The organism is Cellulomonas sp. NPDC058312 (genome assembly GCF_042880135.1).
GTDB lineage: Bacteria > Actinomycetota > Actinomycetes > Actinomycetales > Cellulomonadaceae > Cellulomonas.
Genome location: NZ_JBHVZE010000001.1, coordinates 632,369 through 979,539 on the forward strand (window position 1 = coordinate 632,369; position 347,171 = coordinate 979,539).

General features: G+C 75.6%; 293 protein-coding genes and 1 pseudogene. 219 read left to right on the top strand and 75 right to left on the bottom strand.

All coding sequences use genetic code 11. The features are described 5' to 3' along the window. The first annotated feature begins 227 nt into the window (after positions 1-227). Entirely contained in the window at positions 228-524 is a 297-nt protein-coding gene (locus ACFVXN_RS02900; protein ID WP_389226959.1) for a DUF1905 domain-containing protein, read from the top strand. A 52-nt stretch (positions 525-576) separates the two neighbouring features. On the opposite strand, the gene ACFVXN_RS02905 is transcribed toward ACFVXN_RS02900, so the two are convergent. Next, the gene (locus tag ACFVXN_RS02905) at positions 577-936 is read right to left on the bottom strand and encodes a hypothetical protein (RefSeq protein WP_389226962.1); all 360 of its coding nucleotides are present in this window, start codon (positions 934-936) and stop codon (positions 577-579) included. Between the two features lie 154 nt (positions 937-1,090). Between ACFVXN_RS02905 and ACFVXN_RS02910 the strand changes: the two genes are divergently transcribed. The 3 genes from ACFVXN_RS02910 (at position 1,091) to ACFVXN_RS02920 (ending at position 3,307) form a co-directional block, all read left to right on the top strand. After that, positions 1,091-1,993, top strand: a complete 903-nt coding sequence (locus tag ACFVXN_RS02910; protein ID WP_389226965.1) for a LysR family transcriptional regulator — start codon at positions 1,091-1,093, stop codon at positions 1,991-1,993. A gap of 66 nt (positions 1,994-2,059) precedes the next feature. After that, the gene (locus ACFVXN_RS02915; protein ID WP_389226968.1) at positions 2,060-2,395 is read left to right on the top strand and encodes an FAD-dependent oxidoreductase; all 336 of its coding nucleotides are present in this window, start codon (positions 2,060-2,062) and stop codon (positions 2,393-2,395) included. Between the two features lie 117 nt (positions 2,396-2,512). Then, entirely contained in the window at positions 2,513-3,307 is a 795-nt protein-coding gene (locus tag ACFVXN_RS02920) for an FAD-dependent oxidoreductase (RefSeq protein ID WP_389226972.1), read from the top strand. Between the two features lie 16 nt (positions 3,308-3,323). On the opposite strand, the gene ACFVXN_RS02925 is transcribed toward ACFVXN_RS02920, so the two are convergent. Genes ACFVXN_RS02925 through ACFVXN_RS02935 form a run of 3 tightly spaced genes read right to left on the bottom strand, consistent with a single transcriptional unit; the run spans position 3,324 to position 6,027 of the window. Continuing rightward, positions 3,324-3,941 (bottom strand): GNAT family N-acetyltransferase, encoded by a 618-nt coding sequence (locus ACFVXN_RS02925; protein ID WP_389226975.1) that lies wholly within the window; start codon positions 3,939-3,941, stop codon positions 3,324-3,326. Further along, complete coding sequence (locus ACFVXN_RS02930) at positions 3,898-5,016, bottom strand: glycosyltransferase (RefSeq protein ID WP_389226978.1); 1,119 nt, start codon at positions 5,014-5,016, stop codon at positions 3,898-3,900. Before ACFVXN_RS02930 ends, ACFVXN_RS02925 begins: the two co-directional genes overlap by 44 nt. A 3-nt stretch (positions 5,017-5,019) precedes the next feature. Beyond that, positions 5,020-6,027, bottom strand: coding sequence for a phosphodiester glycosidase family protein (locus ACFVXN_RS02935; RefSeq protein ID WP_389226981.1), 1,008 nt, complete (start codon positions 6,025-6,027; stop codon positions 5,020-5,022). Between the two features lie 156 nt (positions 6,028-6,183). Here ACFVXN_RS02935 and ACFVXN_RS02940 point away from each other — a divergent pair, with 156 nt between their 5' ends. From ACFVXN_RS02940 to ACFVXN_RS02960, 5 genes are all read left to right on the top strand, one after another. After that, the gene (locus tag ACFVXN_RS02940; protein ID WP_389226984.1) at positions 6,184-7,041 is read left to right on the top strand and encodes a class I SAM-dependent methyltransferase; all 858 of its coding nucleotides are present in this window, start codon (positions 6,184-6,186) and stop codon (positions 7,039-7,041) included. Between the two features lie 67 nt (positions 7,042-7,108). Continuing rightward, positions 7,109-7,531, top strand: coding sequence for a VOC family protein (locus ACFVXN_RS02945; RefSeq protein ID WP_389226987.1), 423 nt, complete (start codon positions 7,109-7,111; stop codon positions 7,529-7,531). Between the two features lie 49 nt (positions 7,532-7,580). Then, a complete protein-coding gene (locus tag ACFVXN_RS02950) occupies positions 7,581-9,410 on the top strand; it encodes a BTAD domain-containing putative transcriptional regulator (protein ID WP_389226990.1) in 1,830 nt (609 codons plus the stop codon). A gap of 205 nt (positions 9,411-9,615) precedes the next feature. After that, positions 9,616-9,915 carry a hypothetical protein gene (locus ACFVXN_RS02955; protein ID WP_389226993.1) on the top strand — a complete coding sequence of 100 codons (300 nt, stop codon included), beginning with the start codon at positions 9,616-9,618 and terminating at the stop codon, positions 9,913-9,915. Beyond that, positions 9,912-10,220 carry a hypothetical protein gene (locus tag ACFVXN_RS02960; protein WP_389226996.1) on the top strand — a complete coding sequence of 103 codons (309 nt, stop codon included), beginning with the start codon at positions 9,912-9,914 and terminating at the stop codon, positions 10,218-10,220. Before ACFVXN_RS02955 ends, ACFVXN_RS02960 begins: the two co-directional genes overlap by 4 nt. A gap of 103 nt (positions 10,221-10,323) precedes the next feature. On the opposite strand, the gene ACFVXN_RS02965 is transcribed toward ACFVXN_RS02960, so the two are convergent. Further along, the gene (locus tag ACFVXN_RS02965; protein WP_389226999.1) at positions 10,324-11,142 is read right to left on the bottom strand and encodes a matrixin family metalloprotease; all 819 of its coding nucleotides are present in this window, start codon (positions 11,140-11,142) and stop codon (positions 10,324-10,326) included. 80 nt (positions 11,143-11,222) lie between these two features. Then, positions 11,223-12,620 carry an NYN domain-containing protein gene (locus tag ACFVXN_RS02970; RefSeq protein ID WP_389227002.1) on the bottom strand — a complete coding sequence of 466 codons (1,398 nt, stop codon included), beginning with the start codon at positions 12,618-12,620 and terminating at the stop codon, positions 11,223-11,225. 100 nt (positions 12,621-12,720) lie between these two features. Between ACFVXN_RS02970 and ACFVXN_RS02975 the strand changes: the two genes are divergently transcribed. Then, positions 12,721-14,280 carry a PucR family transcriptional regulator gene (locus ACFVXN_RS02975; protein ID WP_389227005.1) on the top strand — a complete coding sequence of 520 codons (1,560 nt, stop codon included), beginning with the start codon at positions 12,721-12,723 and terminating at the stop codon, positions 14,278-14,280. A gap of 1 nt (position 14,281) precedes the next feature. On the opposite strand, the gene ACFVXN_RS02980 is transcribed toward ACFVXN_RS02975, so the two are convergent. After that, positions 14,282-14,740, bottom strand: a complete 459-nt coding sequence (locus tag ACFVXN_RS02980; protein WP_389227008.1) for a PPC domain-containing DNA-binding protein — start codon at positions 14,738-14,740, stop codon at positions 14,282-14,284. Position 14,741: 1 nt separating this feature from the next. After that, positions 14,742-15,764, bottom strand: a complete 1,023-nt coding sequence (gene add, locus ACFVXN_RS02985) for an adenosine deaminase (RefSeq protein WP_389227011.1) — start codon at positions 15,762-15,764, stop codon at positions 14,742-14,744. A gap of 385 nt (positions 15,765-16,149) precedes the next feature. On the opposite strand from add, the gene ACFVXN_RS02990 reads away from it, so the two are divergent. The 13 genes from ACFVXN_RS02990 to ACFVXN_RS03050 all read left to right on the top strand — a co-directional run bounded on the left by ACFVXN_RS02990 (position 16,150) and on the right by ACFVXN_RS03050 (position 29,929). Further along, positions 16,150-17,223, top strand: a complete 1,074-nt coding sequence (locus ACFVXN_RS02990) for an ABC transporter substrate-binding protein (protein ID WP_389227014.1) — start codon at positions 16,150-16,152, stop codon at positions 17,221-17,223. Positions 17,224-17,282: 59 nt separating this feature from the next. After that, a complete protein-coding gene (locus ACFVXN_RS02995) occupies positions 17,283-18,074 on the top strand; it encodes an ABC transporter ATP-binding protein (RefSeq protein WP_389227017.1) in 792 nt (263 codons plus the stop codon). After that, the gene (locus ACFVXN_RS03000; RefSeq protein WP_389227020.1) at positions 18,071-18,844 is read left to right on the top strand and encodes an ABC transporter permease; all 774 of its coding nucleotides are present in this window, start codon (positions 18,071-18,073) and stop codon (positions 18,842-18,844) included. Before ACFVXN_RS02995 ends, ACFVXN_RS03000 begins: the two co-directional genes overlap by 4 nt. Then, a complete protein-coding gene (locus tag ACFVXN_RS03005) occupies positions 18,841-19,632 on the top strand; it encodes an ABC transporter permease (RefSeq protein ID WP_389227023.1) in 792 nt (263 codons plus the stop codon). Before ACFVXN_RS03000 ends, ACFVXN_RS03005 begins: the two co-directional genes overlap by 4 nt. Beyond that, the gene (locus ACFVXN_RS03010; protein WP_389227026.1) at positions 19,629-21,209 is read left to right on the top strand and encodes an amidohydrolase family protein; all 1,581 of its coding nucleotides are present in this window, start codon (positions 19,629-19,631) and stop codon (positions 21,207-21,209) included. Before ACFVXN_RS03005 ends, ACFVXN_RS03010 begins: the two co-directional genes overlap by 4 nt. Continuing rightward, a complete protein-coding gene (locus tag ACFVXN_RS03015; RefSeq protein ID WP_389227029.1) occupies positions 21,206-22,408 on the top strand; it encodes a hypothetical protein in 1,203 nt (400 codons plus the stop codon). The genes ACFVXN_RS03010 and ACFVXN_RS03015 overlap by 4 nt, the downstream gene beginning before the upstream one ends. 97 nt (positions 22,409-22,505) lie before the next feature. After that, positions 22,506-23,714, top strand: a complete 1,209-nt coding sequence (locus ACFVXN_RS03020) for an amidohydrolase family protein (protein WP_389227032.1) — start codon at positions 22,506-22,508, stop codon at positions 23,712-23,714. 55 nt (positions 23,715-23,769) lie between these two features. Next, positions 23,770-24,534: a hypothetical protein gene (locus ACFVXN_RS03025; protein ID WP_389227035.1), complete on the top strand. Its 765-nt coding sequence runs from the start codon at positions 23,770-23,772 to the stop codon at positions 24,532-24,534. 91 nt (positions 24,535-24,625) lie between these two features. Continuing rightward, positions 24,626-25,819 (top strand): NAD(P)/FAD-dependent oxidoreductase, encoded by a 1,194-nt coding sequence (locus tag ACFVXN_RS03030; RefSeq protein WP_389227038.1) that lies wholly within the window; start codon positions 24,626-24,628, stop codon positions 25,817-25,819. A 112-nt stretch (positions 25,820-25,931) separates the two neighbouring features. Continuing rightward, entirely contained in the window at positions 25,932-26,753 is an 822-nt protein-coding gene (locus ACFVXN_RS03035; RefSeq protein WP_389227041.1) for a PP2C family protein-serine/threonine phosphatase, read from the top strand. A 121-nt stretch (positions 26,754-26,874) separates the two neighbouring features. Continuing rightward, entirely contained in the window at positions 26,875-27,768 is an 894-nt protein-coding gene (locus ACFVXN_RS03040; RefSeq protein WP_389227044.1) for an LLM class F420-dependent oxidoreductase, read from the top strand. Positions 27,769-27,841: 73 nt separating this feature from the next. Continuing rightward, complete coding sequence (locus tag ACFVXN_RS03045; RefSeq protein ID WP_389227047.1) at positions 27,842-28,222, top strand: VOC family protein; 381 nt, start codon at positions 27,842-27,844, stop codon at positions 28,220-28,222. A 48-nt stretch (positions 28,223-28,270) separates the two neighbouring features. Then, positions 28,271-29,929: a SpoIIE family protein phosphatase gene (locus ACFVXN_RS03050; RefSeq protein WP_389227050.1), complete on the top strand. Its 1,659-nt coding sequence runs from the start codon at positions 28,271-28,273 to the stop codon at positions 29,927-29,929. A gap of 15 nt (positions 29,930-29,944) precedes the next feature. Here the strand turns inward: ACFVXN_RS03050 and ACFVXN_RS03055 are convergent, their stop codons facing one another. After that, positions 29,945-31,570, bottom strand: a complete 1,626-nt coding sequence (locus tag ACFVXN_RS03055) for an endo-1,4-beta-xylanase (protein ID WP_389227053.1) — start codon at positions 31,568-31,570, stop codon at positions 29,945-29,947. Between the two features lie 127 nt (positions 31,571-31,697). Between ACFVXN_RS03055 and ACFVXN_RS03060 the strand changes: the two genes are divergently transcribed. Continuing rightward, positions 31,698-32,537 carry a M15 family metallopeptidase gene (locus ACFVXN_RS03060; RefSeq protein WP_389227056.1) on the top strand — a complete coding sequence of 280 codons (840 nt, stop codon included), beginning with the start codon at positions 31,698-31,700 and terminating at the stop codon, positions 32,535-32,537. Between the two features lie 70 nt (positions 32,538-32,607). After that, positions 32,608-33,486, top strand: coding sequence for a universal stress protein (locus tag ACFVXN_RS03065; protein ID WP_389227059.1), 879 nt, complete (start codon positions 32,608-32,610; stop codon positions 33,484-33,486). Between the two features lie 15 nt (positions 33,487-33,501). On the opposite strand, the gene ACFVXN_RS03070 is transcribed toward ACFVXN_RS03065, so the two are convergent. Next, positions 33,502-34,104, bottom strand: a complete 603-nt coding sequence (locus ACFVXN_RS03070) for a sugar O-acetyltransferase (protein ID WP_389227062.1) — start codon at positions 34,102-34,104, stop codon at positions 33,502-33,504. A 25-nt stretch (positions 34,105-34,129) separates the two neighbouring features. After that, the gene (locus ACFVXN_RS03075) at positions 34,130-35,170 is read right to left on the bottom strand and encodes a LacI family DNA-binding transcriptional regulator (protein ID WP_389227066.1); all 1,041 of its coding nucleotides are present in this window, start codon (positions 35,168-35,170) and stop codon (positions 34,130-34,132) included. A gap of 260 nt (positions 35,171-35,430) precedes the next feature. On the opposite strand from ACFVXN_RS03075, the gene ACFVXN_RS03080 reads away from it, so the two are divergent. From ACFVXN_RS03080 to ACFVXN_RS03100, 5 genes are all read left to right on the top strand, one after another. After that, entirely contained in the window at positions 35,431-36,360 is a 930-nt protein-coding gene (locus ACFVXN_RS03080) for a carbohydrate ABC transporter permease (RefSeq protein ID WP_389227069.1), read from the top strand. 4 nt (positions 36,361-36,364) lie between these two features. Beyond that, positions 36,365-37,294, top strand: a complete 930-nt coding sequence (locus ACFVXN_RS03085) for a carbohydrate ABC transporter permease (protein WP_389227072.1) — start codon at positions 36,365-36,367, stop codon at positions 37,292-37,294. Between the two features lie 47 nt (positions 37,295-37,341). Beyond that, positions 37,342-38,652 (top strand): ABC transporter substrate-binding protein, encoded by a 1,311-nt coding sequence (locus tag ACFVXN_RS03090; RefSeq protein ID WP_389227075.1) that lies wholly within the window; start codon positions 37,342-37,344, stop codon positions 38,650-38,652. An 81-nt stretch (positions 38,653-38,733) separates the two neighbouring features. Beyond that, positions 38,734-40,500 (top strand): beta-galactosidase family protein, encoded by a 1,767-nt coding sequence (locus ACFVXN_RS03095; protein ID WP_389227078.1) that lies wholly within the window; start codon positions 38,734-38,736, stop codon positions 40,498-40,500. 123 nt (positions 40,501-40,623) lie between these two features. After that, entirely contained in the window at positions 40,624-42,234 is a 1,611-nt protein-coding gene (locus ACFVXN_RS03100) for a PAS domain S-box protein (RefSeq protein ID WP_389227081.1), read from the top strand. Between the two features lie 311 nt (positions 42,235-42,545). On the opposite strand, the gene mtnN is transcribed toward ACFVXN_RS03100, so the two are convergent. From mtnN to ACFVXN_RS03120, 4 genes are all read right to left on the bottom strand, one after another. After that, complete coding sequence (mtnN, locus tag ACFVXN_RS03105) at positions 42,546-43,283, bottom strand: 5'-methylthioadenosine/S-adenosylhomocysteine nucleosidase (protein WP_389227084.1); 738 nt, start codon at positions 43,281-43,283, stop codon at positions 42,546-42,548. Next, on the bottom strand, positions 43,280-43,732 hold the full coding sequence (locus ACFVXN_RS03110) for an S-ribosylhomocysteine lyase (protein ID WP_389227847.1): 453 nt from the start codon (positions 43,730-43,732) through the stop codon (positions 43,280-43,282). The genes mtnN and ACFVXN_RS03110 overlap by 4 nt, the downstream gene beginning before the upstream one ends. A gap of 112 nt (positions 43,733-43,844) precedes the next feature. Further along, positions 43,845-44,807: a DNA-3-methyladenine glycosylase family protein gene (locus tag ACFVXN_RS03115; protein ID WP_389227087.1), complete on the bottom strand. Its 963-nt coding sequence runs from the start codon at positions 44,805-44,807 to the stop codon at positions 43,845-43,847. Between the two features lie 71 nt (positions 44,808-44,878). Then, complete coding sequence (locus ACFVXN_RS03120) at positions 44,879-45,712, bottom strand: alpha/beta fold hydrolase (protein WP_389227090.1); 834 nt, start codon at positions 45,710-45,712, stop codon at positions 44,879-44,881. 115 nt (positions 45,713-45,827) lie between these two features. Here ACFVXN_RS03120 and ACFVXN_RS03125 point away from each other — a divergent pair, with 115 nt between their 5' ends. Next, a complete protein-coding gene (locus ACFVXN_RS03125) occupies positions 45,828-46,418 on the top strand; it encodes a TetR/AcrR family transcriptional regulator (RefSeq protein ID WP_389227093.1) in 591 nt (196 codons plus the stop codon). A gap of 79 nt (positions 46,419-46,497) precedes the next feature. Here ACFVXN_RS03125 and ACFVXN_RS03130 read toward each other — a convergent pair whose 3' ends face one another. Together ACFVXN_RS03130 and ACFVXN_RS03135 are read right to left on the bottom strand one after the other, a co-directional pair. After that, positions 46,498-47,475 carry an alpha/beta hydrolase gene (locus tag ACFVXN_RS03130; RefSeq protein WP_389227096.1) on the bottom strand — a complete coding sequence of 326 codons (978 nt, stop codon included), beginning with the start codon at positions 47,473-47,475 and terminating at the stop codon, positions 46,498-46,500. Beyond that, positions 47,472-48,890 (bottom strand): MFS transporter, encoded by a 1,419-nt coding sequence (locus ACFVXN_RS03135; RefSeq protein WP_389227099.1) that lies wholly within the window; start codon positions 48,888-48,890, stop codon positions 47,472-47,474. The genes ACFVXN_RS03130 and ACFVXN_RS03135 overlap by 4 nt, the downstream gene beginning before the upstream one ends. A gap of 98 nt (positions 48,891-48,988) precedes the next feature. Here ACFVXN_RS03135 and ACFVXN_RS03140 point away from each other — a divergent pair, with 98 nt between their 5' ends. Continuing rightward, positions 48,989-49,879 carry a DUF72 domain-containing protein gene (locus ACFVXN_RS03140; RefSeq protein ID WP_389227101.1) on the top strand — a complete coding sequence of 297 codons (891 nt, stop codon included), beginning with the start codon at positions 48,989-48,991 and terminating at the stop codon, positions 49,877-49,879. A 4-nt stretch (positions 49,880-49,883) separates the two neighbouring features. Here ACFVXN_RS03140 and ACFVXN_RS03145 read toward each other — a convergent pair whose 3' ends face one another. Then, a complete protein-coding gene (locus tag ACFVXN_RS03145; protein ID WP_389227851.1) occupies positions 49,884-50,264 on the bottom strand; it encodes an RNA-binding S4 domain-containing protein in 381 nt (126 codons plus the stop codon). 77 nt (positions 50,265-50,341) lie between these two features. Further along, positions 50,342-51,346: a ketopantoate reductase family protein gene (locus tag ACFVXN_RS03150; RefSeq protein ID WP_389227104.1), complete on the bottom strand. Its 1,005-nt coding sequence runs from the start codon at positions 51,344-51,346 to the stop codon at positions 50,342-50,344. A 60-nt stretch (positions 51,347-51,406) separates the two neighbouring features. Between ACFVXN_RS03150 and ACFVXN_RS03155 the strand changes: the two genes are divergently transcribed. The 6 genes from ACFVXN_RS03155 (at position 51,407) to ACFVXN_RS03180 (ending at position 59,879) form a co-directional block, all read left to right on the top strand. Next, positions 51,407-52,633 carry an amidohydrolase gene (locus ACFVXN_RS03155; protein WP_389227107.1) on the top strand — a complete coding sequence of 409 codons (1,227 nt, stop codon included), beginning with the start codon at positions 51,407-51,409 and terminating at the stop codon, positions 52,631-52,633. A 118-nt stretch (positions 52,634-52,751) separates the two neighbouring features. Continuing rightward, the gene (locus ACFVXN_RS03160; protein WP_389227110.1) at positions 52,752-54,047 is read left to right on the top strand and encodes a S1C family serine protease; all 1,296 of its coding nucleotides are present in this window, start codon (positions 52,752-52,754) and stop codon (positions 54,045-54,047) included. 118 nt (positions 54,048-54,165) lie between these two features. Continuing rightward, positions 54,166-55,170 carry a LacI family DNA-binding transcriptional regulator gene (locus ACFVXN_RS03165; RefSeq protein WP_389227113.1) on the top strand — a complete coding sequence of 335 codons (1,005 nt, stop codon included), beginning with the start codon at positions 54,166-54,168 and terminating at the stop codon, positions 55,168-55,170. Continuing rightward, the gene (locus tag ACFVXN_RS03170) at positions 55,167-56,204 is read left to right on the top strand and encodes a LacI family DNA-binding transcriptional regulator (RefSeq protein WP_389227116.1); all 1,038 of its coding nucleotides are present in this window, start codon (positions 55,167-55,169) and stop codon (positions 56,202-56,204) included. The genes ACFVXN_RS03165 and ACFVXN_RS03170 overlap by 4 nt, the downstream gene beginning before the upstream one ends. A gap of 146 nt (positions 56,205-56,350) precedes the next feature. Next, the gene (locus tag ACFVXN_RS03175; protein WP_389227119.1) at positions 56,351-58,282 is read left to right on the top strand and encodes a glycoside hydrolase family 127 protein; all 1,932 of its coding nucleotides are present in this window, start codon (positions 56,351-56,353) and stop codon (positions 58,280-58,282) included. An 85-nt stretch (positions 58,283-58,367) separates the two neighbouring features. Beyond that, positions 58,368-59,879, top strand: coding sequence for an alpha-N-arabinofuranosidase (locus ACFVXN_RS03180; RefSeq protein WP_389227122.1), 1,512 nt, complete (start codon positions 58,368-58,370; stop codon positions 59,877-59,879). A gap of 188 nt (positions 59,880-60,067) precedes the next feature. Here ACFVXN_RS03180 and ppdK read toward each other — a convergent pair whose 3' ends face one another. Beyond that, positions 60,068-62,779, bottom strand: a complete 2,712-nt coding sequence (gene ppdK / locus ACFVXN_RS03185; RefSeq protein WP_389227125.1) for a pyruvate, phosphate dikinase — start codon at positions 62,777-62,779, stop codon at positions 60,068-60,070. A gap of 297 nt (positions 62,780-63,076) precedes the next feature. Between ppdK and ACFVXN_RS03190 the strand changes: the two genes are divergently transcribed. The 18 genes from ACFVXN_RS03190 (at position 63,077) to ACFVXN_RS03275 (ending at position 90,097) form a co-directional block, all read left to right on the top strand. Then, the gene (locus ACFVXN_RS03190; protein WP_389227128.1) at positions 63,077-64,087 is read left to right on the top strand and encodes a PhoH family protein; all 1,011 of its coding nucleotides are present in this window, start codon (positions 63,077-63,079) and stop codon (positions 64,085-64,087) included. Then, positions 64,084-64,536, top strand: coding sequence for an rRNA maturation RNase YbeY (gene ybeY, locus ACFVXN_RS03195; protein WP_389227131.1), 453 nt, complete (start codon positions 64,084-64,086; stop codon positions 64,534-64,536). Before ACFVXN_RS03190 ends, ybeY begins: the two co-directional genes overlap by 4 nt. Then, positions 64,533-65,900, top strand: a complete 1,368-nt coding sequence (locus ACFVXN_RS03200; protein ID WP_389227134.1) for a hemolysin family protein — start codon at positions 64,533-64,535, stop codon at positions 65,898-65,900. Before ybeY ends, ACFVXN_RS03200 begins: the two co-directional genes overlap by 4 nt. 11 nt (positions 65,901-65,911) lie before the next feature. After that, complete coding sequence (era, locus tag ACFVXN_RS03205; RefSeq protein WP_389227137.1) at positions 65,912-66,814, top strand: GTPase Era; 903 nt, start codon at positions 65,912-65,914, stop codon at positions 66,812-66,814. An 80-nt stretch (positions 66,815-66,894) separates the two neighbouring features. Further along, positions 66,895-68,391 carry an alpha/beta hydrolase family protein gene (locus ACFVXN_RS03210; RefSeq protein ID WP_389227140.1) on the top strand — a complete coding sequence of 499 codons (1,497 nt, stop codon included), beginning with the start codon at positions 66,895-66,897 and terminating at the stop codon, positions 68,389-68,391. An 86-nt stretch (positions 68,392-68,477) separates the two neighbouring features. Continuing rightward, entirely contained in the window at positions 68,478-69,308 is an 831-nt protein-coding gene (locus ACFVXN_RS03215; protein WP_389227143.1) for a PP2C family protein-serine/threonine phosphatase, read from the top strand. After that, a complete protein-coding gene (locus ACFVXN_RS03220; protein WP_389227146.1) occupies positions 69,305-70,768 on the top strand; it encodes an FHA domain-containing protein in 1,464 nt (487 codons plus the stop codon). The genes ACFVXN_RS03215 and ACFVXN_RS03220 overlap by 4 nt, the downstream gene beginning before the upstream one ends. Further along, positions 70,765-72,318: a protein kinase gene (locus tag ACFVXN_RS03225; RefSeq protein WP_389227149.1), complete on the top strand. Its 1,554-nt coding sequence runs from the start codon at positions 70,765-70,767 to the stop codon at positions 72,316-72,318. Before ACFVXN_RS03220 ends, ACFVXN_RS03225 begins: the two co-directional genes overlap by 4 nt. Then, entirely contained in the window at positions 72,315-78,185 is a 5,871-nt protein-coding gene (locus ACFVXN_RS03230) for an Ig-like domain-containing protein (protein WP_389227152.1), read from the top strand. Before ACFVXN_RS03225 ends, ACFVXN_RS03230 begins: the two co-directional genes overlap by 4 nt. 85 nt (positions 78,186-78,270) lie before the next feature. Further along, positions 78,271-79,224, top strand: coding sequence for an AAA family ATPase (locus ACFVXN_RS03235; RefSeq protein WP_389227155.1), 954 nt, complete (start codon positions 78,271-78,273; stop codon positions 79,222-79,224). A 37-nt stretch (positions 79,225-79,261) separates the two neighbouring features. Further along, positions 79,262-80,431, top strand: coding sequence for a DUF58 domain-containing protein (locus tag ACFVXN_RS03240; RefSeq protein ID WP_389227158.1), 1,170 nt, complete (start codon positions 79,262-79,264; stop codon positions 80,429-80,431). Continuing rightward, positions 80,428-82,953 (top strand): transglutaminase family protein, encoded by a 2,526-nt coding sequence (locus tag ACFVXN_RS03245; RefSeq protein ID WP_389227161.1) that lies wholly within the window; start codon positions 80,428-80,430, stop codon positions 82,951-82,953. Before ACFVXN_RS03240 ends, ACFVXN_RS03245 begins: the two co-directional genes overlap by 4 nt. After that, the gene (locus ACFVXN_RS03250) at positions 82,950-84,548 is read left to right on the top strand and encodes an RDD family protein (RefSeq protein ID WP_389227164.1); all 1,599 of its coding nucleotides are present in this window, start codon (positions 82,950-82,952) and stop codon (positions 84,546-84,548) included. Before ACFVXN_RS03245 ends, ACFVXN_RS03250 begins: the two co-directional genes overlap by 4 nt. 35 nt (positions 84,549-84,583) lie before the next feature. Next, complete coding sequence (locus tag ACFVXN_RS03255) at positions 84,584-86,002, top strand: PQQ-binding-like beta-propeller repeat protein (protein ID WP_389227167.1); 1,419 nt, start codon at positions 84,584-84,586, stop codon at positions 86,000-86,002. Positions 86,003-86,203: 201 nt separating this feature from the next. Then, entirely contained in the window at positions 86,204-87,979 is a 1,776-nt protein-coding gene (gene leuA, locus ACFVXN_RS03260) for a 2-isopropylmalate synthase (RefSeq protein ID WP_389227170.1), read from the top strand. 192 nt (positions 87,980-88,171) lie between these two features. Next, entirely contained in the window at positions 88,172-88,903 is a 732-nt protein-coding gene (recO, locus tag ACFVXN_RS03265; protein WP_389227173.1) for a DNA repair protein RecO, read from the top strand. Next, positions 88,903-89,694: an isoprenyl transferase gene (locus tag ACFVXN_RS03270; RefSeq protein ID WP_389227176.1), complete on the top strand. Its 792-nt coding sequence runs from the start codon at positions 88,903-88,905 to the stop codon at positions 89,692-89,694. Before recO ends, ACFVXN_RS03270 begins: the two co-directional genes overlap by 1 nt. Positions 89,695-89,743: 49 nt before the next feature. After that, positions 89,744-90,097 carry a VOC family protein gene (locus ACFVXN_RS03275; protein ID WP_389227179.1) on the top strand — a complete coding sequence of 118 codons (354 nt, stop codon included), beginning with the start codon at positions 89,744-89,746 and terminating at the stop codon, positions 90,095-90,097. A 51-nt stretch (positions 90,098-90,148) separates the two neighbouring features. Here the strand turns inward: ACFVXN_RS03275 and ACFVXN_RS03280 are convergent, their stop codons facing one another. Next, positions 90,149-90,757 (bottom strand): DedA family protein, encoded by a 609-nt coding sequence (locus ACFVXN_RS03280; protein WP_389227182.1) that lies wholly within the window; start codon positions 90,755-90,757, stop codon positions 90,149-90,151. 241 nt (positions 90,758-90,998) lie between these two features. Between ACFVXN_RS03280 and ACFVXN_RS03285 the strand changes: the two genes are divergently transcribed. Together ACFVXN_RS03285 and ACFVXN_RS03290 are read left to right on the top strand one after the other, a co-directional pair. After that, positions 90,999-93,059, top strand: a complete 2,061-nt coding sequence (locus ACFVXN_RS03285) for a glucose PTS transporter subunit IIA (protein WP_389227184.1) — start codon at positions 90,999-91,001, stop codon at positions 93,057-93,059. Positions 93,060-93,171: 112 nt separating this feature from the next. Further along, entirely contained in the window at positions 93,172-94,038 is an 867-nt protein-coding gene (locus ACFVXN_RS03290) for a PRD domain-containing protein (RefSeq protein ID WP_389227188.1), read from the top strand. A gap of 57 nt (positions 94,039-94,095) precedes the next feature. On the opposite strand, the gene ACFVXN_RS03295 is transcribed toward ACFVXN_RS03290, so the two are convergent. The 4 genes from ACFVXN_RS03295 to ACFVXN_RS03310 form a co-directional block, all read right to left on the bottom strand. Further along, positions 94,096-95,970 carry a M15 family metallopeptidase gene (locus ACFVXN_RS03295; RefSeq protein WP_389227191.1) on the bottom strand — a complete coding sequence of 625 codons (1,875 nt, stop codon included), beginning with the start codon at positions 95,968-95,970 and terminating at the stop codon, positions 94,096-94,098. A gap of 177 nt (positions 95,971-96,147) precedes the next feature. After that, positions 96,148-97,044 carry a metal ABC transporter permease gene (locus tag ACFVXN_RS03300; RefSeq protein ID WP_389227854.1) on the bottom strand — a complete coding sequence of 299 codons (897 nt, stop codon included), beginning with the start codon at positions 97,042-97,044 and terminating at the stop codon, positions 96,148-96,150. A 23-nt stretch (positions 97,045-97,067) separates the two neighbouring features. Beyond that, a complete protein-coding gene (locus ACFVXN_RS03305; RefSeq protein ID WP_389227194.1) occupies positions 97,068-97,889 on the bottom strand; it encodes a metal ABC transporter ATP-binding protein in 822 nt (273 codons plus the stop codon). After that, positions 97,886-98,851 carry a metal ABC transporter substrate-binding protein gene (locus ACFVXN_RS03310; RefSeq protein WP_389227197.1) on the bottom strand — a complete coding sequence of 322 codons (966 nt, stop codon included), beginning with the start codon at positions 98,849-98,851 and terminating at the stop codon, positions 97,886-97,888. Before ACFVXN_RS03310 ends, ACFVXN_RS03305 begins: the two co-directional genes overlap by 4 nt. 136 nt (positions 98,852-98,987) lie before the next feature. On the opposite strand from ACFVXN_RS03310, the gene ACFVXN_RS03315 reads away from it, so the two are divergent. Together ACFVXN_RS03315 and ACFVXN_RS03320 are read left to right on the top strand one after the other, a co-directional pair. After that, on the top strand, positions 98,988-100,373 hold the full coding sequence (locus ACFVXN_RS03315; RefSeq protein ID WP_389227200.1) for a glycine--tRNA ligase: 1,386 nt from the start codon (positions 98,988-98,990) through the stop codon (positions 100,371-100,373). 74 nt (positions 100,374-100,447) lie between these two features. Then, complete coding sequence (locus tag ACFVXN_RS03320) at positions 100,448-101,563, top strand: YibE/F family protein (RefSeq protein ID WP_389227203.1); 1,116 nt, start codon at positions 100,448-100,450, stop codon at positions 101,561-101,563. Between the two features lie 61 nt (positions 101,564-101,624). Here ACFVXN_RS03320 and ACFVXN_RS03325 read toward each other — a convergent pair whose 3' ends face one another. After that, positions 101,625-102,851, bottom strand: coding sequence for a YibE/F family protein (locus ACFVXN_RS03325; protein WP_389227206.1), 1,227 nt, complete (start codon positions 102,849-102,851; stop codon positions 101,625-101,627). Between the two features lie 86 nt (positions 102,852-102,937). Here ACFVXN_RS03325 and dusB point away from each other — a divergent pair, with 86 nt between their 5' ends. Further along, on the top strand, positions 102,938-104,119 hold the full coding sequence (dusB, locus tag ACFVXN_RS03330; protein WP_389227209.1) for a tRNA dihydrouridine synthase DusB: 1,182 nt from the start codon (positions 102,938-102,940) through the stop codon (positions 104,117-104,119). 85 nt (positions 104,120-104,204) lie between these two features. On the opposite strand, the gene ACFVXN_RS03335 is transcribed toward dusB, so the two are convergent. Next, positions 104,205-105,950: a glycoside hydrolase family 13 protein gene (locus tag ACFVXN_RS03335; RefSeq protein ID WP_389227212.1), complete on the bottom strand. Its 1,746-nt coding sequence runs from the start codon at positions 105,948-105,950 to the stop codon at positions 104,205-104,207. Beyond that, complete coding sequence (locus tag ACFVXN_RS03340; protein ID WP_389227215.1) at positions 105,947-106,975, bottom strand: LacI family DNA-binding transcriptional regulator; 1,029 nt, start codon at positions 106,973-106,975, stop codon at positions 105,947-105,949. The genes ACFVXN_RS03335 and ACFVXN_RS03340 overlap by 4 nt, the downstream gene beginning before the upstream one ends. A gap of 214 nt (positions 106,976-107,189) precedes the next feature. Between ACFVXN_RS03340 and ACFVXN_RS03345 the strand changes: the two genes are divergently transcribed. The 4 genes from ACFVXN_RS03345 to ACFVXN_RS03360 all read left to right on the top strand — a co-directional run bounded on the left by ACFVXN_RS03345 (position 107,190) and on the right by ACFVXN_RS03360 (position 113,019). Beyond that, the gene (locus tag ACFVXN_RS03345; RefSeq protein WP_389227218.1) at positions 107,190-108,422 is read left to right on the top strand and encodes an extracellular solute-binding protein; all 1,233 of its coding nucleotides are present in this window, start codon (positions 107,190-107,192) and stop codon (positions 108,420-108,422) included. A gap of 166 nt (positions 108,423-108,588) precedes the next feature. After that, entirely contained in the window at positions 108,589-110,214 is a 1,626-nt protein-coding gene (locus ACFVXN_RS03350) for an ABC transporter permease subunit (RefSeq protein WP_389227221.1), read from the top strand. Positions 110,215-110,300: 86 nt separating this feature from the next. After that, on the top strand, positions 110,301-111,149 hold the full coding sequence (locus ACFVXN_RS03355; RefSeq protein ID WP_389227857.1) for a sugar ABC transporter permease: 849 nt from the start codon (positions 110,301-110,303) through the stop codon (positions 111,147-111,149). A gap of 1 nt (position 111,150) precedes the next feature. Then, complete coding sequence (locus tag ACFVXN_RS03360) at positions 111,151-113,019, top strand: glycoside hydrolase family 13 protein (RefSeq protein ID WP_389227224.1); 1,869 nt, start codon at positions 111,151-111,153, stop codon at positions 113,017-113,019. A gap of 49 nt (positions 113,020-113,068) precedes the next feature. Here ACFVXN_RS03360 and ACFVXN_RS03365 read toward each other — a convergent pair whose 3' ends face one another. Together ACFVXN_RS03365 and ACFVXN_RS03370 are read right to left on the bottom strand one after the other, a co-directional pair. Further along, positions 113,069-113,464, bottom strand: a complete 396-nt coding sequence (locus tag ACFVXN_RS03365; protein WP_389227227.1) for a type II toxin-antitoxin system VapC family toxin — start codon at positions 113,462-113,464, stop codon at positions 113,069-113,071. Next, positions 113,461-113,709: a hypothetical protein gene (locus tag ACFVXN_RS03370; RefSeq protein ID WP_389227230.1), complete on the bottom strand. Its 249-nt coding sequence runs from the start codon at positions 113,707-113,709 to the stop codon at positions 113,461-113,463. The genes ACFVXN_RS03365 and ACFVXN_RS03370 overlap by 4 nt, the downstream gene beginning before the upstream one ends. 54 nt (positions 113,710-113,763) lie before the next feature. Here ACFVXN_RS03370 and ACFVXN_RS03375 point away from each other — a divergent pair, with 54 nt between their 5' ends. From ACFVXN_RS03375 to ACFVXN_RS03385, 3 genes are all read left to right on the top strand, one after another. Continuing rightward, positions 113,764-115,035: a deoxyguanosinetriphosphate triphosphohydrolase gene (locus ACFVXN_RS03375; protein WP_389227233.1), complete on the top strand. Its 1,272-nt coding sequence runs from the start codon at positions 113,764-113,766 to the stop codon at positions 115,033-115,035. A 158-nt stretch (positions 115,036-115,193) separates the two neighbouring features. Next, positions 115,194-117,443, top strand: coding sequence for a DNA primase (gene dnaG / locus ACFVXN_RS03380; protein WP_389227236.1), 2,250 nt, complete (start codon positions 115,194-115,196; stop codon positions 117,441-117,443). A 132-nt stretch (positions 117,444-117,575) separates the two neighbouring features. Then, a complete protein-coding gene (locus ACFVXN_RS03385) occupies positions 117,576-118,082 on the top strand; it encodes a phosphoribosyltransferase (RefSeq protein ID WP_389227239.1) in 507 nt (168 codons plus the stop codon). A gap of 34 nt (positions 118,083-118,116) precedes the next feature. Here the strand turns inward: ACFVXN_RS03385 and ACFVXN_RS03390 are convergent, their stop codons facing one another. The 3 genes from ACFVXN_RS03390 to ACFVXN_RS03400 all read right to left on the bottom strand — a co-directional run bounded on the left by ACFVXN_RS03390 (position 118,117) and on the right by ACFVXN_RS03400 (position 121,620). Then, positions 118,117-118,767: a response regulator gene (locus ACFVXN_RS03390; protein WP_389227242.1), complete on the bottom strand. Its 651-nt coding sequence runs from the start codon at positions 118,765-118,767 to the stop codon at positions 118,117-118,119. Then, complete coding sequence (locus ACFVXN_RS03395; RefSeq protein ID WP_389227245.1) at positions 118,764-120,812, bottom strand: sensor histidine kinase; 2,049 nt, start codon at positions 120,810-120,812, stop codon at positions 118,764-118,766. The genes ACFVXN_RS03390 and ACFVXN_RS03395 overlap by 4 nt, the downstream gene beginning before the upstream one ends. 79 nt (positions 120,813-120,891) lie before the next feature. Next, on the bottom strand, positions 120,892-121,620 hold the full coding sequence (locus ACFVXN_RS03400) for a hypothetical protein (RefSeq protein WP_389227248.1): 729 nt from the start codon (positions 121,618-121,620) through the stop codon (positions 120,892-120,894). 469 nt (positions 121,621-122,089) lie between these two features. Between ACFVXN_RS03400 and ileS the strand changes: the two genes are divergently transcribed. The 31 genes from ileS (at position 122,090) to whiG (ending at position 158,252) form a co-directional block, all read left to right on the top strand. Continuing rightward, positions 122,090-125,404 (top strand): isoleucine--tRNA ligase, encoded by a 3,315-nt coding sequence (gene ileS, locus ACFVXN_RS03405; RefSeq protein ID WP_389227251.1) that lies wholly within the window; start codon positions 122,090-122,092, stop codon positions 125,402-125,404. 170 nt (positions 125,405-125,574) lie between these two features. Further along, positions 125,575-126,930 carry a bifunctional folylpolyglutamate synthase/dihydrofolate synthase gene (locus ACFVXN_RS03410; protein WP_389227860.1) on the top strand — a complete coding sequence of 452 codons (1,356 nt, stop codon included), beginning with the start codon at positions 125,575-125,577 and terminating at the stop codon, positions 126,928-126,930. Between the two features lie 139 nt (positions 126,931-127,069). Further along, entirely contained in the window at positions 127,070-128,065 is a 996-nt protein-coding gene (gene dhaK, locus ACFVXN_RS03415) for a dihydroxyacetone kinase subunit DhaK (protein ID WP_389227254.1), read from the top strand. Positions 128,066-128,128: 63 nt separating this feature from the next. Beyond that, positions 128,129-128,779 (top strand): dihydroxyacetone kinase subunit DhaL, encoded by a 651-nt coding sequence (dhaL, locus tag ACFVXN_RS03420; protein WP_389227257.1) that lies wholly within the window; start codon positions 128,129-128,131, stop codon positions 128,777-128,779. Next, a complete protein-coding gene (gene dhaM / locus ACFVXN_RS03425; protein ID WP_389227260.1) occupies positions 128,776-129,552 on the top strand; it encodes a dihydroxyacetone kinase phosphoryl donor subunit DhaM in 777 nt (258 codons plus the stop codon). The genes dhaL and dhaM overlap by 4 nt, the downstream gene beginning before the upstream one ends. 188 nt (positions 129,553-129,740) lie before the next feature. Further along, on the top strand, positions 129,741-130,355 hold the full coding sequence (locus ACFVXN_RS03430) for a TetR/AcrR family transcriptional regulator (protein WP_389227263.1): 615 nt from the start codon (positions 129,741-129,743) through the stop codon (positions 130,353-130,355). 151 nt (positions 130,356-130,506) lie between these two features. After that, positions 130,507-132,111, top strand: coding sequence for an MDR family MFS transporter (locus tag ACFVXN_RS03435; RefSeq protein WP_389227266.1), 1,605 nt, complete (start codon positions 130,507-130,509; stop codon positions 132,109-132,111). Between the two features lie 15 nt (positions 132,112-132,126). Beyond that, the gene (locus tag ACFVXN_RS03440) at positions 132,127-132,597 is read left to right on the top strand and encodes a DUF4233 domain-containing protein (protein WP_389227863.1); all 471 of its coding nucleotides are present in this window, start codon (positions 132,127-132,129) and stop codon (positions 132,595-132,597) included. Positions 132,598-132,607: 10 nt separating this feature from the next. After that, positions 132,608-133,039 carry a nucleoside-diphosphate kinase gene (ndk, locus tag ACFVXN_RS03445; protein WP_389227269.1) on the top strand — a complete coding sequence of 144 codons (432 nt, stop codon included), beginning with the start codon at positions 132,608-132,610 and terminating at the stop codon, positions 133,037-133,039. A gap of 48 nt (positions 133,040-133,087) precedes the next feature. Further along, on the top strand, positions 133,088-136,675 hold the full coding sequence (smc, locus tag ACFVXN_RS03450) for a chromosome segregation protein SMC (protein WP_389227272.1): 3,588 nt from the start codon (positions 133,088-133,090) through the stop codon (positions 136,673-136,675). 144 nt (positions 136,676-136,819) lie between these two features. Then, positions 136,820-137,359, top strand: coding sequence for a hypothetical protein (locus ACFVXN_RS03455; protein ID WP_389227275.1), 540 nt, complete (start codon positions 136,820-136,822; stop codon positions 137,357-137,359). A gap of 22 nt (positions 137,360-137,381) precedes the next feature. Continuing rightward, a complete protein-coding gene (gene ftsY / locus ACFVXN_RS03460) occupies positions 137,382-138,590 on the top strand; it encodes a signal recognition particle-docking protein FtsY (RefSeq protein WP_389227277.1) in 1,209 nt (402 codons plus the stop codon). Positions 138,591-138,758: 168 nt separating this feature from the next. Further along, positions 138,759-140,072: an ammonium transporter gene (locus ACFVXN_RS03465; RefSeq protein ID WP_389227279.1), complete on the top strand. Its 1,314-nt coding sequence runs from the start codon at positions 138,759-138,761 to the stop codon at positions 140,070-140,072. Continuing rightward, positions 140,072-140,413, top strand: a complete 342-nt coding sequence (locus ACFVXN_RS03470; RefSeq protein WP_389227282.1) for a P-II family nitrogen regulator — start codon at positions 140,072-140,074, stop codon at positions 140,411-140,413. The genes ACFVXN_RS03465 and ACFVXN_RS03470 overlap by 1 nt, the downstream gene beginning before the upstream one ends. An 18-nt stretch (positions 140,414-140,431) precedes the next feature. After that, positions 140,432-142,198: a [protein-PII] uridylyltransferase gene (locus tag ACFVXN_RS03475; RefSeq protein ID WP_389227285.1), complete on the top strand. Its 1,767-nt coding sequence runs from the start codon at positions 140,432-140,434 to the stop codon at positions 142,196-142,198. A 27-nt stretch (positions 142,199-142,225) separates the two neighbouring features. Further along, entirely contained in the window at positions 142,226-143,833 is a 1,608-nt protein-coding gene (ffh, locus tag ACFVXN_RS03480; RefSeq protein ID WP_389227289.1) for a signal recognition particle protein, read from the top strand. A gap of 17 nt (positions 143,834-143,850) precedes the next feature. Next, positions 143,851-144,942, top strand: coding sequence for an amidohydrolase family protein (locus ACFVXN_RS03485; protein ID WP_389227292.1), 1,092 nt, complete (start codon positions 143,851-143,853; stop codon positions 144,940-144,942). Positions 144,943-145,312: 370 nt separating this feature from the next. Then, the gene (locus ACFVXN_RS03490) at positions 145,313-147,211 is read left to right on the top strand and encodes a DUF222 domain-containing protein (RefSeq protein ID WP_389227295.1); all 1,899 of its coding nucleotides are present in this window, start codon (positions 145,313-145,315) and stop codon (positions 147,209-147,211) included. 251 nt (positions 147,212-147,462) lie between these two features. Beyond that, positions 147,463-147,894 (top strand): 30S ribosomal protein S16, encoded by a 432-nt coding sequence (rpsP, locus tag ACFVXN_RS03495; RefSeq protein ID WP_389227298.1) that lies wholly within the window; start codon positions 147,463-147,465, stop codon positions 147,892-147,894. Then, positions 147,894-148,133 (top strand): RNA-binding protein, encoded by a 240-nt coding sequence (locus ACFVXN_RS03500; protein WP_389227301.1) that lies wholly within the window; start codon positions 147,894-147,896, stop codon positions 148,131-148,133. Before rpsP ends, ACFVXN_RS03500 begins: the two co-directional genes overlap by 1 nt. Before the next feature lie 176 nt (positions 148,134-148,309). Then, entirely contained in the window at positions 148,310-148,885 is a 576-nt protein-coding gene (rimM, locus tag ACFVXN_RS03505; protein WP_389227304.1) for a ribosome maturation factor RimM, read from the top strand. Position 148,886: 1 nt separating this feature from the next. Next, complete coding sequence (gene trmD / locus ACFVXN_RS03510) at positions 148,887-149,672, top strand: tRNA (guanosine(37)-N1)-methyltransferase TrmD (protein WP_389227307.1); 786 nt, start codon at positions 148,887-148,889, stop codon at positions 149,670-149,672. Positions 149,673-149,889: 217 nt separating this feature from the next. Further along, positions 149,890-150,258, top strand: coding sequence for a 50S ribosomal protein L19 (gene rplS, locus ACFVXN_RS03515; protein WP_389227310.1), 369 nt, complete (start codon positions 149,890-149,892; stop codon positions 150,256-150,258). A 134-nt stretch (positions 150,259-150,392) separates the two neighbouring features. Beyond that, positions 150,393-151,130 (top strand): signal peptidase I, encoded by a 738-nt coding sequence (gene lepB / locus ACFVXN_RS03520; RefSeq protein ID WP_389227313.1) that lies wholly within the window; start codon positions 150,393-150,395, stop codon positions 151,128-151,130. Continuing rightward, positions 151,127-152,089 carry a ribonuclease HII gene (locus ACFVXN_RS03525; RefSeq protein WP_389227316.1) on the top strand — a complete coding sequence of 321 codons (963 nt, stop codon included), beginning with the start codon at positions 151,127-151,129 and terminating at the stop codon, positions 152,087-152,089. Before lepB ends, ACFVXN_RS03525 begins: the two co-directional genes overlap by 4 nt. A gap of 79 nt (positions 152,090-152,168) precedes the next feature. Beyond that, complete coding sequence (locus ACFVXN_RS03530) at positions 152,169-152,492, top strand: DUF2469 domain-containing protein (protein ID WP_389227319.1); 324 nt, start codon at positions 152,169-152,171, stop codon at positions 152,490-152,492. A 154-nt stretch (positions 152,493-152,646) separates the two neighbouring features. After that, positions 152,647-153,006, top strand: a complete 360-nt coding sequence (locus ACFVXN_RS03535) for a YraN family protein (protein WP_389227322.1) — start codon at positions 152,647-152,649, stop codon at positions 153,004-153,006. After that, positions 153,006-154,541, top strand: coding sequence for a YifB family Mg chelatase-like AAA ATPase (locus ACFVXN_RS03540; RefSeq protein WP_389227325.1), 1,536 nt, complete (start codon positions 153,006-153,008; stop codon positions 154,539-154,541). The genes ACFVXN_RS03535 and ACFVXN_RS03540 overlap by 1 nt, the downstream gene beginning before the upstream one ends. Before the next feature lie 170 nt (positions 154,542-154,711). Then, the gene (dprA, locus tag ACFVXN_RS03545) at positions 154,712-156,052 is read left to right on the top strand and encodes a DNA-processing protein DprA (RefSeq protein WP_389227328.1); all 1,341 of its coding nucleotides are present in this window, start codon (positions 154,712-154,714) and stop codon (positions 156,050-156,052) included. A 230-nt stretch (positions 156,053-156,282) separates the two neighbouring features. Beyond that, the gene (locus tag ACFVXN_RS03550; protein WP_389227331.1) at positions 156,283-157,215 is read left to right on the top strand and encodes a tyrosine recombinase XerC; all 933 of its coding nucleotides are present in this window, start codon (positions 156,283-156,285) and stop codon (positions 157,213-157,215) included. 20 nt (positions 157,216-157,235) lie between these two features. Next, positions 157,236-158,252 carry an RNA polymerase sigma factor WhiG gene (gene whiG, locus ACFVXN_RS03555; protein WP_389227334.1) on the top strand — a complete coding sequence of 339 codons (1,017 nt, stop codon included), beginning with the start codon at positions 157,236-157,238 and terminating at the stop codon, positions 158,250-158,252. An 87-nt stretch (positions 158,253-158,339) separates the two neighbouring features. On the opposite strand, the pseudogene ACFVXN_RS03560 reads toward whiG, so the two are convergent. Further along, positions 158,340-159,101 (bottom strand): annotated as a pseudogene (locus ACFVXN_RS03560) (peptidoglycan DD-metalloendopeptidase family protein); the annotation flags it as partial. Between the two features lie 224 nt (positions 159,102-159,325). Here ACFVXN_RS03560 and rpsB point away from each other — a divergent pair. From rpsB to ACFVXN_RS03625, 13 genes are all read left to right on the top strand, one after another. Then, the gene (rpsB, locus tag ACFVXN_RS03565) at positions 159,326-160,249 is read left to right on the top strand and encodes a 30S ribosomal protein S2 (RefSeq protein WP_389227337.1); all 924 of its coding nucleotides are present in this window, start codon (positions 159,326-159,328) and stop codon (positions 160,247-160,249) included. Positions 160,250-160,295: 46 nt separating this feature from the next. Continuing rightward, positions 160,296-161,135 carry a translation elongation factor Ts gene (tsf, locus tag ACFVXN_RS03570; RefSeq protein WP_389227341.1) on the top strand — a complete coding sequence of 280 codons (840 nt, stop codon included), beginning with the start codon at positions 160,296-160,298 and terminating at the stop codon, positions 161,133-161,135. 94 nt (positions 161,136-161,229) lie between these two features. Next, positions 161,230-161,952: a UMP kinase gene (gene pyrH / locus ACFVXN_RS03575; RefSeq protein ID WP_389227343.1), complete on the top strand. Its 723-nt coding sequence runs from the start codon at positions 161,230-161,232 to the stop codon at positions 161,950-161,952. Positions 161,953-161,992: 40 nt separating this feature from the next. Continuing rightward, a complete protein-coding gene (gene frr / locus ACFVXN_RS03580; RefSeq protein ID WP_389227346.1) occupies positions 161,993-162,550 on the top strand; it encodes a ribosome recycling factor in 558 nt (185 codons plus the stop codon). Further along, positions 162,550-163,404, top strand: a complete 855-nt coding sequence (locus ACFVXN_RS03585) for a phosphatidate cytidylyltransferase (RefSeq protein WP_389227349.1) — start codon at positions 162,550-162,552, stop codon at positions 163,402-163,404. Before frr ends, ACFVXN_RS03585 begins: the two co-directional genes overlap by 1 nt. Before the next feature lie 55 nt (positions 163,405-163,459). Continuing rightward, the gene (gene rlmN / locus ACFVXN_RS03590) at positions 163,460-164,587 is read left to right on the top strand and encodes a 23S rRNA (adenine(2503)-C(2))-methyltransferase RlmN (RefSeq protein ID WP_389227352.1); all 1,128 of its coding nucleotides are present in this window, start codon (positions 163,460-163,462) and stop codon (positions 164,585-164,587) included. After that, the gene (locus tag ACFVXN_RS03595) at positions 164,584-165,141 is read left to right on the top strand and encodes a DivIVA domain-containing protein (protein WP_389227355.1); all 558 of its coding nucleotides are present in this window, start codon (positions 164,584-164,586) and stop codon (positions 165,139-165,141) included. Before rlmN ends, ACFVXN_RS03595 begins: the two co-directional genes overlap by 4 nt. Positions 165,142-165,166: 25 nt before the next feature. Then, positions 165,167-166,351 (top strand): 1-deoxy-D-xylulose-5-phosphate reductoisomerase, encoded by a 1,185-nt coding sequence (gene dxr, locus ACFVXN_RS03600; protein ID WP_389227357.1) that lies wholly within the window; start codon positions 165,167-165,169, stop codon positions 166,349-166,351. Positions 166,352-166,612: 261 nt separating this feature from the next. Continuing rightward, positions 166,613-167,959 carry a GGDEF domain-containing protein gene (locus tag ACFVXN_RS03605; RefSeq protein ID WP_389227359.1) on the top strand — a complete coding sequence of 449 codons (1,347 nt, stop codon included), beginning with the start codon at positions 166,613-166,615 and terminating at the stop codon, positions 167,957-167,959. 43 nt (positions 167,960-168,002) lie between these two features. Continuing rightward, positions 168,003-169,319: a M50 family metallopeptidase gene (locus tag ACFVXN_RS03610; RefSeq protein WP_389227361.1), complete on the top strand. Its 1,317-nt coding sequence runs from the start codon at positions 168,003-168,005 to the stop codon at positions 169,317-169,319. Between the two features lie 36 nt (positions 169,320-169,355). Beyond that, positions 169,356-170,519 (top strand): flavodoxin-dependent (E)-4-hydroxy-3-methylbut-2-enyl-diphosphate synthase, encoded by a 1,164-nt coding sequence (gene ispG, locus ACFVXN_RS03615; RefSeq protein ID WP_389227363.1) that lies wholly within the window; start codon positions 169,356-169,358, stop codon positions 170,517-170,519. Between the two features lie 6 nt (positions 170,520-170,525). After that, positions 170,526-171,431 (top strand): DUF4081 domain-containing protein, encoded by a 906-nt coding sequence (locus ACFVXN_RS03620; RefSeq protein WP_389227365.1) that lies wholly within the window; start codon positions 170,526-170,528, stop codon positions 171,429-171,431. 98 nt (positions 171,432-171,529) lie between these two features. Next, a complete protein-coding gene (locus ACFVXN_RS03625) occupies positions 171,530-172,489 on the top strand; it encodes a GGDEF domain-containing protein (protein WP_389227368.1) in 960 nt (319 codons plus the stop codon). A gap of 1 nt (position 172,490) precedes the next feature. Here the strand turns inward: ACFVXN_RS03625 and ACFVXN_RS03630 are convergent, their stop codons facing one another. After that, complete coding sequence (locus tag ACFVXN_RS03630; RefSeq protein WP_389227371.1) at positions 172,491-173,654, bottom strand: LCP family protein; 1,164 nt, start codon at positions 173,652-173,654, stop codon at positions 172,491-172,493. 94 nt (positions 173,655-173,748) lie between these two features. Further along, positions 173,749-174,642 (bottom strand): Fpg/Nei family DNA glycosylase, encoded by an 894-nt coding sequence (locus tag ACFVXN_RS03635; RefSeq protein ID WP_389227374.1) that lies wholly within the window; start codon positions 174,640-174,642, stop codon positions 173,749-173,751. A gap of 84 nt (positions 174,643-174,726) precedes the next feature. Here ACFVXN_RS03635 and ACFVXN_RS03640 point away from each other — a divergent pair, with 84 nt between their 5' ends. Then, a complete protein-coding gene (locus ACFVXN_RS03640) occupies positions 174,727-176,538 on the top strand; it encodes a proline--tRNA ligase (RefSeq protein WP_389227377.1) in 1,812 nt (603 codons plus the stop codon). 70 nt (positions 176,539-176,608) lie between these two features. Here the strand turns inward: ACFVXN_RS03640 and ACFVXN_RS03645 are convergent, their stop codons facing one another. Continuing rightward, positions 176,609-177,670, bottom strand: coding sequence for a DUF4439 domain-containing protein (locus ACFVXN_RS03645; RefSeq protein ID WP_389227380.1), 1,062 nt, complete (start codon positions 177,668-177,670; stop codon positions 176,609-176,611). A gap of 217 nt (positions 177,671-177,887) precedes the next feature. Here ACFVXN_RS03645 and rimP point away from each other — a divergent pair, with 217 nt between their 5' ends. From rimP to rbfA, 5 genes are all read left to right on the top strand, one after another. Beyond that, entirely contained in the window at positions 177,888-178,481 is a 594-nt protein-coding gene (gene rimP, locus ACFVXN_RS03650) for a ribosome maturation factor RimP (protein ID WP_389227383.1), read from the top strand. 1 nt (position 178,482) lies between these two features. After that, positions 178,483-179,580 (top strand): transcription termination factor NusA, encoded by a 1,098-nt coding sequence (nusA, locus tag ACFVXN_RS03655; RefSeq protein WP_389227386.1) that lies wholly within the window; start codon positions 178,483-178,485, stop codon positions 179,578-179,580. 170 nt (positions 179,581-179,750) lie between these two features. After that, positions 179,751-179,948 carry a YlxR family protein gene (locus ACFVXN_RS03660; RefSeq protein ID WP_389227389.1) on the top strand — a complete coding sequence of 66 codons (198 nt, stop codon included), beginning with the start codon at positions 179,751-179,753 and terminating at the stop codon, positions 179,946-179,948. Between the two features lie 171 nt (positions 179,949-180,119). Continuing rightward, positions 180,120-183,002 carry a translation initiation factor IF-2 gene (gene infB / locus ACFVXN_RS03665; RefSeq protein WP_389227392.1) on the top strand — a complete coding sequence of 961 codons (2,883 nt, stop codon included), beginning with the start codon at positions 180,120-180,122 and terminating at the stop codon, positions 183,000-183,002. Positions 183,003-183,101: 99 nt separating this feature from the next. Further along, complete coding sequence (rbfA, locus tag ACFVXN_RS03670) at positions 183,102-183,551, top strand: 30S ribosome-binding factor RbfA (protein ID WP_389227395.1); 450 nt, start codon at positions 183,102-183,104, stop codon at positions 183,549-183,551. A gap of 66 nt (positions 183,552-183,617) precedes the next feature. Here rbfA and ACFVXN_RS03675 read toward each other — a convergent pair whose 3' ends face one another. Then, the gene (locus ACFVXN_RS03675; RefSeq protein WP_389227398.1) at positions 183,618-185,093 is read right to left on the bottom strand and encodes a DHA2 family efflux MFS transporter permease subunit; all 1,476 of its coding nucleotides are present in this window, start codon (positions 185,091-185,093) and stop codon (positions 183,618-183,620) included. A 67-nt stretch (positions 185,094-185,160) separates the two neighbouring features. Between ACFVXN_RS03675 and ACFVXN_RS03680 the strand changes: the two genes are divergently transcribed. The 11 genes from ACFVXN_RS03680 (at position 185,161) to ACFVXN_RS03730 (ending at position 195,901) form a co-directional block, all read left to right on the top strand. Continuing rightward, positions 185,161-185,781 (top strand): TetR/AcrR family transcriptional regulator, encoded by a 621-nt coding sequence (locus ACFVXN_RS03680; RefSeq protein ID WP_389227401.1) that lies wholly within the window; start codon positions 185,161-185,163, stop codon positions 185,779-185,781. Positions 185,782-185,903: 122 nt separating this feature from the next. Beyond that, on the top strand, positions 185,904-186,794 hold the full coding sequence (gene truB / locus ACFVXN_RS03685; RefSeq protein ID WP_389227865.1) for a tRNA pseudouridine(55) synthase TruB: 891 nt from the start codon (positions 185,904-185,906) through the stop codon (positions 186,792-186,794). Positions 186,795-186,914: 120 nt separating this feature from the next. Beyond that, entirely contained in the window at positions 186,915-187,910 is a 996-nt protein-coding gene (locus tag ACFVXN_RS03690; RefSeq protein WP_389227404.1) for a bifunctional riboflavin kinase/FAD synthetase, read from the top strand. Positions 187,911-188,021: 111 nt separating this feature from the next. Beyond that, positions 188,022-188,291 carry a 30S ribosomal protein S15 gene (gene rpsO / locus ACFVXN_RS03695; protein ID WP_389227407.1) on the top strand — a complete coding sequence of 90 codons (270 nt, stop codon included), beginning with the start codon at positions 188,022-188,024 and terminating at the stop codon, positions 188,289-188,291. A gap of 231 nt (positions 188,292-188,522) precedes the next feature. Further along, a complete protein-coding gene (locus ACFVXN_RS03700) occupies positions 188,523-190,754 on the top strand; it encodes a polyribonucleotide nucleotidyltransferase (protein ID WP_389227410.1) in 2,232 nt (743 codons plus the stop codon). A gap of 1 nt (position 190,755) precedes the next feature. Then, entirely contained in the window at positions 190,756-192,084 is a 1,329-nt protein-coding gene (locus tag ACFVXN_RS03705; RefSeq protein WP_389227414.1) for a M16 family metallopeptidase, read from the top strand. Positions 192,085-192,227: 143 nt separating this feature from the next. Continuing rightward, the gene (locus ACFVXN_RS03710) at positions 192,228-192,857 is read left to right on the top strand and encodes a TetR/AcrR family transcriptional regulator (protein WP_389227417.1); all 630 of its coding nucleotides are present in this window, start codon (positions 192,228-192,230) and stop codon (positions 192,855-192,857) included. Next, positions 192,854-193,663, top strand: coding sequence for an NAD(P)H-dependent oxidoreductase (locus ACFVXN_RS03715; RefSeq protein WP_389227420.1), 810 nt, complete (start codon positions 192,854-192,856; stop codon positions 193,661-193,663). Before ACFVXN_RS03710 ends, ACFVXN_RS03715 begins: the two co-directional genes overlap by 4 nt. Before the next feature lie 81 nt (positions 193,664-193,744). After that, positions 193,745-194,644, top strand: a complete 900-nt coding sequence (locus tag ACFVXN_RS03720; RefSeq protein ID WP_389227423.1) for a hypothetical protein — start codon at positions 193,745-193,747, stop codon at positions 194,642-194,644. A gap of 10 nt (positions 194,645-194,654) precedes the next feature. Then, a complete protein-coding gene (gene dapB / locus ACFVXN_RS03725) occupies positions 194,655-195,410 on the top strand; it encodes a 4-hydroxy-tetrahydrodipicolinate reductase (RefSeq protein WP_389227426.1) in 756 nt (251 codons plus the stop codon). A gap of 5 nt (positions 195,411-195,415) precedes the next feature. Then, complete coding sequence (locus ACFVXN_RS03730) at positions 195,416-195,901, top strand: hypothetical protein (protein WP_389227429.1); 486 nt, start codon at positions 195,416-195,418, stop codon at positions 195,899-195,901. A gap of 59 nt (positions 195,902-195,960) precedes the next feature. Here ACFVXN_RS03730 and ACFVXN_RS03735 read toward each other — a convergent pair whose 3' ends face one another. The 3 genes from ACFVXN_RS03735 to ACFVXN_RS03745 all read right to left on the bottom strand — a co-directional run bounded on the left by ACFVXN_RS03735 (position 195,961) and on the right by ACFVXN_RS03745 (position 200,145). Beyond that, complete coding sequence (locus ACFVXN_RS03735) at positions 195,961-197,760, bottom strand: EAL domain-containing protein (RefSeq protein WP_389227432.1); 1,800 nt, start codon at positions 197,758-197,760, stop codon at positions 195,961-195,963. Positions 197,761-198,112: 352 nt separating this feature from the next. Continuing rightward, complete coding sequence (locus ACFVXN_RS03740) at positions 198,113-198,670, bottom strand: GNAT family N-acetyltransferase (RefSeq protein WP_389227435.1); 558 nt, start codon at positions 198,668-198,670, stop codon at positions 198,113-198,115. Positions 198,671-198,675: 5 nt separating this feature from the next. Further along, entirely contained in the window at positions 198,676-200,145 is a 1,470-nt protein-coding gene (locus ACFVXN_RS03745; RefSeq protein WP_389227438.1) for an NAD-dependent succinate-semialdehyde dehydrogenase, read from the bottom strand. A gap of 76 nt (positions 200,146-200,221) precedes the next feature. Here ACFVXN_RS03745 and ACFVXN_RS03750 point away from each other — a divergent pair, with 76 nt between their 5' ends. Beyond that, a complete protein-coding gene (locus tag ACFVXN_RS03750; RefSeq protein ID WP_389227441.1) occupies positions 200,222-201,034 on the top strand; it encodes a thymidylate synthase in 813 nt (270 codons plus the stop codon). 22 nt (positions 201,035-201,056) lie between these two features. Here the strand turns inward: ACFVXN_RS03750 and ACFVXN_RS03755 are convergent, their stop codons facing one another. Both ACFVXN_RS03755 and ACFVXN_RS03760 read right to left on the bottom strand, forming a co-directional pair. Then, positions 201,057-201,377, bottom strand: a complete 321-nt coding sequence (locus tag ACFVXN_RS03755; protein WP_389227444.1) for an AzlD domain-containing protein — start codon at positions 201,375-201,377, stop codon at positions 201,057-201,059. Continuing rightward, a complete protein-coding gene (locus ACFVXN_RS03760) occupies positions 201,374-202,135 on the bottom strand; it encodes an AzlC family ABC transporter permease (RefSeq protein WP_389227447.1) in 762 nt (253 codons plus the stop codon). Before ACFVXN_RS03760 ends, ACFVXN_RS03755 begins: the two co-directional genes overlap by 4 nt. A 236-nt stretch (positions 202,136-202,371) precedes the next feature. Here ACFVXN_RS03760 and ACFVXN_RS03765 point away from each other — a divergent pair, with 236 nt between their 5' ends. The 10 genes from ACFVXN_RS03765 to ACFVXN_RS03810 all read left to right on the top strand — a co-directional run bounded on the left by ACFVXN_RS03765 (position 202,372) and on the right by ACFVXN_RS03810 (position 214,059). Further along, on the top strand, positions 202,372-203,331 hold the full coding sequence (locus ACFVXN_RS03765; protein ID WP_389227450.1) for a carbohydrate ABC transporter permease: 960 nt from the start codon (positions 202,372-202,374) through the stop codon (positions 203,329-203,331). Then, entirely contained in the window at positions 203,328-204,254 is a 927-nt protein-coding gene (locus ACFVXN_RS03770) for a carbohydrate ABC transporter permease (protein ID WP_389227453.1), read from the top strand. Before ACFVXN_RS03765 ends, ACFVXN_RS03770 begins: the two co-directional genes overlap by 4 nt. Positions 204,255-204,374: 120 nt before the next feature. Beyond that, positions 204,375-205,736, top strand: coding sequence for an ABC transporter substrate-binding protein (locus ACFVXN_RS03775; RefSeq protein ID WP_389227456.1), 1,362 nt, complete (start codon positions 204,375-204,377; stop codon positions 205,734-205,736). Beyond that, positions 205,733-206,482: a glycerophosphodiester phosphodiesterase gene (locus ACFVXN_RS03780; RefSeq protein ID WP_389227459.1), complete on the top strand. Its 750-nt coding sequence runs from the start codon at positions 205,733-205,735 to the stop codon at positions 206,480-206,482. Before ACFVXN_RS03775 ends, ACFVXN_RS03780 begins: the two co-directional genes overlap by 4 nt. A 204-nt stretch (positions 206,483-206,686) precedes the next feature. Continuing rightward, positions 206,687-207,601 (top strand): 4-hydroxy-tetrahydrodipicolinate synthase, encoded by a 915-nt coding sequence (gene dapA, locus ACFVXN_RS03785; RefSeq protein WP_389227462.1) that lies wholly within the window; start codon positions 206,687-206,689, stop codon positions 207,599-207,601. A gap of 12 nt (positions 207,602-207,613) precedes the next feature. Then, complete coding sequence (locus ACFVXN_RS03790; protein WP_389227465.1) at positions 207,614-209,299, top strand: ribonuclease J; 1,686 nt, start codon at positions 207,614-207,616, stop codon at positions 209,297-209,299. Between the two features lie 142 nt (positions 209,300-209,441). Then, positions 209,442-212,201, top strand: coding sequence for a DNA translocase FtsK 4TM domain-containing protein (locus ACFVXN_RS03795; RefSeq protein WP_389227468.1), 2,760 nt, complete (start codon positions 209,442-209,444; stop codon positions 212,199-212,201). A 66-nt stretch (positions 212,202-212,267) separates the two neighbouring features. Beyond that, positions 212,268-212,975, top strand: a complete 708-nt coding sequence (pgsA, locus tag ACFVXN_RS03800) for a CDP-diacylglycerol--glycerol-3-phosphate 3-phosphatidyltransferase (protein ID WP_389227471.1) — start codon at positions 212,268-212,270, stop codon at positions 212,973-212,975. Further along, on the top strand, positions 212,972-213,550 hold the full coding sequence (locus tag ACFVXN_RS03805; RefSeq protein WP_389227474.1) for a CinA family protein: 579 nt from the start codon (positions 212,972-212,974) through the stop codon (positions 213,548-213,550). Before pgsA ends, ACFVXN_RS03805 begins: the two co-directional genes overlap by 4 nt. Before the next feature lie 170 nt (positions 213,551-213,720). Then, positions 213,721-214,059, top strand: coding sequence for a helix-turn-helix domain-containing protein (locus ACFVXN_RS03810; RefSeq protein WP_389227477.1), 339 nt, complete (start codon positions 213,721-213,723; stop codon positions 214,057-214,059). Positions 214,060-214,219: 160 nt separating this feature from the next. Here the strand turns inward: ACFVXN_RS03810 and ACFVXN_RS03815 are convergent, their stop codons facing one another. Together ACFVXN_RS03815 and ACFVXN_RS03820 are read right to left on the bottom strand one after the other, a co-directional pair. After that, complete coding sequence (locus tag ACFVXN_RS03815) at positions 214,220-215,020, bottom strand: Fpg/Nei family DNA glycosylase (protein WP_389227480.1); 801 nt, start codon at positions 215,018-215,020, stop codon at positions 214,220-214,222. Positions 215,021-215,062: 42 nt separating this feature from the next. After that, positions 215,063-220,099, bottom strand: coding sequence for an ATP-dependent helicase (locus tag ACFVXN_RS03820; protein ID WP_389227483.1), 5,037 nt, complete (start codon positions 220,097-220,099; stop codon positions 215,063-215,065). 66 nt (positions 220,100-220,165) lie between these two features. On the opposite strand from ACFVXN_RS03820, the gene ACFVXN_RS03825 reads away from it, so the two are divergent. The 7 genes from ACFVXN_RS03825 to rny all read left to right on the top strand — a co-directional run bounded on the left by ACFVXN_RS03825 (position 220,166) and on the right by rny (position 228,456). Then, the gene (locus tag ACFVXN_RS03825; RefSeq protein ID WP_389227486.1) at positions 220,166-220,633 is read left to right on the top strand and encodes a hypothetical protein; all 468 of its coding nucleotides are present in this window, start codon (positions 220,166-220,168) and stop codon (positions 220,631-220,633) included. Positions 220,634-220,708: 75 nt separating this feature from the next. Beyond that, on the top strand, positions 220,709-220,945 hold the full coding sequence (locus ACFVXN_RS03830; protein ID WP_389227488.1) for a DUF3046 domain-containing protein: 237 nt from the start codon (positions 220,709-220,711) through the stop codon (positions 220,943-220,945). 76 nt (positions 220,946-221,021) lie between these two features. Next, positions 221,022-223,187 (top strand): alkaline phosphatase family protein, encoded by a 2,166-nt coding sequence (locus tag ACFVXN_RS03835; protein WP_389227491.1) that lies wholly within the window; start codon positions 221,022-221,024, stop codon positions 223,185-223,187. After that, positions 223,184-224,005, top strand: coding sequence for an MBL fold metallo-hydrolase (locus tag ACFVXN_RS03840; protein WP_389227494.1), 822 nt, complete (start codon positions 223,184-223,186; stop codon positions 224,003-224,005). Before ACFVXN_RS03835 ends, ACFVXN_RS03840 begins: the two co-directional genes overlap by 4 nt. 257 nt (positions 224,006-224,262) lie before the next feature. Further along, positions 224,263-225,303, top strand: coding sequence for a recombinase RecA (gene recA, locus ACFVXN_RS03845; RefSeq protein WP_389227496.1), 1,041 nt, complete (start codon positions 224,263-224,265; stop codon positions 225,301-225,303). Then, a complete protein-coding gene (locus ACFVXN_RS03850) occupies positions 225,303-226,778 on the top strand; it encodes a regulatory protein RecX (RefSeq protein WP_389227499.1) in 1,476 nt (491 codons plus the stop codon). Before recA ends, ACFVXN_RS03850 begins: the two co-directional genes overlap by 1 nt. A gap of 151 nt (positions 226,779-226,929) precedes the next feature. Further along, complete coding sequence (gene rny, locus ACFVXN_RS03855) at positions 226,930-228,456, top strand: ribonuclease Y (RefSeq protein WP_389227502.1); 1,527 nt, start codon at positions 226,930-226,932, stop codon at positions 228,454-228,456. Positions 228,457-228,540: 84 nt separating this feature from the next. Here rny and ACFVXN_RS03860 read toward each other — a convergent pair whose 3' ends face one another. From ACFVXN_RS03860 to ACFVXN_RS03875, 4 genes are all read right to left on the bottom strand, one after another. Next, on the bottom strand, positions 228,541-229,425 hold the full coding sequence (locus tag ACFVXN_RS03860) for an amino acid ABC transporter permease (RefSeq protein ID WP_389227505.1): 885 nt from the start codon (positions 229,423-229,425) through the stop codon (positions 228,541-228,543). Then, the gene (locus ACFVXN_RS03865; protein WP_389227508.1) at positions 229,422-230,072 is read right to left on the bottom strand and encodes an amino acid ABC transporter permease; all 651 of its coding nucleotides are present in this window, start codon (positions 230,070-230,072) and stop codon (positions 229,422-229,424) included. Before ACFVXN_RS03865 ends, ACFVXN_RS03860 begins: the two co-directional genes overlap by 4 nt. Before the next feature lie 72 nt (positions 230,073-230,144). Continuing rightward, on the bottom strand, positions 230,145-231,020 hold the full coding sequence (locus ACFVXN_RS03870) for a glutamate ABC transporter substrate-binding protein (RefSeq protein ID WP_389227511.1): 876 nt from the start codon (positions 231,018-231,020) through the stop codon (positions 230,145-230,147). Positions 231,021-231,078: 58 nt separating this feature from the next. Continuing rightward, positions 231,079-231,873, bottom strand: coding sequence for an amino acid ABC transporter ATP-binding protein (locus tag ACFVXN_RS03875; RefSeq protein WP_389227514.1), 795 nt, complete (start codon positions 231,871-231,873; stop codon positions 231,079-231,081). Positions 231,874-232,006: 133 nt separating this feature from the next. On the opposite strand from ACFVXN_RS03875, the gene miaB reads away from it, so the two are divergent. Further along, positions 232,007-233,611: a tRNA (N6-isopentenyl adenosine(37)-C2)-methylthiotransferase MiaB gene (miaB, locus tag ACFVXN_RS03880; RefSeq protein WP_389227517.1), complete on the top strand. Its 1,605-nt coding sequence runs from the start codon at positions 232,007-232,009 to the stop codon at positions 233,609-233,611. 29 nt (positions 233,612-233,640) lie between these two features. Here miaB and ACFVXN_RS03885 read toward each other — a convergent pair whose 3' ends face one another. After that, the gene (locus ACFVXN_RS03885) at positions 233,641-234,150 is read right to left on the bottom strand and encodes a YbjN domain-containing protein (RefSeq protein WP_389227520.1); all 510 of its coding nucleotides are present in this window, start codon (positions 234,148-234,150) and stop codon (positions 233,641-233,643) included. Next, on the bottom strand, positions 234,147-234,731 hold the full coding sequence (locus ACFVXN_RS03890) for a YbjN domain-containing protein (protein ID WP_389227523.1): 585 nt from the start codon (positions 234,729-234,731) through the stop codon (positions 234,147-234,149). Before ACFVXN_RS03890 ends, ACFVXN_RS03885 begins: the two co-directional genes overlap by 4 nt. Before the next feature lie 193 nt (positions 234,732-234,924). Between ACFVXN_RS03890 and ACFVXN_RS03895 the strand changes: the two genes are divergently transcribed. The 7 genes from ACFVXN_RS03895 (at position 234,925) to ACFVXN_RS03925 (ending at position 242,603) form a co-directional block, all read left to right on the top strand. Next, on the top strand, positions 234,925-235,413 hold the full coding sequence (locus ACFVXN_RS03895) for a YbjN domain-containing protein (protein ID WP_389227526.1): 489 nt from the start codon (positions 234,925-234,927) through the stop codon (positions 235,411-235,413). 10 nt (positions 235,414-235,423) lie between these two features. Then, positions 235,424-237,322: an HSP90 family protein gene (locus ACFVXN_RS03900; protein WP_389227529.1), complete on the top strand. Its 1,899-nt coding sequence runs from the start codon at positions 235,424-235,426 to the stop codon at positions 237,320-237,322. After that, a complete protein-coding gene (locus tag ACFVXN_RS03905) occupies positions 237,319-239,319 on the top strand; it encodes a hypothetical protein (protein ID WP_389227532.1) in 2,001 nt (666 codons plus the stop codon). The genes ACFVXN_RS03900 and ACFVXN_RS03905 overlap by 4 nt, the downstream gene beginning before the upstream one ends. A gap of 161 nt (positions 239,320-239,480) precedes the next feature. Then, positions 239,481-240,212 carry a hypothetical protein gene (locus ACFVXN_RS03910; RefSeq protein ID WP_389227535.1) on the top strand — a complete coding sequence of 244 codons (732 nt, stop codon included), beginning with the start codon at positions 239,481-239,483 and terminating at the stop codon, positions 240,210-240,212. Next, complete coding sequence (gene miaA, locus ACFVXN_RS03915; protein WP_389227537.1) at positions 240,209-241,171, top strand: tRNA (adenosine(37)-N6)-dimethylallyltransferase MiaA; 963 nt, start codon at positions 240,209-240,211, stop codon at positions 241,169-241,171. Before ACFVXN_RS03910 ends, miaA begins: the two co-directional genes overlap by 4 nt. Further along, positions 241,168-242,190 (top strand): diaminopimelate epimerase, encoded by a 1,023-nt coding sequence (gene dapF, locus ACFVXN_RS03920; RefSeq protein WP_389227540.1) that lies wholly within the window; start codon positions 241,168-241,170, stop codon positions 242,188-242,190. The genes miaA and dapF overlap by 4 nt, the downstream gene beginning before the upstream one ends. A gap of 50 nt (positions 242,191-242,240) precedes the next feature. Beyond that, positions 242,241-242,603 carry a thioredoxin family protein gene (locus ACFVXN_RS03925; protein WP_389227543.1) on the top strand — a complete coding sequence of 121 codons (363 nt, stop codon included), beginning with the start codon at positions 242,241-242,243 and terminating at the stop codon, positions 242,601-242,603. A 93-nt stretch (positions 242,604-242,696) separates the two neighbouring features. Here the strand turns inward: ACFVXN_RS03925 and ACFVXN_RS03930 are convergent, their stop codons facing one another. Further along, complete coding sequence (locus ACFVXN_RS03930; RefSeq protein WP_389227546.1) at positions 242,697-243,308, bottom strand: class I SAM-dependent methyltransferase; 612 nt, start codon at positions 243,306-243,308, stop codon at positions 242,697-242,699. A 178-nt stretch (positions 243,309-243,486) separates the two neighbouring features. On the opposite strand from ACFVXN_RS03930, the gene hflX reads away from it, so the two are divergent. From hflX to ACFVXN_RS03945, 3 genes are all read left to right on the top strand, one after another. After that, the gene (gene hflX / locus ACFVXN_RS03935; protein ID WP_389227868.1) at positions 243,487-244,986 is read left to right on the top strand and encodes a GTPase HflX; all 1,500 of its coding nucleotides are present in this window, start codon (positions 243,487-243,489) and stop codon (positions 244,984-244,986) included. Positions 244,987-245,014: 28 nt separating this feature from the next. Beyond that, positions 245,015-247,192 (top strand): ATP-dependent DNA helicase, encoded by a 2,178-nt coding sequence (locus tag ACFVXN_RS03940; RefSeq protein WP_389227549.1) that lies wholly within the window; start codon positions 245,015-245,017, stop codon positions 247,190-247,192. Positions 247,193-247,274: 82 nt separating this feature from the next. Next, positions 247,275-248,246 carry an L-lactate dehydrogenase gene (locus ACFVXN_RS03945; protein ID WP_389227872.1) on the top strand — a complete coding sequence of 324 codons (972 nt, stop codon included), beginning with the start codon at positions 247,275-247,277 and terminating at the stop codon, positions 248,244-248,246. A 7-nt stretch (positions 248,247-248,253) separates the two neighbouring features. Here the strand turns inward: ACFVXN_RS03945 and ACFVXN_RS03950 are convergent, their stop codons facing one another. Next, complete coding sequence (locus ACFVXN_RS03950; protein WP_389227553.1) at positions 248,254-249,228, bottom strand: LysR family transcriptional regulator; 975 nt, start codon at positions 249,226-249,228, stop codon at positions 248,254-248,256. A gap of 81 nt (positions 249,229-249,309) precedes the next feature. On the opposite strand from ACFVXN_RS03950, the gene ACFVXN_RS03955 reads away from it, so the two are divergent. From ACFVXN_RS03955 to ACFVXN_RS03975, 5 genes are all read left to right on the top strand, one after another. Continuing rightward, complete coding sequence (locus tag ACFVXN_RS03955) at positions 249,310-250,413, top strand: aminotransferase class V-fold PLP-dependent enzyme (RefSeq protein ID WP_389227556.1); 1,104 nt, start codon at positions 249,310-249,312, stop codon at positions 250,411-250,413. 10 nt (positions 250,414-250,423) lie between these two features. Then, positions 250,424-251,386: an NAD-dependent epimerase/dehydratase family protein gene (locus tag ACFVXN_RS03960; RefSeq protein WP_389227559.1), complete on the top strand. Its 963-nt coding sequence runs from the start codon at positions 250,424-250,426 to the stop codon at positions 251,384-251,386. After that, positions 251,373-252,503, top strand: coding sequence for a glycosyltransferase (locus ACFVXN_RS03965; RefSeq protein WP_389227562.1), 1,131 nt, complete (start codon positions 251,373-251,375; stop codon positions 252,501-252,503). Before ACFVXN_RS03960 ends, ACFVXN_RS03965 begins: the two co-directional genes overlap by 14 nt. Positions 252,504-252,603: 100 nt before the next feature. Continuing rightward, positions 252,604-253,248, top strand: a complete 645-nt coding sequence (locus ACFVXN_RS03970) for a hypothetical protein (protein ID WP_389227565.1) — start codon at positions 252,604-252,606, stop codon at positions 253,246-253,248. Continuing rightward, complete coding sequence (locus ACFVXN_RS03975; RefSeq protein WP_389227568.1) at positions 253,245-254,549, top strand: glycosyltransferase; 1,305 nt, start codon at positions 253,245-253,247, stop codon at positions 254,547-254,549. Before ACFVXN_RS03970 ends, ACFVXN_RS03975 begins: the two co-directional genes overlap by 4 nt. Here the strand turns inward: ACFVXN_RS03975 and ACFVXN_RS03980 are convergent. Genes ACFVXN_RS03980 through lexA form a run of 4 tightly spaced genes read right to left on the bottom strand, consistent with a single transcriptional unit; the run spans position 254,473 to position 258,488 of the window. Beyond that, entirely contained in the window at positions 254,473-255,777 is a 1,305-nt protein-coding gene (locus tag ACFVXN_RS03980; protein ID WP_389227571.1) for a F390 synthetase-related protein, read from the bottom strand. The two genes, ACFVXN_RS03975 and ACFVXN_RS03980, sit on opposite strands and share 77 nt — an antisense overlap. Next, a complete protein-coding gene (locus ACFVXN_RS03985) occupies positions 255,774-256,604 on the bottom strand; it encodes an MBL fold metallo-hydrolase (protein ID WP_389227574.1) in 831 nt (276 codons plus the stop codon). The genes ACFVXN_RS03980 and ACFVXN_RS03985 overlap by 4 nt, the downstream gene beginning before the upstream one ends. Positions 256,605-256,606: 2 nt before the next feature. Then, on the bottom strand, positions 256,607-257,677 hold the full coding sequence (locus ACFVXN_RS03990) for a 3-oxoacyl-ACP synthase III family protein (RefSeq protein ID WP_389227577.1): 1,071 nt from the start codon (positions 257,675-257,677) through the stop codon (positions 256,607-256,609). 52 nt (positions 257,678-257,729) lie between these two features. Then, a complete protein-coding gene (gene lexA / locus ACFVXN_RS03995; protein ID WP_389227580.1) occupies positions 257,730-258,488 on the bottom strand; it encodes a transcriptional repressor LexA in 759 nt (252 codons plus the stop codon). 315 nt (positions 258,489-258,803) lie between these two features. On the opposite strand from lexA, the gene ACFVXN_RS04000 reads away from it, so the two are divergent. The 3 genes from ACFVXN_RS04000 to ACFVXN_RS04010 all read left to right on the top strand — a co-directional run bounded on the left by ACFVXN_RS04000 (position 258,804) and on the right by ACFVXN_RS04010 (position 262,359). Further along, the gene (locus tag ACFVXN_RS04000; protein ID WP_389227584.1) at positions 258,804-259,325 is read left to right on the top strand and encodes a LysM peptidoglycan-binding domain-containing protein; all 522 of its coding nucleotides are present in this window, start codon (positions 258,804-258,806) and stop codon (positions 259,323-259,325) included. Between the two features lie 460 nt (positions 259,326-259,785). Beyond that, on the top strand, positions 259,786-260,289 hold the full coding sequence (nrdR, locus tag ACFVXN_RS04005; protein WP_389227587.1) for a transcriptional regulator NrdR: 504 nt from the start codon (positions 259,786-259,788) through the stop codon (positions 260,287-260,289). A gap of 42 nt (positions 260,290-260,331) precedes the next feature. Further along, on the top strand, positions 260,332-262,359 hold the full coding sequence (locus tag ACFVXN_RS04010; RefSeq protein WP_389227590.1) for a S9 family peptidase: 2,028 nt from the start codon (positions 260,332-260,334) through the stop codon (positions 262,357-262,359). Between the two features lie 116 nt (positions 262,360-262,475). Here ACFVXN_RS04010 and ACFVXN_RS04015 read toward each other — a convergent pair whose 3' ends face one another. The 4 genes from ACFVXN_RS04015 to ACFVXN_RS04030 all read right to left on the bottom strand — a co-directional run bounded on the left by ACFVXN_RS04015 (position 262,476) and on the right by ACFVXN_RS04030 (position 268,887). Next, positions 262,476-264,185 carry an AMP-binding protein gene (locus ACFVXN_RS04015; protein ID WP_389227593.1) on the bottom strand — a complete coding sequence of 570 codons (1,710 nt, stop codon included), beginning with the start codon at positions 264,183-264,185 and terminating at the stop codon, positions 262,476-262,478. Between the two features lie 121 nt (positions 264,186-264,306). Beyond that, on the bottom strand, positions 264,307-265,356 hold the full coding sequence (locus ACFVXN_RS04020) for an aldo/keto reductase (RefSeq protein ID WP_389227596.1): 1,050 nt from the start codon (positions 265,354-265,356) through the stop codon (positions 264,307-264,309). Between the two features lie 34 nt (positions 265,357-265,390). Then, positions 265,391-266,587, bottom strand: coding sequence for a phosphoglycerate dehydrogenase (gene serA, locus ACFVXN_RS04025; RefSeq protein ID WP_389227599.1), 1,197 nt, complete (start codon positions 266,585-266,587; stop codon positions 265,391-265,393). A gap of 62 nt (positions 266,588-266,649) precedes the next feature. After that, positions 266,650-268,887, bottom strand: coding sequence for a HelD family protein (locus ACFVXN_RS04030; protein WP_389227602.1), 2,238 nt, complete (start codon positions 268,885-268,887; stop codon positions 266,650-266,652). A gap of 233 nt (positions 268,888-269,120) precedes the next feature. Here ACFVXN_RS04030 and ACFVXN_RS04035 point away from each other — a divergent pair, with 233 nt between their 5' ends. From ACFVXN_RS04035 to ACFVXN_RS04045, 3 genes are all read left to right on the top strand, one after another. After that, entirely contained in the window at positions 269,121-270,056 is a 936-nt protein-coding gene (locus tag ACFVXN_RS04035) for a proteasome assembly chaperone family protein (RefSeq protein ID WP_389227604.1), read from the top strand. A 97-nt stretch (positions 270,057-270,153) separates the two neighbouring features. Beyond that, complete coding sequence (locus tag ACFVXN_RS04040) at positions 270,154-271,464, top strand: nitrate/nitrite transporter (RefSeq protein ID WP_389227607.1); 1,311 nt, start codon at positions 270,154-270,156, stop codon at positions 271,462-271,464. Positions 271,465-271,778: 314 nt separating this feature from the next. Next, entirely contained in the window at positions 271,779-271,982 is a 204-nt protein-coding gene (locus ACFVXN_RS04045; RefSeq protein WP_389227610.1) for a cold-shock protein, read from the top strand. An 85-nt stretch (positions 271,983-272,067) separates the two neighbouring features. Here ACFVXN_RS04045 and ACFVXN_RS04050 read toward each other — a convergent pair whose 3' ends face one another. After that, the gene (locus ACFVXN_RS04050) at positions 272,068-272,910 is read right to left on the bottom strand and encodes a spermidine synthase (protein ID WP_389227612.1); all 843 of its coding nucleotides are present in this window, start codon (positions 272,908-272,910) and stop codon (positions 272,068-272,070) included. Positions 272,911-273,111: 201 nt separating this feature from the next. Here ACFVXN_RS04050 and ACFVXN_RS04055 point away from each other — a divergent pair, with 201 nt between their 5' ends. From ACFVXN_RS04055 to ACFVXN_RS04065, 3 genes are read left to right on the top strand one after another with little or no spacing between them, the layout of a single operon-like run. Beyond that, the gene (locus tag ACFVXN_RS04055) at positions 273,112-273,570 is read left to right on the top strand and encodes an SAV_6107 family HEPN domain-containing protein (RefSeq protein WP_389227614.1); all 459 of its coding nucleotides are present in this window, start codon (positions 273,112-273,114) and stop codon (positions 273,568-273,570) included. Further along, positions 273,567-275,030, top strand: coding sequence for a DNA polymerase IV (locus ACFVXN_RS04060; RefSeq protein ID WP_389227617.1), 1,464 nt, complete (start codon positions 273,567-273,569; stop codon positions 275,028-275,030). The genes ACFVXN_RS04055 and ACFVXN_RS04060 overlap by 4 nt, the downstream gene beginning before the upstream one ends. A 38-nt stretch (positions 275,031-275,068) precedes the next feature. Beyond that, positions 275,069-275,452: a DUF3040 domain-containing protein gene (locus ACFVXN_RS04065; RefSeq protein WP_389227620.1), complete on the top strand. Its 384-nt coding sequence runs from the start codon at positions 275,069-275,071 to the stop codon at positions 275,450-275,452. Between the two features lie 507 nt (positions 275,453-275,959). Here the strand turns inward: ACFVXN_RS04065 and ACFVXN_RS04070 are convergent. From ACFVXN_RS04070 to ACFVXN_RS04080, 3 genes are read right to left on the bottom strand one after another with little or no spacing between them, the layout of a single operon-like run. Beyond that, positions 275,960-278,206, bottom strand: coding sequence for a transglutaminaseTgpA domain-containing protein (locus tag ACFVXN_RS04070; protein ID WP_389227623.1), 2,247 nt, complete (start codon positions 278,204-278,206; stop codon positions 275,960-275,962). After that, positions 278,203-279,423 (bottom strand): DUF58 domain-containing protein, encoded by a 1,221-nt coding sequence (locus ACFVXN_RS04075; protein WP_389227626.1) that lies wholly within the window; start codon positions 279,421-279,423, stop codon positions 278,203-278,205. The genes ACFVXN_RS04070 and ACFVXN_RS04075 overlap by 4 nt, the downstream gene beginning before the upstream one ends. Beyond that, on the bottom strand, positions 279,423-280,445 hold the full coding sequence (locus tag ACFVXN_RS04080) for an AAA family ATPase (protein WP_389227630.1): 1,023 nt from the start codon (positions 280,443-280,445) through the stop codon (positions 279,423-279,425). The genes ACFVXN_RS04075 and ACFVXN_RS04080 overlap by 1 nt, the downstream gene beginning before the upstream one ends. 437 nt (positions 280,446-280,882) lie before the next feature. Between ACFVXN_RS04080 and mraZ the strand changes: the two genes are divergently transcribed. The 20 genes from mraZ (at position 280,883) to dnaE (ending at position 305,689) form a co-directional block, all read left to right on the top strand. Then, positions 280,883-281,317: a division/cell wall cluster transcriptional repressor MraZ gene (gene mraZ, locus ACFVXN_RS04085; RefSeq protein WP_389227875.1), complete on the top strand. Its 435-nt coding sequence runs from the start codon at positions 280,883-280,885 to the stop codon at positions 281,315-281,317. Positions 281,318-281,577: 260 nt separating this feature from the next. Further along, on the top strand, positions 281,578-282,648 hold the full coding sequence (gene rsmH / locus ACFVXN_RS04090) for a 16S rRNA (cytosine(1402)-N(4))-methyltransferase RsmH (RefSeq protein ID WP_389227633.1): 1,071 nt from the start codon (positions 281,578-281,580) through the stop codon (positions 282,646-282,648). After that, on the top strand, positions 282,645-283,064 hold the full coding sequence (locus ACFVXN_RS04095) for a hypothetical protein (protein WP_389227636.1): 420 nt from the start codon (positions 282,645-282,647) through the stop codon (positions 283,062-283,064). The genes rsmH and ACFVXN_RS04095 overlap by 4 nt, the downstream gene beginning before the upstream one ends. Next, positions 283,061-284,923, top strand: a complete 1,863-nt coding sequence (locus tag ACFVXN_RS04100; protein WP_389227639.1) for a peptidoglycan D,D-transpeptidase FtsI family protein — start codon at positions 283,061-283,063, stop codon at positions 284,921-284,923. Before ACFVXN_RS04095 ends, ACFVXN_RS04100 begins: the two co-directional genes overlap by 4 nt. Before the next feature lie 97 nt (positions 284,924-285,020). Continuing rightward, positions 285,021-286,628: a UDP-N-acetylmuramoyl-L-alanyl-D-glutamate--2,6-diaminopimelate ligase gene (locus ACFVXN_RS04105; RefSeq protein ID WP_389227642.1), complete on the top strand. Its 1,608-nt coding sequence runs from the start codon at positions 285,021-285,023 to the stop codon at positions 286,626-286,628. Further along, positions 286,625-288,118, top strand: coding sequence for a UDP-N-acetylmuramoyl-tripeptide--D-alanyl-D-alanine ligase (murF, locus tag ACFVXN_RS04110; RefSeq protein ID WP_389227645.1), 1,494 nt, complete (start codon positions 286,625-286,627; stop codon positions 288,116-288,118). The genes ACFVXN_RS04105 and murF overlap by 4 nt, the downstream gene beginning before the upstream one ends. Next, entirely contained in the window at positions 288,115-289,191 is a 1,077-nt protein-coding gene (mraY, locus tag ACFVXN_RS04115) for a phospho-N-acetylmuramoyl-pentapeptide-transferase (RefSeq protein ID WP_389227648.1), read from the top strand. The genes murF and mraY overlap by 4 nt, the downstream gene beginning before the upstream one ends. Next, positions 289,188-290,660, top strand: coding sequence for a UDP-N-acetylmuramoyl-L-alanine--D-glutamate ligase (gene murD / locus ACFVXN_RS04120; protein WP_389227878.1), 1,473 nt, complete (start codon positions 289,188-289,190; stop codon positions 290,658-290,660). The genes mraY and murD overlap by 4 nt, the downstream gene beginning before the upstream one ends. Positions 290,661-290,671: 11 nt before the next feature. Next, complete coding sequence (gene ftsW, locus ACFVXN_RS04125) at positions 290,672-291,904, top strand: putative lipid II flippase FtsW (RefSeq protein WP_389227651.1); 1,233 nt, start codon at positions 290,672-290,674, stop codon at positions 291,902-291,904. 78 nt (positions 291,905-291,982) lie between these two features. Further along, complete coding sequence (murC, locus tag ACFVXN_RS04130) at positions 291,983-294,865, top strand: UDP-N-acetylmuramate--L-alanine ligase (RefSeq protein WP_389227653.1); 2,883 nt, start codon at positions 291,983-291,985, stop codon at positions 294,863-294,865. Between the two features lie 59 nt (positions 294,866-294,924). Next, positions 294,925-295,911: a cell division protein FtsQ/DivIB gene (locus ACFVXN_RS04135; RefSeq protein WP_389227656.1), complete on the top strand. Its 987-nt coding sequence runs from the start codon at positions 294,925-294,927 to the stop codon at positions 295,909-295,911. A 149-nt stretch (positions 295,912-296,060) separates the two neighbouring features. After that, positions 296,061-297,305, top strand: coding sequence for a cell division protein FtsZ (gene ftsZ, locus ACFVXN_RS04140; protein WP_389227659.1), 1,245 nt, complete (start codon positions 296,061-296,063; stop codon positions 297,303-297,305). A 4-nt stretch (positions 297,306-297,309) separates the two neighbouring features. Beyond that, positions 297,310-298,062 carry a peptidoglycan editing factor PgeF gene (pgeF, locus tag ACFVXN_RS04145; protein ID WP_389227662.1) on the top strand — a complete coding sequence of 251 codons (753 nt, stop codon included), beginning with the start codon at positions 297,310-297,312 and terminating at the stop codon, positions 298,060-298,062. A 124-nt stretch (positions 298,063-298,186) separates the two neighbouring features. Beyond that, positions 298,187-298,675, top strand: a complete 489-nt coding sequence (locus ACFVXN_RS04150; protein WP_389227665.1) for a cell division protein SepF — start codon at positions 298,187-298,189, stop codon at positions 298,673-298,675. Between the two features lie 27 nt (positions 298,676-298,702). Continuing rightward, positions 298,703-298,993 carry a YggT family protein gene (locus ACFVXN_RS04155; protein WP_389227668.1) on the top strand — a complete coding sequence of 97 codons (291 nt, stop codon included), beginning with the start codon at positions 298,703-298,705 and terminating at the stop codon, positions 298,991-298,993. 157 nt (positions 298,994-299,150) lie between these two features. Beyond that, positions 299,151-299,822 (top strand): DivIVA domain-containing protein, encoded by a 672-nt coding sequence (locus ACFVXN_RS04160; RefSeq protein ID WP_389227671.1) that lies wholly within the window; start codon positions 299,151-299,153, stop codon positions 299,820-299,822. A gap of 112 nt (positions 299,823-299,934) precedes the next feature. Next, the gene (locus tag ACFVXN_RS04165; protein WP_389227674.1) at positions 299,935-300,411 is read left to right on the top strand and encodes a TraR/DksA family transcriptional regulator; all 477 of its coding nucleotides are present in this window, start codon (positions 299,935-299,937) and stop codon (positions 300,409-300,411) included. A gap of 86 nt (positions 300,412-300,497) precedes the next feature. Further along, the gene (locus ACFVXN_RS04170; protein ID WP_389227677.1) at positions 300,498-301,112 is read left to right on the top strand and encodes a signal peptidase II; all 615 of its coding nucleotides are present in this window, start codon (positions 300,498-300,500) and stop codon (positions 301,110-301,112) included. Then, complete coding sequence (locus tag ACFVXN_RS04175) at positions 301,105-302,040, top strand: RluA family pseudouridine synthase (RefSeq protein WP_389227680.1); 936 nt, start codon at positions 301,105-301,107, stop codon at positions 302,038-302,040. Before ACFVXN_RS04170 ends, ACFVXN_RS04175 begins: the two co-directional genes overlap by 8 nt. Positions 302,041-302,116: 76 nt before the next feature. Then, positions 302,117-305,689, top strand: a complete 3,573-nt coding sequence (dnaE, locus tag ACFVXN_RS04180; protein WP_389227683.1) for a DNA polymerase III subunit alpha — start codon at positions 302,117-302,119, stop codon at positions 305,687-305,689. Positions 305,690-305,950: 261 nt separating this feature from the next. On the opposite strand, the gene ACFVXN_RS04185 is transcribed toward dnaE, so the two are convergent. Then, positions 305,951-306,169 carry an RNA-binding S4 domain-containing protein gene (locus tag ACFVXN_RS04185; RefSeq protein WP_389227686.1) on the bottom strand — a complete coding sequence of 73 codons (219 nt, stop codon included), beginning with the start codon at positions 306,167-306,169 and terminating at the stop codon, positions 305,951-305,953. A gap of 78 nt (positions 306,170-306,247) precedes the next feature. Here ACFVXN_RS04185 and hisD point away from each other — a divergent pair, with 78 nt between their 5' ends. Continuing rightward, positions 306,248-307,570 (top strand): histidinol dehydrogenase, encoded by a 1,323-nt coding sequence (gene hisD / locus ACFVXN_RS04190; protein ID WP_389227689.1) that lies wholly within the window; start codon positions 306,248-306,250, stop codon positions 307,568-307,570. Between the two features lie 83 nt (positions 307,571-307,653). On the opposite strand, the gene ACFVXN_RS04195 is transcribed toward hisD, so the two are convergent. Continuing rightward, positions 307,654-309,822, bottom strand: a complete 2,169-nt coding sequence (locus ACFVXN_RS04195) for a RecQ family ATP-dependent DNA helicase (RefSeq protein ID WP_389227692.1) — start codon at positions 309,820-309,822, stop codon at positions 307,654-307,656. A 178-nt stretch (positions 309,823-310,000) separates the two neighbouring features. On the opposite strand from ACFVXN_RS04195, the gene ACFVXN_RS04200 reads away from it, so the two are divergent. Genes ACFVXN_RS04200 through ACFVXN_RS04225 form a run of 6 tightly spaced genes read left to right on the top strand, consistent with a single transcriptional unit; the run spans position 310,001 to position 314,584 of the window. Next, complete coding sequence (locus tag ACFVXN_RS04200) at positions 310,001-311,089, top strand: histidinol-phosphate transaminase (protein WP_389227882.1); 1,089 nt, start codon at positions 310,001-310,003, stop codon at positions 311,087-311,089. Continuing rightward, on the top strand, positions 311,086-311,700 hold the full coding sequence (hisB, locus tag ACFVXN_RS04205) for an imidazoleglycerol-phosphate dehydratase HisB (protein ID WP_389227695.1): 615 nt from the start codon (positions 311,086-311,088) through the stop codon (positions 311,698-311,700). The genes ACFVXN_RS04200 and hisB overlap by 4 nt, the downstream gene beginning before the upstream one ends. Next, on the top strand, positions 311,697-312,311 hold the full coding sequence (locus tag ACFVXN_RS04210; RefSeq protein WP_389227698.1) for a hypothetical protein: 615 nt from the start codon (positions 311,697-311,699) through the stop codon (positions 312,309-312,311). Before hisB ends, ACFVXN_RS04210 begins: the two co-directional genes overlap by 4 nt. A 9-nt stretch (positions 312,312-312,320) precedes the next feature. Next, positions 312,321-312,968, top strand: a complete 648-nt coding sequence (gene hisH / locus ACFVXN_RS04215) for an imidazole glycerol phosphate synthase subunit HisH (protein ID WP_389227701.1) — start codon at positions 312,321-312,323, stop codon at positions 312,966-312,968. Between the two features lie 57 nt (positions 312,969-313,025). Next, complete coding sequence (gene priA / locus ACFVXN_RS04220; protein WP_389227704.1) at positions 313,026-313,766, top strand: bifunctional 1-(5-phosphoribosyl)-5-((5-phosphoribosylamino)methylideneamino)imidazole-4-carboxamide isomerase/phosphoribosylanthranilate isomerase PriA; 741 nt, start codon at positions 313,026-313,028, stop codon at positions 313,764-313,766. After that, on the top strand, positions 313,763-314,584 hold the full coding sequence (locus ACFVXN_RS04225) for an SseB family protein (RefSeq protein ID WP_389227707.1): 822 nt from the start codon (positions 313,763-313,765) through the stop codon (positions 314,582-314,584). Before priA ends, ACFVXN_RS04225 begins: the two co-directional genes overlap by 4 nt. Before the next feature lie 22 nt (positions 314,585-314,606). On the opposite strand, the gene ACFVXN_RS04230 is transcribed toward ACFVXN_RS04225, so the two are convergent. From ACFVXN_RS04230 to ACFVXN_RS04240, 3 genes are all read right to left on the bottom strand, one after another. Then, positions 314,607-315,128 carry a hypothetical protein gene (locus tag ACFVXN_RS04230; protein ID WP_389227710.1) on the bottom strand — a complete coding sequence of 174 codons (522 nt, stop codon included), beginning with the start codon at positions 315,126-315,128 and terminating at the stop codon, positions 314,607-314,609. 117 nt (positions 315,129-315,245) lie between these two features. Continuing rightward, positions 315,246-315,977: a S1C family serine protease gene (locus ACFVXN_RS04235; protein ID WP_389227713.1), complete on the bottom strand. Its 732-nt coding sequence runs from the start codon at positions 315,975-315,977 to the stop codon at positions 315,246-315,248. After that, on the bottom strand, positions 315,974-316,651 hold the full coding sequence (locus tag ACFVXN_RS04240; RefSeq protein ID WP_389227716.1) for a hypothetical protein: 678 nt from the start codon (positions 316,649-316,651) through the stop codon (positions 315,974-315,976). The genes ACFVXN_RS04235 and ACFVXN_RS04240 overlap by 4 nt, the downstream gene beginning before the upstream one ends. Positions 316,652-316,763: 112 nt before the next feature. Between ACFVXN_RS04240 and ACFVXN_RS04245 the strand changes: the two genes are divergently transcribed. Next, a complete protein-coding gene (locus ACFVXN_RS04245; RefSeq protein WP_389227719.1) occupies positions 316,764-318,134 on the top strand; it encodes an MFS transporter in 1,371 nt (456 codons plus the stop codon). A 100-nt stretch (positions 318,135-318,234) separates the two neighbouring features. Here ACFVXN_RS04245 and ACFVXN_RS04250 read toward each other — a convergent pair whose 3' ends face one another. The 3 genes from ACFVXN_RS04250 to ACFVXN_RS04260 all read right to left on the bottom strand — a co-directional run bounded on the left by ACFVXN_RS04250 (position 318,235) and on the right by ACFVXN_RS04260 (position 320,808). Next, on the bottom strand, positions 318,235-318,591 hold the full coding sequence (locus ACFVXN_RS04250) for a DUF1844 domain-containing protein (RefSeq protein WP_389227722.1): 357 nt from the start codon (positions 318,589-318,591) through the stop codon (positions 318,235-318,237). A gap of 112 nt (positions 318,592-318,703) precedes the next feature. Then, positions 318,704-320,209, bottom strand: a complete 1,506-nt coding sequence (locus ACFVXN_RS04255) for a catalase (RefSeq protein ID WP_389227725.1) — start codon at positions 320,207-320,209, stop codon at positions 318,704-318,706. A 110-nt stretch (positions 320,210-320,319) separates the two neighbouring features. After that, positions 320,320-320,808, bottom strand: a complete 489-nt coding sequence (locus ACFVXN_RS04260) for a Fur family transcriptional regulator (RefSeq protein ID WP_389227728.1) — start codon at positions 320,806-320,808, stop codon at positions 320,320-320,322. Between the two features lie 288 nt (positions 320,809-321,096). On the opposite strand from ACFVXN_RS04260, the gene infC reads away from it, so the two are divergent. The 8 genes from infC to ACFVXN_RS04300 all read left to right on the top strand — a co-directional run bounded on the left by infC (position 321,097) and on the right by ACFVXN_RS04300 (position 333,152). Continuing rightward, entirely contained in the window at positions 321,097-322,200 is a 1,104-nt protein-coding gene (infC, locus tag ACFVXN_RS04265) for a translation initiation factor IF-3 (protein ID WP_389227731.1), read from the top strand. Positions 322,201-322,286: 86 nt separating this feature from the next. Continuing rightward, complete coding sequence (gene rpmI, locus ACFVXN_RS04270; protein ID WP_389227734.1) at positions 322,287-322,481, top strand: 50S ribosomal protein L35; 195 nt, start codon at positions 322,287-322,289, stop codon at positions 322,479-322,481. A gap of 61 nt (positions 322,482-322,542) precedes the next feature. Further along, positions 322,543-322,929 (top strand): 50S ribosomal protein L20, encoded by a 387-nt coding sequence (gene rplT, locus ACFVXN_RS04275; RefSeq protein WP_389227737.1) that lies wholly within the window; start codon positions 322,543-322,545, stop codon positions 322,927-322,929. Positions 322,930-323,093: 164 nt separating this feature from the next. Further along, positions 323,094-324,008: a TrmH family RNA methyltransferase gene (locus ACFVXN_RS04280; protein WP_389227741.1), complete on the top strand. Its 915-nt coding sequence runs from the start codon at positions 323,094-323,096 to the stop codon at positions 324,006-324,008. A gap of 144 nt (positions 324,009-324,152) precedes the next feature. After that, positions 324,153-324,827, top strand: a complete 675-nt coding sequence (gene thpR, locus ACFVXN_RS04285) for an RNA 2',3'-cyclic phosphodiesterase (protein WP_389227744.1) — start codon at positions 324,153-324,155, stop codon at positions 324,825-324,827. 275 nt (positions 324,828-325,102) lie between these two features. Beyond that, a complete protein-coding gene (pheS, locus tag ACFVXN_RS04290; RefSeq protein ID WP_389227747.1) occupies positions 325,103-326,167 on the top strand; it encodes a phenylalanine--tRNA ligase subunit alpha in 1,065 nt (354 codons plus the stop codon). Beyond that, positions 326,167-328,749 carry a phenylalanine--tRNA ligase subunit beta gene (gene pheT / locus ACFVXN_RS04295; protein WP_389227750.1) on the top strand — a complete coding sequence of 861 codons (2,583 nt, stop codon included), beginning with the start codon at positions 326,167-326,169 and terminating at the stop codon, positions 328,747-328,749. The genes pheS and pheT overlap by 1 nt, the downstream gene beginning before the upstream one ends. Positions 328,750-329,015: 266 nt before the next feature. Beyond that, the gene (locus ACFVXN_RS04300) at positions 329,016-333,152 is read left to right on the top strand and encodes an ExeM/NucH family extracellular endonuclease (RefSeq protein ID WP_389227885.1); all 4,137 of its coding nucleotides are present in this window, start codon (positions 329,016-329,018) and stop codon (positions 333,150-333,152) included. Positions 333,153-333,221: 69 nt separating this feature from the next. On the opposite strand, the gene ACFVXN_RS04305 is transcribed toward ACFVXN_RS04300, so the two are convergent. Further along, on the bottom strand, positions 333,222-333,953 hold the full coding sequence (locus tag ACFVXN_RS04305; protein ID WP_389227753.1) for a DsbA family oxidoreductase: 732 nt from the start codon (positions 333,951-333,953) through the stop codon (positions 333,222-333,224). After that, positions 333,950-334,933: a quinone oxidoreductase family protein gene (locus tag ACFVXN_RS04310; protein WP_389227756.1), complete on the bottom strand. Its 984-nt coding sequence runs from the start codon at positions 334,931-334,933 to the stop codon at positions 333,950-333,952. The genes ACFVXN_RS04305 and ACFVXN_RS04310 overlap by 4 nt, the downstream gene beginning before the upstream one ends. A gap of 93 nt (positions 334,934-335,026) precedes the next feature. Between ACFVXN_RS04310 and argC the strand changes: the two genes are divergently transcribed. The 11 genes from argC (at position 335,027) to tyrS (ending at position 346,453) form a co-directional block, all read left to right on the top strand. Continuing rightward, the gene (gene argC, locus ACFVXN_RS04315; protein WP_389227759.1) at positions 335,027-336,097 is read left to right on the top strand and encodes an N-acetyl-gamma-glutamyl-phosphate reductase; all 1,071 of its coding nucleotides are present in this window, start codon (positions 335,027-335,029) and stop codon (positions 336,095-336,097) included. Next, complete coding sequence (gene argJ, locus ACFVXN_RS04320) at positions 336,094-337,257, top strand: bifunctional glutamate N-acetyltransferase/amino-acid acetyltransferase ArgJ (RefSeq protein ID WP_389227762.1); 1,164 nt, start codon at positions 336,094-336,096, stop codon at positions 337,255-337,257. Before argC ends, argJ begins: the two co-directional genes overlap by 4 nt. Further along, complete coding sequence (gene argB / locus ACFVXN_RS04325; RefSeq protein ID WP_389227765.1) at positions 337,254-338,273, top strand: acetylglutamate kinase; 1,020 nt, start codon at positions 337,254-337,256, stop codon at positions 338,271-338,273. The genes argJ and argB overlap by 4 nt, the downstream gene beginning before the upstream one ends. Continuing rightward, entirely contained in the window at positions 338,274-339,569 is a 1,296-nt protein-coding gene (locus tag ACFVXN_RS04330; RefSeq protein WP_389227768.1) for an acetylornithine transaminase, read from the top strand. Continuing rightward, entirely contained in the window at positions 339,566-340,498 is a 933-nt protein-coding gene (argF, locus tag ACFVXN_RS04335; RefSeq protein WP_389227771.1) for an ornithine carbamoyltransferase, read from the top strand. The genes ACFVXN_RS04330 and argF overlap by 4 nt, the downstream gene beginning before the upstream one ends. Next, complete coding sequence (locus ACFVXN_RS04340) at positions 340,495-341,043, top strand: arginine repressor (protein WP_389227774.1); 549 nt, start codon at positions 340,495-340,497, stop codon at positions 341,041-341,043. The genes argF and ACFVXN_RS04340 overlap by 4 nt, the downstream gene beginning before the upstream one ends. 58 nt (positions 341,044-341,101) lie before the next feature. Continuing rightward, entirely contained in the window at positions 341,102-342,364 is a 1,263-nt protein-coding gene (locus ACFVXN_RS04345) for an argininosuccinate synthase (RefSeq protein WP_389227777.1), read from the top strand. Then, the gene (argH, locus tag ACFVXN_RS04350; RefSeq protein ID WP_389227780.1) at positions 342,357-343,772 is read left to right on the top strand and encodes an argininosuccinate lyase; all 1,416 of its coding nucleotides are present in this window, start codon (positions 342,357-342,359) and stop codon (positions 343,770-343,772) included. The genes ACFVXN_RS04345 and argH overlap by 8 nt, the downstream gene beginning before the upstream one ends. Before the next feature lie 11 nt (positions 343,773-343,783). Further along, positions 343,784-344,371, top strand: coding sequence for a uridine kinase (locus ACFVXN_RS04355; protein WP_389227783.1), 588 nt, complete (start codon positions 343,784-343,786; stop codon positions 344,369-344,371). A 74-nt stretch (positions 344,372-344,445) separates the two neighbouring features. Beyond that, positions 344,446-345,138: a DNA-3-methyladenine glycosylase gene (locus tag ACFVXN_RS04360; RefSeq protein ID WP_389227888.1), complete on the top strand. Its 693-nt coding sequence runs from the start codon at positions 344,446-344,448 to the stop codon at positions 345,136-345,138. A 52-nt stretch (positions 345,139-345,190) separates the two neighbouring features. Beyond that, the gene (tyrS, locus tag ACFVXN_RS04365) at positions 345,191-346,453 is read left to right on the top strand and encodes a tyrosine--tRNA ligase (protein ID WP_389227786.1); all 1,263 of its coding nucleotides are present in this window, start codon (positions 345,191-345,193) and stop codon (positions 346,451-346,453) included. Positions 346,454-347,171 lie beyond the last annotated feature (718 nt).

The following is a 347,171-nucleotide window of genomic DNA, read 5'->3' on the forward strand; positions in this document are numbered from 1 at the left end:
GGGCGGGGGGGGGGGGGGGGGGGGGGGGGGGGGGGGGGGGGGGGGGCGCGGGGGGGGGCCGGGGGGGGGGGGCGGGGGGGGGGGGGGGGGGGGGGCCCCCCCCCCCCCCCCCCGACTCGGGTGGTCGCGGGCCGCTCCCCTCAGCATGCCGTCGCGGGTCGAGCACGCAGATCGCTGGACGTCGACCGACGCTTCCTGCTCCCGCCGGGATGCGGCAGCATCAGGGCATGATCGTCGACTTCGAGGCTCCGCTCTGGGAGTGGGACGCGCGCCGGACGGAGCACTGGACGTTCGTGAGCGTGCCGGAGGACGTGTCGGACGAGATCCTGGAGCGCGCGGGGGCGTTCGCCCGCGGGTTCGGGTCCCTGCGGGTGGAGGTCACCGTCGGCGGCACGACCTGGCGGACGTCGGTGTTCCCGTCGAAGACCGCGTACTGGCTGCCGGTGAAGAAGGCGGTCCGGTCGGCCGAGGGGTTGACGGTCGGCGACGCGGTGCGGGTGCGCCTGCGGGTCCTGGACGTCTGAGCGTCGCCGAGCCGAGCCGAGCCGGGCCGAGCCGGGCCGGGCCGGGCCGGGCTCAGGCGGCCAGGTCGACGACGCCGGCCGGCAGCGGCTCGACCGGAGCGGCCGCGATCTGCGGGACGTCGACCTCGGCCGTGCCGACTCCGGCGGCCGCGGCGTCGCGGGCGCGCTGCCGTCGGGCGCGCAGCACCGTCGCCACGGCGTGCACGCCGACGACCGCCCACACCGCGTTCGTGACCACCGACGGCCACACGCCGCTGCTCGCCGCGACCATGCCCATGAAGAGGCCGGACACCACGTTGGCGAGCTGGTAGCGGCCCGAGGTGGGAGCCCACTTCCCGCGGGTGACGAAGACGTAGGCGACGAGGCACGTGACCGCGCCGACCCAGCCGAGCGCGGTGACGAATGCGGACACGGGCGTGCTCCAGGTAGGACAGGGGGGTGGGTGGAGGAGTGCCGGGCTCCCGGGAGGGGATGCGCCGACAGCAGAATTCTGGGGCCGATCCGGGTTCAGCACAATCGAATGATGTTCCGACCGGGGTTCACCAGAACTGAATTAGGATGAATCGGTGCCCACCGATCCACGCCGCCTCGCCGTCCTCCTGGCCGTCCACCGTGCTGGGGGCGTCCTCGCCGCCGCCGACGTGCTGCACGTCACACCGTCGGCGGTGTCCCAGCAGATCACCCGGTTGGAAGCCGAGGAGGGGGTCGCCGTCCTCGACCGGGGACCCCGCGGCGCCACGCTGACCGCTGCCGGCCGCATCCTCGCGGAGGCTGCGGAGCGTATCGAGTCCGAGCTCGTCGAGGCCCGGAAGTCGCTCGCGGAGCTCGGCGGCGAGCTGTCGGGACGGGTCACGCTCGCAGGGTTCCAGACGGCGATCCGCGCGGTGGTCGCGCCGACCTTCGCCGTGGTCGCGGAGCACCACCCGGGCATCGAGCTGGTCGTCGAGGAGCGCGAGCCGGGGGAGTCGATGCGCCGGCTCCGCGAGGGCGACGCCGACATCGTGCTGCTGGAGCGGGACGAGGACTCCGACACCCACGTGCCCCGCGGGCAGCGTGACGTGGTGCTGCTCGAGGAGCCGTGGCGGCTCGTCCTGCCGAGCGCCGTCGCGACGCCTACGCAGCTGTCCGACCTCGAGGGCGTGACCTGGCTCGCGGCCGAGAAGAACACCGCCGCGGCGCGCGCGATGGGCCGGGTCACCGCGGCGCTCGGTCCGGTGACGGCCCGGCACGTCTACTACGACTTCGACGTCGCGCTCGCGCTGATCGCCGCGGGACAGGGTGTCGGTCTGCTGCCGGCGCTCGCGCTCCAGGGCGAGCTGCCCGAGGCGGTCACCGTCGCGACCGTGCCCGGGCTCGGGTCGCGGCGCCTCGTGGCCCGCCACCGTGCCACGCGCCGGGAGCCCGGCCCCGCGGTCGTCGCGGTGATCGAGGAGCTGCTGGGCGTCGCCTCGGGGCTCGACCTGGTCTGAGAGGGACGGGTCGGACCCTCCGTCCTGCCCGCGCCGCGCCGGACCGCCGCCCCTAGGCTCGCGGGCATGGACAGCGACGTGGTGGTGGTCGGCGCGGGCGTCGCGGGTCTGACGTGCGCCCGGGCGCTGCGGCGGCGCGGTCTGGACGTACGGGTCCTGGAGTCCGGGGACGTCGTCGGCGGCCGGGTGCGCAGCGAGCGGGTCGACGGCTTCACGCTCGACCGGGGTTTCCAGCTGCTCAACCCGGCCTACCCGGCGCTGCGCGACGTCGTGGACCTCGGTGCGCTGCGGCTGCAGCCGTTCCTCGCCGGGGTGGCCGTGCGGCGGGACGACGGGCTCGCGCTGCTGGCCGACCCGCGCCGCGCGCCGGCCCGGCTGCGGGAGACGCTCGGCAGCGGGTAACTGCGACCGGGCGAGCTGGTCGCGCTGGCGCGCTGGGCGGCGCCGGCGCTCGGTCCGGTCGAGGCGCTCGAGTCGGGGCCCGACGCGACGCTCGGTGCGTCGCTCACCGCCGCGGGGGTGCACGGGCGCATCCGGCACGAGGTGCTCGAGCCGTTCCTCGCCGGGGTGCTCGGCGACGAGTCGCAGACCACCTCGGCGGCGTTCGTCCGGCTGCTGGTCCGGTCGTTCCTGCGCGGGACACCGGGACTGCCGGTCGGCGGGATGGCGGCGCTGCCCGCTCGGCTCGCCGACGGGGTCGACGTGACGACCGGGGCCCGGGTGCAGGCGGTCACGGCGGTGCCGGGCGGGCAGGAGGTGCACGTCGACGGGTCCGTGCTGCGCGCCAGGGCGGTGGTCGTGGCGGCCGACCCGGTGACGGCGGCGCTGCTCACGGGGCTCGAGCCGCCGCGGATGCGAGGACTGGTCACGACGTGGTGGGCGGCCCAGGGCGTCGCGCGGACCGACGCGGTGGTCGTGGACGGCCGACGCCGGGGGCCGGTGGTGAACGCGGCGCTGGTCTCCGCGGTCGCGCCGTCGTACGCGCCGGCCGGTGCGCAGCTGGTCCAGGCGACGTGCGTGCTGCCGCCGTCCGGCGCTGCGGGGCCCGATGCGTCCGAGGTGCGTCGGCAGGCGGGCGAGATGCTCGGCGCCGACCCGCGCGGCTGGCTCGAGCTGGCGACGCACGAGGTGCGCGAGGCGCTGCCCGCGACCCCGCCACCGCTGCGGGTGCGCCGACCCGTCGACCTGGGCGACGGCCGCTACGTGTGCGGCGACCACCGGGACACGCCGTCGTTGCAGGGTGCGGTGGTCTCCGGCCGCCGGACCGCCGCGGCGGTGGCGCGCCGGCTGCTCGGCGACGGTCCGCGGGCGTGACCGGCGCGCCGGGACCTCACCCCGCCGGCACCCCGCGCACCGGCACCCCGCGCACCGGCAGCAGGTGCACGTCGGGCGGGGGGTCGGTCCGCAGCCGGGCGTGGGTCTCGACGTCGTACCGCCGGTCGCCGTAGCGCAGCCGCGCGCGTTCGACGCCCTCGGGCAGGAACCCGGCGCGGGCGGCGACGCGGCAGGACGCGGGGTTGTCGGTGCGGTGGCCGAGCTCGAGCCGGAACAGGTCGAGCCGTCCGAGCGCGAGGTCGGCGGCGGTGGCGAGCGCCCGGGTGGCGAGGCCCTGGCCGCGGACCCCGGTGCTCAGCCAGTACGACAGCCAGGCGGTCCCGTGGTGGGGCTCGACCGACCCGATGCCGACGCTGCCCACGACGCGCCCGGCGACCTCGACCGCGAGGTGGTGGTCGCGCGGCCCCCAGGCGGCGAGGGCGCCGGCGACCTCCGCGCAGCCGTCGAGGTCCCGCAGCGCCGCGGGGGGCAGCTGGCGGTCCAGGTCGGGGGAGGCCCGGACGGCGGTGAGCAGGTCCGCGGCGTCGGCCGGGCGCCAGGGCCGCAGCAGTGCCGTCGTGAGGGCGGCGTCAGGGGAGCGGGGCGGGCCGGCGGTGCGGGGAGCGGGTGGCACGCCCCGACGGTAGGGGCTGCGCGACGGCGGTGCCGGGTCGGTCCACCGGACGGGTGAACACGAACCGCCGCTGCGCCCCGAACCCCACGAGGTAGACGGTGGCCTCGGTGAGCACCTTCGCGGCGAGCAGCCCGACGCCGAGGCCGGTGAGCGCGCGGAGCAGCACGTAGCCCGCCGCGAGCAGCACCGTCGCGAGCAGGGCGTACCGGGTCGCCGACCGGCCGAACGGGGGCCGGTCGCGCCCCCGGCCGAACACCACCCGCCGGTTGACGGCGAAGTTCGTGGCGGCGCTGACCACCCGGGCGCCGACCACCGACCCCAGCAGCGACCCGGTGGCCGCGTGCAGGGCGAGCAGGACGAGGGTGTCCACGGCGAACGCCGCCAGCGACGACAGCGCGTACAGCAGCAGCGGGGTCAGCACCCGGACCGAGTCGGCGAGGGGCCGGAAGTGCGACGAGGCGTTGTGGTCCAGGTAGATCGTCGCGATCTCGACCTCCTCGACCGGCAGGCCCTGCGCGGCGGCGCGCAGCAGCAGGTTCAGCTCGTACTCGAACCGCTCGCCGCGCACCGACCGCAGCCAGGGCAGCAGCGCCGCGGGGTAGCCGCGCAGGCCGGTCTGCGTGTCGCGCAGCCGCAGCCCGGTCGTCAGGTGGAACGCCCGGGCGGTGACCCGGTTGCCGAGGACCGACCGGGCCGGGACGTCGCCCCGGAACGACCGCCAGCCGAGCACGGTCGCCGGCCGGTCGGCGGGCTGGGCGTCGAGCGCCGCGGCGACCCGCAGCACGTCGGCCACGGAGTGCTGGCCGTCGCTGTCGGCGCAGACGACGGCTTCCCCGGGGTGCTGCCGCTGCACGTAGGCGAACCCGGTCTTGAGCGCGCAGCCCTTGCCCCGGTTGCCCGGGTAGGTGAGCACCGTGCACCCGGGGCCGCGCACCCGGTCGAGCAGCGGGCGGTACGCGGGGCCGCTGCCGTCGTCGACGACCACGACGTGCACGTCCGGGGCCGAGGCGCGCAAGTCACCGACCAGGCGCACGAGGCGCTCGTCGGGCTCGTAGGCGGGGATGAGCACGATCACGGCTCAGCCCGCCACGTAGAGGATGTCGGAGGTCGCCCGCTCGGCGCCCTCGCCCAGCGGGTCGTTGACGAGCTCCCCGTCGAAGTACATCGTCGAGGAGCCGCCGCCGTCGAGGTTGTACGCGGTGGTCGCGCCGAGCGACTGCATGATCCCCGCGAGCTCGGTGAGGTCGACGCCCGCGCTGTACCCCGGGGACCGGCCGTCGACGACGACGAACACGAGGTGGTTCGCGTCGACGACGCCGACGGCGGTGCGGGGCTGGTCGCCCTGGATGGAGTGGTTGCCGACGTTGGTGTCGACCTCGACGTCCTCGATCCCGTCGACCACCTCGCCGTCGGTGACGATCGCCGGCCCGAACGACAGCGTGTTCCACACCCCGGCCGCCACGAGCTCGTCGGCGGTCGTCGTGGTCTCGTCGAAGACCTCCACGGTGCCGTCCCGGTAGAACGCCAGGCCCTCGCGCGCCCCCTCGTCGCGGTAGACGACGCCGTTGCGGATCACGATGCCCGTGTCGCGGAACCCGTAGTAGTCGCCGTTGACCGCGAACACCGCGTCGTTGGCCTGGGCGATCGCGGACGTCGTCGCGGTGATGTTCGTGCCGAACTGGTTGTTCGCGAACGCCGACCGCAGCACGGTGGCGTCGGACAGCGTCACGTCGGCGACGTAGTACGTGACCTGGTCGTCCCCGCTGCCGGTCACGACCGTGGAGATGCTGATCGTGGCGTCGTCGGAGGTGGCGGTCGTGCCCGAGACGGTTGCGCTCGTCGTCCCGTCCGTGCCCGCGTCCGTGCCCGTGTCGGCGGTGCCGGACTGCGCGGCCTCGTACGCCTGCACGTCGGCGATCTCCACGTGGTCGACGACGAACCGGTCGAGCGCCCAGGCGGTCCCGCCGCCGAGGGCGAGCACGAGCACGAGGGCGGCGGACAGCACGGCGCGGCGGACGCGGCGCGGGGGCCGGTGGTCGCGCGGGCGCCGGGCGGGACGAGGCTGGGAGCGGGGTCGGCGGGTCATGCCGACGAGCGTCGGACGCGGCCCCAGGGCGCACCCGTGCCCCGGCTGTGCGGCGGGTGTGAGGCGTCACACGCCCGCGCACACGGCGCCGGTGTTCCGTCGTGGGCACGAGGCCGGCGGACCAGCCGCGGGCCGACGCACGACGAGGTGGACGAGATGATGACAGTGATCGGCGGGGTCGACGCCGACCGCCTGCTCAAGGACAGGCACCGAGCCATGTGGGCGCTCGGGGACTACCCGGCGCTCGCCGCGGAGGTGATCGCCGGGCTCGGGCCGGCGCTGGTCGACGCCGTGGGCGTCCACCCCGGGGAGCACGTGCTCGACGTCGCCGCCGGGTCGGGGAACGCGGCGGTGCCCGCGGCGCTCGCGGGCGGTCGGGTGGTGGCCGCGGACCTGACGCCCGCGCTGCTCGAGGCGGGTCGCCGGGTCGCCGCGGACCGGGGGGTCGCGGTCGACTGGCAGGAGGCCGATGCGGAGGCGCTGCCGTTCGCGGACGGGGCGTTCGACGTGGTGATGTCGTGCGTCGGCGTGATGTTCGCGCCGCACCACGCGACGGCCGCGGCGGAGCTCGTCCGGGTCGCGCGGCCGGGCGGGCGCGTCGGGCTGCTGTCCTGGACGCCGGGCGGGTTCATCGGGCAGATGTTCGCGACGATGAAGCCGTACGCGCCCCCGCCCCCGCCCGGGGCGCAGCCGCCGCCGTTGTGGGGCGACGAGGACCACGTGCGTGGGCTGCTCGGCGACGCCGTGACCGACGTGCGCGTGGAGCGGCGGACCCTGACCGTCGACGCGTTCGCGACGCCCGAGGCGTTCCGGGACTACTTCGCGTCCCACTACGGCCCGACGATCGCCGTCCGCGGGGCGGTGTCGGGGGAGCCGGAGCGGGCGGCCGCGCTCGACGCCGACCTGGTGGACCTGGCGCGTCGTGCCGACCGCGGGCCGGTCGGCGGGCCGACGGTGCTCGACTGGGAGTACCTGCTCGTGACGGCGCGGGTGGCGGGCGGGTCGACGGCTTGACGCACGGGACCGGCGGGCGGCAGTGTGAGGTGGGTCACACTGTCGCCCGCGCCGCCCGGAGGTCGTCATGCCCACCCGACTGAACCCGTACCTCGGCTTCCGGGACGACGCCCGGCAGGCGATGGAGTTCTACCGCTCGGTGTTCGGCGGCGAGCTGACCCTGAGCACGTTCGGCGAGCTGCAGGCGAGCGACGACCCGGCGGAGCGGGACAAGATCATGCACGCGCAGCTCGAGACGCCCGGCGGTCTGGTCCTGATGGCCGCCGACACCCCGAACCGGATGCCCTACACGCCGGGCGACAACTTCTCGGTCTCGCTCAGCGGCGGCCCGGACTCGGACGCGGAGCTGCGCGGCTACTGGGCGGGACTGGTCGAGGGCGGCACCGTCGTCGAGGACCTCGCGGTCGCGCCCTGGGGTGACGCGTTCGGCATGGTCAAGGACCGGTTCGGCACCCTGTGGCTCGTCAACATCGCCGGAGCCGCAGCCTGAGCCGACGGGCCGGGCCGGGGCGGGCGCCCGCCAGGACGGTGACCGTGCCGTGGCCGCCGGGATCACGCTGCTCGGACCTCCCGCGGTGCGGGGGGCCGGGGACGCGCCCGGGGTCGGCGGCGCACCCGGTCCGCGGGGCACCAAGGCGTGGCTGCTGCTCGCCTACCTGGTGCTCGCCGAGCGGCCGGTGCCGCGCGCCCGGCTCGCGCGGCTGCTGGTCGACGACGCCGACGACCCCGGTGCCGCGCTGCGCTGGAACCTCTCGCAGCTCCGCCGGACGCTCGCGGGCGTGGCGGACGTCGGCGGGGACCCGGTGGCCCTGGACCTGCGGCCCGGGGCCGTCGTCGACGTCCGCGTGCTCGCGCACGGGCCGGTGGAGCGGGCGCTCGCGCTGCCCGGGTTCGGGGGCGCCCTGCTGGAGGGGGTGGTTCCGCGCGGGAGCGCCGCGCTCGAGCTGTGGCTGGCGGGGGAGCGCGAGCGCGTCGCCGGTCTGACGGCGGGCGTCCTGCACGAGGCCGCCCACGCGCGCCTCGCCCGCGGGGACGCCGCCGGCGCCGTGGCGCTGGCCGCCCGCCTGGTCGAGGCCGAGCCGCTCGCCGAGCGCGGGCACGAGCTGTGGGTGCGGGCGCTGCTGGCCGCCGGAGACCGGGCCGGTGCCGAGCGGCGCGCGGCCCGCAGCGCTGAGCTGCTGCGGCGCGAGCTCGGGGTCGAGCCCTCGCCCGGCCTGACCGCGGCGCTGGGACCCGCGCCCGCGCCCGCGCCGTCGCCCGCGGCGGTGGACGCCGCGGTCGAGGGCGGCGACGGCGCGGCGACGGCGGGGGCGTACGAGCGGGCGATCGAGCTGCTCCGCGCGGCGCTCGCCGGGGCGCGGGCGCTGGACGACCCGGCGCGCGTCGCCCGGGCGTCCGGTGCGCTCGGGCGGGTGCTGGTGCACGGGGTGCGGGGCAGCGACGAGGAGGCCGTAGCGGTGCTGCACGGCGCGCTGCTGGCCGCCCGTCGCGCCGACGACCCGCGGGTCGCCGCGCGCGCCGCCCTGGAGCTCGGGCACGTCGAGCTGCTGCGCGGTCGGTACCCGCGGGCGGCGTCCTGGTTCGACCGCGCGCTGCGGCTCGACGGCGCCGACCCCCGGCTGCGGGCCTGGGTGGGGGTGTTCGCGGGGATGGCGCTGAGCGACCGCGCGGAGTACCCGGCGGCCGCCACGACGCTCGGTGCGGCGGTCGACGACGCCCGGGCGGCCCGGGCCCCGCGGGCCGAGGCGTACGCGCTGACGGCGCTCGGCCGGGGTCACGTGCTGCTCGACGAGCGCGACGAGGCGCGCCGCCGGCTCGATGAGGCGTGCGAGGTGGCGCAGGAGGCGGGCGCCACGTCGTTCCTGCCGTTCCCGCGCGCCCTGCGGGCCGAGGTGCTGCTGCGCGACGGCGACCTCGACGGCGCCGGTGCGGGGCTCGAGGGTGCGTACGCGCTCGCCTGCCAGGTCGGCGACCCGTGCTGGGAGGCCTACGCGCTGCGTGGTCGCGGGCTGCTCGCCGCGGCGCGGGGTGACGGCGCGACCGCGCTGGCGCTGCTCGCCGAGGCGCCCGCGGCATGCCGCCGGCAGCGCGACGCCCACGACTGGGTGCAGGCGCACGCGCTCGACGCCCTGTGCGGGTACGCCGTCCCGCACGGCGTGCCGGGCGCGCCCGGCTGGGTCGACGAGCTGGAGGCGTTCGCGGCGCGGCGGGGGATGACCGAGCTCGTCGCGCGTGCGGCCCTGCACCGGGCCGCGCTCGGGCAGGCGGGCGCCGCCGAGCACGCCGCGGCGCTGGTCGCCGGGGTGGCGAACCCGTGGCTCGCGCGCACCGCGGCGGGGGTGGTGGCGCGGGCGGCCGCGCGGGGGTGAGGCGCGGGCGGTGCCGTGGGGTGAGGCGCGGGCGGTGCCGTGGGGTGAGTCGCGCAGGGGCGCCGCAGGATCCGCCTCGCGTCACGAGCGGTCGCCCAGCCCTCCACAGGACGTCCGGGTGCGCGTCGTCCCCAGATGAGGGCGTCGTGGGCCCCGAGGTCCTGCTCGCCTTCGTAGCGTCGGAACCGCGGAAGAAGGGAGCGCGATGCGTGACAGGGTGCGTTACATTTTCTGGGAGGCGGTCGAGCTGATCTGGTCCGAGGAGTCCGAGGACCACATCGCGCGGCACGCCGTCACGCCGGAGGAGGTGCACGAGGTGGTCGCCGAACGCTACGCGCGGGTGCGGGGGCGTGCCGGGGTGAGCCTGGTGTACGGCCGGACCCGCGGAGGCCGCCCGCTCCTGGTCGTCCTGGCGCCCACCGAGGCCGGCGCGGCGACGGTCGTGACCGCCCGGGACCTGACACCGGCCGAGCGTCGGTCGGTGCGACGAAAGGGGTCGCGATGACCGAGGACGTGGACAGCCTGCGGGACTACTACGACACCACCGACACCAGCGAGGCGCTCGAGGCGGCGCAGGTCGTGGAGCCCGGCGGGGGCGCCACGATGGTCGGCATCACGATCCGGCTGCCCGTCGCGACGCTGGATGCGGCGCGCGCCCTCGCCCGGGACGACGGCGTGAAGGTCACCGCGCTGCTGAGGGCCTGGGTGGAGCAGCAGGTCGCCGAGCGCGTCGACGACACCTCCGTGATCCCGGTCGCGGAGCTGCGACGCCTGATCGCGCGCGCGTCCCGGGACTCGCGCGGCGGCTGAGCCGCGGGACGGCTGCCGACACATCGACCCGCGCCCGGCCCGCACGTCCGGCCCGCACGTCCGGCCCGCACGTCCGGCTCACGCGCTCCGCGCGCCCCTCGGCTCACACCCCCGGAGCGCAGGGCCCGCGTCCGAGCTCGGCGAGCCCGGTGAGGTCGCCCGCCTGGAACGTCGCGACCCCCGTGGTGGGGTTCATCATCTGGGTGGGGTCGTCGACGTGGTCGAGGCCGACGACGTGGGCGAGCTCGTGCCGGAGGACGGCGAGGTAGGCGGCCGGGTCGTGGTCGGCGTGCAGCAGCTCGGGGTCGAGGTACACGGTGCCGGAGACGAAGTGCTGCCTTCCGGACCGGCTGCTCGCGCTGTTGACCTGGGCGATGCCCGCGACCGTGCCGGCCAGCTCGGGCACGTCGGTCGGGTTCCCGAAGCCCACCAGCACCGGGGCCCACCGGTCGCCGTAGAGCTCGGGCTGGAACATCGGCCGCTCGAGCCCGGTGGGCTCGTCGACCTCGCCGTCCACCGTGAACGTCAGTCCGGTCGCGGCCGCGACCTCCGCCACCGCGGCGGCCACGTCGGCCTCGAAGTCCACGGGCGCGGCCGTCGTGTCGACGACCACGTGCACAGGGCGGCAGGGCGACCAGGTGACCGGGACCTGGGCGCCGTCGACGTCCTGCATCTCCTGGAACGCGTACGACGGGTCCGGCGCGGTGACGTCGACCGCCGGCGCGATCCGCTCGTCCGACTCCTCGTACCCGGGTCGGGGGTAGCTGCGCGACGAGGCGGGCCGCAGCTCCGGGAACGCCCACGACGGGCCCACGACGCCGCGCTCGGCGAGCCAGTCCACGGCGACGAGCGAGGCCAGCACCCCGATCACCAGGCACAGCACGGCGGCGGTGAGCGAGGGACGACGTCGGCGGCGGGTCACACCGACTCATCGGCGCGACCCCCCGCCCGGTTGAGTCTCCGGGGCGGAGGTCCCCCGGCTGCCTCGGTCCTCCGGCTGCCTCAGTCCTCCAGCTCGTCCAGCAGGCCGCCGCCGACCCAGTCGTCGATCGCGGCCTCGTCGGCGGCGGTCAGCTCCATGCGGGCGCCCCGGCACAGGCCCACGACGTTGTCCGCCCACGCCTCGGCGATGTCCTCGGCGGTGACGGTGCTGTCCAGCTCCAGGCCGGAGTAGAGCACGCCGGACAGGACGAAGTTCACCGTCGAGCGACCGACGGCCGCGCCGGCCTCCTGGCACTTGTCCCGGACGCGGCGGGCCGTGGCGGCGCGCTCGAACGGGTGCGCGCGGACGTCCTCGGCGAGGGTGGTCAGCAGCACCCGGTAGTTGTCCTGGCTGAGGCCGGGGGTGTCGGTGACGGCGATGACCTGGCGCTGCAGGGCCGTCGGGTCGGTGCCCTCGGACGCGGCGCCGGGCAGGTCGGCCTCGCCGAACCGCTTGGGGTCCCACACGTAGCCGGGGGACGGCCGGGCGGCGACGCCGAGCTCGGGCACGGCCTGCGCGAGCCACGGCAGGAACCCGCCGGTGCCGTTCCAGCGCGAGCCGGGCAGCGAGGGGTCGGCCTTCTGGGCGGCCTGCGCGACGGCGCCGGTGGGCACGGGGCGGTCGGCGGACCGCACCCGCTGCAGCACCGCGCGCCGGGCGGCGAGCGAGCCGGCGGCGGGCGCGGCGGCCTGGGTGTCCTTGCGGCCCCCGCGCGCGGCGGGCTCGGTCGTCGACGCGGCGGCGGTCGCACCCGGGCCCGCCGGGGCGCCGGTGCCGGTCGCCTGCTCGGTGGCCGGCGCGTTCCGGTCGGTCGCGGCGGCGGCGGTCGCCGTGCCGGCGTGGTCGGTGTCGTCCGCGCCGTCGCCGTGGTCGACGGTGACCAGCTCGGCGAGGTCGTCGGCGGTGATGACGGTGTCGGCGACGGCCCGGTAGGCGCTGGCCGCGGGGCTCGCGGTGATGATGGTGACCCGGCGGTCGGCGGCGCGGCACCGCTGCACCAGCGGCGTGAAGTCGGCGTCGGCGGACACGATGACGAACTCGTCGTACCGGGTGTCGGCGTCGAGCGCGTCGACCGCGTCGAGCACCAGGTTGATGTCGGCGCTGCTCTTGCCCTGCTGGGTCAGCGACGGGCAGTCGACGACCTGGAAGCCGGCGCGCGTGAAGTTCGGCCGGTAGCGGGAGAACACCGACGGGTTGAGGTAGCAGGCCCGCACGAGGAACCGGCGGTTGAAGTCGCCGTCGGCGTCGGTGCCGTTCTCCAGCTCCGCGAGCCAGTGCCCGGGGTCGGACGCGAACGCCTCCGCGGCGTCGGGGTCGAGGCGGCGCAGGCCGATGTAGACGTTGTCGAAGTCGACGAACATCGCGGCACGCAGGCGGCGCGGGGAGTCGAGGCGGTCGGTTTCCAGGGCGGACGTCACGGCCCCATCCTGCCCCCTCGCGCGGTCGACCTCCTGCCGGACGCCCCCGGACGGCCCTCGTACACTGGCCCGGTGCCGAGCAGGAGCCGGGCGGTGACCCGTGGACGTCCGTGACCTCCTCACCACCCCGGGCCTGGGGCTGAGCGTGGTCGCGGCCGAGCGGGACGCCCTCGACCGTCCGGTGACCGCCGCCTACATCACCGACCTGCCGGACCCGTCGCGGTTCCTGTCGACGGGCGACGTGGTGCTGACGTCCGGCCTGTGGCTGGACCGCCCGGACGGCGCGGAGACGTTCCTCGGAGCGCTGGCGCGGCAGGACGTCGCCGCCCTGATCGTCGGGCTGATCGAGATCGGCGTGATCCCGGACGAGGTGATCGCGATCTGCCGGGCGCGCGGCCTGACGCTCCTGACGGTGTCCCCGGGGGTGTCGTTCCGGCAGATCGCGGACGAGATCGCGGCCCGGCAGCCGGGGTCGGCCGCGGGGCTCGCGACCCGGACGATGCGGTTCAGCCGCCGGATCGCGGACACGGTGTCGCGCGGCGGCGGCGTGGCGGAGCTGCTGGCGCAGTTCTCCGCGGAGTTCTCGATCGGCTGCTGGGTGATCGACGAGACCGGGATGCTGCTCGCGTCGGTCGGCGCCGCCCCGGACCGCGCGCAGGTCGCCGAGCAGTGGAACGCCGTCATCGCCCGGGAGCACGACAAGCGCGTCATCGTGCCCGGCGGCCGCGGCGGGGCCGACCAGGGCCCGGTGACGATCACCCGCACCGGGGCGCGCGACCGGTCGGGGTTCTTCGGGTGCTGGGGCGACCACCGGTCGTTCTCCGACGAGGTCGCGCTCGCGATGGACGCGCTGGTCGGGGCGCTGCGGGTGGAGATGGAGCTCGCCGGGCGCTGGCGGGAGACCCGCGACGCGCAGGTGGCGGGGCTCATCACGTCGATCCGCGACCAGGAGGCCTCACCGGGGGCGATCTCCGCGCGGATGCGCCTGGAGGGGCTGGGGCCGCAGGACGAGACGACGATCGTCGCCGCGCAGGTCGACGACCCCCGGTTCCCGCAGGCCGCGGTGCTGGAGATGCTGCAGCGGACCCTGTCGGCCCGCGGGCACCGGGTGATGGGCTGCCGGTCGCAGGACCTGGTGGTGCTGCTGGTCAACGGCCCCGGCGACGACGACCGGCCGCTCGCGGAGCACCTCGCGGAGGAGTACCACCTGCTGCTCGCGGGCCGGCAGCTGCGCGTCGGGATGAGCGACCCGGTCAGCGGGGTCAGCCGGCTGAACTCCGCGATCGCCACCGCCGTCGAGCGGGTGCAGAACGCGTCCGGCACCGAGCCCGTGGTGGTGTCGACGTCGCTGCACGTGCAGACGCACCGGGCGCTGCTGCGGATGCTGGGGGAGAGCACCCGCGCCGGGTACGCGCGCGAGGTGCTGGCGCCGCTGCTGTCCTACGACGAACGGCACAACGCCGACCTGGTGGGGACGCTGCGCGCGTTCCTCGACGGCGGCGGGGCGTGGCAGGAGACGGCCCGGCAGCTGCACCTGCACACGAACACGCTGCGCTACCGGATCGCGCGCATCGAGGAGCTCACCAACCGCGACATGAGCACGATGTCCGACCGGGTGGACATGTTCCTGGCGATGACCTGCCTGGACGAGTCGGAGTAGGTCAGGCGAACCGCATCGTCGGGATGCCGAAGGCCCGCGGGTCCGGCACCCGCAGGAGCGCGGGCGCGACGACCTCCTCCACCAGGATCTCGACCGTGTAGTGCGCCTCGGCCCCGAGCAGGTGGCCGGCGAACGCCGCCGCGGCCGCGTTCTTGACCCCCACCGCGAGGTGCAGGTGCGGGGTGGCGGCGCCGGCGTCGGCGTCCCAGAGGATCGTGCCGCTGCCGATGCCCTCGGTGTAGGTCACCGTGACCTCCTGCGGCAGGGGCGGCTCCTGGTCGGCGACGGGCTGGTCCGCGGCGATGAACCGCGCGGTGCGGAACGCGCCGGAGAACACCGGGACGAACCCCTGCCGGATGCCGTGCTCGGCGCAGGCCCGGGCCAGCGAGCCCAGCACCTCGTCGCCGGGCTCCAGGACGATCGCGACGCGGCGGCCCGTGGTGACCTCGCTGCTCTGCACGTCAGAGCGCCCCGGCCGGGTCGAGAGCGAGCGCGGGCACGGCGGCGCCGACCGCCTCGGCGTACGCGCGGATCTCGGCGAGCAGCGCGGCCTTGCCGGCGTCGGGCAGGAACGACGACACCACCGCGTTCGCGGCGAGCACGCCGACCTGGTCCTCGGTGACGGTCCCGGCGGCGAGCAGCGCGCGCACGGCGTCGTCGAGGTAGCCGCCGAAGTACGCCGGGTCGTCGGAGTGCACCGACGCGCGCAGGCCCTCGTCGAGCATGACGGCGATCGGGTGGTCCGCGAGGTCGGGGCCGGCGGTGCGCAGCGCGACGTTGGACAGCGGGCACACGGTCAGCGGGGTGCGGGTCTCGCGCAGGTGCGCGACCAGCTCGACGTCCTCCAGCGCGCGGTTGCCGTGGTCGATCCGCTCGGCGCCGAGCACGTCCAGGGCCTCCCAGACGTAGTCCGGCCCGCCCTCCTCACCGGCGTGGGCGACGCGGCGCAGGCCCTCGGCGGCGGCGCGCTCGTAGACGTCGCGGAACAGCGCGGGCGGGAACCCCACCTCGCTGGAGTCCAGGCCGACGCCCAGCAGCAGCGCGCGGTGCGGGAGCACGGACTCGAGGGTCGCCATCGCCGCCTCGGGCCCGAGGTGCCGCAGGAAGCAGACGATCAGCCCGCCGGACATGCCGTGCGCCGCGCGGGCGTCGGCGAGCGCCGCGGACAGGCCGAGCAGCACGTCCTCGACCGGGACCCCGCGGGCGGTGTGCGACTGCGGGTCGACGAACACCTCGGCGTGCCGGACGCCGGCCGCCGCGGCGCGGGCGAGGTAGCGGGCGCCGAGGTCGTGGAAGTCCTGCCGGGTGCGCAGCACGTCGAGGTTCGTGTAGTAGACGTCGAGGAAGTCCTGCAGGTCCCGGAACGGGGCGCCGCGCCCGGCGCCGGTCGGGACCGGGACGCCGTTGCGCTCGGCGAGCACGCGGATGAGGTCGGCGTCCAGCGTGCCCTCGATGTGCACGTGCAGTTCAGCCGTCGGCCACACGTCTCGCTCCTGGTCCCTCGGTGGTCGCCGCGGGTCCGCCCCAGGCGGTCCCCACGCTCGTCCCGGAAGCCAACCACAGGGCGCTGGCCTGCTGCCTCGTGCGATCCACCAACGACGCGCGGCCGCCGCGGGGGTGCCCCCTGGGCGATCCGCCGGGGCCGTGCAGGACCGCCGTCGTCGTGTGACGAACGCGTGACACGACGGTGCGGTCGCACAACGGACCGCACGGCCGGGGGCGGGGGAGTTCGGAGGATCCCACATGGCGACGACGACGCGCGGGCCTGTGTGATGGAGGTCGTCGCCGGCCAGCACCGGCGCGCAGCTCCCCCCCAGGCACCGCGGCCACCCGAGGACCGGGTGGCCGCACGACGTGATCGAGGTTGACGTGACCCGCACCATCACGACCCCGCGCCGCCCGCGCCGCACCGCCGGCCTGGTCGCCGCGGTCGCCGCCGCCGGCCTGCTGCTGTCGGCCTGCTCGGGCTCCGACGACGACGCGGCCGCGGACGGCGCGAGCCCCGGCGCCGAGTCGTTCGACGCGGTCAGCGTGCAGCTGTCCTGGCTGAAGAACCAGCAGTTCGCGGGCGAGTACGTGGCCGTCGAGGACGACCTCTACACGGACGCCGGCTTCCCGGAGGTCACGCTGACCGCGGGCGGGTCGTCGGCCACCAGCGCCGAGGCCGCCGTCGCGACCGGCCAGGCGTTCGTGGGCCTGTCCTCGCCGCTGATCACCGCGCCCGCGATCCAGGGGGGCGCGGAGCTGAAGATCATCGGGGCGACCTACCAGCGCAACCCGTTCGCGCTGGTGTCCGCGGACTCCGCGCCGATCACCGGGCCGGACGACCTGCCCGGCACGACCATCGCGGTCTCCGACTCGAACACGCTGGTGTGGAACGCGTTCCTCGCGGCGAACGACCTGGACGACTCCGACGTCACCACGGTGCCGCTGTCCGACACGTCGATGCTCACCACCGGCCAGGTCGACGGGTTCATCGGCTACACCACGACCGGCGCCGCGGCGCTGGAGAACGCCGGGTTCGCGGCCACCGAGTTCCTGCTGGCCGACGAGGGCCTGCCGATGGTCGGCGAGGTGCTCGTCACCTCGCAGGAGGCCATCGACGACAAGCCCGAGCAGGTCAAGGCGTTCCTGCTCGCGACGGTCCGGGGCTGGCAGGGCGCGCTCGCCGACCCCGCCCGGGCCGTGGACCTGACGGTCAACACCTACGGCAAGGAGCAGCAGTACGACGCCGACGCGGTGACGCTGTCGTTCGACCGCCAGGCCACCCTGATCGAGACGGACGAGACCGCCGCGAACGGCATCCTCACCGTCTCCGACGAGCTGCAGCAGGGCACGATCGAGTCGCTCGCGTTCGCCGGTGTCGACATCGACGCCGCCGACCTGTTCGACCTCTCCCTCCTCGATGAGGTGTACGCCGAGAACCCGGACCTGCTCCCGTGACGTCCCCCCGTTCCACGCCCACTCCCGCGCAGCCGGCCCCCTCGGCCGCGGGGGTGGGCGTGCCCACGCCGTCCACGTCCCCCGGGCCCGGCATCGAGATCACCGGTCTGCACAAGGAGTTCCGGTCCGGCCGCCGCACGGTGACCGCGCTCGAGGACGTCAGCCTGACCACCCCGCAGGGCTCGTTCCTGTCGCTGCTCGGCCCGTCCGGCTGCGGCAAGTCCACGATCCTGCGGATCCTCGCCGGCCTCGAGACGCCGTCGGCGGGCACGGTCGCGGTCAACGGCACTCCCGTCGCCGCGGGGAAGCGCGCCGAGGGGATGGGCATCGCGTTCCAGGACCCCGCGCTGCTGCCGTGGCGCTCGGTCCGGACGAACATCCGGCTGCCGCTGGAGATCCAGGGCCGCGCGGACGACGGCATCGTCGACGAGCTCATCGAGCTGGTCGGCCTCACCGGGTTCGAGCGGTCGCGCCCCGCGCACCTGTCCGGCGGCATGCGCCAGCGTGCGTCGATCGCCCGGGCGCTCGCGGTCCGGCCCGACTTCCTGCTGCTGGACGAGCCGTTCGGCGCGCTGGACGACATGACCCGGCAGCGCCTGAACTTCGAGCTGCAGCGGATCTGGACCGAGCGGTCCGCGACCACGCTGATGGTCACGCACGGCATCGCCGAGGCGGCGCTGCTGTCCGACGTCGTCGCGGTGATGTCCGCGCGCCCGGGCCGGATCGTCGAGGTCGTCGAGATCCCGTTCGAGCGCCCGCGCACGCCCGAGATGATGCGCACCCAGGAGTTCCACGAGGTCGTCGACCACCTGTCGGGGCTGCTGTTCGCGCCGGCCACGGGGACGCCGTGACGGCGGTGCGCGGCGCGCTCGCCCGGCCGTGGGTCGGCGGCACGGTCGGCATCGTGCTGCTGCTCACGCTCTGGTGGGCGATGACCGCCGGGCTGGAGAACAGCACCTCGTTCCCGTCGCCCGTGGACGTCGCCCGGTCCGCGGTGCAGGACGGCTGGGCGTACTACGGCCCGAACGTCACCCCGACGCTGACCCGCGCCGCGCAGGGCTACCTCTGGGGCAACCTCGCGGGCCTCGCGCTCGCCGCGATCGTCCTGGTGGTGCCGCGGCTCGAGGACGTCGTCACCCAGCTCGGGGTCATCAGCTCGTGCCTTCCCGTCACCGCGATCGGCCCGATCGTCATGGTGATCTTCGGCGGCCGCGCCTCGGCGATCTTCCTCGGCGCCCTGCTCGTCTTCTTCACCACGCTGGTCGGCGCCATCCTCGGGATGCGCTCCGCCAGCCGCAGCTCGCTGGACCTCGTGGCCGCGTACGGCGGCGGCCGGTGGACCCGGATCCGCAAGGTCCAGCTCATGTCGGCGCTGCCGGCGATCGTCACCGCCCTGCAGGTGGCGGTCCCGGCAGCGCTGCTCGGCGCCGTCGTCGGGGAGTACCTCGGCGGCATCGACGCGGGGATCGGCGTGGCGCTGAACGCCGCGCAGCGCCAGATCCAGCCCGACCGCGTCTGGGCGATGAGCATCCTGGCCGGTCTGATCTCGCTCGGCGGCTACGCGCTCGTCGGGCTGGTCGGGCGGGTCCTCACCCCCTGGGCGACGGAGCGGCGCGCATGACCGGCGGCACCGGGGCGTTCATCGCCCGCCGGGTCGGCACCCTGGCCCTCGCGGTCGTCGTCGCGATCGGCGTCTGGGTCGCGGTGCTCGAGGTGTTCGACGTCAGCGACCTGATCGGCAAGCGGCCCTGGCAGGTGCTCGACTACGTCCTGACCGCCGACGGGGCCGCGGAGCACCGCGCCACGATCGCCGCGGACCTCGCCGTCACCGTCCGCGACGCCGGCACCGGCTACCTCGTCGGCCTCGCCGCGGCGTTCGCGCTCGCGGTGGTGTTCGCCGTGTCGCCGGTGCTCGAGCGGATCGTCATGCCGACCGCGATGGTGCTGCGGTCGATCCCGCTGGTGGTCCTGACGCCGCTCATCACGCTGATCTTCGGCATCGGGCAGTCCGGCGTCACGGCGATCGTCCTCCTCGTGGTGTTCCTGCCCGCGCTCGCGAACATCCTGTACGGGCTGCGCAGCGTGTCCGCCGAGCACCGCGACCTGGTGCTCGCGTACGGCGGGTCGTCGTGGACGGTGCTGCGCAAGGTCGCCCTCCCCGCGGCGGTGCCGTCGACGCTGGCGTCCGCACGGATCGCGGTCCCGTCGGCGGTGACTGGCGCGATGATCGCGGAGTGGCTGTCCACCGGCCGGGGTCTCGGCGGCGCCATCTCGCGGGCCGCCGGGTCGTTCGGCTACGACGCCATGTGGGCCTCGGCGATCACCGTCGCGGCGGTCACGATGGCGGTCTACGCCGTGGTGAGCGTCGTCGACACCCTGGTCCAGGAGCGGATGGGCCGGCTGTCGTGAGCGCCCTCGTCCTGCGCGGCGGGACCGTGGTCGACGGCACCGGCGCGGCACCGGTCGTCGCGGACGTCGTGGTCGTCGGCGACCGGGTGCTGGCCGTCGGGCCGGACCTGGCCGTCCCCGCCGGTGCGCGCGTCCTCGACGTCGCCGGGCTGGTGGTCGCGCCCGGGTTCGTCGACCTGCACACCCACTCCGACGTCGTGCCGTTCATGGCCGCCGCGCAGCCGTTCAAGGTGCTGCAGGGCGTCACCACCGAGGTGGTCGGCAACTGCGGGAACTCCGCGGCGCCGCTCGTGGACGACCGGGCCGTCGAGCTGCACCGGCCGATCTCGAGCACCGTCGCCGCCGGGGTGCGGTCCTGGCCGCGCACGTTCGCGGAGTACCTGGACGCGGTCGAGACGCACGGGCCGACCACGCACGTCGCGTCGCTGGTCGGGCACCACACCCTGCGGATCAGCGCGAACGGCATGGCCGAGCGGCTCGGCCCGGGCGCGCTGGACCGGATGGTCGAGCTCGCCGACGCCGCGTTCGCCGAGGGCGCGTTCGGGCTGTCCACCGGCCTGATCTACGCGCCGGGCGTGTACGCGGACGCCGAGGAGGTCACCGCGCTGGCCGCGGTCGCCGCCCGGTGGGGCCGGCCGTACGCCACGCACATGCGCGACGAGGGCGACGGCCTCGCGGACTCCCTGGCGGAGACCCTCGACGTCGCGCGCCGCACCGGCGTGCGGGTGCAGGTCTCGCACTGCAAGGCCGCGGGCCGGCGCAACCACGGCCGCGCGGGCGAGCTGCTCGCCACCCTGCACGCCGCGCGCGAGCTGGGGGTGGACGTGCACGGCGACGCCTACCCGTACACGACCGGCGAGAGCTTCCTGACGGCGCTGCTGCCCGCGCAGGCGCAGGTCGGGGGCCGCGACGAGCTCGTCCGCCGGCTGTCCGACCCCGCGGGCCGCGCGGCGCTCGCGGACCGGTCGGCCGCCGGCGGCCCGGGCTCCGGGTCGTGGACCCAGACCACCCCGGACGGCGTGCTGCTGAGCATGCACGCCGACGCGGCTCTGCTCGGGCGCAGCGTCGCCGACGTCGCCGCGGAGCGCGGGCTGGACCCCTGGGACGCCCTGTGCGACCTCGTGCTGGCCGACCCGGGGGCGATGATGGTCTACGAGCTGATGGCCGAGGCCGACGTCCGCACGATCCTCGCGGACCCGCTGATCGCGATCGGCTCCGACAACTCCGTGCCCGTGGGCAACGCGCACCAGCGCGGCTGGGGCTGCTTCCCGACCGTGCTCGGGCGCTACGTGCGCGAGCTCGGTGTCCTCGACCTCCCGGAGGCGATCCGCAAGATGACCTCGTTGCCCGCCGACCTGATCGGCCTGACCGGGCGCGGTCGGCTCGTCCCGGGCGCGGTCGCCGACGTGGTCGTGCTCGACCCCGCGACCGTCGGGCACGCCGGGACTCCGCAGGGCCCGTGGGTCCGGCCGACGGGCGTGCGCTGGACCGTGCTCGCGGGCGTGGTCGTCGTCGACGACGGGGAGTTCACCGGGGTGCGTGCCGGGCGCGTGCTGCGGGCCGGGGCCGCCGCGTGACCGGGCGGCACGTGGCCGGTGCGGGCGCGGGGGCGGACGCCGGGACCACCGGCGCGGTCGCCGACCTCGAGCTGCCCGTGATGCTGCTGCACGACGACGCGCTCGACCACAACGTCCGCCGGATGGCCGACTGGTGCCGCACCGCCGGGGTCGCGCTCGCGCCGCACGCCAAGACGCACATGTCCCGCGAGCTGGTCCGCCGCCAAGCCGCCGCCGGGGCCTGGGGGTTCACCGCCGCCACCACCGCCCAGGTGCGCCGGCTCGCCGGCTGGGGCGTCGGCCGGGTGCTGCACGCGAACGTGCTGGTCGACCGCGCGGCGATCGCCTGGGTGGCGACCCACCTGCTCGCCGCGGGCTCCGCCACCGAGTACCTCTGCTACGTCGACTCCGACGCCGGGCTGGACCTGCTGCTCGCCGAGCTCGCGGTCCACCGCCCGGCCCGGCCGCTGCCGCTGCTCGTCGAGCTCGGGTTCCCCGGGGGCCGCACGGGGCTGCGCGACGACGTCGCGGCGCTGGCGCTGGCCCGACGGGTCGCGGGCGCCGAGCACGTGCGCCTGGCGGGGGTCGCCGCGTTCGAGGGCCTGGTGCCCGCAGGCGGCGACCCGTCCGCGCCCGACGGGGCCGTCGCCCTGCTGGCCCGCGTGCGTGGGCTGCTGACCGCGCTGTCCCACGAGGGGCTGGTGGCCGGCGTCCCGGTGGTCAGCGCCGGCGGGTCCTCGTACCCGGACCTCGTGGTGCGCGAGCTCGGCCCCGCGCTGTGGGACTTCCCCGTGACCACGGTCCTGCGGTCCGGCTGCTACGTGACGCACGACCACGGCGTCTACCGCCGCACGTCGCCGCTGGGGGAGGAGCGCGGCGACGCGAGCCTGCGCCCGGCGTTCGAGCTGCGCGCGTCCGTGCTGTCCGCCCCCGAGGACGGCCGGGTCGTCGTCGGGTTCGGCCGCCGCGAGGTGCCGACCGACGACCGGCTCCCCGTCGTGCTGGGCGGGGTCGACCCCGGCCTCGACGTCCGCGGCTGGGCGGTCACCGGGGTCAACGACCACCACGCCTTCCTGGCCGTCCCGCCCGGCGTCCGCCCGGCGCCCGGGACGGTGCTGCGGTTCGGCATCAGCCACCCGTGCGGGGCGTTCGACCGGTGGCGGCACATCCCGCTGGTCGACGGCGAGCGCGTGGTCGGCGAGATCACGCCCCGGCTCTGACCCGCCCGCGCACCCCCGACCCGGCCCGCGGACCCGCCCGCGGACCCGCCCGCGCACCCGCCCGCGCACCCACCCGCCCCGACGCGAAGGACCCCCGATGACCGGCACCGCACCCGAGCAGACCCTCGACGGCATCGCCCTGTGGGACGGCGAGCGCGCGGTCGGACCCGCGCGGCTGACGTGGTCCGGCGACCGCGTGCTCGCCGTCGAGGAGGCCCCCGAGCGGCACCCCGGGCTGAGCGTGGTCCCGGGGCTCGTCGACACCCACGTGCACCTCGGCTACCCGGCGGGGGAGCCGGCGAAGGACGCCTCCGCCTGGCCGATCCTCACCCCGCCCGAGGAGCGGTCGCTGCACGTCGCCGCGAACGCGCTGCGCTGCGCCCGCGGCGGCGTCACCACGTTGCGCGACCTCGCCGCCGACTCCGTGCAGCTGGCCGTGGGCCGGGCGTTCGAGGCCGGCGTCCTGGTCGGGCCGCGGCTGCTGTCGCACGGCCAGGTCGGCATGACCGCGGGGCACGGCGACCTGTTCGTCCCCCCGCACTACCCGCACCGCCCCGCCACCGCCGACAGCCCCGACGAGTGCCGCAGGCTCGTGCGGGTCTGGGCGCGCACCGGCGCCTCGGGCGTGAAGATCTACACCTCCGGCGGCGTGCTCTCGATGGGCGACAAGGTCGGCTGGCGCAACCAGACCCGCGAGGAGATCCGCACCACCGTCGACGAGGCGCACGCCCTGGGCATGCTGGTCGCCGCGCACACGCACACCGCCGAGGGCCTGGACATCGCGTTGGAGGAGGGCGTCGACTCGATCGAGCACGGCACCGCGATCCTCGAGCGGCACCACGCCACGCTCGTCGAGCGGAACCTGCCGGTCGCGCCGACCCTGCTCATCAACGACATCATCGCCGAGGGCCGCCGACCCGTGTCCGCCGAGGCGCAGGCCAAGGCCCGGGACGTCGTGGCGCTGCGGGACGCCGGGTTCGCGCGGGCAGCGGGGGCCGGGGTGCGGTTCGTGCTCGGCACCGACGCGTCGGGGCAGTTCGTCGCGTTCGGCGACCAGATGGAGGAAGTCCGCACGATGGCGGCGATGTTCGGCTGGACCGCCGAGCGGACCCTGGTCGCCGCGACCTCCGACGCCGCCGACGCGATCGGGCTCAGGGCCGTCACCGGGCGGCTGCGCCCCGGGCTCGGCGGCGACTTCGTGGTGCTGCGCGGGCGGCCGTGGGAGGACGTGGACGCGCTGCGGACCGAGAACATCGTGGCCGTCGTGTCCCGCGGCCGGGTCGTCGCGGGCGCGCTGCCGGCGTGAGGCCGTGCCCGGTTCCCCGGGTGCGTCCTCGCACGTGGCGGGCATGATGGAGCCTGTGCCCTCCCTGAACCGCCGCTCGACGGCTCCTGTGCTCGCACTCGCCCTGCTGCTGCTCGCGGGGTGCGGCTCCGGCTCCGACGGGGCGGCCACGACGCCGTCCCCGACGGCCGAGTCGACCCCCGCCGCGACGCCCACCCCGACGCCCACCGCCGAGCCCGAGCCCACGCAGGAGCCGCTGCCGCAGGCGCGCGTCGACGCCGGCACGGTCGGCGAGGGTGCGCCCGCCACGGCCACCGGGGAGGGCCCCGCGCAGGTCGGCGTCAAGCGGTCCGGGGAGTTCGGCGTGGTCGCGCACGTCGACTGCAGCGCCTGCACCGGTGACGTCGAGATCACCGCGGACGGCCGGATGTCGCCGTGGGGCGCGGGCCCGGCGCCGTTCTCCGGCACCTACCTGATCGACAACATCGTCGGCTCCGCGGAGCAGCAGGTGCTCGTCGTGCGCGCCCAGGGACCGTGGACCATCCGGTTCGAGAGCTGGAACGACCTCGCGCCCGTCAGCGGCGTGCAGCAGGGCACCGGGTCGGCTGTCCTGCTGATCGGAGACGACGCGAGCGCGGTCCAGGTGGACTTCACGCCCGCCGGCCCCGAGGACAAGCTGTCCGCGCGCGTCATCTCGGCCGTGGACGTCTCCGAGACGGGCAGCCCCGCCACGCTGCTGTTCGGCGACAGCGTCGCGTTCAGCGAGACCGCGCAGATCCGGATGCCCGGCATCGTCACCGTCGCCACCAACGGCTCCTGGACCATCACGCCCCTCCCGTGACGATTGTGTGCAGGCGCGGCCCCTCGGCGTGCGCGGTGCCACCGACCGGGTGAGCCTGGTCGGGCAGGGTGCTCGAGCCGAGGAGGCACAGGTGCAGGACAGCTACGACTACGTGGTCGTCGGGGCCGGCATGGCGGGGGACGCCGCCGCCCACGGCATCCGGGAGCTCGACCCCACGGGCAGCATCCTGCTGATCGGCCGCGAGCCCACCGGGCCCGTGACCCGCCCGGCGCTGTCCAAGAGCCTGTGGACCGACGCCGCGTTCACGTTCGACCAGGTCTGGCTGCCGACGGCCGACGACACCGGCGCGGAGCTGCTGCTCGGCGAGTCCGTCGTCGCGGTCGACCGCGAGGCGCGGACCGTCACCACCGACGCCGGGATCGTCGTCGGCTACCGCGAGCTGCTGCTCGCCACCAGCGGGTCCCCGCGCCGCGTCGAGGGCGTCGAGCCGTCCGGCCGGGTCGTCTACTTCCGCACCGTCCGCGACTACGAGCGGCTGCGCGACCTCGCCGGCGGGGGCCGGCACGTGGTGGTGGTCGGCGGCGGGTACATCGGCACCGAGCTCGCCGCCGGCCTGGTGCAGAACGACACCCGGGTCACGCTGGTGTTCCCGCAGCAGGTGCTCACCAGCCACACGTTCCCGGCCGGGCTCGCGGAGCGCGTCGAGCGGCGGTACGTCGAGGGGGGCGTGACGCTCGAGCGCGGCACGCGCGTCGTCGGCGTCGAGTCGGGGCCCGACGGGGTCGAGGTCACGCTCGACGACGGCCGGGTGCTCGCCGCGGACGCCGTGGTCGTGGGCACGGGCATCGAGGTCGAGACCGGGCTTGCGGAGTCCGCCGGGCTGGTCGTGGACGACGGCGTGGTGGTCGACGAGCAGCTCCGCACCGCCGACCCGCACATCTGGGCGGCCGGCGACGCGGCGCAGTACCCGGACCGCATCCTCGGTCGGCGGCGCGTCGAGCACGTCGACAACGCCACGACGATGGGCCGCCAGGCGGGCCGCAACCTCGCCGGGGCGCAGGAGCCGTACGGGCACACGCCGTTCTTCTACTCCGACCTGTTCGACCTCGGGTACGAGGCGGTCGGTCGGCTGGACGCCTCGCTGACCACCGTCGAGGACTGGCACGAGCCCGACCACGGCGCGGGCGTCGTCTACTACGTCGACGGCGACCGCGTGGTCGGGGTGCTGCTGTGGAACGTGTGGGACGCCACCGACCGCGCCCGGGAGGTCGTCGACACCCAGCGCGACGTGCGGCCCGAGGCGCTGCGCGGGCTGATCGCCTGACCCGGCGGCGGCGGACCGGCCCCCGACGTCACCCGCGCGTCCGCTCGGCCGAACCCGGACGGACGTGGCAGGGTGGGGCCGCAGAGGTACCCGTGATCCGAGGAGGTGCCGCATGCCGTTGACCCTGGTCACCGCCCTGCGCTCGGTCACGGGCGCGCACCGGGCCGGCAACGAGGACTCCGCCGCGTGCGCGCCCGGTTTCGCGCTCGTCGCCGACGGGGTCGGCGGCCACGCAGGCGGGGACGTCGCGTCCGGGACCGTCGCGCACCGGCTCGTCGCGGCCGTCGACGAGCCCGGCCACGACCGACCGGGCGCCGCCGAGCTGCGCGCCGCCGTCGAGGCCGCCAACGACGAGCTGGCGCAGCGCGCGCGGAGCCAGCCCGAGCTCGCCGGCATGGCGACCACCCTCACCGGCATCTTCTGCGCGGACGACGCCGTCCGGCTGGTGCACGTCGGCGACTCCCGCGCCTACCGGTGGCGCGACGGCCACGGCCGCCGGGTCAGCCGCGACGACTCGCTGGTGCAGATGCTCGTCGAGGAGGGCGTGATCGCCCCCGCCGACGCAGCACGCCACCCCCGCCGGAACGTGATCCTGCACTGCCTCGCCGGCGACGCCGCCGACCCGGCGCACGTCACCGTCGCCGACGTGGACGCCCGCCCCGGCGACCGCTGGCTGCTCGCCACCGACGGCCTCACCGACTACGTCCCCGAGCACCACGTGCTCGCGCTCCTGGGCGCGGCCGGCAGCCCCGAGGAGGCCGCCGAGGCCCTGGTCCGGACCGCCCTGGACGCCGACGCGTGGGACAACGTGAGCGTCGTCGTCGCCGACGTGGTCGAGGCCGACCCCGACACCCACCCCGCGGGGCACGCCGCCCGGGTCGCGGGCGCCGCGGCGCGGGACGCCGGGGGCGAGGCGCTGGACCCGACCGCCTGACGGGCTCCCGGCGGGGCGGGCTCCCGGCGCGGCGGGGTTGACTTCGAGCGCGCTGCAAGGGGGATCGTCGGAGCACCGGCCGGGGAGGAGCCCCGGCGGCGCCACGACAGGAGAGCCACCCATGCGCCTCGGAGCCCACCTCATGCGGTTCGACGCCGTCGAGCCCGCCCGCCTGCGCCAGGAGCTCGCCGACACCGGGGAGGCCGCCGAGGACGCGGGCCTGTCCTGGCTGTCGGTGATGGACCACTTCTTCCAGATGGAGCCCGCGGGGTTCCCGGCCGAGGACCCGATGCTCGAGGCGTACACGACGCTGGGCTTCCTCGCGGCGCGCACCGAGACCGTCCAGCTCGGTGCCCTGGTGACGGGCGTGACCTACCGGCACCCGGGGCTGCTCGCGAAGATCGTCGCGACGCTCGACGTGCTGTCGGGGGGCCGGGCGACGCTCGGCATCGGCGCGGCCTGGTACGAGCGGGAGCACCGGGCCCTGGGCGTGCCGTACCCGGCGCTCGCGGAGCGGTTCGAGCGGCTGGACGAGGCGCTGCGGATCTGCCGGCAGATGTGGCGCCCGGGCGACGACGGGCCGTTCGACGGCGCGCACTACCAGCTCGCGGAGACGCTGTGCTCGCCGCTGCCGCTGAGCCGGCCGGGCCGCGGGCCGGAGATCCTGGTCGGCGGCGCGGGGGAGCGCAAGACGCTGCGGCTCGTGGCGGAGCACGCCGACGCGTGCAACCTGTTCGAGACCTCCCCGGACGAGATCGCGCACAAGCTCGACGTGCTCCGCCGGCACTGCGACGACGTCGGCCGGGACGTCGCGGAGATCCGCGTGACGCTGCTGATGGGCGGGCGGCAGCTCCTGGAGGGCGACGTCGACGGGTTCGTCGAGGCGGCGCGCCCCTACGCCGCGCTGGGTGTCGAGTCCGTGATCCTCAGCCCGCCGGCCACGCCGCTCGCCGCGTGGGTGCGGGACCAGGTCGCCCCGGCCGTGCCACGGCTGGCGGAGCTGGCGGCGCGCTGAGCGGACCGGGGTGCGCGGGGTCGCCGGGCCGGGCCGACATGCCCGATCCCGCCCGAGCCGCCACGATGGGCCCATGCGGGGACGGGCCGAGGACGGCTGGTGGGGCGTGGTGATCGACGCCCCCGACCCGGCCGCGCTCGCGGCCTTCTACGCCCAGGTGCTGGGCTGGCAGGTGGTCGGCGACGACCCGGACCACGCGGTCGTCGCGGCCCCCGGCGGCGTCGCGTACCTGGCGGTGCAGCGCAACCCCGAGTACCGCCCACCCGCCTGGCCGCCGGAGCCCGGGGCGCAGCAGATGATGCTGCACCTGGACGTCGAGGTGGTCGAGCTCGAGGCGGCGGTCGAGGACGCGGTGCGGCTCGGGGCGCGGCTCGCCCCCGGGCAGCCGGACTCGGCGCTGCGGGTGCTGGTCGACCCGGCCGGGCACCCGTTCTGCCTGTACCGCGACGGCTGAGCAGGCGTCGGTGCGGCGGCTGTCGGTCCCGCCGCGTACTGTCGGCGCGTGCGCTCACCCTGGTTCCGCCGTGTCACCGCCGGCACGGACGTCGGCGCGGTGGCCCGCGCGGTGGACTGGGCGTCCACGCCGCTGGGCCCGCCGTCGACGTGGCCCACCGCGCTGCGCGTGGTCGTCGAGACCTGCTTCTCGACCCGGTTCCCGATGCTGGTGACCTGGGGTCCGGAGCTGACGATGATCTACAACGACGGCTACCGGGAGATGCTCGGCACCCAGAAGCACCCCGGCGCGATGGGGTCCCCCCTCGCCGAGGTCTGGTCGGAGATCTGGCCCGACCTGCTGCCCGCGGTCCAGCAGGTGATGGAGCGCGGTGAGCCGACCTGGAGCATCGACGCACCGCTGGTGATGCACCGCTCGGGGTACGACGAGGAGACCTACTTCACCTTCTCGTACTCGCCGATCCGCGACTCCGGCGACGTCGTGCGCGGGCTCCTGGACATCGCGACGGAGACCACCGAGCGGGTCGTCGAGCGGCGCCGGATGCAGCTGCTCGGGGCGATGTCCGTCCGGCTGACGGCCGCGCACGGGGACATGGACGCGGTGGTCGCGGCGACGTCCGAGCTGCTGGACGCCTCCGCCGACGTCTCGTCGTCGGCCGTGTACCTCTGGGACGACCACGGGGCGCTCCGGCGCGCGGACGCCGGCCAGGACCCGATCGTCCCGACCGAGATGGTGCAGCGGGTCGCCCGGACCGGGGTCGCCGAGGAGCGCGAGCGGCTGCTCGTCGCGCCGCTGCGCGCGAGCGGCGACCCCGGGGCGTGCGGGGTGCTGGTGATCACCGCGGGCGCGCAGCGGCCGTGGGGCGAGGCGTACCGCGGGTTCTTCGGCCTGGTCGCCTCGGCGGTGGGCGCCGCCGTCAGCGGCACCGTCCGGCACACCCAGGAGGTCGACCACCTCCGCGAGGTGAGCGACACCCTGCAGGCCGCGATCGTCCCGGAGGGCTCGACGCTGGCCGGCGTGGTCGCGCGCTACCGGCCGGCGTCCGGCGACCTCGCCGTCGGGGGCGACTGGTACGACGTCGTCGAGCTCGGTCCCGGGCGTCGGGCGCTCGTCGTCGGCGACTGCGTCGGCCACGGCCTGGACGCCGCCGCGAGGATGGGCCAGCTCCGTGCCGCGACCCGCGCCCTGCTGCTCCAGGACCGCAGCCCCGCGGAGGTCCTCGACGGCCTGGACGCGTTCGCGCGCACCCTGCCGGGCGCGGAGTGCACCACGGTGTTCTGCGGGGTGGTCGACGAGGTCGAGCACTCCGTGACGTATGCCGTCGCCGGCCACCTGCCGCCCGTGCTGTCCCGGGCCGCCGGGACGACGGAGCTGCTGACCGGCGGGCGCAGCGCGGCGCTCGCGCTGAGCACCGCCCCGCGCGCCGAGGCCGTCGAGCGCCTGGTCGACGGCGACCTGCTCGTCCTGTACACCGACGGCCTGGTCGAGCGGCGCGGCGAGTCGCTGCGCGTCGGGCTCGACCGACTCACCGAGGCGGTCCGGGACCAGGTCCACGACGCGGGCCCGACGGCGGTCGCGGACGGGCTGCTGCGCGCGTTCGTGCCGGACGGTGCCGCGGACGACGTGGCGCTGGTCGTGTACCGGGTGGGCGGGGTCGACGGGGCACCGGCGCGACCGGCGGGCCGGGCGGCGCTGCGCGGGGTCTAGCCGGCGCCCGGCCCCTCAGCCGCCCGTCGTCCCCTCGACGAACCCCCAGAACGCCGGCTTCGCCTGCAGGTCGTCGTCGAACAGCAGCGGCGCCTCGAACGGCCGGTCCTCGGGCCAGGTGCGCAGCCAGGACCGGGTGTCGTAGAGGCCCCACACGCTGATGAACTCCAGGTCGCGGGCGGTGAACGCGCCGACGAGGGCCCGGACCTGCTCGCCCTGCTGCTCGACGCGGTCCTGCGGGGTCGACTCGAGGGTCTCGTCGCGGGAGGACAGCGCGACGTCGAGCTCGGTGACGGCCTGGCGCAGGCCGAGCGCCGCGATGGCGTCGAGGGTGGTGGCGACCCGGTCGACGTCGGTGCCGAGCCCGGCGTGCATCTGGTGGCCGACGGCGTCCACGGGTACGCCCTGCGCCTGGAGGTCGAGCAGCAGCCGGACCAGGGAGCGGCGGCGGTCGGGGGCGTCGGTGTCGTAGTCGTTGAGGTACAGCGTGACGTCGGGGCCGAGCTCCTCGCGCGCGACGCGGAACGCCTCGCCGATGTAGCCGGCGCCGAGGACCTCGTACCAGCGGCTGTGCCGGAGGCCGTCGGGCTGCTCGGGGTCGACGGACTCGTTGACGACGTCCCAGGACCGCACGGGGTTCGCGTCGCCGTACCGCTCGTCGAGGTGGTCGGCGATCGCGCGGGTGTGGGTGCGCAGCCGGTCGAGCAGCAGCGCCCGGTCCTCGGGGCTGTCGGTCAGCGGCCGGCCGTCGGGCGCCTGGAAGAACCAGTCGGGGGTGGACCGGTGCCACACCAGCGTGTGCCCGTGCACGGTGAGGCCGTGCTCGACGGCGAAGTCGGTGACCTCGTCCATCGGGCCGAAGTCGAACGTGCCCTCGACCGGCTGGACGGTGACGGGCTTCATCGCGTTCTCGGGGGTCACCTGGTCGAAGTGCCGCAGCAGCAGGTCCGCGGACCGGCCGGTGAGGTCCTGCGGGCCGACCGCGACGCCGACGGGGTTCTCGGCGCCGTCCCGCAGCGCCGGGATGTCGGTCTGCACGGCCGGGGTGGGGCGCTGCACGGTGACGTCGTCCAGGCGCAGGTCCGCCAGGGACTCGGCCGTCTCGACGTAGAGGCGCCACTCGCCGTCGCCCTCGGGGACCTCGGCGGTGCCGGCGACCTCGACCCAGTCGCCGCTGGTCGCGGTCACGTCGGCGACGTGCACGTAGAGCGGGTCCTCGCCGGGATCGCGTTCCAGGGTGAGCCGGACGTCGGCGTCGGGCTCGCCGTCGCCGAGCCGCACCCACGCGGACACGGTGTGCACCTCGCCCGGCGCGACCTTCCCGGAGAGGTCCACCGCGGCGCCGTGCCACGGCTCGCCGCGCCCCGAGACCAGGAGGCTGCCCGCACCGCCACGCGTGACGTCCTGCGCGGCGGTGACCTCGACGCCGTCGCCCAGCGGGGTCCAGCCCTCGTCGCCCTCGTCGAAGCTGCTGGCCAGGACGGTGGTCAGCGACGCCGCGGGCGGGCTGCTCGGGGCGGCGGAGGCCGTCGGCGCGGGCGCGGGGGAGTCGTCGTCGCGGGACACCAGCACCACCACCAGGACCAGCACGAGGACGACGACCAGGGCTCCGGCGCCGATGAGCAGGGCAGGTCGGCGCACGCGGGGGTCCTTCGTTCGGGTGACGGGGCTCCCACGGTAGGCACCGGGCGGGCGACCTGACCAGCGCTCGGCGCGCGGAGCGGACGCGCGACCGGCCGACGACGGCGCCGCGGCCTAGGCTGGCGGCGTGCGGGCCACCCGGGGGGACGGACGCCGTCGCGCGGGTGCCGCGCGGCGGGCACCGGCGCTGCTCGCGGTGATGGTGCTCGCAGCGGCTCTGGTGACCGGGTGCGTGCCGGACGCCGACCCCGCGCTCTCACCGGGGCTGCGCGCCCAGGACGGCACCCCGACGTCGACGCCCACGGCCGCTCCCGAGGTCGCGCCCGACGCCGGCCCCGTCGTCGCCCCCGACGGCGCCTGGCCGGACCACGGCGCGGTCGCGGCCGACGCGCTCGCGGGCGGGTACGCGGGGACGGTCGGGCCGATCACGCCGGAGCTCGAGGCCCGGATGGCCCCGTCGTGGCGCGCGGGCTGCCCGGTGCCGCTGGCCGACCTGCGGTACGTCACGGTGACGCACGTGCTCCCCGACGGCGGCCTGGCGACCGGCGAGCTGGTCGTGCACGCGGACGTCGCCGAGAGCGTGGTGGCGGTGTTCGGCGAGCTGTTCGCCCTCGGCTACCCGATCCGGTCGATGCGCCTGGTCGACGACTTCGGCGGCAGCGACGACGCGTCGATGGCGGCGGACAACACCTCGGCGTTCAACTGCCGGCCGATCAGCCGGGGCACCGGCTGGTCGGAGCACGCGTACGGCCGCGCGATCGACCTCAACCCGGTCGAGAACCCGTACGTCCGCGGCGACCTGGTGCTGCCGCCCGAGGGCCGGCCGTACGCGTCCCGGCCGGACGCCCCGGGCGTGGTGCACGCGGGCGACGCGGTGGTGCGCGCGTTCGCCGCGCACGGGTGGCTCTGGGGCGGCGACTGGGACTCGCCGGTCGACTACCAGCACTTCTCCACCACCGGTCGCTGACCGGGACCTGCGGCTGTGGTGCCGACGGCCCGTCGGGGGCAGGGTGGGGACCAGGCACGGGAGGTGCGAGATGGACGACAGGGTGGTCGTCGGGTACGACACGTCGCCGGAGTCGGCGGACGCGGTCCGGTGGGCGGCGACGCAGGCCGCCGGCCGGGGGTGGACGCTGGACGTGGTGCACGTCTGGGGGTTCGCCGGCCAGGAGGGCGGCGGGGCCGGGGACTCCTGGCTCGGCCGCGAGGTGCAGCACCAGGTGCAGGAGACCGCCGAGGAGGGCGCCACGGTCGCCCGTGAGGCGGCGCCGGGCGTCGTGGTGGAGGCCGTGGTGGCCCACGGCTCTCCGGTCGCGGCGCTCGCGGACCGGGCCGCGGACGCGCGGATGGTGGTCGTCGGCCGGCACGGGGCGGGTGGCACGCTCACGGCACTGACCGGCTCCGTGACGACCGGGGTGCTGCACCGGGCCGGGTCCGCGGTCGCGGTGGTCCCGCGCGGGTCGTGGCCCGCAGCGCGCGCCGGGGACGCGGCTGTCGTCGGGTTCGACGGGTCGCCGGGTGCGTTCGGCGCCCTCGAGGCGGCTGCCGACCAGGTGCAGCAGGGCGGGCGGCCCCCGCTGCCGGTGCTCGCCGTGACGGCGTGGAGCGCGGTGGGGGCGGCCGGCAGGGGCGCGCCGGCCTCCGCGGCGGACGCCGAGCTGCTGCTCGACCGGGTGCGGACCTGGGCCGCGACCCGCCCGGACCTCGCGGTGACGTGCGAGGTCCAGGAGGGCCGGCCCGTCCAGGTGCTGGAGCGGCTGTCCCGGCGGGCCGCTCTCGTGGTCGTCGGCACGCGGGGGCGCGGCGGCTTCGCGAGCCTGGTGCTCGGGTCCACCAGCCGGGCCGTCGTCCAGCGCGCGCACTGCCCGGTGCTGGTCGTCCGACGCGCGGCGGGCGACGTCGCCGGCCCGGCCTGAGCGGGGGAGCGCGGGTCAGAGCGTGCGGATCACCCGGGCGGGGTTGCCGGCGACGACCACGCCGGCGGGGACGTCGCGGGTGACGACCGACCCGGCGCCGACGATGCTGTCCGCGCCGATCGTGACGCCGGGGAGCACGACCGCGCTGCCGCCGATCCACACGTTGTCGCCGACGGTGATCGGCGCGACGCGCTCGTAGCCGGCGCGGCGGTCCGCGGGGTCGAGCGGGTGGTTCGGGGTGTAGAACCGCACCCCGGGGCCGATCAGCACGTCCTCGCCGATGGTGATCCGGCCACCGCCGAGCGCGAGGAAGTCGGTGTTGACGAACGTGCCGCGGCCGATCGTCATGTGCTGGCCGTACTCGACGTAGAACGGCGGCCGGAAGTCGACGCCCTCGCCGACGGCGCCGAGCAGCTCGTGCAGCAGCGCGAGGCCGGCGGCCGGGTCGGTGCGGTAGACCTCGGCCAGGCGCCGGGACGCCTCGTGGTTGTGCGCCGTGATGTCCGCGAGCTCCGGGCTGAGCCGGTACCGGTACCAGTCGCCGGCGACCATCTTGTCGTACTCGCTGCGGTCCGGGTCGGGGGTGGGCCGGGTCGGGTCCTGCGTCGTGGAGGTCACGGTCGACCAGCCTAGGGGTGGTGGCCTAGGACCTGGCGGGTGCCGCGGTGCTGTCCCGGACCACGAGCCGGGTGGGGACGACGATCCGGGTGTCGGTGAGGGTCTCCCGGCCGCGGATCTGCCGGAGCAGCAGGTCGACGAGCTGCTGGCCGATCAGGTGGAAGTCCTGCTGCACGGTGGTCAGCGGCGGCCAGAGGAACTCGGTGAGCGGGATGCCGTCGAAGCCGACGACCGAGATGTCCTCCGGGACGCGCCGACCGTGCTCGTAGAGGGCGCGGACCAGGCCGGCGGCCATCTCGTCGTTGGCGCACAGCACGGCGGTGACGTCCGGGTCGCGGGCCAGGCGCGCGCCCTGCTCGTAGCCGGACCGTGCGGACCAGTCGCCGCGCAGCGGCTCGGGAACGGGACGGCCGGCGCCCACGAGGTGCTCGCGCCAGGTGTCGAGGCGGATCTCGGCGGGTGCGGAGTCGACGGGGCCGCCGAGGTGGTGCACGGTGCGGTGGCCCAGGTCGAGCAGGTGCTGCACGGCGACGTGCGTCCCGGTGACCTGGTCGGCGCCGACGGCGGGGTGGTGGCCGACGAACCGGGAGTCCGAGACGACCACCGGCATCCGGGGCGGCAGGACCAGCCCGGCGGGGGTCGCGGTCTCGGCGCGGATGATGACCAGGCCGTCGATCGACTGGTGCGACAGGCGCTGCGCGGCCTCGGCCATGTCGTCCGAGGACGGGGTCTGCACGTCGAGGAGGCTGACGGTGTAGCCCTCGGCGCGGGCGGCCTCGACGACGGCCTCGACCGTGCGGGACTCGCCGGTGCGGGCCAGGCGGTGCGCGATCAGCCCGATGGTGCCGAAGCTGCCGTTGCGCAGCGCGCGGGCGGCGTGGTTGGGGGAGTAGCCGAGCTCGTCCATCGCCGCGAGCACGCGCTCGCGGGTCTCGGGGCGGACGTTGTCCGCGCCGGTCGAGACGCGCGAGACCGTCTGCGCGGACACGCCGGCCAGCTGGGCGACGTCGGCGATCGACGGGCCGGACCGGCCGCGCCCCGGCGCCGGGACGAGGTCGAAGGACATGCCGCTGATGGTAGGGCATGGTGACGTCACCATCGGGCGGGTCCCGGGCGCCCGGTCCCGCCGGGTGATCCCGGGGCCCTCACTCGTCCGTGGCCCGGCACCGGGAAAGCGCTGCCGCGTGATGGTGCGGATGGTGACGTCGCCATCCGCGACCCGACGCTCGGTTGACAGCGTTCCCGACCGCGTGGCAACGTGAGCCCGCGCCGCAGGATGTTGACGTCAACATCGACCGACGCCCGACCCCGAAGGAGTGGCTCGCTGTGACGACGCAGAACGTCCCCGTGCCCGTGGTGCCGGCCCCCCGGGCCGTCGCCGGCAAGCGCACCCGCCGCGGACGGTGGACCGGCTGGGGGTTCGTCGGCCCGTTCATGGCCGTCTTCGCCCTGGTGTTCCTCGCCCCGATCGCGTACTCGATCTACCTGAGCCTGTTCCGCAAGCAGCTGGTCGGCGGCAACTCGTTCGTCGGGTTCGACAACTACCAGCGCGCGTTCACCGACCCGCAGTTCTGGGAGTCGGTCGGCCGCGTCGGGGCGTTCCTCGTCGTGCAGGTGCCGATCATGCTCGGCCTGGCGCTGCTCGTGGCGCTCGCGGTCGACAGCGGCCGCCTCTACGGCAAGAGCTTCTTCCGGATCTCGATCTTCCTGCCCTACGCGGTGCCCGCGGTCGTCGCGGCCCTCATGTGGGGCTTCATGTACGGCACCCGGTTCGGCCTGGTCGGCAACATCAACGACCTGCTCGGCGTCTCGCTGCCGAACCCGCTGTCGCCCGACCTGGTGCTGGTCTCGATCGGCAACATCGTGACCTGGAGCTTCGTCGGCTACAACATGCTGATCTTCTACTCCTCGCTGCGCACCATCCCGACCTCGCTGTACGAGGCCGCGGAGCTGGACGGCGCGAGCCAGTGGCAGGTGATCCGGGCGATCAAGATCCCCGCGATCCGCGGCGGCCTCGTCATCGCGACGATCTTCTCGATCATCGGCAGCTTCCAGCTCTTCAACGAGCCGAGCATCCTGCAGAGCCTCGCGCCGAACGCGATCACCACCTACTTCACCCCGAACCTGTACGCGTACTCCCTGTCCTTCTCGGGCCAGCAGTACAACTACTCCGCGACCATCGCGATCATCATGGGTCTGATCACCATGGTCATCGCCTACGTGGTCCAGCTGCGCGGCATGCGCAAGGAGGCGTGACGCGATGACCACCACCACCGTCGACCCGACGGCGCCCGCGCGTCGCCCCGCCGGCCCCCGCCTGAAGAGCCGCAGGGCCTACAGCGCGGACCGGCCCCGCCGCAGCGTCCTGCTGACCGTGCTCACCGCGGTGATCGGCCTCTACAGCCTGATCCCGCTCGCGTGGCTGCTCATCAACGCCAGCAAGACGCAGTCGGACCTGTTCGACTCGTTCGGCCTGTGGTTCAGCGGCGACTTCGCGCTGTTCTCCAACATCGCGGACACCCTCGCCTACGACGACGGGATCTTCGTCCGCTGGCTCGGCAACACGCTGCTCTACGTGGTCGTGGGTGCCGGCGGCGCGACGCTGCTGGCCGTGCTCGGCGGCTACGGCCTGGCGAAGTTCTCGTTCCCCGGCAAGAAGGCGGTCTTCGCGATCGTCATCGGCGCCGTGGCCGTGCCGGGCACCGCGCTCGCCGTCCCGACGTTCCTCATGTTCAGCCAGATGGGCCTGACCAACACCCCGTGGGCCGTCATCATCCCGTCGCTGATCTCCCCGTTCGGGCTCTACCTGATGTGGACCTTCGCGGCCGAGGCGATCCCGACCGAGCTGATGGAGGCCGCCCGGATGGACGGCGCCAGCGAGGCGCGCACGTTCGCGCAGATCTGCCTGCCGCTGCTGGCCCCCGGCATCGTCACGGTGCTGCTCTTCACGATGGTCGCGACCTGGAACAACTACTTCCTGCCGCTGATCATGCTGAAGAACCCCGACTGGTACCCCCTGACGCTCGGCCTGAACGCGTGGAACGCGCAGGCCGCGACCGCGGGCGGCGAGGCGATCTTCAACCTCGTCCTGACCGGCGCGCTGCTGACGATCATCCCGCTGATCGTGGCGTTCCTGCTGCTCCAGCGGTTCTGGCAGTCCGGCCTGTCCGCCGGCTCCGTCAAGGAGTGACCCACCCCTTTACGTCCCGTTCTGACAACGAAGTGAGAGGACCTCGCATGACCACCACCCCCCGCCGCAGGCTCTGGAGCGGCGTCGCCGCGGCCGGCGCGCTCGCGCTCGCCCTGACCGCCTGCTCCTCGGGCGGCTCCGACGACGCGGCCTCGGGCTCCACGGACAGCGGCAAGCTGACCGTCTGGTCCTGGGACAACACGGTCGAGCCGATCGCCGAGGCCTACATGGCCGAGCACCCCGACGTCGAGATCGACGTCGTGAACGCGGGCACCAACACCGACGAGTACACGGCGCTGCAGAACGCCGTCGCCGCCGGCTCCGGCATCCCCGACCTCGCGCAGATCGAGTACTACGCCATCCCGCAGTTCGCGATCGGCGAGTCGCTGGCCGACATCTCCGGCCTGGGCGCGTCCGACCTGGACGGCACCTACAGCACCGGCCCGTGGAACGCGGTCCAGCAGGGCGAGGGCATCTACGGCCTGCCGATGGACTCCGGCCCGATGGCCCTGTTCTTCAACACCACCGTGTTCGAGAAGTACGGCGTCCAGGTCCCCACGACCTGGGACGAGTACCTCGAGGCCGCGCGCGCCCTGCACGCCGCCGACCCGAACGTCTACATCACCAACGACACCGGTGACGCGGGCTTCGCGACCAGCATGATCTGGCAGGCCGGCGGCCAGCCGTACCAGGTCGACGGCACGGACGTCACCGTCGACTTCACCGACGAGGGCTCCACCAAGTTCGCCGAGCTCTGGCAGCAGCTGCTCGACGAGGACCTGGTCGCCCCGACCTCGTCCTGGAGCGACGAGTGGTACCAGGGCCTCGGCAACGGCACCATCGCCACGCTGACCATCGGCGCCTGGATGCCCGGCAACCTCGAGGCCAGCGTCACCCAGGCCGCGGGCCAGTGGCGCGTCGCCCCGATGCCGCAGTGGGAGGCCGGCCAGACCGCGTCCTCCGAGAACGGCGGCTCGGCCATGTCGATCATGGAGGCGGCCCCGAACAAGGAGCTCGCCTACGACTTCCTGACGTACCTGTCGAACGGTGACGGCACGAAGATCCGCATCGACGCCGGCGGCTTCCCCGCCACGACGGCCGACCTCGAGTCCGACGAGTTCCTGAACAAGGAGTCGGAGTACTTCGGCGGCCAGAAGATCAACGAGGTCCTGGCGCAGTCGGCCGCGGACGTCGTCGAGGGCTGGCAGTACCTGCCGTTCCAGGTCTACGCGAACAGCATCTTCAACGACACGGTCGGCCAGGCCTACGTCGGCAGCACGACGCTCACCGAGGGCCTCGCGGACTGGCAGACCCAGTCCATCGCCTACGGCAACGAGCAGGGCTTCACCACCAAGTGACGCCCCCGGCCGGCGGCGGGGCGCACGTCCCGCCGCCGGCCGACCCGTTCCACCCACCACACCCGGGAGCCCAGCACAGCCATGCCCACCTTCGAGATCGGTGACCGCGACTTCCTGCTCGACGGCCGCCCGCACCAGGTGATCTCCGGCGCCCTGCACTACTTCCGGGTGCACCCCGACCAGTGGGCGGACCGGATCCACAAGGCGCGGCTGATGGGCCTCAACACCATCGAGACCTACGTCGCGTGGAACTTCCACGCCCCCGAGCGCGGGCGGTTCGACCTCGACGGCCGGCGCGACCTGGGCCGGTTCCTCGACCTGGTCGCCGCCGAGGGCATGCACGCGATCGTGCGCCCCGGCCCCTACATCTGCGCCGAGTGGGACGGCGGCGGCCTGCCGGGCTGGCTGCTCGCGGACCCCGAGGTCGGCGTCCGCCGGCACGAGCCCCGCTACCTCGCGGCGATCGAGCAGTACTACGACCAGCTCCTGCCCCTGGTCGCCGAGCGGCAGATCAGCCGCGGCGGGCCGGTCGTGGCGGTGCAGATCGAGAACGAGTACGGCGCCTACGGCGACGACCAGGAGTACCTGCGCGCGCTGATCGCGATGACCCGCGCGCGGGGGATCGACGTCCCGCTGCTGAGCTGCGACCAGGCCGACGACGAGATGCAGACCCGCGGCAGCATCCCCGAGCTGCACCGGACGGCCACGTTCGGCTCGCGGTCCACCGAGCGCCTCGCGCTGCTGCGTCGCCACCAGCCCACCGGCCCGCTGATGTGCATGGAGTTCTGGAACGGCTGGTTCGACTCCTGGGGCCTGCACCACCACGTCGCGCCGTCCGAGGCCAACGCCCAGGACCTCGACGACCTGCTCGCCGCCGGCGGCTCCGTGAACCTCTACATGTTCCACGGCGGCACGAACTTCGGCATGACCAACGGCGCCAACGACAAGGGCACCTACCTGCCGATCACGACCTCCTACGACTACGACGCGCCGCTCGCCGAGCACGGCGCCGTCACCCCGAAGTGGCACGCCATGCGCGAGGTCATCTCCCGCTACGCGCCCGTCCCCGACGAGCTGCCCGCCGAGGCCGGCCCCGCGCCGGAGCTGACCGTCGACCTGGACCGGCGGCTGCCGTTCGCCGCGGCCGTGGGCGCGCTCGGCGAGGCCCGCTCCTGGGACCACCTGCCGACCACCGACGAGCTCGGCCACTGGTCCGGGTTCACGCTCTACCGGACGCAGGTCACCGCCGACGACCTGGTGCTGACCCTGGACGAGGTCCGGGACCGCGCGGTCGTCGCCCTCGACGGCGAGCCCGTCGGCGTGCTCAGCCGCACCGAGCACAGCCGCACCCTGGCGCTGCCCGGGCGCGCCGGCGAGCTCACGCTGCTGGTCGAGGACCAGGGCCGGGTCAACTACGGCCCGCGGATCGGCGAGCCCAAGGGCCTGATCGGGCCCGCACGCACCGCCACCCGCGAGCTCACCGCGTGGGAGACCGTCGCCCTGCGGCTGGACGAGGTCGAGCCCGCGCTGGCGGCCCTGCTCGCCGACGCGCCCGCCGCGGACCCCGCGTCGCCCGTCGCCGGTCCCGCGTTCCTGCGGGGCACGTTCGACACCGTCGCCGGCGCCGACCACTTCCTGCGCCTCGACGGCTGGGGCAAGGGCCTGGTGTGGGTCAACGGGTTCCCGCTGGGCCGGCACTGGAGCGCCGGGCCCACCGCGACGATGTACGTGCCCGGACCCGTGCTGCGGGCCGAGGGCAACGTGATCGTCGTGCTCGAGCTGCACGGTGCCGCGTCCGCGCGGGTCGAGATGGTCGCGGGTCCGGACCTCGGGTCCTCGGAGGTCTGAGACCTCACCCGCTCGCGGGCCAGACCACCCGGTCGGGGACTCAGAACGGCCCCCGGCGCGCCGATGACCAGGACAGGTGCCCGGCTGACCGGGCACGTCGTCGGAGCGAGGATGGGTCAGGACGTGGACGCCGCAGGGCCGCAGGAGACGTGGCCGGATTCCGCCGAGGGTGCGCGGCTGCTGCGCGGTGCGCTGGCGGCGCTGACCCGCGAGGGCGGCTTCCCGCTCGACGGCGTGGCGGCGGCCAAGCGGTCCGCGTCCGCTCCCGCCCCGACACCTGGCGGCTCCCGGCTGCCCCGGCGGCGCAAGCGCGACGCGGTGGCCGAGGACCCGGCGGCGGTCGTCGCCCGGCAGGCCGAGCGGATCCGCCAGGTCGAGAGCCTCATCGAGGCGGCGCCCATCGGCATCGGCCTGGTGTCCCTCGACGGCCGCACGCCGCTGACGAACGACACCCTGCGCCGGCTGCTCGGGTACTCCACCGAGGAGTTCGCGTCGATGCCGTTCTCCGCGTACACCGCGCTGGAGGACATCGCCGAGAACGAGCGGCTGTTCGACGCGATGGTCGCGGGCGAGAACGACGGCTTCGGCCTCGAGAAGCGGTTCGTCCGCAAGGACGGCACCTCGCTGTGGGTCGACCTCACCGTGTCGCTGGTCCGGGACGCCGACGGTCGGCCCGACTACGCGATCGGCATGACGCAGGACATCACCGACCGCAAGCGGCTCGCCGAGGAGCTGCGCGCCGCCGAGCTGCACTACCGGCTGCTCGTCGAGCACGTCCCCGCGGTCGTCTACATCGCGGAGCCCGGCCCCGGCGGCCGGTTCTCCTACGTCAGCCCCCGGCTCGAGTGGATGCTCGGCTACTCCCCGGAGGAGTGGCTCGCCGACGCGACGCTCTGGTCGCGCAGCATCCACCCCGCCGACCGCGCGATGCGGACCCACGAGGAGGCGATCCGGCAGGGCCTCGGCGAGGACGAGATGCTGCCGTCGATCACCTACCGGCTGCGGCACCGCGAGGGCCACGACGTGTGGGTGCGCGACGACGCGGTGCTGCGCCGCGACGACGACGACGGCCGCCCGCGGCTGCACGGCGTGCTGGTCGACGTCACGCAGGAGAAGACGCTCGAGGAGCGGCTCGCGCACATGGTCGACCACGACGCGCTCACCGGCCTCGTCAACCGCGCCCACTTCCACCGCCTGGTGGACGAGGCGCTGGCCGGCGGGAACCTCGGCGCGCGGCGCGCGGTCGCGGTCATGTACGTCGACCTCGACGACTTCAAGGCCGTCAACGACAACTTCGGCCACGCCGCGGGCGACCGCGTCCTGGTCGCCGTCGCCGACCGGCTGCGCGAGCTCGTGCCCGCGGGCAGCGCGGTCGCCCGGCTCGGCGGCGACGAGTTCGCGCTGCTGGTCACCGGCACGCGTGCCCGGGTCGAGGCCGCCGTGGCCGCCGCGTCCGCGATGGGCCAGGTCTCCGTCGACGTCGCGGGGGAGTACGCCCGGGTCGGCGCCAGCTTCGGCGCCGCGCTCGCCGACCGGCACCACACCACCGAGCTGCTGCTGCACGACGCCGACCAGGCGATGTACCAGGCGAAGCTCGGCGGCGACCGCGCGGACCGCCGTGGTGGCGACCGCCGGACCACCGCCGACCGCCGCACGGGCGCGGACCGCCGCAGCGGCGCAGACCGTCGCACGACCGCCGACCGCCGCGGCACCGCCGCCGACCGCCGCGCCTGACCCCGCCCGCACCTGCCCCGAGTGGATCCACCCGGGGCAGCACGCCGACGCGTGTCGACCGGGATCGTCCACCCTCGGGCCTGCCGGGCCCGGGTGGATCCACCCTGCGCGACGTGACGAGTGGATCCACCCGGGGCGCCACGCCGATGCGTGTCGACCGGGATCGTCCACACCTCGGGCCTGCCGGAACGGGGTGGATCCACTCCGCGCGCAACGCCGGTGCGTGTCGACCGGGATCGTCCACACCCGGCCGCGGGTGCGGCGGGTGCCGCGGGTGGGACGGGTGCTCGCGGGTGGCGCGGGGCCGCGGGTCAGGCCGGCGCAGCCACCCGGGGGAGCATCGCGAGCACGACGGCCGCGGACCGGTCGGCCGCGTCGTCGACGTGCGTGAGGAAGTCGTCCGCACCGGCGGGGCCGCAGAGATCCGAGATGCCGCGCACCGCGAGGAACGGCACGCCGTACACGTGCGCGACCTGCGCGAGCGCGGTGGTCTCCATGTCCGTCGACAGGCCGCCCGGGAACTGCTCGCGCACCGGCCCGACCAGCCCGGCGTCGACGAACGCGTCGCTCGACAGCATCAGGCCGGTCCGCACGGTGAGGTCGCCGGCGTCCGCGCCGAGGGCGGCGCCGCGCAGGGCGGAGTCGCCGCCGTAGGTCGCCGGCATCCCGGGCACCTGGCCGAGGGCGTACCCGAACGCGCGCGCGTCGGCGCCGGTGTAGACGTGCTCGGTGCCCACGACGACGTCGCCGACGTGCACGCCCGCCTGGACGCCACCGGCGCTGCCCGCGCTGATCAGCGCCGCCGGTGCCCGCCCGCCGCGGGCCGCCGCGACCAGCACCAGCGCCGCCGACGCCGCCGAGGACGCGTTCGCCAGCCCGATGCCGCTGCGGACCAGCAGCACCTCGCGGCCGCCGACGGTGAGCACGTGGTGCTCCGCGCCGCCGACCGTGGTGGTGGCGCCGACGGAGTCGGCCTGGGCGAGGAACGGGGCGGCCTCGTCCGGCATGGCGACCGAGACGACGACGTCCACCGCCGCGAGGGCGCTCACGCGGTCACCGTGCTCCACTCGGCGCGGTGCGCGAGGAACTCCCGCGCCGCGGCCTGCGCGCCCTCGAGGGTGTGGTTCGCGCCCCAGCCGCACTGCACCTCGTTGGCCGCGGGGACCTCGTCGGCGGCGGTGAGGTCCGCGAGCGTGTCGGCGACGAGCGCCTCGACGTCGTCCTGCGCCCACTCGCCCTGGAGGATCAGGTAGAAGCCCGTCTGGCAGCCCATCGGGGAGAAGTCGATCACCCGGTCGCTGTGGTTGCGGGAGTGCTCGGCGAACAGGTGCTCCAGGGAGTGCACGACCGGCATCTCCAGGTGCGCCTTGTTCGGCTGGGTGAACCGGACGTCGAACTTGCTGATCACGTCGCCCGCCGGGAGGACCTTCGTGTCGGCCAGCCGGATGTACGGCGCGACGACCGTCCGGTGGTCGAGGTTGAACGACTCGACGTTCATGCGGGGCTGGTTCACGGCACTCCTCGGCTCGCGGGTGGGGACCTGACCATTGTGCAGCGGCAGGTCCGGGCGTGGTATTCCGGCCGGGATGCGGGCGCGGGTGTCCGGGCCGTCACGCCAGCCGCGCGGCGCGGGGTGGCCGGGGCCGGGTCCGCGGCGACGTGGTCCGGTCGGTGAGCTCCAGCAGCCGCACCACCCGCCCTCGGTGCGGGGTCCACGGCGCGAGGACGTCCAGCACCTCCTCCTGCTCGACGCGGCGCCCGGCGATCGCGGTGCCGACCAGCCGCGGCAGGTGCAGGTCCCCGACGGACACCGCGTCCGCGTCGCCCAGCACGCGCCGGGTCGTCTCCGCGATGGTCCAGACCCCGATGCCGGGGACGGTCGCGAGGCGGCGGCGCAGCTCGGCGGGGTCGTGGCGCACGCCCTCCTGGAGCCGCGCGGCGACCGCGGCGGCGCGCAGCACGGCGGAGGACCGCTGGTCGTCGACGCCGGCCCGTCGCCAGTCCCAGACCGGCACCCGGCGCCAGCCGGCCGCGTCGGGCGGCACACGCATCCCGGAGGGCGCCGGCCCGGGCGGCGTGGTGCCGTGCCGCAGGAGCAGCCACCGCCACGCGGCGTGCGCGTCCAGCGTGACGACCCGCTGCTCCAGGACCGCCGGGACCAGCGCGCCCAGGACGTCGCCGGTGGCGGGCAGCCGCAGCCCGCGCAGCCGGTGGTGGGCGGCGGCGAGCCCGGCGTGCCCGGCCGGGTCGAACGTGCGCGGGTCGTCGTGGGAGCCGAGCAGCCGGGGTACGCCGGCGAGCGCCCGCTCGGCGCCCGGGCCCCACGCGGTCGCGGCGACCCCGCCGGCCGCGGCGGGCCGCAGGTGCAGCGTCGCGGGGCCGGTCGCGGTGCGCAGCACGTGCCAGACCGTGCCGTCGGGCAGCACCCGCAGCGCCGGGTCGCCCCCGCCGCGGCGCACGAGCATCAGGGTCAGACGGACGTCGAGCGGGCCGTCGGGCCGGTAGGTGCTGGTCAGCGGGGCGACGTCCGGCGACGGGCCCGCGGCGGGGTCGGCGGGGGTCGTCGGGGGCACCCCACCAGCATGACCCACGGGTGCGACACGGGACCGGACGGCCCCGTGCCGCACCCGTGGGACGACCGGCGTCAGCGGGCGAGGAAGTCCAGCAGCAGCGCGTTGACCTCGTCGCCGTGGGTCCAGAGCATCCCGTGCGGGGCGCCCTCGATCTCGGCGTACTCGGCCTGCGGCAGGGCGGCGTGGAACGGGCGGCCGGTGGCGTCGATCGGCAGGATCCGGTCGGCGGTGCCGTGCACGATGAGCGTCGGCACGTCGATCTTCGGCAGGTCGCCGCGGAAGTCCGTCAGCCAGGTCGGCACGACGGCGGACGACGCGAACCAGGACGCCCCGGCGGCGACGTCCCAGGAGTGCCGCAGCGCCTCCTCCGAGAGGCGGCTCCCCAGGTTCTCGTCGGTGTTGTAGAAGTCGGCGTAGAAGCTGGTGAAGTACGCGTACCGGTCGGCGGTCACGGCGGCGAGGATGCCGTCGAACACGTCCTGCGGGACGCCCGTCGGGTTGTCGTCGGTGTGCAGCAGGAACGGCTCGAGCGAGGCGAGGAACACGGCCTTCGCCACGCGCTCGGAGCCGTAGGTGCCGAGGTAGCGGCCGACCTCGCCGGTGCCCATCGAGAACCCGACGAGCACGGCGTCGCGGACGTCCAGCGTGTCGAGGACGACCTTCAGGTCCGCGGCGAACGTGTCGTAGTCGTACCCGGTGGTCGGCTGGCTGGACTGCCCGAACCCGCGGCGGTCGTAGGTGATGACCCGGTAGCCGGCGCGGAGCAGCGCGGCGGACTGCTTCTCCCAGGAGCGGCCGTCGAGCGGGTAGCCGTGGATCAGCACGACGGGCTGGCCGGTGCCGTGGTCCTCGTAGTACAGGTCGATCGAGGTGGTGTTCTCGGTTCCCACGGTGATGAACGGCATGGTGCGCCTCTTCCCTCCGGTGGAGAACGATCGTTCTCCGCGATGTGGGCTACAGTAGAGAACGAACGTTCTCCGCGCAACCCCTGCGCCCACCCCCTCGAGGAGGGCCGCTCCGATGAGCACCACGACCGCCGGCACCAGCCGCGACGAGACCCAGCGCGAGCAGGTGCTCGCCGCCGCCGACCGGCTCTACTACACACGCGGCATCCAGTCGGTCGGCATGGACGCGCTGCGCACCGAGGCCGGGGTCCCGCTCAAGCGGCTCTACCAGCTGTTCGGGTCGAAGGACGAGGTCGTGGCCGAGGTCCTCCGGCGGCGCAGCGCGAGGTGGGAGACGGGGCTGGCCGCCGCGGTCGCCGCCGCCGGCTCCCCGCGCGACCGGCTGCTCGCGGTCTACGACCACCTCGCCGGGTGGTTCGGCGACGCCGACTTCCACGGCTGCATCTTCATCAACTCGTTCGGCGAGCTCGGGGGCTGCTCGCCCGCGGTCGCGGAGCTCGTCCGGGAGCACAAGGCAGCGTTCCAGGCGTACGTCGCCGAGCTCGTCGCGGCCGCCGGCGGGCCGCCCGCGCTGGCCGCGCAGCTCGCGATCCTCGCCGAGGGCGCCCAGACGACCGCCGCCATCGCCGGCACCCCCGAGGCCGCGGCCCAGGCCCGCGCCGCCGCGGAGACGCTCATCGCCGCCGCGGGCGTCCCGACCGCCTGAACCCAGCCCCGCGCCCCGCCGAGACAGGACCGCCCGCTCGGGACAGGACCTCCCACCGCCCCGTCTCGGCGCGGAGGTCCTACCTCGGCGGGGCCGTGCGCTGGAGCCAGGTCGTCACCGCGTCCAGGTACAGCGCGCGCGGGACGTCGGCGGACAGGGTCAGGTCGTGGATCCCGCCGGGGACGGACAGCAGCGTGACGTCGTCGCCGAGGTGGTGCGCCCGGGCTCGGATCTGCCCGACGTCGAGGACCGTGTCCTGGGCGTCGAGCAGCGGGTTCTCCCGGCTGTTCGGGCCGGACTCCGCGGCCGTCGCGACCAGCACCGGCACCGGGATGTGCAGCCCCCGGGCGAGCCGCGCCTGCCCGCGGCGGACCGCCCGCAGCCAGCCCGCGCGCACCGGGAACCCCTCGGCGGGCTTGAGCCGGCGGTCGTAGTCCCACCGGCCGCCGTTCGCGACGTGCAGGTGCCACGAGTACGCCGACGGCCCGTCCGCGAGCACCCGCATCCGGTCGACCGGTCCGACGGTGTCGAGCACCCAGGTCGACACCACCCGGTGGAACCACCGGGCGTCGAGGTCGAACCACGGGCTGTCCAGCACCAGCGCGTCGACCGCCGCTCGGCCGCCGGGGCTGTCGGCCCAGAGCGCCGCCGTCAGCCCGCCCGTGGAGTGGGCGTGCACGGCGAGCCGGTCGTGGCCGAGCGCGTCCCGGACCAGGCGGGCTGCCAGGCCGAGGTCGACCCGGTACTCGGCGAGGTCGTCGACGTAGTGCGGCACCTGCCCGGGGCGCCACGACCGGCCGCACCGGCGCAGGTCGACCGCGTAGAACGTGTGGCCCGCCCGCTCCAGCGCGTCCGCCAGGTGGGTCTGGAAGAAGTAGTCGTTGAACCCGTGCACGTGCAGCACGGCGGGGCCGCCGGGCCGGGTGCCGGGGGCGGGGGTGCGGCGGACGACGGTCGTGACGAGCCCGGGGTCGCTCGCGGACACGCCGAGGGTCACGTGCTCCCAGCCCGGTCCGAGGGGGTCGGGCTCCCACGTCAGCCCGGGGCCGGTGCTCACCGCGGGTCCCGGGGCCCCGGTCGCACGGGCGACGCCGACGCGGGCAGCCGCAGCGGCAGCAGCGCCGCGAGGCCGATCCCGATGACGAGCACGAGACCCAGGATGCCCCAGCGCTGCGACCCGGAGACGGCCACGAAGGTGGCGAACGCCATCGGCGCGAGGAAGCTCGCGGCGCGACCGGTCGTCGCGTACAGCCCGAAGATCTGGCTCTCGCGGCCGTCGGGTGCGACGCGGGTCAGCAGCGACCGGCTGGCCGACTGCGCCGGGCCGACGAACACGCACAGCAGCAGCCCGCAGACCCAGAACGCCGACGTCCCCGCGCCGGCGAGCGCGAACGTCGACACCCCCGCGACGACCAGGCCGACGAGCGAGCCGACGATCAGCGCCCGGGGCCCGACGCGGTCGTCGAGCAGCCCGGCGAGGACCGTCGAGACCCCGGCGACGACGTTCGCGGCGATCGCGAACACCACGACCTCGCTCGCGCTGAACCCGAACGTGCCGGACGCGATCACCGCCCCGAACGTGAACACCCCCGCGAGCCCGTCCCGGTAGACGGCGCTGGCCAGCAGGAACAGCACCGTCGAGCGGGAGGTGCGCCACAGGTCGCGGACGTCGGCGACGATCCGGCGGTACGCCTCGACCACGCCGGGCCGGCGGCGCGCGGCGGTCCCGGCGTCCGGCGCGTCGGGGACGGCCAGCAGCACCGGCACCGCGAACGCCCCGAACCACAGGGCCGACACCAGCACCGCGACGCGGATGTTCTGCCCGTCGTCCCCGGTGACCCCGAACCAGCCGACCTCCGGGTTGATGAACCCGACGAACAGGATCAGCAGGAGCACGATCCCGCCGACGTAGCCGGCGCCCCAGCCGAGCCCGCTGATCCGGCCGAGCGTCGCGGGCGTGGCGACGCGGGGGAGCAGCGCGTTGTAGTGCACCGACCCGAGCTCGAACGTCACGTTCGCCGCCGCGAGCAGCGCGATGCCGAGGAGCAGGTTCGCGGTGAGCGAGTCCGGGTCGGGGCGCACCAGGGCCATCGCCGCGCACAGGGCCACGGTGACCGCCGTCTGCACGGCGAGCCCGCGCCGCCGCCGCCCCGAGCCGTCCGCCCGGGTACCGGCGAGCGGCGCCGTCAGGGCGATCAGCACGCCCGCGGCCGTCAGGCCCCAGCCCAACCAGGTCGAGTGCTCGGCGAGCGCGGCGTCCAGCGCGTCACCCCCGGCGGCGACGACCGCCGGGTCGACGAACGCGTCGCTGGTGAGCCACCGGGTGAACACGAACGTCGTGATGACGGCGTTGAACGCCGCCGACCCCCAGTCCCACAGCGACCACGCGACGACCGGCCACCGGCCCCTTCGGGTCCCCGGCGCGGCCTCGGCGGCGACGGGTGCGGGCAGCGGGACGGGGTCGGGGTGCACGGACCAGGGATACCCCGGTCCGGCGTCCGGCGCGTGTCGACCCGCTGAACGACCGGCGACCGGTTGCCGGGCCGTGCGCCGCTGCCTACGGTCCCGGCATGACCGCCACCGTCCGCACCGGCATCTCCGGCTGGCGGTACGCACCGTGGCGCGGGGTGTTCTACCCGCCGGGCCTGCCGCAGCGCCGGGAGCTGGAGTTCGCGTCGCGACGGCTCGGGTCGATCGAGGTGAACGGGTCGTTCTACGCCCTCCAGCGACCCGGGTCGTACCAGGCGTGGCGCGCGGAGGTGCCGCCGGGGTTCGTGTTCTCCGTCAAGGGCCCGCGGTTCGTGACCCACATGAAGAAGCTCGCGGACGTCGCGACGCCGCTGGCGAACTTCTTCGCCTCCGGCGTGCTGGCGCTCGGGGACGGGCTCGGGCCGGTGCTGTGGCAGCTCCCGCCGACGCTCGGTTACGACGCCGACCGGCTCGCGCGGTTCTTCGAGCTGCTGCCGCGCACGACCGCCGAGGCCGCGGCGCTCGCGGAGCACCACGACGAGCGGCTGGACGACCGGGCGTGGACGACCACCGACGCGGACCGCCCGCTCCGGCACGTGCTGGAGGTGCGGCACGCGTCGTTCGAGACCCCGGAGTACCCGGCGCTGCTGCGGGAGCACGGGGTCGGGCTCGTCGTCGCCGACACCGCCGGGCGCTGGCCGTACCTGGAGGACGTCACCGCGGACCTGGTCTACGTCCGGCTGCACGGTGACGCGGAGCTGTACGTGTCCGGGTACGACGACCCCGCGCTGGACCGGTGGGCGGACCGGGTCCGGGCGTGGGCGGCCGGGGGCGAGCCCGGCGACGCGCGGCGGCTCGGACCACCGGCGGAGCCGGCGCCCGCGGGGCGGGACGTGTTCGTGTACTTCGACAACGACACGAAGGTGCGCGCGCCCGTGGACGCGATGGCGCTGGCCCGACGGCTGGGAGTCGGGCCGGTGGACCCGGCCTGAGCGGTCAGTGCTCCCGGCCGCGCAGCCGGTCGATCTCGCGACGCTCCCGCTTGGTGGGTCGACCCGCGCCCCGGTCGCGCTGCGCGGCGACGGCGACCTGCTCCGGCGGCGGTGGCGCGGGCGTGCGGTCGACGTACGCGGTGGCCGCGGGGCCGGCGCCGACGCGGCGCTCCAGGACGTGCGCGACCTCGACGATCCGCTCCGGTCCCTCGCCGCGGACCCGCACCTCGTCGCCGACCTTCACGCTGGTCGCCGGCTTCGCGCGGTCGCCGTTGACCCGGACGTGCCCCGCCCGGCACGCCGCGGCGGCCAGGGCGCGGGTCTTCGTCAGGCGCACGGCCCACACCCACCGGTCGACCCGGGTCGACGACGGCCCGGCGGGCAGCACCGGACGCGCCGGGGGAGCCGGGCTGGTCGGCGGTGCCGGGGCGTCCCCGGGGTCGGCGGTCACGGTCGCGTCGCTCAGGCCGCGACCCGGGCGGCCGCGCCCCGGACGTCCGCGGGGTCGTGCCCGCCGGGCTGCTCGCCGCGGGCGGCGGCGTGCTCGGCGAGCCGGAGCAGGGTGGCGTTCAGCGGCGTCGGCACCCCGTGCAGGCGGCCGAGCAGCACGATCTCCCCGTTGAGGTACGCGGCCTCGATGGACCCGGCGCCGCGGACCAGGCTCTGCCAGGACGACCCGCCGCGGCGGGTGACGCCCGGCAGGTCGACGAGCGTGAAGTCGCCGCGCTCGCGCTGCTCGTCCTCGGGCGCGACGGGCTCGATGCCGGCGGCGGCCAGCACCGTGCGGGCCTCCGCGACGGTGTCGGCCAGCAGCTCCCGGGCCGCGGGCTCGCGGACCGGGCCGCACAGCGCCTCGACGGCGTTGCCGAGGTTGCTCAGCAGCTTCGCGTACTTCCACGCCATGACGTCCTCGACCACGGGGGCGCGGAAGCCCGCTGCCACCAGGTCGGCGCCGACGCGGCCGAGGTCGGGGTCGGGCGCGCCCGCGGGGACCGTGCCGAGCGTCAGCACCCCCGCGACGGGGCTGCCCGCCGCGGACACCCGGCCGGGCTCGAGGAACGTCGCCGGCAGCCACACGCACATGCCCGCGACCCGCGCGAACCGGCGCAGGGCCGTGCGCTCGTTGTCGACGCCGTTCTGCGCGCAGACCAGCAGCAGGTCCTCGCCCGCGGTCCGGCCGCCGGCGACGGGGCGGTCGGCCCACTGCGCGGTGGTGGCCGCGGTGTCCTGGCCCTTGACGGCGAGCACGAGCACGTCGCCCGGGCGCAGGTCGACGTCCTGCGGGCCCGACGCGACCGGGGCGTGCACGGTGCGCGCGCCCGACTCGGTGGTCAGGTGCAGGCCGTCCGCCCGCAGCGCGTCGAGGTGGGCGCCGCGCGCGACGAGGACGACGTCGCGCCCCGCCTCCGCGAGCAGCCCGCCGATGGTCCCGCCGACCGCGCCGGCCCCGATGATCACGTATCGCACCCGGTCACGGTGCCACATCCCGGTCGCCTCCCGCTCCGGAGGGCGACGTACGGTGGAGGTATGACCACCTCCTCCCTCGTCGCCATCACGGGCGGCTACGTCGTCCCCGTCTCCTCCGCCCCGATCGAGGGCGGCACCGTCCTGATCCGCGACGGCCGCATCGAGGCGGTCGGCGCCGACGTCGTGGTGCCCGACGGTGCGACGGTCGTCGACGCGACCGGCCGCTGGGTGCTGCCGGGCTTCGTGGAGGCGCACGGCCACGTGGGCATCCACGAGGAGGGCGAGGGTGTCGCCGGCAACGACACCAACGAGATGACCGGGCCGAACATGGCCGGCGTCCGGGCGGTCGACGCCATCAACATCGACGACGAGGGCTTCCGCGACGCGCTGTCCGGCGGCATCACCTCGGTCGTCGTGAAGCCCGGGTCGGGCAACCCGATCGGCGGCCAGAGCGTCGCGATCAAGTCCTGGGGCGGGCGCACGATCGACGAGCAGGTGATCTCCGACGCCGTGAGCGTCAAGTCCGCGCTCGGGGAGAACCCCAAGCGCGTGTACGCCGAGAAGAAGCAGACCCCGTCGACCCGCCTGGGCACCGCGCTGGTCATCCGGCAGGCGTTCACCGACGCCCAGCACTACCGCGCCGCGCGCGACGCCGCCGCCGCGAAGGGCGAGCCGTTCAAGAAGGACCTGACGCTCGACACCCTCGCCCGGGTGCTCGACGGCGAGCTCGTCTGGGACCAGCACACCCACCGGCACGACGACATCGTCACGGCGATCCGCCTGGCCGACGAGTTCGGCTACAAGCTCGTCATCAACCACGGCACCGAGGGGCACAAGGTCGCGGACGTGCTCGCCGAGCGCGACATCCCGGTGATCTTCGGCCCGATGTTCACCTCGCGGTCCAAGGTCGAGCTCCGCGACCGCGCCATCGCGCACCTCGCCACGCTCGCCGCGGCCGGGGTCCGGGTCGCCATCACCACCGACCACCCCGTCGTGCCGATCAACTTCCTGGTGCACCAGGCCACGCTCGCCGTGAAGGACGGCCTGCCGCGCGAGACCGCGCTCGAGGCGCTGACGACGAACCCCGCCGCGTTCCTCGGGCTCGACGGCCGGGTCGGGGCGCTCGAGGCCGGGCGCGACGGCGACGTCGTCATCTGGTCCGGCGACCCGCTCGACGTGCACGCGCGCGCCGAGCACGTCCTCATCGAGGGCCGGACCGTGTACACGTGGGACCGCGAGACGGCGACCGCCCACGTGGTCGAGCGCGCGGAGCGGTTCACCGCCTGACGCCCACCGGCGCGGGTTCATGGGCCGCTCCCAGCGACCGCCCAGCGGACGGTCGGGGGAGCGGGGTGCACTGAGGGTCGTCGACGCCACCCGGGGCGTCGCCCCCCGGAGGTGCCTCATGGACCAGCACGACCCCACCACGCCGACCCCGGCCGCCGACCCCGCGAGCACGCCGCAGCCCGTCGTCGCGGACGCGTACCCGCCCCGGCGGATGTCGCGCCGGCGGCGGCGGGCGGTCGCGCTCGTGTCCTCGGGTGTCGTCGCGGCCGGGCTGGTGCTCGGCGGGTCGGCGCTCGCGGTGGGCCTGCCGGACGGGCGCAGCACCGGGCTGACGGTGGCGCCGGACCCCGTGACCGGCTCCGGCGGGCTCACCGCGCCCCGGTGGTCCGGCGGACCGGCCACCGGGTCGTCGGGGTCGGGGTCGTCCGGTTCGGGCGGCCCGTCCGGCTCGGCCGGCTCGACCGGCACCGCGACCCTCGACGCCGCCACCGCCTCCGCCGCGCAGCAGACCGGCGTGGTGCTGATCGACACCGTCCTCGGCTACCAGTCCGCGCAGGCCGCCGGCACCGGCGTGGTGCTCACCTCGGACGGTCTGGTCGTGACGAACAACCACGTGGTCGAGGGCGCGACCGAGATCACCGTGACCGTCGGCGCCACCGGCGAGCAGTACCCGGCCACGGTCGTCGGCACCGACGCGTCCGCGGACGTCGCCGTGCTGCAGCTCGCGGACGCCTCCGGCCTGGCGACGGCCTCGCTGGACGACGACGATGCGGTGGCGGTCGGCGACGCCGTCACCGCGGTCGGCAACGCGCAGGGCGGCGGCGTCCTGCTCGCGGCAGGCGGCACGGTCACGGCGCTGGACGAGTCGATCACCACGCAGGCCGAGGGCGTCTCGGCGGGCGAGCGGCTCACCGGTCTGATCCAGGTCGACGCCGACGTGGTGTCCGGCGACTCGGGCGGCCCGCTGCTGGACGACGAGGGCGAGGTCGTCGGCATCACGACCGCCGCGTCGTCCGGGTCGGCGGACATCACCGGCTACGCGCTCCCGATCGGGGACGTCCTCGACGTGGTGACGCAGATCGTCGCCGGCGACGACACCGACAGCATCGTGCTCGGGTACCCCGCGTTCCTCGGCGTGCAGCTCGCGACCACGTCGACCGGGCTCGGGTCGGGCCTCGCGGGCGGCGGGGCACGTGTCGCCGGGGTGGTCGAGGGCACCCCGGCGGTCGACGCCGGTCTGACCGCCGGCGACACGGTCACCGCGGTCGACGGCACCCCGGTGGCGGACGGCGACGCGCTCAGCGCCGCCCTGGCCACCCGTGCCCCCGGCGACGCCGTCGCCCTGACCTGGACCACCGCCGCGGGCGAGACCCGCACGGCCACGGTCACCCTCGCCCAGGGCCCTGCCGCCTGACCCTCCCGCCGGCCGCCGCCGAGATGACACCCCTCACCTGTGCCGCGGGGTGCCGCCGCAGGCGCGCTCGGTCATCTCGGCGGGGGAGGGTGCGGGTGCGCCGGTACGCTCGCGGGTCATGGCCGTCACGATGCAGGACGTCGCGCGCCGGGCGGACGTCTCCGTGAAGACGGTGTCCCGGGTGGTCAACGACGAGCCGCACATCAGCCCGGACAAGCGCGAGCGGGTGCTCGCCGCGATCGACGAGCTCGGGTACCGGCTGAACCCGGCGGCGCGGACCCTGCGCACCGGCCGGTCGGGGGTCATCGGCCTGGGGCTGCCGGACCTGCGCGAGCCGTACTACGCCGAGCTGGCGCACGCGGTGCTGCAGCAGGCCGGCCGGCGCGGTCTCACCGTGCTGGTCGACCCGACCGGCGGGGACCGCGACCGGGAGCTGGCGCTGCTCGGCGGGCGCGGCGGCGGCCTGGACGGCGTGCTGCTGTACGCGCTGGGGGTCGGCGCGCAGGACGCCGTCGGCGCGGCCCTGCCCGCGGTGCTGCTCGGCGAGCGGGTCGCGCCGGGGGCGTCGGCGGCCGTCGACGTGGACCCGGCCGTGGCGGCCGCGGTCGCGCACCTGGTCGAGACGGGCCGGCGGCGGGTCGCGGTGCTCGGCGCCGACCCCCGGCCCGGGTCCCCGGGTGCGCGGCGGACCGAGGCGTTCCGCCGGGCGGCCGCCGTGCACGGTCTGGCGGTCGACGAGGCGCTGCTCGTGGACGTCGGCCCGCGGTGGGGCCGGCAGGAGGGTGCCGTCGCCGCGGCCCGGCTGCTGGACGCCGGTAGGCCGTTCGACGCGCTGCTCGCCCACAACGACGCCCTCGCCCTCGGGGCGCTGCGCGCGGCGCTCGACCGCGGCCTGCGGGTGCCGGGGGACCTCGCGGTGATCGGCTCCGGGGACACCGAGGACGCCCGGTACGCCGTGCCGTCGCTCACCTCGATCGCGCAGGGCACCAGCGAGGTCGCGGGCACGGCGGTCGCGCTGCTGGTGGACCGGATCGAGGGCCGCCCGTCCCGCGACGAGGCGCCGCGCGCCGCCGCGGTCGACCTGCGGCTGCGCGAGTCGACGCTCGGGGTGGGGGTCGCGTGAGCGGCGAGGAGGGGCGCGCGGTCACGATGGCCGACGTCGCCGCAGCGGCGGGCGTCTCGGTGAAGACCGTGTCGAACGTCCTGGCCGACCACCCGCAGGTGCGGGCCGCGACGCGCGACCGGGTGCTGGCCGCGGTGACGGCGCTGGGGTACCGGGTGAACCCGTTCGCCAGCCGGCTGCGGTCCGGGCGCACCGGGGTGATCGCGTTCGCGCTGCCGCACCTGTACCAGCCGTACTTCGGCGACATGGCCGAGCGGGTGATCGCCGAGGGGGAGCGCCGCGGGCTGACCGTGGTGATCGAGCCGACCGACGCCCTCGCCGAGCGGGAGCGGGCCGTGCTGTCCGGTGCGCGCCGCCAGCAGGTGGACGGGGCGATCCTGTCCCCGGCCGCGCTCGGCGTCGCGGAGCTCCAGGGGCTGCGCGTCGAGGGCCCGGTGGTCCTGCTCGGGCCGCGGCTGGCGGCCCCGCCCGCGGACCAGGTGGTGATGGACGACCAGGGCGCGGCGCGCTCGGCGGTCGAGCACCTGCTCGCCTCGGGTCGCCGTCGGGTCGCGGCGATCGGCACGGCCGACGACGGCGGGTCCGCGGACCGGCGCGAGGCGGGGTACCGGGACGCGCTCGCGGCGTACGGCGTGCCGGTCGACGAGGCGCTGCTGCTGCGGGCGCCGGACTGGGACCGCCGGTCGTCGGGTGCGGCCGCGGTGGTGCGGCTGCTGGACTCGGGCGCGCCGTTCGACGCGGTGTTCTGCTTCAACGACGCGATGGCGTTCGGGGTGCTGCGGGTGCTCGCGAGCCGGGGCCTGCGGGTTCCGGAGGACGTGGCGGTGGTGGGGTTCGACAACACCGAGCAGTGCCGGTTCTCGACGCCGCCGCTCACGTCCGTCGAGCCGGGGCAGGAGCAGATCGCGCGGACGGCGGTCGACCTGCTCGTGCGGCGGATCGAGGGTCGGACGGACGGGCCCGAGGTCGTCGTCGCCGACCACCACCTGGTGGTCCGGGAGTCGTCGGGCGGGCCGCGGACGCCGGTCGCCTGACCGGCGCCGACTCCGACGATGTCAGTGCCAGCACGCTCACAGGGTCGTCACGGTTGACAACGATGTAAGTCTGGCCGCAAGGTGGCTCCGCACACCGACGCACGCATCGCCCGCACCGCCCGCACCCCGCACAGGCAAGGACGCCCATGCCGCTCGACCTCCGACCCGCCGACGCCGGACCCGCCCCGGCCCGCCCCGCCCACGCCGGCCCGGTCGACCCCCGCGCCACCGGCCGCCTCGCCCAGCGCCCCCTGCCCGCGAGCGCCGTGCGCCTCGACCCCGCCGGGCACCTCGGTCGCTGGCAGACGCTCAACGCCGCCGCGACCCTGCCGCACAGCATCGCGATGCTGGAGACCTCCGGCGCGCTGCCGAACCTGCGCCGGGTGGTGGGGGAGTCGGACGCGGAGTACGTCGGGTACATGTTCGCGGACTCGGACGTCTACAAGGTCCTCGAGGCCGTCGGCTGGGAGATCGGGCGGACGGGTACGGACGCGTTCGACGGGTTCCTCGCGGACACCCTCGACCTGCTGACCCGGGTCCAGGAGGACGACGGCTACCTCAGCTCGTACGTCCAGGGGACCCGGCCGGGGGAGCGGTTCGCGGACCTGCGCTGGGCGCACGAGCTCTACTGCGCCGGGCACCTGATCCAGGCGGCGGTCGCCCTGCACCGCGGCGCGGGCCGCGACGACTACCTGGCCCTGGCCCGCCGGTACGCCGACCTGCTGGTGCGGACGTTCGGCCCCGAGGGCCGGGCGGGCTACTGCGGGCACCCCGAGGTCGAGACCGCGCTGGTCGAGCTGTACCGCGCGACCGGCCACGAGCCGTACCTCGCGACCGCCCGCCGGATGGTCGACGAGCGCGGGCAGGATCTGGCGCTGCTCGGCCCGGACCGGCTCGGCGCCCACTACTTCCAGGACCACGCCCCGGTGCGGGAGTCCCTCGAGGCGACGGGGCACGCGGTCCGGCAGCTCTACCTGAACGCCGGGGTCACCGACGTGTACCTCGAGCAGGGCGACGACCGGCTGCTCGCCGCGGTGCGCGCCCAGTGGGACTCGGCGCACCACCAGAAGATGTACGTGACCGGCGCGATGGGCTCGCGGCACTTCGACGAGTCGTTCGGTGACGCCTACGAGCTGCCGCCGGACCGCGCCTACGCGGAGACCTGCGCGGCGATCGCCGACGTGCAGTGGAGCCAGCGGATGCTGCTCGCCGACGGCGGGTCCCGGTACGCGGACGCGGTCGAGCGCGCGCTGCTGAACGCCGTCGCCGCGTCGGTGTCCGCGGACGGGCGCGCGTTCTTCTACTCCAACCCCCTGCACCTGCGCGCGGGGCACCGCGAGGAGGAGAACGCCCCGTCGCGGCGCACGCCCTGGTACTCGTGCGCGTGCTGCCCGCCGAACATCGCCCGCCTGGTCGCCTCGCTGGCGGCCTACGTGGCGACCGCGACCGACGACGCCCTGCGGGTCCAGCTGTACGCCGCCGGGGAGATCGACCTGCCCGCGCACCTCGGCACCGGCACGGTCCGCGTCGGCACCGCCTACCCGGCGGACGGGCGGGTGCGGGTCGACGTCGACGGGGAGCTGACCGGCCACCTCGAGCTGCGCGTGCCGGCCTGGGCGCCGGGTCTGCGGCTGTCCGTCGACGGCGCCCCCGTCCCGGAGCCCCGGGTCGTCGACGGGTACCTGACCGTCCCCTCCGGGACGCGCCGCGTCGAGCTGGACCTGGACATGCCCGCCGTCGCCGTCGCCGCGCACCCGCGGGTCGACGCCGTCCGCGGTGCGGTCGCGCTCACCCGCGGGCCGGTCGTCTACTGCGTCGAGCAGGCCGACCACCCCGACGGGCCGTCCGTCGAGGACGTGCGGCTGCGGCCCGGCGGCGCGCTGGTCGTCGAGCCCCGTGCGGGTGCGCTGCCCCTGATCCGCGCGCAGGGGGTGGCCGCCGAGACCGACGACGCCCCGCTCTACGGCACGCGCACCACCACCCCCGCCGACCGCCCCGTCCCGCTCACCGCCGTCCCGTACGCCGAGTGGGGCAACCGCGCGCCCGGCCCGATGCGGGTCTGGCTCCCGCTCGCCTGACCCGCCCCCACCGGCCCGACCCCCGCACCACCCCAGCCCCGCACCACCCCAGCCCCCGCACCACCCCAGGAAGGACACCCCACCCGTGACCGACGCCCGCCTCACCGTCGACCCCGAGCTCGTCGTCTCCCCGGTCCACCGCCGCACGTTCGGCTCGTTCGTCGAGCACCTCGGCCGGTGCGTCTACACCGGCATCCACGACCCCGGCCACCCGACCGCCGACGAGGACGGGTTCCGCGAGGACGTCCTGGAGCTCGTCCGCGAGCTCGGCGTCACGAGCGTGCGGTACCCGGGCGGCAACTTCGTCTCCGGCTACCGCTGGGAGGACGGTGTCGGCCCGGTCGAGGACCGTCCCGCCCGGCTCGACCTCGCGTGGCACTCCCTGGAGCCCAACACCGTGGGCGTCGACGAGTTCCTGCGCTGGACCCGCAAGGCCGGTGTCGAGCCGATGATGGCCGTCAACCTCGGCACCCGCGGCGTCCTCGAGGCCGTCGACCTGCTCGACTACTGCAACAGCACCGCGCCGACCGCGTGGGCGAAGCAGCGGGCGGCGAACGGCTCACCGGAGGCGTACGACATCCGCATGTGGTGCCTGGGCAACGAGATGGACGGGCCCTGGCAGACGGGCCACAAGACGGCCCACGAGTACGGCCGGATCGCGGCCGAGACGGCCCGGGCCATGCGCCAGGTCGACCCGACGCTCGAGCTGGTGGCCTGCGGGTCGTCCGCTCCGGACCTGCCGACGTTCGGCACCTGGGAGCGCGAGGTGCTCACCGAGACCTACGACCAGGTCGACTACATCTCGATCCACCGGTACTACGAGATCAAGGGCGACGACACGCACTCGTTCCTCGGGTCGTGCGTCGACATGGACGCGTTCATCGACGACGTCGTGGCGACCGCCGACGGCGTCCGCGCCGCGCTCAAGGCCGAGAAGCGGATGATGCTCTCGTTCGACGAGTGGAACGTCTGGTACCAGTCCCGCGCGGCCTCGGTGCCGCCGGCGGGCGACGACTGGCCGGTCGCGCCGGTGCTGCTCGAGGACCGCTACTCCGCGATGGACGCCGTGGTCGTCGGCAACATGCTCATCACCCTGCTGCGGCACTCCGACCGGGTGACCAGCGCGTCCCAGGCGCAGCTGGTCAACGTGATCGCGCCGATCATGACCGAGCCGGGCGGGCGGGTCTGGAAGCAGACGATCTTCCACCCGTTCGCGCAGACCGCCGCCCTCGCGCGGGGCTCCGTGCTGCGGGTCGACCCGGTGTCGGAGACGTTCCCGACCGCGCAGCACGGCGACGTGCCCGCGGTCGACGCGGTCGCCACCTGGGACGAGGAGACCGGGACCGGCTCCCTGCTGGTGGTCAACCGGCACCCGGAGCGTGCCCAGGACCTCACCGTGGACCTGTCCCGGCTCGGGGACGTCCGGGTCGTGGCGGCCACGACGCTGCACCACGACGACCCGTTCGCCGTGAACACCGCCGACGCCCCCGACGAGGTGGCGCCGCGCGCCCGCGAGGACGTCGCGCTGGTCGACGGCACCCTGACGATGGCGCTGCCCGCCATCTCGTTCAGCACCGTCGCGCTGGCCCGCGGCTGACCTGCGGTGCGGGCGCGCTCGCGCGTCCGCGCCGTTCGTCCGCGCGCCCACGCCGTCCGCGCGCGTGCCCGCCGGGCTCGGCGCCCGCCCCCGCCGTGGGGGTCAGGGTGCCGAGCCCGCCGGACCGGACGCCCGTGTGCCGCCGGCCCCGGTGTCCCAACCGGGGCGACGGCGCCGCGCGCGTCCCCTCAGCGGGAGTCGGAGACGGTGCCCCGGATCGCGGCCCTGCCGGCCTCGAGCCGCGCGACCGGGACCCGGAACGGCGAGCAGGACACGTAGTCCAGCCCGACCGCGTCGAAGAACCCGATCGACTCCGGGTCGCCGCCGTGCTCGCCGCAGACCCCGATCACGAGGTCCGGCCGGGAGGCCCGTCCCTCGTCGACCGCGAGCCGCACGAGCCGCCCGACCCCCTTGGTGTCGATGCTCTCGAACGGCGACACGGTGAGCACGCCGTTCGCGAGGTACTGCGGGAAGAACGCCCCCTCCACGTCGTCGCGGGAGAACCCCCACGTGGTCTGCGTGAGGTCGTTGGTGCCGAACGAGAAGAACTGCGCGACCTCCGCGATCCGGTCCGCCGTGAGCGCCGCGCGCGGCAGCTCGATCATCGCGCCGACCGGCAGGTCCAGCGGCACGCCGCGGGTCGCGCCGACCTCGGCCATGATCCGCAGCGCCTCGTCGCGGACCAGGTGCAGCTCCATCACCGACCCGATCAGCGGCACCATGATCTCCGGCCGCGGCGACCCGCCGGCCTCCAGCCGGTCCGCGGTGGCCTCGCACACCGCGCGGATCTGCAGCGCGAACAGCCCCGGCACGACCAGGCCCAGCCGGACGCCGCGCAGCCCCAGCATCGGGTTCGCCTCGTGCATCCGGCGCACCGCGGCCAGCAGGCGCACGTACCGCTCCTCGGGGGCGCCGCGCTCCTCGGCCAGCGCCACGCGCACCGCCAGGTCCGTCAGGTCCGGCAGGAACTCGTGCAGGGGCGGGTCGATCAGCCGGATCGTCGTCGGCAGCCCGTCCATCTCGGCGAGCAGCCCCGCGAAGTCGGCGCGCTGCAACGGCAGCAGCGCGTCGAGCGCGGCCTCCCGCTCGGCGTCGTCCTCCGCCAGCACCACCCGCTCGACCAGCACCCGCCGCTCGCCGAGGAACATGTGCTCGGTCCGGCACAGCCCGATGCCCTCGGCCCCGAGCGCCCGGGCCCGGCGCGCGTCGTCGGCGGTGTCGGCGTTGGCGTGCACGTGCAGGCGCCGGGTGTCGTCGGCGTGCGTGAGCAACCGGTGCACCGACCGCACCAGGTCGCCGGTCTGCTCGTCGTCGCCGGCCTGCGCGAGCGCCGCGTCGAGGCCCTGCTCCAGGTAGGTGCTCACCGGCGACGGCGACACGGGCACCGCCCCGAGGAACACCTCGCCCGTGGACCCGTCGAGCGCGAGCACGTCGCCCTCGGCGACCCGGTGCCCGCCGACCGTCATCGCGCGGGCCGCCGGGTCGATGTCCAGCGCGTCGGCGCCGACCACGCAGGTGCGCCCCATCCCGCGCGCGACCACGGCGGCGTGCGAGGTCTTCCCGCCGCGGGCCGTGAGCACGCCCACCGCCGCGATCATCCCGCCGAGGTCGTCCGGGTTGGTCTCGCGGCGCACGAGCACGACGTCCTGGCCCTCGGCCGCCCAGGCCTGCGCCGTCGCGGAGTCGAACACGGCCCGCCCCACCGCGGCGCCAGGGGAGGCCGCCATGCCGCGGGTCAGGGTGGTGCGCTCGGCGGTCGCGTCGAACTGCGGGAACATCAGCTGCGCGAGCTGCGCGCCGCTGACCCGGGTCAGCGCCTCGTCCATCGTGATGAGGTGCTCGTCGACCAGCTGCGTCGCGATCCGGAACGCGGCCGGGGCGGTGCGCTTGCCGACCCGGGTCTGCAGCATCCACAGCGTCCCGCGCTCGACGGTGAACTCCACGTCGGACAGGTCGCGGTAGTGCGTCTCGAGCCGGCGCATCGCCTGCCGCAGGGCCGTGTAGGAGCGCAGGTCGACCTGCTCCATCTCCGCGAGGCTCAGGGTGTTGCGGATGCCCGACACCACGTCCTCGCCCTGGGCGTTCACGAGGTAGTCGCCGTAGTCCCCGGACCGGCCGGTCGCGGGGTCGCGGGTGAACGCCACGCCGGTGCCCGACGTCGGGCCGAGGTTGCCGAACACCATGCTCACGACGTTCACGGCGGTGCCGAGGTCGTCCGGGATCCGCTCGCGCCGCCGGTACAGCCGCGCGCGGTCGGTGTCCCAGGACCGCAGCACCGCGACGATCGCCAGGTCCAGCTGCTCGCGCGGGTGCTGCGGGAACACCCGGCCGGACTCCGCCAGGACGATCGTCTTGAACTCGTCGACCAGCGCGCGCAGGTCGTCGGCGTCCAGGTCGACGTCGTGCTCGACGCCCTTGGCGGCCTTGGCGCGGTCGAGGGCGGCCGCGAACAGGTCGCCGTCGACGTCCAGCACCGTCTTGCCGAACATCTGGATCAGCCGCCGGTACGAGTCCCAGGCGAACCGCTCGTCCCCGGAGAACTCCGTCAGCCCCACGACCGACGCGTCGTTCAGCCCGACGTTGAGGACCGTCTCCATCATCCCGGGCATCGAGAACTTGGCACCGGAGCGGACCGACACCAGCAGCGGGTCGTGGAAGTCGCCGAGCCGCCGGCCGAGCGTGTCCTCCAGCCGGCGCAGCGCCATCGTCACCTCGACCCGCAGCTCCGGCGGCAGGTGCCCGGTCCGCATGAACGCGCGGCACGCGTCGGTGGTGATGGTGAACCCCGGCGGGACCGGCAGGCCGAGCCGGGTCATCTCGGCGAGGTTCGCGCCCTTGCCGCCGAGCAGGTCCTTGTCGTCCTTGCCGCCCTCGGAGAAGTCCTGGACGTAGCTGGCCACGTGCACCCCCGGGTCCCGCGGAGGGCGCCGTTGCCCCCACACGCCCGAGTGTCCACCCGCCCCCGCCGCCGCCACCAGGGACGAGGGTCCCCCCTTCTCGCCTCCGCTCGGCGGGCGAGGTCGAGGGTTTCACTCCAGGAGGGGCCGTGAAACCCTCGACCTCGCGCGAAACCCTCGACCTCGGCGCCAGGCGCGCGGAGCCGGTCAGCGGTATCAGGGGGCGACGCGTCGGTGGCCGCCGGTAGGATGGTCGAGTCCTACCCGTCCGGATCAAGGAGCGCGGCGCGAGCCGAGCACATGGCTGAGACCTCACCCGATCGACACGATCGATCGCTCCCCGGCGTGGCGGCCCGGGTCGAGCACCGCATCACGATCCCGTCCGGCGTGTCGATGGTCGAGCTGCTGGGCCTGAACGACCAGGTGCTGCGTGCCGTGGAGTCGGGCTTCGCGACGGTCGACGTGCACGTGCGCGGCAACGAGATCGCGCTCGCCGGGCCGGCGGGCGACGTCGCCCTGGTCGCGCGGCTGGTGGACGAGCTGGTCGAGATGGCCGCGGTCGGCACGCCGCTGACGGCCGACGTCGTCACCCGCTCCGTCGCGATGCTGACCGCGGGCACCGCGACGCGGCCGGCCGACGTGCTGGCGTTCAACATCCTGTCCAACCGCGGCCGGACGATCCGCGCCAAGACGTCGGGGCAGAAGGAGTACGTCGAGGCGATCGACCGGAACACCATCACGTTCGGGATCGGCCCGGCGGGCACCGGCAAGACGTACCTGGCGATGGCGAAGGCCGTGCAGGCGCTCCAGGCCCGGCAGGTCGACCGGATCGTGCTGACCCGCCCCGCGGTCGAGGCCGGCGAGCGCCTCGGGTTCCTGCCCGGCGGGCTCAGCGAGAAGATCGACCCGTACCTGCGGCCCCTGTACGACGCGCTGCACGACATGGTCGACGTCGAGTCGATCCCGCGGCTGATGGAGGCGGGGACCATCGAGGTCGCCCCGCTCGCCTACATGCGCGGCCGCACGCTCAACAGCTCCTTCATCATCCTGGACGAGGCGCAGAACACCTCGGCCGAGCAGATGAAGATGTTCCTCACCCGCCTCGGCTTCGGCTCGAAGGTCGTGGTCACCGGCGACGTCACGCAGGTCGACCTGCCGTCGGGGACCCCGTCCGGGCTGCGGGTGGTGGAGTCGATCCTGGCGGACGTCGACGACGTCGCGTTCTGCCGGATGTCCTCCTCCGACGTCGTCCGCCACCGGTTGGTGAGCGACATCATCGACGCCTACGCACGCTGGGACAGCAACAGATGAGCATCGAGGTCAACAACGAGTCCGGCCACGAGGTCGACGAGGCGGAGTTCGCCGCACTGGCGCGCTTCGTGCTCGACCAGATGCACGTGCACCCGCAGACCGACCTGTCGATCCTGTTCGTGGACACGACGGTCATGACGGACCTGCACGTGAAGTGGATGGACGAGCCCGGCCCCACGGACGTGCTCTCCTTCCCGATGGACGAGCTGCGCCCCGGCCGCGCCGACGAGCCCACGCCCGCCGGGCTGCTGGGCGACGTGGTGCTGTGCCCGGAGGTCGCCGTCGAGCAGGCGCGCACCGCGGGGCACTCCACGGCGGAGGAGCTGCTGCTGCTCACCACGCACGGGATCCTGCACCTGCTGGGCTACGACCACGCGGAGCCGGAGGAGGAGAAGGAGATGTTCGGCCTGCAGCGCCAGCTGCTGCTGACCTTCCTCGCCGGCCGATGACGGAGGTCCCGGTCGGGCTGCTCGTCGTCCTGACGGTCCTGGCCGTCCTGGTGGCGGCGGCGCTGTCCGCGGGCGAGGCGGCGGTGCTGCGGGTCGGCCGGAACGACCTGGCCGACCTGCTGAGCGGACGGCACCCCGCCGCGGAGCGGGTGCAGCGCCTCGCCGAGGACCGCACCGCCGTCGCGGGCGCCGCGTCCGTGGTGCGGCTGCTGTGCGAGATGCTCGCGGCGGTGTGCCTCACGCTGGCGATCGCCGCCTCCGACCTGGTGTGGTCGGTCGAGCTGGTCATCGCCGTGCTGGCCTGCGCGTTCCTGACCGTGGTCCTCGCGCGGCTGAGCCCGCGGTCGCTCGGCCACCGCTACCCGCGGGTGGTGCTGACCGCGACGTCGCGGCTGCTCGCCGGCGTCCGGGTGGTCGCCGGCCCGCTGGTCGGCGTCGCGTCCGCCGCCGGCTCCGAGGTCGAGCCCGACGAGCTGCGCGAGATCGTCGAGCGCACCGGGGACGGCCCGGGCGTCGACACCGACGAGCGCCAGATGGTCCGCTCGGTGCTGGGCCTCGGCGACACCCTGACCCGCGAGGTGATGGTCCCGCGCACCGACATGGTGACGACCGTCGAGTCGACCCCGCTGACCAAGGTGCTGTCGCTGCTGCTGCGTTCCGGGTACTCGCGGGTGCCGGTGATCGGCGAGCAGGTGGACGACCTGCGGGGCGTGCTCTACCTCAAGGACCTGGTCCGGCGGATGCAGGACGACCCGACCGCCGGGGACGCCCCCGCGGGGTCGCTCGTCCGGCCCGCGGTGTTCGTCCCGGAGTCCAAGCCGGTCGACGAGCTGCTGCGCGAGCTCCAGGCCGGGGCCTCGCACATCGCGATGGTCGTCGACGAGTACGGCGGCATCGCCGGGCTGGTGACGATCGAGGACGCGCTGGAGGAGATCGTCGGCGAGCTCACCGACGAGCACGACCCCTCCGCCCCGCAGGTCGAGGACCTCGGCGGCGGCACCTACCTGGTGCCCGCCCGCCTCGGCAAGGACGAGCTCGGCGAGCTGTTCGGCGTCGAGGTGGACGACGACGACGTCGACACCGCGGGCGGGCTGCTCGCCAAGTCCCTCGGCAAGGTGCCCATCCCGGGCTCCGCGGGGGAGATCCACGGGCTCCGGCTCGTCGCGCAGGGCACCGAGGGCCGGCGCAAGCGCGTCGCCCGGGTGCTCGTGTCCCGCGCCCCCGACGACGCGGACGCGCAGGACGCCCCCCGCACCGACGACCGCGGCGACGCCCGGTCCGACTCCCGGTCCGACGACCGCCCCGAGACACCCGACCGCGCCGCCGGCGCCGTCGCCCCCACGCACCGCCCCGCAGACCAGTGACGGAGACCCCCGTGACCCACCGCTCCGGATTCGCCTGCCTCGTCGGCCGGCCCAACGCCGGCAAGTCGACCCTGACCAACGCCCTCGTCGGCCAGAAGGTCGCGATCACCTCCGGCCGGCCGCAGACCACCCGGCACACCGTCCGCGGCATCGTGCACCGCGACGACGCCCAGCTCGTCCTGGTCGACACCCCCGGGCTGCACCGCCCGCGCACGCTGCTCGGCGAGCGGCTGAACGCCCTGGTGCGGGACACCCTCACCGAGGTCGACGTCGTGGGCTTCTGCCTGCCGGCGGACCAGAAGGTCGGACCGGGCGACCGGTTCATCGCGGAGCAGCTCGCGCAGCTCGGCCGCCGCACCCCGGTGATCGCGCTGGCGACGAAGGCCGACCTGGTCGGCAAGCAGCGCCTCGCGGAGCACCTGCTGGCGATCTCCGAGCTCGGCGAGTGGGCGGACATCGTGCCGGTGTCCGCCGAGAGCGGGTACCAGGTGGACGTCGTCGAGCAGGTGCTGGTCTCGCACCTGCCCGAGGGCCCGGCGCTGTACCCCGAGGGGGAGCTGACCGACGAGCCCGAGGCCGTCATGGTCGCCGAGCTCGTCCGCGAGGCCGCGCTCGAGGGCGTCCGCGACGAGCTGCCGCACTCGCTCGCGGTGGTCGTCGACGAGATCGTGCCGCGACCGACCGCCGAGGGGCAGACGCCGATGCTCGACGTGCGGGTCAACCTCTACGTGGAGCGGGACAGCCAGAAGGCGATCATCATCGGCCGCGGCGGCTCGCGGCTGCGCGAGGTCGGCACCGCCGCCCGGCGCGGCATCGAGGCGCTGCTGGGCTCGCGCGTCTACCTCGACCTGCACGTCAAGGTCGCGAAGGACTGGCAGCGCGACCCGAAGCAGCTCGGGCGGCTGGGCTTCTGAGCGACGGGACCACCTACCCGGTCCCGCGGCGGGGTCGGTGGGGTCGGGGCGGCACGGACCGGTTCGGCCATAATCGCGAGGTGCGCAACCGGACCGCCGCGGGCACCGTGATGGGGGCCATCGCCCTCGCCGTGCTCGGCGCGCTCATGGGGCCGCAGTACGCGCCGGTGCCGATGACCGACCCGCTGACGGTCCAGGCGTCGTCGACCGCGATCCCGGGCGCCGAGCCGACGGGCCCCTACGCCGTCGAGTCGTCCGTGGTGACGGTCGAGCTCCAGGGCGCGACGGTCGAGGCCCGGCTGCTCGTGCCCGAGGGCGTGGGGGCGGACGTGCCCGGCGTGGTGTTCGTGCACGGTGCCGGCACGGGCCGGTTCGCGGACGCGTTCGTCGACCAGGCGCGGGCGCTGGCGGAGTCCGGGGTCGCGACCCTCGTGCCCGACAAGCGGCTCGACACCTACAGCGCCCGGCACCGCGACTACCTGGCGATGGCCGAGGACTACCTGCGCTCGTTCGACGTGCTGCGGGCCACGCCCGGCATCGACCCCGACCGGGTGGGCGTCTACGCGGAGAGCGAGGGCGCCTGGATCGCGCCGGTGATGGCGGTCGACCAGCCGGACGTCGCGTTCGTCGTGCTGGTGTCCGCGCCGGTCGTCGCGCCCCGGCAGCAGGCCGCGTTCGCGGTCGACTCCTACCTGCGCAACACCGGGGTCCCGCAGCAGGTGTTCCGCGCGATCCCGCGCGCGGTCGGCATGTCGCTGCCCGGGGGCGGGTTCGAGTACGCGGACTTCGACGTGGCGCCCTACCAGCGGCGGCTCACCCAGCCGGTGCTGGTCGCGTACGGCACCGCGGACGCGTCCATGCCGCTGGTGCAGGGCGCCGAGCAGATCATCCGGGACGTCGCCATCGCCGGGAACGCCTCCTACACCGTGCGGTACTACCGGGGCGCCGACCACGGCATCCGGGTGGACGGGTCGGTGTCGCCGGCGTTCCTGCGCGACCTGACCGGGTGGGTGACGGGGCTGCCGGGGACCGGGTCGGCGTGGCCGCGGGTCGCGGGCGCGCAGCCCGAGCAGCTGTACTGGGCGGCCCCCGTGCCGCAGCCGCGGTGGCTCGGGAACGGCGACGTGCTGCTGTTCCTGGTGATCGGGGCGGTGGGCGTCCTCGTCCTGCTGCCGGTCGGTCGCGCCGCGCTGGTCGGGGTGCACCGTCTCCGGGGGACGGCGCCCGCGCGCGGGCGCGACCGCGGCCTGGACCGGCGCCTCGGCGTGCTGTCGGTGGTGACCGTCGCGACCGTCGGCGCGCTCGTCTGGTACCTCGTCGCCGTAGCCCGGCTCGCGCTGGGCTACGAGCGCAACGGCTGGGTCGTGCAGGGCGGGTGGCTCGCGGTGCGGGTCCTCGGCCTGGTGGCGGTCGCGGCCGCGGCCTCGGTCGTCGTGCGGCTGCGCGCGCTGCGCGAGCGCGGGGAGCCGCTCGCCCACGGCGTCGTCGGCCACGTCGTCCTGTGGGGGACGAGCGCGGCCTGCGCGGCGCTGCTGGTCGTGCTCGCGTACTGGGGCGTGTACCAGCTGGGGATCTGATCGAGCGGGCCCGCGCGGCGCGGGGCGCGCGCGGGCGTCCGGACCAGGCACCATGGGTGCCGGAGTACTGACCGAGGGGAGCACAGGTGCGCACGACGTGGGGTTCGGCGACCGACCGGGGGCGGGTGCGCTCGCTCAACGAGGACGCGCTGCTGGCCCACCCGCCGGTGTTCCTGGTCGCGGACGGCATGGGCGGCCACGAGGCCGGGGACGTGGCGAGCCGCCTGGCGGTCGAGGAGTTCGCGCGCCTCGCCGGGCTGACGGTCGTCGACCCGTCCGACCTGCACGCCTGCTTCCGGAGCGCCGCGCAGCGCATCCGTGGCGCGTTCGAGCGTCGGGAGGGCGGCACCACCGTCGCGGGCGTCGCGCTCGGCGAGCACGACGGCACCGCCCACTGGCTCGTGTTCAACGTCGGCGACTCCCGGGTGTACCGGTGGCAGGACGGCCGGCTCGCCCAGGTCACCGTCGACCACTCGGTCGTGCAGGAGCTCGTGGACTCCGGCACGCTGAGCCGCGACGCCGCGGAGCAGCACCCCGAGCGGCACGTCCTCACGCGCGCGCTCGGCACCGGGGCCGACCCCGAGCCCGACTACTGGATGCTGCCCGCGCAGCCCGGTGACCGGCTGCTGATCTGCTCCGACGGCATCACCGGCGAGCTCACCCCCGCCGACGTCGCCGACGTCCTGGCGCGCACGGCCGGCAGCGGCGCCGCGGCGGCCGAGCTCGTGCGGCGCGCGGTCGAGGCCGGCGGGCGCGACAACGCGACGGCCGTGGTGGTGGACGCCACGTCCGAGATCGAGGGTTCTTCACCCGGATGGCTCGCGTTCGGCACCGAGCCTGCCGATAGGACATGGGACGAGACGGTCGACGGGGCCACCATCCCGCGACCCCGCAGCCATCAGGAGGACCCTCGGTGATCGTGCCCGAGTACACGCCCGGAGACTGGTACGCCGTCGTGGCAGGCGGCGTCGTGCTGCTGCTCGCCCCGTCGACGCCGCCGGAGGTGGTCCGCGACGTGTGGGCCGCCGCACCCGAGCAGGGCGGTGGCCTCAGCGGCCAGCTGGACGCGCTCGTCCGGCACGGCATCGGCGGGCTGCACCCGTTCGCGGCGGTCGACCTCAGCACCGGCGCCGTGCACACCGCGCTGCGCGGCGACGTCGAGGTCGAGGTCGTGCGCGGCACCCGCGCCGAGGTGCTCACCGCGCCGACCGTCGTGTCCTGGTCCGAGCGCTCCGTCGGCTCCGCCGACGAGGTGACGGTCCGGACCCCCGGCGCCGCCCGCGGCTCCGCGCTGCCCCTCGTCGGCGGCGTCGTGCGCGCCTCGCGCGTGCGCGTCCGGCTCACCGGCGCCGACGCGGCGCCCGCGCCGGCGGCCGCGTCGGACACGCCCGTGGTGCTGCCCGCGTCCCCGACGCCCGTGGCGGTCGCGTCGGCGGAGCCTGTCGCGCCCGCGCCGGCGGAGCCGGCTGCACCCGCGCCGTCGGAGGCCGCTGCACCCGCGCCGTCGGAGTCCACCGCCGCGCCCGCGTCCGAGGAGCAGGTGGCCGAGGTCGAGGTCGCCGCGGAGCCGGCTGCGGTGGTCGAGCCGACCGCAGCGGCCGAGCCGGCCGCCGAGGCCGCGCCCGCGCCGCAGCCCGCGCCCGAGGCCGTCGTCGACCCCGAGGCCCTCGTCGACCCCGAGGCCCTCGTCGAGCCCGAGCCGGCCCCCGAGCCCCAGCGCGTCGTCGAGCCCGCACCGGCCCCCGCCGTCGAGGCGGCCCCGGAGCCGGAGCCGTTCGTCCCCCCGGCCGCGCCGGTCCCCGCGCTGCCGGGCCCGGCCTCCGCGGACGACCACGACGGCCTGACGATCCTCAGCGGCGAGCTCGCGTCGATCCGCCAGAACCTGCCCTCGTGGGCGGTCTCGCAGACGGGCGACTGGCCCTCGGGCGCGGGGATCCCGACGCCGGCCCCCGGCCCGGGCGCGTTCGCCTCCTCGTCGCCGGTCTCGGGCGCGGTCCCGGTCTCGGGCGCCGCCGCCGCCCCGACGACGCACGCCCCGGCACCGCGCCTCGCGCTGTCCACGGGTGCCCTCGTCCCGGTCGACGCCGTGGTGCTGATCGGTCGCGCCCCGCAGGCCGGTCGCGCGCCCGACGGCGCCGAGCCGCGCCTCGTGACGGTCCCGAGCCCCGAGCAGGACATCTCGCGCACCCACGCCGAGGTCCGTCTCGAGCTGGGCCGTGTGCTGGTCACCGACCTGTACTCCACCAACGGCATCACCGTCGCCAGCGGCGGGCTGCCGCCGCGCCGCATCGCCGCCGGCGAGCCCGTCGCGGTCGGGGAGGGGGACCTCGTCGACCTCGGCGACGGCGTGACGTTCACCGTGGAGCCGGGTGCGTGAGTCGACGACGTGAGGCCTCGCGGCCGCCGCACCTGCCGGGCTACGCGGTGCAGCAGCTGCTGGGTTCGGGGGGCTCGGCGGACGTGTTCCTGTACGAGCAGGAGCTGCCGCGCCGGTCGGTGGCGGTCAAGGTGCTGCTCGGGGGCGTGGACGCGGACACCCGTGCGGCGTTCGAGCGCGAGGCCGACCTGACGGCACGCCTGTCCCACCACCCGTCGATCGTGACGGTCTACCAGGCGGGCGTCGCGGACGACGGCCGCCCCTACCTGGTGATGGAGTACTGCTCGCGGCCGAGCCTGGGGCAGCGGTACCGCAGTGAGCGGTTCGACGTCGCCGAGGTGCTGCAGCTCGGCGTGCGGCTCGCGTCGGCGGTCGAGACGGCGCACCGCGCGGGCATCCTGCACCGGGACATCAAGCCCGGGAACGTGCTGACCAACGACTTCGGCCGGCCGGTGCTGAGCGACTTCGGCATCGCGGCGACCGTCGACGCGGGCGGACCCGCCGTCGGCATGTCGATCCCGTGGGCCGCGCCGGAGCTGCTGGCGGCCGAGCCGTTCGGCGACGCGCGCTCCGACGTGTACTCCCTGGCGGCGACGCTGTTCTCCGCGCTCGCCGGACGGTCGCCGTTCGAGCGGCCCGGTGGCGGGAACGAGGCCGCCGACCTGGTCGGGCGGATCGAGCGCGGCGCCCCGGTGCCGTTCACCCGCGACGACGTGCCCGAGCGCCTGCGGACCGTGCTGTCCCGCGCGATGGCCCGCGACATCCAGCAGCGGCACGGCAGCGCCGTCGAGCTGGCGCACGACCTGCGGGCCGTCGAGGCGGACCTCGGTCTCCCGCTGACCCCGCTGGACGTCGAGGACGTCGCGGCGCGGTCGGGCACCGACTACGCCGCCGCGTCCGTCGAGCAGGACGCGACCCGGGCGCGGCCGGTGGTCGAGATCGCGCCGGGCGCCCCCACCACCGGGCCCCTGGTCCGCACGACCGTCCCCGTCGGGCCGCCACTGGACATCGGCGCGGGCGCCGAGGCGACCCGGATGCGGCCCGTCGTCACGGTGCGCGCCGACGTGCCCGCGGACGGCCCCGTCGTCGCCCCGCCGGCCCTGGTGCACGAGGTCGGCCCGGGAGCCCCGCGCCGGTCCCGCAGCGGCCAGGTGCTGGCCGCCGTCGGCTCGGTCCTGGCGATCGCGGCCGCGGTGGTCGCCGTCGTGCTGCTCGCGAACCGCCCCGACGCGAGCCCCGGCCCCGACGCCGAGACCGACTTCCCGGGCCCGCAGGACACGGTCGCGGCGACGGTCCCGAGCCCGACCAACCTGTTCGGCTCGCGCGCGGCGGACGGCACGATCGTGTTCACCTGGACCAACCCGGACGAGCAGGAGGGCGACACCTACCTGTGGGGTCGGCTGACCACCACCGGGGAGCCCCAGCTGCAGATCGTCGAGGACCAGACCGTGACCCTGCCCGCCGACCCGGGTGAGGTCTGCATCGAGGTGTCGATCGTGCGCGCCGACCGCCGGGCGTCCGCGACGCCGACCGAGGGGTGCGCCGCGTGAGGTTCGCCTGGAACCGGAAGAAGACCGTCTCCACCGTGGCGGTGGTCAGCGTGCCCGCCGTGGTGGCGACGCTCGCCCTGGTGAACCCGGGCTTCCCGCTCGCGCAGGTCGACCTGAACGACGGCGCGGTCTGGCTGACGTCGACCAGCACCCTCCAGGTCGGCCGCTACAACGCGCAGGTCGAGGAGCTCAACGCCGGGCTGACCGCGACGGGCGGCGAGTTCGACGTGCTCCAGGAGGCCGGCAACGTCCTCATCGTCGAGCCGGGGACGGTGTCGGTCGTCGACCCGGCGGGCGTCACCGCCGCGGCGCAGGTCGCCGTGCCGGCAGGCGCGCAGGTGTCGATGGCCGGCGGGACCGTCGCGGTGATGGACCCCGAGGGTCAGGCGTGGGTGAGGACCTTCGCCGACCTGCCGCTGCTCCAGGTCGCGGCCGACGAGCCGGACGCGGACGTCGGCGCGGGCGGCCTGGTCGTCGCGACCGCGGGGGGCGACGCGCTCGCCGTCGAGGCCACGTCCGGCGAGGTCACCCGCCTCACCCCGACCACGGGCGCACCCACCGCGTCCGAGCCCGCGTCGTCGCTCGGCGGCGCGGTCGACCACGTGACCGCCGTCGGCGACGTCCCGGTGGGGCTGGACGGCGAGACGGTCCGGACCCCCGGCGGGTCGAGCGACATCGGCATGGCGCAGCCCGTGCTCCAGCAGGCCGGACCGGCCGCCTCGACCGTGCTGGTCGCGGGCAGCACCGGCCTCGTCGAGGTCGCGCTGTCCTCCGGCGACGTCGCCGCGGAGCACGAGGCCGGCGGCGGGGGCACCCCGGCCGCCCCCGTGCGGGTGGGTCGGTGCGCGCACGCCGCCTGGCCGACCGCCACGCAGAACTACCTGCGGCTGTGCGACGACGCCGCGCCCGAGCTGCTGGACCTCGACGGCGTGACCAGCGCCGACGCCCTGGTGTTCCGCGTCAACCGCCAGGTCGTCGCCCTGAACGAGACCACGGACGGCCGGCTGTGGCTGCCGCTCGAGGACACCGAGCTGCGCGAGCCCGAGTGGACCGACGTCGTGCCCGAGGAGGAGCCGGACGACGAGACCGAGCAGTCCGAGGGCGAGCGCACCACGCAGGAGCTCGTGCCGGAGTGCTCGCCCACGAGCGCCGCCCCGAACGCCGTCGACGACGAGTTCGGCGTGCGCGCCGGGCGCACCGCGATCCTGCCGGTCATCGACAACGACACGTCGTCCGACTGCGGCATCCTCGTCATCAGCGACGTCGACCCCCTGGCACCCGAGTTCGGCGCGCTCCAGCAGGTGTACGGCGGCCGGGCGCTGCAGGTCTCCGTGCCGGCCGACGCCACCGGGTCGACGACGTTCTCGTACTCGATCAGCGACGGCCGCGGCACCACCGCGCCCTCGACCGCGCAGGTCACGCTGACGGTCCGCGCGCCCGGCCAGGACGAGCCGCCGGTGCAGGTCCGCACCGGGGAGATCCGCGTCGAGCAGAACCAGACCACGACCTACCCGGTGCTCGCGGACTTCTCGGACCCGGACGGCGACCCGCTGACGCTGGTGTCCGCGACCGCCGAGTCGGGCACGGCCCGGTTCCGCCAGGACGGCACGCTGACCTACGTCGCCGACGGCGGCACCCTCGGCCGGACGGTCGTGCACGTCGTGGTGTCCGACGGCGTCAACGCAGCCGAGGGCACGGTGGACGTGGACGTGCGCGCGCCCGGGTCGCGGCCCCTGCAGATCGACCCGGTGCACGCCTTCACCTACACCGACCAGGACGTGCTCGTCCGCCCGCTGTCGGCGGTGCGGTCCGCCGGTGCCGAGCGCCCGCGCCTCGCGGGCGTCGAGGACGCCGCGGGGACCACGATCACGCCGGACCTCGACGCGGGGACGTTCACGTTCCGCGCCGCGCAGGCCGGCACCTACTACGTCACCTTCACGGTCACGGCCGCCCCGCAGCAGGCCACGGGCGTGGCGCGCGTCGACGTGCGCGAGCGGCCCGAGGTGCCCGAGCCGCCGGTCGCCGTGCTCGACCGCGCCTGGCTGCCCGCCGGCGGCCAGACCACGGTCAACCCGCTCGACAACGACACCGACCCGGGCGGCGGGGTCCTGGTGCTCCAGTCCGTCGACGCCCCGGACGGCCTGCGCGTCGCGGTCCGGCAGCGCGAGATCGTGACGATCTCCGCGGTGGGCGCGCTCACCGAGCCCGTGACGCTCCAGTACGTCGTGTCCAACGGCGTCGCCTCGGCGACCGGGCAGATCCTGGTGTCACCCGTCCCGGCGTCGTCCACCTCGCAGCCGCCCGTCGTGCCGAACGCCACCGCGGACGTGCGGACCGGCGGCGTCGTGACCGTGCCCGTGCTCGAGGACGCCTACGACCCCGACGGCGACGAGATCACGCTCAAGACCGAGTTCGCCGAGCCGCTCGCCGACGGCCAGGGCCTGCTGTTCGTCGCCGGCGACGTGCTCCGGTACCAGGCGCCCGCGTCGGCGATGACGGTGCACGCGACCTTCGTGGTCCGCGACGCGACCGGCAACGAGACCGCCGCGACCCTGACCGTCCGGGTGCACGACTCCGACCCGACCACCAAGGCACCGCCGCGCCCGCGGGCGCTGGTCGCCCGGGTGTTCGCGGGGGAGACCGTGCGGATCCCGGTGCCGCTGGCGGGCATCGACGCGGACGGCGACGGCATCACGCTGCTCGGCGTCGCGTCCGCCGGCACCAAGGGCCGGGTGACCACGGTCGGCGCCGACTACCTCGAGTACGAGGCGCTGCCCGGCGAGGCCGGCACCGACACGTTCACCTACGCCGTCGAGGACTGGACCGGCCAGCGCGCCGTCGCCACGATCCGGGTCGGCATCGCCGCGCGCCCCGGGGACAGCAACCGCGTGGTCGCCCGGGACGACACGATCACCGTCAGGCCCGGGCAGACCGTCGAGGTCCGCGTCCTGGAGAACGACACCGACGTCTCCGGCGGGGACCTGTCGCTGCAGGGCGACCTCGAGGCCGACCCCGGGATCACGGCGTCCGTCGTCGGCAGCCGCGTCCTCGTGGTCGGCGAGCAGGCCGGCACGTTCACGATCGGCTACACCGCGGCGAACGCCCGGGGCGCCCGCGCCGGCGCCGTCCTGACCGTGACCGTCGACCCGGACGCGCCCGTGCTGGCGCCGATCGCCCGCGACGTCGTCGTGCCGCCCGTCGACACCGTGGGCCGCACCAGCGTGGACGTCGACGTGCTCGCCGTCGCGCAGAACCCCAGCGGGCCGCTGGGCGACCTCGCCGTGTCGGTGCCGCGCAGCGCCGCCGACGTCGCCACGGTCGCCGAGGACGGCACGGTCACCGTGACCCTCGCGGAGACCGCGCAGACCATCCCGTACCTGCTGACCAACACCACCGCCGACGGCGTCCGCTCGTACGCGTTCATCTCCGTGCCCGCGCTCGGGTTCTTCCCGCCGACCGCGCGCCCCCGTGCCCCGGAGCTCCGGGTCGCGGGCGGCGAGACGCTGACCATCCCGCTCGGCGAGCAGATCCAGGTGGCCCCCGGCCGCACCGCCCAGGTCGCCGACCCCACCGCGGTCACCGCGACCCGGTCCGACGGCTCCCCGCTGGTCGCGGACAGCACGACGGTCCGGTTCACCCCGGCCGCCGGCTACGTCGGGCCCGCGTCGATCACCGTCCCGGTCACCGACGCGACCGGCGCGGGCGACACCACCGCGCGGACGTCCGTCATCACGCTCCCGATCACCGTGTACACGCTCGACGACTACCCGCCGACGTTCGTCCCCGCGAGCCTGTCGGTCGGCCCGGGCGAGGCACCGACCACGGTCGACCTGCTGGCGTTCACCCAGGGCGTCGAGGGCGCCTCGGGCGCGGACACCTACACGTACAAGATCAACGGCGACGTGCCCGCCGGGTTCACCGCCTCGCTGTCGGGGAGCAACCTCACCGTGGCGTCCGACGTCAGCACCCCCAAGGGCACCCGCGGCACGCTGCCGCTGACCCTCGGGTACGGGCGCGCCGGGACGATGGAGGTCCAGGTCGAGCTGCGGACCGTGGCCAGCACCCGGCGCGTCGCCGTCGTGAACAGCGTGGCCGTCAACGACGGCGTCCAGGGCGAGGAGCGCGTCGTCGACATCCTCGCCGGCGCGTACAACCCGTTCCCGGACCAGCCGCTGCGGATCGTGGGCGTCAGCGTCGAGACCCCCGGCACCGGCACCGCCAGCGCGTCCGGCGAGCGTGTCGTGGTCCGCCCGACCGACGACCTCGTCGGTCAGATGGTCGTGCGCGTCCGGGTCCGCGACGCCACCGACGACAGCGCCCGCGAGGTGGCGGCGTCCATCACGCTGCGCGTCCGCGGCAAGCCCGTCGCACCGCAGGCGCCCCGGGTGGGGGAGGTCCGCGACGGCACGGTCGTGCTCAGCTGGACCGCGCCCGACGGCCGCGGCGAGCCGATCAAGGGCTACCGCGTGGTCGCCAGCGCGGGCGGCCCCACGACCGCGTGCCCGAGCACCACCTGCACGATCACCGGCCTGACCAACAACGTCGAGTACACGTTCACCGTGGCCGCCGAGAACGCCGTCGGCTGGTCCGACCCGAGCCCGGCGTCCGCCGTGGCGCGCCCCGACGCCGTGCCGTCCACGCCGGACGCCCCGGTGTGGACCGCGTTCGGCGACGGCACGCTGACGGCCGCGTGGAACCCGCCCGCGACCTCGGGCTCGCCCGTGACGTCGTACACGCTGATGCTCTCCCCGGCCCCGCCGGGCGGGAACCCCTCGGTGACGACCACGGGGACGTCGTACACGTTCCGCGGGCTGGTCAACGGCACGGCGTACTCGGTGCAGGTCCGCGCGCACAACCGCGCGCCGGAGCCGAGCCCGTGGAGCGGCGGGTCCGCGACGGAGACGCCTGCGGGGGTCCCGGGCGCGCCGTCGATCAGCGCGAACCGTGAGTCCAACGTGCTCACCGGCGGGCAGATCAACGTCCAGTGGGCTCCTAACGCCACGAACGGCGCACCCGTTCAGGGCTACGAGCTCCGGTACCGCGAGGCTGGAGGGTCGTGGCAGGTGGCACCGATCCAGAGCGGTGCGACCGGCTGGAGCCTTTCCACCGCCCGCAACGGCGTCGAGTACGAGTTCGCGGTCCGCGCGCAGAACAAGGCGGGGTGGTCGCCCGAGGGCACGGCACGCGCCATGTCGTTCGGGGTTCCGGACACCCCCTCGTTCAACCGCGCGTCGGCCTCCGGCTCGGGTGAGCCCAACCGCGGTGTCGCCTACCTCGGGTGGAATCCCGTCTCCGGCAACGGCTCGCCCGTCAGCGAGTACCGCGTCCGGCTCAACGGGGGCGAGGAGCGGTCCGCAGGACGATCGACCTCGTTCGAGTGGAGCGGACTGACGGGTGGGGTCGAGGTCTGGTTCGAGGTCATCGCCTGCAACGAGGCCGGCTGCAGCGCGTGGAGCGGTCGTTCGCAGGCGGTGACGCCCGTGACCGGTCCGACGGCGCCCACCGGGGTGTCGGCTTGGATCGACTACGACGCGACGCGCCCGACCACGATCCACGCATCCTGGGCGGCCCCCGACCAGTCCGGCGGCGCGACGCTCGCCTACGACGTCGAGGTGTTCGAGAACAACCGGCTGCGGGCGTCGGCGTCGAGCCAGACGTCGCCGTGGTCGATCACCCTTGGGACCGGACCCTTCGACTGGCGACCGTCCGACGGGAGCTCCATCACGGTCCGCGTCACGGCGCGTTCCGGCGCGGGCAGCGCGTCGGCGACGAGCGGTCAGGTCGGGGTGGACTACCCGGACCCGCCGGTGACGCCCGACCCGCCGGACGACGGCGGCGGACAGCCCCCCGGCGGAACCTCGCCGTGACGCCCGACCTGCCGATCAGACGACCGAGCCCCGCCGCGCCACCCGCCCCGCACCACCGCCCCACCCGACAGGAGCACACCCCCCGATGACCCCCGAGCAGTCCGCCTGGTTCTCCGAGACGTTCACCTCGCTGGTCACCAACGTGTCCCGTGCCGTCCTGGGCGCCGACAAGCCGGTCCGCCTGGTGCTGACGGCGATGGTCGCCGAGGGGCACGTGCTGCTGGAGGACGCGCCGGGCACCGGCAAGACGTCGCTGGCGAAGGCCATCGCGGCGTCGGTCCAGGGCACGCACCAGCGCATCCAGTTCACGCCGGACCTGCTGCCGTCCGACGTGACCGGCGTGACGATCTGGGACCAGGGCAACCGGACGTTCCAGTTCCACCCGGGCCCGGTGTTCACCTCGGTGCTGCTCGCCGACGAGATCAACCGCGCCTCGCCGAAGACGCAGTCCGCGCTGCTCGAGGTGATGGAGGAGGGGCACGTCACGGTCGACCGCGACACCCACCCCGTGGGCCGGCCGTTCGTGGTGATCGCGACGCAGAACCCCATCGAGCAGGCGGGCACCTACCGGCTGCCGGAGGCGCAGCTCGACCGGTTCCTGGTCCGCACCTCGCTCGGCTACCCCGACCGGACGGCGACGGTCGAGATCCTGTCGGGCAATCGCGACCGGACCCGCACCCTGGACCCGGTCGTGACGACGGCGGGCGTCGTCGAGATGGCCGAGCTGGCGCAGACCGTGCACGTCGACGGCGCGGTGCTCGACTACGTGGCGCGCCTCATCGAGGGCACCCGTGAGGACCCGCAGACCGCCCTGGGCGCGAGCGTCCGCGGCGGCCTGGCGCTGGTCCGCTGCGCCCGCGTGCACGCCGCCGCGCAGGGGCGGGCGTTCGTGATCCCGGACGACATCAAGGACCTCGCGGTCCCGGTGCTGGCCCACCGCCTGGTCCTGGACCCGGAGGCGGACTTCCTCGGCGCGACGACGATCCAGGTCGTCGAGCGCGTCCTGTCCGCGACCCCGCCGCCGGTGGCGCGGGCGTGACCGTGCGGGACTCGTGGACGAGGTCCGGGGGGCGGCCGTGAGGCGGTCGCACACCCGGCTGTCCGGCGTCGGCTGGGGCGCGCTGCTCCTCGGCGCCGCGATCCTGGCGGCGGGCTACCTGCTCGGCTGGCTCGAGCTCGCCACGGCGGGCGCGGTCGGCGTGGCCGCGGTGGTCGTCGCCGTCGTCATGACCTGGGGCCGGTTGCCGCACGACGTCCGGCTCGACCTCGCCGACCGCCGCGTGCGGGTGGGCGAGCGGGCGTTCGGCGGCGTCGTGGTGACCGCGCCCGGCAGCCGCCGCGCCCGGGCCGTGCGCCTGGAGCTGCAGGTCGGCGCGGGCCGCGCGGAGCTCGAGGTCCCCGCGCTGTCGCCGGGGGAGGAGCACGAGGAGCTGTTCGCCGTGCCCACCGACCGGCGCGCGGTCGTGACGGTCGGCCCGGTGCGCGCGGTGCGCGGCGACCCGTTGGGGCTCGCGGTCCGGCACGCGGTGACCACCGGCTCGGAGGAGCTGTACGTGCACCCCCGCGTGGTCATGCTCACCGGTGCCGACGCGGGACTCCTGCGCGACCTCGAGGGCGGTGCGACCCGCGACCTGTCCGACATGGACCTGGCGTTCCACGCGCTGCGCGACTACGTGATCGGCGACGACCGCCGGTCGATCCACTGGCGCTCGACCGCCCGGCGGGGGGAGCTCACCGTCAAGCAGTACGAGGACACCCGGCGCACCCAGACGGCGATCGCGCTGGCCACCGACCCGCGCGACTACCGGCGCGGCGACGACGACGCGGAGCTGGAGCTCGCGGTGAGCGTCGTCGCGTCCGTCGGCGTGCGCGTGCTGGCCGAGGAGCACCCGCTGGCGGTGCTCGCCGGGAAGGGCCGGGTGCGGACCACCGCGCGCCGGCCGTTCCTCGACGACTGCTCGGGCATCGCGGTCGGGCCGGACGGCACCGCGTCGTCGCTGCTCGGGCGCCGTGTCGCCCGCGAGTCGCCCGACGTGACCCTCGCGTTCCTGGTCACCGGCTCCGTCGTCGCGGACGCCGACCTGCGCGCGGCCGCGCGGCACGTGCCCGAGGGCACCCGCACCCTGGTGATCAGCTGCCGGCCCGGCGCCGAGGTCGAGGTCCGCACGCAGCGCACCCTCAGCCTGGTGCGGCTCGGCTCGCTGGACGACCTGCCCCGCGCCCTGCGACTGGCGGCCGCCGCATGACCGCGCCCGCCACCACCTCCGAGCCGCCCGTCGCCACCCCCGACGCCGAGCCCCGCCCGTCCGCCGCGCCCCGGCCGCCCCGGCCGACCCGCGGAGTGCCCCGCGGTCTCGCCGCCGTCGTCGACGTCGCGGTGCTGTCGCTCGCGGTGCTCGTGGCCCTGACCCCGCTGCTGCCTGTCTACGGCGGCTCCGTGCTGCTCGTCCCCGTCGTCGGTGGCGTGGCCGTCGGTGCGGCCGTCGGCGTGCTCACCGCCTGGGCGCGCTGGTCGGCGCCCGTGACCACCGCGGTGCTCGTCGCCGTCACCGTGCTCGTCGGCGGCCCGCTCGCGACCCCGGACAGCACCCTCGGCGGCGTGCTGCCGACGCCCGCCTCCGTCGCGGCCGTGGTCCGCGGCTCCGCGCTCGGCTGGAAGGACGTGCTCACGCTCCAGCCCCCGCTCGGTGGCTCGGGCTGGCTGCTGGTCCCGCCGTACCTGCTCGCCCTCGTGGGTGCGGCCGTCGCCGTGCGCCTGGCCGTCGGCGCGAGCCGGGGTGCCGCCGCGGCCGCCGCGGTCCCGCCCGTGGTGCTCGGCGGCGCGGTCGTGCTCGGCACGCACACCACGGTCGCGCCCGTCGCGGTCGGCACCGCGCTCGCCGCCGTGCTCCTGGTGTGGGCCTCCTGGCGCACCGGCCGGCTCCGCGCGCGCCGTCCGCTCGCCCTGGTGCTGCTCGTGGCGCTCGCCGCGGGCGCCGGGGTCGGCGGGGGAGCGGTCGTCGCGGACCAGCGCGACCGCTACGTGCTCCGCGACGCGCTCGTGCCGCCGTTCGACCCCCGCGACTACGCGTCCCCGCTGTCCGCGTTCCGCGCGTACGTGAAGGACGACGACACCGTCGACCTGTTCCAGGTGCAGGGACTGCCCGAGGGCGCCCGGATCCGGCTGGCGACGTTCGACCGGTTCGACGGCGTGGTGTGGAACGTGGCCGGCGACGGCTCGTCCCGCGCGTCCGGCGAGTTCCGCCGGGTCGGCGAGACGGTCAGCGAGGACGCGGCCCTGCAGGCGGATGCCGCCTCGGCGTCCGGCGACGGCGGCACGCGCGTCGAGGTCGAGGTGCAGGTCGACCAGCTCGGCGGCGTGTGGCTGCCGACGGTCGGCGACGCGGTGTCCGTGCGGTTCGACGACGTCGAGGCGCAGTCCCGGCTGCGGTTCAACGACGCGACGGGCGCGGCGGTGCTCACCGGCGGCCTCGGCACCGGCCTGACCTACACGCTCGACGCGGTGATCCCCACCGAGCCCGACGACGAGCAGGTCGGCACCGCCGCCGCGCGCGACCTCGACCTCCCCGAGCCGCAGTCGGTCCCGGACGCCGTGGCGTCCGCCGCCGCGGACGCGGCCCGCGAGGCCGAGACCCCCGTGCAGGTCGGCCGGGCCATCGAGCAGGCGCTGCACGAGGGCGGGTTCTTCTCGCACGGCCTCGCGGACCAGGGCGACTACCCGTCGCTGTCCGGGCACGGCGCGAGCCGCGTCGCGACGCTGCTCGACGGCGAGCTCATGGTCGGCGACGCCGAGCAGTACGCGTCCGCGATGGCCCTGATGGCCCGCGAGATGGGCCTGCCCGCCCGCGTCGTCATGGGCTTCGTGCCCGGTGCCGACGAGGACGGCGAGGTGCCCGACGCCACCGACCCCGCCGCGCCGGAGGCGGACCCGTCGGCGCCGGTCGTCGTCACCGGGGCGGACGTCAGCGCGTGGGTCGAGATCGCGTTCGAGGGGTACGGCTGGGTCACGTTCGACCCGACGCCCCCCGAGAGCCAGACCCCGCAGGACGAGGAGGACACGAGCCAGGCCGACCCGGAGCCGCAGGTCGCCCAGCCGCCGCCCCCGCCCGCGGACCCGGTCACGCCCCCGGAGGACGACACCGAGCAGCCGCAGACCCAGGACAGCGACGACGCCGCGGGCTGGGCCCTGTGGCAGCGGGTCGCCGTGGGCGTCGCCGCCGGCTCGGGCGTGCTCCTGCTGCTGCTGGCGCCGTTCCTCGTGATCGCCGCGCTGAAGGCGCGTCGCCGCCGGCGCCGGCGGCGGGACCCCGTGCCGGTGCGCCGGGTCGTCGGTGGTTGGCAGGAGGTGCTCGACCTCGCGACCGACCTGCGCCGCGACGTCGACGCCGTGGCGACCCGACGCGAGGGCGCCCGCGCGCTCGAGCTCGGCTTCACCACCGTGCCCGAGCCCGAGGAGCCCGCGGGCCGACGCAAGCGCCGCCGCCGCGCGCCGAAGCCGGTCGCCGGCCCGACCCCCGCCGGGCTCGAGGCGGGCGCCGCCGTCGTGGCCCTGGCCGCGCGCGCGGACGCGACGGTCTTCGGCCCCGCCGAGCCCACCGCCGCCGACGCCCGCGCCTACTGGGCGCAGGTCGACGAGGCCCTGGCCCGGATGCGGGCCGCCACCACGCGCAAGGAGCGGTGGCGCGGTCGCGTGACCACCCGGTCCCTGCGCCGCTCGGCGCGGCGGTCCGCCGCACGAGCACGACGGAGCACGGGAGTCCAGCGATGAGCAGCACCAGCGGCAGCGGCGTCCTCGGGGCGTACGGCGCACCACCGGCGCCGCTCGGCCGCCGGGTGGGTGCGTGGCTGGTGGACGGTGCCGTGACGAGCGTGCTCGCCGCGCCGGCCTGGCTCGCGTTCCTGCCGGTGCTGACGTCCGCGTCCGCGTCCGCTGCCGCCGACGCCGCCGCCCTCGGGGTCGCCGCCGACCCCGTGACCGCGACGCCCAACGCGGTCCTGCTGGTCGTCGGCACCGTGCTGCTGCTCGCCTGGGGCGGGTTCCAGTGGTGGTGCCACGGCACCCGCGGCTGGACGCTCGGCAAGCGCCTGCTCGGGCTGCGCACCGTGCACGTCCGCACCGGCCGGCCGATCGGCCTGGGCCACGCCGCGATCCGCTACCTGGTCGTCGTCGCCGGTTCGCTCGCGTGCGGCGTCGGCCAGGCCGTGGTGCTGCTGTCCCCGCTGTTCGACGGCACCCGGCGGTACCGCGGCTGGCACGACCGCGTGGGTGAGGCGATCGTCGTCGACGTCCGCGGGCTCCAGGCGCAGCGGCGCGTGGCGTCCTGGGACGACCCGGCGCGGCGGTCCGCGGACGCCTGGGCCACCGGCGGCACGCCTGGGTCGGCCGGCGCGGGCGCGGGCACGTCGGGCACCGGCCCGGCGGGCACGGGCGCAGCCAGCACCGGCGCGCCCGGGTTCGCGACCGGTGACCTGACGCCCGCTCCCGCACCGGCTCCCGCGCCGTGGTCCGCGCCCGTCTCGGCGACGCTCGCGACGCCGCCCGCAGCCCCCGCGCCCGCGCCCGCCCCGGCCCCCGCCGAACCCGACGAGCCCGCCCGCACCCGGTGGACCACGCTCGCCGCCGGTCGCCAGCTCGACAGCCCCGGACTCGTGCTCCCGCCGTTTGGCGCGCCGGGTCCCGGTCCCGACCTCGACACCCGGCAGATCCCCGTGGTGCCCGCCCCGGCCCCGTCGCCGTACCCGCCGTTCCCGGCACCCGCGCCCGCGCCTGCTCCCGAGGCCGCGCCCGCGCCCGCGCCTGCTCCCGAGGCCGCACCCGCACCCGCACCCGCACCCGCGGTCGAGCCCCCCGCGTGGGCCGACCCCGCGCCGGGCGCCCACGCGGCCGCGTGGCAGGACGGCGGCCGCCACGCCGTGCGCCCGACCCCCCCTCCCGCCCCCGCGCCCCTCGAGGTCGAGGGTTTCGGTCCGGGCACCGGCGTGTCGTACGGCGTGTCGCGCGGAACCCTCGACCTCGGCGGCCGGACACCCGAGCCGGCGGCCGGGTGGTGGGTGCGGCTGCCCGACGGGACGGCGCTCGCCCTGGACGTGCCGCTGGTCGTCGGCCGCAACCCGGACCCGATGCCGGGGGTGCGCGCCGTCCCGGTGGCCGACCCGGGCCGGTCGGTGTCGAAGAACCACCTGATGCTCGGGGTCGACGAGCACGGCCCGTGGGTCGTGGACCGCGGGTCGACGAACGGCACGCTCGTGACGCTCGCGGACGGGCAGCGGATCGTGTGCCTGCCGGACCGGCGGGTGCGGCTCTCGGACGGGTCGCTCGTCGCGTTCGGCGACCTCTCGCTGTCCGTGGGGGACCGCGCCTAGAGTGACGCATGGGCCGCGCGCGGTCTGCTGCGACGATGCAGGACGTCGAGATGGTGGACGTCGCTGGGACGTCGAGCGCGCCCGGATCCCGCACGGGACCGCCTCGCCGCACCCACCCCGACCCGGACACCGCGGGGCGTCGCCGCCGCCGCTGGCTCGCGGTGGGCGTCGCCGTCGCCGTGGCGCTCGGGGTGTCCGAGGTGGTCGGTCGCGTGACAGCCGTCGAGCCCGCGGTCGAGGTCCCGGCGGGGATGGTGGCGCCGGTCGACGGCCCCCCGTGGGCGCGGTGGCGGGCGCCCGCCGCGCGGACGGACGACGTGCTCGCCGCGTCCGGCGCCCTGGTGGTGGTGGCCGTGCGGGACCGGCGGTTCGAGGTCGTGGCGCACGACGAGCGCACCGGCGAGCGGCTGTGGTCCCAGGACCTCGGCCCGGTGTCCGGGACGCAGCCGCTGACCGGCTGCCCGCACGACGGCGCCGACGTCGGCGACCTGCTGCTGTGCGTCGTCGAGCCGCCGCTCGACCCGCGCGAGACCTGGCGTCGGGGGACGGTCGCGTTCCCCGCGCCGGACGACCGCTGGGCGCGCGTGTCGGCGGTGCTCGCGGCGACGGGCGAGGTCGTCGGGACGTGGCGGGTGCACGGCCGGCTGATCGGGGTGCAGCGGGTGGGCGACGACCTGGTGGTGCTGAGCGTCGGCGCCGACGGCCGCGCCCGGGTGGCCCGGTACGACGGGCTCACCGGCGACCGCCTCTGGTGGTACCGCGGGTCGGCGCCGTTGCGGCTGCGCGAGGGGATCGTGTCGGGCGCCGAGCTGCGGGTGTCCGAGGAGTTCGTGCTCGTGCAGGGGTGGGCGGCGACGGTCCTCGACGTGGACGACGGCACCGAGCTGACCAGCACGCCGCCGGCGACGTACGCGCTCGGGTCGCTCGGCGGCTCGGTGTTCGGCACCTGGACCAACGGGGTCGGCGCGACCGTCCGGGACGCCGAGGGGCGGGAGCTGTTCACGGCGCGCGCGCTGTTCCCGGTGCTCGCGGCCTCGGACGGGGAGCCGAGCGACGTGCTGGTCCTGGACGAGGGCGGCGCCCTGGTCGGCCGGTCGGTCGCGGACGGGCGGGAGCTCTGGCGGCTCGACACCTACCGGGCGGCGCGGTTGCGGGCCGGCGGTCACCTGCTGCTGCTCGGCGTGGACGGCTACCAGGTCGCGGACGTGCGGACGGGGGAGGTGACGTGGGAGTCGCCGGTCCGGGCCCTGATGTGGTGGGCGCCGCTCACCGACGGCCGCACCGTGCTCGCACCGGGCCGGTCCGGCGGCGGCGCCCCGACGCTCGAGGCCCGTCGGCTCGACGACGGGCACCTGGAGTGGTCGATGCCGCTGGAGGAGGGCGTGCGCTCGGTGACCGCGGTCGGCGGCCACCTCGTGCTGCGCACCCGGCACGAGCTCGTGGTGCTGGGGTGAGCCCCCGCCGGTCGCTGCCGAGGCAGCGCGTCCGGATGCTGAGCGGTTGCGGCCGCCCGGTGGGTGCGGAGTATGGTGCTCGGGTGCTCACGCGTCGCAGCCTCCTTCTTCGCTGCCGCGACGAGGCCCTCTAGGCCGGACCCTCGTCGCGGAGTTCGGTGTGCCGGCTGACACCCGCAGCGACACGAAGGAACCGCCCCGATGAGCTACCACGACCGCACCCCCCAGCAGCCCTCCGGCATGCCGGTGCACAAGTACCGCCCGTTCGCCGAGCAGATCACCGTCGACCTGCCGGACCGCACGTGGCCCACGAAGCAGATCACCACGGCCCCGCGCTGGTGCGCGGTCGACCTGCGCGACGGCAACCAGGCGCTGATCGAGCCGATGAACGCCGCCCGCAAGCTGCAGATGTTCGAGCTGCTGGTGCGGATGGGCTACAAGGAGATCGAGGTCGGCTTCCCGTCGGCCTCGCAGACGGACTTCGACTTCGTCCGCAAGCTGATCGACGAGGGGCGCATCCCCGACGACGTGGTCATCCAGGTGCTGACCCAGGCCCGTGAGCACCTGATCGAGCGCACGTACGAGGCGATCGCCGGCGCGAAGCAGGCCATCGTCCACTTGTACAACTCCACGTCGGTGCTGCAGCGCGAGGTCGTGTTCCGCAGCGACCCCGACGGCATCGTCGACATCGCCGTGCAGGGCGCGCGCCTGTGCAAGAAGTACGAGGAGTCCGTCCCGGGCACCGACGTCTACTACGAGTACAGCCCCGAGTCGTACACCGGCACGGAGCTGGAGTTCGCCCTGCGGATCAGCAACGCGGTGCTGGACGTCCTCGAGCCGACCGCCGACAAGCCGGTGATCATCAACCTGCCGGCGACGGTCGAGATGGCCACCCCGAACGTGTACGCGGACTCCATCGAGTGGATGAGCCGGAACCTGCGGTACCGCGAGCACGTCGTGCTGTCCCTGCACCCGCACAACGACCGCGGCACCGCCGTCGCGGCCGCCGAGCTGGGCTACCTGGCCGGCGCCGACCGCATCGAGGGCTGTCTGTTCGGCAACGGCGAGCGCACCGGCAACGTCTGCCTGGTGACGCTCGGCATGAACCTGTTCAGCCAGGGGGTCGACCCGCAGATCGACTTCAGCGACATCGACCACATCCGGCGCACCGTCGAGCAGTGCAACCAGATGCCCGTCGCGGAGCGCCACCCCTACGGCGGCGACCTGGTGTTCACCGCGTTCTCGGGCTCGCACCAGGACGCGATCAAGAAGGGCCTGGACGCGATGGCGGTCACCGCGGAGGCCGAGGGCGTCACCGTCGACGACATCGTGTGGGCCGTCCCGTACCTGCCGATCGACCCGAAGGACGTCGGCCGCTCCTACGAGGCGATCATCCGGGTCAACTCCCAGTCCGGTAAGGGCGGCATCAGCTACCTGATGAAGTCCGAGCGCGACCTGGACCTGCCGCGCCGCCTGCAGATCGAGTTCTCCGGCGTCGTGCAGCGGTACACCGACGCGCACGGCTCCGAGGTCACCGCCGACGCGCTGTGGCGGATCTTCACCGACGAGTACCTGCCGGTCGACGCCGGGTCGGACCTCGCGCCGTGGGGCCGGTTCGCCCTGCGCGGCACCCGCGCCACCAGCGGCGAGGCCGGTCCGGACACGCTGACGGTGGACCTCGTCGACGGTGGCGTGGAGCGGACCGTCGAGGCGTCCGGCAACGGACCGATCGCGGCGTTCGTCGCGGCGCTGGACCAGGTCGGCGTCACGGTGCAGGTCCTCGACTACGCCGAGCACGCCCTGTCCGCGGGCGGCGACGCGACCGCCGCCGCGTACGTCGAGGTGGCCGTGGGCGACCGCACCCTGTGGGGCGTCGGCATCGACCCGTCGATCACCACCGCGTCGCTCAAGGCCATCATCTCGGCGGTCAACCGCGCCGAGCGTGCCACGGACCACCGCGAGCCGACCGGCCGCTGACGCCCGGCCGCCCCAGGACGGGGCCGGCCGCCACCCCTGACCGGCCCCAGCGCCCGGTCCCGGTACGACGCGCCCACCAGCGCGCCCGGGGCCGGGCGTCGCAGTGCCGCCGTGTGCAGGTTCGGCGGCCGGACGGCACGCGGACGGCGAACACGTGCGGCCCTCGGGCCCGGGGCGGGGGATGATGGTCCGGTGAGCCTCTACCGCGACGAGGCGATCGTGCTGCGCACCCACAAGCTGGGGGAGGCGGACCGGATCGTCACCCTCCTGACCCGCACCCACGGCAAGGTGCGCGCGGTCGGCAAGGGCGTCCGGCGGACCACGTCGCGGTTCGGCTCGCGGCTCGAGCCGTTCATGCACATCGACGTGCAGCTGAACACGGGCCGGAACCTCGACATCGTCACGCAGGTCGAGACCCTCGGGCCGTACGGCCGCGCGGTGTCCGAGGACTACGCGCTCTACACGGCGGGGACCGTGATGCTGGAGACCGCGGAGCGCCTGGTCGAGGCGGAGCGCGAGCCGGCCCTCCAGCAGTACTGGCTGCTGGTCGGCGCGGTGCGCTCGCTGGCCGCGCGGGAGCACGCACCCGGGCTGGTGCTCGACTCGTACCTGCTGCGCGCGCTCGCGATCGCGGGGTGGGCGCCGTCGTTCACCGACTGCGCGCGCTGCGGGCGCCCGGGCCCGCACCACTCGTTCGCGGTCGCGCAGGGCGGGTCCGTCTGCGGGCACTGCCGCCCGCCGGGCGCGACCGCCCCCGCCCCGGAGACCCTGGGCCTGCTGGCCGCGCTGCTGGTCGGCGACTGGTCGGTGGCGGACGCGTCCGCCGAGCGGCACCGCAAGGAGGGCAACGGGCTCGTGTCCGCGTACTCGCAGTTCCACCTGGAGCGCACGCTGCGCTCGCTGCCGATGGTCGAGAGGATCTGATGCCGGTTCCGCCGCCCCCGCACCCCAGCGGTGCCCGCCCGCCCGTGCTGCCGAAGGAGCTCGTCCCGAAGCACGTCGCGATCGTCATGGACGGCAACGGCCGGTGGGCGAACGCCCGGGGTCTGCCGCGCACGGCCGGGCACGCCGCGGGGGAGGCGTCGCTGCTGGACGTCGTCGCCGGGGCGATCGAGGTGGGCGTGACGCACGTGTCCGCCTACGCGTTCTCGACCGAGAACTGGTCGCGGTCCCCGGAGGAGGTGCGCTTCCTGATGGGCTTCAACCGGGACGTGCTGCGCCGCCGCCGGGACGTGATGAACTCCTGGGGCGTGCGGGTGCGCTGGGCGGGTCGCCGGCCGCGGCTGTGGCGCTCGGTGATCACCGAGCTCGAGGAGGCCGAGCGGCTGACCGCGGGCAACACCACGTGCACGCTGACGATGTGCGTGAACTACGGCGGCCGCGCGGAGATCGCCGACGCGGCCAAGGCCATCGCGCAGGACGTCGCCGCGGGACGGCTCAAGGCCGACAAGGTGTCCGAGAAGACGGTCCAGCGCTACCTGGACGAGCCCGACCTGCCCGACGTGGACCTGTTCCTGCGCAGCTCGGGGGAGCAGCGCACGTCGAACTTCATGATCTGGCAGGCCGCGTACGCGGAGCTGGTGTTCCTGGACGAGCCGTGGCCGGACGTCGACCGCCGGCACCTGTGGCGCGCGGTCGAGACGTACGCCCGCCGCGACCGCCGGTACGGCAAGGCCGTCGACCGGCCCGCGACGCCCGACCGACCGGGGACGTGACCTGCCCGTTCGCCCCCGCCGTGTCGGTGGTCGGTCCTAGCCTGGCCGCATGAGCACTCTCACCGTGGGCATGATCACGTTCGACACCACCGACGCCGTCGCCCTGGCGACCTGGTGGGCGCGGCACACCGGCGGCACCGTGCAGGACGAGGCGGACGGCTGGTTCGTGACCGTCGCGTCCGACGGGCCGACGCTCGCGTTCCAGAAGGTCGCCGACCCGACGCCGGGCAAGAACCGGGTGCACCTGGACCTGCACGTCCCCGACCGCACGGTCACGGCCCAGGCGCTGGTCGCCGACGGCGCGACGCTGGTGGCGGAGCGGACGATGGGGGACTTCGCGTGGACCGTGCTCGCCGACCCGGACGGCAACCAGTTCTGCCTGGCGCAGGAGGACGGGGCCTGACGACCGCCGGTCTGACCTGCCCGTCCGCCGCGTCGGTCGCCGGCGGGCGGGTCAGACCAGCTCGTCGGCGTCCGCGTCGGCCGGCCGGTCGGACTCCGCCGCCAGCCGCTGCGCAGACCGTCGCGACCGGCGGCGCGCGACCAGCGCGGCCACCACGGCCGCGACCACCAGCAGCGCGCCGGCCAGCGCCCACGGCGACGCCGCGGCGAGGCGCAGCCCGGCCCACACGGCGCCGATGCCGATGGTGCCCCAGATGAACGCCCACGCGATGCTGCCGGGCACGGACGCGAGCAGGAACCGCGGGTAGGGCATCCGCAGCAGCCCGGAGGCGACGAACACCGCGGTCTGCACGCCCACGGTCAGGTACGCCGCGGTCACGGCGAGCGGACCCCAGCGGTGCACCAGCGCGAGGCCGCGCCGCGCGCCCGGGGTGCGCATCAGCCGCAGCACCCGGGCGCGGGCGCCGGACTCGTCGACGGTCGGCGTGAGCAGGTCCTCGAGCACGTGCGAGCGGTCCGCGAGCCGGGTCGCGCCGCCGACGACCCCGCGGCCGAGCCAGTAGAACAGGTGCGAGCGGGCCATCACGATGACGAACAGCCCGGCGACGACGGCCTCGAGGGGCCAGCCGCCCATGCCGTACGCCGCCGCGGTCTCGTTCACGCGCCCGAGTGTACGAGTGAGGTGAGGCTTACCCGTAGGACGACGGTCACGATCGCGGGCGCGGGACCTAGATCCCGGTCGGGCGCGCGGCGGGGGGTGCTACGTTCTCCCACGAACTCGAGTTGTTCACCAGGGTTGTTACCCGCCGTCGTCGCGGGGCAAGACCTGAGCCGCAGTGATGCGACTCGGGTCTTTTTTTGTGCCCGGACGCCGACGGACCGTTGCCTACGAGGGAGTACCGATGACGTCCGCGACGACGCGCGACAGGGCCCAGGAGATCATCACGGCGGTCGGCGGACCGTCCAACGTCCTGAGCCTCACCCACTGCGCCACCCGCCTGCGCTTCGAGCTGCGCGACGCCTCGGTCGTCGACCAGCGGGCCGTGGAGGGCATCCCCGGCGTGATGGGCGCGGTGCCCCAGTCCGGTGACCGCTACCAGGTCGTGATCGGCGGCGCCGTGCAGTCGGTGTACACGCAGATCATGCACCTGCCGGAGATGGCCGGGGTCGGCGCGAGCCGCACGTCCGACGCCGACGTGAAGGCGGCCGCGCGCGCCAAGGGCCGCGGCCGGGTCGCGTGGCTGGACTCGGTGTTCGAGTACCTGTCCGACTCGTTCCGCCCGCTGCTCGGCGTGCTGCTCGGCGCGTCCCTGATCATCGCGTTCGCCGCCGTGCTCGACGCGCTCGGGGTCGTCGACTTCCGGGCCGCGGACAAGCCCGCGACCTGGGTGTTCGTGGACGCGATGTGGCGGGCGGTGTTCTACTTCCTGCCGATCATGGTCGCGTACAACGCGGCGAAGAAGCTGCAGGTCGACCCGTGGCTGGGCGCGACCGTGATGGCCGCCGTGATGACGCCCGACTTCCTCAGCCTGACGTCGGCGGCCTCGACCGTGTGCACGACGAACGCGACGCTCGGCACGACCGCCTGCGTCGCCGACGTGTTCGGCCTGCCGATGCAGCTCAACGACTACGGCGGCCAGGTGTTCGTGCCGCTGATCATGGTCGCGGTGCTCGCGCCGCTGTACCGCGGGCTCAAGCGGGTGTTCCCGGAGAACATCCAGATGGTGTTCGTGCCGGCGCTGTCGATGGTCGTCATGATCCCGGTGACGGCGTTCCTCCTCGGCCCGCTCGGCATCTGGCTCGGCACCGGCCTGGGCGACGGCCTCGCCTGGCTGAACGGGAACGCGCCGATCGTGTTCGCGATCGTCATCCCGCTGATCTACCCGTTCCTGGTGCCGCTCGGCCTGCACTGGCCGCTGAACGCGCTCATGCTCGTCAACCTCAACACCCTCGGGTACGACTTCATCCAGGGCCCGATGGGCGCGTGGAACTTCGCGTGCTTCGGCGCCACCGCGGGCGTCCTGGTTCTGGCGGTCCGGGACAAGGACACCCAGATGCGGCAGACCGCGACGGGCGCCCTCGCCGCGGGCCTGCTGGGCGGCATCTCGGAGCCGTCGCTGTACGGCATCCACCTGCGGTTCAAGCGGATCTACCCGCGCATGCTCGTCGGCTGCCTCGTGGGCGGGCTCATCATCGGGCTGCTCGGCGGCGTCGACACGCAGGCGTTCGCGTTCACGTCGCTGCTGACGATCCCGGTGTTCGACCCGATCCCGGTGTACGTGGTCGCGGTGGTCGCGGCGTTCGTGGTGTCGATGGTCCTCGTGATCGTGTCCGACTACCGCACGCCGGAGCAGCGCGCCGAGGCGCGTGCCGCCCGCGAGCAGGCCGAGGCCGACCTGGCGCTCGAGGCGTCCGCCGTCCCGTCCGGGGCTGCGTCGTCCGGTGCTGCGTCGTCCGGTGCCGCGGCGTCCGGCGCCCCGGTCTCGGCTCCCGCGCAGGACGCCGGGCCGACGTCCGTCGTCGTGGCCCCGGTCGCCGGCCGGGTCGTCCCGCTGGCCGAGGTCGCCGACCCGGTGTTCTCGTCGCTGGCCCTCGGTGACGGCGTCGGCGTGGTCCCGTCCGCGGGCGAGGTCGTGGCCCCGGTCGCGGGGGAGCTCGTCACCGTGGCGGACACCGGGCACGCGTTCGGCCTCCGGACCGCGGACGGCGTCGAGGTGCTGGTGCACGTCGGCATCGACACCGTCCGGATGGCGGGTGCGGGCTTCGCGGTCGCGGTCGCGAAGGGGCAGCACGTCGCCGTGGGCGACCGGCTCGCCACCGTCGACCTCGACGCGGTGCGCGCGGCCGGGTTCGACACGACGACCGTGGTCACCGTCCTGAACTCCCGGACGCTCACGGCGGTCACCCCCCGCGCGGCGGGTACCGTCGTGCCGGGCGACGCCGTCATCGACGTCGAGCCCTGACCGTCGCGGCGCGGCCGCCGGCGGACGACGCGGCGTCGCGGGCCCTGCGGGGCGCCGCGCGGCACGTCGTCCGCCCGGCGGCACCCGCCCGGGCCTGAGGAGGAGGGACTCCGTGGACGTCCTGCGCGTGTTCAACAACAACCTGGTCCTGGCGCGCGACGAGTCGGGCGTCGAGGTGATCCTCACGGGCCGCGGGCTCGGGTTCCAGGCGAAGCCGGGCGACCTCGTCGTGCGCGAGCGGATCGTGCGCGTGTTCCGGGCCGAGGACGGCCGGGACCCGGACCACCTGGCGGGCCTGCTCGCCGGCATCCCCCCGGAGCACGTGCAGCTCGTCGTCGACGCGCTCGCCGAGATCGGCCTGGACCGGGTCGCGGCGAAGCCGGCGCTGGTGGTCGCGATGGCCGACCACGTCGGGAGCGCCCTGGATCGCGCCGCCGAGGGCCAGGTGGTCGTGTACCCGCTGCTCGGCGAGGTGACGAACCTCTACCCCGAGGAGTACGCGCAGGCGACGGCGCTGCTCGACGCGGTGAACGCCCGCGTCCCGGTGCCGCTGCCGCGCGAGGAGGCCGTGGCGCTCGCGCTGCACCTCGTGAACGCGGGCTTCGCGACCGGCGACCTGTCCGCGAGCTACACGATGACGGGGCTGATCCAGCAGCTGCTCGACGTGGTCGCGGGCGCCCACGGGGTCGTGCTCGAGCCCGGGAGCGTGAGCGTCGGGCGGTTCGTCACGCACCTGCGCTACCTGGTCGTGCGGATCTCGCAGCGGCGGCAGCTCGACGACCGGCGGCACTCCGAGGTGGGCGAGGCCGTCCGGCGGTCCTACCCGGAGGCGTGGGAGACCGCCGCCCGGCTCGCGCGGCTGGTCGAGCTCCGCCAGCAGGTGACGCTGACGCCCGACGAGGTGTCGTACCTCGCGATGCACGTGGCGCGCATCGTGCAGGACGCGGGGGTGACGGGCGAGGACGCGCCACCGGTCTGAGCCGCGGAGGCCGGGGCCCCGTCGCGGGGTCCCGGCCTCCGGTCGGCTCACGAGGCGTCAGGAGCCGTTCGTGCTCCAGTGCCACCTCTCCTTGGGGAAGTTCTTCAGGCCGTACCCGGCGGCGTGCGCCGCCAGCCACGCGAACCCGCTGTCCTTGAGGTCCCCGCCGTCCTGCGTGAAGTCGATCGCCAGTCCGCGCTCGTGCATCGAGGTCCCCGGCTGGGCGGTCGGCGGCGAGCACTGGCTCGACGGCTTCTCGTAGACGTTGTACGGCGTGTTGCCACCGCAGTGCTCGATCCGGAGCGCGATCTGCTGCGCGGTCGTGCGGTAGCCCCAGCCGGACAGGTTGATGCCGGCCGCGGACGCGTCCTGGATCAGCGCCGTCAGCGGTGCCGCCAGGCAGGCGTGCACCCGGACCCCGCCGACGACCGTGGTGTGGCTCACGGGCACGGGGCCGGTCACCGCGGCGCAGCTCGGCTGGGGGGCCGGAGCGGGCGGCGGGGTCACCGGCGGGCGCGGCGCGCTGGTGAGCTGTGCGCCGTCGAACGCGTACTGGATGCCCGCGTGCAGGTAGAGCTGCAGGCGCACGACGGTGTGGTCGAAGTTCGTGTCGAGCGGGACCTGGACCTGCTGCCACTGCGGGGTGGCGGTGAAGTTCGTGGAGCGCCCCTCGGTGCCGCCGCCGCCCAGGCCCCACAGCCCCAGGGTGCCGGCACCCTCGGTCCCGCTGTCGGCCCGGACCCAGATGCTGCCGGTGAACGACTGCCCGGCCGTGGTCGCCCGGGCCACGTCCTGGTAGAACGACGACCCTGCTGCCGCCGTGCCGAGGTTCGCGCGCAGGTAGGCGGCGCCGTCGTGGGAGCCGCTCGTCATCACGGCCCAGTTGGTGCCGGCCTCGTTGCGGACCCACCCGGTGGGCGAGGTGCCGGCCTCGAAGCTGGCGTTGCTGATCCCCTGCGGGGTCAGCTCCGCACCGTCGAACGCGTACTGGATGCCTGAGTGCAGGTAGAGCTGCATCCGCAGGCTGGTGTGCGCGACCGTCGTGTCGAGGGGCACCTGGACCTGCTGCCACTGCGGGGTGGCGGTGAAGTTGGTGGACCGGCCCTCGGTGCCGCCGCCGCCCAGGCCCCACAGGGCGAGGGTGCCGGCGCCGTTGGTGCCGCTGTCGGAGCGGACCCAGATGCTGCCGGTGAACGCCTGCCCGGCGGTGGTCGCGGTCGCCGAGTCCTGGACGAAGGAGGCACCCGCGGCGGCCGTCCCGAGGTTCGCCCGCAGGTACGCGGCGCCGTCGTGCGCCCCGCTGGTCATCACGGCCCAGTTCGTCCCCGGCTCGTTCTGGCTCCAGCCCACGGGGGCGGTACCGCGCTCGAAGCTCGCGTTGGTCACGAGCTGGGAGGCGAGCTCCGCGCCGTCGAAGGCGTACTGGATGCCCGCGTGGAGGTACACCTGCAGGCGCAGCGAGCTGTGCGGGACGGCGGTGTCGAGGGGCACCTGGACCTGCTGCCACTGCGGGGTGGCGGTGAAGTTGGTGGAGCGGGTCTCGGTGCCGCCGCCGCCCAGGCCCCACAGGGCGAGGGTGCCGGCGCCGTCGGTGCCGCTGTCGGAACGGACCCAGATGCTGCCGGTGAACGACTGCCCGGCGGTGGTGGCGACGGGGACGTCCTGGAAGAACGAGGAGCCGGCGGCGGCCGTCCCGGTGTTCGCCCGGAGGTAGTTCGCCCCGTCGTGGGCGCCCGAGGACATGATCGCCCAGTTCGTCCCGGGCTCGTTCAGCGTCCAGCCCGTCACCGCCTCGTCCTTGTCGAACCCGGCGTTGAGCAGGAGCGACACACCGGGCTCCGGTGGTGGTGCCGCGACGGCGGGGGCCGCGGGCAGCAGCAGCCCGGCGAGGACGGCTACGGCGAGTGCGGCGGTTCTGCGACGTGCCTGCATCATCTCTCCGATCGGTGCGCGCAGGATTCTCCTGCTCGATCGGAAAGTAGCGCGGCGCTGCATCGCGCACAGGCAAAATGAGCGAACCAATGTGGTCAGCCCGGCAATTACAGCCGGTTTATCCCGTTTTGACTCGCCGCCGTGCGGTCGCGCCCGGCGGCGCAGGCCGCTCCGGGGTCACCGGGCGACGGGCAGGTCCACGTCGTCCGGCAGCTCCGGGTGCGGGTCGTGCGCGGCGTCCCCGTCGCGCCGGCCCGCGAACAGCGGCCGGGTCACGGCGACCATCGCGTACAGGGCGATGGCCAGCAGCACGATCGTCGCGCCGGGCGGCACGTCCTCCCAGTAGGTGATCGACAGGCCGACGACGCTCACGCCGACGCCGATCGCGCTGGCGAGCGTCATCGTCCGGGTGAACGACCCGGCGACGAGCTGGGCGACGGCCACGGGCACGATCATCAGCGCGCTGACCAGCAGCAGCCCGACGACGCGCATCGCGACGGTGACGGTCAGCGCCGACATGCACGCCACGACCATGTTGACCGCCGTCACCGGCAGGCCCGAGCCGCGCGCGAACTCCTCGTCGTGGCTGACCGCGAACAGCACGTGCCGCAGCCCGATGCCGACCGCGAGCACCGCGACCGCCAGGCCCGCGGTCCACCACAGGTCGCCCGTCGAGACGGTCGAGATCGACCCGAACAGGTACGACACGAGGTTGGCGTTGGTGCCGCCGGCGAGCTTGATGAGCAGCACGCCGCCGGCGATGCCGCCGTAGAACATCAGCGCCAGCGCGAGGTCGCCGGACGTCCGGCCCCGGGCGCGCACCCACTCGATCGCGACCGAGCCGATGATCGCGGCGACCACCGCGCCGGGCACCGCGAGGGTGTCGGCGGGCGCGAGGCCCGCCCAGGTGCCGACCAGCCAGCCGAGCGCGACGCCGGTGAGCGCCACGTGGCCGATGCCGTCGCCCATCAGGGCGAGCCGGCGCTGCACCAGGAACGTGCCCACGACGGGCGCGGCGGCGCCCACCAGGACGGCCGCGATCAGCGCGCGCTGCATCAGGGGCGACGTCAGCATCGCGCCGAGGGTCTCGAACCAGCTCACGGGAGGACCTCCATCGACAGTCCGGTGGAGCCCGTCTCGGGCGGCGTCGGGTCGGCGTGCGGGTGGGTGTGGTCGTGCTCGTCGTCGGCGTGCTCGCCACGGGCGGACGGCGGCGGGCCGTCGTAGACCACGCGGCCGTGCCGGAGCGCGACCGCCCGGTCGATCAGGCCGGCGAACGACCCCAGCTCGTGCAGGATCACCAGCACCGTGCCGCCGGCGTCGTGCAGGCGCCGCACGGTGTCGACGAACGTCTCCTGGGTGGGCAGGTCGATGCCGGAGGTCGGCTCGTCGAGCACCAGCAGGTCGGGCTCACGCACCAGGGCGCGGGCGATCAGCACCCGCTGCTGCTGGCCGCCGGACATCTGCAGCACGGAGCGCCGGGCGTGCGCGGCCATGCCGACCTGCTCCAGGGCGGCGAGCGCGCGCCGTCGCCCGTCGCGCGGCGGGCGCAGCGTCCGGCCGTGCACGAGACCGGAGACGACCACCTCGAGCGCGGTCGCGGGGACGCCGCCGCCGGCGGGCAGCCGCTGCGGGACGTAGCCGATCTGCTCCCAGGGCACCCCGTTGCCGAGGCGCCCGCCGAGGAGGGTCACCTCGCCGGCCGTGCGCGGGACGATGCCGAGCAGCGCCCGGACCAGCGTGGACTTGCCGGAGCCGTTGGCGCCGAGCAGGGCGACGACCTCGCCGCGGGCCACCCGCAGGTCGACGCCCTGGAGGATCGCGTGCCCGCCGAGGACCACGTCGACGCCGGTGGCCTCGACGGCTGCGTCGGGGGCGACGGCCGCGTCGCGGGCGATCGTCGGGTCGCCGGCGCTCACGCGCAGCCCAGCGCGGTCCGCAGCGTCGCGAGGTTGTCCTCGGCGACGGACACGTAGTCCTGGCTGTCGTCCGTCAGCCCCTCGAGCGGGTCGAGGACCGCGGTCTCGACGCCGAGCTCGTCGGCGAGGGTCTGCGCGACCTTCGGGCTGGCGAGGGTCTCGAAGAAGATCGTGCTCACCCCCTCGTCGCGGACGAGGTCGCCGACCTCCGCGAGCCGGGCCGGCGAGGGCTCGCCCTCAGGGTCGATCCCGGAGATGCCGACCTGCTCCAGGTCGTACCGCTCGGCGAGGTAGGAGAACGCCTCGTGGGTCGTGACGATCGTGCGGCTGTCGCAGGTGGCCAGGCCCTCGGAGTACCGCGTGTCGAGGTCGGTCATCGCCTGCGTGAACGCGTCGGCGTTGGCGGCGTAGGTGTCGGCGTTGTCGGGGTCGATCTCGCTCAGCTGCGCGGCGACGTCGTCGGCGACCGGGGGCAGCCGGGTGGGGTCGAGCCAGAAGTGCGGGTCGAGGGAGCCGTGCCCGTGGCCGTCGTCCTCGGCGTGCTCCTCGCCGTCCTCGGTGTGCTCCCCGTCCTCGGCGTGCTCCGCGGCGTGCAGCTCGGTGTCCTGCGCGGCGTCGACGACGTGCGCCGGCGGGTTGGCGTCCACGGCGTCGTCGACGGCGGCCTGGAAGTCGGACAGGTACACGACCAGGTCGGCGCGACCCACCTGGTCGACCTGGGCGGGGGAGAGCTCGAGGTCGTGCGGCTCGGCCCCGGGCGGGGTGAGGGAGTCGACGTCGACCAGGTCCCCGCCGACCTGCTGCACGACGAACTGCAGCGGGTAGAACGACGCCAGCACCGCGACGCCGTCGCCGTCACCGGAACCGCCGGAGCCGCCGCCGGAGGAGCAGGCGCTCAGCGCGAGGGTGGCGGCGAGGCCCGCGGACACGGCGACGGGCAGGGTGCGGCGACGGGGGGACATGTCCGCCATCATCCGCCTGTTGAGAACGAGTGTCAAAACCTGCCCGCACCAGGGCGCGTGCGGCCCGGTAGCCTGGGGGATCGACCCCTCCCCGCACCACCCAGGCGCGGGAACCCCGGCACCAGGAGCACTCACCGTGGCAGCACCCTCTCGTCTCGACTCCGTCGTCTCCCTCGCCAAGCGGCGCGGGTTCGTCTTCCAGAGCGGCGAGATCTACGGCGGCTCGCGCTCCGCGTGGGACTACGGACCCCTCGGCGTCGAGCTGAAGGAGAACATCAAGAAGCAGTGGTGGCGGACCGTCGTGCAGAGCCGCGACGACGTCGTCGGCCTCGACTCCGCCGTGATCCTGCCGCGCAAGGTGTGGGTCGCCTCCGGCCACGTCGGCGTGTTCACCGACCCGCTCACCGAGTGCCAGTCCTGCCACAAGCGGTTCCGCGAGGACCACCTGCTGGAGGAGTTCGAGGAGAAGAAGGGCCGCGCGCCCGAGAACGGCCTCGCCGACATCGCCTGCCCGAACTGCGGCACCCGCGGCCAGTGGACCGAGCCCCGCGACTTCAACATGATGCTGAAGACGTACCTCGGCCCGGTCGAGGACGAGTCCGGCCTGCACTACCTGCGGCCCGAGACGGCCCAGGGCATCTTCGTGAACTTCGCCAACGTGCTGACCACCAGCCGCAAGAAGCCGCCGTTCGGCATCGGCCAGATCGGCAAGTCGTTCCGCAACGAGATCACGCCCGGCAACTTCATCTTCCGGACCCGCGAGTTCGAGCAGATGGAGATGGAGTTCTTCGTCGAGCCCGGCACGGACGAGACCTGGCACCAGTACTGGATCGACCAGCGCACCGACTGGTACGTCGACCTGGGCATCGCGCGCGAGAACCTGCGGCACTACGAGCACCCCGCCGAGAAGCTCTCGCACTACTCGAAGCGCACCGTCGACATCGAGTACAAGTTCGGGTTCACCGGCTCGGAGTGGGGCGAGCTCGAGGGCATCGCGAACCGCACCGACTTCGACCTCAAGACGCACACCGAGCACTCCGGCCAGGACCTGTCGTACTTCGACCAGGCGAAGGACGAGCGCTGGGTGCCCTACGTCATCGAGCCCGCCGCCGGCCTGACCCGGTCGCTCATGGCGTTCCTCGTCGAGGCGTACCACGAGGACGAGGCGCCGAACGCGAAGGGCGGCGTGGACAAGCGCACGGTCCTGCGCCTCGACCCGCGGCTCGCCCCGGTCAAGGCCGCGGTGCTCCCGCTGTCCCGCAACGAGGCGCTGTCCCCGAAGGCCCGGGACCTCGCCGCGGAGCTCCGCAAGCACTGGAACGTCGACTTCGACGACGCCGGCGCGATCGGCCGCCGCTACCGCCGCCAGGACGAGATCGGCACGCCGTTCTGCATCACGGTCGACTTCGACACCCTCGAGGACGACGCCGTGACGATCCGGCACCGCGACGACATGTCGCAGCAGCGCGTCGCGCTCGACCAGGTCACCGCGTACCTCGCGGCCCGCCTGCTCGGGGCCTGACCCTGACGCACGGCCACACCCACGGCCACCACGCGGGCGACGCCCCCGACCTCGAGGTCGGGCGGCGCGCCCGGGTGGTGGTCGTCGTGCTGCTGGCCGTCGCGCTCGCCGCGACCCTCGCCGGGCTGGCGTGGCTGTGGCCGGGGTCGGGGGACCGGCCGACCCTCGACACCACCCCCGAGGGCGCGTCCTACGTCGAGCTGACCGTCACCGACGTCGACCTGCTCGCCGACGCCGCGAGCGGCCCCGCCCTGCTGGCCGAGACCGACGGCGGCGACCCGGTCACCGTGCAGGCCGCGCCCGAGTACCTCGACGCCGTGGTGCCGGGCGACCGGATCCGGGTCCTGCACCTGCCGCAGGTCACCGGGGCGTCGCCGTACGTGTTCGTGGACCTGGTGCGCGGGCCGCCGATGGCCCTGCTCACCGCCGTCCTGGTCGTGCTGGTGCTCGCCGTCGCGCGGCTGCGCGGGCTCGGGGCGCTGGCCGGGCTGGTCGTCGCGGTCGGCGGGGTGCTGTGGTTCACCGTCCCGGCGCTGCTGGACGGCCAGCCCGCGCTGCCCGTCGCGCTGGTCACCGCGTCCGCGCTGATGTTCGCGCTGCTCTACCTCGCGCACGGGATCTCGGTGCGGACGTCCGTGGCGCTGCTCGGGACGCTCGCCGGCCTGCTGGCCACGGGCGCGCTCGCGGCGTGGGCCACGGGCGCGACCCACCTCAACGGCCTCAGCGGGGAGCACGCCCTCGACCTCACCTCGCTCGCGCCGGAGACGAGCCTGCGCGGGGTGCTGCTGTGCGGGATGGTCCTCGCGGGCCTCGGCGTCCTGAACGACGTCACGATCACGCAGGTCTCCGCGGTCTGGGAGCTGCGCGCGCTGTCGCCCGCGGCCACCCGCCGGGACCTGTTCACCGGCGGCATGCGGATCGGCCGGGACCACATCGCGTCCACCGTCTACACCGTGGCGTTCGCGTACCTCGGCGCCGCGCTGCCGCTCGTGCTGCTGGTGGCGATGTCCGACCGCACCCTGCTCGACTCGCTGACCAGCGGCGAGATCGCCGAGGAGGTGGTCCGCACCCTCGTCGGCTCGATCGGCCTGGTCCTCGCGATCCCCCTCACCACCGCCGCCGCAGCCGCCCTGGCCCCCGCCCCCCGCCCCCAGCACGCCGAGATGACACCGCCCGCCTCTGACGCGTAGCCGCGACAGAGGCGGGTCCTGCCATCTCGGCGAGGGGTGGGGGGGCGGGCAGGGGCGCGGGTCAGTGGGCGTGCGCGTGGGCGGGGGTGTCCGTGTGGCGGGGGTGGGTGGTGCCGGCGCGGGTGGCGACGACCGCGGCGATCGCCGTCGTGATCGGGATGGCCAGCACCAGGCCGATCGAGCTGACCATCGTGCGGACGATCTCCTCCGCGAACTCCCCGCTGGTCAGCGTCGGGCCCAGCGGCAGCTGGTAGATCTCGAGCAGCAGCAGCACGGGCAGCGCGGCGCCGGTGTAGGCGAACGCGATCGTGTACACCGTCGACGCGATGTGGTCGCGGCCGATCCGCATGCCGCCGGCGAACAGCTCCCGCCGGCCCGCGGTCGGCGACGCCGCGCGCAGCTCCCACACGGCCGACGCCTGGGTGATCGTGACGTCGTTGAGCACGCCGAGGCCCGCGAGCACCAGACCGCAGAGGAACAGCCCCCGCAGCGACGCCGTCCCGGACTCGCCGAGCAGCTGGGACAGCCGGTAGGAGTCCTCGGAGCTCACCCCGGACAGCCGGGCCCAGGAGGACGCGAGCACGCCGAGGCCCGCTGTCACCGCCAGCCCGGCGAGGGTGCCGAGCAGCGCCGTGGACGTCCGCAGCGACAGCCCGTGCGCGAGGTAGAGCACCACCGCCATGATGAGGGTCGACGCGCTCAGCGCCACCACCACGGCGTTCTCGCCGCGCAGCAGCGCCGGCAGCACGTACACGCCGATCACCGCGAACGCGATCACCAGGCCGATCAGCGCGCGCAGCCCACGGGTCCGCGCGACCAGGACGATCGCCAGCGCGAACGCCACCGCGAGCGTGACCAGGGGCAGCGTCCGGTCGTAGTCGTGCCAGGCCCAGACCTCGGGGTCCCCGCCCGACGCCGGGTAGTGCTCGACGAGGATCCGGGTGCCCGCCGGGACGTCGGCGGGTGTGGTGGACGCGGTCGCCCACACGGAGATCTCCCGGCCGCGCTCGTCACCGCTCGTGACGGTCGCCTGCACCCGCAGGCAGTCGACGGTCTCCGGGATCGTGCCGTCGGTGGTGCGGTCCTCGACCGTGCCCGCGCACTCCTCCTGCGAGGTCCCGGTGACGGTGGCGGTGGGGTAGTCGAGCGCGACGGCCTCCACGGTGCGCGCGGTGGTCGCCTCGCCGTGCGGCCAGGTCAGGGCCGCGCCGACGGCGGCGGCGAGCACCAGGGGCAGCAGCAGGGCGGCGATGACGCGGCGCGTCCGGACGGCGGCGGAGGAGGGCACGCAGCGATTCTGCCGGGTCGGCCGCGGACCGGCCGCCCGACCTGCGGATGTGGGGTCCGCCCGGTGTCTGGGGGAGAATCGGGGGCATGACCGCTCCCTCGACCGCCCCGGCCCCCGCCGGGCACGTGCTGCCCCCGCTGCAGATCGGTCCGCTGACGATCGACACCCCGGTGGTGCTCGCCCCGATGGCCGGCGTCACCAACGCCGCGTTCCGGCGGCTGTGCCGGGAGTCCGGCGCCGGGCTGTACGTGGCGGAGATGGTCACCTCGCGCGCCCTGGTGGAGCGCGGCGACGAGTCCATGCGGATCATCGCGCACGCCCCGGACGAGAAGCCCCGGTCCGTGCAGGTGTACGGCGTGGACCCCGCGACGGTCGGTGCCGCGGTGCACCTGATCGCGTCCGAGGACCGCGCCGACCACGTCGACCTCAACTTCGGCTGCCCGGTCCCCAAGGTCACCCGCCGGGGCGGTGGGTCGGCGCTGCCCTGGAAGGGCGGCCTGTTCCGGTCGATCCTGCAGGCCGCGGTCGCGGCGGCGGCGCCGTACGGCGTGCCGGTGACCGTGAAGATGCGCAAGGGCATCGACGACGACCACCTCACCTACCTCGAGGCGGGCCTCGTCGCGCAGGACCTGGGCGTCGCGGCGGTCGCCCTGCACGCCCGCACCGCCGAGCAGTACTACTCGGGCACCGCGGACTGGGAGGCGATCGCCCGGCTCAAGGAGACGGTGACCGACATCCCGGTGCTCGGCAACGGGGACATCTGGTCCGCCGAGGACGCCGTGCGGATGGTCCGGGAGACGGGCTGCGACGGCGTCGTCGTCGGCCGCGGCTGCCAGGGCCGCCCGTGGCTGTTCGCGGACCTGGCCGCGGCGTTCGCCGGGTCGGACGAGCGGATCACGCCCGGGGCGCGGTACGTCGCGCAGATCATCCGCCGGCACGCCGAGCTGATGGTCGAGACGTTCGGCGACGAGGGCAAGGCGCTGCGCGAGCTGCGCAAGCACATGGCCTGGTACTGGAAGGGCTACGTCGTCGGCGGGGAGCAGCGCGCGGCCCTGGGCCTGGTGTCGAGCCTCGCGGAGCTGGACGACCGGCTGGCCGCGCTCGACCTCGACCAGCCGTACCCGGGCGAGGCGGCGGAGGGCCAGCGCGGGCGCGCCGGCAGCCCGAAGCGGCCGCACCTCCCGGACGGGTGGCTCGACTCGCGCGAGCTGTCCGAGGACTTCCGCCGCGGGCTGCAGGAGGCCGAGCTCAGCGTCTCGGGCGGCTGACCCGGGGACGCGCGCGGGGCCGGCCGCCGGCACGGGTGTGCGGCGGCCGGCCCGACGGCGGCGGGGTGCGGTGGGGCCTGGCGGGTCAGCGCACCCGCAGCCACGCCGTGGTGTCGCCGGGCAGCGTGGCGCCGACCGGGGTGTCGCCCGGCAGGCCGGAGGCGAGCAGCACCTCGGCGCCCTCGGGCAGCGCGACCGGCGCGGACCCGAGGTTCGCCACGACGAGCACGTCCCGGTTGCGGACCGCGATCACGTCGGCGTGCGCCGCGAACGCGGCGTCCCAGGCGGCGCCGCCGGTGCCGAGCCGCTCGGAGCGCCGCAGCCGCAGCGCCGCGCGGTACAGCTCGAGCGTCGAGCCCTCGACGCCGTCCTGCGCGTCCGCGGCGTACGCGGCCCACTCGGCGGGCTGGGGCAGCCAGGTGTCGCCGGTGGGGGAGTAGCCGAACCCGGGGGCCTCGGCGTGCCAGGGCAGCGGGACCCGGCAGCCGTCGCGGCCGCGCTCGGCGCCGTTCGTGCGGAAGAACGCCGGGTCCTGGCGCACCTCGGCGGGCAGCGCGGTGTGCTCGGGCAGGCCGAGCTCCTCGCCCTGGTAGAGGTACGCCGAGCCGGGCAGGCCCAGCAGCAGCAGGGTCGCGGCGCGGGCGCGGCGCAGGCCGAGCTCGGCGTCGGGCTGCTCGTCCTCGGCGGCGATGCCGTTCGGCCGCGACGACGGGTCCGCGAGGCCGAGCCGCGAGGCGTGCCGGACGACGTCGTGGTTCGACAGCACCCAGGTGGTCGGCGCGCCGACGGAGTCGTTCACGGCGTAGGACGCGGCGATGACCGAGCGCAGGGCGGGGGCGTCCCACCCGGTCGCGAGGAACGCGAAGTTGAACGCCTGGTGCATCTCGTCGGGGCGGACGTACCGGGCGAGCCGGGACAGCGGCTCGACCCACGCCTCGGCGACCAGCATCCGGTCGCCGTCGTACTCGTCGAGCACCGCGCGCCAGGCCCGGTAGATCTCGTGGACGCCGTCCTGGTCGAACATCGGCCCCTGGTTGCCGGAGCCCTGGACGGTGTCGGCGCCGTCGCTGCCGTCGATCATCGCCACGTGGCCGTCCCAGTCGGGCAGCCCCTCGGCCTTGACCATGCCGTGCGCGACGTCGACGCGGAACCCGTCCACGCCCCGGTCGAGCCAGAACCGCAGCACGTCCTCGAACTCGGCCCGCACCTCGGGGTTGGTCCAGTCGAGGTCGGGCTGCCGGGAGTCGAACAGGTGCAGGTACCACTGGCCGTCGTCGACGCCGTGCCGCTCGGGGGTCAGCCGGGTCCAGGCGTCGCCGCCGAAGATCGACTGCCAGTTGTTCGGCGGCTCGGAGCCGTCGACGCCCTTGCCGTCCCGGAACAGGTAGCGGGCGCGCTCGGGGGAGCCGGGCGGGGTGCGCAGTGCCTCCTGGAACCACACGTGGTCGTCCGACGAGTGGTTGGGGACCAGGTCGACGACCACCTTGAGGCCGAGCCCGTGCGCGCGCTCCAGCAGCGCGTCGAAGTCCGCGAGCGTGCCGAACAGCGGGTCGACGTCGCGGTAGTCGGCGACGTCGTAGCCGGCGTCGGCCTGCGGGGAGCGGTAGAACGGCGACAGCCACACGGCGTCGACGCCGAGCGCCGCGAGGTGGTCCAGCCGGGCGGTGATGCCGGGCAGGTCGCCGATGCCGTCGCCGTCCGCGTCGGCGAAGGAGCGCGGGTAGACCTGGTAGATCACCGCGTCGCGCCACCACGGGCCGTCGGGCGCACCGGGCTCGTGCACCACGCCCGGGGCGGTCACGGCGGCGGTCTGGTCGTCGAGCAGGGTCACGCGGGTCCTCCGGGAGATGCGGGTGCTGAGCTGGTCGATCCGCGCACGATGAGCTCGGGGTGGAACAGCAGCTCGGTGCGGGACGTGGGGGTGCCGTTGATCTCTGCCATGAGCGCGGAGACGGCGGCCTGGCCCATCGCCTGGACGGGCTGGCGCACCGTCGTGAGCGGGGGGTCGGTGAAGCCGATCAGGGGCGAGTCGTCGAAGCCGACGACCGAGAGGTCCTCGGGCACGTGCAGCCCGCGGGACCGGGCGGCGCGGATGGCGCCGAGGGCCATCAGGTCGGAGCCGCAGATGATCGCGGTGTGGCCCGCGTCGATGAGCTCGTGCGCGGCGGTGGCGCCGCCCTCGACGGTGAACAGCGTCGTGTTCACGTGCGGGGCGACGTCGTCGACACCGAGCTGCAGGCGCAGCTGGTCGGCGAACGCCGCGCGCTTGCGGGCCGCGGGGACGAACCGCTCGGGCCCGATCGCCAGCCCGATGCTGCGGTGGCCGAGGGCGACCAGGTGCCGGACGGCGAGCTCGATGGCCACGGCGTCGTCGGTGGCGATGCTCGGGGCGTCGACGCCGTCCGCCTTGCCGTTGACCAGCACGACCGGCAGCCCGCGGCCGCGCAGCGCGTGGTAGCGCTCGGTGGACGCCTGGGTGTCGGCGTGCAGGCCGGAGACGAACAGGATCCCGGCGACGTCGTGGTCGAGCAGGATCTCGACGTACTGGTCCTCGGTGGTGCCGCCGGGCTGCTGCGCGCAGAGCAGCGGCGTGTAGCCGCGCTGGGTGAGCATCGACTCGATGACCTGGGCCATCGCCGGGAACACCGGGTTGGACAGCTCGGGCACGACGAGGCCGACGAGCCCGGCGGACCGGGTGCGCAGCTTCTCGGGCCGCTCGTAGCCGAGGACGTCGAGGGCGGCGAGCACCGCCTGGCGGGCCTGCGAGGACACGCCGGACTTGCCGTTCAGCACCCGCGAGACGGTCGCGGTGCTGACGCCGGCCTGGTCGGCGAGATCGGTGAGACGAGTGCGCACGGGAGCGAGCGTATTGCTCACGGCTGCCTCCTCGTCGTCGTTGTCCGGGGGCCGTGCGGGGCCGAGCCGTGGCAGCACTGTAACCGAGATCTGAAAGTTGCCGTAACGGCTTGCAAGAGGGTCGCCCGCCCGGCTACGGTCCGGGTCATCGAGCCAGCGCCGGCGGTGCCGTCGGACGCTCGCACCGCCCTCACCACCGCTGGGAGACACCCTGATGCGACGGAGCATCCCCGCCCTCGCCACGACCGCCGTGCTCGCACTGGCGCTCACGGCCTGCTCGAGCTCGGGCTCGGGCGACACCACCTCCGACGAGACCTCCGCTGCCGCCGGCGGCGACGGGGGCTCGCTCACCATCTGGGTCGACGACACCCGGATGGCCCCGGTCCAGGCCGCCGCAGCGGCCTTCGAGGAGGAGACCGGCGCCACGGTCGAGCTCGTCGAGAAGAACTTCGAGGACATCCGCACGGACTTCCTCGCCCAGGTCCCCACCGGCGAGGGCCCCGACATCACCGTCGGCGCGCACGACTGGCTGGGCGAGCTCACCACGAACGGCGTCGTCGCCCCCATCGAGCTCGGCGACCTCACCGACCAGTTCGAGGACGTCTCGATCGAGGCGTTCACGCAGGACGGCCAGGTCTACGGCCTGCCCTACGCGGTCGAGAACATCGCCCTGATCCGCAACACCGCGCTCGCCCCGCAGGCCCCGGCCACGTGGGACGAGGCGGTCGCCGCCGGCCAGGCCGCGGGCGCGCAGTACCCGGTGCTCATCCAGACGTCGGAGGAGGGCGACCCGTACACGTTCTACCCGCTGCAGACGTCGTTCGGCTCCACCGTGTTCGCGCAGAACGAGGACGGCTCGTACAGCGCCGACCTCGCGCTGGGCGGTGCGGAGGGCGAGGCGTTCGCGGCGTGGCTGCAGGCGCAGGGCGCGGCCGGCACGCTCGACACCGCGATGACGTACGACATCGCCGTGGACGCGTTCGCGAAGGGCCAGTCGCCGTTCATCATCGGCGGCCCCTGGATGCTGGAGAGCTTCGGCGACCTCGACCTCGCGGTCGACCCGATCCCGAGCGCCGGCGGCCAGCCGGCCCAGCCGTTCGTCGGCGTGTCCGGCTTCTACGTCAGCGCGCAGAGCGACAGCGCGCTGCTCGCCAACGACTTCCTGGTGAACTACGTCGCGACCGAGGACGCCCAGCTGGCGCTCTACGAGGCCGGCAACCGGCCGCCGGCCCTGATCTCCGCGGCCGACAGCGCCTCCGCCGACCCGATCACCGCGGGCTTCCGCGAGGTCGCGACCGACGCCCTGCCGATGCCGTCGATCCCCGAGATGGCCTCCGTCTGGGAGTTCTGGGGCGTCACCGAGGCGAGCATCATCAACGGCTCGCAGGACCCGACGACCGCCTGGCAGAAGATGGTCGCCGACATCGAGGGAGCCCTCGGCTCCTGACGGCGCGTCCCTGACGCGCGGCAGGTGCGCGGGCGGCCCCGACCGGCCGCCCGCGCACCGTCGCCCGCCGGGCCCCGCCTGCCGTCCGGCACTGCCGTCCGGCACTGCCGTCCCACCCCGCCGCGCGACCCGCGGCACCGCCGTCCTGGAGCCCCGGAGGCCCGCGATGTCCACGCCCCCGACCACCCGCGCGGTCGACCCCGCGCCCATCCCGGCCGGCGACGCCCCGCCGCCGCGCCGCCGCGACAGCTCGCACGCGCGCGACTTCCGGCCCGGCTTCGTCGTGAAGCTCGCGCTCGTCGCTGTCGTCGACGCCCTCGGCGTCCTCGGCGTGCTCGCGGCCTGGGCCCAGGAGTCCTGGGGGATCCTCGCCACGATGGTCGCGCTGCTGGTCGCCGCCAACGTCGTCTACTTCACGCGCCGCGCGCTGCCGATGAAGTACATCCTCCCCGGCCTGGCGTTCCTGCTCGTCTACCAGGTGTTCGTCATCGCCTACACGGGCTACGTCGCCTTCACGAACTACGGCGACGGCCACAACTCCACGAAGCAGCACGCCGTCGAGGCGCTGCTGGTGCAGAACGAGCGCCGCGTCGAGGGCACCGACACCTACCCGCTGACGGTCCTGGAGAACGGCGACGGGCTCGGCTTCGCGGTCGTCCAGCCCGACGGCGACGTCCGGGCCGGCGGCGCCGAGCAGCCGCTCGAGGACGTCGACGCCACGCTCGACGGCGACCGCGTCACGGCCGTCCCCGGGTGGGAGGTCCTGGACCGCGCCGCCGTGCTCGAGCGCCAGGCCGACGTCACGAGCCTGCGCGTCCCGCTGTCGGACGACCCCGAGGACGGCTCGATCCGCACCCAGGACGCCCGCACCGGGTTCGTCGCCGAGTCGACCCTCGAGCACGACGAGGCTGCCGACACGATGACGGACACCACCACCGGCACCGTCTACACGGCCAACGACCGCGGCCAGTTCGAGGCGCCGGACGGCAGCACGCTCGCGGTCGGCTGGCGGGTCGCCGTCGGGTTCGAGAACTTCACCACCGCGTTCGGCGACAGCCGGTACGCGTCGCCGTTCCTGTCGATCCTGCTGTGGACCTTCGCGTTCGCGGTGCTGTCGGTCGGCAGCACGTTCCTGCTGGGGATGCTGCTGGCGATCGTCTTCAACGACACCCGCCTGCGCGGCCGCAAGGTCTACCGGACGCTGCTGATCCTGCCGTACGCGATCCCCGGGTTCCTCGCCGCGCTGCTCTGGTCCGGCCTGCTGAACCGGCGGTTCGGGTTCGTCAACGACGTGCTGCTGGGCGGCGCCGAGATCCCGTGGCTCACCGACCCGTGGCTCGCGAAGCTGTCCGTCCTCGGCGTGAACCTCTGGCTCGGCTTCCCGTACATGTTCCTGATCTGCGTCGGCGCGCTGCAGTCGCTGCCCGGCGACGTGCTGGAGGCCGCGAAGATCGACGGCGCCGGGCGGTGGCGCACCTGGCGCTCCGTGGTGCTGCCGCTGCTGCTGGTGTCGACCACCCCGCTGCTGATCTCGAGCTTCGCCTTCAACTTCAACAACTTCACGCTGATCTACATGCTGACCGGCGGCGGCCCGCGGTTCGCGGACGCCTCGGTGCCGCTCGGCCACACGGACATCCTCATCTCGATGGTCTACTCCGTGGCCGGCATCGACGGGAACGCCCCGCGCAACTACGGGCTCGCCAGCGCGCTGTCCATCGTCATCTTCGTGATCGTCGGGACCATCTCGGCGCTCGCGTTCCGTCGCACCCGCCGGCACGAGGAGATCGCCTGATGTCCGCCACCTCGCTGGGCGCACCGCCCCGCACCCCCGCCGGCCCGCCCGCCGGTCCCGCGCCCGCCACCGCCGCCCGCACCCGGATGCCGTTCGGCCGCTGGGTCCGTGAGCTCGGCTGGCGGCACCTCGTCGGCGTCATCGGCGTGGTCTACGCCGGGTTCCCGCTGGTCTACGTCGTCTCGGCGTCGCTGTCCGACGGCGGCACGCTCACCGGGTCCAACCAGCTGTTCGCCGAGGTGAGCGGCGCGAACTACGCCGCGCTGTCCGACACCCGGTTCTGGACCTGGGCCGGCAACTCGCTGGTGGTCACCGTGGTCACCGCGGTCGGCACCGTGCTCATGGGCGCGTCCGCCGCGTACGCGTTCTCGCGGTTCCGGTTCCGCGGGCGCCGCGCCGGGCTGACCGCCCTGCTCATCATCCAGATGTTCCCGCAGATGCTCGCGTTCGTCGCGATCTTCCTGCTGGCGATCAGCCTCGGCGAGGTCGTCCCGTCGCTGGGCCTGAACAGCAAGCTCGCGCTGATCTGCATCTACCTCGGCGGCGCGCTCGGGGTGAACACGTTCCTCATGTACGGGTTCTTCAACACCGTGCCGAAGGAGCTGGACGAGGCGGCGAAGCTCGACGGCGCGACGCACGCGCAGATCTACTGGACGATCATCCTGCGGCTCGTCGCGCCGATCCTCGCGGTGGTCGCGCTGCTGTCGTTCATCGCGACGTTCGGCGAGTTCATCATCGCCCGCGTCATGCTGCAGTCGGAGTCGAACTGGACGCTCGCCGTCGGCCTGTACGGGTGGGTGTCCTCGCAGCTCGACGCCAACTGGGGGCTGTTCGCCGCCGGCGCGGTCATCTCCGCGCTGCCGGTGCTCGCGCTGTTCCTGTTCCTGCAGAAGTACATCGTCGGCGGGCTGACCGCCGGTTCCGTGAAGGGCTGACATGACGAGGCGGGTCGCGCTCGGGGCGCACCACGACGGGTCCGCGCTGCACGTCCCCGCGGGGACGCCGGCGCTCGGCGACGTGGTGCCCGTCCGGGTGCGGGTCCCCGGTGACGGCCCGGCGCCGCAGGTGCTGGTCCGGGTGGTCGAGGACGGCGAGCCGCGGGTGTACCCGGCGGTCGCGGACGGCGAGCACGCGGGCGAGCGCTGGTTCACCGCGGACGTCCCGGTGACCAACCCCGTCACGTCCTACCGGTTCCTGCTGCACGGCCCCGGCGTCCCGGACGGGCAGGTGTGGCTGAACGGCGAGGGCACGGTGGCCCGCGACGTGCCCGACGCGTCGGACTTCCGGCTCAGCGTGCACCCCCCGGGCCCGGACTGGGCGCGCGACGCCGTCGTCTACCAGGTGTTCCCGGACCGGTTCGCCCGGTCCGGGAGCCACGACGGCCCGCCCGCCGGACCGCTCCCGGACTGGGCGCTGCCCGCGTCGTGGTCCGACGAGCCCATCGGCGGCGGGCCCGGGACCGGGACCCAGCTGTTCGGCGGCGACCTCGCGGGCATCGAGGGGCGCCTGGACCACCTGGCCCGGCTCGGCGTCGACACGCTCTACCTGACGCCGGTGTTCCCGGGCCGGTCCAACCACCGGTACGACGCGCGGACCTTCGACCACGTCGACCCGCTGCTCGGCGGCGACGCGGCGTTCGCGTCGCTGGCCGGCGCGCTGCACCGCCGCGGGATGCGCCTGGTCGGGGACCTCACGACCAACCACACCGGCGACGCCCACGACTGGTTCCGCCGCGCGGTCGCGGACCCGGACGCGCCCGAGCGGGCGTTCTACCACTGGCGCGACGAGCACCCCGGCTACGTCGGCTGGCTCGGGCACGCCTCCCTGCCCAAGCTCGACCACCACGCCCCGGGCCTCGCGGAGCGGCTGCTCACCGGGCCGGGCTCGGTGGTCGGGCGCTACCTGCACGAGCCGTTCGCGATGGACGGCTGGCGGATCGACGTCGCGAACATGACCGGGCGGCTCGGCGCGGACGACCTCACGCACGACGTGTCCCGGCGGCTGCGCGCGTCGATGGCCGCGATGGCCCCCGACGCGGTGCTGATCGCGGAGCACTTCCACGACGCGGGGGAGGACCTGCGCGCCGGCGGCTGGCACGGGACGATGAACTACGCGGCGTTCACCCGGCCGGTGTGGACGTGGCTCGTCGACGAGGAGTCCGCCGCGGGCGTCCGGTACGTCGAGCTGCCGACCGGTGTGCCGCGACGGCCCGGCGGCACCGCGGTCGCGGCGATGCGGGAGTTCGGCGCCGCCGTCCCGTGGTCGGTGACCACCCACCAGTGGAACCTGCTCGGCTCGCACGACACCGCCCGGTTCCGCACGGTGGTCGGCAGCCGCGAGCGCGTGGAGGTCGGCGCCGGCCTGCTGCTCACGTACCCCGGCACCCCGGTGCTGTTCGCGGGCGACGAGGGCGGTGTCACCGGCCGCAACGGCGAGCACGCGCGGGTCCCGATGCCGTGGTCCGCCGTCGACGCGGGCGGTGGCCCGGGCTGGGACGCCGCGACCTTCGACGTGTACCGGTCGCTGATCGCCCTGCGCCGCTCGTCCCGGGCCCTGCGCGAGGGCGGGTTGCGGTGGGTGCTGGCCGACGACGACGTGATCGCCTACCTCCGGGAGACGTCGGACGAGCGGCTGCTGGTCGTCGCGTCCCGGGCGCCGTGGTCGGGCGCCGTGCTGCCCGGGTCGCTGCTGGCCCCGGGCCAGCGTCCCGCGAACCTCTACGGCGGCGCGGACCTCCCCGTCGACGCCGCGGGCCTGCACCTGCCGGGCGACGGCCCGGGCTTCCAGGTCTGGCGCCTGGCGTAGGCCGGGCACGCCCGAAGCACCCCGCCCGAAGCACCCCGGCCGGCCGGGCTCAGACGATCGTGCGGACCGCGCACCGCGCCACGCCGGCGCGCGCGATCCGCACGTCCCCCGTGACCAGCGTCGCGTCGTGCGCCTCCGCGGCGGCGACGTACGCGGCGTCGTAGGCGGAGAGGTTGTCGCGGAGCTCCCACATCCGTCCCAGCAGCGGGGCGGTCGACGTCACTGCGACGGTGACCCGGGCGAGGTCGGCGACAGCCGCATCCGCGCGCTCGCGGTCCAGCCTGCCGCCGAGCAGCAGGCCGCGGATCACCGACAGCACCTCCACGTGCCACTGCTCGGGGACGAGCCAGGCGGTGTCGGTCCGCAGCACCCGGTCGGCCTCGTCGGCACGGGGGTCGGCCCCGGTGAACACGAGGGCGAACGCCGACGCGTCCGGGACGATCACCGCGGCTCGACCGAACGCTCGGCGCGGGCGGCGTCGAGCGCGTCGAGCACGTCCTGACCCGTCGTCGACGAGCCGGACCGCCAGGTCGCGATGCTGTCCAGCACGGCCAGGTTGTGGTCGAACGACGCCTCGCGGACCACGACGTCCCGCAGGTAGGCCTGGAGGCTCTGACCCTTCGAGCGGGCGCGCCGCGCGAGGGCGTCCCGGACGTCGTCGGGGATGTCGCGGATCTGGATCGCCACCATGCCGCCATTATGCATGCAGAACGCTTGAACACCCCGCCCGATAACCTGGTGCCCGTGACCACCGAGCTCCCCGACGGGTACGTCGACGCCGACCGGGAGCGCTGGGTGACCGAGGCGCCGAAGTCCCGCGCCCGCACCCCGTTCGAGCGGGACCGCGCGCGCCTCGTGCACTCCTCGGCGCTGCGCCGCCTCGGCGCGAAGACGCAGGTGCTCGGCCCGTCCACCGACGACTTCGTGCGGACCCGCCTGACGCACACTCTCGAGGTCGCGCAGGTCGGCCGTGAGATCGGCAAGACCCTCGGCTGCGACCCGGACGTCGTCGACACCGCGTGCCTCGCGCACGACCTCGGGCACCCGCCGTTCGGCCACAACGGCGAGCGCGCGCTCGCGCACCTGTCCCGCGACATCGGCGGCTTCGAGGGCAACGCGCAGACGCTGCGGCTGCTCACCCGCCTCGAGCCGAAGGTCGTCGGCCCGGACGGCGTCGCCGTCGGCCTCAACCTGACCCGCGCCAGCCTCGACGCGTCGGTGAAGTACCCGTGGGGCGTCGGCGAGGGCCCGCTGTCCGCGACCGGTCGGCCGACGCACAAGTTCGGCGTCTACGCCGACGACCTGCCGGTGTTCACCTGGCTGCGCGACGGCGCCCCGCGCGGGCGCAAGTGCCTGGAGGCGCAGGTCATGGACCTCGCCGACGACATCTCCTACTCGGTGCACGACGTCGAGGACGCGGTGGTCGGCGGCCGGTTCGACCTGTCGGTGCTGACCGTCCCCGAGGAGCGCGCCCGCGTCGTCGAGGCGATCCACACCTGGTACGGGGACGCGATCGACGTCGCCGGGCTCGAGGCCGCGATCGACCGGCTGGTCGCCGCCGACCTGTGGGCGCCGTCGTTCGACGGCTCCCGCGGCGCGCTCGCCACGCTGAAGGACACCACCAGCCAGCTGATCGGCCGGTTCGCCCGCGCCGCCCAGGTCGCCACCCGCGAGCGCTACGGCCCCGGCCCGCTGACCCGGTACGCGGCCGACCTGATCGTCCCGGACGCCACGACCGCGGAGATCCTGGTGCTCAAGGGCCTGGCCGTCACGTACGTCATGGCGCCCCGGGAGCTCGAGCCGCTGTACCAGCGCCAGCGCGAGATCCTGGCCGACCTGGTGCGGGTGCTGTCCGACCGCGCGCCGATCGCCCTGGAGCCCCCGTTCGCCGCCGACTGGCGCGCCGCCGCGGACGACGCGGAGCGGCTGCGCGTGGTCGTCGACCAGGTCGCGAGCCTCACGGACGTGTCCGCCGCCGCCTGGCACGCCCGCCTGGCCCCACCGCCCCGCTACTGACCCCCTCCCGCGGCCGGCGGCCGCGGCACCCGAGGTCGAGGGTTTCGCGCGCCAGGCCCCGCTGGAACCCTCGACCTCGCGCGAAAGGCCCGACCTCGCGCGGGCGGTCGTCCCGGGCGGGGCGGGAGGGGGGTCGTGCACGACCTAGGATCGACCCCGTGGCAGGACGGATCCGGCGGGAGGACGTGCAGACGGTCCGCGAGCGCGCCCGGATCGAGGACATCGTCGGGGAGCACGTCGCGCTGAAGTCCGCCGGCGTCGGCTCGATGAAGGGCCTGTGCCCGTTCCACGACGAGAAGTCGCCGTCGTTCCACGTCCGCCCGCAGGTCGGGCTCTACCACTGCTTCGGGTGCGGCGAGGGCGGCGACGTCATCGACTTCATCCAGAAGACCGACGGGCTGCCGTTCTCCGAGGCCGTCGAGTACCTGGCCGGCCGGGTCGGCGTGCAGCTGCGCTACGAGGAGGGCGGCGGCCCGCGCCCCGGGCACGAGCCCGGCAAGCGGCAGCGGATGCTCGAGGCGCACCGCGTCGCCGAGGAGTACTACGCCGAGCAGCTGCTCACCCCGGAGGCAGCGACGGCCCGGGCGTTCCTCGCGGAGCGCGGCTTCGACCGCGGCGCCGCGGAGCAGTTCGGCGTCGGCTACGCCCCGCAGGGCTGGGACCACCTGCTGCGGCACCTGCGGGGGCGCAGCTTCACCGAGGCCGAGCTCACCGCGACGGGCCTGATGAGCCAGGGCAACCGCGGGCAGTACGACCGGTTCCGCGGCCGCCTGGTGTGGCCGATCCGCGAGGTCACCGGGGACGTCGTCGGGTTCGGCGCGCGCAAGCTGTACGAGGACGACCAGGGGCCGAAGTACCTCAACACCCCGGAGACCCCGCTCTACAAGAAGTCCCAGGTGCTCTACGGGATCGACCTGGCCAAGCGGGAGATCGCGAAGAACAAGCAGGTCGTGGTCGTCGAGGGCTACACCGACGTGATGGCCATGCACCTGTCCGGGATCGGCACGGCGGTCGCGACCTGCGGCACCGCGTTCGGGCCCGACCACGCGCGGGTGGTGCGCCGGCTGATGGGCGCCTCGGGCGGCGGCGGCATCCAGCTCGCGTCGGGGGAGTCCGTCGGCGGCGAGGTGATCTTCACGTTCGACGGCGACTCCGCGGGCCAGAAGGCCGCGATGCGCGCGTTCGGCGAGGACCAGGCGTTCAGCGCGCAGACGTTCGTGGCGGTCGCCGACGGCGGCATGGACCCGTGCGACCTGCGCCAGACCCAGGGCCCCGAGGCGGTCCGGTCGCTGGTGCGGACCCGGCAGCCGCTGTTCGAGTTCGTCATCCGGACCACCCTGCAGGGCTACGACCTCGGCACCGCGGAGGGCCGGGTCGCCGCGCTGCGGGCCGCCGCGCCGATCCCCGGTGGGATCCGCGACGCGGCGCTGCGCCCGGAGTACACCCGGATGCTCGCGGGCTGGTTGGGCATGGACCTGGAGACGGTCCAGCGCGCGGTGCAGCAGGCCACCCGGTCGGCGGGCCGGTCCACCGGCGGCCAGGGCAGGACGGGCGGCTCGGGAGACGGCTACCGCTCCGGCGGTCAGGGCGGTCAGGGCGGTCAGGGCGGCCAGCAGGCACCCGCGCGCGGGTTCGTCCCGCCGGGCCCCGAGCAGGACTGGCGCCGGGACCGCGGCGGCCGCGGGCAGGGCCGGGGCGGCAGCGGGTCCGGCTCGGGCGGCGGACGCTGGGAGCAGCGCGGCGGCCAGGGGGGCCGCGGTGGGCAGCAGGGCCAGGGCGGCAACCGCGGTCGCGACGACCGGCGCTGGGACCCGCCGCCGGACGCGTACGGCCACGGCGACGAGCCGCCGCACGACCTCGACCGCGCCGGCGACGGGACGGTGGCGCTGCCCGCGCCGCGGATGAGCATGCCCGACCCCCGCGACCCGGTGGCCGCCACCGAGCGCCGGGCGCTCGAGGCCGTGCTGCAGATGCCCGACGCCGTGCCGCCGGAGTTCGACGACCTGGCCGCCGACGCGTTCACGGCGCCGGCGTACCGGGCCGTGCACGCCGCGATCCGCGCGGCGGGCGGTGGCGCCGCGGCCCGGCAGAAGGTCGCGACGGCGGGCCCGGCGGGCACGGTGCAGTGGGTGGAGGCCGTCCGCGAGGAGGCCGCCGCGCCGGTGGAGGGGCTCATCACCCAGCTCGCCGTCGCGCCGCTGCCCGAGGACCGCCCCGACCGGCTCCCCGGCTACGCGCGCGGCCTGGTGATGGCCCTGGTCGAGATGGAGATCACCCGGCACATCGCGGACCTGCGCGGCCGGCTCCAGCGGATGGACGCGACCGCCGACCCCGACGGGTACCGGACGCTGACCGTGCAGCTCATGGCCGAGGAGAACCGCCGCCGCGCCCTGCGCGAGAGCGCCTGACGCCCTGCGCGAGAGCGCCCGACGGCCCGCGCGAGAGCGCCCGACGGCCCGCGCGGGAGCGCCCGACGCCCTGCCCGAGCGCGCGCCCCGCGCGTGACGTCGCGGACATCTGCGCCCACTACCCTGGCGGCCATGACGACTGCGGAGGCCGCACCCGGCCAGGACCTGCCCACCGACCGCGAGATCCTGGGCTGGGACCAGTTCGGCGAGGCCGCCCGCGAGCTCGCGCGGGCCGTGGTGGCGTCGGGGTTCGAGCCGGACGTCGTCGTCGCGGTCGCCCGCGGCGGCCTGCTCCCGGCGGGGGCCCTGTCCTACGCGCTCGGCCTGAAGGCCTGCGGCACGCTGAACGTCGAGTTCTACACGGGTGTCGACGCGCGGCTGCCCGACCCGGTGGTGCTGCCGCCGCTGCTGGACACCGCCGCCCTCGTCGGCCGGCGGGCGCTCGTGGTCGACGACGTCGCCGACACGGGGGAGACCCTGGCCCTGGTGCAGCGCCTCGTCGCGGAGCACTGCGAGGACGCCCGGACCGCGGTGCTGTACGCGAAGCCGCACTCGATCGTCGCCCCCGACTTCGTGTGGCGGCGCACGGACCGGTGGATCACGTTCCCGTGGTCCGCCGAGCCGCCCGTCACCGCCTGAGCCGGCCCCGCGCCGACTCACCCCCCCCGCCGACTCACCCCGCGCCGAGCCCCTCGGCCCGGGCCCGGAGCACCGCCGCCGCCCGGTCGGACACCTCGAGCTTGGTCAGCACGTTCGCGACGTGGTTCCGGACGGTCTTCGCGGACAGGCCGAGCCGGCGGGCGATGACGACGTTGTCGTGCCCGGCGGCGAGCAGGTCCAGCACCTCGCGCTCGCGGTCGGTGAGCCGGGGGAACGGCACCCGGACCGCGCTGCGGCCGCCGAGCACGTAGGACATCGCCCGGGCGGCGACGCTCGGTCCGAGGATCATCTCGCCCGCCGCGACCGCCCGGACGGCGCGCTCGATCTGGTCGGGCGGCGCGGACTTCACCAGGTAGCCGCGCGCGCCGGCGCGGACCGCGGCGACCACGGCGTCGTCGTCCTCGTGCATGCTCACCACCAGCACGGCGAGCCCGGGCCGGCGGGCGACGGCCGCGCGGGTCTCGTCCACCCCGGAGCCGTCGCCCAGGTCGAGGTCCATCACGACGACGTCGACCGCGAGCGCGTCGTCGGCCAGCAGCGCGCGGGCCTCGGCCGCGCCCGCCGCCTGCGCCACCACGGCGATGCCCGGCAGCGAGTCCAGCAGCGCGGCCAGCCCGAGCCGGAACACGGGGTGGTCGTCGACGAGCGCGACCCGCAGGCTCACGACGGGCTCCCGCCGGTCAGGGCGCCGGGGAGGGGCGCCGGTGCCGCGGGGGCCGGCGCGAGCCCCGGCACGGCCGGCAGCACCGCCCGCACCCGCGTCCCGGGTCCGGCGTCGGTGACCTCGACGCTGCCGCCGAGCTCCTCGGCGCGCTCGCGCATCGAGCGGGTGCCGACCCCGGCCGTGCCCGTGGGGCCGCGGCCGGCGTCCTCGCAGACCAGCTCCAGGGTGTCCGCCGACCGGTGGACCGTGATCCGGCAGCCGGTGGCGCCGGAGTGGCGCTGGGCGTTGCGCGCGGCCTCGCCGAGCAGCGCGTAGGCCGCGGCGGCGACCACGGGGTCCAGGTCGCCGGGGTCGTCGCCGGCGAGCGTCACCGCGAACCCGTCGCGGCCCAGCCGGTCCGCGAGGTCGGTGAGCGCCGGTCCGAGCCCGTGCTCGTCGAGCGCCGGCGGCAGGAGGCTGCGGGCGAGGTCGCGGACGTCCTCGACGCGCCGGCCGGCCTCGTCGTGCAGGGCTGCGAGGGCCGCCCGGGCGGCCGCGACGTCCCCCGGCCCACCGCGGTCGAGCAGGTTGAGCGCGCCCTGCAGCCCGAGCCGGACGCCGGACAGCCACGGCCCGAGCCCGTCGTGCAGCTCGCGGCGCACCACGCGGCGTTCGCGCAGCCGGGCGCTGGTCGTGGCGTCCCGCGCGCGCTCGAGGTCCCGCGCGCCGGCGGCGAGCGCCAGCCCCGCGGCGACCACCGGGGCGACCTGGTCCAGCGCGGCGCGGCTGCGGGCGTCGAGCCGCTCGCCGGGGGAGGCGGTGACGGCGAGCTCGCCGACGGCGCGGCCGCCGTGGGTCACCGGGACCACGAGCGGCGCGGAGGTGGGGGCGCCCCAGGCCGCGGCGAGCGGGTCGGCACCGGACGTGGCGAGCCGGACCGACTCCAGGCGCAGCGACTCGCCGACGCCCGCCGCGAGCCCGTCCAGCAGGTCCGTCGAGCCGCCGGGTGCGGCGAGGCTGCGCCCGAGCCGCAGCGCCGCGCGGCCGGGGTCGTCGCCGTCGCCGTAGACGAGGTGCCGGACCCGGGTCCGGAGCCAGCCGCGGACGGGCTGGAGCAGCAGCACCACGCCGACGGCGGCGGCCACCTGGGCGCCCGGCCCGGGCCCGGAGGTCCCCGCCAGCGCCGACACGCCCGCGGCGACGAGGGCGTACACGCCCGCGAGCACGAGGGTGAGCAGCGCGGCGACCGTCCCGCGGCTGACCGCGAGGTCGAGGCCCCACAGCCGGTTGCGCAGCACGGTCACCAGCAGCGCCGCCGGGAACAGGGCCTGGCACACCAGGTGGCTCACCGGCACGGCGAGGAACGCCGCGGGGCCGGGGTCGGCGAGCAGCAGCGGCACGAACGACAGCGCCATGATCCCGGTCGCCGCCGCGAGCAGGCCGAGCCCGCGCCGCTCGGCGGCGGGCCCGCGCCGGAACCGCCACCAGGTCGCGCCCGCGGTGCCGAGCCCGGTGACCACGACCAGCGCGATCGCCGGCCGGGCGTCGGACATCGGGGTGAGCAGCCGGGTGCCGGTCAGCAGCAGGGCGGCGGTCGTGCCCAGCGCGACCCCGCCGCGGGCGACCGGCCCGAGCCGCCGGTCACGGGCCAGCCAGGGGACCACGCAGAACAGCGCGACCGTCCCGGGCACCCAGATCCAGCCGAACGTCGCGGTCAGCCAGTCCAGCGCGGGCACCCCGGGCCGGGACGCGGCGAACGTCCCCCAGGCGCCGCCGACCGCCGAGACCCCGCCCGCGAGCCCGGTGCCGGCGACGAGCCACCCGACGACGTGCCGCCGGCGGGACAGGATGACCGCGCCCACGGTGCCGTAGACCGCGGCGACGGCGACGTCCACGGCGGTGAACAGCAGGTCCCCGGCGGTCATCCCGCCGGGGGCGGGCGCGGCGGCGACGTGCAGCACGGCCGCGGTCCCGGCGAGCAGCCAGGCGACCAGCGCGAGGACGCCGGCGACCACGGGCAGGCCGCGGTCCGAGCCCGCGCGCGCCGCCGACCCCTCCCGGTCCATGGCGTCACCGTAGGGGCTGACCACCGCGGAGCGGGAGGGGTCCGGCGGACCGGGGACAGTCACCGGCGGTCGCCCGTGCTCACCGGCGGTCGCCGGCCGCGAAGCCGACCGCCACCACCAGCAGCCACAGCGGACCGGTGAACCCGGCCATGTACTGCAGCGGCGAGAGCCCGAGCAGCAGCGTCAGCCCGCCGAGCACCGCGCTCACCCAGCCGATCCACCGGGGCGCCGCGGCGTGCCGCAGGGCCGCGACCGCGACGGCCACCCCGGACAGGCCCGCCCCGACCCACAGCCACGGGATCGTCGCGACCCAGTCGACGTAGAACGCGCCCGACTCCGGGATCAGCAGGTCCGGCTCGGCGAACCCGAAGATGAACTGGGTGTCCAGGCCGGACCCCAGCAGCGTCGCGACGGCCACCAGGAGCAGCCCGGCCGAGGCCACCGGCGGCAGCAGGCTCCCCGCCGGGGCCTGCTGGCCGAGCCGCCGGGCCAGCCCCGCGGCGAACACCACGACCAGCGCCGTCGCGGCCACCGTCGCCGTGTGGAACACCAGCAGCTCGGTCGTCCGGCCCGCCATGTCCGCGACCACGGCCTCGGCGTCGCCGGCCGTCTCCTCCCAGCTCGCCCCGACGGCCATCGACGCCTGCACCGAGACCAGGCCGGCGAGACCGGCCCCGATCCCGGCGAGCGCCCACCCGCGCGGCTGCGACCGGACCCGCCCGCCGCCGGTGCCGCCCCCTGCTGCGGCACCGACGCCCGTGCTGCCGGCCGTCGCGCGGCCGTCCGCCTGCGTGTCGTGCGTGGTCATGCGTCCTCCTCGGTCCACCGGCGGGCGGGACGCCTGCCGTCGAGGACGACGCTCGGCCGGGCGGCGTCCCGGGCACCAGGGCGCGGCGCCCGGGTCGCCGGGCGATCCGCCCGGGCACGCCGGCGCCCCCGCCCGCACCCCCCGCCCGCACCCCCCGCCCGCACCCCCCGCGCGCACCCCGCTCGACGGCGTCGCTACACTCGTGCCCACAGGCACCGATCCGGCCATCACCGGGGAGCCTCCGGAAGAACGGGCCCCAGCACCACCGGGGCCCCGGTAGAACCGGACGGGTAGGCCCGTCACAGCCGTCAGCGAGTGGTCGCGCGCGACCCGGTACCCCCGGGCAGCGAACGGCAAGCGGGGTGGTACCGCGGTGTCACCGGGTCGCAGGGCCCGGGGTCGTCGTCCCCGTGGGTCCGCCACGCACCGCGCCCGCACCCGGGTGCCGACCACAGGAGAGCCAGTCGTCATGGCCTACCCGCTGCACCGCACGCCCTCCGGCAAGCACGCCGCGCCCACCGCCCCCGGCGCCTCGTTCGGGCTGCCCGCGTCGCCCGACCTGCCGGCGCTGGAGAAGGACGTCCTCGCCTACTGGGACGCCGACGGGACGTTCCAGGCGTCGATCGACGCGCGGGAGACGGGTCAGGACGGCGCGAACGAGTTCGTGTTCTACGACGGCCCGCCGTTCGCCAACGGCCTGCCGCACTACGGGCACCTGCTGACCGGGTACGCGAAGGACATCGTCGGCCGCTACCAGACGCAGCGCGGCCGCCGGGTGGAGCGCCGGTTCGGCTGGGACACCCACGGGCTGCCGGCGGAGCTCGAGGCGGAGCGGATCCTCGGCATCACGGACAAGTCCCAGATCGAGGAGATGGGCATCGAGGCGTTCAACGACGCCTGCCGGACCTCGGTGCTGCGGTACACCGACGAGTGGCAGGTCTACGTGACCCGCCAGGCGCGGTGGGTGGACTTCGAGCGCGACTACAAGACGCTGGACCCGACGTTCATGGAGTCGGTGATCTGGGCGTTCAAGCGGCTCTACGACAAGGGCTGGGCGTACGAGGGCTACCGCGTGCTGCCGTACTGCTGGAACGACCAGACGCCGCTGTCCAACCACGAGCTGAAGATGGACGACGACGTCTACTCCGACGTCCAGGACCAGACGGTCACGGTGACGTTCCCGCTGACCGGCGCGCGCGCGGACGAGCTGGGCCTGACCGGCGTCGCGGCGCTGGCGTGGACGACGACCCCGTGGACGCTGCCGACCAACTCGGCGCTCGCGGTCGGGCCGGACGTCACGTACGTCGTGCTGCCTGCGGGGCCGGACGGGACCAGCGCCGCCGCCACGCAGCTGCTGATGGCGCGCGAGCTGGTGAAGGGCTACGCGAAGGACCTGGGCTACGCGTCGGCCGAGGACGCGCTGGCGGCCGTGACCCGCGAGGTGCGCGGCGCGGACCTCGCGGGCGTGCGCTACGAGCCGCTGTTCGACTACCTGGCGGACCAGCCGGGCATGGCCGAGCACGGGTTCCAGGTGCTGCTCGCCGACTACGTGACCACCGAGGACGGCACCGGTGTCGTGCACCAGGCGCCCGCCTACGGCGAGGTCGACCAGGAGACCTGCGAGGCCGCGGGCATCCCCACGGTGCTGAGCGTGGACGAGGGCGGGAAGTTCACCGCGCTGGTCCCGGACTTCCAGGGCCTGCAGGTGTTCGAGGCGAACAAGCCGATCACCCAGCGGCTGCGCGCCGACGGCCGGCTGCTGCGCCAGGCGTCGTACGTGCACTCGTACCCGCACTGCTGGCGCTGCCGCAAGCCGCTGATCTACAAGGCCGTGTCGTCCTGGTTCGTCAAGGTGACGGCGTTCCGCGACCGGATCGTCGAGCTGAACCGCGACATCTCCTGGGTGCCGGACCACATCAAGGACGGCCAGTTCGGCAACTGGCTCGCCGGTGCCCGCGACTGGTCGGTGTCCCGCAACCGGTACTGGGGCACGCCGATCCCGGTGTGGGTGAGCGACGACGACCGGTACCCGCGGATCGACGTCTACGGCTCGTTCGCGGAGCTGGAGGCCGACTTCGGCCGGCTGCCGCTGAACGCCGCCGGTGAGCCGGACCTGCACCGCCCGTACATCGACGACCTGACCCGCCCGAACCCCGACGACCCGACCGGCGCGTCCACCATGCGCCGCATCCCGGACGTGCTGGACGTGTGGTTCGACTCCGGGTCGATGCCGTACGCCCAGGTGCACTACCCGTTCGAGAACACGGAGTGGTTCGAGCACCACTACCCGGGCGACTTCATCACGGAGTACATCGGGCAGACCCGCGGCTGGTTCTACGTGCTGCACGTGCTCGCGACCGCGCTGTTCGACCGGCCGGCGTTCCGCACGTCGGTGTCGCACGGCATCGTGCTGGGCTCCGACGGCCGCAAGATGAGCAAGTCGCTGCGCAACTACCCGGACGTGTCCGAGGTCTTCGACCGCGACGGCTCCGACGCGATGCGCTGGTTCCTCATGGCGTCGCCGATCCTGCGCGGCGGGAACCTGGTGGTCACCGAGGAGGGCATCCGCTCCGAGGTGCGCCAGGTGCTGCTCCCGCTGTGGAGCACCTGGTACTTCTTCGCGCTGTACGCCAACGCCGCGGACGGCGGGGCCGGGCTGACCGCGGGTCGCGTCACCGCGAGCACGCCGCTGAGCACGATGGACCGGTACGTCCTGGCCCGCACCCGCGGCCTGGTCGAGCAGGTCACCGCGCAGCTCGACGCGTACGACGTGCCCGGCGCCTGCGAGACGGTGCGCGTGCACCTGGACCTGCTGACCAACTGGTACGTCCGCACCCAGCGGGACCGGTTCTGGGACGAGGACCCCGCGGCGTTCGACACGCTGTGGACCGCGCTCGAGACGCTCACCCGCGTGATGGCGCCGCTCGCGCCGCTGCTGTCGGAGGAGGTCTGGCGCGGCCTGACCGGCGGGCGCTCGGTGCACCTGACCGACTGGCCGACCCTCGGCGACGGGTCGGCGGACGACGTGGCGCTCGCGGCCGACGACGACCTGGTCGCCGCGGTCGACGGCGTGCGCGAGGCGGTGTCCGCGGCCCTCGGCCTGCGCAAGGCGAACGCCCTGCGCGTGCGGCAGCCGCTGCGCGAGCTGCGGGTGGCGACGGCCGACCCGACGGCGCTCGCGCCGTTCGTGGACCTCCTGGCCGCGGAGCTCAACGTCAAGCACGTCGTGCTGTCCACCGTCGAGGAGGCCGCCGCCGGTGGTGTCGCGGTCCGCCGCGACCTCGCCGTGAACGCCCGCGCCGCCGGCCCGCGCCTGGGCCGGGGGGTGCAGGCCGTGATCCGCGCCGCGAAGGCCGGTGCGTGGTCGACGGACGCCGAGGGCACCGTGGTGGTCCGGACCGACGACGGCGACGTGCCGGTGCTGGCGTCCGAGTACGAGCTCACGACGGCGATCGACGTCGTCGGCGGCGCGGACGGGACGCTCGCCGCGGGGGTGCTGCCGTCCGGCGGGTTCGTCGTGCTCGACCTGGAGCTGGACGACGCGCTGCGCGCCGAGGGCTACGCCCGCGACGTGGTCCGCGCGGTGCAGGACGCGCGCAAGGCCGCGGGCCTGGCCGTCACCGACCGGATCCGGCTGACGCTGACCGTGTCGGCGGCCGACGAGGCCGCGGTCCGCACCCACGAGCAGTTCATCGCGTCCGAGACGCTGGCCACCACGGTCGACGTCCGGGCCACCGAGCAGGCGGGGACGCTGGACGTCGCCGTGGAGAGGACGGGCGCGTGAGCCGCCAGGACCGGCACGAGCACGACGACGACCAGCACGACGACCAGCGCGAGGACGAGCCCCAGGACGTCCGCGAGCGGGAGATCACGGGCGAGCACGACGGCGTCCGCACGGGCAGCGGCTCCGACCGCGACCAGCCGGGCACGAAGGCGCCAAGCGGCGCGGCGCACCTGAAGGACGAGGCCGCGCGCGCGGCCCGCCGTGCGGCGGACGAGGTCTACGCGGGCATCCTCGAGCGGGCGCCGGAGCACGACATCGACCCGACCCTCGACCGGGTGCGGGCGGTCTGCGAGCTGCTGGGCGACCCGCAGCGCGCGTACCGCGTCGTGCACGTCACCGGGACCAACGGCAAGACGTCGACGGCCCGGATGATCGAGCGTCTGGTGCGCGAGCACGGGCTGCGCACGGGCCGGTTCACCAGCCCGCACCTGACCCGGGTGACCGAGCGGATCGCGGTCGACGGGGAGCCGATCTCCGACGAGCTGTTCGTCGCGACCTGGCAGGACGTCGCCCCGTACGTGCACATGGTCGACGTGCAGGAGCAGGCCGCGGGCCGGCCCCGGCTGTCGTTCTTCGAGGTGTTCACGGTGATGGCGTTCGCCGCGTTCGCGGACGCCCCGGTGGACGTCGCCGTGATCGAGGTCGGCATGGGCGGCCGCTGGGACGCGACCAACGTCGCCGACGGCGAGGTCGCGGTGATCACCCCGGTGGCCTACGACCACGAGCGCTGGCTCGGTCACACCCTGGTGGAGATCGCGGGGGAGAAGGCGGGCATCGTCAAGGACGGCGCCACGCTGGTGCTCGCGACCCAGGACGAGGACGCCGAGGGCGTCATCCTCCAGGCGGCCGCCGAGCGCGGGGCCCGGGTGATCCGCGAGGGCATCGACGTCGACGTGGTCGAGCGCCGCGTCGCCGTCGGCGGCCAGCTGCTGACCCTGCGCGGCACCGGTGGCGTCTACACCGACGTGTTCCTGCCGATGCACGGCGAGCACCAGGCGCACAACGCGCTCGCGGCGCTGGTCGCGACGGAGGCGCTGATGGCCGGCGGCGCCGCGCTGGAGGGCGGGATCGTCGAGGTCGCGTTCGCCGACGTGGACTCCCCGGGCCGGCTCGAGATCGTCCGGACCAGCCCGACGATCCTGGTCGACGCGGCGCACAACCCCGCGGGCGCGCAGGCGCTGGTCACCGCGGTCGAGGAGGCCTTCGCGTTCCAGCGGGTCGTCGGCGTGTTCGGCGTGATGGCCGACAAGGACCCCGAGAACATCCTCGCGGTGCTCGAGCCGGTGCTGGACGAGATCGTGCTCACCCGGGCGTCGACCCCGCGGGCGATGGAGGTGGACGACCTCGCGGAGATCGCCGAGGACGTGTTCGGCGAGGACCGGGTGCACGTGCGCGAGCGCCTGGACGACGCGGTGACGCTCGCGGCCGACCTCGCGGAGCGGGACGTCGAGCGCGGCGCGGCCGTGCTGGTGACCGGCTCGATCCTGCTCGTCGCGGAGGCGCGGACGCTGCTCGGCCGCTCCTGACGGACCCCGCCCGGCGGGCCTGCACCGATGTGCAGGCCCGCCGCACGTCTGCCCCTTGACGCCCACGACCTGCGGGGCGAGTGTGAGGTCTGCGCGGCGAGGGCGCCGCGCACCGCCCCCGCCGAAGGGAACCACCGACGTGAAGAAGCTCATCAACGACCCGCACACCGTCGTCGCCGAGTCCGTCGAGGGGTTCGGCCTCGCGCACGCCGACGTGGTGCAGGTGCACACCGACCCGCTGTTCGTGGCCCGGGCCGGGGGCGTCGTCGCCGGCAAGGTCGGCCTGGTCTCGGGCGGCGGCAGCGGGCACGAGCCGCTGCACGCCGGGTTCGTCGGCGACGGCATGCTCGACGCCGCGGTCCCCGGCCCGATGTTCACCTCGCCCACGCCCGACCAGATCGCCCCGGCGTTCGCGGCCGCGGACGGCGGCGCGGGGGTCGTGGCGATCGTCAAGAACTACACCGGTGACGTGCTCAACTTCGAGACGGCCGCCGAGCTCGCGGACGCCGAGGACCTGACCGTGCGCACCGTCCTGGTGAACGACGACGTCGCCGTCGAGGACTCGCTCTACACCGCCGGGCGGCGCGGCGTCGCGGGGACGGTCGCGGTGGAGAAGATCGCCGGGGCCGCGGCCGCGCGCGGCGACGACCTGGACGCGGTCGTCGCGGTGGCCGAGAAGGTGGTCGCCAACGTGCGGTCGATGGGCGTCGCCCTGACGGCGTGCACCGTCCCGCACGCCGGCAAGCCGTCGTTCGACCTGCCGGACGACGAGATCGAGATCGGCATCGGCATCCACGGCGAGCCGGGTCGGCGACGCATCCCGCTGGCCGGCGCGGACGAGATCACCGAGTTGCTGCTGACGCCCGTCGCCGACGACCTGGCGCTCGCCGCGGGGGAGCAGGTGCTGCTGCTCGTCAACGGCATGGGCGGCACGCCGCTGTCCGAGCTCTACGTCGTCTATCGTCAGGCACGCAGGCTGCTCGAGGGCCGCGGGGTCGAGGTGACCCGGTCGCTCGTGGGCAACTATGTGACATCACTGGAGATGCAGGGTGCGTCGGTCACCGTCCTCCGGTTGGACGACGAGCTCACCGCGCTCTGGGACGCGCCGGTGCGCACGGCCGCGCTGCACTGGTAGCCCGGCCGGGTCCGACACCGGGGGCGTGACCGTTCGGCTCGACGGCGGAGGTGGGAACGCAGGATGACCGGATCCCTGGGTGCGGCGTGGGCGGTGGCCTGGACGCGGCGGACGGCCGAGGTGGTGACCGAGCACCGCGAGGAGCTCATCGAGCTCGACCGGCAGATCGGCGACGGCGACCACGGCGAGAACCTCACGCGGGGGTTCACCGCGGTCGTCGCGAAGCTCGACGCGCTCGAGGAGCAGCCCGCCGACGTCGGCGCGGTGCTCAAGCTCGTCGCGACCACCCTGATGTCGACGGTCGGCGGCGCCGCCGGGCCGCTGTACGGGACGGCCTACCTGCGCGCGGCGAAGGTGACCGGGCTGCCCGAGCTGGACAGCGCGGCCGTCGTCGCCCTGCTGGAGGCCGCGCTCGAGGGCATCGTCGTGCGCGGCAAGGCGTCCCCGGGCGAGAAGACGATGGTCGACGCGTGGACCCCCGCGGTCGAGGCGGCGGTCGCGGCGGCCGACGCGGGCGCGTCCCCGGCGGCGGTGCTCGCGGCGGCGGCCGAGGCGGCGCGCGGCGGCGCGGCGGCGACGATCCCGCTGGTCGCCACGAAGGGCCGGGCGTCCTACCTCGGCGAGCGGTCGGCCGGGCACCAGGACCCGGGGGCGACCTCGACGGCGCTCCTGCTCGAGGCCGCGGCCGCCACCGCGGCGCAGGCGTCCGCATGACCGCCCCCGTCGCGCTGGTGCTGGTCTCGCACTCGGCGCGGCTCGCCGACGGCGCCCGGGAGCTCGCCGCGCAGATGGCCCCGGACGTGCTGATCGTGGCCGCGGGCGGCAACGGCACCGGGGAGCCGGGCGACGCGGGGCTGGGCACCAGCTTCGACCTGGTGGAGTCGGCGCTCGTCGAGGCCACGGCGGAGGGCCGGTCCGCGGTCGTGCTGACCGACCTCGGCTCGGCGGTGCTCACCACCGAGTCGGTCGTCGAGATGCTCGACGAGGACGTGGCGGCGCGGGTGCACCTCGCGGCGGCCCCGTTCGTCGAGGCGGCGGTCGCGGCGGCCGTGACGGCGGCGGGCGGCGCGCCCGTGGGCGAGGTCCTCGGCGCCGCGACGGCCGCCGGCGCGACGTTCGCGCACGACGCCGGGCCCGGCCCGGGTGCGGGCGCGGGCGGTGGGGTGGTCGGCGGCGAGGGCGAGGGCGCTCCCGAGATCCCGACCCCGCACGCCGCGGGGGACCAGGCGACCGTCATCACCGCGCACGTGCTGGTGCGCAACCCGATGGGCCTGCACGCCCGGCCCGCGGCGGTCCTGGCGCGGATGATGGCGGGCTTCGACGCCGCCGTGCAGGTCGACGGCGTGAACGGTGCGAGCGTGCTCGAGCTGATGCAGCTCGGTGCGACGCAGGGCCGGACGCTGGAGGTCTCGGCCACGGGCCCGCAGGCGCGCGTCGCGGTGGACGCGTTCGTCGGCGCCGTCGAGGAGGGCTTCGGCGAGGTCTGACCCGCCACACCCACCGCACCCGCACCCGCAACCCGCAACCCCGCCGGGCGCGAGGGCGTACGAGACACCACGAGGGCGCATTCCGCGGAGTGCGCCCTGGCGGCGTCTCGTACGCCCTCGCGGACCCGGGAGCGGGAGCGGGTGCAGGGGCGGGAGAGAATGCTGCGCGGTGTGCAATAATGCATGGCGTGCAGGAATCCACCGGGCAGGACGAGGGGCTGCGGGCCCGCAAGAAGCGCGCCCGCCTGGAGGCGTTCGTCGACGCCACCCACCGCCTCGCGGGGGAGCACGGCCTCGACAACGTCACCGTCGAGCAGATCTGCGCCGAGGTCGGTGTCTCGGTGCGCACGTTCTTCAACTACTTCGAGTCCAAGGACGACGCCGTGCTCGGCCTGGAGCACTGGCGCATCGAGGGCGCCGCCGCCGAGGCGTTCGCCACCGGCGGCCCGACCGGCGACCTGCTGCCCGACATGCAGGTCCTCGTCGCCAGCGCCCTCGACCACCCGCCGCTCGGCAAGGAGCGGATGGCCCGCGCGTTCGAGGTCGCCAAGGGCAACCCCGACCTGTTCCTGCGCGCCTACACCCACGTGCAGGGCCTGCACGACGAGATCGAGGCCCTGGTCCGGCGCCGGCTCGGGGACTCCGCCGACGAGGCGGTCCTCCTCATGGTCGGCGCCCTGCTCGTCGTGCTCTCGCACGCGAGCTTCCTGCGCTGGGACGCCGCCGGCGGCGAGGGCGACGTGCACGCGCAGCTGCCGTCCGTCGTCGCCGACCTCGCGCAGGTCCTCGCCCCGCGGACCTGACCGACCCGTCCGCGCCCGCCCCACGCCCCCGCGCGGTGGCTCTGCCCGCCCCGCTCCCGCACCAGACGCACCACCGCCGACGACGGCGCCACCGGCGACCGACCGTCGCGCGTGGCGGCGCGCCGGCCCGACCCGAGAACGGACCACGCCCATGGCGACCACCGCCCCCGCCCCCGACAAGCCGCTGGTGGAGCTGAACCAGCGCACCATCTGGACGATCTTCGGCGCCCTGCTCGCGAGCATGCTGCTGTCCTCGCTCGACCAGTCCATCGTCGGCACCGCGATGCCCACCATCGTCGGCGAGCTCAACGGCGTCGAGCACCAGGGCTGGGTCGTGACGATCTACATCCTGGCGATCGCGATCGTCATGCCCCTGTACGGCAAGTTCGGCGACCTGTGGGGGCGGCGCTGGCCGTTCCTCGTCGCGATCAGCCTGTTCACGCTGGCCTCCGCGGGCGCGGGCTTCGCGCAGTCGTTCGGCGAGCTCGTCGCGTGGCGCGGCGTCCAGGGACTCGGCGGCGGCGGCCTGATCATCCTGTCGCAGGCGATCATCGCGGACATCGTGCCCGCCAAGGAGCGCGGCAAGTACATGGGCCCGATGGGGGCCATGTTCGGTGTCGCGGCCGTCGCCGGCCCCCTGCTCGGCGGGCTGTTCACCGACCACGCCGACTGGCGCTGGTGCTTCTGGATCAACATCCCGATCGGCATCGCCGCGTTCGTCACGGCCTGGTGCACCCTCAGGCTGCCGAGCCACCGCTCGGGCCGGCGGCTGGACGTCGCGGGCATCGTGCTGCTGACCCTGGCGACGTCCGGGATCGTGCTCGTCACCTCGTGGAGCTCGATCTCCGGCGAGGCCGGCTACGACTGGTCCGACGGCCGCCTGATCGGCCTGCTGGTCGGCACCGTCGTCGCCGCCGTCGCGTTCGTGCTCGTCGAGCTGCGCGCCCAGGAGCCGATCCTCCCGCTGCGCCTGTTCAAGAACCCCACGTTCACGCTGGCCACCGGCGTCGGCCTGGTCATCGGCATGGGCATGTTCGCCTCGCTGGCGTTCCTGCCGACGTTCCTGCAGATGTCGACCGGCTCCGGGGTCACCGAGTCCGGCCTGCTCATGCTCCCGATGACCGTCGGGGTGATGCTGACCGCGATCGGCTCCGGCATCGCGATCACGAAGACCGGGCGGTACAAGGCGTTCCCGATCACGGGCATGGGCATCGCGACCCTCGGGCTCGCGTGGCTGACCACCATCACCGGCGACATGTCGATGGTGCTGTTCGGCGTGATGATCTTCGTGCTCGGCGCCGGCCTCGGCCTCGTGATGCAGACGATCGTCCTGGCCGTGCAGAACTCGGTCGACCCGCACGAGCTCGGCACCGCGACCTCCGCGAACAACTTCTTCCGCGAGATCGGCGCGGCGGTCGGCACAGCGCTGTTCAGCACGATCTTCACGGGCCGGCTGTCCGAGCGGCTCGAGGGCGTGTTCGCCGGTGCCCCCGCGGGCGGCGACGCGGGCGTCGACCCGACGGGCAGCGCCGAGTCGCTGACGCCCGCCCTGGTCGCCCAGCTGCCGCAGCAGCTGCACGACGGCGTGGTGACCGCCTACACCGAGGCCCTGGCCCCGGCGTTCTGGTACCTGGTGCCGCTGCTGGCGCTCGGGTTCGTGCTCACGCTGTTCCTGCGCGAGGTCAAGCTCTCCGACGTCGCCGGCATGGTGGCGCGCGGCGAGGCCACGGCCGGCACGTCCGCCGACCCCAGGTAGCCTCGGCGCGTGAGCATGCACGCCGGGCGGCCCCCACGCAGGAAGCGTCCCGCCAAGCCCCAGTTCGCCTCGATGATGCTCGTCCTCGAGGGCGTCCTGGTGCTGTTCGCGGCGCTGACCGCGTACGGGCTGCGGTCGGCCCCGCCGATGACGCTCTGGGTCGTCGCGGGCTCGATGTTCCTGGTCCTCGTGGTGCTGTCCCGCCTCGTGACCGCCCCCGGCGGCTACGTGGCGGGCAGCGTCGCGCAGGTCCTCGTGATCGCGTGCGGCGTCGTGATCCCGCTGATGTACGTGCTCGGCGCGCTGTTCGCGGTGCTGTGGTTCGTCTCGCTGCGGCTCGGCGGGCGGATCGACGCGGAGCGGGCGGAGTTCGACGCCGCCTACCCCGACCAGACGCCGCAGGGCGGCCTGCCGCCGCGGGCCCTGCCGCCGACGGCCGAAGCGCCCGGCAACGACGGGCCCGCGGAGCCCGGCGCCGCCCGTTAGGGTCGTCCGCATGAGCGACATCCAGCGCACCCTGGTCCTGGTCAAGCCCGACGGCGTGAGCCGCGGCCTCTCCGGCGAGGTCCTGCGCCGCATCGAGGCCAAGGGCTACACCCTGGTGGCCGTCGAGCTCCGCACCGCGGACGACGCCCTCCTGCACGCCCACTACGCCGAGCACGAGGGCAAGCCGTTCTTCCAGCCTCTCGTCGACTTCATGAAGTCCGGCCCCGTGCTCGCCGTCGTGGCCGAGGGGCACCGCGTCATCGAGGGCTTCCGGTCGCTGGCCGGCACCACCGACCCGACCGTCGCCGCGCCGGGCACCATCCGCGGGGACCTGGGCCGCGACTGGGGCCTGAAGGTCACCCAGAACCTCGTGCACGGCTCGGACGCCGAGGAGTCCGCCGCCCGCGAGATCGCCCTCTGGTTCCCGAACCTCCCGGCCTGACCGCCGTCGTCCCGGGGCACGGGCCGCAGCCGCACTAGGCTGCGGCCCGTGCACCTCAAGACGCTCACCCTGCGCGGGTTCAAGTCGTTCGCCTCGGCGACGACGCTGAACCTGGAGCCCGGGGTGACCTGCGTCGTCGGGCCGAACGGGTCGGGCAAGTCCAACGTCGTCGACGCGCTCGCCTGGGTGATGGGGGAGCAGGGCGCCAAGTCGCTGCGCGGCGGCAAGATGGAGGACGTCATCTTCGCCGGGACCGCCGGCCGCCCGCCGCTGGGTCGCGCCGAGGTCTCGCTGACCATCGACAACACCGACGGCGCGCTGCCGATCGAGTACACCGAGGTCACGATCTCGCGGACGCTGTTCCGCAACGGCGGCTCCGAGTACGCGATCAACGGCCGGGCGTGCCGGCTGCTGGACATCCAGGACCTGCTGTCCGACTCCGGCCTGGGCCGCGAGATGCACGTGATCGTCGGCCAGGGGCAGCTCGACGCCGTGCTGCGCGCGACGCCGGAGGAGCGCCGGGGGTTCATCGAGGAGGCCGCGGGCGTCCTCAAGCACCGCAAGCGCAAGGAGAAGGCGCTCCGCAAGCTCGACGCGATGCAGGCCAACCTGACCCGGCTGACCGACCTCACCGGCGAGCTGCGGCGCCAGCTCGGACCTCTCGGCCGGCAGGCGGAGGTCGCGCGGCGCGCGCAGACCGTGCAGGCCGACGTGCGCGACGCCCGGGCCCGGCTGCTCGCCGACGACCTCGCGCAGCTCACCGCGACCCTGGAGCAGGAGGTCGCCGACGAGACCGCGCTGCGGGCCCGGCGCGCGGAGGCCGAGCAGGCGCTCGACTCCGCGCGGGCCCGGCTGGCGCACCTGGAGCGGGAGGCGGCCGAGGCGGCGCCGGCGCTGGGCGAGGCGTCCGACGTCTGGTACCGGCTGTCCTCGTTGCGCGAGCGGCTGCGCGGCACGGCCTCGCTGGCCACCGACCGGGCGCGGCTGCTCGGCTCGGCCGCGCCGGAGCGCACCGGCGGGCAGGACCCGGCGGACCTGGAGCGGCAGGCCGAGCGGGTCCGCGTCGCGGAGGCCGAGCTCGTCGCCGAGGTGGACCAGGCCCGCGCCCGGCTGGAGTCCGCGCAGGCGGCGCGCCAGGAGGCCGAGCAGGCCGCCGCGGCCGCGGAGAAGGCGCTGGCGACCGTCCTGCGCGGCGCAGCGGACCGTCGCGAGGGCCTGGCCCGGCTCGCCGGTCAGGTCGCCGCGCGCCGCAGCCGGCTCGAGGCGACCGAGGCGGAGATCGGTCGGCTCCGGGACACGCTGACCGAGGCGGAGCGCCGCGGGCAGGACGCGTCGGTCGCGTTCGCCGCGCTGGAGTCGCAGGTCGCCGGGGTCGAGGAGGGCGAGGAGGGCCTGGACGCCGCGCACGAGGCCGCGACCGAGGCCGTGGAGTCCGCGGCCGCGCGCGTCGAGGAGCTGACCGCCGCGCTGGGTGCGGCCGAGCGCGACGGCGCCGCGCTGGCGTCCCGGATCGAGACCCTCGAGCTCAGCCTGACGCGCAAGGACGGTGCCGGGGCGCTGCTGGCGTCCGACGAGGTCGCGGGCGTCGTCGGCTCGCTGGCCGCGCTGATCGGCGTCGCGACGGGCGACGAGGACGCGATCGTCGCGGCGCTCGGCGCGTCCGCCGACGCGGTGGCGGTCGAGTCCGTGGGCGCCGCCGTCGACGCGATCCGGTACCTGCGCGACCAGGACGCCGGCCGCGCCGGCCTCGTCGTGGCGGCCGGGGCGGACGCCGGTGGGGGTGCGGACGAGGCCCGCGGCCCCGCCCCCGACGGCGCCGCCTGGGCGCTGGACCTCGTGCAGGCGCCGCCGGCCGTGCTGCCCGCCGTCCGCCGCCTGCTGCGGGACGTGGTGGTCGTCGACGACCTCGTGGCCGCGCGGGCGCTGGTCGCGGACCGGCCGGACCTGGTGGTGGCGACCCGCGCGGGCGACGTGCTGGCCGCGCACCGGGCGTCCGGCGGCTCGGCGACCGCCCCGAGCGCCCTGCACCTGCAGGCCGCGCTCGACGAGGCCCGCGCGGGCGCCGCGGACGCCGACGCGCGCGCCGCGGCGGCCCGCGAGGCGCTGGTCGGGGCCCGTGAGGCCGCCGCGACCGCCCGCGCGGAGCACGAGCGCACCCTGGAGCAGCTGAACGAGTCCGACGCCGCGCTCGCCGCCGTCGCGGAGCAGCTGGGTCACCTCGGCGCCACCGCCCGCGCCGCCGGGGCCGAGGCCGACCGGGTGCGGGCGTCGCTGGCGACCGCCGAGCAGGCCCTCGCCGCGGGGGGCGCGGAGCTCGCCGAGCTGACCGAGCGGCTCGCCGCGGCGGAGGCGGAACCCGCCGACACCGACACCGCGATCGAGGACCGCACCCGGGAGCGGGACGCCCTCGGGGAGGCGGCCGCCGCCGCGCGCGGCCGCGAGACCGAGGCGCGCCTGACGCTGCGCACCGCCGAGGAGCGCGCCCGCGCCCTGTCCGGTCGGGCGGAGTCGCTGGACCGCGCCGCCCGCACCGAGCGCGCCGCGCGCGAGCGGGCCGCCGAGCGCGAGCAGGCCCGGGCCCGGCACGCCGCGGTCGCCACCGCCGTCGCCCTCGGCGCCGGTCAGGCGCTCACGGCCCTCGACCGTGCCCTCGCGCAGGCAGCCGACGAGCGCGACGCCGCCGAGGCCGCCCGCACCGAGCGGGAGGCGGCCCTGACGGAGGTCCGCGCGCAGGTCGACCAGCGGCAGCGCGAGGTCGCCCAGCTCACCGACGCCGCGCACCGCGACGAGGTCGCCCGCGCCGAGCAGCGGCTGCGCATCGAGCAGCTGCAGACCCGCTCGGTGGAGGACCTCGGGATCGACCCCGCCGTGCTCGTTGAGGAGTACGGGCCGCACCGGCCGGTCCCGGTGCTCGCGGCCCCGCCGAAGGGCGCCGCACCCGATCCCGACGCCGAGCCGGAGCTCGTGCCCTACGTCCGCTCCGAGCAGGAGAAGCGCCTGCGGTCCGCGGAGCGGGCCCTGTCGCAGCTCGGCAAGGTCAACCCGCTGGCGCTCGAGGAGTTCGCGGCCCTGGAGGAGCGGCACCAGTTCCTGGTCGAGCAGCTGGCCGACCTCAAGAAGTCCCGCGCCGACCTGCTGGAGATCGTCCGCGACATCGACGAGCGCGTCGAGCAGGTGTTCACGGAGGCCTACCGCGACACCGCCGCGCAGTTCGACCTGGTGTTCCCGCGGCTGTTCCCCGGCGGCGAGGGCCGCCTGGTGCTGACGGACCCCGACGACATGCTCACCACGGGCATCGAGATCGAGGCGCGGCCGGCCGGCAAGAAGGTCAAGCGGCTGTCGCTGCTGTCCGGCGGGGAGCGGTCGCTGACCGCGGTGGCGCTGCTGGTGTCGATCTTCAAGGCCCGGCCCAGCCCGTTCTACGTGATGGACGAGGTCGAGGCGGCCCTGGACGACGCGAACCTCGGGCGGCTGCTGGAGATCTTCACCGAGCTCCAGCGCGACTCGCAGCTCATCGTCGTGACGCACCAGAAGCGCACGATGGAGATCGCCGACGCGCTGTACGGCGTGACGATGCGCGGGGACGGCGTGACGACCGTGATCAGCCAGCGGCTCCGGGACCCCGCGGGCGTCTGACGGGCCGGCTGACGCCCGGCCGACCCCCTGCCGACGCCCTGCACCGCGGCCCGGTGTGAAGGTTCGGTGCCGGTTCGGCACAGTTCCGCCCGGACGGGTGCGGCGCCGCGCGCCGGGCCCTCCCGGCGGCGGAAGATGGGACCCATGGGCGTGGGTTTCGTGGTGGTGATCGGGGTGGCTGTGCTGGCGGCGCTGGGGGTGCTCGCGGTCGCGGGCCGCGGCGGGGGACGGCCGGACGTCCGGACGTTCCTGACCGACTTCCGCAACGGCGTGCGCCGCCGGGACGACGCTGCGCCGGCCGCCGACGCCGAGCCCGACCCGGTGGACGTGTCGTTCGCGCAGTTCTTCGCCGAGGCGCCGCAGGCCGACGACCGCGGCGGCTACCTCCGGCTCGACGAGCTCGCCGGGGTCATCGAGCGGACGGGGGAGCGCGCGGGCCGGATCCGCGAGCACCTGCCGCACCCGCGCGCCGGGTCCACGGGCGCCGACGCCTCGCACTCGGTCTCGCCCGAGGCGGCCGCCGAGGCGCCGCGGGTCCACCCGCGGGTCACCACCCCGCGGGTCTCCGCCGGCCCGCAGGGCCGGGCCACCCCGCGCACCGCGGCCCCGCGCCGCACCGGCCACGTCCCGGTCGGCACCGTCCCCGCCCCGCCGGCCGTGCCCCCGCGGCGCAGCGACGGCTGACGCAGGCTGACACACTGTCCCCGTGGACTCGAACGACCTCCTGAACCTGCTGTACGTCGCCGTCCCGGCCCTCGCGGTCCTGGGCGGCGGCGCCGCGCTGCTGCGACGCCGCTCCGGCGGCCGGCCCGAGGACCCCGCGGGACGCGGCACGGGCACCGGCACCCTGGACCGCCCGGACGCCCCGACGGCCGAGGCGCCCGCCGCCCCCGGCGCCACGGAGCCCGCCACGGCGCCGGACGTGGCCCCGGACCTGGTCGACGACCCCGCGGCCGCCCCGGCGCTCGAGGTCCCCGCGCCCGCGACCGGCCGCCTGGCCCGGCTGCGCGACCGCCTCGCCCGGTCCGGCTCGCCGCTGGGCGCGCGGATGCTCCAGGTCCTGTCGCGCGACCACCTCACCGAGGACGACTGGGACGAGCTCGAGGAGACGCTGCTGCTCGCCGACGTCGGCGCCGGCCCGTCGACCGAGCTGGTCGAGGCGATCCGCACCCAGGCCCGCGTCCAGGGCCTGAAGGACCCGGCGCAGGTCCGCGCCCTGCTGCGCGAGCAGCTGCTCGCCCTCGTCGACCCGACGCTGGACCGCTCCCTGGCCACCGCGCCCGGCACCGCCGAGGACGGCAGCGCCGTGCCGTCGGTGGTGCTGGTCGTCGGGGTCAACGGCACCGGCAAGACGACGACGGTCGGCAAGCTCGCGCGCGTGCTCGTCGCCGAGGGCCGCACGGTGCTGCTCGGCGCGGCGGACACGTTCCGCGCCGCCGCCGCCGACCAGCTCGAGACCTGGGGCTCGCGGGTCGGCATCCGCACCGTGCGCTCCGACCGGGACGGCGCCGACCCGGCGTCGGTCGCGTTCGAGGCCGTCCGCGAGGGCGTCGCCGGGGGCGTGGACGTCGTGCTGGTGGACACCGCCGGCCGGCTGCAGAACAAGGCCGGCCTGATGGACGAGCTCGGCAAGATCACGCGCGTCATCACCCGCACCGCCCCGCTGGCCGAGGTGCTGCTGGTCCTGGACGCGACCACCGGGCAGAACGGCCTCAACCAGGCCCGCGTGTTCGCGGAGGTCGCCGGGGTCACCGGGATCGTGCTGACCAAGCTCGACGGCACCGCCAAGGGCGGCATCGTCGTGGCGGTGCAGCGCGAGCTGGGCGTGCCGGTCAAGCTCGTCGGCCTCGGCGAGGGCCCGGACGACCTGGCGCCGTTCGACGCCGCGGAGTTCGTCGACGGCATCCTCGGCTGAGACCGCCGCGACCGCGGGCTGAGACACCGGGGCGTCGGCAACACAACGTTTACCCCGCGCGGCGGCCCGTCACACGCGTGTAACGCGCGCCGTCACGCCCCGAAATCCCCGACCACGACGCTGATCACCGATCCGGCCGCACGGCTGGCGAGGGGAGAGGCGTTCCACATGGATCTGGACACCGGAGCCACAGCCTGGATGCTGATGTCAGCGTCCCTGGTGCTGCTCATGACGCCTGGTCTGGCGTTCTTCTACGGCGGCATGGTGCGCGGCAAGTCCGTGCTCAACATGATGATGATGTCGTTCATCAGCATCGCGGTCGTCGTGGTCGTGTACGTGTTCTGGGGCTGGTCGATGTCCTACGGCAGCGACGTGGGCGGGCTGTTCGGCAACCCGTTCGACCAGTTCGGGCTCGCGGGCACGATCTGGGACGACAACGGCGAGTTCCTGATCGACGGCTTCGGCGTGCCGGTCGTGGTCGGCGTCGCCTTCCAGGTGACGTTCGCGATCATCACCGTCGCCCTCATCAGCGGCGCCATCGCGGACCGCGTCAAGTTCGGCACCTGGGTCGCGTTCACCGCGCTCTGGGCGACCGTCAGCTACTTCCCCCTGGCGCACATGGTCTGGGGCGGCGGCCTGCTCAGCGGCCTCAACGAGAACGGCGTCGCCGCGCTCCTGTTCGGCTGGGACGCGGAGGCCGGTGCCGCGGTCGTCTCGCCGATCGACTTCGCCGGTGGCACGGTCGTGCACATCAACGCCGGTGTCGCGGGCCTGGTGCTCGCGCTGATCGTCGGCCGTCGCAAGGGCTTCGCCAAGGAGCCGATGCGCCCGCACAACCTGCCGTTCGTCATGCTCGGTGCCGCCCTGCTGTGGTTCGGCTGGTTCGGCTTCAACGCGGGCTCGGCGTTCACCGCCGACGGCAACGCGGGCCTGGCGTGGGTCAACACGACCGCCGCCACCGCCGCCGCCATCATCGGCTGGCTCGTCACGGAGAAGATCCGCGACGGCCACGCCACGTCGCTCGGTGCCGCGTCGGGCATCGTCGCCGGCCTGGTCGCGATCACCCCGGCGGCCGGCGCCCTGCGCCCGGTCACCTCGATCATCCTCGGCGTCGTCGCCGGCGTGCTCTGCGCCCTGGCGGTCGGCCTGAAGTACAAGTTCAACTTCGACGACTCGCTCGACGTCGTCGGCGTGCACCTGGTCGGCGGCCTCGTCGGCACCATCGGCATCGGCTTCCTGGCCGCCGACGGTGGTCTGTTCCTCGGTGACGGCGTCAAGCTGCTCGTCGTGCAGATCGTCGTCGCGCTGCTGGCGCTGGTGTTCTCCGGTCTGGTCACCGCCGTGATCGGCTTCATCCTCAAGGCCACGATGGGCTGGCGGGTCAGCGAGGAGGCGGAGGTCGGCGGGATCGACCTCGCCGTGCACGGTGAGACCGCATACGAGACGCTGGGCGGCGCCCGCGTGGTGACGGAGGTGAAGTGATGACGAAGCTCGTGAGCGCGGTCATCCAGCCGCATCGGCTGGACGACGTGAAGTCGGCCCTGGAGGCCGCCGGGGTGCGCGGTCTGACCGTGAGCGAGGCCAGCGGCTACGGCCGCCAGCGCGGCCACACCGAGGTCTACCGCGGTGCGGAGTACACCGTGGACCTGGTCCCGAAGGTCAAGATCGACGTCCTGGTCGGCGACGAGGACGCCGCGACGGTCACCGAGGTGATCGTCAAGGCCGCGCAGACCGGCAAGATCGGCGACGGCAAGGTCTGGGTCGTCCCGGTCGAGGACGTCGCCCGGGTCCGGACCGGCGAGCACGGGGTCGACGCCCTGTGACCGTGGTCCCCACGCTCCGTGGCTGACAGCCCTGAGGTCCCGCACCCCCACGCCAGCGTGGGGGTGCGGGACCTCCGCTCTGAGCGGATGGACCTCGCGGCCCGGCTGTCGGGGCCCGAGCGGGACGGGGCCACCCGCCGCCGGGCGATGTCGGACCTGGTGCTGCTGCGGCTCGTCGAGCTCTGGGAGCAGGCGACCGAGGGGCAGCAGACCCCGGGCATCGGGCTCGGCGCGGTCGGGAGCGTGGGCCGCGGCGACGCGAGCCCCGCGAGCGACCTCGACCTGCTGCTCGTGCACGACGGGCGCGGCCACACCGCGGACGAGCTGACCCGGCTCGCGGAGCGGCTCTGGTACCCCGTCTGGGACGCCGGCCTCGACCTCGACCACGCGGTGCGCTCGCTCGCGCAGTGCCGGCAGGTCGCGTCCAAGGACCTGCCCGCCGCCGTCGGGCTGCTGGACCTGCGACCCGTCGCGGGCGACCCGGGGATCGTGCACCGGGCCCAGTCCGCCCTGCTCGCCGACTGGCGTTCCGCGGCGCGCCGCCGGCTCCCCGAGCTGCTCGCGTCCACCCGGCAGCGCGCCGACCGGCACGGCGAGCTCGCCTACCTCATCGAGCCCGATCTCAAGGAGGCCCGCGGGGGCATCCGCGACGCCGTCGTGCTGTCGGCGCTCGCCGCCACGTGGCTCACCGACCGCCCGCACGGGGCGGTCGACCGCGCCCACGCGCACCTGCTCGACGTGCGCGACGCGGTGCAGACCGTCAGCCGGCGGCACACGAACCGGCTGCTGCTGGCCGACCAGGACGAGGTCGCGGAGCTGCTGGGCATCGGTGACCGCGACGACCTGCTCGCGAGCCTCGCCGAGGCCGGGCGGGTCGTCTCGTACGCCCTCGACACCACGGCCCGCAACGCCCGGCAGGCGCTCGCGCGGCCCGCGCGCCGTCCGGTGCTGGTCCGTGGCCGCCGGACCCCGCCGCGCCTGCGGACCGTCGGGGAGGGCCTGGTCGAGCACGACGGCGAGCTGGTGCTCGCGGCGGACGCCCAACCGGCGACCGACCCGCTGCTGTCCCTGCGCGCCGCCGCGACCGCCGCCCGTACCGGCCTGACGCTGTCCCCGATCACGATCGCCAGCCTCACCCGCACCCCGCCGCTGCCCGAGCCCTGGCCGCGCGCGGCCCGGACCCTGCTGGTGCAGCTGCTCGCCACCGGACCCGCGCAGGTACCGGTCTGGGAGGCGCTCGACCTGGCCGGGGTCGTCACCACCTGGATCCCCGAGTGGGCCGGGGTCCGCAACCGCCCGCAGCGCTCGCCGATCCACCGGCACACCGTCGACCGGCACCTCGTCGAGGCCGCCGCGCGGGCCGCGGGGCTGCGGCGTGGCGTCGAGCGGCCCGACCTGCTGCTGGTCGCGGCGCTGCTGCACGACATCGGCAAGCGTGCGGGCGCGGGGGACCACTCGGTGGCCGGCGCCCGGCTGATCGGGCCGATCGCGCACCGGATGGGGTTCGGGGCGCAGGACGCCGCCGACCTGGAGCTGCTGGTCCGGCACCACCTGACGCTGTCCGAGCTCGCCACCGGCGCCGACCCGGACGACCCCGCGACCGTCGACGCGCTGCTCGACGCGGTCGCGCACCGGGCAGACCTGCTGGCCCTGCTGCGGGCGCTCACCGAGGCCGACGCGTCCTCCGCCGGGCCCACCGCCTGGACCTCGTGGCGCGCACAGCTCGTCGACGACCTGGTGGCGCGGGCGTCGGCTCGGCTGACAGGTACCCTGGGACGTCACTGACCGCCGAGAGAGCGTGAGGATCGCGCGGTGTTCGCCACCCTGTCCGACCGACTGACGTCGACCTTCAAGAACCTGCGCTCCAAGGGGCGGCTGTCCGAGGCGGACATCGACGCCACCGTGCGCGAGATCCGCCGGGCGCTGCTCGACGCGGACGTCGCCGTGCCCGTGGTGCGCCAGTTCACCGGTGCCGTCCGGGAGCGGGCGCTGTCCGTCGAGGTCTCCGGCGCCCTCAACCCGGCGCAGCAGGTCGTCAAGATCGTCAACGACGAGCTCGTCGCGATCCTCGGCGGCGACAACCGCCCGCTGCACCTCGCGAAGAACCCGCCGACCGTCATCCTGCTCGCGGGCCTCCAGGGCGCGGGCAAGACGACGCTGGCCGGCAAGCTGGCGCTGCACCTCAAGGGCCAGGGCCACACGCCGATGCTGGTCGCCGCGGACCTGCAGCGGCCCAACGCCGTCACCCAGCTCCAGGTCGTCGGCGAGCGCGCGGGCGTCCCGGTGTTCGCCCCGCACCCCGGCAACCAGGGCAGCGAGGCCGACGTCGTCGTCGGCGCCGACCCCGTCGCCGTGGCCCGCGAGGGCCTCGCCACCGCGACGTCCCGGCAGCACGACGTCGTCATCGTCGACACCGCCGGCCGCCTCGGCGTGGACGCCGAGCTCATGCGCCAGGCCGCGGACATCCGCGACGCCGTCGACCCCGACGAGATCCTGTTCGTCATCGACGCGATGATCGGCCAGGACGCCGTCGCCACCGCCACGGCGTTCCAGGAGGGCGTCGGGTTCACCGGCGTCGTCCTGTCCAAGCTCGACGGCGACGCGCGCGGTGGTGCCGCGCTCTCCGTCGCGTCGGTCACCGGCCGGCCGATCCTGTTCGCCTCCACGGGTGAGAAGCTCACCGACTTCGAGGTGTTCCACCCCGACCGGATGGCGTCCCGCATCCTCGACATGGGTGACGTCCTCACCCTCATCGAGCAGGCCGAGAAGGCGTTCGACGCCGACGAGGCCGAGGCGATGGCCGGCAAGCTGGCCTCGGGCCAGGGCTTCACGCTCGCGGACTTCCTGCAGCAGATGCAGCAGCTGAAGAACATGGGCTCGATGAAGAAGATGCTCGGCATGCTCCCCGGCATGGGGCAGATGCGCGAGGCCATCGAGAACTTCGACGAGCGCGAGGTCGACCGCGTCGAGGCCATGATCCGCTCGATGACGCCGGGGGAGCGCGACAACCCGAAGATCATCAACGGCTCGCGCCGCGCGCGCATCGCCGCGGGTTCCGGGATGCAGGTCTCGGACGTCAACGGCCTGCTCGAGCGGTTCGCCGCCGCGCAGAAGATGATGCAGCAGATGGCCAAGGGCGGGGGCATGCCGATCCCCGGGATGGGTAACCTGCCGGGCACGGGCAAGAAGGGCCGCGGCCGCGTCGCCCCCGCCAAGAAGTCCAAGGGCAAGTCGGGCAACCCGGCCAAGCGCGCCCTGGAGGAGAAGGCCGCGGCCGACCGCGCCGCCGGCCTGACCCCCGCGGCGGCTCCGGCCCCGAAGGGCTCCGCGTTCGGCGTGGGCGGCGGCGCGCCGCAGCAGCAGCCCGACGCCTTCGACCCGTCGTCGCTCGAGGACCTGCAGAAGTTCCTCGGGCGCTGAGGTCGGCGGACCCTCGCGTGGCCGACGTCCTGCACCTGCGGGGCCCGGTCGTCCTCGACGACGACCGGGTCGTCGGCGAGGCGTGGGTGGTCGGCGGGCGGCTGACGCTGACCCGGCCCGCCGGGGGAGGCGGCACCGCCGTGGACGGCTGGGTGCTGCCCGGGCTGGTCGACGTGCACTGCCACATCGGTCTCGCGGCCGAGGGGGCCGTCGACCGGGCGACCGCCGAGGCGCAGGCCGTCGCCGACCGCGACTCCGGCGTGCTGCTGGTCCGGGACGCCGGGTCGCCCGCCGACACCGGGTGGGTGCACGACCGCGACGACCTGCCGCGGCTGATCCGCGCCGGCCGGCACCTCGCCCGGCCGAGGCGGTACCTGCGGCACTACGGCCGCGAGCTCGACGCCGTGACCGACCTCCCGCGCGCGGTCGGCGAGGAGGCGGTCCGCGGCGACGGGTGGGTCAAGCTCGTCGCCGACTGGATCGACCGCGACCTCGGGCCCGAGGGCGACCTGCGACCGCTGTGGCCGGACGACCTGCTGGCCTCGGCCGTCGCGACCGCGCACGCCGCGGGCGCCCGCGTCACCGCGCACACGTTCGCGGGGGAGGCGCTCGACGGGCTGCTCGACGCCGGGGTCGACTGCCTGGAGCACGCGACGGGGGCCGATGCCCGGCAGATCGACCGGATCGCCGCCGCGGGGATCCCGGTGACGGCGACGCTGCTGCAGGTCGCGCAGTTCGGTGCCATCGCCGACCGGGCGGACCGGTACCCGGTCTACGCGGCCCGGATGCGCCGGATGCACGCCCGGCGGTACGCCCACGTCCGCGACCTGCACGACGCGGGGGTGCCGCTGCTGGTCGGCACCGACGCCGGTGGGACGATCGCGCACGGCCGGATCGCCGACGAGGCCGCCGAGATGGTGGCCGCCGGCCTGCCCGCGCGGGAGGTCGCCGCCGCGGCGTCGTGGCGCACCCGAGCGTGGCTCGGCGTCCCGGGCCTCGACGAGGGGGCGGACGCCGACCTGGTCGTCTACGACGCCGACCCGCGCGCCGACGTGCGGGTGCTGGGCGCACCGCGGGCGGTCGTGCTGCGCGGTCGGCGGGTCGTCTAGCGGGCGCCGAGTCGTCCAGCGGGCGGCCGGTCGTCCAGCGGGCGGCGGGTCGTCCAGCGGGCACCGGGGCGTCCAGCGGGCGCCGAGTCGTCCACAGGTGCAGCGGTCGCGCGTCGTCCCCAGGCCGCCGGGGTCCCGCCGAGGGCGTGTCGGTGGTGGCGTCTACGGTGGTCGTATGCCTCCTGACCAGCACGGACACCGTCCCACGACGCCCCTCGGTGCCGTGCGTTCCGGTGCGGTCGCCGCGTCGACCCCGGGCCGCCGCGGGACGGGTCCGGCACGGCGACCGGTGCCTGCCGTACCGGTTCCGGCGGAGCCCGTCGTTCCGGTTCCGGCGGAGCCCGTGGTGCCGGTGCCCGCGGAGCCCGTCGTGCCGGTTCCCGTGCCTGCCGCGTCGGTCGTGCCCGCGCCTGCGGCGTCGGTCGTGCCCGTGCCCGTCGCGCCGGCCGCGCCGGTCCGTGAGTCGTTCGGTCCGGGCTCGAGCCTGGGCGCGCGGTCGGTCGCCCAGGCGGGGGCGGGCGTGCCCGACTGGGAGTCGCTGCCGGTCCCCGCGGACGTGCGGGCCCGGTGGCGCGCGGCCGTCGCGGCGGTGCCGTCCGGGTCGCGGGACCGCATCGGCGTCGACCGGTTCTGGGAGGTGGCGCTGCTGGAGTCCGCGGTCGTCGGGCCCGAGCTGGCCGCGTGGCTCGACGCGGTGGACCCCGCGTCGCTGACGGTGACCGGGCTCGTGGAGGCGGTCGCCGCGTCCGCCCGGGTCGAGGCGTGGGCCCACGCGCGCACCGCCCGGTGGGCGGGCCTGCTGGGGCGCGACCCGGAGATGGACCCGCAGTGGAACCGCCTGGCCGGTCCGCCGCCCCGGCAGCGTTCCGTGGCGGGCGACGAGATCGCGATGCGGCTCGGCCTGTCGCGCCTTGCGGCGAACCGCCTGGTCCGCGAGGGCATCGCCTACGAGGACGCGCTGCAGGCCACCGGGGAGGCGCTGGCCGCCGGGACCGTCGACGCGGCGCGGGCGCGGCTCCTGGTCGACCGGCTCGCGGACGTGCCGTGGGAGGTCGCCACCCGGGTCGAGGACGAGGTGCTGCCCGAGGCGGCGCGATGGACGGTGACCCGGATGGACCGGGAGATCGCGCGCGTGCTGCTCGAGGTCGACCCCGACGGCGTCGGCGACCTGCACGACAGGGCCGTCGCGGACCGGCGGGTGCAGCGACCGCGCGCCCTGCCGAACGGGATGGCGTCGCTGTCCGTGCTGCTCGAGGCGCAGGACGCGCTGCGGGTCGACGGGGTGCTCCACCACCAGGCCCTGGCGGCGAAGAACGTCGGCGACCCCCGCACGCTCGACCAGCTGCGCGCGGACGGTCTCCGCGACCTCGTGGTCGGTGTCGACGTGCCCACGAGCGGGCCCGTGTGGGAGGCCGACGCCGCCGAGGTGCGCCTCGACGGGCAGCAGGTGGCGGTGACGGTGTACCAGCGTGTCCGCGCCGGCGACGCACCGGGGTCCGACGTGCCCCATCACGCGGACGACGCCCGTGACCCCTCGGACGAGAAGCCCGACCCCGACCCCGACGCCGACCCCGGAGCCCACGACCCGGCCCCGGACCTCGGCGCCACCGCCACCGACGACCTCGAGCCCAGCGGTGCCGCCGCGGCCCAGGACGTCCTCGTGGTCGACGCGACGGGTGCCGGTGCGCTCCTCGCGACCACCCTCGCGCCGCGACGCCCAGGAGCGCGGGCCGGCGCGCAGGTGCACGTCACGATCTCCGCCGCGACCCTCCTCGGCCTGGACGACCGGCCCGCGGAGCTGCACGGCTACGGCCCCGTCGACGCCGTGCGTGCGCGCGCGATCGCGGCGGGCGGTACCTGGCGCCGGATCGTGACCGACCCTCGGTCCGGTGCGGTCCTGGACGTCGGTCGCACCCGCTACCGGCCGACAGCGGCGATCGCCGACCACGTGCGCGCACGCGACCGGACCTGCGTGCGCCCGGGCTGCACCGTGCCCGCCGAGCACGGGGAGCTCGACCACACCGTCGAGTTCCACCGTCGGTGCGGCCACCCGCCCGGCCGGCTCGGGACGACCTGCGTGGCGAACCTCGCCCCGCTGTGCGGCCGCGACCACCGGCTCAAGACCGACGGCGGACACACCCTGCACCAGTACGCCCCGGGACGGTTCGAGTGGATCACCGCGGCGGGGCACCGGTACCGGACCCGGCCGGGGACCGGCGAGCAGGTCCGTACCACCGCGTGGCTCGACGACGACCCGCCACCGTTCTGACGTCGGCGCCGTCCTGACGACGGACGTCCGCAGTCGTCCCGGACGACGCGGACGTCCGTCGCTCGCCTCCGCCGGGTGTGACCCACGACTGGTCGCACGCACGCGCCCGCATCTGGCAGAATGACCCGCTGTACTCGGCGCGCGCGGCCCCTCTACCCGCTCGATGCCGTGTCCTTCAGGTCCGACCGCACCGCATGCCCCACGTGCGAACCGCGAGGACCGCCCCGTAGACACCCAGGAGAGACCACACTGTGGCCACCAAGATCCGCCTGAAGCGCCTCGGCAAGATCCGGGCGCCGTACTACCGCGTCGTCGTCGCGGACTCCCGCACCAAGCGCGACGGCCGCGCCATCGAGGAGATCGGGAAGTACCACCCGACCGAGGAGCCGTCGCTCATCGAGATCTCCTCCGAGCGTGCGCAGTACTGGCTCAGCGTCGGCGCGCAGCCGTCCGAGCAGGTCCTCGCGCTCCTCAAGGTGACCGGCGACTGGCAGAAGTTCAAGGGCCTGCCGGGCGCCGAGGGCACCCTGCGCACCAAGGCCGCGCCGGCCGACGTCAAGGCCGCGGTCGAGGCCGTCGCCGCCGACGCCGAGAAGGCCAAGGCCAAGGCGTCCGAGAAGAAGGCCGCCGCGGCGTCCGCCCCGGCCGCTGACGAGGCGCCGGCCGAGGACGAGCAGGCCTGATGCTCGCCGACGCGCTGGAGCACCTGGTCCGGGGCATCGTCGACCACCCCGACGACGTGCAGGTGGACGCCCGCACGCTCCGTCGTGGTGACCTGCTCGAGGTCCGGGTGCACCCCGAGGACCTCGGCCGCGTCATCGGCCGCAACGGCCGGACCGCCCGCGCACTGCGCACCGTCGTCGGTGCGCTGTCGGCGGACGGCCCGGTGCGTGTGGACGTCGTGGACGTCGCCCGGCGGTGAGCCGCGCGTCCGGGCCGTCACCCTCGGGTGACGCCGCCCGGTAGATCAGCCGGTCGCAGGCCCGGTCTCCCTCGGGGGACCGGGCCTGCGCCGTGCCACCCCTGCGCCGTGCCACCCCTGCGCCGTGCCACCCCTACGCTGATCCGGACAGACCCGGACGCCCCGAGAGGAACCCCATGCTGCTGACGGTCGCCCGGATCGGCCGCGCGCACGGCCTGCGCGGCGAGGTCGCCCTCGACCTGCGCACCGACGACCCGGCCGGCCGGCTGCCGGTCGGCGCCGTCCTGCCCACCGGTCCGCATGGGCCCGGCTCGCTCACCGTCGAGCGCACCCGCGAGGCCCAGGGTCGGTGGTACGTCACGTTCGCCGAGGCCGCCGACCGCACCGCCGCCGAGGCCCTGCGGGGGGTCGAGCTGCTGGTCGAGGTCGCCGAGGACGACACCACCGACGACGACGAGGACGCCTGGTACCCGCACGAGCTCGCCGGTCTGCGCGCGGAGCACGTCGACGGTCGCGTCCTCGGCGAGGTCGTCGGCCTCGAGCACCTGCCGGCCCACGACGCGCTGGTGGTCCGCGAGCCCGACGGCGCGCGCACCCTCGTGCCGTTCGTCCGCGCGATCGTCCCCGTGGTCGACGTCCCCGGTGGCCGCGTGGTCCTCGACCCGCCGGGCGGGCTCCTCGCGGCCGACGCGGCGAACCTCGTCGTCAGCGACGAGACCACCGGCGCCGCGCCGAGCGGGGACGGCGACTGACGTGCGCATCGACATCGTCTCGATCTTCCCGGACTACCTCAGCCCGCTGGCGCTGTCGCTCGTCGGCAGGGCCCGCACCACCGGCATCCTCGACCTGCGCGTCCACGACCTGCGGGACTGGACGACCGACCGGCACCGGACCGTGGACGACACGCCCTTCGGCGGCGGGGCGGGCATGGTCATGCGCCCCGACGTCTGGGGGACCGCGCTCGACGACCTCGTGGTCGACGGCGCGCACCTGCTGCTGCCGACGCCCTCGGGCGCCCCGCTGACCCAGCGGCACGCCGAGCAGTGGGCTCAGGACGAGCACCTGGTCATCGCGTGCGGCCGGTACGAGGGGATCGACGCGCGCGTCGCCGAGCACTACGCGACGCGACCGGGAGTGCGGGTCAGCGAGTACTCGATCGGCGACTACGTGCTCAACGGCGGCGAGGCCGCGGCGCTGGTGCTCGTCGAGGCCGTCGTGCGGCTGCTGCCGGGCGTCGTCGGCAACCCCGAGTCGCTCGTCGAGGAGTCGCACGGCAGCGCGGGGCTGCTCGAGTACCCGGTGTACACGAAGCCGCCCGCCTGGCGGGAGCTCGAGGTCCCCGAGGTGCTGCTCTCGGGCCACCACGGCCGGGTCGCGCGCTGGCGCCGGGACCAGGCGCTGGCCCGGACCGCCGCCCGGCGCCCCGACCTGCTGCGCGTCCTCGACCCCGCCGGCCTCGACCGTGCGGACCGCACCGCGCTGGCGGAGCTGGGCTGGGCCGTGGGCGACGACGGCGTGGGCCCGAGCGTCGACGCCTGACGGCACCCGGGGCCCGGACCGCAGCGTCCGTGTCGCCCATCGGTCCGCGGCTGTGGCAGACTTGTGCGCTGGTGCGCGACGGTCGCGTCTCTGCCACAGGGGAGACGACCCACGACCTGCCGAGCTCTCGGCCGCGGACCACCCACTGCCATCCCGGCGCCGCAGGGTGCCGACGACGACGCGCGTGACCTGTGGCACGGCGAGAAAGCGACACACGATGTCCCACATCCTCGACCACGTCGACGCGGCTTCGCTCCGCTCCGACATCCCGGACTTCCGCGCCGGTGACACCCTCAAGGTCAACGTCAAGGTCGTCGAGGGCAACCGCTCCCGCGTCCAGGTCTTCCAGGGCGTCGTGATCGCCCGCCAGGGCGACGGCATCCGCGAGACCTTCACGGTCCGCAAGGTGTCGTTCGGCGTCGGCGTCGAGCGCACGTTCCCCGTGCACTCCCCGACGCTCGAGTCCGTCGAGGTCGCGACCCGCGGTGACGTCCGTCGCGCGAAGCTCTACTACCTGCGCAACCTCCGCGGCAAGAAGGCCAAGATCAAGGAGAAGCGCGACGCGGTCCCGGCCAAGAAGGCCTGAGACAGCACCCGCTGCACCCCCGACGGGCGGCCCCGGTTCACGCCGGGTGCCGCCCGTCGGCGCGTGCGGGGGAGGAACCGTGCACGCCTGCCGCGGTGGTGGGCAGCAGGTCGACGACGTGGGAGAGTGATGCGGTGACGGACCAGGACGCGGCACCCGCCAGCCAGGAGGCGCGCTCCGGCGGCGCCCGCAGCGACGACCGACGGCGCGGTCCGGTCGCCTCGTTCCTCCGGGAGACCGTGATCATCCTGGTCAGCGCCGTGGTGCTGTCCTGGGTGGTCAAGACGTTCCTCGCCCAGGCGTTCTTCATCCCCAGCGCGTCGATGCACGACACCCTCCTCGAGGGCGACCGGGTCCTGGTGAACAAGCTGGTCCCCGGCCCGTTCGACCTGCACCGCGGCGACATCGTGGTGTTCTCCGACCCGGGCGGCTGGCTCGACCAGCAGACCGTCCCGGAGACCAACGTCGTCCAGGACGCGCTGATCGCGATCGGGCTCATGCCGCAGCAGTCCGAGGACCACCTCATCAAGCGTGTCATCGGCCTGCCCGGGGACCGGGTCCGGTCCGCGGGCGACGGCTCCCCGCTCACGGTCAACGGCCAGCCGATCGACGAGACCGCCTACCTCGCGCCGGGTTCGAGCCCGAGCGGGCTGACGTTCGACGTGACCGTCCCCGAGGGCTCCCTGTGGGTGATGGGCGACAACCGGCAGCAGTCCGCCGACTCGAGCTACCACCTCGGCGACCCCGGCGGCGGGTCCGTGCCGGTGGCCGACGTCGTCGGGACCGCCTTCGTCACCCTCTGGCCGGTCGACCGCATCGGCGCCCTGCGCAACCCCGGCGACGTGTTCGACGCGGTGCCCGACCCGTCATGACGCTGCTCCACGGCGCGACGAGCCCCGACGGCGTCCCGGACGGCGCGGCAGTCGAGCGGGGCACTGCTGTCCCGGTGGGCACTGCTGTCACGGGAGGCACCGCTGTCCCGGAGCGCACGGAGGCCGTCGCGGTGCCGGCGCTCACCGTGGGCGCTCCGGGGACCGTGCGGTCCCGCGTGCCCCGCTCGGCGGCACCCCGCCGGTCCGCACGGCCGGTGCCGCACCTGCGCCACGAGCGCGCCCTGCTGCGCGACGGCGCGCTGCGGGTGGCGGGGATGGACGAGGTCGGGCGGGGTTCGCTGGCCGGCCCGGTCAGCGTCGGCGTCGTGGTCGTCGACGCGACGACCCGCAGCGGTCCGCGCGGGGTGGCCGACTCCAAGCTGCTCACCCCGGCGGCGCGCACGGCGCTCGTGCCCGCACTGCAGCGCTGGGGCGTGGCCCGGGCCGTCGGGCACGCCAGCGCCGCCGAGATCGACGCGCTGGGCATCATCGCCGCGCTCCGGCTCGCGGGTCAGCGCGCCCTCGCCGCCGCGGCCGCGGTCGCCGGCCCGGTCGACGTGGTGGTGCTCGACGGCGCGCACGACTGGCTGACGCCGCCGGCCCAGGCGTCCCTGTTCGACGACGCGCTGCTCGACGCCCCGCCGCGTGCCGCCTCCCCGCGCGAGGGCGCGCCCTCGGCAGCCCCGTGCGTCGACGGCGCCCCGGACCTCGCGCTCGTGGGCGAGCCTCGCGTGCACCTGCGGGTCAAGGCCGACCAGTCCTGCGCGTCGGTCGCGGCGGCGTCCGTCCTGGCCAAGTGCGAGCGCGACGCCCTCATGGTCGAGCTCGCGGCGGAGCACCCCGAGTACCGCTGGGACTCGAACAAGGGCTACGCGTCCGACGACCACGTCGCCGCGCTGCGCGCCCTCGGTCCGAGCCCCTGGCACCGGCGGTCCTGGCGCCTGCCGGTCGGCACCTGAGCACGGTCCTGCTCCCCGCCGGTGGGGTGTGCGGTCCGCTCGCGCCGCCGGACGTCCCGGGATGGGGGATGATGGTCGGGTGAGCGCGGAGGACCTGGAGAACTACGAGACCGACATGGAGCTCGCGCTGTACCGCGAGTACCGCGATGCCGTGGGGCTCTTCTCCTACGTGGTCGAGACGGAGCGCCGGTTCTACCTGGCGAACCACGTCGACCTGCAGGTGCGGTCCGCGGCGGGCGAGGTCTACTTCGAGCTGACCCTCGCGGACGCCTGGGTCTGGGACGTGTACCGCTCGGCGCGGTTCGTGAAGTCGGTGCGCGTCGTGACGTTCAAGGACGTCAACGTCGAGGAGCTGGTCAAGGCGGACCTCGACCTCGGCAGCGGCAGCGGGTTCGCCCGCTGACCTCCGCCCGGTGACCCCGGCGGGCCCTTCCGCGCCCTGAGCGGGCACCGAGCCCTCCACAGGCACCACTGCTGCGCGTCGTCCCCAGGGCGGGCGCCGCAGGCCCCCACCTCCCCGGCCCTCCCCGGCAGCCTGCTGCCAGGAGGTGACGCGGATGCGATCACGGCAGGAGGTCGGGCGGTCGGGGGAGGACCTCGCCGTCACGTACCTGGAGCAGCGCGGCTGGCAGGTCCTCGACCGGAACTGGTTCGGGCGGGGCGGGGAGCTCGACGTCGTCGCGCTCGACGTCGCGTGCGACACCGTCGTCGGCGTCGAGGTGAAGACCCGGCGCAGCACCGCGTACGGGCGGGCGGCGGAGGCGGTCACCCCGGTCAAGCTCCGGCGGATGCGCTCGCTCGTCGCCCAGTGGCTCGACGCCCACGACCTGCGCTGCGACGGGGTGCGGCTCGACGTCATCGCGATCGAGCACCTGCGCGGCGCCCCGCCGCACCTCGAGCACCTGCGGGGTGTCTGATGGCGCTGGGCCGCACGTTCGCCGTCGGGCTGGTCGGTCTCGCGGGGACGCTCGTGGAGGTCGAGGCGCACCTCGCGGCGTCCCTGCCCGCGTTCGTCCTGGTGGGCCTGCCCGACGCCTCGCTCGCCGAGGCCCGCGACCGGGTGCGCGCCGCCGTCGGGTCGACCGGCCTGGTCTGGCCGAACCGGCGCGTGACGGTGAACCTGTCCCCGGCGGCGCTGCGGAAGTCCGGGCCCGCGTTCGACCTGGCGGTCGCGGTGGCGGTGCTCGCCGCGGCGCGGGCGCTGGACCCCGAGCGCGCAGCGCGCACCGTCCACCTGGGGGAGCTCGGGCTCGACGGCCGTCTGCGCCCCGTGCGCGGGGTGCTGCCCGCGGTGGCAGCCGCCGTCGCCGCCGGCCGACCCGATGTCGTCGTGCCCGCCGCGGACCTCGCCGAGGCGTGCCTGGTGCCCGGCGCGCGGGCGACCGGGTGCGCGACGCTCGCCGAGGTCGTGGCGCGGCACGGCGGGACCGTCGCCGTGCCCGACGTCGCTCCCGTCGCCCCCGACCGACCGTCCGGCGCGCGCCGGCACGACCAGGGGGACCTCGCCGACGTCCTCGGCCAGGACGAGGCGCGCTGGGCGGTGGAGGTCGCGGCCGCGGGCGCGCACCACGTCCTGCTGCTGGGTCCACCCGGGGCGGGCAAGACCATGCTCGCGTCGCGGCTGCCCGGGCTGCTGCCCGACCTCACGGAGCCCGAGGCCGTCGAGGTGACGGCAGTGCACTCGGTCGCGGGCGTCTTCGACCCGGCGGGCGGGCTGCTGCTCCGGCCCCCGTTCGAGGACCCGCACCACACGGCGACCCCGGCGAGCATCGTCGGCGGCGGCTCCGGCATCCCACGCCCCGGTGCGGCGTCGCGGGCGCACCGCGGCGTGCTGTTCATGGACGAGGCACCCGAATTCTCCTCGGCGGTCCTCCAGACGCTGCGCCAGCCGCTCGAGCACGGCGAGCTGGTGATCCACCGCACGGGCGGCGCCGCGCGCTACCCCGCGAGGTTCCAGCTGGTGATGGCGGCGAACCCGTGCCCGTGCGGGTACGCGTTCGGCAAGGGGCTGCTGTGCCGGTGCACGGCGCTCGACCGTCGTCGCTACCTCGGTCGCCTCGACGGGCCGCTCCTCGACCGGGTGGACGTCCAGGTCGAGGTCCCGCCCGTGCGTCGGACTGCGCTCACCGGTGACACGGGTGAGACGACCGCCGAGGTGGCTGCCCGGGTCGGAGCCGCACGGGCGGCGCAGGCCGATCGGTGGCGGGGGACGCCCTGGCGCGTGAACTCCGACGTCCCCGGCCGGGCCCTGCGCGAGCGCCTGCGGGCCCGCGCCGGCCTGCTCGCGGACATCGACGGCGCCGTCGACGCGGGCCGGCTGACCCTGCGCGGAGCTGACCGGGCCCTGCGCCTGGCGTGGACGGTCGCGGACCTGGCGGGGCGTACCGCTCCCGACCGGGACGACGTGGGCCGCGGCGTCGCGCTGCGCACCCGAGGGCAGGGGGGAGCATGAACGGCACGGGGGACACGGCTGGCGCGGGAGGCGCTGGTGACACGGTTGGTGCGGGTGGCGGGCACTGGCTGGCAGGCGCGGGTGGCACCGGGGACAGACCTGTTGCTGGCGGCGCCGGTCGCGCAGCGGCACCGGGTGGGCCTGGCGATCGGTGTCCCGACGACCCGGAGGTGCTCGCCCGTGCGGCCTGGAGCCTCGTGGTCGAGCCCGGCGACGCGACGGCGGGAGCGGTCGTCGCGGCGCTCGGCGCGCCGGTCGCCCTGCGCTGGGCCGCCTGGGCGGTCGGGGTTCCGACCGAGCAGGCCGCGGAGCGGCTCCGACGGCTCGCCGGGGAAGCGTCGTCGACCCCGGGTGGTAGGGCTCCGACTCGTGCCGCGGAGCCCGACGCCCCGGTCATGGCCCGGGTCCTCGCCCGCGCGCTGCCCCGGTGGGCTCCGAGGCTGGCGGCCCTCGACGCGCGACCTGCGCTCGACGCGCTGGCGGCGTGCGGTGGGACGCTGCTGGTGCCCGGGCAGGTCGGGTGGCCCTCTCGGCTCGCAGACCTGGGCGCCGCCGGACCGCTGTGCCTGTGGGTGCGTGGCGCCCCGTCGCTCTCCGTGCTCGCTCGGCGGTCGATCGCGGTCGTCGGAGCGCGCGCCGCGACCTCCTACGGCGAACGGGTCGCCGCGGACCTCGCCGCGGGCGTCGTCGACCAGGGCGTGACCGTCGTCTCCGGCGGTGCGTTCGGCATCGACGTCGCAGCGCACCGGGCTGCGCTCGCGGCCGACGGCGCGACGGTGGCCCTGCTGGCCGGCGGGGTCGACCGTCCGTCTCCCGAGGGGAACCGGAACGTGCTGGAACGGCTCCTCGACCACGGTGGGGCGCTCGTCGCGGAGAGCCCACCGGGGACCCCGCCGACGCGCTCACGCTTCCTGCAGCGCAACCGGCTGATCGCCGCGGCCACCGGGGCGACGGTGGTGGTCGAGGCCGCGTGGCGGTCGGGTGCCCTGAGCACCGCGGCGCGTGCCGCGGAGCTGCTCCGACCGGTCGGAGCGGTTCCCGGGCCGGTCACCTCGATGGCCTCGGCCGGCTGCCACCGGCTCCTGCGCGACGGCGCGGCGGTCTGCGTCACCGACGCGGCCGAGGCGCTGGAGCTGCTCGGGCCGGCTCCGGTCCGCGGGGATGACGGCCCGCTCGGGGACGTTCGACGCGACGCGTCCGGTGCACCGGGTGGGAGCGACGGATCCCCTACTCCGGGCGGGCGCGACAGGTCAGGAGGATCGGGGTGGTGCGACGCGTCCGGTGGACCGGGCGGGCGCGACAGGTCGGACGGCGTCCCGGCCCGGGTGCTCGACGCGCTGCCCCGCCGCGGCGGAGTGCCGGTCGACGAGATCGCCCGTCGTGCCGGGCTGGCGGTGCGGGAGGTCTCCGGCGCGCTCGGGCGTCTGGAGCTCGAGGGTGCGGTGCGCCGGGAGGACCGGCTCTGGCGGCGCGGGGACGGCGGGCGCACGAGGGGCGGTCGGCCGTCGTGATGCACATCCCGGGCGCCGGTGGGGCCGCGGAAACCGCATTCACACCCACGGCCCACGCCGGGCGGGGCCGGGAGCCGTCCAGCAGGCGGACGCGGGGGCCGGCCCGGGGCCCGGAAACAGGGGCGAAACCGGACATCGAATCGGACATATCCCCGTGATTCGTACAGGGGTGGGTGAAACGCGCCACAGACGCCTTGTCGCCCGGAGGGGTGACAGGCGACCGTAGTCCCGTGCAGACGGGGGCTGAGGCGCAGACGGGACGGGGGGACACCCCCGAGACCGACGCGTTCGCGGTCCACCTGCGGGCTCAGCGCGGGCTCTCGGACCACACCGTCCGTGCCTACCTCGGCGACCTCGAGGACCTCACCGGGTACGCGCGGCGGCACGGCGTGGCCGACCTCACCGGGGTCGACATCACGGTCCTGCGCGGGTGGCTCGCCGCGATGGCCGCCACGCAGCGCAGCCGCGCGACGATGGCGCGCCGGGGCGCGGCGGTCCGCACGTTCTTCGCCTGGGCGGTCCGCACCGGCCGCGTGGCGCAGGACCCGGCGCTCCGGCTCGCCAGCGCGCGGCCCGCGTCGCACCTGCCGACCGTGCTGGACCAGGCGTCGGCAGCGGCGCTGCTCGACACGGCGCGGGTCCGCGCGGACGACGGCGACCCGGTCCACCTGCGCGACTGGGCGGCTCTGGAGCTGCTGTACGCCACGGGCGCACGCGTCGGCGAGCTGTGCGGCGCCGATGTGGACGACCTGGACCTGGGCGAACGCCTGCTGCGCGTCACCGGCAAGGGCGACAAGCAGCGCGTGGTCCCGGTCGGTGAGCTCGCGGTCGAGGCCGTCGAGGCGTGGCTGACCCGGGGTCGTCCTCGGCTCGCCACGGACGGCTCCGGTCCGGCGCTGCTGCTCGGTCGACGCGGCGGCCGGGTCGACCAGCGGCAGCTCCGCGAGGCGGTGCACGCCGTCTCGCGCCTCGCGGACGTCGAGGACGTGGCCCCCCACGCTCTGCGACACTCGGTGGCGACGCACCTGCTGGAGGGCGGTTCCGACCTCCGCAGCGTGCAGGAGGTGCTCGGTCACGCGAGCCTCGCCACCACCCAGCGCTACACCCACGTGACCGCGGACCGCCTCCGCGCGTCCTTCGAGCAGGCCCACCCCCGCGCATGACGTCCGAGATGGAGAGCTCCATGTCAGTTCCGGCTGAGGACACGGTCCAGCTGGCTGCCTCGCAGCGCCGCGCCCCGAGCGCGCCCCTCGGTGTCATCCCGCGGCAGCAGGCGCTCGACCCGCAGCTGGAGTCGGAGCTCGAGGCGGTGGCCGCGCTCGTCGAGGCCGAGGTCGACGCTGACGGCGACGCCACCGGCCTCGACGGCGCCGCCGCGTTGCTCGCAGCGGTCCCCGACCTCGAGGCGGACGAGGTCGACCTCACCGAGACGCCGGTCTCCCCGGTGGCCGAGGACTGGCGGCTGTTCAAGGCCGGCGGCGACCGCCTGGTCCGCGAGCGGCTGATCCTGCACTACGCCCCGCTGGTCACGTCCGTCGCGGCGAGGGTCGGCATGCGCCTGCCCGCGATGGTCGAGCAGGCCGACCTGGTCTCGTACGGGATGTTCGGCCTGATCGACGCCATCGAGAAGTACGAACCCGGTCGCTCGGTGAAGTTCGAGACCTACGCGAGCTCCCGCATCCGGGGCGCGATCATCGACGAGCTGCGCGCCATGGACTGGATCCCGCGCTCCGTCCGCACCAAGGCCCGAGCCGTGGACCGCGCGTACGCCGAGCTCGAGAGCGAGCTGCACCGCGTGCCCACGGAGTCCGAGGTCGCCTCGCGGCTGCAGATCGAGGTCCGCGAGCTGCGCGCGCTGTTCACGCAGCTGTCGACCGTCAACGTCGCGGCGCTCGACGAGCTCCTGGGCGGCGGCGAGGACCGCGGTGACCGGCTGTCGCTCCTGGACACGCTCGGCGACGACCGGACGCCCGACCCCGAGACCTCGTTCGAGGCGCAGGAGACGAAGTTCCTGCTCGCGCGGGCGATCGACCAGCTCGGAGAGCGCGAGAAGCTCGTGCTGGTCCTCTACTACTACGAGGGCATGACCCTGGCGGAGATCGGCCGGGTGCTCGGGGTGACCGAGTCGCGGATCTCGCAGATGCACACCGCCGCGATGCTCCGGCTCCGCGCCCGTCTCACCGAGGCCGACCGGGGCTGACGCCTCCGCGCCGAGCCGGTCCGGCGGCGGCGCCCGGGACAGCAGCACCACCGGCCCGCCGCGCAGCAGCAGCCCCGGGTCGAGGTAGACCTCGCCGTCCCGCACGCCCCAGTGCAGGCACGACCCGGGGTCGCAGTGCGTCCGGGCCCCCGCGACGACCCCGACCGGGTGCCCGGCCCCGACCCGGTCGCCCACGGAGACGCTCGGGTCGACGGGTTCCAGGGAGCTGCGCAGCCCGTCGTCGTGCCGGACGGTCAGGACCGGGCGGTCCACGACGACCCCGGCGAACGTCACGGTGCCGGCGCGCGGGGCGAGGACCACCGAACCGGCGGGCGCGTCGAGGTCGAGCCCTCGGTGGCCCGCGAGCCAGGGCTGCGCCGGCCCGTCGAACGGCTGGACGACGTGCTCCGGCTGGACCGGCGCGGTCCAGGGGTCGGTCGAGGCGGCGGCGGGCAGGAGAGGAGGGGTGCCGCGCGCGCCGGGGGCCGGCCTGGCGAGCGCGGGCGCGAGGACGACAGCCAGCACGGCGATGATCACGGCGGCGACCACCCGGGGAGTCCGGGGTGCGCCGTCCGTGCCGGACGTCGGGTGCGCGAGGCGCGTGCGGTGCGGTGCCATGCGGCGAGCGTGCCGTGCGCCGGGTCCGCGCAGCGCGTCGCCGCGGGCGCGGCTGGGGACGACGCGCGGGGGAGCGGCCTGGGGAGGGCTCGGTGCCCGCTCGTGGTGCGGTGCCGGTCGAGGGGGCGAGGCGGGTCGTGCGACGTGCCCGTGGTCACGTGCGGGACGTGTCCGGGGGCTCGCGCCGGTCCGGTAGACTCCTTCCTGCGACCGGTGCGTGCCGGTCGACATCGCGCGTCACCACCGAGGTGGTCGCCCGTGGTCCTCTGCGAGGGCCGGGGCGCCGTCGAGGGCCGACGTCGGCAGCGGTCCGGGTTCGTCCCGGCGTCGACGTGGGCGTGGCGCCAGGGGTGCCGCCCGTCCCGGGAGGCGCCGACAACCGGACGAGCGGACCTGCCCCGGCGGGTCCGTGAACATGCGCGCGCCCCTCGCGGGGCGCGTCGGAAGGACGTGCCATGGCCGTCGTGACCATGCGCCAGCTGCTCGAGAGCGGTGTCCACTTCGGGCACCAGACCCGCCGCTGGAACCCCAAGATGAAGCGCTTCATCTTCACCGAGCGCAACGGCATCTACATCGTCGACCTCCAGCAGTCGCTGTCGTACATCGACCGCGCCTACGAGTTCGTCAAGGAGACCGTCGCCCACGGCGGCACCATCCTCTTCGTCGGCACCAAGAAGCAGGCGCAGGAGCCCGTCGCCGAGCAGGCCGCCCGCGTCGGCATGCCGTACGTGAACCAGCGCTGGCTCGGTGGCATGCTCACCAACTTCCAGACGGTGAACAAGCGCCTGCAGCGCCTCAAGGAGCTCGAGCTCATCGACTTCGACGACGTCGCGGGCAGCGCCTTCACGAAGAAGGAGCTCCTCATCATGCGTCGCGAGAAGGACAAGCTCGCGAAGACGCTCGGTGGCATCCGGGACATGACCCGCACGCCGTCCGCCGTGTGGATCGTGGACACCAACAAGGAGCACCTGGCCGTCGACGAGGCGCGCAAGCTCGGCATCCCGATCGTCGCGATCCTCGACACCAACTGCGACCCCGACGTCGTGGACTACCCGATCCCGGGCAACGACGACGCGATCCGCGCCGTGCAGCTGCTGACCCGCGTGATCGCGGACGCCGCCGCCGAGGGCACGATGAAGCGTCACTCCGCCCGTCAGGGTGGCGGCGCCGAGGCCGCTCCGGCCGACGCCGAGCCGCTGGCCGAGTGGGAGCGCGAGCTCCTGGCCGGTGCCGAGGAGTCGGTGGCCGCCGAGGCCCCCGCCGCGACCGAGGCCCCCGCCGCCGAGGCCCCCGCCGCGACCGAGGCCCCGGCCGAGGCCGAGGCGCCCGCCGCTGCCGCCGAGACCGCCGCGACCGAGGGCGACGCCGAGTCCAAGTGACCCGGTCCGCCACTCCCACGCACTGACGAGAAGGACGGAAGCACAGATGGCAAACCTGGCTGACATCAAGGCGCTGCGCGAGAAGACCGGCGCCGGCATGCTCGACGTCAAGAAGGCCCTGGAGGAGGCGGGTGGCGACGCCGACAAGGCGCTCGAGATCATCCGCGTCAAGGGCCTGAAGGGCGTCTCCAAGCGCGAGGGCCGCTCGGCCTCCGACGGCCTCGTGGCCGCCGAGGTCGTCACCACCGCCGACGGCACCGACGAGGTCGGCGTCATCGTCGAGGTGAACTCGGAGACGGACTTCGTCGCGAAGAACACCACCTTCATCACGCTGTCGGAGAAGGTCCTCGCGACCGCCGTCGCCAGCGGTGCCCGGGACGCCGACGCGCTGCTCGCGGCCGACGTCGACGGCAAGTCCCTGCAGGAGGTCGTCGACGAGACCGCCGCCGTGCTGGGCGAGAAGGTCGTCGTCCGCCGCGTGGCCCGCGTCGCCGGCGAGAAGGTCTCGGTCTACCTGCACAAGGTGAACAAGGACCTCCCCCCGCAGGTCGGCGTGCTCGTCGCGACCGACGCCAAGGGTGCCGAGGTGGCCCGGGACATCGCGACGCACATCGCCGCGTTCTCCCCGTCCTACCTGACGCGCGACGAGGTCCCGGCCGAGACGGTGGAGAACGAGCGCCGCATCGCCGAGGAGACCGCCCGCAACGAGGGCAAGCCCGAGGCCGCCCTGACGAAGATCGTCGAGGGTCGTCTGACCGGCTACTTCAAGGACGTCGTCCTGCTGGACCAGCCGTTCGCGAAGGACTCGAAGAAGTCCGTCGCGCAGGTGCTCGCCGAGGTCGGCGGCACCGTGACCGGCTTCGTGCGGTTCCGCGTCGGCGCCTGACGACGCACCACCCGGTGGCCCCGGCCCGCGAGGGCCGGGGCCACCGGCGCGAGATCGTCTCGCACCATCCCCGCCGACGACCTGGAGGTTCCCCGTGACCGACGAGACCCATGCCCGCCGGGTGCTGCTGAAGCTCTCGGGCGAGGCGTTCGGCGGCGGCTCGATCGGCCTGGACCCGCACGTGGTCCGGCGGGTCGCGGCCGAGATCAGCGCGGCGGTCGCCGACGGCGTCCAGGTCGCGATCGTCTGCGGCGGCGGCAACTTCTTCCGGGGTGCCGAGCTCGCGCAGAACGGCCTGGACCGGGCGCGTGCCGACTACATGGGCATGCTCGGCACGGTCATGAACTGCCTGGCGCTGCAGGACTTCCTGGAGCAGGCCGGCGTGGACACGCGCGTGCAGACCGCCATCACCATGGGTCAGGTCGCCGAGCCGTACATCCCGCTGCGCGCCATCCGGCACATGGAGAAGGGCCGCGTCGTCATCTTCGGCGCCGGCGCCGGCATGCCGTACTTCTCGACCGACACCGTCTGCGTGCAGCGCGCCCTCGAGACGCACTGCGACGAGGTGCTCATGGGCAAGAACGGGGTGGACGGCGTCTACTCCGCGGACCCGCGCACCGACCCGACGGCGGTCAAGCTCGACCACCTGACCTACACCGAGGCGATCGTCCAGGAGCTCGGGGTCATGGACTCCACGGCCCTGTCGATGTGCCGCGACAACGGCGTGCGGATGCGCGTCTTCGGGCTCGAGGAGCCCGGCAACGTCACCCGCGTCCTCCGGGGTGAGAAGATCGGCACGCTGGTCACCGAGGACTGACGAGCCAGACGCCAGCACCCAGCAACGCTAAGGAGCAACCGTGATCGACGAGATCCTCCTCGAGGCCGAGGAGAAGATGGACAAGGCCGTCGAGGTCGCCAAGGAGGACTTCGCCGCCATCCGCACCGGTCGTGCGAACGCGGCGATGTTCAACAAGATCACGGTCGACTACTACGGCAGCCCGACGCCGCTGCAGCAGCTGGCGTCGTTCAACGTGACCGAGGCGCGCACCATCCTCATCACGCCGTTCGACAAGTCGGCCATGCAGGGCATCGAGAAGGCGCTGCGCGACTCCGACCTGGGCGTGAACCCGACGAACGACGGCAACGTCATCCGGGTGAGCCTGCCCGCGCTCACCACGGAGCGCCGCAAGGAGTTCGTGAAGCTCGCCAAGAACAAGGCGGAGGACTCGCGCGTCTCCCTGCGCAACATCCGTCGTCGGGCCAAGGACGAGCTCGACCGCCTGGTCAAGGACGGCGAGGCCGGCGAGGACGAGGTCACGCGCGCCGAGAAGGAGCTCGAGGCCCTGACGAAGCGGCACGTCGAGCTGGTCGACGCGCTGCTCTCCTCCAAGGAGAACGAGCTGCTCGAGGTCTGATGTCGTCCCACCCCGCCGTCGCCCCGGCGCCCGGCACCTCGCGTGCCGGGCGCGACCTCCCCGTCGCCGTCGCCGTCGGCGTCGCCCTGCTGATCGCCGTCGCGGCGTCCCTGTTCCTGCGCAAGGAGCTGTTCGGGGTCGTGGCGGTCGTCGCCGTCGGCGCCGGGCTCTGGGAGCTCGCGAACGCCTTCGCCCGTCGCGGCGTCGGGATCCCGGTCGCGCCCCTGATCGTCGGTGACGTCGGGATCCTGGTCTCCGCGTACGTCGCGGGCATGGAGGCGCTGTTCGTCGCGTTCGTGCTCACCGTGGGCGGCATCGTCGTCTGGCGGGTGCTGGACGGGAGCGGGCCGCGTGCGGTGCGCGACGCCACCGCGGGGGTGTTCGCCGCGGCGTACCTGCCGCTGATGGCCGGCTTCGTGATGCTGCTGCTCGCGGAGGAGGACGGCGCCCTGCGCGTCGCCCTGTTCATCCTGCTCTGCGTCGCGAACGACACCGGCGGCTACGTGGTGGGCGTCCTGATCGGGCGGCACCCGCTGGCGCCGTCCGTCAGCCCGAAGAAGACCTGGGAGGGTCTGCTCGGCTCGGTCGTCCTGGCGTGCGTGATCGGCGTCCTCGGGATCCACTTCATGTTCGACGGGGACCCCGCCCTCGGTGCGCTGCTGGGTGTCGCGACGGTCGCCGTCGCCACGCTGGGCGACCTGGGGGAGTCGATGATCAAGCGGGACCTCGAGCTGAAGGACATGGGCACGCTCCTGCCCGGCCACGGTGGCGTGCTCGACCGGATCGACTCGATGCTGCTCGCCGCCCCCGTCGTGTTCCTGCTGCTGCACACGCTCCAGCCCGTCGTCTCCTGACGGCCACCGCGCACCACCCGCACCCATCCGCACGAACCACCCCGAGGAGGACCGCGTGAGCGCCACGCCCGTCGCACTCAACCTGTCGGCCCCCACCCGGGGAGCCCGCGGCAAGCCGCCGAAGCACTTCGTGGACCTCACCCCCGAGGAGCGCGTCGAGGCCGTCACCGCGCTCGGCGAGAAGCCGCTGCGCGCCAAGCAGCTGGCGACGCACTACTTCAGCCACCTGACCGCGGACCCGGCGGCGATGACCGACCTGCCCGCGGCGAGCCGCGACAAGCTCGTCGAGGCGCTGTTCCCCGAGCTGCTGACCGCCGCCCGGACGATGCAGGCGGACGGCGGCACCACCGTCAAGACGCTGTGGCACCTGTTCGACGGCGCCAAGGTCGAGTCGGTGCTCATGCGGTACGCGCACCGCTCGACGCTGTGCGTGTCCAGCCAGGCCGGCTGCGGGATGGCCTGCCCGTTCTGCGCGACCGGCCAGCTCGGCCTGACGCGCAACCTGTCGACGGCCGAGGTCGTCGAGCAGGTGCGCAGCGCGGCGGCGTCCCTCGCGGCGGGGGAGATCCCCGGCGGCGAGACCCGGCTGTCGAACGTCGTGTTCATGGGCATGGGCGAACCGCTCGCGAACTACAAGACCGTGATGGAGACGGTGCGGCGCATGGTCGCGCCCGTGCCGGAGGGCTTCGGGATGTCGGCCCGCAACATCACGGTGTCGACCGTCGGCCTGGTGCCCGCGATGCGCAAGCTCGCCAAGGAGGGCATCCCCGTCACCCTGGCGCTGTCGCTGCACGCGCCCGACGACGAGCTGCGCAACGAGCTCGTGCCGATCAACACCCGGTGGAGCGTCAAGGAGACGATCGACGCCGCCTACGAGTACTTCCAGGCGACCGGGCGCCGGGTGTCCATCGAGTACGCGCTCATGCGGGACATCAACGACCAGGCATGGCGCGCCGACCTGCTCGGCACGGAGCTCAACCGCCGGGGCCGCGGCTGGGTGCACTGCAACCCCATCCCGCTGAACCCGACGCCCGGCTCGAAGTGGACCGCGAGCGATCCCGCGGTCGAGGCCGAGTTCGTGGCACGCTTGCGCGCACACGGGATCCCGACCACCGTCCGCGACACCCGTGGCAGCGACATCGACGGTGCATGCGGCCAGCTGGCCGCGGAGGAGGACGCATGAGCGGCGGGGCCATGTTCCGGCGGGTGACCGGGGTGCGGACGGGCTACCACCCCGAGGAGGTCGACGACTTCTTCACGCACGCGCGGACCGTGTACGAGCAGGGCCCCGCCGGCGCGCTGTCGAGCAAGGACGTGCGCACCGTCGCGTTCGACCTGGTCCGGCACGGCTACTCGACGACCGCCGTGGACGCGGCGCTCGACCGGCTCGAGGCCGCGTTCGTCGCGCGCGCCCGTGCCGACTTCATCGCCGAGCGCGGGCGGCAGGCCTGGCTCGAGCACCTCGCCGAGCAGGCCCGCACCCTGTACGGCCGGCTGACCCGCGCCGACGGCGAGCGGTTCGACGCGCCGAAGGGTCGGCAGGCCGGGTACCTCGCCTCCGACGTGGACGCGCTGTGCCACCGGCTCGTCGCGTACTTCGACTCGAACGCGCCGCTGGCCGCGCAGGACGTGCGCTCGGCGGTGTTCGCGCGGAAGAAGGGCTCGGGCGCGTACGCCGAGGCGCCCGTGGACGCGTTCCTCGAGCGCGCCGTGGACGTGCTGCTCGCCGCCGAGTAGCGCACCGTCCGGCAGGATGGGGCGGATGAGCCCCCGTACCGTCGTCCTGCTCGGCTCCACCGGATCGATCGGCACCCAGGCCGTCGACGTGATCTCGCGGAACCCCGAGCGGTTCCAGGTCACCGGCCTCAGCGCCGGCGGAGCCGACCCCGCGGCCCTCGCGCGGCAGGCGGTGGCGCTCGGCGCGCAGACCGTCGCGGTCGCCGACCCGGACGCCGCAGGCACCGTGTTCGCCGAGCTGGTCCGCGCCTCCGCCGACGCGGGGCTGCGGCAGATGGGCGTCGAGGTGCTGACCGGGCCCGACGCCGCCGCGCAGCTCGCCGCCCGGGGCGCGGACGTGGTGCTCAACGGCATCACCGGGTCGGTCGGTCTGGGCCCGACGCTCGCCGCCCTCGGCGCGGGCAGCACGCTGGCGCTGGCCAACAAGGAGTCCCTGGTCGCCGGCGGGCCCCTGGTGCGCGCCGCGGTCCAGCGCCCGGGCCAGGTCGTGCCGGTCGACTCCGAGCACTCCGCCCTCGCGCAGGCGCTGCGCGGCGGCACCCGCGGGGAGGTGCGTCGGCTCGTGCTGACCGCGTCGGGCGGGCCGTTCCGGGGCCGGACCCGTGCCGAGCTCGCCGACGTCACGCCGGAGCAGGCGCTCGCGCACCCGACCTGGTCGATGGGCCCCGTGGTCACGGTGAACTCCGCGACGATGGTGAACAAGGGCCTGGAGCTGATCGAGGCGCACCTGCTGTTCGACGTGCCGGTCGCGGACATCGAGGTCGTCGTGCACCCGCAGTCCGTCGTGCACTCGATGGTCGAGTTCGCCGACGGGTCGACGATCGCCCAGGCCTCGCCGCCGGACATGCGGCTGCCGATCGCGCTCGGGCTGTCCTGGCCCGAGCGGCTGCCCGACGCGGTCACTGCGTGCGACTGGACGCGGGCGACGTCGTGGACGTTCGAGCCGCTCGACGAGGACGTGTTCGGGGCGGTCGCGCTCGCGCGGGCCGCGGTCGCCGCTTCGCCGACGCACCCCGCGGTCTACAACGCCGCCAACGAGGAGGCGGTCGCGGCGTTCCTCGACGGCCGACTCGGGTTCCTGGACGTCATCGCGACGGTCGAGGCGGTGCTCGCCGAGCACGACGGCGGCCCGGTGCGGGACCTCGCCGACGTGCACGCGGCCGAGGACCGCGCGCGGGCCCGGGCCCGGGAGCTCGTCGCGGCGCGCTGACCGTCCGGCACGCCGGCCCCGGCGCAGACCCGGTGCCGGCGCAGACCCGGTGCCGACGCCGAGACAGGTCCGGCGCGCCGAGAAAGGGCGGTGGGGCGTCCTTCCTCGGCGCGGAGGTCCTGTCTCGGCGGGCGGTCCGGCGGGCGGACGGGCGCGCGGGCCGGTGGGCGGGCCAGCGGGTGATCCCGGGCTCCCACCCTGCCGACGGCGCCCGCGCGGCGGTAGCGTGCGTGCACCAGCCGACCCGAGAGCGCCTCGCCCATGACCGCCTCGCCCACGCCCGCCCCGCCGAGCACCGCCACGCCCGGCACCGCCACGCCCGGCACCGCCACGCCCGGCACCGCACCCGCCCCGCCGCACCGCGAGCTGCCCCTGGCCCGCCGGTCCGGGGACCCGACCACCGGCCTGATCCGGCGGGTGCTGCTGGCGTGCCTGGGGCTGGGTGCCGTCGCCGTGGTCGCGGTCCTGGTCCTGCGGTGGGACGACGCGCTGCTGCGGGGTGTCTCGCCGTTCCTGCTCGCGGTGGTGCTGCTGTTCGGGTGGCTGGTGCTGCGCCGGCCCGAGGCGACCGTCGTGGTGTCGCGGCTGGTGCTCGCGGGGCTCGACACGCTGTGGCTCGCGGTGATGGCCGCACGCCTGCTGAGCAGCGCGGACGGGTGGGCCGCGCTGTTCCCGACGACGTTCATGGGGTTCGCCCTGTTCGTCGTGATCGGCTACCTCGTCTACCCGACGCGGTTCGCCGTGCTGCACGCCGGGGCCCTGGTCGCGCTCGCCGTGGTGGCCGGGCTGGTCGGCCTGCTGCGGGGGCCCCGGACGGCCGCGACCGGTGACCACGTCGTCGACCTGCTGCGCTACGCGGTGTACCTCGCGGTGCTCGCGGCGATGGTCTGGGTGCTGTCCCGGACCAAAGAGCACGCGGCTCGGGCGTTCCTGGTCGCGGAGGTCGCCAGCGCGGAGGCCGCGTCGATGCGGGAGATCGCGTCGCGCGACCCGCTGACCGGCGCGGCGAACCGTCGTCGGCTGGAGGACGAGATCGCGTACCAGGCGCGGGTCGTGGGCTCGGGGCTGCCGGTGGCGCTGGTGTTCCTCGACCTCGACCGGTTCAAGGCCGTCAACGACCTGCACGGCCACGCCGTCGGGGACCGGGTGCTGGTGGCCGTCGCGCGGGCCCTGGAGGGGCAGGTGCGCTCGGGCGACCTGGTGGCGCGCCTCGGCGGCGAGGAGTTCCTGGTCGTCGCCCCGGGCATGGCGGTGGCGGACGGTGCCGTGCTGGCCGAGCGGCTGCGCGCCGCGGTGCCGGTCACGGTCCGGCGCGAGGTGCCCGTCGACGTGACCGCGAGCCTCGGCGTCACCGCCCTGCGCCCGGGGGAGGACCCGCGCGCGGCGATCGCCCGCGTCGACGCGCTGATGTACCGGGCCAAGCGCGCCGGGCGGGACCGCGTCGAGGTCGAGCCCGACGAACCCGGGCACGCGGGCCGCGCCGATCACGCGGGCCCCGCCGATCACGCGGATCACCCGGATCACGCGGGCCACGCGGCCGACGTCCAGCCGGCGTCCAGCCGGACGGGGCAGGATGGGGGGTCGGCCGCACCCGGGTCGGCCCGCTGAACCACGGTCCCCGCGCCGTGCACCACCTTCCGAACGGAGCGTCATGGCGTACGTGATCGGCGTCGTCGTCCTCGTCCTGGGCATCCTCGCGTCCATCGCCCTGCACGAGGTCGGCCACATGGTCCCCGCGAAGCGGTTCGGCGTGCGGGTGAGCCAGTACTTCGTCGGGTTCGGCCCGACGCTGTGGTCGCGCACCCGCGGGGAGACCGAGTACGGCGTCAAGGCGATCCCGCTGGGCGGCTACGTGCGGCTGATCGGCATGTACCCGACGCCCGAGGCCGTCGGGAACCCGCCGGTGCGCGGGTTCTTCAGCCGGATGGCCGCCGACGCCCGTGAGGCGAGCGCGGAGGAGATCCGGCCGGGGGAGGACCACCGGGCGTTCTACCGGCTGTCCACCCCGAAGAAGCTCGTCGTCATGCTCGGCGGCCCGGTGATGAACCTGGTGATCGCCGTCGTGCTGCTCGCGGTGGTCTACGTCGGCATCGGCACGCTCGGGTCCAGCACCACGCTGTCCGCGGTCAGCCAGTGCGTCCTGCCCGCGTCGTCCACCGCCACGGAGTGCACCGACGCCGACCCCGCGGCCCCCGGTGCCGAGGCCGGCCTGCGACCCGGAGACACCGTCGTCGCCTACGACGGCGCCCCGGTGGAGTCCTGGGAGCAGCTCAGCGGCATGATCCGCGGCACGGGCGCCGAGGCGGTCCCGGTGGTCGTGGAGCGCGACGGAGAGCGGGTGGAGCTCACCGTGACGCCGGTGGTCGCCGAGCGACCGGTCGTCGGCGACGACGGCGCCGTGGTCCTCGACGACGCGGGCGACCCGGTGACCTCCGAGGTCGGGTTCCTCGGGATCAGCCCCGGGACCGAGCTGCAGCGCCAGCCCGTGTCCGAGGTGGTCACCGTGACCGCCGACGCGCTCTGGCAGACCGGCAAGGCCGTCGTCACCCTGCCGACCAACCTGGTCGGCGTCGCGCAGAGCGCCTTCGGCGGCGCCGAGCGGGACTCCAGCAGCGTCCTCGGCCCGGTGGGCGTCGTCCGGCTCGCCGGCGAGGTCGCGTCCGCGGACGTGGCCGGGCTCGGCGTCGCCGAGCGGGTCGCGTCGATGCTCTCGATCCTCGCGTCGCTCAACATCGCCCTGTTCGTCTTCAACCTGATCCCGCTGGTGCCGCTCGACGGCGGCCACGTCGCCGCGGCGCTCTGGGAGGGGCTGAAGCGGCAGGTCGCGCGCCTGCGCCGGCTGCCCCGCCCGCGGCCCGCGGACGCCGCCCGGCTGCAGCCGCTGGCGCTCGCGGTGTTCGTCGTGCTCGGCGGGATGGGCCTGCTCCTCGCGTACGCGGACGTCGTCGCGCCGGTGTCGCTGGGTTGACGGGCCGCGGCCCCGGCGCGGTGCGATGATGACCCGGTGAGCATCCCGATCAGCCTCGGCATGCCGGAGGCGCCCGCACCCGTGCTGGCCCCCCGGCGTCCGACCCGCAAGATCCGCGTCGGCACCGTCGAGGTCGGCGGTGACGCCCCGGTCAGCGTGCAGTCGATGACCACGACGCCGACCACCGACGTCAACGCGACGCTGCAGCAGATCGCCGAGCTGACCGCCGCGGGCTGCGACATCGTGCGGGTCGCCGTCCCGACCCAGGACGACGCCGACGCGCTGCCCGCCATCGCCCGCAAGTCGCAGATCCCGGTGATCGCGGACATCCACTTCCAGCCGCGGTACGTGTTCGCCGCGATCGACGCCGGCTGCGCGGCCGTCCGGGTCAACCCGGGCAACATCCGCAAGTTCGACGACCAGGTCGGCGAGATCGCCCGCGCCGCGCAGGCCGCGGGGGTGTCGCTGCGGATCGGCGTGAACGCCGGGTCGCTCGACCCCCGCCTGCTCGAGAAGTACGGCAAGGCGACCCCGGAGGCGCTCGTCGAGTCCGCGGTGTGGGAGGCGTCCCTGTTCGAGGAGCACGACTTCCACGACTTCAAGATCTCCGTGAAGCACAACGACCCGGTCGTCATGGTGCGCGCCTACGAGCTGCTGTCCGAGCGCGGCGACTGGCCGCTGCACCTCGGGGTCACCGAGGCGGGCCCGGCGTTCCAGGGCACGATCAAGTCCGCGACCGCGTTCGGCGCGCTGCTGAGCAAGGGGATCGGCGACACGATCCGCGTCTCCCTGTCCGCGCCGCCGGTCGAGGAGGTCAAGGTCGGGATCCAGATCCTGCAGTCGCTCAACCTGCGCCCCCGCAAGCTGGAGATCGTGTCCTGCCCCTCCTGCGGCCGGGCCCAGGTCGACGTGTACTCCCTGGCTGAGCGGGTCACCGCGGGCCTGGAGGGGCTGGAGGTGCCGCTGCGCGTCGCGGTGATGGGCTGCGTCGTCAACGGCCCCGGCGAGGCGCGGGAGGCCGACCTCGGCGTGGCCTCCGGCAACGGCAAGGGGCAGATCTTCGTGCGCGGGCAGGTCGTGCGCACGGTGCCGGAGCACGCGATCGTGGAGACGCTGATCGACGAGGCGATGAAGCTGGCGGACGAGATGGCGGCCGCCGAACCCGGCGCCGTCGGCGGCCCCGTGGTGACGGTCGGCTGACGCGCCGTGCGTGGGCTGTGGGAGGGCCCGGCCTCCGGTGACGTCCGCGTCGGCCCCGGTGCGGGCCGGGTGCTCGGCGAGCAGGACCTGGCGCGCGCGCTCGCGGTCTGCGGCCGCGACCCGGTGGCGGCGGTGCTGGCCACGGCCCGACTCGAGCAGGCGACGCTCGCGGGGCTCCGGCGCGTCGGCGGGCAGCTCTGGGGCTACGAGGTGGACGGCACCCTCGCCGCTATCTGCTGGGCGGGCGCGAACGTCGTCCCCGTGGTGCCCGACCCGACCGTCCGCGCGGACGCGCTCGACGCGTTCGCCGCGCTCGGGCGCGCGCAGGGCCGGCGGTGTTCGTCGCTGGTCGGCGACGCCGCGGTGGTGCTCGGGCTCTGGGATCGGCTGCAGCCGGCGTGGGGGTCGGTCCGAGAGGTGCGCGCCGACCAGCCGTCGATGGTCATCGACGGCGACCCCCGCGTGCCGGCCGACCCGGCGGTACGCCGGTCCACCCCCGACGAGTACGACCTCGTGCTGCCCGCGTGCGTGCGGATGTTCACCGAGGAGGTCGGGTACTCGCCGGTCGGCGGCACGGGCGGGGCGTACGAGTCCCGGGTGCGGTCGCTGATCCGGGACGGCCGGTCGTTCGTCCGGCTGGAGCCCGGCGCGTCCGGCCCGCAGGTGGTGTTCAAGGCGGAGATCGGCGCGGTCGCGGGCGGGGTCGCGCAGGTGCAGGGCGTGTGGGTCGAGCCCTCGCGCCGTGGCGAGCGGCTGTCGGAGTCGGGCATGGCCGCCGTCGTCGCGGCCGCCCGCCGCGATCTGGCACCCACGGTGTCGCTGTACGCGAACCACTACAACGAGCGCGCGCTCGCGGCCTACCGCGCCGTGGGCTTCCGCCAGGTCGGGACGTACGCGACGGTGCTGTTCTGAGGCCGGGCGCGGTGAGCGCTCGGTCACGATGCCCCGTTCACCCCGTTTCACCCGATTCAGCGGTCCAGTCACGGGCACCGCTTTCCGATGGGGGAGGCATGCGCGGCGGCCAGGAGGGACCAGGGGAGGACCCCGAGGTCTCGGCGCGCGACCACCTCGTGATCGGGCTGCTGGTGATGGCGGTGGTCACGGCGCTGGGCGGGGTGTGGCCCGCCGACCCGTACTCGCCCACGCAGTGGTGGCTCGTGGTGTCGGCCGTCGACGTCGTGCTCTGCTCGGTGCTCCTCGCGCTGCCGGTGCACCAGCGCAGCACGCAGGCCGTGCTGATCGCGGGCATCGTCGTCTCGGCCGTGCTGGTCACGACGTGCCGCACCGCGCAGGGGGTCGTGGTGTTCGCGCTCGGGTTCGTCGTCGCGGGCCAGTTCGCGGCCTACGCGCTGGAACGACGGCGGGCCGCCGTGGTCGCCGGGGTGGTGGTGGCTGCGATCGCCCTGTCCGCGACGTTCGCCCCCGCGCCGGTGCACCCGGTCATCGTGGTCGTGTCCAGCGCGATGGCGCTGCTGTCGTCGTGGCTGATGGCGCACCAGTCGGGCCGGTTGCGGCAGCAGGCCCGGACCGACCACCTGACGGGGGCGCTGAACCGGGGTGCCTTCTACGACCGCGTGGTCGACGTCGTCCCGCGCGCCCTGCGGACCGGGGCGCCGCTGAGCGTGGTCGCGTTCGACGTCGACGACTTCAAGGTCGTGAACGACCGGTACGGCCACCTCGGCGCCGACGACCTGCTGGCGGAGCTCACCGCGGCGTGGCGCGCGGCGCTCCCGCCGGCGGCGTTCCTCGGGCGGGTCGGTGGCGACGAGTTCATCGTGGTGCTGCCGGGGCGCGACGAGGACGCGGCCCGCCGGTGGGCGGCAGGCGCGGCACCCCACGTGGCGCTCTCGACCAGCGCGGGGGTCGCCTCGCTCGGTCCCGCCGACTCGGTGCGCAGCCTGCTCGACCGCGCCGACGCGGACCTGTTCGTCGCGAAGGACGCCCGCCGCACGGTCGCCGGGAACGTCTGACCTACGGCGTCGCGGAGGCGGTGCCGGTCGCCGTGCCCGTCGCGGTGGGGTCCGGCGCGTCCGTCAGCGGCTGGTCCGCGGCGAGCCGGGCCCAGATCTCGTCGGCCTCGTCGGTCCACTCGACCCGGTACTTGTCCGACGCGGCGGGGACGGTCGGCACCGTGACGGGCGCCAGGCTCGCCGGGTCCACGTCGCGCAGCGTCAGCGCGAGGCCGGCGAGCGAGCGCACGTCGGCCAGGCCGGAGCTGATGGACAGCGAGCGGGTGACGCTGGTCAGCAGCGGCAGCAGGCTGCCGGCGTCGGACAGCACGTCGGTGCCCTGGACCTCGGCGGCCAGCGCGTCGACCAGCTGCTGCTGGCGCTCGATCCGGGACAGGTCCGAGCCGGTCTCCAGCCCGTTGCCGGTGCCGGTCCGCGCACGCAGGAACGCGAGCGCGGTGGTGCCGTCGAACACCTGCGGGCCCGCGGGCACGTGCAGGTTGGCCTTGGGGGAGTCCATCGCCTCGGGCAGGTCCATCGGCACGCCACCGAGCGCGTCGATGACGTCCCGGACGCCGTCCATCTTCACGACGATGCTCTCGTCGGTCCGCAGACCCGTGTTCTCCTCGAGCGTGAGCCGGGTGCACGCGGCCGCGGCGGCGAGGTTCCCGGTGTCCCCGGCGCCGACGGTGAACGCCTCGTTGAACATCACGGAGCTGCGCGGCTCGGTCGTGGTCCCGTCCTCGAGCGTGCAGGACGGCATGCGCACCAGGGAGTCGCGGGGGACCGAGACCAGGTCGACCCGGCTGCGGTCCGCGGACAGGTGCACGAGCACGGTGGTGTCGGACCGCATGCCGTCCGTCTCGCCCGCGAGGGCGGCGTTCTCGCCGTCGCGGGAGTCGGTGCCCATCACCAGGATGTTCAGCGCCCGCCCGGCGTACCCGTCGACGGGGTCGGCCTCGGGCTCGGGTGCGCGGTCGTCGCCGAGGAAGGCGTCCACGTCGGCCTTCTCGATGCCGCCGGTCACCTGCGCGTACATCGCGGCCGCACCGGACGTGCCGCCCAGCGCGAGCACCGCGGCCGTCAGGGCCGCGGTCCGGGCGACGCGGCGGCGCGTGCGCGGCGGTCGGGCGTGGCGCACCTGCCGGGTGACGGCGCGGCGGTGCCGGGTGATCGCAGAGGCCATCCTCCGAGGCTAGGGACCGGGGCGGTGCCGTCGCGCGGCGGCGGGGTGCAGCCTCCGGTCCGATCCTGTGCGCGTGCGGTGAAGGGTCCCGGGGTCAGCGCAGCAGCCGCGACATCCGCCGGTCGGCGAGCGGCGTCCCGCCGGTCTGGCAGGTCGGGCAGTACTGCAGCGACGAGTCCGCGAACGAGACCTCGTGCACGGTGTCCCCGCACGGCACGCCGTCCCAGCCGGGGCACGGCTCGCCGGTGCGGCCGTGCACCCGCATCCCGCGCCGCTTGGCGTCCTTGAGCTCTGCCGCCGGGCGGCCCGCGGCGGTCGCGACGGCCTCGCGCAGCACCCCGACGGTCGCGGCGTGCAGCCGGGCGACCCTGTCGGCGTCGAACGACCGGGTCAGCGCGAACGGGCTGGTGCGCGCGACCAGCAGGATCTCGTCGGAGTAGGCGTTGCCGATGCCCGCGATCGTGCCCTGGTCCCGCAGCAGCCCCTTGACCTGCTGGTTGCGGGCGGCCATCAGCTCGCCGAGCCGCTCGGGCGTGAACTCCGGGGACAGCGGCTCGACGCCCAGCGTCGCGACCGGCGGGACCTGCGCCGGGTCCGCGACCACGTGCACCGCCAGCCGCTTGCGGGTGCCGGCCTCGGTCAGGTCGAACCCCGACCCGTCGTCGAGCCGGACGCGCAGCGCGAGGGGCGACCGCCCGGGGCGCACGGGGTTCGTCGACAGCTCCTCGGACCAGCGGAGCCAGCCGGCCCGGGCGAGGTGGAACACCAGGTGCAGCGCGTCCCCGCCCGACGCGGGCCGCACGCCCAGGTCGAGCCACTTGCCGTGCCGGTCGGCGGACACGACCTCGCCGCCGACCAGGTCGTCCGGGCCGGGTCGGAACGTCTTCAGCGCGCTGATCGCGCCGACCTCGACCCCGGTGACGGTGCGTCCCACCGTGCGACCGCGCAGGAACACGACCAGCGACTCGACCTCGGGCAGCTCGGGCATGCCCTCATGGTGGCGCAGACCCCGGCCGCGCGGCACCCCGGCGCGCGGCACCCCGGGGGCGGTGCGCGCACTAGGCTGCGGGGCATGCTGCTACGCCTGTCCACGCTGTTCGTCCGCACCCTGCGCGAGGACCCGGCCGACGCGGAGGTGGCCAGCCACCGGCTGCTCGTCCGCGCCGGGTACATCCGCCGCGCCGCCCCCGGCATCTACACCTGGCTCCCGCTGGGTCTGCGGGTGCTGGGCAAGGTCGAGCAGGTCGTGCGCGAGGAGATGGCCGCCGCGGGCGCCCAGGAGGTGCACTTCCCTGCGCTGCTGCCCCGCGAGCCGTACGAGGCCACGGGCCGCTGGACGGAGTACGGGCCGAACCTGTTCCGGCTGCAGGACCGTCGCGAGAACGACTACCTGCTCGCCCCCACGCACGAGGAGATGTTCACGCTCCTGGTCAAGGACCTGTACTCCTCGTACAAGGACCTGCCGCTGACGCTGTTCCAGGTGCAGACCAAGTACCGCGACGAGGCCCGCCCGCGCGCGGGGCTGATCCGCGGGCGCGAGTTCATCATGAAGGACGCGTACTCGTTCGACCTCGACGACGAGGGCCTGGAGGCGTCCTACCAGGCGCAGCGCGCCGCGTACCAGCGGATCTTCGAGCGCCTCGGCCTCGAGTACGTCATCGTCGCGGCCACGTCCGGCGCGATGGGCGGGTCGCGGTCCGAGGAGTTCCTCAACCCGACGGCGATCGGCGAGGACACCTTCGTGCGCTCGCCCGGCGGCTACGCGGCGAACGTCGAGGCCGTCACCACCGTCGTGCCCGACGCGCTGCCCTACGACGACGCCCCGGCGGCGCACGTCGAGGACACCCCCGACACCCCGACGATCGACGCGCTCGTCGCGGTCGCCAACGAGCGGTTCGCCCGCGCCGACCGGCCGTGGACCGGTGCCGACACGCTGAAGAACGTCGTGCTCGCGCTCGCGCACCCGACGGGGGAGCGCGAGCTCCTGGTCGTCGGGCTGCCCGGGGACCGCGAGGTCGACCTCAAGCGCCTGGAGGCCGCCGTGGCCCCCGCCGAGGTCGAGCCCGCCGTCGAGGCCGACTTCGCCGCGCACCCCGAGCTGGTCAAGGGCTACATCGGCCCCGGCGTGCTCGGCCCTAACCCGCAGGGCCTGGCCCTCGGCGAGGAGGGGCGCACCGCGGTGCGGTACCTGCTCGACCCGCGCGTCGTGGCCGGCACCCGGTGGATCACCGGCGCGGACCAGCACGGCAGGCACGTGTTCGACCTCGTGGCCGGCCGCGACTTCACCGCGGACGGCACCGTCGAGGCCGCCGAGGTGCGGGCCGGCGACGAGGCACCCGACGGCTCCGGCCCGCTGGAGCTCGCACGCGGCATCGAGATCGGCCACATCTTCCAGCTGGGCCGCAAGTACGCCCAGGCGCTCGGCCTGACGGTCCTCGACCAGAACGGCAAGGCCCGGGTCGTCACGATGGGCTCGTACGGCATCGGCGTGACCCGGGTGCTCGCGGCGCTCGCGGAGGCGAACAACGACGACAAGGGCCTCGCCTGGCCCGCCGGGGTCGCGCCGGCCCACGTGCACGTCGTCGCCACCGGCAAGGACGCGGCCGTGTTCGAGGCCGCCGAGTCGATCGCCCGCACGCTCGACTCCCGCGGCGTCGAGGTGCTCTACGACGACCGCCCGAAGGTCTCGCCCGGCGTGAAGTTCGCGGACGCGGAGCTGCTGGGCGTGCCGCTGGTCGTGGTCGTGGGCCGCGGGCTCGCGGACGGCGTCGTCGAGGTGCGCCCGCGCGTGGCGGTCGAGGGCGGGCCGCAGGCCGAGCAGGTGCCGGTCGCGGACGTCGCGGACCGCGTCGCCGAGCTGGTGGACGACCTGCTCGCCCGCTGAGCGACACGGGTCCGCGGCCGACACCGGTCGCGGACCCGGGCCCGGGCGGGTGCTGCTCGGCGCCCTCGGGTCAGGGGACCGCGGGCAGGCCCGGCAGCGCGGCCGGTGCGGCGCCCCAGCCCAGGGCCGCCACCGCCGACGTCCGCAGGCCGTCGACGACCGCGGTGCGGTCCGTCGTGCCGGCCGCGGACTCCAGCACCGCGTCGGCGTGCACCGCGGCCAGGTCGACCAGCAGCGCGGCGCAGGCCGCCCGGACGCCCTCGGGCGTCGTCAGGTCCCCCTCGACGGCGTAGCTCACCCGGCGGGGGTCGTCGGCGGTCCCGGCGACTCCGGCGGCCGCGGCCCAGGCGGACGCCGCGGCACGGTGCTGCGCGCCGGCGGTGCGGGCCCGGTCCCGGTCGTCGTCGGACAGCCGTGCGGCCGCGACCTCGAACCCCTGGCCCGCCTGGTCCTCCGCGAGCACGAGCGCGACGAGGGTCGCCCTGCCCAGGTCGGTCCCCGCGGCGTCGGGGTCGGGGCCGGGCGACGCGGTGGGCGAGGAGGACGGCGACGGGCTCGCGGCGGCCGCGCCCGGGTCGGCGGCCGCGGCGGGGTCGGCGTCGACCGCCGGCGCCTCGACGCCGAGCGCCGCGGCGAGCAGGTCGACGAGCTGCGCGCGGGACGCGGCGACGGACGCCAGCAGCCGGGCGAGGCCGGGGTCGGTGGCCGTGCGCGCGTCCGTGCGGGCGGCGGACGCGGCCTCGCCGAGCAGGGCCAGCACCTCGGCGGGCGTCGCCGGCGTTGCCGTGGCCGTCGCGGTGGGGGTGGGGGTCGCGGCGGGCAGCCCGGAGTCGTAGACCCCGCCGAGCGCCGCCTCCTGCGTCGCCGCGGTGGTGCCGACGAGCGCCAGCACCCCGGCGACGGGCTCCGCGGCGCCCTGCGCCGCGCCCGCGGCGGCGAGCCGCAGCTCCGTGGCGTCCGTCACGGCCGTCCGGCGCGCCTGCTCGACCGCGTCGGGCACCGGCTCGCCCGGGGGCGGCGTCTCCCACCGCGCCCCGCAGCCGGTGAGCAGCAGGGCCGTCCCCGCGGCGAGCGCACCGGCGAGGGCGCGGGTGGCGAGCGGGTGGCGGTGGCGGTGGCGGGTCGTGGGCATCGGGGGCGATCCTCCCACGCCGGGGCCCGCGCACGGGCGCAGCGGCACCCCGCGGCGGCCGGGCGTCGCCGGAGTCAGTACGCTGGTCGCAGCACGCGGTCACCGCCGCGCGCCGTTCCACGAGCAGGACCCGACAACCACACAGCGTCGACGTCCCCCGGGGCGGCGTGCGCCCGGCGACGGCCGCACCCACCGAGGACCGACACAGGAGGCCAACATGCCCGCGCCCACCAGCGCGCAGCGCATCCGGGAGACCATCGAGCCGGTGGTGACCGCCGCCGGCCTGTGGCTGGAGGACGTCGAGCTCGCGCGCGACGGCAGCAGCCACGTGGTGCGCGTCGTGGTCGACGCCCCGGAGGACGCCGAGGAGTCGGTGGACCTGGACGGCGTCGCCGAGGTGTCCCGGACGGTGTCCGACGCCCTCGACACCCTGGACGGGCTGCCGGACCGCTACACGCTCGAGGTGTCGAGCCGCGGTGCCACCGCGCCGCTGACCGCGCGCCGCCACTACACCCGCGCGCTCGGCCGCCTCGTCACGCTGACGCTGGCCGACGGCGGCACGCTGGCCGGCCGGCTGGTCGACGTGCAGGCGGACGCACCCGGCGACGACGCCGTGGTGGTCGTGCCGGTGACACCGGGACTCAAGGGCCGTCCGGCGAAGACCGGGGACCCGGTGCGGGTGCTGCTCGCGCAGGTGCGCGACGGCCGCGTCGAGGTCGAGCTCGTGAAGGACAAGGACGACAAGAAGAAGCCGGGCGACGCCGACGAGCGCGCCGGTGCCCCGGACGGGCCGCAGGGCCAGGAGGACTGACGTGGACATCGACATGCAGGCGCTGCGGCTCATCGAGCGCGAGCGCGAGATCAGCCTGGACGTGCTCGTCTCGGCCATCGAGCAGGCGCTCCTGTCCGCCTACCACCGGACGCCCGACGCGCACCCGGACGCCCGCGTCGAGCTGGACCGGCGCAGCGGGCACGTGACCGTGTGGGCGCGCGAGCGCACCGTGGTCCCGGCGCCGCCCGCGCCGGAGGGCGAGGACGCCGACGGCGGGACCGTGGCCGTCCCCCCGAGCACCACCACGACGGGCCCCGAGTTCGACCACACGCCCGCGGGCTTCGGCCGGATCGCGACCGCGACGGCGCGCCAGGTGATCGTGCAGCGCCTGCGGGACGCCGAGGACGACCAGGTGCTCGGCCAGTTCCGCGGCAAGGAGGGCGAGGTCCTCGGCGGCGTCATCCAGCAGGGCCGGGACCCGCGCGTCGTCCTGGTGGACGTCGGCGGGACCGAGGCGGTGCTGCCCGCGCACGAGCAGGTCCCGACCGAGAAGTACGTGCACGGCGAGCGCCTGCGCGCGCTGGTGCTGGACGTGTCGCGCGGCGCCAAGGGCCCCCAGATCACGCTGTCCCGCACCCACCCGAACCTCGTGCGCAAGCTGTTCGAGCTCGAGGTCCCCGAGATCGCCGACGGCCACGTGGAGATCACGGCGCTGGCCCGCGAGGCCGGGCACCGCTCCAAGATGGCCGTCCGCTCGCACGTCCAGGGCCTGGGCGCCAAGGGCGCGTGCATCGGCCCGCTCGGCGCCCGCGTGCGGGCCGTGATGGCGGAGCTGCACGGCGAGAAGATCGACATCGTCGACCACTCCGACGACCCGGCCGAGATGGTCGCGCACGCGCTGTCGCCGGCGCGTGTGCTGTCCGTCACGGTGGTCGACGCGGCCGCCCGCGCCGCCCGCGTGGTCGTGCCGGACTACCAGCTGTCGCTCGCGATCGGCAAGGAGGGGCAGAACGCCCGCCTCGCCGCGAAGCTGACCGGGTGGCGGATCGACATCCGCTCCGACGCGCAGGACGCGCCGGCGGACGTCGACCAGGCCGCCCAGGACGGCGACGGGCGGGGTCCCGGTCGAGACCGGTGACCTCGCGCGCTAGACTGACGGAGGCTGGGCCGGACGCCCGGCTCTCCTCGCCGAGCAGGCGCCACCCCCGGACCCACGCAGCGGACACCGCCGCGGAGGTCGTCGTGGGTCCGGTGCGCACGTGCGTGGGGTGCCGAGCGAGCGGTCCGAGGTCGGTCCTGCTGCGTGTGGTGGCGGCGACGACGGACGCGGGGGAACCCGCGGTCGTGGTCGACGTGCGCCGGGCGCTGCCGGGCCGGGGTGCGTGGCTGCACCCTGATCCTCACTGCCTCGAGCTCGCCGAGCGCCGTCGTGCGTTCCCGCGGGCCCTGCGTCTCGCAGGGCCGCTGGACACGTCCGCGGTGCGGGAGCACCTCGGGGCGGGGTGAGGGGAGACCGTCACCCGGCGACAGGGCCGGGTGGCATGTGCACATTCGACGAGGGAGCGGGACGAGAGCCGATGGCTGCCCGATGAGCACGCACCGATGAGTACCCAGCGATGAGTACCCAGCACTAACGACGGTCCGACCCTGTCTGGGCGGACCAAGACAGGGAGAGATGTGGCCAAGGTCCGCGTCTACGAGCTCGCCAAGGAGCTCGGAGTCGACAGCAAGACCCTCATGACCAAGCTGAACGATCTCGGAGAGTTCGTCCGCTCGGCATCCTCGACGATCGAACCGCCGGTGGTCCGCAAGCTGCGGGACACCTACCCGGCGGCCGGCGGGTCCAAGCCCGCCGCACGTCCGGCAGCGCCCAAGCCGGCTGCCGCGGCACCCGCCGCGCCGGCCGCCCCTGCCCCGGCAGCTCCGGCTGCCCCGGCGCAGGCCGCTCCGGCGCCCGCTGCTCCGGCGGTGACCCCGGCCCCGGCCGCTGCGGCACCCGCCGCGCGTCCGGCCGCCCCGGCACCGGCCGCCCAGGCGACCCCGGCTCCGGCGGCCCCCGCGGCCCGTCCGGCCCCGGCCCGTCCGGCTGCTCCGGCACCGGCCGCCCCCGCCCGTCCCGCCGCCCGCTCGGGCGAGGGCCAGGGCGCGCGTCCCGGTGGCGCACCCCGTCCGGGCGCACCCCGCCCGGGCAACAACCCGTTCGCGCCGTCCCAGGGCATGCCCCGCTCCGGCGGTCCGCGTCCCGGTGGCCCGCGTCCGGGCAACAACCCGTTCGCACCCTCGCAGGGCATGCCCCGCCCGGGTGAGCGCCGTTCGTCCGAGGCGCCCGCCGCCTCGGCCGGTGCCGGTGCCCCGACCGGTGCGGGCGACCGTCCCGGCGGTCCCCGTCCCGCGGCGCCGCGTCCCGGCGGTCCCCGTCCGAACCCCGGCATGATGCCGGGTCGCAGCGCGAGCGGCGTCGGCCGCCCGGGCGAGCGTCCCGCGCGCCCCGGTGGCGGCGGCGGTCGTCCCGGCGGTGGTGGCGGTGGCTACGGCGGCGGTGGCGCCGGTCGTCCCGGTGGTGGCGGCGGCTTCGCCGGTCGCCCCGGTGGCGGCGGTCGTCCCGGTGCCGGTGGTCGTGGCTCGACGCAGGGCGCGTTCGGTCGCGCCGGTGGCCGCCCCGTCCGCGGACGGAAGTCGAAGCGCGCGAAGCGCCAGGAGTTCGAGCAGATGCAGGCGCCGTCGCTCGGCGGCGTGCAGGTCCCGCGCGGCAACGGCACGACCGTCGTCCGCCTGCGGCACGGCTCGTCCCTGAACGACTTCGCGGACAAGATCGACGCGAACCCCGCCTCGCTCGTCACGGTGCTGTTCCACCTCGGTGAGATGGCGACCGCGACGCAGTCGCTGGACGAGGACACCTTCGGCACCCTGGCCACCGAGCTGGGCTACGTCGTCGAGATGGTCTCGGCCGAGGAGGAGGACCGCGAGCTGCTCGGGGCCTTCGACATCGACCTGGACGCCGAGCTCGAGGCGGAGGGCGACGAGGACCTGTTCCCGCGTCCGCCGGTCGTCACGGTCATGGGTCACGTCGACCACGGAAAGACCAAGCTCCTCGACGCCATCCGGTCCACGGACGTCGTCGCGGGCGAGGCCGGCGGCATCACGCAGCACATCGGCGCCTACCAGGTCCGGACCGAGCACGAGGGTCAGGACCGGGCCATCACGTTCATCGACACCCCGGGTCACGAGGCGTTCACCGCCATGCGTGCCCGTGGTGCGCAGGTGACGGACATCGCGATCCTCGTGGTCGCGGCGGACGACGGCGTGATGCCCCAGACGATCGAGGCGCTCAACCACGCCCAGGCGGCCGGTGTGCCGATCGTGGTCGCGGTCAACAAGGTGGACAAGGAGGGGTCGAACCCCGCCAAGATCCGCCAGCAGCTCACCGAGTACAACCTGGTGGCCGAGGAGTACGGCGGCGACACGATGTTCGTCGACGTCTCCGCCAAGCAGCGGATGGGCATCGACCAGCTGCTCGAGGCCGTCCTGCTGACGGCGGACGCGGCGCTCGACCTGCGGGCGAACCCCGACAAGGACGCGCGCGGCGTGGCCATCGAGGCGAACCTCGACAAGGGCCGCGGCGCCGTCGCGACCGTCCTGGTCCAGTCCGGCACGCTGCGCGTCGGCGACGCGATCGTCGCGGGCACGGCCCACGGCCGCGTCCGGGCGATGTTCGACGAGCACGGCGAGAACGTCACCGAGGCGGGTCCGGCCCGTCCGGTGCTGGTCCTCGGCCTGGCGTCGGTGCCGAGCGCCGGCGACACCTTCCTGGTGGCACCCGACGAGCGCACCGCCCGTCAGATCGCCGAGAAGCGCGAGGCCGCCGAGCGCGCCGCCCTCCTGGCCAAGCGCCGCAAGCGCGTCAGCCTCGAGGACTTCACGCTCGCGCTGCAGCAGGGCAAGGTCGAGACCCTCAACCTGGTCCTCAAGGGCGACGTGTCCGGTGCCGTCGAGGCGCTGGAGGACGCGCTGCTCAAGATCGACGTGGGCGACGAGGTCGAGCTGCGCGTCATCCACCGCGGTGTCGGTGCGATCACGCAGAACGACGTCAACCTCGCCACCGTCGACTCGGCGATCATCATCGGCTTCAACGTCAAGTACGCGGAGCGGGTCGAGGACCTGGCCGAGCGCGAGGGCGTGGACGTCCGGTTCTACTCGGTCATCTACCAGGCGATCGACGACGTCGAGGCGGCCCTCAAGGGCATGCTCAAGCCGGAGTACGAGGAGGTGCAGCTCGGTTCCGCCGAGGTGCGCGAGGTGTTCCGCTCCTCCAAGTTCGGCAACATCGCCGGCTCGATCGTCCGGTCCGGGGAGATCCGCCGCAACACCAAGGCGCGGGTGCTCCGCAAGGGCGTCGTCATCGGCGACAACCTCACCATCGAGTCGCTCAAGCGGTTCAAGGACGACGCCACCGAGGTCCGCGAGGGCTTCGAGTGCGGTATCGGCCTCGGCTCGTACAACGACGTCTCCGAGGGCGACGTCATCGAGACCTGGGAGATGCGCGAGAAGCCTCGCGCCTGATCCCTCGTCCTACCTGCGGGTCTGCCCCCACGCCTCGTGCGTGGGGGCGGGCCCGCGGCCGTCTGCCCGCCACCTGCGCGGGCGCAGGAAGGAGCAGTCATGGTGGACCACCCGAGGGCGCGCAAGCTGGCGGACCGCATCCAGCAGATCGTCGCGCAGATGATCGACACCCGGGTCAAGGACCCCCGTCTGGGCTTCGTCACCGTGACGGAGGTCCGGGTCACCGGCGACCTGCAGCACGCGAGCGTGTTCTACACGGTGCTCGGCGACGAGGAGGCCCGCCAGGGCTCCGCCGCCGCGCTGGAGAGCGCCAAGGGCCTGATCCGGTCCGAGGTCGGCAAGCAGACCGGCGTGCGGCTCACCCCGACGCTGGAGTTCCACCTCGACGCGGTGCCGGAGACGGCGGCGCACCTGGACGCGGCGCTGCTCGAGGCCGCGCGTCGGGACCGCGAGGTCGCCGCACTCGCCGCGGGCGCGCAGCACGCGGGGGAGGCGGACCCGTACCGCAAGCCCGCGGAGGACGAGGACGACGAGGCCGAGCAGGCCTGACGCCCCGCGCGACGAGGCCCGGACCCCACGTGGGGGTCCGGGCCTCGTCGCGTCGGCGGCCGGCGGTCAGCGCGGGACGGTGCCGCCCGGCAGGACCTCGCCGGCGCCGCCCGGCAGCTCCCGGCCCGTGTCGCGGGGCATCGCGAGCGACGCGACGGCAGCAGCGGCGATGACGGCCGCCCCGACCAGCACGGCGGGCCGCAGGCCCTGGGCGAACGCGTCGGGGGTGATCGCCCCGTCGGCGGCCTGGAACACGGCGGTGAGGACGGCGACCCCGAACGCGACCCCGACCTCGCGCAGGGTGGAGTTGGTCGACGACGCGGTGCCGTGGTCGTCGGGTGCCATGTCCGCCAGCACGGCCGTCGCGGACGGGGCGAACGTCAGGCCCATCCCGATCCCGGCGAGCAGCAGCCCCGGCACGAGCGGGGCGTAGCCGGCCGAGCCGGTCGCCGCCAGCGCGAGCCAGGCGAGTCCCGCGGCCTGGAGCACCAGCCCGGCGGTCAGCAGGGGGCGCACCCCGACCCGCGGGGCGAGCATCCCGGCGAGCGGGGCGAACACCATCGGCGCGGCGGTCCACGGCAGGGTGCGCAGGCCGGCCTGGAACGGCGAGTGGCCCTGCACGACCTGGAGGTACTGCGCCAGCAGGAACACGGCGCCGAACACCCCGAGCGAGAACGCCAGGCCGGTGACGTTCGCGACCGCGAAGCTCCGGGACCGGAACAGCCGCAGCGGCACGAGCGGGTGCGGCGTGCGGGCCTGGTGGCGGACGAACAGCACCAGCGCGACCAGGCCGACGACGACCGGGCCGAGGACGCCGGTCGAGGTCCAGCCGTCGTCGTTGCCGTGCACGACGCCCCAGACGACGCCGAGCACGCCCGTCGCGGCCAGCAGCAGGCCGAGCACGTCGAGCCGCTGGGCGCGACCGCGCTGCTCGGGCAGGGCGCGGAGCACCAGCGGGACGGCCACGAGGGCCACGGGCACGTTGATCCAGAACATCGCCTGCCAGGAGATGCCCTCGACGACGGCGCCGCCGACCACGGGCCCGAGCGCGACGCCGAGACCGGAGACGCCGCCCCAGACACCGATGGCCATCGCGCGGCGTGCGGGCGGGACGGCGGCGGCGAGCAGGGTGAGCGACAGCGGCATGATCGCCGCGGCGCCGACGCCCTGGACCGCGCGGGCCAGCACGAGGGCGCCGGGGGAGTCGGCCAGCGCGGCGCCGACCGAGGCGAGGGCGAACACCGCGATGCCGCCGAGGAACGTGCGGCGCCGGCCCCACCGGTCGCCGAGCGTGGCCGCGGCGATCATCAGCGTGGCGAACGCGAGCGTGTAGGCGTTGACGACCCACTGGAGGTCGGTGAGCGAGGCGGCGAGCTCGGACTGCAGCACCGGCAGGGCGCTGGTGACGACCAGGTTGTCGAGCGTCGCCATGAACATCGGCAGCGACGCGGCGACCAGCGCCAGCGCGACGGGGACGGGTCGGCGGAGCGGCGCGGGGCCGGGGGTGCGCCCCGGGGCGGTCAGGACGGTCGACGCGGACATGGCAGCTCCTGTAGGCATCGGATGATTACAAGGAGGACCGTAGGCATCGGCTGATAACCTGTCAACCATGAGCAGCGCCACCACCGCCCGCGCGCCCCGGATGTCCGGGGAGCAGCGCCGCGAGCAGATCCTGGCCGCCGCCCTGGCGGTGTTCGCCGCAGGCGGGTACGACGGGACGACGACCGACCAGGTCGCCCGGGCCGCGGGGGTGTCCCAGCCCTACGTCGTGCGGCTGTTCGGCTCCAAGCAGCAGCTGTTCCTCGAGCTGTACCGCTCCGTGACCGACCGGGTCCTCGAGGCGGTCGCCGCGGTCGAGCCGGGCCCGGACGCCGCCGCGCGCGTCGGGCGGGCCTACATCGACCTCATGGCCGACCGGGACCTGCTGCGCGTCCTCATGCACGGGTTCATCGCCGGGGACGGCGAGATCGGCACCCTGGCGCGCCGCACGCTCGGCGAGGTGTTCCGGATGTTCCGGGTGCAGGTCGCCGACGAGGTCGTGCAGGACCCGGCCGAGGGGGAGGCCGCGCAGGAGGCCGACGAGGCCGCGCGCCGGTTCGTCGCCGACGGCATGCTCATCAACGTCCTGCTCGCCGTCGACGCGTTCGGGCACCAGGGGGACGACCCGGGCCTGGACGCGCTGCTGCTGTGCCTGGGCGAGGAAGCCATCGCGGCGGGGGTGTCCCGGTGAGCGCCGCGGAGCACCCCGCGGTCGCCGACGGTCCTGCCCGCGGCGACGGTCCTGCCCGCGGCGACCGCCCTGCCCGCGGCGACCGCCCCGCCCGCCCGCGCCGCCCGACCGCGCCCGACGGCCTGCTGGTCGTCGACAAGCCGCAGGGCTGGACCAGCCACGACGTGGTCGCCAAGGCGCGCGGCCTCGCGGGCACCCGCAAGGTCGGGCACGCCGGCACCCTCGACCCGATGGCCACCGGCGTGCTCGTGCTCGGCGTCGGCCGCGCGACCCGGCTGCTGACCTACGTGGTCGGCGCGGACAAGGAGTACACCGCGACCATCCGGCTCGGCGTCGCGACGACCACGGACGACGCCGAGGGCGAGGAGACCACCCGCGCCGACGCGTCGGGCGTCACCGCGGCGGCCCTCGCGACGGGCGTGGCCGCGCTCACCGGGCCGATCAACCAGGTCCCGAGCGCCGTCAGCGCGATCAAGGTCGACGGGCAGCGCGCGTACGCCCGGGTCCGGGCGGGGGAGGACGTCGAGCTCGCGGCGCGGCCGGTCACGATCGGCCGGTTCGAGGTGCACGAGGTCCGGCCCGGCACGCTCGAGGACGGCACGGTGGTCCAGGACGTCGACGTGACGGTGGTCTGCTCGTCCGGCACCTACATCCGGGCGCTGGCCCGGGACCTCGGCCGCGACCTCGGTGTCGGCGGGCACCTGACCGCGCTGCGGCGCACCCGGGTCGGCGGCTACGGGATCGACGGCGCCCGGGACCTCGACGCGCTGGACGCGTGGCCGGCGGACGTGCCGCTGGACACGCTGCCGCTCGCCGACGCCGCGCGCGCGACGTTCCCGGTGCGCGAGCTCACCGCGGACGAGGCGCGCGCCCTGTCGTTCGGGCAGCGGATCCCCGCGGGCGGCACCGGGCCCGTGGTCGTCGCGGCGCTGTCGCCCGCCGGCGAGCTGGTGGCCCTGCTCGAGGACCGCGGGCCGCACGCCCGGCCGGTGCTGGTGTTCGCGGCGGCCTGAGCGCCCGCCCGCCGCGGCCGACGTGGCAGCGACCACCCCCGGAGGCGTGGGAGGCTGGTCCCCGCGCCGGACCGCCCGGCGTGCAGGGCGCCGCGGCGGCGCCGGGCGACGGGAGTGCGTGTGCATCGCTGGACGGACCTGGCGCAGGTCCCCGCGGACTTCGGGCCGTCGGTGGTGACGGTCGGCAACTTCGACGGGGTGCACCGCGGGCACGTGGGCGTGCTCACCCGCATGGTCGCCGACGCGCGCGCGGCGGGTGCCCGGTCGGTCGCGGTGACGTTCACCCCGCACCCGCAGCAGGTGCACCGGCCCGACGAGGCCCCGCCGCTGCTCACCGGCGACACCGACCGCCTCGAGCTGCTCGAGGGCACCGGCCTCGACGCCGTGCTGCTGCTCACCTACACGCTGGAGTTCGCGCAGCAGACCCCCGAGGAGTTCGTCCGCCGGTACCTGGTCGACGGGCTGCGGGCGCGCACCGTCGTGGTCGGCCGTGACGTGCGGTTCGGCCGGGGCAACGCGGGCGACCTGTCGACGATGGTCGCGCTGGGGGAGCGGTTCGGGTTCGCGGTCGAGGTGATCGAGGACGTCGCGCCCGACGGGGACGAGGACGTCGCCGGGCTGGACGACCCGCTGCGCCGCCGCTGGTCCTCCACGTGGGTGCGCGAGCTGCTGGCGGCCGGTGACGTGCGGCAGGCCGCGCGCGTGCTCGGTCGCCCGCACCGGGTGCGCGGGACGGTCGTGCACGGCGACGCGCGCGGGCGCGAGCTCGGGTACCCGACGGCGAACCTCGGGCCGGACGCGACCGGCATGGTCCCCGCGGACGGCGTGTACGCGGGGTGGCTGCGCCGGCCGTCGCTGCCGGCGGGCGACCCGGACGCCGTGCTGCCCGCGGCGGTGTCGATCGGCACCAACCCGACCTTCGACGGGCTGCAGCGCCGGGTCGAGGCGTACGTGCTCGACCGGACCGACCTGCACCTGTACGGCGAGGAGGTCGTGCTGGACCTGGTCGAGCGCCTGCGGCCGACGCTGCGGTTCGACTCGGTGGACGCGCTCGTCGAGCGGATGCACGAGGACGTCGAGGCCGTCCGTCAGGTGCTGCGGCCCGTCGCCGGCTGAGACCACGTGGTCGGCTGATACGATCGGACAGCCGTCAGAACGGCCGCGGACCGAGAGCGCCCGGGTGGACCTGCCCCGGAGCACCGCGCAACAAGACACATCAGGAGAGTCGTGCCCCTCGACAGCGCCACCAAGAAGTCCATCATGGCCGAGTACGCCACCCACGAGGGTGACACCGGCTCGCCGGAGGTCCAGATCGCGATGCTGACGCAGCGCATCAACGACCTGAACGAGCACCTCAAGACGCACAAGCACGACCACCACAGCCGCCGTGGCCTGCTGCTGCTGGTCGGCCAGCGTCGTCGCCTGCAGGGCTACCTGCAGAAGGTCGACATCGAGCGCTACCGCAGCCTGATCCAGCGGCTCGGCCTGCGTCGTTGACCGCCTGACCGGCCCGGACCCCGCACGGGGTCCGGGCTGGTCCTGCGTCGGGCCCCCGGGCCGCGACGCGCGCACCACCTGAGCACCACCCGCAGCACCAGCACCACCTCAGTCCGCGCCGGTCGACGCGCTCGGTCCTCGGTAGTGGCACCCGGAGCCTGATCGCTCCGGGTACCTCGATCGAAGACCGCCGTGACCGGTCCGGCGCCTTCGACACAAAGGAGGGCACCCGTGGAGGGTCCCGAGATCCAGTTCGCCGAGGCCGTGATCGACAACGGTCGCTTCGGCACCCGCACCGTCCGCTTCGAGACCGGCCGCCTCGCCAAGCAGGCCGCCGGCTCCGCGATGGCCTACCTCGACGGCGAGACGGCCCTGCTGTCCGCCACGACGGCCGGCAAGCACCCCAAGGACCAGTTCGACTTCTTCCCGCTCACGGTGGACGTCGAGGAGCGGCAGTACGCCGCCGGCAAGATCCCCGGCTCGTTCTTCCGTCGCGAGGGCCGCCCCTCGACGGACGCGATCCTGGCGTGCCGCCTGATCGACCGCCCGCTGCGCCCCCTGTTCGTCAAGGGCCTGCGCAACGAGGTCCAGGTCGTCATCACCGTCCTGGCGATCCACCCGGACGACGCCTACGACGTGCTCGCGATCAACGCCGCGTCCATCAGCACCCAGATCTCCGGCCTGCCGTTCTCCGGCCCGGTCGGTGCCGTGCGCATCGCGCTGATCGACGGCCAGTGGGTCGCGTTCCCGCGCTACACCGAGCGCGAGCGCGCCACGTTCGAGATCGTCGTCGCCGGTCGCGTCGTCGGTGACGACGTCGCCATCGCGATGATCGAGGCCGAGGCGCCCGAGAAGTCCTGGAACCTCATCAAGGACGAGGGCGGCGTCGCCCCCACCGAGGCCGTCGTGGCCGAGGGCCTCGAGGCCTCCAAGCCGTTCATCAAGGCCCTGGTCGAGGCGCAGCAGCAGCTCGCCGCGCAGGCCGCCAAGGAGACCCGCGACTTCCCGACGTTCCCGGACTACCAGCCGGACGCGTACGAGGCCGTCGAGGGTGCCGCGCAGGCCAAGATCAACGAGGCCATGCAGATCGCGGACAAGCAGACCCGCGAGGGCCGCCTGGACGAGGTCAAGGCCGAGGTGCTCGCCGAGCTCGGCGCGTCGTTCGAGGGCCGCGAGAAGGAGCTCTCCGCCGCGGTGCGCGCCGTGACCAAGAAGGTCATCCGCCAGCGCATCCTCACGGACGGCTTCCGCATCGACGGCCGCGGGCTGCGGGACATCCGCACCCTGTCCGCCGAGGTCGAGGTCCTGCCCCGCGTGCACGGCTCGGCGCTGTTCGAGCGCGGCGAGACCCAGATCATGGGTGTCACCACGCTGAACATGCTCCGCATGGAGCAGCAGATCGACTCGCTCTCCCCGGAGACGCGCAAGCGCTACATGCACAACTACAACTTCCCGCCCTACTCGACCGGTGAGACCGGCCGCGTGGGCTCGCCGAAGCGGCGCGAGATCGGGCACGGCGCGCTCGCCGAGCGCGCGATCATGCCGGTGCTGCCGAGCCGCGAGGAGTTCCCCTACGCGATCCGTCAGGTCTCCGAGGCCCTGGGCTCCAACGGCTCGACCTCGATGGGCTCCGTCTGCGCCGCGACGCTGTCGCTGCTGAACGCCGGTGTGCCGCTGCGCGCCCCGGTCGCCGGCATCGCGATGGGCCTCGTGTCCGACACGGTCGACGGTGAGACCCGCTACGCGGCGCTGACCGACATCCTCGGCGCCGAGGACGCGTTCGGCGACATGGACTTCAAGGTCGCCGGCACCCGCGAGTTCGTCACGGCCATCCAGCTCGACACCAAGCTCGACGGCATCCCCGCCTCCGTGCTGGCCGACGCGCTGACCCAGGCCAAGGAGGCGCGCCTCGCGATCCTCGACGTGCTGAACGAGGCCATCGACGTCCCCGACGAGATGTCCCCGAACGCCCCGCGCGTCATCACGGTGAAGGTCCCGGTCGACAAGATCGGCGAGGTCATCGGCCCGAAGGGCAAGATGATCAACCAGATCCAGGAGGAGACCGGCGCCGACATCTCCATCGAGGACGACGGCACGGTCTACATCGGCGCGACCGACGGTCCGTCGGCCGAGGCCGCGCGGGCCGCGATCAACGCGATCGCGAACCCGCACATGCCGGAGATCGGCGAGCGCTTCGTCGGCACGGTCGTCAAGACGACCACCTTCGGCGCCTTCGTCTCGCTCTCCCCGGGCAAGGACGGCCTGCTGCACATCTCGCAGATCCGTCGCCTGGTCGGTGGCAAGCGCGTCGACAAGGTCGAGGACGTCCTCGGCGTGGGCCAGAAGGTCCAGGTCGAGATCGGCGAGATCGACCCGCGCGGCAAGCTCTCGCTGCACGCCGTCGTCGAGGACGCGGCGGGCGAGGAGTCCGCGGACGCCTCCACCGAGCCGACCGACGCCTGACGTGCCGCTGGACCTCCCCCTCGTCGCGCCCGGCTCGCCGGGTGCCGACGTGACCGCCGGGCAGGCGGGCGACGGATCCGTCCGTCGCTCCGTCCTGCCCGGCGGGGTCCGCCTGCTCACCGAGCACGTCCCCGGCGTGCGCTCCGCGACCGTCGGGGCGTGGGTCGGGGTCGGGTCCCGGGACGAGAGCGACGGCCACCACGGCTCGACGCACTTCCTCGAGCACCTGCTGTTCAAGGGGACCGCGCGGCGCACGGCGATGGACATCGCCGAGGCGTTCGACGAGGTCGGCGGCGAGGCGAACGCGGCCACGGGCAAGGAGCACACCTGCTACTACGCCCGGGTGCTCGACGAGGACCTGCCGATGGCGGTCGACGTCATCACCGACATGGTCACCTCGGCGCGCCTGGACACCGACGAGCTCGAGACCGAGCGCGGGGTCATCCTCGAAGAGCTCGCGATGAACGACGACGACCCGAGCGACGTCGTGCACGAGCGGTTCGCCACGGTCGTGCTGGGCGAGCACCCGCTCGGCCGGCCGATCGGCGGCACCCCGGACACGATCCGCGCCGTCCCGCGCGACGCCGTCTGGGAGCACTACCGCCAGCACTACCGGCCCGCGACGCTCGTCGTCACGGCCGCCGGGAACGTCGACCACGACGTGCTCGCCGACCAGGTCGTGCGCGCGCTCGGCGACGGCGGCTGGTCCCTGACCGACGGCGGCGCCCCCGCGGCCCGCCGCGGCCCGGGCGACGTCGTCGCGGTCACCGAGACCGCCGCCGAGCTGTCGGTCCGGCGGCCCACGGAGCAGGCCAACGTCATCGTCGGCGGCACCGGGCTCACCGCGACCGACCCGCGGCGGTTCACGCTGTCCGTGCTGAACGCGGTGCTGGGCGGCGGCATGTCGTCGCGGCTGTTCCAGGAGATCCGCGAGAAGCGGGGCCTGGCCTACTCGACGTACTCGTTCTCGTCCGGCCACGCCGACACGGGGGTGTTCGGCCTGTACGCGGGCTGCGCGCCGGCCAAGGTCGACGAGGTCACCGCGCTGATGGTCGTCGAGCTCGAGCGGCTCGCCGAGGGCGGCATCACGGAGGCCGAGCTGCGCCGGTCGATCGGGCAGCTGTCCGGCGGGCTGGTGCTCGGCCTCGAGGACTCGGGCTCCCGGATGAGCCGGCTCGGCAAGTCCGAGCTGGTGCACGGGGAGCTGCTGTCCACCCAGGAGTCGCTGGACCGCGTCCGCGCGGTCAGCGCGCGCGAGGTGGCGGAGCTTGCGGCCGAGCTCGCCGGTCGACCGCGGTCGGTCGTCCGCGTCGGTCCGTTCGGCGACTGAGCGGCACCCACCGCACCAGCAGCCGCACCTCCCAGGAGCCGGGTCCCGTACGGGACCCGGCTCCTCGGCTTCCCGGCGTCGCGCTCTTTGGCTACCAATGGTAAGTTACCAACGGTAAGCAGGAGTCGACCGAGGAGCCCCTGATGGACGACGCACCCGCCGGCCCGCGCCGGCGCCTGACGAAGCCGGAGCGCCACGCGCAGCTCGTGGCCGTCGCGCGGGACCTGATCCGCGACGCCGGGACCGACGAGCTCACGCTCGGCCGGCTCGCCGAGCGCGCGGGTGTCACCAAGCCGCTGGTCTACGACCACTTCGGCGACCGCGCCGGTCTCCTCGCCGAGCTCTACCGGGAGTTCGAGGAGCGCCAGCGGGCGACGCTCGCGGTCGCGCTCGACGGCGCGGAGCCCCGGCTGACGACGGTCGCGGAGCTCGTCGCGGGCGCGTACGTCGACTGCTGCCTCGCCGAGGGCCGGGAGCTCGCCGACGTCGTGGCCGCCCTCGCGGGCTCGCCGACGCTCACCGCGCTGCGGCACGAGGCCGAGGACGCGTACCTGGTGATGTGCCGGGACGCGCTCGAGCCGCTGGCCGGCCCGGTCGACGCCGCCGGCCTGCACGCGCTCACCGGGGCGGGGGACGCGCTGGCCCGCGCGGCGCTCGCCGGGCGGATCACGCCCGGGCGGGCGCGCGCGGCGCTCGCGCGGGTCGTCGTCGCCGTCGCGACCGAGGAGCCCGCGCCGACCCACCCCACGGACCCGGCGGAGGCCACCGCATGACGATCGCACACCCCACCCGCCCCGGCAGCGCCCTGTGGGTCTCGGCCCACGCGCGCCGCGGCTCGTTCAACGAGCGGCTGTTCCAGGAGGGCGTCGACGCGCTCTCGTCCCGCTACGACGTGGCGACGACCGACCTGTACGCGCAGGGCTTCGACCCGGTGCTGGACGACCGCGACCTCGGCGACCTCGCGGCCCGGCCCGGCAACATCGCCCAGCTGGCGGGCGAGTCCTACGCGGCGGGTCAGCTGCCCGCGGACGTGCGCGCAGAGCAGGCCAAGCTCGCGGCGGCGGAGCTGCTCGTGCTGCAGTTCCCGCTGTGGTGGTACGGGCCGCCCGCGATCCTCAAGGGCTGGTTCGACCGCGTGCTCACCGCGGGGTTCGCGTACGGCGACCAGGACCCCGACCTCGGGGTGCCCCGGCGCTACGGCGACGGCGGCCTGCTCGGGCGGCGCGCGCTCGTCGTGGTGACCGCCGGGGAGGACGCCGCCTCGATCGGCCCGCGCGGCATCAGCGGCGACCTCGAGTCGCTGCTGTTCCCCGTCACGCACGGCGTGCTCTGGTACGTGGGGATCGACGTGCTCGACCTGCACGTCGTGCACGACGCCGACGCGCTCGGGGCCGACGGGGTGCAGCGCGAGGTCGCGCGCCTGCGGGAACGGCTGCGCACGCTGGACGCCGAGCCGGTCCGGCGGTTCCGCCGGCTGCGGGACGGCGACTACCGGGGGACCCGGGCCCTGCGCGCGGACCTCCTGCCGGGGCGCACCGACGTCGGCATCCACGAGGTCGACGAGCGCCCGGGCGCCTGACGGGCCGGTCACGGGGCCCAGGTCCGTGCCCCGGGCCTCAGGTCCCGTTCCACCGGGGCGGTGCCGGGGCGATCATGGGGCATGGCCGCCGTCGAGCTCGTCCGCACCTCCGTCCCCGTCGCCCCGACGCGAGCCGGGCACGACCTCGTCGAGGCGCTCTGGGTCGCCCGGGCGCCGCACGGCGCGCCCCCGCGCGTCGCCCTGCCCGACGGGCGACCTGCCGCGGTGGTCCGGCTCGGCGGCGCGGTCCGGTGGGTCGACCCGTTCAGCGGCGAGCACGAGGTCATCACCAGCGTGCTGCGCGGCCCGCGGTCGGCGCCGCAGCTGCTCCTGGCCGACGACGCCGACGCCCCGGCGTGGGAGGTGGGCGCGCGGCTCGCGCCCTGGGCGCTGTCCGCGCTGCACCCGGACGGGTTCCTGGTGGACGACCACCGTCCGCCCGGGGCGGCGCTCGGGCTCGGCGAGGGCGTGCTCGAGGCCCGCCTGCGCGCGTGCTGGGCGCGGGCCGACGGGGGCGACGAGCCGGACGCCGCCGGTCGCGCGGGCGCCGAGCGGGCCGCTGCCGTCGCTGCGGCGCGGGTGCTCGAGGACGCGCTGCACGCCGCCGTGCGCCGGCCGGTGCCGCCGGCGCACCACGCCGACCTCGCCCGGGTCGTGCGGGTCGCGGACGCCGAGCGCGGGCTCCTGCGGCAGATCGACCTCGCGCGGTCCGTCGAGCGGTCGCTCGCGTCGCTGCACGCCCTGTTCGCCGCGTACGTCGGCGTGACGCCGAGCGCGTACCTGTCGGCGGTGCGGATGTCCTGCGCGGTGCGCGAGCTCGGGGTCGACGACCGCGGCGACGCCGCCCGGGTGGTCGCGGTGCTGCGGTCCTACGTGGACGCGGGGTACGCGCCCCGCGAGGTCGAGCGGTTCACGGGGCTGAGCGCGCTGGACCTGCGCCGGTCCGTGCGCGGCATGGAGGTGCTGCTCGCGACCGTCTAGGGTCGCACCCGTGAGCGATGTGACACCGGTGGCCGTGCTGGGCGCGGCAGGACGGATGGGACGGGCCGTCGTCGAGGCCGTCGAGGCGGCGCCCGACCTGGAGCTGGTCGCCGCGCTGGAGCGCGGGGACGACGTCGCGGCGGTCGCCGCGACCGGGGCCCGGGTCGCCGTGGACTTCACCGTCCCGGACGTCACCGAGGCGAACGTGCGGTCGCTGGTCGCGCAGGGCGTGCACGTGGTGGTCGGCACCACCGGCTGGACGCCCGAGCGGCTCGGCCGGGTCGAGGCCGAGCTCGCCGCGCACCCGGGCGTCGGCGTGCTGGTCGCCCCGAACTTCGCGCTGGGCGCGGTGCTGGCGATGGCGTTCGCGGCCCGCGCGGCCCGGTGGTTCGAGTCGGTCGAGGTCGTCGAGCTGCACCACCCGGACAAGGTCGACGCGCCGTCGGGCACGGCCCGGCACACCGCGCAGGCGGTCGCCCGGGCCCGCCGCGAGGCCGGTCTCGGCCCGGTGCCGGACGCCACGACCAGCGCGCTCGACGGGGCCCGCGGCGCGGACGTCGACGGCGTCCGGGTGCACGCGGTCCGCCTGCGAGGGCTCGTCGCGCACGAGGAGATCCTGCTCGGCAACGCCGGTGAGCAGCTGACCATCCGGCACGACTCGTTCGACCGGGTCTCGTTCATGCCGGGCGTCCTGCACGCGGTCCGCCAGGTCGGTGACCGGCCCGGCCTGACCGTCGGGCTCGAGCACTACCTGGACCTGGGGTGACCGGGGTGACCGGCACCCCGCGCGCCTCCCGCCGCAACCGCACCGCGCTGGTCGCGGCCCTGGCGCTGACCGCGCTGCTCGGGCTGTACCTCTGGCTGGTCGTGACGCGCGCGGTCGCGCTGATCGGCACCGGCGAACCCGTCGCGATCGGCCTGGGCGTGGCGTTCGCGGTGCTGCCGCTGCTGGTGCTCGGGCTGATCGCGCGCGAGTGGCTGCTGGCGGTCGACGTGCAGCGGATGGCCGACACCCTCGCCGCACGGGGCGAGCTGCCCGTCGACGACCTGCCGCGCAGCCCCGGCGGCCGGATCGACCGGGCGGCCGCGACCGTCGCGTTCGACGCCGCGCGCGCGGAGGCCGAGGCGGCGGGGCCCGGCGACTGGGGCGCGTGGTACCGGCTCGCGTTCGCGTACGACGCCGCGGGCGACCGGCGGCGGGCGCGGGAGGCGCTGCGGCGCGCGTCGCGGGTGCACCGCGGGCGGCCCGCGGACTGACCCGACCCGACCCGACGTGACGTGACCGGTCGGGGCGGGTCGCCGGGCCGGTGCGGGTCTCAGGCCGGTGCGGCGAGGTACGCGGTCAGCGCGGCGTCCGACATCGGACGCGCGACACCGAACCCCTGCACCAGCGGGATCCCCGCCGCCCGCAGCGCGTCGAGCTGCTCCGGCGTCTCGACGCCCTCGGCGACCACGGCCATGCCGTGCTCCGCCGCCATCCGCTGCACCACCTCGACCAGCAGCGCGTCGAACGGGTCGTCCAGCATCCCGGCGACCACCGAGCGGTCGATCTTCACCACGTCCACCGGCAGCCTCCCGATCTGGCGGAGCCCGGACATCGCACCGCCGAGGTCGTCGAGCGCGATCGGCACACCCGCGGCGCGCAACGTGCGCAGCGCCGCCTCGGCCCCGGCGATCTGCGCGTCGCTCGCGGCCTCCGACAGCTCCAGGCGGACCGCGGCGTGCGGGGTGCCGGTGCCGTCGAGGACCGCCAGGACGCGCTCGGCGAGCAGCACCTCCTCCAGCGCGGCGGGGGACAGGTTGACGTTCACCACACCCGGGGCCCGGGCGCCGAGCGTCGCGGGCCAGCCGGCGCGGTCCCGGCACGCGCGTTCCAGCACCCACAGGTCCAGCTCCAGCGACCGGCCGGACCGGGCGGCGCGGTCCAGGGGGGTGGCGGGTCCGCCGAGCCGGCCGTCGGGGTCCCGGGTGCGCAGCAGCGCCTCGACCTCGTGCACGGTCCCGTCGGCGGTCGCGGCGATCGGCTGGTAGTGCACCTCCAGGCCGGGCCACGCGCGCGCCGGGTCGTCGGCGGCAGGTCCCGCGTCGGCCCCCGCGAGCCGGACCCGGTCCCCGCCGGCCTTCTTCGCGCCGTACATCGCCACGTCCGCCTCGCGGAGCAGCTGGTCGCTGTCCACCAGGGGCCCCGCGCCGACCGCCAGCCCGACGCTCGCCCGGGAGTGCGCGGCGTCGGGGAGCAGCGGGTCGGGGCCGGCGACGGCGGCGCGCAGCGCCTCGCCGAGCTCCAGGGCGCGGGCACGCCACGTGTCGTCCGGCGTCTGCGGGCCGAGCAGGCGGGCGACGGCGAACTCGTCGCCGCCGAGCCGGCCCACGACGTCGCCGTGCCGGGCGGCCGCGGCGAGCCGGGTCGCCACCGAGTGCAGCAGCGCGTCCCCGGCCGAGTGGCCCAGGCCGTCGTTGACCGCCTTGAGCCGGTCGAGGTCGAGGAACGCCAGCACCACCGCGCCGCCGCCGTCCCGCGCGTCCGCGCACAGGTCCCGCAGGCCGTCGACGAACCGGGCCCGCGACGTCACACCGGTGAGGTGGTCGTGCGAGGCCTCGTGGGCGAGCTCGGCGGCCAGCGCCTCCATCAGCGTCGTCGGGTCGAGGATCCCCACGGGCGTGCCCGCGTCGTCGGTGACGACCATGTCCGAGTACCCGTCGCCCAGCGCCAGCCGCTCGGCGGCCACCGTGAGCGACGCCGTGACCGCGACCGACGGCACGTCCCAGCGCGCGATCTCCGCGACGGGCCGCCGGTTCCACAGCGACCGGCCGAACCCGTACCGTCCCGTCATCGTCGTGAGGAAGTCCTTGCGCGCGACCATGCCGTACGGGCCGCTCTCCTCCCGGGGCGCGACGAGCACCGACGACCCGGTCCACCGCGTGCGGAACCCGACGTCCACCGACTCGCAGGAGTCGCCCGGCGCGACGACCACGGGGTCGGACACGAGGTCGGCGAGGGACCGGCCGCGGTCGGCGCGACGCCAGGGCGCTCGGGAGGGCGCGCGGGAGGGCGCGCGGGACGGCGCGCGGGACGGCGCGCGGGAGGGGGCGGACGCGCGGGTCTGCGGGGGCACGCCCGTCACGATCGCCCGGCGGCGCGCTGACCTGAGGGTTCGCCGCGCGCCGCCGTCCGGAGTTCGCCACGCGTTCACCCGCGGTCACCCGCCCGGGTGGCCCCGTCACCCGTCCGGTCGACCTCGGGTGGATCCACCCCGCGGTGCCCCGGGGTCGTGTGGATCCACTCCGCAGTCCCACCCCAGGTCGGGTGGATCCACCCTGAGCGGGTGTGGAAGGTCCACGTCGACACGCGCGGGCGTGTCTCGCCGGGTGGATCCACACCGGGCTGGGAGTGGTGAGGGAGCGGCGAGGGGTGAGGGAGCGGCGAGGGGTGGGGGAGTGGCGAGGGGTGGGGCGGGGGGCGGGGGGTCAGAGGGTGGCGGCCCAGAGGTGCTCGGTGATCTGGCGGGGGTCGTCCTGCTCGCCCAGGACGCGGCGGGCGCCGACGTCGCCGAGGCCGGCGGAGCCGAGGAACTGCTCGCGGGCCGTGTCCCCGTCGATCACCCAGGTCTGGACGCTGGTGGCGCCGTCCTCGTCCCGCAGCAGGTCGACCACCGCGGCCAGCAGCCGGGAGCCGTGCCCGACGCGGCGGGCGCCGGGGTCGACCTCGAGGGCCAGCACCTCCCCGCCGGGGGTGTCGTCCCCGGACCCCGCGGGCGCCACGACCGGGACGACCGAGGCGAACCCCACGAGCCGGGGGCCGTGCAGCGCGACCAGGACCCGGTAGCCGCGGCCCGGGGGAGCGGTGATCGCCGCGGCCCACTGGTCCCGCAGCCGCGCGGGGTCGACGCCGTCCAGGACCGCGTCGCCGAGGACCTCGGCGTGCGTGCTGCGCCACGCGGCGAGCTGGACGTCGGCGATGGCGCGCTCGTCGCCGGGCACCGCGGGGCGCACGGACATGTCGGAGGTCACGGGGAGGACGGACATGCCGGTCACAATGCCACGTAGACCGGCTCCAGGTACTCCTCGATGCCGGCCTCGCCGCCCTCCCGCCCGAGGCCCGACGACTTCACGCCGCCGAACGGCGCGGACGCGTCGGACACCAGGCCGCGGTTGATCCCGAGCATCCCCGCCTCGACCTCCTCGGTCAGCCGCATCACCCGGCCGACGTCCCGGGTGTACGCGTACGCGACCAGGCCGAACTCGGTGCCGTTGGCGAGCCGGAGCCCGTCCTCCTCGGTCCCGAACGTCACGACGGGAGCGACCGGGCCGAAGGTCTCCTCGCGCACGACCCGGGCGTCCTCGGGCACCCGGTCCAGGACCGTCGGGGCGTAGAAGTGCCCTCGCCCCGGCGGCCGCTCGCCGCCGGTCCGGACCCGGGCGCCCGCGTCGGCGGCCTCGGCGACGACCTCCTCGACGCGTTCGACGGCGGACGGTTCGATCAGCGGCCCGACGGTCACGCCGGGGTCGGTGCCCCGGCCGACGACCAGCTCGTCGAACGCGGCGGTCAGCCGGTCGGTGAACTCCGCGGCGACGCCCTCCTGCACCAGGAACCGGTTCGCGGCGACGCAGGTCTGCCCGGCGTTGCGCATCTTCGCGGCGACGGCGCCCTCGACGGCGGCGTCCAGGTCGGCGTCGTCGAACACCAGGAACGGGGCGTTGCCGCCGAGCTCCATCGACGTGCGCAGCACCCCGTCGGCCGCCTGCTTCAGCAGGGTGCGCCCGACCTCGGTGGACCCGGTGAACGACAGCTTGCGCAGCCGCGGGTCGGCCAGGACCGGCCCGACGAGCGCGCCCGAGGACGACGTCGGCACGACGTTGACCACGCCGGCGGGCAGGTCGCGGGCGTCCAGCTCCTCGCGCAGCAGCTCCGCGACGTACGCCGTGGTCAGCGGGGTGAGCTGCGCGGGCTTGATCACGACCGGGCAGCCGGCGGCCAGCGCCGGCGCGACCTTGCGGGTGATCATCGCGATCGGGAAGTTCCACGGCGTGATGAGCAGCGCGGGGCCGACGGGCCGGCGGAGCACCAGCTGGTGGTGGGTGCCCGCGGGCGCGCGCCGGGTCAGCCCGTCGAGGCGCACGGCCTGCTCGGCGTACCAGCGCACGTACTCGGCGGCGTACTGCACCTCGGCGCGCGCCTCGGCCAGCGGCTTGCCGCCCTCGGCGGTCACCAGCGCCGCCAGGTCCTCGCCGCGCGCGACCATCGCGTCGTAGAGCGCGCGCAGCAGGTCCGACCGGACGCGTGGTGCGGCGGCACGCCAGGCGGGTGCCGCCCGGTGGGCCGCGTCGAGCGCGGCGAGGCCGTCCTCGGGTGTGGCGTCCGCCACCTCGAACAGCACCTCGGTCGTGGCGGGGTCGGACACGGGGAACGTGCGCCGGCCCGCGGCGGCGCGCCACGTGCCGTCGACCAGCAGGCCGGTCGGGGTGTGCGCGGCGACGTACGGCGGCAGCGACGAGGTCATGGCGCCCAGTGTCGACCCGGGGCTCGCGCGGGGCACGTCGGCCACGGGGTCGCACCGCCTGCCTACGATGGGGCCCATGACGACCCCGGCCGTGCCCGCGACCCCGTACGAGGACCTGCTCCGGCTGGTGCTCGACACCGGCACCCCGAAGGGCGACCGCACCGGCACCGGGACGCGCAGCGTGTTCGGCCACCAGATGCGGTTCGACCTCGCCCAGGGCTTCCCGCTGGTCACCACCAAGCGCGTGCACCTGCGGTCGGTCGTCGGCGAGCTGCTGTGGTTCCTGCGCGGCGACTCGAACGTGCGCTGGCTCCAGGAGCACGGCGTGAAGATCTGGGACGAGTGGGCGGACGCGGACGGCGAGCTCGGCCCGGTGTACGGCGTGCAGTGGCGGTCCTGGCCGACGCCCGACGGCGGCACGGTCGACCAGCTCGCCCAGGTCCTCGAGGCGCTGCGGACCGACCCGGACTCGCGCCGGCACGTCGTCTCGGCGTGGAACGTCGCGGACATCCCGTCGATGGCGCTGGCCCCGTGCCACGCGTTCTTCCAGTTCCACGTGGCCGACGGGAAGCTGTCCTGCCAGCTCTACCAGCGGTCGGCCGACCTGTTCCTGGGCGTGCCGTTCAACATCGCCTCGTACGCGCTGCTCACGCACATGGTGGCGCAGCAGGTGGGCCTCGAGGTCGGCGACTTCGTCTGGACCGGCGGCGACTGCCACATCTACGACAACCACGTGGAGCAGGTCACCGAGCAGCTGACCCGCGAGCCCTACCCGCTGCCGACGCTGCGCCTGCGCCAGGCCGACTCGCTGTTCGACTACACCTTCGAGGACGTCGAGGTGCTGGACTACCAGCACCACCCGGCGATCAAGGCGCCCGTCGCGGTCTGACGCGCGCCGGGAGCCAGGGGCGTCAGGGCATCCCGAGCAGCCGCAGCAGCGCGGCCGTCGCCGCGGCCAGCAGCACCACCAGCACGAACGGCGCCCGCAGCAGCAGCGCCACCCCGGCGACGACCAGCGCCACCACCCGGGCGTCCAGCACCAGCGAGCCGCCGGTCGTCCCGACCTGCACCGCCACGAGCGCGGCGAGCAGCGCGGCCGTGACCAGGGCGGCGGTCCGGGTGACCCGCGGCCGGTCGAGCACGCGCTGCGGCACGACGTGCCCGGCGACCTTGGTCGCCAGCACCACGACGGACGCGGCCAGCACCGCGGCCCACACGCCGAGGCGGCTCACGGGGTCACCGCCGGGGGAGCGGCGAGCGGCGCGCCGTCGTCGCCGGGGCGCTCCAGCGCCCCGACCACCACGGCCAGCGCCGCCGCCGCGAGGACCGGCACCCCGGCGGGCACCAGCGGCGTGAGTGCGAGCGCGACGCCCGCCGCCGCGACGGCCACCACCCGCGTCGTGCGGATCTCCCGCAGCCGCGTGGCCGTCCGCGGCCCGCCGCCGGTGCCGAGCCGCGGCCACAGCAGCGCGAGGAACGCCGCTCCCGCCGCCGCGTCCAGCCCGTACCGCCGCGGGTCGCCGAGCGCGTCCCCGAGCAGCGCACCCAGCAGCGTGCAGGCGTTCCAGCACACGAACACCCCGGCACCCGTCCACCAGAACCCCGCCCGCGACGCGGCCCGCGAGGGCTGCGCGGTGCCGACGGCGGTGGACTCGTCGATCGTCAGGTGCGCGGCCAGCAGCCGCCGCCAGCCGTGCGCCCCGAGCAGCGGCGCCATCTGCACGCCGTACAGCCCGTTGCGGGCGCCGAGCAGACCGGCGGTGGCGACGACCGCGCCGAGGCCGCCCCCGGCGCCCAGCACGCCGACGGCGGCGAACTGCGAGCCGCCGCTGAACATCAGCAGGCTCAGGGCCATCGTCTGCGGCAGGTCGAGGCCCGCGGCGACCGACAGGGCCCCGAACGAGACGCCGTACAGCCCGGTCGCGAGCGACACGGACACGGCCGTCCGGACGGCCGCGCGGACGGCCGGGTCGGGGGTGGGGGAGCGCACGCGACGAGGGTACGGGGGCGCTGCCCGGCCGCGCGGACTCGACCAGCGTCCGACCCGACGTCGACCTGCCGTCGACCTGCGGGTGGACGGCGCCAACCCCGGGTGAACGGTCCGGGAAGGCCCGCGGAACATCGTCGCGAACGGCTCGATCCGGGTCGCGGGGCCACGCAGAGTGGTCCGGGCCGCGACGAAGCGGGCCGTGCACCTGCCCCCTCCACCGAAGCGGATCCCTCCCCGTGACCACTGCCGACGTCCTCGCCCCGCCTCCGGCGGCCGCGCCCCCGCGCGCGACCGTCCGGCGACGGAGCCCCCTGGAGCAGCGCCGCCGCCGGTCGGCCCTGCTGTGGTTCCTCCTGCTGGCCGGGCCGAACGTGGCCCTGCTGCTGGTGTTCGTCTACCGGCCGCTGCTCGAGTCGTTCTACCTGTCCACCCTCCAGTGGAACCTCGGCTCGCCCGTCGCCCGGCAGATCGGCCTGGGCAACTACATCGAGCTGTTCACCGCGCCGGGCACCGGGCGGATCGTGACGACGACGGTCGTGTTCACGGTCGCCACGGTCGGCGGGGCGATGGTGCTGGGCCTCGGCCTGGCGGTGCTGCTCAACCAGAAGCTGCGCGGCCGCGGGTTCGCGCGGACCGTCGCGTTCGCGCCCTACGTGCTGTCCGGGTTCGCGGTCGGCATCCTCTGGCTGTTCATCTTCGACCCGCGCTACGGCCTGATGCGCGAGGTGCTGAGCTGGGTCGGGGCGTCCTCGCCCCAGTGGTACACCCAGCGCCCCTGGCCGCTGGTCATGGTGATCGTGGTCTACCTGTGGAAGAACCTCGGCTACGTCGCCCTGATCTACCTGGCCGGTCTGCAGTCCGTCCCGCAGGACCTCAAGGACGCCGCCGCCCTCGACGGGGCCTCCGGCTACCGGACCCTGCGGTCGATCACGCTGCCGCTGCTCACGCCGACGTCGTTCTTCCTGCTCATCACGATGATGCTCGCGTCGCTGCAGTCCTTCGACATCATCAAGGCGATGACCCAGGGCGGGCCGCTCGGGTCCACCACGACGCTCATGTACTCCGTGTACCAGGAGAGCTTCGTCAACGGCCGCGCGGGCTACGCCTCCGCCGTCGCCACGGTCCTGTTCCTCGTGCTGCTGGCCGTCACCGCGGTGCAGATGCGGTTCGTCCAGCGGAAGGTGCACTACGCATGAGCGTCCTGACCCCCAAGCGCCCGCGCACCGCGGAGCAGGCCCCGCCCGCGGCGCCGCCCGCCGCGCAGGTCCGGCCGACGAGCGCGTCCTCCCGACCGGGCCGCGCGCAGCGCCCGCACGTCGTCAGCTACCTGACGATGATCCTGGCGACCGTCGTGCTCGGCGCCCCGCTGGTCTGGATGCTGCTCGCCAGCCTCAAGACGCCGGCCGAGCTCTACCAGCTCCCGCTCCGGTGGCTGCCCGGCGCCCCGAGCCTGGACAACTACGCCCAGGCGGCCGACACCGTGCCGCTGGGCCGGCTGCTCGCGAACAGCGTCGGCCTGACCGTCGTCGGCGCGGGCCTGAAGGTCGCGCTCGGCCTCACCTGCGCCTACGCGCTGGTGTTCCTGGAGATCCCGTTCAAGAAGGTCGTGTTCGGGCTGGTCATCGCGACGCTGATGATCCCGCCGCAGGTCACGATCATCCCGAACTACACCCTGGTGGCCGACCTCGGCTGGCTGAACACCTACCAGGGCATCCTCGTGCCGGGCCTGGCCAGCGCGTTCGGCACGTTCCTGTTCCGGCAGCACTTCCTGACGCTGCCGACGTCGATCCTCGAGGCGGCGGAGCTGGACGGTGCCGGGCACTGGCGCCGGCTGTGGCGGTTCGTCGTGCCGATGAGCGCGCCCACCATCGCGGCGGTCACCCTCGTGTCCGTCGTCACCGAGTGGAACGACTACCTCTGGCCGTTCCTCGTCATCGACCGCCCCGACAAGATGACGCTGCCCATCGGGCTGACCCTGCTGCAGAACATCGACGGCCTGACCAACTGGGGCGTGCTGCTCGCCGCCACGGTCGTCGTGACCCTGCCGATCCTCGTGGTCTTCCTGGTCCTGCAGCGCCGGCTCGTCGCCGGCCTCACCGCGGGCGCCGTCACCGGCTGACCCGCGCCCGCACCACCCCCCCGAAGACGTGGCCGGTCCGCCGGCCGCCCCGGCGGTCGTGCCCCCGCACGCCCGTCACCGCGCACCCACCCGGGTGCCCACCCCCGAAGGAGCACCACCGTGTCCCACTCCCAGAGGCGTCGCCGCGGTACCACCGCCCTCGCCGCTGCCGTCGCCGGCGCCACCCTCGCCCTCACCGCCTGCGGCGGCCCGAGCGTCGGCGCCGAGACCTCGGAGACCGAGCAGGCCGAGGCGACCGACTGGTCGCAGGTCGAGCCCGCCTCGGAGATCACCTGGTGGAGCAACCACCCCGGCCAGTCGCAGGCCGTGGAGGAGCAGCTCATCGCCGCGTTCGAGGCCGAGAACCCCGACATCAAGGTCAACCTCGTGACCGCGGGCGCCAACTACGACGAGGTCGCCCAGCGGTTCCAGGCGTCCTCGCAGACCGACGAGAAGCCCGACCTGGTCATCGCGTCCGACGTCTGGTGGTTCCGGTACCACCTGAACGACCAGATCATGCCGCTGGACGACGTCTTCGAGTACCTGGACGCCGACGCCGAGGACCTCCAGCCCGGCCTCTACGGCGACTACGAGTACGACGGCCGGCACTGGGCCGCGCCGTACGCGCGCTCGACGCCGCTGTTCTACTACAACAAGACGATGTGGCAGGCCGCCGGGCTGCCCGACCAGGGCCCCGAGACCTGGGAGCAGCTCCAGGAGTGGAGCACCGCCCTCGAGGCGCAGGTCCCCGCCGAGGGCTCGCCGTTCGGCCTCAGCCTGGGCACCTCCTGGTCCGCCTGGTGGTTCGAGAACATGATCTGGGGCGCCGGCGGCCAGTACTCCGACGAGTTCGACGTCACGCTCGACTCCGACGAGGCGCTCGCGGGCGGGGAGTTCCTGCGCGGCCTGTTCCACGGGGACGACGCCATCGCCACGGTCTCGGCCGACGACTCGATGGCCGACTTCTCGGCGGGCCTGATCGCGTCGACCATCGGCTCCACCGGCTCGCTGAAGGGCGCGCTCGACGCGGCGCAGTTCGAGGTCGGCACCGCGTTCCTGCCCGACGGCCCCGCGGGCGGCGGCACCCCGACCGGCGGCACCGGCCTGGCGATCTCCTCGTCCAGCACCCCGGAGGAGCAGCTGGCGTCGGCGATGTTCCTGGAGTTCCTCACGAACACCGAGAACACCGCGACCTTCTCGCAGGCGACCGGCTACATGCCCGTGCGCACCTCGGCCGTCGAGTCCGACACCATGAAGTCCGTGTACGAGACCTACCCCCAGTTCCGCACGGCAGTGGACCAGCTCGCCGAGAAGGCCCGCCCCCAGGACTACATCCGCGTGTTCGTCCCGGGCGCCGACGCGCTGCTGACCGACGCGATCGAGCAGATCGTCCTCGAGGGCACCGACCCGGCCGAGGCGTTCGGCGGCATCACGCCGCAGATCGAGACGGCCTACCGCGAGAACGTCGAGCCGTACCTGTGACCGTCCCCGTCGTCGTCGCTCACCGCGGCAGCTCCGCGGTGGCACCGCAGAACACGCTCGCCGCGTTCGAGGCCGCCTGGCGGTCCGGCGCGGGCAGCATCGAGATCGACATCCAGCCCACGGCCGACGGCCACGTGGTGGTGATCCACGACGACACCGTCGAGGCCACCACCGACGGGCAGGGCGTCGTCACCGAGATGACGCTCGAGGCGCTGCGGGCGCTCGACGCCGGCTCCTGGTTCGCCCCGGCGTACGCCGGGCAGCGGGTGCCGACGTTCGGCGAGGTCCTGGACCTCATGGTCCGGCGCCCGGGGATCGACCTGCTGCTGGAGCTCAAGGGCGCCTGGACCACCGAGCAGGTCCGGCCCGTCACCGCCGCGATCCGCGCGGCGGGCCTGGCGGACCGGGTGATCGGGCAGAGCTTCTGGCCGCAGAGCGTCACGGCACTGGCCGAGGCCGACCCCGACCTGCGCCGCGGGCTGCTGGTCTTCGAGGTGCCGGACGGCCTCGACGCCCTCGTCGCGACCTGCGCGGAGCTCGGCGTCATGACCTGCAACCCCTACGGGCCCCTGCTGGTCACGCACCCCGACCTGGTCGACCGGCTGCACGCCGCCGGGCTCCAGGTCCAGGTGTGGACGCTCAACGAGCCCGAGCAGTGGGCGGCGGCCGTGCAGCTCGGCGTCGACGCGGTCATCACCGACCGCCCCGACCGCCTGGCCGGCTGGCTCGCCGCCCGCGCGGCCTGACCCACCCGTTCCACCCGCTCCACCCGCGCCGAGACAGGACTCCGGCGCCGAGACAGGTCGCCCAGGCGACCTGTCTCGGCGCGCAGGCCCTGTCTCGGCGCGGTGCGTGGTGCGTGGTGCGTGGCGCGTCGGGCGGGGTGCGTGGCGCGTCGCGGGCGTGGACCGGGTGCGCCGTCGACGCAGCCGGGGCGGTACCGTGGCCCCATGCTCCCCGCCACCTCGTCGCGCCCGTTCGGCGCGGTGCTCACCGCGATGGTCACGCCGATGGGCGAGGACGGCGCGGTCGACCTCGACGCCGCGGTGGCGCTCGCGACGCACCTGGTGGACCACGGGCACGACGGCCTGGTGCTGAACGGCACCACCGGCGAGTCGCCCACGACGCACGCCCCCGAGAAGGCCGAGCTGATCCGCGCGGTCGTCGCGGCGGTGGGGGACCGGGCGGCGGTCGTCGCCGGGGCCGGCTCCAACGACACCCTGCACGCCGTGCGGATGGCCGAGCAGGCCGCCGAGGCCGGCGCCGACGGGCTGCTCGTCGTGAGCCCCTACTACTCCCGGCCCTCGCAGGAGGGCGTCGTGCGGCACGTGACCGCCGTCGCCGACTCCACGCCGCTGCCGGTGATGCTCTACGACGTGCCCGGTCGCACCGGCGTCCGGTTCGCGCCCGCGACGCTCGACGCGCTCGCCGCCCACGACCGCGTCGTCGCGATGAAGGACGCCACCGGCGACCTGTACGCCGCCGCGCAGGCCGCGGCCCGGACCGGGCTCGCCTGGTACAGCGGCGACGACTCGCTCTACCTGCCGTTCCTCGCCCACGGCGCGGCCGGCATCGTCAGCGTCGTCGGCCACGTGGCCGGCCCGCAGCTCGCCGCGATCACCGCGGCCCACGACGCGGGGGACCACGCCCGCGCGCTCCAGATCTTCTTGTCGATCGCACCGGCGATCGACGCGTTGAACGGCCAGGGGTTCCAGGCGGTGGCCGCGAAGGCCGCGGTCTGGTCCCTCGGCCTCATCCCGTCCCGCCACCTGCGGCTGCCGAACGTGGCCGCACCCGACGAGGACGTGGAGGCCGTGCGCGCAGGACTGCGCGCCGCGGGCCTCGACGGCGTCCTCGCCGCCTAGTACAGGAGAAGCATGTCCCACCCGCACCCCGACCTCGCCCTGCCGCCCGCCCTGCCCGAGGGCGCCCTGCGCATCGTGGCCCTCGGCGGCCTCGGCGAGGTCGGTCGCAACATGGCCGTCCTCGAGTACGACGGCCGCCTGCTCATCATCGACTGCGGCGTCCTGTTCCCCGAGGACCACCAGCCCGGCGTCGACCTGATCCTGCCGGACTTCGACTACATCGCCGACCGGCTCGACGACATCGACGCGGTCGTCCTCACCCACGGGCACGAGGACCACATCGGCGCGGTGCCGTACCTGCTGCGTCTGCGCAAGGACATCCCGCTGATCGGCTCGCAGCTCACGCTCGCGTTCGTCGAGGCGAAGCTCAAGGAGCACCGGATCACCCCCCTGACCCACGCGGTCAAGGAGGGGGAGACCGAGAAGGTCGGCCCGTTCTCGCTGGAGTTCGTCGCGGTCAACCACTCCATCCCGGACGCGCTGGCCGTCGCGGTCACGACGCCCGCGGGCACCGTGCTGCACACCGGCGACTTCAAGATGGACCAGCTGCCGCTCGACGGCCGGATCACCGACCTGCGCGCGTTCGCCCGCCTGGGCGAGCAGGGCGTCGACCTGTTCATGGTCGACTCCACCAACGCCGAGGTCCCGGGCTTCGTCACCCCCGAGCGCGAGATCGGGCCGGTGCTGGACGGCGTGTTCGCCACGTCCGCCCGCAAGATCGTCGTCGCCTCGTTCTCCTCGCACGTGCACCGCGTGCAGCAGGTCCTCGACGCCGCCGCCGCGCACGAGCGCAAGGTCGCGCTGGTCGGCCGGTCGATGATCCGCAACATGACCATCGCGGCCGAGCTCGGCTACCTCAAGGTGCCCGAGGGCGTGCTGGTCGACGCGAAGCGCCTCGGCGACATCCGCGACGACGAGCTGGTGCTCATGTGCACCGGCTCCCAGGGCGAGCCGATGGCGGCGCTGTCCCGGATCGCGAACAACGACCACAAGATCTCGGTCGGCATCGGCGACACGGTCATCCTCGCGTCGTCGCTGATCCCGGGCAACGAGAACGCCGTCTACCGGGTCATCAACGGCCTGACCCGGCTCGGCGCGCGCGTCGTGCACGGGGGCAACGCCAAGGTGCACGTCTCCGGCCACGCCAGCGCCGGCGAGCTCCTGTACTGCTACAACATCCTCAAGCCGCGCAACGTCATGCCGGTGCACGGCGAGGTCCGGCACCTGGTCGCCAACGGGGCGCTCGCGGTGAAGTCGGGCGTCCCGGCCGACCGCGTGGTGCTCGCCGAGGACGGCGTGGTCGTCGACCTGGTCGACGGTCGGGCGAGCGTCGTCGGCGCGGTGCCCTGCGGGTACGTGTTCGTCGACGGCTCCAGCGTCGGCGAGATCACCGAGGCCGACCTCAAGGACCGCCGCATCCTCGGCGACGAGGGCTTCATCTCGATCTTCGCCGTGGTCAGCTCGACGGACGGCAAGGTCCTCACCCAGCCGCAGATCCACGCGCGCGGGTTCGCCGAGGACGACGCGGTGTTCCAGGGCATCCTCCCCGACGTGGTCGCCGCGCTCGAGGACGCCACCCGCACCGGGGCCGTCGACACGCACCAGCTGCAGCAGGTCGTCCGCCGCGTCGTGGGGCGCTGGGTGTCCAACCGCCTGCGCCGCCGGCCGATGATCATCCCGGTCGTCGTCGCGGCCTGAGGCCCGTCGCAACCCTCGGGGTGCGCCCCGGAGCCGCACGTCCCGTCCCCGCGGGGGCGGGACGTGTGGTCCCGGTCACCGACACGCCTCGGCGGAGCGCAGGTCCGCGGGTCGACGGGCGCCGGCGGCTACCGTGAGGAGCATGGCCGCACGTCCGTCCTCCACCGCCACCCGCGGGTCTGCGGCCGCCGGGTCGCGCGCCCGCAGCGGCGCCCAGGCCGGCCGCGCGTCCGGTTTCGGCTCCCGCGCCTCCGGTGCGAAGGCCGCGCCGCCGCCCCCGTCGCGCCCGGCCCTGCCGATCCGCATGGTCCGCGGCGTCTGGATGGGCGCCGCGCACGTCGTCGGCGGTGCCGCCCGCCGGGTCGGCCGCGGCGCGCGCGACCTCGACCCCGGCCTGCGTCGGGACGGGGCCGCGTTCTTCCTGCTCGCCCTGGCCATCGTGGTCGCCGTGCGCGAGTGGTGGGGCCTGGACGGCATGGCCGCCGACGCGGTGCACGTGGTCGTCGCCGGCACGTTCGGCCGGGTCGCCGTGGCGGTGCCCCTCGCGCTGGTGCTCGTCGCCGTCCGGCTGATGCGGCACCCCGAGGAGGAGCAGGCCAACTCCCGGATCGGCATCGGCGTCACCGCGATCACGCTCGCGGCCTGCGGCTTGGTGCACGTCCAGCAGGACCTGCCGGCGCCGTCCGGCGGGTTCGAGCCCGTGCGCGACGCGGGCGGCATCATCGGCTACCTGGTCGGCACCCCGCTCGTCAGCCTCGTCACCGCGTGGGCGACGGTCCCGCTGCTGGTGCTGCTCGCGTTCTTCGGCGTGCTCGTCGTCACTGCGACGCCCGTCAACCAGATCGGCCCGCGGCTGCGCGGCGTCTACGACCGGCTCACCGGCAACCACCGGGACGAGGACGTCCCCGAGGAGGAGGACGACGACGCGCCGCTGGTCATCAACGCCGGGCACACGGCGATCGAGGAGCCCCCGGCCAAGCCGGCCCGCACGGGGCTGCTGGGCCGGCGCAAGCGGGAGCGCGAGGCCGCCGAGGCCGCGGAGGCCGCGCTGCTCGAGGGCTACGCGGGCGACGAGGCGTTCGAGCGCGCCGCCATCGTGGACCGCCGGCGCCGCGACGAGGAGGACGCCACCGCGGTCCTCGACCCGGACGACCTCGCCGACGACGTCGACGCCCCCCGCGCGCCGACCGCACCGACCCAGGCGGTCACCGCCGTGGGCGCGCGCGGCGAGGTGCCGGACGTGACCCCGCGCCCCGAGCCCGTCGCCCCGCCCACCACGGGCGTGCCGCGCGGCGAGCAGCCGATGCTCGAGGGCGACGTGCTGTACACGCTGCCGTCCGAGGACGTGCTCGCCAAGGGCGCGCCGCACAAGGTCCGGTCCGCAGCGAACGACCGGGTCGTCGAGGCGCTGACCAGCGTGCTGGAGAACTTCGAGATCGACGCCCAGGTCACCGGGTTCACCCGCGGCCCGACCGTCACCCGGTACGAGGTCGAGCTCGGTAAGGGCGTCAAGGTCGAGCGCGTCACCGCCCTGAGCAAGAACATCGCGTACGCCGTCGCCAGCGCCGACGTGCGCATCCTGTCGCCGATCCCCGGCAAGTCCGCCATCGGCATCGAGATCCCGAACACCGACCGCGAGACCGTGTCGCTCGGCGACGTGCTCCGGTCCAGCGCGTCCCGGCGCACCGAGCACCCGATGGTGATCGGCGTCGGCAAGGACGTCGAGGGCGGCTACGTCGTCGCGAACCTCGCGAAGATGCCGCACATGCTCGTCGCCGGTGCGACCGGAGCCGGCAAGTCGTCGTTCGTGAACTCGATGATCGTGTCGATCCTCATGCGGTCGACCCCCGACCAGGTCCGCATGGTGCTGGTCGACCCGAAGCGCGTCGAGCTCACGGTCTACGAGGGCATCCCGCACCTCATCACCCCGATCATCACCAACCCGAAGAAGGCCGCCGAGGCCCTCGAGTGGGTGGTCCGGGAGATGGAGGCGCGCTACGACGACCTCGCGATGTTCGGGTTCAAGCACATCGACGACTTCAACGCCGCGGTCAAGGCCGGCAAGGTCAAGCCGCTGCCGGGCTCCGAGCGCAAGATCGCCGCGTACCCGTACCTGCTCGTGATCGTCGACGAGCTCGCCGACCTCATGATGGTCGCGCCGCGCGACGTCGAGGCCTCGATCCAGCGGATCACCCAGCTCGCGCGCGCCGCCGGCATCCACCTGGTGCTCGCCACGCAGCGGCCGTCGGTCGACGTCGTCACCGGCCTCATCAAGGCCAACGTGCCGTCCCGCCTCGCGTTCGCCACCTCGTCGCTCACCGACTCCCGCGTCGTGCTCGACCAGCCCGGCGCCGAGAAGCTGATCGGCCAGGGCGACGCGCTGTTCCTGCCGATGGGCGCCGCGAAGCCGATGCGCACGCAGGGGGCCTGGGTCTCCGAGAGCGAGATCCACGCGGTCGTCCAGCACGTGAAGACCCAGCTCAAGCCCGTCTACCGCGAGGACGTCGCCGTCGCCGCGGTGAAGAAGCAGGTCGACGAGGACATCGGCGACGACCTGGACCTGCTGCTGCAGGCCGCCGAGCTCGTCGTCACGACGCAGTTCGGCTCCACGTCGATGCTCCAGCGCAAGCTCCGGGTCGGGTTCGCGAAGGCCGGTCGGCTGATGGACCTGCTCGAGTCCCGCGAGATCGTCGGTCCCTCCGAGGGGTCGAAGGCCCGCGAGGTGATGGTGCAGCCCGACGACCTGCCGGGGACGCTCGCGATGCTCCGCGGCGAGCCCGAGCCGGGCGCCGCGGCTGCCCCGTCCGGCGGCGACGACCGGTACGCCGCGCCCGAGGGCCGGATGCCGGGGGAGCCGCCCGAGGCGGTCGACTACCACGACGACGCGGACGACCTGCGCTGAGCGGGAGTCCCGGGGCGGGCGCCCGCGATTCCGACGTGAGGCGCCCCGCCCCGTAGGCTGTGGCGGGTGAGCCGCCCTTCGCCGTGGAACGTCGCCAACCTCGTCACGGTGCTGCGCATCGTCGTGGTGCCGTTCTTCGCGTGGACCCTGCTGGTCGACGGCGGGCAGGACGTGACCTGGCGGCTCGTCGCGACCGGGCTGTTCGTGCTCGCGGCCGCGACCGACCGGGTCGACGGGTACCTCGCGCGGCGGATGGGCCTGGTCACCGACCTGGGCAAGATGCTCGACCCGATCGCCGACAAGGCGCTGATCGGGTCCGCGCTGGTCGCGCTGTCCTGGCTCGGGGACCTCAGCTGGTGGGTGACCGCCGCGATCCTCGTGCGTGAGCTCGGCATCACCGTGATGCGGTTCTTCCTGCTCCGGTACGTCGTGCTGCCGGCCTCGCGCGGCGGCAAGATCAAGACCGTCATGCAGTCCGTGGCCGTCGGCGCGTTCCTGCTGCCGCTCGACCACCTGCCGACGTTCGCCCTCGTGATCGCGAGCGTCCTGATGGGCGTGGCCGTGGTCGTCACCCTGGTCACCGGCGCCGACTACGTGCGCACCGCGGTCCGCGTGCGGCGCGAGGCCGCCGCGGGCGGGCACGACGTCGCGCGGCGCGCCGCCGAGACCGGGACGACCGCGCCCGCCGGGGACGTCCCCGACGACGCCGCGGCCCCGGGGCACCGGCCCGGAGGACCCGGGAGCGGGCCCGACGCGGTGACGCCACGCCGGTGACGGGTCCGGAGGCGACCGGCCCGGCGACCCCGTCGGCGCACCCGGACGCGCCCGAGGCCGCGCAGGCGCTGCTGGCCGCGCTGCGGGAGCGGTCCTGGTCCGTCGCGACCGCCGAGTCCCTGACCGGGGGCCAGGTCGTCGCCGCGCTCGTGGACGTCCCGGGCGCGTCGCGGTCGGTCCGCGGCGGGGTCGTGGCCTACGCCACCGACGCGAAGGCCTCGGTGCTCGGCGTCGACGCCGACCTGCTCGCGGCGCACGGCGCGGTGCACCCCGGCGTCGCCCGGCAGATGGCCGAGCGCGTGCGCGGCGTGCTCGGCGCCGACGTGGGGCTCAGCACGACCGGGGTCGCCGGCCCGGACCCGCAGGACGGGTTTTCACCCGGCACGGTGCACATCGCGGTCGCGACCCCGGCGGGCACCGTGGTGCGGACGCTGGCCCTGGTCGGGGACCGTGCCGGGATCCGCGCCGCGACCTGCGCCGCCGTGCTGCGCGAGGCGGTCGACGCCGTCCGGTCGGCGGACGCCCCGGGCGGCCCGGGAACACCGGAGGGTCCCTCCGCGTTGGGCATCACGTGAGGAACACCAGACCGACCACCCGCCCCGGCACTGCCCGTGTCGGCGGCGACCTGTACGGTGGGACCCTCCCTGAGCGGAGCCACAAGGGTGCCGCGCTCGTCAGGAAGGCGCCCCTGGGCGCTCCGGCGGGACGGCAGGAGCAGGAACGGGACACGAAGGGGGGACGCCAGATGGTCGTGTTGCGCCGTGAGATCGGTGACGTGCTGCGGAACGCCCGGCAGCGGCAGGGCCGGACGCTGCGCGAGGTGTCCTCCGCGGCCCGCGTGTCGCTGGGGTACCTCAGCGAGGTCGAGCGCGGGCAGAAGGAGGCGTCGTCGGAGCTGCTGGCCAGCATCTGCGACGCGCTCGACACCCCGCTGTCGATCGTGCTGCGCGAGGTGAGCGACCGCATCGCGGTGGCCGAGGGTCTGCTGATCCCCGACACCGTCCCCGCGGACCTCGCGTCGGCACTCGCCCGGCAGGACCGGGCCTGGGCCCGTCAGCGGGCGGAGCTCGCGCCGATCGGCTGAGCCCACCCCGGACGTCCGACGCCCGGTCGCACCCGCCCCACCGGGGGCGCGCGACCGGGCGTCGCCGCGTGCGGGGCCTACTCCCGCGGCACGAGTGGATCCATCCCGTCCGACGCGCCGGTGTGTCGGCCAGGATGGATCCACTCGCGCGGGTGGGCCGTCAGGTGGGGGGTCGTTGGCAGACGCCGCAGAAGTACGCGGGGCGCTCCGTCGGGGGGTGGCCGGCGAGGCCGCGGCGGACGGGGGCGCCGCAGCGGCGGCACGGCTCGCGGAGCCGTCCGTGCACCCACGTGGTCCGGCCGCGGTACACCTCGCCGGTCGTGGACGGGGTGGACGTCCCCACCGAGCGCTGCATGATCGCGCGCGCCACCCGGAGCAGCCGGCCGGGGTCGGGGACCTCGTCGGCGGGGGTCCACGGCCAGATCTTCTCCAGGAACAGGGAGTCGGCCATGTAGATCGTGCCGATGCCGGCGACGACGGTCTGGTCGAGCAGCACCTCGCACACCGGGGTCGCGCCGCGGGCCGCCCACCGGCGCAGCGCCTCCGCGAGGCCGTCGGGCTCGAAGTCGTCCGCGAGCAGGTCGGGGCCGAGGTGCCCGATCAGGGTGTGCTCGTCGCGGGTCGCCACCACGTCGAGCATCCCGATCAGCTCGCCGACGGCCGTCCAGGTGGCGTTCGCCAGCACCGCCCGGACGGCGGGGCTCGCCGCGCGGGCGCCCGGTGAGCCCGTGCGGGCCACCCGCCAGGACCCGTCCATCCGCAGGTGGGTGTGCAGGGTGCGGCCGTCGTCGAACCTCGTGAGCAGGTGCTTGCCGTAGGACGCGGTGCCGAGGACGGTCCGGCCGACGAGGTCGACGGTCGCGGCCGTCGGCCAGCGCAGGTCGGACCGGACGAGCTCGCGACCGGCGAGGGCCTGGTCCAGGCGGGTCGCCGTGCGCCGGAGGATGTCGCCCTCAGGCACCGCGCGCCACCAGGCGTCCGCGCCTCGTCGGCCGTCCGCGCGTCACCGCGCGCCCCGCAGCCGCATGCCCCGCGGCGTCGGCGCGAAGCCGGCGAGGGTGAGCGCCCGGCCGAGGGCCGTGGACTCGACGCCGCCGCTGAGCAGCTCCTCGCCGTCACCCCGGACCAGGGTCACGCGCCCGAGGTGCCCGTCGCGCACGGCGTCCGCGAGCCGGGCGGTGGCGAGCCGCAGGGCGGTCTCGTCGTCGGTGAAGGTCAGGACGGTCCGACCGCCGCGCTCGAGGTAGAGCACGAGCGCCCCGTCGACGAGCACGACCACCGACCCCGCCTTGCGGCCCGGGCGGTGCCCGGTGGGGGCGTCGGCCCGGACGGGCCAGCCGAGCGCCGCGCCGTACGGGTTCGCGGGGTCGGTCGCGGCCAGCAGCACGACGGCGCGGTCGGCGTCGGCGGGGACGGACTGCTCGGCGATCCGCTCGAGCTGGCGCGCGTCGCCGCGCAGCTGGTCGACCGCCCCCGGCAGCGCGAACTGCGAGCCGCCGAGGTGCTCGACGAAGTAGCCGCGCCGCACCTGGCCGGCCTGCTCGAGGGCGGCGAGCACGCGGTAGACCGGCGCGAACTGCCCGGCGATGCCCTCCGCGGGGGCGACCGCGCGGGTGAGGACACCGTGCCGGTCGAGCAGCTGCGCCGCGAGGGCGTGCGCGCGCCGGGTCGGGTCGGGCTCGCGCTCGGGCAGCATCGACCAGCGGCCGCCCGCCTCGCCGCCGGCGCCGGGCCCACGGCCACCGACCCCGGAGGACGCGGCGCCCGACCCCGGCCCCCGCAGCCCGAGGCCCGAGCCCCGGCCGTAGCGGCCCATGGTCAGCGCCCGGGCCCGGGGGGGCGTCGCCGACGCCGTGCGGTGCGCGGTCCTCCCGCCGGCGAGCCGGGCGCGCAGGGGAGCGAGGCCGTCGTTCGTCACCAGGCCCGCCCACACCAGGTCCCAGAGCGCGTCGACCAGGGTGGCCTGGAGGGTGGTCTGCGACGTGGCGTCGTCCGGGCCGAGGACGTCCGCGACCCGCGTGGCCAGGGCGCCGACGAAGTACGCGCCGCCGCCGCGCAGCGCCTCGACGAGCGCCCGGTGCACCGGCGTGTCGAGCAGCCCGGCGGACTCCTGGTCGGGCGGCGTGATCATCGGGAGCGTGAGGTCGGCGGTCGCGGCGAGGTGCAGGCTGACCAGCCCGTCCTTGCCGGGCAGCGTGGCGTGCCCCGCCCAGAGGACCTCGCCCGCGGCGGTCAGCTCGTCGAGCAGCGCCGGGGAGTAGCCGGTCACGCGCGCGGGCAGCACCAGCGTCTCCAGCGCGGAGGCGGGCACGGCGGCGCCGGCCAGCTGCTCGACGGCGCGCGCCAGCCCGTCGACGCCACGCAGCGCGCCGGGTCCGGGCCGGCCGGTGGCGTGCTGCCAGGCCGGCAGGAACCGCCCGAGCGCGACCTGCGGGACGGGCTCGACCTCGGAGCGCAGCGCCGCGAGCGACCGGCGCCGCAGGGTCCGCAGCACGTCGGCGTCGCAGTACTCGTCCCCGGTGCCGCCCAGCGCGTCCGGCCGCAGCCGGCCCTGCACGACGACGCCCGCGCGCTCCAGCGGCCGCAGGGCGGACTGGGCGACGGCGGTGCCGAGCCCGAACCGGGCGGCCGCCTGCGCGGCGGTGAACGGGCCGTGGGTGCGCGCGTGCCGGCGCAGCAGGTCCCCGAGCGGGTCCGGCAGCACCTCGGTGAACACCTCGGGCACCCCCACGGGCAGTGCCACCCCGAGCGCGTCCCGCAGCCGCCCGGCGTCCTCGACGGCCGCCCACTGGTCCCCGTCCCCGACGGGCACGCCGGAGATCCGCACCCGGATCAGCCGCCGCGCCTGCTCGAGGTCGGCGAGCCAGCCCGCGACCTCCGTGCGGACGTCCTCGCGGGTGCGGGCCTCGACGCCCGCGAGGGGGAGCGGTCCGTGCCTCCGGACGACGTCGGCCACCTGCTCGACGGTCCGGGCCTGCCGCTCCGGGTCCGTGCCGGAGACCTCGGCCTCCGTGCGCAGCACCGCGTCGGGGTCGAGCAGGTCCGCGATCTGGGAGCCGCCCCCGCTGCCGAGCAGCTCGTCCAGCAGCGTCGGGTCGAGGGTCAGGGCGGCGGCCCGGCGCTCGGCCAGCGGGGCGTCGCCGTCGTAGAGGAACTGCGCGGTGTACCCGAACAGCAGCGACTGGGCGAACGGCGACGGCCGGGTGGTGGTCACCTCGACGACCCGGACCCGGCCGGCGGAGACGTCGCGCATGAGCTCGACCAGCGCGTCGATGTCGAAGTCGTCCTGCAGGCACTCGCGCACGGCCTCCAGCAGGATCGGGAAGTCCGGGTACCGGGACGCGACGCTCAGCAGCTGGGCGGAGCGCTGCCGCTGCTGCCACAGGGGCTGGCGGCGGTCGGGCCGGCGGCGGGGGAGCAGCAGCGCGCGCGCCGCGGCCTCGCGGAACCGCGCGCCGAACATCGCGGAGCCGCCCAGCTCGGCCCGCACGGCGTCGGGGACCTCGTCGGGCTCGATCAGCAGGTCGGCGGCGTCGACGGGTGCGGCGTCGTCGAGCCCGCCCGGCGACGCGTCGGGGGCGGACCAGCCCAGCAGGTCGCCGACCGGGTCGGCCGCCGCCGCGAGCATGTCCGGCAGACGCAGCACGATGCCGTCGTCCGCGTGCATCGCGGCGGCGTCGATCCCGAACCGCTCGCGCAGCCGGGCGCCGAGCACCAGGGCCCACGGCGCGTGCACCCGCGCGCCGAAAGGCGAGTGCACGACGACGCGCCAGTCCCCGAGCTCGTCCCGGAACCGCTCGACCACGACGGTGACGTCGCTCGGCAGGACGCCCGTGGCCTCCCGCTGCTCGCGCAGGTAGCCCAGGAGGTTGTCCGCGGCCCACGCGTCGAGCCCCGCCTCCTGCACGCGGGTGCGGGCGGCCTCGTCGGGCAGCTCGGCGACCTCGCGGGACCACGCGCCCATCGCGCGGCCGAGCGACGCCGGCCGGCCCTGGGAGTCGCCCTTCCAGAACGGCAGCCGCCCGGGCACGCCGGGGGCGGGGGTCACGAGCACGCGGTCGGGGGTGATGTCCTCGATCCGCCAGGTGCTCGACCCGAGCGTGAAGGTGTCCCCGACCCGGGACTCGTAGACCATCTCCTCGTCGAGCTCGCCGACCCGCTTGCCCCCGCGGGTGCGGCCGCCGGCGCGCTCGGGGTCGGACGGCACGTCGGCCGTCTCCGAGCCCGAGGCCAGGAACACGCCGTACAGGCCGCGGTCGGGGATGGTGCCGCCGCTGGTCACCGCGAGCCGCAGGGCGCCGGGCCGCGCGCTGATCACGTCGGTCGCGCGGTCCCAGACGATGCGGGGGCGCAGCTCCGCGAACTCCTCGCTCGGGTACCGGCCGGCGAGCATGTCCAGCACGGCCCGCAGCGTCGCGTCGCCGAGCGTGGCGAACGGCGCGGACCGGCGGACCACGGCGGCGAGCTCCGGGACGGTCCAGTCCTCCGTCGCCACCATCGCGACGACCTGCTGCGCGAGCACGTCGAGCGGGTTGGTCAGCACGTGCAGGGGCTCGATCTGCCCCGCGCGCATCCGCAGCGCCGTGACCGCGGCGGGCACCAGGTCGCCGCGGAAGGTCGGGAACACCACGCCGTGCGAGACCGCACCGACCTGGTGGCCCGCGCGCCCGATGCGCTGCAGGCCGCTGGCCGCCGACGGCGGGGCGCCGACCTGGACCACCAGGTCGACCGCACCCATGTCGATGCCGAGCTCGAGCGAGCTGGTCGCGACCACCGCGGGCAGCAGCCCGGCCTTGAGCTCGGACTCCGTGCGGGTGCGCTCCGCGCGGCTCATCGACCCGTGGTGGGCGCGCGCGATGATCGTGCCCGCGTCGCGGGTGTCGACGCCGACGGCCGTGCCCGACTGGCCCGTGGCCTGCGCCGCCCAGAGCCCGCCGGGGTCGGGCACGTCCTCGCCCTGCCGCTCGGCCCAGACCTCGTTCATCCGGGCGGTCAGCCGCTCCGCGCCGCGCCGGGAGTTGGTGAACACGAGCGTCGAGCGGTGGTCGGCGACGAGGTCGACGACGCGCTCCTCCACGTGCGGCCAGATGGACGGGCGGGTGCCGCCGGCGCTCGCGGCCTGACCGGTGAGGTCGGCCTCGCCGGGGGCGAGCGGGGCGACGTCGTCCGGGCTCGGGGTGCGAGGGGCGCGCGGCGGGCGCGACGGGTCCTCGGGCAACGGCGCGCCGAGGTCGGTCAGGTCGGGGACGGGGACGACCACGTCGACCCGGATCTCCTTGGTCGACGGCGGCTGCACCACGACCACCTCGCGCCCGTGGTCGGCGGGCGCGCGGCCGCCGGCGAGGAACGCCGCCACACGGTCCACGGGGGTCACGGTCGCGGACAGCCCGACGCGCTGCGCGGGGCCGGGGCCGCCAGGGCGGTCGAGCAGCGCGTCCAGGCGCTCCAGGGACACGGCGAGGTGCGCGCCGCGCTTGGTGCCGGCGACCGCGTGGATCTCGTCGAGGATCACCGTCTGGACGCCCGACAGGCCCGCCCGCGCCTGGGAGGTCAGGACGAGGAACAGCGACTCGGGCGTCGTGATGAGGATGTCCGGCGGCTTGGTCGCGAACGCGCGCCGCTCGTTCGGCGGGGTGTCTCCGGTGCGGACGCCGACCTGCACGTCGGGCAGCGTCAGCCCGCGCCGGGTCGCCGCCTGCCGCACGCCCACCAGCGGCGAGCGGAGGTTCCGCTCGACGTCGGTCGCCAGCGCCTTCAGCGGCGACACGTACAGCACCCGGCACCGGGTCAGGGGGTCGGCGTCGGCGTCCGGCGGGGTCGAGGTGATCCGGTCCAGCGCCCACAGGAACGCCGCGAGCGTCTTGCCCGACCCGGTCGGCGCGACGACCAGCGCGTGCCGCCCGGTGGACACCGCGTCCCACGCACCGGCCTGCGCGGCGGTGGGCTCCGCGAACGCGCCGCGGAACCAGTCCTGGGTCGGCTCCGAGAACCGGGAGAGGACGTCCTCGCCGGTGGTGGCGGTCGGCGGGGTTGGGGTCACCGCGCCATTGTGTCCCGGGGCACCGACACGCGCGCGGGTGCCGGGCCCGACGTGCCACGATCGAGCATGGCGGTCGACGAGGAGACGCAGGCGACGGTGCGCGGGCTCTGGGCGGTGGGAGCCCGGTACGGCCGCCCGCCCGCCCCGGTGCCGGAGGTCGACCCGTGGGAGGCGGACGACCCGCCGGAGGCCGCGGCCCGCCGCCGGCTGGTCGTGGTGCTGGAGGGCTCGCCCGTCGTGGCGGTGCAGCTCCAGGCCGCAGGACCCGACACCGTGCGTGTCGAGGACACCGTCGACCTCGAGGTGCCCCGGCAGGACGTGGTCGCGGTCGTCGACGCCCTGCTGGGCGGACGGGCGCGGCGCCGGGTGCGCTCGCAGGGGCCGGTGGCGCACGTCGTCGCGCTCGTGCTGGGCAACCCGCTGCCGTCGGAGCTCGAGGTGGTCGTCGACGGTGACCGGACCTACCGGGCGCCGGTCCTGGTGCTCGCGGCCGCGAGCGGCTGGTTCCACGCGCTGCCGACCACGCGCGGCTGACGGGGCACCGCGCCGCGCGTACGCTCGCCCGGCGGTCTCGTGACCGCGCGGCCCGTCGGACGAGGAGGAAGCACGGTGCGGCATCGGGAGTTCTGGCTGCTGGTCGACGAGGTGCTCGGCAGCGCGCACGGGCGCGCCCTGGTGCGCGAGCTCGTGCTGCCCCGGCTCGACGACCGCACGCCCGAGCAGGCGCTCGACGCCGGCGTCGAGCCGCGGGACGTCTGGCACGCGCTCTGCGACGAGCTCGACATCCCCGACCCGCAGCGCTGGGGCGACGACCGGCACCGGCAGGCCCCGCCCTCGCGGCGCTGATCCACCCCCGGGCCCCGATCCGCCCCCGACGCCCGTCCCGCCCCTGCGCACGAGCGGCGCGTGGCACGCTGGCCCCGTGCCCTCCGTGGTCCCGCACCGGTCCCGGTGGTCGGTCACGCTCAGCGACGTCGGCGACGCCCTGCTGGGCCTGGTCGCCACCGCCGTCGGGCTGGGCGCGGCGCTCGCGGTGGTCGACGGCGTCTCGGCCGACAACCCCGGCGCGGTGCTGCTCGCCGCGCTGGTCGTGGCGGTCGGGGACCTGGTGCTGCGGCCGTCGCTGCGCGTGCTCGCGCGGGTCGGCGGGGCGATGGGGGCGCTGGTCGCCGGGCTCGGCGCGCAGGTGCTCGTGGCCTGGCTCGCGCTACGGGTCGTGCCGGGGCTGCACGTGGCGAACGGCTGGGCGGTGCTGCCGGTGCTGGTCATCACCGGCTGCGTCATGGCCGTGGGCCGCTGGGTCTGGGGCGCCGCGGACTCCGACTACGTCGTCGGCGACGTGCTGCGCCGGGCCCGGTCCCGCGCGCGCCGCGCCGGTGAGGGGGCCGGCCACGGCGACGACCGCCCGCCGGGCCTGCTGGTCGTCCAGCTGGACGGCGTCGCCGCTCCCGTGCTCGCCCAGGCCGTCGACGCCGGTCTGGTCCCGACGACGGCGCGCTGGGTCGCGGACGGCTCCCACCACCTGCACGGCTGGTGGGCGCAGGTGCCGTGCACCACCCCCGCGAGCCAGGCGGGGCTGCTGCACGGGGCAGCCGACGCGGTGCCGTCGTTCCGCTGGTGGGACCGCGACGTCGGCCGGCTGGTCGTGACCAACCACCCCGACGACGCGGCCTTGGTCGAGCGGCGGCTGTCGGACGGGCGCGGGCTGCTCGCGGACGGGGGAGCGGCGGTGTCCACGATGTTCTCCGGCGACGCGGAGCGCCAGCTGCTCGTGATGAGCCAGGCCCGGCGCGGCATCGGGCCCGGCACGTCGTACCTGCGGTTCTTCGCCAGCCCGTTCGTGCTGACCCGCGCGGTCACGCTCACGCTCGGGGAGATGGTCAAGGAGCTGTACCAGGGGCGTCGCCAGCGGCTGCGCGACGTGCGCCCGCGGGTCCCGCGCCGCGGCTGGTACGTCGTGCTGCGCGGGGTCACGAACGTGCTGCTGCGGGACCTCGCCACGTCGCTGGTCGCCGAGCAGCTGGTGCGCGGGGCGCCCGTCGTGTTCGTCGACCTGGTCGACTACGACGAGATCGCGCACCACGCCGGACCCACCCGGCCCGAGGCGCTGCGGGCTCTCGAGGGCCTGGACGGCGTCCTCGACACGCTGTCCCGGGTCGTCGAGGCGGCCCCGCGGGACTACCGGGTCGTCGTGCTCTCGGACCACGGGCAGACCCTGGGGGCGACGTTCGAGCAGGCCGGAGGGCGCACGCTGGTCGAGGTCGTGCGGGGGCTGATGGCCGACCCCGGCCTCGACGCCGTGCAGGCGGCCGCGGACGAGGAGTGGGGGCCGCTGAACGCGTTCCTCAGCTCCTCGGGCGTCCGCCCGGGGACGGACCGCTCGGTGGTGCTCGGACCGCCCGGCCGGGACCGGCGCGCCGACGCCCCCGCCGAGGGCGCCCCGGCCAGCCCCGACGTCGCTGTCGCCGGGTCGGGCAACCTCGGCATGGTGTGGTTCCCCCGGCTCGACCGCCGGCCCGTGCTCGAGGAGGTCGAGCAGCGGTGGCCCGGCCTGGTCCGCGGGCTGGCCGCCACCCCGAGGATCGGCCTGGTCGTCGTGGACACGGCGGCCCGCGGGCTGATGGCCGTCGGGCCGGGCGGCATCCGCTGGCTGGAGGCCGAGGGCGGCGCGGTCGTCGAGGGCGTCGACCCCGTCGCGCGCTACGGCGGGCAGGCCGCGGCGGACCTGCGCCGGCTCGGGCGGCTGCCGCACGTCGGGGACCTCGTGGTGCTGTCCGACGTGACGCCCGCCGGGCACGTGCACGCGTTCGAGGGCCAGGTCGGCTCGCACGGCGGGCTCGGCGGGGCGCAGAACCTCGCGCTGCTGCTGCACCCCGTCGGGCTGCCGCTCGACGACGACCTGCTGTCCGACGTCGACGGGACGCCGGTGCCCGTCGGCGCGGACCGCGTGCACGAGCAGCTGCTGCGGTGGGCCCGGTCGCTGGGGCTGCGACCCGGGGACGAGGCCGCGGCGGCGGACGCGGCGGCTACGGGGGACGGGGCGGGCACCCGGGACGGACCGGGGACCGGGGACGGGGTGGCACGGTGACCGCCGACGAGCCCGCCGCGGTGACCGTCCGGTGGCTGGGGCACGCGAGCCTCGTGCTCGACCTCGGCGGCGCGCGCGTGCTCACCGACCCGCTGCTGCGCCCGCACGCCGGGCTGCTGCGCCGACGCCCGGGACCGCCGCGCCGCGAGCACTGGGCGGGTGCCTCCGCGGTCCTGGTCTCCCACCTGCACCACGACCACGCGGAGCTCGGCTCGCTGCGGCTCCTGGACGGCGTGCCGGTGCTCACGGCGCCGGCGGCCGCGCACTGGCTCGGGCGGCACGGGATCGGCGGGGCGACGGGGCTGGCCGACGACGAGTGGTGGCCGGTGCCCGGCACCGACGTCCGGGTGCGCCAGGTCCCCGCGGTGCACGGCGACCGGCCGATGCCGCACCGGCCGAACAGCGCGCACGGGTTCCTCGTCGTCGCCCCGGGCGTGCGGGTGTGGTTCGCCGGCGACACCGCGCCCTACCCCGCGATGCGCCGGCTTCCCGAGCTGGCGGGCGGGCCGGTCGACCTCGCGCTGGTGCCGGTGGGCGGCTGGGGACCCCGGCTGTCGGGCGGCCACATGGACCCGGTGCAGGCGGCGGCGGTGTGCGAGTCCCTGGGCGCGCGGCGGGCCGTGCCGGTGCACTGGGGCACGCTGCACGCGCCGGTGTCGCGGCGGCTGCCGCCCGGGTGGATGGACCGCGCCGGGCCGGCGTTCGTGCACGCGCTGGCGCGTCGCGGCCTGGTCGAGCCGGTGCTGCTCGAACCGGGCGGTGCGGCGCGCCTGGGGGAGCGGGTCGAGCTGCTGGGAGCGGGCGCCGGGACCGCCTGAGGGTGGTGCCGTGCCGCCGCGACGCGCCGGTGGACGGCGGTGCGCCGATCGAACAGGTGTTCGGCTAGTGTGGTCCCCGGTGACGCGCCGCGAGGTCCGACGCGGCCCGCGAGCCCTCCACAACGGGGAGGGGAGCGCGGGTTGTGGACGGCCGCGGGGTGCATGTCGGTGGTCGGGCATAGCGTCACCGCACGACACGGAGACCAGCCCTTGCAGGCGCAGCGCGACGCTGCACGACAGACGAACAGGTGGACACCATGCCCGCTCCCCAGGACCGCGAGAAGGCCCTCGAGGCCGCCCTCAGCCAGATCGACCGCCAGTTCGGCAAGGGCTCGATCATGCGCCTCGGCGACGACGGCCGCGCCCCCGTCGAGGTCATCCCCACCGGCTCCATCGCGCTGGACGTCGCGCTCGGCATCGGCGGGCTGCCCAAGGGCCGTGTCGTCGAGATCTACGGCCCGGAGTCCTCCGGCAAGACGACCGTCGCGCTGCACGCCGTCGCCAACGCGCAGAAGGCCGGCGGCATCGCGGCGTTCATCGACGCCGAGCACGCGCTCGACCCCGACTACGCCAAGAAGCTCGGTGTCGACACCGACGCGCTCCTCGTGTCGCAGCCGGACACCGGCGAGCAGGCGCTCGAGATCATGGACATGCTGATCCGCTCCGGCGCGATCGACGTCATCGTCATCGACTCCGTCGCCGCCCTGGTGCCGAAGGCGGAGATCGAGGGCGAGATGGGCGACAGCCACGTCGGTCTCCAGGCCCGCCTCATGTCCCAGGCGCTGCGCAAGATCACCGGTGCGCTCAACGCCTCCGGCACCACCGCGATCTTCATCAACCAGCTGCGCGAGAAGATCGGCGTGTTCTTCGGATCGCCCGAGACCACCACCGGTGGCAAGGCGCTGAAGTTCTACGCGTCCGTCCGGATGGACATCCGCCGCATCGAGACCCTCAAGGAGGGCACCGACGCGGTCGGCAACCGGACCCGCATCAAGATCGTCAAGAACAAGATGGCCCCGCCGTTCAAGCAGGCCGAGTTCGACATCCTCTACGGCGTCGGCATCTCCCGTGAGGGCGGGCTGATCGACATGGGCGTCGAGCACGGGTTCGTCCGCAAGTCCGGCTCCTGGTTCACCTACGACGGCGACCAGCTCGGCCAGGGCAAGGAGAACGCGCGCGGGTTCCTGCGCGACAACCCCGAGCTCGCGAACGAGCTCGAGCGCAAGATCAAGGAGAAGCTCGGGATCGGTGTGAAGGTCGAGGCGCCCGCGGGTGCGGAGGTCAAGGTCGACTTCTGATGCCGACCGCGCACGACCCGTCCGACGACGGCCTGGGACCCGCGGGGGCGACGAACCCCGCGGGTCCCGCGCGTCGCGGGACGGACGACGGGGGGAGCCCGGTGGCCGGGACCGCCGACGCGACCGGCGGCACCGAGGCCGACGGCACCTCGGCCGCCGACGGCACGGCGTGGGCGCAGCCCGACGCGGCCGACGACGCCTGGGCGCCCGCCGAGGACGGCGGCTCCGCCTGGTCGGTCGACACGCCCGAGCCCTCGGCGTGGACGGACGACCCAGGACGGTCGGCCGGCGCGGTACCCGGGAGCGGCTCGTCGGTCTGGGACGACGACGCGCCCGCACCGGCGAGCGCGTGGGCCGGCACGACGGTGCCCGCTGCGGGACGGGGCGGCTCGAGGCCCATCGGCACGAGCAGAGGGCCCGGTCGTGACGTCCGGGCGGCCGCACGTCCAGCGGGTCGCGCCGGGGCGCGCGCCGGGGCCGACTCCGGTGCGCGCTCCGAGACCCGCTCCGACCCCCGCCCCGGTGCGTTTCCCGACGCCCGCACCGGCGGATCGCGCGCGGACGTCGGGCTCGACGCGAGCCCGCTCGGCGCCACCGACGACCCCGGGGTGCCGAGGCTCGACCGTGACGAGCGCCGTCGGGTCGCGGAGGAGCTGCGCCGCAGACTCAGCGGCGCGTCCGATCTCGCCACCACGCCCGACCTCGCCACCACGCCCGACCTCGCCACCACGCCCGACCTCGCCACCACGCCCGACCTCGCCGCCGACCCCTCCGTCGCGGTCCAGCTCGACACCGCCGCCGACCCCGCCGGTGCCGATGCGGACCGCGCGCCCGTCCGCGAGCGGGCCCGCGGTCGAGGTCGCCCGGGTGGCGGCTGGGGTCGGTCGGGCGGTGGCGGGCGCGGCCGTGCTCCCGCGCCCGAGCCGCCCTCGTCGGGTGCCGCGGGGGTCGACGCCGAGCCCGACCCGGAGCAGGTGGCGCGCTCGGTCGCGCTGCGGCTGCTCACCGGCGCACCGCGCAGCCGCGCGCAGCTCGCCGAGGCGATGGCGAAGCGCGACGTCCCGGAGGAGGTCGCCGACCGGGTGCTGGACCGGTTCACCGAGGTCGGGCTGGTCGACGACGCCGCCTACGCCGAGATCCTGGTCCGCAGCCGGCACGCCGAGCGCGGGCTGTCCCGGCGCGCGCTGTCCCTCGAGCTGCGACGGCGCGGCGTCGACGACGAGACGGCGCGCGAGGCGCTCGCCCAGGTCGACGACGACGACGAGGAGCAGGCCGCGCGGGCACTCGCCCGCAAGAAGCTCGCGTCCACCCGCGGACTGGACCGGGAGGTCCGGCTCCGCCGGGCGTACGGCGCGCTCGGGCGCAAGGGGTACGGCGGGTCGCTGGTGTCGCGGGTCGTCCGCGAGGAGCTCGCCGCCGAGGGGCAGGACGCCGACCCGGACGACGCGTGGCCCGGCGGTCCCGACCACGGCTGACCCGGTCGGGAGGCCAGGCCCTGGTGGTGTCGTGGCCCGCCGGGCGGGCCGGGTGGTGAACAATGGGATCTCCGCGACGTGGTTCACCCGCGCCGGCCTCCTGGGCCGGTGCGCACCGGCGTCGCGCCGACGACGAGGAGAGTGACCACCCATGCAGGACGCCGCGATCGTGGTGGGACTGCTGGCCGCGTGCCTCGTCGCGCTCGTCCTGGTGCTGCTGGCCCGGCGCGAGGCCGCGGCCGTGCGCCAGCAGGCCACCGAGGACGTGCAGAGCATCCGCGACGAGGCCCGGGCGGCGCTGGCCGACGCCCAGCGCCGGGAGGCCCGCGCGGTGGAGCGCGAGGAGAGCGCCGCCGCCGCCGAGCGGTCCGCCGCCGAGCACGAGCGGGCGGCCCGCGCCGCGCAGGACGCCGCCACCGAGCTCCGCCGGGACGCCGCCGCGCAGGCCGGCTCCGCGACCGCGGCCGCCGCGGAGGTGCGCGCCGCCGCCGAGCGGGCCGCGGCCGACCGACTCGCCGCCGCCGACCGCGAGGCCGTCGAGCGCCTCGAGGCGACCTCGGGCCTGACCGCTGCGGAGGCCCGCACCGAGCTGCTGCGTCAGCTCACCGCCGAGGCGGCGACGGCCGCCAGCGCCTCGATCCGCCGCATCGAGGCCCAGGCCCGCCGCACCGCCGAGTCACGGGCCCGCCGGGTGCTGGCCACCGCCGTGCACCGCACCGCCGTCGCGACCAGCAGCCAGAGCACCGTCACCCTCGTCGCGCTGCCCTCGGAGGAGATGAAGGGCCGCATCATCGGCAAGGAGGGCCGGAACATCCGGCTGTTCGAGGCGCTCACCGGCGTCAACGTGCTGATCGACGAGTCGCCCGACGCCGTCGTGCTGTCATGCTTCGACGCGGACCGACGCGAGGTCGCGACCGTGGCGCTCGAGGCGCTGATGGCCGACGGGCGGATCAACCCGCAGCGCATCGAGGCGGCGTACGCGGAGGCCGTGGCCGGCGCCGACGACCGCGCCGTGGAGGCCGGTCACGCCGCCGCCGAGCGCGCCGGGGTGCGGGGTCTCGACGAGCAGCTGGTGCGCGTGCTCGGTCGGCTGCGGCTGCGCACGTCGTTCGGGCAGAACGTGCTGGACCACCTGGTGGAGTCGGCGCTGCTGGCCGCGCAGGTCGCCGTCGAGATCGGCGCGGACGTCGACGTCGCCCGGCGCGGCGCCCTGCTGCACGACATCGGCAAGGCGCTGACGGGTGAGGTCCCCGGGCCGCACGCGCAGGTCGGCGCGGCGTTGGCCGCCCGGCACGGGGAGTCGGACGTGGTCGTGAACGCGATCGCCGCGCACCACGACGAGGTGCCCGCCGAGACGGTCGAGGCCGTGCTCGTGCAGGTCGCCGACGCGATGTCCGCGGCCCGGCCCGGCGCCCGGCGCGAGGACGTCGACCAGCACGTCGAGCGGCTGGAGCAGCTCGAGGAGCTGGTCGCGGGCCACGCGGGGGTCCGCCGCGCGCTGGCGATGGCGGCCGGACGCGAGATGCGCGTGGTCGTCGAGCCCAGCCAGGTGCCCGACGCCGACCTGGGGAAGCTGGCGGTCGAGATCGCCCGGCACATCGAGCACGACCTGTCCTACCCGGGCGAGATCAAGGTGACCGTCGTCCGCGAGGTCCGCGCCAGCGCGACCGCGGGCTGACCCCGGCCGACCGCCGCACGACGCCGAGACAGGACGTTCCCGCCGAGTCAGGTCCGCCCAGCGCCCTGTCTCGGTACGGGGGTCCTACCTCGGCGGACGCACGCCGCCGCCCGCAGCGCCCGCGGCCGGGTTCAGCGTCGGGTCGGCGGTGATCGTCGCGGACGTGCGGGTGCTGCGGCCCTGGAGCCAGATCGCCAGGCGGGTCAGCGACAGGTTCACCACGAGGTAGATGCCGGCGCCCGCGACGAACAGCGCGACGTAGTACGTGTTGCCGAAGTACTGGGCGTTGTTCTGCATGGCCTTGAGCAGCTCGGGGTAGCCGACGACGAACCCCAGCGACGAGTCCTTCAGCAGCACCACCAGCTGGGCGATCAGGCTCGGCAGCATGGTGCGCACGGCCTGGGGGAGCTGCACGAGCAGCAGCGTCTGCGCGCGGGACAGCCCGATGGCGTAGGCGGCCTCGGTCTGGCCCTTCGGCAGCGACGCGAGCCCGGCGCGCAGGATCTCCGCGATGATCGCCATGTTGTAGACCGTGAGGCCGAACACGACGGACGCGAACGCGTCCCAGCCGAAGCCGAGCAGCGCGAACAGCATCATCAGCAGCACCGGCAGGCCGCGGAACAGCTCGATCACGGCGGTCGCGGGCAGCCGCAGCCAGGCGATCCGGGTGGTCCGCCACATCGCCAGCAGCAGCCCGAGGACCAGCGCGAGGGGTGCGGCGACCACGGCGGCACGGAGCGTGGCACCGAGGCCGCGCACGACCATCGACCGCCACACGTCCTCGGCGGACTGGTTCTTGGGCGGGTCGTACAGCACGTCCCAGCGGTCGGCGCCGAACAGCCCGCGGCCGTCGGCGTACCGGAACGCGAGGGCGAGCAGCGCGATGATGAGGACCGCGCCGACCACCGACCCGATCCGCTCGCGGCGGCGGGCGACGGGACCGGGCTCGTCGTACAGGACGGAGCTCATCGGGCGAACGCCACCTTCCGCTCGAGGACGCCGGCGAGCAGGCCGGCGGGGATGGTGATGACCAGGTAGAACACCGCGACCCCCGCGAGGGCGAGCATGCTCTCGCTGGGGTTGGCCAGCGCGATCCGCCGGCCGGAGGCCAGCAGCTCGACCACCGCGAACCCGGCGGCCACCGAGGTGTTCTTCGCCAGGGCGATGAGGACGTTGATCAGCGGCGGGACGACCGACCGCACGGCCTGCGGGAGCACGACCAGGCCGAGGGTCTGCCCGAACGTGAGCCCGATCGCGCGCGCCGCCTCGGCCTGGCCGATCGGCACGGCGTTGATCCCGGACCGCACGGCCTCGCTGACGAACGCCGAGGTGTAGGCGGACAGCGCGATGACGGCGGTCCAGAACCCGAGCGGGGGCAGCACGCCGAACTGCGGCGCCACGAACAGCAGGAAGAAGAACACGAGCGTCAGCGGCGTGTTGCGCAGGACCTCGACGTAGGTCACGGCGAGGGCGCGCAGCGGGGCCACGGGGGAGACGCGCATGGCGGCGAGCACCGTGCCCAGGGCCAGCGCGATCGCACCGGAGTAGGCGGTCAGCCGCAGGGTCGAGAGGAACCCGCTCAGGTAGGCCGGCAGGTTGTCGGCGATCAGGTCCACGCAGGGCCCTTCACTCGGGGAGGACGGGAGCGGTGCCCGGCCCGCACGGCGGCGGGCCGGGCACCGGGGGTGTCAGTACCGGTCGACGGCCGGGGGCTCCGGGGTCGGCAGGACGGTGCCGGCGGTGGCCTCCCACGCCTCGGTCCAGGTGCCGTCCTCGAACGCCGCCTCCAGGGTGTCGTTGATCCACATCCGGAAGTCGGTGTCGTCGAGCGCCAGGCCGATGCCGTAATGCTCGGCGGTGAACGGCTCGCCGCGGACCTCGAACGTCGGGTCGTCGGCCGCGAAGCCGGCGAGGATCACGTTGTCCGTGCTGATCGCGTCGACCTGGCCGCCGCGCAGGGGCTCCAGGCAGTCGGAGTAGGCGCCGAACGGCACGACCTCGGTGTCGGGGAAGTTCTCCAGCAGGTTCGCCTCGGGGGTGGACCCGGAGACGGTGCAGACCTTCTTGCCCGCGAGGTCGTCGGGGCCCTGGATGTCCTCGTTGTCGGCGAGCGTGAGGATCGACTGGCCGGCCTCGTAGTACGGCCCGGCGAACGAGACGACCTTCTTGCGCTCGTCGTTGATCGTGTAGGTCGCGATGACGACGTCGACCTGGTCGGACTCGATGAACGACTCGCGGTTGGACGAGATCGTCTCGGTCCACTCGATGCCGTCCTCGGGGATGCCGAGGGCGCCGGCGATGATCTTGCCGATCTCGACGTCGAAGCCCTCGGGCGTGCCGTCGGGGCCGACCAGGCCGAACAGCGGCTGGTCGAACTTCGTGCCGATCCGGATCTTCCCGGCGTCGGCGAGCTCGGCCATCGTCGAGCCCTCGGGGAAGTCGGCGGCCTCGACGTCCGAGACCTCCGGGGCGGACGCGGCGTCGTCGTCGGACCCGCCGCACGCGGCGAGCGTGAGCGCGGCGACGGCGGTGAGGGCGATCGTTCCTGCGGTGCGGGTTCTCATCGGGCTCTCCTGGTGTGGTGGCGAGTCGGTGGTGAGTCTGCGGTGCGGTCGTCGGGATTCAGTGGGTCAGGATCTTGGACAGGAAGTCCCGGGCGCGGTCGCTGCGGGGGGCCGTGAAGAACGTCTCCGGCTCGGCCTCCTCGACGATCGCGCCGCCGTCCATGAAGACGACGCGGTGGGCGGCCCGGCGGGCGAAGCCCATCTCGTGCGTGACGACGACCATCGTCATGCCCTCGGCGGCGAGCGACGTCATGACGTCGAGGACCTCGTTGATCATCTCGGGGTCGAGCGCCGAGGTCGGCTCGTCGAACAGCATGACCTTGGGCTCCATCGCCAGCGCGCGGGCGATCGCCACGCGCTGCTGCTGGCCGCCCGACAGCTGGGCGGGCAGCTTGTCGGCCTGGCTGGCGACGCCCACGCGCTCCAGCAGGGCCATCGCCCGCTCCTTCGCCTGGGCGGCGGGCATCCGCCGCACCTTGCGCATCCCGAGCGTCACGTTCTGGAGCACCGTGCGGTGCGCGAACAGGTTGAACGACTGGAACACCATGCCGACGTCGGCGCGCAGCCGGGCGAGGGCGCGGCCCTCGGCGGGCAACGGGGTGCCGTCGACGGTGATGGTGCCGGACTCGACGGTCTCGAGCCGGTTGATGGTCCGGCAGAGCGTGGACTTGCCGCTGCCGGACGGACCGATCACGACGACGACCTCGCCGCGGTGCACGGTGAGGTTGACGTCCTTGAGGACGTGCAGGGCGCCGAAGTGCTTGTCGACGTGGTCGAGGACGACGAGGGGTTCGCCGAGGTGCGGGGTCGCAGCGCCGGGCTCGCGGGCCGGGGCCGGGTCGGGCTGTGCCATCCCTGGAACCTATGGGGCGTTTGTTACCTGCGCCACCGTTCCAGGTCACAGATAGGAAACGCTGCGGTCATACGGACGCCGGGCGGGCGGCGCCCGTCGGCCCCGCGCGCCCGCGGACGTACCCTGGTCGGCGATGAGCACGACGACCACGCCCCCCGCCCCGGCCGCCGCCGACGCCCCCACGTCGAGCGCCGCCGCCCCCGCGCGCACCTACCTGGTGAAGACGCTCGGCTGCCAGATGAACGTGCACGACTCGGAGCACATGGCCGGGATGCTCGAGCAGGCCGGCTACGTCGCCGCGACGCCCGAGGCCGTGGCCGCGGAGGACGCCGACGTCATCGTCATCAACACGTGCGCGGTCCGGGAGAACGCGGCGGACAAGCTCTACGGCAACCTGGGCCGCCTCGCCGGGACCAAGCGCGCCCGCCCCGGCATGCAGATCGCCGTCGGGGGCTGCCTCGCCCAGAAGGACCGCTCGGGCATCGTCGAGCGCGCGCCCTGGGTGGACGTCGTGTTCGGCACGCACAACCTCGACGTGCTGCCGGTGCTGCTGGAGCGCGCCCGGCACAACGAGGCCGCCGAGGTCGAGATCGAGGAGTCGCTGAAGGTCTTCCCGTCGACCCTGCCGACGCGCCGCGAGTCCGTCTACGCGGGCTGGGTGTCCATCAGCGTCGGCTGCAACAACACCTGCACGTTCTGCATCGTGCCCCACCTGCGCGGCAAGGAGCGCGACCGTCGGCCGGGCGACGTCCTCGCGGAGGTCGCCGCGCTGGTCGACCAGGGTGCGATCGAGGTGACGCTGCTCGGGCAGAACGTGAACTCCTACGGGGTCGAGTTCGGCGACCGCGGGGCGTTCGCGAAGCTGCTGCGCGCCGCGGGGGCCGTCCCGGGGCTGGAGCGGCTGCGGTTCACGTCGCCGCACCCCGCGTCGTTCACCGACGACGTCATCGCCGCGATGGCCGAGACGCCGACCGTGATGCCGAGCCTGCACATGCCGCTGCAGTCCGGCTCCGACCGGGTGCTGCGCGCGATGCGCCGGTCCTACCGGTCCGAGAAGTTCCTCGGGATCCTCGACCGCGTGCGCACCGCCATGCCGGACGCGGCGATCACGACCGACATCATCGTGGGCTTCCCCGGCGAGACCGAGGAGGACTTCGCCGAGACGCTGCGCGTGGTCGAGGCGTCGCGGTTCTCCTCGGCGTTCACGTTCCAGTACTCGCCGCGCCCCGGCACGCCCGCCGCGGACCTGCCCGACCAGCTGCCCAAGGCGGTCGTGCAGGAGCGGTACGAGCGCCTGACCGCGCTGCAGGACCGGATCGGGCTGGCCGAGGCGCAGCGCCAGGTCGGCCGGACCGTCGAGGTGCTGCTGGCCGAGGGGGAGGGGCGCAAGGACGGCGCCACCCGCCGGCTGTCCGGCCGCGCCGCCGACAACCGGCTGGTGCACCTCGCGCTGCCCGACGGGCTCCCCGAGGACGCCGCCCCGCGGCCCGGCGACCTGGTGGCCGTCGAGATCACGCACGCGGCGCCGCACCACCTCGTCGCCGACTCCGGGGCCCGGGGCGGGACGTTCGCGGTCCGCCGCACCCGCGCCGGCGACGCCTGGGAGCGGCGGCAGTCCGGCGAGGACGACCACGCGCACGGCGGGGAGGGCGACGCCTGCGGGACCGGGGGGGCGGCGACGGGGCCGGCCGCGCCGGTGCTGCTGGGGCTGCCGACGATCGGCCGCGGGCCGCGCTGAGGCGCCTGCGGTGGCTCGGAGCTGCGGGCTCAGACCTGCGGCGGCAGCAGCGACTCGAACGACGCGAAGCTCTGCACGCCCGTGCCGAGCCCGCACGACACCAGCTGGTCGAGCTGCTCGTCGGTGACCCCGTGCTCGAGGTCGGTCGAGACCTCGCTGTAGACCGCCAGCTGGCCCTCCTCCTCGCGGAGGTAGAGCTTCGGCCAGATGCGCTCGCGGTTCCAGTCGTTGAGGGCCAGGGCGACGGACCGGCGGCTCGCCACCGGCAGCTGCCGGTGCCACCGGCCGCGGACCTGCAGGATCTCGTGCTGCTCGCCGAGCAGGAGGAACCAGAACCGGGAGTCGTTCCAGACGCCGGTCAGGTCGCCGTCCTCGTCGACCCGGTAGTGGTAGCCGCGGCTCTGCAGCGTGGCGGCGACGCGGTCCCGGGTCAGGGGTGTCGGTCGGGCCTGCGGCGTGACGCTGCGCTCGGTGGTCGCCGGCGCGGTGCGCTCGCCGAGGACCCGGGACAGCCAGCCGGGCGTGCGCGGCGCGGTCACGGTGCCACCGTCGCGGGGTCGGGGTAGAGCTCGTCGATGGCGTCGAAGAACGTGCTCGACGAGCTCAGCCCGCAGAACAGGATCTGGCTGAGCTGGTCGTCGGTCGCGCCGTGCTCGAGGTCGGTCGACACCTCCGCCACGACGTGCACCATGCCGTTGTCGCGGACGCGGACGTACGCCTTGGGCCAGATCCGCTCCGCGTTCCACTCGGTGCAGGCGTCCAGCACCTCCTCGAGGCGCTCGATGGTGATCTCCCGGTGCCACTGCCCGCGGACCTGGAGGATCTCCTGCCGGTCGCCGAACAGGAAGAAGTAGAACAGCCGGCCCCGCCACAGGCCGCCGAGGTCGCCGTCGTTGTCCACGAAGTAGTGGAAGTCGTTGCGCTCGAACCACTGCACGACGCGCTCGGACGTCAGGGGCGTGGGGCGGCCGTCGTCGACCCGCACCGCGCTGCCGGTCAGGCCCGCGCGCAGGTCGCCGCGGCCGGGGTTGGCGGGGACGGGACCGGTCTCGCGCGCGGACGCGGCGCGGTCCGGCCGGTCGGGTCCGCGGCGCGGGCCACGGTTGCGGAACAGACCCATGTCCACACCATACGCGCGGGCCCCGCGGGCGCCAGCGCGTCGACGGGAAGTTCACGCCATCGGGCAAATCGGACGGTGGCCGTGTCGCACCGCCGGGTTAGGCTCGGACGGTGGTGCCCGCACGGGGCCGCCACCTGCATCGACGCCACGACGGCGGTCGCCCCGCGGCCGCACGGAAGGACTGAGGACGGACATGGGCTTCTTCACCAAGCCGGACGCGGCGGGCTCGGCCGGCGCCGCGCAGGCGCTCTCGCACGAGCGGATCATCTCCGTGCTCGACTCGCGCGAGATGCGCTACGGCGTCGACGACGACGGCGACATCGGCGGCTACTGGGACGGCCACCTGTTCTACTTCTTCCGGATGGGCGGCTCGCAGGAGTACCTGCAGACCCGCGGCCGCTGGAACCGCAAGGTCGGCGTCGACCAGTTCGAGCGCGTGGTCGACCTGGTCAACGCCTGGAACTCCGAGAAGCTGTGGCCCAAGGGCTACGTGCGCCGCGAGGACGAGGTCGTCGGCGTGTACGCCGAGCACACGGTCGACTACGAGCACGGCGTCACCGACGAGCAGATCGACCTGCACCTCGCGTGTGGCATCACCACCGCGCTGAGCCTGTTCGAGCACCTGGACGAGCACTTCCCGGACGAGGCGGCCGTCGCCAAGGCCGAGTACGAGAGCGAGTGACGCGGCGCGCATGACCGACCCCGTCGCCCAGGCGTTCCAGGTCGACCTGCACGGCGTGGTCGACCTGCTCGCCCGGCACCTGTACTCGGGCCCCCGGGTCTACGTCCGCGAGCTGCTGCAGAACGGCGTCGACGCGATCACCGCGCGGCGTGCTCTCGACCCGGGGTGCCCGGCGACGGTGCGCCTGCGGCCGCTCGCCGACGGCTCCCTGGCCGTCGTCGACTCCGGCGTCGGCCTGACCCGCGCGGAGGCCCAGGAGCTGCTCGCCACCGTCGGGCGGTCGTCCAAGCGGGACCTCGACCTCGGCCTCGGCCGCGAGGAGTTCCTCGGGCAGTTCGGCATCGGCCTGCTGTCGGCGTTCATGGTCGCCGACGAGATCGAGCTGGTGTCCCGCTCGGCGCGCGAGCCCGACGCCCCGGCGGTCCGCTGGCGCGGGCACGCGGACGGGTCCTACGACCTGACCGAGCTGCCCGGCACCGACCTGCCGGTCGGCAGCACCGTGCGGATCCGCCCGCGCCGGGACATGGAGCACTGGCTCGCGGGGGAGACGGTCGCCGCGCTCGCCGCGGAGTTCGGCTCGCTGCTGCCCGTGGACGTCGCCGTCGAGGTGCCGCTGGGGGCCGCGGCCGCGGCGGACGACGTCCCGCTGCCCGCGGACGGTTCGCCGCGCCCCGGGCACGTGTGGCGTCGGGTCTCGGCGCCCGAGCTGCCGTGGACACGGACCTACCCCGACGCGGTGTCCCGCTCCCAGGCGCTCGCGCGGTACTGCGAGCAGACCTTCGGGTTCACGCCGCTCGCGCACGTCGACCTTGAGGTGCCCCTCGCGGGCGTCTCCGGCGTCGCGTTCGTGCTGCCCGCGGCCGTGCCGCCCGGCGGTGGCGGGTCGCACCGCGTCTACCTCAAGCGCATGCTGCTCGGCGCGCGCGTCGAGGGGCTGCTGCCGGAGTGGGCGTTCTTCGTCCGCGGCGTCGTCGACGCCTCGGGGCTGCGGCCGACCGCCTCGCGCGAGCAGCTCTACACCGACGAGGTGCTGCTGGCTACGCAGGAGGCGCTCGCCGGTGCGGTGCGCGCGTGGACGCTGCGGACCCTGGAGTCCGGCACCGCGCTCGCGGAGCAGTTCGTGAGGACCCACCACCTCGCGGTGCGGTCCCTGGCGCTGACCGACGACACGATGCTCGACCTCGCGTCGCGGATCCTCCCCTACGAGACGACCGACGGGATGCTCACGCTCGCGGACGTCGCCCGGGAGCACGGCCGCGTCGTGTACGCCCCCACCCTGGAGGAGTACAAGCGGATCGCACCCGTGGCGCGCGCCCAGGGCATCGCGGTCGTCAACGCCGGCTACGTCTACGACGCCGACCTGCTCGCCCGGTTCGCGCAGCGGACGCCCGTCGAGGTCCGGCCGCTCGGCGCCGGGGACATCGCGCAGGTGCTCACCCCGCTGACCCCGGAGCGCGAGCTCGCGACGCTCGACGCCGTGCGCGCCGGCGGGGACGTGCTGCGCCCCCTGGACACCGACCTCGTCGTGCGGACCTTCGAGCCCGCCGGGCTGCCCGCGGTGCTCCTGCACGACCGCGACGGCGACCACCAGCGGGACCTGCAGGCCGCGATGGCCGAGGCCGACGACGTGTGGGGCGACGTGCTCGCCGGGTTCGCCGCCCCCGCGGCCGCCCGGCAGCTGGTGCTGAACGACGCCAGCCCGCTGGTCCGCGACCTGCTCGCGGCACCACCGGGCGAGGTGTTCACCGCGGGCCTGCGCTCGCTGTACGTCTCGGCCCTGCTGCTGGCGGGCGAGCCGCTGCGCGCGCGGGAGTCCGAGCTGATGACCGGGTCGATGACCGTCCTGCTCCGCGCAGGGCTGGACCGTGACACGTCCGCCGGGGGACCGGCAGAGGAGGAGCAGGCGTGAGCCGCACGCTGGACGAGGCCAACCGCGAGATCAGCCGGGTCCGGGAGATGCCCTACGGGCTCGCCCGCACCCAGGCCGCCGAGCGGCTGGTCCGGCTCGTCGACGCCGAGGGCCCCGACGAGGCCCGCGCGTACGCGCTGTCGACGCTGGTCGAGGCCTACCAGTGGGGCGGCGAGGTCGACCGGTCCTTCGTCGCGTTCGCGCGGCTGCTGCGCTGGTGGGACGAGCACCCCGAGCACTTCGACGCGCACGACCAGCACGGGCTGTTCTGGTCGTTCAAGTGGATGATCTCGGGCCTGGCCGACTTCCCGACCGTGCCCGCCGAGCAGATCGACCGCACGCTGGCGGACATGGAGCGCCGCTACGCGCTCGCCGGCAACGGCATGGACGCGGTCGCGTACGAGCGGTTCGCCTGGGCCCGCCAGCGCGGCGCCGCCGACGTCGAGGCCGCCTACCAGGCGTGGGTCGCCACGCCCCGCGACGACTTCTCCCAGTGCGAGGCGTGCGACCCCGGTGACCGGGCGTCGTGGCTGATCGCCACCGGGCGGGCCGAGGAGGGCGTCCGGCTCATCGAGCAGACCCTCACCGAGAACCCGTCCTGCGCCTCCGAGCCCGCCGACATGCTGTCCTACCTGGCCGAGGCGCACCTCGACGCCGGCCGCCCCCGCGAGGCCGCCCGCGCGCACCGCCGCGCCGTCGCCGCGCTCGCGCACGCCGAGTCCGACATGGTCGGCGCCCGGGGCCGCCGGATCCGGCTGCTGGCGCGCGGCGGGCAGGCCGAGCGGGCCGTCCGCGCCATCGAGGCCGACCAGCAGTACCTGACCGGCGGCGACACCCCGTACTCCCGGCTCGCGTTCGCCACCCTGGTGGGCGCCGCGACGCACGTGCTCCGCGAGACCGGCCACGGCGACCGTCCCGTGCGGCTCGCCACCGTCCCCGCCGGCACCGTGGCCGAGCTCGACGACTGGCTGCGCGCCCGGGCCGACGAGCTCGCCGCGCAGTTCGACGCCCGCAACGGCACCGCCTCGGAGTCCGAGGCCGTGGCCCGGGCCTGGCGGTCGACCCCCGCCGCGGACACCCTCGACCTGGACGTGCTGCCGCGTGGGCTGGGCGCGACCGGCGGCGCCGCGGTGCCGTCGACGGGGTCCACCGGCGGTGCCGGCACGAACGGCGCTGCGGTCGTCGTCGGTGCCGCGGCCGGCGCGGAGACCGGCGACGCTGCCCGGCGCGCCGCACCGGCGGACCCCGCCGAGCTCGCGTCCGCCGCCGAGCGCCTCGCCGCGAGCGGGGACGTCGAGGCCGCCGCGGGCGCCTACCTCGACGCCGCGGTCGCCGCGGAGGCCGCGGGCCTGCTGGTCGACGCCGGGTTCGCCTACGCCGAGGCCGCGCACTGCGCCCAGACCCTCGGCGACGACGACGGGGCCGCCGCCGGGTACGCCGCCGCGGTCGCCCGGCTGCGTGCCGGGGACCTCCCGCCGGTCTCGCTTGCGCAGGTCGTCGTGGCCTGGGCCCGCGCCGCCGCCGTGACCGGGGACGCCGAGGCCGTGCTCGCGGAGGCCGAGCGGCTGTCCCGCGACCTGGCCGCCGACCCCGCGCCCGACGCGATCGAGCGGGCGCCCGAGCTCGAGACGCGCGAGCAGGCCGCCGGTCGCCGCGCTGCCGCCGACCTGGACGACGCCGCCGCCCGGCTGCTCGCCACGCTCGGCGGGGACCACCGGGCACCCGGCGCCGCCGTGGCGCAGCGTGCCGCCGAGGCGTACGCCGGGCTCGGCGCCGTCGCGGACGCCGCGCACGCGTTCTGGCTCGCCGGGCGCCTGCACGACGACCTCGGGAACGTCGAGGAGGCGGTCTGGCACCTCGAGTCCGCGATGGAGGGCTTCGCCGCCGCCCGGCAGCGCGCCCCGCGCGGCGAGGTCGCGAACGCGCTCGTCGACGTCCTGCGCCGCTCCGGCCAGGAGTCCCGCGCCGAGGACCTCGCCCGCACCCTCACCGCCTGACCCACCCGCACCCCGCACCCCCGCACCCGCACCCCCGTCGGCCGCACGAGAGGTCACGACACGCTGGTCGCGGCGCCTGCGGGCCCGCGAGTCGTGACCTCTCGTGCGGCGGCGCCGGGCACGCGGGGGTGCCTGCGGCAGGGGGCGGGTACCGTTCGGGGGTGTTCTCGGCCGTGGTGCTCCTGCCCGACACCGTGCTGCTCGTGCCCGGTGCCGCCGGGCGGGCCGACCCCGCGTCGGGGCTGCGGGCGGCCGCCGTCGAGGCGCTGCGGGCCGCCGACCCCGGGCCCGACGGGCGGGTGCTCGTCCTGGCGCCCGCGACCCGGGACCGCGCGCTGACGCACCCGGTCGGTCTCGGGCTCGGCGCGGCCGGGCTGCCGGAGCCCGCGGGCCGGGCCGACGCGGTCGCGCCGCGGTCGCGGGCCGACGTCCCGGCGTCGACGGCGCTGGTGCTGCTCGAGCTAGCCGGGTGCCGCGCGCCCGTCGACGTCCGCGAGCTCGCCCGGGGTGGCGGGTCGACGGCCCCCGAGGATGCCGGCACGGCCACCACCCTCGTCGTCGTCGGCTCGCCGAGCGCCCGGGACGGCGCCGACGCCCCGCTCGCCGAGGACCCCCGCGCAGCCGAGGTCGACGCGCGGCTGCTCGCCGCGCTCGCCGACGGCCCCGCGGCGCTGGACACCGCGCTCGACGCGCTCGGCCCCGACACGGCCCGCGAGCTCGCGGTCAGCGGATGGGCGCCGTGGCGGGCCGCGCTCGCGCTGCTCCCCGTCGACGGGCCGCCTGTCCGTGCCGCCACCTGCACGACCGCCGTCGTCGCCGGCGCGCAGCACGCCGTCGCCCGCTGGGGCACCGGCCCCGCACCCGTCCCGCATCACACCGAGGAGCCCCGTTGACCGTCGTCGTCGCCGTGGTCGGTCCCACCGCGACCGGCAAGTCCGACCTGGGCCTCGCCCTCGCGGAGCGCCTGGGAGGCGAGGTGGTCAACGCCGACGCCCTGCAGCTCTACCGCGGCTTGGACATCGGGACCGCGAAGCTCGCCGTCGCGGAGCGCCGGGGCGTGCCGCACCACCTGCTCGACGTGCTCGACCCGGACGAGGACGCGACGGTCGCGGCGTACCAGGAGGCCGCCCGCGCCGCGCTGGCGGACATCGAGTCCCGGGGCGCACGGGCGGTCGCGGTCGGCGGCTCGGGGCTCTACGTCCGCGCGCTGCTCGACCACATGGAGTTCCCCGGCACCGACCCGCAGGTGCGGGCCGAGCTGGAGGCACGGGTCGAGGCGGAGGGCTCGCGCGCGCTGCACGCGGAGCTCGCGCGGCTGGACCCGGTGGCCGCGGACGGCATCGGGCCCCGCAACGCCCGGCGGGTGGTGCGGGCGCTCGAGGTGATCGCCCTGACCGGCCAGCCGTACTCCGCGAACCTGCCGAGCCACGAGTACGAGGTCCCCGCGGTGCAGATCGGCCTCGACTGCGACCGCGCGGTCCTCGACGCGCGCGTGCAGGCCCGGGTGGACCGGATGTGGGCGGCCGGGCTGGTCGACGAGGTCCGCGGTCTGGTGGCCCGCCCCGGCGGCATCGGGCGCACCGCGTCCCGGGCGGTCGGGTACGCGGAGGTGCTGACCGCGCTGCGCGGGGAGATCACGCTGGACGAGGCGCGCGCGCAGGTGGTCGCGGGCACCCGGCGGCTCGCGCGCAAGCAGATGGGCTGGTTCGGGCGCGACCCACGGGTGCACTGGCTCGACGCGCGCGACCCCGACCTGGTCGACCGGGCGCTGGACCTGGTGGCGGAGGCCGACGCGGGGCGGCTCGGCCGGGCCACCGACGACCCGGCGCCGCGCCGTAGTCTGGGTTCATGACCGCGACCGCCGGCAGCACCGGCACGCCCGGCCCCGGCTCCAGCAGCACCGTCTCGAGCCGCACTGTCCCCAGCAGCCCCGCGACGGCGAACGCCCCGCGCGTGCTGCGGGTGACGAAGGGCCACGGGACGCAGAACGACTTCGTCCTGCTCGACGGCCGCACCGGCGTCGCGCTGGACGACGCGCTGGTCCGGGCGCTCGCGGACCGGCGCGCGGGGATCGGCGGCGACGGGGTGATCCGGCTGGTCGCCAGCGCGGACCTGCCCGAGGGCGCCGCCGTGCTCGCCGAGGACCCGGCGGCGACCTGGTTCATGGACTACCGCAACGGGGACGGCTCGATCGCGGAGATGTGCGGCAACGGGGTCCGGGTCGTCGCGGAGTACGCGCGCGCGCTCGGCGTCTGGGACCCGGCCGCGGGGGAGCTGGTGCTCGGCACCCGCGCGGGGGTCCGCCGGGTCCGTGAGGTCGCCGGACCCGCGGGCGAGGCCTGGTACGCCGTCGACATGGGTGTCTGGCACCTGCCCGGCGGGCCCGAGGCGGTCACGTCGGGCGGCGACGCGGAGGTCACGGTTGCCGGGCTGCCGGTGCCGCGACCGGCGCTCAGCGTCGACGTCGGCAACCCGCACACGGTGCTGGCGCTCGCGGGCGAGGCCGAGCTCGACGCCGTGGACCTGACGCGCGCGCCGGGCGTCGACCCGGTGCCGCCGCACGGCACGAACGTGGAGCTCGTCGTCCCGCTCGGCGAGGAGCGGACGTCGGACGGCACGGTCGTCGGCCGGGTCCGGATGCGCGTGCACGAGCGCGGCGTCGGCGAGACCCGGTCCTGCGGCACCGGTGCGTGCGCCGCGGCGCTCGCGGTGCGGGCGTGGGCCGGCCCGCAGGCGCCCGACGTCTGGCTGGTGGACGTGCCCGGCGGGACGGTGCGGGTCGCCGCGCTGCCGGACGGCCACGTCGAGCTCGCCGGGCCGGCGGTGCTGCTCGCGGACGTCGACGTCGACCTGGACGCGCTCGGCCGCTGACCGCGCCCGACGCGGGAACACCCGCGCCCGTGCCCGGCGTTGCACCCCACGTGCCCCCGACCGACCAACCCGCGCCGACCGCGCTCACGGCCGACGACCTGCGCCGACCGCTGGGACGTGAGGTGACGTTCCTGCAGTTCTCGTCGGGCTTCTGCGCGCCGTGCCGGGCGACCCGTCGGGTCCTGGAGCGCGTCGTGGCGACCGCGGACGGCGTCGCCCACGTCGAGGTGGACGTCGCCGACCGTGCGGACCTCGCGACCCGGTTCGCCGTGGACCGGACCCCGACGGTGGTGCTCCTCGACAGCACCGGCGAGCCCGTCGCCCGCGTCACCGGCGTCCCCACGCTGGCGGGCGCCCGCGCCGCCGCCCAGGCGATCCGCCCCGCACCTGCCCGCGTCCACGCGCCGAGGTAGGTCCGCCCGCGCGAGACAGGGCCTCCGGAGGTCCTGACTCGGCGCGGAGGTCCTGTCTCGGCGGCGCGTGCCGGCCGCGTGCGGGGCGTCGGTTCAGCGGGCCGTGACGCGCAGGACGCGGAAGCCGCGGTCCGTCGCCACCCGGTCGACGTCCGCCGCGTCGCCGAGCTCGGTCGCCAGCCAGCGCAGCAGCGAGTCCGACCCGAGGTTCTTCGCCACCACCAGGTACGCCGCACCGCCGGGCACGAGCCGCCGGAGCCACTGCCGCAGCATCGCGTGCAGCGCCTCCTTGCCGACGCGGATCGGCGGGTTGGACCAGATCGCCGCGAACCGCACGTCGTCGGGCACGTCCTCGGGGCGCCCGGCCCGGACCCCGGTCAGCCCGAGCGCCTCGGCGTTCCGGCGGGTGAGGTCGAGGGCCCGGTCGTTCACGTCGACCGCCCAGACCCGGGCCGCCGGGGCGTGCAGGGCGAGGCTGAGCGCCACGGGCCCCCAGCCGCAGCCGAGGTCCAGCAGGTCGCCGTCCTGCGGCGGGTCGGGCACGTGCCGCAGCAGCACCTCGGTACCGCCGTCGAGGTGGTCGGGGGAGAACACGCCGCCGGCGGTCTCCACGTCGACGTCGCGTCCGGCCAGGTGGACGGTCCGGGTGCGCCGCTCGTCGGGGGAGGCGGGCTCCGCGGTGAAGTAGTGGTCGGTGCCGGTCACGCCCGCGACCCTATCCGGCGTCCGCCTGCGGCGAATCACCTCGCTTCCCGCCGGGCAGCGTGCCACGCTGGGAGCCGGCGCACCCCGGTGCGCCGGCCATGCTCCCGGACCCCGAAGGAACCGCGTGAACGACGCCCAGGACCCCACGACGCGCGAGCAGGACGCCCCGGAGGCCGAGGTGGACGCGCAGCAGGCCGCGCGCGACGCCCAGCGGGTCGCCGACGACGTCGTGGCCCGGGTGCTCGCACGGGCGGGCACCGCGGTCCACGACGGCGGCACGGTGCACACCACCCACGACGGCGAGCAGCTCGACCTGGAGGAGCGCACGTCGCTGCGCCGGGTCGCGGGCCTGTCGACGGAGCTGCAGGACGTCACCGAGGTCGAGTACCGGCAGCTGCGCCTCGAGCGGGTCGTGCTGGTCGGGCTGTGGGGTCCGCTCGGCACCACGCAGCAGTCGGCGGAGATCTCGCTGCGGGAGCTCGCCGCGCTGGCGGAGACCGCCGGCTCGGAGGTCCTCGACGGCCTGCTGCAGCGCCGCCAGAACCCCGACCCGGGCACCTACCTGGGCTCCGGCAAGGCGGCGGAGCTCGCGGGCCTGGTGGCGGCGGTCGGCGCGGACACGGTGGTCGTCGACGGCGAGCTCGCCCCGTCCCAGCGCCGCGCGCTGGAGGACGTGGTGCGGGTCAAGGTCGTGGACCGGACGGCGCTGATCCTCGACATCTTCGCCCAGCACGCCAAGTCCCGGGAGGGCAAGGCCCAGGTCGAGCTGGCGCAGCTGGAGTACCTGCTGCCGCGCCTGCGCGGCTGGGGCGACTCGATGTCCCGGCAGGCCGGTGGCCAGGTCGGCGGCGCCGGCGCGGGCATGGGCTCGCGCGGTCCGGGTGAGACGAAGATCGAGCTGGACCGGCGGCGCATCCGCGACCGGATGGCGAAGCTGCGCCGGGAGATCGCCGCGATGGAGCCGGCGCGCGCGACCAAGCGGGCGTCCCGGAAGAAGAACGCGATCCCGTCGGTGGCGATCGCGGGCTACACGAACGCCGGCAAGTCCTCGCTGCTGAACCGGCTGACCGACGCGGGCGTGCTGGTCGAGAACGCGCTGTTCGCGACCCTGGACCCGACGGTCCGGCGCGCGGAGGCGGCGGACGGCCGGGTGTACACGCTGGCGGACACGGTCGGGTTCGTGCGGAACCTGCCGCACCAGCTGGTCGAGGCGTTCCGGTCGACGCTCGAGGAGGTCGCGGACGCGGACCTCGTGCTGCACGTCGTCGACGCGTCGCACCCGGACCCGGAGGGGCAGATCGCCGCGGTCCGGCACGTGTTCGCGGACATCCCGGGTGCGATGGACGTGCCCGAGATCATCGTGCTGAACAAGGTCGACCTCGCCGAGCCGGAGACGGTCGCGCGGCTGCGGTCGCGGGAGCACGGCGCGGTGGTCGTCTCGGCGCACACCGGCGAGGGCATCGCGGAGCTCCAGGCGGTCATCGCCGACCAGCTGCCGCGCCCGGGCGTGACCGTCGACGTGGTGATCCCGTACGACCGGGGCGACCTGGTGCACCGGGTGCACGAGTCGGGGGAGATCGACCTCGAGGAGCACACCCCGCAGGGCACCGCGCTGCGCGGCCGGGTGGACGAGGGTCTCGCGACGGAGCTCACGGCGGCGGCGGTCGTCGTCCGGTAGGGGGCCCGCGCCCGACTAGGGTGTTCCGGTGCCCGATCCCAGCCCCGACGTCGACCACCTGCTCGACGTGGCGGTCGCCGCGCTCGGTGGGTCGCCGCGCGAGGGGCAGCGGCGGATGGCTCGCGAGGTCGCGGACGCGTTCGCCAAGAAGGAGCACCTCATGGTGCAGGCGGGCACCGGCACGGGGAAGTCGCTCGGGTACCTGGTGCCCTCGGTCCGGCACGCCGTGCTCGAGGACCAGAAGGTCGTCGTCTCGACCGCGACCCTGGCGCTGCAGCGGCAGGTGATGACGCGCGACCTGCCGCTGGTCGCCGAGGCGCTCGCCCCGGAGCTGCCGCGCCCGCCGAAGGTGGCGCTCCTCAAGGGCTGGCACAACTACGTGTGCGTGCACAAGACAGAAGGCGGCTACCCCCCGGACGACCAGGGGATGCTGTTCGACCTGGGGGACAAGGGCGCCGCGGACCACCCGACGCCGACGCAGGACGCCGACGGCGAGCCGGCCGAGAAGGAGTCGCTCGGCGCCCAGGTCGTCCGGTTGCGCGAGTGGGCGGGCGCGACCGACTCGGGCGACCGCGACGACCTGGTGCCGGGCGTCAGCGACCGCGCGTGGCGGCAGGTGTCGGTGACCTCGCTGGAGTGCCTGGGCCAGAAGTGCCCGATGCTGGACGAGTGCTTCCCGGAGCGTGCCCGGGCCGCCGCGCGGGCCGCCGACGTGGTCGTGACGAACCACGCCATGCTGGGCATCGCCGCGTCGGGCTCCCCGCACGTGCTGCCGGAGCACCAGGTGCTGGTGGTCGACGAGGCGCACGAGCTCGCGGACCGGGTCACGGCGCAGTCGACCGCCGAGCTGTCGGTGGGCAGCGTCGAGCACGCGGGCCGGATGGCGCGCCGGCACGGCGGGATCGCGACGACGGACCTCGACGGCGCCGCGGCCGCGCTGGGTGCCGCGCTGATCCACCTGCCGGAGGGCCGGTTCACCGGCGGCCTGCCCGACGGCACCCGCCAGGCGGTCGCGATGGTGCGGGACGCCGCGCGCGGGCTGCTGTCGGCGTTGCGGCCCGAGAAGCCCGCGGCGGGCGAGGCGCCCCCGGCGGACTCGGGGCTGAAGATCGCGACCTCCGCGGTGCTGGCCCTGTTCGAGGTGGCGGAGCGGATGGCCGCGGACCCCGACGACCAGCGCTACACCGTGCTGTGGTGCTCGCGCGGCGAGCGGGACGGCGCGACCCGGCTCTACGCGGCGCCGCTCGCGGTGAACGGCCTGATCCGCACGCACCTGCTGGCCGAGCGGGCGTCGGTCCTGACGTCGGCGACCCTCAGCCTCGGCGGGGAGTTCCGGTCGATGGCGCGCAGCATCGGCCTGGAGGGTGCAGGGGAGGCGGCCGCGGCGACGGCCTCGGCGTCCGCGGCCACGGTCGCGGTCGCCCCGCCGGGCGGCAGCGAGGGGACCACCCCCGAGGACGCCCCGGACCGGCTCGACGTGCCGGTGAGCGCCGCCCGCAGCGCGGGTTCCACGACGCTCGCCTGGCGCGGCATCGACGTGGGCAGCCCGTTCGACTACCCGCGCCAGGGCATCCTCTACATCGCGCGCCGGCTGCCGCCCCCGGGCCGGGAGCCCGCGACGGACGCGCAGCTCGACGAGATCGAGGCGCTGGTCACCGCGGCCGGGGGTCGCACGCTCGGGCTGTTCTCGTCCCGGCGCGCGGCGGTGGCGGTCGCGGAGGCGATGCGCGAGCGGCTGGACGTCCCCGTGCTGGTGCAGGGCGAGGACCAGCTGCCGACCCTGGTGCGGCAGTTCGCGCAGGACGAGGCGACCTGCCTGTTCGGCACCCTGTCGCTGTGGCAGGGGGTCGACGTGCCGGGGCGGGCCAACCAGCTCGTCATCATCGACCGGATCCCGTTCCCGCGCCCCGACGACCCGGTGAAGTCCGCGCGGTCCGAGGCGGTCGCGGCGTCCGGCGGCAACGGCTTCATGTCGGTGGCGGCCACGCACGCGGCGCTGCTGCTCGCCCAGGGCGCGGGACGGCTGATCCGGTCCGTGGACGACCGCGGCGTGGTCGCGGTGCTGGACCCGCGGCTGTCGACCGCCCGGTACGGGGAGTTCCTGGCCCGGTCGCTGCCCGACTTCTGGCGCACGACGGACCGCGAGGTCGCCCTCGGGGCGCTGCGCCGTCTCGCTGCTCCGCCGTCCGGACCGCTAGCCTCGTGACCAGGGCGCCGACCGGCGCGCGGGGACGAGGAGGACCGCTGTGAGCGAGCAGACGAACGACGTCGAGGGCGACGACCTCGGACTGGCCGGGAGCGCCGTGTCCCCCCGTCGGACGACCAAGCTGGCGGTCGTCGGCGCGGGCGCGGTGGGGTCGACGATGGCGTACGCGGCGCTCATGCGCGGGGCCGCCCGCAGCGTGGTGCTGTACGACATCAACAAGGCGAAGGTCGAGGCCGAGGCGCTGGACCTCAGCCACGGCATCCAGTTCATGCCGATGGCCGAGGTGATCGGCTCGGACGACATCGCGGCGTGCGCCGACGCGGACGTGGTCATGGTCACCGCGGGCGCGAAGCAGAAGCCCGGGCAGACCCGGATCGACCTGGCCGAGGCGACCATCTCGCTGGTGAAGAAGATCCTGCCGCCGCTCGTGGAGGTCGCCCCGAACGCGGTCTACGTGATGGTGACCAACCCGGTCGACATCGTCACCTACGCGGCCCTGAAGGTCTCGGGCCTGCCGCCGACGCAGATGTTCGGCTCCGGGACGGTGCTGGACTCCTCCCGGCTGCGGTACCTGATCGCCCAGTACACCGGCGTGGCCGTGCAGAACGTGCACGCGTACATCGCGGGCGAGCACGGCGACACCGAGCTGCCGCTGTGGTCCTCGGCGACGATCGGCGGCGTGCCGCTGCTCGACTGGAACGCGATGGAGGGTCACGTCCCGCTGACCCACGAGGTCCGCGAGTCGATCGCCCGCGAGGTCGTGGAGTCCGCCTACCGGATCATCGCCGGCAAGGGTGCGACCAACTACGCGGTGGCGCTCGCGGGTTCGCGGATCATCGAGGCGATCATCAAGGACGAGCGCCGGGTGCTGCCGGTGTCGTCGCTGCTGGACGGGTACCACGGGATCAGCGACGTGTGCCTCTCGGTGCCGTCGGTGGTCGGGCGCGCGGGCGTGGGCGAGCGGCTGCAGGTGCCGATGTCCACCGACGAGCTCGCCGGGCTGCGGCGGTCGGCGGAGTCGCTGCGCGCGGTGGCGCGCCGGTTCGGCATCTGAGGCGGGCTCAGCCGCGGGCCGCGGGTGCCGCGTGCACGGGTGCCACGTGCACCCGCGGCGCCCGCAGCCGCTCGGCGGCGGCGCGCAGCGCGTCCAGCGCCGCTGCGACGGCCGGTACCCGTGCGGTGCCCGGGTCGGTGACCGCCTCGACCAGGCGGGTCGCCGGCGGGAGCGTCGGGTGCACGGTGACGCCGTGGTGCGGCAGGGCGGCCAGCGCGAGCCCGGGGAGCGTCGCGACGCCCAGGCCGGCGCGGACCAGGCCGAGCACCGCCAGGTAGTCGTCGGTCGCGAAGTCGACGCGCGGGGCGAACCCGGCGCGGGCGCAGGTGCCGACCAGCTGGGCCCGGCACTGCGGGCAGCCGGCGATCCACGGCCGGTCGGCGAGCGCGGCCAGGTCGACGGGGGAGCCGGGCTCGCGGCCGTCCGACTCCGGGAGCACCACGACGACCTCGTCGCGCAGCAGCGGGTCGCGCCGCCGGCGCGCGACCCCCGGGGGAGCGGCTGCCCCGTCCGGGTCCGCGTCCCGGAACACCACCGCGACGTCCACCCGGCCCGCGTCGAGCTCGGCCAGCGCCTCGGGCGGTTCGGCCTCCGCGAACGTGGGCACGAGCCCGGGGTGCCGCACGCGCAGGGCGGCCAGCGCCCCGGGCAGCAGCGTCGCCGCCGCCGACGGGAACGCGGCCACCCGGACCCGGCCCGCGCGCAGGCTGGCCACCGCGGCGACCTCCTCGAGCGTCGCGTCGAGCGCGGACTGCACGGCGACCGCGTTGCGCGCCAGGACGAGCCCGGCCTCGGTGAGCCGCACCCCGCGGCCGGCGCGGACGACGACCGGGGTGCCGACGGTGCGCTCGACGGCGCGGAGCTGCTGGCTGGCGGCGGGCTGGGTGAGGCCCAGCGCGCGGGCGGCGGCGGTGACGCTGCCGGTCTCGTGCACGGTGCGGACGAGGCGGAGCGCGGCGGCGTCGAGCGGTCGGGCGGTCATGACCCGAACGATAAGCCGTGTGCATGAGTGCGTCGACAACAGGCCGTTGCACGCATGGAACGGGGGCGGAAGGCTCGGAGCATGCGCCCCACCGCCGTCCTGGCCGACCTCCGCCGCGAGTTCGCGCCCGCCCCCGGCCACCTCGACGCCGCGACCGCCGGGGTCGCGCCCGCGCGCATGCTGCGGGCGCTGCGGGAGGACCTGGACCGGTGGGGCGCGGGCCGGATGGACGTCGGACGCTACGAGGACGCGGTGGTCCGGGCCCGGGGCGCGTTCGCGTCGCTGGTCGGGGTCGCCGCGGACCGGGTCGCGATCGGGTCCCAGGTGTCCGTCATGGCCGCCGTGGTCGCCGCGTCGCTGCCGGACGGCGCCGAGGTGCTGTGCGTGACCGGCGACTTCTCCTCCACCGTGTACCCGTTCCTCGCCCAGGGCGACCGGCTGCGCGTGCGGCACGTCGCGGCGGACGAGCTCGCCGCGGCGATCACGCCGGGCACCGCGCTCGTGTCCTACTCGCTGGTGCAGTCAGCGACGGGTGCGGTGCTGGACGACGACGCCGTGGTCGCCGCCGCCCGGGCCGCCGGGGCGCGCACGCTGTGCGACCTCACCCAGGCCGCGGGGTGGCTGCGGGTCGACGCCGGCCGGTACGACGTCAGCGTCACCGCCGCGTACAAGTGGCTGTGCGCGCCGCGCGGCACCGCGTTCATGACGGTGCGCGCCGACGCGCAGGACGCCCTGCGGCCCGTGCAGGCGGGCTGGTACGCCGGCGCCGACCCGTGGTCGTCCTGCTACGGCCCGGCGATGACGCTCGCCGACGACGCCCGGCGGTTCGACGTCTCGCCGGCCTGGCAGGCGTGGCTGGGCGCGGCGGAGTCGGTCACGGCGTTCGCCGAGGTGGACCCGGCGGTGGTGCAGGCGCACGCGGCGGGGCTCGCCGACGGCCTGCGCGCCGGGCTGGGCCTCGCGGCCACCGGCAGTGCGATCGTCACCCTGCCCGACCCCGACGGCGCCCGCCGGGCCGCGCTCGAGGCCGCGGGCTGCCGCGTCGCCGGCCGCGCAGGGCGGGTGCGGCTCGCGTTCCACGTCTGGGACGACGCCGACGACGTGGCCCGGGCGCTGGGCGCGCTGGCCGCCGGACCGGGCGACGTGCCCGGCAGCGTGCCCGGCGACACACCCGGCGCCCGTTAGGGTCGGGCCCATGCGCGTGCTGCTCACCGGGTCCAACGGCTTCCTCGGCGGGCGGGTCGTCGCCGACGCCCACGCGCGCGGCTGGGAGGTCGTCGGCCTCGGCCGCGCGGCGTCCCCGAGCACCCCCGTCGACGCGTACGTGCGGCACGACCTCGCCGAGCCGCTGCTCGACGGCGTCGTCCCGGGCGACGTCGACGCGGTGATCCACTGCGCCGCGCTCGCCTCCCCGTGGGCGCACCCGCGCGCGTTCGTCGCCGCGAACGTCGACGGCACCCGCAACGTCGTGCGCTGGGCCGCCGCGCACGGGCACCCGCACCTGGTGCACGTGTCGAGCTCCTCGGTGCTCTACCGCGACGCCGACCAGCTCGACCTCACCGAGGCCAGCCCCGTCCCGCCGGACGCGGAGCAGATCAACGTGTACGCCCGCACCAAGCGGATCAGCGAGCGGGTCGTCGCCCGGTACGACGGCCCGCACGCGGTGCTGCGGCCGCGGGCCGTGTTCGGGGTCGGGGACACCGTGCTGCTGCCGCGGATCCTGCGCCTGGCCCGCGGCGGCGTGCTCCCGCTGCTGGAGCGCCCGGGCCGACCGCCGGTGCGGATCGACCTGACGGACGTGCACACCGCCGCCCACTACCTCACGGAGGCCGTCGAGCGTCGCGTCGAGGGGCTCTACCACGTGACCAACGCCGAGCCGGTCGACCTGTACCCGTTCCTGCTCGGCGTGCTGAGGCGGCTCGGTGCCGAGCCGCGCACGGTGCGGGTCCCGCCCGCGCTGGTCCGGGCCCTCGCCGGGGCGGGGGAGCAGGTGTCCGCGACGTTCCTGGGCTGGCGCGAGCCGCCGATCACCCGGTTCGGGGTGTCCGTGCTCTCGCGTTCCAAGACCTTCGACGTGTCCCGCACGCTGCGCGACCTCGGCGCGCCCGCGGTGTCCCTGGACGAGAGCGTGGACCGGATCGCGCGTGCGCACGGCTGAGGTCGCGGCGCTCGCGGTCACCGGGATGCTGGCGGGCCTGGCCGCCGTCCGGCTGGTCTCCGCCGCCCGCGCCGTCGCGGAGCCCCCGACCGAGGCGCCCGTCGACGACGTCACCGTCCTGGTCCCGGTCCGGTCCGGGGACCCCCTGCTGCCCGCCACGCTGGCGCGGTCGGCGGCCACCCTGGCGCCGGCGCGGGTGCTGCTGCTGGTCGACGACGACGACCCCGCGGGCCTCGACGCGGCGACGCGCGCCACCGCCGCGGGGCCGCACGTCCAGGTCCTGACCTGCGCGGCGCCCCCGCCCGGCGTGAACCCCAAGGTGCACAAGCTCGCGGTCGTCGCCCCGGGCGCGGGCCCGGTGGTCGGGCTGCTCGACGACGACACGGTGCTCCCGCCGGGCGGGCTCGAGCGGTTGGCCGGCGCGCTCGCCGCGGGCGCGGACCTGGTCACCGGCATCCCGGTGTACCGCGAGCAGGGCGGGCTGTGGTCCCGGCTGGTCGCGGCGTTCGTCAACGGCTCCGCCCTCGTGACCTACCTGCCGATGGCCCGCACCGGACCGCCCGTGACGGTCAACGGCATGGTGCTGCTGACCCGGCAGGACGCGCTGCGCGCGGTCGGCGGCCTCGCCGCGGTGGTCGACGCGACCTGCGACGACTACGCCCTGGCCCGGGCGTACCGCGCGCGCGGACTGCGGATCGTGCAGACCGCCCAGCCGGCCGAGCTCGCGACCACCGTCCCCGGCCCGCTCGCGTACGCCCGGCTGATGCGCCGCTGGCTGCTGTTCGCCGGCGAGGTGGTGCGGCGCGACCCGAGCCCGCGGCTGGCGGTGCTCGCGGGCCTGCCGAGCGTCCTGCCCGCCGCGGCGGTGGCGCTGGCGTGCGCCGCACGGTCGCCGCGCGCGGGGGCCGCCACCGCCGTCGTGCTGCTGGGCACCGCGGTCGCGACCCGGGAGCTGCGGGGCCGGCTCGGCGCCGGAGCGCAGGGGACCCTGGGCGTGCTGCTGGAGCCCGTGGCGGCCGTGCTGACGCCGCTGCACGCGGTCTCGGCGGCCCTCGGCCCGCGCAGCGTGGTCTGGCGCGGGCGGCGGGTGCGCGTGGGCGTCGGGTCGACGGCGTGACGCGGGGACGCGTGGGGCCGGCGCGAACGAGATCGGCGCGCACGAGATCGGCGCGCACGAGAGCGGCCGCGACGAGCGCCGCCCGGACGACGGGGCACGCGTGAGGTGGCTCGACCGGCACGCGGCGTCGCCGAGCGTCGTCGACCCGGCCACCCCGCTGCCGGCCCGCGCGGCCTGGCTCACCGGGCAGAGCTCCTGGACGCACTCCCGCCTGTCGCCGGCCCAGGACGCGGTGCTCGACGCGCTGGCCGTCGACGGGTGGGAGCCGCTGCGGCTCGGTCTGCCCTGGACCGAGGCGGCCACGACCGGGGAGTACCGCCGGGTCGCGCTCCCGCTGGCGTCTGCCCGGAACGCCGCGCAGCACCTCGCGGCCCGGCCCGGCGGCCGGTTCGCCCACCAGGTCGCGCGGCACCTGCAGCCCGTCCTCGACGGCACCGCCGACCGGCTGCTGCTGCTGTGCGGCAGCACCGGGGCGCAGCTGCTCGGCGTCGCGGCGCCGCTGGTGCGGGTCCCGGCGGGGCTCACCGTGCACGTGGTGGCGCTGGGCCCCGTGGGCGCGGCGCTGCGGCCCGGGGCCCGGTGGCACGTGCGCGTCGTGCGCGGCGAGCGCGACCGGGTCAGCCGCCTCGGGTACCGGGGGCCGGTCGACGTCGTCGTCCCCGGCGGTCACCTCGACGCGGCGACCGGCCCCGCTGCGGTCGCGGCGGTGCGGGCGCTGGTACCCCGCCCGGAGGAGGTCCCGTGACCGGCCCGCGCCTGCTGCTCGCGGCCCCGCCGTTCGCGGGGCACCTCAACCCGCTGCTGACCCTCGGGCGCGGTCTGCGCGCGCGGGGCTACGACATCCGGTTCGCCACCGGCGCCGCGAAGGCCGACGCGGTGCGCGCGCACGGCTTCGAGGTCCACCCGCTGCTCGCCGACGACCCCGGCGTCTTCGACCGGATCTCCGACACCCCCGGCCCGGTCCGGTCGAACCCGCTGCTGCTGACCCGCCAGCTGCGGGCGAACCTCGCGCTGCTGCCCCGCGCCGACGCCGAGCTCGACGCCCTGGTCCGGCGGGACGGCCACGACGCCGTGCTCGCGGACTTCACCGCGCCGGTCGCGGGCCTGGTCGCCGAGCGGCACGGCCTGCCGTGGCTGACCACCATGCCGACGCCGCTGGCGCTGGAGACCCGCTCCGGCACGCCGTCGTACCTCGGTGGCTGGGGCCCGGCGCGGCACGCCGGCCACCGGGCCCGCGACGCCGTCGGGCGCACCGCCACCCGCGCCGCCAAGCGCGGGATGCAGGTCGCGCTCGCCCGGCAGTTCCGCGCGGCGGGGGTGGGGGTGTACCGCCCGGACGGCTCGGAGGCGGCGTACTCGCCGACGGCGGTCCTCGGGCTGGGGATGTCCGAGCTGGAGCTGCCGCGGGACTGGCCCGCGGCGTTCCGGATGATCGGCCCGGTCACCGCGACGCCCGAGCCGTGGCCGCAGCCGCCGGTGCTGCCCGACGGCCGGCTGGTGCTGGTGACCCTCGGCACGCACCTGCACTGGGCCAAGCGGGACCTCGTCGCGCAGGCCCGGGGCCTCGTCGCCGCGGCCGGGGGTCGGACCGTGGTGGTCAGCCTCGGGGACGCCGCGCGGCGGCAGGCGCGCCCGGTGCACGTCGAGCCGGGCCTGCACGTGTTCGGCCACCTGCCCTACGACGCCGTGCTGCCGCGATGCGACGCGGTCGTCCACCACGGCGGCGCAGGGATCCTGTACAGCGCCGTCCGCGCCGGGGTGCCCGCGGTCGTGTGCCCCCAGGACTACGACCAGTTCGACTTCGCCGCGCGGGTGGTCGCCGCGGGTGCGGGGGTCCGGGTGCGTCGCCTCGGCACCCGCGCGGCGGCCGACGCGCTGCGGTCCGTGCTCGCGGCCGACCGCGGCTCGCTGGTCCGGCTCGCGGCCGCGGCGGCCGCGTACGACCCGGTCGGTGCGGTGGACGCGGCGGTCAGCGCCCTGCTGGCGGGCCGGCCGCTGCCGCCGGCGCCGGGACGTGCGGCTCCCGACGCACCCGCCGGAGCTTGACCAGCGGCCCGGTCGGCTCGATGCCGCCGGGCGTGATGGCCACCGGCCCCAGCCCGGCGCGGGCGACCGCGGCCACCAGGCCGTCCCGTGCGCCGGGGAACGCGTCGGCGGGCTCGACCGCGAGCGTCAGGCCGGCGGCGGCGTGCTGCACCACCCGGAAGTCCCGCACGCCGGGTGCCGCCAGCACCGCCGCCCGCACGAAGTCCGGGAACAGCGGCGCCGGGACGCCGTCGCCGCCGGGGAGCCACAGCAGGTCGTCGGCGCGGCCCAGCACCTCGTCGACGACCTGGCGCGGGTCGCCGCACGGGCACGCGTCGCCCGCGACCAGCACGTCCCCGAGGCGGCGCCGGAGCACCGCCTGGCTGGTGCGGAACAGGTCGGTCACCACGGGGACGAACCGGCGGTCGGCGGGCGGTCCCACGGGCTCCCGCTCGACCACGACCAGGTCCTCGGCCAGGTGCAGCCGCCCGTCGGCGCAGCTGATCCCGAGGAACCCCTCCGCCGCCTGGTAGACCTGGTCGACGCGCAGCCCGAACGCCGCCTCGACGGTCCGGCGGTCGTGCGGGTCGAGCACCTCGGCGACCGACAGTACGCGCCGCAGCGGCAGCCGGACGCCCGCCCGGGCGAGCAGCACCAGGACCGAGGGCGGCGCGACCAGCACCGTGGGCGCGGCGGCGACCACCTCGGCGACCAGCGCGTCCACCGGCAGCGCCAGGTCCACGAACCGGAACTGCACCCGGCCGCCGTCCACCGACTCGTACAGCGGCCCGCCGGCCCGCAGCACCAGGGTCACGCGGGCCCCCGCGAGCAGACCGTCCGGCAGTGCGCGGGCCAGCACCTCGCCGGCCCAGCGGTCCCGCTCGGCCGCGGACGTGAGGAACGCGGTCTGCTGCCCGGAGGTGCCGGACGACAGCCCGACGGACAGACCGCGCAGGGTGGTGCCGAAGTCGCGACCGCGCTCCGCGGCCCGCGCGGCCGTGACGCACTCCTCGAGACCGACGCCCCGCGTGTTCAGCCCCGCGAACCGCGCCAGCACGTCGGGCTTGTCCAGCACCGGCAGGTCGGCCAGCGTCCGGGGCGCGGTGCCCGCGTACGCGGCGTACCGGTGCGGCGCCCGGGCCAGCACGCCCCGCAGGTGCCGCTCCTGCCAGCGCTCGAGGGCGGCACGGTCGGCGAACCGGCGTCGCCGCGCGTGCGCGTAGTGCCAGAGCACCCGGGCCCGGCTCACCCGCCCAGCACCGCGCGCGCCGCCGCGATCGCGTCCTCGTCGTGGGACGGCAGCACCAGCACCCCGGTGCGCCGGCGGGCCAGGTCGTCGAGCGCGGCCAGCGTCCCGCGGTAGGCCGCCCAGTCGGCGGTGACGGCGCGCGCCACCGGGTGCGGCAGCTCGCCGTGCGTGACGGCGCGGGTGTGCCACGCGGCGTCGCCGACCAGGACGAGGTCGGCGCCGGGTGTCCGGACCACCAGGCCGAGGTGCCCCGCGCTGTGCCCGGGCAGCGGCACGACGAGCAGCCGGCCGTCGCCCAGCAGGTCGCGCGCGCCGGTCAGCGGGTCGAGGTCCGCCGCCGCGGCCGGCGGCAGCGACGCCGGGTCCACCAGCCGGTCCGGCAGGTCGTCGGGGAGCAGGGCCGGCAGGAGGCCGCGCCGCAGCCGGCCGAACCCCCGCACCCGGCGGGCGAGCGCGACCGCGTCCGGGTCGGCGACCACCCGCGCCGCCGGGAAGTCCAGCAGCCCGCCCACGTGGTCCGCGTGCAGGTGCGACAGCACGACGTACCGGACGCCCGCGGGGTCGACGCCCCGCGCCGCGAGCTGGGCGGCCGCAGACGCGTCGGGCTCGACGTGCACCGGCAGCAGGCCGCCGTACACGCGGTCGAGGCCGCGGGCCATCGCCTCGCGGACCCGTGGCGCGTACCCGGTGTCGAACAGCACGACCCCGTCGGGGTGCTCCACGACGACCACGAGGGCGGGGAAGCGGACGGGCGCACGGCCCGCGCCGCGACGGGCGATGCCGGCGGGGTGGGTGGTCCACCCGGCGGTGAGCAGCGAGACGCGCACGGTCAGTACCTCAGGACGATCGCGGACAGGGTGAGCCCGGCACCGGTGCCGAGCAGCAGGGCCGTGTCGCCGCGCCGCAGCCGGCCCGAGGCGACGGCGTGGTGCAGCGCGGTGGGCACGGACGCGGACACCTGGTTGCCGTGGTCCGCCAGCACGTCGACCACGGCGTCCGCGCGGACCCCGGTGCGCTCGCGCAGGTAGCGCAGCCCGACGCCGCTCGCCTGGTGCGGGACCAGGACGTCGACGTCCTGCGGCGTGACGCCGGCGCGGCGCTCGACGTCGCGCAGGAACGCCGGCACGGTCCGGGCCACGTGCCGCAGCAGCACGGCGCCGTCCATCCGGAACAGGTACGCCGACGGGTCCGGGGGCGGGTCCATCGCGTTCCACCGCGTGCCGCCCGCCTCGATCCGGCACGCCCGCCAGGCCTCGGGCCAGGTCGCCGAGCGCGCGGCGAGCACCGCGGAGGACTCGCCCGGCTCCGCGGGCCCCAGGACCACCGCCGCGGCCCCGTCGCCGAACAGGGCGCTGCTCTCCGGCTCGGTGTGGTCCAGGCCGCGGGACGCGAGCTCGGTCGCCACGACGGCCACCCGGCGCCACCGGCCGGTCGCGATGCCCGACGCCGCGATGCCGAACGCGGTCAGGAACCCCACGCAGGACGCGTTCACGTCGAACGCCTCGCACGCGCCGCCGGGCGCCTCCAGGGCCGCGAGCGTGAGCACGGCGGTGGTCGGCATCGGCTGCTCGGGCGCGACCGCGGACACGATCAGGGCGTCCAGGTCCGCGACGTCCAGCCCGGCGGCGGCCAGTGCGGCGGCGACCGCGGACGCCGCCATCCGCGAGGACGTCTCGCCCGGGCCGGCCCACCGGCGGGACGTCACGCCGGACCGGGCGGCGGAGGTGCCGGGCGGGCGGCCGAACCGCTCGTCGAGCTCCGCGGACGAGACCACGACGGCGGGCTCGTGCACGCCGGTGCCCAGCACGCGCACCGGCTGCGGCGGAGCGGCGGGCCCGGACGCGTGGCCGGCGGGCGGGGTCTGGTCGGCGGGGGTCGGCACGTCGGCCCGGTGGGTCATGCGCGCCAGGATGGCACGACCGACGGGCCGCCCCGCACCACGCCGTGGCCGGTCAGAGGCTGCGCAGCACCGAGACGACGCGGCCGAGCACCTGCGCGTGGTCGCCGTCGATGGGGGAGTACGCGGGGTTCTGCGGCATGAGCCAGACGTGGCCGTCCGTGCGGCGGAGCGTCTTGACCGTGGCCTCGCCGTCGAGCATCGCGGCGACGATCTCCCCGTTCTCGGCGACCGGCTGGCGCCGGACGACCACCCAGTCCCCGTCGCAGATGGCCGCGTCGATCATCGAGTCGCCGACGACCTTGAGCAGGAACAGCTCGCCGGATCCCACGAGCTGCCGCGGCAGCGGGAACACGTCCTCCACGAGCTGCTCCGCGAGGATCGGCCCGCCGGCGGCGATCCGGCCGACGACCGGGACGTACGCGGCCTCGGGCGCACCGTCGCGCGCCGCGCTGTCCTCGTCGCCGAGCCCGCCGGCGCCGGTCGCCCGGAGACCGGGCGCGCCCGGCAGGGCGGCGACGCCCCGGGAGTCGTCGGGCTGCACGACCTCGATCGCGCGCGGCCGGTTCGGGTCGCGGCGCAGGTAGCCCTTGCGCTCGAGCGCGGTGAGCTGGTGCTTGACGCTCGACGGGCTGGTCAGCCCGACCGCGTCGCCGATCTCGCGCATGCTCGGCGGGTAGCCGCGGCTCTCCACGGAGGCGCGCACGGTCTCGAGCACGAGCCGCTGGCGCGGCGTGAGGCCGTCGCCCCCGCCGAGCTCCGCGACGCCGCCGTCCTCGGCCGGCGCCGTGGCGCCCGCTGCCTCGCTCGTCATGTCCGCTCCCGTCCTCGCGACGCCGGTGCCCGCCGCACCCGTCCGTCGTGCTCCGCACCCGAGGCGGTCCGTGCTGGTCACGACGCTGCCGGGCGGTCGTGTCAGTGCCTCGTGGTGCGCTTCTCCCGACGTCACGAGAGTAGGGCGCCCGGGCGGGTGGATCAAACACCTGTTCGATCGTGTCTCGACATCCCACCCGGGGTGTGGTTCAGTTTCGTACAGACGTTCGAACGAACAGGTGTTCGACCCGGTGTCGGGCGCGGTGCAGCACAGCAGATCGAGGTCGCGTCGCGGCCCAGGAGGGAAGTGGTGGGGATGAGCGCCATCGCAGCGCAGCCGTGGACCACGGCGAAGCCCGTCGTGCGGACCGCCTCGACGGGGTCGCGGCCGGCGGGATCGCGGCCCGTGGGTTCGTGGTCCGCGTCCGCGTCCGCGTCCGCGGGGCGCTCGGGCGCGCGCCCGGTGCGGCACCTCGTCGTCGTGCCGGACGTGACCTCGCTCCCGGAGCGACCCCGGGCCGTCCGGTCGGCCGCGGTGCCGGTCGCGCCCGCCCCGTTGCGGCTGACCCGCCGGGGGCGGGCGGTGCTCGTGCTGCTCGGGCTGCTGGTGGTCATGGCCGGCGTGCTCGGTGGACAGGCGGTCGCCGACGGCCCGGAGCGCGCGGTCGAGGTCGTCACGCACGCCGTGCAGTCGGGGGAGACGCTGTGGCAGATCGCCGCGGGTGTGACGGCGCCGGGCGAGGACGTCCGGGACGTCGTCGCGGAGCTCCAGGAGCTCAACGGCCTCGCGGACGGGTCGCTCGTCGCGGGTCAGGTGCTGCTCCTCCCGGCCGACTGAGGCGGTTCGAGGGCTCGCGCCCACGCCCAGGTCAGGCACGAGAACGCCGCGGGTGGATTACGTGAGCAGGTGCTTGCGTAATTGCCACGGGCGCCCCTAGGGTGGTGCCACCTCGAACGGCTGGCTGGGGGGCTCGCCGCGAGGGACGCGTCGTCGTCGTGGCTCTCGGGCCCGGCGCAGAGGCGTGCAGCAACCGTCCGGACGAGGCGAGTCGTCCGGACGAGACGGGACGGGGGCGTCCCCACGAGGGTGGCCGCGCACGCGGCCACCCTCGTCGTCGTCCCGGGGTGTCTGGCGCGTCTCGAGGCGTCCGGGGCTCCTGACCAGCGCCTCCGTGCCCGGCCGAACCCGTGTTGCACCGGCTGGCGCACGGGTCCTACGGTGTCCCGGGCGTCCGGACCGGCGCGGCGCAGCCGCCACCCGCCGACCGTGCCGCCCACGCACCGTCAGGAGGCACCCCGTGCACTGCCCGTTCTGCCGTCATGCCGACTCCCGCGTCGTGGACTCCCGCACGTCCGACGACGGGCTGTCGATCCGCCGACGCCGGCAGTGCCCCCAGTGCAACCGCCGGTTCACCACGATCGAGACCGCGAGCCTGTCGGTGGTCAAGCGGTCCGGCGCCACCGAGCCGTTCAGCCGGGAGAAGATCGTCAACGGCGTCCGCAAGGCCTGCCAGGGTCGCCCGGTCAGCGAGGACGACCTCGCGCTGCTCGCCCAGCGCGTCGAGGAGACCCTGCGGGCGAGCGGCAGCGCGGAGCTCGACGGCTCGGAGATCGGGCTGGCCATCCTCGGGCCGCTGCGCGACCTGGACGAGGTCGCGTACCTGCGGTTCGCGAGCGTCTACCAGGCGTTCAGCTCGCTCGACGACTTCGAGGCGGCCATCACGGTCCTGCGCGCCGAGAACGAGGAGGCCGACGCCGCCCGTCGCGCCGCCGCCGAGGCCCCGGCGGTCCCGGGCGCCTGAGGTCGCGCCCCGCGGGCGCGCGCGTCGTACTACGGTCGATGGGTGATCCCCGCTGACCTGTCGCTCCTGCACGCACCCGGCACCCCCGCGCTGGCGCCCGACGGCTCGTTCGTCGTCGTGGCCCGCACCGCGCCCGACCTCGAGTCCGACGAGTACACCGGCCAGCTCTGGCGGGTGCCCACCGACGGCTCCACGCCGCCCGTCCGGCTGACCCGCGGGCACCGGGACACCGACCCGCGTCTGTCGCCCGACGGCCGGTGGGTCGCGTTCCTGCGTGCCGAGCCGAAGGGCCGGCCCCAGCTCCACCTCGTCGAGTCTGCGGGCGGCGAGCCCGTGCGGCTCACCGACGCCCCGCTCGGGGCCGGCCCGGCGCGCTGGTCGCCCGACGGCTCCGCCCTCGCGTTCCTGGCCCGGGTCCCGGAGGAGGGACGGTACGGCGACGACGCGTCCGCCGAGCGCCCCCGCCACATCACGGAGCTGCCCTACCGGGGCGACGGCGTCGGGTTCACGCGGGACAAGCGCCGCCGGCTGTTCGTCGTGGACGTCCCGGCCGACCCGGCCGCGCGCTCGGTCGTGCCCGAGGGCGAGGGCGCCACGCCGATCGCGCGCGAGGTGACCGCGGGCGACGTCGACGTCGAGCAGATCGCCTGGCTCCCGGGAGGCCGGTACGTCCTGGCGGTCGCCGCCCGGCACGCCGCGCGCGACAGCGACCTGCGGGCCGACGCCGCGGTCGTGGACACCGCGCCCGGCGCGAACCACGCCCTGCGTCCGCTGACCGACGCCGACGCGGGCAGCACGCTCGCCGTCGCCGCGGCGCTGCCCACGCGTGACGGGTCCGCCGTCTGGCTGCTCGCCCAGGACATGGGGGAGTCGGGCCGCGACTTCGTCGCCCGGCAGACGGGGCTCTACCGCCTCGCGCTCCGCACCGGGTCGGCGGGTCCCGAGGCCGCTGCGGCACCGGAGCGGCTGACGGACGCGGAGGCGGTCGACCTCGACCCGGGGACGTTCGCCGTCACCGCCGACGGCGTGCTCGTCGGCGTGCAGGAGCGCGGGACCGTCGTGCTCCGCGAGGTCGCGACCGACGGCACCGTCCACGACCTGGTGACCGGTGCGGTCGTCGCGCACGGCGTCGACGCCGCGACCGGCGCCCCGCTGGCTGCCGCGACCGTCGCGGGTCCCACGACCGCCGGCGACGTGCACGTCGTCGACCTCGGCACCGGCGCGACGCGCGTGCTCACCGACTGGTCGGCGCCGCTGCGCGCGACCGGGCGGGTCCGCGAGCCCCGCGAGGTCACGGCGACCGCCCCCGACGGCTACCCGGTGCACGGCTGGGTGGTGACGCCCGACCCGGAGCGGTACCCGGACCCGCACCCGACGCTGCTGATGATCCACGGCGGCCCGTACGCGCAGTACACGGTGGCCCTGTTCGACGAGGTGCAGACGCTCGCCGAGGCCGGCTACGCCGTGGTCTACGGCAACCCGCGCGGCTCCGCCGGCTACGGGTCGGCGCACGGGTCGGCCATCCGGCACGCCTTCGGCACCGTGGACACGGACGACGTGCTCGCGCTGCTCGACGCCGCGCTGGAGGACCCGGCGCTCGACGACGAGCGGGTGGGCGTCCTCGGCGGCTCGTACGGCGGCTACCTGACGGCGTGGCTGACCACCCGGACCGACCGGTTCCGCGGGGCGGTCGTGGAGCGGGGCTTCCTCGACCCGGTGAGCTTCGTCGGGTCGAGCGACATCGGCTGGTTCTTCGGGCTCGAGTACCTGGGGGACGGCGACGACGAGGCGTCCCGGGCGGCCGTCGCCGCGCAGTCGCCGATGGCGCACGTCGCCCGCGTCACCACGCCGACGCTGGTGATCCACTCGGAGCAGGACTGGCGGTGCCCGGTCGAGCAGGGCCAGCGCTGGTTCGTCGAGCTCAAGCGCCGTGGTGTCCCCGCGGAGCTGCTGCTGTTCCCGGGTGAGGGCCACGAGCTCACCCGCTCGGGCCGCCCGCAGCACCGGCTCGTGCGCTTCGAGCACGTCCTGTCCTGGTGGGACCGCATCCTCCCGGTCACCGCGTCCTGACCCACCGCGAGGGCGCAGCCGGCACCGCGAGGGCGCAACGGACGCCACGAGGGCGCAACCCCTGGGTTGCGCCCTCGTGGTGTCGCGTACGCCCTCGCGGCCCGGAGTCTGCCGGGTCAGGAGGGGCGGATCAGGCGGCGGGCCGCCGCCATGAGGTCGTCGCGGACGACCCGGCGCAGGACCTTGCCGATCTGGGAGCGGGGGAGCTCCTTGAGGATGACGATCTCGCGCGGGACGGCGTAGCGGGCGAGCCGCTCGCTGCACCACTCGCGCATCGCGGCGATGTCGACGTGCGCGCCGATCTCGGTGACGATCGCCGCGACGACCTTCTCCCCGAGGTCGCCGCCGGGCAGGCCGACGACCGCGACGTCCCGGACGCCCGGCATGTCCCGGAGCTTGTCCTCGACCTGCGACGGGTAGACCTTGAACCCGCCGGTGACGATCATCTCCTTGATCCGGTCCACCAGGACGACGAACCCGGTCTCGTCGACGCGGACGACGTCGCCGGTGCGCAGCCAGCCGTCCTCGAGCAGCTGCTCGGCGGTCTCCTCGGGCCGGCCCCAGTAGCCCGCGAACACCTGCGGACCGCGGATCAGGAGCTCGCCCTGCTCGCCGGGGGCGACCTCGCGGGTCGGGTCCTCCTGGTCGACCACGCGGATGTCGGTGCTCGGGAACGGCAGCCCGAGCGCGCCGGGGCGCCGGTCCGCGGACAGCGGGCTGCCCAGCGCGACGGGCGAGGTCTCGGTCATGCCGTAGCCCTCGATGACGAGGCCGCCGGTGAGGGTCTCCCAGCGCTGCGCGGTCGCGGGGGACAGCGACATCGCGCCGGAGATCGCGTACCGGAACGAGCTGAGGTCGGCGTGCTTGGCCTCGGCGGCGGCGGCGAGCCGGTCGAGCATCGGCGGGACCGCGGGCAGGAAGGTGCCGGGGCGCCGGCGCTGCGCGGCGAGGACCGCGGCCGGGTCGAACTTCGGGAACGCGACGAGCGTCGCGCCGACCCGGGTCGCGTAGGTCAGGCACAGGGTGAGGCCGAACGCGTGGAAGAACGGCAGCACGCCGTAGATCGTCTCGGTGCCGGGCTCGGCCTGGGTCCACGCCTGGCCCTGCACCGCGTTCGCCACGAGGTTCCGGTGCGTGAGCACGGCGGCCTTCGGCGTGCCGGTGGTGCCGCCGGTGTACTGCAGCAGCGCGACGTCGGAGCTCACCGGCTGCGGGTGGTCGGCGGGCAGCGGGGCGGCGTCGGCCACCAGGCGGTGCCAGACGGGCGTGCCGGCGGGCAGCGGCGAGCGCAGGGCGGCGCGGGTGGCCCGGGCGGACCGCACCGGCAGCCGCAGCGCGAGGCGCTTGACGGCCGGCAGGTCGGCGGACACGTCGACCGCGACGACGGTGCGCACGTCGGTCGTGGCCTGCGACTCGAGCGCGGCGGCGACGGCCTTCTCCCAGACGAGGGCGACCGTCGAGCCGGAGTCCGCGAGCTGGTGGCCGAGCTCGGCGGCGGTGTACGTCGGGTTGTGCTCGACGACGACCGCACCGAGCCGCAGCGCGGCGTAGAACGCCACCATGTGCGAGGTGCAGTTCGGCAGGGCGATGGCGACACGGTCGCCGGCGCGGACCCCGAGGTCGCGCAGCACGGTCGCCCCGCGGGACACGGCGTCGGCCAGCTCGGCGTACGTCGTGGCGGCGCCGAGGAAGTCGACGGCGACCCGGTCCGGCCAGGACGCGGCGGCGCGGTCGAGGGCGGCGGTCAGCGGCTCGTCGGGCACGTCGGCCTCGGCGGGGACGCCGGGGGCGTACGACGCGTGCCAGGGACGAGAGAAGTCGGTCACGGTGTCACCGTAACCTACGGATGCGTAGGTTACGTGTGCGTAGCACGCGTCGGGCGGGGAGGCACGGCAGTCGCCACGGCACGCCGCGCGGGGAGGTGCGCCACGCGGGTCCGGCGCGACCTCACAGGTCGGAGGACCGCGACCCCCACAAGTTGATCCCGCCGTCGACGGCGTGCCGGTCGATCTCCGCGAGCTCCGCGTCGGTCAGCGGGGCGGCCCGGACCGCCGCGAGGTTCTCCTCGAGCTGCGCGGCGGTCCGCGCGCCGAGCGCCACCGACGTCACCCGCGGGTCGCGCAGCACCCAGGAGATCGCGAGCTGAGCGAGCGTCTGCCCGCGCCCGTCGGCGACCTCGGCGAGCGCCCGCACCCGCGCGAGGTTCTCCTCGCTCAGGTACTCCGGCCGCAGCGGACCTCCCTGCGCGGCCCGCGAGTCCGCGGGGACGCCGTCGAGGTACTTGCGGGTCAGCAGCCCCTGGGCGAGCGGCGAGAACGCGACCACGCCCATCCCGGCCTCGCCGGCGACGTCGAGCAGGCTGCGGCCGCCCGCGTCGGCGTCCGGCTGCTCCACCCAGCGGTTCAGCATCGAGTACGAGGGCTGGTGCAGGGTCAGCGGCAGGCCCATCGACGCGGCGACGGCCAGCGCCTCGCGCGTCCGGGACGCCGAGTACGACGAGATGCCCGCGTACCGCGCACGCCCGGACTCGACGGCGGTCCGCAGCGCGCCGATCGTCTCCTCCAGCGGCGTGCTCGGGTCGAACCGGTGGCTGTAGAACACGTCGACGTGGTCGACGCCGAGCCGGCGCAGCGACTGGTCGAGCGACGCGAGCAGGTACTTGCGCGACCCGAACTCGCCGTAGGGGCCGGGCCACTGCCGGTAGCCGGCCTTCGTCGCGATCAGGAGCTCGTCGCGGTAGGGCGCCAGGTCGGTGGCCAGCAGCCGGCCGACGCTCTCCTCGGCCGCACCCGGGGGCGGGCCGTAGTTGTTCGCGAGGTCCAGGTGCACGACGCCGAGGTCGACGGCGCGCAGCACGAGGGCGCGCTGGTCGGCGAACGGCGTGGCGTCGCCGAAGTTCTGCCACAGGCCCAGCGTGGCCGCGGGCAGGTCCAGCCCGGAGCGGCCCGCGCGGCGCAGGGGGAGTCGGTCGTGGCGGTCGGGGTCGGCGAGGTGCACGACCCCGACCGTACCGGCCGGACGACCGCAGGGGTCAGGACACCACGCGCAGGCGGATCGTCTCCGGGCGGGCGCGCAGCGCCTCGACGACCTCGCGCTCGACGGCGACGGCGTCGGTCACCACGTAGCCGACCTCGCCGCGGGTCGCGAGCAGCTGGCCCTCGATGTTCGCGCCGTGCTCGGCGAGCGTGGCGTTGACCGCGGCGAGCACGCCGGGGACGTTGCGGTGCAGGTACGCGAGCCGGTGCACGCCCTCGCGGCGCTCGAGCGTGAGGTTCGGCAGGTTGACGCTGAGCATCGTGGTGCCGGTGGCGAGGTAGTCGCGCAGCTTGTTCGACACGAACTGCCCGATGGCCTCCTGCGCCTCCTCCGTCGACCCGCCGGTGTGGGGCGTGAGGATGACGTTCGGCAGCCCGCGTAGCTCGGAGTCGAACGGGTCGCCCTTGCGCTTGGGCTCGACGGGGAACACGTCCACCGCGGCGCCGGCCACGTGGCCCGCGAGCACCGCGTCGCGCAGGGCCGCGTAGTCCACGACGAACCCGCGGGACAGGTTGAGGAAGATCGCGCCCTCGCGCATCCGGGCGAACTGCTTGGCGCCGAACAGGCCGGCGTTGCCGCTGCGGCCGTCGACGTGCAGCGTCACGATGTCCGCGACGTCGAGCAGCTCGTCCAGGGTCTCCGCACGGCGCGCGTTGCCGAGCGCCAGCTTCTCGGCGGTGTCGTAGAACACCACGGACATGCCGAGGTTCTCCGCGAGCACCGACAGCTGGGTGCCGATGTTGCCGTACCCGACGATGCCGAGCGTGCGACCGCGGACCTCGTGGGCGCCGTCGGCGGACTTGTTCCACACGCCGTCGTGCATCGACCGGTCGAGCACGGTGAGCCGGCGGGTCAGTGCGATGATGTCGGCCAGCGCGATCTCCACCACCGAGCGGGTGTTCGAGAACGGCGCGTTGAACACCGCGACGCCCCGGGACGCCGCCGCGTGCAGGTCCACCTGGTTGGTGCCGATGCAGTACGCGCCGATCGCGACCAGGTCGGTGGCGGCGTCGAGCACCGCCTCGGTGACCTGGGTCTTGGAGCGGATGCCCAGCAGGTGCACCCCCTGGAGGGCCTCGGCGAGCTCGGACTCGTCGAGCGCGCCGGAGCGCGTGACGACCTCGTAGCCGGCCGCCTCCAGGATGGAGCGGGCCTGAGGATGCAGGTTCTCGAGCAGCAGGGCGCGTAGCACGCCCCTATGGTGCGCCGGAACCGCCCGGGCTCCAAGCCGGTCCCGGTCCTCGGACACCCGGGTCAGGCGTCGCCGTCCCAGCCGGCGGGCAGGGGCCGGGCGTGCACGACGTGCAGCGCCTGCGTCGGCCGGGTCATCGCGACGTACAGGTCGCCGGCGCCGCCCTTGAGGACGTCCGCGGGCTCGACCAGGACCACCGCGTCGAACTCCAGGCCCTTGCTCTGCGTCGGCGTCATGAGCGTCAGCGGGGCGTCGAGGTCCGGCAGGCCGGTCCGGGTCGACCCGGCGCCCGGCAGCACCGCGGCCAGCGTCGGGAGCAGCTCCGGCGGGGCGATGACCGCCACCCGGCCCGCGCCGCTCGCGTCCCGGACCGCCGCGAGGGCCTCGGCCGCGTGCCGGGCCGTGGCCGCGGGGGCGTCCGCGGCGTCCACGTGCTCGGTGCGCAGGGCGTCCTCGACGTCGCGGGCGGACGTGGTCGGCGTCAGGGGCAGGCCCGCGGCGCGCCCGACCCGCTCCGCGGTCCGTGCGACGGACGCGGGCGTCCGGTAGTTGACCGTCAGCTCCGCGAGCCGCCAGCCGCCCTGCAGGAACCGGTCGAACGTCGTCGCCCAGCGCCGGGTCCCCGCCGTCGTCGACGTCTGCGCGACGTCGCCCACCACGGTCAGCGACCGCGTCGGCACGCGGCGCAGCACCATCCGCCACGCCATCGGCGACAGCTCCTGGGCCTCGTCGACCACCACGTGCCCGTAGGTCCAGGTCCGGTCGGCCGCGGCGCGCTCCGCCGTGGTCAGCGCGGGCCCGGTCGAGGCGAACCGGTCGGCCAGCAGCTCGGCGGACACCAGCCCGCCGCCCGACTGCTCGAGCACCTGGCGGGCGTAGTCGACCTCGGCGGTGCGCTGCGCGGCGTCCTGCTTCGCCTGCGCGCGCGCGGCCTGGTCGTCCTCGCCCAGCAGCTCCGCGGCCTCGTCCAGCAGCGGCACGTCGGCCTCGGTCCACGGCGCGTCCGCGGCCCGCAGCAGCGCGGCGCGCTCGTGCGCCGAGAGCTCCGGCGCCGCGGCGTCCAGGCGGGCGGGCCGCGACAGCAGGCCCGAGATCAGGCCCTGCGGGGTCAGCGGCATCCACGCGAGGTTGAGCGCGATCCGGATCTCGCGGGTGGTCCGCAGCTCCTCGATGATCTCGCCGCGCTCGTCGGGCGCGACCGACCAGCCGAGCTGGTCGACGTACTGCTGCGCGAGCCGGCCGAGCATGTCCCGGACGAACGTGACGCGGGCCTGGTTGTGCGGGCGGTGGCCGCGGCGGGCGTGCGCGATCGCGGACCGCACGTCGTTCGGGCGCACGACGATCGTGTGCCCGTCGATCTTCACGGTCGTCGGCTGCTCCGGGGCGCGCTGCCGCTGCCGCACGGCGCGCTCGACGATCCGCTTCCACACCGTGCGGCCCTTGATCTCCGCGACCGCGTCGGGCTCGGTGCCCGTCGCGACCAGGCCCGGGAACAGCTCGCCGACCGTGGTCGACACGACGCCTGTCTCACCCAGGGAGGGCAGCACCTGGTCGATGTACCGCAGGAACGTGCGGCTCGGCCCGAGCAGCAGGACGCCCGAGCGCTCCAGCACGCGCCGGTGGTTGTACAGGAGGTAGGCGGCGCGGTGCAGCGCGACGGCCGTCTTGCCGGTGCCCGGACCGCCCTGGACCACGAGGGCCCCGGCGAGGTCCGCGCGGATGATCGCGTCCTGCTCCGCCTGGATGGTCGCGACGATGTCACCCATCCGGCCGGTGCGCCGGGCCGCCAGCGCCGCGAGCAGCGCACCCTCGCCGGACAGGGCGCCCAGCCGGTCGGCGGCCTCGGGGTCGGCGAGCACGTCGAGGTCGAGCACCTCGTCCTCGAGCCCGGTGACGCGACGGCCCCGGGTCACCAGGTGCCGGCGCTGCACGACGCCGTCGGGGTGGGCCGCGGTCGCCCGGTAGAACGCCTGCGCCGCGGGTGCGCGCCAGTCGGTGAGGATCGACGCGTGCTCGTCGTCGTTCAGGCCGATGCGGCCGATGTAGCGACGGCCCTCGTCCAGCAGGTCCAGCCGGCCGAACGCCAGCCGGTCCTCGACGGCCTCGAGCCGGGCCAGGCGGTCCTCGTACAGCGTCGCGAACGCGTCGCGCTCCGACCGGTTCTGCGGCGAGCCCGACGGCCCGACCCGGCGGACCTCCGCCAGACGCTCCCGGGTCCCCGCCCGCAGCTCGTCGAGCCGGGCGTACAGCCGGTCCACGACCTCCTGCTCGGCCGCCAGCTGAGCCTCGATCCCCGTCACGCGTGCTCCCCGTCGGTCGTCCCCGCGGCGCCCCGCGCCGCACCAGCCCGCGCGTCGACCAGGTGGTCACCCGGCGCGAGCGGCCAACCATCATCCCCCATCCGCGGGGCGTCGTGCCACGCCCCGTCGGCCACCGGGACCCGGGGCCGGGAACACCGGGGCGACGGGAGGTGTTCTTGCTGGCGGAACGCCGTCCGGCACGGGCGGCGAGCACGTCGTCACGAGGAGGACCCATGCTCGATCCGAGCGAGATCTACGACGTCGACCCGGCGGTCGCCGCCGAGGTCGAGGCACGGACCGCGGGTGGCAGCGGGCCGGTGCTGGTGCACGCGGTGCGCGGGTTCGTCGACGCCGGCGGAGCCGGGCGCCTGGCGAGCGAGCACCTGACCGAGCAGCTCGGCGGCGAGCGGCTCGCGACGTTCGACGTCGACCAGCTGCTCGACTACCGGTCCCGGCGCCCGACCGTGACCTTCGAGTCCGACCACTGGGGCGAGTACGACGAGCCGGTCCTCGCGATCGACCTCGTGCGCGACACCGCCGGGGTGCCGTTCCTGCTGCTGCACGGCGTCGAGCCCGACGTCCAGTGGGAGCGGTTCGCGGCCGCGGTGCGCCAGATCGTCGAGCGGTTCGACGTGCCGCTGACGGTCGGCATGCACGGCATCCCCATGGGCATCCCGCACACCCGCCCGCTGTCGGTGACCGCCCACGCCAACCGGCCCGAGCTGGTGGCGGACTACACGTCCTGGTTCGGCAGCGTGCAGGTCCCCGCGGACGCCGGGTCGCTGCTGGAGATCCGGCTCGGCCAGTCCGGGCACGACGCGATGGGCTTCGCCGTCCACGTCCCGCACTACCTCGCGCAGTCGCCGTACCCGCAGGCCAGCATCACCGGCCTGGAGCACGTGCAGCGCGCCGCGGGCCTCGAGCTCGACCTCGGGGCGCTCACCGCCGCCGCGGAGGAGACGCTCCTCGAGGTGACCCGGCAGGTCGACGACTCGCCCGAGGTCGCGACCGTCGTGCAGGCCCTCGAGCAGCAGTACGACGCGTTCAGCCGGAACATCGGGCGCCCGAGCCTGCTCGCCGAGACCGCGGACATCCCGACGGCCGACGAGCTGGGCGAGGAGTTCGAGCGGTTCCTCGCCGAGCAGCGCGGGGACGCCGGCGGGGCCTGACCCCCGCACGCCGTCCGTCGACGGGGCGGCGCCGGGTCGTGGGTAGGTGCCCCCACCCGGCGCCGCCCCGTCGTGCGGCACGGCAGAATGTCTGCACGTGACCACCGACCGCCGCGCCCTGCTCGTCTGGGGCGTCGGCGTCGCCGCCTACGTCGTCGCGATCCTCAACCGGTCGTCGTTCGGCGTCGCGACCCTCGAGGTCTCCGCGCTGTTCGGGGTGTCGTCCGCGGCGCTCGCGGCCGTCGCCGTCGCCCAGCTCGTCGTCTACGCGCTCCTCCAGGTGCCCGTCGGGGTGCTGCTGGACCGGTACGGCCCGCGCGTGCTGATCGCCACCGGCGCCGCCGTGATGGCGCTCGGGCAGCTCGTGCTCGCGCTCGCCCCGTCCGCGGTCTGGGTGCTGGCGGGCAGGGTGCTGGTCGGCGCCGGCGACGCCCTGACGTTCGTCTCCGCGGTGCGCCTCGTCCCCGCGTGGTTCGCCGCCCGCCGGGTCCCCGTGATGACCCAGCTCACCGGCAGCATCGGGCAGGTCGGCCAGGTGCTGTCCGCCGTCCCCGTGGTGGCGCTGCTGCACGCCGAGGGGTGGCGCACCACGTTCCTGTGCGTCGCGGCGCTCGGCGTGCTCGCCGCGGTGCTCGTGCTCGCGGTGGTCCGCGACTCCCCGGAGGCCGTCGCGCGGACCCGGGCCGACCGCGACGAGGCGGTCGCGCGTGGGGGCGGCCTGCTGCGTCGGCGGTGGCGCCCTGCGCCCGCCCGGGCCGCCCGCGAGCCCGGGGCGCTGCGCGCGGTCCTGCGCGACCCGGGCGCGCGCCTCGGGTTCTGGATGCACTTCTCCGGGCAGTTCTCGAACCACGTCGTCGTGCTGCTGTGGGGCTACGCGTTCCTCGTCGAGGGGCAGGGCCGCACCGCGGGGGAGGCGAGCGCGCTCCTCACGCTGAACGTCGTCGCGGCCGTGGTCTCCGGCCCGCTCATCGGCCTGGTCGTCGGCCGGCACCCGCGCGCGCGGATGCCGCTGGCGCTGGGCACCTCGGTGGCCATCGCGCTGGGCTGGCTCGCGGTCGCGGTGCCGCGGGACCCCGTGCCGCTCGCGGTGCTGGCCGCGTTCATCGTGGTGATCGGCGTCGGCGGGCCCACCTCCCTGATCGCGTTCGACGTCGCCCGGTCCTGCACGCCGCCCGCGCGGCTCGGCACCGCCACCGGGTTCGTCAACACGGGCGGCTTCGTGGGGGCGCTGGTGACGATGCTCGTGCTGGGCGTGGTGCTCGACCGGGTCGCCGGCGACGGGGTGCGGGACCTCGACGCGTTCCGGACCGCGTTCGCGTGGGTCGCGGTGCCCTGGGTGCTCGGCGTCGCGGGGATGCTGCTCGGCCGGCGCAGCGCCCGACGCGCCCACCCGGGGCTCGCGGTCTGACCGCCGCGCGGGGCCTCCCGACCGGTCGGTCGGTGTGGTCGTCCTGTGATCGCGCCGTGACCGGATCGTTGTCAACGGTGCCGAGGGAGCCCGGCAGAACCGTGGCGTCGGGATGACCTGCGTGAGAGTATCGACCCGTTGCAGTGACGTACTGACGCTTGACCGGCGCCGGTCGGGCAGCCCTCGCGGGCGGCTCGCCGACACCTTCCAGCCATCCGGCTGGTGCACCCGGTGCAGGACGCGGGATAGGCATTGCGGCACGGTACGGGGCACGAGGTCCCGTTCCGTCACCGGATGGACAGAAGGACAAGAACATGGCACAGGGTGCTGTCAAGTGGTTCAACGCCGAGAAGGGCTTCGGCTTCATCGCTCAGGACGGCGGCGGCGCTGACGTCTTCGTGCACTACTCCGCGATCGACTCCTCGGGCTACCGCAGCCTCGACGAGGGCCAGCGCGTGGAGTTCGAGATCACGCAGGGCCCGAAGGGCCCGCAGGCCGAGCAGGTCCGCCCGCTCTGATCTCAGGAGCCTCCCGCTCGCGCGGGTGAGTCTCGCGACGAGGCCGTACCCCCACGGGGGTGCGGCCTCGTCCGCGTCCCGGGCCCTACGGCTCCGGGCGCTCCGGGTCGCCGGGCCCGAGCTCTGGCTCGCCGGACCCGAGCTCCGGTGCGACGTCCCGGATCGGAGCCGCGCGGCCCACGAACGCCGCGAGCTCCCCGTCGCCCACCAGCCGGGCCGGCACCGGCAGGGACCGCAGGTCACGGGCCAGCCCCGCGTCGCCCAGCAGGTCGGGGTCGTCGGTCCCGACCACGACGATGTTCCCGTAGCGGCGGCCCTTGAGGAGCGCCGGCTCGGCGATCACCGCGACGTGCCGGAACACCGCGGCCGCCGTCGCCGCCTCGGCCCGGGCGAGCGCCAGCGGCGGCCGGTCGGCGCAGTTCGCGAGGTAGACCCCGCCCGGGCGCAGCACGCGGGCCGCGTCCCGCACGAACTCCTCCGTCGTGAGGTGCGGCGGCGTGCGGTCCCCGGCGAACACGTCGCGGACGACCGCGTCGGTGCTCGCGTCGGGCAGCGTCGCCAGCTCGGCGCGCGCCTCGCCGGCCCGCAGGCGCAGCGCGGGGGAGCGCGGCAGGTCGAACCAGGTCCGCACCAGCCGGACCAGCTCCCCGTCGAGGTCGACGGCCACCTGCCGCGCGCCGGGGAACCGCGCGTGCGCCCACCGGGCCATCGCGCAGCCCGCGGCACCGAGGTGCACCAGGCGCACCGGACCGTCACCGGCGGGCAGGTGGTCCAGCACGGCCGCCATCTGCTGCATGTACTCGAAGTCGAGCCGCTCCGGGTCGGCGAGGTCGAGGTGGGAGCTCGGCACGCCGTTCACGAGCAGGGTGACGGCGTCGGGGTCGTCGGGGGACCGCTGCACCTCGGCGGTGCCGGTCGCGATCGGCACGGGCCCGTCGGGCCACCGGTCGGCGGGCGGACCGCCGCGGGAGCCGCGTGTCGGTGGTCGGTGCGAGGCTGCACCGGGTCGGGCCGAGCGGTCGGACTTCTTCGATCCGGAACGGTCGCGGGACGCCACCCCTGCACGGTACGGGTTGACGCGTTCGAACAGGTGTTCGATACTGAGTGAGTCGAGAGAGGGAGGTGCGCGATGCCGGTCAACACCCTTCGTGCCCCGCGGAGTGCCGTGCCCGGGCTGTCCGGTCGCGCCGCCGAGCTGCTGGACCGCGCCGACGCCGAGCTGGTCGCCGCGCAGTTCTCCTCCGAGCCGTGGGAGCAGTTCACCCACGCCCACCTCGCCGCGCTGCGCGCCGGTGCCGCGGTGCTGGCGGTGCGGCAGCCGCTGTCGGGCCGCCGGGCGCCGCGCACGGTGTGGGAGCTGCTGGACTCCGTGGCCCCCGAGCTCGGGCGGTGGTCGAGCTACTTCGCCGGCGGTGCCGGTCTGCGCGCCGCGGTGGACGCCGGCCGGTTCGACGCCGTCAGCGCAGCCCGGGCGGAGCAGGTGCTGTGCCACGCCGAGGACTTCCTGGACGTCGTGCGCGCCGAGCTCGAGGGCGCGGAGCCGGACGACGCGCGGCTCGTCGGCGCCGCCGGGGTGCGCGCGGGATGAGCCGAGGTCCTCGCGCGGCGGAGGCGCGGCGGGACTGGGGCACCGAGGAGGACGGGTGCTCGATCCTGCACGTCGACATGGACGCGTTCTTCGCGTCCGTCGAGCTCGCCCGCCGGCCGCACCTGCGCGGGAGGCCCGTCGTCGTCGGCGGCTCCGAGCGCTCCGTGGTGCTGGCGGCCACCTACGAGGCCCGCGCCTTCGGGGTGCACTCCGCGATGCCGATGGCCGCGGCGCGCCGGCTCTGCCCGCAGGCGGTCGTCGTCCCGCCCGACCACACGGCGTACCACGAGGTCTCGCGCAGCGTCATGGACATCCTCCGCGAGGTGACCTCGCTCGTGGAGCAGGTGAGCGTCGACGAGGCGTTCCTCGACGTGAGCGGCGCGCGCCGGCGGCTCGGCAGCCCCACGCGGATCGCCGCGCTGATCCGCGAGCGGGTGCAGGCGCGGCACGGCATCACCTGCTCCGTCGGGGTCGCCGCCACCAAGTTCGTCGCGAAGCTCGCCTCGGGCCACGCGAAGCCCGACGGGGTGCTCCTGGTCCCGCGGGACGCGACCGTCGCGTTCCTGCACGTCCTGCCGGTGGGCGCGCTGTGGGGCGTCGGGGAGCGGACGGCAGGCGCGCTCGAGCGGTGGGGGATCCGCACCGTGGCGGAGCTGGCCGCGAGCGACGTGGGCACCGTGCAGCGCGCGGTGGGTCGGACCGCCGGCGCACACCTGTACGACCTCGCGTGGGGCCGGGACCCCCGGCCGGTGCACCCGGGACGGGAGGAGAAGAGCGTCGGCGCGGAGGAGACCTTCGCGGTCGACGTCCGGGACATGCGGGTCGTGGAGAGCAAGGCGCTCGAGCTCGCCGACCGGTGCGCCGGCCGGCTCCGCGCGCAGGGCGTCGTCGCCCGGACGGTGGCGGTGAAGATCCGCACGTCCGACTTCCGCACGCTCACCCGCTCGCGCACGCTCGTCCAGCCCACCGACGTCGGTCGCGAGCTGTACCTGGCGGCCCGGGAGCTGCTCGCCGGCGTCGACCTCGGCGGGCTGCCCGTGCGCCTCGTCGGCGTCCGCGCCGAGGGCCTCGCCCCCGCCGAGGACCAGGCGCGGCAGCTGACTCTCGAGGAGGCCGTCGCGGACAACGCGGACGCGCGCCGGGACGCCGAGCGGGCGATGGACCTGGTCCGTGAGCGGTTCGGCCGGGAGTCGATCGGCGCCGGGACCCGGACGGTCGGCAGGTCCGCGCGACCCGGTGCTGGCGCGTCCGGTGCCGCGATCCCCGTGACCGCCGGCGCCGCGGACCCGGCTGCGGGACCTGCCGCCGGCCGGGTAGCGGGCTCGGTCGCGCGCCCGGCGGGGGCGGCCGCGGCGGAACGGACCAGCGACGCCGAAGGTTCCCGTCACCCGGTGTCCGCAGCGTCACGCGGTCCGGTCGGTCGCTCGACTACCGCCTTCGGCGAACGCCCTCTATCCTGAGGCGAAGACAGTCCCAACGGCGGAGCACGGGGGTTGGAATGCCTCTCTCCGAGTACGAACAACGTGTACTGGAGCAGATGGAGCGTCAGCTCACGTCTGATGATCCTCGGCTCGCGAACACGCTCACAGCGCGTGGCCGCAAGCCGGTGATGCGATATGTGCTGGGCGGCATCGGAGCCGTCGTCGGCCTCCTCCTGCTCGTGGGCGGAGCCGCCTCGTCCGAGGTGTGGCTCGGGGTGCTCGGGTTCGTCGTCATGTTCGCGTCCGTCGCGTTCGCGTTCACGCGTCCGCGGCGCAGCACCGGCCCGGTCGGCGTCGTCCGGCCCGACGGCACCGCGACCCGACGACCGGCGGCGCCCAAGAAGGGCTTCATGAACCGCATGGAGGACCGCTGGGACCGTCGCCGCGAGAAGGGTCGCTGACCTCGCGCGTCGAGCACGGGCCCGGCGTTGCCTGACACGACCGCGCGCTGACTCCTGAGGCGTTGCGGCGCAAGTGTCGCGCGGGCGGACCTGTCGCCTGGGCGGACCTGTCGCTCCTGCACGCCCTGTCGCTGCGCGCTGACCTCGCGCCCGCCCCCACCTCCGTGGGGCGAGTGGTCACGACACGCTGGCGCGCGACCACCGCGGCTCGCGTGTCGTGACCACTCGTCGGCCGAGCGTGGGCGAGGCGCTCGCGCCACGGCGCACCCCCGCCGGACCTCCCGCCGGCGGCCAGGGCGACCCGCCCGCCGGCGCTAGCCCGCCTGCCCGCGCTCGCTGCCTAGCGGGTTCGCGAGAGGTCACGACACGCGGGTGTGCGCGCGGTGCGGTCAGCGTGTCGTGAGCTCTCGTCCGCGGCAGCGGGGGAGGGCACCCCGCGCGGCTCCGGAGCGGGCCCGGCCCGGCGGGTCGGGGCTGGTCGGGCTCGGCCGCGGCGGGTCGGCCGGGTCAGGCGGGTGCGGGGGTCCCGCCCTCGGCGGGGCGGGTGCGGGTCGACGTGCTCACGTCGGTGAGCACCGCGGCGACCCAGCCCTGCAGCTCCGTGGCGTCGTGCTCCACGGGGTGCGGGGCGTAGCGGTCCTGCTCGACGGCGGTCGCCAGCGCCACGAGCGCGCGGTCGCCCGCGGGAGTCAGCGGTCGGCCCCGGCGGGACTCGACCTGGGCACGCACGGTGTCGACGACCTGGCGGGGGGTGCGGGCGTCGGACCAGGTGATGCCGGCGCGCCGCAGCCGGTCGCGCAGCCGCCGCCACGCGACCTCGGAGGACAGCGCGCCGCCGGTTCCGCGGCGCCGGCGCAGCAGGGCGAGCGCGCCGGCGGTGGCGGCGAGGCCCCCGAGGACGACGCCGACCAGCACGAAGGGGCCGCCGCCGGAGCCGGTGTCGTCGCCGCCGGTGCTGCCGGAGCCGGCGGGCGCCGTGCTGGTCGTGGCGCCGGGGGTGGGGGCGAGGCTCGGCTGCGCGGGTGCGGCGCTGGGCGAGGCGGTGGGCGCGGCCGCGCGGAACGGGTTGCTCCAGGACGGCGGCGGGCCGGTCTGCACGGCGGGCGTCGGCTCGAACCGGACCCACCCGGTGCCGGGGAAGTACAGCTCGGGCCAGGCGTGCGCGTCGGCACCGGTGACCCGGTAGGCCCGGTCGGAGCCGAGGTCGCCGGGCAGGAACCCGACGCCGAGGCGCGCGGGGATGTCGAGGGTCCGCGCGAGCACGGTCATGGCGGTGGCGAACTGCACGCAGTAGCCGCGGCGGCTCTCCAGGAAGTCCCAGACGGCGTCGTCGCTGGAGGCGGCGTCGACGGTGGTGTCGTAGCGGAACCGGGTGCTGTCGCGGAAGTAGGTCTGCAGGGCGAGTGCCTGGTCGTACGGCGTGGTCGCGCCCTCGGTGACCTCGGCGGCGAGGGCGCGCAGGTCGGCCTCGTGGTCGGTGCCGGGCACCGCGAGGTAGGGGTCGAGGTCCCCGGGCCGGTCGCCGGTGGCGCCGCGGAGCATCTCCGGGGTGAGGTCGGGGATCTCGACCGTCATCGCGTACCGGGTGTCGACGTCGGTGCGCTCCCGGCCGACGACCTCGTCGCGGGCGACGTCGTAGCTCCACGCCCCGTCGATCTCGACGGTCCGGGGGAAGGTGCTGACCGGCAGCCGCTGCTCGCGGAGCGCGCCGACCTGCACGTCGACCTGCGCGAGGGTGCCGCGGTCGTCGTCGGGGGGCGTGCCGACCAGCGCGGGGTCCGAGGCGAGCAGGCCGTCGGGGTCCCACTCGGTGAGCTCGGCGGTCGGGTCGCGCTCCCAGCCGCGCCCGTCGAAGTCGCGCAGGGTGAAGGAGCGGAGCGGCCCGACGTTGCCGGCGGTGGCCGCGGGGCCGCGGTCGTCGTCGTCGAGGGCCTCGACGGTGTAGCGCAGCACCACCTGGTCGGACTGCTGGCGGAGGCTGTCGCGCAGGTCGAGGTCGTCGGCGAGCCGCACGGGTCCGACGGCGCCGGTCCCGACGTCGGGCAGGTCGAGCCAGGACCACGCGGGGACGGCGGCGACCACGGGGCCCGCGGCGAGCGTGAGGGCGACGAGCCCGGCGGCGCCGACCACCACCACCCCGGCGCGGCGGCCGGTGCGGTCGCGGGCGACCGACGGCTGGGCGAGCGCGAGCAGGACGAGGTACGCGAACCCGGTGGCCGCCAGCGCCCAGGTGCTGCCGGGGAAGCCGAGCACGACGCTCGGGGTCCACACCGCGAGGTACGCGAGGCCGGTCAGCGCGGGCATCCCGCAGCCGACGGCGAGCAGGTCGGCCGCCAGGAACACGAGCACCGCGGCCCCGACGAGGACGGCCTCGACGGGCGGCCAGACCGTGAGGGGCACGACGGACGTCTCGATGAGCTGGGCGGCCTGCGCGAGCAGCTGGCCGGCGCGCTCGACGGTGCCGGGGCCGACGAGCAGCGGGTTGCCGCCCGGTGGGGTCGCGTACCAGGCGAGCAGCGCGTACGCGGCCACGACGAGTCCGACGAGCGACGGCAGCCACGCCGACCGCGTGAGGCTGCGGACGCCGCCGACGACGAGCGCGGTGAGGGCGACGGCGATCGCGGCGCGCCAGGGCCACGGGCCGCCGGCCAGCAGCCCGCTCAGCGCGCCGAGGGCGGTCACGGTGGCGAGCGCGACGACGGTGGTCGCGACCGGCGACCGCCAGCCGCGGCGCAGCGCGTTCCCGCCGCTCACGCGGCACCGCCGGTGAGGCGCCACCACGTGGCGGCGAGGTCCGCCCCGGGTGCGGCCTGGACGACCCGCCAGCCGGCGCGGCGCAGCGCGCGGGCGGTGCCCCCGGCGGCCTCGTCGTCGTCGGCGCCGCGCACGACGGCCCAGCCGGGCCGGGTCTGGCTGACCCCGGCGAGCGCCGCGCGCCCGGCGGCGCCCTGCGGGCCGAGCACGGCGACGACCAGGCCGGAGCCGCCGTCGGTGTCGTCGAGCCCGCGGATCTCCGCGAGCAGCGCGCGCTGGGCGGTGCCGGTGTCGCCGTGCCCGGCGAGGTCGACGGTGGCCTCGAGGAGCTGCTGGCGCGACGGCGCCTCCAGGCGGGTCGCCCGGGGGTCGTCGGCGCCGGTGCCGGTCAGCAGGTGCGTCGGGTGCCCGGCGCCGTGCAGCGCGATCGCGGCCGACGCGGCGAGCGAGATGCTCCACTCGAGGGCCTCGCCGGGCGCGCACTGGTCGAGCAGGACGGTCACGGGTCGCATCCCGGCGCGCTCGTCGGACCGGACCACGAGCTCGCCGCGCCGGGCGCTGCTGGGCCAGTGCACGCGGCGCAGGTCGTCGCCGACCCGGTAGTCGCGCAGCGCGGCGTCGTCGGAGGCGGGCGACCGGGCGCCGACCACGGAGCGCTCGGGCTCGGCGACCAGCAGCTCGCGGGGCACGGGGAGGTCGACGACGGCGGGCCAGACGGTGACGGTCTCCCGCTCGCCGAGCGTCGCGCGCACCTGGGCGACGCCGAACGGGTCGGTCCGGGTGACGATCAGGGGGCCGAGGGCCCAGCGGCCGCGCCGGGTCGCCTGGACCGGGTACCGCAGCCGGACGGCCCGGGGCTCGCGGCTGACCGTGGCGCGCAGCGGGCGGCCGCCGGACAGCTCGACCGCGGCCTGCTCGCGCAGCCGGAGGTCCGCGAGCCGGGCCCGCGACGTCCCGCGGGCGAGGGCGACCTCGACCTGCACGTCCGCGGACCGGCCGACGTGCACCGGGTCGGGGTGCACCGCGCGCCGGGTGCGCAGCCCGCGTCCGCGCCCGGGGTCGCCGATGCCGACCGCGAGCAGGCCGAGCACGACGAGCAGCACCGGCAGCGTGCCGATGGTCAGCAGGTCGGTGGACCCGAACGCGGTGCCGGTCGCGGCGACCGCGGTGCCGAGGACCAGCATCCCGGTGCCCCGGCGGGTCGGGCGCAGGCGCATCAGCCCGCGGCGCTGCGGTCGTGCACGGCGCCGCGGTCGTGCACCGAGCCGCGCGCGGGCGCCGGGACGCCGGTCCGCGCCACGAGGTCGGCGATGACGTCCTGGCCCGAGCGGCCCGACAGCCGGGACTCGGCGCTGAGGATGACGCGGTGCGCGAGCACGGGCTCGGCGAGCTGCTGCACGTCGTCGGGCAGCACGTGGTCCCGGCCGGCGACGGCGGCGTAGCCCTTCGCGGCACGGAGCAGCTGGATCGCGGCCCGGGGGGAGGCGCCGAGGCGCAGCGCGGGGTCGTCGCGGGTGCCGGCGACGAGGTCCACGACGTACTGCTTCACCGCGGGGGACGCGTACAGGTGCCGGGTGGTCTCGATGAGCCGGCCGACCTGGGCGGCGTCGGTGACGGCGGTGAGGTGGGCGAGCGGGTCGGTGGTCTCCTGCAGGTCGAGCATCGCGAGCTCGGCCTCCGCGCTCGGGTACCCGACGGTGAGGCGCGCCATGAACCGGTCGCGCTGGGCCTCGGGCAGCGGGTAGGTGCCCTCCATCTCGACCGGGTTCTGGGTCGCGACGACGAGGAACGGCCGCGGCAGCGGGTAGGTCGTCCCGTCGACGGTGACCTGGGCCTCCTGCATGGACTCCAGCAGGGCGGCCTGCGTCTTGGGGGAGGCGCGGTTGATCTCGTCGCCGATGACGACGTGCGAGAACACCGGGCCGGGCCGGAACTCGAACTCCTGGGTCGCCGCGCGGTAGATCGTCACGCCGGTCAGGTCGCTGGGCAGCAGGTCGGGCGTGAACTGCACGCGGCCCACGGTGCAGTCGATGCTGCGGGCGAGCGCCTTGGCGAGCGTGGTCTTGCCGACGCCGGGCACGTCCTCCAGCAGCAGGTGCCCCTCGGCGAGCAGCACGGCGACGGTCGTGCGGACCAGCTCGGGGCGACCGGAGACGACGCGGTCGATCCCCGCCCGCATCCGGTCCGTCACGGTGATGAGCTCGTCCATCTCGGACGCACCGGGTACTGCTCGCGGCATGGGAACCCCTCGGTCGACTGGGGAGAGCCTAAGGGGAGGTCGGCCGGTGCGGGAGGTGATCCCCCCACTTCCCCCCACCCGCGCCGGACCCCGGTCCTCCACATCGCTCCCCGGCGCGCCCTGCGTCGCGCGGGGCTGCGAGGGCGTGACGCCGCGTGAGCCGCTGACCAGCGCAGACGCGTCCTCGGGAGTGGGGGAGGGCGAGGGTCGGTCGACAGGGATCCGCCGCGCGCACTGCAGATTCCTCCACCTCGCTCCACCGGTCCTGACCTGCACAGACACCTCAACTTCACCCGTCCGCCGCCGATTCACAGGGTGCTGGTGGAGTGAAGTGGAGTACCGTGGAGCCATCGGGTGCCGCAGGGCGCCCGACCGCGCGGTCCGGGGAGGAGGGCGACGTGGGGTTCGAGCAGACGCTTGCCGGACTCGGCGCCGCTGTGCCCTTCCTCGGGACGCACACCCCGAAGCTGGACGAGAAGGGGCGGCTGATCCTCCCGGCCAAGTTCCGCCCCCAGCTCGCCCAGGGTCTGGTCATGACCCGGGGTCAGGACCGGTGCCTGTTCCTGCTGCCGCTCGACGAGTTCGCGCGGATGCACGACAAGCTCCGGCAGGCCCCGGTGACGAGCAAGCAGGCGCGGGACTACCTGCGCGTGTTCCTGTCCGGCGCCTCCGACGAGACGCCGGACAAGCAGGGGCGCATCTCGATCCCCCCGATGCTGCGCACCTACGCGGGTCTCGACCGGGACGTCGCCGTGATCGGCGCCGGCACCCGGGTGGAGATCTGGGACCTGCAGGCGTGGGAGTCGTACCTGGCGGAGCAGGAGGCCGGGTACGCCGAGACCGCCGAGGAGGTCTTCCCCGGGGCCTTCTGAGCCCGGGCCGCCGCACCGAGCACCACCGGCACCACCCCGAACCACCCAGCACGACCCGCACCACCGCACGACGAGACCTCCCCCCGGCAGCTCTGACGCCACTTCCCCGGCGCCAGAGGGCCGGTGGGGGATCTGGTCGGACGGCGGAGGGGCCGCCCGACCACCAGCCCCGCAGCACCACGCACGCAGCACCACGCACGCACCACAGCCGCAGCACCCACGCACGCAGCACCGAGTCCGCACCGCCCGAGGAGGCCCGCATGTCCGAGCGCGACGCCGCGTCGCGGCACACGCCCGTGCTGCTCCAGCGCTGCCTCGACCTGCTGGCCCCCGCCCTCGCGGAGCCGGGCTCGGTGATGGTGGACGCGACGCTCGGCATGGGCGGGCACACCGAGGGCGTGCTGGCCGCGTTCGAGCACGTGCGTGTGATCGGCGTCGACCGCGACCCCGAGGCCCTGGCGCTCGCGTCGGAGCGGCTCGCCCGGTTCGGCGACCGGTTCACCCCCGTGCACGCGGTGTACGACGAGATCCCCGCGGTGCTCGAGCGGCTCGGCCTGCCCGGCGTGCAGGGCGTCCTGATGGACCTCGGCGTGTCGTCGCTGCAGCTGGACGAGGCCGAGCGGGGCTTCTCCTACGCGCAGGACGCGCCGCTGGACATGCGGATGGACCCGACGCGGGGCCTGACCGCCGCCGAGGTGCTCAACACCTACGACGAGCGCGAGCTCACCCGGGTCCTGCGCGAGTACGGCGAGGAGCGGTTCGCGGGGCGGATCGCGCGGCGGATCGTCCAGGCGCGCGAGCAGGCGCCGCTGGAGCGGACCCACGAGCTCGTGGACCTGGTGCGCGCGGGCATCCCCGCCGCGGCCCGGCAGACCGGCGGCAACCCCGCCAAGCGGACGTTCCAGGCGCTGCGGATCGAGGTCAACGACGAGCTCGCGGTCCTGGCCCGCGCGGTCCCGGCGGCGATCGAGTCGCTGGTGGTGGGGGGCCGGATCGTCGTCGAGTCGTACCAGTCGCTCGAGGACCGGCTGGTCAAGCGCGCGTTCGCGGCCGGCGCCGAGATCAGCTCCCCGCCCGGCCTGCCGGTCGTCCCGGAGACGGACGAGCCGTACCTGCGGCTGCTGATCCGCGGTGCGGAGGAGGCCGACGAGGCCGAGCTCGCCCGCAACCCGCGGTCGCAGTCGGTGCGCCTGCGGGCGGCCGAGCGGCTGCGCCCGACACCCGAGCACCGGCGGCCCGTGGCGGACGGCGGCAGTCCCGCCGGCCGCGGCCGCAGCACCCGTCCCCGCAGCACCCGCAGCACCAGCACCGGACCGAGGAGAACCGCATGAGCGCCCAGCAGGCCGCAGCGCGGGTCCAGGCACCCCGCGTCCAGCCCCGTCCGTCCGCCCCGGCCCCCGCGACCCGTACCGCCCCGCGGCTCCGCCTGGTCCGCCCGCCGGCCCAGGCCCGCACGCACGTGCCGTTCGTGGTCTCGTGCATGGCGATCCTCGGCGGGGCGCTGCTGTCCGCGCTGCTGCTGAACACGCAGCTCGCCGCGGGCGCGTACGAGACCCGCACCATGGACGTCCGGCTCGCCGAGCTGGCCAGGGACGAGCAGGCGCTGGCCGCGCAGATCGACGCGAACACGTCGCCCGCGAACCTCGCGGCGGCGGCGCAGGGCCTCGGCATGCAGCCCGCGGGCCCGACCGGCTGGCTCACGCTCGCCGACGGCACGGTCCGGGGCGGCACGGAGCCCACGCCGTGAGCACGCCGACCCGTCGCACCGCCGCCCCCGCGCGGCCGGTGCGCCCGGCCGGCCGCGGCACCGTGCCCACCCAGCGCGGCCCACGGGGGCCGTGGGCCCCGGCGCGCACCGGCGGCCCGAGCCTGGCCGTCCTGCACCGGCGTCGCGCCGTGCTGGTCGTGCTGATCGCGCTGCTGCTGACGGTGTTCACCGGCCGGCTGGTGTGGCTCCAGGGCATCGGGGGAGACGCGATCGCCGCCGAGGCGCTGCAGAACCGGCTCACCAACGCCCAGCTGGTCGCCTCCCGGGGGCAGATCACAGACGCGAACGGCGAGGTGCTCGCCACCTCGGTGGACCGGTACGACATCGCGGTGAACCAGAACCTGGTCGCGACGTGGTCGGCGACGGTCGACGGCGAGTCCTACTCGGGCGCCGCCGGCGCCGCCCAGCTGATCGCCCCGCTGCTCGAGGTCAACGCCGCCGAGCTGGGCGCGAAGCTCGACGGCGACTCCGGGTTCAAGTACATCGCCAAGGGCGTGCTGCCCGAGGTGTGGCAGGCGGTCCGCGAGCTGCGGATCAACGGCATCTCCGCGGAGCAGGTCGCCGAGCGGGTGTACCCGAACGCGAACCTGGCGGGCAACGTGCTCGGCTGGGTCAACGCCGAGGGCACGGGCGCGCAGGGCCTCGAGGCGGTGCTCGACTCCGAGCTCACGGGGACCCCCGGCAGCACCACGTACGAGCGCGGTCGCGGCGGCCAGCAGATCCCGGGCGGCTTCGAGGAGTCGACGCCGGCGACCGACGGCCGCGACGTGCAGCTCACCCTCAACCTCGACCTGCAGTGGAAGGCGCAGCAGGCCATCGAGGCGCAGGTGGCGGCCACCGGCTCCGACTCGGGCTCGATCGTGGCGCTCGACGTGAAGACCGGTGAGGTGCTCGCCATCGCGGAGTCCCGCACGGTCGACCCGAACAACCCGGGCGCGACCACCGACCTGTGGCGCGGGTCCAGCGCGGTCTCCGACGTGTTCGAGCCCGGTTCGACGGCCAAGATCATCACGATGGCCGCGGCGATCGAGACCGGGCTGGTCGACCCGTACACGCAGTTCGAGGTGCCGTACCAGTACACGACGGCGAACAACCAGACGTTCAAGGACTCGCACGAGCACGCGGGCCTGCGGCTGACGACGACCGGCATCTTGGCGGAGTCGTCGAACACCGGCACCGTCATGATCGGCCAGGACATCCCGCAGCAGGTCCGGTACGACTACCTGGCGAAGTTCGGCTTCGGGGCGAAGACCGGCATCGAGCTGCCGAACGAGTCCGCCGGCCTGCTGCACCCCGCGGACCAGTGGGACGGCCGGTCCAAGTACGCCGTGCTGTTCGGCCAGGCCGTGTCCGTGACCGCGCTGCAGGCCACCGAGGTGTTCGCCACGATGGCGAACGACGGCGTGCGGATCACGCCGCACCTGGTCAAGGGCTGGACGGAGCCGGACGGCACGTACACCCCGGCGGCGCCCGCCGCGCGCACCCAGGTCGTGTCCCCGGAGACGGCGAACACCGTGCTGTCGATGATGGAGAGCGCCGTCGACGAGGGCACCGGCTCCTCGGCCGCGATCCCGGGCTACCGCGTGGCCGGCAAGACGGGCACCGCCCAGTCGTGGGTCGTCCCGGGCCGGACCGGCATCACGGCGTCGTTCATCGGCGTCGCGCCCGCCGACGACCCCGCGATCGCGATGAGCGTCGTGCTGCACAACCCGAAGACGTCGGAGTGGGGCGGCACCGTCGCCGGTCCCGTGTTCTCGGACGTGGCCGGCTACGCGCTCACCGAGCTCGGCGTCGCCCCCAGCGGCACCCAGCCCGAGCTGTTCCCGACGACCTGGTGACCGCGCCGGTGACGCGCGCCGTGACGCAGGTCTCGGCGACGCCCTGTAGCACGGCTGCGGTCGCGGGCGGCCCGGCCCCGCGCGGTAGATTCTCCCTATGACGTCCCCGCAGGGCCGGCTGCGCCCGGAGCACCCCCACCGCCGCCGGGTCGCCGACCTCGCCGACGCGTTCGCGCTCGTCGCCACGGGTCCGGGCGACGCCGGCGTGCCGGCGGACCTCGAGACCTCCGGCATCACGGTCGCCAGCGGCGACGTGCTGCCGGGCGACGTGTTCGTCGCCGTCCCCGGTGCGCACACCCACGGGGCCGCGCACACCGGCCAGGCGGTCGCCGCCGGGGCCGTGGCCGTGGTCACCGACGCCGCGGGCGCGGAGCTGCTCGCCGCCGACCCGCTCGCCGCCGGCCTGCCCGTCCTGGTGACGCCCGACCCGCGCGGCCAGGCGGGCCCGATGGCGGCCTGGCTGCACGACCACCCCGGGCGGCGTCTGACGACGGTCGGCATCACCGGCACCAACGGCAAGACCACCACGACGTACTTCGTCGACTCCGCCCTGCGCCGTGCCCACGACCGGACGGTCGTCATGGGCACGGTCGAGCTGCGGATCGGGGACGACGCGATCGAGAGCCCGCGGACCACCGTCGAGGCCCCGGTGCTGCAGTCCGTCCTGGCGCTCGGGCTCGAGCGCGGCGCGACCGCGGCGGTCACCGAGGTGTCCTCGCACGCGCTGGCGCTCGGGCGGATGGCCGGCCTCGAGGTCGACGTCGCCGGGTTCACCAACCTGCAGCGGGACCACCTCGACTTCCACGGCGACATGGAGGGCTACTTCCAGGCCAAGGCCCGGCTGTTCCACGCCGGGCACGCCAGGCGGGGCGTGGTCGTCGTCGACGACGCGTGGGGCCGGCGCCTCGCGGCCGAGGCCGAGATCCCGGTCGACACCGTCGCCACCCACGTGGGCTCCCCGGAGTCCGCGACCGCCGACTGGGCCGTGACCGAGGCCGACATCGGCCTGGACGGCGTCGGCTCGACGTTCGTGCTGCGCGGCCCCGACGGCACCGAGCACCGTGCCGCGAGCCCGCTGCCGGGCCTGGTGAACGTGTCGAACGCGGCGCTGGCCGTCGTGCTCGCGCACCGGGCCGGCGTGCCGCTGGCGGACGCGATCGACGCCGTCGGCCGCTCGGCCGGGGTCCCGGGGCGCATGGAGCGCGTCATCGAGCGCGGTGCCGGGCGGCCGCTGTGCCTCGTCGACTACGCGCACACGCCCGACGCCCTCGTGCTGGCACTGGAGGCCGTGCGCCCGATCACGCCCGGCCGCCTGGTCATCGTGTTCGGCTCCGACGGGGACCGGGACCGCGGGAAGCGTCCGATCATGGGCGCCGTCGCCGCGCGGCTCGCCGACGTCCTCGTCGTCACCGACGAGAACCCGCGCTCGGAGGACCCCGCGTCCATCCGGGCCGCCATCCTGGACGGGGTCCGCGACGAGCGCCCCGACCTCGCCGACGTGCACGAGGCGACCAGCCGCACGCAGGCCATCCACGACGCCCTCGACCTCGCGACGGAGCTGGACACCATCATCATCACGGGCAAGGGCCACGAGCCGACGCAGGAGATCGCCGGCGTCTTCCACCGGTACAACGACCGCGACGTGCTGCGGGCGGCGCAGGCCACCGGCGCGCAGGCCCCGGTCGTGCAGGGGCCGCAGGCGTGATCGCGCTGACGGCGGCGCAGGTGGCGGCCGCGACGGGCGGGCGGCTGCACCCGGCGGACCTCGACCCGGCGACGGTGGTCTCCGGCGCCGTGGTCGTCGACTCGCGCCAGGTCGAGCCCGGGTCGCTGTTCGTGGCCCTGCCCGGTGAGCACGTCGACGGGCACGACTTCGCGTCGACCGCGGTCTCCGGTGGCGCGCGCCTCGTGCTGGCCGCGCGCGAGCTGGCCGACGACGCGGGCGACGCGCTGCCGTCGGTCGTCGTCGAGGACGTGGAGCGCGCGCTCGGCGACCTGGCCCGCGAGGTGCTCGTGCTGCTGCGCGAGGCCGCCGCGGAGCCCGGGGGCGCGGGTCTGCAGGTGATCGGCGTGACCGGCTCGGTCGGCAAGACCACCACCAAGGACCTGCTGGCGCAGCTGTGCACCGCCGCCGGCCCGACGGTCGCCCCGGTCAAGTCGTTCAACAACGAGATCGGCCTGCCGCTCACGGTGCTGCGCGCCGACGAGCAGACCCGGTTCCTCGTGCTCGAGATGGGCGCCTCCGGCCCCGGGCACCTCACCTACCTCACCGACATCGCGCCGCCCGACGTCGCGGTGGTCCTGGTCGTCGGGCACGCCCACCTCGGCGGGTTCGGCGGCATCGAGGCCGTCGCGCGCGCGAAGTCCGAGATCGTCACGGGACTCGCGCCCGGCGGCGTCGCGGTGCTGAACGCGGACGACGACCGCGTGCGCGCGATGGCGGACCTCGCGCCCGGCCCGGTCGCGACGTTCGGCACCACCAGCACCGCCGACGTGCGCGCCGTCGACCTGCGGGTGGACCGCGCCGGGCGCGCCGCGTTCACGCTGGACGCCGGCCCGGTCCCGCCCGTCGAGGGCGACGCCCCGGGGGAGCGGCGCCGCGCGGACGTCGCGCTGCGGCTCGTGGGGGAGCACCACGCCCACAACGCGCTCGCCGCCGCCGCCGCGGCGCTGGCCGTCGGCCTGCCGCTCGACGACGTCGCCGCCGGGCTCGGCGCCGCCGACGCGCTCAGCCCGCACCGGATGCACGTGGTCGACCGGCCGGACGGCATCACGGTCGTGGACGACTCGTACAACGCCAACCCGGACTCGGTGCGGGCGGCGCTGCGCGCGCTCGCCGTGCTGGCCGGGCGCGAGCGCCGCTCGGTCGCGGTGCTCGGCGAGATGATGGAGCTCGGGCCCGACGCGCGCGCCGAGCACGAGGCGATCGGCCTGCAGGTCGTGCGGCTCAACGTCGGCCTCACGGTCGTGGTGGGGAAGGGCGCCCTCGGTATCGCGGCGGGCGCCCAGCGCGAGGGGTCGTGGGGCGACGAGGTCGCGATCGTGGACGACGTCGACGCCGCGGCCGCGCTGCTCGAGCGCGAGCTGCGCCCCGGTGACGTCGTGCTGGTGAAGTCCTCGCAGGACGCCGGCCTGTGGCGCCTCGGGGACCTGCTGACCGCCGGCGGCGCCGGTGCGACGGAGGTGCCCGCGTGATCTCCGTCCTCGTCGCCGGTGGCGTCGCGATGGTGGTGGCCCTGCTGGCCACGCCCCTGTTCATCAACTTCCTGGTCACGAAGCAGTACGGCCAGTTCATCCGCCAGGACGGCCCGACCGCGCACTACACCAAGCGTGGCACGCCCACGATGGGCGGCGTCGTCATCATCGGGGCCACCCTGATCGGCTGGGCCGTCGCCGCGCTGGCCAGCGGGAACGTGCCGAGCGCCTCGGCGGTGCTCGTGCTGTTCCTCATGACCGGCCTGGGCGTCGTCGGGTTCCTGGACGACTTCATCAAGATCTCCCGCCAGCGCAGCCTCGGGCTGTCCGCCCGGTGGAAGATCGTCGGCCAGGGCGCCGTCGGCATCACGTTCGCGGTGCTCGCGCTGCAGTTCCCCGACGCGACGATGCGCACCCCGGCGTCGACCAAGATCTCGTTCATCCGCGACACCGGCCTGGACCTCGCGTTCGCCGGGGCGACCGTGGGCGCGATCCTGTTCGTGATCTGGGCGAACTTCCTCATCACCGCCTGGTCCAACGCGGTCAACCTCACCGACGGGCTGGACGGGCTCGCGACCGGCGCCTCGCTGATCGTGTTCGGCGCCTACGTCATCGTCTGCGTCTGGCAGTTCAACCAGCGGTGCGCGCTGACCGCCGGCGCCCGGTGCTACGCCACCCGCGACCCGCTGGACATGGCGGTGGTCGCCGCGGCGATCACCGGCGCGTGCTTCGGGTTCCTGTGGTGGAACGCCAGCCCCGCGAAGATCTTCATGGGCGACACCGGCTCGCTGGCCCTCGGCGGCGCGCTCGCCGGCATGTCGATCGTGACCCGCACCGAGGTGCTGGCCGCGATCATCGGCGGCCTGTTCGTCATCGTGGTGCTGTCGGACGTCATCCAGATCGGGTTCTTCAAGATGACGGGCAGACGGGTCTTCAAGATGGCACCGCTGCACCACCACTTCGAGCTGTCGGGGTGGGGCGAGGTCACCATCGTGATCCGGTTCTGGCTGATCGCCGGGCTGTTCGTCGCGCTCGGCGTCGGGATCTTCTACGCGGAGTGGGTGACGGGCTGACCGTGGCGGACGGCGCTGACGACCTGACCCGGTCCGCGCTCGCGTCGGCGACGGTGGTCGTCGCCGGGCTCGGGGTGTCCGGACGCGCCGCGCGCGACGTGCTCGCCGGCCTCGGCGCCCGCGTCACCACGGTGGACGACCGGGCCGAGGACGCCGACGCGCGCGACGTCGCGGCCTTCCTCGCGCGGGGCGGGCTCGACGGCGTGGACGTCGTCGTCGCGTCGCCCGGTCTGCCCCCGAGCCACCCGCTGCTGGCCGCCGCGCGCGCCGCCGGCGTGCCGGTGTGGAGCGAGGTCGAGCTCGCGTGGCGGCTGCGTGTCGGCCGGGACTCCGGCGACGGGCCCGCGCCGTGGCTCGCGGTCACCGGGACCAACGGCAAGACGACGACCGTCGAGATGCTGGCCTCCGTGCTCACGGCCGCGGGCCGCCGCACGGCCGCGGTGGGCAACGTCGGCACGCCCGTGGTGCTCGCCGCCACCGACCCGGCGCTGGACGTGCTGGCCGTCGAGCTGTCGAGCTTCCAGCTGCACCACACCACGTCGATGGCCGCGCAGGCCGCCGTGGTGCTCAACGTCGCCGCCGACCACCTCGACTGGCACGGCTCCCTGGACGCGTACGCCGCGGACAAGGGCCGGGTCTACGCCGGGGTCGAGGTCGCGTGCGTCTACAACGCCGCCGACCCGACCACCGAGGACCTGGTCCGCGACGCCGACGTCGCCGACGGCGCCGTCGCGGTCGGGTTCACCCTCGGCGCCCCGTCCGTGGGCCAGGTCGGCCTGGTCGACCACGTGCTCGTCGACCGCGGGTTCGCCGCGCTGCGGCACACGCACGCCGCCGAGCTGGCGACGTTCGACGACCTCGCGCACCTCGCCGGGCCCGACGGGCTCGCGCCGCACGTGGTGCAGGACGCGCTCGCCGCGGCGTCGCTCGCGCTGGCGCACGGGGTCGAGCCCGCCGCGGTCCGCGACGGGCTGCGCGCCTACCGGCCCGGCGCGCACCGGATCGCCACGGTCGCCGACGTCGACGGGGTGCGCTGGGTCGACGACTCCAAGGCCACCAATGCGCACGCCGCCGCGGCCGCGCTCGCCTCGTTCGCCGCCGGGAGCGTCGTGTGGGTCGCCGGGGGCCTGGCCAAGGGCGCGACCTTCGACGACCTCGTGGCGTCGCGCGCGGACCGGCTGCACGCCGTCGTGCTCATCGGGGTCGACGCCGCGCCGCTCGCGGACGCGCTCGCCCGACACGCCCCGGACGTCCCGGTGGTGCGGGTCGATCCCGGTGACACTGGGACCGTGATGACCCGCGCCGTGACCGAGGCCCGCCGCCTGGCGGACGCACGCTCGGCGACCGGCGCCACGGGCACGACCGTCCTCCTGGCGCCGGCGTGCGCATCGATGGACCAGTTCGCGTCGTACGCCGCGCGGGGAGACGCGTTCGCCGCCGAGGTCCGCTCCCTGCTCGCGAGGGGGTGACCCCGCCGCCGATGGCCCAGACGACCGACGCCCCGGCACCCGGCGCCGCGCCGCGCGCGCCCTCCCGGCTCGGGCAGTGGAACAGCGCCGTGACGAGCTACTACCTGCTCGTCGGCGCCAGCATGCTGCTGCTCGTCATCGGTCTGGTCATGGTGCTGTCCTCGTCGTCGGTCGAGTCGATCGCCAGCGGCGGGTCGCCGTACACCGTGTTCCTCAGCCAGGCGCAGTACGCGCTGATCGGGCTGCCGCTGATGTGGCTGGCGTCCCGGGTCCGGCCGCAGACGTACCGGCGCCTCGCCTGGCCGCTGCTCGGTCTCGGCCTGTTCCTGCAGCTGCTGGTGTACACGCCCCTCGGCCTCGGCAAGGGCGGCAACCAGGGCTGGATCGGCATCGGCGGCTTCACCGCCCAGCCGGCCGAGGCGCTCAAGCTCGCCCTCGTGGTCTGGCTCGGCGCGATCCTGGTGCGCAAGCAGCCGATGTTCGACGACTGGAAGCACGCGGCGGTGCCGGCGCTGCCGGTGGCCGGGGGTGCGGTCGGGATGGTGCTGCTCGGTCACGACCTGGGCACCGCGATCATCCTGCTGGTCCTGGTGGCCGGCGCGCTGTTCGTCGCCGGCGTGCCGATGCGGATCTTCGCGGGGGCCGCCCTCGCCGCCGCCGCCGGGGTCGCGCTGCTCGCCGTCGGCAGCGACAACCGCGTCGGCCGGATCATGGACTGGTTCTCCGGCGACTGCGACAAGTCCGCGGGCTGCTACCAGACCTGGCACGGGCTGCAGGCGCTGGCCACCGGCGGCTGGGGGGGCCTCGGTCTCGGCCAGAGCCGCGAGAAGTGGTCCTACCTGCCCGAGGCGCACAACGACTTCATCTACGCGATCATCGGCGAGGAGCTCGGCCTGATCGGCACGCTCCTGGTGCTCGCGCTGTTCGGGGTGCTGGCGTTCGCGATGTTCCGGGTGATCGCCCGGCACCGCGACCCGTTCGCCCAGATCGTCACGGGCGGCGTCGCGGCGTGGATCATCGGGCAGGCGCTCGTCAACATGGGCGTGGTGATCGGGCTGGTGCCCGTGGTCGGCGTGCCGCTGCCCCTGGTGTCCGCGGGCGGGTCGGCGCTCATCACGACGCTGGTGGCGCTCGGCGTGGTGATCTCGTTCGCCCGCACGGAGCCCGGGGCCGCCGAGGCGCTGGCCGCCCGGCCGAGCGTCGTGCGCCGCTCGCTCGCCGTGATCGGACGCACCCGTGCCTGACCACCCCGCGACACCCGCCCCCCTCGACTTCCCCGACCCGCACCACCGGCGCCACCGCGCCTGAACCGGAGGACCCCCGTGACCGCACCCGACGCCCACCCGGTCGAGGACGACGGCCAGGCCCCGGAGCGGCGACCCCGCGCGGTGCTGCTCGCCGGTGGCGGCACGGCCGGCCACGTCAACCCCCTGCTGGCCGTCGCCGAGGAGCTGCGCGCCCGCGACCCCGGGCTGCGCCTCGCGGTGCTCGGCACCACCGAGGGCCTGGAGTCCCGGCTGGTCCCCGAGCGCGGGTTCGACCTGCACGTCGTGCCGAAGGTCCCGCTGCCGCGGCGGCCCACGCCGGACTGGTTCAAGCTGCCGCGGATGCTCCGGCAGGCGGTCGACGCCGCCGGCGCCACCATCGACGAGATCGGCGCGACCGTCGTCGTCGGGTTCGGCGGCTACGTGTCGACCCCCGCGTACCTCGCGGCGCGGTCGCGCGGCATCCCCGTGGTCGTGCACGAGCAGAACGCCCGCGCCGGGCTGGCGAACCGGCTCGGCGCCCGGCAGGCCCACACGGTCGCGGTCACGTTCCCCGGCACCCGGCTGCCGCGCGCCCAGGTCACCGGGCTGCCGCTGCGCCCGGAGATCGCGCGGCTGCTCGACGAGCGCGCGACGGACGCCGCGGCGACCCGACGGCGCGCCGCCGCCGAGCTCGGGTTCGACCCGGCCCGCGTCACGCTGCTCGTCACCGGCGGCTCGCTCGGCGCGCAGTCGCTGAACCGCGCGATCGCCGCACAGGCCCGCGCGGTCCTGGCGACCGGCGCCGAGGTGCTGCACCTGACCGGCACGGGCAAGGCCGAGGAGGTCCGCGCCGCGGTCCGCGGCGTCGCCGGCGCCGAGCGCTACCACGTGCGCGAGTACCTGGCGGAGATGGAGCAGGCCCTCGCGGTCGCCGACGTCGTGCTGTGCCGGTCCGGCGCGGGCACCGTGAGCGAGCTCGCGGCGCTGGGCATCCCGGCCGTCTACGTCCCGCTGCCCGTCGGCAACGGCGAGCAGCGGCTCAACGCCCAGCCCGTGGTCGCGGAGGGCGGTGGCCTGCTGGTCGCCGACGAGGAGCTCACCGGCGACTGGATCGCCGCGCACCTGCTGCCGCTGCTCGGCCCCGACGCCGCCGAGGACCGGCGCGCGATGGGCGAGGCGGCCGCGCGCGTCGGCGTCCCGGACGCGGCCGCCCGGGTGGCGGACCTGGTCGAGGACGCGCTGGTCGAGGCCGAGCGGCGCGCGCAGGAGGCCGAGGCCCGCGCGGCGGCCGAGCAGGCCGCCGCCGCGGACGCCGCTGCCGCCGCCGAGCAGCGGGCCGAGGACGAGCGGGCCGAGGCCGGTGCCGCGGACGGCGCCGCCGTCGACGGTGCCGCGGACGAGGTCGGCGGGGACGAGGTGGCCGAGCCCGACGTGCCCGGACCCGCGACGGCCGAGCCCGCGCGGTCCGCCGTCGGGGGCGACCTGGCCGACCTGGGGCACGTCCACCTGGTCGGCGTCGGCGGGGCGGGCATGTCCGCGGTCGCCGGGCTGCTGGTCGCCCGGGGGCTCACCGTGTCCGGCTCCGACGCCCAGGAGGGGCCGGCGCTCGCCGGGCTGCGTGCGGCCGGGGTCGCGGTGCACGTCGGGCACGACGCCGCGCACGTCGAGGACGTCGACACCCTGGTGGTGTCCAGCGCCATCCGCGAGTCCAACCCGGAGCTGGTGCGGGCGCGCGAGCGCGGGCTCCCGGTGCTGCACCGCTCGGAGGCGCTGGCCGCGCTGATGACCGGCCGGATCGGCATCGCCGTGGCCGGAGCGCACGGCAAGACCACGACGTCCACGATGGTCGCCACCGCGTTGGCGGCCGCAGGCCGCGAGGACAGCGTGCTCGACCCGTCCTACGCGATCGGCGGCACGGTGCTCACCGCCGACGGCGCGACCCCGGGCTTCCGGACCGGTGCGGGCGAGGTGTTCGTCGCCGAGGCGGACGAGTCCGACGGCTCCTTCCTGGCCTACGCCCCCGCGGTCGCGGTCGTCACCAACGTCGAGCCCGACCACCTGGACCACTACGGCACCACCGAGGCGTTCGAGGCGGCGTTCGAGCAGTTCGCCGACCGGGTGCTGGACGGCGGCGCGCTGGTCGCCTGCCTCGACGACCCCGGCGCCGCCCGTCTGGTCGCAGCGGTCCGCGACCGGCTCACCCGCCGGGGCGTGCGGGTCCTGACCTACGGGTCGGACGCCGCCATCGGCGCGGACGCCACGGGCCCGGACCTCGTGCTCGGGCCGCTGCGCGCCCAGGGCGGCGCGTGGCACGTCACGCTGACCTCGCGCACCGCGGAGGTGCCGGGCGCGGACCTGGTGCTGGCCGTCCCCGGGGAGCACAACGCCGCGAACGCCGCGGCCGCGTACCTCGCGGCGTGGGCGGTGGGCGCCGACGCGGCCGCCGTCGCGCGCGGGCTCGGGGAGTTCCGCGGCACGGGCCGCCGGTTCGAGGACCGCGGCACCGTCGCGGGCGTGCGGGTCGTCGACGACTACGCGCACCACCCCACCGAGGTCGCCGCGCTGCTGCGGACCGCCCGCACGGAGGTCGGCGACGGGCGGGTGCACGTGCTGTTCCAGCCGCACCTGTACTCCCGCACGCGCACCTTCGCCGCGGAGTTCGGCGCGGCGCTCGACCTGGCCGACTCGGTCGTGGTCACCGACGTGTACGCGGCGCGGGAGGACCCGGACCCGGAGGTCTCCGGCGACACCATCGTGCAGCGGGTGCCGACTCCGGGACGCGCACGGTACGTCGCCGACGCGCACGACGCCGCGCGCGCGGTCGCCGAGGCCGCCCGCGCCGGCGACCTCGTGCTCACCGTGGGCGCGGGCGACGTGACGCGGCTCGGCGCCGAGATCCTGACCGCGCTGGGGACCGGGTCGCCGACCGCCGACGGGTCGGAGCCGGGGCCGGCGTGACCCCGCAGCGACCCCGCCCGCCCGCACCCCGCCCGGCACCGCCGCGGCGGGGCCGGGGCGTGCCCGCCGGAGGGCCCCGCACCGCCGAGCAGCCGGTCGCGCCGGCGTCCGCCGCGACGCAGGCGACCGCCGCCCGGCCGGCGACCTCGCCGACACCGCCCGCCACCGCTCCGCGCCGCACCTCCGGGTCCGCGCTCACCCCGCGGACGGGCGCGTTCCCGGTGCGCCCGCCCGTGGTCAGCCAGGGGTCGGCCGCGCGGTTCGCGGAGCGTGCGCGGGCCCGGCGCCGGCTGGCGTGGCGGCAGATCGTCATCGCGGCCGGCTCGGTCGTGGCGGTCGGCGCGCTGGCGTGGCTGCTGCTGCTGTCGCCGGTGCTCGCGCTCGACGCCGAGCAGGTCCGGGTCACCGGGGCCGGCACCGTCGTCGCGGTGGACCAGGTGCGCGCGGTGGTCGACGCCGAGGCGGGCACCCCGCTGACCCGGCTGGACACCACGCGTCTGCGCGGCGCCCTGCTGGACGTCCCGGGCGTGCGGGACGTGGCCGTGCGGCGCGACTGGCCGAACGGCCTGCTCGTGCAGCTCGTCTCCCGCGAGCCCGTGGCCGCCGTGCCGGAGGCCGACGCCGCCCAGCCGGACCGGCCGGACGACGCACCGCGGCCCGACGACGCCGAGGAGCCGGACGGGCAGCCCGCCGGCCCGGGCTACGCCCTGGTCGACCAGGACGGCGTGCAGGTGGGTCGCACCGACGCCGCGCCCGAGGGGCTGCCGGTCGTGCAGGTCCCGGTGGGCGAGGGCCGGATCCTCGCGGCGGCGCTGGGCGTGCTCGAGTCGGTGCCGGAGGCGCTGCGCGCGGACATCGGCCAGGTGTCGGCGGGGACGCAGGACACCGTGCAGTTCGTGCTGCGCGACGGGGCCGTCGTGGAGTGGGGGAGCGCCCAGGAGCCGGACCTGAAGTCGGCCGTGCTCCAGGCCCTGCGGGCCGCGCCCGAGACCGCGGGGTCCGCGCGCTACGACGTGTCCGCGCCGACCATGCCCGTCGTCGGGTGATCCCGTCCGACGCCACACCGACACGCGCGGGCGGGTGTTTGATCGCCCCGACCGCGCGCCTTACCGTCACCCCTAGACAGAACTGACATAACTATAACCCTCTAGTTGAGGGTGAAGGTTCGTCGACATCGCAACGAGAGGCACCCACCGTGGCAGCTCCGCAGAACTACCTGGCGGTCATCAAGGTCGTCGGCATCGGCGGCGGAGGCGTCAACGCCGTGAACCGCATGATCGAGGTCGGCCTCAAGGGTGTCGAGTTCATCGCCATCAACACCGACGCCCAGGCCCTGCTCATGTCCGACGCGGACGTGAAGCTCGACGTGGGCCGCGAGCTCACCCGCGGGCTCGGCGCCGGCGCCGACCCCGAGGTCGGCAAGAAGGCCGCCGAGGACCACGCCGAGGAGATCGAGGACGTCCTGCGCGGCGCGGACATGGTGTTCGTGACCGCGGGCGAGGGCGGCGGCACCGGCACCGGCGGCGCGCCCGTCGTCGCGCGCATCGCGAGGTCGCTCGGCGCCCTGACCATCGGCGTCGTCACCCGCCCGTTCACGTTCGAGGGCCGGCGCCGCACCGTGCAGGCCGACTCGGGCATCGAGGCGCTGCGCAGCGAGGTCGACACCCTCATCGTCATCCCGAACGACCGCCTGCTGTCGATCTCCGACCGCTCGGTCTCGGTGCTCGACGCGTTCCGGTCCGCCGACCAGGTGCTGCTGTCCGGTGTCCAGGGCATCACGGACCTCATCACCACCCCGGGCCTGATCAACCTCGACTTCGCCGACGTGAAGTCCGTCATGCAGGGCGCGGGCTCCGCGCTCATGGGCATCGGCTCGGCCCGCGGCGAGGACCGCGCGGTCCAGGCGGCCGAGCTGGCGATCTCCTCGCCGCTGCTCGAGGCCAGCATCGACGGCGCCCACGGCGTGCTGCTGTCCATCCAGGGTGGGTCCGACCTCGGCCTGTTCGAGATCAACGAGGCCGCGCGCCTGGTCCAGGAGGCCGCGCACGCCGAGGCGAACATCATCTTCGGCGCGGTCATCGACGACGCCCTCGGCGACGAGGTGCGCGTGACGGTCATCGCCGCGGGCTTCGACGGCGGCGCGCCCGCCCAGCGCCGCGACGCCCGGGGCATCGGCCAGGTCAGCGCCGGGGGAGCGGGCCGCGCGCCCGCCGCGATCCCGCCGTCCGCCGCCGTGCCGACCACGACCGCCGCGCACGCCGCGGTGCCGCCGCGCCCGGTCAACCCGGACGAGCAGCACCAGCAGCAGCCCGCCGGGGTGCCTGCGTTCCTCAGCACCGAGCAGCCGACCACGAGCCAGCTCGAGGTCCCGCGGATCTTCGAGGAGGAGGTCGCGCGCCGCAAGGACGACGACCTCGACGTGCCCGACTTCCTCAAGTGACGCCGTGACCCCGTCGGTCCTGGAGGTGGACCTCGGCCCGGGCGTCCGGGCCGGGTTCACCACCCGCGCCGGCGGGGTCAGCGGCCCGCCCTGGGACACGCTCGACCTCGGCCTGCACGTCGGCGACGACCCCGGGCACGTGCGGACGAACCGCGCGCGCGTCGCGGCGTGGGCCGGCGGGCCGGTGGCCTGGGCGACCCAGGTGCACGGCACGCGCGTGCACGTGCTCGACGGGCCCGTCGAGGCCCGGCAGGACACCGTCGGGGACGCCGACGCGCTCCTGACCGCGCTGCCCGGCACGGGCGTCGGCGTCCTGGTCGCGGACTGCGTGCCGGTGCTGCTCGCCGACCCGGTCGCGCGGGTGGTCGCCGCGGCGCACGCGGGCCGCCGCGGGCTGGTCGGCGGCGTCGTCCAGGCGACGCTCGCCGCGATGGTCGCCCGCGGGGCGGACCCCGCGCGGGTGCGCGCCGCGGTGGGCCCCGCCATCAGCGGACCGCGCTACGAGGTGCCCGCGGCGATGCGGGACGAGGTCGAGGCGGCCGTACCCGGCACGGCGTGCACCACCGAGCACGGCACGCCCGGCCTCGACCTGCCCGCGGGTGTCGCCGGGCTGCTGCGGGCCGCGGGCGTCCGCGACGTGCACCTGACGGGGTGGTGCACGGACGCCGACCAGCGGTTCTTCTCCCACCGCCGAGCCCAGCGCGCCGGGACGACCACGGGGCGGTCCGCCGGGGTCGTGGCTCTCATGAATGTCTGATATGTCGTCCGTGGACACCGGAAATGCGGTCGACACGCCGCGTGTCGCGACGCGCGGCTGCCGCCGCGCATTGCTAGCGTGACCGCGCAGGGCATGTGAGTAATTCGGGGATGGAGTGATCGCGATGGCCGGAGCGCTGCGCAAGACCATGTTGTACCTCGGGCTTGCCGACGACCGGGGCGAGCACGACCAGTACGTCGACGAGTACGACGAGCCGGAGGCGACGGTGGCACAGGACTACGAGGCCGAGGTCACGCCGCTGCACCGCACGGCGGCGCCCGTGGAGCGGGAGCGCCCCGTGGCGCCGGCACCGCGGCACGACGGCGAGGTGCGCCGGATCACCACGATCCACCCGCGCTCGTACAACGATGCGCGCAAGATCGGTGAGGCGTTCCGCGAGAACACCCCCGTCATCATGAACCTCTCGGACATGGACGACTCGGACGCCAAGCGCCTCGTCGACTTCGCCGCGGGCCTGATCTTCGGCCTGCACGGCGCCATCGAGCGGGTCACCAACAAGGTGTTCCTGCTGTCGCCGTCCTCGGTGGAGATCACCGGCGACGGCCGCCCGACCGGCGAGGGATCCCGTGCGGGCTTCTTCAACCAGTCCTGACCGCGGATCTCGGGGAGACTGGGGCCCGTGACCTTCGTCCTCGGACTGCTGCAGCTCGCCGTCGTCGTCTTCGTCCTCATCCTGCTCGTGCGCCTGGTCCTGGACCTGGTGCAGAACTTCGCGCGGGACTGGCGCCCCACCGGCGCCGCGCTCGTGGTGGCGGAGATCGCCTACTCGGTGACCGACCCGCCGCTGCGCGCCCTGCGCCGCGTGATCCCGCCGCTGACCCTCGGTCCGGTGCGCCTCGACCTGGCGTTCCTCGTGCTGATGCTCGGCTGCTCCTTCCTGATCTCCCTGCTCGGCTGGCTCGCCGCATGACGCGCGCCGGCGGGCACCGGAGCGACCCGCACCCCGTGTCGGCCACCGGCCGCACCGGGCGGGTCGCGTGCACAACCCGCAATGTCCGCTACGGTGGCCCGAGGTGGTCGGCGGACAGCCACCGGCTCGACCCAGTACGACCGAAGAGGTGACGACGATGGCACTGCTCACAGCAGACGACGTCCTGAACAAGAAGTTCCAGGCGACCAAGTTCCGCGAGGGGTACGACCAGGACGAGGTCGACGACTTCCTCGACGAGGTCGTGAACACCCTCCGGGAGACCCAGAGCGAGAACGAGGACCTCAAGGCGAAGCTCGCCGCGGCCGAGCGCCGCATCGCGGAGCTGAGCCGCCAGGGCGCCCAGGCCGCGCCGGCCCCGAAGCCGGAGCCCGTGGTCGAGAAGCCGGCGCCCGCGCCGGTGCCCGCCGCGGCCCCTGCGCCCGCCCCGGTCGCGACCGCCCCCGTGGCGCCGCAGCGCCAGAGCGAGCCCGAGTCGGCGACCGGCATGCTCGCCCTGGCCCAGAAGCTGCACGACGACTACGTGCGCAGCGGCCAGGAGGAGGGCGACCGCATCGTGAACGAGGCGAAGGGCCAGGCCCAGCGCATCGTCCGCGAGGCCGAGGAGACCTCCGCCCGCACGCTCAGCGAGCTCGAGCAGGAGCGCTCGATCCTCGAGCGCAAGATCGACGAGCTGCGCGTCTTCGAGCGGGACTACCGCACGCGGCTCAAGAGCTACCTCGAGAACCTGCTCGGGGACCTCGACAACCGGGCGAGCGCGCTGCCGCAGCGTGGCACCCCCGGCGCGGCGCCCACCGGCGACCGCATCTGACGCACCGGCACCACCGGCGCGCCGCCAGTCGTCACCCACAGCACACCACGCCCGCACGGTCGGGCGTGGTGTGTTGTGCGTCCGGGGCGGGGCGCATAGTCTCTGCGGACTCATGAGGAAAGAGGACCCCGTGGCCATCAACGACTCGCTCAGCGCGCCGACCCCCCGCACGCTCCCCGACCTGACGGACGCGGCCACCCGGTTCCCGGTCCGGCCCGGCGAGGACCCCTGGACCGACCAGGAGGTGCAGGAGATCGCGGCCGAGCTCGTCGCCGAGATCGACCGGCTCACCTCCGAGCTCGCCGCCGCCGACGAGGGGCTGTCCGAGCTGCTGCGCAACTCCGGCGACGGTGCCGGCGACGACCAGGCCGACTCCGGCTCGAGCGCCCTCGAGCGCGAGCACGAGCTGACGCTGGTGAACAACACCCGCGACATGCTCGAGCAGTCCAACCGCGCCCTGGCGCGGATGGACGCCGGCACCTTCGGTCGCTGCGACTCCTGCGGCGAGGCGATCGGCAAGGCCCGCGTGCAGGCCTTCCCGCGCGCGACGCTCTGCGTGGCCTGCAAGCAGCGCGAGGAGCGCCGCTGACGCACGCACCCGCCCACGACGACGACCCCCGGCGGCAGGACCGCCGGGGGTCGTCGCGCGTCCGGGGCTGCGTAGACTCCTCCGCGATGTCCGACACCCCCGGGCCCGCGCCCGTCCCCGCCCGCCGCCGACTCGTCGCCGGCCTCGTCGCGCTCGCCGTCGTCACCTACGTGCTCGACCAGGCGACCAAGGTCTGGGCGCTGGCCGCCCTGGACGAGGGGGTGCGGCACCCGGTGCTGGGCGACCTGCTCGGCCTGCAGCTGCTGTTCAACCCCGGCGCCGCCCTCGGGCTCGCCACCGGGACGACCTGGCTGCTCACGCTCGTCGCGATCACCGTCGTGGTCGTCATCATCCGGGTGTCGCGCCGGCTCGGCTCGCGCGGCTGGGCGGTCACGCTCGGCCTGCTGCTCGGCGGGGCGCTCGGCAACCTCACCGACCGGCTGGTCCGCGAGCCCGGGGTGTTCCGCGGGCACGTCGTCGACTTCATCGCCTACGGCGACCTGTTCGTGGGGAACGTCGCGGACATCGCGATCGTGGCCGCTGCGGGCCTGCTGATGCTGCTGTCGCTGCGCGGGCTGCGGCTGGACGGGACGCGCGAGGGCCGGGCCGCCGCGGGCACCGGGGACGAGGGCGGACCCGGCGCCGCGCCCACGACCGACGGGGTCGACGCGCCCGCCGAGGGGGTCCGCCACGATGGCTGACGTCCGCACGCTCCCGGTCCCGGACGCGCTCGCCGGCGAGCGTGTCGACGCCGCGCTGTCCCGGATGCTCGGGCTGTCCCGTACCCGCGCCGCCGAGCTCGCCGAGGGCGGGTTCGTGCGCGTCGACGGCGTGCCGGTCGGCAAGTCCGCGCGCCTGCTGCCGGAGTCGTGGCTCGAGGTCGAGATGCCCGCGCCCGAGCCGGTGCGCGCGATCAGCTCCGAGGACGACGTGCCCGCCCTGCGCGTCGCGTACGAGGACGACGACGTCGTGGTCGTCGACAAGCCGGTCGGGGTCGCGGCGCACCCGTCGCCCGGCTGGACCGGGCCCACCGTGGTCGGCGTGCTGGCCTCGCGCGGCTACCGGATCTCCACGTCGGGCGCCGCCGAGCGCCAGGGCGTCGTGCACCGGCTGGACGTCGGCACGTCGGGCCTCATGGTCGTCGCGAAGAGCGAGCACGCCTACACCGAGCTCAAGCGCGCCTTCAAGGAGCGCACGGTCGACAAGATCTACCACGCGCTCGCCCAGGGGCACCCGGACCCGACGACCGGCACGGTCGACGCGCCCATTGGCCGGCACCCGGGCTCGGACTGGAAGTTCGCGGTCGTCGCCGACGGCAAGCCGTCCGTGACGCACTACGAGGTGCTGGAGATGCTGCCCGCGGCGTCGCTCGTCGAGGTGCACCTCGAGACCGGCCGCACCCACCAGATCCGGGTGCACATGGCCGCGCTCCGGCACCCCCTGGTCGGCGACCTCACGTACGGCGCGGACCCCGCGCTCGCGCAGCGCGTCGGGCTGTCGCGGCAGTGGCTGCACGCGATGCGCCTCGGGTTCGCGCACCCTGCGGACGGGCGTCGCCTGGAGGTCACGAGCGAGTACCCGGCGGACCTGGCGCGGTCGCTGGAGAGCCTGCGCGACGGGTACCGCTGACCCGTCGCGTGTGATGTCGGTCGGCCCGGGGCGGGGCTGACCGGGAGCGTCGGACGGGCGACCTAGGATGGCTCGCATGGCTTCAGCAGACCCCGGTTTCGTCCACCTGCACGTCCACTCCGAGTACTCGATGCTGGACGGCGCGGCGCGGGTGGGGGAGATGCTGGCGGAGGCCCAGCGGCTGGGCCAGGACGCGATGGCCATCACCGACCACGGGTACCTGTTCGGGGCGTTCGACTTCTACTCCCAGGCCCGCAAGCTCGGCATCAAGCCGATCATCGGCGTCGAGGCCTACGTCACGCCCGGCACCAGCCGGTTCGACCAGACGCGCGTCCGCTGGGGCGAGGCGCACCAGGCGTCCGACGACGTCTCCGCGCGCGGCGCCTACACGCACATGACGCTGCTGTCCCGGACCACCGAGGGCATGCACAACCTGTTCCGGATGGGGTCGCTGGCGTCCCTGGACGGGCAGATGGGCAAGTGGCCCCGGATGGACCGCGAGCTGCTGCAGACCTACAGCGAGGGCCTGATCGCCACGTCCGGCTGCCCGTCGTCCGAGGTGCAGACGCGGCTCCGGCTCGGCCACTGGGACGAGGCGGTGCGCGCGGCGGGCGAGCTGCAGGACATCTTCGGCAAGGAGAACTTCTTCGTCGAGGTGATGGACCACGGCCTCGAGATCGAGCGCCGGACCATCAAGGACCTCATCCGGGTCGCCGAGACCATCGGCGCCCCGCTGGTCGCCACCAACGACCTGCACTACACGACCAAGGACGACGCGCACGCGCACGAGGTGCTGCTCGCGGTGCAGTCCGGGTCGACGCTCGACGAGCCGACGTACGACCAGGGCGGGTCGCGGTTCGCGTTCGGCGGCGACGGGTACTACGTGAAGTCCGCGGCCGAGATGCGCCGCACCTGGGCCGAGCTGCCCGAGGCGTGCGACAACACGCTGCTCATCGCCGAGCGGTGCGAGGTCGAGTTCCCGACCGGCGCGAACTACATGCCCCGGTTCCCCGTGCCCGCGGGCGAGGACGAGAACTCGTGGTTCGTCAAGGAGGTCGAGCGCGGCCTCATGCGGCGGTACGACGGGGTCATCCCCGACGACGTGCGCGCGCAGGCCGAGTACGAGACCGGCGTCATCGTGCAGCTCGGGTTCTCCGGCTACTTCCTCGTCGTCGCGGACTTCATCAACTGGGCCCGCGAGCAGGGCATCCGCGTGGGACCGGGCCGTGGCTCCGCCGCCGGCTCGATGGCCTCCTACGCCATGGGCATCACCGAGCTCGACCCGCTGCGGCACGGCCTGATCTTCGAGCGGTTCCTCAACCCCGAGCGCGTGTCCTGGCCCGACGTCGACGTCGACTTCGACGAGCGCCGGCGCGGCGAGGTCATCCGGTACGTGACGGAGAAGTACGGCGACGACCGCGTCGCCCAGATCGTCACCTACGGCACCATCAAGGCCAAGCAGGCGCTCAAGGACTCGTCGCGCGTGCTCGGCTTCCCGTTCGCGATGGGGGAGAAGCTCACCAAGGCGATGCCGCCCGCCGTGATGGGCAAGGACATCCCGCTGTCCGGGATGTACGACCCCGAGCACCCGCGGTACGCGGAGGCCGAGGAGTTCCGGCAGGTCGTCGCCGCGGACCCGGAGGCGCAGCGCGTCCTGGAGACCGCGCGCGGCCTGGAGAACCTCAAGCGCCAGTGGGGCGTGCACGCCGCCGGCGTCATCATGTCCAGCGAGCCGCTGATCGACATCATCCCGATCATGAAGCGGCCGCAGGACGGCGCCGTCATCACGCAGTTCGACTACCCGACGTCCGAGGGCCTCGGCCTGATCAAGATGGACTTCCTCGGGCTGCGCAACCTCACGATCCTCGACGACGCCCTGCGCAACATCGTCATGAACGGCAAGCCGCAGATCGAGCTCGAGGACATCGAGCTCGACGACCGGCCCACGTACGAGCTGCTCGGCCGGGGCGACACGCTCGGCGTGTTCCAGCTCGACGGCGGCCCGATGCGCGCCCTGCTGCGCCAGATGCGCCCCGACAACTTCGAGGACATCTCCGCCGTCATCGCCCTGTACCGGCCCGGGCCGATGGGCATGAACTCGCACACGAACTACGCGCTGCGCAAGAACGGCCTGCAGCCCAACACCCCGATCCACCCGGAGCTCGAGGAGCCCCTGGCGGAGGTCCTCGACGGCACCTACGGCCTCATCGTGTACCAGGAGCAGGTGCAGAAGGCCGCCCAGGTGCTCGCCGGCTACTCGCTCGGCCAGGCCGACCTGCTGCGTCGCGCGATGGGCAAGAAGAAGAAGGAGATCCTCGACAAGGAGTTCGTCCCGTTCGAGGCGGGGATGAAGGAGCGGGGCTACGGCACCGCGGCCATCAAGGCCGTGTGGGACACCCTGGTCCCGTTCGCCGGGTACGCGTTCAACAAGGCGCACTCCGCCGGCTACGGCGTGGTGTCCTACTGGACCGCCTACCTCAAGGCGAACTACCCGACCGAGTACATGGCCGGGCTGCTCACCTCGGTGGGCGACGACAAGGACAAGTCGGCGCTCTACCTCGGCGAGTGCCGCCGCATGGGCATCACGGTGCTCCCGCCGGACGTGAACTCGTCCTCGGCCCTGTTTACCGCCGTCGGCGCCGACATCCGGTTCGGCCTCACCGCCGTGCGCAACGTCGGCGCGAACGTCGTCGACGCGATCGTCCGCACCCGCGAGGAGAAGGGCGACTTCACGTCGTTCACCGACTTCCTCGACAAGGTCCCCGCGGTGGTCTGCAACAAGCGGACCATCGAGTCGCTCATCAAGGCCGGTGCGTTCGACTCGCTGGGCCACGCGCGGCGCGCCCTGCTGCTCGTGCACGAGCAGGCCGTCGAGTCCGTGATCGGAGTCAAGCGCAAGGAGGCGGAGGGCCAGTTCGACCTGTTCGCCGACCTCGGCGGCGACGACGGCCCCGGGTTCTCCGTGCAGGTCCCCGACGTCCCGGACTGGGACAAGAAGCAGCGGCTCCAGTTCGAGCGCGAGATGCTCGGCCTGTACGTCTCGGACCACCCGCTGTCCGGCCTGGAGCACGTGCTGTCCGCGGCGGCCGACGTCTCGATCGCCACGCTCAACGCCGACGAGGCGCGCCCCGACGGGTCGACCGTGGTGGTCGCGGGCCTGGTCACGTCGCTGCAGCGCAAGATGTCCAAGCAGGGCAACCCGTGGGCCGCCGTCACGCTGGAGGACATGGAGGGCTCGGTCGAGATCATGTTCTTCGGCGAGACCTACCTCGCGTATTCGACGGTGCTCGCCGAGGACGCCGTGATCGTGGTCCGCGGGCGGGTCCGCCGCCGGGACGACCAGATGCAGCTCCAGGCGATGGAGGTGTCGCTGCCCGACCTGTCCGCCGTCGCGGACGCCCCCGTGGTGGTGACGCTCGCCGAGTCCCGGTGCATCCCGCCGGTCGTCGAGCGGCTGCGCGAGGTCATCACCACGCACCCGGGCATCACCGAGCTGCACCTGCGCGTCACCCGCCCTGGCGGCCGCACCACCGTGCTGCGCGCGGGGGAGGCGCTGCGCGTCGAGCGCTCCCCGTCCCTCTACGGCGACCTCAAGGCCCTCCTGGGCCCGGGCTGCCTGGTCTCGGCGACGACCCCGGTCGGCGTCTGACCCGTCGCGACGAGCGCCGCCCCCGCCGCGCGGCCGCCTCGCGCACGAGTGGTCTCGACACGCTGGCCCGCGCGGCGCGGCGCCGGGCATGTCGTGACCACTCGTCAGCGCCCGACGCCGCGTGCGTCGTGCGGCGTGCGTCGCGTGGCGCCCGGGTGCCTCGGGCGCCGAGATGGCAGTGCTCGCCTGTGGCGCGGGGGTCCGGCGCAGGCGAGCAGTGCCATCTCGGCGTGCGCCCCGGTGGGGGCGACGGGTGGCGGGTCAGCCGACCTGGGCCTCGTTGGAGCCGCGGGGGTCGTCGACCGCGACCACGTCGCCCTTGTGCAGCTGCCGGCCCCGGCGGGCCTCGGGCTCGCCGTTGACCGTGACCTCGCCCTCCTCGAGCAGGGTGCGCGCGTCCGCGCCCGAGTCGGCCAGCCCCGCGAGCTTGAGGAACTGGCCGAGGCGGATGGAGTCGTCGGAGATCGGCACGATGGTCACGGGCCCATCCTGCCAGCGCCCCGCGCGGCCGGTGGACGCCGGGCGGTCGAGGGCGGCGGACCGCCCTAGACTCGGGGGGTGATCTCCCGCATCGACCTGCGCGGTCGCAGCCTGTCCCGCCGTGAGCTCCTCGAGGTGCTGCCCCGGCCCGAGCTGGACGTCGAGTCCGCGACGGCGGCCGTCGAGCCGATCCTCGCCGATGTCCGCGCCCGCGGTGCCGCCGCGCTGCGCGACCTCGCCGAGCGGTTCGACGGCGTGCGCCCCGAGCACCTGCGCGTGCCCGCCGACGCCGTCGCCGCGTCCGTGGGCGTCCTCGACCCCGAGGTCCGTGCCGCGCTGGACGAGACGATCCGCCGCGTGAGGCTCGTGCACGCCGCGCAGCGCCCCGCCGACCACACCGTGCAGGTCGGTCCCGGCGCGCAGGTCCGGCAGCGCTGGATCCCGGTCCGGCGCGTCGGGCTGTACGTGCCGGGCGGGCTCGCGGTCTACCCGTCGTCGGTCATCATGAACGTCGTCGCCGCTCAGGAGGCCGGTGTCGGCTCCCTGGTCGTGACCTCGCCGCCGCAGCAGAGCAACGGCGGCCTGCCCGACCCGGTGGTGCTCGCCACGTGCGCGCTGCTCGGGGTCGACGAGGTGTACGCGGTCGGCGGCGCCCAGGCGGTCGGGATGCTCGCCTACGGCGCGCAGGGCAGCGACGACGTCGACGGCGAGACGCTGTGCGAGCCGGTCGACGTCATCACCGGCCCCGGGAACGTGTTCGTCGCCGCCGCGAAGCGCCTGGTGCGCGGGGTGGTGGGCATCGACTCGGAGGCCGGCCCGACGGAGATCGCGGTGCTCGCGGACGCGACCGCCGACGCCGACCACGTCGCGGCCGACCTGGTGTCCCAGGCCGAGCACGACCCGCTGGCCGCGTCGGTGCTGGTCACCACGTCGATCGAGCTCGCCGGCGCCGTCGAGTCGAAGCTGGTGCACCGGGTGCAGACCACCCGGCACGCGGAGCGCGTCGCCCAGGCGCTCAACGGCCCGCAGTCGGCGATCGTGCTGGTCGACGACCTGGACGCGGGGCTGGACGTGGTCAACGCCTACGGCGCGGAGCACCTGGAGATCCAGACCGCCGACGCCGCCGCCGTCGCGGAGCGCGTCACCAGCGCCGGCGCGATCTTCGTGGGTGCGTACTCGCCGGTGTCGCTCGGCGACTACATGGCCGGGTCCAACCACGTGCTGCCGACCGGCGGGTGCGCGCACTTCGCGTCCGGGCTCGGGGTGCACTCGTTCGTCCGGGCCGTGCAGGTCATCGAGTACGACGCGGACGCGCTGCGGGAGATCGCCGGGCGGATCGTCGCGCTGGCGGACGCCGAGGGGCTGCCGGCGCACGGCGAGGCGGTCCGCGCCCGGTTCTGACCGCTCGCCGGGTGCGGGGAGGCACCCGGCGCCCGCCTCCGACCGCGGGTGCTCACCGCGAGGCGTGCGCCCCGTCCGGCGGGTCAGCCCACGCCGAGCACGAACGGCAGCACCGCCGAGGCACCCGCCTGCCGGAGCAGGCGCGCCGCGACGGTGAGCGTCCACCCGGAGTCCGTGCGGTCGTCGACGAGCAGCACCGCGCGCCCGGGGAGTCCCGCGGCCGTCGCGGGGTCGAGGTCGAGCTCCAGCCGACGGGCGACGGCCGCCAGCCGGTGCGCGGAGTTGACGTCGTGCCGGGTCGGCGGGCTGTCGGGGCGCGGCGCGACGGCGCCGACCAGCGGGATGCCGAGGTGCCGGGCGACGCCCCGCGCCAGGTGCTCCACGAGGGCGGGACGCGTGCTGGACCGGACGAGCACCACGCCCTCGGGCCGGTGCTCGGGCCGCCACGCGTCCAGCGTCGCGAGCACCGGGTCCCGCAGCGCGGTCGGCAGGCCCGCCGCGGGGTCGGCCTCGCCGCCGAACAGGTCGCGCAGCAGCCCGCCCCAGCCGACCGAGTCGAGGCGCGCGACCGCACGACCGGGCTCGGCGTTCTCGTCCGCGGCGATCCGGCCCTTGAGCTCCACGCCCAGCGTGGCCATCCCGGACGGCCACTGCCGCCGCGGGTCGACGGCCACGCCGGCCGACGTGAGCAGCGCCTGCGCGCCGGCGACGTGCGCCGCGTCGGGCGCGGTGCCGACCGAAGTGCCGGTGCAACGGTCGCACCGACCGCACCGCCAGTCCGCGCCCGCCGGTCCGGTCAGCTCCGGGTCGTCGAGCGCGCGCCGCAGGTGCGCCATCCGGCAGCCCTCGGTCGCCACGTAGTCGACCATCGACTGCTGCTCGGCGCGGCGGGTCGCGGTGACCCGGTCGTAGCGCTCGGCGTCGTACGACCAGTCGGCGCCCGTCGACTCCCAGCCGCCGCGCACCCGACGGACCGCGCCGTCCACGTCGAGCACCTTGAGCATCTGCTCCAGGCGCGACCGGCGCAGCGACACGTGCGTCTCGAGCGCGGCCGTGGACAGGGTGCCGCCCGCGCCGAGCGCCCGCAGCGCCGCCCGGACGTCGTCCTCCGGCGGGAACGCCGTCGACGCGAACCACTCCCAGATCGCCCGGTCCTCGCGCCCGGGCAGCAGCACCGCGGTCGCGCGGCCGCCGACGGCCTCCGCGGCGCGGCCCGCGCGGCCGACCTGCTGGTAGTACGCGATGGGGGAGGACGGCGCGCCGACGTGCACGACGAACCCGAGGTCCGGCTTGTCGAAGCCCATGCCCAGCGCGGACGTCGCGACCAGCGCCTTGACCCGGTTGGCGAGCAGGTCGTTCTCGGCGACCTCGCGCTCGGCCGGGTCGGTCTGGCCGGTGTACGTCCGCACGTCGAGCCCGGCGCCGCGCAGGTGCTCGGTGACCTGCTGGGCCGCGGCGATCGTCAGGCAGTAGATGATCCCGGACCCCTCCAGGGCGGGGAGGTTCTGCGCGAGCCAGGCCAGCTGCCCGGCGGTGTCGGGCAGCCGGACCACGGACAGGTCGAGGCTCGACCGGTCCAGCGGGCCGCGGAGCACGAGCACGTCGTCGTGGACGGCGGAGGCCAGCTGCTCGGCGACGTCGGCGGTGACGCGGGCGTTCGCGGTGGCCGTCGTCGCGAGCACCGGGATGCCGTCCGGCAGCTCGGCCAGCAGGGTCCGGATCCGGCGGTAGTCCGGCCGGAAGTCGTGCCCCCAGTCGGAGATGCAGTGCGCCTCGTCGATCACGACCAGCCCCGCGTCGGCCGCGAGCCGCGGCAGCACCTCGTCCCGGAACGCCGGGTGGGTCAGCCGCTCCGGCGACACCAGCAGCACGTCGACCTCGCCCGCCGCGATCTGCGCGTGCACCTCGTCCCACTCGGTGACGTTCGCGGAGTTGAGGGTCGCCGCACGCACCCCGGCGCGCTGGGCCGACTGCACCTGGTTGCGCATGAGCGCGAGCAGCGGGGACACCAGGACGGTCGGACCGGCCCCCCGGGCGCGCAGCAGGGCGGTCGCCACGAAGTACACGGCCGACTTGCCCCACCCGGTGCGCTGCACGACGAGCGCCCGGCGGTGGCCGGTGACGAGCGCGTCGATCGCGAGCCACTGGTCGTCGCGCAGGCGGGCGTCGTCCCGGCCGACGAGGCGGCGCAGGACGGCCTCCGCCTCGTCGCGCAGGGATCCGGTCACGGGGTGCTGCTGGGTCTCGGTCATCGCCCCCGACCCTAGCCACGACCCCCGACACCACCGCATCCCGCCGTGGCGCCCTGTGGACGACGACGTCGCGCCCGGGAGTCGCGGATACGATCGCCCGGTGACCGCACCCCCGACGCCACCCGACGCCCCGGCCGACGCGCCGTCCGCGCGCCCGGCGCCGTCCGCGCGCCCGGCGCTGCCGCTGCGCCCGGAGCTGGCCGGCGACGTCCCCTACGGCGCCCCGCAGCTCGACGTGCCGGTGCTGCTCAACGTCAACGAGAACCCGTACCCGCCGTCGCCGCAGGTGGTGGCGGACGTCGCCGCCGCCGTGGCCGAGGCCGCCGCCGGGCTGAACCGCTACCCGGACCGGGAGTTCCTGCCGCTGCGCGCCGACCTCGCGGACTACCTGGCCGTCGAGTCCGGCGTGCGGGTGGCCCCCGAGCAGGTGTGGGCGGCCAACGGGTCGAACGAGGTCATGCTGCACCTGCTGCAGGCGTTCGGCGGGCCGGGGCGCACCGCGCTGTCGTTCGCGCCGACGTACTCGATGTACCCGGAGTACGCGCGCGACACCCACACCCGGTGGGTGGCCGGCCGCCGGACCGAGCAGTTCGACGTCGACCCCGCCGAGGCGCGCGCGCTGATCGCCCGCGAGGCGCCGTCCGTCGTGCTCCTCACCAGCCCGAACAACCCGACCGGCACGGCGCTGGAGCTCGACACGGTGCGCGAGGTCCTCGCCGCGGCCGCCGAGGTGCCCGGCGGCTGCGTGGTGGTGGTCGACGAGGCCTACGGCGAGTTCCGCCGCGAGGGCGTCGAGTCCGCGCTCACCCTGCTCGCGGACCACCCGCACCTCGCTGTGAGCCGGACGATGTCGAAGGCGTTCGGCCTGGCCGGCGCGCGCGTCGGGTACCTGGCGGCGTCCCGCGAGCTCGTCGACGCGCTGCGCGTCGTGCGGCTGCCGTACCACCTGTCCGCGGTGACCCAGGCGGTCGCGCGCGCGGCGCTGCGGCACGCGCCGGAGCTGATGGCCCAGGTCGGCTCGCTGCGGGCCGAGCGGGACCAGCTGGTGCTCGACCTGCGGGACCGCGGCATCCGGGTCGCCGAGTCGGACGCGAACTTCGTGCTGTTCCAGGTCGGCGAGGACCGCCACGCCGTCTGGCAGCAGCTGCTGGACCGCGGGGTGCTGATCCGCGAGGTCGGTCCGGAAGGATGGCTCCGGGTGTCGGTCGGCACCCCGGAGGAGACAGCGGCGTTCACCGCCGCGCTGTGGGAGGTGCTGGGGACTTGAGCGGGACCACGGGCGGGCGCACCGCACGCGTCGAGCGCACGACGAGCGAGTCGAGCGTCGTCGTCGAGGTCGACCTCGACGGGACGGGGCGCACCGAGATCAGCACGTCGGTGCCGTTCTACGACCACATGCTCACGGCGCTCGGCAAGCACTCGCTCATCGACCTCACGGTCCGGGCGACGGGTGACACGCACATCGACGCGCACCACACCGTCGAGGACGTCGCGATCTGCCTGGGTGAGGCCCTCCGCCAGGCGCTGGGCGACAAGCGGGGCATCGCCCGGTTCGGCGACGCGACCGTGCCGCTGGACGAGGCGCTCGCGCAGGCCGTCGTCGACGTGTCCGGCCGTCCGTACCTGGTGCACTCCGGCGAGCCCGAGGGGCAGGAGTACCACCTGATCGGCGGGCACTTCACCGGCTCGCTGACCCGGCACGTGCTGGAGTCGATCGCGCACCACGCCGCGTTCGGGATGCACGTGCGCGTGCTGGCCGGCCGCGACCCGCACCACATCGTCGAGGCGCAGTTCAAGGCGCTGGCCCGTGCCCTGCGCGCCGCGGTCGCGCTCGACCCGCGCGTCGACGGGATCCCGAGCACGAAGGGCGCCCTGTGACCGACGACCGCCGGCCCGACGACGACCTGCCCGACGACCTCGGCTTCGAGATCCCGGACGACCTGTCCGGCCTGGACGCCGCGGCCCCGCCGCCGGATGAGGCGCGTGCGTCCGCCGGGACCGCGACCAGCGACGTCCCCGACGACCTGTCGGGTCTCGACGCCGCGGCCGCCCAGCCCGACGAGCCCGTCGTCGCGATCGTCGTGACCCAGGTCGCGGGCGCGAAGGCCCTCGCGGCGGCGTGCTCGCTGGCCGGTGTGGCCGTCGACGCGGTGCCGTCGCCCGTCGGGGCGCTCGCGGTCCTGCGGGACGCCGGCGACGCCGCGCGCTCCGCGTCCGCCGCGGAGGCGCTGTCGCGCATGCTCCGGACGTCCCCGGTCGTGCTGCTCGACCGCCGGTCGGGCCGGATCTCCGCGAGCCGGTGGTCGGCGGGCGAGCGCGAGGACGACCTCGCCCCCGGGCTGGTGCTGTCCGGCGCCCCCGAGGTGCTCGAGGAGATCCTGGTCGGCGGCACGCCGGTCGCCGACGTCCCCGGCGTGGTCACGAGCGTCGGGATGTCGCGCTGGGCCGCCATGCGGGCGCTGTCGGCGGGCCGGCGCAAGGGCGACTAGCCTGGACCGGTGCCCAGCCAGCCTCGTGTCGTCGTCCTCGACTACGGATTCGGCAACGTCCGCTCCGCCGTGCGCGCCCTCGAGCGGGTCGGTGCCGAGGTCGAGCTGACCGCCGACCCGCAGCACGCCGCCGACGCCGACGGGCTCGTGGTCCCGGGCGTAGGCGCGTTCGCCGCGGTGATGGCCGGGCTGCGTGAGGTCCGCGGCGACCAGATCGTCGACCGGCGGCTCGCCGGCGGTCGACCCGTGCTCGGCATCTGCGTCGGCATGCAGGTCATGTTCGGCCGCGGCGAGGAGCACGGCGTCCAGACCGACGGCCTCGGCGAGTGGCCCGGCCTGGTCGACCGGCTCGAGGCCGACGTCGTGCCGCACATGGGCTGGTCCACCGTCGACGCCCCCGACGGCACCCGGCTGTTCGCCGGCGTCGAGGAGGAGCGGTTCTACTTCGTGCACTCCTACGCGGCGCGCAGCTTCCCGCTGCTGGACACCGCCGACCCCGAGCGGCTGACCCCGCCGCAGGTCACGTGGTCCGACCACGGCGGCCGGTTCGTCGCCGCGGTCGAGAACGGTCCGCTGTCGGCCACGCAGTTCCACCCCGAGAAGTCCGGCGACGCCGGCGCGCAGCTGCTGGAGAACTGGGTCCGCTCGCTGAGCTGACGCCCGCCCCGGCACCACCACCCGCGGCCCGTGGCCGCACCCCGAACGAGGAGACCCATGTCCGACCGTCTGCAGCTCCTGCCCGCCGTCGACGTCGCCGACGGCCAGGCCGTCCGCCTCGTCCAGGGCGAGGCCGGCTCGGAGACCTCGTACGGCGACCCGCTGGCCGCCGCGCTCGACTGGCACGCCGGCGGCGCGGAGTGGATCCACCTGGTCGACCTGGACGCCGCGTTCGGCCGCGGGTCCAACGCCGACCTGCTCGCGGACGTCGCGCAGGTGCTGTCCGGCAAGGGCGTCAAGGTCGAGCTGTCCGGCGGCATCCGCGACGACGCGTCGCTCGAGCGCGCGCTCGGCACCGGCGCCACGCGGGTCAACCTCGGCACCGCGGCGCTGGAGGACCCGGAGTGGACCGCCGACGTCATCGCCCGGTACGGCGAGGCGATCGCGGTCGGCCTGGACGTGCGCGGGACCACGCTCGCCGCGCGCGGCTGGACCCGTGAGGGCGGCGACCTGTGGGAGGTGCTCGCCCGGCTCGACGCGGCCGGCTGCGCCCGGTACGTCGTCACCGACGTCACCAAGGACGGCACGCTGCGCGGCCCGAACGTCGAGCTGCTGCGCGAGGTCTGCGCCCGCACCGACGCGCCGGTGGTGGCGTCCGGCGGCATCTCCTCGCTGGAGGACCTGCGCGTGCTGCGCGAGCTGGTGCCGGTGGGTGTCGAGGGCACGATCGTCGGCAAGGCCCTGTACGCGGGTGCGTTCACGCTGCCCGAGGCCCTGGACGTCGCCGGGCGCCCGTGACGGGCCGCGAGCTGCCTCCGACGTCCGCGTTCGCGGGCGACGACGGCAGCGCGGACCCCGGGGTCGCCGCGACGCTGACGGCGCTGGGCGACGGCACCGGCACGCTCGCCGAGGTCGTCGCCGCGCTGGCGGGGACCCGGGTGCTGGTCCCGGTGCTGGCGGAGCTCGAGGTCGGCGAGACCGTCGACGTCGGCGGGCACGCGCACACGGTCGACAAGGAGGCGTCCGCGGGGATCGTCGCCCTGCAGGCGCCGGACGGCCGCACCGCGCTGCCGGTGTTCTCGTCCGTCGCGGCGATGGCCGCGTGGCGGGCCGACGCGCGCCCGGTGCCGACCGAGGTCGCGCGGGCGGCGCTGTCGGCGGTCGACGAGGGCTGGGAGCTGCTGGTGCTGGACGCCGGCGGGCCCGTCACCGCGCTGCTGCCGCGGCCGGCGGTGTGGGCGCTCGCGCAGCAGGGGACCTGGCGGCCGGCCGTCCCGGGCGCGGGGGAGGCCCGCAGCGTCGACCCCGAGGTGCGGGCCGCGGTCCGCGCCGCCGTCACCGGCGCGCTCGGGGGTGGCGTCGCCGAGCACGCCCCGGCGGCCCGTTCCTGGTTCCGTCGCCGGGCGACCACGACCACGACCGCGACCCCGCCCGGTCCGCTGGTCGACGCCGACGCGCTCCCGGGCGGCCGGGCCGAGGTCGCGGTCGTCCTGACGCTCGTGCCCGGGCTGGACCGCGACGCGGTCGACGCGGTGCTCCAGCGGGTCGGTGCGGCGCTGGCGGCCGACGAGACCGTCGCGCAGCGGGTCGACTCGGTCGAGGTCCGGCTGCGCTGACGCGTCGTCGTCCCCGCCGGGGTCAGCGGCGGCGGTGCCCCCAGGCGAGGGCGAGCGCCACGCCGACGGCCGTGCCGACCACGGCGCCGACGGCCTGCCCGCCGAGGATCACCCGGTTGAGGTCGAGCGCCGGCTTCCACGTCACCTCGGTGCCGCTGATCACGTAGACGCCGACCGGCTTCACCCGCACCGCGAACCCGCCGGTGTCGGCGTGCGCGCCGCCGCGACCCGCGGGACGGCCGGGGCCGAACGGCCACTGCGGGCCGCGGCGCGCGGGTCCGGGCAGGTGGGCCGCGGGCTCGTCCCCGGGCGTGGGCGACGCGTCGGCCGGGCCCGCGGGCTTGCGCACGCCGAGCCGGCCGTCGCCGTGGGCGCCCGCCAGCGCGTGCGAACCCAGCACCTTCGCCACCGGGACCACGACGGTGCCGCCGACCTCGTACGCCTCGCCGAACACGCGGCGCACCGACAGGGCGTCGCCCGCGGCCCGGGTCAGCGCGGACAGGTCGGGGCGGGCGGCGGTCGCGTCCGGGTTCTCGTCAGGCATGGTCGTCCTCCGCGGGTCGGTCGGCTGGCTGGTCCGTCCACCGTGGCACGGCGGCCACGCCCGCACCAGGCCCCGCCCGTGCCAGGCGCCCCGCCCGTGCCAGGCCCCGCGAGCAGGTCAGCCCGCGCAGGACGTGCTGGGCGTGAACGCGGTGTCGTCCGCGAGCAGCTGGCGCAGGGTGCTGACCGGCACCACGAAGCTCTGACCGGTGGAGTTCTTCGCGTACACGACCCCGATGACCCGGCCCTCGGTGTCGAGGACCGCGGAGCCGGAGCTGCCGGGCTCGACCTCGGCGTTCGTGACCAGCACCTCGCCGAGGTTCTCGTTCAGCGGGTCGGTCGTCGCCCCGATCACCTGCCCCGTGGTGACGCTGAGCGCGCCGCCCTGGGGGTAGCCCACGACCGTCACCTCGTCGCCCGGGTCCGGGTCCGCCTCGGCCAGGCCCGGCGCGGACGGCAGCGCGTCGGCGGTGCGCACCACGGCCAGGTCCGCGATCGCCGCGGTCGACGACGCGGTGACCGCGACGTCCCGGCCGTCGTAGGTGCTCAGCTGGAGGTCGGCCGAGTCCGCCACGACGTGCCGGTTCGTGATGAGGGTGGTCTCGTCGATCGCGAAGCCGGAGCCGGTGGACAGCGAGTTGCAGCCGACGTTGCGGATCCGCACGGCCATCCGCTGCGCCGAGTCGAAGCCGTCGGGGGACAGGTTGCCGGTGGACGACGGCGTGGCGACCGGGGCCGACGACGGGACCAGGTCGGTCGGGACGGGTCCGGGCATCGCCGGCAGCACGCCGCAGCCCGCGAGGAGCAGCACGGCCACCGCACCCGCGGCGCCGGCGCGACGTCGCGTCACCCGCGCGTCCCGGCGGCGAGCTGGCGCTGGAGCTCGGTGTTGGCCTCGGTCGCGGTGGCGCAGACCCCCTGGACGTCGCCCTTGAACCGCTCGAGGTCCGCGGGGTCGTACGCGGCGGCGTTGCCGAGGTACGTGATGAGCTGGTTCTGCGCGTCGATGCAGGTGGACAGCGCGGACGCGACGTTCGCGGCGGCCTGCGAGATCCGCGCCTGGTAGTCGACGAGCTGGCGCTGGACCTCGCGGTCGTCGCCGACCTGGGCCTTCTCGTCGGCCAGCTCGGTGATCCGGCCCTGGGCGGTGGTGAGCTGCTCGTTCACGGCGGCGAGCTCCGCGAGGGTGCCCTCGTGCTGGGACCGCAGCGTCGCCAGGTCGGAGCCGATCGCCCGGCCCTGGTCCTCGACGTCCTGCGCGTATTCCTCGTAGCGGACGGTCCGGACCCACAGGTAGGCGCTCAGCGCGGTGACGAGCACCAGCAGCACCGACAGCGCGATGACGGCCCAGGGGCGGCGCCGGTGCCGCGGGGGTGCGGGCGGCGGGGCGACGTGGGCGTGCTCGCCCGGGGTGGCCGGCGGCTCGGCGGGGTGGGTGGTCGTGGCGCCCGACGGAGCCCACGACGAGGACCCGCCCGGCCGCGGCGGGCCGATCGGGTCGTGCGGCCCGGTCGCAGACGTCACGGCACCACCATACGGTCGCCGGTCGCCACCGTGCGCAAGATCACGGCCGCGCGCCCACCCGCTCGGCGCAGCGCGGGCGTCGACGGGTGTCGCCGCACGGGAGAATCCAGGGGTGTCCCTCGCCCCCTACGCCCGGCTGCTGCGGCTGCCCGGCGTGCTGACCCTCGTCCTGGTCGCGTTCGTCGCGCGCATCCCGCACGCGATGACCGGTGTCGTGCTGACCCTGCACGTCGTGGGCCCGCTCGGCCTCGGGTACGCGAAGGCGGGCCTGGTCGCGGCGGCGATGACGGTCGGCGTCGCGATCGGCTCGCCGTGGCGCGGCCGGCGGGTCGACCGGCTGGGCCTGCGGCGGGCGCTGCTGCCCTCCGTGCTCGTCGAGTCCGCCGTCTGGCTGATCGCGCCCCGGCTCGGCTACGAGGCGCTGCTCGGCGCGGCGGTCGTCGCGGGTGTGTTCCTGGTGCCGGTGTTCTCCGTCGTGCGGCAGTCCCTCGCGGTGCTGGTGCCGCCGGAGCAGCAACGGACCGCGTACGCCCTGGACTCGGTGGGCACCGAGATGACGTTCATGCTCGCGCCGACGCTCGGCGTGCTCGTGGCGACGCAGGTCTCGACGACCGCGGCGCTGACGCTGGTCGGCGCGTCGACGGTCGCGGCGGGGCTGCTGCTCATGTGGTTCGACCCGCCGACGCGGTCCGCGGGCGGTGCCGCGGCTCCCGAGCCGGCGGGTCGGCGCCCGCGCCTGCTGACCCCGGGCCTGCTCGTGGTGCTCGCCGCCGCGTCCGCGGCCGCCCTGATCCTCAACGGCACGGACGTCGGCATCGTCGCCGCGCTGGAGGGCTGGGACCGCGAGTCCGCGGTCGGCTGGATGATCGCGCTGTGGTGCGTCGGGTCGGTCGTCGGCGGTCTGGTCTACGGCGCCCAGAAGCGGGAGCTGCACCCGCTCGCCCTCGTCGCGCTGCTGGGTGCGGCGACGCTGCCGGCCGCGCTCGCCCAGACCCAGCTGCAGCTCGCCGTCGCGGTCGTGGTGGCGGGCCTGCCGTGCGCGGCGGCGCTGTCGGCGATCAACGCGTCGCTGGTGCGGATGGTCCCGGAGCACCGGCGCGGGGAGATCATGGGCTGGAGCGGCACCGCCAACACCGTCGGTGCCGCGCTCGGGGCGCCGCTCGTCGGCGCGGTGATCGACGGGACCGGCCCCTGGGGCGGGTTCGCCGCCGCGGGCGGGGCGGGGCTGGTCCTCGCGGTCGCCGGGCTGGTCGTGCTCGCGCTGGTCCGGCGGCGGAGCGCGGCCCGGCGGGCGTCGGCGGGCGGCACCCCGGCGGACGGGACCGCGGCGGACGTGGCCCCCGAGGCGCTGCACCTGACGGTCCCGCGCGACCCGTCGACCGCGCCGGGCGGGATCGTGCCGAGCCCGGCTCCGGCGGGCGCCGACGACGTCCCGGCCCGCCCGCTGCCGGACGACGCCTCCCGCACGGTCCACCCGGGCTGACGTGGGGCGCGGGCGCCCGGGCCGACGTGGGGCGCGGGCGCCCCGGCCGACGTGCGGCGCGGGCGCCCGGGCGGACGCCGGGAGCGCTCCGGCGCGGGGGTCAGGACACGTAGCCGGTGAACTTCTCGCCCGGGCCCTCGCCCGGCGCGTCGGGGAACGGGCTCGCCTCGCGGAACGCGAGCTGCAGCGACCGCAGCCCGTCGCGCAGGGACCGGGCGTGCTGGTTGCCGATGTCCGGGGCGGAGGCCGTCACCAGCGCGGCGAGCGCGGTGATGAGCTTGCGGGCCTCGTCGAGGTCCAGGTAGTCGGCGCCGGTCGTGTCGTCGGTGTCGGGAGAGAGCCCGCACTTGACGGCGGCGGCGCTCATCAGGTGCACGGCGGCGGTGGTGATGACCTCGACCGCCGCCACGTCGGCGATGTCGCGGGTGGCGGTGGAGGTGTCAGGGGTCTCGCTCATGCGGCCGATCCTCTCACCGGGCGCGCACGACGCGCGTCCCCGAGCGCGCCGGCGCCCGCCGGCCCGACGGCGAGGTCGGGTCGGCGGGCGCGTCGTGCCGGGTGCGGCGGGGTCAGGCGACCGGGGTGCTCGCGGTCGCGGGCTCGCCGTTCTCCTCGGGCAGGTCGGTGCCGGCGATCGCCGCGGCCAGGGCGGCGCCGAGGCCGGCGTCGACGTTCGTCCAGTACTGGATCGCCCGGGCGCGGATCACGTCGTTCTTCACGGCGCCCACGTGCCCGGTGATGGTCTCGAGGAACCGGGCGCGCGCGGCGTCGTCGAACACCTCGCGGTAGAGGGTGCCGGCCTGGCCCCAGTCGTCGTCCTGCGGGTGCAGGGTCGCGGCCGAGCGCACGAGCTCGCCGTCCGACTCCCAGCCCGGGGACTCGGCGGCGCGCGCCGGGTCGGCCGCGGGTCCGCCGAGGGAGTTCGGCGCGTACACGGGCACCTCGGGGGCGTTGAACGCGTACCGCGCGGCGCCGTCCTTGGAGTACGTGCTCACCTCGGAGCGCGGCGCGTTCACCGGCAGCTGCTGGTGGTTGGTCCCGACGCGGTACCGGTGCGCGTCGGCGTAGGAGAAGATCCGCGCGAGCAGCATCTTGTCCGGGCTGGTCGCGATGCCGGGGACGAAGTTGCTGGGCGCGAACGTCGCCTGCTCGATCTGCGCGAAGTAGTTCTCGGGGTTGCGGTTCAGCTCCATCACGCCGACCTCGATCAGCGGGTAGTCCGCGTGCGGCCAGACCTTCGTCAGGTCGAACGGGTTGAACCGGTAGGTCTTCGCGTCCTCGTACGGCATCACCTGGACCGACAGGGTCCAGCGGGGGAAGTCGCCCGCGGCGATGTGGTCGAACAGGTCGCGGATGTGGTGGTCGGCGTCGGACCCGGCGAGCTGGGCGGCCTCGTCGGCCGTCAGGTTGTCGATGCCCTGCTGCGTCGTGAAGTGGTACTTGACCCAGAACCGCTCGCCGTCGGCGTTGATCCACTGGTAGGTGTGCGAGCCGAAGCCGTCCATCGTCCGCCAGGACCGGGGCAGGCCGCGGTCGCCCATCAGCCAGGTGACCTGGTGCGCGGACTCCGGCGACAGGCTCCAGAAGTCCCACTGCATGTCGTTGTCGCGCAGGTTCGAGCCGGGCAGGCGCTTCTGCGACCGGATGAAGTCGGGGAACTTGATCCCGTCCCGCAGGAAGAACACCGGGGTGTTGTTGCCCACGAGGTCGTAGTTGCCCTCGGAGGTGTAGAACTTCAGCGCGAAGCCGCGCGGGTCGCGCCACGTGTCGGGGGAGCCGTGCTCGCCGGCGACGGAGGAGAACCGCGCGAGCATCTCGGTGGCGACGCCCGGCTGGAACAGCGCGGCGCGGGTGTAGCGGCTGACGTCGCCCGTGGTGGTGAACGTGCCGAACGCGCCGCCGCCCTTGGCGTGCACGACGCGCTCGGGGACGCGCTCGCGGTTGAACTGCGCGAGCTTCTCGACCAGGTAGTGGTCGTGCAGGACGATCGGGCCGTCGGCGCCGACGGACTGCGAGTGGGCGTCGGACGCGACGGGCGCGCCGGAGTTGGTGGTGGTGGGTCGGACCTGGGTCACAGGGGAGTCCTTCCTGGTCGGTGGCGTGCCGGTCGAGGGCGCGCCGGGGACCGGACGGGCGGGGTCGCCCGACCGGGGAGGGTCGGTGGGTCGGTGGTGCGGGACGCGGTCTAGGAGCGGGCGCGGCAGGCGGGGCACAGGCCCCAGAACGTGACCTCGGCCGTCTCGACGGTGAAGCCCGACGTCGAGCTGGGCGTCAGGCACGGCGCGGCGCCCGTGGCGCAGTCGACGTCGTCGACGGCGCCGCAGCCGCGGCACACGACGTGGTGGTGGTTGTCGCCGACGCGGCGCTCGTACCGCGCCGGGTGCCCGGCGGGCTCGATGCGGCGCAGGATGCCGGCGTCGGTCAGGGCGTGCAGCACGTCGTACACGGCCTGCACCGAGACGGTGGGCAGGACGGTGCGCGCGAGCCGGAGCACCGCGTCGGCATCGGCGTGCGGCAGCTGCTCGACGGCCTCGAGGACCGCGAGCCGGGGTGCGGTGACCCGCAGGCCCCGGCCGCGGAGGGTCTCCGCGGGGTCCTGGTGCGCGGTGTGCGCGTGGTCCGGGGGCGCGTCGTGCGCCGGGTGCGGACCAGAGAGGTGCTGGTCGACGGGCATGTCATCAGCCTGGCATGCTTTCTGGAACTGTTCAAGCATGGATCTGACGGCGTGTCACGTCCCGGGGGCGCCGGGGAGGTCGGGCTCGAGCTCTGGTACTGTGGTCCCCGACTGGCCTGGGCTGACGTGTGTCCGCAAGGAGACGTGCCGACCCAGGTGCACAAGTGGAGTCGATCCCACCTGAGTCCCGACCGCCCGGTTCGCCGGCAGCAGGGTCCAGGTCCCGGTCCTCGGTCGTTCCCCTCGTGGGGGAGCGGCCGGTACGGCGCACCGTTCACGCGGCGCACCGTGGATCCGTCGGCCCCCACCTGTGCCCAGGTTCGGGGGCCTTCCTCGTTCCAGGCGGTCGTCACGACGACTACCGAGGAGCACCACATCAGCGAGCCCCGCATCAACGATCGGATCCGCGTCGCCGAGGTCCGCCTGGTCGGCCCGAACGGCGAGCAGGTCGGCATCGTCCGCGTGGAGGACGCACTGCGCCTGGCCCAGGACGCCGACCTCGACCTCGTCGAGGTCGCCCCGGACGCCCGGCCGCCGGTCTGCAAGATCATGGACTACGGCAAGTTCAAGTACGAAGCAGACATGAAGGCCCGCGAGGCCCGGCGCAACCAGAGCAACACGGTTCTCAAGGAGATCCGCTTCCGGCTCAAGATCGACCCGCACGACTACGGCACCAAGAAGGGCCACGTCGAGCGGTTCCTCGCGGCCGGCGACAAGGTCAAGGTCATGATCATGTTCCGTGGCCGAGAGCAGTCGCGCCCGGAGATGGGCGTGCGCCTGCTGCAGCGGCTCGCGGCCGACGTCGCGGAGCTCGGCTTCATCGAGAGCATGCCGAAGCAGGACGGCCGCAACATGATCATGGTGCTGGGCCCGACCAAGAAGAAGGCCGAGCAGCGCCAGGAGCAGCGTCGTGCCCGCCCCGCCCGCGAGGAGCGCCCCGCGGACGAGCAGGCACAGGACGTCGCGACCGAGGCACCCGTGACCGAGGCGACCGAGGCCCCGGCCCCGGTCGAGACCGCTCCCGCAGCGGCCGCCCCGGCCGCCGAGCCGACCCCGGCCGCGGAGCCCGCCGCGACGACGGCCGAGGACGCCCCGGCGCCCGCGGCCGCTCCCGCACCGAAGGCGGCCCCGGCCCCGAAGGCTGCTCCGGCACCCAAGGCGGCACCGGCCCCGAAGGCCGCTCCGGCTCCGAAGGCTGCTCCGGCCGCCCCGAAGCCCGCCGCTGCGCCCGCCCCGGCCCCCAAGCCGGCGGCAGCCCCGAAGCCCGCCGCGGCCCCCAAGCCGTCGGCGACGCCGACCCCGCGGCCCGCGCCGCGCCCGGCACCGAGCCCGCGCCCCTCGGCACGACCGGCCCCCCGGGGCCAGTCCGCCGGCGGGACGCCGACAGCCTGACCCGCACCACCACGCCCGGACCCCACCGGGACCGGACGGACGAGTCGCGCCCCGGCGCGATGCGACGACAAGGAGAGACGGCAGCCATGCCGAAGAACAAGACGCACTCCGGTGCGAAGAAGCGCTTCCGGATCACCGGGAGCGGCAAGGTCATGCGCGAGCAGGCGAACGCCCGCCACCTGCTCGAGCACAAGTCGAGCCGCCGCACGCGCCGTCTCGCCAGCGACCAGGTCGTCACCCCGGCCGACGCCCCCCGTATCAAGAAGCTGCTCGGCAAGTGACCCGTCGGCGCGCGAGCGCCACGGCAGCACACCGACCTGAGAACAACGCAAGGAGCATCACGTGGCACGCGTGAAGCGGGCGGTCAACGCCCAGAAGAAGCGCCGGGCAACTCTCGAGCGCGCCTCCGGCTACCGCGGTCAGCGTTCGCGCCTGTACCGCAAGGCCAAGGAGCAGGTCACCCACTCCCTCGTGTACGCCTACCGCGACCGCAAGGCGCGCAAGGGCGACTTCCGCAAGCTGTGGATCCAGCGGATCAACGCGGCTGCGCGCGAGCAGGGCATGACCTACAACCGCCTGATCCAGGGCCTGAAGCTCGCGGGCGTGGAGGTCGACCGTCGCGTCCTGGCCGACATGGCCGTGAACGACGCCCCCGCGTTCAACGCGCTGGTGGCGCTCGCCAAGCAGGCGCTGCCGGCCGACGTCAACGCGCCCCGCGCGGCCGCCTGACGTACCGCAGCACCCCGCGCACGCCGGCCTGACCGGCGCCCGCACCGCCGAGACCCCCGGGAGCCACCGCTCCCGGGGGTCTCGCGCGTCTGCCCGCTCGCGCCGGCGGCACGCGGGGCGCCGGGCAGGTGCCGGGCAGGCGTCGGGCAGGGGAGGATGGGGTCGTGCCCCACGCCTCCGCCGACGGTCCCGTCGCCGCCCGCCCCGCCCTCGCCAACCCGCACGCCGACCGGGTGAAGGCCGTGCGCGCGCTCGCCACCCGCGCGGGCCGTCGACGCGCGGGCCGGTACCTGGTCGAGGGGCCGCAGGCGGTGCGGGAGGTCGTGCACTGGGCGCCGCACCTCGTCCACGACCTCTACCTGACGCCGGGTGCGGCGGACCGGTACGCGGAGATCCTCCGCGACGCCGACGCCGCCGGGGTGCGCGTGCACCCGGCCGAGGACGACGTGCTGGCCGCGATGTCGCCGGACGCGCAGGGCGTGCTCGCGGTGGCGTCCGCCGACGAGCCCGGCGCGAGGCACCCCGGCCTGCTCGGTCCGCTGGAGGCGGACGCGCTGGACGCGGTGCTCGCGTCCCGGCCGGCGCTCGTCGCGGTGCTCGCGCAGGTCCGGGACCCGGGGAACGCCGGCACGGTCATCCGGGTCGCCGACGCAGCGGGCGCGGACGCCGTGCTCGTGGTGGGGGACAGCGTCGAGACGACCAACCCCAAGGTGGTCCGGTCCACGGCCGGGTCGCTGTTCCACCTCCCGGTGGTCTCGGGCGTGCCGGTGGGGGACGCGGTGACGGCGCTCCGCGGCGCCGGGCTCACGGTGCTGGCGGCGGACGGCGCCGGGGACCTCGACCTGGACGACCTGCAGGACGCCGCGGCCCGCGCGACCGACGGTGCCGGCGTGCCGGGCGCGGACCTGCGGGCGCCCACGGCGTGGCTGTTCGGGAACGAGGCGTGGGGCCTGCCGGCCGAGGACCGCGACCGGGCCGACGCCGTCGTGCGGGTGCCGCTGCGGGGCCGCGCGGAGTCGCTCAACCTCGGCACCGCCGCGGCGGTCTGCCTCTACGCCTCCTCCCGCGCCCACCGCTGACCGCCCCACCCCGACCCCTGCCCCACCCGCCGAGGTCGGTCGTCCCGGCCGAGGTCGCCCGTCCCACGGGGCGACCTCGGCCCGGACCACCGACCTCGCGCACCGCACGCGCGCACGCTCTCGCGGGTCGGGCATGCTGGGCGGATGCGGGTGTTCGCGGGGCTGTGGCCCGCTCCTGAGGTCCGGCGGCACCTCGCCGCGTCGCTGCGGACCGCTGTCGGGGTCGACGCCGAGGACGCGCCGGGCCGGGCCGGGTCCGAGGGGGTGCGATGGACGGCCGCCGAGAACTGGCACGTCACGCTCGCGTTCTACGGGGACGTGGGGGACGGGCGCGCCGAGATCCTGGCCGGGGCGCTGGCCGACGTGGCGGCGACCACCCGGCCGTTCGCGCTGCACCTGTCCGGCGCGGGCGTGTTCGCGCACCGGACGCTGTGGGCGGGAGTCGGGGGCGACCTCGACGCCGTGCACGCGCTGGTCGCGGCCTGCCGGGACGCCGGCGACGACGTGGGCGCCCGCCAGGACGACCGGGAGCGCTCGCGCCCGCACGTCACGCTCGGGCGGGTCGCACCGGTGCGGGGGAGCACCCGCCGGCGGGACCGTGCCACGCCGACGCCGGACGACCTGCTCGTGCACGCGCTGGCCGTCTACCGGGGCCCGCGGTGGCCGGTGACCGAGCTGGTGCTGGCCGAGTCGCTGCCGGGCGAGGGCCGTGCGGGCGGGCCGCTCTACCGGCCGCTGGGCACCTGGCCGCTGGGCGGTGCCGCGGCGGCACGACCCACCGAGGCGTGGCCCCGCGACGACCGTCCCCGCGACGACTGACCCCGCGAGGCACGCCTCGCCGAGCCGCGCCCGTGCTGTGGCACCATGGCGGCATGCCGTCCGCAGCGCCCCGCCGCCGATTTCCCGGGCCCGTTCCCGGGCCCGTCGCCGGCTGACCGCCGGCGCGCGACGACGGTCCCGCTCGTCCCACGCGGCGAGCGGTGCCCCGGCCCAGGAGCGGGCGCCACTAGACTCGCCCGTTGGTCGGCACGCACGCGCGGCACGCTCGCGCCGGAGTGCGCCCGCCGGCCGCCGCTCCCGCCTGGAAGGTCCGGATGTCCACGCCCGACACACCCCTGTCCCCGCTCGACGTCGACGCGGTCGAGGCCGCCCTGTCCGACGCGCTGGCCGCGTTCGACGCGGCACGCGACCTCGACGAGCTGAAGTCCGCCCGGCTCGCGCACACCGGTGAGCGCAGCCCGATCGCCCTGGCGAACCGCGCGATCGGCGGCCTGGCGCCGGCCGACAAGGCCGTCGCGGGCAAGACGCTCGGCCAGGCCCGCGGCCGCCTGAACGCCGCACTGGCCGCCCGCGAGGAGGTGCTGGCCGCCGAGCGCGACGCCCGCGTCCTCGCCGAGGAGTCGGTCGACGTCACGCTGCCGTCGGACCGCGCGGCCCGCGGCGCCCGGCACCCCCTGGAGCTGCTGCAGGAGCGCGTCGCCGACGTGTTCGTGGCGATGGGCTGGGAGATCGCCGAGGGCCCGCAGGTCGAGGCCGAGTGGTTCAACTTCGACGCGCTGAACTTCGGCCCGGACCACCCCGCGCGCCAGATGCAGGACACGTTCTACGTGGCGGCGCCCGAGGGCGAGCCCGACCCGCACCTGGTGCTGCGCACGCACACGTCGCCCGTGCAGGCGCGGTCGCTGCTGGAGCGGGACCTGCCGGTCTACATCGCGTGCCCGGGCCGGGTGTTCCGCACCGACGAGCTCGACGCGACGCACACCCCGGTGTTCCACCAGGTCGAGGGCCTCGCGGTCGACAAGGGCATGACGATGGCGCACCTCAAGGGCACCCTGGACCACTTCGCGAAGGCGATGTTCGGCCCCGAGGCCCGTACCCGGCTGCGTCCGTCGTTCTTCCCGTTCACGGAGCCGAGCGCCGAGATGGACCTGTGGTTCCCGCAGAAGAAGGGCGGTCCCGGCTGGATCGAGTGGGGCGGCTGCGGGATGGTCAACCCGAACGTCCTGCTCGCCGCGGGGATCGACCCCGAGGTGTACTCCGGCTTCGCGTTCGGGATGGGCATCGAGCGCACGCTCATGCTCCGCCACGAGATCGCGGACATGCACGACATGGTGGAGGGCGACGTCCGCTTCTCCACCCAGTTCCGGGCGGTGATCTGATGCCTCGCATCCCCCTGACGTGGCTCGCCGAGCACGTCGAGCTCCCTGACGACCTCACGGCCGAGCGGCTGGCGGCGGACCTGGTCCGCGTCGGCCTCGAGGAGGAGGCCGTCCACCCGGCCGCGGTGACGGGCCCGCTGGTCGTCGGCCGCGTGGTCGAGCGCGTGCCGGAGCCGCAGAAGAACGGCAAGACGATCAACTGGTGCCAGGTCGACGTGGGCGACCACAACGGCACGGCCGAGGACGGCACCCGCACCCCGCGGGGCATCGTCTGCGGCGCGCACAACTTCGACGTGGGCGACCACGTCGTGGTGGCGCTGCCGGGCACGGTGCTGCCGGGGCCGTTCGCGATCGCGTCCCGCAAGACCTACGGCCACGTGTCCGACGGGATGATCTGCTCGTCGCGCGAGCTCGGCCTGGGCGACGACCACGACGGCATCATCGTCCTGGCGCAGCTCGGCATCGAGGCGGCGCCGGGGACGGACGCGCGCGCCCTGCTGGGCCTCGGCGACGAGGTCCTCGAGATCAACGTGACGCCGGACCGCGGCTACTGCTTCGCGATGCGCGGCGTCGCCCGCGAGTACTCCCACGCGACCGGCGCGGTGTTCACCGACCGCGGTCTCGCGGCGCCGGGTGCGGACGCGGACGTGGCGACCACGGGCGGGTTCCCCGTCGAGGTCCGCGACGAGGCGCCGATCCACGGCGTGCCCGGCGCGGACCGGTTCGTCGCCCGCGTGGTGCGGGGGATCGACGCGAGCGCCCCGTCGCCGTCGTGGATGCAGCAGCGCCTGACCCAGGCGGGCATGCGGCCGATCTCGCTCGCGGTGGACGTCACGAACTACGTGATGCTCGACCTCGGCCAGCCGCTGCACGCCTACGACCTGGCGTCGCTGACCGCGCCGATCACGGTCCGACGCGCCCGCGCGGGCGAGCGGCTCACGACCCTCGACGGCGTGGACCGCGCGCTCGACGCCGAGGACCTGCTCATCACCGACGGCCCGGACGCCGCGCGCGTCATCGGGCTCGCGGGCGTCATGGGCGGCGCGGACACCGAGGTGTCGGCGACGACCACGGACGTGCTGGTCGAGGCCGCGCACTTCGACCCGGTGACGGTCGCGCGCACGGCCCGTCGGCACAAGCTGCCGAGCGAGGCCGCCAAGCGGTTCGAGCGCGGCGTCGACCCGCAGCTGCCCCGCGTGGCGGTCGCGCGGGTCGTCGAGCTCCTCGTCGAGCACGGCGGCGGCACGCCCGACCCGGTGCTGACGGACGTCGACGCGACCACGCCCGCCCCCGTGCTGCGGCTGCCGCTGGCGCTGCCGTCCCGGCTGATCGGCCTGGACCTGGACGCCGCGACGGTGACCGGGTACCTGCGGGCGATCGGCTGCACCGTGGGCGAGGTCGCGGGCACCGGCGAGGACGCCGTCGTCGCGGTGACCGTGCCGACGTGGCGCCCCGACCTGGCGGCCCCGGTCGACCTGGTCGAGGAGGTCGCGCGCCTGCACGGGTACGACGCGATCCCGTCGGTGGCGCCGCGCTCGCCGGTGGGCCTCGGGCTGACCCCGGCGCAGCGTCGCCGGCGGCGGGTCGCGGACGCCCTCGCGGGGTCCGGCTGGGTGGAGACGCTGTCGTACCCGTTCGTGGGGACCGCGCAGCTCGACGCGCTCGCGCTGCCGGCGGACGACGCCCGCCGGACGATGCTCCGGCTCGCGAACCCGATGTCGGCCGAGCAGCCGTACCTGCGCACGTCGCTGCTGGTGACGCTGCTGGAGACGGCCCGCCGGAACGTCGCGCGGGGGGCGTCCGACCTCGCGGTGTTCGAGGTCGGGGCGGTCACGCTGCCCCGCCCGGGGACGCCCGCCGCCCCGGTGCCGCCGGTGGCCGAGCGGCCGTCCGCGGACGTGCTCGACGCGATCCGCGCTGCCGTCCCGGCGCAGCCGCGGCAGGTGGCGGGCGTGCTGACCGGCCAGCGGGAGCCCGCGGGCTGGTGGGGCGCGGGCCGCCCGGCCGACCACGCCGACGCGATCGACGCGGTCCGGCTGCTGGGGGAGACCCTGGGCGTCGAGCTGGTCGTCGAGGCCGACGCGGACCGGGCGCCGTGGCACCCGGGCCGGTGCGCGCGGTTCCGGACGACGCACGGCGCGCTGGTCGGCCACGCGGGCGAGCTGCACCCGAACGTCGTGCGGGCCCTCGGGCTGCCGGCGCGGGCGTGCGCGTTCGAGGTGGACCTCGACGTGCTGCTGGCCGCGGCGCCCGCGGGGGAGGTCGTCGCCCGCGAGGTGTCGACGTTCCCGGTCGCGAAGGAGGACGTGGCGCTCGTCGTGTCGGCCGACGTGCCGGTCGCGGAGGTGCTCGCCGCCGTGCGGGCCGGTGCGGCCGCGAGCCCGACGGGGGACGTGCTGGAGAGCGCGCGGCTGTTCGACGTCTACACGGGCGAGCAGGTCGGCGAGGGCCACCGGTCGCTGGCGTTCGCGCTGCGGCTGCGTGCCGCGGACCGCACGCTGACGGCGGACGAGACGGCCGCGGTGCGCGCGGCGGTCGTCGAGGAGGCGGAGCGCCGGTTCGGCGCGACCCTGCGCGCCTGACCCGCCCCGACGGCCCCGGCCGGCACCCGCACGGTGCCGCCCGGGGCCGTCGTGCGTCCGCGTGCGCCGCGCCCGTTCACCCGTTCGCAACCTGCGGGTCCCCCGGACGTGGTTGCCTGATCGGACATACCGCCCATACGTTGACTCCGGCTGTGTGACGTCTGTGACACACGCACGAGGCATCGGGCCCGGGGGATCGGAGAACATCGGTGAGCGCTGCACGCGTACGGAGCAGGTGGGCGGCGAGTCTCGTCGCCGTGGGGGCGATGGTGGGGGCGCCGGTGCTGGCGGCTCCGGCCGCGCTCGCCGCGGACGACTCGCACACCATCGCGGAGGTCCAGGGGACGGGCGACGCGTCGCCGCTCGCGGGCCAGCAGGTGACCACGAGCGGCGTGGTGACCGCGGTGTACGCCACCGGCGGCTACCGCGGCTACGTGATCCAGACCCCCGGGACGGGCGGCGAGACCGACCCGACCACCCGGACGGCGTCGGACGCGGTGTTCGTGTTCTCGGCGTCGACCGTCGGCTCGGTCGCGGTCGGCGACCACGTGCAGGTCACCGGCGCCGTGTCCGAGTTCCAGGGGCTGACCGAGATCACCGTGGCGAACGCCGCGGGCCTGGTGCAGCTGGACCCGGCCGCCGAGCCCGTGCAGCCGGTCACCGGCACCTGGCCGGCGGACGCCGCCGACCGCGAGGCGCTCGAGTCGATGCTCTACCTGCCCACCGGCGACCTGACGGTGAGCAACACCTACAGCACCAACCAGTACGGCGAGGTCGGCCTGGCGGTCGGCACCCAGCCGCTGCTGCAGCCCACCGAGGTCGCCGCGCCGGGGACGCCGGAGAACGCGGCGGTCGCCGCGGACAACGCCGCCCGCGCGCTCGTGCTCGACGACGGCGCGTCCACCAACTTCCTGTCCGCCGCGAACTCCGGCCTGACGCCGCCGTACGTGTCGCTGACGAACCCGGTCCGGGTCGGCGCTGCCGCGACGTTCACCGCCCCGGTGGTCGTGGACTACCGCAACAACGCGTGGAAGCTCAGCCCGACGGTCCCCGTCGACGCGGCGAACCCCGCGACGTCCCCGGTGACGTTCGAGGACGACCGCACCCCGGCCCCCGAGGACGTCGGCGGGGACGTGACGGTCGCGTCGTTCAACGTGCTCAACTACTTCACGACCCTCGGCGCGGACACCGCGTCCTGCGTGGCGTACAGCGACCGCACGGGAGACCCGGTCACGGTCCGCGAGGGCTGCGCGCAGCGCGGCGCCTGGGACCCGGACGACCTGCAGCGCCAGCAGGACAAGATCGTCGCGGCCGTCAACGCCCTGGACGCGGACGTCGTGGGCCTGATGGAGATCGAGAACTCGGCGACGGTCGACGGCGACCCGGACGAGGCGCTGAACACCCTGGTCGCGGCGCTGAACGCCGCCGCGGGCGCCGGGACCTGGGCGGCCGTGCCGTCCTCGACGGAGCTGCCGGCGGCCGCGGAGCTCGACACGATCACCAACGCGCTGATCTACCGCCCGGCGGCCGTCGAGACCGTGGGCGACGCCCGCGCGCTCGGCACGCAGTCCGGTGACGGCCAGGCGTTCGGCAACGCCCGCGAGCCGATCGGCCAGGCGTTCGTGCCGGTCGGCGGCGGCGAGGAGCTGTTCGTCGTCGTCAACCACTTCAAGTCCAAGGGCTCGGCCGGTCCGTGGCCGGGCGACGCCGACACGGGCGACGGCCAGGGCGCGTCGAACGAGTCCCGGGTCCGCCAGGCCGAGGCGCTGCGCGACTGGGTGCCGACCGTGCAGGGCGACGCGGAGTCGGTCGCGCTGGTCGGCGACTTCAACTCGTACACGCAGGAGGACCCGCTGCAGGCGCTGTACGCGGCCGGGTACACCGACGCGACGACGGCGCTGGACGCGGGGGAGTACTCCTACTCGTTCTCCGGCCTGTCGGGCTCGCTCGACCACGTGCTGCTGAACGAGGCGGCGCTGGGCCGGGCCACCGGCGCGGACGTGTGGAACATCAACGCCGGCGAGTCCGTGGCGCTGGAGTACAGCCGCTACAACACGCACGGCTCGCTGTTCTACGCCCCGGACGCGTACCGGTCCTCGGACCACGACCCGGTGCTGGTGGGCCTGTCCGCCGGCGACGCGGGCCCGGCCGGTCCGGTCGACCTGACGCTGCTCAACATCAACGACTTCCACGGCCGGATCGACGCCAACACGGTGGCGTTCGCGGGCACGGTCGAGCAGCAGCGCGCGCAGGCCGAGGCGGAGGGCGGCGCGGCCGTGTTCCTGTCGGCCGGCGACAACATCGGCGCCTCCCTGTTCGCCTCGGCGGTCGCCGACGACCAGCCGACGATCGACGTGCTGAACGCGCTGGACCTGGCCGCCTCGGCGGTCGGCAACCACGAGTTCGACCGCGGCTACGCCGACCTGGTCGACCGCGTCATCGCCGACGGCGGCAACGCGCAGTTCCCGTACCTGGGTGCGAACGTCTACGCCACGGGCACCCAGACCCCGGCGCTCGACGAGTACACCGTCCTCGACGTCGACGGGGTGCAGGTCGCCGTGGTCGGTGTCGTCACCCAGGAGACCCCGACGCTGGTGACCCCCGGCGGCATCGCCGACCTCGACTTCGGCGACCCGGTCGAGGCGGTCAACCGCGTCGCGGCGCAGCTGTCCGACGGCGACCCGGCGAACGGCGAGGCCGATGTGATCGTGGCCGAGTACCACGAGGGCGCCGGCGCCGGCACCCCGGACGGCGCGACGCTGGAGGAGGAGATCGCCGCCGGCGGCGCCTTCGCCGACATCGCGACGACCACCTCGGGCGACGTGGACGTGATCTTCACCGGCCACACCCACAAGCAGTACGCCTGGTACGGCCCGGCGACGCCGGACGCCACCGGCGAGTGGACCCGCCCGATCGTCCAGACCGGCTCCTACGGCGAGAACATCGGCAAGGTCACGCTCACCTACGACCCCGCGACCGACGCGGTGTCGGCGCTGGCCGGCGAGAACGTCAAGCGCCTCGCCCCGGCCGCGGGCCAGACCCCGGCCCAGCTGGACGCCGCCCTGGTGGCGCAGTACCCGCGCGTCGCCGAGGTCAAGTCGATCGTGGACGCGGCGGTCGCCGCGGCCGCGGTGGTCGGCAACCAGCCCAAGGGCTCGGTGACCGCGGACATCACCACCGCCTACGCGGGCGGCGGCTACACGGGCGCCGGCGGCACCTACGCCGGCGGCACCCGCGACGACCGCTCGAAGGAGTCCACGCTCGGCAACCTGGTGGCGGACTCGCTGCTGGAGACCCTGGCGTCCGACGAGCGCGGCGGCGCCGACATCGGCGTGGTCAACCCCGGTGGCCTGCGGGCGGAGCTGCTGTACGCGCCCGACGGCACGATCACCTACGCCGAGGCCAACGCGGTCCTGCCGTTCGTGAACAACCTCTGGACCACGACGCTCACGGGCGACCAGGTCGTGACGCTGCTGGAGCAGCAGTGGCAGACCAACGCGGACGGCACCATCCCGTCGCGGCCGTACCTGCAGCTGGGCCTGTCGGACAACGTGTCCTACACGTACGACGAGGCGCAGCCGCTCGGCAGCCGGATCACCTCGGTCACCGTCGACGGCGCGCCGATCGACCGGGCCGCGGAGTACCGGATCGGCACGTTCTCGTTCCTGGCGCAGGGCGGGGACAACTTCCGGGTCCTCGCCGAGGGCACCGGCACCGCCGACTCGGGTCTGATCGACCGGGACGCGTGGATCGCCTACCTCGAGGCCAACCCGGGCCTGACCCCGGAGTTCGACGAGCGGGCGGTCGGCGTGCCGGCCCTGCCCGAGGAGGTCGTCGCGGGCACCGAGCTGGCGTTCCCGGTGACCGGGCTGAACCTCACCAGCCTGGGCGCCCCGCAGAACACGGCGCTCGACGTGCAGCTCGACGGCGCGTCGATCGGCTCGGCGGCGGTCTCCGCCGGCGCCGCGCAGGTGGCCGTCACGGTCCCGGTCGGCACCACGGCCGGGGTGCACACCCTGACCCTGGTCGCCGCGCCCAGCGGCACCACGGTGACGCTGCCGGTGACGGTCGCGGCCGCCGAGGAGCCCGAGCCGGAGCTCACGCCGTCCACGGTGACGCTGTCCGCGAGCCGGTCCAGCCAGTCGTACGGCACCTGGCTGCCGACGCTGCTGGTCTCGCGGGTGCAGGTCGAGGGCACGTGGTTCCCGTCCGGGACGGTCGAGTTCCGCGAGGGCGACCGCGTGATCGGCCGCTCGCCGGTGGTGCTGGGCCTCGCGCTCGGCACGGTGCCGCGCACCGCCCCGGTGGGGCAGCACCAGTACACGGCGGTGTTCGTGCCGTCGAAGCCGGACGTGGTGGCGGGCAGCACCAGCGCGCCGCTGGGCTTCACCGTCCGGCGGTGACCCCCGCCTGAACGACCACGGGCCCCCTCCCGGAGCGATCCGGGGAGGGGGCCCGTGGTGCGTGCGGCGTCAGCAGCCGTCCGGGCCGCACGCCTCCGCGTCGGCCGCGCCGGCGATCGTCGGGATCGCGAGCGGCGGGTTCGCGTCGCGCCACGCCTGGGCGAGCAGCTGGGCGAACACCTCGACGGGCTGCGCGCCGGACACGCCGAGCCGGCGGCCCGCGACGAAGAACGGCACGCCCTGGACGCCCAGCGCGGCGGCCTCGGCCTCGTCCGCCCGGACGGCGCCCGCGCCCGCGTCGGTCGCCAGCGCGGCCCGCACGGCCGCGGTGTCCAGCCCGGCCTCGCCGGCGACCTCGACGAGCACGTCGACGTCGTCCACGACCCGGCCGTGCTCGAAGTGCGCGCTCATCAGGCGCTCGACCACCTCGGCGGCCGCGTCGGCGCCGCCGAGGTCGCCCGCGACGTGCACCAGCCGGTGCGCGTCGAAGGTGTTGGCGGGGACGACGGTGTCGAAGTCGTAGGCGAGGCCCACCTCGGCGGCGAGGGCCGTCACCTGGGCGAACATCTGCCGGACCTGCTCGACCGGCAGGCCCTTGCGCTCGGACAGCATCGCGAGCTCGGTCAGCCCCGGGTGCGCCGAGGAGTGCTCGGCGTCGGGCTGGAGCTCGAAGGAGCGCCAGGTCACCCGGACCTGGTCGCGGTGCTCGAAGGAGTCCAGCGCCGCCGCGAACCGGCGCTTGCCGATGTAGCACCAGGGGCAGGCGATGTCGGACCAGATCTCGACGTGCAGCTCGGTCATGCGGTCAGGAGCACCTTTCCGGTGGTCGCGCGGCCCTCGAGGGCGCGGTGCGCCTCGGCCGCGTCGGGGAGGGGGAACGTCGCGCCGACGCGGACGTCGAGCGTCCCGGCGGCCACGGCGGCGAACAGCTCGTCCGCCCGCCAGGTGAGCTCCTGGCGGGTGGCGGTGTGGTGGCCCAGGGTGGGCCGGGTGAGGAACACCGACCCGGCGGCGTTCAGCCGCTGGGGGTCGACGGGGGGCACGGGGCCGGAGGAGGCGCCGAACAGGGCGAGGCCGCCGCGGGGGCGCAGCGACGCGAGCGACGCGTCGAAGGTGCTGCGCCCGACGCCGTCGAAGACCGTGTGCACCCCGGCGCCGCCGGTGAGGTCGCGCACGAGGGCGGGCAGCTCGTCGGTGAGGTCGGCGAGCTCGGTGTACCGGATCACCTCGGCGGCGCCGGCGGCGCGGGACAGCGCCTCCTTCTGCGGGGTGCCGACGGTGGTGATGACCCGGGCGCCCCGGGCGGACGCGAGCTGGGTGAGCAGCAGCCCGACGCCGCCGGCCCCGGCGTGCACGAGCACGTCCTGGCCCTCGAGCACCGGGAACGTCGACGTCACGAGGTAGTGCGCGGTCAGGCCCTGCAGCGGCAGCGCGGCGGCGACCTCCTCGGTCACGCCGTCCGGCACGCGCAGCGCGACGAGCTCGGGCACCACCACCAGCTCCGCGTACGACGACGGCGCCGACGCCCACGCGACGAGGTCGCCCACGGCGAACTCCCGCACCTCGCGGCCGACGGCCTCGACCACGCCGGCGCCCTCGGAGCCCGGGACGTGCGGGAACGGCATCGGGTACGTGCCGTTGCGGTGGTAGACGTCGATGAAGTTCACACCGGCCGCGCTGGTCCGCACCAGCAGGTCGCGGGGGCCGGGCAGCGGGTCGTCGATCTCGTCGGGGACCAGGACGTCGGGTCCCCCGGGCGCGGTGGCGATGACGGCGTGCATGCGACCTGCAACGGCGCCGGGGCCGGGCGCATTCCGGCGGCGGCGCGCCCGGTCGCCTGCGGGATGAATCGATGTGCAGTTGAGTGTATGGTCATGCACATGTCCTTCTCCGTCGCGATCGCCGGCGCCTCCGGGTACGCCGGCGGCGAGACCCTCCGGCTCCTGCTCGGTCACCCCGAGGCCCGGATCGGCGCGCTCACCGCGCACGCCAACGCCGGCACCCGCCTCGGCGCGCACCAGCCCCACCTGCGGGCGCTCGCGGACCGCGTGCTCACCCCGACCTCCGTCGACGAGCTCACCGGCCACGACGTCGTCGTGCTCGCGCTGCCGCACGGCGCCTCGGGCGAGATCGCCGCGGCGCTCGCGGACCGCGGCGACGGCGCCGTGCTGGTCGACCTCGGTGCGGACCACCGCCTCACCGACCCCGACGCCTGGCGCCGGTTCTACGGCACCGAGCACGCCGGCACCTGGCCCTACGGCATGCCCGAGCTGCTGCACGCGGGGGAGACCACCCCGGCCGCCCAGCGCGCCGCGCTCGCCGCCGCCCGCCGGATCGCCGTCCCCGGCTGCAACGTCACCGCCGTCACCCTCGCCCTCCAGCCCGGCGTCGCCGCGGGGGTCGTCGACCCGACCGACGTCGTCGCCGTGCTCGCGAACGGGTACTCCGGCGCGGGCCGCTCCCTGAAGCCGCACCTGCTCGCCTCCGAGGCGCTCGGCTCCGCGCAGCCCTACGCCGTGGGCGGCACGCACCGGCACATCCCGGAGATCGCGCAGAACCTCGGCGTCGCCGGGGCCGCCGGCGTCCGGCTGTCGTTCACGCCCGTGCTGGTGCCCATGTCCCGGGGGATCCTCGCCACCGTGACCGCGCCGCTCGCGCCCGGGGCGGACGCCGCGTCGGTGCGCGCCGCCTGGCAGACCGCCTACGCGGGCGAGCCGTTCGTCGAGCTGCTGCCCGAGGGCGAGTGGCCGACCACCGGCGCCACCACCGGCGCGAACACCGCCCTCGTCCAGGTCGCGGTCGACGAGGCAGCGGGCCGCGTCGTGGCGATCTGCGCGATCGACAACCTCGTCAAGGGCACCGCGGGCGCCGCGGTGCAGTCCCTGAACCTCGCGCTCGGGCTGCCCGAGCGCACCGGCCTGTCCACCGAGGGAGTCGCCCCGTGACCGTCACCACCCCCGCCGGCTTCCGCGCCGCGGGCGTCACCGCCGGGCTCAAGGCCTCCGGGAAGCCCGACCTCGCGCTGGTCGTCAACGACGGCCCGCTGCAGGTCGCCGCCGGCGTGTTCACGTCCAACCGCGTCGTCGCCGCGCCGGTCGTCTGGTCCCGCCAGGCGGTGTCCGACGGCGTCGCGACCGCGGTGGTGCTGAACTCCGGCGGCGCGAACGCCTGCACCGGGCCCGAGGGCTTTGCGGACACGCACCGCACCGCGGAGCACGTGGCCGAGGTGCTCGGCACCTCCGCGGGCGACGTGCTGGTCTGCTCGACCGGCCTGATCGGCGAGCGGCTGCCGATGGACCTGCTGCTCGGCGGCGTCGACGCCGCGGCGACCGCCCTGACCGCCGACGGCGGCGCGGACGCCGCGACCGCGATCATGACCACCGACACCGTGCCCAAGACGGCGGTGGCCGTCGGCGACGGCTGGTCGGTCGGCGGGATGGCCAAGGGCGCGGGCATGCTCGCGCCGGGCCTCGCCACGATGCTCGTGGTGCTGACCACCGACGCGGTCGTCACCGCGGAGCAGGCGGACGCGGCCCTGCGCGCCGCCACCGGGGCCACCTTCGACCGCGTCGACTCCGACGGCTGCATGTCGACCAACGACACCGTGCTGCTGCTCGCGTCCGGCGCCGGCGGCGTGACCCCCGACCCCGACGCGTTCGCGGCGGCGGTCCGGTCCGTGTCCGCCGACCTGGCCCGCGCCCTGGTCGCCGACGCCGAGGGCGCCTCGCACGACATCGCGGTCACCGTCACCGGCGCCAGCACCGAGGCGGCCGCCGTCGCCGTGGCCCGCGCGGTGACCCGGTCCAACCTGTTCAAGGCCGCCGTGTTCGGCAACGACCCCAACTGGGGCCGGGTGCTCGCCGCCGTCGGCACCGTGCCCGAGGACGTCGCGCCGTTCGACGCCGACCGCCTCGACGTCGCGATCAACGGCGTCCAGGTGTGCCGGGCGGGCGGCGTCGGCGACCCGCGCGACGGCGTCGACCTCGCCGCCGCCCGCGAGGTGCGGGTCGACGTCGACCTGCACGCCGGCGACGCCACCGCGACGGTCTGGACCAACGACCTCACGCACGACTACGTCCACGAGAACAGCGCGTACTCCACATGAGCGACACCCCCGTCGACGACGACTTCGTCTTCAACACCCGCACCGACCTGCGCGCCGACCAGAAGGCCGAGGTGCTGATCGAGGCGCTGCCCTGGCTTCAGCGGTTCGCCGGCGCCCTCGTCGTCGTCAAGTACGGCGGCAACGCGATGGTCGACGACGAGCTCAAGCGCGCCTTCGCGCAGGACATGGTGTTCCTGCGCCAGGTCGGCCTGCGCCCGGTCGTCGTGCACGGCGGCGGCCCGCAGATCAACGCCATGCTCGACCGGCTCGGCATCGAGTCCGAGTTCCGCGGCGGCCTGCGCGTGACCACCCCCGAGGCGATGGACGTCGTCCGGATGGTGCTCACCGGCCAGGTGTCCCGCGAGCTCGTCGGCCTGCTCAACGCGCACGGCCCGTACGCGGTCGGCCTGTCCGGCGAGGACGGCGGCCTGCTGCGGGCCCGCCGGCGCACCGCGACCGTCGACGGCGAGCAGGTGGACGTCGGCCAGGTCGGCGACGTCGTCGAGGTCAACCCCGGCGCCGTGCACGACCTCCTGGACGCCGGCCGGATCCCGGTCGTCTCCACGGTCGCCCCGGACATCGACGACCCCACCCAGGTGCTCAACGTGAACGCCGACACCGCCGCCGCCGCGCTCGCCGTGGCGCTCGGCGCCCGCAAGCTCATCGTCCTGACCGACGTCGAGGGGCTGTACACGAGCTGGCCGGACCGCACGTCGCTGGCCCGCCGGATCCGCGCGGGCGCGCTGGCCGACCTGCTGCCGTCGCTCGACTCGGGCATGCGGCCGAAGATGGAGGCCTGCTGGCGCGCCGTCACCGGCGGCGTCGGCCGCGCCCACGTCATCGACGGCCGGCAGCCGCACTCGATCCTGGTCGAGGTGTTCACCTCGGACGGCGTCGGCACGATGGTCCTGCCCGACGACGAGCCCGTCCCGTCGCCGTTCACCGCGCCGATCCCGCAGGTCGCGAAGGTCGAGCCGCCCGCCCCGCAGATCCAGCTGAACCCGGAGGTGAGCTGAGTGACCGACCAGCACCTGGTCCCCGAGGACGCGCACGCCGACCTGGTGGGCGCCGACTCGGTGGCGCACTGGACCGAGCGCTACGGCCACGCCCTGATGGACACGTTCGGCGCGCCGCAGCGCGTGCTCGTCCGCGGCGAGGGCCCGTACGTGTGGGACGCCGACGGCACCCGGTACCTCGACCTGCTCGGCGGCATCGCGGTCAACGCCCTCGGCCACGCGCACCCGACGCTGACGGCGGCGATCTCCGCGCAGCTCGGCACCCTCGGCCACATCTCCAACTTCTTCGCCAGCCCGACGCAGATCGCGCTGGCCGAGCGCCTGCTGGCGGTGGCGGACGCCCCGGAGGGCTCGCGGGTGTTCCTCACGAACTCCGGCACCGAGGCCAACGAGGCCGCGTTCAAGATGGCCCGCCGGAACGCCGAGGGCCCCGGCGGCGTGCGCCGGACCCGCGTGCTCGCGCTCGAGGGCGCGTTCCACGGCCGGTCGATGGGCGCGCTCGCGCTGACGTCCAAGGCCGCCTACCGCGAGCCGTTCGAGCCGCTGCCCGGCGGCGTCGAGTTCCTGCCGTTCGGGGACACGGCGGCGCTCGAGGCCGCGTTCGACGGCGCGGCGGGCGACCAGGTCGCGGCGCTGTTCCTCGAGCCGATCCAGGGCGAGGCCGGCGTCAAGCCGCTGCCCCCCGGCTACCTGGTCCGGGCGCGCGAGCTCACGCAGGCGCACGGCGCGCTGCTGGTCCTCGACGAGGTCCAGACCGGCATGGGCCGCACCGGCACCTGGCTCGCGCACCAGCACCCGCACCTCGGCGGCGGCATCCGCCCCGACGTCGTCACGCTCGCCAAGGGCCTCGGCGGCGGGTTCCCGGTCGGCGCCGTCGTGGCGTACGGCGAGCGGGCGGCGACGCTGCTCGGCCGCGGCCAGCACGGCACGACGTTCGGCGGCAACCCGGTGGCCTCGGCCGCCGCGCTGGCCACGATCGGCGTGATCGAGCGCGACGGGCTGCTCGCGCACGTGACGGAGCTCGGCTCCTGGTGGCGCGCCGCGATCACCGCGCTCGGGCACCCCCTGGTCGCCGAGGTCCGCGGCGAGGGCCTGCTGATCGCCGTGCAGCTCGCGGCGCCCGTCGCGGCGGACGTCGCGGCGCGCGCCCTGGCGGCGGGGTTCGTGGTGAACCCGTGCACCGCGGACACCATCCGGCTCGCGCCGCCGTACGTGCTGACCCGCGAGCAGGCGGCGACGTTCACGGACTTCCTCGCGGGGCTCCCGCACGACCTCGGCCAGGAGGCGCAGCGGTGACCCGGCACTTCCTGCGGGACGACGACCTGACCGCGGCCGAGCAGGCCGAGGTCCTCGAGCTCGGCCTCGCGCTGCGCGCCGACCGGTTCGCCCGCCGGCCGCTCGACGGGCCGCGCGCGGTCGCGATCATCTTCGACAAGCCCACCCTGCGGACCCAGGTGTCGTTCACCACCGGCGTCGCCGAGCTGGGCGGCTACCCGCTGGCCGTGGACGGCAACCTCGCCCGGATCGGCGTGCGCGAGTCCGTCGCCGACACCGCCCGGGTGCTCGGCCCGCAGGTCGCGGCCGTCGTCTGGCGCACCCACGCGCAGGCCCGCATCGAGGAGATGGCCGCCCACGCCGGCGTGCCGGTCGTGAACGCGCTGACCGACGACTTCCACCCGTGCCAGATCCTCGCGGACCTGCTCACCCTCGCCCAGCACTGGGGGAGCGTGGCGGCCCTGCGCGGCCGGACCCTCGCCTACACCGGCGACGGCTCCAACAACATGGCGCAGTCGTACCTGCTCGGCGGCGCGACCGCCGGGCTGCACGTCCGGATCGCCACCCCGGCCGCGTACCTGCCGGCGGCCGACGTCGTCGCGCGGGCCGCCGCCATCGCGGCGACCACCGGCGGCTCCGTCCAGGTGACCGACGACCTCGCCGCGGCCGTCACCGGCGCGGACGCGGTCGCCACGGACACCTGGGTCTCGATGGGCCAGGAGGACGAGGCCGCGGCGCGCGAGCAGCCGTTCGTGCCCTACCGGCTCGACGCCGCCGCCCTCGCCCTCGCCGCCGCGGACGCGCTCGTCCTGCACTGCCTGCCGGCCTACCGCGGCAAGGAGATCACCGCCGAGGTGCTCGACGGCCCGCAGTCGGTGGTCTGGGACGAGGCCGAGAACCGGCTGCACGCCCAGAAGGCGCTGCTCACCTGGCTCCTGGAGCGGTCGTGACCGGCCTGCCCGCCGACGAGGTCGGCACGACGACCGGCCGGATCCCCGCCACCAAGGCCGCCCGGCACGCCCTGATCCGGGACTCGCTGTCCCGGCAGCAGGTGCACTCGCAGTCCGAGCTCGCGGACCTGCTCGCCCACCAGGGCGTCACGGTCACCCAGGCGACGCTGTCCCGCGACCTCGTCGAGCTCAACGCGGTGAAGATCCGCACCCGCGGCGGCGCGCTCGCGTACGCCGTGCCGGGGGAGGGCGGCGACCGCAGCCCCGCCCCGGTCGCCGACGCCGAGGCCCTCGCCACCCGGCTCGCCCGGCTCTGCTCCGAGCTGCTGGTCACCGCCGAGGCGTCCGGCAGCCTGGTCGTGCTGCGCACCCCGCCCGGCGCGGCGCAGTTCCTCGCGTCCGCGATCGACCACTCCGTCCTCCCGAGCGTGCTCGGCACGATCGCCGGGGACGACACCGTCCTCGTCATCGCCCGCGAGGGCACCGACGGCCCCGAGGGGACCGCGCTCGCCGCCCGGTTCCTCGAGCTCGCGACGACCGGCTGAGCCCGGCCGCACCGCCACCCCCGACCTCCCCGCACCACCGGAACGAAAGAGAAGACACATGACTGAGCGCGTCGTCCTCGCCTACTCGGGCGGCCTGGACACCTCCGTGGGCATCGGCTGGATCGCCGAGGCCACCGGCGCCGAGGTGATCGCCGTCGCGGTCGACGTCGGCCAGGGCGGCGAGGACCTCGAGGTCATCCGCCGGCGCGCGCTCGACTGCGGCGCGGTCGAGGCCTACGTGGCCGACGCCCGCGACGAGTTCGCCGCCGAGTACTGCATGCCGGCGCTGCGGGCCAACGGCCTGTACCTGGACAAGTACCCGCTGGTCTCCGCGCTGTCCCGCCCGGTCATCGTCAAGCACCTGGTGCGCGCCGCCCGGCAGTTCGGCGCGACGACCGTCGCCCACGGCTGCACCGGCAAGGGCAACGACCAGGTGCGGTTCGAGGTCGGCATCACCTCCCTCGCGCCCGACCTGAAGTGCCTCGCCCCGGTGCGCGACCTCGCGCTGACCCGCGACAAGGCCATCGAGTTCGCCGAGCGCAAGAAGCTGCCGATCGCGACCACCAAGCACAACCCGTTCTCGATCGACCAGAACGTGTGGGGCCGCGCCGTCGAGACCGGGTTCCTCGAGGACATCTGGAACGAGCCGACCAAGGACGTCTACACCTACACCGACGACCCGACGTTCCCCCCGGTCGCCGACGAGGTCGTCATCCGGTTCGAGCAGGGCGTCCCGGTCGCGCTCGACGGCGTGCCCGTCACCCCGCTGCAGGCCATCCAGGAGATGAACCGCCGCGCGGGCGCCCAGGGCGTCGGCCGGATCGACATCGTCGAGGACCGCCTCGTCGGCATCAAGTCCCGCGAGGTCTACGAGGCCCCCGGCGCGATGGCCCTGATCGCCGCGCACCAGGAGCTCGAGAACGTCACCGTCGAGCGCGAGCAGGCCCGGTTCAAGCGCCAGGTCGAGCAGCGCTGGACCGAGCTGGTCTACGACGGCCAGTGGTTCTCCCCGCTGAAGAAGTCGCTCGACACCTTCATCGACGACACCCAGCGCTACGTCTCCGGCGAGATCCGGATGGTGCTGCACGGCGGGCGCGCGACGGTCACCGGCCGCCGCTCCGAGACGTCCCTGTACGACTTCAACCTCGCCACCTACGACTCGGGCGACACGTTCGACCAGTCCGCGGCCCGCGGGTTCATCGAGATCTACGGCCTGTCGTCCAAGCTCGCCGCCGCGCGCGACGTGAAGTTCGGCAACGCCGAGGACCTCGGGCAGCAGGGCGGCATCGGTGGCACGGACGCGGAGGGCACCGGTGCCTGAGCAGGCCGGCGCGCTCTGGGGCGGCCGGTTCGTCGGCGGCCCCGCCGACGCGCTCGCGGCGCTGTCCAAGAGCACCCACTTCGACTGGCGGCTGGCGCCGCAGGACATCGCCGGGTCCCGCGCCCACGCGCGCGTCCTGCACGCTGCCGGGCTGCTGGACGACACGGGTCTGGCGGGCATGCTCGACGCCCTCGAGCGGTTGCGCGCCGACGTCGCGTCGGGCGCGTTCGTGGCGGCCGACAGCGACGAGGACGTGCACGGCGCCCTCGAGCGGGGCCTGATCGAGCGCGCGGGCGCCGACCTCGGCGGTCGGCTGCGCGCCGGCCGGTCGCGCAACGACCAGATCGCCACGCTGGTGCGGATGTACCTGCGGGACGAGGCGCGGGTCATCGTCGGGCTCACGCTCGACGTCGTCGACGCGCTCGTCGCGCAGGCCGCCGCCGCCGGCGACGCGGTCATGCCGGGCCGGACCCACCTGCAGCACGCCCAGCCGGTGCTGCTCGCGCACCACCTGCTGGCGCACGCGTGGCCGTTGCTGCGCGACGTCGACCGGTACGTGGACTGGGACCGCCGCGCGGCCGTCTCCCCGTACGGCTCCGGCGCGCTCGCCGGGTCCTCGCTCGGCCTCGACCCGGCGGCGGTCGCGGCCGACCTCGGGTTCGACGGCCCCGTGGAGAACTCGATCGACGGCACCGCGTCCCGCGACGTCGTGGCCGAGTTCGCCTGGGTGTCCGCGATGCTCGGCGTCGACCTGTCCCGGTTCGCCGAGGAGGTCATCCTCTGGTCGACCCACGAGTTCGGCTTCGTCCGCCTGGACGACGCCTACTCCACGGGGTCGAGCATCATGCCGCAGAAGAAGAACCCCGACGTCGCGGAGCTCGCGCGCGGCAAGGCGGGTCGGCTGGTCGGCGACCTCACCGGCCTGCTGACCACGCTCAAGGGGCTGCCGCTCGCCTACAACCGGGACCTCCAGGAGGACAAGGAGCCGGTGTTCGACCAGGTCGACACCCTCACCGTCCTGCTGCCCGCGTTCGCCGGCATGGTCGCGACGCTCACCTTCGACACCGACCGGATGGCCGCGCTCGCCCCGCAGGGGTTCTCGCTCGCCACCGACGTCGCGGAGTGGCTGGTCCGGCAGGGCGTGCCGTTCCGGGTCGCGCACGAGGTCGCGGGCGCCTGCGTCCGGGCCTGCGAGGAGCACCAGCCGCCGGTCGAGCTCTGGGACCTCACCGACGACGAGCTCGCCGCGGTGTCCGAGCACCTCACCCCGGACGTGCGGTCCGTGCTGTCCGTCGAGGGCTCGGTCGCCTCGCGGTCGGCCCACGGCGGCACGGCGCCGGTGCGCGTCGCCGAGCAGCTGGAGCGGGCGCGCGCCCGGTCCGCGGAGCTCCGGGCGTCGGCGTCCTGAACGAGACGACGGTGCCGCAGGGGCACGAGGACGCCGCCGGTGTCGTCGTGCCCCTGCTCCTGTCGACCCCGCCGCGGCTCGGGCCCGTCCGGCTCGTCGCGCTCGACGGCCCCGCGGGGTCCGGGAAGACGACGCTGGCGGCCGCCGTCGCGGACGGCTGCGCGCAGCAGCGCCGGCGCGCCCACGTGGTGCACATGGACGACCTCTACGCCGGCTGGTCCGGGCTGGAGGGCGACATCTGGCCCCGGCTCGCCGCGCAGGTCCTCGAGCCGCTGCGCCGCGGCCGGCCCGGGCGGTACCAGCGCTACGACTGGGTCGCCGGCCGGTTCGCGGACTGGGTCGACGTGCCGGTGCCCGACGTGCTCGTCCTGGAGGGCTGCGGCTCGGGCCGGCGCGCCGGGGCGCGGGACGTCGGCGTCCTCGTCTGGGTCGAGGCCGACGACGCCACCCGCCTCGCCCGTGGCCTGGAGCGCGACGGCGCCGACGCCCGGCCCCAGTGGGAGCGCTGGATGACGGACGAGGCCGCGCACTACGCCCGCGAGGGCACGCGCGGACGCGCCGACGTCCGGGTCGACGCATGGGGCAGGATGGCCCGGTGACCGAGGCCGCGGGCGATAGCGAGACGGACGTGCGGACCGCCGCCGCCCTCGTCGCAGGCGCACCCCGGACCTGGGTGGCCTCCGACGCCGCCGCACCGGGGTTCGTGCCCGCGCGCGTCTGGTACGCCCGGCCCGCGCTGACCCTGGCGCCCGACCTGCTCGGCGCCTACCTCACTGCCCGGTCCGACGACGGCGACGTGACCTTGCGGATCACCGAGGTCGAGGCCTACGCGGGTGCGGACGACCCCGGATCGCACGCCTACCGCGGCCGCACCCCGCGGACCGCCGTGATGTTCGGCGAGCCCGGCCGTCTGTACGTCTACCGGCACCTCGGCCTGCACCACTGCGTGAACGTCGTCGCCGGGCCCGTCGGCACCGCAGCCGCGGTGCTGGTGCGCGCCGGGGAGGTCGTGGACGGCGTCGACCTGGCACGGGAGCGCCGAGCCCGCGCGGGCGTCGTCGACTCCGACCGGCAGATCGCCCGCGGGCCCGCCCGTCTGGCCGTGGCGCTTGGCCTCGACCTGACCGACAACGGCGCCGACGTCACCGAGCCCGACGGCCGGCTCGTCCTGCACCGCCCGCCCGACGCGGTCACCGCCGCCGTCGCCACCGGCCCCCGAGTCGGCGTCGCCGGGCCGGGCGGGGACGCCGCGCAGTTCCCCTGGCGCCTGTGGCTGACCGGGGAGCCCACCGTGTCCGCCTTCCGACCGGCGTATCGCCGGCCGGCGTCGGGAAGCAGCCCGCAGCGCGGGACGACGCCGGCATGACCCGACCCGCCGAGGGCGCGGCCCACCGCCGCGCGACTGCAAGGAGCCAGCTGTGACCCACATCCTCGACGAGCTCGCCTGGCGCGGCCTCGTCTCCCAGACCACCGACCTCGACGCCCTGCGCGCGGCACTCGACGAGGGGCCGATCACGTTCTACGCCGGGTTCGACCCGACGGCGCCGAGCCTGCACCACGGCCACCTCGTGCAGCTCGTGCTCATGCGGCACCTGCAGCTCGCGGGCCACCACCCGCTCGCCCTCGTCGGCGGCGCCACGGGCCTGATCGGCGACCCGCGCATGTCCGGCGAGCGCGTCCTCAACACGAAGGACACCGTCGCCGAGTGGGTGCAGCGGCTCCAGACGCAGATCAGCCGGTTCCTCGACTTCGACGGCGACAACCCGGCGCGGATGGTCAACAACCTCGACTGGACCGGCGAGCTGTCCGCCATCGACTTCCTGCGCGAGATCGGCAAGCACTACCGGCTCGGCACGATGCTCGCCAAGGACACCGTCGCCCGGCGCCTCGCCAGCGACGAGGGCATCTCCTTCACCGAGTTCAGCTACCAGATCCTGCAGGGGATGGACTACCTCGAGCTGCACCGCCGGAACGGGTGCGTCCTGCAGACCGGCGGCAACGACCAGTGGGGGAACCTGCTGTCCGGGGTCGAGCTGATCCGCAAGGCCGAGCGCGCCTCGGTGCACGCGCTGACCACCCCGCTCATCACCAAGGCCGACGGCACCAAGTTCGGCAAGTCCGAGGGCGGGGCCATCTGGCTCGACCCCGAGCTGATGAGCCCGTACGCGTTCTACCAGTTCTGGCTCAACGTCGACGACGCCGAGGTGATCGGCTACCTCAAGGTGTTCACGTTCCGCACCCGGGAGCAGATCGCCGAGCTCGAGCAGGCCCTGGCCGAGCGGCCGGCGGCCCGTGAGGCGCAGCGCGCCCTGGCGTACGACGTGGCGTCCCTGGTGCACGGCGCCGACGCGATCGACAAGGTCATCGCGGCCAGCCGGGCCCTGTTCGGGGGCGGCGACCTCGCCGACCTCGACGCCGGGACGCTCGGCGCGGCGGTCGCCGAGCTGCCGACGGTCGACGTCCAGGTGGGCGACCCCCTGGTGGACGTGCTCGCCGGATCCGGTCTGGTCGCCTCGAAGGGAGCGGCCCGGCGGGCGATCGCCGAGGGCGGCGCGTCGGTGAACAACCGCAAGATCACCGACGAGGCCGCAGTGGTCGACGCCGCCGACCTGCTGCACGGCCGGTGGCTGGTGCTGCGCCGCGGCAAGCGGACCCTCGCGGTGGCGCGAGTCGCCGGCTGACCGACGGTCACCGCGGGAGAGCGGGCAGGGGAGGGCGGTTCGCGGGCGACGCGAGCCGCCCTCCGCCGTCCCGGGTCCACCGACCGCCAGGTGGTTGCGGTTGCGCGACCGAGCGAGGCGGGGGACGCTGGTGGCACGTGACGGGCGTCGCACCGGCGACCGGCACGCAGCAGCAGGGGACACCCGGGTCGGGCCACGCGAAACCGCAGGTCAGCCAGGGTGCGGGGAGCGTGCGGGGCCCGTGAGCCCGCCGGCTTGACGCTGGGCGAAACGTGCGCGTAATGTTCTCCAAGCCGCAGGGAAGGAAGTGACGGCCACCGAGGTTCACCTCGGTAGTCGCTCCCACCGGTGGCCACCCCCTCAGCTCGACCTCAGGCGCTTTTGGCGCCCGATCGGTCGTGCGAGGACCGGGTTCGATGTTCGGCACTGTCCGCAAACAACGCGGACAAAGCCGGTCGGAAAGCCTGGTAGGGTTTCGGAGGTCGGAACGGGAAAGAACAGCCCGGAAAGACGGTCTGAAAGCTCTGGTAGGGTTTGAGGCGAGCGAGTCGCGGGAAACGGCGGCAAAGCGAGCCAGGAACTCTGGTAGATTGGAAGAAGAAGCCTCCGGTCGCGGAGCCCGTAAGGGTGAGTGAGGGATGCGCGTCTGTTCTTTGAGAACTCAACAGTGTGCCTAGTAGTTGATGCCAAGATGGTTCATCGGCTCGGGTGGTCGCCT

Bases quoted from the DNA above. Each gene is read 5' to 3' on its own strand.
- ACFVXN_RS02900 (WP_389226959.1), top strand. From the start codon at position 228: ATGATCGTCGACTTCGAGGCTCCGCTCTGGGAGTGGGACGCGCGCCGG.
- ACFVXN_RS02915 (WP_389226968.1), top strand. From the start codon at position 2,060: ATGGACAGCGACGTGGTGGTGGTCGGCGCGGGCGTCGCGGGTCTGACG.
- ACFVXN_RS02935 (WP_389226981.1), bottom strand. From the start codon at position 6,027: ATGACCCGCCGACCCCGCTCCCAGCCTCGTCCCGCCCGGCGCCCGCGC.
- ACFVXN_RS02940 (WP_389226984.1), top strand. From the start codon at position 6,184: ATGATGACAGTGATCGGCGGGGTCGACGCCGACCGCCTGCTCAAGGAC.
- ACFVXN_RS02945 (WP_389226987.1), top strand. From the start codon at position 7,109: ATGCCCACCCGACTGAACCCGTACCTCGGCTTCCGGGACGACGCCCGG.
- ACFVXN_RS02955 (WP_389226993.1), top strand. From the start codon at position 9,616: ATGCGTGACAGGGTGCGTTACATTTTCTGGGAGGCGGTCGAGCTGATC.
- ACFVXN_RS02960 (WP_389226996.1), top strand. From the start codon at position 9,912: ATGACCGAGGACGTGGACAGCCTGCGGGACTACTACGACACCACCGAC.
- ACFVXN_RS03005 (WP_389227023.1), top strand. From the start codon at position 18,841: ATGACCGGCGGCACCGGGGCGTTCATCGCCCGCCGGGTCGGCACCCTG.
- ACFVXN_RS03020 (WP_389227032.1), top strand. From the start codon at position 22,506: ATGACCGGCACCGCACCCGAGCAGACCCTCGACGGCATCGCCCTGTGG.
- ACFVXN_RS03035 (WP_389227041.1), top strand. From the start codon at position 25,932: ATGCCGTTGACCCTGGTCACCGCCCTGCGCTCGGTCACGGGCGCGCAC.
- ACFVXN_RS03040 (WP_389227044.1), top strand. From the start codon at position 26,875: ATGCGCCTCGGAGCCCACCTCATGCGGTTCGACGCCGTCGAGCCCGCC.
- ACFVXN_RS03045 (WP_389227047.1), top strand. From the start codon at position 27,842: ATGCGGGGACGGGCCGAGGACGGCTGGTGGGGCGTGGTGATCGACGCC.
- ACFVXN_RS03065 (WP_389227059.1), top strand. From the start codon at position 32,608: ATGGACGACAGGGTGGTCGTCGGGTACGACACGTCGCCGGAGTCGGCG.
- ACFVXN_RS03075 (WP_389227066.1), bottom strand. From the start codon at position 35,170: ATGTCCTTCGACCTCGTCCCGGCGCCGGGGCGCGGCCGGTCCGGCCCG.
- ACFVXN_RS03085 (WP_389227072.1), top strand. From the start codon at position 36,365: ATGACCACCACCACCGTCGACCCGACGGCGCCCGCGCGTCGCCCCGCC.
- ACFVXN_RS03090 (WP_389227075.1), top strand. From the start codon at position 37,342: ATGACCACCACCCCCCGCCGCAGGCTCTGGAGCGGCGTCGCCGCGGCC.
- ACFVXN_RS03095 (WP_389227078.1), top strand. From the start codon at position 38,734: ATGCCCACCTTCGAGATCGGTGACCGCGACTTCCTGCTCGACGGCCGC.
- ACFVXN_RS03110 (WP_389227847.1), bottom strand. From the start codon at position 43,732: ATGAACGTCGAGTCGTTCAACCTCGACCACCGGACGGTCGTCGCGCCG.
- ACFVXN_RS03120 (WP_389227090.1), bottom strand. From the start codon at position 45,712: ATGCCGTTCATCACCGTGGGAACCGAGAACACCACCTCGATCGACCTG.
- ACFVXN_RS03125 (WP_389227093.1), top strand. From the start codon at position 45,828: ATGAGCACCACGACCGCCGGCACCAGCCGCGACGAGACCCAGCGCGAG.
- ACFVXN_RS03140 (WP_389227101.1), top strand. From the start codon at position 48,989: ATGACCGCCACCGTCCGCACCGGCATCTCCGGCTGGCGGTACGCACCG.
- ACFVXN_RS03155 (WP_389227107.1), top strand. From the start codon at position 51,407: ATGACCACCTCCTCCCTCGTCGCCATCACGGGCGGCTACGTCGTCCCC.
- ACFVXN_RS03160 (WP_389227110.1), top strand. From the start codon at position 52,752: ATGGACCAGCACGACCCCACCACGCCGACCCCGGCCGCCGACCCCGCG.
- ACFVXN_RS03165 (WP_389227113.1), top strand. From the start codon at position 54,166: ATGGCCGTCACGATGCAGGACGTCGCGCGCCGGGCGGACGTCTCCGTG.
- ACFVXN_RS03175 (WP_389227119.1), top strand. From the start codon at position 56,351: ATGCCGCTCGACCTCCGACCCGCCGACGCCGGACCCGCCCCGGCCCGC.
- ACFVXN_RS03190 (WP_389227128.1), top strand. From the start codon at position 63,077: ATGGCTGAGACCTCACCCGATCGACACGATCGATCGCTCCCCGGCGTG.
- ybeY (WP_389227131.1), top strand. From the start codon at position 64,084: ATGAGCATCGAGGTCAACAACGAGTCCGGCCACGAGGTCGACGAGGCG.
- ACFVXN_RS03200 (WP_389227134.1), top strand. From the start codon at position 64,533: ATGACGGAGGTCCCGGTCGGGCTGCTCGTCGTCCTGACGGTCCTGGCC.
- ACFVXN_RS03235 (WP_389227155.1), top strand. From the start codon at position 78,271: ATGACCCCCGAGCAGTCCGCCTGGTTCTCCGAGACGTTCACCTCGCTG.
- ACFVXN_RS03245 (WP_389227161.1), top strand. From the start codon at position 80,428: ATGACCGCGCCCGCCACCACCTCCGAGCCGCCCGTCGCCACCCCCGAC.
- ACFVXN_RS03250 (WP_389227164.1), top strand. From the start codon at position 82,950: ATGAGCAGCACCAGCGGCAGCGGCGTCCTCGGGGCGTACGGCGCACCA.
- ACFVXN_RS03255 (WP_389227167.1), top strand. From the start codon at position 84,584: ATGCAGGACGTCGAGATGGTGGACGTCGCTGGGACGTCGAGCGCGCCC.
- leuA (WP_389227170.1), top strand. From the start codon at position 86,204: ATGAGCTACCACGACCGCACCCCCCAGCAGCCCTCCGGCATGCCGGTG.
- ACFVXN_RS03270 (WP_389227176.1), top strand. From the start codon at position 88,903: ATGCCGGTTCCGCCGCCCCCGCACCCCAGCGGTGCCCGCCCGCCCGTG.
- ACFVXN_RS03275 (WP_389227179.1), top strand. From the start codon at position 89,744: ATGAGCACTCTCACCGTGGGCATGATCACGTTCGACACCACCGACGCC.
- ACFVXN_RS03285 (WP_389227184.1), top strand. From the start codon at position 90,999: ATGACGTCCGCGACGACGCGCGACAGGGCCCAGGAGATCATCACGGCG.
- ACFVXN_RS03295 (WP_389227191.1), bottom strand. From the start codon at position 95,970: ATGCAGGCACGTCGCAGAACCGCCGCACTCGCCGTAGCCGTCCTCGCC.
- ACFVXN_RS03300 (WP_389227854.1), bottom strand. From the start codon at position 97,044: ATGCTGACGTCGCCCCTGATGCAGCGCGCGCTGATCGCGGCCGTCCTG.
- ACFVXN_RS03310 (WP_389227197.1), bottom strand. From the start codon at position 98,851: ATGTCCCCCCGTCGCCGCACCCTGCCCGTCGCCGTGTCCGCGGGCCTC.
- dusB (WP_389227209.1), top strand. From the start codon at position 102,938: ATGACCGCTCCCTCGACCGCCCCGGCCCCCGCCGGGCACGTGCTGCCC.
- ACFVXN_RS03345 (WP_389227218.1), top strand. From the start codon at position 107,190: ATGCGACGGAGCATCCCCGCCCTCGCCACGACCGCCGTGCTCGCACTG.
- ACFVXN_RS03350 (WP_389227221.1), top strand. From the start codon at position 108,589: ATGTCCACGCCCCCGACCACCCGCGCGGTCGACCCCGCGCCCATCCCG.
- ACFVXN_RS03355 (WP_389227857.1), top strand. From the start codon at position 110,301: ATGCCGTTCGGCCGCTGGGTCCGTGAGCTCGGCTGGCGGCACCTCGTC.
- ACFVXN_RS03360 (WP_389227224.1), top strand. From the start codon at position 111,151: ATGACGAGGCGGGTCGCGCTCGGGGCGCACCACGACGGGTCCGCGCTG.
- ACFVXN_RS03370 (WP_389227230.1), bottom strand. From the start codon at position 113,709: ATGGTGGCGATCCAGATCCGCGACATCCCCGACGACGTCCGGGACGCC.
- ACFVXN_RS03385 (WP_389227239.1), top strand. From the start codon at position 117,576: ATGACGACTGCGGAGGCCGCACCCGGCCAGGACCTGCCCACCGACCGC.
- ACFVXN_RS03395 (WP_389227245.1), bottom strand. From the start codon at position 120,812: ATGGACCGGGAGGGGTCGGCGGCGCGCGCGGGCTCGGACCGCGGCCTG.
- ACFVXN_RS03400 (WP_389227248.1), bottom strand. From the start codon at position 121,620: ATGACCACGCACGACACGCAGGCGGACGGCCGCGCGACGGCCGGCAGC.
- ileS (WP_389227251.1), top strand. From the start codon at position 122,090: ATGGCCTACCCGCTGCACCGCACGCCCTCCGGCAAGCACGCCGCGCCC.
- dhaL (WP_389227257.1), top strand. From the start codon at position 128,129: ATGACCGGATCCCTGGGTGCGGCGTGGGCGGTGGCCTGGACGCGGCGG.
- dhaM (WP_389227260.1), top strand. From the start codon at position 128,776: ATGACCGCCCCCGTCGCGCTGGTGCTGGTCTCGCACTCGGCGCGGCTC.
- ACFVXN_RS03435 (WP_389227266.1), top strand. From the start codon at position 130,507: ATGGCGACCACCGCCCCCGCCCCCGACAAGCCGCTGGTGGAGCTGAAC.
- ACFVXN_RS03440 (WP_389227863.1), top strand. From the start codon at position 132,127: ATGCACGCCGGGCGGCCCCCACGCAGGAAGCGTCCCGCCAAGCCCCAG.
- ndk (WP_389227269.1), top strand. From the start codon at position 132,608: ATGAGCGACATCCAGCGCACCCTGGTCCTGGTCAAGCCCGACGGCGTG.
- ACFVXN_RS03455 (WP_389227275.1), top strand. From the start codon at position 136,820: ATGGGCGTGGGTTTCGTGGTGGTGATCGGGGTGGCTGTGCTGGCGGCG.
- ACFVXN_RS03465 (WP_389227279.1), top strand. From the start codon at position 138,759: ATGGATCTGGACACCGGAGCCACAGCCTGGATGCTGATGTCAGCGTCC.
- ACFVXN_RS03470 (WP_389227282.1), top strand. From the start codon at position 140,072: ATGACGAAGCTCGTGAGCGCGGTCATCCAGCCGCATCGGCTGGACGAC.
- ACFVXN_RS03500 (WP_389227301.1), top strand. From the start codon at position 147,894: ATGCTCGCCGACGCGCTGGAGCACCTGGTCCGGGGCATCGTCGACCAC.
- rimM (WP_389227304.1), top strand. From the start codon at position 148,310: ATGCTGCTGACGGTCGCCCGGATCGGCCGCGCGCACGGCCTGCGCGGC.
- rplS (WP_389227310.1), top strand. From the start codon at position 149,890: ATGTCCCACATCCTCGACCACGTCGACGCGGCTTCGCTCCGCTCCGAC.
- ACFVXN_RS03525 (WP_389227316.1), top strand. From the start codon at position 151,127: ATGACGCTGCTCCACGGCGCGACGAGCCCCGACGGCGTCCCGGACGGC.
- ACFVXN_RS03535 (WP_389227322.1), top strand. From the start codon at position 152,647: ATGCGATCACGGCAGGAGGTCGGGCGGTCGGGGGAGGACCTCGCCGTC.
- ACFVXN_RS03540 (WP_389227325.1), top strand. From the start codon at position 153,006: ATGGCGCTGGGCCGCACGTTCGCCGTCGGGCTGGTCGGTCTCGCGGGG.
- whiG (WP_389227334.1), top strand. From the start codon at position 157,236: ATGTCAGTTCCGGCTGAGGACACGGTCCAGCTGGCTGCCTCGCAGCGC.
- rpsB (WP_389227337.1), top strand. From the start codon at position 159,326: ATGGCCGTCGTGACCATGCGCCAGCTGCTCGAGAGCGGTGTCCACTTC.
- tsf (WP_389227341.1), top strand. From the start codon at position 160,296: ATGGCAAACCTGGCTGACATCAAGGCGCTGCGCGAGAAGACCGGCGCC.
- ACFVXN_RS03585 (WP_389227349.1), top strand. From the start codon at position 162,550: ATGTCGTCCCACCCCGCCGTCGCCCCGGCGCCCGGCACCTCGCGTGCC.
- ACFVXN_RS03595 (WP_389227355.1), top strand. From the start codon at position 164,584: ATGAGCGGCGGGGCCATGTTCCGGCGGGTGACCGGGGTGCGGACGGGC.
- dxr (WP_389227357.1), top strand. From the start codon at position 165,167: ATGAGCCCCCGTACCGTCGTCCTGCTCGGCTCCACCGGATCGATCGGC.
- ACFVXN_RS03605 (WP_389227359.1), top strand. From the start codon at position 166,613: ATGACCGCCTCGCCCACGCCCGCCCCGCCGAGCACCGCCACGCCCGGC.
- ACFVXN_RS03610 (WP_389227361.1), top strand. From the start codon at position 168,003: ATGGCGTACGTGATCGGCGTCGTCGTCCTCGTCCTGGGCATCCTCGCG.
- ACFVXN_RS03625 (WP_389227368.1), top strand. From the start codon at position 171,530: ATGCGCGGCGGCCAGGAGGGACCAGGGGAGGACCCCGAGGTCTCGGCG.
- ACFVXN_RS03630 (WP_389227371.1), bottom strand. From the start codon at position 173,654: ATGGCCTCTGCGATCACCCGGCACCGCCGCGCCGTCACCCGGCAGGTG.
- ACFVXN_RS03635 (WP_389227374.1), bottom strand. From the start codon at position 174,642: ATGCCCGAGCTGCCCGAGGTCGAGTCGCTGGTCGTGTTCCTGCGCGGT.
- ACFVXN_RS03640 (WP_389227377.1), top strand. From the start codon at position 174,727: ATGCTGCTACGCCTGTCCACGCTGTTCGTCCGCACCCTGCGCGAGGAC.
- ACFVXN_RS03645 (WP_389227380.1), bottom strand. From the start codon at position 177,670: ATGCCCACGACCCGCCACCGCCACCGCCACCCGCTCGCCACCCGCGCC.
- rimP (WP_389227383.1), top strand. From the start codon at position 177,888: ATGCCCGCGCCCACCAGCGCGCAGCGCATCCGGGAGACCATCGAGCCG.
- rbfA (WP_389227395.1), top strand. From the start codon at position 183,102: ATGGTGGACCACCCGAGGGCGCGCAAGCTGGCGGACCGCATCCAGCAG.
- ACFVXN_RS03675 (WP_389227398.1), bottom strand. From the start codon at position 185,093: ATGTCCGCGTCGACCGTCCTGACCGCCCCGGGGCGCACCCCCGGCCCC.
- ACFVXN_RS03680 (WP_389227401.1), top strand. From the start codon at position 185,161: ATGAGCAGCGCCACCACCGCCCGCGCGCCCCGGATGTCCGGGGAGCAG.
- ACFVXN_RS03710 (WP_389227417.1), top strand. From the start codon at position 192,228: ATGGACGACGCACCCGCCGGCCCGCGCCGGCGCCTGACGAAGCCGGAG.
- ACFVXN_RS03715 (WP_389227420.1), top strand. From the start codon at position 192,854: ATGACGATCGCACACCCCACCCGCCCCGGCAGCGCCCTGTGGGTCTCG.
- ACFVXN_RS03720 (WP_389227423.1), top strand. From the start codon at position 193,745: ATGGCCGCCGTCGAGCTCGTCCGCACCTCCGTCCCCGTCGCCCCGACG.
- ACFVXN_RS03740 (WP_389227435.1), bottom strand. From the start codon at position 198,670: ATGTCCGTCCTCCCCGTGACCTCCGACATGTCCGTGCGCCCCGCGGTG.
- ACFVXN_RS03745 (WP_389227438.1), bottom strand. From the start codon at position 200,145: ATGACCTCGTCGCTGCCGCCGTACGTCGCCGCGCACACCCCGACCGGC.
- ACFVXN_RS03750 (WP_389227441.1), top strand. From the start codon at position 200,222: ATGACGACCCCGGCCGTGCCCGCGACCCCGTACGAGGACCTGCTCCGG.
- ACFVXN_RS03770 (WP_389227453.1), top strand. From the start codon at position 203,328: ATGAGCGTCCTGACCCCCAAGCGCCCGCGCACCGCGGAGCAGGCCCCG.
- dapA (WP_389227462.1), top strand. From the start codon at position 206,687: ATGCTCCCCGCCACCTCGTCGCGCCCGTTCGGCGCGGTGCTCACCGCG.
- ACFVXN_RS03790 (WP_389227465.1), top strand. From the start codon at position 207,614: ATGTCCCACCCGCACCCCGACCTCGCCCTGCCGCCCGCCCTGCCCGAG.
- ACFVXN_RS03795 (WP_389227468.1), top strand. From the start codon at position 209,442: ATGGCCGCACGTCCGTCCTCCACCGCCACCCGCGGGTCTGCGGCCGCC.
- ACFVXN_RS03810 (WP_389227477.1), top strand. From the start codon at position 213,721: ATGGTCGTGTTGCGCCGTGAGATCGGTGACGTGCTGCGGAACGCCCGG.
- ACFVXN_RS03825 (WP_389227486.1), top strand. From the start codon at position 220,166: ATGGCGGTCGACGAGGAGACGCAGGCGACGGTGCGCGGGCTCTGGGCG.
- recA (WP_389227496.1), top strand. From the start codon at position 224,263: ATGCCCGCTCCCCAGGACCGCGAGAAGGCCCTCGAGGCCGCCCTCAGC.
- ACFVXN_RS03850 (WP_389227499.1), top strand. From the start codon at position 225,303: ATGCCGACCGCGCACGACCCGTCCGACGACGGCCTGGGACCCGCGGGG.
- rny (WP_389227502.1), top strand. From the start codon at position 226,930: ATGCAGGACGCCGCGATCGTGGTGGGACTGCTGGCCGCGTGCCTCGTC.
- ACFVXN_RS03860 (WP_389227505.1), bottom strand. From the start codon at position 229,425: ATGAGCTCCGTCCTGTACGACGAGCCCGGTCCCGTCGCCCGCCGCCGC.
- ACFVXN_RS03870 (WP_389227511.1), bottom strand. From the start codon at position 231,020: ATGAGAACCCGCACCGCAGGAACGATCGCCCTCACCGCCGTCGCCGCG.
- ACFVXN_RS03875 (WP_389227514.1), bottom strand. From the start codon at position 231,873: ATGGCACAGCCCGACCCGGCCCCGGCCCGCGAGCCCGGCGCTGCGACC.
- miaB (WP_389227517.1), top strand. From the start codon at position 232,007: ATGAGCACGACGACCACGCCCCCCGCCCCGGCCGCCGCCGACGCCCCC.
- ACFVXN_RS03890 (WP_389227523.1), bottom strand. From the start codon at position 234,731: ATGGGTCTGTTCCGCAACCGTGGCCCGCGCCGCGGACCCGACCGGCCG.
- ACFVXN_RS03895 (WP_389227526.1), top strand. From the start codon at position 234,925: ATGGGCTTCTTCACCAAGCCGGACGCGGCGGGCTCGGCCGGCGCCGCG.
- ACFVXN_RS03900 (WP_389227529.1), top strand. From the start codon at position 235,424: ATGACCGACCCCGTCGCCCAGGCGTTCCAGGTCGACCTGCACGGCGTG.
- dapF (WP_389227540.1), top strand. From the start codon at position 241,168: ATGACCGCGACCGCCGGCAGCACCGGCACGCCCGGCCCCGGCTCCAGC.
- ACFVXN_RS03950 (WP_389227553.1), bottom strand. From the start codon at position 249,228: ATGACCGCCCGACCGCTCGACGCCGCCGCGCTCCGCCTCGTCCGCACC.
- ACFVXN_RS03955 (WP_389227556.1), top strand. From the start codon at position 249,310: ATGCGCCCCACCGCCGTCCTGGCCGACCTCCGCCGCGAGTTCGCGCCC.
- ACFVXN_RS03960 (WP_389227559.1), top strand. From the start codon at position 250,424: ATGCGCGTGCTGCTCACCGGGTCCAACGGCTTCCTCGGCGGGCGGGTC.
- ACFVXN_RS03990 (WP_389227577.1), bottom strand. From the start codon at position 257,677: ATGACCCACCGGGCCGACGTGCCGACCCCCGCCGACCAGACCCCGCCC.
- lexA (WP_389227580.1), bottom strand. From the start codon at position 258,488: ATGACGAGCGAGGCAGCGGGCGCCACGGCGCCGGCCGAGGACGGCGGC.
- ACFVXN_RS04000 (WP_389227584.1), top strand. From the start codon at position 258,804: ATGAGCGCCATCGCAGCGCAGCCGTGGACCACGGCGAAGCCCGTCGTG.
- ACFVXN_RS04035 (WP_389227604.1), top strand. From the start codon at position 269,121: ATGCTCGATCCGAGCGAGATCTACGACGTCGACCCGGCGGTCGCCGCC.
- ACFVXN_RS04045 (WP_389227610.1), top strand. From the start codon at position 271,779: ATGGCACAGGGTGCTGTCAAGTGGTTCAACGCCGAGAAGGGCTTCGGC.
- ACFVXN_RS04055 (WP_389227614.1), top strand. From the start codon at position 273,112: ATGCCGGTCAACACCCTTCGTGCCCCGCGGAGTGCCGTGCCCGGGCTG.
- ACFVXN_RS04060 (WP_389227617.1), top strand. From the start codon at position 273,567: ATGAGCCGAGGTCCTCGCGCGGCGGAGGCGCGGCGGGACTGGGGCACC.
- ACFVXN_RS04065 (WP_389227620.1), top strand. From the start codon at position 275,069: ATGCCTCTCTCCGAGTACGAACAACGTGTACTGGAGCAGATGGAGCGT.
- ACFVXN_RS04075 (WP_389227626.1), bottom strand. From the start codon at position 279,423: ATGCGCCTGCGCCCGACCCGCCGGGGCACCGGGATGCTGGTCCTCGGC.
- ACFVXN_RS04080 (WP_389227630.1), bottom strand. From the start codon at position 280,445: ATGCCGCGAGCAGTACCCGGTGCGTCCGAGATGGACGAGCTCATCACC.
- rsmH (WP_389227633.1), top strand. From the start codon at position 281,578: ATGTCCGAGCGCGACGCCGCGTCGCGGCACACGCCCGTGCTGCTCCAG.
- ACFVXN_RS04095 (WP_389227636.1), top strand. From the start codon at position 282,645: ATGAGCGCCCAGCAGGCCGCAGCGCGGGTCCAGGCACCCCGCGTCCAG.
- ACFVXN_RS04105 (WP_389227642.1), top strand. From the start codon at position 285,021: ATGACGTCCCCGCAGGGCCGGCTGCGCCCGGAGCACCCCCACCGCCGC.
- ftsW (WP_389227651.1), top strand. From the start codon at position 290,672: ATGGCCCAGACGACCGACGCCCCGGCACCCGGCGCCGCGCCGCGCGCG.
- ACFVXN_RS04150 (WP_389227665.1), top strand. From the start codon at position 298,187: ATGGCCGGAGCGCTGCGCAAGACCATGTTGTACCTCGGGCTTGCCGAC.
- ACFVXN_RS04160 (WP_389227671.1), top strand. From the start codon at position 299,151: ATGGCACTGCTCACAGCAGACGACGTCCTGAACAAGAAGTTCCAGGCG.
- ACFVXN_RS04165 (WP_389227674.1), top strand. From the start codon at position 299,935: ATGAGGAAAGAGGACCCCGTGGCCATCAACGACTCGCTCAGCGCGCCG.
- ACFVXN_RS04170 (WP_389227677.1), top strand. From the start codon at position 300,498: ATGTCCGACACCCCCGGGCCCGCGCCCGTCCCCGCCCGCCGCCGACTC.
- ACFVXN_RS04175 (WP_389227680.1), top strand. From the start codon at position 301,105: ATGGCTGACGTCCGCACGCTCCCGGTCCCGGACGCGCTCGCCGGCGAG.
- dnaE (WP_389227683.1), top strand. From the start codon at position 302,117: ATGGCTTCAGCAGACCCCGGTTTCGTCCACCTGCACGTCCACTCCGAG.
- ACFVXN_RS04195 (WP_389227692.1), bottom strand. From the start codon at position 309,822: ATGACCGAGACCCAGCAGCACCCCGTGACCGGATCCCTGCGCGACGAG.
- priA (WP_389227704.1), top strand. From the start codon at position 313,026: ATGTCCGACCGTCTGCAGCTCCTGCCCGCCGTCGACGTCGCCGACGGC.
- ACFVXN_RS04230 (WP_389227710.1), bottom strand. From the start codon at position 315,128: ATGCCTGACGAGAACCCGGACGCGACCGCCGCCCGCCCCGACCTGTCC.
- ACFVXN_RS04250 (WP_389227722.1), bottom strand. From the start codon at position 318,591: ATGAGCGAGACCCCTGACACCTCCACCGCCACCCGCGACATCGCCGAC.
- ACFVXN_RS04260 (WP_389227728.1), bottom strand. From the start codon at position 320,808: ATGCCCGTCGACCAGCACCTCTCTGGTCCGCACCCGGCGCACGACGCG.
- rpmI (WP_389227734.1), top strand. From the start codon at position 322,287: ATGCCGAAGAACAAGACGCACTCCGGTGCGAAGAAGCGCTTCCGGATC.
- thpR (WP_389227744.1), top strand. From the start codon at position 324,153: ATGCGGGTGTTCGCGGGGCTGTGGCCCGCTCCTGAGGTCCGGCGGCAC.
- pheS (WP_389227747.1), top strand. From the start codon at position 325,103: ATGTCCACGCCCGACACACCCCTGTCCCCGCTCGACGTCGACGCGGTC.
- pheT (WP_389227750.1), top strand. From the start codon at position 326,167: ATGCCTCGCATCCCCCTGACGTGGCTCGCCGAGCACGTCGAGCTCCCT.
- ACFVXN_RS04300 (WP_389227885.1), top strand. From the start codon at position 329,016: ATGGTGGGGGCGCCGGTGCTGGCGGCTCCGGCCGCGCTCGCCGCGGAC.
- ACFVXN_RS04305 (WP_389227753.1), bottom strand. From the start codon at position 333,953: ATGACCGAGCTGCACGTCGAGATCTGGTCCGACATCGCCTGCCCCTGG.
- ACFVXN_RS04310 (WP_389227756.1), bottom strand. From the start codon at position 334,933: ATGCACGCCGTCATCGCCACCGCGCCCGGGGGACCCGACGTCCTGGTC.
- argC (WP_389227759.1), top strand. From the start codon at position 335,027: ATGCACATGTCCTTCTCCGTCGCGATCGCCGGCGCCTCCGGGTACGCC.
- argB (WP_389227765.1), top strand. From the start codon at position 337,254: ATGAGCGACACCCCCGTCGACGACGACTTCGTCTTCAACACCCGCACC.
- ACFVXN_RS04345 (WP_389227777.1), top strand. From the start codon at position 341,102: ATGACTGAGCGCGTCGTCCTCGCCTACTCGGGCGGCCTGGACACCTCC.